The 431705-nt window shown below is 42.8% G+C and carries 331 protein-coding genes, 8 tRNA genes, 1 rRNA gene, 1 other RNA gene and 1 pseudogene (1 of these 342 running past the window's edge); 139 read left to right on the forward strand and 203 right to left on the reverse strand.

Going from position 1 to position 431705, the window contains the following annotated elements:
- Together ACHEVO_RS05060 and ACHEVO_RS05065 are read right to left on the reverse strand one after the other, a co-directional pair.
- Nucleotides 1-1738: the 5' portion of a BCCT family transporter gene (locus ACHEVO_RS05060; RefSeq protein WP_394124167.1), read on the reverse strand. It extends 308 nt beyond the left edge of the window; 1738 of the gene's 2046 nt are visible here — the first part of the coding sequence; it begins with the start codon at nt 1736-1738; its stop codon lies beyond the left edge, outside the window.
- 310 nt (nt 1739-2048) lie between these two features.
- Nucleotides 2049-2489: an HIT family protein gene (locus ACHEVO_RS05065; protein ID WP_394124168.1), complete on the reverse strand. Its 441-nt coding sequence runs from the start codon at nt 2487-2489 to the stop codon at nt 2049-2051.
- 225 nt (nt 2490-2714) lie between these two features.
- Between ACHEVO_RS05065 and ACHEVO_RS05070 the strand changes: the two genes are divergently transcribed.
- The 3 genes from ACHEVO_RS05070 (at nt 2715) to ACHEVO_RS05080 (ending at nt 7076) form a co-directional block, all read left to right on the forward strand.
- Nucleotides 2715-3470, forward strand: coding sequence for a hypothetical protein (locus ACHEVO_RS05070; protein WP_394124169.1), 756 nt, complete (start codon nt 2715-2717; stop codon nt 3468-3470).
- A 221-nt stretch (nt 3471-3691) separates the two neighbouring features.
- On the forward strand, nt 3692-5578 hold the full coding sequence (gene ilvD, locus ACHEVO_RS05075; RefSeq protein WP_394124170.1) for a dihydroxy-acid dehydratase: 1887 nt from the start codon (nt 3692-3694) through the stop codon (nt 5576-5578).
- A 250-nt stretch (nt 5579-5828) separates the two neighbouring features.
- On the forward strand, nt 5829-7076 hold the full coding sequence (locus tag ACHEVO_RS05080) for a cation:proton antiporter (protein ID WP_394124171.1): 1248 nt from the start codon (nt 5829-5831) through the stop codon (nt 7074-7076).
- A 55-nt stretch (nt 7077-7131) separates the two neighbouring features.
- Here ACHEVO_RS05080 and ACHEVO_RS05085 read toward each other — a convergent pair whose 3' ends face one another.
- From ACHEVO_RS05085 to ACHEVO_RS05100, 4 genes are all read right to left on the reverse strand, one after another.
- On the reverse strand, nt 7132-8556 hold the full coding sequence (locus ACHEVO_RS05085; RefSeq protein ID WP_394124172.1) for a serine hydrolase domain-containing protein: 1425 nt from the start codon (nt 8554-8556) through the stop codon (nt 7132-7134).
- A gap of 211 nt (nt 8557-8767) precedes the next feature.
- Nucleotides 8768-9340: a serine/threonine protein phosphatase gene (locus tag ACHEVO_RS05090; protein ID WP_394124173.1), complete on the reverse strand. Its 573-nt coding sequence runs from the start codon at nt 9338-9340 to the stop codon at nt 8768-8770.
- A 58-nt stretch (nt 9341-9398) separates the two neighbouring features.
- Nucleotides 9399-10313 (reverse strand): MaoC family dehydratase, encoded by a 915-nt coding sequence (locus ACHEVO_RS05095; protein ID WP_394124174.1) that lies wholly within the window; start codon nt 10311-10313, stop codon nt 9399-9401.
- A gap of 324 nt (nt 10314-10637) precedes the next feature.
- On the reverse strand, nt 10638-12038 hold the full coding sequence (locus ACHEVO_RS05100) for a 3-oxoacyl-ACP reductase (protein WP_394124175.1): 1401 nt from the start codon (nt 12036-12038) through the stop codon (nt 10638-10640).
- Between the two features lie 549 nt (nt 12039-12587).
- Between ACHEVO_RS05100 and ACHEVO_RS05105 the strand changes: the two genes are divergently transcribed.
- Complete coding sequence (locus tag ACHEVO_RS05105) at nt 12588-14102, forward strand: acetyl-CoA C-acetyltransferase (protein WP_394124176.1); 1515 nt, start codon at nt 12588-12590, stop codon at nt 14100-14102.
- 186 nt (nt 14103-14288) lie between these two features.
- Nucleotides 14289-15368: a polyphosphate kinase 2 gene (gene ppk2 / locus ACHEVO_RS05110; protein WP_394124177.1), complete on the forward strand. Its 1080-nt coding sequence runs from the start codon at nt 14289-14291 to the stop codon at nt 15366-15368.
- A gap of 165 nt (nt 15369-15533) precedes the next feature.
- On the opposite strand, the gene ACHEVO_RS05115 is transcribed toward ppk2, so the two are convergent.
- From ACHEVO_RS05115 to rsmG, 10 genes are all read right to left on the reverse strand, one after another.
- Nucleotides 15534-15881 carry a PilZ domain-containing protein gene (locus ACHEVO_RS05115; RefSeq protein ID WP_101205408.1) on the reverse strand — a complete coding sequence of 116 codons (348 nt, stop codon included), beginning with the start codon at nt 15879-15881 and terminating at the stop codon, nt 15534-15536.
- Between the two features lie 111 nt (nt 15882-15992).
- Nucleotides 15993-17123, reverse strand: a complete 1131-nt coding sequence (locus ACHEVO_RS05120) for a DNA polymerase III subunit delta' (protein ID WP_394124178.1) — start codon at nt 17121-17123, stop codon at nt 15993-15995.
- Between the two features lie 104 nt (nt 17124-17227).
- Nucleotides 17228-18040: a 3-deoxy-manno-octulosonate cytidylyltransferase gene (kdsB, locus tag ACHEVO_RS05125; RefSeq protein ID WP_394124179.1), complete on the reverse strand. Its 813-nt coding sequence runs from the start codon at nt 18038-18040 to the stop codon at nt 17228-17230.
- A 49-nt stretch (nt 18041-18089) separates the two neighbouring features.
- Nucleotides 18090-19220: a tetraacyldisaccharide 4'-kinase gene (gene lpxK, locus ACHEVO_RS05130; RefSeq protein WP_394124180.1), complete on the reverse strand. Its 1131-nt coding sequence runs from the start codon at nt 19218-19220 to the stop codon at nt 18090-18092.
- 66 nt (nt 19221-19286) lie between these two features.
- Nucleotides 19287-21074: a lipid A export permease/ATP-binding protein MsbA gene (gene msbA, locus ACHEVO_RS05135; protein WP_394124181.1), complete on the reverse strand. Its 1788-nt coding sequence runs from the start codon at nt 21072-21074 to the stop codon at nt 19287-19289.
- Between the two features lie 75 nt (nt 21075-21149).
- Nucleotides 21150-21581: an ExbD/TolR family protein gene (locus ACHEVO_RS05140; protein ID WP_057759437.1), complete on the reverse strand. Its 432-nt coding sequence runs from the start codon at nt 21579-21581 to the stop codon at nt 21150-21152.
- 65 nt (nt 21582-21646) lie between these two features.
- Nucleotides 21647-22372 carry a MotA/TolQ/ExbB proton channel family protein gene (locus ACHEVO_RS05145; protein WP_296207854.1) on the reverse strand — a complete coding sequence of 242 codons (726 nt, stop codon included), beginning with the start codon at nt 22370-22372 and terminating at the stop codon, nt 21647-21649.
- A gap of 86 nt (nt 22373-22458) precedes the next feature.
- Entirely contained in the window at nt 22459-23646 is a 1188-nt protein-coding gene (locus tag ACHEVO_RS05150; RefSeq protein WP_394124182.1) for a ParB/RepB/Spo0J family partition protein, read from the reverse strand.
- A gap of 158 nt (nt 23647-23804) precedes the next feature.
- A complete protein-coding gene (locus tag ACHEVO_RS05155) occupies nt 23805-24584 on the reverse strand; it encodes a ParA family protein (RefSeq protein WP_394124183.1) in 780 nt (259 codons plus the stop codon).
- 238 nt (nt 24585-24822) lie between these two features.
- The gene (gene rsmG / locus ACHEVO_RS05160; protein ID WP_394124184.1) at nt 24823-25539 is read right to left on the reverse strand and encodes a 16S rRNA (guanine(527)-N(7))-methyltransferase RsmG; all 717 of its coding nucleotides are present in this window, start codon (nt 25537-25539) and stop codon (nt 24823-24825) included.
- A gap of 357 nt (nt 25540-25896) precedes the next feature.
- Between rsmG and ACHEVO_RS05165 the strand changes: the two genes are divergently transcribed.
- From ACHEVO_RS05165 to ACHEVO_RS05175, 3 genes are all read left to right on the forward strand, one after another.
- Nucleotides 25897-28737: an AAA family ATPase gene (locus tag ACHEVO_RS05165; RefSeq protein ID WP_394124185.1), complete on the forward strand. Its 2841-nt coding sequence runs from the start codon at nt 25897-25899 to the stop codon at nt 28735-28737.
- 227 nt (nt 28738-28964) lie between these two features.
- Nucleotides 28965-30107: a helix-turn-helix transcriptional regulator gene (locus tag ACHEVO_RS05170; protein WP_394124186.1), complete on the forward strand. Its 1143-nt coding sequence runs from the start codon at nt 28965-28967 to the stop codon at nt 30105-30107.
- Nucleotides 30108-30204: 97 nt separating this feature from the next.
- Entirely contained in the window at nt 30205-30852 is a 648-nt protein-coding gene (locus ACHEVO_RS05175) for a TerD family protein (RefSeq protein WP_394124187.1), read from the forward strand.
- Nucleotides 30853-30979: 127 nt separating this feature from the next.
- On the opposite strand, the gene ACHEVO_RS05180 is transcribed toward ACHEVO_RS05175, so the two are convergent.
- Nucleotides 30980-31963 carry an ion transporter gene (locus ACHEVO_RS05180; RefSeq protein WP_057759421.1) on the reverse strand — a complete coding sequence of 328 codons (984 nt, stop codon included), beginning with the start codon at nt 31961-31963 and terminating at the stop codon, nt 30980-30982.
- Nucleotides 31964-32677: 714 nt separating this feature from the next.
- On the opposite strand from ACHEVO_RS05180, the gene ACHEVO_RS05185 reads away from it, so the two are divergent.
- Complete coding sequence (locus ACHEVO_RS05185) at nt 32678-33304, forward strand: OmpW/AlkL family protein (RefSeq protein ID WP_379544075.1); 627 nt, start codon at nt 32678-32680, stop codon at nt 33302-33304.
- A 155-nt stretch (nt 33305-33459) separates the two neighbouring features.
- Here ACHEVO_RS05185 and ACHEVO_RS05190 read toward each other — a convergent pair whose 3' ends face one another.
- On the reverse strand, nt 33460-35181 hold the full coding sequence (locus tag ACHEVO_RS05190) for a 2-oxo acid dehydrogenase subunit E2 (RefSeq protein WP_394124188.1): 1722 nt from the start codon (nt 35179-35181) through the stop codon (nt 33460-33462).
- A 28-nt stretch (nt 35182-35209) separates the two neighbouring features.
- Nucleotides 35210-38020: a pyruvate dehydrogenase (acetyl-transferring), homodimeric type gene (gene aceE, locus ACHEVO_RS05195; protein ID WP_191115074.1), complete on the reverse strand. Its 2811-nt coding sequence runs from the start codon at nt 38018-38020 to the stop codon at nt 35210-35212.
- Between the two features lie 609 nt (nt 38021-38629).
- On the opposite strand from aceE, the gene ACHEVO_RS05200 reads away from it, so the two are divergent.
- The 5 genes from ACHEVO_RS05200 (at nt 38630) to ACHEVO_RS05220 (ending at nt 49834) form a co-directional block, all read left to right on the forward strand.
- Entirely contained in the window at nt 38630-40543 is a 1914-nt protein-coding gene (locus tag ACHEVO_RS05200) for a hypothetical protein (RefSeq protein WP_394124189.1), read from the forward strand.
- Nucleotides 40544-40784: 241 nt separating this feature from the next.
- Nucleotides 40785-41249: a hypothetical protein gene (locus ACHEVO_RS05205; RefSeq protein WP_296207876.1), complete on the forward strand. Its 465-nt coding sequence runs from the start codon at nt 40785-40787 to the stop codon at nt 41247-41249.
- 77 nt (nt 41250-41326) lie between these two features.
- Nucleotides 41327-43435 (forward strand): beta strand repeat-containing protein, encoded by a 2109-nt coding sequence (locus tag ACHEVO_RS05210; protein WP_394124190.1) that lies wholly within the window; start codon nt 41327-41329, stop codon nt 43433-43435.
- 139 nt (nt 43436-43574) lie between these two features.
- Nucleotides 43575-48902 carry an SdrD B-like domain-containing protein gene (locus ACHEVO_RS05215; protein ID WP_394124191.1) on the forward strand — a complete coding sequence of 1776 codons (5328 nt, stop codon included), beginning with the start codon at nt 43575-43577 and terminating at the stop codon, nt 48900-48902.
- A gap of 155 nt (nt 48903-49057) precedes the next feature.
- Nucleotides 49058-49834: a hypothetical protein gene (locus tag ACHEVO_RS05220; protein WP_394124192.1), complete on the forward strand. Its 777-nt coding sequence runs from the start codon at nt 49058-49060 to the stop codon at nt 49832-49834.
- Nucleotides 49835-49950: 116 nt separating this feature from the next.
- Here the strand turns inward: ACHEVO_RS05220 and ACHEVO_RS05225 are convergent, their stop codons facing one another.
- The 4 genes from ACHEVO_RS05225 to glpK form a co-directional block, all read right to left on the reverse strand.
- Complete coding sequence (locus ACHEVO_RS05225; protein ID WP_101205430.1) at nt 49951-50643, reverse strand: TetR/AcrR family transcriptional regulator; 693 nt, start codon at nt 50641-50643, stop codon at nt 49951-49953.
- Between the two features lie 237 nt (nt 50644-50880).
- Entirely contained in the window at nt 50881-51903 is a 1023-nt protein-coding gene (locus tag ACHEVO_RS05230) for an endonuclease/exonuclease/phosphatase family protein (protein ID WP_394124193.1), read from the reverse strand.
- Between the two features lie 266 nt (nt 51904-52169).
- Nucleotides 52170-52682 (reverse strand): hypothetical protein, encoded by a 513-nt coding sequence (locus tag ACHEVO_RS05235; protein ID WP_057759401.1) that lies wholly within the window; start codon nt 52680-52682, stop codon nt 52170-52172.
- Between the two features lie 247 nt (nt 52683-52929).
- Complete coding sequence (gene glpK / locus ACHEVO_RS05240; protein WP_394124194.1) at nt 52930-54540, reverse strand: glycerol kinase GlpK; 1611 nt, start codon at nt 54538-54540, stop codon at nt 52930-52932.
- Nucleotides 54541-55083: 543 nt separating this feature from the next.
- Between glpK and ACHEVO_RS05245 the strand changes: the two genes are divergently transcribed.
- The 5 genes from ACHEVO_RS05245 (at nt 55084) to ACHEVO_RS05265 (ending at nt 61445) form a co-directional block, all read left to right on the forward strand.
- Nucleotides 55084-56742 carry a TolC family protein gene (locus ACHEVO_RS05245; protein ID WP_394124195.1) on the forward strand — a complete coding sequence of 553 codons (1659 nt, stop codon included), beginning with the start codon at nt 55084-55086 and terminating at the stop codon, nt 56740-56742.
- Between the two features lie 102 nt (nt 56743-56844).
- Nucleotides 56845-57711, forward strand: coding sequence for a YihY/virulence factor BrkB family protein (locus ACHEVO_RS05250; RefSeq protein ID WP_394124196.1), 867 nt, complete (start codon nt 56845-56847; stop codon nt 57709-57711).
- 48 nt (nt 57712-57759) lie between these two features.
- On the forward strand, nt 57760-58959 hold the full coding sequence (locus ACHEVO_RS05255) for an HlyD family secretion protein (protein ID WP_394124197.1): 1200 nt from the start codon (nt 57760-57762) through the stop codon (nt 58957-58959).
- 3 nt (nt 58960-58962) lie between these two features.
- Nucleotides 58963-60273, forward strand: coding sequence for an ABC transporter permease (locus tag ACHEVO_RS05260; RefSeq protein ID WP_394124198.1), 1311 nt, complete (start codon nt 58963-58965; stop codon nt 60271-60273).
- Complete coding sequence (locus tag ACHEVO_RS05265) at nt 60273-61445, forward strand: ABC transporter permease (RefSeq protein ID WP_394124199.1); 1173 nt, start codon at nt 60273-60275, stop codon at nt 61443-61445. The genes ACHEVO_RS05260 and ACHEVO_RS05265 overlap by 1 nt, the downstream gene beginning before the upstream one ends.
- Nucleotides 61446-61554: 109 nt before the next feature.
- Here the strand turns inward: ACHEVO_RS05265 and sthA are convergent, their stop codons facing one another.
- From sthA to ppsR, 3 genes are all read right to left on the reverse strand, one after another.
- Nucleotides 61555-63204, reverse strand: a complete 1650-nt coding sequence (gene sthA, locus ACHEVO_RS05270) for a Si-specific NAD(P)(+) transhydrogenase (protein WP_057759390.1) — start codon at nt 63202-63204, stop codon at nt 61555-61557.
- A gap of 100 nt (nt 63205-63304) precedes the next feature.
- Entirely contained in the window at nt 63305-63706 is a 402-nt protein-coding gene (locus ACHEVO_RS05275; RefSeq protein ID WP_101205439.1) for a DUF4377 domain-containing protein, read from the reverse strand.
- 129 nt (nt 63707-63835) lie between these two features.
- Complete coding sequence (gene ppsR / locus ACHEVO_RS05280) at nt 63836-64732, reverse strand: posphoenolpyruvate synthetase regulatory kinase/phosphorylase PpsR (RefSeq protein ID WP_101205440.1); 897 nt, start codon at nt 64730-64732, stop codon at nt 63836-63838.
- Between the two features lie 692 nt (nt 64733-65424).
- Here ppsR and ppsA point away from each other — a divergent pair.
- From ppsA to ACHEVO_RS05320, 8 genes are all read left to right on the forward strand, one after another.
- Nucleotides 65425-67809 (forward strand): phosphoenolpyruvate synthase, encoded by a 2385-nt coding sequence (gene ppsA, locus ACHEVO_RS05285; protein ID WP_102091300.1) that lies wholly within the window; start codon nt 65425-65427, stop codon nt 67807-67809.
- Between the two features lie 126 nt (nt 67810-67935).
- Nucleotides 67936-68904 (forward strand): RDD family protein, encoded by a 969-nt coding sequence (locus tag ACHEVO_RS05290; RefSeq protein WP_394124200.1) that lies wholly within the window; start codon nt 67936-67938, stop codon nt 68902-68904.
- A 291-nt stretch (nt 68905-69195) separates the two neighbouring features.
- The gene (gene rpsF / locus ACHEVO_RS05295) at nt 69196-69600 is read left to right on the forward strand and encodes a 30S ribosomal protein S6 (RefSeq protein WP_101205443.1); all 405 of its coding nucleotides are present in this window, start codon (nt 69196-69198) and stop codon (nt 69598-69600) included.
- 16 nt (nt 69601-69616) lie between these two features.
- On the forward strand, nt 69617-69847 hold the full coding sequence (gene rpsR / locus ACHEVO_RS05300; RefSeq protein WP_010198808.1) for a 30S ribosomal protein S18: 231 nt from the start codon (nt 69617-69619) through the stop codon (nt 69845-69847).
- Nucleotides 69848-69867: 20 nt separating this feature from the next.
- Nucleotides 69868-70374: a 50S ribosomal protein L9 gene (gene rplI, locus ACHEVO_RS05305; RefSeq protein ID WP_057759378.1), complete on the forward strand. Its 507-nt coding sequence runs from the start codon at nt 69868-69870 to the stop codon at nt 70372-70374.
- Nucleotides 70375-70728: 354 nt separating this feature from the next.
- Nucleotides 70729-70968 carry a hypothetical protein gene (locus ACHEVO_RS05310; protein ID WP_394124201.1) on the forward strand — a complete coding sequence of 80 codons (240 nt, stop codon included), beginning with the start codon at nt 70729-70731 and terminating at the stop codon, nt 70966-70968.
- Between the two features lie 468 nt (nt 70969-71436).
- A complete protein-coding gene (locus ACHEVO_RS05315; protein ID WP_394124202.1) occupies nt 71437-72795 on the forward strand; it encodes a GntP family permease in 1359 nt (452 codons plus the stop codon).
- A 112-nt stretch (nt 72796-72907) separates the two neighbouring features.
- Nucleotides 72908-74044, forward strand: coding sequence for a glycerate kinase (locus ACHEVO_RS05320; protein WP_394124203.1), 1137 nt, complete (start codon nt 72908-72910; stop codon nt 74042-74044).
- Nucleotides 74045-74155: 111 nt separating this feature from the next.
- Here the strand turns inward: ACHEVO_RS05320 and ACHEVO_RS05325 are convergent, their stop codons facing one another.
- Nucleotides 74156-75025 (reverse strand): LysR family transcriptional regulator, encoded by an 870-nt coding sequence (locus ACHEVO_RS05325; protein WP_394124204.1) that lies wholly within the window; start codon nt 75023-75025, stop codon nt 74156-74158.
- A 107-nt stretch (nt 75026-75132) separates the two neighbouring features.
- Between ACHEVO_RS05325 and ACHEVO_RS05330 the strand changes: the two genes are divergently transcribed.
- Together ACHEVO_RS05330 and ACHEVO_RS05335 are read left to right on the forward strand one after the other, a co-directional pair.
- Nucleotides 75133-75633: a lactoylglutathione lyase family protein gene (locus ACHEVO_RS05330; RefSeq protein ID WP_394124205.1), complete on the forward strand. Its 501-nt coding sequence runs from the start codon at nt 75133-75135 to the stop codon at nt 75631-75633.
- 231 nt (nt 75634-75864) lie between these two features.
- Entirely contained in the window at nt 75865-76677 is an 813-nt protein-coding gene (locus ACHEVO_RS05335; protein ID WP_394124206.1) for an enoyl-CoA hydratase, read from the forward strand.
- A 190-nt stretch (nt 76678-76867) separates the two neighbouring features.
- On the opposite strand, the gene ACHEVO_RS05340 is transcribed toward ACHEVO_RS05335, so the two are convergent.
- The 3 genes from ACHEVO_RS05340 to ACHEVO_RS05350 all read right to left on the reverse strand — a co-directional run bounded on the left by ACHEVO_RS05340 (nt 76868) and on the right by ACHEVO_RS05350 (nt 81149).
- Complete coding sequence (locus tag ACHEVO_RS05340) at nt 76868-77206, reverse strand: RidA family protein (protein WP_055124581.1); 339 nt, start codon at nt 77204-77206, stop codon at nt 76868-76870.
- Between the two features lie 163 nt (nt 77207-77369).
- Nucleotides 77370-78617 carry an NAD(P)/FAD-dependent oxidoreductase gene (locus ACHEVO_RS05345; protein WP_394124207.1) on the reverse strand — a complete coding sequence of 416 codons (1248 nt, stop codon included), beginning with the start codon at nt 78615-78617 and terminating at the stop codon, nt 77370-77372.
- Nucleotides 78618-78959: 342 nt separating this feature from the next.
- The gene (locus ACHEVO_RS05350) at nt 78960-81149 is read right to left on the reverse strand and encodes an ATP-dependent helicase (protein ID WP_394124208.1); all 2190 of its coding nucleotides are present in this window, start codon (nt 81147-81149) and stop codon (nt 78960-78962) included.
- Between the two features lie 396 nt (nt 81150-81545).
- On the opposite strand from ACHEVO_RS05350, the gene ychF reads away from it, so the two are divergent.
- From ychF to ACHEVO_RS05370, 4 genes are all read left to right on the forward strand, one after another.
- Nucleotides 81546-82637 carry a redox-regulated ATPase YchF gene (gene ychF / locus ACHEVO_RS05355; protein WP_201547425.1) on the forward strand — a complete coding sequence of 364 codons (1092 nt, stop codon included), beginning with the start codon at nt 81546-81548 and terminating at the stop codon, nt 82635-82637.
- A gap of 179 nt (nt 82638-82816) precedes the next feature.
- On the forward strand, nt 82817-83374 hold the full coding sequence (locus ACHEVO_RS05360) for a hypothetical protein (protein ID WP_394124209.1): 558 nt from the start codon (nt 82817-82819) through the stop codon (nt 83372-83374).
- A 271-nt stretch (nt 83375-83645) separates the two neighbouring features.
- Nucleotides 83646-85061, forward strand: coding sequence for a deoxyguanosinetriphosphate triphosphohydrolase (locus tag ACHEVO_RS05365; protein WP_394124210.1), 1416 nt, complete (start codon nt 83646-83648; stop codon nt 85059-85061).
- A gap of 104 nt (nt 85062-85165) precedes the next feature.
- Complete coding sequence (locus tag ACHEVO_RS05370; protein ID WP_057759356.1) at nt 85166-85846, forward strand: TetR family transcriptional regulator; 681 nt, start codon at nt 85166-85168, stop codon at nt 85844-85846.
- Nucleotides 85847-85867: 21 nt separating this feature from the next.
- On the opposite strand, the gene gspK is transcribed toward ACHEVO_RS05370, so the two are convergent.
- The 8 genes from gspK to tsaA all read right to left on the reverse strand — a co-directional run bounded on the left by gspK (nt 85868) and on the right by tsaA (nt 93941).
- The gene (gspK, locus tag ACHEVO_RS05375; protein WP_394124211.1) at nt 85868-86935 is read right to left on the reverse strand and encodes a type II secretion system minor pseudopilin GspK; all 1068 of its coding nucleotides are present in this window, start codon (nt 86933-86935) and stop codon (nt 85868-85870) included.
- Between the two features lie 48 nt (nt 86936-86983).
- Nucleotides 86984-87835, reverse strand: coding sequence for a type II secretion system minor pseudopilin GspJ (gspJ, locus tag ACHEVO_RS05380; protein ID WP_394124212.1), 852 nt, complete (start codon nt 87833-87835; stop codon nt 86984-86986).
- On the reverse strand, nt 87832-88317 hold the full coding sequence (gene gspI, locus ACHEVO_RS05385) for a type II secretion system minor pseudopilin GspI (RefSeq protein ID WP_394124213.1): 486 nt from the start codon (nt 88315-88317) through the stop codon (nt 87832-87834). The genes gspJ and gspI overlap by 4 nt, the downstream gene beginning before the upstream one ends.
- Before the next feature lie 23 nt (nt 88318-88340).
- Nucleotides 88341-88970, reverse strand: coding sequence for a prepilin-type N-terminal cleavage/methylation domain-containing protein (locus ACHEVO_RS05390; protein ID WP_449301495.1), 630 nt, complete (start codon nt 88968-88970; stop codon nt 88341-88343).
- A gap of 406 nt (nt 88971-89376) precedes the next feature.
- Nucleotides 89377-90060 (reverse strand): TetR/AcrR family transcriptional regulator, encoded by a 684-nt coding sequence (locus ACHEVO_RS05395; protein ID WP_057759351.1) that lies wholly within the window; start codon nt 90058-90060, stop codon nt 89377-89379.
- A 233-nt stretch (nt 90061-90293) separates the two neighbouring features.
- On the reverse strand, nt 90294-91082 hold the full coding sequence (locus ACHEVO_RS05400) for a TatD family hydrolase (RefSeq protein WP_394124214.1): 789 nt from the start codon (nt 91080-91082) through the stop codon (nt 90294-90296).
- A 158-nt stretch (nt 91083-91240) separates the two neighbouring features.
- Complete coding sequence (locus ACHEVO_RS05405; RefSeq protein WP_394124215.1) at nt 91241-93028, reverse strand: GspE/PulE family protein; 1788 nt, start codon at nt 93026-93028, stop codon at nt 91241-91243.
- 58 nt (nt 93029-93086) lie between these two features.
- On the reverse strand, nt 93087-93941 hold the full coding sequence (gene tsaA, locus ACHEVO_RS05410; protein WP_394124216.1) for a tRNA (N6-threonylcarbamoyladenosine(37)-N6)-methyltransferase TrmO: 855 nt from the start codon (nt 93939-93941) through the stop codon (nt 93087-93089).
- Nucleotides 93942-94367: 426 nt separating this feature from the next.
- Between tsaA and ACHEVO_RS05415 the strand changes: the two genes are divergently transcribed.
- Both ACHEVO_RS05415 and ACHEVO_RS05420 read left to right on the forward strand, forming a co-directional pair.
- A complete protein-coding gene (locus tag ACHEVO_RS05415) occupies nt 94368-95141 on the forward strand; it encodes a ferredoxin--NADP reductase (RefSeq protein WP_101205461.1) in 774 nt (257 codons plus the stop codon).
- A 152-nt stretch (nt 95142-95293) separates the two neighbouring features.
- Nucleotides 95294-95380, forward strand: a tRNA-Leu gene (locus ACHEVO_RS05420).
- A gap of 83 nt (nt 95381-95463) precedes the next feature.
- On the opposite strand, the gene ACHEVO_RS05425 is transcribed toward ACHEVO_RS05420, so the two are convergent.
- Nucleotides 95464-95709, reverse strand: coding sequence for a hypothetical protein (locus ACHEVO_RS05425; protein WP_201572470.1), 246 nt, complete (start codon nt 95707-95709; stop codon nt 95464-95466).
- A 506-nt stretch (nt 95710-96215) separates the two neighbouring features.
- On the opposite strand from ACHEVO_RS05425, the gene dinB reads away from it, so the two are divergent.
- The 7 genes from dinB (at nt 96216) to infA (ending at nt 104749) form a co-directional block, all read left to right on the forward strand.
- Complete coding sequence (gene dinB / locus ACHEVO_RS05430) at nt 96216-97301, forward strand: DNA polymerase IV (RefSeq protein ID WP_394124217.1); 1086 nt, start codon at nt 96216-96218, stop codon at nt 97299-97301.
- A 171-nt stretch (nt 97302-97472) separates the two neighbouring features.
- Entirely contained in the window at nt 97473-98675 is a 1203-nt protein-coding gene (gene queA, locus ACHEVO_RS05435; RefSeq protein WP_394124218.1) for a tRNA preQ1(34) S-adenosylmethionine ribosyltransferase-isomerase QueA, read from the forward strand.
- Nucleotides 98676-98785: 110 nt separating this feature from the next.
- Nucleotides 98786-100549: a FimV/HubP-related protein gene (locus ACHEVO_RS05440; protein ID WP_394124219.1), complete on the forward strand. Its 1764-nt coding sequence runs from the start codon at nt 98786-98788 to the stop codon at nt 100547-100549.
- Between the two features lie 51 nt (nt 100550-100600).
- Nucleotides 100601-102265 carry a FimV/HubP family polar landmark protein gene (locus ACHEVO_RS05445; RefSeq protein WP_394124220.1) on the forward strand — a complete coding sequence of 555 codons (1665 nt, stop codon included), beginning with the start codon at nt 100601-100603 and terminating at the stop codon, nt 102263-102265.
- A gap of 163 nt (nt 102266-102428) precedes the next feature.
- Entirely contained in the window at nt 102429-103529 is a 1101-nt protein-coding gene (locus tag ACHEVO_RS05450) for an asparaginase (RefSeq protein WP_296207939.1), read from the forward strand.
- 43 nt (nt 103530-103572) lie between these two features.
- Nucleotides 103573-104406 carry a tRNA pseudouridine(38-40) synthase TruA gene (truA, locus tag ACHEVO_RS05455; RefSeq protein ID WP_394124221.1) on the forward strand — a complete coding sequence of 278 codons (834 nt, stop codon included), beginning with the start codon at nt 103573-103575 and terminating at the stop codon, nt 104404-104406.
- A gap of 121 nt (nt 104407-104527) precedes the next feature.
- On the forward strand, nt 104528-104749 hold the full coding sequence (gene infA / locus ACHEVO_RS05460; protein WP_021814850.1) for a translation initiation factor IF-1: 222 nt from the start codon (nt 104528-104530) through the stop codon (nt 104747-104749).
- A gap of 260 nt (nt 104750-105009) precedes the next feature.
- On the opposite strand, the gene ACHEVO_RS05465 is transcribed toward infA, so the two are convergent.
- From ACHEVO_RS05465 to leuC, 5 genes are all read right to left on the reverse strand, one after another.
- Nucleotides 105010-106131 (reverse strand): L,D-transpeptidase family protein, encoded by a 1122-nt coding sequence (locus ACHEVO_RS05465; protein ID WP_394124222.1) that lies wholly within the window; start codon nt 106129-106131, stop codon nt 105010-105012.
- A gap of 362 nt (nt 106132-106493) precedes the next feature.
- A complete protein-coding gene (gene leuB, locus ACHEVO_RS05470; protein ID WP_394124223.1) occupies nt 106494-107597 on the reverse strand; it encodes a 3-isopropylmalate dehydrogenase in 1104 nt (367 codons plus the stop codon).
- A 63-nt stretch (nt 107598-107660) separates the two neighbouring features.
- Nucleotides 107661-108380 carry a hypothetical protein gene (locus tag ACHEVO_RS05475; protein ID WP_394124224.1) on the reverse strand — a complete coding sequence of 240 codons (720 nt, stop codon included), beginning with the start codon at nt 108378-108380 and terminating at the stop codon, nt 107661-107663.
- Between the two features lie 137 nt (nt 108381-108517).
- Nucleotides 108518-109168, reverse strand: a complete 651-nt coding sequence (leuD, locus tag ACHEVO_RS05480) for a 3-isopropylmalate dehydratase small subunit (RefSeq protein ID WP_394124225.1) — start codon at nt 109166-109168, stop codon at nt 108518-108520.
- Between the two features lie 141 nt (nt 109169-109309).
- Nucleotides 109310-110728 (reverse strand): 3-isopropylmalate dehydratase large subunit, encoded by a 1419-nt coding sequence (gene leuC / locus ACHEVO_RS05485; RefSeq protein WP_394124226.1) that lies wholly within the window; start codon nt 110726-110728, stop codon nt 109310-109312.
- Nucleotides 110729-111102: 374 nt separating this feature from the next.
- On the opposite strand from leuC, the gene ACHEVO_RS05490 reads away from it, so the two are divergent.
- Together ACHEVO_RS05490 and putP are read left to right on the forward strand one after the other, a co-directional pair.
- Nucleotides 111103-111975, forward strand: a complete 873-nt coding sequence (locus tag ACHEVO_RS05490) for a LysR family transcriptional regulator (protein WP_057759318.1) — start codon at nt 111103-111105, stop codon at nt 111973-111975.
- 458 nt (nt 111976-112433) lie between these two features.
- Complete coding sequence (putP, locus tag ACHEVO_RS05495) at nt 112434-113933, forward strand: sodium/proline symporter PutP (protein ID WP_298807952.1); 1500 nt, start codon at nt 112434-112436, stop codon at nt 113931-113933.
- 578 nt (nt 113934-114511) lie between these two features.
- Here putP and ACHEVO_RS05500 read toward each other — a convergent pair.
- The 3 genes from ACHEVO_RS05500 to ACHEVO_RS05510 all read right to left on the reverse strand — a co-directional run bounded on the left by ACHEVO_RS05500 (nt 114512) and on the right by ACHEVO_RS05510 (nt 118022).
- A complete protein-coding gene (locus ACHEVO_RS05500) occupies nt 114512-115936 on the reverse strand; it encodes an outer membrane protein transport protein (protein ID WP_394124227.1) in 1425 nt (474 codons plus the stop codon).
- Nucleotides 115937-116312: 376 nt separating this feature from the next.
- Nucleotides 116313-117542: an OmpP1/FadL family transporter gene (locus ACHEVO_RS05505; RefSeq protein ID WP_296207946.1), complete on the reverse strand. Its 1230-nt coding sequence runs from the start codon at nt 117540-117542 to the stop codon at nt 116313-116315.
- A gap of 222 nt (nt 117543-117764) precedes the next feature.
- A complete protein-coding gene (locus ACHEVO_RS05510) occupies nt 117765-118022 on the reverse strand; it encodes a SlyX family protein (protein ID WP_394124228.1) in 258 nt (85 codons plus the stop codon).
- A 240-nt stretch (nt 118023-118262) separates the two neighbouring features.
- Between ACHEVO_RS05510 and ACHEVO_RS05515 the strand changes: the two genes are divergently transcribed.
- From ACHEVO_RS05515 to ACHEVO_RS05540, 6 genes are all read left to right on the forward strand, one after another.
- Nucleotides 118263-120206 (forward strand): ATP-binding cassette domain-containing protein, encoded by a 1944-nt coding sequence (locus ACHEVO_RS05515; protein ID WP_394124229.1) that lies wholly within the window; start codon nt 118263-118265, stop codon nt 120204-120206.
- A 521-nt stretch (nt 120207-120727) separates the two neighbouring features.
- A complete protein-coding gene (gene petA, locus ACHEVO_RS05520; RefSeq protein WP_057759305.1) occupies nt 120728-121312 on the forward strand; it encodes a ubiquinol-cytochrome c reductase iron-sulfur subunit in 585 nt (194 codons plus the stop codon).
- Between the two features lie 22 nt (nt 121313-121334).
- The gene (locus tag ACHEVO_RS05525) at nt 121335-122540 is read left to right on the forward strand and encodes a cytochrome b (RefSeq protein WP_178379291.1); all 1206 of its coding nucleotides are present in this window, start codon (nt 121335-121337) and stop codon (nt 122538-122540) included.
- A complete protein-coding gene (locus ACHEVO_RS05530) occupies nt 122540-123256 on the forward strand; it encodes a cytochrome c1 (RefSeq protein WP_298807958.1) in 717 nt (238 codons plus the stop codon). The genes ACHEVO_RS05525 and ACHEVO_RS05530 overlap by 1 nt, the downstream gene beginning before the upstream one ends.
- Before the next feature lie 195 nt (nt 123257-123451).
- The gene (locus ACHEVO_RS05535; RefSeq protein ID WP_394124230.1) at nt 123452-124066 is read left to right on the forward strand and encodes a glutathione S-transferase N-terminal domain-containing protein; all 615 of its coding nucleotides are present in this window, start codon (nt 123452-123454) and stop codon (nt 124064-124066) included.
- Between the two features lie 132 nt (nt 124067-124198).
- Nucleotides 124199-124636, forward strand: a complete 438-nt coding sequence (locus ACHEVO_RS05540) for a ClpXP protease specificity-enhancing factor (RefSeq protein ID WP_102078541.1) — start codon at nt 124199-124201, stop codon at nt 124634-124636.
- A gap of 149 nt (nt 124637-124785) precedes the next feature.
- Here ACHEVO_RS05540 and dcd read toward each other — a convergent pair whose 3' ends face one another.
- From dcd to ACHEVO_RS05580, 8 genes are all read right to left on the reverse strand, one after another.
- Nucleotides 124786-125361: a dCTP deaminase gene (gene dcd / locus ACHEVO_RS05545; protein WP_058024138.1), complete on the reverse strand. Its 576-nt coding sequence runs from the start codon at nt 125359-125361 to the stop codon at nt 124786-124788.
- Between the two features lie 154 nt (nt 125362-125515).
- Nucleotides 125516-126676 carry a DUF2804 domain-containing protein gene (locus ACHEVO_RS05550; protein WP_394124231.1) on the reverse strand — a complete coding sequence of 387 codons (1161 nt, stop codon included), beginning with the start codon at nt 126674-126676 and terminating at the stop codon, nt 125516-125518.
- A gap of 12 nt (nt 126677-126688) precedes the next feature.
- A complete protein-coding gene (locus tag ACHEVO_RS05555) occupies nt 126689-127126 on the reverse strand; it encodes a hypothetical protein (RefSeq protein WP_394124232.1) in 438 nt (145 codons plus the stop codon).
- A 64-nt stretch (nt 127127-127190) separates the two neighbouring features.
- On the reverse strand, nt 127191-128414 hold the full coding sequence (gene apbC / locus ACHEVO_RS05560; protein WP_394124233.1) for an iron-sulfur cluster carrier protein ApbC: 1224 nt from the start codon (nt 128412-128414) through the stop codon (nt 127191-127193).
- Nucleotides 128415-128610: 196 nt separating this feature from the next.
- The gene (locus ACHEVO_RS05565; protein ID WP_296207954.1) at nt 128611-129411 is read right to left on the reverse strand and encodes a 3-hydroxybutyrate dehydrogenase; all 801 of its coding nucleotides are present in this window, start codon (nt 129409-129411) and stop codon (nt 128611-128613) included.
- A gap of 141 nt (nt 129412-129552) precedes the next feature.
- Complete coding sequence (locus ACHEVO_RS05570; RefSeq protein WP_165597057.1) at nt 129553-130182, reverse strand: 3-oxoacid CoA-transferase subunit B; 630 nt, start codon at nt 130180-130182, stop codon at nt 129553-129555.
- Between the two features lie 142 nt (nt 130183-130324).
- Nucleotides 130325-131038: a CoA transferase subunit A gene (locus ACHEVO_RS05575; RefSeq protein WP_057759287.1), complete on the reverse strand. Its 714-nt coding sequence runs from the start codon at nt 131036-131038 to the stop codon at nt 130325-130327.
- A 267-nt stretch (nt 131039-131305) separates the two neighbouring features.
- The gene (locus tag ACHEVO_RS05580) at nt 131306-132646 is read right to left on the reverse strand and encodes a short-chain fatty acid transporter (RefSeq protein WP_394124234.1); all 1341 of its coding nucleotides are present in this window, start codon (nt 132644-132646) and stop codon (nt 131306-131308) included.
- A 409-nt stretch (nt 132647-133055) separates the two neighbouring features.
- Between ACHEVO_RS05580 and ACHEVO_RS05585 the strand changes: the two genes are divergently transcribed.
- Together ACHEVO_RS05585 and metG are read left to right on the forward strand one after the other, a co-directional pair.
- Nucleotides 133056-134471 carry a GntP family permease gene (locus ACHEVO_RS05585; RefSeq protein ID WP_394124235.1) on the forward strand — a complete coding sequence of 472 codons (1416 nt, stop codon included), beginning with the start codon at nt 133056-133058 and terminating at the stop codon, nt 134469-134471.
- 360 nt (nt 134472-134831) lie between these two features.
- The gene (metG, locus tag ACHEVO_RS05590; RefSeq protein WP_394124236.1) at nt 134832-136925 is read left to right on the forward strand and encodes a methionine--tRNA ligase; all 2094 of its coding nucleotides are present in this window, start codon (nt 134832-134834) and stop codon (nt 136923-136925) included.
- Nucleotides 136926-137020: 95 nt separating this feature from the next.
- On the opposite strand, the gene ACHEVO_RS05595 is transcribed toward metG, so the two are convergent.
- Nucleotides 137021-137422 (reverse strand): hypothetical protein, encoded by a 402-nt coding sequence (locus tag ACHEVO_RS05595; protein ID WP_394124237.1) that lies wholly within the window; start codon nt 137420-137422, stop codon nt 137021-137023.
- Between the two features lie 604 nt (nt 137423-138026).
- Between ACHEVO_RS05595 and ACHEVO_RS05600 the strand changes: the two genes are divergently transcribed.
- The 10 genes from ACHEVO_RS05600 to ACHEVO_RS05645 all read left to right on the forward strand — a co-directional run bounded on the left by ACHEVO_RS05600 (nt 138027) and on the right by ACHEVO_RS05645 (nt 149227).
- Nucleotides 138027-139076, forward strand: a complete 1050-nt coding sequence (locus ACHEVO_RS05600) for an ABC transporter substrate-binding protein (RefSeq protein ID WP_238053165.1) — start codon at nt 138027-138029, stop codon at nt 139074-139076.
- Between the two features lie 77 nt (nt 139077-139153).
- Nucleotides 139154-140194 carry an ABC transporter substrate-binding protein gene (locus ACHEVO_RS05605; protein WP_394124238.1) on the forward strand — a complete coding sequence of 347 codons (1041 nt, stop codon included), beginning with the start codon at nt 139154-139156 and terminating at the stop codon, nt 140192-140194.
- 441 nt (nt 140195-140635) lie between these two features.
- Entirely contained in the window at nt 140636-141535 is a 900-nt protein-coding gene (locus ACHEVO_RS05610) for an ABC transporter permease (RefSeq protein WP_394124239.1), read from the forward strand.
- A 64-nt stretch (nt 141536-141599) separates the two neighbouring features.
- Nucleotides 141600-142394 carry an ABC transporter ATP-binding protein gene (locus ACHEVO_RS05615; RefSeq protein WP_057759272.1) on the forward strand — a complete coding sequence of 265 codons (795 nt, stop codon included), beginning with the start codon at nt 141600-141602 and terminating at the stop codon, nt 142392-142394.
- A gap of 215 nt (nt 142395-142609) precedes the next feature.
- Complete coding sequence (locus ACHEVO_RS05620; RefSeq protein ID WP_394124240.1) at nt 142610-144931, forward strand: FdhF/YdeP family oxidoreductase; 2322 nt, start codon at nt 142610-142612, stop codon at nt 144929-144931.
- A gap of 148 nt (nt 144932-145079) precedes the next feature.
- Nucleotides 145080-146108 carry a formate dehydrogenase accessory sulfurtransferase FdhD gene (gene fdhD / locus ACHEVO_RS05625; protein WP_394124241.1) on the forward strand — a complete coding sequence of 343 codons (1029 nt, stop codon included), beginning with the start codon at nt 145080-145082 and terminating at the stop codon, nt 146106-146108.
- A gap of 784 nt (nt 146109-146892) precedes the next feature.
- The gene (locus ACHEVO_RS05630) at nt 146893-148542 is read left to right on the forward strand and encodes a sodium:solute symporter family protein (RefSeq protein ID WP_224737969.1); all 1650 of its coding nucleotides are present in this window, start codon (nt 146893-146895) and stop codon (nt 148540-148542) included.
- 84 nt (nt 148543-148626) lie between these two features.
- Complete coding sequence (locus tag ACHEVO_RS05635) at nt 148627-148761, forward strand: putative transporter small subunit (RefSeq protein ID WP_211181310.1); 135 nt, start codon at nt 148627-148629, stop codon at nt 148759-148761.
- A 181-nt stretch (nt 148762-148942) separates the two neighbouring features.
- Nucleotides 148943-149016 (forward strand) — tRNA-Cys (locus ACHEVO_RS05640).
- A 124-nt stretch (nt 149017-149140) separates the two neighbouring features.
- Nucleotides 149141-149227, forward strand: a tRNA-Leu gene (locus ACHEVO_RS05645).
- A 277-nt stretch (nt 149228-149504) separates the two neighbouring features.
- On the opposite strand, the gene ACHEVO_RS05650 is transcribed toward ACHEVO_RS05645, so the two are convergent.
- Complete coding sequence (locus ACHEVO_RS05650) at nt 149505-149687, reverse strand: AlpA family phage regulatory protein (protein ID WP_394124242.1); 183 nt, start codon at nt 149685-149687, stop codon at nt 149505-149507.
- A 782-nt stretch (nt 149688-150469) separates the two neighbouring features.
- On the opposite strand from ACHEVO_RS05650, the gene ACHEVO_RS05655 reads away from it, so the two are divergent.
- From ACHEVO_RS05655 to ACHEVO_RS05670, 4 genes are read left to right on the forward strand one after another with little or no spacing between them, the layout of a single operon-like run.
- Nucleotides 150470-151000: a spore coat protein U domain-containing protein gene (locus tag ACHEVO_RS05655; protein ID WP_394124243.1), complete on the forward strand. Its 531-nt coding sequence runs from the start codon at nt 150470-150472 to the stop codon at nt 150998-151000.
- A 32-nt stretch (nt 151001-151032) separates the two neighbouring features.
- Entirely contained in the window at nt 151033-151767 is a 735-nt protein-coding gene (locus tag ACHEVO_RS05660; protein ID WP_394124244.1) for a fimbrial biogenesis chaperone, read from the forward strand.
- The gene (locus ACHEVO_RS05665) at nt 151718-154162 is read left to right on the forward strand and encodes a fimbria/pilus outer membrane usher protein (protein WP_394124245.1); all 2445 of its coding nucleotides are present in this window, start codon (nt 151718-151720) and stop codon (nt 154160-154162) included. The genes ACHEVO_RS05660 and ACHEVO_RS05665 overlap by 50 nt, the downstream gene beginning before the upstream one ends.
- Nucleotides 154159-155157 (forward strand): Csu type fimbrial protein, encoded by a 999-nt coding sequence (locus ACHEVO_RS05670; RefSeq protein WP_394124246.1) that lies wholly within the window; start codon nt 154159-154161, stop codon nt 155155-155157. Before ACHEVO_RS05665 ends, ACHEVO_RS05670 begins: the two co-directional genes overlap by 4 nt.
- 439 nt (nt 155158-155596) lie before the next feature.
- Here ACHEVO_RS05670 and ACHEVO_RS05675 read toward each other — a convergent pair whose 3' ends face one another.
- The 3 genes from ACHEVO_RS05675 to ACHEVO_RS05685 all read right to left on the reverse strand — a co-directional run bounded on the left by ACHEVO_RS05675 (nt 155597) and on the right by ACHEVO_RS05685 (nt 158630).
- Nucleotides 155597-157225, reverse strand: a complete 1629-nt coding sequence (locus ACHEVO_RS05675) for a long-chain-fatty-acid--CoA ligase (RefSeq protein WP_394124247.1) — start codon at nt 157223-157225, stop codon at nt 155597-155599.
- Between the two features lie 289 nt (nt 157226-157514).
- Nucleotides 157515-157873: a transfer-messenger RNA gene (ssrA, locus tag ACHEVO_RS05680) on the reverse strand.
- An 85-nt stretch (nt 157874-157958) separates the two neighbouring features.
- Entirely contained in the window at nt 157959-158630 is a 672-nt protein-coding gene (locus ACHEVO_RS05685; protein WP_394124248.1) for an alpha/beta hydrolase, read from the reverse strand.
- 430 nt (nt 158631-159060) lie between these two features.
- Here ACHEVO_RS05685 and ACHEVO_RS05690 point away from each other — a divergent pair, with 430 nt between their 5' ends.
- From ACHEVO_RS05690 to ACHEVO_RS05705, 4 genes are all read left to right on the forward strand, one after another.
- Nucleotides 159061-160431: a glycerophosphodiester phosphodiesterase family protein gene (locus tag ACHEVO_RS05690; RefSeq protein WP_394124249.1), complete on the forward strand. Its 1371-nt coding sequence runs from the start codon at nt 159061-159063 to the stop codon at nt 160429-160431.
- A 232-nt stretch (nt 160432-160663) separates the two neighbouring features.
- Nucleotides 160664-161443: a response regulator gene (locus ACHEVO_RS05695; RefSeq protein ID WP_394124250.1), complete on the forward strand. Its 780-nt coding sequence runs from the start codon at nt 160664-160666 to the stop codon at nt 161441-161443.
- Nucleotides 161444-161459: 16 nt separating this feature from the next.
- Nucleotides 161460-163265, forward strand: coding sequence for a two-component system sensor histidine kinase CreC (creC, locus tag ACHEVO_RS05700; protein WP_394124251.1), 1806 nt, complete (start codon nt 161460-161462; stop codon nt 163263-163265).
- Between the two features lie 235 nt (nt 163266-163500).
- Entirely contained in the window at nt 163501-163701 is a 201-nt protein-coding gene (locus tag ACHEVO_RS05705) for a hypothetical protein (RefSeq protein WP_394124252.1), read from the forward strand.
- Nucleotides 163702-163835: 134 nt separating this feature from the next.
- Here ACHEVO_RS05705 and aroC read toward each other — a convergent pair whose 3' ends face one another.
- Both aroC and prmB read right to left on the reverse strand, forming a co-directional pair.
- Nucleotides 163836-164939, reverse strand: coding sequence for a chorismate synthase (gene aroC / locus ACHEVO_RS05710; RefSeq protein ID WP_394124253.1), 1104 nt, complete (start codon nt 164937-164939; stop codon nt 163836-163838).
- Nucleotides 164940-165083: 144 nt separating this feature from the next.
- Nucleotides 165084-166256, reverse strand: coding sequence for a 50S ribosomal protein L3 N(5)-glutamine methyltransferase (gene prmB / locus ACHEVO_RS05715; protein WP_191114956.1), 1173 nt, complete (start codon nt 166254-166256; stop codon nt 165084-165086).
- Between the two features lie 340 nt (nt 166257-166596).
- Here prmB and ACHEVO_RS05720 point away from each other — a divergent pair, with 340 nt between their 5' ends.
- Entirely contained in the window at nt 166597-168000 is a 1404-nt protein-coding gene (locus ACHEVO_RS05720; protein WP_394124254.1) for a L,D-transpeptidase family protein, read from the forward strand.
- A 154-nt stretch (nt 168001-168154) separates the two neighbouring features.
- Here ACHEVO_RS05720 and ACHEVO_RS05725 read toward each other — a convergent pair whose 3' ends face one another.
- Complete coding sequence (locus ACHEVO_RS05725) at nt 168155-168367, reverse strand: hypothetical protein (RefSeq protein WP_298808025.1); 213 nt, start codon at nt 168365-168367, stop codon at nt 168155-168157.
- Nucleotides 168368-168643: 276 nt separating this feature from the next.
- Here ACHEVO_RS05725 and ACHEVO_RS05730 point away from each other — a divergent pair, with 276 nt between their 5' ends.
- From ACHEVO_RS05730 to ACHEVO_RS05740, 3 genes are all read left to right on the forward strand, one after another.
- Nucleotides 168644-170386, forward strand: a complete 1743-nt coding sequence (locus ACHEVO_RS05730) for a TIGR00341 family protein (protein WP_394124255.1) — start codon at nt 168644-168646, stop codon at nt 170384-170386.
- A gap of 154 nt (nt 170387-170540) precedes the next feature.
- A complete protein-coding gene (alaS, locus tag ACHEVO_RS05735) occupies nt 170541-173213 on the forward strand; it encodes an alanine--tRNA ligase (protein WP_394124256.1) in 2673 nt (890 codons plus the stop codon).
- Nucleotides 173214-173570: 357 nt separating this feature from the next.
- Nucleotides 173571-174857: an aspartate kinase gene (locus ACHEVO_RS05740; protein ID WP_057759246.1), complete on the forward strand. Its 1287-nt coding sequence runs from the start codon at nt 173571-173573 to the stop codon at nt 174855-174857.
- A 280-nt stretch (nt 174858-175137) separates the two neighbouring features.
- Here ACHEVO_RS05740 and ACHEVO_RS05745 read toward each other — a convergent pair whose 3' ends face one another.
- A complete protein-coding gene (locus ACHEVO_RS05745) occupies nt 175138-175266 on the reverse strand; it encodes a hypothetical protein (RefSeq protein WP_394124257.1) in 129 nt (42 codons plus the stop codon).
- A gap of 14 nt (nt 175267-175280) precedes the next feature.
- Between ACHEVO_RS05745 and csrA the strand changes: the two are divergent.
- Nucleotides 175281-175448 (forward strand): annotated as a pseudogene (gene csrA, locus ACHEVO_RS05750) (carbon storage regulator CsrA); the annotation flags it as partial.
- 179 nt (nt 175449-175627) lie between these two features.
- Nucleotides 175628-176002: a HopJ type III effector protein gene (locus ACHEVO_RS05755; RefSeq protein ID WP_057759243.1), complete on the forward strand. Its 375-nt coding sequence runs from the start codon at nt 175628-175630 to the stop codon at nt 176000-176002.
- 125 nt (nt 176003-176127) lie between these two features.
- Here the strand turns inward: ACHEVO_RS05755 and ACHEVO_RS05760 are convergent, their stop codons facing one another.
- Both ACHEVO_RS05760 and ACHEVO_RS05765 read right to left on the reverse strand, forming a co-directional pair.
- Nucleotides 176128-176439, reverse strand: coding sequence for a YeaC family protein (locus ACHEVO_RS05760; RefSeq protein WP_102094259.1), 312 nt, complete (start codon nt 176437-176439; stop codon nt 176128-176130).
- Nucleotides 176440-176494: 55 nt separating this feature from the next.
- Complete coding sequence (locus ACHEVO_RS05765) at nt 176495-177499, reverse strand: NAD(+) kinase (protein WP_179798759.1); 1005 nt, start codon at nt 177497-177499, stop codon at nt 176495-176497.
- Nucleotides 177500-177818: 319 nt separating this feature from the next.
- Here ACHEVO_RS05765 and ACHEVO_RS05770 point away from each other — a divergent pair, with 319 nt between their 5' ends.
- Entirely contained in the window at nt 177819-178541 is a 723-nt protein-coding gene (locus tag ACHEVO_RS05770) for a Bax inhibitor-1/YccA family protein (protein WP_057759239.1), read from the forward strand.
- A gap of 117 nt (nt 178542-178658) precedes the next feature.
- Here the strand turns inward: ACHEVO_RS05770 and ACHEVO_RS05775 are convergent, their stop codons facing one another.
- Nucleotides 178659-181472: a heavy metal translocating P-type ATPase gene (locus ACHEVO_RS05775; protein ID WP_394124258.1), complete on the reverse strand. Its 2814-nt coding sequence runs from the start codon at nt 181470-181472 to the stop codon at nt 178659-178661.
- Between the two features lie 437 nt (nt 181473-181909).
- Between ACHEVO_RS05775 and mrcB the strand changes: the two genes are divergently transcribed.
- The 6 genes from mrcB to purH all read left to right on the forward strand — a co-directional run bounded on the left by mrcB (nt 181910) and on the right by purH (nt 190073).
- Nucleotides 181910-184414, forward strand: coding sequence for a penicillin-binding protein 1B (gene mrcB / locus ACHEVO_RS05780; protein ID WP_394124259.1), 2505 nt, complete (start codon nt 181910-181912; stop codon nt 184412-184414).
- Nucleotides 184415-184494: 80 nt separating this feature from the next.
- Nucleotides 184495-185307 carry a tetratricopeptide repeat protein gene (locus ACHEVO_RS05785; protein ID WP_394124260.1) on the forward strand — a complete coding sequence of 271 codons (813 nt, stop codon included), beginning with the start codon at nt 184495-184497 and terminating at the stop codon, nt 185305-185307.
- Nucleotides 185308-185440: 133 nt separating this feature from the next.
- Nucleotides 185441-186367: a 50S ribosomal protein L11 methyltransferase gene (gene prmA / locus ACHEVO_RS05790; RefSeq protein WP_341608918.1), complete on the forward strand. Its 927-nt coding sequence runs from the start codon at nt 185441-185443 to the stop codon at nt 186365-186367.
- 172 nt (nt 186368-186539) lie between these two features.
- Nucleotides 186540-187802 (forward strand): DUF3426 domain-containing protein, encoded by a 1263-nt coding sequence (locus ACHEVO_RS05795; RefSeq protein WP_394124261.1) that lies wholly within the window; start codon nt 186540-186542, stop codon nt 187800-187802.
- Between the two features lie 178 nt (nt 187803-187980).
- Nucleotides 187981-188343: a DNA-binding transcriptional regulator Fis gene (gene fis / locus ACHEVO_RS05800; RefSeq protein ID WP_394124262.1), complete on the forward strand. Its 363-nt coding sequence runs from the start codon at nt 187981-187983 to the stop codon at nt 188341-188343.
- Between the two features lie 149 nt (nt 188344-188492).
- Entirely contained in the window at nt 188493-190073 is a 1581-nt protein-coding gene (gene purH, locus ACHEVO_RS05805; RefSeq protein ID WP_102090397.1) for a bifunctional phosphoribosylaminoimidazolecarboxamide formyltransferase/IMP cyclohydrolase, read from the forward strand.
- Nucleotides 190074-190254: 181 nt separating this feature from the next.
- On the opposite strand, the gene ACHEVO_RS05810 is transcribed toward purH, so the two are convergent.
- Together ACHEVO_RS05810 and ACHEVO_RS05815 are read right to left on the reverse strand one after the other, a co-directional pair.
- Nucleotides 190255-192129 (reverse strand): SurA N-terminal domain-containing protein, encoded by a 1875-nt coding sequence (locus ACHEVO_RS05810; protein WP_394124263.1) that lies wholly within the window; start codon nt 192127-192129, stop codon nt 190255-190257.
- A gap of 351 nt (nt 192130-192480) precedes the next feature.
- Nucleotides 192481-192753: an HU family DNA-binding protein gene (locus ACHEVO_RS05815; RefSeq protein WP_045445077.1), complete on the reverse strand. Its 273-nt coding sequence runs from the start codon at nt 192751-192753 to the stop codon at nt 192481-192483.
- A 524-nt stretch (nt 192754-193277) separates the two neighbouring features.
- Between ACHEVO_RS05815 and ACHEVO_RS05820 the strand changes: the two genes are divergently transcribed.
- From ACHEVO_RS05820 to fdx, 8 genes are all read left to right on the forward strand, one after another.
- Nucleotides 193278-193922 carry a hypothetical protein gene (locus ACHEVO_RS05820; protein ID WP_114700834.1) on the forward strand — a complete coding sequence of 215 codons (645 nt, stop codon included), beginning with the start codon at nt 193278-193280 and terminating at the stop codon, nt 193920-193922.
- A 395-nt stretch (nt 193923-194317) separates the two neighbouring features.
- Nucleotides 194318-194827, forward strand: coding sequence for an Rrf2 family transcriptional regulator (locus ACHEVO_RS05825; protein ID WP_057759222.1), 510 nt, complete (start codon nt 194318-194320; stop codon nt 194825-194827).
- Nucleotides 194824-196050, forward strand: a complete 1227-nt coding sequence (locus tag ACHEVO_RS05830) for an IscS subfamily cysteine desulfurase (RefSeq protein WP_394124264.1) — start codon at nt 194824-194826, stop codon at nt 196048-196050. The genes ACHEVO_RS05825 and ACHEVO_RS05830 overlap by 4 nt, the downstream gene beginning before the upstream one ends.
- 154 nt (nt 196051-196204) lie before the next feature.
- The gene (gene iscU, locus ACHEVO_RS05835) at nt 196205-196615 is read left to right on the forward strand and encodes a Fe-S cluster assembly scaffold IscU (protein WP_057759218.1); all 411 of its coding nucleotides are present in this window, start codon (nt 196205-196207) and stop codon (nt 196613-196615) included.
- 227 nt (nt 196616-196842) lie between these two features.
- Nucleotides 196843-197163, forward strand: a complete 321-nt coding sequence (gene iscA / locus ACHEVO_RS05840; protein ID WP_021814983.1) for an iron-sulfur cluster assembly protein IscA — start codon at nt 196843-196845, stop codon at nt 197161-197163.
- A 191-nt stretch (nt 197164-197354) separates the two neighbouring features.
- Nucleotides 197355-197936, forward strand: coding sequence for a Fe-S protein assembly co-chaperone HscB (gene hscB, locus ACHEVO_RS05845; RefSeq protein ID WP_341608913.1), 582 nt, complete (start codon nt 197355-197357; stop codon nt 197934-197936).
- A gap of 211 nt (nt 197937-198147) precedes the next feature.
- Nucleotides 198148-200028, forward strand: coding sequence for a Fe-S protein assembly chaperone HscA (gene hscA / locus ACHEVO_RS05850; RefSeq protein WP_394124265.1), 1881 nt, complete (start codon nt 198148-198150; stop codon nt 200026-200028).
- An 86-nt stretch (nt 200029-200114) separates the two neighbouring features.
- A complete protein-coding gene (gene fdx / locus ACHEVO_RS05855; protein ID WP_394124266.1) occupies nt 200115-200453 on the forward strand; it encodes an ISC system 2Fe-2S type ferredoxin in 339 nt (112 codons plus the stop codon).
- 97 nt (nt 200454-200550) lie between these two features.
- Here fdx and ACHEVO_RS05860 read toward each other — a convergent pair whose 3' ends face one another.
- The 5 genes from ACHEVO_RS05860 to ACHEVO_RS05880 form a co-directional block, all read right to left on the reverse strand.
- Nucleotides 200551-201972, reverse strand: coding sequence for an adenylate/guanylate cyclase domain-containing protein (locus ACHEVO_RS05860; RefSeq protein ID WP_394124267.1), 1422 nt, complete (start codon nt 201970-201972; stop codon nt 200551-200553).
- Between the two features lie 310 nt (nt 201973-202282).
- The gene (locus ACHEVO_RS05865) at nt 202283-202714 is read right to left on the reverse strand and encodes an HIT domain-containing protein (RefSeq protein ID WP_057759208.1); all 432 of its coding nucleotides are present in this window, start codon (nt 202712-202714) and stop codon (nt 202283-202285) included.
- Nucleotides 202715-202864: 150 nt separating this feature from the next.
- A complete protein-coding gene (gene mfd, locus ACHEVO_RS05870) occupies nt 202865-206575 on the reverse strand; it encodes a transcription-repair coupling factor (RefSeq protein WP_394124268.1) in 3711 nt (1236 codons plus the stop codon).
- Nucleotides 206576-206792: 217 nt separating this feature from the next.
- Nucleotides 206793-207329, reverse strand: coding sequence for a ribonuclease E activity regulator RraA (gene rraA / locus ACHEVO_RS05875; protein WP_394124269.1), 537 nt, complete (start codon nt 207327-207329; stop codon nt 206793-206795).
- A 190-nt stretch (nt 207330-207519) separates the two neighbouring features.
- The gene (locus ACHEVO_RS05880) at nt 207520-208221 is read right to left on the reverse strand and encodes an NAD-dependent epimerase/dehydratase family protein (protein WP_296208019.1); all 702 of its coding nucleotides are present in this window, start codon (nt 208219-208221) and stop codon (nt 207520-207522) included.
- A 464-nt stretch (nt 208222-208685) separates the two neighbouring features.
- Between ACHEVO_RS05880 and rpsT the strand changes: the two genes are divergently transcribed.
- Nucleotides 208686-208952 (forward strand): 30S ribosomal protein S20, encoded by a 267-nt coding sequence (rpsT, locus tag ACHEVO_RS05885; protein WP_010200097.1) that lies wholly within the window; start codon nt 208686-208688, stop codon nt 208950-208952.
- A 161-nt stretch (nt 208953-209113) separates the two neighbouring features.
- Here the strand turns inward: rpsT and ACHEVO_RS13420 are convergent, their stop codons facing one another.
- The 19 genes from ACHEVO_RS13420 to ACHEVO_RS05985 all read right to left on the reverse strand — a co-directional run bounded on the left by ACHEVO_RS13420 (nt 209114) and on the right by ACHEVO_RS05985 (nt 231957).
- Nucleotides 209114-209950, reverse strand: coding sequence for a histidine phosphatase family protein (locus tag ACHEVO_RS13420; RefSeq protein ID WP_296207559.1), 837 nt, complete (start codon nt 209948-209950; stop codon nt 209114-209116).
- A gap of 158 nt (nt 209951-210108) precedes the next feature.
- Nucleotides 210109-210921: a metallophosphoesterase gene (locus tag ACHEVO_RS05900; RefSeq protein ID WP_394124270.1), complete on the reverse strand. Its 813-nt coding sequence runs from the start codon at nt 210919-210921 to the stop codon at nt 210109-210111.
- 210 nt (nt 210922-211131) lie between these two features.
- Nucleotides 211132-211830, reverse strand: coding sequence for an orotidine-5'-phosphate decarboxylase (pyrF, locus tag ACHEVO_RS05905; protein ID WP_394124271.1), 699 nt, complete (start codon nt 211828-211830; stop codon nt 211132-211134).
- A 104-nt stretch (nt 211831-211934) separates the two neighbouring features.
- Nucleotides 211935-212342 carry a lipopolysaccharide assembly protein LapA domain-containing protein gene (locus ACHEVO_RS05910; RefSeq protein WP_394124272.1) on the reverse strand — a complete coding sequence of 136 codons (408 nt, stop codon included), beginning with the start codon at nt 212340-212342 and terminating at the stop codon, nt 211935-211937.
- Nucleotides 212343-212404: 62 nt separating this feature from the next.
- Nucleotides 212405-212710, reverse strand: coding sequence for an integration host factor subunit beta (locus ACHEVO_RS05915; RefSeq protein WP_057759195.1), 306 nt, complete (start codon nt 212708-212710; stop codon nt 212405-212407).
- A 324-nt stretch (nt 212711-213034) separates the two neighbouring features.
- On the reverse strand, nt 213035-214723 hold the full coding sequence (gene rpsA, locus ACHEVO_RS05920) for a 30S ribosomal protein S1 (protein ID WP_057759193.1): 1689 nt from the start codon (nt 214721-214723) through the stop codon (nt 213035-213037).
- Between the two features lie 307 nt (nt 214724-215030).
- Entirely contained in the window at nt 215031-215798 is a 768-nt protein-coding gene (gene cmk, locus ACHEVO_RS05925) for a (d)CMP kinase (RefSeq protein ID WP_394124273.1), read from the reverse strand.
- Between the two features lie 189 nt (nt 215799-215987).
- Complete coding sequence (gene tadA / locus ACHEVO_RS05930; protein ID WP_394124274.1) at nt 215988-216512, reverse strand: tRNA adenosine(34) deaminase TadA; 525 nt, start codon at nt 216510-216512, stop codon at nt 215988-215990.
- Between the two features lie 27 nt (nt 216513-216539).
- Nucleotides 216540-217277 (reverse strand): uracil-DNA glycosylase, encoded by a 738-nt coding sequence (locus tag ACHEVO_RS05935; protein WP_201605546.1) that lies wholly within the window; start codon nt 217275-217277, stop codon nt 216540-216542.
- Nucleotides 217278-217456: 179 nt separating this feature from the next.
- Entirely contained in the window at nt 217457-219997 is a 2541-nt protein-coding gene (locus ACHEVO_RS05940; protein WP_394124275.1) for an AAA family ATPase, read from the reverse strand.
- A 637-nt stretch (nt 219998-220634) separates the two neighbouring features.
- Entirely contained in the window at nt 220635-221042 is a 408-nt protein-coding gene (locus ACHEVO_RS05945) for an ATP-dependent Clp protease adaptor ClpS (protein WP_057759185.1), read from the reverse strand.
- Between the two features lie 151 nt (nt 221043-221193).
- Nucleotides 221194-222060: a hypothetical protein gene (locus ACHEVO_RS05950; RefSeq protein ID WP_394124276.1), complete on the reverse strand. Its 867-nt coding sequence runs from the start codon at nt 222058-222060 to the stop codon at nt 221194-221196.
- Nucleotides 222061-222163: 103 nt separating this feature from the next.
- Complete coding sequence (gene argC, locus ACHEVO_RS05955; RefSeq protein ID WP_394124277.1) at nt 222164-223231, reverse strand: N-acetyl-gamma-glutamyl-phosphate reductase; 1068 nt, start codon at nt 223229-223231, stop codon at nt 222164-222166.
- A gap of 136 nt (nt 223232-223367) precedes the next feature.
- Nucleotides 223368-224504, reverse strand: coding sequence for a uroporphyrinogen decarboxylase (gene hemE, locus ACHEVO_RS05960; RefSeq protein WP_102091948.1), 1137 nt, complete (start codon nt 224502-224504; stop codon nt 223368-223370).
- A gap of 92 nt (nt 224505-224596) precedes the next feature.
- On the reverse strand, nt 224597-225769 hold the full coding sequence (gene proB, locus ACHEVO_RS05965; protein ID WP_057759177.1) for a glutamate 5-kinase: 1173 nt from the start codon (nt 225767-225769) through the stop codon (nt 224597-224599).
- Between the two features lie 78 nt (nt 225770-225847).
- Nucleotides 225848-227053, reverse strand: coding sequence for an Obg family GTPase CgtA (gene cgtA / locus ACHEVO_RS05970; RefSeq protein ID WP_057759175.1), 1206 nt, complete (start codon nt 227051-227053; stop codon nt 225848-225850).
- A gap of 290 nt (nt 227054-227343) precedes the next feature.
- Nucleotides 227344-228786, reverse strand: coding sequence for a glyceraldehyde-3-phosphate dehydrogenase (locus tag ACHEVO_RS05975; RefSeq protein WP_394124278.1), 1443 nt, complete (start codon nt 228784-228786; stop codon nt 227344-227346).
- 352 nt (nt 228787-229138) lie between these two features.
- Nucleotides 229139-230371 (reverse strand): lipocalin family protein, encoded by a 1233-nt coding sequence (locus tag ACHEVO_RS05980; RefSeq protein WP_394124279.1) that lies wholly within the window; start codon nt 230369-230371, stop codon nt 229139-229141.
- Between the two features lie 449 nt (nt 230372-230820).
- Nucleotides 230821-231957 (reverse strand): NUDIX domain-containing protein, encoded by a 1137-nt coding sequence (locus ACHEVO_RS05985; RefSeq protein ID WP_394124280.1) that lies wholly within the window; start codon nt 231955-231957, stop codon nt 230821-230823.
- A 299-nt stretch (nt 231958-232256) separates the two neighbouring features.
- On the opposite strand from ACHEVO_RS05985, the gene hemP reads away from it, so the two are divergent.
- Nucleotides 232257-232415: a hemin uptake protein HemP gene (gene hemP, locus ACHEVO_RS05990; RefSeq protein ID WP_227672156.1), complete on the forward strand. Its 159-nt coding sequence runs from the start codon at nt 232257-232259 to the stop codon at nt 232413-232415.
- A 323-nt stretch (nt 232416-232738) separates the two neighbouring features.
- Here the strand turns inward: hemP and ACHEVO_RS05995 are convergent, their stop codons facing one another.
- A complete protein-coding gene (locus ACHEVO_RS05995; protein ID WP_394124281.1) occupies nt 232739-237733 on the reverse strand; it encodes a translocation/assembly module TamB domain-containing protein in 4995 nt (1664 codons plus the stop codon).
- Between the two features lie 119 nt (nt 237734-237852).
- A complete protein-coding gene (locus tag ACHEVO_RS06000; RefSeq protein WP_394124282.1) occupies nt 237853-241383 on the reverse strand; it encodes an autotransporter assembly complex protein TamA in 3531 nt (1176 codons plus the stop codon).
- A 483-nt stretch (nt 241384-241866) separates the two neighbouring features.
- Here ACHEVO_RS06000 and ACHEVO_RS06005 point away from each other — a divergent pair, with 483 nt between their 5' ends.
- The 7 genes from ACHEVO_RS06005 (at nt 241867) to ACHEVO_RS06035 (ending at nt 251385) form a co-directional block, all read left to right on the forward strand.
- Complete coding sequence (locus tag ACHEVO_RS06005) at nt 241867-243198, forward strand: MFS transporter (RefSeq protein WP_394124283.1); 1332 nt, start codon at nt 241867-241869, stop codon at nt 243196-243198.
- A 247-nt stretch (nt 243199-243445) separates the two neighbouring features.
- Complete coding sequence (coq7, locus tag ACHEVO_RS06010; protein WP_201571247.1) at nt 243446-244084, forward strand: 2-polyprenyl-3-methyl-6-methoxy-1,4-benzoquinone monooxygenase; 639 nt, start codon at nt 243446-243448, stop codon at nt 244082-244084.
- 223 nt (nt 244085-244307) lie between these two features.
- Nucleotides 244308-245432: a tetratricopeptide repeat protein gene (locus tag ACHEVO_RS06015; RefSeq protein WP_394124284.1), complete on the forward strand. Its 1125-nt coding sequence runs from the start codon at nt 244308-244310 to the stop codon at nt 245430-245432.
- A gap of 338 nt (nt 245433-245770) precedes the next feature.
- A complete protein-coding gene (locus ACHEVO_RS06020; RefSeq protein WP_394124285.1) occupies nt 245771-248209 on the forward strand; it encodes an esterase/lipase family protein in 2439 nt (812 codons plus the stop codon).
- 451 nt (nt 248210-248660) lie between these two features.
- On the forward strand, nt 248661-250157 hold the full coding sequence (locus ACHEVO_RS06025; protein ID WP_394124286.1) for a cytochrome ubiquinol oxidase subunit I: 1497 nt from the start codon (nt 248661-248663) through the stop codon (nt 250155-250157).
- Nucleotides 250157-251173, forward strand: coding sequence for a cytochrome d ubiquinol oxidase subunit II (cydB, locus tag ACHEVO_RS06030; RefSeq protein WP_114700807.1), 1017 nt, complete (start codon nt 250157-250159; stop codon nt 251171-251173). The genes ACHEVO_RS06025 and cydB overlap by 1 nt, the downstream gene beginning before the upstream one ends.
- A gap of 95 nt (nt 251174-251268) precedes the next feature.
- Nucleotides 251269-251385 carry a DUF2474 domain-containing protein gene (locus tag ACHEVO_RS06035; protein ID WP_101206161.1) on the forward strand — a complete coding sequence of 39 codons (117 nt, stop codon included), beginning with the start codon at nt 251269-251271 and terminating at the stop codon, nt 251383-251385.
- A gap of 182 nt (nt 251386-251567) precedes the next feature.
- Here the strand turns inward: ACHEVO_RS06035 and murU are convergent, their stop codons facing one another.
- Together murU and ACHEVO_RS06045 are read right to left on the reverse strand one after the other, a co-directional pair.
- Entirely contained in the window at nt 251568-252305 is a 738-nt protein-coding gene (murU, locus tag ACHEVO_RS06040) for an N-acetylmuramate alpha-1-phosphate uridylyltransferase MurU (protein WP_394124287.1), read from the reverse strand.
- A 46-nt stretch (nt 252306-252351) separates the two neighbouring features.
- Nucleotides 252352-253455 (reverse strand): aminoglycoside phosphotransferase family protein, encoded by a 1104-nt coding sequence (locus tag ACHEVO_RS06045; protein WP_394124288.1) that lies wholly within the window; start codon nt 253453-253455, stop codon nt 252352-252354.
- 381 nt (nt 253456-253836) lie between these two features.
- Between ACHEVO_RS06045 and ACHEVO_RS06050 the strand changes: the two genes are divergently transcribed.
- Nucleotides 253837-256935, forward strand: coding sequence for an LPS-assembly protein LptD (locus ACHEVO_RS06050; RefSeq protein ID WP_394124289.1), 3099 nt, complete (start codon nt 253837-253839; stop codon nt 256933-256935).
- 156 nt (nt 256936-257091) lie between these two features.
- On the forward strand, nt 257092-258483 hold the full coding sequence (locus ACHEVO_RS06055; RefSeq protein WP_394124290.1) for a peptidylprolyl isomerase: 1392 nt from the start codon (nt 257092-257094) through the stop codon (nt 258481-258483).
- A 478-nt stretch (nt 258484-258961) separates the two neighbouring features.
- On the opposite strand, the gene ACHEVO_RS06060 is transcribed toward ACHEVO_RS06055, so the two are convergent.
- A complete protein-coding gene (locus ACHEVO_RS06060; RefSeq protein WP_394124291.1) occupies nt 258962-260092 on the reverse strand; it encodes an endonuclease/exonuclease/phosphatase family protein in 1131 nt (376 codons plus the stop codon).
- A 412-nt stretch (nt 260093-260504) separates the two neighbouring features.
- On the opposite strand from ACHEVO_RS06060, the gene asd reads away from it, so the two are divergent.
- Nucleotides 260505-261638: an aspartate-semialdehyde dehydrogenase gene (asd, locus tag ACHEVO_RS06065; protein WP_394124292.1), complete on the forward strand. Its 1134-nt coding sequence runs from the start codon at nt 260505-260507 to the stop codon at nt 261636-261638.
- Nucleotides 261639-261702: 64 nt separating this feature from the next.
- On the opposite strand, the gene ACHEVO_RS06070 is transcribed toward asd, so the two are convergent.
- Nucleotides 261703-262353, reverse strand: coding sequence for an SOUL family heme-binding protein (locus tag ACHEVO_RS06070; protein ID WP_394124293.1), 651 nt, complete (start codon nt 262351-262353; stop codon nt 261703-261705).
- Between the two features lie 361 nt (nt 262354-262714).
- Here ACHEVO_RS06070 and tgt point away from each other — a divergent pair, with 361 nt between their 5' ends.
- Nucleotides 262715-263866, forward strand: coding sequence for a tRNA guanosine(34) transglycosylase Tgt (tgt, locus tag ACHEVO_RS06075; protein ID WP_296207508.1), 1152 nt, complete (start codon nt 262715-262717; stop codon nt 263864-263866).
- A gap of 143 nt (nt 263867-264009) precedes the next feature.
- On the opposite strand, the gene ACHEVO_RS06080 is transcribed toward tgt, so the two are convergent.
- From ACHEVO_RS06080 to rimO, 12 genes are all read right to left on the reverse strand, one after another.
- The gene (locus tag ACHEVO_RS06080; protein ID WP_191114912.1) at nt 264010-265362 is read right to left on the reverse strand and encodes a sodium-dependent transporter; all 1353 of its coding nucleotides are present in this window, start codon (nt 265360-265362) and stop codon (nt 264010-264012) included.
- A 302-nt stretch (nt 265363-265664) separates the two neighbouring features.
- A complete protein-coding gene (lpxA, locus tag ACHEVO_RS06085; protein ID WP_057759135.1) occupies nt 265665-266444 on the reverse strand; it encodes an acyl-ACP--UDP-N-acetylglucosamine O-acyltransferase in 780 nt (259 codons plus the stop codon).
- A gap of 175 nt (nt 266445-266619) precedes the next feature.
- Nucleotides 266620-267156 (reverse strand): 3-hydroxyacyl-ACP dehydratase FabZ, encoded by a 537-nt coding sequence (gene fabZ / locus ACHEVO_RS06090; protein ID WP_057759133.1) that lies wholly within the window; start codon nt 267154-267156, stop codon nt 266620-266622.
- A gap of 52 nt (nt 267157-267208) precedes the next feature.
- Nucleotides 267209-268225 (reverse strand): UDP-3-O-(3-hydroxymyristoyl)glucosamine N-acyltransferase, encoded by a 1017-nt coding sequence (gene lpxD / locus ACHEVO_RS06095; RefSeq protein WP_394124294.1) that lies wholly within the window; start codon nt 268223-268225, stop codon nt 267209-267211.
- A gap of 146 nt (nt 268226-268371) precedes the next feature.
- Nucleotides 268372-270771 (reverse strand): outer membrane protein assembly factor BamA, encoded by a 2400-nt coding sequence (bamA, locus tag ACHEVO_RS06100; protein WP_394124295.1) that lies wholly within the window; start codon nt 270769-270771, stop codon nt 268372-268374.
- A 262-nt stretch (nt 270772-271033) separates the two neighbouring features.
- On the reverse strand, nt 271034-272410 hold the full coding sequence (rseP, locus tag ACHEVO_RS06105; RefSeq protein WP_394124296.1) for an RIP metalloprotease RseP: 1377 nt from the start codon (nt 272408-272410) through the stop codon (nt 271034-271036).
- 96 nt (nt 272411-272506) lie between these two features.
- On the reverse strand, nt 272507-273715 hold the full coding sequence (gene ispC / locus ACHEVO_RS06110) for a 1-deoxy-D-xylulose-5-phosphate reductoisomerase (RefSeq protein ID WP_394124297.1): 1209 nt from the start codon (nt 273713-273715) through the stop codon (nt 272507-272509).
- Nucleotides 273716-273894: 179 nt separating this feature from the next.
- Entirely contained in the window at nt 273895-274704 is an 810-nt protein-coding gene (locus ACHEVO_RS06115; RefSeq protein ID WP_296207499.1) for a phosphatidate cytidylyltransferase, read from the reverse strand.
- A 189-nt stretch (nt 274705-274893) separates the two neighbouring features.
- Nucleotides 274894-275652 carry a polyprenyl diphosphate synthase gene (uppS, locus tag ACHEVO_RS06120; RefSeq protein ID WP_394124298.1) on the reverse strand — a complete coding sequence of 253 codons (759 nt, stop codon included), beginning with the start codon at nt 275650-275652 and terminating at the stop codon, nt 274894-274896.
- Between the two features lie 383 nt (nt 275653-276035).
- Nucleotides 276036-276590, reverse strand: a complete 555-nt coding sequence (gene frr / locus ACHEVO_RS06125) for a ribosome recycling factor (RefSeq protein ID WP_057759123.1) — start codon at nt 276588-276590, stop codon at nt 276036-276038.
- Between the two features lie 112 nt (nt 276591-276702).
- Nucleotides 276703-277428 (reverse strand): UMP kinase, encoded by a 726-nt coding sequence (gene pyrH, locus ACHEVO_RS06130; RefSeq protein ID WP_057759121.1) that lies wholly within the window; start codon nt 277426-277428, stop codon nt 276703-276705.
- A gap of 172 nt (nt 277429-277600) precedes the next feature.
- Entirely contained in the window at nt 277601-279187 is a 1587-nt protein-coding gene (rimO, locus tag ACHEVO_RS06135; RefSeq protein WP_394124299.1) for a 30S ribosomal protein S12 methylthiotransferase RimO, read from the reverse strand.
- A 135-nt stretch (nt 279188-279322) separates the two neighbouring features.
- Between rimO and ACHEVO_RS06140 the strand changes: the two genes are divergently transcribed.
- From ACHEVO_RS06140 to ACHEVO_RS06150, 3 genes are all read left to right on the forward strand, one after another.
- Nucleotides 279323-280687, forward strand: a complete 1365-nt coding sequence (locus ACHEVO_RS06140) for a two-component system sensor histidine kinase NtrB (protein WP_394124300.1) — start codon at nt 279323-279325, stop codon at nt 280685-280687.
- A gap of 98 nt (nt 280688-280785) precedes the next feature.
- A complete protein-coding gene (locus ACHEVO_RS06145; protein ID WP_394124301.1) occupies nt 280786-282561 on the forward strand; it encodes a sigma 54-interacting transcriptional regulator in 1776 nt (591 codons plus the stop codon).
- Nucleotides 282562-282779: 218 nt separating this feature from the next.
- Nucleotides 282780-282864: transfer RNA gene (locus ACHEVO_RS06150), tRNA-Leu, on the forward strand.
- A 215-nt stretch (nt 282865-283079) separates the two neighbouring features.
- On the opposite strand, the gene ACHEVO_RS06155 is transcribed toward ACHEVO_RS06150, so the two are convergent.
- The 3 genes from ACHEVO_RS06155 to ACHEVO_RS06165 all read right to left on the reverse strand — a co-directional run bounded on the left by ACHEVO_RS06155 (nt 283080) and on the right by ACHEVO_RS06165 (nt 285302).
- Nucleotides 283080-283478, reverse strand: coding sequence for a ribbon-helix-helix domain-containing protein (locus ACHEVO_RS06155; RefSeq protein WP_394124302.1), 399 nt, complete (start codon nt 283476-283478; stop codon nt 283080-283082).
- 55 nt (nt 283479-283533) lie between these two features.
- Nucleotides 283534-284094 carry a DJ-1/PfpI family protein gene (locus ACHEVO_RS06160; RefSeq protein ID WP_394124394.1) on the reverse strand — a complete coding sequence of 187 codons (561 nt, stop codon included), beginning with the start codon at nt 284092-284094 and terminating at the stop codon, nt 283534-283536.
- Nucleotides 284095-284261: 167 nt separating this feature from the next.
- A complete protein-coding gene (locus tag ACHEVO_RS06165) occupies nt 284262-285302 on the reverse strand; it encodes a serine/threonine protein kinase (protein ID WP_394124303.1) in 1041 nt (346 codons plus the stop codon).
- A gap of 177 nt (nt 285303-285479) precedes the next feature.
- On the opposite strand from ACHEVO_RS06165, the gene ACHEVO_RS06170 reads away from it, so the two are divergent.
- Entirely contained in the window at nt 285480-286451 is a 972-nt protein-coding gene (locus ACHEVO_RS06170; protein WP_394124304.1) for an ATP-binding protein, read from the forward strand.
- 40 nt (nt 286452-286491) lie between these two features.
- On the opposite strand, the gene ACHEVO_RS06175 is transcribed toward ACHEVO_RS06170, so the two are convergent.
- From ACHEVO_RS06175 to ACHEVO_RS06205, 7 genes are all read right to left on the reverse strand, one after another.
- Nucleotides 286492-287640 carry a ribonuclease Z gene (locus tag ACHEVO_RS06175; RefSeq protein ID WP_394124305.1) on the reverse strand — a complete coding sequence of 383 codons (1149 nt, stop codon included), beginning with the start codon at nt 287638-287640 and terminating at the stop codon, nt 286492-286494.
- Nucleotides 287641-287743: 103 nt separating this feature from the next.
- Complete coding sequence (locus ACHEVO_RS06180; protein ID WP_102092000.1) at nt 287744-288055, reverse strand: hypothetical protein; 312 nt, start codon at nt 288053-288055, stop codon at nt 287744-287746.
- 94 nt (nt 288056-288149) lie between these two features.
- The gene (locus ACHEVO_RS06185) at nt 288150-288818 is read right to left on the reverse strand and encodes a glutathione S-transferase (RefSeq protein WP_394124306.1); all 669 of its coding nucleotides are present in this window, start codon (nt 288816-288818) and stop codon (nt 288150-288152) included.
- A gap of 217 nt (nt 288819-289035) precedes the next feature.
- On the reverse strand, nt 289036-290133 hold the full coding sequence (rarD, locus tag ACHEVO_RS06190; protein ID WP_290178358.1) for an EamA family transporter RarD: 1098 nt from the start codon (nt 290131-290133) through the stop codon (nt 289036-289038).
- Between the two features lie 213 nt (nt 290134-290346).
- On the reverse strand, nt 290347-291417 hold the full coding sequence (rarD, locus tag ACHEVO_RS06195) for an EamA family transporter RarD (RefSeq protein ID WP_394124307.1): 1071 nt from the start codon (nt 291415-291417) through the stop codon (nt 290347-290349).
- A gap of 176 nt (nt 291418-291593) precedes the next feature.
- Nucleotides 291594-294386 carry a DNA gyrase subunit A gene (gene gyrA / locus ACHEVO_RS06200; RefSeq protein ID WP_394124308.1) on the reverse strand — a complete coding sequence of 931 codons (2793 nt, stop codon included), beginning with the start codon at nt 294384-294386 and terminating at the stop codon, nt 291594-291596.
- Nucleotides 294387-294690: 304 nt separating this feature from the next.
- On the reverse strand, nt 294691-294870 hold the full coding sequence (locus ACHEVO_RS06205) for a hypothetical protein (protein WP_394124309.1): 180 nt from the start codon (nt 294868-294870) through the stop codon (nt 294691-294693).
- Between the two features lie 470 nt (nt 294871-295340).
- On the opposite strand from ACHEVO_RS06205, the gene ACHEVO_RS06210 reads away from it, so the two are divergent.
- Both ACHEVO_RS06210 and ACHEVO_RS06215 read left to right on the forward strand, forming a co-directional pair.
- On the forward strand, nt 295341-295622 hold the full coding sequence (locus ACHEVO_RS06210; protein WP_101206189.1) for a hypothetical protein: 282 nt from the start codon (nt 295341-295343) through the stop codon (nt 295620-295622).
- A gap of 159 nt (nt 295623-295781) precedes the next feature.
- Complete coding sequence (locus ACHEVO_RS06215) at nt 295782-296645, forward strand: methyltransferase domain-containing protein (protein ID WP_394124310.1); 864 nt, start codon at nt 295782-295784, stop codon at nt 296643-296645.
- A 34-nt stretch (nt 296646-296679) separates the two neighbouring features.
- Here ACHEVO_RS06215 and ACHEVO_RS06220 read toward each other — a convergent pair whose 3' ends face one another.
- From ACHEVO_RS06220 to ACHEVO_RS06250, 7 genes are all read right to left on the reverse strand, one after another.
- A complete protein-coding gene (locus ACHEVO_RS06220) occupies nt 296680-298005 on the reverse strand; it encodes an ABC transporter ATP-binding protein (RefSeq protein WP_394124311.1) in 1326 nt (441 codons plus the stop codon).
- Between the two features lie 124 nt (nt 298006-298129).
- Complete coding sequence (locus ACHEVO_RS06225; RefSeq protein WP_298808163.1) at nt 298130-299806, reverse strand: ABC transporter permease; 1677 nt, start codon at nt 299804-299806, stop codon at nt 298130-298132.
- A gap of 198 nt (nt 299807-300004) precedes the next feature.
- Nucleotides 300005-301129, reverse strand: coding sequence for an extracellular solute-binding protein (locus ACHEVO_RS06230; protein ID WP_298808164.1), 1125 nt, complete (start codon nt 301127-301129; stop codon nt 300005-300007).
- A gap of 263 nt (nt 301130-301392) precedes the next feature.
- On the reverse strand, nt 301393-302115 hold the full coding sequence (locus ACHEVO_RS06235) for a 16S rRNA (uracil(1498)-N(3))-methyltransferase (protein ID WP_394124312.1): 723 nt from the start codon (nt 302113-302115) through the stop codon (nt 301393-301395).
- Nucleotides 302112-303659: a 3-deoxy-D-manno-octulosonic acid transferase gene (locus ACHEVO_RS06240; RefSeq protein ID WP_394124313.1), complete on the reverse strand. Its 1548-nt coding sequence runs from the start codon at nt 303657-303659 to the stop codon at nt 302112-302114. The genes ACHEVO_RS06235 and ACHEVO_RS06240 overlap by 4 nt, the downstream gene beginning before the upstream one ends.
- 132 nt (nt 303660-303791) lie before the next feature.
- A complete protein-coding gene (locus ACHEVO_RS06245) occupies nt 303792-305291 on the reverse strand; it encodes a tetratricopeptide repeat protein (protein WP_394124314.1) in 1500 nt (499 codons plus the stop codon).
- Nucleotides 305292-305410: 119 nt separating this feature from the next.
- Entirely contained in the window at nt 305411-307048 is a 1638-nt protein-coding gene (locus tag ACHEVO_RS06250) for a cardiolipin synthase (RefSeq protein ID WP_394124315.1), read from the reverse strand.
- 283 nt (nt 307049-307331) lie between these two features.
- On the opposite strand from ACHEVO_RS06250, the gene ACHEVO_RS06255 reads away from it, so the two are divergent.
- Together ACHEVO_RS06255 and ACHEVO_RS06260 are read left to right on the forward strand one after the other, a co-directional pair.
- Nucleotides 307332-307407 (forward strand) — tRNA-Val (locus ACHEVO_RS06255).
- 37 nt (nt 307408-307444) lie between these two features.
- Nucleotides 307445-307521 (forward strand) — tRNA-Asp (locus ACHEVO_RS06260).
- A 157-nt stretch (nt 307522-307678) separates the two neighbouring features.
- Here ACHEVO_RS06260 and modB read toward each other — a convergent pair.
- The 12 genes from modB to surE form a co-directional block, all read right to left on the reverse strand.
- Nucleotides 307679-308380 (reverse strand): molybdate ABC transporter permease subunit, encoded by a 702-nt coding sequence (gene modB / locus ACHEVO_RS06265; RefSeq protein ID WP_201555886.1) that lies wholly within the window; start codon nt 308378-308380, stop codon nt 307679-307681.
- Between the two features lie 46 nt (nt 308381-308426).
- Complete coding sequence (gene modA, locus ACHEVO_RS06270) at nt 308427-309299, reverse strand: molybdate ABC transporter substrate-binding protein (protein ID WP_394124316.1); 873 nt, start codon at nt 309297-309299, stop codon at nt 308427-308429.
- Nucleotides 309292-309783, reverse strand: coding sequence for a molybdenum cofactor biosynthesis protein MoaE (locus tag ACHEVO_RS06275; RefSeq protein WP_394124317.1), 492 nt, complete (start codon nt 309781-309783; stop codon nt 309292-309294). Before ACHEVO_RS06275 ends, modA begins: the two co-directional genes overlap by 8 nt.
- 77 nt (nt 309784-309860) lie before the next feature.
- Complete coding sequence (locus tag ACHEVO_RS06280) at nt 309861-310142, reverse strand: MoaD/ThiS family protein (RefSeq protein WP_057759069.1); 282 nt, start codon at nt 310140-310142, stop codon at nt 309861-309863.
- Between the two features lie 97 nt (nt 310143-310239).
- Nucleotides 310240-310746, reverse strand: coding sequence for a cyclic pyranopterin monophosphate synthase MoaC (gene moaC / locus ACHEVO_RS06285; protein WP_165596862.1), 507 nt, complete (start codon nt 310744-310746; stop codon nt 310240-310242).
- Between the two features lie 30 nt (nt 310747-310776).
- On the reverse strand, nt 310777-311490 hold the full coding sequence (gene mobA, locus ACHEVO_RS06290) for a molybdenum cofactor guanylyltransferase (RefSeq protein WP_394124318.1): 714 nt from the start codon (nt 311488-311490) through the stop codon (nt 310777-310779).
- A gap of 56 nt (nt 311491-311546) precedes the next feature.
- Nucleotides 311547-312077, reverse strand: coding sequence for a molybdenum cofactor biosynthesis protein B (moaB, locus tag ACHEVO_RS06295; protein WP_102078147.1), 531 nt, complete (start codon nt 312075-312077; stop codon nt 311547-311549).
- Nucleotides 312078-312206: 129 nt separating this feature from the next.
- Nucleotides 312207-313319: a GTP 3',8-cyclase MoaA gene (gene moaA, locus ACHEVO_RS06300; protein ID WP_394124319.1), complete on the reverse strand. Its 1113-nt coding sequence runs from the start codon at nt 313317-313319 to the stop codon at nt 312207-312209.
- A gap of 122 nt (nt 313320-313441) precedes the next feature.
- Nucleotides 313442-314737, reverse strand: a complete 1296-nt coding sequence (locus ACHEVO_RS06305) for a molybdopterin molybdotransferase MoeA (protein ID WP_394124320.1) — start codon at nt 314735-314737, stop codon at nt 313442-313444.
- 421 nt (nt 314738-315158) lie between these two features.
- Nucleotides 315159-316457 carry a lytic murein transglycosylase gene (locus tag ACHEVO_RS06310; protein WP_394124321.1) on the reverse strand — a complete coding sequence of 433 codons (1299 nt, stop codon included), beginning with the start codon at nt 316455-316457 and terminating at the stop codon, nt 315159-315161.
- Between the two features lie 69 nt (nt 316458-316526).
- Nucleotides 316527-317315 (reverse strand): LysM peptidoglycan-binding domain-containing M23 family metallopeptidase, encoded by a 789-nt coding sequence (locus ACHEVO_RS06315; RefSeq protein WP_201567098.1) that lies wholly within the window; start codon nt 317313-317315, stop codon nt 316527-316529.
- A 135-nt stretch (nt 317316-317450) separates the two neighbouring features.
- A complete protein-coding gene (gene surE / locus ACHEVO_RS06320) occupies nt 317451-318269 on the reverse strand; it encodes a 5'/3'-nucleotidase SurE (protein ID WP_394124322.1) in 819 nt (272 codons plus the stop codon).
- A 540-nt stretch (nt 318270-318809) separates the two neighbouring features.
- On the opposite strand from surE, the gene ACHEVO_RS06325 reads away from it, so the two are divergent.
- A complete protein-coding gene (locus tag ACHEVO_RS06325) occupies nt 318810-319244 on the forward strand; it encodes an MCR_0457 family protein (protein WP_057759051.1) in 435 nt (144 codons plus the stop codon).
- Between the two features lie 503 nt (nt 319245-319747).
- Nucleotides 319748-320914: a D-alanyl-D-alanine carboxypeptidase family protein gene (locus ACHEVO_RS06330; protein ID WP_394124323.1), complete on the forward strand. Its 1167-nt coding sequence runs from the start codon at nt 319748-319750 to the stop codon at nt 320912-320914.
- 187 nt (nt 320915-321101) lie between these two features.
- Here the strand turns inward: ACHEVO_RS06330 and ACHEVO_RS06335 are convergent, their stop codons facing one another.
- The 13 genes from ACHEVO_RS06335 to ACHEVO_RS06395 form a co-directional block, all read right to left on the reverse strand.
- The gene (locus tag ACHEVO_RS06335) at nt 321102-323066 is read right to left on the reverse strand and encodes a sensor histidine kinase (protein WP_394124324.1); all 1965 of its coding nucleotides are present in this window, start codon (nt 323064-323066) and stop codon (nt 321102-321104) included.
- 206 nt (nt 323067-323272) lie between these two features.
- Nucleotides 323273-324694: a ribosome biogenesis GTPase Der gene (gene der / locus ACHEVO_RS06340; protein ID WP_057759046.1), complete on the reverse strand. Its 1422-nt coding sequence runs from the start codon at nt 324692-324694 to the stop codon at nt 323273-323275.
- A gap of 399 nt (nt 324695-325093) precedes the next feature.
- Nucleotides 325094-326302 (reverse strand): outer membrane protein assembly factor BamB, encoded by a 1209-nt coding sequence (gene bamB, locus ACHEVO_RS06345; protein ID WP_394124325.1) that lies wholly within the window; start codon nt 326300-326302, stop codon nt 325094-325096.
- A gap of 146 nt (nt 326303-326448) precedes the next feature.
- A complete protein-coding gene (locus tag ACHEVO_RS06350) occupies nt 326449-327243 on the reverse strand; it encodes a YfgM family protein (RefSeq protein WP_394124326.1) in 795 nt (264 codons plus the stop codon).
- Between the two features lie 70 nt (nt 327244-327313).
- The gene (hisS, locus tag ACHEVO_RS06355) at nt 327314-328603 is read right to left on the reverse strand and encodes a histidine--tRNA ligase (RefSeq protein ID WP_394124327.1); all 1290 of its coding nucleotides are present in this window, start codon (nt 328601-328603) and stop codon (nt 327314-327316) included.
- 123 nt (nt 328604-328726) lie between these two features.
- The gene (ispG, locus tag ACHEVO_RS06360) at nt 328727-329842 is read right to left on the reverse strand and encodes a flavodoxin-dependent (E)-4-hydroxy-3-methylbut-2-enyl-diphosphate synthase (RefSeq protein ID WP_394124328.1); all 1116 of its coding nucleotides are present in this window, start codon (nt 329840-329842) and stop codon (nt 328727-328729) included.
- Nucleotides 329843-329979: 137 nt separating this feature from the next.
- Nucleotides 329980-330792, reverse strand: a complete 813-nt coding sequence (locus ACHEVO_RS06365) for a helix-turn-helix domain-containing protein (protein ID WP_394124395.1) — start codon at nt 330790-330792, stop codon at nt 329980-329982.
- On the reverse strand, nt 330789-331724 hold the full coding sequence (gene pilW / locus ACHEVO_RS06370; protein WP_296207441.1) for a type IV pilus biogenesis/stability protein PilW: 936 nt from the start codon (nt 331722-331724) through the stop codon (nt 330789-330791). The genes ACHEVO_RS06365 and pilW overlap by 4 nt, the downstream gene beginning before the upstream one ends.
- 210 nt (nt 331725-331934) lie before the next feature.
- Nucleotides 331935-333164 carry a 23S rRNA (adenine(2503)-C(2))-methyltransferase RlmN gene (gene rlmN, locus ACHEVO_RS06375; protein ID WP_057759033.1) on the reverse strand — a complete coding sequence of 410 codons (1230 nt, stop codon included), beginning with the start codon at nt 333162-333164 and terminating at the stop codon, nt 331935-331937.
- A gap of 513 nt (nt 333165-333677) precedes the next feature.
- On the reverse strand, nt 333678-334109 hold the full coding sequence (ndk, locus tag ACHEVO_RS06380; protein WP_057759031.1) for a nucleoside-diphosphate kinase: 432 nt from the start codon (nt 334107-334109) through the stop codon (nt 333678-333680).
- A gap of 421 nt (nt 334110-334530) precedes the next feature.
- The gene (locus ACHEVO_RS06385; protein ID WP_394124329.1) at nt 334531-334947 is read right to left on the reverse strand and encodes a lysozyme inhibitor LprI family protein; all 417 of its coding nucleotides are present in this window, start codon (nt 334945-334947) and stop codon (nt 334531-334533) included.
- A 258-nt stretch (nt 334948-335205) separates the two neighbouring features.
- Nucleotides 335206-336495 carry an adenylosuccinate synthase gene (locus tag ACHEVO_RS06390; RefSeq protein WP_057759029.1) on the reverse strand — a complete coding sequence of 430 codons (1290 nt, stop codon included), beginning with the start codon at nt 336493-336495 and terminating at the stop codon, nt 335206-335208.
- 194 nt (nt 336496-336689) lie between these two features.
- Entirely contained in the window at nt 336690-337988 is a 1299-nt protein-coding gene (locus ACHEVO_RS06395; RefSeq protein WP_394124330.1) for an ATP phosphoribosyltransferase regulatory subunit, read from the reverse strand.
- Nucleotides 337989-338476: 488 nt separating this feature from the next.
- On the opposite strand from ACHEVO_RS06395, the gene ACHEVO_RS06400 reads away from it, so the two are divergent.
- Together ACHEVO_RS06400 and corA are read left to right on the forward strand one after the other, a co-directional pair.
- Entirely contained in the window at nt 338477-338866 is a 390-nt protein-coding gene (locus tag ACHEVO_RS06400) for a DUF2237 family protein (protein ID WP_057759025.1), read from the forward strand.
- Nucleotides 338867-339011: 145 nt separating this feature from the next.
- On the forward strand, nt 339012-340166 hold the full coding sequence (gene corA / locus ACHEVO_RS06405; protein WP_371546973.1) for a magnesium/cobalt transporter CorA: 1155 nt from the start codon (nt 339012-339014) through the stop codon (nt 340164-340166).
- Nucleotides 340167-340246: 80 nt separating this feature from the next.
- Here corA and ACHEVO_RS06410 read toward each other — a convergent pair whose 3' ends face one another.
- The 13 genes from ACHEVO_RS06410 to ACHEVO_RS06470 form a co-directional block, all read right to left on the reverse strand.
- A complete protein-coding gene (locus ACHEVO_RS06410) occupies nt 340247-340765 on the reverse strand; it encodes a phosphate-starvation-inducible protein PsiE (RefSeq protein ID WP_114700746.1) in 519 nt (172 codons plus the stop codon).
- A gap of 99 nt (nt 340766-340864) precedes the next feature.
- Complete coding sequence (folD, locus tag ACHEVO_RS06415; RefSeq protein ID WP_394124331.1) at nt 340865-341743, reverse strand: bifunctional methylenetetrahydrofolate dehydrogenase/methenyltetrahydrofolate cyclohydrolase FolD; 879 nt, start codon at nt 341741-341743, stop codon at nt 340865-340867.
- A gap of 278 nt (nt 341744-342021) precedes the next feature.
- A complete protein-coding gene (locus ACHEVO_RS06420; protein ID WP_394124332.1) occupies nt 342022-343221 on the reverse strand; it encodes a DegT/DnrJ/EryC1/StrS family aminotransferase in 1200 nt (399 codons plus the stop codon).
- A 145-nt stretch (nt 343222-343366) separates the two neighbouring features.
- Nucleotides 343367-343978 carry a sugar transferase gene (locus tag ACHEVO_RS06425; protein WP_394124333.1) on the reverse strand — a complete coding sequence of 204 codons (612 nt, stop codon included), beginning with the start codon at nt 343976-343978 and terminating at the stop codon, nt 343367-343369.
- A complete protein-coding gene (locus ACHEVO_RS06430) occupies nt 343979-345109 on the reverse strand; it encodes a glycosyltransferase family 4 protein (protein WP_394124334.1) in 1131 nt (376 codons plus the stop codon).
- A gap of 11 nt (nt 345110-345120) precedes the next feature.
- Complete coding sequence (locus tag ACHEVO_RS06435; protein ID WP_394124335.1) at nt 345121-346215, reverse strand: hypothetical protein; 1095 nt, start codon at nt 346213-346215, stop codon at nt 345121-345123.
- Entirely contained in the window at nt 346205-347281 is a 1077-nt protein-coding gene (locus ACHEVO_RS06440) for a glycosyltransferase (protein ID WP_379543923.1), read from the reverse strand. Before ACHEVO_RS06440 ends, ACHEVO_RS06435 begins: the two co-directional genes overlap by 11 nt.
- A gap of 73 nt (nt 347282-347354) precedes the next feature.
- Nucleotides 347355-348428, reverse strand: coding sequence for a glycosyltransferase family 4 protein (locus ACHEVO_RS06445; protein WP_379543922.1), 1074 nt, complete (start codon nt 348426-348428; stop codon nt 347355-347357).
- A 202-nt stretch (nt 348429-348630) separates the two neighbouring features.
- Nucleotides 348631-349710 carry a glycosyltransferase family 4 protein gene (locus ACHEVO_RS06450; RefSeq protein WP_394124336.1) on the reverse strand — a complete coding sequence of 360 codons (1080 nt, stop codon included), beginning with the start codon at nt 349708-349710 and terminating at the stop codon, nt 348631-348633.
- 113 nt (nt 349711-349823) lie between these two features.
- Nucleotides 349824-351638, reverse strand: coding sequence for an ABC transporter ATP-binding protein (locus ACHEVO_RS06455; protein WP_394124337.1), 1815 nt, complete (start codon nt 351636-351638; stop codon nt 349824-349826).
- Nucleotides 351639-351684: 46 nt separating this feature from the next.
- Nucleotides 351685-353694 (reverse strand): polysaccharide biosynthesis protein, encoded by a 2010-nt coding sequence (locus tag ACHEVO_RS06460; protein WP_394124338.1) that lies wholly within the window; start codon nt 353692-353694, stop codon nt 351685-351687.
- Nucleotides 353695-353752: 58 nt separating this feature from the next.
- The gene (locus ACHEVO_RS06465) at nt 353753-356014 is read right to left on the reverse strand and encodes a polysaccharide biosynthesis tyrosine autokinase (RefSeq protein WP_394124339.1); all 2262 of its coding nucleotides are present in this window, start codon (nt 356012-356014) and stop codon (nt 353753-353755) included.
- 187 nt (nt 356015-356201) lie between these two features.
- A complete protein-coding gene (locus ACHEVO_RS06470) occupies nt 356202-357248 on the reverse strand; it encodes a polysaccharide biosynthesis/export family protein (RefSeq protein ID WP_394124340.1) in 1047 nt (348 codons plus the stop codon).
- A 637-nt stretch (nt 357249-357885) separates the two neighbouring features.
- Here ACHEVO_RS06470 and rluB point away from each other — a divergent pair.
- Nucleotides 357886-358812 (forward strand): 23S rRNA pseudouridine(2605) synthase RluB, encoded by a 927-nt coding sequence (gene rluB / locus ACHEVO_RS06475; RefSeq protein ID WP_101206234.1) that lies wholly within the window; start codon nt 357886-357888, stop codon nt 358810-358812.
- 155 nt (nt 358813-358967) lie between these two features.
- On the opposite strand, the gene ACHEVO_RS06480 is transcribed toward rluB, so the two are convergent.
- The 3 genes from ACHEVO_RS06480 to ACHEVO_RS06490 all read right to left on the reverse strand — a co-directional run bounded on the left by ACHEVO_RS06480 (nt 358968) and on the right by ACHEVO_RS06490 (nt 361169).
- Nucleotides 358968-359519 carry a hypothetical protein gene (locus ACHEVO_RS06480; RefSeq protein WP_394124341.1) on the reverse strand — a complete coding sequence of 184 codons (552 nt, stop codon included), beginning with the start codon at nt 359517-359519 and terminating at the stop codon, nt 358968-358970.
- A gap of 40 nt (nt 359520-359559) precedes the next feature.
- A complete protein-coding gene (locus ACHEVO_RS06485) occupies nt 359560-360246 on the reverse strand; it encodes a hypothetical protein (RefSeq protein WP_394124342.1) in 687 nt (228 codons plus the stop codon).
- Nucleotides 360247-360419: 173 nt separating this feature from the next.
- On the reverse strand, nt 360420-361169 hold the full coding sequence (locus ACHEVO_RS06490; RefSeq protein ID WP_394124343.1) for a hypothetical protein: 750 nt from the start codon (nt 361167-361169) through the stop codon (nt 360420-360422).
- 145 nt (nt 361170-361314) lie between these two features.
- Here ACHEVO_RS06490 and ACHEVO_RS06495 point away from each other — a divergent pair, with 145 nt between their 5' ends.
- Entirely contained in the window at nt 361315-361917 is a 603-nt protein-coding gene (locus tag ACHEVO_RS06495; RefSeq protein ID WP_101206238.1) for a LysE/ArgO family amino acid transporter, read from the forward strand.
- Nucleotides 361918-362065: 148 nt separating this feature from the next.
- On the opposite strand, the gene ACHEVO_RS06500 is transcribed toward ACHEVO_RS06495, so the two are convergent.
- The 3 genes from ACHEVO_RS06500 to ACHEVO_RS06510 form a co-directional block, all read right to left on the reverse strand.
- A complete protein-coding gene (locus tag ACHEVO_RS06500; protein ID WP_082624565.1) occupies nt 362066-362707 on the reverse strand; it encodes a MarC family protein in 642 nt (213 codons plus the stop codon).
- Between the two features lie 339 nt (nt 362708-363046).
- Nucleotides 363047-363907, reverse strand: coding sequence for a carboxylating nicotinate-nucleotide diphosphorylase (nadC, locus tag ACHEVO_RS06505; RefSeq protein WP_394124344.1), 861 nt, complete (start codon nt 363905-363907; stop codon nt 363047-363049).
- Between the two features lie 160 nt (nt 363908-364067).
- The gene (locus tag ACHEVO_RS06510; RefSeq protein WP_394124345.1) at nt 364068-365099 is read right to left on the reverse strand and encodes an NUDIX hydrolase; all 1032 of its coding nucleotides are present in this window, start codon (nt 365097-365099) and stop codon (nt 364068-364070) included.
- A 360-nt stretch (nt 365100-365459) separates the two neighbouring features.
- Here ACHEVO_RS06510 and nadA point away from each other — a divergent pair, with 360 nt between their 5' ends.
- The 3 genes from nadA to ACHEVO_RS06525 all read left to right on the forward strand — a co-directional run bounded on the left by nadA (nt 365460) and on the right by ACHEVO_RS06525 (nt 369594).
- Complete coding sequence (gene nadA, locus ACHEVO_RS06515) at nt 365460-366599, forward strand: quinolinate synthase NadA (protein WP_394124346.1); 1140 nt, start codon at nt 365460-365462, stop codon at nt 366597-366599.
- Nucleotides 366600-366668: 69 nt separating this feature from the next.
- Nucleotides 366669-368579, forward strand: a complete 1911-nt coding sequence (nadB, locus tag ACHEVO_RS06520) for an L-aspartate oxidase (RefSeq protein WP_394124347.1) — start codon at nt 366669-366671, stop codon at nt 368577-368579.
- Nucleotides 368580-368700: 121 nt separating this feature from the next.
- Nucleotides 368701-369594: a phosphatidate cytidylyltransferase gene (locus ACHEVO_RS06525; RefSeq protein ID WP_394124348.1), complete on the forward strand. Its 894-nt coding sequence runs from the start codon at nt 368701-368703 to the stop codon at nt 369592-369594.
- A 26-nt stretch (nt 369595-369620) separates the two neighbouring features.
- On the opposite strand, the gene ACHEVO_RS06530 is transcribed toward ACHEVO_RS06525, so the two are convergent.
- The 3 genes from ACHEVO_RS06530 to ACHEVO_RS06540 are packed head-to-tail and all read right to left on the reverse strand — an operon-like array spanning nt 369621 to nt 374347.
- Nucleotides 369621-370448 carry an SDR family NAD(P)-dependent oxidoreductase gene (locus ACHEVO_RS06530; protein WP_296207399.1) on the reverse strand — a complete coding sequence of 276 codons (828 nt, stop codon included), beginning with the start codon at nt 370446-370448 and terminating at the stop codon, nt 369621-369623.
- Complete coding sequence (locus ACHEVO_RS06535) at nt 370445-371635, reverse strand: patatin-like phospholipase family protein (protein ID WP_394124349.1); 1191 nt, start codon at nt 371633-371635, stop codon at nt 370445-370447. The genes ACHEVO_RS06530 and ACHEVO_RS06535 overlap by 4 nt, the downstream gene beginning before the upstream one ends.
- 3 nt (nt 371636-371638) lie before the next feature.
- Nucleotides 371639-374347: an alpha/beta fold hydrolase gene (locus tag ACHEVO_RS06540; RefSeq protein WP_394124350.1), complete on the reverse strand. Its 2709-nt coding sequence runs from the start codon at nt 374345-374347 to the stop codon at nt 371639-371641.
- 265 nt (nt 374348-374612) lie between these two features.
- On the opposite strand from ACHEVO_RS06540, the gene ACHEVO_RS06545 reads away from it, so the two are divergent.
- On the forward strand, nt 374613-375524 hold the full coding sequence (locus ACHEVO_RS06545; RefSeq protein WP_394124351.1) for a lysine exporter LysO family protein: 912 nt from the start codon (nt 374613-374615) through the stop codon (nt 375522-375524).
- Between the two features lies 1 nt (nt 375525).
- On the opposite strand, the gene ACHEVO_RS06550 is transcribed toward ACHEVO_RS06545, so the two are convergent.
- From ACHEVO_RS06550 to ACHEVO_RS06560, 3 genes are all read right to left on the reverse strand, one after another.
- Complete coding sequence (locus ACHEVO_RS06550; RefSeq protein WP_394124352.1) at nt 375526-376758, reverse strand: PIN domain-containing protein; 1233 nt, start codon at nt 376756-376758, stop codon at nt 375526-375528.
- Between the two features lie 37 nt (nt 376759-376795).
- Nucleotides 376796-378079 (reverse strand): FAD-dependent monooxygenase, encoded by a 1284-nt coding sequence (locus ACHEVO_RS06555; protein ID WP_394124353.1) that lies wholly within the window; start codon nt 378077-378079, stop codon nt 376796-376798.
- A 166-nt stretch (nt 378080-378245) separates the two neighbouring features.
- Nucleotides 378246-379574 carry a UbiH/UbiF/VisC/COQ6 family ubiquinone biosynthesis hydroxylase gene (locus tag ACHEVO_RS06560; protein ID WP_394124354.1) on the reverse strand — a complete coding sequence of 443 codons (1329 nt, stop codon included), beginning with the start codon at nt 379572-379574 and terminating at the stop codon, nt 378246-378248.
- Between the two features lie 616 nt (nt 379575-380190).
- Here ACHEVO_RS06560 and ACHEVO_RS06565 point away from each other — a divergent pair.
- The gene (locus ACHEVO_RS06565; protein ID WP_179798643.1) at nt 380191-381294 is read left to right on the forward strand and encodes a PhoH family protein; all 1104 of its coding nucleotides are present in this window, start codon (nt 380191-380193) and stop codon (nt 381292-381294) included.
- A gap of 317 nt (nt 381295-381611) precedes the next feature.
- Nucleotides 381612-382211 carry an rRNA maturation RNase YbeY gene (gene ybeY / locus ACHEVO_RS06570; RefSeq protein ID WP_394124355.1) on the forward strand — a complete coding sequence of 200 codons (600 nt, stop codon included), beginning with the start codon at nt 381612-381614 and terminating at the stop codon, nt 382209-382211.
- 49 nt (nt 382212-382260) lie between these two features.
- On the opposite strand, the gene ACHEVO_RS06575 is transcribed toward ybeY, so the two are convergent.
- Both ACHEVO_RS06575 and ACHEVO_RS06580 read right to left on the reverse strand, forming a co-directional pair.
- Complete coding sequence (locus ACHEVO_RS06575) at nt 382261-383136, reverse strand: mechanosensitive ion channel family protein (RefSeq protein ID WP_101206253.1); 876 nt, start codon at nt 383134-383136, stop codon at nt 382261-382263.
- Nucleotides 383137-383327: 191 nt separating this feature from the next.
- On the reverse strand, nt 383328-384215 hold the full coding sequence (locus ACHEVO_RS06580; protein ID WP_201567158.1) for a TonB family protein: 888 nt from the start codon (nt 384213-384215) through the stop codon (nt 383328-383330).
- A 581-nt stretch (nt 384216-384796) separates the two neighbouring features.
- Here ACHEVO_RS06580 and ACHEVO_RS06585 point away from each other — a divergent pair.
- Entirely contained in the window at nt 384797-385576 is a 780-nt protein-coding gene (locus tag ACHEVO_RS06585; RefSeq protein WP_296207383.1) for a hypothetical protein, read from the forward strand.
- 108 nt (nt 385577-385684) lie between these two features.
- Here the strand turns inward: ACHEVO_RS06585 and ACHEVO_RS06590 are convergent, their stop codons facing one another.
- The 14 genes from ACHEVO_RS06590 to ndhC form a co-directional block, all read right to left on the reverse strand.
- Nucleotides 385685-386512: a ferredoxin--NADP reductase gene (locus ACHEVO_RS06590; protein ID WP_394124356.1), complete on the reverse strand. Its 828-nt coding sequence runs from the start codon at nt 386510-386512 to the stop codon at nt 385685-385687.
- A gap of 194 nt (nt 386513-386706) precedes the next feature.
- Nucleotides 386707-388185, reverse strand: a complete 1479-nt coding sequence (locus tag ACHEVO_RS06595) for an NADH-quinone oxidoreductase subunit N (RefSeq protein ID WP_394124357.1) — start codon at nt 388183-388185, stop codon at nt 386707-386709.
- A gap of 3 nt (nt 388186-388188) precedes the next feature.
- The gene (gene nuoM, locus ACHEVO_RS06600; protein WP_394124358.1) at nt 388189-389814 is read right to left on the reverse strand and encodes an NADH-quinone oxidoreductase subunit M; all 1626 of its coding nucleotides are present in this window, start codon (nt 389812-389814) and stop codon (nt 388189-388191) included.
- A 2-nt stretch (nt 389815-389816) separates the two neighbouring features.
- A complete protein-coding gene (gene nuoL / locus ACHEVO_RS06605; protein WP_394124359.1) occupies nt 389817-391691 on the reverse strand; it encodes an NADH-quinone oxidoreductase subunit L in 1875 nt (624 codons plus the stop codon).
- 4 nt (nt 391692-391695) lie between these two features.
- Complete coding sequence (nuoK, locus tag ACHEVO_RS06610; protein ID WP_025653102.1) at nt 391696-392004, reverse strand: NADH-quinone oxidoreductase subunit NuoK; 309 nt, start codon at nt 392002-392004, stop codon at nt 391696-391698.
- Between the two features lie 98 nt (nt 392005-392102).
- Nucleotides 392103-392846, reverse strand: coding sequence for an NADH-quinone oxidoreductase subunit J (gene nuoJ / locus ACHEVO_RS06615; protein WP_394124360.1), 744 nt, complete (start codon nt 392844-392846; stop codon nt 392103-392105).
- Nucleotides 392843-393391: an NADH-quinone oxidoreductase subunit NuoI gene (nuoI, locus tag ACHEVO_RS06620; protein WP_010198902.1), complete on the reverse strand. Its 549-nt coding sequence runs from the start codon at nt 393389-393391 to the stop codon at nt 392843-392845. The genes nuoJ and nuoI overlap by 4 nt, the downstream gene beginning before the upstream one ends.
- A 55-nt stretch (nt 393392-393446) precedes the next feature.
- Entirely contained in the window at nt 393447-394439 is a 993-nt protein-coding gene (gene nuoH / locus ACHEVO_RS06625; RefSeq protein ID WP_394124396.1) for an NADH-quinone oxidoreductase subunit NuoH, read from the reverse strand.
- Nucleotides 394440-394491: 52 nt separating this feature from the next.
- Entirely contained in the window at nt 394492-397560 is a 3069-nt protein-coding gene (nuoG, locus tag ACHEVO_RS06630) for an NADH-quinone oxidoreductase subunit NuoG (protein WP_394124361.1), read from the reverse strand.
- Nucleotides 397561-397570: 10 nt separating this feature from the next.
- Nucleotides 397571-398995 carry an NADH-quinone oxidoreductase subunit NuoF gene (nuoF, locus tag ACHEVO_RS06635; RefSeq protein ID WP_394124362.1) on the reverse strand — a complete coding sequence of 475 codons (1425 nt, stop codon included), beginning with the start codon at nt 398993-398995 and terminating at the stop codon, nt 397571-397573.
- Nucleotides 398992-399501: an NADH-quinone oxidoreductase subunit NuoE gene (nuoE, locus tag ACHEVO_RS06640; RefSeq protein WP_057758927.1), complete on the reverse strand. Its 510-nt coding sequence runs from the start codon at nt 399499-399501 to the stop codon at nt 398992-398994. The genes nuoF and nuoE overlap by 4 nt, the downstream gene beginning before the upstream one ends.
- A gap of 168 nt (nt 399502-399669) precedes the next feature.
- Nucleotides 399670-401445 (reverse strand): NADH-quinone oxidoreductase subunit C/D, encoded by a 1776-nt coding sequence (gene nuoC, locus ACHEVO_RS06645; RefSeq protein ID WP_057758925.1) that lies wholly within the window; start codon nt 401443-401445, stop codon nt 399670-399672.
- A gap of 152 nt (nt 401446-401597) precedes the next feature.
- Nucleotides 401598-402266 carry a NuoB/complex I 20 kDa subunit family protein gene (locus ACHEVO_RS06650; protein WP_101206265.1) on the reverse strand — a complete coding sequence of 223 codons (669 nt, stop codon included), beginning with the start codon at nt 402264-402266 and terminating at the stop codon, nt 401598-401600.
- A 174-nt stretch (nt 402267-402440) separates the two neighbouring features.
- The gene (gene ndhC / locus ACHEVO_RS06655) at nt 402441-403064 is read right to left on the reverse strand and encodes an NADH-quinone oxidoreductase subunit A (RefSeq protein WP_102091044.1); all 624 of its coding nucleotides are present in this window, start codon (nt 403062-403064) and stop codon (nt 402441-402443) included.
- An 808-nt stretch (nt 403065-403872) separates the two neighbouring features.
- Between ndhC and ACHEVO_RS06660 the strand changes: the two genes are divergently transcribed.
- The 5 genes from ACHEVO_RS06660 to argB all read left to right on the forward strand — a co-directional run bounded on the left by ACHEVO_RS06660 (nt 403873) and on the right by argB (nt 411015).
- On the forward strand, nt 403873-405906 hold the full coding sequence (locus ACHEVO_RS06660; RefSeq protein ID WP_114700718.1) for a UvrD-helicase domain-containing protein: 2034 nt from the start codon (nt 403873-403875) through the stop codon (nt 405904-405906).
- Nucleotides 405907-406062: 156 nt separating this feature from the next.
- On the forward strand, nt 406063-407466 hold the full coding sequence (mgtE, locus tag ACHEVO_RS06665) for a magnesium transporter (RefSeq protein WP_394124363.1): 1404 nt from the start codon (nt 406063-406065) through the stop codon (nt 407464-407466).
- Nucleotides 407467-407620: 154 nt separating this feature from the next.
- Complete coding sequence (gene dut, locus ACHEVO_RS06670) at nt 407621-408085, forward strand: dUTP diphosphatase (RefSeq protein WP_394124364.1); 465 nt, start codon at nt 407621-407623, stop codon at nt 408083-408085.
- A gap of 138 nt (nt 408086-408223) precedes the next feature.
- A complete protein-coding gene (locus tag ACHEVO_RS06675) occupies nt 408224-410026 on the forward strand; it encodes a phosphomannomutase (protein ID WP_394124365.1) in 1803 nt (600 codons plus the stop codon).
- Between the two features lie 77 nt (nt 410027-410103).
- Nucleotides 410104-411015, forward strand: coding sequence for an acetylglutamate kinase (gene argB / locus ACHEVO_RS06680; protein ID WP_057758912.1), 912 nt, complete (start codon nt 410104-410106; stop codon nt 411013-411015).
- Between the two features lie 127 nt (nt 411016-411142).
- Here the strand turns inward: argB and ACHEVO_RS06685 are convergent, their stop codons facing one another.
- The gene (locus ACHEVO_RS06685; RefSeq protein WP_394124366.1) at nt 411143-411514 is read right to left on the reverse strand and encodes a Spx/MgsR family RNA polymerase-binding regulatory protein; all 372 of its coding nucleotides are present in this window, start codon (nt 411512-411514) and stop codon (nt 411143-411145) included.
- A gap of 226 nt (nt 411515-411740) precedes the next feature.
- On the opposite strand from ACHEVO_RS06685, the gene leuS reads away from it, so the two are divergent.
- The 7 genes from leuS to ACHEVO_RS06720 all read left to right on the forward strand — a co-directional run bounded on the left by leuS (nt 411741) and on the right by ACHEVO_RS06720 (nt 420823).
- Complete coding sequence (leuS, locus tag ACHEVO_RS06690; RefSeq protein WP_394124367.1) at nt 411741-414428, forward strand: leucine--tRNA ligase; 2688 nt, start codon at nt 411741-411743, stop codon at nt 414426-414428.
- A gap of 66 nt (nt 414429-414494) precedes the next feature.
- Nucleotides 414495-415211, forward strand: a complete 717-nt coding sequence (locus ACHEVO_RS06695) for an LPS-assembly lipoprotein LptE (RefSeq protein ID WP_394124368.1) — start codon at nt 414495-414497, stop codon at nt 415209-415211.
- 159 nt (nt 415212-415370) lie between these two features.
- Nucleotides 415371-416471, forward strand: a complete 1101-nt coding sequence (gene holA / locus ACHEVO_RS06700; protein ID WP_394124369.1) for a DNA polymerase III subunit delta — start codon at nt 415371-415373, stop codon at nt 416469-416471.
- 302 nt (nt 416472-416773) lie between these two features.
- Nucleotides 416774-418099: an efflux RND transporter periplasmic adaptor subunit gene (locus ACHEVO_RS06705; RefSeq protein WP_394124370.1), complete on the forward strand. Its 1326-nt coding sequence runs from the start codon at nt 416774-416776 to the stop codon at nt 418097-418099.
- 269 nt (nt 418100-418368) lie between these two features.
- The gene (locus ACHEVO_RS06710; RefSeq protein ID WP_198327634.1) at nt 418369-420318 is read left to right on the forward strand and encodes a MacB family efflux pump subunit; all 1950 of its coding nucleotides are present in this window, start codon (nt 418369-418371) and stop codon (nt 420316-420318) included.
- A gap of 194 nt (nt 420319-420512) precedes the next feature.
- A tRNA-Lys gene (locus tag ACHEVO_RS06715) sits at nt 420513-420588 on the forward strand.
- A gap of 159 nt (nt 420589-420747) precedes the next feature.
- A tRNA-Lys gene (locus tag ACHEVO_RS06720) sits at nt 420748-420823 on the forward strand.
- Between the two features lie 102 nt (nt 420824-420925).
- On the opposite strand, the gene ACHEVO_RS06725 is transcribed toward ACHEVO_RS06720, so the two are convergent.
- Nucleotides 420926-421714, reverse strand: coding sequence for an MBL fold metallo-hydrolase (locus ACHEVO_RS06725; protein WP_394124371.1), 789 nt, complete (start codon nt 421712-421714; stop codon nt 420926-420928).
- A gap of 315 nt (nt 421715-422029) precedes the next feature.
- Nucleotides 422030-424117, reverse strand: coding sequence for a catalase (locus ACHEVO_RS06730; protein WP_379543887.1), 2088 nt, complete (start codon nt 424115-424117; stop codon nt 422030-422032).
- A gap of 558 nt (nt 424118-424675) precedes the next feature.
- On the opposite strand from ACHEVO_RS06730, the gene ACHEVO_RS06735 reads away from it, so the two are divergent.
- On the forward strand, nt 424676-425467 hold the full coding sequence (locus ACHEVO_RS06735; protein WP_394124372.1) for a dienelactone hydrolase family protein: 792 nt from the start codon (nt 424676-424678) through the stop codon (nt 425465-425467).
- A gap of 115 nt (nt 425468-425582) precedes the next feature.
- On the opposite strand, the gene ACHEVO_RS06740 is transcribed toward ACHEVO_RS06735, so the two are convergent.
- The 6 genes from ACHEVO_RS06740 to ACHEVO_RS06765 form a co-directional block, all read right to left on the reverse strand.
- Nucleotides 425583-426257 carry a DUF938 domain-containing protein gene (locus ACHEVO_RS06740; protein ID WP_394124373.1) on the reverse strand — a complete coding sequence of 225 codons (675 nt, stop codon included), beginning with the start codon at nt 426255-426257 and terminating at the stop codon, nt 425583-425585.
- A 96-nt stretch (nt 426258-426353) separates the two neighbouring features.
- Nucleotides 426354-426818, reverse strand: coding sequence for a flavodoxin family protein (locus ACHEVO_RS06745; protein ID WP_394124374.1), 465 nt, complete (start codon nt 426816-426818; stop codon nt 426354-426356).
- 1 nt (nt 426819) lies between these two features.
- Entirely contained in the window at nt 426820-427233 is a 414-nt protein-coding gene (locus ACHEVO_RS06750) for an OsmC family protein (RefSeq protein WP_197175080.1), read from the reverse strand.
- Between the two features lie 63 nt (nt 427234-427296).
- Nucleotides 427297-428418 carry a DUF3800 domain-containing protein gene (locus ACHEVO_RS06755; protein ID WP_394124375.1) on the reverse strand — a complete coding sequence of 374 codons (1122 nt, stop codon included), beginning with the start codon at nt 428416-428418 and terminating at the stop codon, nt 427297-427299.
- Between the two features lie 274 nt (nt 428419-428692).
- Nucleotides 428693-428806 (reverse strand): 5S ribosomal RNA (gene rrf / locus ACHEVO_RS06760).
- Between the two features lie 82 nt (nt 428807-428888).
- On the reverse strand, nt 428889-429344 hold the full coding sequence (locus ACHEVO_RS06765) for an SRPBCC family protein (protein WP_394124376.1): 456 nt from the start codon (nt 429342-429344) through the stop codon (nt 428889-428891).
- 465 nt (nt 429345-429809) lie between these two features.
- Between ACHEVO_RS06765 and ACHEVO_RS06770 the strand changes: the two genes are divergently transcribed.
- The gene (locus ACHEVO_RS06770) at nt 429810-430835 is read left to right on the forward strand and encodes a purine-nucleoside phosphorylase (RefSeq protein ID WP_394124377.1); all 1026 of its coding nucleotides are present in this window, start codon (nt 429810-429812) and stop codon (nt 430833-430835) included.
- The last annotated feature ends 870 nt before the right edge of the window (nt 430836-431705 follow it).

The raw sequence follows: 431705 nt of genomic DNA on the forward strand, positions 1-431705 counted from the left end.
GCTGTAGCTCTAATACGGCTCGGTTATTAACCGCGTCATAGTTGACCTCAGTCGTCCAACCAGTTTCTGCAAATTTAGACGACACCTCCATCATCGAAGGCATAACCACTTCTTTGATATAACTTAAGACCTTTTCACGCGTTGGCTTATCGGTCATATAATCAATACGCTCGCGCCATGCAGACGGTTTGAGTAAATGCGGCGGTAGTCTGTTGTCATTACCAAGGCTCTGATTACGATGTCCTTCGATACGCAGCGCACGCCACATACCAAACATTGAAATAAGAATAATAATCGCAAATGGTAATGCACTAACGATAGCCGCTGTTTGTAGGGCTTCTAAACCACCTGCAAGTAGCAATACTGCTGCGACAGCACCTTCAGTCACTACCCAAAAGCTACGCTGCCACCATGGTGTATCACTGCGACCACCTGCCGCTAGCGAGTCGATTACCAATGAGCCAGAATCCGATGACGTCACAAAAAAGGTAATAATCAATAAAATGGTCAACGACGACACAAATTCAGTAAACGGTAGATTCTCTAACAGTTTAAACAAAGCAATCGCTTGGTTGTTTTGTACTTCACTGATTAACGAGGTATAACCATCGACCATGATCATGTGTAGTGCGGTATCGCCAAACACCGAAAACCAAAAGAATGTAAAGAAGGTCGGTACCAACATCACACCCAACACGAACTCACGAATAGTACGACCACGGCTAATCTTGGCGATAAACAGACCTACAAAAGGTGCCCATGCGATTGTCCATGCAAAAATAAACAAGGTCCAGCTACCGATCCAATTGCTATTTTCGTATGCCTGCAAGCTAAAGGTGCGTTCAACGATATTACCCAAATAGCTACCCGTATTTTCCATAAAGGCATTCAAGATAAAAATGGTCGGACCGACAACAAATACGAACAGCATCAACGCAGTTGCTAATAGCATATTTAAAATAGATAAGCGTTTTACACCCTTATCCATCCCTGCTAATACCGATACCAATGCTGCGGCGGTCACCAAGGCAATGGCAATCACCTGTACGGTCGTATTCATTGGAATGATATCTGGCAATAGATAATTGAGTCCCGCATTAATTTGCGACACCGACAAGCCAAGACTGGTCGCAATACCGAACATCGTACCCAATATCGCAAACACATCAACCGTATGACCGATAGGGCCATGAATCCTGTCACCAATAATCGGATACAGCGTCGAGCGTATTGATAGTGGTAGACCATGACGAAACGCAAAATAAGCTAGTGATAAACCAACGACACCATAAATTGCCCAAATATGAAAACCCCAGTGAAAATACGCTATTTGCATCGCCTCTTTTGCCGCGGCGATAGTCTGCGGATCCGACATTGGCGGACTAGAAAAGTGCATCACTGGTTCCGCTACCCCATAAAACAGTAACGCAATCCCGTAACCGGCCGAAAACAGCATGGCAAACCATTCAAGGAATCCGTACTCCGCCTCAGCATGATCAGGGCCTAGCTTGATACTGCCATAAGACGAAAACGCCAGTACAATAATGAACATCAAAAACAGTGCCACTGCCAGCATATAAAACCAGCCGAATGTCTCAGTCGTAAAACTAAGCACATCACTAAACAGAGCACCCGCTGCTTCAGGATTAATAGCCGTACCAATGACCAATAGCAGCATAATAATTGCTGCAGGTACAAAGACTGGTAATAAAATAGTCGAACGAGGTAATTTACTCATGAAAGATAATATCCTCAAAAGTTGACGATGCCTTTTTATGAAAATTTTTAATTAAGGCAAAGATTAGAAAATGTGTGTGAATGGTCATAATAATTATCACACTCTTTTCCAAAACCCTAGACAAGCGTTCAACTCGTAACATGACTTTAACGAATGTTACATGACTATTACCAAGAAAATAAAAAAGGCAGCTTGCTAGCTGCCTTTTGATTGTATATGTATTTTTTTAGTGATTTATAACCTATAAATGCTCGCTAATTCGTAAATACCAATATTTTTTGTACCTAAACAGAAGCAATCTGTTTCCTAACTAGGCATCAATCACTGCCGCCAGTTTCTGTGCAATATCTGACAAATCATTGTTATCGGCTTGGGTCACTGCATGACGACCCAATTCATGGATACTTGATGGAATGAGATGTACATGATAATGAAAGACCGTTTGACCTGCTTGTGAGCCATTCAACTGCATTTGGATAACGCCTTCACGCTCAAACACTTGACGCTGGGCTTGCATAACCTTTTTAGACGTCATTAATACCGCAGCAGCATACTCTGGCTCAAGATCGGCCAAATCAACAGCTTTTTGCTTCGGTATCACCAATACGTGGCCTTCTGCTTGCGGCATGATATCCATAAAGGCGAGCGTTTTATCATCTTCATATACTTTGTGATACGGAATATCACCATCTAACATTTTGGCAAAGATATTATTGTCGTCGTAAGTAGTCTGTTGATTCAATTCAGTCATTATTTCTTCCTTTAAGAGTTTTATTATTAGTTGATTAATAGCTATCCAAAATAGATAAAAGCATCTGTCATATAGTGGACGAAATATAACTTTAGTACAAGTCAGTATGACAATCGAATTTGAAAAATATCAAGCCATATTCCAACCATGCTAGCTCACTAATTTATTGGCAGGCCATACCCTTAAAATGTTATATTAACTCTCTATTTTAATAACGCTATGTTTATGGATTTGCCTACTTTGCCAACTCAAACAGATATGGATAACACTGCTGCAACCCTTGATAGTAAGGAAGAACACTCTGATATTGAGAGTGAAAGTGGTACTCAAACCATTGATCCGAACGCTATCATATTAGCAGAAGCATTGACTGATAAAGCCATCAGCTGGCAGATACACAATTGTAAAATTATAAAGAAGATTGTCACGCAAGATTTGCCACTGCCTTTTTTGTATCACTATGACAGTTTAGATGATGCGATCAAACAAACGCACTCGCTCACTCCTGAGTTACTGCTTCAATTCAATACACCCATGTCGGCTCATCAAGCTGCCAAATTAATTGGCATTGACGAGGAGCTGCTGACCAGTCCTTGGCATGTAAAAATTATCGGCTCGTTGGTAGTCTTTAGTGAGGCATTGCAGTTGGCTGTACGGCTACACTGGACCAATACGGGTAAAGAGACGCAGCAGGTATATACTAAGAATGCTGCCGACGCTATTATTGCCGCTTTTAAAGACTGGCAGTTTTTTGGTCGTGTAGACGTCCTTTATAAAAATAATAAGCAGACATTAGTTAGTATTGACGAGCAAAACCCTAATACGCAAGCACTACCTGCCGAATCATTGCTGACGATTGAAGCTAGTAGCGATTATCAACAGCTACTGGCTACTCATGCGCTTGCAGCCATTGTGAAATTAGAAGCAGACAAAGCTGATCTTCCTTGGTTTGACAAAGCCATATTAGAACGTATTGAATAGCTATTTTGAATAACTGTTTTTTTTGCTCATCGCTTGTGATTATTAATTCGTTATTATTAATTCACTGTTATTAGCATATTGTTTTTAGTTATTCATATCTAATGGTATGGTAACGAATTAGTATTATTCACTAGTACTCACTCTCTATAAAAAGCACACTATCCCTATTAAAACTGAGGGTGCACATTTTAACAACCCCGCCTATTTGTAAGGAATATCACATGGATTATCGCTCAAAAACCTCTACCGGCGGTCGTAATATGGCAGGCGCGCGCGCATTATGGCGTGCAACCGGCATGACTGACGGCGACTTTGGCAAGCCAATCATTGCGATTGCTAACTCTTTTACCCAGTTTGTACCCGGCCATGTGCATCTAAAAGACCTTGGACAACTGGTCGCCCGTGAGATTGAGCAAGCAGGCGGCGTTGCAAAAGAGTTCAATACCATTGCGGTCGATGATGGTATTGCGATGGGCCATAGCGGTATGTTGTACTCGCTACCAAGCCGCGATTTGATCGCTGATTCTGTCGAATATATGGTCAATGCCCACTGTGCAGATGCGCTAGTTTGTATTTCTAACTGTGACAAAATCACTCCGGGTATGTTGATGGCCGCCATGCGCCTTAACATTCCAGTGGTATTTATCTCAGGTGGTCCAATGGAAGCGGGCAAAATCTTAGCCAGTACTGTTGGTAAGAGCCACAATACCGATAATAGTGACAGCAGTGCTGTTCGCAAACTTGACCTTGTCGATGCGATGATGGACGCTGCTGATGATAGCATCAGTGATGAAGACGTCGCTGCTATTGAAGCCTCAGCCTGCCCTACTTGTGGCTCATGCTCTGGTATGTTTACCGCCAACTCGATGAACTGCTTGACCGAAGCTTTAGGCCTAGCACTACCAGGTAATGGCTCACTGCTAGCTACTCATTCATTACGCCGCGAGCTATTCTTAGAAGCGGGTCGTACCATCGTGTCGCTTGCTAAACGTCGTTATGAGCAAGATGATGACTCTGTACTACCACGCTCTATCGCTACCAAAGCCGCTTTTGAAAATGCCATGAGCTTAGATATCGCTATGGGCGGCTCAACCAATACCATCTTGCATCTACTTGCTGCGGCTAATGAAGCAGAAATCGACTTTAAGATGGCTGATATTGACCGTTTGAGTCGCGGTGTGCCTTGTCTGGCAAAAGTAGCCCCTGCCTCACAGAAATACCATATGGAAGACGTGCATCGTGCTGGCGGTGTCTTTGCATTACTTGCTGAGCTTGATCGCGCCGAGTTACTAAAAACTGATGTACCAACTATCCATAGCGCAACGATGAAAGAAGCGATTGATAAGTGGGATATCATGAACCCTGACAATCATGAAGCTCGCGCACGCTTCCTTGCAGCACCTGGTGGCGTACGTACCACAGAAGCATTCTCACAATCAAAAGAGTGGTCAAACCTCGATGTCAACCGTGAGTCAGGCTGTATCCGTAGTACCAAACACGCCTACTCTACAGATGGCGGCTTAGCCGTACTATATGGCAATATCGCTGAGCGCGGCTGTGTGGTCAAAACCGCAGGCGTCGACGAAAGCATCTTGACCTTTACTGGTCGAGCGCGACTATTTGAATCACAAGATGATGCGGTTGCTGCGGTATTGGCTGATCAAATCGTTGCAGGCGATGTGGTCATCATTCGCTACGAAGGCCCTAAAGGCGGCCCTGGTATGCAAGAGATGCTTTATCCAACGACTTATCTGAAGTCAAAAGGATTGGGTAAAGAATGTGCCCTACTGACAGATGGTCGTTTCTCTGGTGGTACATCAGGCCTATCAATTGGTCATGCTAGCCCAGAAGCTGCTGAAGGTGGGGCGATTGGTTTGGTCGAAGAAGGCGATAGCATTCATATCGATATCCCAAATCGTACCATCAACATGCAAGTGAGCGATGCAGACTTAGCCGTTCGCCGAGAAGCTATGGAAGCGCGTGGTCGTGATGCATGGAAACCTGTCACCCGTGACCGTCATGTCTCGCCAGCATTACGTGCTTATGCGGCTATGACCACCAGTGCTGATACTGGTGCCGTACGTGACGTGAGTCAAGTCGAACGCTAGTCTATAAGCTATCAACGCTCCAAATATACTAATGAAAATATATTAAGCCTGCGCAATGCAGGCTTTTTTTTCACCAAAAAACAACGTAGCTGTCGTTTTGATAACTATTTTTTGCGGTAATTATTTTATTTTGACGTCATGATAAAGAGTATCAATGACTGACTATCAACTATTGCTGTGAATTGTCATCAATAACTAAAATCACCCTCTTAAAATCGATCCTTAAAACATAACGACGTGCGTAAATTTTATGATTGAAAAATATAACCTATTCTTATTAATCTGCGGGATTGCCTTTTTACTCGGGGCCTTGTTTCCTGTTATTTTTAAGCGCACCTCTATCTCATTACCGATGCTCCAAGTCAGCTTCGGTCTGATGATGGGCTACTGGTGGACGTCTTTATCCTTTTTAGACCCACTTGATAACGGTTTACTCATCGAGAAGCTGACTGAGATTGTTGTATTGGTCTCATTGGTTGGTGCTGGTATTAAAATCGATACGGAGCTGTCTTGGCGATTGTGGCGACCAACAGTAAGACTGCTACTCATTACCATGCCTATTGGTATTTTTGCGATGGCAGTCTTGGGGTATTACGCGTTTGGTTTGAGCCTTGGTGCAGCTATTTTATTAGGTGCAGTGTTAGCGCCTACTGATCCAGTGTTAGCTTCGAGCATTCAGGTAGGACCTCCCAATACAGGAAGAGAAGACACACCTCGCTTTACCTTAACGTCAGAGGCCGGGTTGAACGATGGTCTGGCTTTTCCGTTTGTGTACCTAGCGATTAAGATCGCAGAAGCATTCAGTGAAGGCACAGCCTTTACTTACGAGATGCTATGGTCGTGGTTTACTCATGATGTTTTGTGGAAGATTGGCGCAGGTATAGTGGTAGGTGTATTGGTTGGTAAATTATTGGCCAAAGTCGTGTTTTCTAAACATACTCGCGAGACTACCATCTCGCAAGGCTATGTGGTTATTGCTTTGACACTACTAGCCTATGGACTTGCAGAGTATGTACACAGTTACGGCTTTATCGCTGTATTCGTGGCTGCATTTGCGTTTCGTCGTTCGGAGTGTGAGCATACCTATCATCAAAAACTGCATGATTTCGCTGAGCAATCAGAAGGCTTATTGATGTCATTAGTGCTGGTTATCTTCGGCATGTTCCTCGGTCAAGGGTTGCAAGCAGGTGTCGAGCTGACATGGCGCGTCTATATCGTCAGCTTTACCTTCCTACTACTTATACGGCCGATTGGTGGGTTTATTGCTTTATCAGGATTAAATCTGCCTCATACCGAGAAATACGCAATATCGGCTTTGGGTATTCGCGGTATCGGTACCCTATATTATCTGTCCTATGCGCTTAATCAAGGATTCTTCGCGGATGAGGATGCGCTCAAATTGTGGATTGTCTGTTCGATAGTCATTTTGACTTCTATCTTTATCCATGGTCTCAGCGCATCAAGATTGCTCAAAATGACACCAAACAAGCAGCATTAACATTAATGCTGCTTATATTTGAGACAGAATCAATTCGCGATTGAAGTTGGCATTATTAAAGTATCTCTTCTACCCAGCTCAAGACGGCTTCTGTCAGCGCAAACTGACGAACGTCATTGAGCATGGTGGTATCAAAACTATGAATAAAAGCAAATGACAATTGGCGTTCAGGGTCACACCAAGCAACCGAGCCGTTATATCCCATATGCCCAAATCCTGATAAATCAGAACTCATTCTCTTATCCGTATCATCGTTGTTAGCATACAAGCTAAATAATCTATGGTAACCCAATCGCCATTTCATAGCTGCTGGCATAACCGCATCTAAACCCTCAACCTGCGGAGTAGATAACTGCTCAAAAGTAGCACTATCAATCAGCGTCTTTCCTTGCCATAGACCGCCATTAGCGAGCATTGCATAAATCGTTGCCAGTGCTTTGGCGGAAGCGACACCATTTGCCGCTGGAATGACCGCCTGTAATGTTTGGCGGTCATGATAATCAAGCGCGTGCTTGCCAGCAGGTATCAGCGCCGCCTTATAGTTTTTTAGATTAAGCTGACTGGTATTGAAATATAAGCTATTGATACGCGCAGTATTTAAGGTAGGTTGTACGCTATCATTGTCAGAGCTAGCTAGCTTTTCATCAAGGCTATTTTGCGTCTCAGCTGCACGCTTATCATTTATCATTTTCTGCTGCCAGCAGTGATAACTAGGTAAGCTTGCATAAGTACGTAAAGTCTCTTGAGAGTCTACTTTTAAGGTTGGTTTTTGACGTCTCGATTTTAATTGAGCACTCGTATCCTCTGTTTCTTCAAAATCTTTGGCCAATTTTGCCACCTGATCTACTTTACTATCTGGCACACCAAAATAGCAGCTATCGGCAATACCCAGAGGATCCGTTAGATACTGGCGCAGTGCTTCGGCTAGCGACAAATGAGTAACCGCCTCTACTACGCCGCCCAATACCCAGCCATAGATCAATGCACTATAAGCGCTGTCATACTTAGTAGCATTTTCGGGAGAGGTAATGGGCATCACTGCAATATGGCGCAGCATCGTATCCCAATCAAGTACCGTCTCGCTATCGACATCAATACTTTGAATCGAAAACAAATCGGCCTGATGTGACATGACTTGTCGTAACGTCATTTGGTCTTTACCGTTTGCAGCAAACTCTGGCCAGTAATGAGCAATAGGTTTGTCATATTCAAGCAGTTGCTGCGAAACCAGCACATGAACCAATGTTGCCAATACTCCTTTACCAGTAGAAAAATTAATGGCCAACGTATCAGGCTGCCACGGCATATCAGGACGCGCCATACCTGTACTGACTTGCGCGATACAATGACCTGCCTGATACACGGCCACAGCCCCGCCAGCAGGTACATCATCAAGCTGTAAATCTGTCAATAATTGCTGTAATTTTTTTTGAAATTCAGCATTTATAGATGTATTAGAATTTTCTGTATTATGATCCATTATTATTACCTTGCTCCAGTGATATGAATTATTCTGTTTTTAAGATGATAGGAATACGTAAGCTATATAAAATATTTGAACCAGTATAAATGAATTGTGAGCCAATAAAAAAGGCCACCCATTGGTCGCCTTTTTTATTATTTATTTTGATGTTATTTTTAGAGTTTACTCACGTCTAAGACAGCATTGAAATGCAGTGCTGTAAATTTAGTTAACGCGGTACTAGCAAACGATTATGAACTTCTTGTTCAAGCTTGGTCAAACCATGACTGCGACCACGTTCCATCGCTGTATCCATCTTACGTCCACGCAACCATCCTGCCCGCAGCGCTATTGCAGCTCCCACTCTATTACCTGACCCACAGTGCATAGCGACTTTTTTGCCATGGTGCTGGCGTAATACATTATCAAACGCCAATATCTTAAGCTGCTTTAGCTCTTTAGCACCGCTGATAGGCAGCTGTTCGTAGTGCATACCTGCTTGCTCAACTGCTGATGCCTCATCAAAGCTTAACTCGTCATCAGGCTGCAAGTTGATGACCAGCTCGACGCCCGCTTTCGCTAAAGCCGCAACTTTTTCGTCATCTAATGCACCGCACACGATAGTGTTTGCATCTGGACGAAAATAAGGCTTAAAGATATCGGCCAAATCAACGCCATTATCGGCACTAATATGAATGTTAGCGCCGCTATCGTTAGCAGCAACCGTATTAGTCGCTATCGAGCTATCTGTTTGATCTACGTCTATCGCGTTTTCTTCTGAAGGCATGTTTTGTGAAGTCATAATAATAAATATGTACGTTAAATATGGCTGTTAAAATAGAAGCTTTATGATGTTTATATTACTTGCTGTCGCTCTTTAAGGTCACAACACCCGCCAAATGCGGTTTATTGTTTTTAGAGCTATACAGTCCAAACTCACAAGTATCATCTACGTTTGTAAGTTGGGCTACTGGCTCAGCAATCAGCTCTACTTCAGCTGGCAAAAAGATAGGCAGCTTAAATGAGACGTCAATCGTGTAAGCATCAGGCAGGTCACCCATCAGAGCAAGGCATTTAGCCTTTGACCACATACCGTGTGCAATCGCTTTAGGGAAACCAAACGCACGTGCTGATAGTGGATGCAAATGAATCAAGTTAAAATCGCCTGAGACAAAAGCATAACGACGACCGATATCTTCTGGCACTTCAAAAATGCTATGAACACCTGCTTCGTTTACTTCAGGCTTGACCATTACCGGACGCGGCGCGCTCTTTTTATCTTTACTACTAGGTTTTTTGCTACGTGATAAATAAGTCGATGTACCTTCCCAGATGACTTCATCTTCTGACTTTACAATAGTCACAAAGTCAAACTGCTGACCTTGAGCATGATCGCGTAGGTTATCAAAAGTAACCGACATTGCTACCGTTTCACGCTCTCCAATCGGACGATACTGAGTGACGCTATTATCAACGTGAACAAGACCTAACATGGCAAATGGGAATGGCTCTTTGACCATCATGTTCATCTGCAGCGTCTGCGACAATACCGAGAAATAGGTCGCTGGCACTTTACCATCATCAGCAAAACCGCAAATTTTGCGATAGTCATCTAGGTTTTCTTGATCGATATGCAAGTCATCTACATAGTAAGTAGATTGTGGCAACTGGTCTCTACTGACCTTGCCGCCATTACCGATAGGCAATAAGCTTTTGACAATATTGGCGTAAGTGGTGTGCGCTTTTGGCAACGCATCATAATGTTTGTCTGACATAAGTACATCCTAAGTGTGGCTTGAACAAGTTCTTTAACGTATATAAAGACAATCTGCAGTCATTGACTAAAGCCTACTATTAAATCATCTAATAAGCATTAAATTTAATCAACCTCATGAGTATCTTTAATAGCAAAAAATAGTTTGGCTATTGGTTCTTGTGTTTTTATCATAAAAAAGCCACCCTTGGGCAGCTTTATTACACTTTATCAGAGATTATTTCGTAAGCATATGTGATACAAACGAGAAATAATAGCTCATATGATACAACTACTTTCTCTACCTGCACCTTATTTCTCACATATACTTATCAATTAATCAACGTTATGCACCAAGTAAGCTTTGACCACAGACGCGAACCGTGTTGCCATTTAGACCGCCAGACGCAGGTGATGCAAGCCATGCGATAGTCTCAGCCACATCTACTGGCAAGCCGCCTTGGCTCATTGAGTTCATGCGGCGACCAGCTTCACGAATAGCAAATGGAATGGCTTCTGTCATTTGGGTTTCGATGAAACCAGGAGCGACTGCATTGATCGTCATGCCTTTAGCATTATCTTCTAATTGCTTGGCAGTTGCGTTAACCAAACCAATTACCCCAGCTTTAGAAGTGGCATAGTTGGTCTGACCCATGTTGCCAGCGATACCTGAAATTGATGACACACATACGATACGTGCGTTTTCTTTTAGTACATCGTTATCTAACAAGTAGCGATTCAATCTAGCGATACTGCCTAAGTTGATATCAATGACCATGTTCCATTTTTTCTCATCCATCTTAGCCAACGTCTTATCGCGAGTCACGCCAGCATTATGGATGATTGAATCTAGACCACCACGTTTTTGGGCAGCGTCAGCGATTTCTGCACCAGCGTCTTCACTAGTGATATCTACTGTCAAAGCAGAGCCACTGATTTCGCTAGCAACTTTTTGTAGGTCAGCTTGCTGCTGCGGTACATCTAGACAGATAACATGCGCCCCTTCACGAGCCAAGACGCGAGCGATAGCTTCGCCAATACCGCGACTGGCGCCAGTCACTAGCATAGTTTTACCGCCCAAAGGCTGGTTCCAGTCAACATCGACTGAGCTGCCTTTACTGACACGTACTACTTGTCCTGATACATAAGCTGAACGAGCTGAGGTAAAAAAGCGTAAGGTCGAATCTAGGTTTTGCTCTGCGCCTTCTTCAACATAAATCAGCTGCGCTGTGATACCGCGCTTAAACTCTTTACCCACTGACTTCACAAAACCTTCAAGCGAGCGTTGAGCCATTGCTGTTTCAATATCCGTGATGTTCTCTGGCGTACGACCCACCACAACCACACGGCCTGATTTTTCTACGCGGCGTGCAACTGTATGGAAAAACTCATAAAGCTCTTTTAGCTGTTCAGCATTGCTGATATTACTGGCATCAAAAAGCAGTACTTTGAATTGATCATCGCCGCCCGTGTTGGCTTTTGCCTCTACGCCTGCATCAGCAAGTGCGTCTTTGATATCATCACTGCTGTTTACATATACTTCGGCATGGACGTCTGACAGGATACGGGCAACAGACTCACTGACGCTCTTGTCATCACCAGTAGCACGGCCAACCAATACACTACCACGCACCAAACGCTCACCGCTTTCGAAACGATCAAGTGTCGTTGGCATCGGCAAACCTAAATTTTTTGCTACTTTTTTGCCAATAGAAGATTGAACAAAATCACCGTAACGGTCTGACATAATATAATCCTTATAATTAATGATTCGTAGAATAATAAAAAATGCAATGAATCTATTATATAGAGACATTGACATCGTAATTATTTAAATTTAGTAAATCGCCTCAAAACTAGCCTAACTATACACTTCCCTTATAAACAAGTCCAAAAACAGATAATGTCTACAACAATCTGTAAACAAGTCAGTATACAAGCCAGTCGTTTTTAGCAGCGTTAAGCGCCACTATAACATGTTAAAATCTGACCTATAGGTTATGGCATACTTAATTATTGATAACAATATATTATCAAACGTACTGTTATGCAATGCTAATATTTCTTACTAGTCAGTCTATTAGAGCGATGCGTCATGATCATGAATCTACTACCTACCTCATACAAGCGTCACATAGTTTGCTAAAGAGATACATTAAGTGAATAAAAAACGCCTTATGATAAACAGCTGTATCGCGTAATAAATGATAATATTTGCTTGTATAAAATAACTTAACTATTTTTTATTATTACCTATCACTTTTTACTTCTACCCATACTTTTTAAGGATAATATTATGAGTAATAAAAACAATCATCCAGATAGCCCTGTTGTTGAAAGTACAGTTGTTAAAGCAACGGATACAAAATCAGATACAGCAAAAAAAGAAACCGCTGCAAAAAACACCACGACTAAAGACACTAGCGCTAAAGAAACTGCTAGCAAAAAAGCGGTCGATAAAAAAGTAGAAACCGCTGCTGCCAAAAAACCTGCTCCAGCTAAAAAAGCCAGCGCAACCAAACCAGCTTCAAACCTAAACCGTGTTGCGATCTTAGGTGGTAACCGTATTCCATTCGCGCGCTCAAATGGATCATACGCTGACGTTAGCAACACAGATATGCTAACAGCTGCATTGGACGGTTTGGTTGAGCGTTATAACCTGCAAGGCGAAACCGTAGGTGAAGTGGTATCTGGCGCGGTCATGAAACTTAGCCGTGATATCAACCTTACTCGTGAAGCCACATTGAATACCGCGCTAAACCCACATACGCCGACTTATGATATCTCACAAGCTTGCGGTACTGGCTTACAAGCGACCTTTGCTTCTGCTAACAAGATTGCACTTGGTCTGATCGATTCGGCAATCACTGGCGGTGTAGATACTACTTCTGACGCTCCTATTGCTGTCGGCGATGGCTTGCGTAAAGTACTGATCAAACTTGGTGCGGCAAAAGACAACAAGCAACGTCTAAAAGCACTAATGGGTCTCAATCCAAAAGACTTAATCGATTCACCGCAAAATGGTGAGCCGCGCACTGGTCTATCAATGGGCGATCATCAAGCGATTACCACGCTTGAGTGGAATATCAGCCGTGAAGCGCAGGATGAGCTTGCATTTAACAGCCATCAAAACCTAGCACGCGCTTATGACGAAGGTTTCTTTGACGACTTAATCACGCCATACAAAGGCCTGACTCGTGATAACAACTTGCGTCCAGATACTACATTAGAAAAATTGGGTAAATTAAAGCCAGTATTTGGTAGAAAAAATGCTAACCCAACGATGACGGCTGCCAACTCTACGCCGCTTACTGATGGTGCTTCTTGTGTACTACTAGGTACTGATGAGTGGGCAAAAGAGCACGGGCTAAAACCACTTGCTTATATCGTTCATCAAGAAACCGCAGCGGTAGACTTCATCGGTAAATCTGGCACGACAGAAGGCTTACTAATGGCACCAGCTTATGCGGTACCACGTATGCTTGAACGCGCTGGTCTGACTCTACAAGACTTTGACTTTTATGAGATTCATGAAGCCTTCGCTTCACAAGTACTATCAACCTTAGCTGCTTGGGAAGATGAGAAATTCTGTGAAGAGCGCTTAGGCTTAGATGCCCCGCTAGGTTCTATCGATCGTAGCAAATTAAACGTAAACGGTTCATCACTAGCGGCAGGTCATCCATTTGCAGCCACTGGTGGTCGTATTCTAGCCACTGCTGCTAAATTATTGGATCAAAAAGGTTCAGGCCGTGCACTTATCTCTATCTGCGCAGCAGGTGGCCAAGGCGTAACTTGTATCCTAGAAAAATAAGCTTGGTTACTTTTAAGTGGAAAAGATACGCTGACTTATTATTTTAATCAGTACATATCTATCAATAAAAAAATGCCCTTTAATTTATTTAAAGGGCATTTTTTATTGTCTGTACTTTGCTATGATAGAAACGACCTAGATAGTAGCCTCTTAAAAAAGCCGATACGCAAAACAAAGGTAATATTTATGGGTAAGACAAAAATTTTATTAAGAAAAATGAGGCAAGTCATTTTTGGCTCTGAAAAACTGGTGATGACAGAGCCGCTTGCAACCGCTGATTTTCAATCTCTAACGTCTGAGGAAGATTTAGATCGGTACCATCAGGAACAAGCCATTCTTACTGAACGCATCGAAAAAGACATTCTTGATGATGATTTACGTCGAAAAATGCACCAAGACTTAATCGATACATATGATGAAGAACTAGAAAATGAAATAGATGACTATGCACGTGACTTTCGTTTTAACGGACGTGAGATGAGCGAGCAAGAAAAACTGGATCGACGCACCTACTTTCAAGAGTTGGTACGACTACAGCGAGAACTGATAAAATTACAAGATTGGGTCGTTGATCGCGGTGAACGTATCGTCGTTATTTTTGAAGGGCGGGATTCTGCTGGTAAAGGTGGTGCCATTAAACGCATTACCCAACGATTGAACCCACGCGTTTGCAGGGTAGCTGCCCTGCCGGCTCCCACTGAGCGCGAGCAAACGCAGTGGTACTTCCAACGTTACGTGGCCCACTTGCCTGCAGCAGGCGAAATCGTATTGTTTGACCGTAGTTGGTACAACCGCGGAGGCGTTGAGCGTGTCATGGGGTTTTGTACTGACGCGCAATATGAAGAATTTTTTCAATCAGTACCAGAGTTTGAGCGTATGCTCGTACGCTCAGGCATTCGCTTAGTAAAATACTGGTTTTCTATCACTGATGATGAGCAACATGCACGATTTATGAGCCGAATATATGATCCGCTTAAGCAGTGGAAACTCTCACCAATGGACCTACAGTCGCGCCGACGCTGGGAAGATTACACCAAAGCAAAAGAAACCATGTTTGAGCGTACTCATATTCCTGAAGCACCCTGGTGGGTTGTCGAAGGCAATAATAAAAAACGTGCTAGACTGAACTGTATTGCCCATTTGCTCGACCAAATCCCTTACAAAGAAGTGCCTCGTGACGAAATTGAGTTACCCAATCGCAAACGCGATGATGAGTACTACCGCGAACCTATTCCCGATGATATGTATGTACCGCCTCGTTATTAAGCAACTAGCACCTACTACTATAAAAATTAAAGAAAATTGATCTAAAAAAGCAGCCTTACTAAATAATAAGGCTGCTTTTTTTATATTAATAAGTTAAAAACCACAGCCAAACTTATTAAAGATACAAGTACGATTTCTAGATATTACCTAGTTATTACCTAGATACTACATAGTATAAGTCGATTGCAAACTATCGATTTTTCCCGCTAGTAGGCGCTCAACCTCATTCTTAATTCTTTGGCCAGAGACATCACTACCAATTTGCACAGCAAACCCTGCAGGTCGACTGCCTTGACTCTTAGAGTTAATCCAAACAACCTTACCATTCATTGGTAGGCGTTCACTAGAGTTGGGTAGCGTAATGGCAATAAACACTTCATCACCCAGTTGCTGAGGTTTGTCAGACGGTACAAACAAAGCGCCATTACTGACAAATGACAAATAGCTGGCATATAACATTTCGATACTTTCATAATGACAGGTTAAAATCCCGCCACGTCCTGGCATTGCCATAGTCAGCTTCCTTCATCAACTGGGTTTAGTATGTTTATATAAATGGTCGATAGTATATAGTTAAGAACAATTGCAAATTTTCGAACACAAATTAAGCGTTAAAACATGGCTCTATAAGCTTGCTAACTCTTGCATTAGCTTATCATAGGCAAATTTTTCTTGCACATTTTGTTGCAGTGCGATTTTGGTCTGCTGCACGCTGTTGGCAAATGCCTCTAACCCGCTATCAGTAGGCTGATAAGTCGCCAATATCGTTGATAGATTGACATCCTTTTGTAGTTCACTCAGCCCCAAACAGACACGGCGTATATCAAGGAACATCAGCTCAGACAGCTGTATAAACTCTTTAATATTAAGCTGACCTTGCCAATAATCACTTGCCGCCACACCACTACGTTTACCACTACGTAATGCCTGCCACGTGGTCAGCCATAGGCTGCGCTTGCTATACCATGGTGCTTGTGCCAAAGCTATAGCAGCTAAAGGCGCACCATTGGCCAGTTGTATCAACTGCTCAATCGCAGCGCTACCGACGGCTTCGCGGTTAATCGTGTGACCTAATGCATGCGTCACGTAATCGACAGCAACAGTCGGCTCAATTGTCTGTAGTGCTAACTGTTGAACACGACTCTTAATCGTTGGCAATAGCTGAGCAGGCGTATCACTAATCAAAAACAGATGCACCTGCGCTTGCGGTTCTTCCAATGTTTTAAGCAGCGCATTGGCAGCGGCCACCGTCATTTTTTCAGCGTGATCTAATACACAGATGCGCATCCCTTGCCCGCCTTGATAAATAAAAGGCTGCAAAGCACGAATATCATCTACTTTGATCTTAAGTGCGCTGTTGCTAGTAGCTTTAGCGCCTTTTTTATCTTTTGTGCTACTTGATTTTTCTTGAAGCGCATCGCTCTCGGCACTGATCAGCATACTAACGAGTGGTAATACTTGTAGGCTCGGATGAGTTCCCGACTTGAGCCATTGACAGCTCTCACACACTTCACAAGCACCTAGTGGGTGTGCGCCACGCTCACGGCATAATAGCCAAGCGACCAATCGCCATACAAAGGCGCGTTTGCCCATACCTTGCATACCAGCAGCGAGCAATGCATGCGGCAAAGACTGCTGCTTAAGTACGCGCTTGGTCAACTGTAACCACAGTACTTTTTGCCATGGCAATAGTGGCGCAAAATATATACGGTCTGTGTTATCTAATGCGTCCATATTTCCTGTCAAATTATTCATGGTTATGGCTCTATCACATTGATTAGGTATTTCAGGTATAGCCACGACAACGATACTTTAGCGTTGTAGAAAACTTAGAATCGCACGCAACTTTGCTCAGACTATTACTTATGAGAGTTATGAAAGTTATCTAAGCTCATCGCATTTAGACGGTCTAAATCTTCTTGTGTGTCGACGCCAGCTGGTAGCTGACAGGCAGCTTCTGCGATAGCGATATGCTGACCATTTTCTAAAACACGTAACTGCTCTAAGCTTTCAAGTATCTCAAGTGGCGTTTGTGGCCAGTTTACGAACTGCTGTAATAAACTGACACGATAAGCGTATAAACCCAAATGGCGATAGGCGTTCTTTGGTGGTTGCGTCTGATTATTATCAGCTAATACGACGTCACGGTCACAAGGAATCGGTGCGCGGCTGAAATAGAGCGCACGCTGTAAGTTATTAGCAGATTGGCTGACTACTTTTACTACCGATGGTTTTTGGAACGTATCATAGTCATTAATAGGCTCACAAAGTGTGGCCATCACGCTATCCTCATCCGCTACCAAAAGCGCCTGTACTTGCTCCAAAAGCAATGGCGGTACAAGGGGCTCATCGCCTTGCATATTTACCACAATATCGTGGTCAGCCCAACCTTTGATAGCTGCTACCTCTGCCAAGCGATCCGTACCCGAAGCATGCTCACTACTGGTCATAACAACATCAAATCCTGCATCGATACAAACTTTTGCAATTTGCTCATCATCAGTCGCTATACACATGTCATCAGCAAAACTTGCTGTCTGCGCTTTTTCTGCCACCCAAAGTATCATCGGTTTACCATGAATACTTAGCAATGGCTTACCAGGTAGTCTCGTACTTTTAAAACGTGCAGGAATCACGATATGGGTTTTGGCAGGTGTGGTGGCGAACGACATGGCGTATTCCTATAAAAGTGGTACGGAGATTTAAAATATTGGCTGATGTTTATAATGAGGCTGACGTATTTATATCATGATCGATGCGAACCCCTAGCGCCTTTAGCTGCGCATCTAGATTATGATAACTATTCTCTGATAATACAGCCGTCACTGGTAATACCCATAGTCTACTAACAAGTTCTACATACTTGTCACTGAGTGCTTGTGTCGCTGTATAGTCTGCCAATAATGCGCTGATTTTTACCGCATCTTTACTGGTTACGATGATAGGATAATCACCATATCGTAAAAGCTCAGCCAAACTAAAATCATAATGGTCAGGGTAAGGATGCCCTATGACCTCAAAGCCAATAGATTCTAAGGTATCAAAAAACCGCTGCGGATAGCCGATACCACTAACAGCATGAACTCGGCTGTTAGTGGTAGGCTGCACACTATTAAGTTGAGCTGTACTCGATGTAGGATTCCATAAATGTTGCAACTCACTAGCTTGCAAATGCATGGTCAAACGATCAGTAGACTGTATCTTATTACCACTTCTAGAAGTCTGAGTTAAATCTGTACTTGGCTTTTCATGATATATAACATTTGCACCCTCTAATCGTGACATAGGCTCACGCAAAAAACCTGTTGGTAATAGCTGCTTATTACCAAACCCACGGGCGGCATCTACCACAATCCATTCGATATCGCGCTGTAGTGCATAGTGCTGCAAACCATCATCTGCAATAATCAATTGCAAATTAGGCTCTGCCTTTAATAGAGTGGCAATCGCTTGTTGGCGATTGGGGCAGACTGCCATAGCAGCGCCTGTCATATGAGCAATCAAGCACGGCTCATCCCCGACTATATGAGGTAAGCTGGTAGCACTAACCAATGCTGGCATTTGACTCGTATCACCGCCATACCCGCGACTGATTACTCCTACTTTTATGCCTTTTTTTTGTAAGTAGTTGACCAGAGCAATAATCAGCGGCGTCTTACCACTACCGCCCACACTGATATTACCAATGACCATCACGGGAATAGGTGCTCGATAGCTTGATAACAGGCCAGCCTTATAAGCTTGACGGCGCAGCAAAGTGATTAAACCGTATAACCAACTGATAGGCAGCAACAACCACAACCAAACAGCTTGACGTTGCCATGCGCGGGTGACTGTCGTCTCAATACTCATTAATCAATATCGCTTATCTTATTGGTTCATGGCTGCGTGAAAATTGGCTGACAGTTTCTAAACTGACTACTCAAAATCTCGAGCATACATTTGCGCATAGTGGCCTTGCAGTTGCATTAGCTCATTATGCGTTCCTAACTCAACAATCTGGCCGCCATCCATCACAGCAATACGATCCGCTGATTCAATAGTCGTCAATCGATGGGCAATGACTAACGTAGTGCGGTCTTTCATCACATTATCGAGCGCTTGCTGGATATAATATTCAGACTCATTATCAAGCGCGCTAGTGGCTTCATCTAAAATTAGAATCGGTGCATCCTTTAATAGCGCACGAGCAATAGACAATCGCTGACGCTGACCACCAGATAGTTGCAACCCTTCGGCACCAATTTCACTTTGATAAGCGTTTGGCATTTTCATAATAAAGTCATGAGCGAAGGCATCTTTTGCTGCTCGTTCAACCTCAGCTTGAGTCTTGTCAGCTAGGCTGCCGTAAGCAATATTATTAAATACAGTGGTGTTAAACAATACTACCTGCTGGTTCACCATTGCAATCTGGGCACGCAAACTCTCTAACTTAATGTCTTCAATAGGCATACCGTCTAATGTGATTTGCCCTGAGGAAGTCTCTAGAGTTCGTGTTAATAAATTAACCAATGAGGACTTGCCCGCACCACTTCGCCCTACTAGTGCAACTGTCTCACCTGCTTTAATATTCAAGGTAAAGTCACGTAGAGCCACTGTCGAATCTGGATAAACCAAGCTGATATTGTCTAACGACATTTGCCCTGATAGCGCTTTACTGATTGTGCCTGTGTCTTCTTCTTCTGGCTCATCAAGTAGTGCAAAAATCGACTCACCAGCAGCCAGACCTTTTTGCAGCTTCTGATTAATATCAGTCAGCGAACGCACTGGCTTACTCAATAAACCTGCGGCTGCAATATAAGAGATGAACTCACCTGCTGAGATATCATCTATTACTGCAGGTCGCAACGCAAGCCAGACGACAACGGCCATCGCAACCGCCATCAACAGCTGTACGGCTGGCGTATTAATACTATTGGTAACAACCACCTTCATACCTTGGCGTAGGTTTTTCTTCGATGTTTTGTCAAAACGTGCTGACTCGTATGATTGACCACCGTAGTTTTTGACCACTTGATAGCCGCCGATGACTTCATTAGTAATGTGACTGACATTACCCATCGTCTCTTGGATACCTTTTGAAAGCTTAAGATAGCGCTTTGATGCAATGCGCACTAGCCATAGTATTGGTGGCAATACCACAAATAAAATAAGCGTTAGACGCCAATTGCTATAGAACAAAAAACCTATCAATGCGACAACGGTCAAACCATCACGCAGCAAAGTCTTCATTGAGTCTGTACTGGCGGCCGTGACCTGCTCAACATCGAATATCAATTTCGATGAAATCGTACCGGCTGGATTGGCCAAATAAAACGAGCTAGGTAAGCGTAGTAATTTATTAAAAACTTCTACACGTAGCTCATAGACTAAGTTGCGTGAGACCAATGCAGAGTAATAGTTACCCAAAAAACTACCAACCCCGCGCACAAAGAATAGCAATATAATCAATAGCGGAAATAAGGTTTGTTTGCTTCGGTCATTCTGATTGATAGCATCAGTAATATATTGCAGAAGCTTGGCAGTCCAAATCTCTGTCCCTGCATTAATCGCAAAACCTAAAGCTGTCAATAGCAATGCCCACCAGTAAGGCTTTAAATACCTTAATAAGCGTAATAATGTCTTACTCTTAGGCGTAACGGGCGATACTGCCGATGCATTTTTAGCAGAAGATTTTTTAGAGTCAGGTAAATAAGCTTGGCTCATAAAAGCCTCAATTTGGGTATCATGGTATGAATGGGCTGTGTGTCACACAGTTTTATGATGATAAGACTATATCTGTTATTGCGGCAGCGTTTGGCCAAGTGGTACCACTGTACTGATATTTAAATTCAAAAACCCGAGCTTTCCAGCGATATCCATCACTCGTACCACAGACTGATGAGTCGCATTGGCATCCGCTGCAATAACAAATAGCATATCGCGATTGCTGCCCGCCTCTTGCTGCAACATACTGGTCAGTTCAGCCTCATTGCTACTAGCAAGTGTAATGCCGTTGACCAAATAGCTACCATCTTCTTGCACAGCTACTTCGATACTATTGTTTTGTTCTGTCAGTGCAACACCTTCGGCTTCCGGAAGGATAATATTTAAACGACTAAAGTGATTGAATGAGGTAGCAAGCAATAAAAATACAATCAAAAATAGTAAACAATCAATCATCGGTGTTAGATTAATTTCAAGCGGTTCAACCGTTGGTTTTCTAAAACGCATATCAATCTCTTTAATTCAGCTACCATGTATAGGCTTAAGACTTCTATTCTTCAAAACCGCATTGACTACACTGCCGCTATGCTAGTCTTATCCGAATCCAACCCACCGAATGAACGTTCTTGCACAATGCTATCATCTATTGACTTATGGCTAGAAGATGTAGATGGCTGCGTACTAGCAAGTAAGTGATAATCATACAGCTCTTGAATCATAAGCCCTGCTTGAGTCTCAAACTGAGCGTTAATATCAATGATACGGCGCTGAAAATAACGATAAGCAACCAACGCAGGGATAGCAACGATCATACCAGCAGCGGTAGTGATTAGTGCCTGTGATACACCAGCAGCTAGCATCGTCGGATCTTGCATGGCACCATCGGTAATCGCCAAGAACGACGAGATGATCCCTAGTACCGTACCTAACAGGCCAAGCAACGGCGCTATCGCACCGATAGTTCCTAACATATTGATGTTTTTTTCTAACTGATGAACTTGGACGCTAGCACGATTTTGCATGTGCATCGTCATCGACTCTAGCCCGTACTGACGATATAGCAAACCCGTTGCCAAAATATCACCAAGTGCCGTCTTCTCTTTTACATTCATCAACTGTGTGCGACCAATATCGCCATTTTCACGTAAACGAGTTATTAGCTGTTCGCGTAACCTGCTAGGAGCGACTTTGTTAAACTGTAGCGTATGGCTACGTTCAATAATGATGACTAATGCCAATATAGAACAGACCACGATAGGTGTCATTAGCCAGCCACCTGCTTTTACCAATTCCCACATACTCACTCTCTTCCATATTTTCACAAAAATAATTATTACAGAAGCGACTTAGCAATTGGATAGATACGGCTAACTCGCAAACGTTATTAAGCTTGAGCTTCTATATGTTTAATCAACGCAGCTAATTGATCTTGATTGTGGAAAAATATCTCAACACTACCTTGACCATCTTTTTTATGCTTTAGTTTGACTTCAGCACCAAGCATGTCTGTCAATCTTTGGGTCAAACGCTCTACATCACGAGATTGTGCTTGTTCAGCACGGTTGATCTTGGGCGCTGGCTGCAAAATCGATTTGACCAATTTTTCAGCCTCTCGCACGGTCATACCGCCATCAATAATTTTCTGCGCGATGATAGGTTGTTGTTCAGAGGACAATGCTAAAAGCGTACGAGCATGACCCATATCTAGCGCACTATTGGCCAAATGGTCTTTTACTGTATCATGCAGCTGATTCAAGCGGAGTAGATTCGATACTGTCGTACGCGCCTTGCCGACGACTTCAGCGATCATGGCATGACTCATACCAAACTCCGTATGAAATCGCTGCAAAGCCGCTGCCTGCTCAATCACTGACAAGTCTTCGCGCTGGATGTTTTCAATCAATGCTAGGGCAATCGCCAACTCGTCAGATAAAGCACGCTCAATCGCAGGGATAACCGCTTTTCCTGCCATTTTTGCTGCACGCCAGCGGCGTTCACCAGCGATAATTTCGTGAGTGACAAATGCTTCGCTCTTATCTTCATTTGCCAATAGCGGGCGGATAACGATAGGCTGCATCACGCCATGCTGTTCGATAGAAGATGCCAATTCTGCAAGTGCTGTCTCACTCATATCACGACGAGGCTGATACTTACCTGCTTGCAAACGTGTGACATCGATCTGGACAAGGCTAATCTGGTCTTCGGTTGTGCTCGTATCTGCACTATTGCCACGCGATTTGTTGAGCGACGTCTTGCTAGTAGTGCGAGATGAACGTGGCGCGCGAGTACTATTTTCACTAGCAGCATCGTTATCAGTAGTCTTCGCAGATGATTTTTCACTGGCTTTTGTCGGAGTGATATCAGGCGCTATATCTGTGGATACAGTATCTACAGGCGCATTAGTATCTGCAGGCACATTAGTATCTGCAGGCACATTAATATCTGGCGCAGCATTTTCACGCGCCACCATGTCGTCTTGCAAGGCAGAGGCGGTAATTTGCTTTTCTTTTTTGATTGACCCTAATAAGGCATCTAAGCCCCGATTAGCAGCCAACCCTCTTTTCTTCGCCATGATTACCTATCCTCTAACGCTAAAATAAAAGCCAATTGATTACTGATGCGGCTTACTAAATACAATGTTAAGTGCTCTATGCTTATGCTATTCATTTACTGTCTTGATCATTGACACTTTTTATCTAAAAATCCTTTGTAAGAGACTTTAGATAAAAACTAGCTGCTTTGCTTCATCACTTCAGCGGCCAGCTTTTGATACGCGCGTGCGCCTTTTGACCATCTCTCATACGCAATAACGGGTAAGCCGTGCGCAGGAGCTTCTGCTAAGCGAATATTCCTTGGAATATGGGTCTTGTACATGATATCGCCAAAATGCGCTTCTAGCTCAGTAGAGACATCACGGGCAAGCGTGTTACGCGCATCAAATAGCGTTCTGACCACACCGCGAATATATAGCTTAGGGTTCAATTCTGTAAGACGTTCAATCGTTTGTGATAAGTCTGCCAACCCTTCTAGTGCATAATACTCACACTGCATAGGAATAATCACACTATCTGTAGCCACCAACACATTAATCGTCAGTAGATTCAAACTAGGCGCACAATCGATAATCACATAATCGTATGGTTGTTTTTGTGTGGATACCTGATCGTTAACCAATTCGGCCATCGCAGTTTTAAACAGCTCATGACTGTCCGTCTTACTCATTAGCGTAATGTCCATGCCAGCCAAATCGCGATTGGCACCGATGACATCGAACCCTGCAGGACTAGTAACAATCGCTTCAGACAATGCAACACCATCTAGCAAAACGTCCGCTATGGTAAGATCTAACTCGTTTTTGTCGACGCCTGTACCACTGGTCGCATTACCTTGTGGGTCTAAGTCAATCAGCAGTACATGCTTGCGTTTAGCAGCCAAGCTGGCGGTCAAATTTACTGCCGTTGTGGTTTTACCCACACCGCCTTTTTGATTCGCAATTGCTATGATTTCCATACACTCACTCAATTTTATTAGGGTCTATTACTTTTGACTCGGTTGGTACGATTATTTTTATTCAATCTTGTACAGCGACACTCACTCAGTATTTAGAAGTCAGCCATTCATGGTCTAAAATACTCAGTTTGCGGTCGAGCATTTTAAATGCTTTTAAATACTATGTCATTTAGATACAGACGTAAACTGTGTTTCACAAAAAACAGTGCCTGTTTCATGACTGCGAAGTGTTTATGCCTTAGCTATCTTTGGCAGACATTTCAATTAAATGACGACTGTCGTGCAAACGTGGCACTGTCAGTTTAATAGTTTTGATATGCCAATCATTATCTAGTGCTTGTAGCTCTTCCTCACTCGGCACTTTGCCCTTCATAGCACATAAGAAGCCACCATCTGCTAATCTTGGCTGCGCTACTTCTACAAAATCTATCAAACTGGCAAACGCTCGTGATGTCACCACCGCATAGCTTGCTTCATGCGCTTCAATACGCGATGCAATCGGCTGCATATTACTCAAACCAAGCTCGCTACTGATTTGCTTAATAAAGCGAATTTTCTTCTGATTGCTATCAAGCGCAGTACACTGGCGCTCAGGCTGACAAATGGCAATAATCACTGCTGGCAACCCTGCTCCCGTGCCGATATCTAGCAACGATCCGGCGGGTAAATGCGTTATAATAGACAAACAATCTATCACATGCTTGATCAGCGCTTCTTCTGGATCAGTGATCGCGGTCAGATTATACGCTTTATTCCATAATAAAAGCTGGTCTAAGTACAATAATAAAGTGCGCTGCTGCGTTTCACTTAACGGCAGACCCAGCTCATTTATCGCTTGCGCCAAGATATTAGTCAGCTTTGGCAATTGTGAACCAAGCTTTACGAAACCAGTCGGATCAATATTGATATTACCCGCACTAGCAGACGATGAAGAGTTTTTAGCGGAAGCTGACATACAACGAGTTATCCAGTTTTGACTTGTGAACCGTTTATTTTATCATGCAGTCTGCCCATTGAATAGTTGCAGATTGCGCCAATGTGGGACATCTTATACTATCTACGCTTATCATGAGGCGTTATTCTGCTTTGATTGCCTCCAATTCGTTGATTAATTCATTCGTTTTTTACCAGTTTTACTCAGGCATTTGTCTAAATATGATACAAAACTGCGCTTAATGACTTCGCTAATAGGTGACTATATCTTGTAAGATGTCATGATTGACTATAAAAAACTCAGAATACGCCTGAACAGATAAAACCAATCACTTCTCATATTCCTTTAATACTTTTTAAGATGATTTTTCAAACGCCTATGACAGAACAACCCTACACCCCTATATCGCCAGTATCAAAAGACGCTAACAATATAGTAGTACCTACTACCAATACAAAAAATACTAAGCAAAAAGCACCTGATACCCCAAACCCTATCTTCACAGAAGTTCAGCAAAATTGTCGCATTTCCGCTGAGCAATTAAAACGCTATAGCGACCCTGATGAATTGCCTACAGACACTCGCACTGCGCCTGACTTAGATGTTGGCTTCGGTCAACAACGCGCGCTTAAAGCATTACATACAGCGCTGGATATTAAAGCCAGTGGTTATCATGTGTTTGCCGCTGGTGAAAACGGTTTGGGCAAACGTACTGTCATTAGTCGTCTGTTAACGCGTATTGCCGCCGACGCACCGACGCCAGATGATTGGGTATACGTGCATAATTTTACCGATCCACGCACCCCATTGGCGCTGCGTCTACCAGCTGGTCAAGCCTCGCTATTACAACAGCAAGTTAATAACTTATGGCAGCAAGCAAAAAAGCGTTTAAGCCAACGCTTTCGTAGCGATCAATACCAAAGCAAAATCGAAGCCATCAAAAATAGTACTCATCAAAAAGAAAGTCATGCCTATGACGCGCTTAATGCTGAAGGCAAACAATATGACCTAGCATTGACGTTTCGCTCGTTCGATAATAAAGCCGTATTTGTTCATCCTAGTCAACTGCCTACAGAAAGTAATAGCGATGATAACAAACAGGTAGAAACACCTAGCAATCATAAAAATGCAGAAAAGCTCGATGATAGCGAAAAAGTTAACACTTTGAGCGATGAAGATAATGGGTATAAGGAAAACCAAGATTCTACATATGGCAATAATGAGTATGAAGCTGAGCTGAATAACTTTGTACAAAAGAACCATATGCAAAAGCGCCTGAGTCAACTGACCATCGCTTTAGAGCAGCTAGAAGACGAAGCCAACGATGAGATTGAGGCGTTACATCGTAGTATTGCCCAACGTGCTCTACAGTCATTATTTACCCCTATCTATGAGCAGTTTGCAACTCATTCACTTGTCGTGGCATATCTCAAAGCTGTATTCGATGATATGGTCACTCACGTAGAGCGTATCGTCAATGGCGATGATGAAGAGTTTGTGACGGCAGTATTGGCTACGACGCCCAGTCGTTATGCGGTCAATGTTATTGTCAGTCACACACCTGACAGTGGCGCGCCCGTAGTCTTTGAGGATTTGCCAACCCATCTCAATTTATTGGGGCATGTCGAGCAAATCACCCAATTAGGCACAGTAACCACTGACGTGAGTATGATTCGTGCAGGTGCTCTACATCGCGCTAATGGCGGCTATTTACTATTAGAAGCCAGCCACGTCCTTGAGCATCCTTATGCGTGGCAAGGCTTAAAGCGTGCATTACAATCACGAAAAATCAAACTATCAAGTCTAGAGCAAATGCTGACGCTAACCGGTAGCTTATCTCTTTCACCAGCGCCTATTGATTTAGATATCAAGGTTATCTTGTTAGGTGAAGCAGATTTATATTACGAGCTACTAGAGCTTGAGCCTGAATTTGATGCGGTATTCAAAGTCCGCGCTGACTTTCATGACGATGTGCCTCGTACCATTGAGCATGAATTGGCACTGGTCGCAAAAATGGCCGATATCATCGACCATGCCGACCTTTATCCGTTTGATAGCAGTGCACAGGCCACACTACTTGAGCATTTAAGCCTGCAAGCTGAAGAACAAGATCGCTTAAGCCTACACAGTGACTTGTTGATTAAACTCTTGCATGAATCAAACCGTCACGCTCGCTTAAACAATGAGACTATGGTGACGGCAGATCACGTCACTCAAGCAATCGATGACATGGATGAGCGTTCAGGATATTTGCGCGATCTGTACTGGGATGAGCTGAAAAACGGCCAGCAGTTGATCCAAACGCAAGGCGATGCTATCGGACAAGTTAATGCATTGACCGTGGTCAGTTATGCTGATAGTGAGTTTGGCATGCCAGCACGGCTTACTGCGGTCATTCAGCCCAATATTGGCACAGGTGAAATTCTTGATATTGAGCGTGATGTAGACTTGGGCGGTAGTTTACACGCCAAGGGCATGCTGATTATGACCAGCTATTTGCGCGCGCTATTTAGTCAACATCATGCGCTGAATTTTAGTGCCTCACTGGCATTCGAGCAGAGCTACGCGCAAATCGATGGTGATAGTGCCACTGTGAGCGAAGGCTGTGCATTGCTATCCGCGTTAGCAAACGTCCCCATCAATCAGTCTCTCGCAATTACTGGATCTATGAACCAGTTAGGCGAAGTACAGGCAGTTGGTGGCATCAATGCCAAAATCGCAGGTTTCTTCGACGCCTGCCGCGAGCAAGAGCTAACAGGCGATCAAGGCGTCGTCATTCCGATGGCTAATGTCAAACAACTGATGCTACGTGACGACATTATCGATGCGGTAAATAGAGGCAAATTTCATATCTATGGCGTCTATACTCTAAGTGAGGCCCTGACGTTGATGACTGGTTTGCCCATCGACACCATGAATAAAAAAGGCCGTTATCGTAAAGATACTTTATTTGGCAAAGTATTAAGTCGTCTGATGCTATGGGATGAAAATCAAGAAAGCACTGATGACATCGATGATGAAAAGTCAAAAAAGAAAGCGAAGAAAAAGCGTAAAGAAAAACGTCAAAAGAAAGAAGGTAAGAGAATAAAAGAAAAGCGAAAAGGTGAGAGAAGTGATAAGAAAAGTAGCGAGGAAAGTAACAAGCAAAGCGATGCTGAGCCTATTGATGACACCCTAAGCGATAGCGAGACAACAGCTATCGATGAGGATGGCAATTAAAATGTAAACGGTACTACCGATACGCACGCACATTGCTGTTCGACTAGATTCATTGTTATGTCTATGGCTAGATCGAGCAGCAACCATCGAATAGCAACTATTAAATAAACATACGCATGCATGAACGTCGCTAGACGCTACGCTGCTTTTCTGCGATGATTAACGGTTCCTAATCGAGCAATATCGTGCCAGAAACCGACTTGTAACTTCATAAAGGGTATCTCTTAATGACTGTACATCCTACTGATACTGATAACATCCAAGCTCAGTCTAATCCTAGTGAGCAGGCAGGTGCGCTTGCCGCTGTAGACACTGGTACCTCAAAAGAGGCCAATGCCGCCAATATTAGTGACAATCGACATGGTGCGGCAACGACTGCTCGGCAATGGCAGGTACTATCACAGCTGCAGCGCAATCGCTGGGTAGGCACCACGCATATTTATGAGCAGCTGATGATGGCAGGCTTCGATATCAGCCTACGTACTGTCCAACGCGATTTGAACGCCCTTGCCAAACGCTTCCCTATCGAAAAAAACAATGCCAATCCACAAGGATGGCGCTGGAAAGAAGACGCCCCATTACAAAGCTTGCCGCATATGAACTTATCACAAGCGGTTGCTTTTAATATGGTCGAGGCCAATCTGACCCAGTTACTGCCACCTGTTATTTTAGATGAATTATTTCCTTGGTTTGACTTAGCACGGCGACAGCTTAAAAATAGCAAAGTGACCCACTCTTGGATAGACAGAGTGCGTATCGAGCCTGCCACTCAGCCGCTTATTGCACCAGATATAGATTTGGACAGTAAAGACAATATTTACCATGCTCTATTTTATCAGCTGCAAATTCATGCTTGTTATACTCGTAGCAACAAATTACAAGCCAGCGAATATATCCTAAATCCAATCGCAATTATCCAGCGCGGTGTGATTATCTATCTACTGGCAACTCGTACTGACGATCCAGAAGCCACCATTCGCACCTTTGCATTACATCGTTTTGATAGTGTTGAGATTCTCGAAACCGCTGCAAAAACGCCAGAGAACTTTCAACTCGATACGTATTTGGATGAAGGCAGCATGGGCTTTAGTCACCCACTGTTTGGCGAATTGGACGAGCGTGGCAAGAATACCGCTGTTGAGCTTAGATTCACTAGGCAAGCTGGTAAGAGTCTGACCGAAAGTAAGCTTAATGATAATCAAACCGTGACGCTAAATGAGGATAACACCCTTACTATAAAAGCTACTGTTAACTTGACCTCACAGCTGGTCTGGTGGCTACGCGGATTTGGTAGTGGGTTATTAGATGCTAAGCCTGAACTACTTTATCAAGCAGTATTAGATAAACCTACGACAGCAATCAATGAATGACATCACTGGTATTAAACTTGCTTAAATCACCACTACTCAAGTAAGCAGTCAATAAATCTAGATAACTGTTAAAAACTAAGAATAAAAAAGGAAAGTTATGTCGACCACTGCCCCATCCCCACTGTTGTCAGATAGTTTACGAGGACTTGGACTAGACGCAGGGACTTTGTTCTTTGCGCTCAATTATGAATTTACCAAAATTGAGCCAAAAGGCATGTTTAAGCGCTTCAAAAAAAATCAAAGCGCGATGGATATTGATTTGGCTTGTGTGTTATATGATGATAATTGCGTCATCAGTGACATCGTTTGGTTTAAACAATTACGAGATAAAGCTGAGTCGGTCAAGCATCAAGGAGACAGCTTAAATGGTAAGGATCGCGGCGAGCAAGCCATGTATCTGGCCCCGCTTGATCAAGAGCAAATCAGATTGGAACTCGAAAAAATTCCCGCTCATATCACTCATATTGGTTTAATTGCCAACTCATACCATGGTCATTCGTTTTCTAGGGTGAAAAAAGGCGAAATTCATCTTAGCGATGATGAAGGAAACCGTTGTTTTGAGGTAAACCTTAAGCAGCTTCCACGCGTCTGCACCACGTTATGGGTAGCCCATTTGCGCCGATCTGTTGATGACTGGCATTTAACATTGCAAAACTTACCACTCACTGCAGAAGATCTAGCAGATGCAGCACAAGAAGTAGCTCATGAGTTAGCACGTGCACTGCCTATCCCTCAGGGAATATAAGAGCAACTAGTAATCGCATATAAAAGAGGTCTTGTGCTATGTAAACACAAGACCTCTTTTTATGGTCAAAATATTAACTACGATTAGCTACTAAAAACCTATCTCTCATAAATCACTTCACACTTGCCTATAAAACTTCACCGCAATGCGGACAGAAGTTCTTTTGACGTGTCTCAACTTCTTTCTCACGCCGTTCAAGTTCTTGCTCTCTAAGTACCTGTAAAACGATATTTTGTGCCTGTTCTTTATCTAAACCCAGCTCTCGACGAATTTTATCAATCATCATTTGATTCTGTACCAGATCAAAGTCACTATCAATGAGCTGCTCACGAAAATGCTGTTCAAGCTCTTCACGGCGCTGAGCCAATTCATTCGCTAGTCCTGTCGCTAGAATACCAGCTGGCAGTGCGGCGAGACCCACACCCAATATCGTAATGACCGCACCCAATATTTTGCCCGCATTAGTAATTGGCGTGACATCTCCGTAGCCTACTGTTGTCAGTGTCACCACAGCCCACCACATTGCTTTAGGTATGGACTCAAACTCATCTGGCTGTGCGTGATTCTCTACCAGATAAATACCGCTAGAGGCGGTCACAATCATAATAATGAGAATAAAGATAACAGCCTGAAATGAGCCTCGCTCCTTGCTAATCACAACTAGCAAGATACGCATTGAGGCAAAATAACGCGTCAATTTTAGGATTCGAAACAAACGTAAAATACGCAAGAAACGCAAATCAATATTGACAAAGAAATTCAAAAAGGCGGGCACGATGGCTACTAAGTCAATCAATGCGGATGGGCTTCTAAGCCAATCCCATCGCTGTTTCCACGTTGTGTTATCAGGCTTTGCTTCAGCCACACTCCACAGACGCAATAAGTATTCAATGGAAAAGACAACGATAGAGAAGTTTTCGAATAAGGTGAAGTAATCTTGATAAGGGTAATACCACTGATCGACAGACTCCGCTATCACAGCCGCTACGTTAGTCATAATCAAAAATATAAGAAAATAATCGACGTAACGGCTAAATAACGTGTCATGTTCTTCATTTTGTAAAATATCATAAACAAAATGACGCAAGCGCCGTATAGATTGGAATAACATGCCAGCCCTATGCGGTGAAATACCGATTTAATATTAGTAGAATAAAACAACGGTCAAACAATAAAAACCAAACTTTCATCACAGCACATAGGAGATATTTGCAGCAATCATCCGTGACTTTTATCAGAAACGCTTCATTTCAGTACTGACCTGTCCATTATCAGCCATGACTATCGGCTATACAAAATGCAGATAATAAATATAGACCGATACCAGCAGTATAAACACAATTAGTAGGATAGAGAATCTTAAGAACTGTTCGTCAGCACGAAGCTGCTGGCTAATATCTTGCGCAGGTATCAAAAACAAGTGACATTCAGGACAACAAGAGTCTACCTGATTCAGTATTTTCATCGTACGCGCATTCGTACAGCGTAGAGGGGAGTTACTGCAATAGCCAAGCATAATATATTGCACCTCTTGTTGAATCATAAATAAGAGATACCGACTTACGTCAATGACACTTACTTAAAAAGCAGCTTTTGTTGTGTTTAATTATAGACTGTAGACAATTGAATTACACGTAAATGTAATTTATTGCAGAAACATTGCTACTTTATGCTCAAAACCTTACCAATAATAATGATTTTCGTATTATAATAGAGATTAAATGTTACAGATTAAACTTTAATCATGACATTATGTATCAGTAGCTAATGCCATCCCTCATTAGAAAACTGCTGATAATTTTTTATTACGTTAAGGAATGAAATGATGAAACTACAATCCCTAGTTTTAGCAACTGCTGCTGCACTTACAATGACAACTGCTTTTGCAGTCCCTGCTGGTACTTGGTCTGTTGCTGCTGGCGCACATTATGTTGACCCTAAAAGCGACAACGGTACTCTAGATAACGGTTTATCTGTTGATGTTGATGGCGATGTACGTCCAACTATCAGTGGTGAGTATTTCATCGCTAACAACGTTGGTGTTGAACTGCTAGCTGCTATTCCATTCCATCATGACATCACTCTAAAAACTGGTGATACTACTATTGATGCAGAAACTCAGCACCTACCACCTACTCTATCTGTACAGTATCACTTCGATGGCTATGATCTGCCTATGAACGTGAAGCCTTTTGTTGGTGTTGGTGTAAACTACACAACTTTCTTCAAAGAAAGAATCTACCTTGGTAACGGTAATGATTTAGAGCTTGATGATAGCGTTGGTGTAGCTGGCCATGTTGGTCTTGATATTCCTTTTGCTCCTACCGAAGCTTTCCGTATTGATGCCCGTTATATGGACATCAAAACAGATGCAAGCCTAAACGGTACTGATATCGGTGAAGTTGATATCAGTCCTTGGGTATATGGCGTAGCATTCGTTAAACAGTTCTAATTTAGTAAAGATATCGTGTGTAATAAGAGCCAGCTTGATAGCTGGCTTTTTTGTGCCTACTAGTTACGATTATATTAGTGTTGACCCTAGCTACCAGATAACAGCACACAAAAAAAGACTACCCGTGGGCAGTCTTTTTTAATTGCTAGCTAGCTTTAGATCAAGATACGACGTGGATCTGCCAATAGCGTTGCGATATAACGAGTGAATACAGCAGCGTCTGCGCCATTGATCACACGGTGGTCATAAGACAAAGACAGTGGGAGCATCAAACGTGGCTCAAAGTTTTGCTTTTTGGCATCCCAACGTGGCTGCATACTTGCCTCAGACACACCTAAAATACCAACTTGTGGCCAATTAACTAGTGGCGTAAATGCTGTACCGCCCAAGTTACCTTGGCTCGATATGGTAAAGCTTGCCCCTTGCAAATCTTTGGTACTGAGCTTCTTATCACGAGCTTTTACAGCAAGCTCGCCAATCTCAATCGCAATTTGCTTCAAACCTTTATCTTGTACGTTTTTGATAACAGGTACGATAAGACCATCATCTGTTGCCACAGCAATACCCATATTGACACTTTTACGCAATATAACCTGAGTATTTTCATCGCTCAAATGACTGTTGAATCGTGGATGCTGGGTCAACGCGTAAGCAGTTGCTTTAACCACAAAGGCCAAGATAGTAAAGCCAATACCTTCAGCTTTCATGCCACCTTTTAGCTCACCGCGTAGTTTTTCGGTCTCAGTGATATCAGACAGATCGAACTGCGTTACTTGCGGTAGCAAAGTATTGTAGTTGAGCTGTGGTATCGAGACTTTCTGCAAGCGGCTGAGGTCTTGTGTTTCCGTCTCACCCCAGATCTCAGCGTTACTCATATCAGGTAGTTTCGGTAGACCTGAGCTAACAGGATTACTGCTTACAGGTGCCGCTTTCTGCTTGGTTAGACTGTTTTTAACATGTGCAAACAAGTCTTCTTTTAGAATGCGATCGTTTAGAGCTGAACCATTCACTTGTGTGATATCAACACCCAACTGACGCGCTAGTTTACGGACGGCAGGACCTGCATACACATCAACCAATTTTTCATTGACCTGTGCTTCAGTTAACTTACCCTCTATTTTGCTAGCAGCTGTATCAGTATTGGTCGGTTTGGCAGCTTGTTTTGGCTCACCAGTAGTTTTAGCAGCTGGCTTATCTTCTGTTTTGGCTGGTGCTGATTCTTGTGTCTTAGGCGCTTCAGATTTACTATCACTAGCATCATCTGTACTACTTTCCATGATGACGATAAAGTCCTGACCATTAGCAACCATATCACCTGCTTCGACCAAGATTTTCTCAATCTTACCGGCAACTGGAGCTGGTACTTCAACAGAGGCTTTGTCAGATTCAATCAATAAAATTGACTGATCCGCAGTCACTGTATCGCCCACACTGACCATAATTTCAGAAACTTGCGCTTCATCAACACCTAAGTCAGGTAATGCATGAGTAGTTGCTTTACCAGCATTAGCGGCTGGCTTGGCAGCAGACTCTGATTGCTTTGATTCAGTTGCAGCAGGCTCAGGTTTTGATTCTGGTTTAACATCGTCTGTGCTGTTTGCTTCTTGCTCTTCAGCAGCAGCATTGTCATCGTTGCTTTCTGCGCTATCCTCTGCGCTTTCAAGCTCAATTAGCACCATACCTTCGCTAACTTGATCACCAATAGCAACGCTAATCTTAGTCACTTTACCAGCAGCAGAGCTTGGTACTTCAACCGATGCTTTGTCAGATTCTAATAATACGATGTTGTCGTCTTTTGCAATAACATCACCAACTTCTACCATAATCTCGCTGACTTCGGCGCTATCCACACCTAAATCGGGGGCTTTAATGTCCATGATTTATTTCCTCGTCTTATGGTTATTATTATTTGACATCTTTATCATCAAGTACATTTGCATCTGCTTGATCTTCAGCACGACCTTCATTACTGATTTCATCATCGTCTTCAGCGATAAACTCAGGTACAGGATTTGGATTTACGTTACCTGGCGCTGGTGCATCTGGAGACTGATCATAGTAAGACTGCTGTTGCCATGCAGGTGGATGATCCACATCGATACCTAAGCTTGAAATCGCGTCTTTAACCAAACGCATCTCAACTTCGCCTTCATCGGCTAGGCGTTTAAGCGTTGCCACAACGATATGCGCCGCATCAACGTTAAAGAAACTGCGTAGGTTTTCGCGTGTATCAGAACGGCCATAACCATCGGTACCCAGAGTCGTGTAAGGACGGTTGTCTGGTAACCAAGCACGAATCTGCTCTGAGTAGTTACGCATATAATCTGTCGCTGCAACCACGATACCTTCGTGCGGTGCTAACTGCTCAGTAACCCAAGGCACTTTCTCTTCGTCCATTGGATGTAGACGGTTGTAGTCATCACAAACCATACCATCACGAGTCAACTCATTAAAGCTGGTTACGCTCCAAACGTTAGACGTAATATTGAACTCGTCTTTTAGTATCTGTGATGCCTTCTGTACTTCGCGCAAGATAACACCAGAGCCTAATAACTGTACTTGTGTTGAACCATTGTCTTCAAGCAAGTACATACCACGTTTGATACCTTCTTCGGCACCTTCTGGCATAGCAGGTTGCTCGTAGTTTTCGTTCATCAACGTCAAGTAATAATAGACACGCTCGCCTTCACCATACATACGGCGTAGACCGTCATGCATGACCACAGCTAGCTCATAACCGAAGCAAGGATCATAGCTGACGCAGTTTGGCACGACATTGAACAGAATCTGTGAATGACCATCTTGATGCTGCAAGCCTTCACCATTAAGCGTTGTACGACCAGCAGTTGCGCCTAACAAGAAGCCTTGTGCTTGACAATCACCTGCTGCCCAAGCCAAATCACCCACACGTTGGAAACCAAACATTGAGTAATAGATATACATCGGAATCATCGGTAGCGCGTTCACAGAATAACTGGTTGCCAATGCAATCCAAGTACTCATTGCGCCTGCTTCGTTGATACCTTCTTCTAACATGTGACCATCGATAGCTTCTTTATAGCCCATCAACGCTTCACTGTCTTCTGGCGTATATTTTTGGCCAACAGCCGAGTAGATACCTAACTGACGGAACATACCTTCTAGACCGAAAGTACGCGCTTCGTCAGGTACGATTGGTACGACACGATCTTGAATGTCTTTGTTTTTGAGCATTGCAGATAGCAATCGCACAAATACCATCGTCGTCGATTGCTCTTTACCATTGCTACCTTTTAATACCCGATCGAACATTGATAGTTCAGGGATATTTAGTGGAATATGACCACTACGGCGGTTTGGTAGATGACCACCTAACGACTCACGACGACCTTTTAGATACTTCATCTCTGCCGAACCTTCTTCAGGGCGGTAGAATGGTAGAGTCTCTAACTGCTCATCAGTAAATGGCAAATCAAAACGATCACGGAAATACATCAACGCTTCTTGATCAAGCTTTTTCACCTGATGCGATTTGTTGACTGCTTGCGTTTGGGCAGACAAGCCATAACCTTTAACGGTCTTAACCAAAATAACTGTCGGCTGGCCTTTGGTTTTCATAGCTTCGCTAAAGGCAGCATAAACTTTAACTGGATCATGGCCACCACGGTTCAGACGCGAGATTTCTTCGTCAGTCAACGCATCTGCCATCTCTTCTAGCTCTGGATATTTACCAAAGAACTCTTTGCGAGTAAATTCAGGCGTACGAGCTTCATATAGCTGATACTCACCATCCACCACTTCTTCCATACGTTGTTTAAGGACACCCGTATGATCTTTACCAAGTAATGAATCCCAGTTGCCACCCCAAATAACTTTGATAACTCGCCAGCCTGCGCCGCGGAATACTGACTCTAGCTCTTGAATGATTTTACCGTTACCACGGACTGGACCATCAAGACGCTGCAAGTTACAGTTAACTACCCATATTAGATTGTCCAACTTCTCACGACCTGCCAGAGAAATAGCACCTAAGCTTTCTGGCTCATCCGTTTCACCATCACCCAAGAATGTCCAAATCTTACGACCTTCTTTTTCTAGCAATCCACGGTTTTCCATATAGCGATGTACATGGGCGTGATAGATAGACATGATTGGGCCAAGTCCCATCGATACCGTTGGGAACTGCCAGTAATCAGGCATTAGATATGGATGCGGATAGCTTGATAGACCTTTGCCGCCTACTTCACGACGGAAATTATCGAGCTGATCTTCGGTCAAACGACCTTCTAAATAAGAGCGTGCATAGATACCTGGTGCTGAGTGACCTTGATAATAGATCATGTCACCACCGAAGTGATCGCTAGCGGCGCGGAAGAAATGGTTAAAACCCGTTTCATAAAGCGTTGCACTAGAGGCGAATGTCGCTAAGTGACCACCCAAATCATCGTCATTTTTATTGGCACGCATAACCATAGCAAGTGCGTTGTAGCGAATTAACGCACGTATCTTACGCTCCATGCCTAGATCGCCTGGGTACATTGGCTCATCTTCAACAGCGATACTATTGACGTACGCAGTGTCTAGTCTGTTGAACGGCAACCCTTCTTGAACTGCCATATTGTATAAGGCTTTTAGGAGGAACTGAGCACGGTCCTTGTCTGCGTGTTTAACCACAGACTCAAAGGCTGCCAGCCATTCCTGAGTTTCGGTGCTATCAGCATCCTTATAATAATTCATTCTTGTTAATCCTTTTATATCAGTCATACCTACCTAATGGCAGGGCTTCATTGAAAAATGCATGATGAGAGATTGGTTTACTTATGACATCCTTGCTACGTCCAAGCATTCCATTGTTTTGTGCGATGATATACAGCTTGATTATAAAAATAGTATTACTCATATCGACAAATGCATCAAATCAACACACCTGCCAGATCGTCATAATGCTACGACTATTCTATTCAAACGTTAATTACTATGACATTCCATTATAGGCGTTTACGCGCTGGTTGTTTATGGCTGTAGAGAAATGAAGAAATCGCAAGTATTTTTTAAATAAATAATGATTAGTTGTTAGGTAAATATTATTTATTAATAGCTCTGCGGAATATGATTGATTGACTATACAACATACGGTAACTGGTCATGACAAAAACGCCATTCATCTATTTAATATGATTTTTACAAAAATATTACTTAAAATACAAAATATGTATAACACATTTTTTTTTGGTAAATAAACGTTTACATTAGGCTTTAATATATAGGAATATTGAGATGCAAAAGGTAGAACGACTTTTGAATTCAACGAAAAAGCATTTATTCAATAAATATATATGTCAGATAATGACATTGCTTGCTGCTATTCCTATGTTTTTTATTAGTAATGTAGCTTTTGCTGAAGCTGATCCCGTATGTCCAAGTGGACATGCTATGTATTATTTAGGTTCTAAGAGTACTACAACAGCACCTAAGGCTACTTTGAGTTGGTCAGCAGCAGGCAACTCTAGTACCACTTATAGCTTTGACAGTGGTCTTAAACTTGTCTTATCTTTTTCCGATATTAACTTTGTTAGGACTGGCTATCCAGAAGTTAGCAGTTTTACTGGTGTTACTACCAATGCTCTTAACATGCGTCATAGCAGCGAAAAAATCGATGTGAATCACAGGTTGACGGCCACTATTAATAAACCCGTTACAAAATACGGTTTTGTCGTTCAAGACTTGGATGCGAATGCTGCTGGAAGATACACTGAGTCGGTATCAATTGTTACTACAGGTGGTTCTTTTAGCAATTTTGCTAATAACTTTACCGTATCTAATTCAAATAAAACGATTACTGCAAACCAGTGGACCAATTGTAGTCCCACTCTTCCCTGTAATTTTAATATTGAATGGGAGGCCCAAGCAGCAAATACACCGTTTATTACGACTCATGGTAATAATTATGCTAGTGCCTCTACAACTACATCAACAGGTGATCATGTAGTAGGTTATTCAGACTTCTATTTCTGTCTGGCACCGCCTAAGCTCATCGTAAAAAAAGCGTTGAGTAGTACACGTGTCAACACTAACGACCAATTTGAAATAGCAGTTAGTGGTGGATCATTAGCTGCTAATAGCTTTACTACTACTGGTACAGGCTCGACCATCACTAACGGAACCAGTACAACGCTTACATTAGCAGATAGCACAAGTTATACCATTACTGAGCGTGTGATGAATGGTACTACACTAGGTGACATAGCCAACTATAGTGCGACTTATATTTGTAGTAATGCTACGACAGGTAGTACTACAGTCATGCCTACCTCAGCAATGAGCTATAATGCTTCAGCCAAGACTCGTTCATTTACGCTTAGTAATGCCACCTATGGCGATGATATTACGTGTACTATTACTAATACTGCAAACTATGTGTTCTCAGGCACCGTATTTAACGATAACGGTAACGTTGTAAGCCCAAATAAAGACGATGTATCAGATAAATACCTAAATAATAGCCTCTATTTCAATGGCAAATACGATTCAACAACTGAATCTGGTATTCCCTTTACTACGGGTCATACCATTACTCTAAACAAATGTACAGGTGATAGTGGTACGTTCTCACCTCAGACGGTAAACATTGGTAATAATGGAACCTATAGTTTTAGCTTGACGGCAGCACAAGTAGGTAGTTATACAAGGCTTTGCGTTACTCAAAATGAGCCTAGCAACTATACATATTCTGTAGATACTACAAGCAATGTCCTACAAATAGACATTACTAACAGTAAATATAACTACCCTAGCAATGATTTCGGTGATGTTGTTCCAGAAAATACTGCCTTGGTATTAATCAAAAGTCAGTATGTCCATGACTGTAGCCTAAATAACCTTGCCACCATTGGTGTTAATTATGACGGTAGTGCTAGTAGTGCGTATAGTACAAAACCAATATCTAACATTATCCCTGGACAATGTATCGCTTATAGAATTGAAGCTATAAATCGCGGTAATGTTTCCTTAGCAGATATTGTTATTAAGGATACGCTACAGAGTAAAAATGACTCTAATAATTCATCGATTACCTCTACTTTAGCAAATCCAACACCTATTGGTGAAAATAGTGGTACTCCATCATTTGCAACAAATTCGGTATCTATTGGCAACAACGGTACAGTTACTACCAATACTTTTTCTTTAGGTACTACCACCACTACTCGTCGTCAGGCCATTCGTTTTAATACTAAATATGGTACTACCATTAGTAACTAAACACCTGTTTATTAAACTTTTACTCAAGCCCTGTCTAGCCAGATAGGGCTTTTACCGTTTGTATACTCCAAAATGCCAGTTGTCATTTTTGTGATGATTAATTGTATTAATTACGTGAAAATAGAAGAAAGGGAGATAGATACCTTTTAAAACGACGAATGATATTAGATTACTAGCTCCTCCATCATGATATACGACGTTCGCTTTTTACTGATAGTCATGTTCTAAGAAAGGATTTTATATGAAACGTTTTAACCTCTTACATAATGTCATGCTAGCAACTTTTGCCTCTGCTTGTTTGCTAGGTACTGCTCATGCTGACGACGCTCTAAAAATGGAACTGACTGCTAATCAGGTCATTAAGAATGCGGACGGCAAAACAGTATATTCACCAGTACGTACAGCACCAGCTGGTACTGTCATTCAATACAAAGCAACTTATACCAATACCATCAATAAAGACATTAATGATCTGATGGTGACACTGCCTATCCCTGCAAACATGACTTTTACTGGTGAGGCAAATCCTGCAAGCGCACAAGCCAGTACTGATGGCAAGAACTATGCTGATATGCCGCTAATGCGCAAGGTCGATGGCAAAATGGTTAAAGTGCCGTATTCTGAATACCGTACCTTACGCTGGAATATCAAGTTGTTACCAGCTAAGAAATCAGCTGCTGTGGCTTTAAACACTACTGTTAACTAATTAACAGAAGGTTAAACCTTTATTTTTCACCCTTCCATTATTAATTCGGCCTTTTACTATCCATTTTGGAGTACTACATGAAATCAAATACTTTTAACTATAGCTTGCTTGCTGTCGGTATTGCCGCAGTAATGGGTATCTCTGGTGGTGCTAATGCAGCTACTCCTAATACTACTGGTGGTGTTAGTGCAGGTGCTGCTGCTATCAATAACGTTGCAACCGCAAACTACAGTGTTGCTGGTATCGCTCAGCCAAACGTGTCGTCAAACATCGTAACTGTCAACGTTAGCGAAACGGCCAACTTTTCACTCACGTCGACTATTGATGATGGCAGCATTGGTGACGATATTGCTATCAATCAGACTGCTACGCCAGGTGGTACGACTACCTTTACTCATAACTTAACCAACACGGGTAACGTTACTGATACTTATACCATTAATACCACAGGTAATGACTCAGCACTAGTAACGGCTACTCCAGACTATGCGTTAGGTACTGCGCCTGTTACGTTTACTATTGTACAAGCAGATGGTACTCCTTTGACTTCTGCTCAAGTAACCGCTTTAAATGGTCAAGCACAGACAGGTACAGTAGCCAATGGTGGTACTATTAAACTACAGCCAGGCACTAGAGCTAATCTAAGCTACGAAGCAGCTACGCCAGACACTCGTAACGGTAATGACAAAGGCGTTGGTACGTTAACAGCAACCAGTACTTTCTTTACTGCTAATCTTCCAGCAAATGCGACGTTGGTGAACGAAAACCAAACTATCGTGAGATTGCCTACCTTTAAAATTGCAAAAACAGCGACCAGTACTGTCGACTTGACAGTGGCTAATCCGCAGATCAACTATACTATCGTAGTCACTAACGTGGATACTGAGTATAGTACTGCTGCGACTGATATTGTCATCAGGGATGTCCTTCCTGCAGGTTTGAGTTTGCCTAATGGCACAGCCTCAGACGTGACCGTAACTGGTGCTGGCACTGCTACGATTTCTACTGTTGGTACTCGACAAGCTATTAATGTTGCCGTAGCAAACTTAGCCGTTGGCGCAAGTCGCACAATTACTTTCACAGTTAATGTCGATAAAACTCAGTATACAGCTGCTAATAGTTCAGCAACGAACAACGTGGAAGTCTACGATAAGTTCATCGGTGCGGTTAGTCCGTTAATTGCTGCTCCTGTACTTGGTACTGACTATAATATTTTGGATAGTACAAATAACAATATAGATGTGACTAGAGTTCCTGCTGCTGCAGATCAAGCTAACGGCGCTGGTATAGATACTGCTGGTGTTACTAACTTCACCAGACGAGCGGTTGTAGTGAGCAATCCAACGACTAGAGAGATTGCCCCTGCCTCAGGTACTGCTAATCAAGCTATTCACTCAACTCTTATTACCAACAGCGGTCAAGATGCTGAAGGTACCAATGCTAACCCATTGACCTTTACTATTGCTGATGGTGGCAACAATGCGGCTGTCAGACCTGTTACTGGTCCTGTTAGTGTTACTTATACGCCGCCTGGTGGTGGAGCTCCGGTTACTATAACACTGCAACCTACCGTTGCTGGTGGTAATACGTACACTCTTAATAGCTCTACACTACCAACCGCTCAATTTCCAAATGGTATTGCACCTGGTGGTACATTAGCGATCAACTATAATGTGTCTTCAGGCAATGTAACTACTCCTACAACTGTTGCTGACGCTGCTGCTGTCGGTAGCACTGAAACGACTATCGTAACTCTGACCCCAGCTGGCACTAATCCACCTGCTGTGACTTCAGTGACTGATACGACTAATGTTAGAGGCTTAAGTTTAGTGAAGGCTCAATCATTAGATGCGACTTGTTCAGGTACGGTTGCTTCAAGTACCTTTGTTCAAACTGCTATTGATGCAACCCCTGATCAATGTGTTATCTATCGTATTCAGGCGACTAACACTTCTTCAGCAGCATTAGGTTTTAATCTTACTGGTGTAACGATTTCGGATTTGTTGTCTAACTTTTCAGCTGGTGCGGATTTAGTAGCTAATTCACCTGCTACTTCTGCTACTACGTCATCTACTGCAGGCACAGCTAGTACTACCAGTACTGCGGTTCTTGGTACTAACTATACATTAGTTCCTGGCGGCGTTGGCACCTTGACCTTTAAGATCAAAATTAAAAATGCTCGTTAATTTATATTTAATATTACAAAGTCTATAAGCTTCACAAGACGCTTATAGACTAACTATCCAGCTTGACCTAATTGATTTTGGTTAGCCAAGCTGGAGCGTTACTACCCTACCCCTTTATATTTTATTGGATAAGCGACATATGACTAAATCTTTAATGACACTGTCTAATCGTGCTACGTTGCATACAGCGAAGATCTCTGCGCTGTCATTTGCAATGTTGCTTATGCAATCAAATACCGCATCTGCTGCAACTGATTCATTGGTACAGCTGATCAATAACACTGCTCAAGCCAGCTACAACGTTGACAGTGAGACCAGCACGACTATCAGTACTGACTCAAACCAAGTACAAGTAAAAGCCTCAAATTTACCTGAATATGGTATCAGTTTGACTCAGCATGCTTTACGTACAGTCATGCCTAATACACAGGTAAGTTGGGTCAACGTACTGAGTAACGCCAGCTATAGTGATCAGACTGTTGAATTGACACTTGCTATATCGCCAACTGTCTCTAATTTAAAAGTCTATCAAGATCTTAATAATAACGGAGAAGTCGATTCAGAAGATCGACAAATCATGCTCGTTAACCTGAGCGCTCAGATCAAACTTGGTCAGAGTGAGAGTATTCAGCTTATCGTACAGGCTCTATCAGATGCCGACGGTGAAGATGGCGATACCGCTGATGTGAAGATTGGCGCTATCATATTAGAAGACCCATCAATAGCAGCTGTTGAAGCAATTGACAGACTGGTTATTGTTGAACCTAAAATCAACTTTACTACCCCTCAATTTGACGGTACTAAAACCACCTCGCAAATCGGGGACAACGTTTATATTGATGCCAGTTACGCGCAGTGTAACGTGCAATCTGATAAACCTGATCAAGTATGGATTACTGTTAAGTCGCCAATGACTGGTGATACCTACTCTCTTAAAGGAATTGAAACTGGTAATAATACAGGCAAATATCACTTATCTGTACCAACACAGAATAATGCCAATGCTATTGACGATAAACTGATTCAGACATTGGTCGACGATACGTTGACTGCTGAGTTAACAGCTTGTATTGCTCCTTCTGTTGGCACAGGTGCTGATCAGCTACCAAATGATAGCGATTTTACTGTACGTATCGATGATCTGAGCTCTCAAGTAAACATCATCGATAATAATGCAAGCCTAGTCGTCACTAAAGAAAGCGATGTCAAAACTGCAGAGCTTGGTGATTATGTCAGCTATACCATCGATATTACCAATAACGGCAAATCGACTGCTTACGATGTACAACTAAAAGACGCTTTACCACGTGGTTTTGACTACGTTGAGAACAGTGTACGTGTTAGTCCAACGACTAATCTTGATATCAATCAAGCACAGACTACCGAGTTTAAAGCTGATGGTAAATATCAGGTATTGAACTTAGGAAACATGGCAGTTGGCGAAAGTAAAAAAATTACTTATCGTGTGCTCATAGGTGCGTCATCACTAGGCGGCGATGGTATCAACCGCGCCACCGCAGCTGCTAGAAATGACCAAGGTCAAAGCGTAGGCTCAAGAGAAGCTCAGTGGAAAATTGATGTAGAACGCGGAGTGATGAATACCGACGGTATTATCGTCGGCAAGGTCTATCACGATATCAACCGCGACGGTATTCAGCAAAAAGAAGACGGCGAACTTGGTGTCGCTGGTGTACGTATCTATATGGAGAACGGCAACTTCATCGTGACTGATCCTGAAGGTAAATATAACTTCTATGGTATCAGTGCCAAAACACACGTACTAAAGGTCGATCGTACTACTATCCCTAGAGAGACTGAACTGGTTACCCAAAGCAATCGTAATGCTGGTGATGCCGGTAGTCGTTTTGTTGATTTGAAGTACGGCGAATTACATCGTGCGGATTTTGCAATCGTTGCTGGCATGGCAGATAGCACTGAACGCTTAAACGCTGAGCTAATTGCTCGTAGCAAATTAGTAGAAGCTAAAAATGACACGTTAGAGCAAGCGGTAAAAACCGAGCTGACTTTAGATCCTGATTATGATACCGATACTACTGACAATGTAGATGCTAGTGGTTGTAACATCAATGGTGACTTAGACCTTGGTAATAACTGTGATTCGGCTATCGTTAATGACATGGCCAATCCAGTAGATAGCCGTGTTGATATGACAGTGACCACTGTTGCTCCGCCAGTAGAAAAAGAGCTCGAAGAATACTTAAAAGAAGTGGCGAGTAACGATGTTGCCTTCATTAACCTAAACGAAGGTCAGCAGCTTAGCACTTATAAACAAATGGTACAGGTTCAGGCACCGCTTGGGTCTGTGTTCACACTATATGCCAACGGCAAAGCTGTATCAGAACAAAAAATAGGTAAAACTGCTGAGCAAGAAAAACAGAATGTAACGGCTTTCGATTACTATGCTGTTGATTTACAGCGCGGCAAGAACACATTACGCGGTGTTGCGACTGATATAAATGGTCAGATCATCTCTGAGCAGACGATTAAGGTATTAACTCCTGATAGCCTACAAGCTATCGACTACCGTACCCAAGCACAATTAGTTCCAGCTGACGGTATTAGTGAATACCAAGTCGTCATCAGCCTAAAAGATCGCGATAATCGTCCTTATATTGGTACTACTTCTCTTACGCTTGATACTAATATCGGTCGTATCAATTTGGAAGACAGCAGCAAAGATCAAGCTGGCACCCAAGTGACTGTATCAGGTGGTGAGCTACTCATACCAGTCATCGCGTCAAGCGTACCAGGTAAGGGCGAGCTAGTAATTGACACTGGTAGCAGCAAACAAATCATTCCGTTACAGTTTACTGCTCAACTACGTCCACTACTCGCTGTTGGTATTGTAGAAGGTGCTATTTCACTAAAAGACTTTGATGGTAGCAGCATTACCGATGCTCAAGGTGCGTTTGAGCAAGAGCTAAATGACTTTGCTGGTAATGATGATTACACAGCTTCTGGTCGTGCCGCAATGTTCCTAAAAGGAAAAGTGCGCGGTGACTACCTGCTAACGCTTGCTTATGATAGTGATAAAAAAGGCGAGCGTTTGTTCCGTGATATCGAGCCGGGCGAATACTATCCTGTCTATGGCGACTCATCAGCTAAAGGCTTTGATGCTCAGTCTACTAGCAAGCTTTACGTGCGCCTTGATAAAGGTCGTTCGTTCGCTATGTATGGTGATTTGAAAACTCAGATTGATGATGACGAAGGTATCAAGCTTGGTCAATACAACCGTACATTAACTGGTCTAAAAGCTCAATTTGAAGATAGCAATACTCGTGTTACTGCCTTTTTAGCAGAAACCAGTACTAGCCAACGTGTAAATGAGACTCGCGGTTTAGGCATTTCAGGCCCATATCCATTGGCTGAGAACTTCGATGCGGTATTAGAAAACTCTGAAACAGTTGAAGTTATTACTCGTGATGCCAACAACCCTGGGCTTATTATCAATCGTGAGACGCTTACTCGCTTTGCTGATTATGAGATTGACCCTATCAGCCGCAGCTTATTCTTGACGGCACCGATTGCTAGTCAGGATATCGAAGGCAATCCTATCTATATCCGTGTCACTGTCGAAGTTGATGAAGGTGGTGAGGATTACTTCGTTGGTGGTATTGCCGCGAAACAGCAACTAACGGATAAAGTCGCCATCGGTGGTAGCTATGTGAATAGCGATGACCCATTGAATAAAGAAGAGTTAGCTAGTGTTAATAGTGTTGTTAAATTCAATGATAAGCTAAAGCTGGTCGCTGAATATGCGATGAACAAAGCTGAGAACCCAAATTTTCAGTCAAGCAATCAAATCAACACGACAGAATTGACTGATAGTGACGTTGAAGGTAACGCATTACGTATTGAGCTTGATTTTGATAATAAGAAAAATACGCGAGCTAAAGCTTATTATAATGATGCTGATGAAGGTTTTGTCACTGGTGCATCACCGCTTACCGCTGGACGTACTGAATCTGGTGTAGAGGTTACTCATACTCTAAATGATAAGAAAACTGCTCTTAAGTTAGAAGGTATACGCACAGAAGAGCATACTACTGACGCTAGCCGCGAAGGCGTGCAGGCAAGCGTTGAGCATCGTTTAAGCGAAAACATCGTTGGTGAAATTGGGGTTCGTTATTACAAACAAGACGCGACTGCTGCCTCACGTAATACTCAAGCCGCGACAGACGTTGTAGATATTACAGACGACACTTTGTTTAATGATGACATTATCAATCAGTCAGCGTTGAGCAGCGTTAGTAACGCTGAAGAAGATATTGAAGGTACGACTGTTCGTGCTCGTGTTACCTCTCGTCTACCTAAGTTGAATAACAGCTTGGTATTTGCAGAGTATGAGCAAGATATCGAAAACAGCTCACGTAATGCAACTTCTATCGGTGGTGAGACACCACTCGGAAATCTAGGTCGACTATACGCACGTCATGATTTGATTAATAGCCTATCTGGTACTTATGGTCTTGATGATACAGATGAGCGTCAACGTACCACTGTTGGTTTTGATGCCACTTACATGAAAGATGGTAAGGTTTATAGCGAATACCGCATGCGTGACGCCATCAGTGCACGTGAGGCAGAAGCAGCTATTGGTCTAAAAAACAAGTGGTATGTTCAAGAAGGTTTAACCTTAAACACTTTATTTGAGCGTGTTGAATCTCTGGAAGGTGAAGAAAGTAACACTGCAACAGCGGCAGGTATCGGTGTTGAATATCTTGCCAAAGAGAATTATAAGGCATCGGGACGTTTTGAAAAACGTTGGGGCGAAACAAGTGATACGCTACTTGGTAGTGCTGGTATCGCCTATCGCTATACTGATGAGGTTACCTTCTTAGCCAAAGACATCTATTCACGCACTGACTATAGTGATGGTGATCGCACTATCAATCGTTTTCAGCTAGGTGCTGCATATCGTGACTACGATAGCAATCAGTTAGATATGCTTGCAAAATTCGAATATCGTTTGGATGATAACAATACTGGCGATGACGCTTATCAAAAAGACACCATGATTTGGTCATGGAATGGTAATTACCATCCTACGCGTCCTTTAACGTTGTCTGGACGTTATGCTGGTAAGTATACAGAATATGAAGCAGATAGCTTAACCAACGATAACACGGCTCACGCTGTTTATGGCCGCGGTCTTTATGACATCAGTGAGCGCTGGGATATTGGTTTACAAGCAGGGACTTATTGGAATGATCAAGCAAATGACTTAACTTATATGCTTGGTGCAGAAGTGGGTTATAGCCCAATGACCAACCTTTGGTTATCACTTGGTTATAACTTCATGGGCTTTGAAGATGAAGATATTGCTTATGACGACAGTACTCAGCAAGGTGCTTACTTTAGATTGCGCTTTAAGTTCGATGAAGACTTATTTAAACGTGAAGACCCACGTAAGAACCAACGTCTGAGCAGCAATTCTGCATTTTAATTGTTTTATACTAATGATACTGTCGTAAGTACAACCTTATGACAGTATCATGATTGTCTTATGACAAATTATTTTGTCATTCAATAAACAATTAGGTCAGCCCTAGTAATGGTAAATAATACCAACGTTTATTACCTTAACATAAGGTTTACACCATGTTTGATTCAGCCATCAAAGCAGCACCTTTCAAGCGCTCAGTATACGTTACACTATCAGCTTTATTCTCGTTAACCTTTATGCAGCCAGCTTTAGCTAAGAGTGAGACTATCCAAGTGGCTAACTCAACTAGCATGGCTAAATACTGCCGTGATGATAGGCAGAGCCAAGCACACTCTTATAGATATCAAAGCGAACAGCAGCGCCTATTAAATTGTATGGTCACGCAATTGAAACCTTATCAACAAAAAGACAAGACAGCCGCTCAACAGTATTTCGCATATAAAGCGCAAGCTTGGTTGAACTATGCTATTCATCAAGACAGTATGAATAGCCGCTCATCTGCGGGTCAAGTTGCGTTAAAAATGGCAAAGCCTATATTGCAAGCGCTAGATAATGACACGGTACAGGACTTGGGCTTGCATCAAGATATTCCGTCTACCTCTGCTCTAATGCGTCCTGACCTATGGGCAACTTTAAGCGCGCTTAAAGACGGTGATGGCATAGCGTCAGCACCACGTGAGATGGCTTTTAGTGAAGTGGCTTTAATTTGGGCAGCAACCAATCAATGTGCGCGAGGCTGGCGCGAATCTGGTATGCATTTTCGCATGGCTGATCGCTGGCTTGAACAAGCTCGCGAAGCTTACGTCAATGCCAATAACTCACAGACCAATGTAGCGCTAGAGAAGTCAATAGTCAGTTATCATAAGCAGTACTCGCCTTTAGACGCGAGCGATGATACTTGCCGTGGACAAGATTTGACATCTAACCGTTAGAATAGTCGCTGTTTTATTAAAAATATTAACCTCTATTACTTCCAATCTTATACTAAAAATTAGACGCGAAAAAGCCGACATATTTGTCGGCTTTTTTATGTTTAAAGTGAGCTAAATTAGCGGTTTTTACGGGGTAACTTTTCTGGTAGGTAACAACGTAAATAAGCAATAAATGCTGTATTTGCTTCTTGGATATACTCTTCAGTAATACTCTGATGACGGCGATAAGACAACGTAAAGATAGCATTTACGATGCTATAAGCAATCAACAAGGTATCTTGGATATCATGGAAGTTTGGCATCTCATAACGCTCTGACAAACGCTTATAGACCAGATCAACGATTTGATGATCCATGTCTTCACCAAAGCTGTCACCTTCGAAATCAGGTGTATTGGTGTCATAGATAAGCTTGGCTTTTGTCTCATCGTTATGGAATATCGTAATACAATGATCGATAAGCGCCGTTAAATACCCTTGCCATCTGTCATAGTTGCCAATATCGACCGTCTCTACCATCTCTAATATTTCAATCGCATTCAAAAAACGTAATGCTAAAAATATTGCTTCAATATTGGGGAAAAAATGGTAAGCAGACGCTCTTGGTATGCCCGCTTCTTCACATACAGCCGCTAACGTAATATCGTTAATAGCATGTGTTTCGCTCAATTTTTTGGCACCAGCCAATAGTTTTTGACGACGTGCACGGCCTTGTTGGCTAGTAAACTTAAACTTATTAGGTACAAGCTTTTTTGCCAATTCCGAATCTACCAACACATCTTCAATCTTTTCGTCTTTATTATCACTCATTGTGAATCTCTTAATGTTGCGCCCTATTTTATAAATATAATCTGCATTGAATAGTATTTATCCTCAAATAAAGGATGGTTGACTGTTGGCTAAAATATAAAGCCTATATGGTCACTACTCTATTCAATGCAGAGGCATCATAAACGCTTGTACATTATCAAGCAAGGGACATGAATAGGTTAAAAAACAATACTACGATCAGCAATTTAATAGAGCTAACCGTCTAATTTTATAAAGTTAATCATTGAGTTTTATTTTCGCCCTTATAATACCATGATCAGTGACTCTATCGGCATAGTCCCACTTTAAATGATCATTAAAATAATCGACCCGTTCGACATAACCGAGCGAAAATTTACTATCAGGCAAAAACTCTTCTGAGACAAATAACTGGTCGATAACTTCTGGCATGCCTTGATATATATGGGTATAGGCAACATCCTTCATCCAGCCATATCGTGCTTGAATACGAGCAGCATCAAAAAGCGCAACATCACGCATACTTTTATCGTAATTAACTTCCCCAGTTTCTGTCATCAACTGAGTAGTCACGCTACCTGTGACATCATTCATATCGCCCAATAGAATCAATGGCTCACGGGTATGTTGCAACCGCTCTATAATAGACATACGGATAGAGGCCGCTTCTGCCGCGCGCATACATAAACTACGAAGCTTGGCGCGAACTCGAATATTTGGATCGTCCATGTCTTCTAATAGGTCACCATTTTCGTCACGTAAGAAAAAAGCACGTTTGCTTTTTAGATGCGCTGTAATAATAGTAATGGGCTGTCCGTATGCGTCAACACGTAATACTAATGGAGGACGGTTGAAGCGTTGATAAGGACCGATATCAGGTACATCAATAATGGCTTTTGGTGCTATATTTTCTAGCAAACTGGTTTCTAACTGCTCAAATCGGCTGATAATACCGACAGCAGGTGTATTCTGTGCACCCATGCCTTTGGTATATATACTCGAGCTATCGTTACTGGCAAGTGGAATGACCGCATGCTCGGGCTTGAAACCTAGTGAAACAGCCAACTCTTCTAATGCATCACTATCCCAAACCTCTTGTACTGCGATAATGTCAGCATGCGCTTTAGCCAATAAATCTGTAAGACCTCGCAGCTTATGTTCGTAAGCTTTATCATTATAAGCTGGCGCATTTTCATAATAAGTCCGATTAGGGTTCGCAAAGTTCAGCAGGTTTGCCGTTGCGATATAAAACTGTTTATGACCTTCAGTGTTATTACTCATATATTCCCCATCGCTCTCATTATTATAGTACATAATATTCACGTATGTGTATACGCTGCAAATTTTATGCCTAAAAAAACTCCCAAAGTTAAACTTTGGAAGTTTTAAAATAGCATAAATGTTGATAAGTAGATTTACTAATAGAACTGGACATACAATTAATCTATTTCAGGCAATGGTATAGCAATCCCTGATACTAGCTAATTACTAAATGCATTGGCTGCCAAGATGTTTGCCTAATCGTTCTATTAGTTATTTAGCCTCTCTTATGATACGCGATTCCATGCATCACGTGATGCTTGACGCGCTTCATTCCATTCCATACGAGACTCGCCTTTTACTTCGTGCCATGAACGCTCTAAATCTGCTTCATGATCTTCAAAACGAGCATCTACTGGATAACGAGCACGATTCGCATAACCGACTGCATATGCTGGATGTAAGTCACGGTCGAAATCGTATTCTTCTCTATGGTAGTCAGCATTTGCATACTCTGCACGCCAGTACGCTTCTTCGTGAGTTGGATCAATGGCTTCAGCTGCTGCATGACCTGCGCCGCCACCAACGATAGCACCAATAGCACCACCAATTAGTGTACCCAATGGACCTGCCATCGTACCGATAGCTGCACCTGCTGCTGCACCGCCTACACCGCCGATACCTGTACCTACTGGATGCGAGCCTGGCTCACCGGTAATGATGTCTGCGTTTAAATCTTCTTTTGTCTCTTTTGACATATGTTTTACTTCACTGCGATCGATAGCATCATGGTTACTCATAGTATTGTCCTTAAATTATTTATTATTTATTGAATTATTTATTTGCTAATTATTAGCGGTCCTACTAAATCCAATTGAAGTATAGAAATTTATAGGTAAGGACAGATAGGCCGATTTTGTAAACTGTGTCCGTATTGCGATTATCTTGCGTTACAGCCTGTATCTTTATCACATTTGTGTACGGCAGCCTCATACTTTGAGTAAGTATAAATGTACTATTACAATAAATTTACTAAGTAAATCAATCTTATAACGGCATTAGAGACCTTTTGATAGCTTGTTGCCATTTAGCAAGATGTCGCTCACGAGTATCAGCCGACATACTTGGTTCAAACACGCGATCTACCTGCCATGAAGCTTTCATGGTCGATTCATCATATAGCCCAGTTTTCAGACCTGCGAGTAGTGCCGCGCCCTTTGCCGTAATCTCTGTATCTCTAGGACGTAATACCGGAACACCCAACAAATCTGCTTGGAACTGCATGAGTAAGTCATTATTTGCAGCGCCGCCATCTACTCTGAGCTCAGTCAAAGGATGAGGGCTGTCCTTTTGCATAGCGATAAGTACATCATAGGTTTGATAAGCAACGGCCTCCAATGCAGCGCGGGCAATATGTGCCTTAGTAGTGCCGCGGCTCATACCAGTGATGCTAGCGCTAATATCTGAACGCCAGTAAGGCGCGCCCAATCCAGTAAAAGCAGGTAATAGAACGACATCTTCGCTACTGTCTACTTGACGGGCTAAGTCTTCGATATCACTACTCTGCTGAATCATGCCCAAATTATCACGCAGCCATTGAACGATAGCCCCTGCCATAAAGACACTGCCCTCTAAGGCATAAGTGACTTCCTTTTTGGGTGGCTGTAGCATGCGTTTGCCTGACTGTACGATTTGGTCAAATGATAAATTATCTGGACGAATTGGTGACGTTTTACGTTGCCATGCAATGGTGGTTAGCAGCTTATGCTCACTCAATTTTGGCTGTTGGCCAATATTCATTAGCATAAAGCAGCCTGTGCCATAAGTGTTTTTGGCCATGCCTGCATCAAGGCAACCTTGCCCAAAGAGCGCTGCTTGCTGATCACCCAATACTGCTTGAATAGGTATTTGCTTTGCAAACAGGCCTTTTTTAGTTTTGCCAAAATCACCGTCGGACGATAGTACTTTAGGCAATATATTCATAGGTATAGCAAATCGGTCACAAAGTGTCTCTGACCATGCCAGCTTATGGATATCGAATAACAATGTACGAGAAGCATTGGTCACATCAATGACATGCTCCCCGCCTGTGAGCTTATAAATCAGCCAACTATCAATCGTGCCAACCGCTATCTCACCTCTGCTGGCTTGTAGACTCAGCTTCGGGTTGTTTTCGAGTAACCAAGCAATCTTACTGGCACTAAAATACGGATCTAAACGCAGGCCTGTAATACGCTGAGCTTCATGTGCCATGTTGACGCTATCAACGCCCTGATGCACAGGGTCATTCATACTATTGCTAGCGCTTTCAGCAGCGAGTGTCTTACAGTAATTTGCGGTACGCCTGTCTTGCCAAATGATGGCGGGAGCCAGTGGCTTACCAGTTTGTTTATCCCATATCACAATCGACTCACGCTGATTGGTAATTGCAATACTGGTAACGTCAGTGGCAAGCAGCCCTGCCCGATTAATAACATCATGTGCACAGCTAATCTGAGTTTGCCAGATCTGCTGTGCATCTTGTTCAACGAATCCAGCTCTTGGTGTTTGCAGCGTCGTTGGCTGTTGTACCATTTTGATAGGACGCGCATGATCATCGTACAATATCGCGCGACTTGACGTGGTCCCTTGATCCAACGCTAAAATATACCCTGCCATGACACACCCTCTACTAATATTATTTATTCTATTTGATAGCCATTTAGTGACTATTCATTGACTGCTACTTATTAATTGCTACTGATTGACTGATGCTTATTGAGCATTTTTTATTTTGTTAATTACGGTCTAAATGCTTTCATAGTAAGATTAAAAACAAAATATATCTAAAAATAAATCGCGTGAATTGAAAACGTCTTATTGGCTATGTTGTTACTTATAAACAGATATTTAAAAATTAAATCCAACCTCTATCATACCGCTACTGGCTGCACAATAGAAAACGGCAAAATACTGAGCATTGACCCGTCACCATTGTGGCTCTACAGTGTACCTCTTATGACGAATGACCGCTTGTTAGCGCTTTTAATATAGACGTATTTTTATATTAGAATATGAATGATTTATTTAAGCATCATTTTTTCGCTAGCTGGCAAATAGTCTATAATAGTTCAGCAACTTTATATCCTGAGCAATGAAACCTATCGGTGCTGTTCCTTATTTTATAATACCTTACATTCTAATTAATGGCTTATGTGACTTATGAAATTCATTTTATCAGCGCTACCGACTGCTATGATGACAGTTGCAGTCATGAGCGTGCCTGTCATGACTTACGCGAGCACTGACACTGACAGTATAGAAGTGTCAGATGATGTTACACCAGTGGCTGTGACACAAATCATAGATGTTGATAGTCTGACTGATAATAATAAACCAACTGTAGCACCTTTTCATACAGTACCAAACCCTCAACACGCTGAGTCGCAAGCACTGTCTACGCTTGTTGACCCTATTACACATAAAGCAGTCGATAACAGCTACGCCCTAGACGTCTCAAGCTTTTTGAGCTTAGAGCAAGCGCAGAAGCTGCTGGTACAAGTATCACCTAAAATCGCTGCCAATCAAGCAGCGATTGCCGCTAGCGAATACCAAACTGACGCGCTTAGAACCATCGACAATCCGCTCGTATTTGCTCGAGTATCCGCCAGTGCCTATCACTTAGACGAGGATGTAGATTTATCTTCTCTCAGAAGTGGTATCGTTAACGAAGTAAACAATGGCTTAGATAACATAGTCCCTCCTACAGCAGACTTACCAGACTTTGGTGAGCTGGTCGGTGAGCGTATTCCCGACTCTTACAATCTCAAGCGCTCAGGCTCTACGTCGGGCGCAGGTCTTGGTGTCGTTTGGCCTATTTATACTGCTGGGCGTACAGACGCATTGACTGGCGCCTCGGATGCACGTACACAAGAAGCGATGGCTGATAGCGTACTGGATAAAAATGAGCTCTATAATACGTTAATTGAGCGTTATTTTAAGGCACAGTTAGCGATTATCGCCGCTTACTTACGAGAAGACGCTTACGATACATTGCAGCAAACCGACCATATGGCCGAGCGTCTGTTTGAAGAAGGTTTTATCTCACGTGTCGATAGACTAGAAGCACAGTCTGCGCTTGCGGATGCCAAGAGTGAATCCGTCAATGCCAATAACGACGCGCGCCTAGCCATGATTGCGCTACAGCGTCTACTACGTACCGACTACCGTATTAAACCAACCACGCCTTTGTTTGTCTCTAGTCGCCCTCTACCAGATGTGAGCTACTTTCAGGACTTGGCACTAAATAACCATCCCGGACTGCAAAAAGTTGCAGCCAAGCGGGCACAGGCTCAGCAATTGCATGCGCTATCAGATACGGGCTACAAGCCTACGGTATTGCTATACGGTTATGGTCAGGTAGAGAAAGATCCAAGCTGGGTCGCTGGTATATCTGCCAGTTGGAAACTATGGGGCGGACTCGATAAAGCCGCATCATTAGCATCCAGTAGTGCCAAAATACGTCAGGCCGACCTCTCTGAGATTGAAGTCAGTGACAATTTATTGCTACTGGTAGAAAAAAACTGGCACGATGTCAATAATGCTCAATCACGCTATCAGGCATTGCAAAGTAATGTTGATTTGGCAGCAGAAGTATTACGACTACGACGCTTAGGATTACAAGAAGGTGTAAATACTACCGTTGACGTGGTGCAGGCACAGACGCAATCGCTTAAAGCACGTACCGAGCAAGCACAGGCTGCTAATGACTATGTACAGTCACTGGCTGCCCTTATGCAAAGCTGTGGTACGCCACTTGCTTTTAATGCTTATCTCAATGCCGCTGATATTCAATTGCCTACTTTATATACTGAGCAATGATGTGATATGAGAAACCATAAGTCGTGCTGATAAATGCTTTGTATTACCATGAAGCCGACATCGAAAATACTATTACCAACCCTATTACGAACAGCTGCTTTTATGAAAAAATTGACCTCTAAATCGTTAAAAAACTGGCTACAGACGTTACTAGAAACATGGCGTATTGCCAATAACTCTAATGTTTGGGCGCATTGCGCAAGTGTAGGTTTCTTTGGATTCTTATCAATTTTTCCAGTGATGGCTGTGTTTGTCCTACTTTATGGTCTTGCGTTTTCTCCTGTCGAGATGCAAGAGCAAATCTCGCTTTTGAGTCAGTTTATACCTGATACAGTATATGAGGTGCTCAACTCTCGTCTGAGCGAGTTGGTTTCTACAACTACGTCTGCCCTGACTTTCAGCCTGCTTATCTCGTCCTTGCTCGCACTTTATGCTGGCTCTAAAGGTATCAAATCTTTAATTATTCTTATTAACCTTGCGTTCCATATTACTCAAGAGCGCAGTTTTGTACAAAGCACGATTCGCGCAGTTGGTTTGACCTTTGCAGCAGTAGTCGTATTGATTATCGCGGTCTCCTCTATCGCGATTATTCCTTTGGGGGCGGCCTACTTTCCTTTCCCTCAGATAGCTAAAACAATTACGCTTTGGAGCAGGTGGCCAATATTGACAGGTATCATATTCTTAAGCTTTTTGGGCCTTTATCGTCTAGCCCCAAATCGTGATGCCGTCGCCCTCAAGAAATTAATGCCGGGCGCTGCGCTGGCAACGGTTTTATGGATTATATTGTCCATCTTGTTTTCAATTTATGTGCAAAATTTTAATAACTATAGTGCTGAGTTTGGCGCGCTTTCAGCTGCTGTAGTCATTATGCTGTGGCTATATTATTCAGCATTTATCGTCGCTCTTGGTGCTATTTTTAATTCTGAAACTATAGACAACGCCAAGCCTTATGCGTTTCGAGTGTACTAGTAATAAACCCTTTATTTTCAACTTTGTTGCTTTAGGAATCTCATTGTCATGACAGAATTACCACGCGAATCAGACGACTCAAATAAATCAGCTGAAGCAACCGAGTCAGTGACCTCTCAAGATACACAAAATTCAGTCGATCCTGTAGAAGACGTGTCTGATATTGAACCAGAGCAACCGGCACCTGCTTATAATCGTAGCGCCTCTAAAACTGACAAATCGGCGCGTATAAAAAAAGCCTTACTTGCCCTATTCATACTAATTGTCCTTAGTACGATTGCGTACGGCTTATACAAAAGTAATGCGCATAGCGAGCCAGAAGTTATTACGCTGCAAGGGCAAATGCAGATGCAGCAAACGTCGATCGCTGCAAAAGTGCCAGGGCGTATTGCCCAAATTATGGTAACAGAGGGTGATACGGTAACGGCAGGTCAGCAATTAGTTGAAATGGATTCGCCTGAGATTAATGCCAAGATTAATCAAGCACGTGCTGGTAAGCAAATCGCGCAAAGCCAATTAGATAAAGCAGAAAATGGTGCGCGCCCGCAAGAAATCGCCCAAGCAAAAGCCGCTTGGCAAGCCAATAAAGCCGCGTCTGACTTGGCAGAAAACACCTATCAGCGTGTCAATCGCCTTTACGAAGAAGGACTGATGGCGCGACAAAAGCGTGATGAAGCATATGCGCAATATCTTGCTACTCAGGACCAAACCGAAGCAGCCCGCTTACAGTATGATTTGGCACTAGAAGGCGCACGTACTGAAGATAAGTCAGCGGCCACTGCACAAGTCGCACAGGTCGATGCAAAACTCGATGAAGCGCTAGTAGCAAAAGAGGAAGCGAACCTAAGAAGTCCTATCGCTGGTATCGTCGATAATGTCATCGTGAGTGCTGGAGAAGTTATCGGTCAAGGGGTTCCACTCCTGACGTTGGTGGATACCAATGACCAATGGGTAGTACTTAACGTCACTGAGTCTTATTTAAATCAATTCGCTATTGGTCAGACATTTACCGGTACTATCCCAGCACTGTCATCAGTGGATAAGCCTTATACAAAACAGTTTACCGTCTATGCGACATCGACCCTATCAGACTTTGCTACTTGGCGTCCGACCAATAATGATGATGGTTTTGATGTGCGTACTTTTGAGGTAAAGGCACGACCCTCTAAGCCCGATGCCCGTATCCGCTCAGGTATGAGTGTGGTCGTACGTATCAATCCTACTCCTGTCAATCAGAATCAAGAGTAAGCCATGCACTTGACTAAGTTAAGTGAGGCTTTTTTACGCAGTGCAGCCTACGAGCGCCGTTTTTTGGCAAAAAATCACTGGGACTTTAGCATGGTGGTATGGATACCACTGGCAACGGTGCTGCTAATATGGTGGATATTTTCACAGACTCAAATTACCGATTTGCCTATCGGAGTCATCGATCAAGACAATAGCGCTGTTGCCAATACTGCCGTCCGTTACCTAGAGGCCAGTCCTACTTTGACAGTCAGACAGCTGTATTACTCCCAAGCGGATGCAGAGGCTGCCATTTTACAGCGTGATATTTACGCTGTTGTCATTATTCCAGAAGACTTTTCTCGTAATATCTTATCGAGCCAGCCTGCTCCGTTGACTCTGCAAGTTAATGCACAGTACGGTACGCACTCTGGTATTATTCAGGCAGGTGTCCAAGCGGTCGCTAGTACATTATCCGCAGGCGTAGAGATCAAACGATTGGTCAAACAAGGCGTAGCGCCATCACAAGCGACGACGGCTTATGCGCCTATCAGTGTGCAGCGTATTAGCTTATTCAATGCTGCGACCAATTATCAGCAGTTTTTGGCATCGACTGTCATACCTGCCTTATTACATATATTGGCGATGGTCATTGGTGCAACCACGATTGGCCGCGAGTTACGCGATAAGAATATCGGGCGCTGGTACCGTTTTATTGATACAGGCAAACCTAGTCTAACCTTATCCAGAGCCTCAAAAACGACATCTTCGCTATCAACCAAACAAAATAGCAGCAATAACAAAACATCATCGTCAAGCGCAAAAGTGCCTAACTCGGTCAGCCTATCAGTTTTGGTATTTGGTCTATTGGGTAAGTACTTTTGGCCAATACTGGCATATAGCTTGTGGTCAGCGTTGATATTGTGGCTGGCAACGTCCAATCAGAATATCAACATTACGTCTCTTATGGCAGTCTATGCTGGGTTTCTGTGCCTAATGGTATTGTCGTTTTGGCTGGGTGCTATTTTTACTTTGAATTCTTTTTCATTACGTATGGGTCTATCGACTACTGGATTTATTTCAGCGCCTTCTTATGCCTTTGCTGGTGTTACTTTTCCTTATATTTCGATTAGTGATAGCGCGCAATATTGGTCAAATGCACTGCCATTAACGCATTATCTAAAGCTCCATATTGCACAGTTACAAATGCAAGCACCGATCGCCATATCGCTACCTATCGTCTATGGCCTCATGCTTGCAGCCATAATAGCGCTAATACTTGCAGCACTATTAACCAAACGCGCATTGGCGCATCCTGAACGTTGGGGAGCACGCTAATGTCTGCACAATCAAATAATATACACTCAAAAGCTAATTTAACCGACACTCCGGCATCACAAAGTTTTTGGACCAGCTTTATCCAAACTTTTAAAGACGTCTTTGGCGACAAAGGCGTACTTTTGATGTTAATTATCGCCCCTATTATCTATGGGTTTTTTTATCCTTGGCCTTACTCATCTGAAGTAGTCAATCATGTGCCAGTAGGTATCATTGATCATGACAATAGCAACTTATCGCGTACTCTCGTTCGCTATGCGAGTGCTAGCCCATATCTAGACACTGAACGATTTATCAATGAGCAGGCTGCCAAAGAAGCCATATGGTCAGATCAAATTGCAGGCTATATGGTGATTCCAGCTGGTCTCGAAGAACAAGTTCAGTCCGGAGAGCAAGCGCACGTCAGCGTACTAGGTAATGGCGGTTATTTTATTTTAAATAAAAACGTCCAACTGGGTTTCTCTCAAGCGGTAGGTACGGTATCGGCTGGTATTAAGGTAAAAAAAAGCATTGCGAAAGGCGCTTATGCATCTACCGCAGCACAGAATACTCAAGCTGTACCGCTGCGGATTATGCCACTGTATAACCAAACCGAGGGCTATGGTGCTTATGTTGTACCAGCTGTCTCTGTTATTATCTTACAGCAGACACTTTTAATGGCGACAGCAATGCTGATTGGCACATGGTATGAGCAGCGCCGTCACAGTACGAGTGTACGTGGCTGGCTAGGACGTATTGGAGCGCTAAGCTCACTTAGCTTTATCGTTGGCTGCTTTTACTATGGGTGGGCGTTTGAGCTACATCATTATCCACGCGGACAAAATATGCTTGGTACGCTGCTATTTTTGGCACTATTTTGTCCGACAGTCGCAACGCTCGGCTGCGTGCTCGGATTATGGTTCCGGCAGCGTGAGCGCAGTATGCAGATCTTAATTTTTATCTCCTTACCGATATTCTTCTTAAGCGGCTACCCTTGGCCAGCAGACCAATTGCCTCAAGTATTACAAGTAATACGTTGGCTGGTACCGACTACGCCTGCAATCAATACCTCTGTGCAGCTTAACCAAATGGGTGCCAGTATCTCTCAAGTCGCTGTAGGATTTTATGCGTTGGCTGGCTTATGGTTGCTCTATTTTGTTTTATTGCTATTTTTACGCAAGCGTATTCCCTAGCGAAAAGCCTACTCATAAACCTTCAAATTAATTAAACCTATGAGCATAAAAAAGCGCCTGCTAATAATAGTAGGCGCTTTTTTATTTATACGATATAAATAGCGGTGGTTTAAAACACTCTGTTCAAACCATTCAATGCCGCCACACGATACGCTTCTGCCATCGTTGGATAGTTGAAAGTCGTATTTACAAAGTATTCAAGCGTGTTGTTGCTCTTACACTTCATCACTGCTTGACCGATATGGATAATTTCTGAAGCGTGGTTACCGTAGCAATGGATACCTAGAATTTCTAACGTATCACGATGGAACAATATCTTTAATACGCCTGAACGTTCACCAATGATTTGGGCACGTGCCAAATGCTTAAAGAACGCCTGACCCACTTCATACGGAACTTTTTCATCCGTTAGCTCTTGCTCTGTCTTACCGATACAAGATATCTCAGGAATCGTATAGATACCCGTCGGTACACTAGATACTGGCTCAGCATCACTATCACCAACCATAAAGGCAGCGGCACAGCGACCTTGGTCATAGGCAGCAGAAGCTAATGATGGCCAACCAATTACGTCGCCCGCCGCATAGATATTGTCGACGTCCGTACAGTAAGTGTCATCTACTTTTAGCTGACCACGGCCGTTTGCTTTTAGCCCAATGGCTTCTAAATTCAAGCCTTCGGTGTTACCTGAGCGACCATTTGACCAAAGAATGGCATCAGATTTGATGCGCTTGCCACTCTTTAAGTGTAACACCACATAATCATCATGAGTCTCAAGATGATCAATCTCTTCATTACTACGGATAAGCACACCGAACTGTCTAAAGTCATGCGCGATGGCATCACTGATTTCGCTGTCTAAGTAGTTGAGCAACTGATCTTGGTTATTGATTAGATCAACTTTGTAGCCAAGACCAGTAAAGATAGACGCATACTCACAACCAATCACCCCTGCACCGTAAATGATGATTTTTTTGACCACATAATCCATTTGCAAGATTTTGTCAGAGTCAAAAACGCGTGGATGGTTAAAGTCTAAAATCTCAGGACGGTAAGGACGACTACCGACAGTAATGATGGCTTTATTGAAAGTGATGGTTTCGTAAACATTTTCATCGACTTCAATACGTAGTGTGTGAGCGTCAATGAAACTTGCCCAACCTTGAATGACTTCGATACGGTTGCGCTCATAAAAACGTGTGTGGGTACTGACTTGACGACGGATAACTTGACGCGCCTTAGCCAGTACTTCATTTAGCGGTACTTGCTTATATTCCATCGCCTTGGTAAACATTGGATCGCGGCGGAAATTAATCAAGTTAAATACAGATTGGCGCAGTGCTTTACTTGGAATTGTACCGACGTGAGTAGAGTTACCGCCTACTTGATCACGTGGATCGACAACGACCACTCTTTTACCAGACTTGGTCAGCTTCATAGCAGCGGCTTCACCGGCAGGGCCCGCCCCTAAAACAACGGCATCATACTCATACTCATGATCGTCACTTTTTAGACGACGAGAGTCTTTGGTAAAGCCAGATTTAATATCGATTCGTGTGTCATCGAGCGGATTCACTAGGTCTGGATGATGCATGACATCATCGGTCACTTGCTCGTGGGTCTGCTCTATTTTTTCTTTTTTGTTCTTACCTTCGGTATGTTCAGGGCTTGGCACGTGTCCGCTAGATTTATTTGATACTTCGGTATGAATATCTTTACCAGTATCGTTGGTCTCGTCGCTTGCACTTTTACTTACCATGATGTCCTCTTTATATTTATTTATCGAGTAAATGTTTGAGATATAAATGAATCAATATGTAGCTGAGTTAGTATCATGTAGATAAATGAATACCGCCCTACTAAGGCATGCCCACCATACGTTGTGACAATATGTTTTGCAATGTCCAATGACCAGTGGCGCTCTGTTGCCCTTCATCAATCTGCGGGCGGGCGCTAATAATGTACTCTGTACCAAGGGTTGGTTTGAAGTCATCGATCCAGTCGTAAGGAATCTGAAACACGCTACCGTCTTTAGATTTAGCAAGCAGGCACTGCATTGGCAATTCTGAAGCACAAGCTACACGGTTTGGCATGACGGTCAGTGTTTGCGCCTCTCCCAATACGATACTTGGAATATAGCGCGGCTCAGGTACTGGATCCTTTGCAAATGGTGATGTTTGACAAGCACTCAATAAAGTCGCTGCACTGATTAAACCTGCCAGCAACAACGATGGCTTTATAGATTGATAGGCTGAAATCATAGTATTCTCTATATGATAATTATCTAGGATGAAATGATGTATGTTTATTAGTGTTTTTTGCGCTTTTATTAAAGCTGCCTGAGCACTTATTAATACCGATTGAACAGATACTGTTTAAGCTGATATTCATTATCCAATACGGCGTTTGAGACCTGTCATCTGCAAAATACGTGTGGCAATTTCTTCAACAGACATCTCTGATACATCTAAGCTTGGGATACCGTGCGTGATATAAATACCCTGAATCGCGCGCTGCTCTTGCTGGCATTGCTGATAGCTAGAATAACGGCTGCCTGCACGGCGCTCTTGACGGATTTTTACTAAGCGATCGGTATCAATGAGCAAACCAAATAATTTGTCTTTGTGCTCACGTAATGCTTTCGGCAACTGATTGTCGTACAAATCATCTTCAGTCAAAGGATAGTTAGCCGCTCGAATACCGAATTGTAATGCTAAGTATAAAGAAGTCGGCGTCTTACCAGAGCGCGACACACCCACCAAAATAATATCGGCTGCATTATAGTGACGAGTACGCGCGCCATCATCATTGTCTAAGGCAAAATGCACTGCATCGATACGCTCTTTATAAGTTTCAGAATCGACATCATCATGTGCATGCCCTGAATGACCATCTGGCTCCACACCAGTCTCCTCTGCAACACGGCCAATCAGCCCTTCATACATATCCAAGTTACAGCTATGTGCTGAGTTAATTTTTTCACGAATCTCAGGATTGACGATCGTATCGAAAACCAATGGCAACGACCCATCGCGCTGATACGCCATATTGATTTGTTCAACCGCATCTTCCGCACGCTCTAAGCTATCGACGTATGGCAATACTCTTGTTTCAAAAGGAACCGAGGCAAACTGACTCAAAATAGCGCGTCCAAGTGTCTCAGCCGTAATCGCTGTGCCATCTGAGATAAAAAATGCCGTTCTAATGGCTTGTGAGCTGTCCAAGTTTAGCGCGTGGCGATTTTGGATAGTGGACTTAACTTGTTCAGATGGATTGCTTGAGTACATATCGTTGACACCTCGGTTGAAAACTCAATAGTGACCTTCATTTAGTTTTTGGTATAGCTCTGAGTAATAATTCAGACTTAGCAAACGTTTAGCAGTTATTGACTATTAATAGCGTGAATTTTACTCGGCTTCTTATAGCTGCCTTTATAACTCGTATAACTAAGTTTTATAACTGCCTTCTTAAAACGAACCTTTTTCAGCACCTATACCGCACATTTAGTATGCAATGCGCATCAACTATCTATGCGCTACATTATACGCATATTAGCCTCTTAATAGAAATCAATGTTACAGGCGTACACTTAGCACCAACATTGTTTTTAATCTTGTTGGCATAGCTAATCCGCCTCTCATTAAGGCATTTTTTTATGCTTCTTCTATTATGCTTTGTTTATACAGATACATAAGATTGAGACATAAATTGTAGAAATACTCTAAATGCCACCTATTTAAACATGCCTACTTTATGCAGTAATTGGCTTTTATAAGCGTATAACATCGTCACTAATAATGATATTTTTCATCCGAGTAAATACGAAACCCGGTAGGACTGGCCCTAATTTATGTAGCAAACCCCACAATTTGTATATTTTTAACAAGTTTTTTGGTGAAAACCCTCGAAATTGTCCTAATATGGCGGTATAATTCACCGTTATAATCTTTACTAAATAACCTTATTTTCTGGAGTTATCATGGCAGCGCAATCTACAGCACTTGTAATCAATCTTGATCAGCTAGGAAAAGACGACATCGAAATGGTTGGTGGTAAGAACGCTTCGCTTGGCGAAATGATCAGCCATCTTTCTGATTTAGGCGTTAGTGTTCCAGGCGGCTTTGCCACCACTTCAAATGCATTCAACCGCTTTTTGACTGAAACCGGCTTGCTTGACAAAATCAACAGCGAGCTAAAGACACTAGACGTAAATGATGTTAATAAGCTTGCGGCTACTGGTAAAAAGATTCGTACTTGGATTATTGAACAAGAACTGCCAAAAGATCTTGAGCAAGAAGTACGTCAATCATTTGAAACCATGAGCGGTGGCGAAGACATCGCTGTTGCTGTACGTTCTTCTGCCACTGCTGAAGATTTACCAGATGCGTCATTTGCCGGTCAACAAGAAACCTTTTTGAACATTCGCGGTATTGATAACGTCCTAATTGCTATTAAAGAAGTATTTGCCTCTCTATATAACGACCGTGCAATCTCTTACCGTGTACATAAAGGTTTTGAGCACGAAGGTGTTGCACTATCTGCTGCCGTACAGCGTATGGTACGTTCAGAGACTGGTGCTGCTGGTGTTATGTTCACGCTAGATACTGAAAGTGGCTTTGATCAAGTAGTATTCATCACGTCAAGCTATGGCCTAGGTGAAATGGTTGTACAGGGTGCAGTTAACCCAGATGAGTTCTACATCTCTAAGAAATTGCTAGCCAACGGTAAGCCATCAGTTATCCGCCGCAACCTAGGTAGCAAGCATAAGAAAATGGTTTATGGTGATGAAGGCAGCACGGCTAAATCAGTTAAAACCGTTGATGTTGAAAAACAAGATCGCATGCAGTTCTCTTTATCTACTGAAGAGCTAACCTCACTTGCCAAGCAAGCGGTAACGATCGAACAGCATTATGGCCAAGCGATGGATATCGAGTGGGCAAAAGATGGCGATACTAACGAAATCTTTATCGTTCAAGCACGTCCTGAGACTGTTAAGAGCCGTCAAGACAGCAACGTAATGGAACGTTATGTCATCGACACGACTGGCGCAAAAGTATTGTGTGAAGGTCGTTCAATCGGTCAACGTATCGGTTCAGGTAAAGTGCGTATCGTTAGCAACCTAAACGAGATGGACAAAGTAGAAGAAGGCGACGTACTCGTATCAGACATGACTGATCCGGATTGGGAACCAGTTATGAAGCGCGCTTCTGCTATCATCACCAACCGTGGTGGTCGTACCTGTCACGCTGCTATTATCGCGCGTGAGCTAGGTGTGCCAGCTATCGTTGGTTGTGGTAACGCAACTGAGCTATTGGTTGATGGTCAAGACGTAACTGCTTCTTGTGCTGAAGGCGACACTGGTTTCATCTACGAAAGCCAGATTGATTTTGAAGTACAGACTAACTCTGTTGAATCTATGCCAGAGCTAGCATTTAAAGTGATGATGAACGTTGGTAACCCAGATCGCGCATTCTCATTCACCCAAATGCCAAACGAAGGTATCGGTCTTGCACGTCTAGAGTTCATCATCAACCGTATGATTGGTGTGCATCCAAAAGCACTACTAAACATGAACAGCTTGCCACGTGAAATTGCACAAGCGATCCAAGAGCGTATCGCTGGCTATGCGTCACCTGTTGACTTTTATGTTGATAAATTGGTCGAAGGTATCTCAACGCTAGCTGTTGCCTTTATGGATCAGCCCGTTATCGTTCGTATGTCAGATTTCAAATCAAACGAATACGCTAACCTGCTTGGTGGTAAGTTATACGAGCCATCAGAAGAGAACCCAATGCTTGGTTTCCGCGGTGCTAGCCGTTATGTGTCTGATAACTTCCGTGACTGTTTTGAGCTTGAGTGTAAAGCACTAAAACGTGTACGTGATGACATGGGCTTGACCAACGTTGAGATCATGATTCCATTCGTACGTACTGTCGGCGAAGCCAAAGAAGTCATCGAGTTACTTGAGAAAAACGGTCTAAAACGTGGCGAAAATGGTCTACGCGTCATCATGATGTGTGAGCTACCAACCAACGCCCTATTGGCAGAAGAGTTCCTAGAGCATTTTGATGGTTTCTCAATCGGTTCTAACGATTTGACTCAGCTAACACTTGGTCTTGACCGTGACTCAGGTATCGTCTCGCATCTATTTGATGAGCGTGATCCTGCTGTTAAGAAACTATTATCTATGGCTATCGAAGCTTGCCGCAAGCAAAATAAATATGTCGGCATCTGTGGTCAAGGTCCATCAGACCATCCAGATCTAGCATTCTGGCTAATGGAGCAAGGTATCAGCTCAGTGTCATTGAACCCTGACTCAGTACTAGATACTTGGTTCTTCTTAGCTGGTGAAGAAGCGAAGTAAACCGCTACGTTTAGTCACAGCGGTCATTCACACAGTCATTAAAGATACCACTATTAGGGTCTATTTGATTTTTTCAAATAGACCCTAATATAATGTCCTAAGACATGACTAACTATGCAGGCAATTATGCAGATTTTCCTTGCTCGAAATAACGTACAAGCTGGCCCATATCAGTTGGAGCAGCTGAATATCATGCTGGCATCTGGTGAAGTATTGCTTGATGATTTGATGTGGCATGAAGGCTTAGCTCAGTGGCAGCGCGTAGGTGATGTTACCAATAACCAAACGGTTTATCGCCCGACCGGTGCTAACACGCCTGAAGTAAACGACTCTATCATCAATAACGTGACTGTCTTCCCTGAAGATACCAATAAAGCGAAAGATGATAAGTCAGTATCGTTAGACAGACTATATGGCAAGCCTGAACGTCCTAAAAACGTGAAAGCCGACATGACGACCAATCGTCATCAAACGCCGCACAACAATGTCTCATTAAACAAGTCTACTCTCAAAAAGGCTGTTGCAGACAATGATAAAGTCGTCGGCAACGTGGTACTTGCCCCAATTATGTCACGCGTATTGGCGACTGCATTGAATGGCCTACTTTATATATTGGCCATACTGCCGTTAGTAATGGCATTGACTCAGATGGATGTGGACTATACCAAGTTCCAAAACATTCAAGATATGGATGCCGCTTATCAATACTCAATGACGCTGATGGAAAGTCTTCCTAGTAGCACATTGATGATGTCACAAGTGATGGTCTTCGGTCTATTTGCCTTACAATTGGTATTTATTACCATGCGCGGTCAATCGCTAGGCAAGCTGATCACTGGTATTCGTGTTGTGGATCAAACCACGCATCGCCTACCTTCGTTTATTAAGCTTATCGGTACACGTACCTTACTGTTATTTATTATCTATAACTTACTGTTTTCGTTCACCAGTTTTTTAGGCTTTGTGATTATTGCTATTCACTATTACATGGCATCGAAAAGCCCTGAAAATATTGGTTGGCATGACAAACTTGCCAAAACCTTAGTGGTCAAAGCAGACAGTAGCCAATTGGCAAAGAAGTCAAAATCTGAATAACAGTATTTTGATTTGGCTATTGGTTTTATAGCTCGTTATACTTAAAAAAGCTGCGTACTATCGCGGCTTTTTTATTTAGCAAAGCTTATTTAGCCTCTTTTTATATTTTATTGGCAGTAGCTTGGTGATTAACCTTTGTGTTAGTTGCCGAGTACTGTTATAATACGGCGCTTTATAAACTAAGCTTATTCTTGATTGTTTTTTATAAAATATGACTAGAATTGGGCTTACCTTATAAATCTCCTTGCTATTAACATAGGGTTAATAGCTACTAATCCGTAAGGAGTCATAATGCGACATTACGAACTGGTGTTACTTGTACACCCAGACCAAAGCGACCAAGTGGTCGGCATGGTTGAGCGCTACATCAAGTTAGTTCAAGACAACAACGGTGTTATCCATCGTCTAGAAGATTGGGGCCGTCGTCAACTGGCTTATCCAATCAACAAGATTCACAAAGCTCATTACGTTCTTTTCAACATTGAAACTGACGGTGAAACTTTAGCTGAACTTGAAGAATTATTCCGTTATAACGACGCGATCATTCGTAGTCTAGTTATGCGCCGTGACGAAGCTGTCACTGAAGAGTCGCAGTTAGCCAAGAATGCCGATGAAAAACGCGCACGCAAAGCAACTACTCGTCGTCCAGACAATCGTGAAAACGATAATGACGACAACGACAACAGTGAAGACTAATTAAAGGAGAATACTCATGGCACGTTTCTATCGCCGTCGCAAATTCTGCCGTTTCACTGCTGAAGGCATTACTCACATCGACTATAAAGATGTTGAATTGCTAAAACAGTACATTAGTGATAATGGTAAAATCGTACCAAGCCGTATTACTGGTACATCTACTAAATATCAGCGTCAATTAGCGACTGCTATCAAGCAAGCTCGTTACTTATCGCTACTTCCATACACTGATAACCATCAAGGTTAACCGCTAACTAGGAATGACTCATGCAAATTATTTTGTTACAGCGTATCGTCAACCTTGGTAAACTCGGTGAAACTGTCGATGTAAAACCAGGTTACGGACGTAACTTTCTTATCCCTCAGGGCAAAGCACTACCTGCTACTAAAGCTAACATCGAAAAGTTCGAAGCACGTCGTGCTGAACTTGAAGCTGAAGAAGCAAAAGAGATCGCTGTTGCTCAAGAGCGTGCTGATGCATTGACTGACGTTAATGTTATCATGCGTGCTAAATCAGGTGACGAAGGCAAGCTATTCGGCTCTATCGGTACTCGCGATATCGCTGAAGCATTGACTAACTCAGGTCTAGAAGTAGACCGTGCTGAAATCAAGCTACCTGAAGGCACTCTACGTCAAGTTGGCGAATACAATGTTGATATTCAGCTACACCATGACGTTACTGCTAGCATCTTAGTTACTATTCTTTCTGAAGATGGTAACAACGAAGATTCAGCTGACGAAGAAGCTGCTGAAGAAGACTATTCTGAAGAGTAATCTTCTATGTAGTTAGACTCAGTCTGCAAAAAGCCAGCAACTTAGGTTGCTGGCTTTTTTACGTGCGTCATTTTTGACATTAGAGTCTATGTATTTAGACCATTTATATCGCTAACTTACTTTCCTTTATCTTGATAAATTAGGATTTTGTATATTCCTAAACAGCTTAGGATTCTCAAAAAATCTATTGCTATGATAGCGGAGTTATCTATGCAATATTGTAGTAACTAAATGCAACAACTACCTTAAAAACGCTATACCAAACAACAAGATACTGCCTATATAATCATCTTTATTACTATTAGCAGAATTGATAATCTACTGCTATTTAATGTACTAATAGGGCGCAAGAACATGAAAGAAAATAATAATATCCATACTAATGACAAGCTTATCTGTACTCAAGGTAATGCATACTACTCCGAAGGTGAGGTGTATACAGTTGGCAGAATAGTCAATGACAAATACTTTCAGCTGCTGACCAGTGGCAATGATGATCATTGGTATGCCACGTTGGATGATCAGGGCATTTACGTTAGCTTTGATACTGTAACTGCTACCAATAATAAAGCTTTTTTTGATAAGATTGCCTAACTGTAAATACCAGCACTTCTTAGAATGCTTATCTTAAGAATGATTATTACTCAGGTAGGTAAATATTGTTTAGACAAAAACTGGTCATTATAAGTGGCCAGTTTTTTTGGTTTGAAGTATTAGCAATTGCTAGTTATACAAGTATTTCCACACACGTCTTCGACGTTTTCTTACTAACTTCTCTCAGTTCAAAATTAAGTATCTCTCGGTTTTTTGTCAATAGCGCCAACTATTTAACGAATCTATTTCCTAGCGGCGTCTATTTGCTATAAAATATGCCCCTTTAAAATTTCGTATCGTTAGTGATGCAGATAGTTGGTTCGATATCGTTTAAATGTAGACATGGTAAAAGCCTGTGACAGTACTACACAGAGTAGACTTAGCAAGCTATATACCGTGTTTAATCTCGATATAATTGACTATATTGCATTGGTAATCAATTAAGATATAAACCATATTGAGACAGTGATGATTGTATTTTGGCTTGTGCTGACCATTCTTTTTATTATTTTCGCTACCGCAAAATTAAAGTGGCATCCCTTTTTAGTGTTGATTTTATCCGCTTTTTTGGTCGCGCTATTTTATCAAGTACCACTTAATACGGTCGCCAAAACGATTTCTGATGGTTTCGGTGGTATCTTAGGCTATATCGGTCTTGTGATTGTATTTGGTACGATTATTGGCTTAATCCTTGAAAAAACGGGTGCTGCTATCGTAATGGCAGAGTCCGTCATCAAAGTATTGGGGCCACGCTTCCCGACGTTGACCATGTCTATCGTCGGTGCGGTCGTTTCGATACCTGTATTTTGTGACTCAGGCTATATTATCTTGAACTCTCTAAAAGAGTCTTTAGCTGAGCGCTTACATGTATCAAGTGTCGCGATGAGCATTGCCTTGGCCACTGGTCTATACGCTACCCACACCTTTGTCCCGCCTACGCCAGGCCCAATCGCAGCGGCAGGTAACTTAGGTCTAGAGTCAAACTTAGGTTTGGTCATTATGGTCGGTGTGGTCGTGACAGCCGTTGCGGTACTGGCTGGTTGGTGGTGGTCTAATCGTTTCCTTAACGCTACGCCTGACAATATCAATGCGGCAGACGCTCCTACAGCCGCAATGCCTGAAGGAATGAAGACTCGTGATGATTACAGTCACTTGCCTTCAGCAACAATGGCGTTTTTACCAATCATCGTTCCTATCATATTAATCTGCCTGTCTTCGGTTGCTAATTTCCCAAGCGCACCATTTGGCAGTAGCATGGTAGCGGAGATTTTGATATTCATTGGTAACCCATTGACTGCGTTACTTATAGGTTTGTTCTTATCGTTCTTCTTGATTAAATCAAGCCAAAAAACGCAAGAAATCAGCGGCAGTATCTCGCAAGGTTTGGTAGTAGCAGCCCCTATTCTATTGATCACTGGAGCTGGTGGCGCGTTTGGTGCCATGCTAAAAGTGACGCCAATTGGTGACTACCTAGGTTCAACGCTATCTGCTTTGGGTTTAGGTATCTTCATGCCATTTATCGTCTCTGCAGCGCTAAAAACAGCACAAGGCTCAACCACAGTCGCATTGGTTACTACTTCTGCTATGGTTGCCCCACTATTGAGCCAGATTGGCCTAGACAGCGAGCTTGGACGCGTGTTCTGCGTGATGGCAATCGGTGCCGGTGCCATGACCATCTCACATGCCAATGACAGTTTCTTTTGGATTGTTAGCCAGTTTAGTCGCATGAGCGTCGCACAAGCGTACAAGGCTCATTCAATGGCCACTGGTATTCAAGGTGTGACTAGCATCGTATTTATCTGGTTGTTGACCCTAGTGTTTATCTAGTTCATAAAATTGGGTATTTCTACATACGTTTATTTGATGATTGCTAAGTAAACGTTTTAAAACATGACACTATCGCAATGATCGTGTCATTAAGATATTCAAAGAGAGCCGTATGAAAATTTTGATCGCCCCTGACTCGTTTAAAGAAAGTTTAGAAGCACTGGACGTGTGCCATGCCATTCAGTCTGGCTTTAGTCAAGTGTTTCCAGATGCTGACTACAAGCTGTTGCCAATGGCCGATGGCGGTGAAGGCACCTCAGCGGTATTGTCTTATGTATTGGGCGGGCGCTGGAAAGAAGTCAGAGTACATGACCCATTGATGAGACCGATTACCGCAAAGTATCTGTTATTGCCTGACGCGACCGCTGTTATCGAAGTGGCTCAAGCGTGCGGATTGCATCTACTGACAGCTGATGAGCGTAATCCTGTTATTGCGAGCAGTTATGGTGTTGGGGAGCTGATCGAAGATGCGTTAGAAGAAGGTGCTAAGCGTATCGTCATTGGTCTAGGTGGTAGCGCAACCAATGATGCAGGACTTGGTATGCTAATGGCGTTAGGCATAACATTTCATGACATCAATGATAGCCTACTCACTCATGGTGGTGGCGCACTTGCTAGCTTACATAAGCTCGATAATACTAGCCTTCATACAAAGATATCAGACACGGTATTTGAGGTTGCTTGTGATGTAACCAATCCATTATGCGGTCTGTTGGGTGCAAGCGCAGTGTTTGGCCCACAAAAAGGCGCTTGTCCAGAACAAGTCAATACCTTGGACAAGGCACTCAGTCACTTTGCGACCATATGTGGACAGCATGGCTATGAAGACTGTCAATACGTTGAAGGCGCTGGCGCTGCGGGCGGTCTTGGTTATGCGATGATGACTTTCTTTCAAGCTCAGCTAAAATCAGGCTTTGATACGGTTGCCGAAGTGGCTCACCTGTCACAGCATATCGCAGAGACTGATCTTGTCATCACTGGTGAAGGTAAGCTTGATGCGCAAACGGCCATGGGTAAAGTGGCAGGCGGTATCAGCCAAATCGCTAACGCCAGCCGTACACCTGTTATCGCTATCTGCGGCAGCGTCGATGGGCTAAAACCTGCTCAGACCAGCCAGTTCGATGTGGTCATGCCGAGTATCCAAAAAGTAGACACGATTGATAACGTATTAGGCTCTGCTTATAACAATATTGAGACTACTGCTGCTAATATCGCTGCAAGTATCAAACTTGGTCAGACTTTAAAATAGACGCAATCTTTTATAGTCGCAATCTATCAATGAACATCTTTTGTTAAACGCACAGCTATTGAACTTTCGATTAACCCTTCGTTAGCTGTGCATTTATCATTCTTAACATGTCTATAGCCATTCTTTTACTTCATCAATGACCGTATGCATTCTATTAGAAAGTGCCTGCTGTCGTCTGACTGCCAGATATAGCGTCTCACTAACGGCAACTGGTAAATGATGACTGTTAATCAGCTCAGGCTTTGGATAGGCAGCCACGGCATGTGCTGGCAAAACAGTAAAGCCTATTCCTCTGCTGACGGGCTCTAAAATTAACCCTATCTGATTCGAAAAGCCTTTTTTCTCAAAATCATTGATATGCTGAAATTGCTCATAATTGGCAGTCAGTAGCATGCCTGCATGATGAGCGCCATCTGGATGATCGATAAATCCGAGCTCAATAAGCTGCTCCCAGCTAGGCGCTACTGTAGCCGCAGGGGTTACTAGTATCAATGCTTCTTGCGCCATAGGTTTGCAACTAACCGTTTCATCGTCTGAGATATTTGTCATAAAGCCAATATCAATTTCGTGATTTGCCAGCGCCCGCTCAATATCAGAATTTGGAGCAAAACGGTAATCAATCACTAGTTTTGGATACTGCTGCTGTAATGTCAAAAGCTGCGGATATAGCTTAAGTCCCACACTACCCGGTGACATCAAACGCACCAATCCTTCATAAGGTGGATCTTCACCGATGCGCTGTTCTAAATTTGATAATCGCTGCAATATCTCGCCTGCTTCTTTATAAAGGTGCTCACCTGCATTGGTCAATGAGAACTGCTTTCCTTGACGAATCAACAAGTCCGTATCTAGTTGCTCCTCTAACTTACTTATGTGTTGGCTCACACCGGACTGCGTCATATATAGACGTTCAGCCGTACGGGTAAAGTGCCCAACTTCAGCAAGCGTACAGAAAGTTCGTAGCCATATGATATTTATCATTACTTTTCATACTTATTTATATAATATTTGATAATTTTACATAATGACAGTGCGTTTGTATACTGGCCTCACGTTAAACAAGAGTACAGCAAACAGGAGCACAAGCTATGAACAACGTTTATCCAAGAAGCTTTTCGCACATCGGTCTGTCAGTCCCTGACTTAGATGCCGCCGTAAAATTTTATACCGAAGTGATGGGTTGGTACACCATCATGGAACCAACTGAGATTGTCGAAGATGACAGCCCGATTGGTGAGATGTGTACTGAAGTATTTGGTTCTGGTTGGGGCAGTTTCCGTATCGCTCACCTATCTACTGGCGACCGTATCGGTGTTGAGATTTTTGAATTCAAAAATCAAGAAAACCCTGAAAACAATTTTGAATACTGGAAGACAGGTATCTTTCACTTCTGCGTTCAAGATCCAAATGTTGAAGATTTGGCTGAGCGTATGGTTGCCGCAGGTGGTAAAAAGCGTATGGAAAAACCACGCTACTACTACCCTGGCGAAAAACCTTACCGCATGATTTATATGGAAGACCCATTCGGTAACATCGTCGAGATATACAGCCACAGTTACGAGCTTATCTATAGCGAAGGTGCATACTAAGTTCAGTATAAATACAGCTTAGTATAAATTTAAGTTAGTATAAATTTAGCTTATATCTGACTGAAAAACCAATAGCGTACTCATCATCTAAGTGCGCTATTTTGTTATGAGCTTTCTATGTGCTCCATCTATTGTATAGAATATGAGTCATGCTACTATTTAAATCGCTTTATATAGCTTTATAAATAATAATATTTTCCAAACCAAGCAACCCATTATCAAGGATGATAAATGACACAGTCTGACATTACTCTAGACCTAGATGACCTTCTGGTTATTAGAGAAGACAATAAAGAAAGTGGCGTAGTCACGCTCACCTTAAACCAACCCAAACAATTCAATGCCCTGTCCGTTGAAGTGCTGTCTGCCATGCAAACAGAGCTAGACAGTATCGCTCAAGACGATACGATCAGAGTCGTGGTTATTCAAGCGACAGGCAAGGCATTCTGTGCTGGTCATAATCTAAAGCAAATGCGCACGCATACAGATGCAGCATTTCACCGTGCCCTATTTCAGCAATGCAGCCAAATGATGCTTACCATCAACCGTGTGCCGCAAGTCGTTATCGCAAAAGTACAAGGCATTGCTACCGCTGCAGGATGTCAGCTAATCGCAGCTTGTGACTTAGCCGTTGCCGCTGATAATGCAAAATTTGCCACCTCTGGGATAAACGTTGGACTTTTCTGTTCCACGCCTGCCGTTGCTGTCAGCCGTAATCTACCTCGTAAGCAAGCGTTTGAAATGCTAATCACAGGTGAATTTATCGACGCGCATACTGCCTTGCAATATGGATTGATCAATCGAGTTGCGCCAGCAGAGCAACTCGATCAAACACTACAGTCACTGATAACGGCGATTACTACCAAGTCTCCAGTAGCAGTAAGAACTGGCAAAGATATGTTTTATAAACAACTGGGTATGAACATCGAAGATGCATATGATTATGCCAGTGAAGTAATGACGGGCAATATGATGGCAGACGATGTGGGTGAAGGTATTGATGCGTTTATTGAGAAGCGCCAAGCGGTATGGAAAGGGTGTTAGTACCTATGACAATAATCACTGTATTTTTTAGATGACGTCATACAGCGCAGGCTTTATCTAGAAAGCTAGCACGCCCTTTTTCAATAATTAAATTTGCTTATTGCCAAGCATAAAAAAGGCCACGATATCGCTATCATGGCCTTTTTTATTTCTATTTGATACAGGTACTACAGATGCTGCGAGCCGTTTATTACTCAGCAGCGATGGCGATCATCTCAACCAATAGCTCAGGACGTGCTAAAGCTGACTCACCACAAGCGCGAGCTGGTGGCTGAATACCTTCAAACCACTGGTCATAAACTTCATTCATGGCAGCAAAGTCAGCCATGTCTTTGATCCAAACTGTTACTGATAGTAGCTTTGATTTGTCACTGCCTACCTCTTCTAGCAACGTTTGGATTTTTTCTAGACAAGTCAATGTTTGCGCTTTGATATCGTCTTCTGCATTACCTACCTGACCACACAAATAGATAGTTTGGTTATGGATTACGGTTTTGCTCATACGTTGATTGCTGTGTAGCTTCTTAATCATGTCTATACCTTTCATTTATTAATTTAAGTCTGTGCTAACTATAGTCAATCCACTATAAAAGCGTTACAGCGTTAACCTCGCTTGAAGTATGACATATACATCTGCACTCGGTTGCCTTGTACCGCTCTTAAACTGGACCAACTATATATCAGATACGCGCTTAGTTAGAAAAACGCTGGGCACTAAATGGTGCAAGATTGACCAATGTAGGCTTATCGTGGATCATCTCTTCAACCAGACGCCCTGTCATTGGCCCTAAGGTAAAGCCTTGATGGCTGTGACCAAATGCGAACCATAGTTTGTCATGCTTGTCTGCAGGACCGATTACTGGCTTCATATCAGGCATACAAGGACGAGAGCCTGCCCATGCTTCACTCTCAACTGCATCTTCTAATGGCAAGATTTTTTTAGCAAGCTTCAATACGGTTTTTAACTGACCAAAGTTCTTTGGCGCATTCATCGTGGTCATCTCAGCACCAGTGGTGATACGGATACCCTGCTGCATTGGCCCCATTACAAAGCCTTTGTCCATATCAAACATACTGTGATTGATGGTGTTCTTCTCTGTCACTTTGAAATGCTGATGATAGCCGCGCATTGGGAACAATGGCAGATTATAACCAAGTGGTCTGATCAAGTCGTTCGACCATGGACCCGCTGCAATGACCAACTTGTCACTATAATAAGTGTCATTATCAGTGATGATTTTCCAGCCTTCGCCATCTTTTACGATTTCTTTTACATCGCTCTCTTTGATCGTACCCTGCATATCTTGGAAGTTTTTTGCATAAGCTTTCACGAGCGAGCTTGGGTTCGATACTTGCCAAGAGTTTTTCCAATGAATTGCGCCAACAAAACCTTCAAAATTGGCACTAGGCTCCATGGCTTTTAGTTCTGCAACGTTCAACACATTATGCTCAACGCCTTGGTTGCGAGCATCAATGGCTGCTGCTTGCGCTTCTTTAAACGTCTCTTCTGAGCGATGCAATTGCAACCAACCATCACGAGTAATGAGCTCGTCAGCACCAGAAGCGCTAATCATGGCTTGGTGCTCACTGGTACAATGCTCAATCAGCGTCTGCCACTCTGATTCAATCTTTTTGACGGATGCTGGTGTAGAGTATTTCCAGTACTGAAGCAGGGCTTGGTGATAACGCAGAATTGCCGGGATACGGTAACGAATGTCAGTCCCTTGGTTTGGCAACACTCTGATCATTTCTGTCAGCTGACGAGGAAAAGGATGTGTATGAATGGCTTCGCGCTGAATCAATCCTGCATTGCCGTATGAGGTCTCTGACCCTGGCAATTTTTTGTCTAACAATAATACATTTGAGTTATTTTTTTGTAGATGCCACGCGATTGACGTGCCAACCATACCTGCACCGATAACGATAACTTCGTAGCGCATAACCTATCCTTTTCTTAGGGTGTTAATACAGAGTATCAAATATAAGGGTCTAACAGAATTAGGTGGTAATAGTAACGCATTAGGATAAATTTGAAACCCTTATCTGAGAAATATTTTCGCGTCACATACTTTTGGTTATGGAGTTTTTAAGAAGGTATTTTTGATAGGAATAATACTGGCTTTGAGCAATAATCTAGCAACAATTTTATTGAGAATTGCGGCAAATTATCTAATGTTTTAGTTATAAAACGCTCAAGTATTCGACAGCTCACTTATAGATATTACTGCATAGCCTTATTAGCTTATGTTTAATTGATTGGATAATCAACTAAACATAGCGTATTACCACCAAATGGGATCATCGTCTTCTATTATGGTTCGCCTTGTCGTTTCAACCGTTACCTCATCCGCAGATAGCTCAGCGATAAACCGTGAGGGTTTGTCAAAATATCCAGAATAACTAGAAAAGTAATTTGGCGCGGTCAGATATAACTGCGTTTTGGCACGACTACAGGCAACATAAAACAGCTTACGCTCTTCTTCTAATGCTTCAAAGTCATCTAAAGAACGATGATGCGGCGTGATGCCATCTACCAATGAGTTAACAAACACTACTGGCCACTCAAGCCCTTTAGCGCTATGAATGGTCGAGATAGTGACTTTGTCATTGCTACTGTCTTGTCCATTATCCGAATTGCCCATTACAGCCACCGAATCATTAGGTGGGTCTAAAGCGAGATTTTCTAAAAAGCTATCAAGGCTTGTGTGCTCTGTCGCTAAGTTCTTCAATACCCGGAAGTCTTCGGTACGCTCACGCCAATTTTCTTCAATCAGCTTTAAGACTGGAATATAAAACTCAAAAATATGCTCAATAGCTGTCTCGACCGACTCAGCTTGCTGTGCCTTGGTAAGCGCATGATATAGAGGTTCTAGCTGATCGCTCTTTTTTGCAAAGGGCGCGGCCAGTAAGGATTCAAATGCATTATTGTCAGCAGTAATGGCTTGGGTTAAGCGCGTCGCCGTCACTGCACCCACCCCTTTAAACAAAGTTAAAATACGATGCCAAGCAATCGTGTCATTTGGGTTATAGAGTATTTTGACAAAGGCCAACACATCTTTGATATGACGTCTTTCAATGAACTTGATACCACCCACAACGATAAAGGGAATGTTGCGCGCCATAAATTCTAGCTGTACGTAATTGGACTGAAATGACGTACGGCATAAGACAGCAAAGTCGTTGTAGTCATACTCTGGCTTTAGCGCGACAATTTTATCAGTGATATAGCCCGCCTCTTTTGGCTCATCACTGAGTCGTCGAAATACTGGCTTGTGTCCTTCTATCGGCGCATCAGAATACAGCTGCTTTTGATAACCTAGCGTGATTTGCGCGGACAACGCATTGATATAGTTTAAGACGGACGGCGAGCTGCGATAATTTTGCTCAAGCTTAATAAGTTTGGCTTGAGGATAGGTCTCACCGAACAGCAAAATGTTTTCATAATTGGCACCGCGAAACGCGTAAATACTTTGATTGTCATCACCGACTACCATCAGCGATACCGACTCAGGCTCACATATTAAGTCAATTAGCTGCTTTTGCGGAATATTGGTGTCTTGGTATTCATCAACCATAATGTAACGATATTGGCTTTGCAGTAGCTGTCGAAAGGTGTCATTGGTTTTTAAGTGGCGTACCACCTGACTGATAATATCGTCAAAATCATATAAGTGATTGGCGCGCTTATACTCATGAAAATCGACTGCCAGCTGCTCGATGATAGGAATATGCACGGCAATATCGGGGTAGTTATTTTCGATTAAGTCGCGAATATGTATACGTCTGTTTCTAGACGTCGAGATGATATTTTGCAGCGTTTTTTTGCGTGGAAAGGCTTGGCTTTTGGTTTGTGTGGGATACTTTTTTTCTTTATGCACCAAGTCGATAGCGTCCTCACTATCGCCCGTATCCAAAATCGTAAATCGCGGATTGATACCGAGCAGCCCTGAATATTGACGTAGCAACATATTACAAAACGAGTGAAAAGTACCACTAGTGATATCGTTGAGCCGCTTATCAGTTGGCAGTTTATCCTTGGCCAAATCCTCATCAGATAAACTATTAGTCAATAAAGTCTTTGCACGATTCTTGATTTCATTGGCGGCTTTACGCGTAAAAGTCAGTAGCAAGATGCTTTTGGGCGTGACCCCGTTCTCTAACAAATAACTGGTCCGGTACGTGAGCGTTTTGGTCTTACCAGAGCCTGCACCTGCAATGACCAACACTTTGCCTTCGATAGTTGTGGCTGCTAATAACTGGTCAGGATTTAACTCACGGGCATAGTCTATTTTTAATCCTAATTCATTATTCAACCTTTCTTCTAACAGCTCAATATTTGCATCGTCATTAGCATCGATTAAATTTGCCTCTAGCTTTTTAATCGCCTTTTCCAGACGTGCCAGCTTGGGCTTAATCTCAAGGAAGTTCTGCGGGTATTTATAGTGGCGTGTGTCAAAAATCGAGGTTGTCATTGTCTAAAATTGCCTTACATTTTATTTTGGCGATATTATCAGCTTATATCTGACTGTTTATAGCTTTAGAATAAGTATTATTTGCTAAACCTAGCAGAATATATGTGAACTTTAAGCCCTTATTCATACGTGACAGTTTACCATATTAAAAAATAGGGTTTATCAGCCCACATAAGCTATGCGTCACTCTTATTGATTCGCCTTATTCATTTTTAAGCTCCTAATATGACCTGCTTTTATCATAAAGCTGCTTATCATTATCAGGTAAAAACCTGAGCATATACCGTAACAACCTCACCCCTATTCAGGTAAATTTGCTACAATGTGCCCAATTTTGATTTATCATTTAACCAAACTTTATACCAACTGATTTTATTAATACATTGAGAGAATGTTATGGGTTTTAATTGCGGCATCGTCGGCCTACCAAACGTGGGTAAATCCACCTTGTTTAATGCGTTGACCAAAGCGGGTATCGCCGCTGAAAACTTTCCATTTTGTACCAAAGATCCCAACACGGGTATCGTGCCAGTACCAGATCCACGCCTAAAGCAACTGGCTGATATCGTCAATCCTGAACGCGTATTACCAACGACGATGGAGTTTGTCGATATCGCAGGTTTGGTGGCAGGCGCATCGAAAGGCGAAGGTATGGGTAACCAGTTCCTAGCCAACATCCGTGAGACCGATGCAATTGCTCATGTGGTACGCTGTTTTGATGATGACAACGTCGTACACGTTGATGGCCGTGTTAGCCCGATTGATGATATCGAAACCATCAACACTGAACTGGCACTTGCAGATTTAGAAGCTGTTGAGCGCGCAATCCACAACCAAACCAAAAAGGCTAAAGGTGGTGATAAGGACGCGCAAGCATTGCTTGATGTGTTCAAAAAAGTTGAACCATTATTAGCAGAAGGTAAAGCGGCTCGTGCAGCTAACCTAGATGCTGATGAGAAAAAACTGATCAGAAGTTATGGTTTAATTACGCTAAAGCCAACCATGTATATCGCTAACGTTTCTGAAGATGGTTTTGAAAATAACCCATACCTTGACGCTGTTCGTGACTATGCCACTGGTGAAGACTCTATCGTTATCGCGCTATGTAACCAGATCGAATCTGAAATTGCGCAGCTCGATGAAGACGACAAAAAAGACTTCCTAGCTGAGATGGATATGGAAGAAGCCGGCCTTGATCAAGTAATCCGCGGTGGTTATGACTTGCTTGATATGCAGACTTACTTTACCGCTGGTGTAAAAGAAGTACGTGCTTGGACTGTCGCTATTGGTGCGACAGCACCGCAAGCAGCTGGCGTGATTCATACTGATTTTGAGCGTGGTTTTATTCGTGCTGAGGTCATCGCGTATGATGACTTTATCGAATACAACGGTGAAAAAGGCGCTGCTGCTGCTGGTAAATCGCGTTTAGAAGGTAAAACTTACATCGTGCAGGATGGCGACGTAATGCACTTTAGATTTAACGTATAACTTTAAATAGTACAGCTTATTTAAAGTTAACTAGCCGATGTTGGATATTCTCCATCATCGGCTTTATTTTGTCATCATATTGTTATATTATAACATATCTTTATTTTGCTTATTTGAGGACTTATACCGTGGTTAATTACTTTTCTAGACTTGCAGGTATTACTATATTAGGAAGTGTAATGGCAGGCTCTTTACTGGGCTGTCAGCCAAACAACGATACCGATGTAGCGGTATCTGAAGAAGCACCAGTAGATAATCACGCCGATCATGAACAAGGTCATGAAATGCATGACAATAAAGAGCATGAAGATCACGGTCACGAAGAACATAGCGATATGGAACACGATCATGAAGGGCCTAATCATGAAGGACACGATCATGAGAGTCATAGCCACGAAGAACATGCGCACGCAGGTCACGATCATGCAGCTCATGCCAGCAACAGCACTCCTTTCTCTTGTGAGCCTACTGCTACTATCGGCGTTTCTTATCATAGCGACAGTACACCACAGACAGCGCATTTGCTCATCGATGGTATCGAATACGATTTAACAGCTACTGCTAATAGTGAAACTGAGGCTGATAAGGGAATCTATACCAGCGATATCGGATTAGACAATACCCACGGCATCATATGGCAAGTAAATGGAGACAAGGCGACATTGCTTAATAAGACACTGGACAGCGATGTAGCTATCGACAAGGAAGACGTACTTTTTAACTGTCAAAAGTCTTAATATAGTCGTTTCAATATAATTTGAATACAAGCAAGGCGAGTCAAAGCACCAATAGTAGGCTAAGCAAAACTGGCACCGTATCCAATTTATAGGGCATTGACTCTAGTCAAAGAAGTCTAAAACGGGTACAAGGTAGCCGATGGCAGATTATACAAATAGTACCTCTAAGGAAGGTAACACCGTAGCCATTTAGTAGTTCTCTGACTATCTAGCTGTACCAAGGGCGCTATTTTGCTATGCTAGAGGCTCCCTTGGCTACGGATGTTTCAATATGCTAAATAAACCAACCTCCTTGTCGTCCCCTACCACACAATGGTCACATCTCCTCAACTCACAGCGTCTTGGTGCTGCCAAAAAATTTAACGCTAATACCAGTACTCGTTCTCAGTTTCACAAAGACTATGACAGACTGGTATTTTCTCACTCTTTTCGCCAGTTAAATCAAAAAACCCAAGTCCATCCATTGACCAATCAGCTCGGTATTCATACGCGCCTGACTCACTCGCTAGAAGTGTCTTCTATTGGTCGCTCTTTGGGAATGATGGCTGCCGAAAAAATCCATGATGCATTAGGTAGCGGCCTACCAGCAGGAGTTTCACCAGCAGACGTCGGCGTGATCGTACAAGCAGCTTGTCTCGCTCATGACATTGGCAATCCGCCTTTTGGCCACGCTGGAGAGTATGCGATTCGTGATTGGTTTAGACAACCTGAACCGCAAGCGATTTTGCAAAATTTAAGCAGCAACGAGCGATTAGACTTACTGGCATACGAGGGTAATGCTCAAGGGTTTCGCCTATTGGCACGTAATGAACATCACCCTGATAAGGGCGGTATGCGGCTCACCTGTTCCACGCTAGGCGCGTTTATGAAATATCCATGGTTGGCGACTCACAGCAATGATGTCAATGACAATCATTATAACGTGCAGAAATTTGGCTGCTTTTATAGCGAGGCTTCTCAGTTAGAAGAGTTAGCGGCATGTTTGCACTTACCGCGCTCGGAGCAACACGATGGCTTTGCGCGCCATCCATTGGCTTATTTATTGGAAGCGGCAGATGATATCTGTTATGCGCTAATCGATTTAGAAGATGGCATCAATCTGAATATGCTAACCTATAGCGAAGTCGCCACGATATTTTATGAGCTGATTGGTGAACGTCCGAGTAGCGTAAACTTGCCAGCGCATATGTCTGTCAGGCAAAGTCTCGCGTCTCTACGGGCACGAGCCATGATGCGTTTGGTCAATACCGTCACCGATGCCTTTGTAGCCAACAGTGATGCATTGCTAGCTGGTACATTACAAGGCAGCCTGTTTGCCCATTGCGATACCAGCGTACAGAATGGTATCAATCAAGCTAAGCAACTGGCACGCGAAAAAATATTCAATCATCCGAGCAAGGTAAGAATGGAGCTAATGGCCAATCAATGCTTGCATAGCCTATTGAATGCCTTTATGCCGCTCGCTTGGACTGGCTCTCAATCTGCTACTACGCAGCCGCCGATGTCTTTTGAGCAGCAACGTCTGTTAAGATTACTACAGCCCCATCTTGACGAACATCGCCGCATCTTGTCTGACGATATCTATCATAATGTCTTAAATATTTTGGATTTTATTACAGGTATGAATGATCATGAAGCTTATCGACTGGCGCAAGAATTGCAGGGTCATTGGGGCACAGTGGTTTAAAAGACCAGTACAGATTTAGTAAATTAACACGAATGGCGTATTTCAGTCGTATTTATGCGTTGAAATGAGTATGATAAACACCTACCGGACAATTTTGAAATATTATGAGCAGTCGCGAACAAAAAAAACTTCAAACTCGGCACGCCTTTTTTAATGCTGTGCTCGATTTATGTATGACAGGGCAATCTTTTAGCTCTATCAGTCTCAGACAAGTAACACGCGAGGTTGGCGTTGTGCCGACGGCGTTTTATCGCCATTTTGATGATATGGAGTCACTCGGGCGCGCTTTGGTCATTGAGGAATTGGGCGGTACGTTGGCCACGTTAAGTGATAGCCTGCAGATTGGCCGCAAACGTAGCTTCGATCGTCAAATCGCAAAAAGTATTCAGCTATTCTTGTACATGGTCAGCGATCAGCCTTATTACTGGCAGTTCTTGGTCAGTGAGCGTTATGGTGGGTCAGAAGCAGTACGAAAAGCCATTAATGAGTTGATTAAGATACATGCTCAAGGTTTGGCCGACGACTTAGCGTTGCAGCCAGCGTTTACCCATATCAATGCTTATGACCGTCGCCTATTGGCTGAGGCTGGCGTAAATATGTTCTTCTCTTGGATTATTGATTGGCTAGAGCTGACCTACACGGAAGATCATGATGATGAAATTGATCTAAACGAAATCGAAGAAAACAAACAGCTGATGCTGCATAACTGTACTCGTCAAGCACAGATGCTTTTTTACGGGGCATATAATTGGAAGTCTAGCGAAGAAACACGCCTCAAAGACTAAATACGATCTTAATACCATCTGCTAAAAGCTCGGACGAAATGCCCATAGTCGCTGTGCCACTACTTTGACTTCCTTGGGCATTTTACCGTTTACCTCACTACTGGTACTCGCCTGATTATTACTAGCAGCCTCACTACTATTCACTGCTTGATTATTATCAACGACAGTTTTACTAATCAAAACAGTAGCAAAACGCTCTCTAGCTTGACCGACAGTTGCATTATCAGTCGCTGTGATAAGCGCCATGAATGCTTGGCTATCAACGGCGAGCATGGGTGTCAAGGCTTTTCGTTGCTCATCATTCACACTGCCAAATATCGGTAATTGCCATACTGCATCAATAGACGTCAGCGCCTGCTGTGCGCGCATATCTACCAGAGCCTGCATCTGTTGGCTGTTAGCACCATCAACTAGTGCGGCTAACAATACGGGATTGGCAGTATTGATATTAATAGGCACATAATAAGGCACTGCAGTAAGATAAGGCCGTAATACTGATAATGTCTCAGCGCTCACCCCTGTCACTTCTAGTAGCTGATCGATACTGACAAAAGGCTGATTTGGCAGAGCATCTGTTGCTACAGCGTTTGACTGCTGCGCATATACCGTATTTTCATCACCGCCATCTTGATATACCTCGCCGTCTGCATCTTGCCAATCAAGTATAGTAATAGCGATATCAGGCTCTAGATTTAGTTGCGTGAGTAGTCGTTGGAATACTGCTAAAGCAGTGGTATTGGCCGACCCATCTTGATACAAGTTGTTAATGTTAAAACGACCAGACTCATCGCGTAGCTCGATGCTGACACTATGATTAGCCAATGTATAAGGTGGTATAGGCTGCGCCCAGATATCTTGCGCACTATCCGTATCATTGAGGTTGCTATCAGCGCGAATCATCGTCACTGCCAACTGTTGACCTGCATCGATATCTTGCAGCAACTGATTTTGATCGAATAACAGCCCACTACGCCTAATTGCAATTTTTTGGCTAGCAAGCATCGATCCTGCAACCACAGTAATACTTACTACCAGTAATAAGATAGTCAGCAGTGCAACACCGCGTTGAGAGTTCGCAGTCATCGACATACATAGCCTTTGTTATTGAGCAATTGATGCATTTTAACTACTACCTTCTCAATTATTCGTTCCCGCACTGCTATTATTGTCACTATCATCATTACCGCTGTTGTCATTATTGGCATTGGCATTATCATTGCTACCACCATCTGTATCATTGGCTGTGCTTTGACTATTGCTATACGATATCGGTTGCGGAGCAAGTGCCCATTGCCAAGTGATTGGCATGTCTTGGTATGTAAAGCTAACCGCGACTCCTTTCGGCAATAAAACAGCTGTGGGCTTAGGACTCCCTGTATTCGCTGATTGTCTCACCGCTGTATTTATACTACCGCCACTGTTAGCGTCATCGCTCGGAAACTTGGTACTTAGCTCTGGTAGATAAGCTTGCCAGCTTCCTGCTGTGACACCTTCGAGCAATACGCTGTCCAAGCTGACGCTGTCACGCCCGCCTTCCATACTGGTATACTGGCGACGTATTAAACGCTCATCCGCAAAAATATATTCGATACGTTGGAGGCTATTGCTACTCTGATATCGTGGATCAGGATCGGCAAAGCGTACAAAGCTGACATGCTCGCCATCTAAGCTCATAAAGGGCTCAGGCGCTATTTTGTTTATTTGCTCGCTTGATTGAGTATTATTACCTGAACTAGTACTGTTGCTTGTATTATTGTTCGCTGCACTGACACTTTGGGTAGCCGCTTGATAAGGGATGATTTGACCCATGTCTTGCTGTAACTGTAAATAAGCGTACTGCAAGACAGCCAGATTGTCAGCATGGAATTGTGCGCGCTCGCGAGCACGGTTGACCCCATCAAACACTTGCCAGCCTGCAACGGCTAACATCGCAAATATTGCCATGGCAACCATTAGCTCAAGCAGTGTAAAACCACGCTGATGCCTCACAGACTGCCTCCGGCCTGCTCGCTATTACCTGCTATGCTTAGACCACTCAAATCCAAACTGCCTGTATCTTGCTCAGCATTACTTAGCATCACAGTGATATCAGTGACCGATGTGCGAGTCTGTCCATCTATAATAGGCGAAACTGCAATATTTACTTCTTTTAGGGCAGGTGTGATAGCGTCACCGACTGTCATTACTATTTGCCAATCACGCCCTTGTGCATTAACGGTTTGGGTACGGTTGGCTGTCAGCCACGTCTCTTGAATACGTAAATCAGCGGCGGCATTTTGAGCGACGAAGTGAGCAAGCGTACGAGTACGCAATATATCAACTGAGCTCAGATATGCACTACTGGCACGGCTCGCCGCGACTGCTACCACTGCCAAAATAGCCAGAGCAACCATCACTTCGATAAGGGTAAAGCCGCTCTCGCGCCCAGACTTGAGTGATATAAATTTTGATGACACAGGCTGATTTGTCATAGAAGGTTTATATAATTTAGTCACTATATTCTCTGTCCGATTCGCATGCTACCATCTGGCATTATCGTAATCACCTCGCCCACTAAACGCGAATCATGAAGCACTTCAATGGTGACGGGCGCTGCTTGTCCTGTACCAAACCACAATACCTGCGGTACGTTTTGATCGCTAAACCAAGGCTGTAACGTTTGGGTTCGTCCCGTATTCTGTAAACCGCTAGAATCCAAACTTTGAACTCTCATACTTACGCCAGTAGGCAGTTCAGGCAAGCTAACACCTGACTCAACCTCCCAACTTGGCATTGGTTTTTGCTCATCATTAGAGCCTGATAAACCAGCTACCTCTGCCGACAGCTCCATAGCATTTTTATGCTGACTGTCGATGCTATCTGACGTCATCTCCGTTGTCTGGTACGCGGCATATGGATTTGATAGAGTAACGATGACTGGCTCTACTTGACCTTGCTTATCTGCCTGCATACGCAAACCCATCGGCTGCATACGTTCAGCCGATAATAGTCGAACGTAGCTCAAAGAATCAGTCAGATGCTCATAAAAAGCGCGGTTTTTTCGGGATTCACTGCTACCGACAGACAAACTCATTATGCCAGCAAATATAGATAAGATAACCACTACCACCACGATTTCTACCAATGTAAAACCAGTCTGTGTCCGACTGTTTATTGGTGAGACTGATGTTAAGTGATAGGTATTAGTTGATATAGAGACGCAGCGGCGACAATGGCCTGTAGGGCTTATATCTAAGCAATTTGACTGAGACGTTTGACTAATTAGAGTAAAAGAGCAAATAGTCGCTGAACTGGACTGAGTCTTGACAGTGACCGGCATATTGCACCTATAAGCCCAAATTTAATTGTCGCAGAATGAGAAAGGGGGGTTGAAGAATATTAGAAGATATATAAATTCATAATACAAATCGTGCTGCAATAGTAAGCATTACAACACGATTTATTAAAGTTAAGAAAGGTTCACAACCTCAAAATTACTTGCTACTTTATTAATAGTTACTTTACTAAGAGCTACTTTATCAATAACTACTTTAGTAGTTGGTATTGCGGTGCTCTTCTGATTCAGTATCGATTTGCTCTACTAGCTCTTGCATATCCTCATCCATGACCTCTTCATCATCAGCAGGATAATGGCTTGGCAACTCTAGCACTTGCTGAACAAAGGCATAACGTAGCGTATCACGACGACCTAAGTAGCGTTGGTAAAAGCTTGAATTTAAGAGCCCTGCACCGCCCTGGCCAATTGCCCAAATAGACGACAGATAATCACGAGTACTCAAATTACTGTGCTCATCTTTTAGGTATGCGCTAATAATATCAATCAAACGCTTCATGCGCTGGCGACGGATATCATATAACTCACCAAACAAACGATTGAGACCAGTTACTGATGCTGCCAGACGCTCTTCGATTTGGTTCAAAAGCATGGCTTTTTGCGGATTGAATAACTGCTGAAAAATCATACGGGCAACACCTGCCGACGGGCAGTCATCAATACGGTTAATCTCAAACAATTGCTCTTCGTAACGAATAATAATACGCAGATAAAGCTCATCTTTACTGGAGAAATGCTTGTACAGGGTGCCTTTAGCCAAATCGAGCTGATCTGCCAAACTGTCTAAAGTGATATCACCATCGCCTGACTCAAGTAGCAATTGTTCTGCCATCGCTAAGATGTTCTCTTCTCGTGCCTTGAACTGGTGCTGACGACTCATAATCTCTCCTAAAACATGACAAGATTAAGCATATGACCATCAATTATGTGCGTACATTTGGCAATGAACGTATAAAACTATACAAGAACTGCTGAAACACCATAAGAGGGATATGCTTATATTTACAAATAGTCATTGATAATCATATAGTTACATTTAGTAATTCAAATACTAAAGGGGATTAAACTATAAGACTATCACATAAATGACTGACTGGTCATAGCATAACCATTTTAGCGATACTGTGCCAGTAAATTTTCAAAGTTTTTTGCGGTTAATGCTCCAACCTCGTTACTATCACAACCATACATATCTGCGATAAAGCTCGCGACGTAGGGTACGTAGGCAGGCTCATTGGGACGACCACGCTTAGGTACAGGCGCCAAATATGGACTGTCAGTCTCAATCAAGATCCTGTCTCTAGGCATGTGCCTTGCAGCATCTTGGATATTTTGGGCACTTTTAAAACTGACAATGCCTGAGAAGGAGATATAAAACCCTAAATCTAAAGCACGTTTCGCAGTCTCCCAATCTTCAGTGAAGCAATGGATAATACCATGCTCAGCACCTTCACTTTTTAAGATATCGATCGTATCTTCTTTTGCATCACGCATATGGATGACAAGCGGTTTTTTTAGTTGCTGACTGGCATGGATATGACGTGCAAGACTGGCTTGCTGCTCTTTTTTATTTTCTGTAGACCAGTAGTAATCTAGCCCTGTCTCGCCTATTGCCCATACATGGTCTTTATCAGCAGTCTCTATTAGACGCTCAACCGTCGCTGATTTCAGTACTTCGATATCTTCACAGGGATGAATCCCTACACTCATCCCTAGATTTAGTGTCTCGTCACCGTAGGTGCTCACAATATTGGCAATCTCATCATATTCTATAAAATCACACATGATTGCCATCGCACGGGTAACATTAGCAGTTTTCATGGCGTCAATTGCGCCAGATAATTTACCATCGTATTTCGTCAAATCTAAACGGTTAAGGTGACAATGAGTATCTGTAAACATAAATAATCTCGTTGTTGAAGCTTTCTCAATTAAAAGTCTGGGAATTAAAAATTTAAATCTTATTTGCATTGATTGCTGTGAAGGAAGCTGTTTTCAAGTGGCATCGTATTTCCTATTTTTAAAAACCTATTCACTAATGCACGTCCTAATACATGAGACTAATTAAGAGGCACGACTCGCATCACCTCTTCTATGGTTGTCACGCCTTCACTAATACGTTTTGCCCCTGATAAACGTAACGGCTGTAGACCTTCACGATAGGCTTGTTGTTTGAGCACATCTAAGTTTGTATCGGCTGCGACCAGTTTTTTTAATTCGTTAGATAACGGCATAATCTCGTATAGGCCGACTCGTCCCTGATAACCAGTGTGTCGACAATGCTCGCAGCCTTGAGCCATATAAATTTGTGCTGGGGCAGGCGCACGCCAAGGCTGTACCAACTCCTGCCATTGAATAGCAATCTCACTGTCTGGCACAACGTCTACCGCTTTTTTGCAATGCGGGCATAGCGTACGTAACAAGCGCTGTGCCATTACGCCTAAGATAGTCGCTGATGTCAAAAATGGCTGAATCCCCAAATCATGCAAGCGAGTGATTGAACTTGGCGCATCGTTAGTATGTAATGTCGAGAGCACCAAATGCCCTGTTAATGAGGCTTGTACTGCCATATTGGCTGTTTCAGCATCACGAATCTCCCCTACCATAATGATGTCAGGATCTTGACGCATCAAGGAGCGAATGCCGTCAGCAAAGTTTAAATCGACACCTGGATTCACTTGCATTTGGTTAAATGCAGGTTCAATCATTTCAATAGGATCTTCAATGGTACAGACATTGACTTGTTCAGTCGCTAACTGCTTGAGAGTACTATACAAGGTCGTGGTCTTACCCGAACCTGTAGGCCCAGTGACCAAAATAATCCCGTTTGGATGAGCCGTCAACTCATGCCATGTTTCAAGCTGCTTGCCGGATAGACCAAGCTGAGCGAAGGAACGCACCAGTACTTCAGGATCGAATACCCGCATGACCAACTTTTCACCAAAAGCGGTTGGCATAGTCGATAAACGAAGCTCTGTCTCTAGTCCCTTCGGCGTTCGCGTCTTTAAACGACCATCTTGCGGCTTACGCTTTTCTGCCACGTTTAGTCGCCCTAGAATTTTAATACGTGCGGTCACCGCGACGATGATTGCCAATGGCATCTCATACACCGTATGGAGTACACCATCGATACGGAAGCGCACTTTACCTGTCTCACGACGTGGCTCTAAATGGATATCACTGGCTCGTTGCTCAAAGGCATATTGCAACAGCCAATCAACGACTCTGACAATATGCTGGTCATTGGCATCAGGATTAGTATTGTCACCCAATTGCAATAATGCTTCGACATTGGTCACATCGGCAGCTGCACGCTTATGGACACTATTTGCGCCTGCAATCGCTTGGGTGACTTGATAGAACTCCTGCCGGTAGCGTTTAATCTGCTCAGGATTGATATAGACCGTACGATAGCTTTTTGATTTGATCAATTTTTCAATACTTGAGTGCCAATCCGTATAAAAAGGCTGATCCGTTCCAATAATCACTTCGTCTACAGCGACCTCAATCGGTAAAATATGCTGTGAACGTGCATATTCAAATGACATCAATTGTGTGACTGCAGGGACATCAACTTTTAGAGGGTCAATACGAACGAGAGTCATATCTGCTTTAGCCGCCAACCATTGGTTAAGCCAAGCCAAAGTTAATTTATTTTCAGCGCTATTGTCCGTTGCATGGCCATTAGGCAAGCCAAATTCACTAATCGTTAGTAGAGGATGCTGCGCTTTGTCGCGACGGCTAGTAATGACTAGGTTATAGCCGCGTTGGTCAATCACTTTATCTGCCAATAGCTCATCTAGACACCAACGCAAATCAATCACTATCGAGTACTGTTGAGCAGACATATCTTTCTTCTTCTATTATTTTAAAATGTGTTGTCAAAAACGCTATCATGCAAGCCAACTACACAGTAACCACAGCGATTATCTGTAGCTGTCCTGATTCTATCAACTGAAAACTCACGTCAACCGATTTATAGCGCATAACAAATGTCGTAGCGATCTCTGTCCGTCGATAAGCTGGACGCGGGTCTTGGGCAATTAGCTCTTCAATAATACTCATATCTGAGGCTACTAATTGATTTTGTATACGATGAATCGTAGACGCAACTGTCGTACTATTCGATCCATTGTTTGCGTCTTTGATACTTGTATCATTGTTAGCATTACTAGGCTCGCCTGCGCTTACTAGCATCATAAACTGTTCGTTAGCGGCATCGGTCACGGTTACGTTTAATAATTCTGGAGCAGTTGGTGCAAATCCACTCTCTGTCTGAATCAGTGCATCGCTATAGGCCACATATGGCTTTATATCGATGATTGGCGTGCCGTCTATCATATCAGCACCTTTGATAATCAATAATACACGGCCTTGAACTATTTTGACTTGTTCGAGCTTGACGACAGATAGGCCTAACCCCGAAGGACGATACATGCTTCGACTGGCAAATACCCCTATTTTTTGATTACCGCCCAATCTCGGTGGTCGTACTTGAGCGCGAAAGTCACTACTGGTTTTATTATTGTTTTTATATCGATAATTATGATGAAACTGCCAACTCACCCATATATGGCTAAACTTATCCAAACCATCAAATGCAGCTGGCGTATCATATGGCGCTAACATCTCAATGACACTAGTCAGGGCTACTAGGTTTGGCTGGCGCGGCGCACCGAATTTTTGTGAAATCGGCGCACGGTGATAGCCAATGACAGGAGCTTGATGGTAGTTATCTAACAGGGGATTCTCATCAAGCATATACCAACTCCAGTAATACAAAACTGTCTTGATAAAGCAGTTTTGCCAAATGATACAAAATTACTCACTAACGATATTCCATTTTATCATGCTAGACAAACACTGCTAGACGGATTTTTATTTTAAAGTTTGGTATTATGAGCAAGAAATTTGATGAGAGTCATTTACATTTGGGCGATATGACCGGTAATGCTGTCATCGTTGACGCAAATTTACTATGTCTAATGACGTAATAGCTGGCTATATATAAGCTGATAAACCAACTCTATTACGCTTACTCATCATTTACTCGTTCATAAAAATAGCAGTTTCGACAACGATTAAAAGACTGATACGTTTTTATAATGTTCAATTTAACATTGAAAATTCTGATTTAATACTTATTCAAACTCAACACACAAATAACAACTTATTAACGAGGACTTTATGTCAAAACTTCGCACCGAAACGGTCACAGAGGTTCATCACTGGAATGATTCTCTATTTAGTATCAAAACCACTCGTGACGATGGCTTGCGCTTTCGTAATGGCGAATTTGCGATGATTGGACTTGTTGTTGATGGCAAGCCACTACTACGCGCTTATTCAATTGCCAGCCCTAACTATGAAGATCATTTAGAATTCTTCTCTATCAAAGTTCAAGATGGTCCATTAACCTCGCGCTTGCAACACATTAAAGTAGGCGACGAGCTGTTAGTCAGTAAAAAGCCAACAGGCACACTAGTATTGGACGATCTGCTACCAGGTAAGAACCTCTACATGCTCTCTACAGGTACTGGCCTTGCTCCTTTCTTGTCACTAGCACGTGATCCTGAAGTGTATGAGCGTTTTGACAAAATCATCTTAGTACATGGCGTACGTCATGTTCATGATTTGGCTTATCGTGAAATGTTTGAAAATGAGCTGCCTAATGATGAAATCTTTGGTGAATGGTATCGCGAAAAATTCATCTATTATCCAACTGTTACGCGTGAAGAGTTTAGAAACCAAGGACGTGTCACTGATTTGATGAAATCAGGCAAGTTGTTCGAAGATATTGGTTTACCGCCAATGAATAAAGACGACGACCGTGTCATGCTTTGTGGCAGCATGCCGTTTAATGCTGAGGTTTCTGCTATTTTAGATGACTTCGGCCTGACTGTTTCACCACGTATGGGTGTGCAGGCAGATTACGCAGTTGAGCGTGCCTTTGTCGGTTAGAATGATGCTATTTAGCATTAGTAGAATAAATGAAAATTTGTATAAAATAATACTTGACGCATGTAAATAGGCTGCTATAATACGCAGCCTATACAGTCAACACTGTAGCCCAATTCGGTAATATTTAGTCAATAACTATTATCACCTAACATGCCAGTGTGATGGAATTGGTAGACATGACGGATTCAAAATCCGTTGCCTTTAAAAGCGTGTCGGTTCGAGTCCGACCACTGGTACCATTATTTAGTACAAACTAGCCTCCTTTATCGGAGGTTTTTTTGTGCTTATTATTTATATTTTTTTTAATAAATTCCTAGCTCGTTTATATCGATACTTCAAATGGCATGACAGCGCTTATCTTAATTGGTACTGCATAACTCCATGGCATGCCAGCACTACAATAAAAATATCCATCATTAAATGACACAATATAGGCTGTAAAATCATTACCACACTGATCCATCATCGCTTGCTCATCGCTTTCATCACACACTGCGCACCATATTTTTTTATCACCCCGCGCTAGCATTGCTCGTGTCAAATCACTCCCTTTTAATTCATGACTCATCATCAGCTCCTTAATTATCTTGAACTTTCTCATTACTATTTTTTTAGAAAGTTAATTTACCAGTACTCAATTTATAAGTTTGGTATGAGCTATAAACAATGTCTTATCAGGTAAATACAATTCCTATAAAAGACCATTTATTACTTTCATAACTATTGATTATCGTGGTTAATATATTGTAAAACGATAGCATTAGAACTGTAACATATAACTATAATATTCATGATGGAAGGCGATAATATTCAGACAGGCGGTATAGAAAATCTGAAAAACTTAAGGTATACACCATACTGAACATCTCTTAGTAAACATATGTTAACTATATTAAATTTGCTAGTGTTTTAACGCCATATATCTCTGACTATTAACCTTACACTATATTTAATTATTGATATATAAATTATTCACATATTGCCATATTTTTATGGTTCTATATTCGAAAAAAACCTTTACCGTTTAATAATCGATACTGAAATAAAAGTATTGAGTGATGTAAAATATTAATAATGAAAACTCCTACAGCATTCAATCCACGTAAAATCATTCATATAGATATGGATGCATTTTATGCCAGTGTAGAACAACGTGACTTCCCAGAATTACGGGGCAAACCACTAGTGGTTGGTGGAGATCCAAATGGTCGCGGTGTTGTAGCAGCAGCTAGCTATGAGGTACGTCAGTTTGGAGTGCGCTCAGCCATGTCTTGTTATGAGGCTCGCAAACGTTGTCCAGAAGTCATATTTGTCAGACCACGTTTTGAAGTATATCGAGCTGTGAGCAGCGATATTCGAAATATCATGTACAGCTTAACGTCTCATGTTGAGCCATTATCACTAGATGAAGCTTATCTCGATGTCACTGGTCTTACTGTACATAAAGGCTCAGCGACATTGATGGCCAACTGGTTAAGAGCACAAATATTACAACATACAGAATTGACCGCTTCTGCTGGCGTGTCCTTCAACAAGATGTTGGCCAAGATTGCCTCTGACATCAACAAGCCTAACGGCACCGCTATTATCACACCAGAAGACGCTGATGCTTTTATCAGTACACTGCCTATTGAACGATTTCATGGGATAGGTAAAGCAACGGCAAGACGATTACATGCGATGGGCGTGACTAACGGTGCTGATCTACGCCGTATGTCAGCCGAAGTATTGATTAATGAGTTTGGTAAGCGAGGGCAGTTTTATCACGATATCGCTCATGGTCGGGATGAACGCGCTGTCAAATCTGAGCGCCTGCATAAGTCTGTTGGTTCGGAGACTACTTTTAGAGAAAACCTAAACGATGACACGGCGTTACGTGTACAAATCTATGAACAAAATGCGGATGCCTTCGCGCAACTGCACAAAAAAAATCTCATCGCTCATACTATAACACTCAAGGTGAAGTATGCCGACTTTACTCAGATTACCCGTACGCACACGCTAACCACCGCTTTTAGTAGTGCTGAATCTGCTCATTACTGGTTAGACAAGTTATTTTTAGATATTCCGCGCCAGCTTCCTATTCGATTAGTCGGGGTCACTTTTTCGTCATTGACACCTGCAGCCCAACTATTGCTTCAATTAAATTTATTTGAGTAAAATAAGCAAAGACTAACGTAATAAACCTTAGGACAGTTAAAAGTTTATCGCTTAGGCTATTTAAGTGATTCAGATATGTTTTGTGCACGGTGACTACTTAGTAAAGCAACCTTTTATAGCAGTATTTCTGCTACAATTATGCCAAAATTTCTATCCATTTAAAGACTGATTATGACCAACTCTCACACTGCATCTTCCGATTCTAATGCCCCGCTTGATACCGATAACAATAGTGACGTCTTAGATTATCTAAGCGTGGAAGATTACGACTATGACCTACCAGATCGTTTGATTGCGCGATATCCATTGGCACAGCGTTCTGCTTCAAAACTTTTGTACTTACCTGCTCACACTGACACGAATGCTACGCCTGTAAAGGACTGTTTGTTTTCTGAGTTGCCTGAATTGTTAGACGCTGGAGACCTAATTGTATTTAATGATACAAAGGTGATGAAGGCACGCCTATTCGGTCAAAAAGACACTGGCGGTAAACTCGAGGTCTTGATTGAGCGATTGGTTACTGTCTCAGACTTAGATATAGCAACACTGCATTTAGAAGATTTAAATAATGAGTCAGTCAACCAAGAACATATTGCCCTTTGCCATGTAAAAGCCAGCAAAGCACTGAAACTGGGACAACGCTTTCAACTGGCTGATAATCATATGAGTGGCGCGATGATTGGTCGTCAGGACAACTTATTTATTTTAGCCTTTGATGCGCCAATTTTGCCTGATTTAGAAATTTATGGTGAGCTACCTATCCCGCCTTACTTTGAACGTCATGCTGATGACACCGATAATACTCGTTATCAAACTGTGTTTCATGATCCTGCTAAGCTTGCAAGTGTCGCTGCACCGACAGCAAGTTTGCATTTTGATGAATTGGTGCTCAATAAGTTGGCAGAAAAAGGCATCAATACTGCTTTTGTGACATTGCATGTTGGCGCTGGTACTTTTGCGCCAGTTAAAACAGACAACCTACTCAATCATACTATGCACAGTGAGTATGCACATCTGCCACAAGCAACTGCTGAGCTGATTAATCAAACGCATGCAAATGGTAATAAGGTTATCGCGATTGGTACCACGGTGACTCGCGTCCTTGAAACGGCGTATCAAAAAACGGCTATTAATGGACAAGTACTCTCTAGCTGGTCAGGGGACACAGACATCTTTATTTATCCAGGATTTAAATTCGGTGTCATTGATCGACTGTTAACAAACTTTCATTTACCCAAATCGACATTGCTAATGTTGGTATCAGCTTTTTCTGGCAAAGCATCGATTGAACATGCCTATCAACATGCTATTGAAAAAGAATATCGATTCTTTAGCTATGGCGATGCGATGTTACTTGACAAGAAAATAAGCTGAACATTAAATAAACATTTATGCATTGGACGCAACAGTTGTGAAATAAACTGGTAAACTAAACCGTACTTTGTTATAACAGCAAAGATAACTTATTTTGTAAAGGACTGCTCATGTCTTGTCATTTATCTCGTCGCTTGACTCCTGTACATCGCGCGGTATCGATGGCATTACTTTATTCTGTAGGTTTGGCGGCTATTATTCCAAGCGCGCAAGCGGCAACTATCGGTAAGACAGTGGTTAGCTCAGCTCAGCATGAACCTTTGAACGCAAGTATCGTGGTCACCGACATACGAGCGGCTGACTTTTCAGCGAGCTTGGCCAATCCAGTTATCTATCAACAGATGGGCTTGACGCCGACTGATTCAATGCAGGTGCGTTTTCAAGCAACTTCAGCGACCAGTGGTCAGGTATTAATCAGCACATCGCAGCCTGTGTCCAAGCCTTTTGCTGATTTGGTCTTATCGATCAATGATAATGGGCAGCAAAATGTCGTACCAAAAACATTATTAATGCCGTTAAGCGATAGTCTACCGATTAATAAGACTCCAGAAAACATTGTCAAAGGTACAAAAAAACCTAATTTACCTAGTGTTTCTGCAAGCACAGTCAAACCGTTAACCGTAAGAAAAGGTGCGCCGCCGCCACTAATATCAGTATCTAACACTGCTGAAAACCAACCAGCTCTAGCAAACATAGCAGCAGTTGATTCTTCTATTTCCAGATCAGTATCTAACATACAAGCCCCGACAGTGACAGCTACTTCGCAGACTAGCAATCTTACTTACGCACCTAGTCGGCTTGATAATGGGCGTTTAAATAGTGATTCTGATATAAAAAATACTATCAGTAATGCAAAGAATACTGATAACGGCCTTAGTTCATCAAACCGTTTAGATAGCAGTGCTTTGAGTGCGAATAACAGCACTGAACCTACGAAAGCTATTGACAACGATAGCGATAAGGCAAGTATAAAAAGCACTCCAATATTAGATAAAGTATTAATTGATAAACCACTTGACACTCTAAATATTCAAGTCATACGGCAGATACAGCCGAGTCGTAAGAAAACAGATGCTGATACATCACCCGTACCTACTCCAACTACTAGCATCATAGCAAGCAATACTGAGAACAATGATACTAGCGTCATTGCAGCTTCTATTGACAATACAACTTCGAAAACTCCTAATAGCGCTATTAATAATACCTCTTCAAATGACATAGCAATAGATAGTTCGACAGTTAATCAATACCAAGTACAACGTAACGATAGTCTATGGATCATTGCCCAACAGATAGCGCAAGAAAATAACCTAGATACTTCAACTGTGATGAAGCAAATTCAAACACAAAACCCTGATGCCTTTATCAATAGAGATGCGGACCAATTAAAAGCAGATGCTAAGCTCAGTCTACCCAGTTACGATGTCATACCGTCACAGAAAAATCTAGAAGCGGCCATCGATGCACAAAGACAATATATTCGTAGAGCAAATACGGCTGCAATGCAAAAAACAGCTCAAAAATCTATTAAGAAACCATCCAAAAGCACTCAAACAGTCAAGGCCAAACGTCCTAAGAAAGTAGTGATTACTAAAACGCAAATATTACCAAAAGCGCAGTTTTCTGTGCTTGCGCCCGGGCGAGACGGTAATGCAGATGGAACTCAAACGAAATCAGCTTCAAATACTGGGAGTGGTTTGAGCACCGATATACTGGCAACTCTGAAAGCCACAAGGCAGAAAACTGCAGCACAAGCTCAGCGTTTATCAAGTACTAGTAACGCTCTTAATAGTTATACTAAAAAGCTTCAACTACAGAATCAAAAACTGGCTGAGCTACAAGCTCGTCTTAAAAAATTACGTAATCAATAATTGTCTGGTTGATCAACACAATAGATTGTGATCACAGGCGTAGGAGTAACTATGGACAATATGCTATATATCATCGCTGGATTGGTACTTATTTTATTAGTAGCTGGTTTTTTATTACGCAAAAATAAAGCTCAAAAATCGTCAGCACAATTGCCTACAAATTCAGAAAGAAACACAATTACCCCAACGTCAAAAGTAGATTATGGTGCTCCTACCCAAAATATTGCAATTGATGAGAATAAATTCGATCACGTTACCATTGCTCAGCGTTTTGTGGATCAGCAACGTTATGATAAAGCAATTGAAACTCTCAAACGCGGTTTAAGTGACAAACCTAATGATGGAGCACTTTCTCTTAAGTTACTAAGCATATACGCTACGATAGATCAGCCAAAAGACTTTAATAATGTTTATGAGTCTATAAAAACTCATAATGATAGTAAGACTATCGCTCAAGCAGACGAGATAAGAAATTTATCTTTCGATGAATTAGAACCTGCCGCTGTGCAAACGCTAGCAACAGATAATGCTAACAATGATTTTGGTGGTATCGACTTCGATTTGCCTATTAGTCAAACTGATAACATCGATGCATCAAGCCATCAGTCAATTGAAGAAGAAGAAGAAAATAATGATATTGCAATAAGTGAGCCTATCGACAGCTTAGAAGTGTCAGACGAAGTTAACAATATTAGTCCTACTACCGAAACTTCGAATGATAGCTTTGATCTGACGCTCAGCGATTTAGAGAATGATTTCGATGCGCCTAATACGACAAATGAAACGCCTGTCATACCATTGGACAACGTAAATGACAACGTTTTAGAGACTTCTGCTAACGATAATATTAGTAATAATGAAGATGATGAACTCAGTGACTTTGAGTTTGACTTTGATTCATTTGATGATACTTCGAATGAATCAACTATAGACACTAATCTCTCACATAATGACAATGAGAAAGCAGTACTAGAAGAAGATGATTTTATCTTAGACTTCGACGATCTATCAGCCGATGTAGATGAAGATATAGCCGTAACTAGTGACGAGGATTCTAATACAGAAGAACACTCTATCGATACTATTCAAAACAGTGAAGATGACTTTGCTTTATCTCTAGATAACCTAGATACATTGGATAATATAGATACTACCTTAAGTGATGAACTACCTACTACTGAAACAAATAGTGATGATATCGATAACTTCATTTTTGAGGATATTGACTTTGAAGACAATGCCTCCGAAAACACTACTCTTAAAGAAAATAGCTTTGCAGATATTAACCTTGAGGAACCATTACTCAATGATGATATCGAGGTTAATGATGTTGAAGAATCGAATGTCGCACCTACTGCATCATTGAGGTTTGATGACAATACGCTGATGGACGATGATTTTAATATTGACGATGCTGATTCTCTATTTGACGCTCCATCGGCCACTACCCCAGTCTCTACAGCTGCGCCAGTTAAGAGTGACACTTCTATCACGCCTCAAGAGGCTGAGTCAGCAGAAGATTTTTCTTCACGTTTCGCAGCAGATTTTGATTTCGTAAAATCATTAGACAGTAATCAAGTGACGTTAGACTTAGCAGATCAATATTTACAGCTGGGTGAATATGACAGTGCAAAGCGTCTACTCAATGAGGTGATAGCTCAAGGTAATAGTGAACAGAAACAGCAAGCACAGTTACTACTTGAACGTACTGCGTAGTTAACAGTCTAGTCTCTCATCAGCAAGTACTTCCTAATCACGGGATGCTTGCTGATTTTTTTTGCATTTAACTCTAATACTATCTATTATTGAACCCTTTAGCCATCGTTGCTCAATTCTCCAGCACCTCTTTTCTTCCATACTTGTTTACTGTGTTGATACTATGCCATCTTCTGTTATGCTCAAAAATCTATCCGATCCTATTCAACTGATTTATGCTGGTGGTACCTTCGGTAGCTACGGCAGACCTTTAGCGCCATTATCAGCAGAAGTGTTTTTGCCTACTCTACAAAAACTTTTATCTGCACAAGATAGTACGAATAATTTACCAACAATCTCATGGTTAGAAAACACCCTGATCAAAGACAGCAGCCAACTTACTCCTAGCGACTTTACCCATTTCTATCAACTACTACTAAATGCTTATGCCAAAGGTGATAGACGGTTTGTGCTCATTACTGGCACGGATACGTTGAGTTACTTAGGCGCATTTTTAGCAGAAGCGTTTGCAGGTAGTGATATTTGTATTGTTCTGACCGCAAGTATGCGCCCATTATTAGACAGTGAAATATTGCACTCCTATAACATCGATGAACATAGCGATGCTTGGGGCAATCTCAACGACTCATTAAAACTAGCCACTGCTGGTGAATCAGGCGTGAAAATTAGTTTTGGCGGCGAATCATGGCCTGCTCAAACGGTACAAAAAATTCACAGCCATGATCTGATGGCATTTACTGGTCATTCCCGCGCCGCTTATCCAGCCAATAGCTATATAAAAAATCTACCTGACACGCGTAGGCAACATTGGCTTGATGATCAACAAGACTTGCTATCCAGTATTAAAACACGCGCTGAAAATGCGAGTGTTCATGCGCTATATTGCCTACCTAACGATGTTTCGATGATAAACAACCAGCTACAAGCTTTATTGTCGCAGCCACCATGTGGCATTATTCTATTGGGATTTGGCGCCGGTAACATCCCTTACTCAGCTGCACTAGCAGAGACACTGACCCTTGCTCATGAACGTGGACATATGGTGATATCAGCCAGTCAATGTCCGTTTGGCGGTGTCAGCGATAGCTATGCAGCAGGTAGTTGGCAGTACGAGCATCATGTTATTGCTGGTGGGCGTTTGACCATACCTGCTATTTATGCCCGATTACTATGGTTGCTACTTCGCTATGATAGTCCTGCAAGACGTAGACAGCGTTGGTTGAATAATGTCAATCAAACTGGCACTAGCATCAAGAAGCGCTAAGCGACTTTTAATTAATTCCCATTTTATAAGTTTAGAAACCCTAATGTCTGAGACTGAAATTATTGAAACTGAACCAACCTACACTTTAGCGATTGCCATTGAGTTCTTAGGAACTCATTATCATGGCTGGCAACGACAACGAGAGGTTTTGGGTGTACAAGAAGCCTTAGAGACAGCTATCGGCAAAGTGGCTAACGAGCCTGTAGAAGTCATCGCAGCTGGGCGTACTGACGCTAGTGTACATGCGAGCAATATGATTGCCCATTTTACAACTCATGCGTATCGCCCTACTCATAACTGGTTGCGCGGTGTAAACAGCCTACTCCCTGATGATATTGCTCTACGCTGGATACAACCCATGCCAGCTGACTTTCATGCGCGCTTTGGCGCCATTGCTCGTCGCTATCGTTATATTACGCTCAACCAAGCGCAGCGCCCTGCCATACTAAATCATCAAGTGACTCATATCTATGAACCGCTTGATTTAGAAGCCATGCAGCAAGCAGCAGCTGATATTGTCGGTACACATGATTTTAGCAGTTACCGTGCTGCTGCCTGTCAATCCAATCAACCGGTGCGTACGATTAGCCATGCAAACCTCTTTGCTCATGGTCAATTTATCGTTTTTGATATACAAGCAGATGGATTTTTACATCATATGGTTCGCAATTTGATGGGTACATTGTATGCCATTGGTAGACATGAGCTAGAGCCAGCCGATTTTTTGAAGATTTTGCAGAAAAAAGATCGAACGATTGCACCACCTACTGCTTCAGGTGATGGACTATATTTTATCAATGCCTATTATCCTGAGCGTTTTCAAAGCTTATTGCCAGATGCACCGCTAACGCCTGTCTGGTTAAATTTGCCTGATTAAATCAATATCATTTGGCATACATATCACTTACATGCTGTCAAGTCAAAAGCAGGTTCGTATTGCTTTAATCCGCTAACTTACGTATAATATGGGCTTATTTTTTAATTGATTGATACAAATTATGGCAAAAGACGATATTATTGAATTTGAAGGCGAAGTCATTGATACCCTTCCTAATACTTTGTTCAAAGTTCGTTTAGAAAACGGGCACGAAATCATTGCGCATATCTCTGGTAAGATGCGTAAGCATTATATTCGTATCTTGACGGGTGATAAGGTTAAAGTTGAAATGACGCCTTATGACCTATCTAAAGGCCGTATCACCTACCGTGGTAAAAACTAAATACTGACTGACCAATAGGGTTATGAAAGTATTAGCATTGGTAAGATACAGCCAATAGCCGAATAGCTACGTTATCGCTGATAGCTGATATGACGCTTGGGTAGTGAAACTGATAATAATAATGAAAATGCTAATCTGCTCATTATTGCCTATCAATATTTTAGTTATTTAGTATTGACTGTTTCTGCTTACCACAAAAAATACCGCTAGATTTTAGCGGTATTTTTTTGTCCGTTTTTTATGACTTAGTACTATCTTATTTAACTAAATTCGACAGTTGCGCCGTTTTTTATTACTCCGAGCAAACTAAGCGCATCCCAGTTGGTCAAACGCACACAGCCTGCTGATGCCTGACGACTGATACGCGCAGGATCGGGTGACCCATGAATGCCATAAGTTGGTTTACTAAGTCCAATCCATACCGAACCAACTGGATTGTTAGGACCTGGTGGAATGATAGACTTGCTACCGTCATTGGCCGTGTAAGTATAGTTGGGCTCGTGCACCTTTACCTTGACAGTATGCGTACCTGTTGGTGATGGTGTTGCGGTACTGCCCACTGTCGTCGGATAGCTAGCAATCAAATTGTTGTTCTCATCATATGCGTAGAGTGTTTCAGTGGCTTTATCAGCGACAACGCGATGCACAGGCTTGGTATTAGGATTACCAGGGTTATATACCGTGATAATTTCACCAGCAGTAAAACTGGCATCAGGATTAAGCGATTTTAAATACTTCTCACTGATATGAAACTTCTCTGCCAACGCCTCAGTAAGACTTTCGTAGTACATCCCCTCAAGCTTAGATTTGGCAACAGAATCAGCAGGTATGGTTGTGGTTTTGACATTCACATCTGCTTCAGTGAGCTGATAACTAACTAGCACTGGTTGAGTTGTGAGCTTCTCATTTTTGGTCAGCGCTTGCCACGTCTCAGCATTTAGCGTGTCGGTTATATCTAAACCATTTGCTTTTTGAAATGCTTGCATGGCCTTGCGAGTATTTTTGCCCCAGTACCCATCAACAGGCCCTACTCCGTTGTGATGCCAGTTTAATAGAGCCTGCAGCTTTGTTCCTATATTACGATCGATCTCTGCATCTGCCGTCCAAGTGACACTATTTACTTTCTTTGCATTGTCAGATAGGTTCTCAGTTGTGTATTTAATAGTAGGCAGTAGCTTATTCAATGAAGTCGCGGCTTTACTATCTCCTGTTAACTTTTGACTTACGCCATTAGTCACCGGACTGACTTCTGCCGGAGACTTGACGCTATTACTTACGCTCACACTGTTCGTTGGTTCTGCTGCAATACTTTGCCCCATGAATAGTAAGCTAGAGAGACTAACCACTGTTAATGCTTTACTGATTCTTGTTAGTTGATACATGTAACACTCCTCATTTAAAAAATTTTATTTTTGTTTTAAGTTTGCAAATACTACAGTTTTTTGGATTTTTAGAACTTACCTTTGGCATCTAGATTTTGGATATTTTACTTTTGCTAACAGCGAAATATTTTAGCTCCTTTATAAGCTACTAATATTGTCATATTACCTTGTGAGCATATAACAGCTTTGTGTTAAAAGGAGCTTCGTTGTACAGCGTCTCTGTTAATAAGGTGCTTGTAGATAAGCTTTGCTAACAGATAAACAATAAAAACCCATAAGCCACTTGATAGCTTATGGGTATATAACACGCAAAATAAGACTGTGGAATGCTATATAGGAATAGCCTTTAAGCGCAAGTTAGTTTAAATCAGTTTGGCCAAGACCGCTTGACCCATTTCTTTACAGCCTACCTGCTTAAGTCCAGCTTCACTGCTATCTAAAATATCAAGCGTACGTAAACCATCATCAAGCACATCACTGACTGCCTGCTCAATTGCTTGTGCCGCTTCTTCTTGCTTGAAGGTATAACGCAGCATCATAGCAACAGATAAGATAGTCGCTAATGGATTGGCTTTATCTTGTCCTGCGATATCAGGTGCTGAACCATGACACGGCTCATACATGCCCTTACCTGACTCATCTAAGCTCGCTGATGGCAACATCCCGATTGATCCTGTTAACATCGCAGCTTCATCAGATAGGATATCGCCAAACATGTTTCCCGTCACCATGACATCGAACTGCTTAGGATCTTTAATCAACTGCATGCAAGCATTGTCAGCATACATATGTGATAGCGCCACATCGCTATAGTCAGCTTGCTGCATCTCGATCATCGTCTGTTTCCACAGCTCGGTGACTTCTAACACATTAGCTTTATCAACTGAACATACCTTAGCTGCTGTGCCTGCTGCTTGCGCACGCGTTTTTGCCAATTCAAAGGCAACTTTACCAATGCGCTGAATCTCACTTGTGCTATACACCATCGTGTTATAGCCCTGCTGCTCACCGTTTTCTAATGTGCGGATACCACGAGGCTCACCAAAATAGATACCGCCTGTTAGCTCACGAACGATCAATAGATCTAAACCTGAGATAATTTCAGGTTTGATACTTGAGGCATTAGCCAACTGTGGATAGAGCTTGGCTACGCGTAGGTTGGCAAATAAACCAAGCTCACCACGGATTTTCAATAGACCACGTTCAGGGCGTTTACTACGCTCGATTGCATCCCATTTAGGACCACCAACTGCACCTAGCAATACGGCATCTGCGGCGCGAGCACGAGCCAATGTCTCATCTGGCAAAGGCTCACCAGTTGCATCAATAGCTATACCGCCAATCAATCCAGACTCAAGCGTTAAATCAAGTGAAAACTTATCATTGACAGCTTTGAGGACGTCAATGGCTTGGGTCATAATTTCAGGGCCAATACCATCACCCGCTAATGTTAAAATCGTTGCCATACTGATCCTTTTGGAAATATTTTTATTGGTTGATTATATTTTCGAGCTTTTTATACTCATATTTTATACTGCCATTTTTTTGACTTTAGGTGCTGATGTCACTGCTTTGGCCATACCCGTCTCTACAAACTCGCCTTGATGCTCAGCGTCTAGTTGCTTACAGAATCGGCGCTGTACTTGAGTACCTTGCGATAGCTCAATACATAAAGGCTCAGGTGATGCTGTGTCCAATAGACTGCCTGATTTTTCGCTGCTCTTCTTTTGATAAGCACGTAACTGATAGGTACCTGCTTCAGTGAAATCATGAATCATCGCAAAACGCTCAACATAGCCCATGTTATTCTCTGGATAAAAATTCACATGTACCTCGTGTTTGGCAGGCATGACCCGTGCATAATAGTTGGTCAATCCTGGCATACTCGAAGGTGCTAACGGCACAACTTTTATGGCATTTTTATTGACGAGTGGTGTCATATCCATATTCATCGATGTTTTTGCCATACCTTCTTGACGTGGTAAGGCTGTCATAATCTGAGGATTGATTGGCTCGTGACTGTTGGGCGCAATAATGAGCGTTTTATCTATCTGCACAATTTCGCAATGATATGTACCCACACATGCAATATTTACTTCACCAACGATAGGTTTGATTTTACCCACCCATGCTTCAGCACTCTCTGCCTCATTTATTTTTTGATAGCCCGTCAATAGCTGACAGCCTGACAATAATAAGCTTGCAGCAACAATTGTACTTGTCCATAGAGCATAACGTTTTGTATTCATAATGGCGGCTACTATTCAAGAGAGATAATAAAATGTAGTGAAAAACTATCCTTCATTTTAGACAGTTCACCGCCATAACTCAACGCTGCGTTGCGACTACTCGCAGTTTTATGAGCAGTAGATTATAGAATAACCCTCTACGCTCTTACGTCGTTAAATATCCACGGTGTTTTTTGCATCATTTGTTGTTCATAATCTTTGATAGCATCACTTTGTTGCAAGGTTAGACCAATATCATCCAGTCCGTTTAACAAGCAATGTTTACGAAAGGCATCTACTTCAAAAGCATACTCTTCACCAGTTGGTGTAATAACGACTTGACGCTCAAGATCAGCGGTCAATTCATAGCCTTCGTTATCAAAAGTCGCCTTCATTAACGTATCGACAATCGATTCATCCAATACAACCGGCAACATGCCATTTTTGAAACAGTTATTGTAGAAAATATCTGCAAAGCTAGGCGCAATTACCGTACGGAAACCATACTCTGATAACGCCCAAGGTGCATGCTCACGACTAGAGCCACAACCAAAGTTTCTACGTGCTAGCAAGATAGTAGCACCTTGATAACGTGGTTTATTCAATACAAAGTCTGGATTGATGACTCGTGTACTGTTGTCTTGACCAGGATAGCCTTCGTCAAGATAGCGCCAATCGTCAAATAGATTCACGCCAAAACCTGTACGTTTAATAGACTTTAAAAACTGTTTTGCGATAATTTGGTCAGTATCGACATTTGCGCGATCTAACGGGCAAACGATACCTGTTTGGGTGTTATAAGCTTGCATAAAATTTCCTATCAATTATATTTTTGCTGGCTGATGATCTTGATAAGCGTATTAAACAGTAAATAATTTTTACCATCTTTGACACCATGCCCATATATTTATCGTTCATACAAGCATGATGTCAGTTACTTATTATCAGTCTTAAAACGTACGAACATCCACAAAATGACCTGCCAACGCGGCGGCAGCTGCCATTGCTGGGCTTACCAAATGCGTACGACCACCATTACCCTGACGACCTTCAAAATTACGATTAGACGTTGAGGCACAGTGCTCTTGCGGCTCAAGTTTGTCTGCATTCATTGCCAGACACATTGAGCAGCCCGGCTCACGCCATTCAAAACCAGCTTCAGTAAATAATGTATCCAAGCCTTCAGCCTCTGCTTGCAACTTCACCTGTCCAGAACCTGCAACAACGATTGCTTCTTTTACATTATCAGCAACTTTACGACCTTTGATTACCGCTGCCGCATCACGTAAATCTTCGATTCGTGAATTGGTACATGAACCGATAAATATACGGTCAAGTTGAATATCCGTAATTTTCTGACCAGCTTCTAGCCCCATATAAGTATAAGCGCGTAACCAGCCTTCTTCTTGAGCGTCATCAATGGCTTGATCTGGTGTCGGTACAGATTGCGTGATATCTACCACCATCTCAGGCGATGTACCCCAAGATACTTGCGGTGCGATCTGACTACCGTCGATTTCCACTACAGTATCAAATACCGCGTCATCGTCTGAATATAGTGTACGCCAGTAGGCTTCCGCTTGTTCCCATTGTGCTTCGCTTGGCGCATATGGACGACCTTTAACATAGTCAATCGTCGTGTCATCTACCGCAACCATACCGACACGCGCGCCTGCTTCGATCGCCATGTTACAGACGGTCATACGACCTTCCATACTCATGTCTTCGAACACTTGACCTGCAAATTCAATCGCGTGTCCTGTTCCACCTGCTGTGCCGATCTTTGCAATAATAGCTAACACCACATCTTTTGAAGTAACGCCAGTGCCAAGTTGACCAGTGACGCGGATTTGCATATTTTTTGATTTCTTTTGAATCAAACACTGCGTTGCCAGTACATGCTCAACTTCAGAAGTTCCAATACCATGAGCCAAACAACCAAGTGCTCCGTGGGTCGCTGTATGCGAGTCGCCACAAACAACCGTCATACCTGGCAAGACCAAACCTTGCTCTGGACCGACCACGTGCAAAATTCCTTGACGCGCATCATTGATAGTAAATTCAGCAATATCAAACTTGGTGCAATTATCGTCCAACGTGACAACCTGCAAACGTGATACCTTGTCTTTAATACCAGGTACCCCTTCTAGGCGCTCTTTAGTGACGGTTGGCACATTGTGATCTGGACTAGCAATGTTAGCCGATAGACGCCATGGCGCTCTATTTGCCAATTCCAACCCTTCAAATGCTTGTGGACTCGTCACTTCGTGCAACAGGTGGCGGTCGATATAAATCAGGCTCGAACCATCGTCGCGCTTAGTGACTTCGTGAGCGTTCCAAAGTTTGTCATATAACGTTTGACCAACCATATTGCTATCCTTTATAGGTTATTAATTACTTAATTTTTACTTACTTGAACATTGCCAAGCTAAGATTCTATGTAAATGCTATGTCTATCCATAGTGTTTAATAATTACTGTCGTATCTAAAATTTAAATATTATTTCTTCATGAGACTCTAAATATGACTAAAATTAACGCTTAAAATACGTTTTAAATGGCAAATAGCCAATTTTTTAGAATAAATATGTCACAATATGCCTCGATGTCTTGTGATTATAGCAGGCAAATCCTATAATAATAATTGATGATTTTTAACCAGACGCAAACTTTTATTTCTAATACGTTGTGATTGGGTCAGCCAACTTTTATTTATAGCTCATAAAGTAGCTAAGGACATTCGTTTGAACACCACAAACTTGACGACATTCGTTACCGTTATGCACACTGGCAGTATCTCAGGCGCCGCAGAAAAGCTGTTTATCACGCAGCCTGCTGTCAGTAAACGTATCAAAAACTTAGAAGACGAGTTTAACATTACCTTGTTTGATACGGTAGGACGCGGAATTGTACCTACTCAAGCGGCTAGTGAAATGCTACCTCATGCCAAGCGTTGGCTAGAAGACTATGAAAATTTTAAAATCAACTTACAGCATTCTCAGCATATCGTCTCTGGCAAGTTAGTCATTGGTACTAGCCATCATATTGGCCTACATCATTTAGCACCTGTCCTGAAACACTTCATTCAAGCTTATCCAGCTGTTCAGTTAGAAGTACACTTCGTAGATTCTGAAAAAGCACACAAAGCAGTACTAGATGGTGATTTGTCTTTAGCCTTTGTTACGCTTCCACCTGTCTATGACAAGCGGCTAACCTATCATACGCTATGGTCAGACCCTCTTTACTTTATGACTGGTACGCTATCAGCGTTGGCAACCAAATCAAATGTCACTTTAGAGCAGCTGGCCCGATACCCTGCTATTCTACCGTCTGCCAATACCTTTACTAGTCAGATTACTTTGGCCGAATTTGCCAAGCACAACTTAAAGCCTTATGCCACGATGAGCACCAACCCGCTTGAGTCTATTCGTATGCTAGTGTCTGTCGGTCTTGGCTGGTCAGTACTGCCTCAAACGATGGTCAGCCAAGATTTGGAACGTATTGATATGGCAGACAATATTGAGCTGCAGCGTTATCTAGGTGTGGTCATTAATCCAAAGCTTACACAGTCTAGCAGTGTCACCGCGCTCTTAGATTTACTGGCTCCTATTGAATAAGACTCGCTAACTATAACAATATATAAATTCTACCTATTCGCATTTGAATCTATCATGCGTTATAATACGCTTAACGTTGTTTGTATAACAAAAATTTACCACAAGGACACTGATAGTCATATATTGAATACTTCTAGTAAGATATGATGGTTAACAGTAGGTTTAATGGTTTTGATTGATTGTGTAGGTTGCTAATACTCATATATAAATAGCAGATGCGAGCAATAACAATAGATAAGTGGAATGCGAAATTCCCATTGTTCTCTATCTCTATATGAGTGCTAGCCATAGAACGACATCAATCATATATAACTACAGAAGATACTGAAAAAAGCCATTATGTCTCAATTAATGGCTTTTTTTGTCTTTAAATATTGTTTTGGACATCGCCTTGTAGGACAGAACTTTTATAGTTAAAAAATAATTACAGCCAATTATGTTGGTTAAGGACAATTTATATGAACGGAGTTTCTAGTGGCGTGCTGATATCACTCGGCGCCTATTTCTTAGTGATGATTGGGATTGGCGTTTACGCTTATTTTAAGCAAGCCAATGATACTGAAGGCTATATGTTAGGGGGTCGTAACTTAGGCCCAGCAGTAACCGCACTTTCTGCAGGTGCGTCAGATATGTCAGGTTGGTTACTACTTGGCTTACCTGGTTATATGTTTGCCGATGGTGTGGTTAGTATTTGGATCGCGCTTGGTTTGACATTAGGTGCATTACTAAACTATCTCATCGTAGCACCTCGCCTTCGTGTTTATACCGAAGTGGCTGACAACGCTATCACCCTACCTGATTATTTCGCCAACCGCTTTGAAGACAAGTCGCACATGCTACGCGTCATCTCAGCAGTGGTCATCATTCTATTCTTTACCGTCTATACCGCTGCAAGTCTTGTAGGTGGTGGTAAACTCTTCGAAAGCTCACTTAACCTATCGTATAGTACTGGCCTATGGGTTACTGCTGGTGTGGTTGTGGCTTATACGTTATTCGGTGGTTTCTTAGCGGTATCTATGACCGATTTCGTACAGGGCGTCATCATGCTGTTTGCCATGGTAATCGTACCTGTCGTTGCCTTTACTGATCTTGGTGGTATTTCAGCCACTACAGAAGCGGTTAGAAATATCGACCCTACCCTTTTAGACGTTACTAGCGGTATGAGTGTCATCGGTATTATTTCGTTAATGGCATGGGGCTTAGGTTACTTTGGCCAACCGCATATTATTGTACGTTTTATGGCGATTCGTTCAGTGAGAGATGTACCGACTGCACGTAATATCGGTATGAGCTGGATGGTTGTGAGTCTTATTGGTTCACTGATGACTGGTTTTGCTGGTCGTGCTTATGTACAAAAAACTGCTATGACGTTGGATGACCCTGAGACTATCTTCTTAGTATTTACTCAGTTCTTGTTCCATCCATTGGTTTCAGGTTTCCTATTAGCAGCTATTTTAGCGGCAATTATGAGTACTATCTCATCGCAGCTATTGGTTGTGTCAAGCTCTCTAACCAAAGATGTATACAAACTATTCTTTGATAAAGACGCACCAGAAGCTCGTCAGGTATTGGTTGGTCGTGTTTCTGTCGTAGTGGTTGCGCTAGTATCTATCATGCTTGCTTCTAATCCAGACAGCTCAGTATTGAACCTAGTTTCTAACGCATGGGCAGGATTTGGTGCTGCGTTTGGTCCATTGGTTATTTTCAGTCTGACATGGCGTGGTATGAACCGTAATGGTGCTGTTGCTGGTATGGTCGTTGGTGCGTTGACTGTTATCCTATGGATTTATGGTCCTTTCCAAGTAGATGGTATGGCACTAAATAGCTGGTTATACGCTATCGTTCCAGGCTTTATCTTAAGTACTATCGCTATCTTCGCCGTTAGTATCATGACTGGTGGTCCAAGACCTTCAGTTTCTGCTAAGTACAAAGAGATGGAGCTAAACTTAAACAAATAAGTTTAAGTAAAATCTTAAGATTATTGTTATAAAAAAACCTCGTCACTATTGGCGAGGTTTTTTTATGAGTAACGACTTAGTATATTTAACCCACTACAGTAACAGAACAAGAAAAATTATGACCAATGAGACAGTTGTACGGACAAAGATAGTAGCATCTGATAGCTCTGTGATGGATATACTACGCTAGATTATCCTAGCCTATTTGGCAGTCCAACTGCTACTCACTTTTGCGAAGTAAGCCTTTATCAACAATTCTTCTTTTCTTAATATCACATTTGATTACCTATTTAGATCTTTTCCTTGTGTACCTCAAGTATGCTACGTTATTAAAAGCTCATTCGGTAAGGTACGAGTGCGTATAGGTTCTTAAATGCAAGGGTATTTGCTGTATATGGACACTAAGCTAAACTAGGCAAATAAAATGTAGCCCTGCTATATGAATTAGTACTATAAAGATTATCTTTGCTGTTGTACCTATATTTGAGCACTAACAATCAAATACTTAATAGAAAACCCATAAAAAAAGCGACCTATTGTAGGCCGCTTTTTTATTGTTTAGCAGTTATATAGAAAGATTATTTCCCTTGATAAGAAAGCTTCACACCAGCGATATAACCATCATTGTCTTCAAAATCGGCGACGATTTTGCCTGTTGGTAATTGACCTTGGGCATCACCGAACCACAGGTATTTACCACCTACAGATACTGCCCAGTTTTCCGTGACGTTATATTTGGCACCAAGACCAACACTATAGTAGCCTTCGACCGGGCCTAACGAAGTTACAGGGTTACCAGCACCACTATCCCAACCAACGGTACCACTTACTGCCAATGCTGGCGCTAAACGTTTCGCTAAGCCTAGTTCTACTTGCCACTGGTCATCTTTATATTCTACCAAGTTCAGTCCATCAGGGCCATAACTGATTTTACTAGTGTCGTTATAAAGTGGTGGTGTAATAACAAAATCACTCCATGGTACCCAGCGTACTTTTGCTGTTGCTAGTGTCGTAGGATTAATACCTGTTTGGAAATCAAAGTTGACTGATTTAGGAGTAGTAATTTCGTATTTGCTGTTTCTATTTGCTGCAGCAACCGCTTGTTCTGGAGTAGCTCCTGCTGCTGTAGCTCTAATAGCTACTAACGGATATGACTCAGATATTTGTATATCATGATCGATTTCAGAACGGTAAGTTAAAGCAGCTTTTAATGCAATTTCCGGCTTACTATAAGCAATACCTGCTATATAACCATAGTCCATATCAGGATTACTGTTTGAAGTGTAACCGCTAGCAGGACCATAAGCTAAACCGCGTAATTTGGTTTCAGACTGAGTACGCTGTGCAACTGGACCACCATAAATTTGGAAGTTTTTGTTGGCACCAAACTTCATACCCAAAATCCCTGTGAGGCTTTGGCTACGAACTTCTACATTAGTATTTTCGCCCGCGGTACTTGCTTCAGCTTGTGCTACCGCTACTGCTCCACGCAATCCATCTAACTGAGCCTGCTGTGCTGGAGTTAAAACACCCGCTGTTTCTCCTGCAGCCAGAGCACCAATTCCAGCCTGTGCCGCTGCAAGACTTGGCGCTGCGCCATTAGTAATAGAAGCAATAGAAGCGTCGACATCTCCTTGTGAGACGAAGTTACTTTGAGTATATTCAGCAGCTGCACCGAAAGGCTCATCATATAAGATACCAACACTAAAGGTATCGTTAATGTCTGCTTTTACGCCATAGCGGAAGAAATCGTAAGACTCAGCAATATCACCTGTCTTATCACCACGTACATAATCATTTTGAGAAGGGTTATTGTTAGCACTATCATAACCACTTACATCAGCATCAATATAAGTATAGACGGCTTCTGCATAGGTACCATCTTGAAAGAAAGCAGTGACATCTTGGCCTGAACGATCAAGACCAGCAGCATTAGTCATGCTAGCGACAGAGAGAGTAGCGATTGCTACTGCAAGGGTTTTCAAGTGAAAGGTAGTGCGCATTGTGTATCTCCAACGGTCCTTGTTGTATTACTACTTTGATAATCAATATATAGCATTGCTGCGCTTAACATTGAGAGTGTCAAAGTCGTGTCCTAAGTTGAATACTAATGCCTTTTTGACACTAAAACAACAATTAAAGTGCTTTATTTCTCGATTATGACTGAACAGTACAAATAAGATATAAATTAAACAATGTCGTTTACTTCTACTTTTAAATGTGAATTTTCTAAAAAAGTATTTGTTCACAGGAGAGTTTTTCCTCAGAATAAAACGGGTTCACTATGACTATAATACTGCCCACAAAAAAAGCGACCCTCAAAGGATCGCTTTTTTATCAATAACGTTTAAAATATTTGCTATATAACTAAGCTATGAATTACTGAGCTTGGTAAGAAACTTTTACACCAAGTACAAAACCGTCATTACTCTCAAAATCACTAACGATCGCTTTAGTCGGTATCTGGCCTTCAGCATCGCCAAGCCATAAGTATTTACCACCCGCTGATACTGCCCAGTTTTCAGTAACGTTATATTTGGCACCTAATCCTGCACTATAATAACCTTCAGTAGGTCCAAGTGAAGTAACAGGGTTGCCAGCACCGCTATCCCAACCAACAGTTCCACTTACTGCTAGTGCTGGTGCTAGGCGTTTAGCAAGACCTAATTCTACTTGCCACTGGTCATCATCATAGCTGACTAATGCTAAACCGTCATCATCTCCTGTCGATAGTTTACTAACGTCATTATATAGCGACGGTACGATCGCGAAATCACTCCATGGTACCCAACGCACTTTTGCAGTTACTAATGTCGTTGGATTAATACCTGTTTGGAAATCAAAGTTGATAGACTCAGGAGTTGTAATCTCGATACTACTACTTCTATTTGATGAAAGACCTAATGCTGATACAACAGGAGCTGGTATCAAGCCACTATCAACGAAAGGATAACTCTCAGATGAATTAGCACTGTGCTCAATTTCTGAACGGTATGTTAATGCCGCTTTTAATGCAATTTCAGGCTTACTATAAGCCACACCAGCCAACCAGCCATAATCTTGGTCAGCACTAATGTGCGTAGTATAGCCATTGGCAGCACTATAAGCTGTACCACGTAGCTTTACATCAGCTTGAACACGCTGAGCAACTGGACCACCATATACTTGGAAGTTTTTATTCTCACCAAGTTTTGCTCCCAATATACCTGTGATGCTTTCAGTGCGTACTTCTACATTAGTGCCTTCGCCATTTCTAGGTGAAGCAGGATTTTGATCTACAAAGTTACTTTCACCAACATAATCAGCGGCAGCACCGAAAGGCTCATCATATAAGATACCAACACTATAAGTTTCATTGATATCTGCTTTTACACCGTAACGGAAAAAATCATAAGATTCTGCGATGTCATCGATTTTATTGCCTGAGGTATCTTTACCAGTAACATCAGCATCGATATAAGTGTAGACAGCTTCTGCATAAGTGCCGTCTTGTAGGAATGCGGTGATATCTTGGCCTGAGCGATCAAGGCCAGCAGCACTAGCGACGCTAGCAACAGAAAGAGTAGCAACAGCTACTGCAAGAGTTTTTAAATGAAAGGTGTGGCGCATTTTATATCTCCAAACATCCGCATTGTTTTACTGTTTTACCAAGTATTAATTAATAGGTAATCAGCATCCGAGGTGGAAGATAGTAAAGACTTTTTAACACTAAAACAACTACAAAAACACATTATTTCTATGTTATGACCACATAGTCATCAGACAGTATCTATATATAAAAATACGTATATATTTTCCGCTATTAGATGCTTTCTTTCCAAATTCTACTTATTAATAATGTGGCGGTCTGTCTGCCATTACATCGAATGGTGCAATACCACTTTCTGTATCTTGACCTTCAATCTGTTTATAGATTAGCTGTAGTTGACGTTGCAGCGTATGAATATCTCTATCTTGTCGCGTAATAACGTCATCCAGTCGTTCGACAGTTACTTCAAGATGCGCGAGGCTCATTTGCAAATCGACTACTTGGGTTTGCAAATCATTTTGAATATCAGAAGTATCATCTGTAATTTTAGGTTGGTTCATATTTTTCTCTAAATTATAGTAAGTATTAAAGTGAAAGGATGGATCACTAAGGAGTTTGAAGAGTGCCGTAGATTAGCGATAAATCTACGAACATAGTCATGGAATAGGAGCAGTTAGTAAAAGCAATAAATAGTACTGATAAAACTATTTACTCGCACTACAGTGACGCGGTGGCATGTTATACTGCAGGCAATTTTGCAACAACCCCTACCTCACTATTATATAAGCTTAAGATACTCTATGGCACTGATTCATTTAAAAGACATTCACTTAGCCTTTGGCGTCGCGCCTGTTCTTGATGGTATTGATTTTTCTATCAATACAGGCGAGCGTGTGTGCTTGATTGGCCGCAACGGCGAAGGTAAATCCACTTTGTTTAAACTGATCAATGGCTCATTGCAGCCTGACAGTGGCGAAATTATTACCAACAGTAGCATGCGTGTAGCGATGCTAGAGCAAGACGTTCCCGAGACCAGTGGTCGCATATTAGACATCGTTATGGGCGGTAGTCGTCGTACGGCTGATTTGCTCATTAACTATAATAAGCAAGTCGATATGTGCGCGAATGGTGATATGGATGCCTGTGAGCATATGGCGACCCTACAGCATGATATCGATGCGGTACATGGTTGGGACTTAGAACGCGATGCCATGCGTCTAATTACGACCATGGGCCTTAATCCAGAAGACGACTTATCATCTCTATCTGGTGGTCGTAAGCGCCGCGTGTTACTTGCTCGTGCGCTAGTTACCAAGCCTGATGTACTACTACTAGATGAGCCAACCAACCATTTAGATGTTGAAAGTATCGAATGGTTAGAGCGCTTTTTGCTTGATTGGCAAGGCCTGACGTTGTTGTTCGTGACTCATGATAGAGCATTCGTAAATAAGCTATCGACTCGCATTATTGAGCTTGATCGTGGCCAATTGACCAGCTATGACGTAACACAAGGTGAAGGTGGTTACGCACGCTATCAAGAGCTAAAAGAGCTACAGTTGCAGGCTGAAGAAAAAAACAATGCCAACTTTGATAAAAAACTGGCACAAGAAGAAGTTTGGATTCGCCAAGGTATCAAAGCACGTCGCACCCGTAATGAGGGCCGTGTCCGTGAACTAAAAGCCTTACGTGAAGAGCGTAGCGATCGCCGTGAGCAAGTGGGCAATGTAAATATCACAATGGGTCAAGGCGAGAAGAGCGGTAAGCTTGTCTGTAAAGTTAAAAACTTACATCTTGAATATGACGGCAACGTACTAGTAGATGATTTTACGACCACTATTATGCGTGGCGATAAAATCGGTATTGTCGGCCCTAACGGTGCCGGCAAGACTACGCTTATTAAAGCCCTACTCGATATGTCTGATGCCGAAGTTACCAAGTCTGGTAGCGTCGAATTAGGTACTAACCTGAAAATCGCATTCTTCGATCAGCTGCGTGATCAGTTAGATCTTGAAGCAAGCGTTGCACAAAACGTTTCGGAAGGTTCTGACTTTGTCGAAGTTGGTGGCCGTAAGACGCACATCATGAGCTACTTGCAAGATTTCTTATTTGCACCAGAACGCGCACGTACACCTGTCAAAGCCTTGTCTGGTGGTGAGCGTAATCGAGTACTACTGGCCAAGCAGTTATTGAAACCTGCCAATATTTTGGTACTCGATGAGCCGACCAACGATTTGGATATGGCAACACTTGAGCTATTAGAAGAGTCAGTCGCCAGCTTTGGTGGTACGATTTTGCTGATCAGTCATGATCGTTCATTCATGGATAACGTCGTTACCTCTACGTGGGTGTTTGGCGAAGATGAAGATGGTAAAGGAGTGGTCAGTGAGTATGTAGGTGGTTATCAAGAGTACCTCGTACAAAAAAACCGTGAAGAAGCATCCCGTGCTGCCAAAGCACCTGCCAACAATGCAGCAAGCAATAAAGCGACAAACAAGTCTGGCACAGCAGCGAAACCAAATAAGGCAGCCAAAAAGCTAAATTATAATGATCAACGCGAACTGGATAATTTGCCAAAAGAAATCGCTGCACTCGAAGCCGAACAAGCTCAGTTGCAAGAAAAGCTGGCCGATGGCTCTTGGTTCAATACTGACTTTGATGCGGCGACAGCTGCTAGTGAGCGTCTCTTAACCATCGAAGATGAGGTGATGCACAAGCTTGAACGCTGGAGTGAGCTAGAAGGCTAGTATTAGCAATTTTCTAGCTGAGTTTATTGAGATATCGCATATGTATTTTGCATTGCGTATTTCGATAAATAAGTTCCTGATAATTTGACAAAACATTATTAATCATTATGAAGACATCACCACTTTATTATATAGAGTGGTGATATTTGTTTTACAGCAACTTACAAAGTAGTTAGATGGTGAAAGTTAGTGAACATTACCTTAATTTCAAGTATCATTCGCTATTGCTGAAAATCCTTATTATTTATAAGGTCATCACATCATAATCCTTGTTAAAGCAAAGTTAGCGTTAAACGTTGATAATCCAACTGTTTTGGTTTGATTGTCATATTCAACCTTCTAATATGTCCTATTGAGGTTGCTTTATTTTTAACGCAATAATTTATTTTATCACCGAAATAGCTTAGAATAGCAACAATTAGCAAAATTAGGCACAGCTAAAGTGGCTTGATATTGTATATTTTCTAAGCCACAAACCCAGTGTGGGATAATCCCATTTCATTCACCTGGAGGAAGTATTAATGAGCCAAGCCGAAGGCGTTAATGTACAACGCCGTAGAGTTCTTATTGCCTCAACTGCCGCGATTGGTGCAGCTGGGGTAGCTGCCGTGGCGACACCTTTTGTCCGTTCTTGGTACCCAAGCGCTAAAGCTGAGGCTGCAGGGGCTGCAGTGACCCAAGATATTGGTTCTATCGAAGATGGACAAATGATCGTCGTCAAATACCGTGGTAAACCTATTTATGTGGTTAAGCGCACCGAAGACATGGTTGCAGGACTAGAGTCAGTCAAACCTCTATTATCTGATCCTGAGTCTGATGCGTCTCTACAACCTGAATATTGCAAAAATCCTACTCGCTCTTTAGATCCAACCGTATTGGTTGTCGAAGGCGTTTGCACACATTTGGGCTGTGCACCAAACTACCGTCCTGATGTGGGCGCGGTGGATTTAGGTGGTAATGATTGGTACGGCGGATTTTTCTGTCCGTGTCACGGGTCAAAATATGACTTAGCAGGTCGCGTATATAGCGGCGTCCCTGCACCACTTAATTTACCCGTTCCAGAATATGGTATGGATGGTACCATCTTGACGGTTGGGGAGGCTTAATATGAGTATGGGTAAAAAGTTAATGCATTGGGTGGACGCGCGTTTTCCAGCGACCGAAACCTATGAATACCATATGTCAAAGTACTACGCACCAAAGAACTTTAACTTTTGGTACTTCTTTGGCGTGTTATCAATGATTGTACTGGTCAACCAATTGGTGACTGGTATATGGCTTACGATGATGTACAACCCAAGTGCCGAAGGGGCATTTGCGTCTGTTGAATACATTATGCGTGACGTAAAAGGTGGTTGGCTCATTCGCTATATGCACTCAACTGGCGCATCTGCGTTTTTCGTCGTTGTATACCTGCATATGTTTAGAGCCTTGCTATACGGTTCATACCAAAAACCTCGTGAGCTTATCTGGCTCATTGGTATGGGTATCTACCTAGCACTTATGGCAGAAGGTTTCTTCGGTTACCTACTACCTTGGGGCAACATGTCATTCTGGGGTGCACAGGTTATCTTGAACTTACCTGCAGCGCTACCTGTTATTGGTGATGGCCTTGCTGAATGGGTACGTGGTGACTATATCATCTCTGGTATTACCCTAAACCGTTTCTTTGCTCTACACGTTGTTGCTATTCCATTAGTACTCGTGGGCCTAGTATTTATGCATATTGTGGCGTTGCACCATGTGGGTTCGAACAACCCTGATGGCATCGACATCAAAAAGCTAAAAGATAAAAATGGTGTACCATTAGACGGTATCGAATTCCATCCGTACTACACTGTACATGACATGGTTGGTATCGTAGTATTCTTTATCTGTTTCTTTGCAGTGGTATTCTTCTTCCCAGAAGGCGGCGGTTTCTTCCTTGAGCCACCAAACTTTGAGACAGCGAACTCACTAAAAACACCAGCGCATATTGCACCAGTATGGTACTACACGCCTTTCTACGCTATCTTGCGTGCTGTTCCTGATAAGCTTGGTGGTGTTATCGCAATGGGTGCTGCAATTGCTGTATTGTTCTTGATTCCATGGCTTGATAGATCGCCTGTACGCTCTATGCGTTATAAAGGTATCTTGTCTAAAATCGCGCTTACTGTATTTGCTATTAGCTTTGTTGTATTGGGCTACTTGGGTGCGACGCCTGCTACCCCAACTGCAACTATCATGGCTCGTGTATTCACGATTCTATATTTCTTGTTCTTCTTACTGATGCCGTTCTACACTGCCATCGAGAAGTGTAAACAGCCACCAGAACGCGTTACCGGAGGTCACTAATGAGCACGCTAATTAAATCCCTAGCTGGTCTAGGCTTAGGCGCGGCATTGACGTTGACTGCTGGTACGGCAATGGCGGCTGGTGGTCACGGATGTGGCACATTTACTAACGCTGAAGGTGTTGAAGAGCATTTGGCTTGTAGTACTGCTCCTATTGATTTTACCAATAAGGGCTCGCTACAAAACGGTGCAAAAATCTTTATGAACTACTGCGCTGGGTGTCACTCAGCTAAGTATGTTCGTCACTCACGCATTGCCAAAGATTTAGAGATACCGCCTGAGTTGGTTGAAAAGTATCTGATGGTTACCACCGATCAAATCGGTGACCACATTACTGCTGAGATCGATCCTGAGATTCAAGCGTCTTGGTTTGGCGCAGCGCCGCCTGATCTATCACTTGAGACACGTCTACGTGGCGATGATTGGGTATATACTTACCTACTATCGTTCTATGAAGATCCAAGCCGTCCTTGGGGTGCAAACAACTTAGTACTGGCCAATGCAGCGATGCCTCACGTATTGCATAATATGCAAGAAGAGTTGAGCCAAGAAGAGTTTGAATCTGAGGTTGGTGACTTGGTTAACTTTATGGCGTGGATGGGCGAACCTGCTCGTCATGACCGTCAAGTAATTGGTTTCTTTGTAATTCTATTCTTATTAGTACTGCTCATCCCAGTTTACTTATTGAATAAAGAATTCTGGAAAGATGTTAAATAAGTCATAGTCAGCAGACAGTTCTGAGAAATAAAAAAGGCACTACTTCGGTAGTGCTTTTTTGTGCCTTGATATAGAGAATAAATACTAGATATGCCGGAAAATAAGTCGCTCAGCGCTAATGTTTACGTACACTACCTTGATAAACGTTGCGAGTTTGTTTACGATGACAACCTTCACTATTAACATTAGGCTTTCATGATTGATGCGAATGACATTCCAAGTAGTCAGCTAATTTTGTATGCTGATGACGGCTACGACAGTCATGTGGTACGCCTATTACTTGAAGAAAAAAAGCTCGCTTACTATTTGTCTCGCTTACATTCTGAGCGCCCTGAAGATTTGACTGAGCTAAACCCCTATCATACCTTGCCTGTATTACAGCAGCGTGAGATTGCGCTTTATGAGATTAACGTCATTTTTGAGTATCTTGAAGAGCGCTATCATACAAATAAACTGCTCCCTGAGACACCGCAAGAGCGTGCACAATTTCGCCAATTGGCTTGGCGCATTCAGCGTGATTGGTTAGTACTTGGCAAGCGTCTGCTGACGCATCCAGATAGCTTTAATAAAGCACAGGCTGCCGTTGCCAAAAAACAGCTTAGTGATTCGTTGATTACTCTGTCACCGCTGTTCGCTCATAAGCCTTATTTTATGGCTGATGAGTTTGGCTGGTGTGACGTGTTATTAGCACCACTATTATGGCGATTAGACGAGATGGGTATTGAGCTGCCACGTGCCATTAGCCGTCCATTGTTTGAATACCAAACAAGAGTGTTTGAGCGCAGTAGCTTCCAAAAAAGCGTGTGTTGATTAGACAAGTATCAAAAGCTGTCCTAAAATAAAGTATAAATAAGATAAACGTTAATTAGCATTTGTCATTTGATAAATTGCTGAACGAGATATTTTTCATTATTAAAAATTATTAGTATAGGAAATCATTAGATGAGCGAAACCACCTCTATTACACCTACCCGCCCTTATATGGTACGCGCACTATATCAATGGATAGAAGACAACGCTCTGACACCATATTTGATGGTCGATGCCACTGCTGACAATGTGCAAATACCAACCGAGCATGTGCAAGACGGTCGCATTGTATTAAATATCGCTAGCCGTGCTACTGGTAACATGAGCATGGAAAATGACTATATTCATTTTAGTGCGCGCTTTGGCGGCGTCTCACAAGAGATTTGGGTGCCACTTACTGCGGTGATGGGGATTTATGCTAAAGAGAATTCGCAAGGGATGTTCTTTGATCCAAAAGAATATGATAACTATCAGCCAGAAGACGATTCAGCACCAATGTCTAACAACAGTCCTGCCAAAGCACCTAAACCAAAGCGCGATAATAAAGCGGGTTTAAAGGTCTTAAAGTAGAAAGTCTTGAAATAAATAGAACCTTAGACCAGTTTTATTTAACACAATAAAAAAGCTAGCCATATTTAATATGACTAGCTTTTTTATTAACTATTTAAAGGCTTATTAACTTTCTATAACTGATAAGCTTTTAAACGGACGCTTACTGACTAGGTTCTTGGCAGTGTCACGCCACGTTGACCTTGGTATTTGCCACCGCGATCTTTATAACTGGTCTCGCAGACATCATCAGCATCGCTTTGGAAGAACAGCATTTGCGCAACGCCTTCGCCAGCATAGATACGGGCTGGCAGATTGGTGGTATTACTAAATTCTAAAGTGACGTGCCCTTCCCACTCTGGCTCAAGCGGCGTTACGTTGACGATAATACCACAGCGCGCGTAAGTCGACTTACCTAGGCAAATAGTCAATACATCACGCGGAATACGGAAATACTCCATAGTACGAGCTAAAGCAAACGAATTAGGTGGAATAATGCACTCATCACCAACAATATCGATAAAGCTTTTATCATCGAAGTTTTTAGGATCAACGACCACTGAATGTACGTTGGTAAAAACTTTAAATTCAGGAGCACAGCGCACATCATAACCGTAGCTTGAGGTGCCGTAGCTAACCAAACGCTCGCCTGCATCATTAAAGCGTACTTGACCTGGCTCGTATGGCTCAATCATGCCGTGCTCTTCGGCCATTTTACGAATCCAGCGGTCAGACTTGATAGACATTGTTGTTCCTTAGCAAATATTTAATAGCGGTTATGATAACAGTATTTTGATAGCGACGATTATACGGAATTGATAACTGAATTTATAGAGGAGCGGCTACTTAAAACTGAATACAGCCAATAATCTCATTTACCCCCATGTTATATCTCAGAAGCTACCATTTAGCAAAATGATCTTCTGCGAGCCCCATGACATTATCAAGCCTAATAACTTCATCTCTTATTCGAATTTCACCACTATAAAAACCTATCCATTGCTCAAAGATACTGGCTATCACACCAAAATTATCAGTCTTTTTATAGACGGTAATCGGTGTGAAGCTCAAATCAATATCGACATTGCTCCACCCTAGATTTTGATGATAAATACGCCACGGCTTTGTGGCGCTAGCGTCAGTTTCTATACCTTCTATACTTGGCTTAAGACTGTCTGGCTGACTTGATCGAATATTTGAACCCTCACGAGCAAACATAACGGGTGGTAAATAGAATATCTGCCCATCAAGCCAGCAAGCATTTTCACTGGCTCCTGTCTCATTGACACCCATAGACAGATTGAGCAAAAAGCGACGGCCATCTGACAAATAGCTAGTGATACAGCTCCAAAACCAATTGGTCTCATGACGCATATAGCCGAGCGTCCAATCTAGATTGGCAATAGTGGCATCGGTGAAAGTTATTTTTTGAGGTTGAGCGTCAGGAGCATCAGTATGAAACTTTGACTTGGTTTTAATAAGTAAATGCCCAGATAGTGCGGTCAACGGCTCTTTTTGCGTAAACGTCCAGCCACGCCTACCAGTCGGCGTACATATGGCTAACGGTTGTGCGCTTCGTGCTAACGCTGCCGTGATTGCAACATACTGACTGTCGAGCGCAATAGTCATCTGAGCAGGACTAAAATCCAAGGTGACGCTGAGCTTTGTATGTGTAAATGCCATCTGCCCTTGATAACCATCACCATCTAAGTGCGTATGATGCGTCAAAGGCTGTAGCGCCTCACAGACTTCCAGCTGCTGAGTATCCTCATTATAAATGTAAACGAAAGCAATAGTCGCAAGCTTAATCGTTGCGAGCGCGAGGCACACTCGATAAGGGGGCTGGAGTATCTGAATGAAGCAGAACTGGTTGGCTTTTAGTTCTTTACGCCAATTAGGTAAGGACTTTTGCGAAATAAGATGACTGTAATAATCCAGATAATTGATGCTTTTGACTTGGGAGAAAACACCAAAAACAGGCTGACCATTTTGGATAAGATATTCGAGATTTGCCAGTTTTAATTTGGCGGCAGTATACGGTTTGTCGTGGCTTTTATTCATGATATCGGCATCCTAGCCAAATTTTTCTAAAGGTACTATCTGTCCTTGATAGCTCACGGTGCTATGTAAAATTCTTCTTTTTGCCTGTACAGAACCCACAAAAAACGCTTCAGTTATCACCTTAACTTCAATATTGGTTAATCCATCTGCTAGTGTTTCTGTAACATTGATTGATGCAAGCGCACTCATCCATAAAAAGTGTCTTGGAAACTTTTTTAACAGCTCAGCGAGAGCCTTTGCGAATTTGTTAAAATCGGCAATTACCATTCGGCGATTGCTAAAGTCAGCATTAATCTGATAGCGTTTGCTACTGCCATCTTTATAGTAGCAAACGGCAATCAACTGATTGTTTGAGAGTTCAATGATGTATATCGGTGGGCGAAATAATCGTAAGACTCTATACTGCTTGGGAGTATTGTCTAAATGGCTTTGATAAATAGATAAGTTCAAGATATCCTCTTTTTAGACAATACATTCACTTTAAAAGTCGCCAGCTTAGGCTACTTCTCCATCATCAAAAAATCCGCTTATCATCGACAGGCTTTGCAAATTTATTGATATTGGTTTCGATGTTTTTGGCAATATCTAGGTAATATTGTGCAAACTCATCATCAGCCAATACGCTTGGCTCACCTTTATCCACTTGTGCACGAATGCCACTGGCAAGCGGTAGCTGACCCAATAGCGGTACCTGATACTGCTCAGCGATAAACTCACCGCCACCCGTACCAAAGATCGCTTCAGTGTGGTTACAGTTGCTACAAGTGTGTAGCGCCATATTTTCAACCACACCAAGCACAGGAATGTTGGTTTTATTGAACATCTCAACGCCTTTTTGCGCATCGAGCAAGGCAACATGCTGCGGTGTCGTGACAATGACAGCACCCGTGACTGGAATACGCTGCGCCAATGTCAGCTGTATATCACCCGTACCTGGTGGCATATCAATCACTAGATAGTCTAGCTGCGGCCAGTTGGTTTGATTATATAGCTGCATCAATGCACCCGTGGCTTTTGGTCCACGCCATGCAACCGGGGTATTATCTCCATCAAGCAAACTACCGATAGAGAGCATTGCCATACCATGCGCATCAACTGGCACGAACTGCTCGTTTTCTAGTTGCGGCTTCACATCAGCAACGCCCAACATCGTTGGCATACTAGGACCATAGATATCTGCATCCAGTACACCAACACGATTGCCAAGCTTCTGTAGTGCTAGTGCGATATTGACCGTGGTGGTTGATTTGCCAACACCGCCCTTACCTGATGCCACGACAATAATATGACGGATACGAGGATGCGCTGCCAACGATGCTTGGGTAGGTGCCGCTTTTGTAATCGGTGGCTCAGCGTTAGTGTTACTAGCATTGTTATCAGCGCCAGATGAAGACTGAGATTCCATCGCATTGGTTGTCTTTGGCATCTGCTTTGGTAAGCTCGAGCCTGAACCTTTTTCTGGCGCAGGCAGACGCACATTCATATGAATCGTGGTAATACCATGCAGATGTAGCAACTGTCCAAGCTCCTGCTGGATAACTTCAGGATTGCTATCTTTTGGCAAACGTAGGTCTAAGGTAAGTGCTTCGCCATCACGCTCAAGCCCTGTGACCATCGTGGCAATACTGACAGCACCTATTTCATATCCAAGTAGGACTTTGTCGACGGCACTATCACGCTCTGCCTGCTGCTGAGGCGTTTCGGTTTTTGTGGTTTTTTTCTTCATAAAGTTAAACATAGCTACTATTATGGCCTATACAAGTGGGTAGATCTGGCAAATTGCTCAAGCCGTCTCATTGCATACCTCGCAACCGATAGCGTTAATAAGTACATTTGCCAAACCTTCTATCGTGACAGTGTAGCTGAATTGGACTCATAAAAAAACCACAACGCCAGTAGGTCTGACGTTGTGGTATATGCAAATTGTATATATATTAATTCATAAACCAACCATGACTGGCCACGATAGATTGTCCAGTGAATACATTGGTTGGGAAGGCCGCTAAAAATAGCGCCAATTGGGCAATATCTTCTACTGTCGTAAATTCTTTATCTACGGTATTGACCAACATGATATCGTTAATAACCGACTCTTCACTGATGCCTTTTTCAGCTGCTTGCTCTGGGATTTGTTTTTCTACCAATGGCGTTTTGACAAACCCTGGACAAATCACATGCGAGCGTACCTTATGCGCTGCACCTTCTTTGGCCAACACACGGCACAGCCCTAGTAGTCCGTGCTTCGCGGTTACATAAGGGGCTTTATATAATGATGCCTCATGCGAGTGCGCAGAGCCCATATAAATAACTGTGCCGCCCTTATCACCTTTATACATGTGCTTAATCGCTGCTTTCGTGGTCAAAAAAGCGCCATCTAAGTGGATATTAAGCATTTTCTTCCAATCGCTAAACGCCATTTTATCAATAGGGTCGATGATCTGAATACCAGCATTAGAAACCAAAATATCAATACTACCAAAAGTATCAACTAGCTGTTGTACACCATCGTTTACTGCATCTTCTGAGGTAACATCCATGGCAATTGCTATAGCACGTCCACCAGCAGCTTCAATAGCATCAACGGTTTTTTGTGCCGCTTCGAGATTGATATCAGCAATACCAACCGCTGCGCCTGCTTTTGCATAAGTTTCAGCGATGTCACGTCCGATACCACTTGCAGAGCCAGTGACTAATGCTACTTTGCCTGTCAAATCTTGTTCTAATTGGGTCGCCATACATATTCCTTATCATGGTCTAAAATATTATTAGTTTTTATAAAATTGAACTGAACAAATACGCCACTATAATCATAGTGGCGTATTTATTTGCGGGATAAAACATATTAATCTTACGACAGTCACTTTACTGTACAGAGTTTACTGAATAATACTTACTGGCGTTTTTTCTTGTAGTTCGTCAAAGCTCACACCATCTGCTAACTCAACCAGCTTTAGGCCATTATCAGTAACGTCTAATACAGCAAGCTCGGTGATGATACGATCAACCACGCCTTTTCCTGTCAATGGTAGCTCGCAATTGGCTAGAATTTTTGGTTCACCATGTTTATTGACCTGCTCCATCAATACAATCACACGCTGCACACCTGCGACCAAATCCATCGCCCCGCCCATGCCTTTAACCATCTTCTTGGGAATCATCCAGTTGGCAAGGTCGCCTTTTTCTGAGACTTCCATTGCACCCAATATTGCCAAGTTGACATGACCGCCACGAATCATTGAAAAAGACTCTGAGCTACTAAAATAGCTAGCACCAGCTTCTGCGGTTACTGTTTGCTTGCCCGCATTAATCAAGTCCGCATCTACGTTTTCTGCTGTAGGGAACTCACCAATACCTAGCAAGCCATTCTCTGATTGTAGCCATACGTCCACGCCTTCAGGAATGTAGTTGGCGACCAACGTTGGTAGACCGATGCCTAGGTTCACATAGTAGCCATCTTGTAGCTCTTTTGCAGCGCGTTGCGCCATTTGCTCTCTTGTCCATGCCATGCTGATTTCCTTATTTTTTTACGATATTCTATTTTTATTCATTTAGACAGCCAGTTATTTAATCAATTGGCTGTCTAAACTATTATCCATCTAAAATTAACTGTTGATTTCACGTATGATTAAGCTCCGACCACGTTTTTATTTACGCGCCTTCTACAGCTTTAGTCGTGGTTTTTTCGATACGTTTTTCAGGGCTAGCATTCAATACAATACGTTGAACAAAAATACCCGGTAGATGCACTTCATCTGGATCAAACGTACCTGTTTCGACGATTTCTTCGACTTCAACGATCGTGATTTTACCGGCCATCGCGCAGTCTGGGTTAAAGTTACGAGCGGTTTTGTTAAATATTAGGTTGCCCGCTTTGTCAGCTTTTTGCGCTTTAATTAGAGCGACATCAGCGCGTAAGGAATGCTCTAGCACATAAGTACGACCATCAAAGTCACGAGTCTCTTTGCCTTCAGCGACCAGAGTACCTACACCTGTTGCGGTATAAAACGCAGGGATACCTGCACCACCTGAACGCAATTTTTCAGCCAAGGTTCCTTGTGGCGTCAACTCAACTTCTAACTCGCCTGCCAAATACTGGCGCTCAAACTCTTTGTTCTCGCCCACATAAGATGAAATCATTTTTTTGATTTGGCGCGTCTGTAGCAATAGCCCTAGACCGAAGTCATCGACACCAGCGTTATTACTGATACAAGTAAGCTCTTTAACTTTGCTATCACGCAGCGCTTCGATTAATGCTTCTGGAATACCGCATAGACCGAATCCACCAATCGCGAGCGTTTGCCCGTCACTGACGACGCCTTTTAGCGCTTCTTCGGCACTGTTATATACTTTTGACTGACTCATGCTTGTCTCCTATGACTGTTATTTATATTTTTAATCCGTGCATATATTAGGACATGCCCTAATGCTGAATTAAGTGTCTCAATTATCCGTTTGATTGTTGCTTTTAATAAAACCTAACAGTGAAAATTCATCATGCTTATTTTTCTTTTGAGCGTTATAACGCCATATAGTCAATTCAATTTAAAAATAGTACAAGGCAACCGAGTGTAGATGTATATCTAATACTTCAAGCGAGGTTAACGCAGTAATACTTTTATAGTGAAATGACTATACCAATAGCCAAAACACGCTCATGATAATAGCACCCGATACTGCCAGTACGATCAGGCAATATCCCATAATGGCTCGCGCATCCAAACCTGCGATACCCAGTAATGGCAAGGCCCAAAACGGTTGAATCATGTTGGTCCACGCATCACCCCATGCAATCGCCATCGCAGTAATGGCTGGACTAACACCTAGCTCAATACCAGCAGGAATCATAACAGGGCCTTGTACCGCAAACTGTCCACCGCCCGATGGTACAAAGACGTTGACCAAGCCAGCACTTAAAAATGCAAAAATCGGAAAGCTGTCTGCAGAAGCTGAATTGACAAAAAACTCGGTCACTTGCGTACTGATAGAGATACCATCCGCATTGGCACCGGTCATGATGCCCATGATGCCACCGTAGAACGGGAACAATAGCACAATACCCGTGATGCCACCTATCCCTGAGTGTACAGCACGATAATAACGCTCTAGCGTGCCATGCGATAGCAAACCTATGAACAAGAATAGCCCAATGACAATGTTTAGCCCTAGGTTAAAACCGTTACTACCAAACTCGCTGATATAGTACATCAGTGCTAAGGCCAATAAGATGACAGCGATAATACGGCTATCATCTAGCTTTTGTGCAGGCGTGTCTCTTTGGGGCGCGACGTAGATCTCTTCTTTGATCAGCTTAGGATCAATAACCGTAGGGTTTTTAGGATGCATAAAGCGATTGACGAGTGGCAAAATAACGATAAGCAAACCTACTAGCAGCATGTTGTAGCCTGCAAATACCGTCTGCGATAAAGGTACTGCTTCGGTCATGGTATTGCCTGACAGCGTCAGTAGCGTATCACCGCCCGAGCTAAGTGTCAGCGGTATCGAACCTGAAAAGCCACCATGCCAAATTACAAAGCCTGAATAGGCGGCAGCGACCAATAGCGGATAGTCGACGTTAGCCACTTTTCTGGCCAGTGCCTTTGCAAAGATTGCCCCGATGATTAAACCAAAACCCCAGTTTATCCATGAACCAACCAGTCCAACTAAGGTTGATACGATAATGGCGGTCGTAGGAGAGTGGACTCTACTAGCGAGATTGTCCAATAAACGCTGAATGAATGGTGCGCTAGCAAAGGCATAACCGGTTACTAGGACCAACGCCATTTGCATGGCAAAGCTATGCAGTGACCACAGTCCATTGCCCCAGTGCCCTGCCATAGCAATCATGTCCTGGCCAGTAGTAGCCAGTCCTACAGCAAACGCGATAAGGGTTAAAACGATCGAAAATACGAATGGGGATGGTAGATAGCGATTGACTAACTGCACACTCATATTAGTGATGGCACTAAACATATTCACATTCCTTGTAAATTTGATGTTCGGTTTTGAGAGTTGTTATTAGCGCTTTGTTAAACGCTTATCAGAGTTGAGTGCGGTTACTGCCACTACATCTGATAAAGGGCAAGCATTATATTTTACATTGGCGTTCATAACAATACATTCTATCTCGCTATATCATGCGTGAAACACTTGTGCTAACTTAACATATTATTTTCGTAGCGACTAGAAAATAACCATCAGCGCATGTGAGTCAACGCTGTGCAGGAGTTAAATTGTCGAGATATTAATGCTTAGCAGTCTATAAGTCTAGATTTATGTTTGATAAAACAGACCGAATAGGCTTATTTTGATTAATTTTATTGACCTATATCGACAAGCACGGCATACTCGCTGCCTTATTTTTTTGCCAAGGAGGGCCGTCATGTTTAGTACACTTGCTATTGTCATTACCCTATTATTACTCATGTTCTTTGCTTATCGCGGTTATTCTGTGTTGATCCTAGCACCGATTATGGCGACATTAGCAGTCTTACTGTCAGGTGACTTCTTAAGCACCATTCCCGCTTATACCGATGTCTTTATGGGCGCGTTGAGTGGATTCTTACTCAAATTCTTCCCGATATTCTTGCTAGGCGCACTATTTGGACGCCTAATGGCAGACTCTGGCGCAGCAACTGCCATTGCCAATACGGTCGTCGAAAAGCTCGGTGCTAGCAAAGCTATCCTTGCGGTAATTTTGGTCTGTGCTATTTTGACCTATGGCGGCGTATCGTTGTTCGTTGTGGCTTTTGCTATCTATCCAATCGCCAAAGACTTGTTTAGAGCGGCAGATATCCCAAAACGTTTGATTCCAGCAGCGATTGCTTTAGGGTCATTTACATTTACGATGACTGCACTGCCAGGCACGCCAGCCATTCAGAATGCTATTCCAATTCCTTACTACAACACCAACGTATTTGCCGCACCTATTTTGGGTATCATCGGTGGTACGATCATGTTTGTTTGTGGTTGGATGTGGCTCCAGTCACGCGCCAGAAAAGCCAATGCAGCGGGCGAAGGTTATGGTCAGCATGACGAAGAAGATGTAGGCGGTGTTGGCGCAACGGCAAAAGAAGCTGAGGTATTAAACACTCACCATACTTCTTTTACCATTGCGATGATTCCACTTGTATTGGTCATTGGCTTGAACGCTCTATTGACCTATGTGGTATTCCCATCGATAGATTTCAGCAGTCTACAAACTCAATTTCCAGACTTAAATATCGCAGGCTCACTTGGGTTATGGTCAATTATTATCTCGTTGGTCGTGGCTTGTGTGGTATTAATTTTGCTGCGTATCGGACATTGGAATAACCTACAAAAAACCATTAACCGTGGTACTTATGATTCTATGTTGCCGATTTTTAATACCGCATCAGAAGTGGGTTACGGTGCAGTTATCGCCTCACTAGCAGGCTTCCTGATCATTCGTGATAGCATCCTGAACTTAAACCCTGACAACCCTCTGATCTCAGAAGCGGTCGCTATGACTACGCTTGCTGGTATCACAGGTTCATCGTCTGGCGGTTTGAGTATTGCGCTGTCGACATTGGGTGAAGACTATCTCAGAATGGCAGTCAATGCCGGTATCGATCCTGAGCTAATGCACCGCGTAGCCGTCATGGCGGCAGGTGGACTTGATACGCTTCCGCACAGTGGCGCTGTCATCACCTTGCTAGCGATTTGTGGTCTGACCCATAAGCAGTCTTATTTAAACTTGGCGATGGTTACGATGGTCATTCCATTGGTCGCTGTGGTCGCTGTGATTATCTTAGGTACGATGTTTGGTTCATTCTAAGCTAGCTTAGTCGCTTAGCCATTTATTATGACTCACTACTGGTATCTAAGCGAATAATAGATAAATTACAAACCCACTCGGCATACTGCTTGGTGGGTTTTTTCATGGTTGATTGATAACCATTCTATAATGACCAAATTCAATGCAAGGCTATTGTTTGTGGTTGATAAATGCCTGCCAAATGAGAAGTAATTACCAAGGAATATCACAAATTTATTTGATTTACGGTATCATAGGCACACTTTTTGAATTTTTATTATTTTTAGAAGTTTTTAGCATTAACGATGTCGCATCGATGAGCGATGAACCGCTTGGGATGTTCGATAACTAACCCGTTTATATAAAAATATAGGTGATTTTGTGCGTGAGATTCTAGTAACCAGTGCGCTGCCCTACGCCAATGGCTATATCCATTTGGGGCATCTTGTAGAATATATTCAGACTGACATTTGGGTACGTGCGATGAAAGCGCAAGGCCATCAGGTCACCTATGTCTGCGCGGATGATGCACACGGTACGGCAATCATGCTCAAAGCAGAAGCCAATGGCGTAACACCAGAAGAGCAAATTGCCTCAGTTAAAGCTTCACATGAAGCGGATTTTTCAAAGTTCCTTATCAACTTTGATAACTACCACAGCACTCATTCAGAAGAAAACAAACAGTTCTCTGAGCTGATTTATCGTCGTCTCAATGATGCTGGGCATATCAGCACAAAGGATGTCGAGCAGCTGTTTGATCCTGAAAAGCAATTATTTCTAGCGGATCGCTTTGTCAAAGGTACTTGTCCAGAGTGTGATTCACCAGACCAGTACGGCGATAACTGTGAAGTATGTGGCACCACTTACGATGCAACGGATCTAAAAGACCCGCACTCAACATTGTCTGATGCAACGCCTGTACTCAAAACCTCTAAGCATTATTTCTTTGATTTGCCAGAGTTTGAGCAGTTCTTACAGGACTGGACGCGCAGTGACAACCGTTTGCAAACGTCAGTGGCTAATAAATTGCAAGAATGGTTTGAGGCAGGACTTGCCAGCTGGGATATCTCACGCGATGCGCCCTACTTCGGCTTCCAAATTCCAGACACCCCAAGCGATGAGCCAGACAAATACTTTTATGTGTGGCTAGATGCGCCAGTTGGCTACATGGCGAGCTTTAAAAACCTATGTGATAAGCGTGCAGGCACAGACCAAGCACTTGATTTTGACCGTTATTGGGCACAAGAAAACGAGCATAAAACCGAGGTTTATCACTTCATCGGTAAAGACATTGTTTACTTCCATGCCTTGTTTTGGCCAGCTATGCTAGCTGGTAGCGAATACCGTACACCGACTGGTGTTTTTGCCCATGGCTTCTTGATGGTCAATGGCGAAAAAATGAGTAAGTCACGCGGTACTTTTATCAAGGCCGAGACGTATGCTGAGCACTTACATCCTGAATACCTGCGTTATTATTTCGCCAGTAAACTGTCTGACAAAGTTGAAGACATCAACTTAGATTTAGAAGACTTTATGCAAAAGGTCAACTCTGACTTGGTTGGTAAAGTCGTCAATATTGCCAGTCGTAGTGCAGGATTCTTGGTTAAGAAATACGACGGCATGCTTTCAGAAGTTTGCGTCGAGTCAGAGCTGTTAGAAGACATCACCAAAACGGGCGATGAGATTGCTGCTGCTTATGAGAATCGTGAATTCTCGCGTGCTATGCGTTTAATCATGCAATGTGCGGACAAAGCCAACGAATATATCGATGCCAAAAAACCATGGTCACTCGCGAAGTTGGAGGGTACTGAGCAAGAAGTTCAAGACGTCTGCTCGGTAGCTATTAATATTTTCCGTCAATTGATGGTTTATCTTGCGCCAGTACTACCTGAACTGACTAATAATGCCAAAGAGTTTTTGAACCTTGATGATCTCAGTTTTGCCAGTCGTAATGAGTGGTTACTAGGTCATAAAATCAATAAGTTCAAACCACTCATGCAACGTATCGAAGAAAAAGATATTGAAGCAATGGTAGAAGATTCTAAAGCATCATTAACTCAGGCAGACGCGCCTGCCGCGACTGAAAGTAGCAAGCCTGCCGCAAACGAAAAAGCACCTGTAACAAATTCAGATGCCGAGCAGACTGACTACATTGGTATCGAAGACTTTGCCAAAGTTGAGATGAAAGTCGCACACGTTTTAGAGTGTAATCATGTCGAAGGTGCTGATAAACTACTACAGTTCACGCTAGATGTTGGCGAAGACAAACCACGCAACGTGTTTAGCGGTATTCGTAAGTTCTATGAGCCTGAGCAATTGATTAATAAGAAAGTCATTTGCGTGACCAACCTTGCTCCGCGTAAGATGAAATTTGGCATATCAGAAGGCATGGTATTGTCAACTGGCGAGCCAAAGACCGGCTTAACTGTCGTTACCTTGCCAGATGCTTGTGTTGTTGGTGATGTATTGGCTTAGCTGTTATTTTTAGGATTAAAAATAAAAAAAGATGCCCTAAGTGGCATCTTTTTTTATGACTGATTTAGCAGATGACTAAAAATCAAGCCTTATATTTATCTGCTCAAAATATCGATAATCTGCAACGTGTCATTAATCACCGTCACAATGTTATTTTCTGGCGTACGAATACGAACGTAACGGTCATCATAACGGTCTAAAACGACAGAGCGGTCATAATCCCTTCTATCAATCTTACCGACTACTCTATAACCGTATCTATCAAGATCACGCTTAAATGAGGCATTCGGGCTAGCATTGCGATAAGCGTTGATACTTGGGTGGGCGTTGCCATTATGCTTATAGTTTTTACTGACATGGGCAGAGTTACTTTTGCTATTACCATGTCCATTACCGTGCCCGTTTCCATGACCATCTTTTGCCATAGCAGGCAATCCAATCAAAGAAGTAGCAGTGATACCAGCGATGGTTAATAATTTAAGGTTAGCAGTGTTCATAATATTATCCTTAAAATGGTCATTCGAAAAAGTTAGATAAATAATAGCGTCTATTTCATATCCACTATGTCAGCACAATGTCACCAAAATGACTGGATTATCCTTAGACCTATCGTGTTTCTCGTATGAAAATTAGCTTACGTTAATTATGAAGTGAGTACGTAATAGATGCGTTGCTAGGATGTAAGCCTTTTGCATATGGTTTGAGCAAACAAAAGTACCCTAGTGGCATCCTTTATATTTAGATCTACATAAGAGCTTCAATGCACCACGCGTCTTGATAAGATAAAAAGAAGTGATGATTTTTTTATTATCCATCACCATGACCGCTACACATTAATTTCTTATTGCGATAACTTACATTACTGTCATAATATGAACATAATAATCGATGGAACGATTACTTTATTTAATTGTTAGCCTGCTATTTCAGCATCAACATAGCATTGACTTGGCTAATCTGCATTCTTCAATATCATGGTAAAAAACCAAAGCACACCAAACAGATGAGCAAAATCACTACTATATAAGTTAGTAGGCTCAGTCAGTCTGGCCGTATCTACTTGGTTTTTGCGATTGATATAACCTATGAGTTAACCTAATAATGACTATCGCTTCTACTCTACGCTTAAGCCTATATGGCGTTGCTCTTAGTGCCATTAGCACATTTGGACTAATCGGCTGCTCAAACTCCTCTACCGAGACCGCAGCGACTGCTGAAAATAGCACGGCTACAGACAAACCTGCCAAATCTATTGCCATTACTCAAATTGTTGAGCATCCATCATTAGATGATATGCGTCGCGGTATTATTGATGAGTTGGCTGATAACGGCTATGTCGAAGGTCAAAACCTAACTGTTAACTTTCAAAGTGCGCAAGGTAACACAGCGACTGCAGGACAGATTGCCAAGCAATTTGCAGGAGACAATCCTGATGCGATCGTAGCAATCTCAACGCCTTCTGCGCAGTCAGTGGTAGCCGCGACCACCACTATCCCTATTATCTACACCGCTGTATCAGATCCATTGGGTGCCAAGCTCATTACGGCAGATGGCAAGCCTTTTCAAAGCAACTTGACTGGACTATCAAGCCAATTACCACTAGAGCCGCAGTTGGATTTGTTGCAGCAGATAAAACCTGACTTAAAGACCATCGGTTATGTCTATAGCCCAGGTGAAGCAAACTCAGTGTCATTGCGTGAGAACCTAAAACAAGCGCTGCCAGCACGAGGTCTGTCACTATTAGACATTCCTGCCAATCGTCCAACAGATATCGGTATGGCGACGCGCAGCTTGCAAGGACGTGCAGATATTATTTATACCTCATTTGACAACAATGTTGCGTCTGCCTTTGAGGCCATGACCCAAGCAGCAAATGAGCTAAAGTTACCAATTATCGCGTCTGATGAATTCAGTGTAAAACGCGGCGCGACTGCTGCGCTTGGTGTTAATGACTATGACTTTGGTCGTACTACTGGCAAGATGGTATATCGCGTATTAAATGGCGAAGCGGTCAACACCATCAAACCTGAAGTCATGAATGATCTGACCCTATATGTCAGTCCTAAGCACGCCAAAACACAGGGTGTCAGCTTGCCAGCAGAGTTACTAAAAAACGCCATCAATGTTGATATTGATGCTGAAACCAAATAAAAAGTAGTAAGCTATCTATTAGCTTGTCAATTATTTATATAGTGTACGGACACACTATTATTTTAGGAGTAAGACCCATGTTGTCTCAAAATCGTTTTGGTCGTTTTAATTTCGGTAAGGCTTTATTATTAGGCGGTGTATGTACTGCTATCTTGACTGGTTGTAACCAATCAGCACAAGATGATAGCTCCACGGATGCTGCCGCTAATGGTGATACAGCGACGGCTATGAAGACCGTTGCTATTACTGCTATCGTCGAACATCCAGCGCTTGATGATGTACGTAAAGGTGTCATCGACGAGCTAAACGAAGCAGGCTTCAAGGACGGTGAAAACCTAACCGTTAACTTCCAAAGCGCACAAGGAAACACTGCTACTGCTGGTCAGATTGCTAAGCAATTTGTCGCTGATGCGCCAGATGTTATCGTCGCTATCGCAACACCGTCTGCACAGTCTGTTGCCGCTTCTACTAGCAGCATTCCATTGGTATTCTCAGCAGTTACTGACCCAGTAGCAGCAAAACTGGTACCTAAGCTAGATGGTTCTGGCACCAACGTTACAGGCGCATCAGATGCCCTACCGTATGAGCCACAGATTGATTTGATGCGTCAAATCATTCCATCATTAAAGAACGTCGGTTATGTCTATAGCCCAGGTGAAGTCAACTCAACGATTATCTTAAAAAATCTGAAAGAGAAACTAACGCCACTCGGTATCAATGTATTAGAAGCGCCTGCACAGCGTAGTAATGACATTGCGATGGCAGCGCGTAGTCTCGAAGGTAAGGTCGATATGATCTACACTTCAACTGACAACAACGTGGTATCAGCGTACGAATCACTTTATCAAATCGCCAAACAAAGTAAGATTCCTTTAATTGCCTCAGACACTAGCTCAGTTGAGCGCGGTGCTGTTGCTGCTCTAGGCGTGAACTACTATGAGCTTGGCCGTGAAACTGGTAAAATTGTTGTACGTATATTAAACGGTGAAAAAGCAGGTGCTATTCCTGTTTACACTCCACAAGCGCTTGATCTATACGTCAGTCCAAAACACGCTAAAGAAGAAGGCATCACGTTGCCACAAGCGGTTATCGATAAAGCTAAAGAAGTGGTAGAATAACGCACCTTTGTATTTGGCTCAAAATAGCAGGTATAAATAAGATAGCGACACTACTTAATACTGTGTTGTATACCTTAAATATACGGCTAATGATTAAATAAGAAACCCAGCTATGAGTCATTAGGCTGGGCTTCTTGTCTAAACAGAGTCTTTTTTGCAAGCGTGTTTAATAGTGCTGTATTTGTCTGAAAATTTATCTGATACTTGTTAAGTAGAGGATAGGTCTATTGATTGCATTGCAGTGCCTTGAACCATCGCTTCAAACCAAGGTAGCTTATGATCGTTGTTAATCGTGATATGTTTTGGTTTACCCTAACCGCAGATTGCTTAATCTGTTAAATTCACCGCTTAGCTGTTTAGCAGGTAGATGATTTTGGCAATTGCCATTTACTTATCTTGGTACCATACGCTAGACACTTGGTTATGACTTACTGATCTCTTATGTCTTTAATTGCTTTTTTTGGTGCGCTTGAAAGTGGTCTGATTTATGGCCTAGTAGCACTCGGTGTGCTTATCTCATTTCGTACGCTCGACTTCCCTGATTTGACCGCTGACGGTAGTTTTCCGTTAGGTGGCGCAGTCGCTGGTATTTCTATCATCGTTGGTATCAACCCATGGTTGGCCTGTGCTTTTGGGATGTTAGCAGGTTCAGTCGCTGGTATCGTCACTGCATGGCTACATGTCAAACTTGGCATCTTGCAACTGCTTGCCAGTATCTTGGTCATGGTTGCCTTATATTCTGTCAACCTACGTATCATGGGCGCGCCAAACCTACCCCTGCTTGGTGAAACCACAGTGTTTAGCACTTTGGTGACCGATGGTAATGGTTATTGGATGCGCTGCCTGATTATTGGTGTCGTTGTCGCAGCTGCCATGTTATTTTTGAACTGGTTCTATAGCACTGAGACAGGTCTGTCGATGCGCGCTACTGGCTCAAACCTAAGAATGGCACAGGCGCAAGGTATCAATACCTCGTGGATGACTATCATCGGTATGGCGATTTCTAACGGTTTGATTGCCTTAGCAGGTGCGCTGTTTGTCCAGACTCAGGGTGGCGCAGATATCTCCATTGGTATCGGTACGATTGTTATCGGTCTAGCAGCGGTCATCATCGGTGAGACGATCATTCCTGCCAAGCGTATTTGGCTGATCACCTTTGCCGTTGTTGTCGGCGCGGTATTGTACAAACTGTTTATTCAGGTCGCACTATCAAGCGATACGCTACGTAGTATCGGCTTTGGTCCACAGGATTTGAACTTGATTACCGCATTGCTCGTGGTATTAGCCTTGGTATTGCCAAAAGCGAAAACCAAGTTTTTATCACGCAAAGTTCGCGCCTAATGACAGTCAAAGCAGGTATTTTTAACACTTGCGACGCTTGAAGAGACAATAAGGAATAACGATTATGATGCAAGCCACCGATTTACGGTTGACCTTTAACCCAGGCACGCCTATCGAAAACCCTGCCCTACGCGGTATCAGCTTAAACATTGCTGACGGTGAATTTGTCACTGTCATCGGTACCAATGGCGCAGGTAAATCTACTTTTTTGAACGCGGTAAGCGGTACGACACGCGTCGATAGTGGCTCAATCTTGCTAAATGGCATTGATGTGACCAAAAAGTCTGCTCATCAACGCGCGCATTGGGTTGCTCGTGTCTTTCAGGATCCGATGGCGGGAACTTGTGAAGCGCTCACGATTGAAGAAAATATGGCTTTGGCCTACAAACGCGGCGGTAATCGCGGTCTGAAATTTGCACTGAATCAAAACAACCGCGATTTGTTCCGAGAAAAACTATCCGTTTTAAAGTTAGGTCTAGAAAATCGTCTAACCGATCGTATGGGTCTACTCTCTGGTGGTCAACGTCAGGCAGTAAGTCTTCTAATGGCATCATTGCAGCCTTCTAAGATTTTGCTACTTGATGAGCATACTGCAGCTCTTGATCCAAAGACTGCGGCTTTTGTCTTAGAATTGACTGATAAGATTGTCACGGATAATAAACTGACCACGATGATGGTTACCCACTCTATGCAACAAGCATTGGCACATGGCACACGCACCGTTATGCTGCATCAGGGTCAAGTCGTGTTGGATGTGGCTGGTGACATTCGCAAAGGCATGACCGTACATGATCTACTCGATATGTTTGAGCAGACACGTGGTGAAAAAGTTGAAGACGATAGCCTGATTTTAAGCTAAGTTTTTGAGCTAATACTGTCCATGACTTACGACTTATAAATTTGTACCTGTCGGATATAACCATTTCCGATAACTTCTAAGACCTTCAAGAGAATTGATTTTTCTTGGAGGTTTTTTGTTATCTATAGTTAATGATCATATGAACTTCTCACTGACCATTATATAGTTGTTGTCTATCAAAGCTTCGCTGTTGTCATCTATCTATGAGGTCTGTCATGCGCAAAATTCCTATTTATTCCCACCCTGCTGCTGGTTGGCCTGCGCTGATCTCCTCTACCCAAAAGCTAATGGACTATAAGACATTTTTGCGTGGCGGTATAAGTGTATTTAAAAGCAACCAGCCCCAAGGTGGATTTGACTGCCCAGGCTGTGCTTGGCCCGACCATAAGTCACACAAAGCTATCGATGTTTGTGAGAACGGCATTAAAGTCATTGCCAGTGAGACCATGACCCACAAAGCAGATGCTGAGTTTTTTGCAAGGCATACCGTCACTGAGCTACAGAGCTGGAATGGTTACGAGCTGGAGCATAGTGGTCGTTTATCAGAGCCGATGTATTACGACGCGTCGCAAGATCGCTATGTTCCTATCCCTTGGGAAGCTGCTTACAGCATAATCGCTGAACAGTTAGGACAGCTAGATTCACCTGATGAGGCATTATTTTATACATCAGGCCGTGTGACTAATGAGCCTGCCTTCTTATTTCAGTTATTCGTACGCTGCTTTGGTACCAATAATTTGCCTGATTGCTCAAACATGTGTCACGAGCCAACCTCAGTAATGCTAAGCAGACAGCTAGGTATTGGTAAAGCGACTGTGATGCTAGAAGATTTTGAGCAGGCTAAGCTGATATTAATGTTTGGGCAAAACCCAGCGACTAACCATCCACGTATGCTAGAGATGCTCGCCCATGCGCATGAGCAAGGCTGTCGAATCATCTCAATTAACCCGATGCGTGAGCAAGGCCTGAGTAAATTTAGGAATCCGCAAAAACCAACACACATGGCAGCTGGTCAAAGTGCTGACATGGTCGATGATGTTATTCAAATTCAAATCGGCGGTGATGCAGCGCTATTGACGGGCATTGCCAAGTGGTTAATTGAAAACGATAAAATCAATCATGATTTTATTACCACTCATACTTCAGGCTTTGAACCTCTCAAACAGTGGCTAACAGAGCAATCATGGTCAGACATCACACTTGGTTGCGGTATTTCTCAGACAGATATTATCAATCTCGCTGAACTCGTGGCCGATAGTCCAGCAACGATTTGTACTTGGGGCATGGGTATTACTCAGCATGTGCAAGGTGATGACAATGTCGCGATGATTACCAATTTGCTCCTGTTGATGGGCATGATTGGTATCGATGGCGCCGGTGCATCTCCAGTACGTGGACACTCCAACGTACAGGGTGATCGTACCATGGGTATCCATGAGCGTCCTAGCAAAAGCTTACTAGACAGTTTAGAGCGTGTGTTTGAGCACCCTATGCCGCAAGAGCATGGCTACGATGTCGTTACAGGTGCCAAGGCTCTTATCGCAGGTAAATTGAAAGTCTTTATGGGCATGGGTGGTAACTACGCAGTGGCCGCCCCTGATACCAGCGCTATTGAGCAAGCCTTAACCACTACTCAGCTTAATATATTTGTCGGTACTAAGCTCAATGAGACCATGCTATACCCCGGTGCAAACAATTTGATTCTACCTTGCTTAGGCCGTACCGAACGTATTGTCACAACAAAAGGTGAGCAGTTTGCCACTATCGAAGACTCTATGTGTCAGATCGTACCAACTCAAGGTAAGCTCAAACCTGTTAGTGATACTCTAAAATCTGAAGCGCAAATCGTAGCGGATATTGCGACCCATGTACTCGGCGCCGACACGTCTATTCCTTGGCTTGCGATGAGTGAAGATTTCGATATTATTCGGGACTATATCGCTCAAGCGATTAATGGATTTGAAGAATTTAATCAGCGTATTCGCACCTCTGAGCGTGGCTTTCATTTGTATCATGCGGCGCGTCATCGTGTATGGAATACCGAGAGCGGCAAAGCTCAGTTTGAAGTACCACAATATCCGATTACTTTTGTCGCTGCACAAATGGCAGCCGCAAACGATATCGACGATGTTGAAAATACAGCGCAAAAGATTTGGCAATTGACCAGTGTCCGCAGCCATGACCAATTTAACACTATGATTTTTGGGTTTAAAGACCGCTATCGTCAAACGGATCGTCGTGACGTGCTGTTCATGCATCCCGATGAAATAAGTCGTTTAGGTTGGCAAAAAGGTGACCGTGTTATGGTCACTCGCCAGCGTGCCAAAGACAGCCTAGAGCAACCACGCGTATTAGGCCCATTGGTATTGAGCGAGATGGATATTGCCTCTAACGCTGTTGCTGCTTATTACCCTGAGTGCAATGACCTCTTTGATTTGGAGACACATGCGCCAGATTCTCATATCCCAGCGTACAAATCGACGACCGTCGTGTTAGAGCGCGTAGAGGCAAATACATCGATAGCTACGCCTGCGTAAATCATACTGCGGAGAGCTAATGAGAATGACATTTTCATTGGCTCTCGCTTCAAATGACCATAAGCACGCTCATAATTTTAGGCCATGATAAACCGTGATAACCATTGAAAATAATGCTGAGCGAAGTGATGCTTTTATTGACCCTACTATGATAGATAATTCAACTAGCACTAAGATAGTTACATCTGAGCTTTCTAACGATGAGAGGTTGTCAGAGACACCACTCGCTCGTGGTCATTTTGCACAAAAGCATCATTACCCGTCAGTTAGTAGTGATTTTAATCATGACTCTCACCTTCAAATCGAGTCGCAGACCATTAGCTTAGCAGTAGAAGCTGCAGTCTCTATCATTATTAATGGGATTCATTATGCTGTACTGATGGCCAGTCCTCATCAGCTAGAGTATTTAGCGGTTGGGTTCTTATTTAGCGAAGGATTAATTCAATACAGTCACGAGTTACTCGACTGGGAAGTGACTCACCTTGCAGATATTGCTAGCTACCAGAAGTTTACTCAAGATTCGAATGATGAAAGCCTTGACTCAGTATCAATTGAGCAAAGCTTAGAACAATTTCAAGATTACGATATCTATGTCGTGGAGTTGGTATTGAGCCAGCGCTGCCATCAACGTATCCAAGCACAAAAACGTCAGCTTGCAGGGCGTACAGGCTGCGGTATGTGCGGTATTACTGGACTAACACAAGCTTTGCCTGATTTAAGCGCTTACTCACCAGACCATTTACACCACGAACATAACCGACAAAAAGGTATAAATGACATTCAAACGAGCGCACCGAGTCTTGACTCCCTATTGGCACTGCGTCAACAAGTGGATGCCGCGCAGCATACACATCAGCTGACAGGTGCGGTACACGCCGCAGCGACGATCTACAATCAGCAGCTATACTTATTTGAGGATGTAGGCCGCCACAATGCACTCGATAAACTTATCGGTTGGCAATTACGCCAAAAAACAGACGTTAGCTGTGTGCTTATGACTTCGCGTCTCTCTATTGAACTGGTTCAAAAATCTATTCGAAGTCAAATTCCTTGGCTAGTTGGCATGTCAGCACCTACCAGTACAGCTGTACGCGTGGCTGAGCGTTATGGCCTTGGATTGGCTGGATTTTTACGTGATAACCGAGTCACTTACTATACCAAACAAGATAATATATAAAAATTCACTTCTACTTGCTCATTAAGACTAACCATCTATCGCTCATTATCTATTTCTTTTTAATGAAAACTTCAAGTACTTACGCATAGTTATAATTTAGCTCATAGCGATATATCACTCGATACCGCTCATAATAAAACCTTATCTTTCAATATTTCATTGAACATCTTATTAAATCTCTTTAAATAAATGCTTATATGTCATATTAGATCATTGTCTGGTAAATATCGGATAATGTTTGAGGTTAGTGACGTAATAGGTTACTCTTACCGCGCAAATATGTTACAGGTACTTAACAAATATGTAGTTTTATTTATTAATGCTGCTTAGTAACACATCAATCGCAATAGATAGGTAGAGACTTCCTACCTATTGCTTATTACAGCTGATAAGGCTGTCTAAATCGAGTTCGGGTCATGCAATTATGGCTTAGTGCTTATTCGTAATTCCGCTATAGACACTCATCATATGAGCTCTCTTTAGCATGTAGTTACCTTTGTGTATACCTATTAATAGCGTAATGGTTTACCCATTAATTGACGCCTATTGAGAGTAGTCCCTGTCTTTTTGATTTGACACTATTTGTCTCATTAAGATTTGGGCATGACACTTAGCATTTGCTTACCACTACAGTTGGTATTTTCGCTACTTATATTAGCCACATACGTTCGGTATGAGGGCTGTGTAGGCTGTGCTGTATTCCTAATGGTTTGGTATCTTTCATTTTTACTGAACTTTATTCATCAACTAACAATTGCGAGGTCTGAGTTTGAAAACTGAGTCATTGTTCCAATTTTCATCGTTAACGATTATTTTATTATTATTAGCATTTTATGGCGGCACCTATTTACTGTCTTTATTAATTAAAAAAGATAAAGAGACAACTTCTGGGTTTATGGTCGCAGGTCATGGTGTTGGCTTCGGTATGGGTGCAGCCAGCATGACCGCCACTTGGATTTGGGCCGCCTCATTTTACGCTGCGGCCACCTCTGGCTATAAATACGGTGTATCAGGGCCGATACATTATGGCTTTTGGGGTGCATTGATGATTTTATTTATCTACCCTTTCGGTATGCGCTTTCGTGAATTGGCACCAGACGGTCATACGCTAGGTGAACTGATTCATGCCCGCCACGGTTCATCAAGCCAATTAATCTTAGCCATATCCAATATTATGGGCAGTTTAATTAGCTTGATGGTCAACTTTACCGCTGCTGGAGCATTGGTGTCGGTTCTATCGCCGCTATCGTTCCAAACAGGGGTAATGATCGCAGGTATTGGTGTACTGAGTTATACATTGACATCAGGATTTAGAGCATCCGTCTTTACCGATTTTGCCCAGTTGGTCGCTCTAATGGCCATTGGTATTGTCATTATTCCCGCCGTGTTATTTGCCATGGGTGGCCCTGAGGTCATGGTTAGCGGACTGTCAAACCTGACATTAGAGCAGCAGAACTTCTTCTCCTCTGAGGCATTCTTTCAACAAGGTGCGCCCTACTTCGTCGCTGTATTAGCATATGCTATCGGTAATCAAACCATCACTCAGCGATTATTTGCGATTGATAAGACCAAGATTAAAGCGACGTTTATCACTGCTACAGTCGGCTATGCTGGTATCGTTATTGGTCTTGGGATGATTGGACTAATGGCGGTAACGATTGGCGTCGAGCCACTCGATGGCAATATGAATAACCTCATTCCTCAAATGGTCAGTACTTATCTACATCCTGTCTTTATCGCCTTATTCTTTATTTTAGTGATTGGGTCGTTGTCCTCGACCGCTGACTCAGATTTATCAGCGCTATCAACTATTATGATGGCAGATGTCTACGGTAAAAACATCGCCAAAAAAGGCCATGTTAAACCTAAAACGATGATGCTAATTGGTCGAGGCACGATGATTGTTGCGACAGCAGCTGGACTAATTTTTGCAAGCTTTAAGCTCGATATTCTCGTCATGCTAGTATTTGTTGGTGCCTTATGGGGCGCTATCGTCTTCCCTGTAATTGCCAGTGTGTTTTGGAATCGCGTCACCAATACTGCCTTTACCTCAGCAGTTATCGTCGGACTACTCTTATTTTGCGTTGCCCGTTTCGAATTACTCCCAATCACTGGTGTCACTGCCCTATTCTTTGAAATACTGGCCAGTGTCGGTGCAGCAGTCGTTATTGGTCTAATGGTCTTTGGGTTCTTAGGTCGTAAGATTGGCATGGTCGCCGCAGCTATCACGCTTGTGCTGATGCTTATCTTCGCTACTGGCTTCTTACGTCAATATATGGTCCTGCTAGCCTCTCTAACGGCTTACGGCGCTAGTACCGTTGTCTGTGTGATTATCAGCTTGATGGGAGACGAACACTTCGACTTCGACTTAATTAAGCAGCGCGTGGGCAATTACGACAAAAAATCGGAAATCCCATCGTCACTTAAATCTTAAACCCAAGTCGCTTTATCCGAGTAGTGATTAGTAAGCAGTATTTGGCTAATCGCTACTTATTTAGTAATACTATAAGGAGATATCATGGACAACGTTTTTATCTACGGCTTATATATCTTAATTTGGCCTGCCATTACTCTTGGCGTACTCGTGTTAATTTGCACGGCCACTTATCGCGATGTGAAAAGTGCTAAACGTGACAATAGAGATATTGTTTAGCGTATTATATTTTAAATTATCATCATTAAACACTGGGTTACTGATGGCTTGGAAAAGCCTATTAATAGCATAAATGTCCTGAAATTGGGGCTAAATATAGACAAGATAGTAAATAAGCTGTTTTTAACGAAAAAAGGACTTGTAATTTACTATATTTTTGCTAATATAGGCGACCTTGATTGGCTGGATGGCAGAGTGGTCATGCAGCGGACTGCAACTCCGTTAACGCCGGTTCGATTCCGACTCCAGCCTCCAATTATTTATTAACTTTACGTTAATTTTGGCTTGCATTATTATCACAACCGATTATAATAGCGACCACTTATCTAGTAACTAGATGGTCTATCAGCTAGTTTACATTTTAGATAAAAAAAGTTTTGCCCGGGTGGTGAAATTGGTAGACACAAGGGATTTAAAATCCCTCGCTAGCAATAGCGTGCCGGTTCAAGTCCGGCTCCGGGTACCATTACATAGTCCTATACTATCTTATAGAACAGCTAAAGCCCCTGATATCAGGGGCTTTGTTGTATCTGAAATATAGATAAATAAGAGTGACTAGTTTAGACTCAAAATATAGAATTAAGCTTTCTTTAGCTAGCTAATACGAATAGTATTATCCACATTTACCAAATATCATAATACGATTAGTTAAATTCAGCCTATATTATATATAGAATAATTAAACCTTATAAAAAAGATAGCCGTATTACTTAAAAGTAATACGGCTATCTTTTTTGCTCAGCCTACCTTATCTCAATCTCAATATTAAACTTATCTTCTAATTCACTCCACACTACCCTGACCTTCGTAAACTGTACTTTCTTGGGGAACACTGGCTCGCTACGATCTGAATTTCCATTAATTATTTTATAAATTGCACAGCGACTAAGAGGAGTATGACAGCTAATCCCCTTAATATTTAACATCTACAAAATATGATTGATATACAGACCGACAGAATGTGTTCTATTGGCTCAAGTTTTTTATAATTATCTATTTTGTAAGTTAATAAAGTTTTCCGTCCTCTACAGTTACTACATCCTATGTTCTTATCGCTCCCCATACACTCCAACTATTGGCCCTAGTAGCAGTTATAAAAAGTGCTAAATAAATAGTTATTTTTCTAGGTCAGCTATATACCTTAACTGCTTTGATAAAACATTGTTATCTTTTCCTGAAGATTTGTTCTAAACCAATCGCACTATGCATTGTGTAAAACTCTTTATTGACTGCTATTAATATTTATCGTTTTCAACTGTTAAGAATATCTAGCCAACTAGCACTCATTTAGGTACAACTAAAATCTATATGCAGGTACTAGGATATAATATAGAAATTTTGTTTGTAATTATTATAATTCTAAAGGATGAGTTTAGATAAAATTAAGTAACGTCAGTATGAAGGTGAAATTAATTGTATATTGGTAAAATCTGATAAATCATAATGTTAATCAAACATTTAACGTGCATTATTATGACAACTGTATTACAATGCAATTACAAAAAATGACAGGCGGTATATATTTAGAGATAAAAGGTTTATATTTCTATTGGCTATTGTTGAGTAAGTTCCTATAAAAACCTAACTTTAGTAAATTATGAAGATCTATAATTCTCAATACTTTATGAAATATAAGCTATATATCTATTTGGTATTACCCCTAACTTATCGAAATACTAAAAGCGCTTATATTTTCTGGAGAATTACCATGACATTTAACAAACAACTACTTACCGCTGCGTTTCTCACTGTTGGTGGCTTCGCAGCTATCTCTAGTGCAAATGCTGCTGATACAGGCTCTTTTAATGTACAAATGACAGTTCAAAAAAGCTGCATCGTAGAAGCAGGCGACGACATTGCCCTAACCGCTAAGACTGATACGACTGCCCCAATTGGAAGCAGTACTTTCAATGTAGCCTGTTCTCTAGATACCCCATACAGTGTTTCAATGTCACCAACAACTGGCTCTACTAATGCAGGGGAAAGTAAGGGCACCTTAAAATCATCTACTCCTGATACTAATTCAGCTACATTAGATTATCAGCTGGCTACCGATGCAACTGGTGATACCATTTGGTTGGCTGGAACTGCAAATAACGAAACAACAGGTGGTACAGGTACAGGTACAACGACAGCTAAAAACAAAGCCTTTACAGTATATGCAAAAGTGACAGGCGACACTAACCTCGTTCTACCGGACGTTTATAGTGACACTGTTAATATCTCTGTAAACTACTAATCGCAATGTTAAGTCTCTGGTTACGCCATGTCGTGAGACCTGTGCTTATTTCAGCGTTGCTTCTGTCATCTGGTTTGACAAAAGCAAGCGGCTTACAGGTCTCTCCCATCTCGTTAAGTCTACAAGCTCGCGAGACTGCCAGTGGTCTGACCCTTAGTAATTCTGGTAACAATATAGTACATGCGCAAGTGCGGGTGTATCAGTGGTCACAGAATGAGAAGGGTGAGCAGCTCACCCCCTCGCGAGGACTATTGGCCAGTCCACCTATGATTGAGCTAAAACCGGGTGAAAAACAACTCATTCGAGTCATTCGTGCGAAGGCACCACCGCAAGGCACGAGCGCAGTAGAGGACGCTTACCGTATTTCGGTCGATGAAATACCTATTAAGCCTGCAAACCAAACGACAGGTTTGCAATTTGCGCTCAGCTACTCTCTACCCGTCTTTGTCCAGCCAGTTGGGATGACTAAGACTCGTCCTCAGTTGCAGTGGAGTACACATCTGCAACCAGATGGTAAAGAAATAACACTCCGCGTCAGCAACAGTGGCAATGGTCATGCCCAACTGGCTAGGCTGAGCTTTGTAGATACAGCTGGTAATAGTACGGTGATGAATTCAGGGCTGCTAGGGTATGTCTTACCCGGTGCAACTATGAACTGGACACTGAAAATACCGCCCTCTGCCCTGGCCGCAGGCGGTAAATTCAAGGTTATGATGAATGGCACTCAGACGACACCAAACGTCACGATGGACACATCCATTCGCTAAAGCAGTTTTTCTACAGTGCGTGGCAGTATCAGCCAGTCACGCCGTAGACCTAAATGATGTTGCTATAGGCATTGACGAAAACAAACTTACCCAGCTCAACTTAGACAGCTACAACTCTGGCGACGATGAGTTTGGGTTAGATCTATATCTAGACGTTACTCTAAATGGTGCTAATGCAGGCTTAACTCATTTCTATTATCGTGATGATCAACTCTGGGCTAGTAAGACCATTCTACAACAGCTTGGCTTTATAGTACCTGCCGATACGACTGACGCCATACTCCTAAATAGCTTACTTGATCTCAATATTGATTATGATGCTCGGCAGCAATCCTTGCGACTTATCGCGCCTCTAAGTATGCTCAATTTAGACACCACTGTCCGTAACACGCGTACCAACAAGCGCCCTCAGCCCACATCATCTTCTGGCATGTTGCTAAACTATAATGTTTACGGCACCCAAACTCAAAATAGCGCGAGAAATTTAAGCGTTTATACTGAACTGCGCGCGTTTAACACGCTTGGTGTACTCAGCTCTACTGCTTTGACTAACGCGAATAGTTATACTGATAGCAATGACTGGGATAGTCGTAGCGTACGTCTGGATACTAGCTGGAGTCAGTCATTTCCAGATAAGCTAATGACGGTTCGTGCAGGCGATATTCTCACGGGTGCGTTGTCATGGACACGACCTACGCGCTTGGGTGGTCTACAAATTGGTACCAATTTCTCCCTTCAACCCTATAGATCAACCACACCATTGCCTTCATTTTTTGGCACAGCCACCCTACCTTCAGCGGTAGAGCTTTATGTCAATGGTCTCAAACAATACAGTGGTGATGTACCCGCTGGACCATTCGAGCTTAATACAGCGCCAAGCTTTAGTGGGGCAGGCACCGCCCAGCTGGTGGTGACCGACGTGTTAGGGCAAAGCACGACGCTTAATTTCTCTTTATATGATGCGCATCGGTTACTACAGCCCGGCCTGTCTGACTGGTCCATAGAGCTTGGCGCAGTGCGAGAAAACTATGGCATTCATTCTTTTGATTATGCTAGCAATATTGCTGCTAGTGGAACGTGGCGTTATGGCATGAATGACCGCTTTACCGCAGAAGCTCATGCTGAAGTCACCAATGGCCTGAGTAATGCGGGTGTTGGTGGCACGTGGCTGCTTGGTAGATCAGGCGGTATATTATTCGCCTCATTAGCGGGCAGCAAGAGCCAAGGTCAAGATGGCATACAATACAGTACAAACTACTCATGGAGTAACAGTCGCTTGAATATTGGTATCAATGCCATGGGTACTATTGACGATTACCGCGATGTAGGCACACAATACGGCTCTGCCCCTGCTCGTCGAAGTGAGCAAGTCTCAACTGGTTATAGTACAAAGTCTTTAGGCCGTTTTGGTGTGAGTTATAATCAGGTAGCGCAGGCTGAGCATGAGACCACACAATTTGCTAGCGCCTACTGGTCTAAATCCTTTGGTCGCAGATTAAGCTTAAGCGCCAACTACAATTATGACATTAATGATTCTGCTAATAACAGCGCCTCTCTTAGCGCATCCTTATCACTGGATCGCAATATTTCGCTGAGCAACAGTGTACAGCACACCGATAATAGCACCGTTTTCTCATCTGATGTTTCGCGACCTGCTTCGAATGCAGGTGGTATTGGGTGGCGGGCGCAAGCACGTCATAGCCTAGAAGGTAATATGGATAGAGAGGATGACACTAGCGGTCTTGCCGAGCTGAATTACCTTGGACGCTACGGTCAAGCACGAGCGGGTATCAGTAGCAACAATGGTGACTACGCAAGCTATGCAAGTGCTACAGGCGCCGTAGTTGCGATGGGCGGTGGCTTGTTTGCTGCTCGACAGATAAACAATGGCTTTGCCGTAGTTTCTACAAATGGTATCGCCGATATACCTGTCTCTTTACAGAACAGTCCCATCGGCACGACCAATAGTAAAGGTCTATTATTGGTAACACCATTGAATGCCTATCAAGAAAATAAGATTGGCATTGACCCTATGCAACTGCCAGCAGACCTGCGTATTGACAAAATAGACATAAATGCCACACCGACCGAGCTTGCTGGTATTCTTGTCGGTTTTGATATCACGCCAGTACGTTCGGCGTCAGTTATCCTAACAGATAGTAATGAACAACCGCTCCCGCTTGGCAGTCAAGTACGTCAGCTTAGCAACAAGGAAGTGCCATCGACCATCATTGGCTTTGATGGTGAGGTATATCTCGACACGCTTGATAAACGCAATGTGCTTGAGGTAACTACCCCCTCGGGTGATGTTTGCACGGTTAGCTTTGATTATTCCAAGCAGGGTGATGAGATTCCACTCATTGGCCCCCTCATTTGTCAAAAGGTACAACCATGATGAAATTACTTCAATGGCGTTACGGTTTGTTATTGCTGCCAGTTGCGCTGTGGCTCCCATCAAATGCGCAAGCACTTACTTGCCAAGTAGACAGCTTTGTCTCACCCAATCTTGGTACGATTACTCTTGGCAATGCCAACAATGCAAGCGTCGAGCAAACACTGACTTACAGTTGCACTAATACGTCTGATGTCACCCAGTGGGCATCCGTCTGTATTGGTGTTGATGGTGGTACTAATAATACTTCCCAAATCAGTCCACGTCATATGACTGGGCGTGATGGTTCAAATTTAAATTTTGACATGACACTTAATGATATGAGTAATGCTACTTGGGGCAATCGCATCGTGGGTGGTACGGAGTTTATTGATTTCTTCAGCGTAGCGCCAGGTACTACTACACCAACCATTAAAACAACCGTTGTTGGAGTATCTCTGCTATATAACAATAATGCTGCCAAAGCAGATGACTACACTGCCGCTTTTACGGGTAGTAATGCAGCATTGACATACGTAACCGTTGATTCTAGTAGTGACACAAGCCGATGCTTATCAGAAACTGAAGGAACCAGTCCCTTCTCATTTACTGTTGAAGCCAATGTTGTTAATGAGTGTAAAATCACTACCCCTCCCGCCAATGTCAACTTGGGAAATGTCCCAGCAAACAAGCTTAATATCGAGGGTAGTAGTAGTATCGGTGTGACCTGTACAAATGCTGCTCCCTATACAATCGGCTTGACTCTTTTCAACGCTGCCGGAAATAATGATGGGAGGAGCTTCATGAGTGGCACAGGTAACAATCCCGACCAAGTACCCTATCAACTGCAGCGGGATAGTGAAAGTGGACGCATACCTTGGGGCGATGGAAAAGGAAATTGGGCAGTAGATGTTGGTACTGGCGAAGTTAAAACAAAAAATATATACGTTATTGTGCCTAGCGCCGACTTCACCCCAGATAGCTACTCTGATACGGTAACGGTTCATGTAAACTATTAATATTTGTGTTTTCAATGTTTAGCAGTCAATTAGATTAGCTGTTCTATAGTATGCTGCATGGGTAATTTTTTGAGGCATACTTCAAGCGAAGAATAAAGGCAACCTAGTTACACTTGTGAAGCAATTAAATCCTGACAAAAAAACAAACTGCCTTACTTTGTACAGTCAAAACTGTTAGATAACTTCAGTCTATACAAGCAGCTATCTGACTGTCGATCCATTATTCAATCCTGCTAATTTTTTATATCACTCTTATTTTTGTCATTCATATCTACTTAAAGTAACATTACATAATATTATGCTACTTTGTAAAAAAGCACAGCCCTAATATTAGAGGCTGTGCAAAATTTAAGACCATATGCTAACTTTAAGAAATTTATCTAACTTATATACCAAGCTCTTCAAATGGCATTATCAATTTATGCTCTTAACAGCCAAATCAGCTATCCAATAATACGTTGCCATAATCATCACGCAGGTCTTTTTTGACCATTTTCCCAGCGCCATTCAGCACAATATTATCTACAAATATGACTTTATCAGGCACTTGCCAGCTGGCGATTTTACCTTCGTAAAAGCTCAGTACTTGCGACTCATCGATTTCTGAATCTGGCTCCTTCACCACAATCAGTACTGGACGTTCGCTCCACTTTTTATGCTTTGCAGCAATAGCGGCCGCCATTCTTATCTGCGGATGGGCGACTGCGATGTTTTCTAGCTCTACTGACGATATCCATTCTCCACCAGATTTAATCAAATCTTTTGAGCGATCCCGAATATTCATATAGCCATCGGCATCAATGGTTGCAATATCGCCTGTGTCGAACCAACCATCTTCAGTTATCGCATCAGGATTTTCTGTGTAATAATCGTTGATGATCCAATGCCCTTTAATCTGTAAACGACCTTGAGACATACCATCTTCTTCGACTCGCTGTAGCGGCTCGTCAGTATCTATGAGACGTAGCTGAACGCCGTAAGGTGGACGACCTTGAGAGTTACGCAACTCATTAATCTCATCTTTACTCAGCGATTTATGCTTGGCTTTTATTTGATTCATCGTTCCAAGTGGGCTGGTTTCTGTCATGCCCCAGCCATGTACTGCATCACAATTAAAATCTTCTCTAAACGTTTTGATGACCGATGGTGGGCATGCTGCTCCTCCGACAATGGTACGCGTCATGCTATCAAGCTTACTACCTCTGACTTTGGCAGCGGTCAATAGACTTTGCCAAATCGTTGGAACCCCTAGAGCAACTGTGACATGACAATCATCAATGAGAGATACTAGGCTGTCACCATCAAGATTTGGACCAGGAAGTATGAGAGAGCAACCAGTCAAGGCAGCCGCGTAAGGTGTGCCCCACGCATTGACATGGAACATCGGCACCACGGGTAACAAAACATCTTGTGCAGAGAGCGCAGAGACATCAGGCATGCATAACGCCATCGCATGTAGCACAGAAGAGCGATGCGTATATAAAATTCCTTTAGGGTTACCAGTAGTTCCTGATGTGTAGCACAAAGAGCTGGCTGTTGCTTCATCGAATTGAGGCCAGTCAAAGTCAGTCGAGTTTTCTGCTAATAGCTCATCAAAGAACAGTACATTAGGCAGTTTTTCGACAATACTATCATCTCGATCACCGAGACAAATGAAGTGTTCAACACCTTTGATATGCTCTTTGATTGCCATAATTAGCGGTAGGAAAGTAGTATCAAAAAACAGTACTCGATCGTCAGCGTCATTGATAATGTAGCTAAGCTGCTCGGGGAACAAACGTGGATTGATAGTATGGCAAACCATGCCACTACCTGAAATCGCATACCAAGCTTCTAAATGACGACGATTATTCCAAGCCAAAGTTGCTATACGTTCTGATGATTTAAGTCCCAGTGCAGCCAACGCATTGGCCAATCGTTTTGAGTTATCTGAGACATTACGCCAATTGGTATGCGTCATCTGTCCGTCGACTTCTTTGGACAAAACCGCCGTATCACCATGATAACGGGCAGCGTGTTCGATTAGACCACTGATCAGCAATGGCTGATACATCATTTTTCCTAACATAATACATTCCCTGTAGTTATTTGAAAGTCCGCTTATTCTTGCTACTGCATCGCCTGATGCGAAGAATAGGCTTCAACTAAGAATAATCAGAATTATTCTTTAAGACAAGCTAATATTATGTCCTCCATAGACAACAAAAAATTGTGATTCAATTCTAAAGACTTGATGATTACTCCATGTAAATAGTTTTTATTTTCTCATCAAAAGTTCATTAGCATTATTTTTTTAATTAACCATAAAATTTAGACAAAAAAAATCCGACCACCTAAGTGATCGGATTTTTAATGTTTGGTGGAGATGGCGGGAGTTGAACCCGCGTCCGCCAGCATTACGCTCATGAATCTACATGTTTAGTTTCTGTCTTTAGTTTTAATCCGCACCGATCCGACAGTCAGGATGGATTGGACGATTCTCTACTTTTGAACCCAAGCAATTGAGACAATCACTTGTGGCGAGCCTACATGCGGACGCTTCAACTTAATTAACCAACTGTAGGTGATCAGCAACTAAGTAAGCAGGGTTTAAGCTGCTAGAGCGTAAGTTTCGTCGTTTGCGACTATAACAATATATGTTTGATTAACGAGAGGACATACACTCTCGACATGCATCATTGAGTTTCATCACCAGCGTCGAAGCCAGAACATCCCCAATAAGACTGGCTATTATATAGGAGATATCGGTTAGGTTTCAACCTAGAAGTAGCCTGCATTACATTACGTTACAGCTTAATAGGTTAGGCTAAGACAGTGTTTAACCATTTGCCGATATTTTGAATCTGCGGCATACAGACTTGATGTGCCATCGGATACGTATTGTAAGACACATTGTAATCCTTTGCTGTCAATAACTGCTGTGCTTGCTCACCTAGGATGACAGGTACGACTGGATCATGAGAACCATGTTCAATCAAAATCGGCATATCTTTATTGGCAGCACTATACTCAATATTGTCATTGGTTGCTAAGTAGGTAGAGAGCGTCATCAAGCCAGCCAAACGTTCTGGATAGCCAAGTGCCACATGATATGCAACTGCACCGCCCTGCGAAAACCCTGCGATGACGATATGCTCTGGTAACACGCCGCGCTCTATCTCACGACTGATCAAATCTTGTATTTGCTGAGCAGACTCTTCAATCTGAGCCACATCTACTTTACGCTCCAGACTCATCTCTATGATGTCGTACCATGCTGGCATCACCATGCCGCCATTTACCGTGACTGGGCGTTTAGGCGCATGTGGGAAGATAAAACGTACTGCCATATCATCAGCCAAGCCAAGCTGCGGTACCACTGGCTCAAAATCATGACCGCTAGCACCTAAGCCATGCAGCCAAATCACTGCGCGATCTATCTTTTTTTGAGAGGGATTGTGCTCAACGACGACTGCATCTAAATAGTTACTCATAATTATCCTTAATAATGTAGTGAGATATGCCTTAAGCATTTCTATATTTTTTGCCAAAATAATGTGTGTGTCATTATATGGTCAATATCATCTGTTAGTTTGAGAGTATGGTCAATAGTGAGGTACCAAACGGACAATAGCGAAAATGTGAACAGTATAAGAAGACACGTATGATTTTACGACCGATAAGCTCAAATACTGTCAGCTGTCTATTCTTTAGTACATGTGCCTACAATTGTATCCGCATTAATGCTAAGTTCTTACAAGACTAAGTTCTTACAAGACTAAGCTCTTACCAAACTAAGTTCTTACAAGAATGCACGACCCTTAGCTTCTTTTGGCAAGTAGCAACCAATAGTCAAACGTTAATTTTTCAATTCCTATCAATCTGACCGATAGGATTTTTTATAATTTTGCAGGAACATTTTACATGACAATTTCTAATAAATCAGCGCTTGAGCTGAGTAAGCAGACGCCGGCTAAGGTTAATAAGATTAATCTCGCCTTACCTTTAACGCTGATCAGCTCATTATTGATAGTAGGCTGCACTACCGATAGCCGCTCAATGCTCACATCAAAATCTCCTTCATCGACAGCGCAACCGCAATCACAGCCACAATCGTCCTCACCTGTCGCATATACCTATGGAGTGCGTCCGTTTTACCTGATAAATGATATGGACGAGGGACCATTAAAAGAAGAGCTACAGGCTTGCAAAGGGCAATTGCCAAGTAAGACAGACTTCTCTATTGCGCATCGAGGTGCGCCATTACAGCTGCCTGAACATACTTATGATAGCTACGTGGCGTCAGCACAAATGGGTGCTGGCATCTTGGAATGTGATGTCGCTTTTACCAATGACGGTGAGCTTGTCTGTCGTCATGCCCAAAATGATTTGCACACCACTACTAATATTCTAACCACGCCGCTCGCCAAGCAATGCACTGTACCGCCCACCTTAGATGCTAAAGGCAAACTTACCAATGCTGATAGTATCGAATGCCGCACCTCAGATATCAGTGCCGCTCAGTTTAAAACCTTGACGGGTAAGATGGATGCTGCCAATAAAAAAGCAACCAGCCTTAGTGAATATATGAATGCGACTGCACCTTGGCGAACGGACTTATACTCGCAAAATGGCAAAGTGTTAACCTTAAAAGAGCATATCGCATTGGCTCGTAAGCTAGGTATGAAGCACACGCCTGAGTTAAAAGCGCCTGCAGTGACCATGCCGTTTAACGACTATCGTTTGGACGATTATCGCCAACAGCTGATAGATACTTATAAGGCAGCGGACGTGCCTGCACGCGATGTATTTGCCCAGTCATTCAATATAGAAGATCTGGATTACTGGATCAAAAACGAGCCAGCTTATGGGGCTAATGCCGTCTATCTAATCGATGACAGTAATGAGACCGCTAAGGATAAAACATTTAATAAAGATGACGCAACCACATGGAAGCACTCATTGGCTGATATCAAAGCACGTGGCATCAACACCATTGCACCAGCACTTTGGTTGTTAGTCACTACTGATGGTAAGGGAAATATGCAACCATCAGAATACGCAAAACAAGCCAAGGCCAATGGTCTAAAAATCATTACCTGGTCGATAGAGCGTTCAGGGCCATTAGCAGATGGTGGCGATTGGTACTATAGCGGTCTTGGCGATGCTATCAACAATGATGGTGATATGATGAATTATATTGATGTACTAGCGCAAGACGTCGGTGTCCAAGGCATTTTTTCAGATTGGCCCGCTACAGTGAGCTACTATGCCAACTGCAAAGGTCTTAAGTAGGTTTTCGCTTAGTCTATTAATAGACAGTCATGCTTAATCTTCGTTACCAAGGCCAGCTTATTTATTGAGTTGGCCTTTTTGTTAAATGCATTAAAATAATTACATCGTACACTATCTACTGAGCACCCTACTTTTCCATTAACTTTTCACACCATTTAACTCGTGGCAGCGAAAGCAGTCTGCTGTTTTGTGCTACGATAATTTACTAAGCTTATAAGACGATGTAGAGACTATGACCCATATTTTACTGGTAGAAGATGATCCTGCGATCGCGATGTCACTCAAGGTCATCTGCAAGCGCGAAGGTTGGCAGATAACTTGGTTGGATAATGCCAGTAGTGTGTTACCCATGCTGCATAGTCATGAAGCACAAGATCTATCGGCGATCATTATGGATGTCGGCCTGCCAGACGGTGACGGCTTGAGTCTATGTCAGCAAATACGTCATACGCCTGATATCGACGCCTTAAAAGATTTGCCTATCGTGTTTTTGACCGCGCGTAGCGATGAGGTCGATCGTATTTTAGGATTGGAGATGGGCGGTGATGATTATTGTGCAAAACCCTTTAGTCCACGTGAATTGGTCGCTCGTTTAAAAGCCATTTGGCGACGTGAACAGCTGATTCAGCAATCAAGCTCTCATACCATAGACTCAGATAACAGTACTGATAATACTTCCTCAAATAATCTATCAGGACAAGCACTAACGTTTGAAAATCAATCTGGCGTTTGGCATTATCAACCGCTCAACTATTCATTAACGTGGCAAGAGCAAAAGCTTGAGCTTAGTAATACAGAACGCAAAATTTTGCTAACTTTATTGCAAGCACCGCAGCAAGTTTTTAGCCGTGAGCAATTGCTTAGCGCAGTAAGCGACTATCCTGATCACCGCTTGGCGCGAACTATAGACAGCCATATCAAATCAATTCGTAAACAGCTCGCTATGGTAGATGCTAATGTCGATGTCATCCATACACATCGTGGACTGGGTTATGCACTATGTCCCGCTTAACAGTGGCTGCTAGTTTATGAATAATAAAACCAATCCTACTGAAAATGATATTCATAACGACCAAAGCAATTGGTATGCCAAATTGCACCCCATTGGTACTGCTCAGCAAGCTCCTAAACGCAAACGACTGCTCAATTTAAGTATATTTTTTAGGATTTGGCTAGCCGTTGCGTTAGTGCTCGTCATATGCGGCGTGGTCGTGTTTACTCAATTGTTTGGCTACGTCAAGCCAACCGCGCAGCAAGTCATCGAAGACACGCTCCTAGACACTAGCAAACTGTTAGCAGCCAGTCTACAGGTGCCATTATCTACAGGACAGTTATATGATGAGGAATATCAAGCACAACTTGATGCTGCATTTGTCGGCATGCCAGCAATGGATGAAACGCTCAGTCCTGTCGATCAAACCAAAAGCTACAGTAGCTTTCGCGTGTATGTGACAGACAGTAGCGGCATAGTCATTTACGACTCCCTGCCCAAACCTGATAATAATGAAGGGCAAAACTATGGACGCTGGAATGATGTCTACCTCACTCTAAAGGGACAATACGGCGCAAGAAGCACGCTGCGAGATTATCAGCGGCGCGATGGTTCGGTCATGTATGTGGCTCAGCCCATCAAAAATTCGTCTGGAGATATCATCGGTGTGGTCAGTGTCGGTAAGCCTGTCGCTAGCGTATTGCCTTATTTAGATGACACGCGTAACCGCATGCTTATCACCGCACTACTTATTAGCATCGCCGCCCTTATACTGGCAGGTCTAGTAGCATGGTGGCTTAAGCAAAGTATTACCTTAGTGACTCAATATACCAGTGCATTGGCAGAAGACACCAAAAAGCCCTATTTTTATTTGGGTCATGAATTAAATAGCCTGACAGATACCATCGAGACTATGAAGCATCGACTCGAAAACCGTGCTTATGTGACTGATTATGTCCATACTTTGACCCATGAGCTAAAAAGCCCTTTGACTGCCATACGTGCCAGTAGCGAGCTGTTAGAGGACGATGGATTAGATAGCAATAAACTGGATAATGAAGATCGTCAGATGCTCATTGAGACGGTTGGTGAGCAAAGCATAAAAATGCAACAGCTTATCGACCGACTTCTGTTGCTTGCTAAAGTAGAACAGCCTACCTTTAAGCTTAACCGACAATTGACTCCCCTATTACCGTTATTGCAAAGCCTGATTAAAGATAATACAGCCAAGCAGCAACAGCAGAATCTATACCCTATTGATATATATATTGATAATAAGAATGTGACCAACATTGCAAACTTGCCAGCAGAAATACTGGCATCGACCAGTGTGTATGCTGACCAGTTTTGGTTAATACAGGTACTACAAAATGTGCTTGATAATGCGATACATTTTGCAAATCGTACCGTTGAGATTTCATTGCATAGCACTGCTCGAACCGTCACTATCGATATATTCAATGATGGTAAGCTGCTACCCGAATATGCTGTCGCAAAAGCATTTGAGCGTTACTTTAGCTTGTCTCATCAAAGCCAACCATCATCTCAAACAACGAATCAAGCAACGGAACAAACCACAAATCGTATAGATAGTAATGACCTATATACAGAGTCGGCAGATCCGACGACTGAGCCGAGGCAGACTGACCATAATACTAATACACTTAAAAAAGGCACAGGCCTTGGACTCACCTTAGTAAAGCAAGTGATTGAACATCATGGTGGTCAGGTAGCCCTCAATAATGTCCATGCTAATGATAATAAAATGGGCGCTGATAAAACTGATACTGGTAAAAACCAGCGTTCTGGTGTGATGGTTAGTATTACCCTACCTTTAGCTTGAGAATAATAACTTATAGTCGATTCAATTTAAGAGTAGTACAAGGCAACCGAGTGCAGATGTATATGTGATACTTCAAGCGAGGTTAACGCTGTAATACTTTTATAGTGGAATGACTATATAATAGTTCATCAACTTTCCATCATGACTACACAGGATTTCTACTTCATTGTTTTACGATAGCACTAGAGTCTATTGAATCGTCAAATTCGTAAAGTAAATTAGGAGTAAAAAATCTATGTCACATCAATTAACGGATAACCCTATTATCAAGAGCCTAATCGGCTTTAGCCGTCATCACTGTACACAGGCATTATCAAACCAAGGCGTCGATAGTATTGAGTTTGGTCATTGGCTAGCGATTCCTAGTCAGCGATTGTTACTGGTCTTTCGACATCAGCAGTGCGTGGCTATCGATGAGTATCAACTGGCAGCCTGATATCTTGCTCGCTCAACACATTAATTGTATTTAGGTAACACCTATATTTTATTTAGACATAAAAAAGCCCTTTATCATTTCTAGTAACAAATCACTGGAAACAACAAAGGGCTGATTACTCTAAGGCAAAAATACTAAGTAATCGATTGTACTGGCGGCTTCACATCCGCGTTTTGACCGCGATGACGCAGATAGTGATCGAGCACTACAATCGCTAGCATCGCTTCGGCAATGGGCGTAGCACGCACACCAACGCAAGGATCATGACGACCTTTGGTGAGCATATCGACCGCTTCACCTTGAGTGTTGATGCTCTTGCCAGCAGTAGTAATACTAGACGTTGGTTTTAAAGCAATACTCACACGGATATCTTGACCTGATGAGATACCGCCCAAGACACCGCCAGCATGATTGGCTGCAAACCCATCTGGCGTCAGCTCATCACGAGCGCTATGTCCGAATTGACCTGCCACCGCCATCCCATCGCCAATCTCGACGCCTTTGACCGCATTGATACTCATCATCGCATGGGCGATATCTGCATCTAAACGATCAAATACTGGCTCGCCTAAGCCTACTGGTACACCGCTCGCAATGATATCAAGGCGCGCACCACAGCTAGTGCCTTCACGGCGCAAATTATCAATCAAGGTTTCAAAACGGCCAATCGCTTCTTTGTCTGCACAAAAGAACGGATTGCTATTTACAAACTCCCAGTCAATTTGGCTTGGGTCTAAGACATTACTATGCTCATTGCCAATCTGAGTCACGTGACCACGGATTTGTACGCCCAGACGTTCTTGCAAGTATTTCTTGGCGATAGCACCAGCTGCTACACGCATAGCCGTCTCACGCGCTGACGAACGACCGCCACCACGATAGTCACGGAAGCCATATTTCATACTATAAGTATAGTCAGCGTGTCCAGGACGGAAGGTATCTTTGATATCGCTATAGTCTTTAGATTTTTGATTGGTATTACGAATCAATAAACCGATAGACGTACCTGTGGTTTTGCCTTCAAATACGCCAGAGATAATCTCAACTTCATCAGACTCACGGCGCTGGGTTGAATACTTAGACGTACCTGGTTTGCGACGATCCAAATCTACTTGTAGGTCGTCTGCAGATAATGTTAAACCTGGTGGTACGCCATCAACGATGGCCATAAGACCTGCGCCATGTGACTCACCGCAAGTGGTGACCGTAAAAACCTGCCCAATACTATTGCCTGCCATAACTGTCCTTAAACAAGTAAACGCTACTGATGACTATTTGACCAATCACTCATGGTTATTGCTTATATTGCTTGTCATGAGTGATTGTATTGTTGCTTATAGTTTCGGCTCATGAAGCCGACGTCCATTCAAGCTAATATTTATCTATTTAAGACTATCTAATAGCTGAACATAAGAGGCAAACAATTGACGGTTTGAGACTAGCTCATCATAGGTAATCGCAAAGACACCATGACCGCCATGTGCAAACTTCAACCAATCAAACTGGATTTCAGGATAGGCTTGTTTTAGCGCCCACTCGCTGTCACCTACTTCACAGATCAGCAACCCATCTGGGCTAAGGTAATCTGGCGCTTCAAATAAGATACGATGTACCAAATCTAAGCCATCTTGACCCGCTGCTAGCGCATGCTCAGGCTCATATAAGAACTCAGGCGGCAAATCTGCCATGATAGCAGCGTCTACGTATGGCGGATTGGTGACGATAAGCTCATACTGGTTCTCAGCAGGTATCTTGGCAAACAAATCAGACTCAATTACGTTCACTTGATGACCAAGGTCATGATGATCGACGTTGACCATTGCCACTTCTAATGCGCCTTTATCAATATCAACAGCATCGACCAACGCATCAACGAAACGAGTAGCAAGCGCGATTGCGATACAGCCAGAGCCAGTACACAAGTCCAAGATACGCTCAGGCTGTGACAATTGCTTTACATCCAAGCCATGATCATAAAATACCGCTGACTTTTCGTTCGGACTGACACCCAGTGGTTTGGCCAATTCAGTAACTTCAAAGTACGGATGGAACTGCTGACGAATCAACTCTGCAATCGGTGAACGAGGGATAAGAACCCGCTCATCGACATAAAAAGGCAAGTCGCAGAAGTACGATAAGTTAATCAAATAACTGAGTGGTTTACGCTCAGCGATACGCTCTTCTAATAGTCCTAGTACCAACTGTTTTTCAGACGTGGTCAGACGACAGTCTAAAATCTGCTCATTGGCAGACCAATCGAGAGACAAAGAGTGCAAGACAATGGCTGACGCTTCTGCAAACTCATCGGTCGTGCCTTGTGCAACAACGACGTCATAGTTACGCAGCTGCGTGACTGAAAAACGAATAAAGTCGCGAATACTGACAAGCTGCTCACGTGCTTCGTTTAGCTCTGCATGTAAGTTAGCAAATTCATCGTGCTCACCAAGAAGTCCAGTCTCTAAATCATACTCCATCTCACCGTCTAAGCCCTCAGACTCATCATTGAAGTATTGGTTTTGAAACTCTTCTGCACTCATTGTTTGGTCTTCTGACATATCGCACCTTGTGGATTAACTGCTAGCGGGTTAAATTGCTTTTTGCTAAAAATCGTTATATTAAATAAAATTCAGTCATACATTATAGACGTAAACCTCTGGTAGCGCCAATAACTGTCATTTTTACTTGCACAAAAAATAGTGCGAATAATGAACAGTTTGCGTAAGAATCGAGCACGACGCCATACACACCTTGGTTAAATTATTACCCAACTGTAGCGAATACGTCAGCAGTTGACGTTTGGCAAGTCTTAAATGCAAAAAGATGTGTCAAAAGTTTGCGATGCAATCAAATTATGCGCATAATAGCCGCATTAGTAGCAACCACAAGTGACTCAATATGATGAAAATAAAGCCAATTATTACTGCCATATCTATCGCAGCTGTAAGTGCTAGTATAGCCGCAATTGCTGCACCTGCCGATAGTACTCGCACATTGCCAGTACGCACGGCTGACGCTATGCCAGGTCTTGCAAAAAAGGTTAGCCTGAATGTGCAAGAGAACCGTAGTCGCTCAGATGGCGCTGCTACTGTACAGTTAAATACAGAGAAAGCGAAACCAGTCGACAGCATGAACCAGCTTATCAATAATAAGCAAGAAGCCAATCAAAACGCGCCAGCCCCAGCTGCTGACAATATGAGCGCAGCAGAACTGACGCGCAAAGATGAGCAAGCTGACCGCAATGATGACATTAGTGAAGGTCAAGCCGTTGCAGCGCCTAGCGACCTATCATCTATCGACTCGTCTGACCCACTCGCTTTTGAGTTACCAGAGAGTGAGAAGCGTCAAGACTTTAGCGATGATCCAACCATCAAAAACATCGAAGACAAAGACGGTAAGAAGCATACAACGCTGAACTTGTCGAACTATGCTAAGCAAGTGAATGGTGCTGTCTGGTCACCTAATATGAAAGTCAACTCAGCGATGACGATCAAAATGCAGGCATTGCTTGATTGGAACCATGCTTCTCCTGGTCCTATCGATGGCGGTTGGGGTATGAACAGCAAAAAAGCCCTTGTTAACTTCCAAACGATGAAAGGCTTGCCAGCGACTGGTAAAATGGATCAAAAAACTTGGGATGCCTTGGTTAAAAACATCCCTGCGAACAAACCTGTCCTTGTTACTTATACGTTGACCGCAGACGATATCAATACCAATTTTGCGACTACCCCTTCTGGTTCAGAAGCGAAGTCAAAAATGAAAGGTCTTTATTATCAAGATATTAAAGAGATGCTAGGTGAACGTTTCCATATGGATGTACGTTACTTAGATAAACTTAACAAGAATAAAAAGTACGCTGTTGGCGAGACTATCACAGTACTAAATACTCGTGACAAGCTGAACCAACGTATCAATCGCGTGGTTGCCAACAAAGCCGACAAAACATTATATGCCTATAATGGTGACAAATTGGTTGCTACTTATCCGACGACCGTTGGTAGTGATGCTACACCGTCTCCAAAAGGCACGTTCAAAATTATCAATAAAGTGAAAATGCCTTGGTATAAATCAACCGTCGGTGAAGGCGCTCAAAAGAAAGTTCATATGATAGCACCAGGACCAAACAACCCAGTCGGTGTCGTTTGGATGGGATTATCTAAGCCTTCTTACGGTTTACATGGCTCACCAGTACCTGAAGGTATCAGTCGTCAAGGCTCAGCAGGTTGTGTTCGTTTAACCAACTGGGATGTGTTAGAAGTTTATGCCAACATCGAAAATGGCGCGGTTGTCGAACTTCAATAAATAGAACTGTATTAAAGCTAGCTTCGCTGCTAGTTATCAAGTATTTTTAATGATGACAAAAAAGACCTCAATATTGAGGTCTTTTTTGTTTGCTGATGGGCGGTTCCACTTCACATCGATAACACTGCTTGTCTTTATGTCTTACTGTTCGCCTTTATGTCTTATAGCCTTCCTCATTCCCAGTAATACTGCCAATTTTTTTGGTAAAGAATAATCCTGCAGGTATCGAAGCCAAAACACCCAATCCCACTGCTATTTGAATATGAAATATCTCATCAAACCCTGAAATGAGAGCACCAATCATAAAAAGTCCGATAGTCACGGTAGCTGTCATTGAGTAAATGACAGAAAATAAAGGCCAGTTCATAAGTTATTCCTTATCTTTATTGTGGATATAATACATTTAACCTTAATTCCACAAAAAAAGTAAGTATTTACCGTGAACCCTTGTAGCATCTATATTGAATGACTTTAGAATAAAAACCATGCTATTATTAAGGTTTTAGACTTAATCATAAGAAACATCAGTTCCTACTCCCATCTTCTCTCAACTCTTTTTTATAATTTTCAAGAATCTCCTATATCTTTATCTATTTATCATTACAATAATGACTTTCTTTATCTACTAAGAATGCTATCTGCTATGTCCTCATCTGAAAAAAACACTGCGCCTAACTCAGTGGATCAAAACGATTCATCAGCCACTACTGACGCTTCTCACAATCAAGACGCGACAATTGACCCAGTAGTTGATAATGCCGCTGTAGACAATGATGAAAGCGAAGACAATCCACACAAGCAATCGACTGATACAGATGGCGAAACAGACGCCGAAGTAGACACTGAATGTGCGCAGCCACCTGACGCCGAAATAACGATGGAAACCATCAGTGACGATGTGGTCGTAGCAACATTGGAATCGACAGAACCTGAGTCACAGTCAAATACTGAAGCATCAGAGATTGCAGAATCAGAAACTATAGAAGCTAAAGAAAAGTCCGATTTCTTCCAGTCAGATACGGCAGAAACAACAGAAAAAAATGCTCAAGATGATGAAGTAATGGTAGAAGCAGAAGACAACTCTGCCTATGACCCTGATGGTGACACAAACATCGCAGCACAGTCATCAGATAACAAAACAACCAATCAACAAAAGACAAAAAATGCATCTAGTCGCAATGACGACCATCAAAATAATGACTCAGAAGATAAAAGCCAAAATAAAGACACCGATGTAGAAGATAGCGACGCTCAAGAGTCTCAAGATGAAAGTGACGAAGATGAGGTTCAAGAGGAAAAAGAAGCCAAACTTGAGTCTTATAAGCAGTTTGTCGCCGAGCAATTCAGCAATCAAAAGGTAGATTACCCAGAAGTACGGGTTAGGATTGAGGCGAACGCGCTGCCTAGCAAGATGTACTTCATCATGAACATTTTGTCTGCCATCATTGCCAGTTATGGCCTAGTGACCAATTCAGCAGCCGTGGTCATCGGAGCGATGCTGGTTGCGATGATGCTAGGCCCTATCACGGGTATAGCGCTAGCGATTATCGATCACCGTATGCCCTTACTGCGTAAGTCGCTTTTTACCGTCATTATCGGTGTCTCGCTGGTGGTATTGGTCGGCTTTATCGTTGGTTGGCTACATAAAGACCAACCGCTAACCGCAGAAATCCTATCTCGCACCCAGCCTACTTCCATGGATTTGATGATTGCCTTAGCAGGTGGCACGGCTGGTGCGTATGCGATGGTATCTCCGCATCTCTCGGTTGCTGTTGTTGGCGTTGCAGTTGCCACAGCCTTAGTACCACCACTGGCTGCTAGCGGTATCTTACTCGCTAATGGCGAGATGCAACTTGGTCTTGGTGCGCTATTATTGGCAGCGACCAACATTCTTGCTATCCAGTTTACCAATGCGCTTGTCTTATGGGTCTTAGGCTTCCGTCGTTTGGTCGATGATGATTATAAATCCAATACCTATCTGACTTTTTTGCAGCGTAACGCGGTGACTTTATTACTACTTGGTGGCCTAGGTGCCTACTTGACTATCAATCTACAGACCAATGCCAAGCAGCAAGTATTTGAGAGTAGTGTCAAAGAAGCCATCAACAACTATTTTATCGATCAAGGCAATGTATTAACCAATACGCAGTTTGATACTTCAGAAGAAAACCAAGTGGTGCGAGCAATCGTGCGTGGAGAGACTTTACCGAGCTCATATGACGTACGCCAGATTGAGACACTCATCACTAATGATATGGCAGAGAATTTCCCAGAGTACTTGCCAATCAAGCTTCAACTACGTTATTTGCCTGTACAGGTAATCGAGTCTAATCCAACCACACAAGACAAATTAGATGAAACGGATGCGGCAATTTTGACTAATTAGTCTGCATACTCTACAAATTAGGCGATGACTAGCATACGTATAATAACCTAGTAGTTATAACTCTTGTACCAAGAGCTTGGGCGTTTGTGCTAAAATCGCTTGCAAAATTATTTTATGTCATTTACTCAATTCTATCCGTCAGTAAGGAGCCGCTGTGAGCCAGCCATTTCGCTCAGCCGATATTCGCCAAGCCTTTATCGATTTTTTCATAAGCAAGCAGCACACCCAAGTTTCATCGTCTAGCTTGATTCCACACAATGATCCGACATTGCTATTTACCAATGCCGGTATGAATCAGTTTAAAGAAACCTTTTTGGGTATGGAACCACGTGACTATACACGTGCAGTAACCTCTCAAAAGTGTGTACGTGCTGGCGGCAAACATAATGATTTGGATAATGTCGGCTATACCGCACGTCACCATACTTTCTTTGAGATGCTTGGCAACTTCTCATTTGGTGATTATTTCAAGCAAGCAGGCATCGAGTATATCTGGGAGTTTTTGACCTCAGATAAATGGTTAGCGATTGATAAAAATCGTCTTTATGTCACTATCTATGAGACTGACGACGAAGCCTTTGAGATTTGGAATAAAAACATCGGCATTCCAAGTGAGCGCATCATTCGTATTGGTGATAACAAAGGTGCTCCTTACGCTTCTGATAACTTTTGGACAATGGGTGACACGGGTCCTTGTGGCCCTTGTACCGAAGTCTTTTATGACCATGGCGCCGACATCGAAGGCGGCTTGCCAGGTACGCCAGAAGAAGACGGCGATCGCTATATTGAGATTTGGAACTGTGTATTCATGCAGTTCAATCGTCAAAAAGACGGCACGCTGTTACCACTGCCAGCACCTAGCGTCGATACAGGCATGGGGCTTGAGCGTATTAGTGCCATTATGCAAGGCGTCCATGGCAACTACGAGATCGATTTGTTTGTCCATTTGATGGACGCGGCGGCTGAAATCCTAGAAATCAATAATGAGCAACAATCATCACTTAAAGTCATCGCCGACCATATTCGTGCCGTGGCGTTTTTGATTGCTGATGGTGTCACGCCAAGTAATGAAGGTCGCGGCTATGTATTGCGCCGTGTCATTCGTCGCGCGGTACGTCATGGCAACAAGCTTGGCGCTGATAGTGAGTTTTTCTATAAAATGGTAGCACCACTTGTCGCTGAAATGGGCAGTGCTTATCCTGAGCTACAAGACAAGCAGAGCGTCATCGAAAACGCCATTCAAAAAGAAGAAGCACAGTTTGCTAAAACACTGGCTCAAGGCTTGCGTTTACTTGCCAGCGAACTTGAAGGCTTACAAGATGGCGATACGCTATCTGGTGAAGCGGCATTTAAGCTCTATGATACCTATGGTTTCCCACTTGACTTGACCGCCGATATCACTCGTGAGCGCGGTATTGCTATTGATGAAGCAGAATTTGATGAGCATATGCAGGCACAACGTGAGCGTGCGCGTGATGCTGGCAAGTTTGATGTCGATTACAGCAGTGTCATCCAAGTAGAAACGCCAACGACATTTATTGGCTATGAGCAGCTTGAAGAAGACGGCGTGACTATTGATGCACTTTATCAAGACGGCAACCCAGCAGACAGCTTAACAGAAGGCATGGAAGGCGTTGTGGTATTGGATCGCACCCCATTTTATGCTGAAGGTGGTGGTCAAGTTGGTGAGCTTGGTGAAATTCGTACAGCATCTGGCGTCTTTGAAGTACAAGATACCAAAAAATCTGGTCAGGCGATTATCCATTATGGTGTCGTAACCATGGGCGATATCAGTACTAAGCAAACCGCTGAAGCGCAAGTACTGTCTAGCATTCGTGCAGCCAGTGCCAAAAACCATTCGGCCACTCACCTATTGCATGCAGCGCTAAGAGAAGTGCTAGGCGATGCGGTCACGCAAAAAGGCTCACTAGTCTCAAGCGAAGTACTACGTTTTGACTTTGCTTATGATAAGCCTGTTAGCGCCGCTGAAATCATGCGTGTCGAACGTCTCGTTAATGAGCAAATTCAAGCCAACACCCCTGCCCGTATCGAGCACATGTCGATTGACGAAGCGATGAACCAAGGCGCTATGGCACTGTTTGGCGAAAAGTACGGTAGTGACGTTCGAGTCCTAACCATGGGTACAGACCGTATCGTTGATGGTCAGCGCAAGCCTTTCTCTATCGAGCTATGCGGTGGCTTGCACGTACAGCGTACGGGCGATATTGGTGTGCTAAAAATCACCAGTGAGTCTGGTATTGCTGCTGGTATCCGCCGAGTTGAAGCTGTCACTGGCATGAACGCGGTCAAAAATATTCAGCAAAGCGAGCAACAACTGAGCGAATTGGCAAGTCAGCTGAAAGTAAAACGTCCTGAAGTGGCGCAGCGTGTTCGTACTATGGCTGATAAGCAACGTGACCTAGAAAAACAACTAGAGCGTTTGCAACAAAAAATAGCCAGCGCTCAAGCAGCCAATTTGCTTGATGATGTACAAACGATCGCAGGTACGCCAGTTCTTATCAGTACATTAAGCGGTATCGATGGTAAATCTATCCGTACACTGATGGACGATATCAAATCAAAACTGCCTGATAGCGTGATTGTATTGATTGGTGATAAAGATGACCAATTAGCACTCGCAGCGAGCGTCGCAAAATCTGTTACTGCCAAAGTGAAGGCTGGTGATATTATTCGTCATTTGGCAGGTGAGCTTGGTGGTAAAGGTGGCGGTAAGCCTGACTACGCTCAAGGCGGTGCACCGAAGTCTGGCAACAGTACAGCGGTTATCAGCGCTCTACCTGCTTGGATTGAAACCCAGCTTAGCTAAGCTAGTGAATGTTAAACTCGCGAATATATTGGCATAGCGTCTCACAATGTACCTTATATTTACTGTATAGCTTTACTCTACTACGCATAGAATACATGATTGGTTATAACTACTATAACCAATCGCCATATATCTAAGCGCTCCTGAGGCTTAAAGTTATGCGGTAGATATGGTATAAAGGTCAACGTTTGGGCATATTGTTCATTCCATAAGGTTGATAGATACCATTAGAAGAACGAAACACCTAAAGGCATAACTCTTATCATCTGGCTTTATCTATACAAGCATTGACGAGCATCACATTGACTCTCCTCAATGACAATAAAAAGTCATTATTGAATAAATAGGTAGATTTTTATGGCGTTAATAGTACAGAAATACGGCGGCACCTCGATGGGCAGTATCGACCGCATCAAAAACGTCGCCAAACGAGTCAAACGCTGGCATGACAATGGTCATCAAGTGGTCGTCGTGGTCTCAGCCATGAGCGGCGAAACCAACCGTTTGATTGATCTAGCTCGCCAAATTAGCACGCAGCCTGATCCTCGCGAATACGATCAAATGGTCTCAACAGGTGAGCAGGTTTCTATCTCACTACTTGCCATGGCCATTAAAGAGCTTGGTATTGGTGCCCGTTCAATGACTGGTCGCCAAGTCGCGATTAAGACCGACAACGCACATAACAAAGCCCGTATCGAAAGCATCGATGACAAAAACATACGCGAGCAATTAGATGCTGGCAATATCGTTATTGTGGCAGGTTTCCAAGGTATCGATGAAGAAGGCAACGCGACCACATTAGGGCGCGGCGGTTCTGATACCACAGGTGTGGCGATTGCTGCGGCCTTAGGCGCTGATGAGTGTCAAATTTATACCGATGTTGATGGTGTCTATACCACTGACCCTCGTGTGACCTCAAAAGCCAAAAAGCTTGAAAAAATTACGTTTGAAGAAATGCTTGAAATGGCAAGTCTTGGCTCCAAGATTCTACAAATTCGCTCAGTAGAATTCGCTGGTAAATATGGCGTGCCGCTACGTGTACTCTCTAGCTTTGATGAAAACACAGACGGTAGCTTTGACCAAGAATTTCAAGACAACGTGGGTACCCTAATTACGATAGACGAAGGAGACAATATGGAACAGGCAATCATCTCAGGTATCGCGTTCAACAGAGACGAAGCAAAAATCTTAGTACGCGGCGTGCCTGACCATCCTGGTATCGCCTCTGCTATCTTAAGCCCAATTGGTCGTGCCAATATCGAAATCGATATGATTGTACAAAATCTTTCGGATAACGGTACTACTGACTTTACTTTCACGGTTAACCGCACTGATTTAGATAAGACGCTAAAAGTGCTTAACGAAGAAGTGAAAGATGAAATTGGCGCCAAAGAAATATTAGGCAACAGTGAAGTTGTTAAAGTGTCATTGGTTGGTGTTGGCATGCGTTCACACGCAGGTGTCGCTAGCCTTATGTTCCAAACACTGGCTGAAAACAACATCAACATCCAAATGATTTCAACCAGCGAAATCAAAGTGTCGGTTCTGATTCAAGATCAACACTTAGAAAAAGCCGTTAAATCATTGCACACGGCATTTGGCCTAGATCGTGAAGACGGTGAAAGTAAAATCGCTGGGCTATAAGACATAAAAACTGTTAAAATATAGCATTAGCATTGATGGTTATCTATTAACCGCTATTAATGACTTTATATAGTATGTAGATAAACAGCATTTAAATTAATAGCGTTTGAATCAATAGTATCTAAATAAAAACAGTACTTAAATAAAATAGGATCTTTTTAGGTCCTATTTTTATTTTTTAGCATAGTTGAAATGAGCATTTACCTAATAGTTTTGTGAAAAACCGTGACAGTATCTGTTATGCCGCCTATAATGGGGCTTTCATTTGGGCTAAATGAATCTACCTATCATTACCGCTATTGGCACGATATCTGGCATCGTGATAATGGTTATATTGCATGTTTGGTGCTGCGGTGATGTTCTGCAATTGAGAAGTAATCTGATGAGTAATAATTTGTTGATGCGACATAAGGAGTGTGACGCATGTTAATTTTGACACGCCGCGTGGGCGAAACGCTAATGATTGGCGACGAAGTAAGTGTGACGGTTCTAGGCGTCAAAGGCAATCAAGTACGTATCGGTGTAAACGCACCTAAAGATATTGCAGTACACCGCGAAGAGATTTATCAACGTATTCAGCATGAGCGTTCTGTACAGTCGCAAATGCAGCATCTTGAGCAAGGCAACTTTTCGCCTTCGTTTGATGACGAAGACTATTTTAATCGCTAAGCTAGCTAAATTATAATGCTGAACGCTCAACGGCTACTATCATCATTGAGCACACATAAATATTATATTGTTTTTTTAATCTGCTCTGAGGTCATTTATTTATGAGTATCCGCCAATCAGATGTATCGGCATTACTTAATGGTTTGAATAAAAAAGCCATTGGATTCAATGATGTCATCAGCTTTATCGATGATTTTTATCGCTATGCACCTGCCCCTTTCGTAAATGGAATGGTACATAATGCAGCCGGTGAGAACGAAGGTAGCGCAAAGATCTTTGGTTTTGCTAAGCACCATGGTCTGAACCAATTGGACACGCTTAAACTATTTGGCGAGCATTATGCCAAGGTTCAAGCAACGCCTAACGGTACCGATCATGCCAATATCCGTAATTTTTTACATTGGGGCTGGCAAGGATTTTTGATGCAAAAGAACCCGCTAACGGTTCGTCCTAGTGTCGATACGACTGCTATTTAATCGTCTATGATGATTAAGCTATTTCTGATAATTTAATTATTGATAAAGTAAAAAAAGCCACGCTATATAGCGTGGTTTTTTATGATAATTGTTTTTATCACAACTATTACAACTTATTTATAAATCTATTTATCACGAAACTTAACAGGCTGTACCGCACCTTTAGGATTCGGCATATTAGGGTAGTGATGCTCGTGCTCGACATCACATTCAGCGCCAACGACAGTACCATCGTCTTTTACGGGTTTATGAATATAACCTGTACGCTCAGCTGGCGGCAGATGCTCATGTTCCCATACCATCACAGCTTGCATACAAGTCTCACGCTGCTCAGCGGTAATCTTACGACCGTCAGGCCATTTACCTAGCTCAATCGCCATACGAAATTTATCAACCACTTCGGGCGTTAGACTTGCTAGTATTGTTTGTTTATCCATCTTGCCTACTCTCCACTACCATTTTTTGCATCATATTTTGGTCTAATAGATACGCTTATTCATCGTCTATAATATCATCATCGACATCAAGACTGAATTCTTCGGCATGTACGTTCCAGTGCAGCTTTGTACGGCAGGCCTCATAAAAGTCAAACCCAGGTGGGTGCAACAAAGTAAGCTTATCAGGATGCTTACGAATATGGAGACGTTGCTCTTGCTCAAGTGGCACGCTTGGCTTACCGTCCGCACTCACCATCGGCTGAGTACGATTGTCTTCGTGGATACGAATACAGACCTCACTATTACCACTGACCACAATCGGTCTGCTAGATAATGTATGGGGATGCATCGGCACCAGACAAATAGCGTCCATACTCGGATGAATAATTGGACCGCCACCTGATAAGGCGTAAGCGGTAGAGCCAGTCGGTGTTGCTGCTATCAAGCCATCACTATGCTGTCTATAAACGTCATGTCCATCAATTTTCATCTGAAAATCAATCATATGTACGGATTTACCAGCGTGCAGTACGATGTCGTTCAGCGCCATATCTTCATGGATGATTTTGCGCCCTTCTCGTATCTCCATCGTCAATAAGAACCGATGGTCCAGTTGATAGTCTCCCATCAATACTTGACGTAACTTAAAGGCAGCTTCATCAGGTTTTACATCTGCTAAAAATCCTAAACGGCCACGGTTTACCCCTAATACAGGTACACGGTAGCGTGCTAGCGCCTCAGCGGCATGTAATATCGAACCATCACCGCCAACCACAATAACCAAGTCACAAATCTCACCAATCAAACCGCGTTTGACGATTTTGACTCTTTCTATGTCTGTGAGGTCAAGCGTTGGCAAATTGGCCGTTTGTACGTCCATTATTAACGTCAAATTCATATCATTGACGGTTTGGGCAATCTGTACCAAGCTTTGAGTGACACTACGTTTACCAGCACGGCCCATTAGACCAATACGCCTAAAGGCGGGGTTTTTAATAGCGTGGAATAGCTCTGATTCATGTAAGTGTGGCAATCTTGCTGACTGCGCTGAGTTTTCCATAAAACGACTCGGTATAACGGTGAAGTACAAGGTAATGATAGCGATAAATGCGCGCTTAGACTAGCATGTTTATGAATTATCGTTGTTAACTGTCGTAACTGACCCCATATAAAAGCTATCGAATGTTTTACTTAGTTAGATCTTTCTGCTCAGTTTTTCAATTAGCTTATTGAGCGATACAGTAGCCCGATGCGCTAGCCAATGAGCAGCCTGAGGTTGCACCGCAGCAGTTGTCACGCAAACACAGTTGACAATAATGCCGGTTTTGCTAAAGTAACTAACATCACTATTTTTATATTTTATTATTAAGGACTTATGTATGGCCAATCCTATTGTCAGTCGCGCAGAACTTGCGATCGGCGGTAATCCAATGACGGTCAAGGGCGTAATCCAAAAGACCAGCTTGTTACTTGGTTTATCAGCCATTACTGGTGTGGGCTTTTTCTTTTATGCGCTTATGGCAGGTTTATCGCAAGGTTTTATTACGATGGCAGCCTTTGGTAGCATGATTGCTGCGTTTGTTCTGGCTCTTTTTATTACCTTCAAGCCGCAAAAAGCCAAGACTTTGGCTGTGCCTTACGCCTTGCTAGAAGGTATCTTTTTGGGCGGTATCTCATTATTTTTCATGAGAATGTATCCAACAGTACCAGTCACTGCAATGTGTGCAACTTTCGTCACCGCTGCAGTTATGCTGGGTCTATATCGTTCAGGTCTAGTTAAGGTTACTGAAAAGTTCCGTTCTATCGTGACCTCAGCGGTTATTGCCATTATGCTTGTCTATGTAGCACAGTGGGTACTTTCTTTAGCGTTTGGTTCATCACTACCGTTCCTATTTGAAGGTGGCGCTATCGCTATTGGCTTTAGCTTATTTGTCATCGTTATTGCTTCTTTTACCTTGCTATTAGATTTCGATAATATTGATCGCGGTGTTGCGATGGGTGTTTCTGAAGATTACGAGTGGTTGTTCAGTATTGGTATTCTTGCGACCCTAGTCTGGATGTATATCGAATTTATGCGTCTATTAAGCTATCTACAAGACTAATTTTAAGAGCGACCTAACAGTATCTCTGTATAGAAAAAACCGCCTTTCATTTATGGAAGGCGGTTTTTTTATAAGTAAACTTTACAGACCTATTTATATTAAATACTTTTAAAGAGACTAAGCACGTTTTAAGCGCAATGCATTTAATACGACAAATAGCGAACTGAGCGACATACCAATCGCAGCGAGCCATGGTGGCACATAGCCTAAAGCCGCTGGTATCAGGACGATACTGTTGTAAGCGAGCGCCCAGCGGAAGTTTTGCTTGATAATACGTTCCGTCTTATCAGAGATACGTTTAGCCGCAGTGATAGCTTCGATTTGTCCGTTTAAAATAATACTATCACTGGATACTTGTGCTAAGTCTGCCGCACCTGCAATTGAGGTCGAGACATCTGCCGCTGCTAACACTGGTGCATCGTTGATACCATCACCCACCATCAGTACCACGGCACCGTTGGATTGTAGTTGCTGGATATGATTGACCTTATCAGTTGGTGATAGTCCATTATATGCTGCTTGCATTCCCAAGTTCTCAGCCATCACTAGCGCTTGCGGGCTTGGGTCACCTGTCAACATAACAGACTCGATACCTAGTGCTTTAAGCGTATCGAGCATCGACTGCGTACTATCACGTACCTTGTCATTGAAATAAAAGCATGCTAGCGCCTGCCATTTTTTGCTATCAGTATTTTGATAAGACAATACCACTGCTGAGCTGGCTCGCTGAGCTACCAGATTAATGGTTAAATCATCGTTTGCATCTATATCATTGTCGCTATTATCTGTTCTGTCTAACGCAAAGTCTTTATGACCGATTCGATATATAGTGCTATCAATCATCGCTTCCACCCCGCCTGCTGGATAATGCTGTACGGCTTGCGTCGATGGCAGGTGTAACTGATAGGCTGCCGTCAGTAACGCGTGGGCAATTGGATGACGACTCCCTACTTCTAGTGCAGCTGCAATGGCCAACAGCGTATCTTTTTGCGCTGTTAATGATAAATCGTCAATTTCGGTCTGGCTTTTTGGTGTGATTAACTCAATATTTAATAAATTTGGCTTACCATAAGTCAGCGTGCCTGTCTTATCAAAAGCGACATGCGTGATTTCAGCTAGCGTTTGTAATGTATGTCCACGCGTCGTCAAAAAACCATAGCTTGCTAAACGATTGGTTGAGACGGTCAAGGCAATCGGCGTCGCCAACGATAGTGCACAAGGACAGGTAGCCACTAAGACTGCCACGGTTGCCCAAATAGCTCGGCCTGGATCAACAATATACCAGCCGACAAATACCAAGACTGACAGCACCAAAATGCGCGCCACAAACCAACGTGCTAGCTTATCTGCTTGCTGCGCCAATTTTGGTTTTTCGCTCATGGCACGATTCATCAATCGATCAATTAAGCCTATCTGGCTGTCTTTTGGCAATGCTGTGACGAGCATTTCGAACGGCTGGCTATCGTTTTGTGCACCGCCAACAATATAATCACCTTGGGATTTGATAATTAAATCACCTTCGCCCGTCAGTAGACTTTGTGACACCGTTGCAGTAGAACTTAGCAAGATGCCGTCACTAATAATCTCAGAGCCCGCTTCAACCAAAATGATGTCACCCACTTGTAAACTATGAGCGGTGACCATTTGCTTTAACTCTATATCGTCTTCTGCTTGTGATAGCGCATTCTGTTGGTTGCGTGACTGCTGCCATTCTTGAGCGATACATGATGTGAGCTGATAAACATTGGCGTCCATACGCTGCATAAAATCAGGCGTCGGCTCTACTGTAGCCGACTCACCTTTAGTAGTTTCATTTTCAGTAAGCTCACTTTTAATAAGCTCATCTTGTTGAGACGTATTTTCTTTCAGCAGTTGTAAAATATGCTCGGCAGCTGATTTGTCTTCAGCGACTTTTTGTACCAATACCGGCTCAACCACGACCAAATCATTAGCCATAGTCGCGGCTTTTAGACGTGCGTTGTGCTCGATATAACGCCCTGCTAACAAAAAGAAGATAAACATGCTGACCGAGTCATAATACGTCTCCCCTTGCCCAGTGATGGTAGCGTAGAGACTAGCAAAGAAAGTGATAATCAACGCAAGACTGACGGGCACATCCATATTGACTTGGCGGGCACGAATTGCTGACCATGCGGAGGTAAAGAAAGGAATGCCAGCATAGAAAAATACAGGCGTACTCACAAACAAAGATACCCAACGCAAAAAGTCACGTTGGAATATCAACATGTCGCTATACTCGCCAAAATACAGCGCAACGGCATACATCATCGCTTGCATAGAACCTAGTGCAGCGATGCCGAGACGCAATAGCATTTGATTATTATGACGTGCCAGCATGGCTTCATGAGTATCTTGCCGATAAGGCTTGGCTTCATAGCCGATTTCATTGATGACCGCTAAAATGCGACTGATGGGTAATTTGTTCTCATCCCAAATGACCCGCATACGTTGGTTGGTCAAATTTACCTGACACTTACCAATACCCTCTAGCTCATCGAGACGCGACTCAATCAGCCAAGTACAGGCAGCACACCGTAAGTTATTAACAGACAGCTCTGCTACTGACATGCCATCTTGCGCGTAAACGAACTGTGATTTTATCTCGTCATGATCGTAGACCTCGAGACGCGTCAGCTGAGTTGGCAAACTTGCCGTACGGTTAATCTCTGAACGGTCAAGATAATACTGCTCAAGACCAGCCTCTACAATGCTTTGGGCAGCTAACTGACAGCCCATACAACACATCTCTCGTGACTGACCTAATATCTCAGCATAAAAGGGTGGCTGAGGTACGGGATCACCACAGTGAAAACAGTGGTCAGCCAGCGGGAGCACTAAGCCTTCGATGATAGAAGTGTCTTCATAAGAATGATTGGTAGCAGATGATACTGATGATGGGATACTAGACATAGTCGCGCTTACTTCCTTTGACAGGCTTGCTCAAAATGCATTCATTTAAAGCAAACTTGCTCGTATTGACTGTACTGTACGTCATGCAATAGAGCCGTTTTTAATCACATAAATATCACTACCATTAGTAGCATAGTATTCATAACAAACGGCTAATAGCAAACAATTAGCAACAGCGAATTCATACAAAATACATCATGAGGGCAATCGTAAATTGTTATCTTATATGGCGTTTATCTACCAGATTGAAAGTGACTGACGCTTTATTACAAGTATCGGTATTTTAATAGGGATTATACTATAAGCTATCGCTATGAGCAGTACCATCGCTCATGGCCTACGACCAATAAATGCCTGCGTTGACGATGATAGATTGAAAAATTTGTCAATTTGCGTCATTATGAGGCAGTTTTTTATCCAAAAATGGTGCGACATCCGTGCAAAAACCTAATTACAAGTTACCAAATACCAAGTTATCAGCGTCATCTAAGTCTGCTATGCACACGCTACCCTCGCAGCAGCGCGGCTTGGTCTTTAGTAGTCTGCTATTAATTATCATCATCGCAGGCATGGTGCTGTTGGCGCTGTATTTGATCAAACTTGATCGCACCATTACTCATAAGTTTGAGGGCAAGCGCTGGGACATTCCAGCCAAAGTGTATTCTCAGCCGCTTGAGCTGTATCAAGGCGCCAATGTCGATAGAGATACGATGAAGACATGGCTAGAGTTGCTTAACTATCAAAGCAACAAAGCTTATGATCGCACGGGTACCTATCATCGGACAGGCAATACTTACTTTATTCACACGCGCGGCTTTACGTATAGCGCCAATGATAAAGATGCCGAGCAAGTCATCAAAATGACGATTTCTGGCAATAAAGTAGAATCTATCCAGAGTACTCTGCCTGCCAAAAGCGGCATCATTCGTCTAGAACCTGTCAATATCGGTGGTATCTATCCAGACAGTAATGAAGATCGGATGGTTGTGTCTTTGGACGAAGTGCCTCAGCCGTTGATTGATGCCCTTATCGCTACCGAAGATCGCGCGTTTTATGAGCATAAAGGGGTATCGGTACGTGGTATCGCCCGTGCCGTAATTAACAACTTTACTGGTGGTGCCAGACAAGGTGGCTCGACCATCACCCAGCAGCTGATCAAAAACTTTTATCTCAACTCAGATCGCACTATCAAACGTAAAGCCAATGAAGCATTGATGGCCGTGCTACTTGAGCTGCATTACAGCAAAGATGAGATTTTACAGACCTATTTGAATGAGATTTATCTGGGTCAAAATGGCAATCGCTCGATCAATGGTTTTGGTTTGGCATCACAGTTTTATTTTGACAAACCTCTTAATGAGCTGCGCTTAGATCAGCAAGCGATGCTGGTTGGTATGGCAAAAGGTCCAAGTATCTATAATCCACGTCGCAATCCAAATGACTCAAAAGCACGCCGTGATGTGGTACTTAACAATATGCTGACAATGGGCACACTGAGCCAAGAAGACTACGATAAAGCCTTAGAGCAACCGCTTGGTATCGTGGATAAACCTGCTGAAGGCAAAAGCCAGTTCCCTGACTTCTTAGATATTGTTAAACGTGAGCTAAATACCGTTTATTATTCTGATGACCTCAAGAACGAAGGTCTGATTATTATCAGTACTCTAGACCCTATCGCTCAATTGGCCGCAGACAAAGCCGTTGATAGAAAACTTGGTGAGCTGCGCCGTAACAGTAGCAAAACTAAGGATTTACAAGGGGCGTTGGTGAGTGCCAACCCTGAGACTGGCGAGCTAGTATCTGTAGTAGGTAGTGGTAGTGAATTTACAGGGTTTAACCGCGCGGTAGATGCCAAACGCCAAGTCGGCTCGTTACTGAAGCCTATCATTTATATGACTGCGCTTGAGAGCGGTCGTTACAACTTGGCCAGTTCAGTAGATGACTCCCCTATTACGGTCAATCTAAACGACGGTACTGACTGGAACCCTAAAAACTACGACAACCGTGATCATGGCTATGTACCATTTACCACGGCACTATCTCAATCATATAACCAAGCGGCAGTACGCTTAGGTATGGAGTTCGGCGTTAATACCTTTGCTAAGCAATTACAGCGCATGGGTATCAAAGAAAAAATTCCACCTTACCCATCAGCATTACTAGGCTCAGTTAATTTGAGTCCGATGGACATGCTTGGCATTTATCAAGTCTTTGCCACTGGTGGTTTCCGCACGCCTATTCATAGTATCCGTACGGTCATTGATGATCGCGGCCGTATTTTACAGCGTACTGGGCTTAACACTCAGCGTAGCATTCCACCTGAAACCAATTTTTTGACCAACTATGCATTACAGCAAGTCGTCTCAAATGGTACGGCTAGACGTGCGCAATCACTCGGCAGCAATTTAAACCTAGCAGGAAAAACGGGTACGACAAACGACTACCGCGATGCTTGGTTTGCAGGCTATAGTGGCAACTATGTAAGTGTCGTTTGGGTTGGCCGTGATGATAATAAACCGATTGGTTTAAGTGGTGGTACTGGCGCCTTGCCAGTTTGGGTAGATTATATGAAACGCCTAAAACTGACTCCAGTTGCCCTACCAGAGCCAGAAGGTATCGAGTGGTTATGGTTAGAGAACAACTCAGGCAAACTGTCTAATGAACGCTGTGCCAATGCTCGCTACTTACCAGTAATGTCAGCTCATCTACCAGAAGAAGCCAGCAGTTGTGCGCTAAGCCTGTACCAGCAAGATCGCGCTCGTGAACAGACACAGTTTCAGAACCAGCAAGGTGGTATCAATCAACAACGTCGCCGCGAAGGTTTAGAGATTCCAAATGGCGAAGCTGTTGAATCTGAGGGTGCAGAAGGTAGCAGCGAGCAAAGTGAAGGTGATGAAGACCGTGCTGATACTTGGTATGACCGCGCTGTTGAATGGTTCTAGCTGTTGAATGGCTCTAGCTGTTAAATAACTCTAATAGTGTTTTTGATATTTAGCTTTTAATATTTAAAAAAGGTTTTAACATGATGGTGTCATCTTTACGGACAACTACTTCAGTAAAACAAACCATAGTGCTATGGCGCAATAAAATCACGTCAAACAATACATTACTTGCAGGCAGCGCGATCGTTGGCATGCTAAGCCTAAGTGCTTGTCAAACAGCACCTAGCACGTCGACTACAGTGCAAACAACGCCTGTTCAAACATTACCAATGTCACAACCGACTGTGCCATCAACAACAACTGCTCAAGCGCCTATCACTGAAGCAAATGATCAAAGCAACTATCCAACCGAGCCTTACGATGCAGTTGACCAGCCTGAAACGCCAAATCCATTAACACAAGAGACACCTATATTTACGCCTCCTGCACCAGAAATAATGCAGCCTGACCCTGTTATCATTGCGCCTTCTCGTAACGACTATATAATCTCTGAGCCATCGGTACCGTCGCATAATGAGTTACTTGAACATGCTCGAAGAAACTCGCAGCAACGTACACAACAATCTGCCAGCAATAATAGTAATCTGCCTGCGTTTCGCAATTTGATGCAAGTAGGTATCAGTCAGTTGAAAGCGGGCAATCTAACCAATGCCGAGAGCAGCTTTACCCGTGCGCAGCGTCTAGCACCCAAATCATCGGCGGTATATTTTTATTTGGCACAAGTAGCATTAAAAAAGAACCAACCTCGTAAGGCAGAAGCGATGGCACGTCGTGGTCTTAGCGTCTCTCAAGATAGCAATCGTAGACGAGCACTATGGCAAGTTATATTGCAATCAGGACAAGCTCAAGGTAACTCACGCGTGGTCAATGAAGCAAAACAAGCACTACGCTAATAGCTGATATCTGCACATTTCAGATTCATTAGTTAAAACATCTATATACAGCATGCATTTCATTGTATGTAGATTCATCTAGGGCATTCCCTAACACCTACATTTATTTTTATTTCCGCTTAAGGTTATCTTTATGGCATGGCAACAACTGCATTTACAATGTGAAAAATCAAACGTCGACTTGGCTGAAGCGCTTTTATTAGAGGCAGGTGCATTATCAATCGCTTTAGACGATGCTGGCGATCAACCTTTGTTTGAGCCACTTCCAGGTGAATCACCGCTGTGGGATGAGGTGATACTAACAGGATTGTTTGATGCGACTACTGATGCTGGTAGTCGTCAAGCGGTTGAGCAATTAAGTCATGAAATTGCTGCACAAGTACAGGCTACTCGTATTTGGCTAACGGCTGTTGATGATAAGGATTGGGAGCGCGAGTGGATGAGCAACTATCACCCTATCGAATGCGCTAATGACTTATGGATTGTGCCTGACTGGCTAACGCCGCCTAACCCTAAAGCCACCAATATCATTATGGATCCAGGCTTAGCATTTGGTACTGGCTATCATGCTACGACTCGCCTGTGCCTAGACTGGCTAACAGAGCAAGACCTAACAGACAAAGTGGTTATCGATTATGGTTGTGGTTCAGGCATTCTAGGGATTGCTGCTTTGCTATTGGGTGCACGTCAGGTATATGCAGTCGATATTGACCCGCAGGCAGTACTTGCTACCAATCAGAATGCGGTACGCAACAATGTAGGCGATCGTTTGCAGGCATTTTTGCCAGAAGAATTTACAGAGTATTGCGCGCAACATGACATTTTGCCTGTAGAAGTGATTGTTGCCAATATTTTAGCGAAGCCGCTTGTTGGTTTAGCACCTTACTTTGCGACACTGATTGCGCCAAAGGGCCGTATTGTATTAGCAGGTTTGATTGAGTCACAAACCGAGCAAGTCACTGAAGCTTATCAGCCATATTTTGCACTGGATCCTAAGCATGCTTTTACTGCGCAAGAAGACCAACATTGGCAGCGTTTATCAGGTACATTTACCAGCTAGCAACATTTAATTACATCTGTTACGATAGAGGGCAGTCAAATGTTATGTGTTTGACGCCACTCTGTCTTTGCCCATAATTCATCGAAATTGAAAAAGTACAATGCGTATTGTGGGCAGCTATTGGTGAGTGGCTAAGCGGTATTGATAACCATACTTTTTTGGATTCGCCTCTATGACCACACCAATAAAAACACAATGCCCCCATTGCCAAGCTTGCTATAGCGTTAAACAAACTCAATTAAATCAAGTCAATGCTACCATCAGCTGTGATCGTTGCCAGCAAATTTTTTTGGTCAATAAGCATCTTGTGGTAAATTCTGAGGTTATTCAAAAACCAACACCACAAAAAAATATTCCTGCTCAACAAAAAGCTCAAAATCAACCAATATCAAACGAGCAAAAAACGTCTACTAATAGTAATCAGCATAAACCTCAAAATGTGCCAAATCGCCCTACATCTTCAATCAGTAAGAAAAAATCATCTGATACTTTGATTCATGACGACTTAATCTATGATGATATGGATATAGACGATCCAGAAGAGAACGTTCAAGAGTATGACTCATTAGATAGCATGGATGCATGGTTAACCCAAGCCAGTAATACCAGTCCTAGCGTATCAACCACAGAAAAACCAAACGCGACTCCTTCTGAAGAAACTATCAAAAGCCCTAATCCATCAATAAAGAAACCATCTACTAGTACAATATCAGCATCCTCATCAACACAGGACATGCTCAGCTCGGCAGCGGCCAATGATATTCATGCCAATGTTGAGAGTACTGATAACAATTCATGGCTGCAAAAACTATTAGAAGAACAAAATCAACCCGAAGAAACACCACCAGATGATACAGACTTATCACAGCTTCTGTCTGATATGGGAGTACCCGTCAAAGATGAAGACCCTGTTGCCGACGATCGTTTAAGAAAAACTCAGCTACCGTTTGCACCAACCCAAACGACACGTTCAATTGCATCACTATTATGGATATTAGGTTGTTTGGTCTTAGCACTGCTACTCGCAGCACAGTATGTTATTTTTAACTTAGAAAATTTAGTCAAAAACCCAGCATATGCTCAGCGTCTCCAATCGATCTGCTCTGTCGCTGCCTGCAGCTTGCCCAGTGCAGACTTATCAGCGCTTACCATCAGCAATACCTTTCATAGAAGCAGTCAGATTAAAACTGCTGGTACATTTAGCGATATAGGCGCTACTCTGAGTAACGGAAGCCTGCAATCACAACTATACCCCAATGTTAAAATAAGCGTTTACGGTAAAGATGAGATTATTGGAGAGTTTATTGCAGATCCAAACGATTATTTACTAGGAAAGCAAAGTCAGTTAGCTGCCAATACAGATAGACAGCTATTATTCACTATCCCTGTGGCTAATGCGCAAATTCGTGACATTACTATGACCGCTCTTTATTAAATTAAGTTGTCATATATAAATAAGCGTGATTAGAAAATACACCGTCAATTCATTTTCAATTAAACCGTGATAGCCAAGATAACAATGAATCTATCAGCGCTAGGCGATATTAATTTGATATACTATGGTTCTGACCCCTTACAATCAGAATTCTTCTTCATCTCAAGGATATTATTTTATGGCACCTCATGCACAGCATAATGCCAATCATTTTGCTAAAAGCTCTGAGCACCCTGCCGACTATAATAAAGACGAATACCAACCACCTACGCACGGCTTTGATTTTGCTAGTCAAAACTATACAAATAGTGCGCAGCAACCTCTACGGGTTCATGTAGAGCGTGTGGTACGTCAGTACTTTGCGATGTTAGGAGATGAGATGCCCACTGATTTATATGAGCTAATTTTAAAGCAAGTCGAAGAGCCTCTCTTATCTGTCGTCCTAGAAAAAACAAGAGGCAACCAAACCAAATGTGCTCAGATATTAGGCCTAAATCGAGGCACCTTGCGCAAAAAAATGAAAACCTATGATTTAATGTAGCATTGTTATATGAGCTTACCCATCATCATTGACTATCATTATGTATGGCAATTAAATGTTTCTCGCTTTATCTATCATGATACGGCATACCGTTGTCATCATCACCTTGCCAGACGTTTACGTCAGGCTTTTTTTATGGAAAATTTCTTATGAGTACAACCCCACTTGCCCTACTATCGGTCTCCGATAAATCTAATATCGTCGAGTTTGCTCAAGGCCTTCTCAAAGCAGGTTTTGGTTTGTTATCTACTGGCGGTACTTATCGTCTGCTCACAGAAAACAATGTCGACGTGACTGAAGTATCAGATTACACAGGCTTTCCTGAAATGATGGATGGTCGTGTCAAAACGCTGCATCCTAAGATTCATGGTGGCATCCTAGGACGCCGCGGTACAGATGATGCAGTAATGAGTGATCATGCGATCGAACGTATCGACTTGGTCGTCGTGAACTTATATCCGTTTGCTGAAACTATCGCACGTGCTGACGTGACTATGAACGACGCTATCGAAAACATCGATATTGGCGGCCCTACCATGGTGCGTTCAGCAGCGAAAAACCACGCTCATGTAGGTATCGTAACTGATCCAGCGGATTATGACCGTGTACTTAACGCCTTAGACGGTGGTACCAAACTGACAACTGCTTTACGTTATGACTTAGCAGTAAAGGCGTTTGAGCATACGGCACAGTACGACGGTATGATTGCAAACTTCTTAGGTAGCCGTGTCAACGAAACTCAAGAACCAGAAAACTTCCCACGTACATTCAATGTCCAGCTTGAAAAAGCACAAGACCTACGCTACGGTGAAAACCCGCATCAAAACGCGGCTTTCTATACTGAAAACCAGCCTTTGAAAAGCAAACAAGCCTCAATCGCAACGGCTAAGCAGTTACAAGGCAAAGCGCTATCTTATAATAATATCGCTGATACCGATGCTGCGCTTGAGTGCGTTAAAGCTTTCAGCGCGCCTGCCTGCGTTATCGTTAAGCATGCCAACCCTTGCGGTGTCGCAGTTGATAATGACCAAGTAGCGGCTTACCGCACTGCTTTTAGCACTGATCCTGAATCGTCTTTTGGCGGTATCATCGCATTCAACCGTCCGTTAACGCTTGCTGCGGCAAAAGCCATTATCGACAATCAGTTCGTAGAAGTAATCATTGCACCTAGTATCGAAGACGGTGTACTTGAAGCGACAGCTACTAAGAAAAACGTACGCGTATTGGTATGCGGCGAGCTACCGGCACCAGATCAGCGCGATATCCAACTTGACTATAAGCGTGTCAACGGTGGCCTACTGGTACAAGAGCAAGACCTTGGTTTAATCACTGCTAACGACCTAAAAATCGTCACTGATGTACAACCAACTGAAGCACAAGTGGCAGATCTACTGTTCAGCTGGAACGTGGCAAAATACGTCAAATCTAATGCTATTGTCTACGCGAAAGGCCAACGTACTATTGGTGTTGGCGCAGGCCAAATGAGCCGCGTTAACTCAGCACGTATTGCTGCTATCAAAGCAGAGCATGCTGGACTAGCAACTGAAGGTGCTGTTATGGCATCAGATGCGTTCTTCCCTTTCCGTGATGGCATCGACAATGCTGCTGAAGTAGGTATCTCTGCTATCATTCAGCCGGGTGGCTCTATGCGTGATGACGAGACCATTGCTGCTGCTAATGAGCACGGTATCGCGATGGTATTTACTGGCATGCGCCATTTCCGTCATTAAACAATCACCTATTAATTTAAGACTGGGATTAGTCGCAGCAATTGTATTTATTACTGCGACTAATTTTCAGCTTCTATAGTATTTGTGATAATTATCGTTAAAGCATCACCCAAAAAAAAGCCACTGTATCAATTGATACGGTGGCTTTTTCAATAACTAAGAATAATAAACTAGCAAATACTTAGCGTCCTTGTGCGTTTGCCATATTGCTTTCATTAATCTCAACCGTATACACCATACGTAGATAGTCTAAATAGTCTTGCAACTGGTCTTGGCCTAAATTGTCACGGATAATACTGGCTGTTTGCGCTCTTTGCATATCAGACAGTGGTGACTGCTGCTCAGTTTTAATACGGTCTCCAACCAGTAGCGTTGCACCCATCTCAGTCTCACTAGCAATCGCGACGACGCCATTATCAGCGGCTTGCTGGCTAAAGGCCAATCCACGCTCTTTGTCCGTTAGCTGCGTCGTTTGACGGTTAATCTCACCCAGTGCTTGGAAGCTTACCGACTGCTTACTGATATCAGCCGGCGTCTTGATACCAGCAGCCAATGCTTTAGCGTCTTTTAAAGCTAATGCTGTCGCTTTCTGTTGACGGAGTATTTGAGTGATTCTTGGAGTTGCATTTGCTAGAGCAAGCGTCTTAGTAGGACGATAATTGCTTGGCTGTAACCATACAGTACCGTTGCCAACTTCTACGCCTGCCGTTACCGCTTGATCTTGAATGGTAAACTCATCAAAGGCCTGTTTAACCACTGCTGGTTGCGGCAATGCAGACTTATTGTTTACTTTACGATAATCTTTGATACGCTTTAGGCTGACGTTTTCTTGCTGTGCAATATCTTCGATACTGAAACCGTCTGCTGCCAAATCATTGATTGATGTCACTTTATCAGCATAGATTTCCTGACGTTTATACTCTTTTGCTTTCGCAGTCAGCTCATCACGCATACTGTCTAGGCTTGGAATCTTTTTGCCATTGTCTTCAGTGACCGTAAATATCTGATAACCAAAGCTAGTCTTGATAAGCGCAGTCACATCACCAACGCTCAACCCTTCTAGTGCCTCTTGCACAGTATCTGCATCACTGCCAAACACTGATGGATTGAAACGTCCGATATCACCACCTGTTTCACCTGATGGATCGTCTGACTCTGCTTTAGCAAGCGCAGCAAAAGCTTCACCTTTATTCAGACGGGCTTTGACTTTGTCGGCTCTTGTCTTAGCATCTTTACCAGTAAACAGAATCTGACTGACTTTACGCTCATCAGTAGCCGAAATGCTCTGCTTATATGCTTCATACTGCTGCTGCAACTCTTCTGCGGTTACCTCATCAACCTTGATAGTTTGCGGGCTAAGCTGGATATACGCCAAGTCAACCATCGCTGCACTTTTCAATGTATCTTTGTTGGCATCATAGTAGGACTGAATGTCTGCTTTGCTAAGCTTAACTTTATCAGCATAATCTTGCCAATTAAAGCGATGTACCCAAACGTTGCGCGACTCAAGTTGCAAATCAATCAATTGACTGACTGCTTGCATAGGGTAGACGGCCGTCCCAACGATACTGGCGTTTAATTGATCCAAGCTTAACTGATTGCGAAATTCTGCAAATAGCTGGTTTTTAGTCATGCCGCGCTGACGCAAGAAGTTTGAGAACTGATCGTTTGAAAAGTTACCCTCTGCATCTTGGAATATTTCTTCTTGACGCAGCAGACGATTGATCGTGTCGTCAGACACTGTCATACCAAGCTTACCTGCTTGCTGCTCTAACAACGTACGGTCGATTAGACCTTTTAATACTTGCTCATGAAGCACATCTTCATTTAACAAGCTGGCATCTTCGACTTGCTCTAGCACTTCAGAACGACGGCTATTGACAGCAGTTTGATACTCGGACAGTCCTACGCTTGCCTCACCTACCTGCGCAATCTGGTTGGGATCGACGTTGCCGCCAAAATAGCTTTCGACACCCAAGAGAGCGAGCGGCGATAGGCATAAAATCAATAAAATGCGACCTGGCCAGCTTTTTAAGAAATCGCGCAATTTATCCATAGTTATCTCTGCTTTATTAACCTATATTAATGAAAAACCATTGTAATACTGTTAGGAGCTGTTAAGTGCAACCTGCCAACATCAGTACTATTTAAGCTAGCAATGGTAAGAGTAAGAGCGTATGCATTTTATAGTAAAAAACAAAATTTACTAAAGAAATCTGACTTAAATGACACACCTATCGCGCGCCCTATGATACGTGATTTTTCATGCAGACTCAAAATATTCACGACGCATGATACAAACTATAGCGATAAAAAAAGCACCTAAATATTAGGTGCTCTCTTCGATGGATAGCTCATTACTTCAGCTATAGACCATCGACTATCATTTTATGCTTAAAAAATCGGCTTAGTTCAAGCGCTCTTTTAAGTTTTTACCAGCTTTAAAGCTTGGTACTTTGCTTGCTGGAATGCTTAGCTCTTCGCCAGTCTTAGGGTTGCGACCAGTGCGTGCTTTGCGATCTTTTACACTGAAAGTACCAAAGCCAACTAATGAGATGCTATCGCCAGCTTCTAGCGCTTCGCCAACACTTTCCATAACAGCGTTTAGTGCATCACCAGCTTGGGTTTTATTTAGACCACTTTTGTCTGCGATGCTATCAATTAATTCTGACTTATTCATAAAATTTCCTTCAAGTTTAAGGGGGTAATAAATGCTCACGCCAAGTATTGTAACGCTCTCATGGTGCTTACGCAATAAAAACTACCTAACTGGCGCATTAACAGGTTCTTCTTTGTTATCGTCTTTATATCAAGGCAGCATAAGGAGCGCAAGCGATTTTACATATTTTTGTGCTCTACACTACGTATTTGACACCTAATGTTACGCAAAGCGTTAGGAATTTATATATAAGTGGCTCTGCATAACTGAGACGATTGGCTTTCCTATTTTCTACGCTTTGACAGATTTGTCAATTGCCGTCTGTGCATTGCTATGCATTAAGTTTGTATATTGCTGGTCATAAATAAGAGTGTCTTTATTGACTGCTAAATTGTAATGTAATAGTTTAGCCACTACAGAAACTAGCGTTACTTTTTATTATAAAGACGTTACTATAAGCAAAATATCACTGCAAGCCTTGGGCAAATACAGACTTCTGTTTGCTCAATATCTAAAACTTGCTAAATAAAAAACGGATTACTTACATGAAGCGTTCTACGTTGTCTCACTCTTTTCTTAATATCATTTTAGTATTTATCGAGTCGGCGCTGACATTATTGTTACGTTTGGATCCTGAATTGCGTAAGGCCGCTTATCCGCTTGCCAAGCAAGGCACCGTAGTAGCACTTCGCTTGTACTTACCGCATGTAGAAGTATTTGCCACCTTTAGTACCAAAGGCGTGTTACTAGATGCTCAGCTGCCGATTGGTCGTAGTGAGCCTGACGTGGTTATCAATGCTTATAGCATTCAAGTTATCAACGCCATCACCACTCATGATAGCGAAACCACCGAAAAGCTACAGATGCGCGGTGAGTCGATTCAAGTACAACTGGTCAAACAGTTTATTATGCAACTTGGGCTTGGCAGCTTGATTCAAGGTCTGATCAAAAAGATAAAGGGTGGCAAGACTAAAACCAAACCTACCGAAGCTGATTTGGAAGAAAAAAAGAACAACTACAAACTGCGTATTAAAGAACAGCAAACACAGATTAATACCTTGACCATTAAAAATCGTGAACTTGAAACAACCGTAAGAGAGCTTCAGAGCAAGCAAAAAACGTTGATGATTGTCACTGTTGTCGCCCTCGTCATTATGATCGGTTCAGTCATCGCACTATTGATGAATTAGTTTTAGTTCGCTGAATTACCTATAAATAAGCGTTCAATGTCTTCTATAGATATTGAACGCTTATTTTTTACTTCGTTAAATATATCTGTAGCAGACAAATTAAGCTACTTATATCTCACTCATATATCCCTTCTAAACATCATTGTTTTTATCAATTACAGCAATAAGCTTGATTAACCATTGAACCACACTTTAATCTTGACTAAATTACTCGGGATTAAGTATAATTACCTTAATCGTTGCACACATCGGGTTAATCATCTGTTGTTCAATAACGATAAGACAAAACTTAGCTGACGTATTATTGGTTGCTCTTTTTATCTTATGAGTGCTGATTCGAACCTTTGGCTAAGATCGTTGTTAAACATAAATGACATCAAGTTTGGAGATAACACATGCGTTTGACTACTCGGGGCAGATACGCTGTTACCGCATTATTAGATTTGGCATTACAGACTAGCCAACAAGACAGTGCTGTATCATTATCCGATATCGCCAAACGGCAATCGATTTCAATCTCGTATCTTGAACAGTTATTTTCTAAACTCCGCAAACGCGGTCTTGTCACGAGTATTCGCGGTGCTGCAGGTGGTTATCACCTAGCTAAGCCATTGAATGAGATAGATGTGATGAGTATCATATCTGCGGTTGATGAGTCAGTAAACGCGATGCAGTGTGAAGGACGCGGTGACTGTCAAGGTGGTACAATGTGCCTAACTCACGATCTGTGGTGTGCACTGTCGAATCATATCGAACAGTACTTGAAAAATATAACATTAGCGCAATTATTAGATATGGAAAACGTGCAGTCAGTCTCAGAGCGTCAGCACACCTCTACAAAAGATATTTCCATAAAAGACATTAATACTATTACTCTATCGAACAGCGAGGCAAACCCAGCATGAGCCAACATAACAACCTTATATACTTAGATTATGCCGCCACTACTCCAGTTGCTAAATCAGTAGCTGCTAAAATGAGCGAGTATTTGACTGTAGATGGTGTCTTTGGTAACCCAGCTTCACGCTCACATGGTTACGGTTGGCAAGCGGAAGAAGCAGTAGAAACTGCTCGCGGTCAAGTTGCTGAAGTTATCAACGCTGATCCACGCGAAATCGTCTTTACTTCTGGTGCAACTGAGTCTGATAACTTAGCCATTAAAGGTGCAGCACATTTTTATCAGTCTCGTGGCAAACATATCATTACCAGTAAAATTGAGCACAAAGCTGTATTAGATACCTGCCGCGAGCTTGAGCAAGAAGGTTTTGAGATTACGTATCTTGAGCCACAGCCAAGCACAGGTCTTATCTTGCCAGAGCAAGTAAAAGAAGCACTACGTGATGATACGATTTTAGTATCACTTATGATGGTAAACAATGAGCTTGGTACTATTACTGATGTTGCAGCGATTGGTGAAATCACTCGCGAAGCTAGTGTGGTTTTCCATGTTGATGGCGCACAGTCTGTTGGTAAAGTAAAAATCAATCTTGAAGAAATGAAAATTGATTTGATGAGCTTCTCAGGTCATAAAGCATACGGCCCTAAAGGTATCGGCGCATTGTTTGTTCGTCGTAAGCCACGTATTCGCTTGAAAGCTGAGCAACATGGCGGTGGTCATGAGCGCGGTATGCGTTCAGGTACTCTACCAACGCATCAGATCGTTGGTCTAGGCGCAGCATTTGCTTTAGCTAATGAAAGCTATGAAGCTGACCATGCACATGCAGCCAAATTACGTCAAAAACTTTGGGATGGTCTACAAGACATCGAAGAGATTTACTTAAACGGTGACCTTGAGAATAGCGTACCAAACATTGTAAACATTAGCTTTAACTTCGTTGAAGGCGAGTCGTTGATGATGTCACTTAAAGACTTAGCTGTATCATCAGGTTCAGCCTGTACGTCAGCAACGCTTGAGCCATCATATGTACTACGTGCAATCGGTCGCCCAGATGAATTGGCACATAGCTCAATCCGTTTCAGCTTCGGCCGTTATACTACTGATGAAGACATCGATACTGTTATCAAACAGATGCATGAAGCCGTTGATAAACTACGTGCTCTATCACCACTTTGGGATATGTACCAAGAAGGTGTTGATTTAAACTCAGTCGAGTGGGCTGAGCATTAATTTCTAATATAGCTTTTTAGTATAGCTAGCAATATATATTTATTAAACAATTGATCAGACAATTAAATTAAGCGTTTGACCCCAATTATCGATGAGTAGTTAGACACTTAAAGTTGATAAACGACTACTCATCATCTAACTAGGAGAAAACCCCATGGCCTATAGTGACCAAGTTATTGATCATTACGAAAACCCACGCAACGTTGGTAATCTTGATAAAAATGCCAAGAACGTTGGTACCGGTATGGTCGGTGCCCCAGCATGTGGCGATGTAATGCGTCTACAAATCCAAGTCGACGATAATGGTATTATCGAAGATGCGCGCTTCAAGACTTATGGCTGCGGTTCAGCGATTGCTTCAAGCTCACTTGTTACTGAGTGGCTAAAAGGCAAAAGCTTGGATCAAGCTGGCGAGATCAAAAACAACGATATCGCTCAAGAGCTAGCATTACCACCAGTAAAAGTGCATTGCTCTGTACTTGCAGAAGACGCTATTAAAGCCGCTATTAGCGACTATAAAGGTAAGCATGGCGTAGCCGCTCCAGCAGAAGAAGCTGCGATCTAAGCTAGGCTAAACCTGCTAGCGTATGCGCTACGTTGTACTAGCAACGCTAAAGTAGCAATGTGTAATCGCTACTGACGCTAAAGAGGTGACAATGACACTTATGTAATTGTCACCTTTTGTTTTCTAATAGTTGTAAGCCTATAATTTTGGCAATCTTGTAATTCTGGTTGTCAGTTTATCTAGATTTTTTTATTGATATTTATGATTAATAGTCAATGGGAGTTGGCATGATTGAAATGACAGAACGCGCCGCTCAGCATGTTCGAGACTTTTTGGACAATCGCGGCAAAGGCGAAGGCATTCGAGTTGGTATCCGTACGGCGGGTTGCTCGGGCTTGGCTTACGTTTTAGAGTTTGTAGATACCCCTGATGAAAACGACACGCGCTATGAAAGTCGCGGCGTTAGCATTTTCATTGATCCTAAAAGCCTCGTATATTTAGACGGCTTGTTGATGGATTACGAAAAAGAAGGTTTAAACGAAGGCTTTAAATTCACTAACCCTAACCAAAAAGGTGAATGTGGTTGCGGTGAGTCGTTTACAGTTTAATTGTGCAATGGCTTAATTGTTCAATAGTTGGAAACTGATAGATTTATGCTTCAACAAACTTGCATAGAAATAGTGCAGTATCTCTGCTATCGCTATGAAAAATGGCTAATATAGTTAGGTAGCCAAGCGATTGAGATATTCTTAGCTAGGTTATGACTTCAAAAATAAATAAAAAAGCAAGGCATCAGATTATGACAGATATTACTTCAGAACCACAGTTTGATAACTTCTTTGCCCTATTTGAGCAGCCTGTACAATTTGAAATCAACCAAAGCAATCTAGAGCAACGTTTGCGCTTGCTGCAGAAACGCTTTCATCCTGATAATGTTGCCAAAAATCAGACCGATATGGTTCAAGCACAGTTGCAGTCTGAAAAAGCGTCGGCTTTAATCAATCAAGCGTATCAGACTCTAAGCGCTCCTGATAGTCGTGCTGGTTATTTACTAGACATGGCGGATCAAGCACAAAACATAGAGCATTCAATCGCAGATTTAGACTTTTTGGAAGATGCGATGCAGATGCGTATGGATCTAGATGATGCTATCGAAGACAAAGATCTTGCAGCCTTGCAGCAATTACATCCTCAAATTACAGAGCGTCTAGCAAATCAATCTGAACGCTTCAATAATGCTTATCAAAATCAAGATTGGCAAACAGCGATTGATGCGACACAGAAACTGAAATTTTTAGTTAAGCTAAATGCTGATGTGACGACGGGGCTTGATGATGTCGCAAATTCATCGCATTCAGATGACGATGACTTATACGTCTAAACATCTGTGGTTATGGCTCTCACTAACAAGCTAAATTCTATATATTTGGTTAAAATAGTGACCGTGATACCGTATAATCTTTGAATCTAAGCCCATTAAACTGTCAGAATCTATCTTCTTTATGGAATGAGATTACCGACGTTAAGCTCTCGTACTACATATGCTATATTTGCTCCATTTCACTTATTCATTTTATCTCTGAGTTATCCTTATGTCTTTAATGCAAATTGCTGAACCCAATCAAAGCGCTCAACCTCACCAACATAAATTTGGCTTGGGCATCGACCTCGGTACTACACGCTCGTTGGTTGCTGTGGTGCGTTCAGGTAAGGCACAAGTCTTAGAGGCAGGTTCAGCGACAGATACATTATTACCGTCTGTTGTCTATTATCCAGCTACTGGTACGCCATTGGTTGGCTATGACGCTCTAGCGCATTTAGCGGATGATCCAAAAAATACGATCGTCTCGGCTAAGCGTTTTATGGGTCGTAGTCAAGCTGATATCAAATTCTCTCATCCTTATGAGCTGTCTGGTAATAAAGATGATATGCCCGCCTTTGTAACGGCTCAAGGTGAGGTTTCTCCTGTTGCAGTATCGGCGCGTATACTAGCCGCTCTTGAGCAACGTGCAGCAAGCGCTTTACCTGCAGATAGTATTGAAGGTGCCGTGATTACGGTACCCGCTTATTTTGATGAAGCACAGCGCCAAGCAACCAAAGACGCCGCTCAAGCAGCGGGTATCAACGTACTGCGCTTACTCAATGAACCAACGGCGGCAGCGGTCGCTTATGGCCTGGACCAATCCTCAGAAGACAGTAAGAAAGAAAGCTATTACTTAATCTATGATTTGGGTGGTGGTACTTTTGACGTCTCTATCTTAAAACTTACCGACGGTGTCTTTGAAGTATTGGCAACTGGTGGTAATAGCGCATTGGGCGGCGATGATATTGATCGTCTTATTACCAATTGGATTATTAAACAATTAAATATCGACCCAAAAGACGTAAGCCTGCACGACAAATCAATACTAGCTCAACAAGCCAAAGCTTATAAGCAAGCATTGACTGATGCTGAGCAAGTAGATATCAGTGTTATTGTCAATGGTCAGTCTTATCAAGGTGTATTAAGCCGTACAGATGTGCTAACTATCGTAGAGCCTGTCAGTCGCCGTACGCTAAGCGTGTGTGAACAAGTCCTACGCGATGCCAAGCTGTCTACTGCAGATCTAGACGAAGTTATCTTAGTGGGCGGCTCGACTCGTATGCCTGCAGTACAGCAAGTTGTGACTGAGTTTTTTGCTAAGCAGCCACTTTGCCGTCTGAATCCAGATGAGGTGGTTGCTTTAGGTGCTGCTCAGACTGCCCACCAATTGGTTAACGGGGATAGTGATAATAATTTATTATTATTGGATGTGACGCCATTATCATTAGGTCTTGAGACCATGGGCGGTTTGGTTGAAGTACTCATCCCACGCAACACGCCTATCCCTGTGAAGAAACGTCAGGTGTTTACCACTTATCAAGATGTTCAAACAGGCATGGTGATTCATGTGGTGCAAGGTGAGCGTGAAACGGTAGAAAACTGTCGTTCACTTGGACGTTTTGAGCTGTATGGTATCCCGCCAATGAAAGCTGGGTTTGCTCGTATCGAAGTCACCTTTAGTATTGATGCTAATGGTCAGCTTACTGTCAGTGCACAGGAAACTACGACCAAAACAGAAAGCAAAATCGAGATTGTACCTTCTTATGGTCTATCAGATGAACAAAAAGAACAGTTGCTGATTGCAGGGTTTAAACACGCAGAAGAAGACAAAAACGCGCGGTCTTTAATTGAGACCAAAGTGGAAGCGGAACGTGAAGTACTTGCCCTAGAGTCGGCACTTAACGAATTTGCGGCGTTGCTTTCTACTGAAGAACAACAGTCACTAGCAGAGCATATACAAGCGCTACGTAACTCTCTTAGCACTGATGACTTAGCGCTTATTGAAACGCAACAAGCACAGCTCAAGCCACATAGTGATGCCTTTGCTGCACGTATTATGAATCAAAGCGTCAAGACCAGTATGGCAGGTACTAGTGCCAAAGACTGGTAATAAATACATCGACATATATAGCTTAGCTAACACATTAAGCTAATTTCTAATATTTTTTAAATTGATTAGCATCGGACAGATAATTTATGCCAAAAGTTACCGTACTACCCCACCACGAAATTTGCCCTGAAGGCGCAGAAGTTGAGCTACAAGCTGGTGACAACTTATGCAAAGCACTATTAGAAAAAGGCATTAAAATCGAGCATGCTTGTGAGATGTCAAAAGCTTGTACCACATGCCATGTTGTAGTACGTAAGGGTTTCAACAGTTTAGATGAGATGGATGATATCGAGGCGGATCTACTTGATCGTGCTTGGGGACTAGAGCCTGATTCACGTCTGTCTTGTCAGGTCATGCTTGATGATGAGGATTTGACCATCGAAGTTCCTAAATATACCCTCAACCATGCTAAAGAAAATCATTAAACACTGATGATACTTTCTAGTTAAGATTAAAAAAGGCCAGCTATCACATAGCTGGCCTTTTTCTATATATAATTTTAAGACGATAGACTTAAAACACTTACTTGCGATTGGCATCCTCACGCTTACTTTCTGCTGCTATGCTCTTTACTACTTTTTCCTCCTCTTGCTCGATGCGTTCCAGCGCAAAATTTAAACGAGCTCTAATATCTTGATAATCATTGTCTTTCATATCTTTGAAATTTAAATGCAAATTGAAACCGGGCAATGTGTGGTCGACCCATTTAGACAAATGACCTGTACTGGCACTAGGGTCAAGTACTTGCCATGCATCGACCTTTTCATCAATACCCTTCAAACAAAATGCGGCAACGTGCTCGCATTCATAGTTATGGCATATATAATCGTAAGTGCTTTCACTGACCAGTATCTGATCTTTGCCCGCACAGGACTCAAGCCTAGAGGCTAGGTTGGCTTCTTTGCCAATGATGGTATAGCTTAGTCGACTATTACTACCAAAATTACCAACGTGACAGTAGCCAGTGGTAATACCAACACGTATATATAAGCCTTCAAACCCCATTAACCGCCATTTTTGGCGCAAAGTACGCATTTCGCGGCGCATATCAATTGCCATCGCCACACAATCTAGTGCATCTTGACGCGAGCCACGGCTATTCGGTTCACCAAAGAAACATACCATGCCATCACCAATAAACTTATCAAGCACTGCACCATGTTTATCAGCGATCGACGTCATGCAATGCATATAAGTATTGAGGATATCTGCCAAATTATCAGAGCTTAGACTATCAGACAGCTCGGTAAAGCCGACAATATCTGAAAACATGATAGTTATTTTTGCGCGTTTATTAGAAACCCTAACAGGGCTATCCGATTTGACAATAGGCTCCCAAATTTGTGGTGGCACAAAACGGGTAAGCTTATTGATCACTGATACCATTGTGTTCAGGCGTCCACTGGCCTGATGAGCACGTGCTTTAAAAGTAATATGTTGCTGATAGATACGCCTGAACTGGTACAAAATAACGCCTAAGCTTGCCACCATTACTATCAATGGTAATAGACCTTCATCAAAGTCCATACTATTCGCATTTAAGACTGTGCTAACGTAGAAAAACACAATGATAGTCACGACAGATACAGATAACAGTCTGAGGTGATTCTCAGGTCGGCTAAGAATGATACGTACACCAATCAAAGCAGCCAAACTGATTGATATGACCGTACAGCATTGTAGTGAGCCGATGACAACCGATAATAGAATAATAACGATATTAGACGTCCAAAAGCTAGTCTGACGTCGGTAGTTGTATATCAGGATCATGAGGCTTGGCAATGTGATAATAACCAATAATGCCATTGAGATAGAGCGGAAGTCGTAGTATATAGCACGCAATACAACCGTCAGTATTAACACGAATACTTCTGGATAGTCAAAATGACAGGTCCCAGTGTCCTTTAACGGCGTCATTGGTTTGAATGTCTCTGAGAAGGTCATATGAGATTCACTTAAATAAGGTGAGCTATCTGAGAGACAAAGGCATACTACACTAACATATGTACATTATTTGCCCTTATGACGATTTATCATAAGATATATCTAATAATATATTATACTTTCGAAATAAGTTTAAACAAGGTTACTGATGACTACAAGGCGACCTTTTATCTAGTTTATTCCCTCCTTTACACTTTTATTCAAATTTAAATAAAAAGAGAGACCAGATACATTTAAGTATTTGGCCTCCCTTTTTGCATATAGAATTTAGGTTCAAGCTATTCTTATTAAATGCAGGATAGAATGATAATTACATTTGCCAGTCAAACGGCATTTGGTGATGACCACGTAATGCCATCATTAATGTTTGCTGCATTTGCGCCAATACTTCTTTAGTATATGGCACCGCTGGCACACCCCATACTGGGTTTGGCCATTGCATATCATTCTGATAACGGACAATATGATGGAAATGAAGCTGTGGCACTTGATTACCAAGAGCGGCTACATTCATTTTATCAGCTTGAAAGGTTTTGGCTAACTGGCTCGACAACCAGCTCGACTCTCGTAAAAACTGTGTTTGATCTGCCTCAGACAGCTCATATAACTCTTTGATACCTGAGACACGCGGCACTAATATCAGCCAAGGAAATTGGCAGTCATTGATTAAACGACAAGTGGATAATGGAAAATCCCCCACTAAAAAACTATCAGCAGCAAGTTTATGATGAAGTTGGAACATAATGACGGTTCTCTTGTTATTTAATGCAAATAAAATATAGAAGGTTAAAAAGTTAGTTTGGCTATTTTATCAGTTATCGGGTTGATAAAATAGCACCATAATTTATTGGCTTAGATTAACTACCTAGCCTGCTTGACAACCAACTATGTACTAAGCAGGCTCTGTCACCATATGCTCGCTAAAATAGCGCAGCAGCTCTTGTATGACCGTCACACGCTGTTGCGGTTTGGCTAACTTATCGCTATTTTGGTAACGGATACCAGATGCGCCATTCATACGATAATGCTGACCATTTGATTGGATCAATTTAATAATCGCTAACGCATCAACTGGAGTGTCTGGCGCAAATTCCAGTGTCATACTACTACTGTTGGCATCGATTTTGTTGATCTTCAGTGGCTCTGCTTGTAAACGTAACCCATGAATGGCGAATAGCTGCTTGGTTTGATCTGGAAGTGCCCCGAAACGGTCAATCATTTCCGTACGAATATCCGTCAATGCCTCTTTATCATCGGTATTGCTAATACGCTTGTAGAACAATAAGCGCTGATGCACGTCATGTAGATACTCCTCTGGAATGAGAGCAGAGCTGTGTAGATTGATTTCACTGGTCAACGACAACGGTGTATTTAAATCAGGTTCCTTGCCAGCTTTGATGGCTTTAGTCGCACGCTCAAGCATATCCATGTATAAGCTAAAGCCAATCGCCTGCATATTACCACTTTGCTGCTTACCTAATATCTCCCCTGCACCGCGAATCTCTAAATCCTCACTTGCCAGCATAAAGCCTGCACCTAAAGTATTGGCACGCTCAATCGCATGCAAACGGCGCTTGGCATCACCTTTGAGGCCTTTAAGGGAAGGCACTAATAAGTAGCAATACGCTTGGTGGTGACTGCGTCCTACTCGGCCTCTCAGCTGATGCAATTGCGCAAGACCAAACTTATCTGCACGCTCAATGATGATCGTATTGGCATTGGGCACATCAATGCCCGTTTCGATAATGGTAGAACAAACCAACACATTGAATTTTTTATGATAAAACTGCTGCATGATCTGCTCAAGTTGGCACTCTTGCATTTGCCCATGAGCTACTCCTACTCGTGCTTCTGGCACTAGGTCACGAATGGTCTCTGCCATACGCTCAATACTGGCAACATCATTATGTAGAAGATAGACCTGCCCACCACGCAGAAGCTCACGCAATATGGCTTCTTTCATCAAGGCTTCTGTCTTTTGCATCACAAAAGTTTTGATGGCAAGTCGTCGTGCAGGTGGCGTGGCGATAATCGACATATCACGCATACCTGAGAGCGCCATATTTAGCGTTCTAGGGATCGGAGTCGCCGTCATAGACATACTATCGACATCTGTCTGAATAGCCTTGATACGCTCTTTATGACGTACTCCAAAGCGATGCTCTTCATCCACAATCATCAGTCCAAGGTTGGCAAACTTCACATCTGGTTGTAGCAGTTTATGGGTACCAATGACGATGTCCACTTTACCAGCAGCCAAATCAGCCAACACCATTTCTTGATGTTTTTTGCCGCCAAAGCGCGATAAGCTCTCGATACGAACTGGCCAATCGGCAAAACGATCGCGGAAATTGTCTTCATGCTGACCGGCAAGCAATGTGGTAGGCACCAGTACGGCAACCTGATAGCCAGCACTAACGGCAATAAAGGCGGCTCGCATCGCGACTTCTGTTTTACCAAAACCAACGTCGCCACAAATAAGACGATCCATCGGCTGGTTTTGTCTCATGTCTTCCATAACCGCACGAATGGCATTTGCTTGGTCAGCGGTTTCTTCAAAGGCAAATTGACTGGCAAATAATTCATACTGTGATGGGTCTATCTTAAAATGAATACCTACTTTGGCCTCACGTCTTGCCTGCATATTGAGCAATTCAGCAGCGACGTCATGAATTTGCTCTAATGCTTTTTGCTTGGCTCGGTCCCATTTACCACTACCAATCTTATGTAGCGGTGCTAAGGCAGGATCGCCGCCACTATAGCGACTAATCATTTGCAGATTGGCCACTGGCACATAGATACTAGCGTCATCAGAATATTTTAAATGGATAAATTCTTGCTCACCATCGCCCACATCTAAGGTAATCAAGCCATTATAACGACCGATACCATGCTCAATATGCACTACTGGACTGCCATCTGTTATCTCAGTGACGCTTTTAACCAAGAACTCTTCTGACACACCGCTTTGGCGACGACGGCGCGTCTGTAAGACTTGACGACCAAACAGCTGTGTCTCGCTAATCAACACCAAGCGTTCAGGCACATAGACACCGCGCTCAATTGGCGCTACGGTCAGACCGACATGCGGTAGATGACTGTTATTAATAGCGCTGGTTTTATCTGCGGCTAAAAAGGCTTCAAAGCTATCGTACGCCTTGATATCAATCTTGCCCTTAAACAGTTCAATGAGAATCTCGCGACGGCCTGCGGTTTCTGCAACGATTAGTACGGGTGTTGAAGTCTTTGATTGCGTATCCAAGAAGTCGAGCAATTCAGATAATGGTTCAGACTTTTGATGATTGACTGCTAACTGTGGCGGTTCTTGAGCACTTAATGTCACCAGTCCTTGTTGTTTAGTGACACTCGATGGCAATGGTATTTGTGAGGCATCTATACTTTCTGACACTGCCACATCATTCATCGTAGCCAGTTCATCACGAGCACTTAATATTACTCTTGGATACTGATTTAGCTGTTCGTTAAGCGCGTTAGATAGTAGATACAGCATTGTTGGCTCTACGATAGGCTTATCAATATCATGTCGACGTTCTTCGTAGCGGCGCTGGATTTGTGACCAGTAATCAGCTTGTTTTTCATTGATTAACTCATCGGTGATAAACAACGCATCGCTTGGTAAATAGGAAAATAAACTACTCTCCACCTCCCAGTCTTTCAAGTCAAAAAATAGCGGCTGATAATACTCTAATCCGCTACTAGCAATCCCTGCCATTACGTCTTTATGCAGCTCAGACTTTCGGCTACTGGTATTGGGGAACATCGCGGCAAAGTTTGTGCGGAACGTCTCACGCCCTTCATCGAGCGGAAACTCTTTTGCAGGCAAGATTTGAAATTGGTCGATAGGTTTAGAGATATCTGGCATTTTATGCAGTAGTGACAATGACTCCTTCGCCATACTGGTATCGTTGCCCGTTAACATCGCCTTCAAATCATCGGCAGTCAATGTACGCTGCGTTTGAGGATGAAAAAAGCGAATCGTTTCGATTTCATCATCGAACAAGTCTAAACGTAGCGGAAAAGGTTGACCCATGGCAAAAATATCAATAATACTGCCACGTACTGCAAACTCACCTGGTTCAAAGACATTTTCAACAGCGCGGTAACCAGCCTTTGCCAGTAGCCCGCGTTGGGTATTAATATCAAATCGATCACCGACACTCAAATCAAAGTGCTGACCAATTAACCAACTTGGCGGTGCGACGCGATGCATGAGGGCTTGTATCGAAATAAGCAGCACACCTGTTTTTGGCATATCCGTCAACAGATTGATGCGTTCGCTGACGATGTCTTGATGCGGAGATAGCTCATCATAGGTTAGCGTTTCCCAGTCCGGGAATACGTAAGCATCGACTCCGCAAAATGCCAGCTCAGTCTCTATTTGATTGAGTTGGTTTTGGTCACGTGCCACCACAACTTTTAGGCGCTCGGCAACATTCCACATAGGCGTTTGAACCAAGCTTGCCAGCCACAAACTGCTAACCGCACCATGGACAGGCGCTAGCCAACGCCGCTCGGCATTTTGGATAGGAAACAACTGCTGGTTAATAGGGTCAAACGCGTCAGTCAGAGCAGTAATAGGCATAAAGAGTAGAATCAAAGTTAAGGAGTCAGAAAGCTATTATACGAATATTTGAGCAATTACCAAAACTTATGCCGTAACGGTTTGTCACTTAAGAGTTTACTCATTAATGCTTTAGGGTTAACAACGATTATTGCGCTTTAACTGTCATTACACAATAAAAAACCCCAACTTATCAGCTGAGGTTTTCGTTTTTGCTAATCAAGCCAAGCCTAAAACCTCAGCTGATAAGTGGTTTATCACTAGCGATGATACCATTGTTATCAGCATAAACGAACATACCTGAATTCAACATCAAATTACCGAAGCTGATTTCGATATCCGTTTGACCTTCATCACGGCGGGTTGATTTACGCGGGATACAACCAAGCGCCATCACACCAAGATCCATCTCTGCCATGTCATCAACATCGCGGACACAGCCATATACAATTACCCCAGCCCAGCCATTATCGATAGCTGATTGTGCAATCATATCGCCTAGTAGTGCACAGCGCATAGAGCCGCCGCCGTCAACGACCAATACTTTGCCATTACCTTCTTTGTCTTTGCCACCGCTATTCAATAGTGACTTAACGCGGCTATTGTCTTCAAAGCACTTAACCGTCACGATTTCACCGCAGAATTTGTCTTTCGCACCAAACTGACGGAATGACTTGCCTTCGATATTTGGTAAGCATACTTGCGACTCAGGATTGGCATCCAATAGATCACAAGTGACAAAATTACCTCTATCCATTTGTATCGATTCTGACATTGCTCCTGCTCCTTGTTTTTAGTGATTCAACTGACTGGTATTCAAATACTTATTGATACTTTGATAATAGTTATTGTATTTTTTACTCTTGTATTCTCGTTTTAATGCAATCTTGTCCCAATGCAATTAACAATCGATATCTGTAGATTTCCAGTTGTGAGACTGAGTCTGTCACTAGAAAAAATGTACTTTATTTTTTGACACGAGTCATCGCTAGCATCTGCTTATTTTCGATAATATCGATATGCTTGATTTGAGGTTCAGTACGATATTTACTACGATGATAGATATCATGAGCACTCATGGCCATGGCACTAGCAACGCGTTTAGCAGAGATAGGATGTAACGATAGTGACTCTGACACGAGCGGCGAAATGAGTTTAAAGGCTTTTTGACCAAGGCTCTCAAGCGGACGACCTTTATGCTTACCAAGCAATAATGACGGGCGGAAGACGACCAATTGGCCAAAATCTAATGCCATAACAGCCTGCTCTGTCTCAGCCTTGACTCGATTGTATAAAAAACGACTGTCAATATCCGCATTCATTGAGGAGAGTAAAAAGAAATTCTCTACCCTTTTGTCACGACATAACTTGGCAAAATTTACGTTATAGTCTCGATCTACCTTGCGAAAAGCCTCATCACTACCAGCCTGCTTTTTTGTCGTACCCAAACAACTAAAAGCATCCGTAGTTCGATCGGCACCAACACTTGCAAACACTTCAGAGAGATTATCAAAATCATTGATTTGATAAAAACGCATGCTGGCATTAATGTAGCGTGGCGGACGACGAGCAATCACAATCAATGTGTCATAAAGCTCACTTAGTTGCTTTACCAAATGCTGCCCTACTAACCCCGTTGCGCCAATCACAATTGCTTTTCGCTGCATATCCTATCCACTTATATAACATTTGATGAACTATATTGATGAGAAAATACCTATATCAAGGCCTATCGTTAGAATATCATACCTAAATTCCTCAATAACTGACGCTATTATATAGGATATATTGTAAGAGATTTTATCAACCCTCTACGTCTATCAGCGCTTACTACTGATTTAGTTACTAGAATGACCCAAATTCGATGATATTACGTAACTTCTTTGAGCATTAATCATCAAATATATTGTCCTTAGTTCAATAATTTGCTAAGATAATCGGCTTTACACGTCAACGCTGTTTAATTATTCCAAACAGCTCTGACGCTTACGATGATCTATTCATATTAGATGCTTTAATATTAGACATCGACATCATATTTGACGAGACGGCTGCTCGTCACCGATGATTGTTAAACCCATTATTGCAATCAACATTCATATTTTTATCTATCTTTATCAAGGAGATACGCGTGGCTAATACTGCACAAGCTCGTAAACGCGCCCGTCAAAACACCAAACGTCGTCAGAACTCTGCGTCACAACGCTCTATGGTTCGTACTTACTTAAAACGTGTTGATGCGGCTATCGCAGCTAAAGATTATGACGCGGCTACCGAAGCTTACAAAAAAGCGGTACCAGTTCTTGATCGTATGGCTGACAAAGGTATTATTCATAAGAATAAAGCTGCTCGTCGTAAGAGCCGCCTAAACAAAACAATCAAAGGCCTACAAGCTTAAGATTTGTATTGATTAGACCGCATTTCGCTTTTATAGCGTAATGACTAAAACCTTGTCACTGGTTCTAATACCGTGGCAAGGTTTTTTTATGCCTATTCAAAACGTATTCAATGAACAGCTTCCCTATCAACTCATTTCAATTTGCGATTAAGAACAAAACATTAATTCCACTGCACTTCTGGCGGCAATAGCAACTTGCTAGGATGGTAACCAGCTGCACGATAACCGTCTAACAATGAACTAATCGGCCGAGTATATACCTGACCTCGCCAAATAAAATGCGCACTCGCTTGATCAAATGGCTTATCATCAAACCATAAAAATACGCCTTCCATCATTTTCGGCCAATCATTCCAATCAATCTCTATCACATCGAACATAACTGCTAAGAACGCAGATAGCAATGTATCATGACTCACAGCAAGCATCAGATGACCATGTTGCGGCTGATTCTGGTAAAAAAGCGACAGGATATCCAAACCCCCTTGATAGGTGTTTTTAGTCCCTTCGAGATTGCCTTGCAAAAAACGATTAATAAAGTTCAGCACACCAATTTCTTTGAACACAGGATTGGCTATTTCAGGCTCAGTGACAAGACTGCCAGGCTCAACTAACAATGATTGATGCGTAATGTCACGCCGTAGTCCTGCCCCCTCTTGCATCAGCTGCGCGGTATCGATACAACGCCCAATGGGGCTGGAGATACTATCGACGTCGAGCGAATATGGTAGATGACCTGATAACCAACGACCCCAAGACTTTGCCAGTATACGGCCTTTAGGAGTCAACGGTAACTGATAGCTGGCAAAACCATTACCATCAGAGCGCTCGCGTAAAGAGTGCCTGGTAAATAGTATCAGTCGCTTATTTTCAGGCAATAGACTGACGGAGGAAATCATACTATCTGGTAGGTGCGAAGGTGCAGGCGCGCTTGGGGTGTGACTCGCAAGCTTGTCAGCAGATATTTTGGACAGGGTGTTGTTCAGATATTTACTCATGACAGCAAGCCTAGCAGATTTCTTATCAGGAATGAACCACAGACAAATCTAGTTGCAATATATCTTATAAATACTCTGCACTCTTTAAAAAAAACGCTTTATTCAAAAGAGTCTATGTCTAGAATAAATGAAGATTTACAAGATATTTACACACGGTCCTAGCCAATATCAATAACTTTGTCCCATGCAAACTCTAATGCCGTACTACTAACTTCATTTGGATAGGCTCGTGGATTGACGATCACTCGCGTATTACCAATTCTATAATCAAATGCTTCATGAGTATGTCCGTGTACCCATAGCATCGGTGCCCAGTCTTCGTGCATCCATCCTGACAAGTCACTAACGAAAGCCGCATTACTCGGTAGATTGGCATATTTTTCAGACACCGATAATGCACTGACGCTATGATGACTCATGACTACTGTTTTTTTACCTAGTTCATGAGATTTGATCAATGCTTGCTGTAGCCACTGACGATGCTTGGCATGAATCTGCATAGATATTTCAGGCGAAAACAGTTCGTTGCCTGCATAGATTTGCTTGTAGTCACGCATAAAATGCCTAGCAGCAGCCATGGTGTCTTCATTAGCATGATACTGATAGTCGGTCCAAAGCGTACAACCTAAAAGGCGTATATCACCGATATCGATATGCTGGCATTGTAATACGCGAACTCCTTTTTTAGACGCAGTATCATAGTTATCCCAAGTTGCCAGTTTATGGTCAAAGCTCAACACATCTTCATCAAAGTATTCATGATTACCAGCGATAGTAATCAGGGGAACTTCTAAGCGTGCTGCTTGCTCTTGCAACCACGGCATACCTTTGTCGCTATTAGCAGTATCCCCTGCTACTAATACTAAATCTGCATCAGTTTTAGGAATATGTCCAACGGGGTGCGATTGACGTGCATAACTATCAATATGTAAGTCACTCAATATCTGTAATTTCATATTATCCAACATCATTTAGTGGCGTTATTATTAAAAATCTAATTAGCGATAAACGCTCATAGCAGTACTACTGATATTTAGCTAAATGAGCGTTTTTCATATAGTTATTATATTTTAGAAAGGTTGTAAGAATAAATTTAAGTAGTGTAGCAGCTTTTCCTCGACCATCAAAAAGTAAAAAGACAGCCATTTAGGCTGTCTCTTTTTCTCAACATCTATTCAAACTTAAATACTTTGAAGTATTGTCTGCAGTTTAGCAGCAGGGTCTGAAGCTTGCGTGATCGAACGGCCAATGACTAAATAATCAGAGCCATCTATTAGCGCCTGACTTGGTGTACAGATACGTTTTTGATCATCTGCATTGTCTTCAGCTAAGCGAATACCAGGCGTTACCAGTTTGAAGTCTTGACCACATAATTCTTTAAGTGCCTTTGCTTCTTGAGCCGAACAAACTACCCCATCAAGACCAGCTTGCTTGGTCAATTGTGCTAGTCGGCTCACTTGGGTATCTAAGCTATCAGTGATGCCTGTTTGCATCAACGCTTCACTATCCATAGAGGTTAATACAGTGACTGCGATAAGTAAGGTATCAAGATCTCTATCTAGCAAACGCTGTTTTGCCAACGACATGGCTTCTAGACCTGCGCTAGCATGGACATTCACCATCCAGACACCAAGTTCAGCGGCAGCCAATACTGCTTGAGCAGTAGTATTAGGAATGTCATGGAATTTTAAGTCTAAGAACACTTCAAAATCACGTTGATGCAATGCCTTGATGATATCAGGACCACAACGGGTAAACAGCTCTTTACCGACTTTCAATCGACATTGAGACGGATCTAACTGGTCAGCTAACGCTAGAGACGCCTCTACCGTCATATTGTCTAGAGCGACGACAACTGGAGAGTTAATTACATTATTCATGGTTTTACCATATATTTTGAAGTTATCAAAGTATTGTATTTGAGGTCAGTACTGCGATTTTTGAACTATTAACTAGGAGAGCACCTAAAAGATTACTTACTGACTTAATCTCGTCTACGCTTAGACAGAGTAGAGCCTTCAGTTAGGCTAGTTGCGTCAGTATTCTGTACATTGGTAGCAGAAGCACCATAAACAGCTTCATCTACTGTTGGCGCGGTTGCTTGACGATCGATAATTGTATTGGCTTGAGTCAATTGCTCTTGTAGGTTTGCATTTGCTTTTTGCAGGCGTGAGATTTCCCACTTATTCTGTAGCACACGAAAGATAAGCAATGCTAGTAAAATACCAATAACAATACCCAGCATCAAACACAAAATAAGTAGCAACCCTAGGTTCATCGTAGGTGCTTGCGAAAACAGTAGGTTGACTCCGACCTCAGTATTATTTGCCAATACCAAACCAAGTGAATAGGCAAAGCTCAAGAATAGCAATACAAATAGTAAAAAGCGCATGAGACAGTTACCTCAGTTTGGAATGATAAATTTTGACGGTTAGATAGCCAGTGCTGGTTTAATTAACCGTTTGCTACCGTATCGTTTACTGCTTCGCGTAAGGCCTTGCCTGGCTTAAAATGTGGAATCGCTTTAGCCGGTACAGGTACGCTTTCACCTGTCTTAGGATTGCGTCCCATACGGGCACGGCGATGATGTAGACAAAAACTACCGAATCCGCGAACTTCGACTCGGCCATCATTGGCTAAAGTATGGGTCATCAAGTTTAAGATTTCACGCACTGCGTCATCAACCACGGTATCTGCCATGTTGTCACAGTTTGCACTCAAATTACTAATAAATTCGGATTTGTTAATCGCTTGCTGCATTATTACGCTTGCCTTGTTGATTGATGGATAAGCTGATGATAAGTCAACGCTCTATAGTACGTAAATGCGTTTGTATAATTAAACTATATATACTGAATCTTTGAAAACTAACATTCAGAATCATATTATGACCATAAAAAGCTTATAACTATCATCTCGTTACTCAATGGTGCAAATGATAGCGGATATTAGCGTAAATGGGAATAAGAGTTTGCCCATTTGGCTAAAAACCTCTATTACTAACTGTGTTAATAAAATCTAATCATAAAAAAAAGCGACCGAAGTCGCTTTTTTTATATTACTTTTATATCAATAGTTTGCAGCTTACTGCATTTGCTCTTTGATCAAATCACCAATAGTTTTTGGCTGTGCATCAGAACCTGGAGCAGCAGTAGTGTTGGTGCTACCAAGATCTTTAATCGCTTGACGCTCTTCAGCTTCGTCTTTCGCTTTGATAGACAAGTTGATGTTGCGTGTTTTACGATCAACACTGATGATTTTAGCTTCAACGTCATCACCAACAGTCAGATGCTTAGTTGCATCTTCAACGCGGTCACGTTGGATTTCAGAAGCACGTAGATAAGCTTCAACTTCGTCAGCAAGTTCGATAGTAGCGCCTTTGGCATCTACTTCTTTTACTTTACCATTAACGATAGCACCACGGTCATTGTTGACTAGGTATTCGTTGAATGGATCAGAGCTTAACTGCTTCACGCCTAGGCTGATACGGTTAGCTTCTGCATCTACAGACAATACCATTGCTTCAACGGTGTCGCCTTTATTGTAGTTACGGATAGCATCTTCGCCAGTTTCGTTCCAAGAGATATCAGATAGATGAACAAGACCATCAATACCACCGTCTAGACCGATAAAGATACCGAAGTCAGTGATTGATTTGATAGTACCAGTGATTTTATCACCGCGCTCATGTTTCTTATCAAACTCATCCCATGGGTTAGCTAGAGTTTGTTTGATACCTAGGCTGATACGACGACGTTCTTCATCGATATCAAGAATCATTACTTCAACTTCATCGCCCACTTGAACAACTTTAGATGGGTGGATGTTTTTGTTGGTATGATCCATTTCTGATACGTGTACTAGACCTTCGATACCTTCAGAAATCTCAGCGAAACAACCATAGTCAGTCAAGTTGGTTACGCGAGCTTTTACAACACTACCTACTGGGTAAGTGCCGCCAACGTTATCCCAAGGATCAGTACCAAGTTGTTTTAGACCTAGGCTAACGCGGTTGCGTTCACGGTCAAACTTCAATACTTTAACTTTTAGGTCTTGGCCAACTTCAACAACTTCAGATGGATGCTTGATACGGCGCCATGCCATGTCAGTGATGTGCAATAGACCATCGATACCACCTAGATCAACGAACGCGCCGTAATCAGTAAGGTTCTTAACGATACCTTCGATCTCGATGCCTTCTTCAAGCTTGTTCAATAGCTCTTCGCGCTCAGCTGAGTTTTCAGCTTCCATAACTGCACGACGGCTAACAACAACGTTGTTGCGCTTCTGGTCAAGTTTGATGACTTTGAATTCTAGCTCTTTGCCTTCAAGATGCGTTGTATCACGGATAGGACGTACATCTACCAATGAACCTGGTAAGAACGCGCGTACTGAACCGATATCTACAGTGAAACCGCCTTTAACTTTGCTTGAGATAATACCTTTAACGATTTCATCGTTATCAGCGATTTTTTCAAGGAAGTTCCAAGTTTCAACACGTTTAGCTTTCTCACGTGACAGCAAGGTTTGACCCATGCCGTTATCAACCGCTTCAACTACGACATCAACGCTATCGCCAACTTCAACTTCAAGTTCGCCTTCTTCGCTTAAAAACTCTTCACGAGCGACGATACCTTCAGATTTAAGACCAGTATCTACTGTGATCCAATCACTATCGATGGCCACAACAGCACCTGTAATAACCGAGCCACGCTCGATATCTAGGCCCTGCTCTTCAATGCTCGCTTCAAATAGTTCAGCAAATGATTCCATTATGTCTACCTTTGTATAGCCGTATCCTGTCCAGCACAGTACGGATCAAATTTATGATTGTATAGAACGAAATACTGGTTTTATATCCCATGCAATCATATAAAAAAACGTTTGTTGATAGCGAGCTCATCGTAATTAAAACTGACTAACAACAACTGTCTTATATCGACTGCAATATCTTAAATAAACTAGGTTTTTCTTACTGCTTCAATAAAATTTAACTTAACCGTATTATTTTATACTAAAACAATGATTAATAGGAAACTTTTTGGTACTTAATATGTTGTTTTTACTAGCTATTAAATAACTAACTGTTGAAAAACACACCTTTATCTTGGCAATGCTTTTTGACCTGCTCATATACTGCATCGGCATTCAGTGCTGAACTATCAAGTAATAGGGCATCTGCCGCAGGCTTTGATGGCGCTGTACTGCGATTTTCATCACGGTCATCACGCTCTTTTATCGTCGCTAAAATCGCTTCAAAATCTGCTGTTTGACCAGCGTTCAACAACTGAGTCACACGGCGCTCTGCACGTGCTTCAGCACTGGCGGTCAAAAACACCTTAACATCAGCATCTGGGAAAACAACCGTACCCATATCGCGGCCATCAGCTACTAAACCAGAACGAGTGGCCATATCTTGTTGTAACTTAAGCAATGCTTGGCGAACCTGTGGAAAGACAGCTATCTGTGATGCATAGCCTCCGACCGTTTCATTGCGTACTTGCTCACCTACTGCTTGTCCATTAACAATGATATCTACACGTCCTGAGTCATTGTTTGGTACAAACGCTATCTCTAAGCTTTCAGTCAATGCCAGTACAGCATCTTCGTCAATTGATTGGCTAGCATCTGCGCTAATCAAACCCGCTTCAAAGGCTTTTAGTCCGACAATTCTATAAAGCGCACCAGAGTCTAACAACTGATAACCCAGTACTTGTGCCAGACGCCATGTAACAGTGCCTTTACCAGCGCCACTAGGACCATCGATACAAATAACAGGATAGCGCACTGATGAGATGTGGCTATTCTCTGTATTGAGTAAAACATTATCAGGTGTAGAACTAGTCATAATACTTACTCAATAATATGCGTTACTTATATCGCTTATCGTATGTCATTAATAAAACAATATTTATTCGTATGTTAAGTCTTTGATAGCCCATTGAAATGCGTGCTATCAAATAGGGCAATATTATAGCAAAAAATCATCGTGACCACTAGCACCAAGACTGATATCTTGTTTATTAGTATTTCTAGTTTACATAGTGGCTTTATTCTTTTTTGCCGCTTGCCTACGCTCACGAAAAAATGTCTTGAGTATTTGACTGCTATGCTCGCTGCATAACCCGCTATAGGCTTGAATACTATGGTTGTAAAAAGGTTGTAATGATAAGTCCATTTGACTACCAACCATCCCAGCACGCGGTTCACTCGCTGCGTACACCAGCTTGTTTACACGCGCATGGATTAATGCGCCGATACACATCGTACAGGGCTCTAGAGTGACATATAAAGTAGTCTGTAGCGGCAGGCGATAGTTTTCTAAACGTGTACAAGCGTCTCTCAATGCAACTATCTCTGCATGAGCAGTAGCATCATGGCTAATAATAGGTTGATTAAACCCTTTACCTATAATCTGCTGATCATGTACCAATACCGCACCTACCGGTACCTCTCCTCGCTCAGCACCTTGCTTAGCAAGCTGAATTGCTTGTTGCATCCATTTAATATCTTCAGCTAACCAAAAGGTGCTAGCCTGAATATTTAAAGGTTGATACGGCATTAAGCTTATATTCTGTATATTTTGCATTTATTGTGGTAATTGCCAGTCAATTGGAGTTTGGCCATACTGCACCAAGTAGTCATTTGTTTTAGAAAAAGGTTTAGTGCCAAAGAAGCCGCCACGGTTTGCCGCGAGTGGTGATGGATGTACCGCTGTCAAAATTAAATGCTTATCGGTATCGATATACTTACCTTTCTTCTGGGCTTTACTACCCCACAAAATAAATACGGTATGCTTTGTCTGTTCATTGACGGCATCGATGACGGCATCAGTAAACTGCTCCCAGCCTTTATTTTGATGACTATTTGGCTCGCCTTCTCGGACAGTTAGTGAGCTATTAAGCAGTAGAACGCCTTGCTGTGCCCAGTATGTCAAATCGCCATGCGCTGAAGGCCGAATGCCAATGTCATCTGCCATTTCTTTAAGTAAATTATTTAATGATGGTGGCTTAGGAATGGCTTTAGGAACAGAAAATGATAACCCCATAGCCTGACCTGGACGATGGTAAGGATCTTGGCCCAAGATTACCACTTTGACTTGCGATAACGGCGTAAGGTTCAGCGCATTGAACATCAATGGTGCAGGCGGATAGATACTATCATCCGACTGATAGGCCTCTTTTAAAAAAGCGCGTAGATTGTCCATATTCTCAGACGTTAATTCATCTGCTAATGCTGTTTTCCAGTCTTCTGGTAAACGGACATTGTCTAAAATCGCTTGTTTTTGTTCTGGAGTCTTGGTTGTCGGTTCATCAAAAAGTTCCATAGTGTGTCCTTTTTATACTTATTATCTTGTTATAAGTTCCATAGCTTTGTTAAAGCCAGCTTAATGTAAATAATCATACTAACAAAAAATGGTGTACGCTTTGTTAATAAATTATAGCAATAAAAAAACGGCTACCGCTGTAATACGGTAGCCGTTTTTGTCATATTAGCACCAGTAACTTAGCTAGCTAGAGACTCAGAATCAGGATGCGGTTCATGAGTTTCAACAACTGTTAGAATAATACGACTATCAGCTGAGCCTTTGTCTGATACCTTATCAAGCTTCATCGTATCACTCTCTTGGGAATCATCGACTTTAGGCTCTAAAGTCAGATGTACGACACCGCCATTGACCAAATCACCAAACAAAATCATACTTGCCAATGGTTTTTTGATTTCATCCTGAATCAGACGTTGCATCGGACGTGCACCCATTAGACGGTCATAGCCTTTATCTGCTAGGTAATCACGTACATCATCATCAATCTCTAATGTCACTTGTTTATCATCAAGCTGTACTTGCAATTCAACTAAGAACTTATCGACAACTGATACGACAACTGATGTATCTAGAGGGTTGAACTGAATAATGGCGTCTAAGCGATTACGGAACTCTGGCGTAAAGACACGTTTCAGCGACTCTGTATTATCACGGCTATGGTCTTGTTGAGTAAAGCCCATTGACGAGCGACTGATACTATCAGCACCAACGTTCGTTGTCATAATAACGATGACCTGTTTAAAGATTGCTACACGACCGTTGTTATCGGTCAATGTACCATGGTCCATTACTTGTAGTAACAGGTTGAATACATCCGGATGCGCCTTTTCAATCTCATCAAGCAACAACACACAATGTGGATGCTGATTGATTTTTTCGGTGAGTAAGCCGCCTTGATCATAGCCAACATAACCTGGAGGCGCACCAATCAAGCGTGATGCCGTGTGCGCTTCCATATACTCTGACATATCAAAGCGTACCAATTCTACACCTAACAGGTTCGCTAACTGACGCGATACTTCTGTTTTACCCACACCAGTCGGACCTGCAAACATAAATGAACCGATTGGCTTATCAGGTGCTTTTAATCCTGCACGTGATAACTTAATAGCATCAGCCAATGTGGCAATTGCCTCATCTTGACCAAATACCAAGTGCTTCAGATCTCGATCTAAATGCTCAAGGATACTCTTATCATCACTCGATACAGATTTGGGTGGAATACGGGCCAATTTAGCAATAATAGCTTCAATATCAGCCACATCGATTTTCATCGGTGGCTTTTGACCTTTTGATAACTTCACACCATCTGCTGATTTAGCACTATCGCTCGCTTTCGCAGTCGCTGCTTCATCCTGCATTTCATTATCTGTATCACCCTCGATACCTTCAATATCAGCATTAATCTGCGCATCAAAATCTTGCTCTAAATCAGCAATGAAACTTTCTTCCGCTTCGATATCATCGACATCAGGCACCACGCCTAAGCGCTTGTACGCACCTGCTTCATCAATCACGTCAATGGCTTTATCAGGTAAAAAACGCTCATGAATATGCTTGGCTGATAACTGTACCGCTGTGACCAACGCTTCATCCGTATACTCAACATTATGGAATTCTTCATAACGAGGTTTTAGGCCACGCAGGATATCGATGGTGTCATCCACACTAGGTTCTTTAACATCGATTTTTTGGAAACGACGCGACAATGCATGGTCTTTTTCAAATACTTGGCGATACTCAGTAAAGGTTGTTGAACCGATACAACGTAGCTCGCCGTTGGCAAGTGCAGGCTTAATCAAATTAGACACATCCATATTGCTGCTCATAGATGAACCAGCACCAATAATCATATGAATTTCATCAATAAAGAGAATAGCATTTGGTTTTTTCTTTAACGCATCAAGCAATGACTTCATGCGTTTTTCAAAGTCACCGCGATACTTAGTTCCCGCAATCAATGAACCGATATCAAGGCTATAAATCACGCAACCATTAAGTGGCTTTGGTGCTTTATCGTTAATGATTAACCATGCCAAACCTTCAGCAATAGAGGTTTTACCTACGCCAGGCTCACCTACTAGCAATGGGTTATTTTTACGACGACGGCATAGTACTTGGGCAGCACGTTCAATTTCAGAGGCACGACCAATCAAAGGATCTGTTTTACCTTCGGCAGCTCGCTGGTTTAGATTGGTCGCAAATTCAACCAGTGGATCTTTACTGGTCTTTTCAGAGGCACTACGGCGTTCAGTGCCTGCAGAACCGCGTGATTCAGAAGGCTCTTCTTTATCTTGACCATGTGATAAATACTGAGTTAGCTCAAGGCGACTGATACCTTGTTTTTTAAGCAGGTAGACAGCATAGGTATCATGTTCTGAAAACATAGAGACCAAAATATCAGAGCCTTCTACCAAACGACCACCACCGATCGACTGCACGTGAAAAATAGCACGTTGCAAGATACGATCAAAGCTTTGAGTCGGCTGCGGTGACTGTTCTGTATCAGCATCGATAGTTGGCGTGTGTTTATTAATATAAACCTCAAGCTCGGTACGCAACGCCGAGACATTAGCATTACAAGCAGTCAACGTATTGGCAGCATGAGTGTTTTCTAATAAGGCCAAAAGCAAGTGTTCAACAGTGAGATACTCATGCGATTTTTGGCGCGCAAGCGTCATTGCTAAACGTAGAGAAACTTCAAGATGACGACTTAACATAACAACTTCCTACGGTTATATCTATCTTTATAATTGATAGTTTTATGAATGAGTTAGTAAGTAAATCAGGGCGGTAGATGAATTGTTCAAGGGCTATATTCGTATTATTAGAAGTCATGAATAAATGAGGTGAGCGGTAGACTATTTACTAAATACTATAATCTCGCTATCAGCCAACAGTAATCATAACTATCAATGGCCGCTTTTCTTTATATCAACACGATACTTCAACGGAGTCAATCTATTAACACAGACTAAAATGTATCAAAGCGTGCTACAAGCTAGTAGCGACAACCTTGATAACGAATATTAAATGTTTAAAAACTGATTAGATAGAAAGAGAGATTGATGTTTTAGAAGCTAGTAATGACGTGGTTTTAGCAAGTTCAACGGAGATACTTAGTCTAAGACTATTGAATAGGATTCTCTAATAGATAGGGTTATTTGCTATAGAAATCAAGGCCCTATGGATAATAAATCTATTTTAAAATATTCTACTTGTATATAAGAGGAGTGACTGAAAAGTCAAAAAAGCTCACTATAAAGGTGAGCTTTGATATGAATTACTGGGAAATAAAGAACAGTAGGTAAAACTTTAATAGAGCCATATATTAGTACAAGAAACTAATAAATTGCTCTACTCGCCTTGATGCGGTTCGATTTGAGTTAATAACGGATAACCTTCACGATGTGCCAGACTATTTACTTTTTTAGCCTTGGTCTCGGCGATATCTTTGGGATAAATGCCAGCAATACCTTTGCTGCTATTATGAATAGTCAGCATAATCTCGACCGCAGAATCCATACTATGACGAAATTCTGACTGCAATATGTATACAACAAACTCCATCGGCGTGTAGTTGTCATTGTACATAACGACCGCATACATAGGCGGTTTGGCTACTTCAGGCTCTGCGACCAATACATCTGCTTGCGGTGACGTTTCACCATCGGTATCACCGTCTTGTGCACGATGAGCAGGCATATTGGGAAAGTGCCAATCAGCAACCGTTGGCGTGGCTTGTGATATCATTTTTTTCATCATAATCAAAATATAATTATAAGGTAAGTTTAAGATAGAGAATGTTAAGGCAGGCGATAAGACATGGTATAAAGCAGAACCACTAATTAGGGCTATTGTGCTTTGATTTCAACCACAGCATCGTCACTGAGTGTTTCAATAAGACATGAGGAAATTAAGGTACGATAGGACTTTCATCAACTTCTGGTAAATCTAAGAGCGATGGTAGCATGTTATCTACACTATCACCGAGCTTCCAGTCATACAACTGCTCTACTTTTTGACCACCAGCTTGCAAAGTCAGTTTGGCTTGCAATGGTCTAAAGCCTGATGGCATTACAAAGCGACCACGTATCCGAACGATACCTTCGATCATATGATATGCAGGGTCAAGTGGTACTTCTACAAGATCATCATTGTTAAGTAACGTCAATACAGGCCTTAAGCGTTTGGCTTGACCATCGCTACTGAGCATCCCAATATCAAAACCATACTCAAAAGCATTTTCAGGTAGTGGCGAAATTTTGGCACCTAATACCTGTAAAGGCATCCCACCTTTCTTACGGATAACATCTGAATACAGCTCATTGAGCTGTGATACTTGCTTATTTTCTACTGTTAATTCTTGCTGGCTCTCACGCAGTTCTTTTAAATTAGCCAAACTGATGGCCAGTTCTTGTTTGGCAGTTGCCGCTTGGTTAGTAGCTATCTTATTGCTAAGGCGCAAATCTTCTAGTGCTTGTGTCGCTTCAGTGCTATCGATGATTGCTTGCTTGGCTTCTGTTTCCATCGAATGAAGGCCACGTTGGTAGCCAAGCTTATGACCAAATATTAGCCCAACCACCGCTGTCACTAATACGGCTACAACGAACAGTGCCAATACCAATGTAGAAGCGCCGCGTTGTGAGCTAGCAATACCACTTATCGGGACATTATTATTTCTAAAGGAATGCTGTTTGCGCTCCAAGCTAGGTATAACTGAGTCTTTGCACGATAGACGTGCTGGCTGTGAGCAAAAGCGTAGTACGAGCTGAACACGCATTTAGACAGTATCTCTTAAGGGTAAGGGCAAGTCATTATAGCCGAATTTATAATCAATACCTAGCACCGCAAATGTGAATGATTGGAATATGAAGTCGTTGATATTAAGGAACAATCGGTGCAAAGTTCAGTCCCATTGACTCATCAAAACTGAACATCACATTCATGTTTTGTACAGCCTGCCCAGCAGCACCTTTGACTAAGTTATCTTGAACGACGATAACCGTTAGCTCAGCGCGCTCATTGTCCTGATGTACCGCAATGCGTAGACGGTTACTAGCGCGAACACTGCGCGTATCGGGATAAAGCCCCTTCGGCATGACATCAACAAACAACTCTGACGCATAGCTATTGTCAAATGCTTGCTGCCAATCGATAGCAGCACCTGCGTCAGTCAGCTCCATATGAATAGAGCTTAGCATGCCACGAATCATCGGTACTAAATGCGGCAAAAAGCGAATACGGTGCGCGAACTGACTGTCTAATAACTGTGCAACACCCTGCTCAATCTCTGGTAAATGACGATGGCCTTCGACGCTATAAGCCTTAAAGCTATCTGTTGTCTCAGCATAATTGAGTGCAAGTGATGCTTGACGACCTGCACCAGACACACCAGATTTTGCATCAATTACAATACGAGACTCAATCAAACGCTCTGCTTGCTTATTCTGAGCTTCGATAATTGGTTTTAGACCCAAAATCGCAGTCGTTGGATAACAGCCTGGGTTGCCTACTAGTAACGCATTCGCAAGCTTGTCGCGATTGATTTCTGGTAGACCGTAGACTGCTGTTTTCAACAGTTCAGGACAAGCATGTGACTGTTTGTACCAGTGCTCAAAGTCAGTCAGTGACTGCAAACGAAAATCAGCAGCCAAATCGATGACCTTAACCCCAGCTTGTGTAAGCGCTTCAGCTTGCTTCATTGCAACACCATGCGGCGTCGCAAAAAATACAACATCACATTTTTGCAATGCAGCAAGCGTATTATTACCCAAGTCGCTAAAAACGATGTCAGACACACCGCGTAAGCTTGGGAAGATTTCATCAGCACGAGTGCCAGCTTCGCTACGAGAAGTTAATAAATCAATAGAAACCTCAGGATGAGCAGATAATAAGCGAATGAGCTCAATACCCGTATAGCCTGTACCACCGACGATCGCTGCTGAAATCATAAAACACCCTTTTCTTGGTAAATACTAAATATGCACTGATAGATTCTATATTTGCTTATAACTCATTCAGTTCCATAAATTATACAGTTCCACAAATGCGAACAAATACAGAATCACTCTCTAAATATTCTGACTCTTAAATTTTATAGTCGTGTACTGCATCCACAAACACTTTGGCATTGTCAGGATTGACCCATTGGGTGATACCATGACCTAAGTTTGCTATGTAACCAGTCTTTTCACCGTCGGCGTAAGCACGGTCAAGCATGGCATTCACTTCAGAACGGATAGTGGCAGGCGAGCCGTATAACGTCGCTGGATCTAAGTTACCTTGGATAGCTTTGCTGCTTTGCAGTTTTTTATGCTTTTTGGTCAACTGACGCTGACTCTCAGTCAATACTTGACGCGCACGATCAATCGGCATCGTCCAGTCTAGACCTAGCACATCTGCTTCGCTGTCAGCCTGAATATCAAGCCATAACCCACCACCTTTAGTGAATAGCACTACAGGTACTTGTGGATGACGTTCCTTTAGTTCGGCGACAATACGTTTATTATAAATGTGTGAAAATTCGATAAATTGACGATGGCCTAACGCCCCGCCCCAACTATCGAATATCTGTACAATTTGAGCGCCAGCAACGATTTGGGCATCTAAATAGTCAATAACTGACGTCGCCAGCTTGTCTAATAATTGATGTAAAAAATCAGGGTTACTATATAAGAAGCCTTTGGTATAACGATAATCCTTCGAGCTACCGCCTTCTATCATATAAGTAGCCAACGTCCACGGACTACCAGAAAAACCAAATAGTGGAACTTGACCATTCAATGCTTTACGAATGCTGGTTACGGCACGCATGACATAGTCTAGAGAGTCGTTTGGCTCAAGCACTGGCAATCTATCAAGATCAGCCTGCTCACGAATAGGATGTTTGAACTTAGGGCCTTCACCTGTTTCGAAATACAAGCCCAATCCCATCGCATCAGGGATAGTTAGAATATCACTAAATAAAATAGCGGCATCTAAGTCATAACGACGCAATGGCTGCAGAGTCACTTCAGTAGCGCGGGCTGTATCTTTGCACAGACTCATAAAGTCACCCGCTTCAGCACGAGTGGCCTTATACTCTGGTAAATAACGACCAGCTTGGCGCATCATCCATACCGGTGTGGTATCAATGGGCTCAAAACGTAATGCACGTAGCAATCTATCATTTTTTAAAGGTGCAAACTGTTGTTGAACCGAGTTACTACCGTCTGAAGCACTCATGTACAAATCTCCAAAACAGCACAATATCCATATTTATCAATGGATATTGTGCTGGATAAAATAGGTTGAATAAAAAAGGTTATATGAAAGCGCTATACAGTTAATGCAAGATTGTCGCGGTGTACCATGACGACACGTTCTTCGCTACTGCCAAAGATCTTATCGAACTGTTCGGTACGCTCACGAGCGACGCGGCGCGCATCATTCGATGAAAAGTTTACCTGCCCAACGGCTATGCGTTCGCCAGTATCTTGATGAATGATTTCTACCACATCACCTTCATCAAACCCGCCCTGCACTTCTACAACACCCACTGGCAATAGACTTCTATTATGCTCAGTCAATGCTCTTGCAGCACCTGCATCGACGACCAAGCTACCTGACATACGCAGATGCGCAGCTAGCCATTGTTTACGCGCGATGATTTTATCTTCGTCATTAGTCGTCAACAATGTACCTACGGCTTCACCTGATACCACACGGGTAATAACGTCATCGATAGCACCGCTGACAATAACAGTAGGACAGCCACCCATTGCCGCAAGGCGTCCAGCACGGATTTTGGTTAACATACCACCGCGTCCAAGCTTACCGCCATCTCCTGCAATATCAAATAAATAATCCGCCATTGCACGTTCTTGGCGAATCATCTTGGCATCAGGATTATCACGTGGGTTATCAGTAAAGACGCCTTCTTGATCGGTTAAGATAATGTACAAATCCGCATTAACCATCGCGGCTGCCATCGCACCCAAGGTATCGTTATCGCCAAATTTAATCTCATCAATCGTGATGGTATCGTTTTCGTTGATAACAGGTAGTACGCGCCATTCTAATAACTGGGTCAACGCCCCAGTCGTATTAAGGTAACGGCTACGATTAGACAAGTCATCATGAGTTAGCAGTAGCTGCGAGCTTTGAATACCATGCTGAATCAAAGCTGACCACCATGTTTCAATCAACCCCATTTGACCAATAGAAGCACAGGCTTGTAATGCTGCTAGTTTCTTGGGACGTTCCTCAAGGTTCATACGTACCACACCTTCAGCAACGGCACCTGATGATACTAGCAGTACCTCAACGCCTTTTTTGTGTAGCTTAGCAATCTGCTTTGCCCACTCATATATGGCAGTACGATCCAGCCCTCGACCGTTATTGGTTAATAGTGATGAACCAATTTTGACAATAACGCGCTGAATATCAAAGTTGCGAGTTTGCTTAACAAATCTTGCTTCTTCCATCGTGTTTGCTATGTCATCTGCCATATAAACTCCTTTTTTTCATATCAATTGATTGTAGGGATTAAATTCACAATTCAAGTATAACTGCTCAAGCATACTAGCTTAAGGAACGTACATTACCTCAACGCCATCGTCATCATCGTCGTCAAAATCAGACGCATCCAAGCCTTCACGTGCTGCTTTACGAGCCGCACGATATGCTTCACGCTGTGCTTCAGTGTTAAGACGTACTTCAGCTTCTAAACGCTCAAAACGCTCTTTTTGTGCTTCAGCGAAGATAGGATCTTCTATTTCACGCTCACGCTCAAGTTCAATGTCATTCATTAGATGATATTTGACCGCATCAACGCCTTCACCAGTTAGCGTTGCCGTACGGAAGACCATACCAGTCCAACCAAGCTCTGCGACGATATGAGTACAAAGCGCGTTCAAATCTTCATCATTAACCTGATCGATTTTGTTTAATACCAAAATCTGCGGTAAGTTGGCTAATTCAGGAGAAAAACGCTCAAGCTCGTTCAAGATAACGCGAGCATTCTCAACTGGGTCGCTGCCATCAACAGGCTTGACATCAACTAAGTGTAGCAAACGACGGGTACGCGCAACATGCTTTAAGAAGCGAATACCAAGTCCTGCGCCTTCTGATGCACCTTCAATAAGACCAGGAATATCGGCCATCACAAATGAGCGATGGCGACCAATATCGACCACACCCAAGTTTGGTACTAGGGTGGTAAACGGATAATCAGCTACTTTTGGTCTAGCAGCAGAAACTTGACGGATAAAGGTCGATTTACCAGCATTCGGCAAACCAATCAAACCAACATCAGCCACTACCTTTAGCTCAAACTTAAGAACTTTTAGCTCACCTTCAAAACCTGACGTCGCTTTACGCGGTGCTTGGTTGGTTGAGCTTTTAAAATGGGTATTACCTAGACCACCGTCGCCACCTTTGGCAATCAGTAGTGTCTGGCCAATCTCAATCAAATCGCCCAATACTTCGTCTGTCTCGGTATCAACTACCGTGGTACCAACTGGTACTGGCAAATAAAGATCATCAGACCCTTTACCTGAACAGTTTCTACTATGGCCGTTCTCAGCACGCATGGCGTCATGACGACGCGTATAACGATAGTCAACTAGGGTGTTGGTGTTATCTTCTGCAATGACATATACATCTCCGCCCTTGCCGCCATCACCACCATCAGGTCCACCACGTGGGACATACTTCTCTCGGCGAAAACTGGCGATTCCGTTACCACCGTCACCTGCTTTTACCGTTACGACGGCTTCATCAATAAATCGCATCTTACGTTCCTTAATTCACAATCCAGTCTATAAACTGGTTACAACCAACGGTTGTATTTTGGGGTTTTGCTATGTTGTTGCGTCAAAATGAATACTGTATAAAGTCTACTTTTACTTAGTGCCCATTATGACAATAACACCCGATAATCAATCGGACTATCGGGTGTTTAAGTATGACAGTTAAAGTCCTACCAAGCTATTTAAAGTAGCAACTGCTATAGCGCCATTCTTATGACACGATAGCGCTACTATACTTGGTATGACGTTATTGCTCTACTGTATTTAGTAATCTATGTTGGAATCTGAGCGTATCTGATTCCGGCCATTTGCGTCGCCAAACGCAATACCTGAGTACTATAACCTACTTCGTTGTCATACCAAACATATACGATAGCTTGGTTGTCAGTCAAAATAGTGGCTTGAGCATCGATAATACCAACATGAGTCGTACCAACGAAATCCGTTGATACCGCTTCTGTAGAATCCGTATAAGCAATCTGCGACTGCCAAGTGCTGCTATTGGCCATTTTACGCAAGAACTCATTCAACGCATCAGCGCTTGCTGGTGCAGTTTTTAGATTCACGTTCAAGATTGCTAAGCTAACGTTTGGTGTTGGTACACGAATAGCGTTACCCGTTAGCTTACCGTTTAGTTCTGGCAATGCTTTACCAACAGCTTTTGCAGCACCAGTACTGGTGATAACCATGTTCATCACAGCACTACGACCACGGCGGTCTGCTTTATGATAGTTATCAACCAAGTTCTGATCATTAGTAAATGAGTGAATAGTCTCTACATGACCATTTACAATACCGTACTCATCATTCAATACATTCAGCGTTGGTGTAATCGCATTGGTCGTACAGCTAGCAGCACTAACGATCGTATCATCACCAACAGTGTCATTGTTCACACCATAAACGACGTTTTTGATATCGCCGCCAGCAGGTGCGGTTAGTAGCACTTTTTTCACGCCAGTAGACTGTAAGTGCTTACCAAGGCCTGCTTCGTCTTTCCAGATACCTGTGTTATCGATAACAAGAGCATTGTCAATACCATAAGCAGTATAGTCGATTTCGCTTGGGTCTTTGGCATAGATAACTTGTACGAAACGGCCGTTAACGATCATGCCGTTATTATCATCATCAATGCTGATGCCGCCTAAGAATCTACCATGGATTGAATCACGCTCAAGCAATGAGATACGCTTAGCCAAGTCACCAGCAGCGGCTGGACGTACAACGATCGCTTTTAGTTGTAGACCTTTCGCGCTTGACGCTTGTGACAATAGCAGACGAGTCAAGATACGACCGATACGGCCAAAACCATACAGTACAACATCCGTCGCGCCATTTATAGCACCAGCATTGTTGATAGACTGTAGAGCGGTCTGTAAGTCAGTATCATTAGCAATCAATTGACCAACATCGATACGAGTGGCTTGGATATCAGTGTTTTCTGAGATAACTTTTACCATCGCTAGAGTATCAGCGATATCGATAGCTTGGGCACCATGGTCGCGTAGTGCTACTTTTTGATGCAAAGCGAGTATTTGACCAACTGAGGTAGAGTCTAGCGTTTCGCCAAACAAAGTCACTTGTACGTCTTGCTTGTTATAGAGCTTGTTTAGTAGCCCCATAAGCTCAATCGCTTGTTGCTCTTGATTGTTATAGTTGTTCAAGTGGTCTTGATGTAATTGGCGTAAGGTATCAGCGTTGCTCACGAGAAACATCCTTATGGTCAGTAATGTATGATCAATAAAATATGAAGAAGTGTAAAATAGATAGGTCGTGTATGCTCTAAATGGCGACTCTAATATGATAATCAACCACTATCAATATGGGTTATTGACGCTAGAGTATTTGAATCGCCTAGATTTTAGCCTAAAACGCCTCATTTTGCCAGTAGTAACCGATTAGCTAGCGTGCATAATAGGTTTCATTCTCGTATATAGCTCTTATGTATAGTTCTCATATACAGCTAGTAATAAAAGTAAAGGCAGCTTTATATGCTGCCTTATCGAGACGTAATGAAATAATAATCGCTATATGGTTTAATTAAAGCAGTAATTTCAGTTACATCTATTATGGCGCTAGATTCACCGTTTGGTTGCTCTGCGACGTCAATGTAAACTCTTTTAAGTCATAACCTTGCTGCTGAGCAATTTGACGATATTTAGTATACGTTTCCTGACTGATATTTGGCGAGCGTGCTAGTAGCCATAAGTATTTTTTATCAGGCGTTCCTACTAGCGCAGTTTTATACTCTGCATCACGTGCCAGCACCCAATAATCAGCACGGCCGACTGGAATCCAACGAATCCACTTCGGTAAGAACGTCACTTTTAGTTTGCTGCCGCTTTCATCGACTGGCTTAGCCAAACCTTCTGCGACAATACCTGAACCGTCCTCGCTCACACATTTGTTAGTAACCGTGATTCCTGAGCCGTCATCTTTTTGAGCATAATTGGCGGTCACATCACCAGCACACTTGCGCTGAAAATACATCGGCAAACGGCCAATTTCATACCAAGTACCTGCATAGGTATTTAGATCTACGCTATCTACAGTAGTTGGCGTGCTTGCAGATTTATGAATAATATCACTCGGCTTAACCGTTAGCACATCAGTCGTGGTCTTCTCACTCATCGCATCATCAGACATGCCATTAGTTGCTACGTTGTTAGGTGACGTGTTTACTGGCGGCGTGGCCGCATAAGCTGAGAACGCTGCTAACGGTATAATAATCGCTAAGGCAATGCCTGTATGTTTGATTAGTCCATTCATAAATATGCGCTCCGGTATTTCTTTGTAAGATGAATTGTTTGTTGATGCATCACTCATTTGCTCAGCGTCGATGGCGTGTTCAGAACTACTGTTTAGATTATCTATTTGATCCTCTAACAGTCCTGACATTAATGGCTCATCTTCATTTAGCTTTTGTGGCTGCTTATTTTGCGCTGACTTGTAGCCAGATGATTTGTAGCCGCTAGCCACGTCATGATTGTCCTCATTACTATTTTTTAGATCTTTGCTTATTTCATTGTTACTCATAGCTGACTCTTTTGCCCTAAGGCTATTGTCGGCGCTTTTGTATCCAAAATAGCTGTCTTGCGAAGACGTGTCTTTTGCCAGATGGTGCGAATATTCGCCATTCGAGCTGTCGTGATTATAGCTAGCATCGTTACTAGCTTGGTTTGTCTGTTGCGTATCATCGCCATATTCATTGTCATTGAGCGATTGCTTAGGCTGCTGAATTTGAGAACCAGCTGCCTGTGAATCAGTCCATGCTGACTCAGGTAACTTATTGGTTTTCATAGGAGTACCATTCTTAAATAGTGATTGTTAAAAACGCTTTATGTACGGCATCTATTTGGTCTCGTTTTCTAAAAGCCATTTGCTTTGGTATAAATTATTTGTGCAAAACTTGACTCTACAAAAGCTTTTTTATTATTGTATTTTGAGCATTACTTTTGGTTAGTCACTTGTCTATAGAAATAAGATCAACGTATCGTAGATATGCAATATATATTAAGGACAACTGGACTATTAAAACAGTAGTGCAATGTAGGAAAACGCAACGGTTTGTAAGTAACTATGGGGTTTGAGTGTTGTTTGAACACATCATAACCACACAGTTACTTACTGGATAACTAAGTTAAAAATCAGTTATTTGAACTTACTAAGCTTAATACGCATTTCTAATACGGGTCACATTCAGACAAATGGAATTATAGCTTGTAGATAGCTTTCTTGAGTCATGCGGATTATATAAACTGACGAATACCTGCCACACTGATACCGCCATACTGCAATGCTTGATTGAGCATAGCAGGCTCTAGACCACCTAACCCAATAACAGGCATATCAGCTAACTCTGCCAACGCTGACCATGCTTCCCAGCCAAGCGGTACGTCATTAGGATGCGTTTGGGTAGCGAGTACAGGCGATACGAAAGTACCAATCACTGGTGGTAGCCCCTGTTGTATCCTCATGTTGGCAAGTTGATTGGCTGCCGTTATGCTCGCGATGTTATGACAGCTGACGATGAGCGGATGGTCTTTAGATAACGACTGTGTAAGAGCTGTAGGATTGCCTACCCCATCGAAACACTGCATCAGTGTCGAGTGTGTCAGATGCTCGGCAACTATTCGCTGGCCCATTTCTGTCTCATTAGCGGTTAGTGAGCCTTGCCCATTTAAAGGCTGCTCATTATCATTAGGTAAAATAGCTAAAATATCTGGACGTGCCGTTATCAATTGCTCAGCAAGATGCTTAGAATTTACATCCTTTAAGCGGATATATACCCATGACTCTGATGCTAGCTTTTCTTGATGATACTGTAGCCATGCCGCTGCTGCATCAGTGTTTGTGCCGAAATGTGCTAGAGGATAAGTAATCGCTATCTTCGATGGGAGCTTCAACCATTCAAGGATTGTCTTATTAGCAGCGGGCAAATGATACTCTCCTGTCAAAAGCTTTGATTTGCTTACCCAAGTCAGTGCCTGCCCTTCTAAACCCTGCTCACGGTGTTTATGCTGCTCGTACTGCTCGGCTGTCAGCTCAATCTTATAAACCTGTAAGCTGACCTGCTTATCGCCATAATCATGATGCAAACGCCCAAGCTTAACGACAGTATTATTATCAAGCAGAATACCCGTCTCTTCCGCCACTTCTCTTATCAACGCCTGCGCTACTGACTCATTCGCTTCTATCTTTCCACCGACGAACTCGTAACGATTTCCTTGATGTTGAGTAGCATCTCGAAACCCAAGCAAATACTGATCTTTATAATGAATGACAGCCACTGCAACATTTACGATGCTAGGTTTTTTAGTTTTCGTATTACTATTTGTTTTACTGTCCGGCTTCGTCTCTGATTGTTGATTTGACCCGTTCGACATACTTATATCCTTTATTTCGGTATTTACTTTGATTATTTCTGATAATTTAATAGTTTTTATAGGCTAGATGATTTATTTGGATTTACCACTTAACTCATTAATTTATTTAGATAAAATACTTAATCGAAATAGTTTATAACAGTAAACTTAGATAAGTTTACATAATAACTGCATTTTATTTTATCAATTGCCTTGCAAATTTATAAAATCTAAATGATAATTATTATCGTTAAAAACAATTACGCTATGGTTAGCCAATTTTTTAAGCCACTTCTTCTCAAAAGGAATTTACTATGAGCATGGTCATCTCTCGTTATTTAAACTGTCGTGAAAACCGTCTGCCTACTTTGCAATCACAACATCTATTTGCACTGACTAAAGAGGTACGTATCGAGCATGAAGGCGAAGAGTATCGACTACGCCTAACTCGCAACAATCGCTTGATTTTAACCAAGTAACGTCTACTTCAGTGACACCTTGTTCAATACTTCTATAAAAAAACGCCTCATAATGAAGGCGTTTTTTTATAGGTTATACAACTTAAAAATAATTTCAAAAGCTCTCTCAGCTGACATCAACTAGAAAGCAGTTGTCTTACTAGGGCGTGTCCTCATTTTAAAAATGGTGATAAAAATGAGATAAATCGCAGTCAAACAAGGAAAATAGCGCAGATAATATCAAGATATTAGTCAGCTATTTGACGCCATTTGGCAAGATTTAGCCATTTTTAACCCATTTAGATAACTATCGATTGAATTGAGGACATGCCCTAATAAACAATTTAGAACTGCCAACTATAGACCACATCCACTGCATTTTCAGCTGCTGAGCTTGCTTCCACATAGATACGGCGTGTCAATTGATAACGAACAGAAAGACTGTTTTGGGCGTTGAAAACACCCACACCATAGCGAATGTATAAATCAGGGGTCACATAACCTGTGACGTTGACATTGGTGTCCTCGCTACTACCTGAGGCATCGACTGTCAGACTCTGCAAGCCAAATGCTTGTCCGATTTGATTGGTCAGGCTACGAGTGCCACTCAGACCAAAGCTCAGTCCAGCAGCGGCCAAATTATTGGTCACTTGCGATTTAAACCCTTGCTCACTAATTTGTGTCGCGCTCTTATTATCGATGCGACCCGTTACCAACGCGTTCATGGCTTGTTGTTGGGTCAGTCCTGCATTGTTAAAGACGATAATATTGGGGCTTTCAGTCGTTCCTTTGACACGCAGACCGACTGTTTTGCCGTTAATCGTTTTGGCCGCTTCAATACTCAGACTCGGCTTCATCACATCACCATTAAAACGAACTTGACCATAATTCAGCTCTAGGCTTTGTCCAAAGGCATTGATGTTGGTACGGCGTGAGACCTGTACAACACCTCTGGCACGCATGATACCTGTGCCATTCTGAGTAACATTAATCGCCCCTGCCAATGGAATGACGGCGCCAAAACCACGGAAGTTGATATCATCGCCCAAATCAACACCGATATCAGCATTGATTGACCAAGGTTTTGAGATAGCCAGTACTTCATCGATATTACCAATCAAACGACGATCTAGTACTACTGCATCCTCAGTCTGAGTGATGATATCTTCGCTAGCTTCAGGAGGACGAATGGTCGCAGACGGCACACTGATCGCTCCTTTTATATCAACATAACGGTCACCTGGGCGCACGATAATATCGATATCAGGATCAATCTCAGCAACCAGTAATGGAGGCTGAGTAATGACTAGGCCTTCACCGACGATACTCAACTTGGCCTGCAGTTTTTGCTGCCAGTTGACTGTCCCTGATAGTTCGCCTTCACCTGTACCACTATTGAATGTGCCATCAATGGTCGCTTGTGTACCGCGGATTTTGGCTGCCGCATTTACTTTGGACAAATTCACTGGCAAATCAAGCATGGCTATACGGCCGTCAGAGAGTTTTACGTCGCCATAGAACTGCGGTTTGGTTAAGGTACCGCCTAGGCCACCCGCCATTGTGACGTTACCTCTTAGGACGCGCATACCAGGGAAGAAAGGCTTAAATATCGCAAGATCAAGCTCGTTCAGTACCAATGCACCAGAGATTGGTTTAGGGTCTTTATAAGGATCGACGATCACTTCAGCATAGCCACGCGCACCGCGTCCAGTATTGATATCGGTACGCAGTTTGATACCCTCAGGCACAGACAAAGCAATGAGAGAGACACGCTTGTATGGCAAGGTCATTGATGTGCTCTCGCCATCTTGAACAAGGCCTATCTTGCCATTGTCTGAGTATAGCGTGGTATTAATGGTTGGCGGACGACCACGTTGCCATCCGACGATTGCTTTACCATTAATCTTACCATTCCAGTCAATATCTTCTGGCAAGAACACTGAGAATAACGACGTATCTAAATTCTGCAACGCTACATTGACCTCACCTTGGTCTGGCGATGCCACTAGTTTTTCTCGTAGACAGAGCTTGCCGGTTTGATCCGTGGCCTGCCAGCAGTGAGCGGCAAGCTGTACTTTTAGATCACGGTTTTCACCACCTTGATTGTAAGGTAAATTCACAATCAGCTGTGCAGGTTGCAACTGATTCAAAGTCGCATATTTAGATTTAATGCGGCCTTTTCCAATGACACCTGACCAACTTAGCCTATCTCGATCAAAACCACCTTTTAGCCTAGCGCCGACATCGAGTTGCTTATTGGCTACATTTAGATCGACCACATGAGATTTTTCGGTACCATTAAAAGACGCTTTAACACTATCGAAACTTTGACCAGCAGCATCTAGGCCTTCAGCCGTCACGATTAACTGGCTTGGGCTATTGGCTAAGTTGACGAGCTTGCCGCGTACACGGCCTTGACGCAATATAAAGCCAGGTAGCGCGAGTCGCTCACCGACCAAGTCAATATAAATAGTAGGCAGTGCTTGACCAGCTGGTTGAGACAACGTGGCACCGCCAGTGACTTTACCAGCCAGTTGACTAGACAGCTGATCTAGACTGGTGATATTAATTTTGGTTTGTAGCTGCTTGGCATTGCCGTTAGCCGTAACGTAATTGTCACCCCAACGCAGCACCAGATTATTAGCGTTTAAGCTATCAATCAAAGCATTTACTTGCTTGTATTGCGCTTGGGCATCTTGGGTCTGAAGCTGTTTGAAGTAACTCGCTAAATCTTTAGGCAAACGCATCTTTGCTGATAGGCTGCCTTTGGCACTCAGTTGCTGCCCTTTTAGCATGCCATTCAGATTGACTTGTTTAATATTGACGATCTGCTGCGTGTCACTCCAGCGGCCATCTGTATCAATCGTACCAGTAATAAGGCTTGGGGTATCTTTTAGAAAATAGCCAATGTTAAAGCGATCCATCACTGCGTTGATATCCCATGCAACGCCTTGACGCACATCAACGGTACCGCTGGCATCAATACTACCTGCCGCACCCACATGACGGAAACGGTTGATACGGATCAACTGACTGTCACCACTGGCTTCTATATTCAGCTTACCTGCTGGCAATTGCTCGGCATCTAATATGCCGTTGAAATTTACGGCAAAGCGCTGCAATGTGCCTGCGGTGTTTTTGCTGTTTTTTGGCGCATTTTGCCATTCGCCACTAGTTTTTAGGTCGCCTGTAATTATCGCTGGATTATTGGGTAAAAAATAACCCAAGTTGAACTGGTCAAAACGACCATCTATATTCCAGCCAATATTTTTACGTAAGTCGATGACCCCTTTCGCATCAACTGCGCCCGCTTCACCCTTATAGTTCAGCTTACGAATACTAATCAGCTTTGGCGTACCCGCAGCATCGATAGACAGACGACCTTGCGGTACATCTGCTGTATCAATCCGACCATCAAAACGCGCATCAAAGACTGACAGCTCACCACCTACGATATCGACACTGGCATCACCAGCACCAGTAATACCGATAGCACGATCTGCTTGCGATGCATCGAGCTGCGCTTGCATATCAGTGTTGTTTAAAGTAATCACGTGACGTTGACCGCTGACACCATTTTTGGTGATGTTTAGCAATCGACCACGCGCACTTATACTACCTGTTAGGCGCTCAAGCGGTAAATCGCTACGATATTTCTTAGGGAGTAAACCTTTGGTACTAGCGTCAATCTGCCATGTCAGTGGACGCTGTTTGCTCGCTAACTGAATCTGTCCTGTACCGGATAAACCTCCTACGATGCCGTTATAATTAAGATGATTGATATCTATGATATCACCAACCTTACGTATACGTAGATCGTAGTTGCCCTTGGGTGCAGCATTTAGCTCATTGATAACGGCATTGGCATCGACTGATAAGGTCGAACCACGAACGATGACGTCTGCCTGCCCACTAGGACTGTCGATATTGCCAATATTGGGTACGTCACGGCGGGTTAAGTTTTTCCAGTTAGCATCAATATACCAAGGCGCGACTTGCTTAGATTTAGCAGAGGTTTTACCACGGACCATATTGGCATTGATATGCTCACCATCGCGCTGACGCAAATCTGCATCGATCTGCGTATTACCAGTGGCATTCTGCTGCTGATAACGCAGTGACAGCCTACCGTTAAGGGTTTGCGGCGCATAAGCTTTAAAGTCAGTATACTCAGCCGGAATAGCTTGGCGAATATTAAAATTACTACCCGTCGCACGCACTGTGGCCTCAAAGCTGTCTTTCCAATCTAAGATACCTTGTAATGCCAAACGTCCCGCTGGCACGTCAGCATCTAGGCGATCTATACGTAGCTGACTATTGGCAATAACGGCGCGGCCTTGATAATGACCTGATGGAATGTCTTTGGCTGTCAATTCAGTATTGATACGCAATCGTATCTCAGAGATGACACCAGAAGCTGTGGCTGTACCGCTTTGTAGGCGAATGTTTTGACTGTCAGCGTAAGGGATAAGAATATCATCCCACTGTAGTTTTGCATCGAACGGCGCACCCGCATCTAGCCCCTGCACTACAAAGTCACCTTTCACATCGCTATCGTTATAACGACTGCGTACTTTACCGACAGTACGTTTGAGCGATCCCGTTGCAGATATGTTTAACGGGTCGATATAGGCTTTTTCAAGGGCACTGACTTCCGCAATCGCACTCAAATCTAGTGGATAGTCGCCCTGTAGGTCGATCTCTCCTTGTAAGGCACTGACTTTCACAATATCAGCGTACTGCAAGTCACCACGGCCAACAGTCACCGTACTACCTACCCACGTCAGGTCACGCGCCGTAATGTCTTGAATAACGATAGGATCTTTGGTTACTTGCTTATAAGTGATTTTCTTAATTTTTGCTTGGTCAAAACGCAAATTCACTGGCAATTTTAAAGTTTTATAATCAAACGGTTCACCAGTAGGCGGTTTTTTATTGATGATCTCTATGGTCTGGATGTCTGCATCACTTAAATGCACTTCTTTTGCAAATACTGCACGCCAACCTATTTTGACGTAGGCCTTATCTACTAATATCTCAAGATCTTCAGTCGCTTCAATATCGATATCGGTGACCCAAATACCATCGCGCAAGTTACCGCGTCCGTATTTGAAATCAATACCTGTTTCAACACTGATTTTTTCTAATATAAACTTCGTACCAGCGTCCGTCCCTGCCGCATAAAAGAATATGGCAAACATGATGGCTAGTACGATAAGCACCAATACCAGCAGTTTAAGCAGAAATGACAACGGATACCAACGCCTAACGGCACGGGCATCACGCTGTGCTGGATCTTCATCTGGAGCATTATTAGGCGGGGTATTTTCTGTCAGCATGACACTCAACTACGTTAAAAAATGAAGACCAGCAATCGGTACGATAAGTGATAATTAGAACATTTGGAACTACTAAACATTTGGAACTACTAAACATTTGGAACTACTGCATTAAGCGATTATAACGGTGACCCAATAAAGAAGTGCAGTCGTACTGGAATACTTTCTTCGGTCACACCAGCAGCCACATCGACACGTACCATTCCTACAGGCGATGCCCAGCGAATACCGACGCCGACGCCGACTTTTGTCTCAGTGTCAAAATCTTTGTCATAGGCATTACCGACATCTGTGAAGAATGCGCCACGGAAACCTGGTTTAAATTCATAGTTATACTCAGCACTACCGACCGCTAGCACCTGCCCGCCCGTCAGATAGCCTTTGTCTAATGGTGACAAGCTCTCATAGTCATAACCACGAATACTCTGATCGCCACCTGCAAAGAAACGCAACTTATAAGGCACATCGTAAAAATCATCTGCCCAGATATAACCTGCATTGGCACTACCTAATACTTGATGCTTTTTGTCTTCGCCAAAGCTATAGATACCACTAACGCCTGCGCGAATAATCGCCATATCGGTATCACTGAATGCGCTGTCAGTGCCAGCCTCGATTGAGTAGTACTGGCGCATGCCTTGCGTTGGATTGGTAGCATTGTCAGTATCTGTTTTATTCACACCATAGCCAAACAATAGCGCGCGCTGTTTCGGACTTGAAGAGGTAAAGCGGATAGGCAGATCATCTAGTGCTGCTCCATCAACCCCCGTCTCAAGCTCATCCAAGCGGTAACGCACAGAGTAGCTACGATTCCAGCCGGTGTCACTACGGATATTACGTGCCAAAGCCGCTTTTAGCGTTGTTGTCGACAGATCGAAGTTGCCTTCGCCTTGGTCAATCACTTCCTCTTCATAAGTAAGACGCCCATCTAACTTATCATTGAGCGGATGATTCCATGGTCGACTGGCATACACAGCCACGTTTTTGCTGATTCTCGATACTTCTGTTTCTGCACCTGCTTGGTAGCCTTGGCGATTGAGCAAGTTATAGTCTATCTTTGCGGTGGCGCGAACGCCTGTGTCTGTTCCATAACCCAGACCGACTTGGGCATCACGTGGTTTATCCGCGTATACAAACACATATAAAGGTACTTTTTTGCTTTCTGCAACGTCTTGCGGCGTTTTACGTCCTGCTAGCGTTGGCGGTACAAAGTTCTCGTCAGCGATCAGACTCTTTTCGTCAGGGAATATCTTTTGTGCGACATTACTAATTGAGTCACTGATTTTGCCCAATAGATTGTCAGCTTCCTGATCTTTTTCATCAAGCACGCGATCATTCGGCAAGCGGCTTAGTCGTTCTGCTTTTTGTCTGATGGCTTGCAGCTTATCAAGGGTGGCTTCATCAGCCTCAAAATCAATAGCAGCGATATCCGCTTCATTGACCGTCTCGCCACTATTAGCACTCAGAGCATTATCGCTCTCTGCACCTATGTCGCTATTATCATTGACCGTATCTTCTTTGCTAGCAGTCACATTTAAGGCAGCTGCCCCATCATTGCTACTCAGACCTGCGACGCCATCATTGTCTACATTGTTAATATCGTCATCTAATGTGTCGTTACCCTCGGTAGCAGCATTGTCAAACGCTAAGGTACCAGCTTCACTACTATCAGTTGGTGGTAGTATCGACTCGACGTTGACCGTATTAAAGTAACGAGTTGCCGATAGGTCATTACTGAACTTAGTAACTGCTGGACGATAAAACGGCTCACCCGGCGTAAAGCCATAGAGCTGTTGTAATAATGAAAGCTCTACTGGTAGCTTGTCAGGATCTTGGGTCAGCGTATTGGTTTCTTTGTCGTAAGTAAAAAACACCACATCGTCAAACTCGTAACGATCACCCGTGTTGTAAACCAACGAGACATCTGCTTTATTGTCCGGCAAGATGATATCAACAGATTTGTTCAGCCAGTACTGGTCGAAATAGCCATAGGTATTGCTCAAGGACTCTAAAGCCGCTTTACTGCTCTTATAGACACGGTGATTAAAAATATCACCTTCTTGCGGCGGCAAGTCTGCCTCAAGCGATGCAAACTCTTCCTGCTCACTGCCCTCACCGCGAATCTCAATAATACGGCTGTCTACCAGTACCGGCTCGCCTAGCTCTTCAATCACAACATTAACTGTGTCACGGTCAGGTTGGGTCAAACGCATCTCAACCTCATAGTAACCAACGGCTTTAGCAGCATTCTGTGCTGTTTCGCGCAAACGTGGCAATGCCGCAGTAAAGTCAATAACCGACTGAACGGAAGTATCATCCAGTGCTGCTTTGATGTTTTTCATTGGCTGAATGTCATTATCAGCCTCAAACAGTTGAGCCTTACCATTAGGGGAGTCTTCAGCAGATACTTGCTCTAGATAAATAGCGGTTTCTACATTTGGCAAAGCCACTACGCCACCGTCGTTAAAAAAGCGATTGTACAGACGCGTCACGATATTGCCTCTATTGCGCGCGCGTGGCCGTGGTCTATTGGCTTGTTCGATACTTTGGTCGACGGCCTGAGTATCATTCTGATAATCTGGTAGATAGTCATTCGGATTGATAATATCTGTCGTCGTACCTTCTACATTGGCAGGCACATTCGTGCCAGCTATCACCTCATCACTACTATCATCAGTCGTCAGGCCATTTTCATTCTTAACAATAGCTTCATTACTAACGGCATCTTCATTGCTAACAGCGCCACTTACCTCAATCGGACGTGACATCCCTTCAGCTGTGCTCGCCTGTTCTTGCGTTGTTTCATTTCTACCCAACGTATCAAGGTTGTTGGGTGCTGGCAAGTTTGTCGCATCTAGCTCTACATCGAGACCAATTGGTGATGTTGTGTCATCTAACGTAGCGATTGGCGCATCAAAGTCACTGTCATTATTGCTAATATTGATACTATCAATATCTTGAGCATTCTGCGCATCCATTGCCGCTAGCTCACGATCGATCTGCTCAGGTGTCATCATTTGATAACCCTGCTGCTGAATCTCGGTTGCTTGTTGCAACAGGTCATCATTAGAAGCGATTGATTGAGCGTTATTTGGATTATATGAAGTACTCGGACTATCAGTGAAAGTTTCTAGATTTTGAGCGTTTTTGTTTTGAGAAGTTGCGTTTTTAGATCCTGACTTTGTCGAGTTAGGTTTTTTAATTCCTAGGCTTTGTTCGCTATAGTCGTCCAATACTGACTGATCAATGATGCCTTGTTCCACTGCTTTTTTTAGACGTAGCGCATCTAGAGCCATATCTAGCTGAGTATCGTCATCGAACAATGTAGCTGATTGCTTGATAGATGCTTGCTCATTCGCACTTTGACTATTGTTAGTCTGGTTACTAAGCGTTTGATTGCTATCAGTTTGCTCAGCAGCAGATGAGTTGGTGATAGCGGTATTGTTTACATTATTAATGGTATCTGCCATTGCCGCAGGTGCTATACCGAACAAACTGGTCGCAAGCGCAGTGCACAATGCCGAGCGTCTGAAATTTTTACGCGGCGCTGCTGGATATGTACTTGGATTATTATTATCGTTTTGGATTATGGCTGTGTCACGCTGCATCATTAGACCCTTGCATGCTCGAGTTGAAGGCTGCTTTATCATCTTTACGTCCTATCAGCTCACGCGGCACAATCTTATCAACGATAACGATCGTCAAGTCTGACCGGTGAATAAACTTATAGCAGTTATCTGGAATTAATGGTTTACTACTTTAATTTTATGACTGGTTATCTATAGTGTCGGCTTTAGCACTGTATATCTATCGCCTTATAGGTCTACTAGCTTAGAGAAGGCTACTAGCTTATAGATAGCACTAATGGGTAGTAGCCTTTGTTTTCACTACTATTTATACCCTAAAACGCAATCACATAAAATTTATAAATCATAACTTAGTTAAATATCGAATCATAGCATTGACTGCATGTATTTTCACCGAAGCCTTGCTATTATACGGCTTAATATTGATAAAACCTATGCTATATCTTGATATAGTTTTTAATAAAATTTACGATTATTATCATAAAAAAATTGTCGTTCAGCGCCGCTATTTTCTCTATCAGTCGCGATTTATCTGTAGGAATGTCCATGTCCAACCAGTTTCAGTTATTCAAGCGTCGTCGTTTTAGCGCTATGTTTTTCACCCAGTTTTTGGGCGCATTCAATGACAATATTTTTAAGCAGGCGCTCATACTAGTGCTCACTTATACTGCCGCCAGTAAATTGGGCGTAGAGGTCAGTATCCTTAATAACTTGGCCGCCATGTTATTCATCCTGCCCTACTTTTTGTTTTCTGCTTTGGCAGGACAGATTGCTGATAAGTATGAAAAATCAAAGCTCACGCAGTTTATCAAACTACTCGAGCTGGTCATTATGGCGGTTGCCGCGGTGGGCTTTGTCTTTGAATGGTATGCACTGCTATTTGTCGCGTTGTTTTTGATGGGTACACATTCGACTTTCTTTGGACCGATTAAATACGCTTATCTGCCACAAGCGATGAAAGAAGATGAGTTGGTCGGCGCTAACGGCCTTTTTCAGATGGGTACTTCGCTGGCTATTTTGGTCGGGATGATTGTCGCTGGTATTTTGACTCAGCTATCACAATCCCTGTATTGGATTAGTGCCACGGTGTTGGTTGTCGCTGTTTTGGGATATTTAGCCGCACGCTATATCCCTACTATGCCAGCGATGCAGCCTGACCTGAAGATTAACTGGAATATTATTACGACCAGCTTGGCCACTGTCCGTTACTTATACTCTTTGCCTTTTTTGTTCTTTATCATTCTTGGTAACAGCTGGTTTTGGTTTTATGGGGCGACGTTTTTGACCCAAGTGCCAGAGTTCAGCAAGGTGATTTTGCTTGGTGATGAGTCAGTCGTTATTTTCTTACTCACATTGTTTTCTGTTGGTGTGTCAATCGGTTCAGTACTGTGCAAAACATTGACCAAAAACAAAGTCAGCTTGCGTCTATTGCCCTTTGGTATTGCTGGATTAAGTATCTTTGCTATTGATTTGTATTTTTCACTTTCAGGTTTAGATATAAATGTGAATAATGACACATTACTTGGCATCGGTGATTTGTTTAATATAAGTGGTAGCTGGCGGGTATTCGCGGATTTATTCTTATTAGGATTCAGTGGTGGTTTGTATATCGTACCGCTATATGCTTCTATGCAAGCCTACGCACCTAAGAGTCATCGAGCACGTATTGTTGGCGCGAATAACATCTTTAATGCGATATTTATGGTCACATCAGCGATTTTTGCGATTGTTATCTTAAACGTTTTAGGGTTTACGCTACCACAGCTATTCTTGGTAACAGGGCTGTTGAATATTGTGTTTGGCGCATTTTTATACATCAAACTCAATAAACATATTAAGCGTGCCGTTATCCAAACCAACGATGGTATAGCACCGTAAATATGGTTAGCGCCTTAAATAAGTTTGGCTCCATAGATACAGTCTAATGTTGCGCTGATGGTTTCGTAGTTATGATAGCTATAGTAGTTTGCCCACTATCTATAGATTATTTATGGGCTATCTAGACAGTAATATTCGAGCCGATAATTTGGATTGTTTGTTATAGTAATACGCATCATGCCGTTGCGTTTAAACGGTAATACATTTTATTGACAGTTTTTAACACCATCAGGAGTGAGTTATGACCCTGCGTCCTTTATCTAAAATTGACCAGTTGTTACTTGGGGTCGATAAGGCATTACGAGCTGTCGTGCCACATTCCAATCCAAGCACGCGTCCGTTGCCCGTCAGTAGCGATGAGATTCCTGAGCTGACCATCACAGAGGCACGGCACGTTTCAGGTCTTATGCGTATCAATCATACAGGTGAAGTATGTGCGCAGGGTCTATACCATGGCCAAGCGTTTGCCGCAAAAGATAGTGGTGTCAAACAAGCCATGCAACAATCGGCCGAAGAAGAAGTCGATCATTTGGTCTGGTGCGAGACTCGTCTAAGCGAACTTGGTAGCCATGCCAGCGTATTTACACCGCTTTGGTACGGTATGTCTTTTGGACTCGGTGCAGTCGCAGGCGCGATCTCAAACGAGTTTAGTCTAGGGTTTGTAGCGGAGACAGAAGCGCAGGTCAGCGAGCATCTACAGGATCATATCAAGCAGTTACCTGAACATGATCAGCGCTCAAAAGAGATACTGGCACAAATGGATAAAGAGGAGCTGCATCATCGTGAGCTAGCACTTGCAAGTGGCGGCGCTGCTTTATCTCCTCCAGTACGTCGAACCATGCGATGGATGGCAAATCGTATGAAAGATACCGCTTATCACTTATAGCTTATGGTTACAGGTACTGTTGTCGATTTTCTTACGAATCAATAGCTGCACAGATTTACGTAGGTTTGCTTAATTCTAGCGATTAACAATCCTACCACAGATAGTGTAAAGCTTAATTTGCTACGGTATTAAAAATTTGTACGATTTTGCAGCAATACGCTATTTATATTACCGTCCAATCAATGAATAACAACCAAATAAATTAAACAAGGTAACGATTTCTATGAAAGCGATTCTCTCTAGTAGCCACTCTATTAAGTCACCGAAGTTTGCAACGTTGACCGTTATGGCTGCAACCTGTGCCATGCTGTTATCTGCACCCGTGAATGCAGCAGAAACTGATGCCACTGCAACAGCTGTACCTAGTGCGATGGACTCAAGCAAACGTGTGATTCGTCTTGCTCGTCCTAATGCAGCCATTAGTCCTGCTCAAGCCAATGCCGCTCAAACAAGCTTGCCAGCAACACCTGCGAGCAACAGCCAGCCGACTAATGCGCAAACAACTAACATGCAACTAAGCGGCACTCTGCAAAACAATGCATCTGTTAGCACTGCTCCACCTCAAACACCGCAAATGATGTCGCCTGCTGCTGCACCTGTCATGAACGGCACTACTCGTGTCTATGAGCCTGGTCCAATGACAGCTACCGGTATCGACTTGCGTAGCGGACAACTTCCGAATATTCCTACACCGCAAGTACAGCTCTCAGATATGAGCTTTGTCAAAACTGTACTAATTCCACAACAAAAAGGGCTAGGTACTGATAAGCTTGATGTCAGCTTACTAGATGACTTCATCGCTGATGTATCCCCTAACGCGCGCCACTATCCACCAAACTTCCCTAACCGCACACAGCGTCATTACACTCGTGAAAAAATCAAAGTATTAGCGGATTGGATCGAACCGTATGCCAAGTCGCCAAATGCTTCTTATGATGTGTTGCTTCGTGCCGCTAAGCTAAACGGCATGGGTCGTAACCTAGACTTAGGTTCAGACTACACGGTACGTGGTGGTCAATATGTCGATCGCGCTATCAAGCTGCAACCTGATAGTGGTGAGGCTAACTTCCTATACGGCATGATGCTATCAGAAGGTGGCGGCTTCAAAGAAGGTCAAAAGTATCTAGACCGCGCTGTCGCTTTAGGGTACACCGAAGCAGAACAAAGCTTGGCACAGTCAGATCTACTTAGTGACCGTCGTTCTAATGCATTAGAACGCCTACGTCGCCTTGAAGGGCAATACCCTAACAACACTGTCATTCCTCAACAAATCAAACTCGTTGAAGAAGGCAAATTCTATATTTGGGATATCCCTGCGCCTGATATTAGCGTAAAACCAGGTGCTTAGAAATTATGTACTTGTTGAGATTAGTTATTGAGGGTTTAATTCAAAAGATATTTGTTTAATAAGACCCTCAATAGATAAACACTCTAATAAATAATTTAAGCTTCAAATACCAAGCGCTTTTGTTTTATATCTATAAGACAAAAGCGTTTTTTTTCGACTAGTAGAAACCCATTCGTTTTAAAACATGTTTTTGCAGAACTGCAAATGAATAGTCTAACGTCAAAAGTTGCGCTACACTCGTTATCAATTGCTACTTTCATTATTGATACTCTCATAACCACCGTTTATTGGACTGACTTATGACTTTCGCTGGCTTTAGCAAACAGACAGTAATGCATATGAATAAAAAAAACCTGCCCATTACTTCATTTGTGCTTTTGGCGGCAGCAGTATTGCTACCAGCTTGTAGTACAGTGACGGTAGATAAACAAGCCTCGGCCAAGACCATCTCAGCGCAGCGTGGCAATATCGTCACTGACAACGCGCTAAGCAGCGACACAGCATCTGCTTTGTTATCAGCAGGACTGAATGAGCAAGCCTGTATGCAGCAATTTGACTTATGCTTGACTCAGCTCTCTGATAGTATGCTTAACAGGCACTATCGGCCTGCCTTAGCTATTTTTGCAGAACTGCACTATGCAAAAGCGCGTCAACTATCTGATTCAAAAAACTGTCGTAATGCGCTTGCACGCCCGCCACTTGATCCGTATTACGCCAATGCGCCTTTAAGTGATGATGACGCCAAAACGCAGCAAAAAGAAACCGACCTGTGTTTAACCGACTATCAAGCAAGGTTGTTTGATGCCGTCAAATACAGCTACACCTATCTATTTTATGACAGTTTGACCCATGACTTTGAAGGTGCAGAGCAAAATAGCAATAGCCATCGTGCGCAAAACCGTATTCCAAATGACAATGACATCCAAACCCAAGACATTTATAACGCTGCCAGTAACGACGTTATCACTCAAATCTATCAGTCGACTGAAAATGCCAATAAATTGATGGGTGATACAACAGTAGAGTATTTGCCAATAACCTCTACCCAACGTGATAACACGGATGAAGCAGCAATTGCCAATCGGCCACCGCTAAAGGGCAAAGCAACAGACCAAGTCAAAGTCATGAAAGTTACCGTAGATGACTACAATCTTGATATTTATTTGCCAAACGAAAACAACTATCTGCAAAATGCTCATAAACAAACTTCCGCTTTGGCAGATTTATCATCCACTTATGAGCTGCGACTATCTGGTCTCAATTCTGTGAGCAAACGCCCTGGTTTGGGCATCAGTTTGGTGGCGTCATTGGATGATCGCTATACCACCACAATCCGTCAATTGCTAGTCGCCTCCTTATCTGGTCGACTGACAAATGAAGATACAAACACGGACGACAGTGAGCCAAGCTCACGTATTTATCCGACTGGACATCTGCTATTGACTGGTCTGATTAAGCCAGACGGCGATAGTGTATTAGACGCGCTGAGCAGTCGTAAGCTTGATATTCATTTATATAACCCGTACCAAACCGAATCCGTTAATATTCTCAATGATGACTACCCACTGGCAGCCAACTTTTCGGCGGGATATGGCTTATGGCTATCAGAGAACCAGTTAGATGGTGTGGGTTATTTAAACTTGATTACCCGCCAACCAGATGCTCAGCTGCCTAAACTATTCATGCTTGAGCCTTATGATCCTGATAAACGTGTGTTGATTATGTTGCACGGGCTAGCCTCTAGTCCGGCCACATGGGTAAATCTGACCAACGATATTCTTAATGATGACAAGCTGCGTGACAATTACCAAGTTTGGCAAATATTCTATCCAACCAATCTGCCTATTTTAGAAAATCGTTATCAGATTCAGCAGTTAATCAACAGCACCTTCCAGCAGACTGATCCCAATGGACAAAATCGTGCCAGTCAAAACAGTGTGATTATCAGTCATAGCATGGGGGCCATTATTGCTCGTATGATGCTATCTGATGAAAATTTAGTCGATGATTTAGATAAGCTCAATGACAAAGATATCCTCTCTAGTAATGAGAAACAGCAAATCCGTAACGCGCTCAAGACTTCTTTTGGCGAAGATGAATTAAAGGAACGATTTGAGCTACAGGCATTGCCACAAGTAGACACCGCTGTTTTTCTATCTGCACCTTTCCGTGGTACCGATTATGCAGATCGATGGTTCACCCGTGCGCTACGCCGCATCGTTTACTTACCCGTAGGTCTGGTCAAGACATTCACAGATAACTTAGCGACCATTGCCACTCAAGGCGATTTGGCGCAAAACCCACTGGGCGCATTATATTTGCAGAACGGTGCCAGCCAGTTAAGTGACAAGTCTTCTTTTATAGAGTTAACCAAAGACATCACTATGAATGAGCGTATCACTTACCATTCAATCATTGCCAATAACGATGCCGATATCACTAAAGGACTGGCACAAACACAACCAAACGGTGCCAAGATTGATTTGTCTCAAGCGGTAGAAGACAATGCTGGAAATGAAATGGCGAGCGTTGATGTCAGCGACAATACTGAGACCTCACAGCTACCACCCGAGCCGCTTGTTGCCGCTGTGACAGTCAATAATGATATCAGTCAAGCACTGACCGAGCGTTTGTCAGATGGTATCGTTCCTTATAACAGTGCCCATCTCGATGGTGCCGCGTCTGAGACAATTATCAATGGCGGTCATAGTATTCAGACCAATCCGCAGACCATTTTGACGTTGCGAAGAATTTTGCACAAGCAGCTACAAGAATGATGTAGATTTTTGTTATTTCACGAGGTTTTTGATGTGCAAATCGTAACCTTTAAATATTAGTTATAGGTTTCAAATAAGCAGTATGTTCACGCATACTGCTTTGTTTTTAATAATATTAATTTTATTTTTCAATGTTTGAATTATGTTATTTTGATGACTCTGAGGTCTGCAACAGACAGACTGGGTTGCTTGCGTGTATATCTAGGTGAGCGCATAATATATCTATAGCACATGACAGTAATATGTAAATTTATAAGGACATAAATTATTCAATTCAGCTAAACAGTGAGTCGCAAACTTAGCCACAATTTATGTCTAATGGAGCTAAGTCCACGTCACTGAGCTATTGCCCGTAATGCTTGCCACTTTGATCGATGGATAGTTACGGACAGTTACTTGAGCGTTGTATGGAAGTCAGCGCTATTCAGCTAACAGATGAGAGTAACCGTTTATGTTCGCTACATTTATGATTGACCAGCTCGATGCGCTGCTGCTTGCGCGTATCCAATTCGCTTTTGTTATCTCGTTTCATATCGTCTTTCCTGCCTTTTCTATCGGTCTTGCCAGCTGGCTTGCGGTGCTTGAATTCCGCTGGTTAAGAACTGGTGAACCTATCTATGCTGAAGTGTACAAGCATTGGGTCAAAATATTTGCTGTCGTCTTTGGTTTAGGCGTGGTATCGGGCGTGGTGATGTCTTACCAGTTTGGTACTAACTGGGCAGTGTTCTCTGATAAAGCTGGTAACGTTTTAGGCCCATTACTTGCCTATGAGGTACTGACAGCGTTCTTCTTAGAAGCGTCTTTCTTAGGTATTATGCTATTTGGGTGGGGCCGCGTGAGCAAACGCATGCATTTTGCCTCAACCGCCATTGTTGCTATCGGCACCTTGATTTCAGGTTTTTGGATATTGGCCGCCAACAGCTTTATGCAGACCCCTCAAGGTTTTATGATGGGTGCAGATGGCCTGCTCTATCCTACCAACTGGCTTGAAATTATCTTTAACCCCTCATTCCCTTACCGTTATGCTCACATGATGACTGCAGCATTTCTGACCACTGCCTTTGTCATTGGTGGTATCGGTGCATATTATATTCAATCTAAAAAGCACGTCGAGCACCGCGCGCATGGTCGTGTAATGCTAGGTATGGCGATGATTATGGCCATCTTTGTTGCGCCTGCTCAGGTATTGATTGGTGATGAGCATGGTCTAAATACCCTTGAGCATCAACCTGCTAAAGTGGCTGCGATGGAAGGACTCTGGGAGGATGAACGCGGTGCCGCACTACGCTTATTCGCGATTCCTGACCAAGAAAATCAGACCAATAAGTACGAAGTAAAAATTCCTTATGTGACTGGTTTAATCTTGACCCACTCATTAGATGGTGAAGTTAAAGGGCTAAAAAACTGGGCACCTGAAGATCAACCACCCGTCATTATCGTATTTTGGGCGTTTCGTATCATGGTTGGTATTGGCATGCTTATGGTGCTAGTCGGCCTATTCAGTCTATACAAATACTTCAAAAAACAGCAGTTCAATACTGATAGTGTATGGTTCCACCGTGCTTGGATGATGATGACTCCGCTTGGTTTTATCGCCTTATTATCAGGTTGGTTCGTAACCGAGACAGGACGTCAGCCTTGGACAGTTTATGGGGTCATTCGTACTGCTGAAAGTATGTCTCCTCTTGCAGCACAGCAAGTAGCCACTACGTTGATTGGCTTTATTGTACTGTACATATTTGTCTTTGGTGCAGGCAGTTTTTATATCTTACGCTTGATTGCTCAAGGGCCGAAACCTTATACAGATCCTGCAGAAGATAACTTCTACGAGCACTCAGTGACCGAGAGTCAAGGCCGCGCATTAAGTGGTGATAGTAATCCTGCCAAAGGTACTGAAGAAGGCTTAGATGAGCCTGCAAACGATGTCGATGATGGAGGATTACGCTAATGTTTAACTTCGGTGATGTATTAGATTTACCTCTCATTTGGGGCGGTTTGATTGCTTTATCTGTCTTTGTCTATGTACTGCTTGATGGCTTTGATTTGGGCTGCGGTATCTTGTTCCCATTTGCAGGATCAGATAAAAACCGTAGCCGCATGATGAATTCTATCGCCCCATTTTGGGACGGTAATGAGACGTGGCTAGTGCTAGGCGGTGGTGGCTTATTCGCAGCATTCCCTGTTGCTTATGGCATCATTATGACAGGTCTATATTTGCCAGTAACTGCCATGTTGTTCGGTCTTATCATGCGCGGTGTGGCATTTGAGTTTCGCTTTAAATCCTCTTCACGTAGGCATGTATGGGATACCTTTTTCTTTGTCGGCTCAGTCGTTGCCACTTTCTCTCAAGGCATAATGCTTGGGGCGTTAGTGCAAGGGTTAGAAGCCAGCAACCGTCTATATACTGGTGGCCCATTTGATTGGCTTACACCCTTCTCAATTGTGTGCGGATTTGCCATGATTATCGGCTATGCCTTACTTGGCTCGACATGGCTCATTATAAAAACAGAACATACGTTGCAAGTGTGGGCGCGCCAAGTTTCTAAATGGATGCTTACTGCATTACTAGTGGCGATGGTTGTGGTCACAGCGTTTATGTACTTCTCAGACATCGATGCGTTAGAGGGATGGTTTAGTTTCCCAGATTTATTATACCTCGCTCCTATGCCTATCATTGTCATGCTTTTATTCTTTATCATGCGTAAAGACTTAAAAACAGAGCGTGAGTATCGTCCATTTTTACTAACGGTTGCCTTATTTTTAATGGGTTACATAGGGGTTTGTTTCGCCCTATTCCCTTATATCGTACCGTATCAAATGACGATTTATGAAGCTGCTGCTGCAGATACTTCGTTATCATTCATGCTGATTGGCGCCTGTATTATGTTACCGATCATCTTGAGCTATACAGCATTTGCTTACTATACCTTCAAAGGTAAATCTGATCACAATCCGATGTACTAGTCGCTAATCGCGGCGGGCAATGGATCAGCTAAAAAGGATGGCTATTATTGTTTATAGATGGTAGCCACACTTCATACGCTAATCAGGAGATCTCTATGAAAAAGTTCAGTAAAAAACAATCGCAATGGGCATGGTTTGTGGGTCTATATTTAGCAGGATTTTTAGTGGTGTTTACCATTGCTCAGCTAATCAAGTTGGCGATGGGTGTTTAGCATAACTGCCTAATCATACGATTGAGTGCCAGTTAGTTAGCTAATGAATAGCTTGCTAGATGCCAAATTTGCATTTTTGCCTTACCAATATACCTTTTAGACATGTCGTAAAAAATATTTCTATATGCATAAAAAAAGCAGCGTTGAATAATCAACGCTGCTTTTTATTTATCTTAAATTTATCAGTTTGGTTTACCTTCATGCTCGATATCATGCTGTTCGATAAACTCATTGACCTGTGTTAAACGCTCAGGCGTGCCCACGTCTATCCAATTATCTGTCGTCACTTCAGCGGTAATCTGAAACTTTATCATTGCTTGCTTTAGTAATGGTGCTAATGCAGCAGGCTGTCCTGATACCAGCCCCTCTACCAATTTTGGTGACATTACGCTAATACCCGCAAAGGTATACTTATCTGCATCTCCCACCGGCTGTTCACTAGCAAGGCCGTTATTAATAGCGAAATCACCACCATTATTGTGCTCTGGATTATCAATCAATAATAAATGCGCGCGCTGATCCGCTCCCAATATATAGTCTGTTAATTGAGAAAAATCATAGGTAGTCCATACATCAGAATTGACCAGAATAAACGGCTCATCCTTTAGTTTACCTGATTGTAATGCCTGGAAAATGCCGCCTGCGGTCTCGAGTGGTTCATCGTCTTCTACTGACCAATGCAACTTTACGCCATACTGTGAACCATCGCCTAAGGTGTCCATTAGCTTATCTGCCAACCATGATGCATTGATCGTGATATCAGTAATTCCTGCTGCTTGTAGTGCTTTAATATGCCATACAATAAGTGGTTGACCTGCGACCTCAACCAAAGGCTTAGGTGTCTCAAGCGTTAATGGACGTAGGCGTGTGCCCTTGCCCGCTGCCAAAATCATGGCTTGTGTAATCGTAGAGGTAGACATCTGCGCTCCTATCTTTATTATTTAAATTAATTTAGCTGAGCTTCATCTACGCTGAAGCAAACTTTTCTTTATAAGCAGGTAGCACTGCCTCTTGTAGCCATTGGTTAAACGGTGTAATTGATTGCTTTAGTTCATCATCGCCATATTCGGAAAGCCAGTTTAATTCAATAATCAAATCGCGCATGACTTTAGGAATATCTGCCAAATAGCGGTCTTTGCCATCGCGTTCAGACAAACGAATAAAAATCCCTAATACTTTTAGATGACGTTGTACGCCTATGACATTCACATCGTTTTCAAACTGCACTGCGCTATCAGCAGTGGTTAGTGATTTTTGATTTTGTAGCTGCCAAAAGTCATTAATCCATGCAGATATTTGGCTCTCTGGCCATTCAACATAAGCATCGCGGACTAACGACACTAAATCATAAGCATACGAACCAATGACGGCATCTTGAAAATCAATCACGCCCAGCTTTGATTTATCTGCTTGATCTTGCATGAGGTTGCGGCTGTGATAATCACGATGGACAACCACTTGTGGCTGTCGCAAAATCTCATTCATTAGTGCTGTTTTTAGGTTTCCCCAAACCTGCTCATCTAGCGCGACACCAATATAAGGCATAAACCATTCGCTAAATAAATCCATCTCACGGTCTAATAGTGATATATCATAATCTGGCAGCTGGTGTTGTGACTTCGCCGTTTCTACTGGTACCGTTTGTAGCGCGACTAATGTCTGCATTGCTAGCTGATAGTAGTCATTGATTTGGTCTGCGGTGGCATCGACAAGTAAATGGGCAAATTCTAATGTGCCAAAATCTTGTAATACCAAGAATCCTTTTTCTACATTTTGTGCAGTCAAAGTCGGCACGTTGACAGCAGGTGCCATCAGTTTCGCAACATTGATAAACTGCAGCATCGCATCTTGCTCGTCAGCGGAGTCCATGACGATATAATGCTTATTGGCGCTATTGTCTGTCTCTGATAGTTCGATACGATGATATCGGCGGGCACTAGCGTCACCAGGTAAGCTGTCTAGACTAAAGGTTTGATCTAAAAATACTTGCTGTAACCATTGTTCTAATTGCTGTTGACGGTTGTTGTTTTCATCGATCATATCAGTCTCTAAAGTCGTTTTGTCAGTCATATTGGGCATCGCTGGTTAAATATAAGTCATAAATAATTAAAGTAGTGATAAGTCGGACAAATACTTGCTAAAATAGCGATATGTGTCGGTGCTATATAAGCTGCCACAGACGTATTGCTATATCATTCAATACTTGATGTCAGATAGAATCGCTATCGCTACTTAAAAATCAGCATGGCTATATTATAAATTTTGGTAAATAGTGTAGCTGATTTGGTTTTTTTTGACTATGATTAGTCGTCATTATATGTAAAACATCCAAATTTTTGAGAATACATTAGTCATATTTTAGTCGCTCGTTCACTGCTTTGTGTCGTTCGGTGATACCGCTACTAAACTCAGTCATGCAATCCAATAAGCTCTGCAATCATAGGTGTGCCCTTGTTATATTCTCCGCTTTACCAAAGCATCCGCTTGATCTTATTTGGTGCCTTAGGTTTATCTAGCCTAACTGTCAGTGCTGCCATTGGTGATGCCAATACGCAAAAAACTGAACCTCTCACTACGGATAGTACAGGCAGCTATGCGTCTAATAGTGTGGCGACTGACGCCAATAGTATTAGTCGTACTCAAAGCAATGATGGCTATCAAGAAGCAAATATTCTAAATGATAGCTATCCAGACGATGCTAATTCTGCTAATACGAATGACGCTACTTTATCGAATGATACTGCGTTAGATAGCAGATTCTCTGAAAACAATAACCTAAATATCACAGAGATTAATGAAGCTGCTGACTCTGAAGCTTTTAGCAATGAAGTTTCTAATACTGCTAATCTAAATACAGAAACTAGCAACCAACCAAGCAGTAATACACCAGATAGCAGTGCCTTTGTCCCTAAAGCGATAACAACGAATAATGGTAAGCTAGACCTTAATGACGAGAGTATTCAAGCCAGCCTAATGCGCTTAGCAGAGTTTTATGAGCTAACGCCAGATACCGATGCTTCAGCATTAAACAATGAGGCTATTAGCACTGAAGCGAACAATGCTCATAATAATGCGATGCCTGCTGCACAGACGATTCCAAAGGTCGGTAGAGACTTACGTCTGTTGCCAAATGCCGTGGACAGTGCCCAGCGCTGTGAAGGTCAATGGGTATATCCGCAGAGTAACCCCAATTATCAACGCGCTGTAAACGAAGCTGGTACGGCAAACGGACAACCAGCACCAAATGTGGCTAGCGTTCCGAATAATCAAGCCCCTTTGTTTACCGAGTCAGATTACGGTTATTACAATAACGTGAATTACGCTGAGCTATCAGGCAATGTAAAAATTGACCAAGGCACTCAGCATATCGAAGCAGAAAAAGTCATGATTGACTTGAGCAATGGCGTTGCGGCGGCGCAAGGCAAAGTCATGTTTACAGATAATGCGACTGGACAGCATACACGCAACGTCTCTACAAACAATGCCACTACAAAAAATGTCTCTACAAATAATGGCCAAGCCAGCTTTAATGATAGAGCGGCACAAGGTGGTCTAATTGGCGTTGCAAACAGCTTAAATTACAATACTGAGACTGGTCAATCAACGGCCAATGATGTGGCATTTGCTAGTGTTGGTCTACAAGCGCACGGCTATGCCAAACGCTTAAACAAACCGAATGAGAGTGAATACGAGCTGGATCAGGTTATGTTTAGTACCTGTCCACCTACCAACCGCAAATGGCAATTTGAAGCCAAAAGTATCGACCTAAATACCGATACAGGGCGCGGCGAAGCGTATAACACTACTTTCCGTGTGGCTGATATACCCGTATTTTATCTCCCCTACTTTAACTTCCCGATAGACAGTCGCCGTAGTAGTGGGTTTTTATTGCCAAGTGCTAGCGTCAGTAGTGAAAGCGGCCTTGAAGTTGATATTCCTTATTATTTCAACTTGGCACCTAACTATGATGCCACTCTTAACACGCATATTTATACTGATCGTAACCCCATGCTATCAGGTGAGTTCCGTTATCTGACTGAAAATTATGGGGAAGGTATTTTAAACGGTTCATACTTACCAAACGACAAAGAGTATGACGACGAAGATCGTACCAGCTTGTTTTATGACCACACTTGGTCGTCGAAAAGCATTCCACGATTAAGCGCTGATGCCGAATACAACTATGTGTCGGATGCCGATTACCTTAATGATTTTGATACCTTGGGCTTGTCGGACAGCACCATAAACTTGCCACGTCGTGCCCGCGTCAATTACTACAATGATTATGTCGATGGTGAACTAAAGGTCGAAACCTTCCAGACTCTAGATGCATTCACTGATAGTGGTGAAGCGTTAGAGGACAAAGACAAGCCGTACTCACGCTTGCCACAGCTCAAATTAAATTATCGCCTGCCTTGGGCCGAGCGCTTCGATATCACTGGTATTCATGATTCTGCATACTTCAAAAAATCCATTGATGATGGTTCTGAAAACGAAAAAAGTGGCGCACGTATTTATAATAAACTAAGCGCCGCCTACCCGATGGAAACCTCTTGGGGTTATATCAAACCTAAGCTTAGCTTGCAGCATCTATATACGTCATATGATGAAGATAGCTTAGAAGATAATCAGCTTAGTGAAGAAGATGGCAGTCAATCGGTGTTTGTTCCGCAAGCCAGTATCGATGCAGGTCTACACTTCTATCAAGCGGGCTCACCATTTGGTGCGTTTGACGATACGATGGGCGGCTATCGTTTACTTAGCCCGCGCGTAAAATATACGTATTCACCATATAAGAACCAAAACGACATTCCTAACTTTAATACGCGTATTGCCTCTATTAACTATGAGCAGCTGTTTTCAGACAGTTGGTTCTTAGGTCATGATCGTTTGCAGGATTTGCACTCTATTACGCCTGGCGTCAATTATCGTTACATCGACGCAACGGGTGTGACACGTTTTGATGGTAGCATTGCAGAACAGTTCTATCTAGATGATGGGCGTGTAACACTTGATGACGATCAGCCAGTATTTACCTCGTCTTCTTCAGGTATGGTATGGGATACCAGCACTCAGCCTTATAATAATTTTTGGGTTGATGTTAGCGGTGCCTTAACCAGTAACTATGATTTGAACTACATTACGACTGAACTGCGCTATCAGCCGTCAGACAATAGCTTATTTAACGTGGGCTATGTTAAGCGTCAACGTGATGACAATACCGATCAGTTGCCATTATCTGCATTTACCGCTTCCGCTGTTTTCCCTATCAATAACAGCTGGCGTATATTGGCTCAGGGTCAGTACGATTATAATCGTAACAAGATGCTTGATTCACTCATTGGCGTTGATTACGAAGATTGCTGTTTCGGCTTTGCTGTTTATGGTCGCCGCTATTACAATGACCTAAACGTAAAAGACGAGCCAACACAAGCTATTATGGCAGAAGTTAGATTAAATGGTCTTGGCAGCGGTAGTAGCCGCTTGACACGATTGCTTGCTGATAAGATTTTGGGCTTTGAACCTGTACAGACGGCATGGAAAGACTAACCAGTTTTTTGCTAGATTAGAGTTATTTACGTAAATATTTATAAGACACTATTTGAACCCCTATTATGGGAAACGCTGTCGAATATTTTATTATTAAGGGTATCGGATAGAGTTGACCAACTACCATCCGATGCAATGACATTGATGAGGAGCATCATGAGATTTTTTTCTTTACGTCAGACTAGCAGAGCAGTATTGCTATCTATGGCAGGCCTTACGCTTACGTTAAGTGCCAACGCTGCTACTGTCAAACCTGCAGCAGCTCAAGCTTCTACTTCTGCTACGCAAAGCTCAGTCAATCGCTTGACACCAGCCAACAGCACAGACGGTATTATTGCCCTAGTCAATGAAAATGCTATCTTAAAAAGCGAATTGGTTGATGCTATCGAGCAAACTCAAGCACGTGCAAAAGCTGCTGGAGAGCCTATCGCAAACTCAGCACAACTACAGTCTGAAGTGCTAAACGCGCTTATTTTGCGTGAACTACAACTGTCTATGGTCAAACGCGCGGGACTGTCTGCCGATGAAGCAGAAATCAATCAACGTCTTGGTCAAATTGCTCAAGCTGAAGGCCTTAATAGCATCTCAGCATTGCAGCAACGTCTAGATGCGGCACAACCTGGTAGTTATGCCAATCTACGCGCCAAACTGATCGAAGAAGCTTCTATCCAAGCGCTACAGCAGCGTCAAATTACTCGACGAGTACGTATTAGCGAGCAAGATATTGATGCATTTTTAGCCTCACCTGAAGCCAAACGTCTGAACCAAAGCGAATATCAAACCATTCACGTACGTGTGCCTTATATAGATGACTATAGTCGCCTATCGGCCGCTCAACGCGAAGAAGCATTAAAAGTTGCGCAAGCATTACGTACGCGTTTGCTCGAGCCAAACGTCAACGTCGCTGAAGCTGTTGCTGCTAGCCAAGGAAGCTATCCGATTCCATTGCAAGGTGGGGATATGGGCTTTCATAAGGCCGCCTCTTTACCGACAGAGCTGTCCAGCAAAATTACCAAGCTAGACGTTGGTACTGTAAGCGAGCCATTATTGACTCCTGAAGGTATTGACATCATTAAGCTTGCTGATAAAAAAGCCAGCAATACGATGCTGATACCACAGTGGCATACTCGCCATATCCTCGTTAAAGTCGATGACCTACAGACTGACGCGCTTGCTGAACAAAAAATCAATGATCTATACGAGCAACTTCGTGGCGGCGCTGACTTTGCTAGTTTAGCTTCAACGTATTCAGACGATCCAGGTTCTGCGGGACGTGGCGGCGACCTTGACTGGGTTAGCGAAGAAGATATGGTTGGTCCATTTGAAGCCACAATGAAAAATACGGCTGTTGGCGACTACTCTGCACCATTTAAGACGCAATTTGGTTGGCATATCCTAAAAGTCGACGGTAAGCGCGATCAAGATATTAGCGAGCAATATCGTCGTAATATGGCACGTCAAGCATTGTATCAACGCCTAGCACCACAAGCTCAAGAAGACTGGTTACAAGAACTACGTGCTGGCGCTTATATTCAGATACTTGGCTGATATGTTGCAATAAGCTAATAGTATTAAGTTAGCGAAAGTACTGAATCGATTTAAATAAAGAAGGGTATATGCAATGGCATATACCCTTCTTTATCTTGCGCAGTTAGATATTTGACTGGAAGCTTGATGAGAAAATCCCAAAGTTAAGTAGTTTAAATCTTGATAAACCAAAATCTATACACAAAGAAAAACCCCGAACCTAGGGCGATTGGTTCAGGGTTTCAATACTTCGTGTTATTGTTATTATCTCTCTTCCGTGCTGACTCATCCTAAGTCATTTAACAGTATTATATAAGACAGCGGGCTGACCTGTGCTTTTATTGGTACTGTCTCAACACTACATCCATGCGTATCCTTGTGTTGATGGATGTATTATAGGCCAATGGACTTGGTGCCGATAGAAGCTAAAGACTCTATTTTGCGTAAGCATATGCTTACATCACTTTTATGCATTACCGTTAATAAACGGCCTCTTTTATCAACCAAAACTGCGCTGTTCTTGTCTGTGCTCTTCTGATACTTTTTCGCCTTCTTTCTTGCCTTCTTCGATTTTGTTGTCAGTTTCTTGGATATCTTCTGCTTGTGCAGTAGGCGCATTGCCTTCTTGCTTGCTTGCCTCTTCTGGCTCATATTGCAAGGTAGTCATTACAGGAAAGTGATCAGATCCTACGGATGGCATACGCTGAATATCAACCACTGTAAAACAGGCACTATGAAAGATATGGTCTAGAGCCCAACGCAGAAATGGGTATTTAACATGGAAGGTATTAATGAAATGTCGACCAATACGAGGATCTAACAGGCCAGAGATACGTTGGAAACGACGAGTGGTTTTTGACCATGCGACATCATTGAGATCACCTGCCAGTATCGCCGTTTGGTCGTTTTCTTTTATGTGTTTACCTACCATGAGCAGCTCAGCATCACGCGTGGTGGATTTATCAGCTTCAGTTGGGCTAGGCGGCATGGGATGCAAGCAATATAACCAAATGACGCGGCCTCCTTGCAAACGCAATTGAGTATGAATAGACGGTATATCATCAATCATCAAGTACTTAACTTCAGGATCAATCAGCTCAAGCTTAGAATACAAGTGCATGCCATATAGATTATCTAGTGGCACTTTCACGGTATAGGGATAGTCAGACTCGACTTGCTGTAAGGCTTGCTCCCATTTCTTGTCACTCTCTAATGTAATTAAGATATCCGGCTGCTTTTGCTTAACCAAATCGACCAGCTTTTGCGTTTCGTCATTGGGCGTCAATACGTTTGATACCATGATTTTTATTTGATGCGCTTGTCCTTCTGGCTTATCTTTTGCCTTTTGAACTTCTTTTTTCCACAGCTTAGTATATGGCAGTACCATTCTTAGCTGAAATGCTAACGTACCACTCAGCACAACAAACAATATCCACTGCCCTAATTCCCACTCTGAGAAAAACACTATCATGCCGACCCAAGCGATAATACCAAGCACCATTATTTGGATGCGTGGAAACTCAACACCGCGCACCCACCAGTTATCTAGTGGCAACCAGCCCCAGATTGTGACAAAGGCGATGAATCCTGCTAGACCTTGTAAGGCGTAATATAATAGTGAGAGATCCATAAGTAGGTACTAACCGTTGGTTAAAGTGTCGATAGAGCCGATGATGTATATTGGTTAAGCTTTAATTTATCTAACGTCAAATAACTAACGTCGAGTAATTGTGTTTGAGACTTACTTTAGCATTTCAGAAGATTCTCGCCTACTGGTGAGTCTCAATTATGCGACAACTATCATAAAACGTTACAATATTGGCTCATTCAATATAATGAGTGCTTTATTAACATCCTATTTTTAAGGTCGTCAGATAGCCAAGTACCTCTTCAATAGTAATAACTTAAAGTTATAGTCGACATAGTTAATAGTGTATGGAAAACGACCAAATAATAGCCAAAACGCCTTGCTTTTTCGCGCCATTCACGGCATTGTTATCGGTTGACGATGCAACAAATAATTGTAAATAGGATTGAACTTCATGAGTGATTTAACAGTAGGTTTGGTAGGCTGGCGCGGTATGGTAGGGTCAGTATTGATACAACGTATGCAGGAAGAAAATGACTTTAACGGGATCAAACCCGTGTTTTTTTCTACCAGTAATGCTGGTGGTGATGCACCAAAATTCGATGGTATTGAAACCGGCCAACTAAAAGACGCTCATGATATTGAAGCACTTGCTGCTTGTGATGTCGTTATTACTTGCCAAGGTGGTGACTATACGTCAAAAGTCCATCAACCATTGCGTGATAGTGGTTGGAACGGCTATTGGGTTGATGCGGCAAGTACGCTGCGAATGAAAGATGACAGCATCATCATTCTTGATCCAGTCAACCGTAATGTTATTGATAGTGCCCTAGCCAATGGCAAAAAAGACTTTATCGGTGGTAACTGTACCGTATCGTTGATGTTGATGGCTATCGGTGAGCTGTTTAATAAAGGTTGGGTCGAATGGGTCAGCGCGATGACATATCAAGCTGCTAGTGGCTCTGGCGCAAACAACATGCGTGAGCTCATCAATGGCATGGGTGTGTTACGTGATGCCGTCCAAGACGAATTGGCTGACCCTGCTAGTGCTATTCTTGAGATTGATAAAAAAATCGCTCAGACTCAGCGCTCAGCAGACTTCCCTACACAATACTTCGGTGTGCCACTGGCAGGTAGCTTGATTCCTTATATCGATGCTCAGCTAGAAAACAAACAGTCGAAAGAGGAATGGAAAGGCGGCGTCGAGACCAATAAGATCTTGGGTAATGATGATACCAGTATGATTCCTATCGATGGGATGTGTGTACGCGTCGGCGCTATGCGTTGTCATGCGCAAGGCCTAACAATCAAGCTGAAAAAAGACATTCCGCTAGAAGAGATTGAAGCTGCACTCAGAAACAGTGGCAACGAGTGGTTGGACTTGGTCGAAGATGATAAAGAAGCTACCATGAATCGCCTAACTCCAGTGGCAGTGACTGGCACCTTAACTGTTGCGCTAGGTCGCTTGCGTAAGTTGAATATGGGCCCTGAGTATCTAGGCGCATTTACCGTTGGTGATCAATTGTTATGGGGCGCAGCAGAACCATTACGTCGTATGCTTAATATCATCCGTGAGCAAAACGTCTAACTCAGATACCTTAAATGAAGCACAAAAAAGACAGCGATTGCTGTCTTTTTTTATGGATCGATTACTAGTTAGATTGATACGCAATCATCACCTCATTACGACGTAAAAATGGTAGCGTCCAAGGCGGGTTATAACGTGCCAATTCAGGCTCGCCTGTAGGCGTCAAATTCTGGTCTTGCATCCATGTTTGCAGCGCTTCGGTTTTTTCCGCTACTTTATCTTCTCCTGCGAGCCAAGAGAACTTAATCACACCGTACGTCTGTGCAGGCACCTCGATAATCTCAACGTTTGGATTATTTGGTTTAGGCAACGTTTGCATCGTATATTTACTAGGCATCGTAAATTGTACGCGCCACTTACCATCGTCTTGTTGCATACTGACTGGTGCTGTCATGGCAATTTTTTGTGACTCATTATCACTTTCTTTGTTATTAGCTTGCATCGTGACAGGTGCCGTCATACTAATTTTACTACTGTCTCCACTTGGTGCTGTGTTATTACCAAAAATATAGTCCGCTAAAACCTTAAATCCTTCACGACTTGCTGAGTCTTGGTCACCACTCACCCACGTTTGCGCCACTAGCTGCTCATCGTAGCGACGCAACTCAAAGTCATCTACTTGGGTCAATACTGTGTATTTCGGCTCTTCGGTTGCCATAGCTCCTCCTGATATCAATAATGAACCACTCAATAATAAGTAAGCTGTCTTTTTCATATTATGTCTCCAGCATCTAAAAGCATGATGTGGCAATGATTATTACCTCACCTGTATAACTTCTACTGTATCAATAGACCTCTAGCACTGTCTGTGTCTTTTGGCGTGCTATCTGTATTTTTTAGTTATGGTAAAGCGGTATTGACCAAAGTGTATATTGAGCGTATATCGATGACACCTAATAACTATAGCTAGAGAACGCTAAAAAGAGTACAAGGCCGCCAACTGAAAACTGTACAAGTAGTACATTTAGGGAGAGTAACGCCGCAGCAGTTCAGTGATTCTCTGACTATATGTCCAAAAAAACCGCTAACAATGCTATAATTAGCGCCATTTTCATAGCTTAAATAGCGGTTATCATATGCAATTTGTCTTACATAAAACGGCCAGCGGTGCAACGCGTGCACGCCGTGGTACGGTTCATCTCAATCATGGCGACGTGCAAACGCCCGCCTTTATGCCAGTTGGTACTTATGGTACGGTCAAAGGCATGCTGCCACGTGATATCGAAGCCATCGGTGCTGATATTATTCTAGGTAATACCTTCCATTTATGGTTACGTCCAGGTACCGAAGTCATTGATAAATTTGGTGGCCTGCATAAGTTCATGCATTGGGACAAGCCGATCTTGACCGATTCGGGCGGTTTCCAAGTATTTAGCCTTGGCGCAATGCGTAAAATCACCGAAGAAGGCGTCAATTTTAAATCTCCTATCGATGGCGCAAAGGTATTTCTCTCACCAGAAAAATCTATGCAGATTCAGTATAGTTTGAACTCAGACATCGTCATGCAGTTCGATGAGTGTACGCCTTATCCAGCCACTCATGATGAAGCGAAAAAGTCGTTAGAGCTATCATTACGTTGGGGACAACGCTGTATCGATGAGCACAACAGACTGGGCAGTACCAACGCATTATTCGGTATTGTACAAGGCAGTATGTATCCTGATTTGCGTCAGCAGTCACTTGAAGGCCTGTTAGAGATTGGCTTCGATGGTTATGCTATTGGTGGTCTTTCAGTTGGCGAACCTAAAGAAGAGATGATAGATGTCCTAGATTACCTGCCTGATGATATGCCAGCAGATAAGCCGCGTTATCTTATGGGCGTTGGTAAGCCTGAGGATTTAGTTGAAGGTGTACGCCGCGGCGTAGATATGTTCGACTGTGTGATGCCAACGCGTAACGCGCGTAATGGCCATTACTTTGTGACGGGCGATGCAGACAATGCTGGTGTGGTACGTATCCGTAATAGCCAATATCGCAACGATGAAGGCCCATTAGATCCTGAGTGCGACTGCTATACTTGCCAAAACTTTAGCCGTGCTTATCTGTACCATCTTAATAAGTGCAAAGAGATGCTAGGTGCTCAGTTAGCCACTATTCATAATTTACGCTATTACCAACGTTTGATGCAGGGTGTTAGAGATGCTATCGAGCAAGATAAATTTGATGAGTTTGTCGGTGAGTTTTATGCCAAACGCGGTCAAACGGTTCCTGAGTTAAACTTGCGTTAATCCTGTTTAACATTTACGACCGTATAACGGACATCTGTTGAAATAAAAAAGGGCTTAAGAATAATCTTAAGCCCTTTTTACTGTGCTACTTTTATCACTCAATGGTCACCACTTAATGATTCGAATAGTATCCATTTTGACTACTATCCCATCAATGACGTCACAAATACTACAATAACAGCGATTGGCGCGATGAATTTTGCAACGATTTGCCACAGCTGCCATGTACCATTAGATAAACCAAGCTCTTGCTGAATGTTACGTTGATCCATTTTCCAACCAACAAATACAATTGCAGCCAGACCTGTTAGAGGCAATAGGAACTTACTAGTAAGTTTATCTAATGCATCAAAGATACCGTTACCCATAATAGTGAAGTCAGACCATAGGTTGAACGATAGCAATGCTGCAATACCTAGCAACCAGATTACTGTACTTGCCACGATAGTCGATACAGTACGACTCATCGACGTACGCTCTTCTAACAACTCAACGGTTGGCTCAAGTAACGAGATAGATGAAGTAATAGCGGCAAAGGTAATAAGCAAGAAGAACAATGCACCAATGATAGTACCCGCACCCATGCTACCGAAAGCAATTGGCAAGCTTACAAAGATAAGACCAGGACCTGATGCAGGATCTAGACCATTGCTAAAGATGATTGGGAAGATGGCAAGACCAGCAGCCAACGCAATAACCGTATCCAAAATAACAACGGTACGTGCTGTTTTTAGCAAGTTTACTTCACGGCCCAAGTAAGAGCCATAAGCGACCATGATACCCATACCAATTGATAGGGTGAAGAATGCATGGCCTAATGCTGCAAGCATAACATCAGCCGTTAGTTTGCTAAGATCTGGCGTAAATAGGTAAGCAACTGCTTCACCGAATCCACCGTTCATTACGTTGTAACCAACGATAACGAACAGAATCACACCCAATAATGGCATTAAAATCTTAGCTGTTTTTTCGATACCACTTGTCACACCAATACCAACGATGACAGCGGTTAAAATCATAAATACCGTATGCCAGATCGTCAATGTACCAGCTGATGCAAGCATAGCATCAAAGGTTGCAGCAACAGAATCACTGTCTTGACCAGCAAAGCTACCTGTTGCAACTTTAGTGATATAGTTAAGCGCCCAACCACCGATCACACTATAGAACGATAGAATTAAGAAGCCACCCAAAACACCAGTAGCACCAATAATACCCCAACTACGTGACTTACCTTCATTCGCTGCTACGTCTGAAAAAGTATTGACTGGGTTTTTTTGACCACGTCGACCAATTAACCATTCAGCAACTAATATCGGAAAACCGACCAGCGCGATACAGAACAAATAAGCAATAACGAAAGCTGAACCACCGCTTTCGCCAACCATGTATGGAAATTTCCATATGTTTCCTAAACCAACTGCTGAGCCTACTGCTGCCAATACAAAGCCAAAGCTTGAGCTCCATTGGGCATGTTCTTGTTTATTGATAGCCATTTTTTCCGTCCTCGTGCTTCAATTAACGTTACTGATAATCTTCCTTGATCAACATAAATAGTCAGCCTTACCGTTAGACTATTTAGTAAACGCTTCGATGTGAAACGCCCAGCAACATTAAGAAAGAATTGATTACAATATCGTAAACGCTCAGTTTCTGCTAAGCGACCAAAAAAGTCAAGTGCTCATAAATATAAAAAGCCATAACAAATAGTTATGGCTTTCATCTAATTCGCCTTCATTCCATAAGAATTTAGCTGATTAAAAGTATCAAACTCATCATTAATCGAGTTATGCTTTCTTTAGCGCACAACACCGCGGCTGCTATTTTGTAAGGAATCAATAAGTAGCTGAATTTTTGGCTCTTTAGCCAATAGCTCACTATGTAGGACTTCCAACGCTTGTGCAGTAGTCAAACCTGATCTGAAAATCGTACGATACGCTTGACGTAATACATTGATGGTTTCTTTTGACCAACCTTTACGACGCATACCCTCAATATTGAGTCCATGAGCCTTTGCTGGATTGCCAGATACCATTGTAAATGCAGCCACATCTTTTAGAATGAGGCTTGCTCCGCCAATCAAGCTATAGTCATCTACTGTACAAAACTGATGAATACCTGAGTTACCGCCAATGATGGTATGGTCGCCAATAGTCACATGCCCTGCTACACCAACATTGTTGGCCAGTACGTTATGATCGCCAATGACACAATCATGTGCGACATGGGTGTTTACCATCAGTAGATTATGACTGCCGATTTTAGTCAGCTCGCCGTCTTGAGCTGTACCACGGTGTAAGCTACAGGCTTCGCGAATCGTATTATGATCGCCGATTTCAAGCCAAGTGCGCTCACCTGCATATTTCAAATCTTGAGGATCTTCACCGATACTTGCAAACTGATAAAACTCATTGTGTTGGCCAATACGAGTCAGCTTAGTCACAACGACATGTCTATGCAAAACCGTATGCGCACCAATTGATACTTCATCACCAACGATACAATAGGGCCCGATGATAGCAGTCTCGTCAATCTGCGCGGACGGTGAGATGAGTGCTGTAGGATGAATCTGACTCATAAGATGGGCCCTTGTATCATTTGATGCGAGTAAATAATAAAAAAGTATCGCTATTTCAGTGTTACTAACGAAGCTAATACCAGTTGCGTTGTTGAGAGTTTATATATAACTGTTTATTGTAGCTATAGTGAGCGATTTCAACATCGCTCTTTGTGCAGTATGGCTTATTAAAAACTTAAGCACCCTTCGTGTTAGCAGGTTTTTGCTGCTCTTGGCGTGCAATCATAATTTGCGCACTAGCAGCCAATTCATCTTCGACATGGACAGTACAATCAAATTTATAGATACCATGTCTTTGCATCACGGTCTTTGCACGAATGATAAGCTGATCACCAGGAATCACACGACGTTTAAAACGGACCTTATCCACACCTGCAAACAGATAGAGGTAACCGTCTTCTGCCGTTAGCCCTGCACTAATAAAACCAAGCACTCCTGACACCTGCGCCATTGACTCCACCATCAATACACCTGGCATAATCGGCTCATCAGGAAAGTGACCGTTAAAAAACTCTTCATTAATAGTCACGTTCTTGATACCAGTAATACACTCGCCTGGCGTACAAGCTACAATACGATCTACCAGCATAAAAGGATAACGATGCGGTAAGTAATGCTTAATCGTATGATACGTCAATGGTAGCGTAAGACCTTGCTCAGCCAAGCTTTTAACGTCTTCATCAGTTGGGATATCTATATTGTTATTGCTCATAATGACGCTTCCTTGCTGTGTTTTGAATATCTATTATTTGTTTGTATTTGCATTAGTTATTGCCTAGCTGACGAAAACGTACAGCAGCACGTCGCCAATTAGCAGTTGGCATTGCAGCCGTACCAGATGAATATGAGCCAGCGGTTTTAATGGATTTGGTTACCATGGTCATACCAGACAGAACAACATCGTCTGTAATCTCGATATGCCCTGTGATACCGACAGCGCCGCCTATTATACAGCGCTTACCTATCGTAGTACTACCCGCAATACCGGTTTGAGCAGCAATAGCAGTGCCGTCACCAATACGGACGTTATGCGCAACTTGTACCAAGTTATCAATAATAACGTGATTGCCAATAACGGTATCATCGATAGCACCACGATCGATACACGTCTGGCTACCAACTCGCACATAATCACCAATAATGACACGGCCTAACTGGGCAATGCGCTCCCAACCTGTGTTACTAGGATCTTTAGTAGGCGCAAAACCGAACCCTTCAGATCCGATGCTTACTCCTGCATGCAATCTAACGTGATTGCCAATGACACACTCAGGCCCAACAACGACTTGCGACTTAATGACACAATCGGTACCGATACTAGTATTGGCCTCAACCACGACATGAGCATCGAGTGAGCTACGCGCCCCTATTTGTACATTGTCACCAATCACACAAAAAGGACCGATATTGACTTGCTCGCCAATAACAGCACTGTCTGCAATCACAGCACTAGGATGAATTCCGTTAGATAAAGAATGACGTGCAAAAAGCTGACTGGCACTGGCATAAGCCAGGTATGGATTTGAAACGACTAGCGCTATCGCTGAGGTAGGCACCTGGTCACGATATGCTTCCGTTACCAACACTGCCCCTGCGTCACTGCTCGCCAAGCTAGAAATATAGTGAGGATCTGCCAAAAAGCTTAACTGCTGCTGACTGGCTGTCGTCAAACTACCGACGCTACTGAATGGTTGACACAATTGCTCAGTATCAATCTCAGCCTTATTAATAATAGGCTGACGCTGCTCAATTCGAGTAATGAGTTGCTCAATCGTTATCATAATGACTATTAATAAAATATGTTTATAAATGAAACGGTCGCCAAAATAACAATGCGTTTTGACGACCTACTAAGCTCTAATGATATTTCCGTCTATTTGAGACAATCTTTGAAACTGCTCAGATAGATGAGAATGATGTCATTAATTTAGAATGTATTACCAATCTGGAACTGGACTTTTTCAGTCTCATCGCCTTCTTTGTCGCCAAATGGTACCGCGTAACTAAGTGAGATTGGACCAATTGGTGTATACCAAGTGATACCAGCACCTGCACTGTAGCGGAAGTCATTATCTTGAGTCAGTAATGGAACATCTGAATCATTAAAAGTGCGATCTTCTTTATCAGACGTGTCAAAGACCTGACCACCTTCAGCAAACAATACTGGGCGTACTTGATCTGCCCAATCACCTTTAAACGGCATTGGTAAAATTAGTTCAGCACCAAACGTTGCTAGCGCATTACCACCAACCTCTTCTGCAGTGAAGGTTTGGTTGTCTGGATCATTGACCGCATCAAGATAAACTTGTGATTTAGGTCCTAGAGTAGATGATTCATAACCACGTACTGAGCCATAACCACCAGCATAGAAGTTTTCATAGAACGGTAAATCATTACCATAACCAAGCTTAGTATAACCACGCGCGATCACATCTTTATAAATAGGGTAATATATATTGCCGCTATAAGTTAGCTTTTGGTAGTTGGCATCGCCAAGACCGATAGTTGCATCAATCGCATGGCTCATCCCTTTGGTAGGGAATACTGGACGATCTAGAGTACTGTAATCCCAACCGAGCAATAGATTGTAAGTCTGATAATCATTTTTGAAGGTGGCAACACCATCAGTATCGACTTCCGGCGTTTTCGTACCGCCTTCGTCTAGAATTTCCTGGACATTAGATATACCTAGGTAACGACCACCACGAACCTTTGTGTTGTCTACATTTAGACCCGCACTAAGACGTTTTGTTTCGTCAATAGGATAACTATAGTTCAGCGTCGCACCATATGAATCGGTCACATAGTTACTAACGTTGTCGTCGTCATATTTGGTTTTGCGATAATAACCGCTGATACCTTGAGAAACACCATTTTCTGTAAAGTACGGATCAGTATAACCTAGGCTATAAGAGTCACGTGTCTCTGAACGAGAAAGCGCAGCCTTGACACGGTTACCGGTACCCATAAAGTTGTTTTGAGTCAAATCCAACTGGAAAGTCACACCACCACTTTGTGAGTAACCAGCTGCAATCGTTGAGCTACCAGAAGGCTGCTCTTCAACCACATAGTTTACATCAACTTGGTCTGGCTGATTAGGTACGGGCTTAACGTCGACAGTGACATTTTTAAAGAAGCCAGTACGCATCAAACGCGTGCGTGACAGCTGAATTTTGTCATTAGAAGACAGCGTACCTTCCAACTGACGCATTTCACGACGTAATACTTCGTCTTGCGTTTTGATATTACCTGTAAAGTTTATACGGCGAACGTAGATAGGACGTGCAGGGTCGATATAGTAATCGACATCGACCATTTTCGTATCGTCATTGATACGTGGTACTGGTCTGATTTGTGCTAGATAATAGCCTTCATTACCATAACGTCTTTTAAGAGAAGCAGTGGTTTCGTCTAGTTTTGCTTGCGAGTATTTTTCATTAGATGCAAAGCTAACCAGCTCTTTTAGCTCACTATTCTCAAAGGTAGGTTTACCTAAAAAGTTCACTTCGCCAAACTGGAATTGCTCGCCTTCGCTTAGGCTAACTTCGATAAACACGCTACTCTTGTCTTCACTGATGTTTAGTACGGCATTATCAACTGAAAAACGCACATAACCATCGTTTTGATATAGCGCTTTTAAACTCTCTAGACTGGCAGCCAATTTTTCTTGAGCGTAACGATCAGACTTAGATAACAGACGCGTCCATGAAGATTCTTTTACCGCGAAAACGTCTTTAATCTCTTCATCACTAAAGTGTTTGTTACCAATAATATTGATATCGACAACTTTAGCAGGCTTGCCTTCTACAAAGCGCACGTCAAGTTTTACGCGGTTACCATCAAGAACCGTTTGATCTACTTCGATATTACTATTGTAATAACCTTGGCTAATGTATTGCTGTTGTAGCTCATTGGCCACACCTTGCAAAGTAGACTGCTTGAGCACGTCACCAGCAGAAAGACCAGCATTCTTCAATCCTTGCTCAAGCCCTTCTTTTGGAATGAGCTTGTTACCTTCAAAGGTTACTTCAGCGATCGTTGGACGCTCAATGACGTCAAACCTTAACTTGCCACCTTCGACACGGCTTTGAATATCAGCAAAGTTCTCAGTTGCATATAGCGCCTTAATACTGGCAGCTAAGCTACTATCATTCACCGTATCGCCTACCGTAACAGGTAAGACCGGATAGAGGCTATCAGGGGTTAGGCGTTGTAAGCCATTAAAACCGATGTCAGTTACTACAAATTCTGCAGCCTGTACTGGCATACTCATCATCGCTACAACTAACGGCAACCCAGCCGCGCTCATAATTAAAGGCGTACGCATAAACACTATCCGTCAATAAAAAAATTGCTTAAGTTAAGTTAAAAGGCACGTATTGTCTAACCCATTCACACAAGGTTATAAACCCATGCAAGGGTAACTCAGAACACTTTATATAAATTGCATCACAAAATAAACTAAAAATTACGATTAGTACAGAGGCTGCGACACAGAGTAGCATGCCTATCATAACAATAATCAGCCTATAATAGGCGTAAAACCATTAGTATATCGTGCTTTATCAGCCATATTACTCATCAGCTAATTAAAATAGCCGGTTGATGTCATTACCAATTGCTAACACCATGAAACCTGCCAGTAAGAGTAAACCGATATTTAGACCGACCATTTGTACACCTTCAGATAGGGGCTTACCGCGAATCAGCTCAATAAAGTGATAGACAATATGACCACCATCTAATACTGGAATCGGCAAAAGGTTTAAGACGGCAAGACTCAGGCTAATTAGCGCCGCTGTCGATAATACCATCTGCCAACTGATATCAAAGCTTTGTTTGGCGACTTTGGCAATGGTAATTGGCCCTGATAGATTGTCTAAACCAATCATACCTGACAGCATTTTTCCCATCGAGCTTACGGTCATTACCGCGAGCTGCTCAGTCTTTTCAAACGACTTAACTAACGACTCACTAGGACCGTAGACCACGGTAGTCTTGTAATCATCAGGAATAACAATCTCAGTCTGATCCACCATCGCACCAATCTGTCCGTAATCATTACCTAAGTTATCTTTTTTACCTTGGGGCATAATCTGCAACTGTACAGGCTTGTCATCACGCAACACCGTAAAGTCCAATAGCGTTTCAGGATTATCACGAATGATACGTGTGGCAGTAATCCAATCTTCGATCGCTGTATCATTAATAACAGTAATGCGGTCGCCAACCTTTAGACCTTGACGGCTAGCGGCACCATCGGGAGCCAAACCGCCTACAATCGGCGCAATCTGCGGCTGCCATGGCAACATACCAAAGCTGGTCAATGCGTCTTTGCCTTGAGCCTCACCTTGCATAAACTGTGTGACAGGGGCTTGATAGGTTTTAGTCGACTGATCGGTTTGGGCATCTGACTGCAAGGTAATGCTGACATTATCCGTCTCACCCATACGTCCTGCAAGGCGATAGTTAATACCTTCCCATGTCTGCACATCATGTCCATCAATCGCAACGATCTTATCGCCGACTGGCAGCTGTGCCATTGCAGCAGGCGTATCTGGTAGTACCTGTCCAATCTTAGTCGCCAACTGCTCGGATGGGGTCATAAATAGCACCCAAAATAGCGCGATAGCGATGACAAAATTCATGATAGGGCCAGCTGCAACGATAGCAATTTTCTTGAGCGGATGTTGCCGATTAAACGCAAGGTGCTGCTCATCTTTTGCGACATTACCTTCACGCTCATCTAGCATCTTTACATAGCCGCCGAGTGGCAATGCTGAGATACGATAGTCGATACCGCTCTTTTTGCTAGTCCAGCCAAAAACTTTAGGACCAAAACCGATAGAGTACGTTAGCACTTTGACACCGCAAAGCCGCGCCACAATATAATGTCCCCACTCGTGTAAGGCAATAAGCGGGCCCAAGACAAATATAGCGGCAAGAAGTGTTAGTAAAAACGTCATGATTTTTTCTCAGTATTGTCTCTCAGCATTTTTATCAACATCTTCGCTAATGTCGTTTAGCAATGTCATGTATCCGCTAAGAGACGCTTGCTACAATTATGTCAGCTTTGCTACCAACTTATCAGTCAGATGGCGTGCAATCTTATCGATTGCCAATATATCTTCTATGTCAGCAGTTTCGTCTAATGGGGGCAGCTGTATGTCATTTAAGGCTTGTTCGTTAATATCAGCAATATTCGTCAAACGTATTTTACCATCGAGGAACGCTGCTACTGCAATTTCGTTTGCCGCATTAAGCACAATCGTGGCTTGCGTTCCGGCTTGCATGGCTTGACGAGCCAAACGCAGGCAGGCAAATTTTTGCAAGTCAGGCTCAATAAATTCCAAACCACTAAGTGCAAATAAATCTAACGGCTGCGAGCCACTATCCATCCGATCAGGATAGCTCAGCGCGTGCGCAATGGGCGTTTTCATGTCTGGACTGCCCAGCTGTGCTAAAAAGCTGCCATCGCTATATTCTACCATTGAGTGAATGATACTTTGTGGATGAATGACCACATTTATCTTATCTTCAGGTAAATCAAATAAGTGACAGGCCTCTATCAGCTCAAGCCCCTTATTCATCATCGTGGCCGAATCTACAGATATCTTTTGACCCATTGACCAATTCGGGTGTTTGACCGCTTCTGCGACGCTTGCCTGCTGCATTTGCTCGAACGACTGCTGCAAAAATGGCCCACCAGAGGCTGTCAACCATAGTTTACGGACACCATGATTTGACTGATGGATTTGCGTATTGTCTTGCTGAATAGCGAGTGGCAAGCACTGAAAAATAGCATTGTGTTCAGAGTCCAGCGGCAGCAAAGTGGCTTTATGCGTCTTGACCGCATCAATCATGACCCTACCTGCCATAACTAAAGCTTCTTTGTTGGCCAATAAGATACGTTTGCCTGCACGTGCTGCTGCCAATGTAGACGGCAACCCTGCCGCCCCTACAATCGCCGCTACAACCGTATCAGTCTGTGAGTCAGTGGCAATATCTACCAATCCTGCCTCGCCCCCTACGACATCACTATCAATTCCCGCTGCTTTAAGCCTGTTAGCAAAATCATCTACGGCTGACGTCGGCACACTGACGCGTTTTGGCAAAAACTGCTGACAAAGCGCAAATAGCTTATCTAAACGATGATAGCCTGACAAAGCATAGACTTCATAAGTGTGCGGTTGCGCCGCTAATATTGCTAAGGTGCTATCGCCAATCGAGCCTGTCGCGCCTAGTACGGCGATGCGTTGCGTCATAACCATTAATGCCCATGATACTTAAAAGTAATAAAAATAGAATATCGTCTGTTAACTATAAAGCCACCGCTCTGATAACTTTGCTTGTCATACCAATGCATTGCTCGCTCTCGGCTGACTTATACCAATATTATGGTGAACTGACGACAGTACAGGTTTAAATAGAAAAGTGCTGCTATATAATCTTACACCACTATCAAGCCAAGCTGCTGTATCGCCCAAAAACCAAGGGCAAATATCGGTGTGGCAGACAACAGAGAATCGATACGATCAAGGATACCACCATGACCTGGCAAGATAGTGCCTGAATCTTTTACATCAGCACGGCGCTTGAGCATTGACTCAAACAAGTCTCCAAGTACAGAGGCAAGAATAGTGATGGCCGATAACGCTACAAATGCGATTAACGGTACACCGGTCAGCTGTAATTTAAAGACGCTGATAGCTATCACAACTAACAGCCCTGTGACGAGGCCACCAGCCAACCCTTCCATGCTCTTATTGGGCGAAACATTGGGTGCCATTTTTCGGCGACCAAGCTTGCGTCCAACGAAATATGCGCCACTATCTGCACACCATACTAATAAGAACACATACAGCAGCCACCATGCCGACAGTTGCCAGAGATAGAACATCGCCGTGATAGATGCCGTCAAAATAACCGCGCCCATCATTGCCAGCTGGTTGCCGTACCACCTCGTTTGTGTCGGGAAAACTCGAACCCAAGACAGCGCCATCAGCCATATTACTAACGAAGCCACCCACCAAAACAACCAAGTTACCTTGAACATCAGTGAGAGTATAGTAAGCGCTAAAATCAATAGAACGAATACCGCAGGCTGGCGCCACTTAGGCATCAATTTAGCCCACTCATGAGCGGCGATAATGACCCCAATGGCCAACAGTGGTGCAAATAAAATAGGCGTTTGGCTCGCAAACATTGCAATACCAACGATAATAACGAGAACAATTGCCGTCTTAATTCGTTGCCACATACTTATCGAGCCTTATAATAATGAAGAACAGATGGTCAAAAAATGCATTATAGCAGCTAACTAACGATGGCCTAGTGATAGCATTCAATACTAATTCAAGCCGTTTATCATTGCATAAACCAACCCTATTGACCAGTTATACAATACTAACTGAACTGAACCGACTAAACTTATCTATCAACTCATTGCTCAGTGACCTTGCTGCTCTACCACTACCTGCTCGCTGGTTTTGCCAAAACGGCGTTGGCGTTTAGCAAACTCTGCGATCATCAAAGCCAGCTCTTCTGCTGTAAAATTTGGCCATAATGTGGGAGTGAAAAACAGCTCAGCATAAGCAGATTGCCACAATAAGAAATTAGAAATACGATACTCGCCGCCCGTACGTACCAGCATATCTACTGCTGGGGTATCAGCTAATTGTACGTAGTTACCTAACAGCTTTTCATTTATATCTTCGGCTTTTAATTCACCAGTTTGCACTTGCTGAGCCAGCTGTTGTGCTGCATTTGCGATATCCCACTGTCCACCGTAGCTAATCGCAATCACTAGTGTCATCGCATCAAACTTCGCCGTTTTTTCTTCTGCGTCAGCCATTAGTGTTTGTAATGACTCACTAAGCTGACTACGGTCGCCGATGAAACGCAAGCGAATACGATACTCATTCATGCGCGGCATTTGCTCATGAATCGTCGATGTAAGTAGCTGCATCAACAATGCTACTTCACTAGGCGGTCTCTGCCAATTTTCGCTTGAAAACGCAAATACGGTCAGTACTTCAATGCCTGTATTGACACAATACTCAACGATAGGATCGAGCGCATCTTTGCCAGCCACATGTCCTTGACCGCGGCCCAAATCATTGGCCTTACCATAGCGATTGTTACCATCCATAATGATGGCGATATGACGAGGAAGAATAGCGGGCGCCAAAACGGCTGAAGTGGACATAGGCGAACTTGCTTATTGTTAAGGTAAAATAATAATAACGTGTGCAACGGTGATTAAAAAGCGCCATTTATATAATTCACTAACTTATCACAATTGCGTCGTTAGTTTTTAGTGTTCAGAATGCGATGGCTCCAGTTCAATCAACCACACCTTTAGCTTGCCTTAAATATGGCTAGTTGCTTCAGTTTAAAAGAGAAACAAGGCAACCGAGTGCAGATGTAACTGTGATACTTCAAGCGAGGTTAACGCTGTCACTCTTTTATAAAGGATTGACTATATCAGTCTACACAATAATAAACAGCCAATAGCTATAAAGTATTGGCTGCTCAATTACAGATAGTCTACCGAACTTATTCTTGTTATCAATACCAAATATATCAGTATTAAACTTCCATCAAATCGCTTTCTTTTTTACTCAAGCGAGCATCGATCGTTTCGATATATTTGTCAGTGATTTTTTGAATATCATCACTAGCGCGGCGCTCATCGTCTTCTGAGATTTCTTTTTCTTTTGCCAAGTCTTTGATATCGTTCATCATGTCACGGCGAATGTTACGGATAGACACTCGGCTGCTCTCAGCTTCACCACGTGCAAGTTTTTGCATATCGCGACGAGTATCTTCTGTCAATGCTGGCATTGGCACACGAATCACATCAGCAGACATTGGGTTTAGACCCAAATCTGCTTCACGAATGGCCTTATCTACTGCTTGTACCATCGTACGGTCAAATGGTTGAACCAGCAAGGTACGTGAGTCTTCAACGTTGACGCTTGCCACTTGGTTCAATGGTGTATCAGAACCGTAGTAGCTAACCATCACACCTGACAACATACCTGGATGCGCACGGCCAGTACGAACTTTACTGAAAGTGCTTTCAAGCGCTTCCAATGTTTTTTGCATGCGTGCTTCGCCGTCTTGCTTAATCTCTTTAATCATTGTGTATCCTTATTTATCGTTACCGACAAATTTTTTATTTGCTATTGGGATATTAATTATTTATTGCTAATCGTTAGCTATTTACTGACGTTAGTTGCCAGTATCGCATCAATTAATGAAAAACTCGTGTGCCTTCATTTTCACCCATGATGACATTCAATAATGCATTAGGCTTAGTCATATCAAACACTTGTAGCGGTACGTTATGCTCACGGCATAATGCGATAGCCGTTAAATCCATGACGCCTAGCTTTTGCTCTAGTACTTCATCAAAAGTCAGACCATCATATTTGACTGCATCGTCATGTAGACTTGGGTCTTTGTCATAAACGCCATCGACCTTAGTCGCTTTTAAAATTAAACCAGCTTCGATCTCAATACCGCGCAAACAAGCAGCGGTGTCAGTAGTAAAGAATGGGTTACCCGTACCTGCAACAAAGATACAAACTTCGCCGTTTTTGAGATAACGAATGGCATTACGACTGCTATAGCTTTCAGTGACTTCACCAATTGGCAATGCAGACATCAAGCGAGTTTTGATGTTGCGACGCTCAAGCGCATCACGCATTGCCAGTCCGTTCATAACGGTCGCTAGCATGCCCATCTGATCACCAGTAACACGGCCAACGAGACCTTCTTTTTGTAACTGCGCACCGCGATATAAGTTACCACCGCCGACTACGATACCCACTTGGACACCAAGTCCACGCAAGTGAGCGATAGACAAGCTCATTTTATCAAGCACTTCGGTATCAATACCCATGTCTTTACTACCAGCTAAGGCTTCACCGGAGAGTTTCAGCAAGATACGAGCGTAACGCGGGTTTTTGTCAGACATGAGGTCACCTTGTTATCATGAAATTATAAAGAAAATTATCGGTAAAATACAAATCGAGTTTGCCCACAACGCTACACTTACAGCTAAGCGTCTTAAAAAGGCTAAATTGCGCTAATTGTAGCAAAAACTGCCCGCCATTGGGCAATTTTCACTCGCATATCTTATTGGATATCTAGCCTTGATAACTGGCGAATAGATCGTATTCGCTAGCATCATCGATAGTCACTGTTAAGAACTGCCCTACTTTCACTTGAGCGTTGATGTCATCAACATAGACATGACCATCAATTTCAGGTGCATCAGCATAGCTACGGCAGATAGCAATATTTTCATCGCTATCAATTTCATCGACCAATACTGTTAAGGTCTTGCCGACTTTTTCTTGTAGCTTTTGCGCTGAAATATCTTGCTGTAGCGCCATTAAACGCTCATAGCGAGACTGCTTGACGTCTTCAGGGACATGGTCAGGCAAGTCGTTGGCAACTGCGCCTTCTACTTCTGAATAAGTGAATGCGCCCACGCGATCGAGGCGTGCTTCAACTAGCCAATCAAGCAAGCACTGAAAATCTTCTTCTGTCTCGCCAGGGAAGCCAACCACAAAGGTCGAACGAATCACGATATCAGGACAGATATCACGCCACGCTTTGATACGGGCCAAGGTGTTTTCGCTATGTGCAGGACGTTTCATCGCTTTTAGGATGCGATGGCTGGCATGCTGGAACGGAATGTCCAGATAAGGGAGCAGTTTCTTCTCACCCATCAACTCAACTACTTTGTCTACATGTGGATACGGATAGACATAATGCAGGCGTACCCAAATGCCCAAATCGTTCAATGCTTGGCATAAGTCATAAAACTTAGACTTGAGCGGCATGCCATTCCAAAAGCTGGTCTTGTACTTTAGGTCAAGACCATATGCCGAGGTATCTTGCGAGATGATAAGTAATTCTTTCACGCCAGCTTTTTTGAGTGCCAGTGCTTCGTTCATCACATTATCAATCGGGCGCGATACCAAATCACCGCGCAAGCTTGGGATAATGCAGAACGTACAACGGTGATTACAGCCTTCTGATATTTTTAGATAAGCATAATGGCTTGGGGTCAGTTTGATACCCGCTTCATTAATCAAATCTATTTTTGGATCATAGTTGGCGTCCTGACTGCGATTTGGCTTAGGCACATGCTGCGCCACTGCCGTAATCACTTCGTCATAGGCATGCGCGCCCGTCACTGCTAGTACAGCTGGGTGCATCTCACGGATTTTGTCCGCTTCTTTGCCCAAACAGCCAGTAACAATCACTTTACCATTTTTGCTAATGGCCTCGCCGATCGCATCGAGCGACTCTTGTACTGCTGATTCAATAAAGCCGCAAGTGTTTACCACGACCAAGTCGGCACCGTCATAATCACTGGCTACTTGATAGCCGTCACGGCTTAGCTCAGTGATAATACGCTCACTATCCACCAATGCTTTTGGACAACCTAGTGACACAAAACCAATCTTTGGCGCCGCACTAACTGGCATCGTAGCAGTCGCATTGGCCGTCGTTACATCGCTGCTTTGGGCTACACTACGGTTCTGGTTGTGGTTAGCTTTATGATGGTAAGGTTGTTTAGCATCTGTTTGACTGACATCTGCCTGACTCTGCGCTTGTACTATGGTAGGCGCGGCAGGATTGAAGATAGTGGCAGTGTCTTTTACGGCAGATAGAGGAGCTGTTGCTGTCGTATTCACTGACTCGGTAGAAGTTTTGGACATGGCTGACCTTGCTAGAGATAAATTGGCTGAGCGCATTGTACGTTTTTTTTGCAAAAATCACCAGTTTTGCCGCTCTATAGTCTTGATTTGTGGTTAAATATTATCTCAAGCATCTGACTTTTTTGGGCACTACCGATGAACGCTGATTTTATAACCGCCAAAACAACCCCTGACCTCGCATTTATATCTCAGCATTTATTCACCGCTATTTTATGGGTCAACGATGAGCTATCAATCACACGGTTAAATGCTCAAGCCGAGCAGCTACTCGCCATTAGTAGCGGCAGACTAATCAATCAATCAATCTTGACACTGCTCGCACCTGATGAGTTGAAGACTAAAGATACTGCATTTATCAATAATGATAGTAGTGAGACAAATGAAAATGAGCCTTCGAGCGAGCCAGCTTACTCTTTGACCGAGCGCTTTGTGCAAGCACAGAACTATCAGCAGCCTTTTATCGATCATGATCACATTATAAAAACACCGCTGAATGGTAATTTATCATTGTCAGTCGACTATAGCGTCACGCCGGTCATCTATGAACAGCAGCCTTATTTTATTATCGAGATGTGGGGCAAAGATCGGCAAAGTCGTATCTCTGAGGAGCAGCGCCAGCAACAGCAGTATACAGTTGCCCGTCATATGCTACGCTCAGTGGCACACGAAATAAAAAACCCTCTTGCTGGTATTCGCGGGGCAGCACAGCTACTGCAACGGCAGTTTATTAAATTCAGCGACGCATCTACTACTAGTACCTCTAGCGCTGATAATGCTTTGACAACTACCAACGCTGACACGCAGCATGATTTGCAAAAAATGAATCAAAAGCTGCGCAACTATACGGACATTATTATTTCAGAAACTGATCGATTGACCCATCTTATTGGGCAGCTTCTGGGTTCCAATCAACTGCCAAACTGGCAAACACTCAATATCCATGAGCCCCTAGAGCATGTTTTAACCTTAGTGACCAATCAGTATCCACAGGTAGTGTTACAGCGTGATTATGATTTATCATTGCCAGAGTTGTGCGCTGACAAAGATCAGCTGATTCAAGTGTTTTTAAACCTTATCAATAATGCTTGTGAGTCGATGACTGAGTTCGAACAAACGCTACAGCAGAATAAAATGTCAGAGTCTCAAGAATCCTCACAATCTGCCATACAAACTGAGGGCAATTCTGACTATCAACCGACATTACATATTCAAACGCGGGTTGCCTTTCAGCATACGATCGTCGGGCAGCAGCACAAGCAAGTGATGCAAATTACTATTACTGATAACGGATCAGGTATTGATCCAGCATTGATCGGTCAGATATTTTTCCCAATGGTCACTAGCCGTGCAGCCGGTACAGGTCTTGGATTATCCATCGTCCAAGATATTATCAGTCATCATCATGGTATGATTGATGTGAGCTCGACAAAAGAACAAGAAGACAAGCAAACCCGATTTACGCTATATCTACCATTTACTCAACCCATCACTGAGACATAAAACAAATTATGAATTTATGAATTAAAGGCTGCTAAGTTTCATAACGCCAACTCCCAATCCCCAACTTACCATCAATAATTGCTGATTAGGCCCAATACATGACTGAATATAGCGACGACCTCCAACCTAAAAGCGATGATCAATCACCACAATCACAAATAGTAACTGTGAATAATGCACCCAGCGACCACCCTGCAACATTGTGGTTAATCGATGACGATGCAGCCCTACGTATGGTGTTGGCAGACACGTTTGAAGATGCTGGATTGACCGTTATCAGTTTTACCCAAGCCCAAGCAGCATGGACTCGCCTTAATGATGTGTTAAAACAGCAAGAGTCAGCTGAGCAATTACCAGACGTCATACTGACCGATATTCGTATGCCAATGATGGATGGATTGTCTTTTAGCGACTGGGTCCATCAGCATTTTCCCAAAATGCCAATCGTAATTATGACGGCACACTCAGACCTGACCTCTGCTATCAATAGCTATCAGACAGGGGCTTTTGAATACTTGCCCAAGCCTTTTGACTTAGATGATGCAGTTGCAACGATTTATAAAGCCATCAATTATCAGCCTAATTTAGAAACAACGACTGTTTCCCTTTCAGATGAATCTAATATCAATATAACGTCTGATACTTCCACTGAAGACCGGATAAAACCTAAAGCAGCACCTGCTAGTAAGACAACCAAAGACAATAAGAACAAAGGTGCCGTCGAGGGCAAAGGTAACCCTAGCGGCATCATTGGACAGTCACCAGCCATGCAAACGGTGTTTCGTGCCATTGGCAGGCTGGCTCAATCCCCCATTTCCGTCTTAATCACTGGTGAGTCTGGAACAGGTAAAGAGTTGGTAGCCAGTGCATTGCACCAGCACTCTCCGCGTAAGCAGCAACCGTTTATTGCGCTTAATATGGCAGCCATACCGCATGACTTGATCGAGTCTGAGCTATTTGGTCACGAAAAAGGCGCGTTCACTGGTGCAACGACGATGCGTCAAGGCCGTTTTGAGCAGGCAGATGGCGGTACTCTATTTTTAGATGAAATCGGTGATATGCCTTTTAGCACTCAGACACGGCTGTTACGCGTACTGGCCAATGGTGAGTTTTATCGTGTTGGTGGTCAGCAGCCCATAAAGGTCGATGTACGTATCATCGCAGCCACCCACCAAAACTTAGAAGAGCTGGTAAAACAAAGCCGATTCCGCGAAGATTTGTTTTATCGCCTCAATGTCATTCGTTTACCCCTACCACCATTACGTACACGCCCTGAAGACATTCCTGCATTAGCCCTCTACTTTATGCAGTCTGCCGCAGAGCAAATGAATACCTCTCCAAAGCATCTACATCCTGCCGCATTGCAAATTATGCAGACGTTTGACTGGCGCGGTAATGTGCGTCAATTAGAAAACGTCTGCTTGTGGCTCACTGTGATGGCCACTGGTGATACGGTGATGGCGACAGACTTGCCACCAGAGCTACTTGAAAATATCTCACCTAATACGGTGCTTTATGAAGAGCATGGCTCATCAAAGGAAGACGCTCAAGAGAACTTGGTACAAAGTGGCGATGTATTAAATAGTAGTGTGTTAAACAGTCATCAAAATGAGCGAAGTAGCCAGATGCCTAAAAGCCAAAGTTGGCAGCAAGCACTGGCTGATTGGGCTGAGCAGTCGTTAAGCACGGGTGAAACTGATATTCTGCAAACAGCAACCCCTGAGTTTGAGCGCGTTTTATTAACAGCAGCACTCAATCATAGCGGCGGTAAAAAGATAGAGGCAGCGAGTTTACTTGGTTGGGGACGCAATACTCTGACACGCAAATTGCAGCAATTGGATATCTCTGCCCCGAGAGTACCAACTAAAGAGTAAATAAACGCATAAAACACGATAACAAATTATGATTAATATCAATTACTTAAAATTAATATCGAAAATAAATGATAAATAATTAAAAATAATTGCAAATAGGGGTTGCCAAACAATTAAAACTCTATATAATAGCCAACCACTGAGACGGACTACCGAATCAGTTAACTGTCTAGATAGCGTTTGAGTTTAATCGCTTTTGATGATAGAGTAACGGAAATGGGGCTGTGGCGGAATTGGTAGACGCACCAGATTTAGGTTCTGGCGCCGCAAGGTGTGAGAGTTCGAGTCTCTCCAGCCCCACCATTTTCGGATAGTACATCTTAGACCAAATATCAAAACCTGCTTTTTAGCAGGTTTTTTTGTGTTTGGAATTTGGTATTAAAACTATAAAATATCTTATTAAAAGTATTAATCTACTTTTAATAAGATATTTTAAGTCCTGTAGCACCTCATCCGTACTTTAATAACGCCTCTCTACCCGCTTTGCCAATATTTGCATGCACTTGCCATAGGCATACCTAATTAATAGAAAGGCTTCCCTCACTATCATTGAATAATGCACTACGTTGATTTTTACGGAGGGTTTCACGTTGAATAATATTTCTTGCATCGACTTTTTCTAAAGGTAATCTTGTTTCGCGAGAAAGATCGCCATCGGCTATTAAAGACAAATAACGAGAACAACAAACTCTTAAAAAAGAGGTGAAATTGCCAATATCATGATCAGCATCGAGAGATTCAAGGTATAGCTTAGTGATCAGTTGATTAACCGTCATTTGATCACGAAATGACAACTCTTCTAATATATCCCAAAAAAACACTTCTAAACGAATTGAGGTTACAACGCCCTGAATTCGAAGTGATTTGGTTTTAGAGCTCCACAAGCTGTCATCAGCACTAATAAAAAGTTGGCACATATATCCTCTCTCGATACTGGGGTCTATTGAACATTCAACAGACCCGAATTAATGCTTATAGCAAAGCAACAAACTGCTTTAGCATCGCTGGGTGAGCAGGCCATGCAGGTGCCGTTACCAGTTGGCCATCTGTAATAGCGCCATCCATAGGTAACTCGATATACTCAGCGCCAGCCATTTCTATTTCTGGCTGACACGCAGGATAAGCAGAGACCTTTTTACCCTTTAATACGCCAGCAGCCGTCAGCATTTGTGGCCCATGGCAAACCGATGCAATCGGTTTATCAGTATTTGCGAAATGCTGAATCATTGCAATGACCTTAGCATTTAAGCGCAAGTATTCTGGCGCACGTCCACCTGGCAAATACAAAGCATCGTAATCTTCTACATTGATATTTGCAAAAGACGCATTAAGGACAAAATTATGACCGCGTTTTTCGGTATAAGTTTGATCACCTTCGAAGTCGTGTATTGAGGTAGCAATGCTATCACCTGCCACTTTATCTGGGCAGACTGCATCAACCTCATGCCCCATCGCTAGAAGCGCTTGGAACGGAACCATGTTTTCATAGTCTTCAACAAAATCACCGGTAATGATAAGTACTTTAGCCATGATATTCTCACTGTATTGTAATAAAACACTGTAATGAAATACGGGAACCCAAATTAGTTTATAGCGACTGAACTTAAAATGAGCCTGAATATCCATTCAAACATAAAAAACAACGACTAGGTAATATGTGAATACTACAAACAATCACTTTTTAAAATAAAATAATAAATTCAGCTATTTTCTAATAACTTTAAATCTATCAATATCTTATCTATATCCCGATACCGTCTCTCTTCCCGCTTCGCCAATGCTTTATCGACAATACATTGATAATGACTATATTCTGCTGACAACGATGGTATGGGTTGTTGGCAATGCTGAATCGCCCACGCTTTCGATTTCTCACGGCTGTCAGCACTTACCTGAAACGGTCGCTTGCCTGTTAGTATCTCAACCATCATTACGCCAAACGCGTAGATATCACTTTGCACCGTTGCACCCTGACCTTGCCAGCGCTCAGGTGCAAGATACGCTGGTGTGCCAGCAGGATTTGGTTGGCTATTAGCCATCGTCATACGTTGTGATAAAGCAAAATCAGTGAGTAACAATCTAGGAGTCAGACTATTACTCATAGTATCTACTGGCCACTCATCATCAGAACCTTCAATCAAAATATTGCTAGGTTTAATATCATTATGTAGCCAGCCAGCCTGATGCAAATTGGCTATCAAGTGTGCAGACTTCATGATGAAATGATGCTTTTGTGATGCTATTAGTGACAGGTGTTTTGAAGCGGTCAGCTGACTCACCAAGCTACCATTAGGGTAATAAGGCATGACTACTATAACTAGTCGTTGCAACTGCGATAGTATCTGAACATCTACGCAATGTTGAGCCAATAGTGGCGGTGCGATAACGTTATCTTTGATTTTCGATGAAGCATTTACAGCAGCTAAAACCTCTGCTTCGTGAGTTAAATCGGAAGATATAGGATAAGCATCGGCATTCAACTGCCATTTAATCATCACGCTACCAAATTGTGGATGCTGGGCACGCGTTAGACCTTGGAAGTAAGTCTTGTCGATATGTTGCGTTTTGGCATCTTGCGTTTGTTCTGTGCTTTGCTGAGCAATACGTTGATGCACTATCTCACTAAAATGCTGTGCGACCAGTTCTTGGGTAATAATGGGCAATAGCTGCATCGCCTGCGCTTGCAAGGCTTGCGTAATAGACGGATTACTGGCACTATTTTCCATGGTATTGTTTCTCATAATATAGTGAGATTATTGCCTTCCCATTCGTATCATTTCCAAAGATAATAATAGCGCGAATAATGATTACAAGTACTACGCTTAGTATCCACTAAGATTGTAGGCACTGAAATTTCAGCAGCGTTAATTGTATTTTTGGGTATGGTATTAAAGACAACCTTAATTGCTAGAGCCACTATGTCACAACCAACTATCCCGACCATGCCATCTGAGCAACCTACTTATGCCCTACCCGCACCTTTGTTAGACTTACTCAGTCAGTACTTACAAGAGCGAGTCACACCAACTATTGAAATCGATCCAAGCCAGCTTGCTTATCGCTGGGTTGGTGGACGCACTGGTCATCTGCAACCTTTGTCGGTCAATTTGTTTTTGAGCTTAGATGACTTGCATGGTATCGATACGCAAAAATCGAAACTGGTACAAAACACCCGTCAGTTTATTAAAGGTTACCCTGCCAACCATGTATTGATGTCAGGCACACGCGGTGCCGGTAAGTCATCATTGATTCGCGCTTTGCTACAAGCCCATCATAGTGAAGGCTTGCGTATTATCGAGGTTGCGCGTGATGATCTGCAAGTATTGGATAAGATTCGTGCTGCTATTAATGCCCTACCAGCAGATTGTCATTGCCGCTATATCGTATACTGTGACGACCTCGCTTTTAATGGTCAAGACGAAAGCTATCGTGCGCTAAAGAGCGTGCTTGATGGATCGCTAGACTCTGAGCAAGACAAACTACTGGTCTACGCCACCAGTAATCGCCGTCGCTTACTACCACAGATGATGAAAGACAATGTCGATATCTATAATGGGCAGACGGATGAAGTAAATCCCTATGAAGCTATTGATGAGACCGTGTCATTATCAGATCGATTCGGTTTGTCCCTCACTTTCCATCCTATGGATCAGCAGACTTATCTGCATATCGTTCAGCATTATCTGAATTTAGAGCAGCAGAAAATCTCCGCTGATCTGGATAATGATGCTAAGGAAATTTTAGCAAGTCATTCTATGCCTGATAAGATTAGAAAGGATGCGCTACGTTGGGCCTCTGAACGTGGTGGTCGCTCAGGACGAGTTGCTTACCAGTTCAGTCGATACTGGAGCGGTATAACACAATTGGCTATCGAAGACAGTAAGCACTAGGTTATATTTAACGCTAAATCATATCTAAGCTTAGCCATGTCTAATCACTGCGTGCAGAGCCTATATACTGCACGCGACTCTCTTCTTGACTGCCCTTTTGACTGGCCTCTTGATTGCTTACCGACTCAATTGCACCATCAACCATATATTGGTCAAAATCTGCCGCCAGCCAGAGATTGCCTTTATAAATATTCTCAGCATCTAAACGAATATTTGCCATGTTTGGTGTCTTGCTATTAGGATTATCAAAACCCTGATAGCGAGCGCTAAAGTGCGTCAAAATTAGATTTTTGAGTCCAGCCGCTTGGGCAAATTCGCCGAGCAATTGGGCGCTACTATGCATCGGATCATAGTCTGGGTTTTTGGCTCGAATCTTAGTCAGTACCTCATGCGTATACGTCGCTTCATGCACCAATAAATCCGTATCTATAACGGCTTTGCGCAAACAGTTTGGCGTATCATTGTCTCCTGCCACCACCACTCGCGTCCGCTGTATCTCATCGTCGACATAGTCTACTGATTGCAATTGTCTACTATCCTCAGTCGTGACATCTTCGCCTTGCTGTAACTTGCCCCACAATGCACTGGCTGGAATACCATCTGCCACAAGCTTATCTGTATTAAGGATGCGGCGGCTAATAGTCTGAGTAATACCAAAGGCATGAGAAGCAACCCGATGTGATAGCCGCGTGATATCAATATCAAGCTGATGTTGGTCGCTTAAGCTAATACTGACCTTATTCATATCACCTTGCTCAGCTAACACCCCTTCAATCGCTATAAAATTGAGATCAAAGGGTAGATATAGCTCTGTAGTGGCAGTAATAGCTTCAAGCAAAGTAGCAATCGCTTTTGGGGCAATCAAAGTTAATGGTTCACGGCGTCCTGACATAGCAGCGCTAGCTAGCAACCCTGGTAGACCGTAGCAATGGTCACCATGCACATGAGTGATGCAAATAGCAGCCAATTGATGCAATGAGAGTTTGGTATGTAGCAACTGCTGCTGCGTGCCTTCACCGCAATCAATCAGCACCCATGGACGCGATTTCTTACTCTGATTATTCTGTTGACGACTTCCTTGCTGTACGCCAGAGCTATGCGGATTCAGACACTCTATTGCCAGTGCAGTCACATTACGCTGTTTGGTCGGTACACCTGCAGAGGTACCCAAAAAGGTTAGCTTTAGCATAATGATGCCTTTTATTTATCAGGAGTACTGGCTGAGAAGCACAAGTACGTCTCTTCATTCTAAAACGATAACAGAAATGAGATAAACGGAGAATTTGCCCTAGCTACGATAATTGGCATATCATGGTTTTTTGACCTTCAACCATTTGTCCACCATTGGCAGTGCACTCATTTACCATATTTGATTCGTAAGATTTCCAGCCACCATAAAAGCTTGCCGCACATAGAATTACCACTAGAATTTTCTGTGACCACGACTTGATAGAGACTTGCTGGCTATTAATCTGTTGGCTATTATTTTCTTGCATACTGGTATCTTGCTTATTAAGTGATGTTTGAGTTGCTGACTGATTGTCATCTTTGTCTAGGCTATCTTGTTTCAGATGGTCTTTATTCGAAGTATTTAGATCTGTCATAACATTATCCTAAAAAAGGCTTTGTTTATTCATAAACAAAGCCTTTGGTCTACATGGCTACTTAAGCGTTGAGAGAGGATTATACCAGTATCCTCTAAAAATTCAGACGACCGCCCTTTTTTTCTGCTCGCTTAAAGGCATCTCGCTCTTCGCAGCGTTTGAGCCAGTTCAAAAGATTGGTATATTTACTCTGATCTAGGCCTGCACCAGCATTGGCACCCAAGACCGCAAGATGCATTTGAATATCAGCAGCACTAAATTCGCTACCTGCAAACCAGTGATTTTCATGTAGATGACGCTCCATCATATCTAGCATCTTATCCAAACCACTACTGATCATGTTCTTTTCAATCTGACCTTGAATTTTTTTGCTAATAGGTTTGATTAACATTGGCGACTGAGACACTACTTTCGTGAATACCAAACGCATGACTAATAGTGGCATCAATGAAGCCTCTGCAAAGTGTAACCAAAACGTATAGGCTTCCCATGCTGCTTCGTTATTATCGTCAGGTTTGAACTGCTTTTCTTTATCATAGTGCTTAATCAAATATTCAATGATAAACCCTGACTCAATCAGCACACGATCGTCCACTTCTAATATTGGTGCATTACCAATCGGGTGCACTTGCTTGAGGCTATCAGGAGCACGGTATGCCTTGTTGCGCTCATAGCAAGTCAGTTTATAATCGGCGCCTAGCTCTTCTAACAGCCAGATAATACGAAACGAGCGCGAGTTTGCTAAATGATGAAGATGTAACATAAACCGTCCTAGTTATATATTGTAGTAAATCAGCCATAATACCTCAGATATAGCACCATACGTTTACTCAATCGCGGCACTACTGCTCTCGATAATAGCGTAATTTGTACTTCTTTAATACTGTGAGTTGGCAGACATGCTGGAAAACAATGCCTACCAAGTCAGTTCAGTTTAATTTTCATCTCAACCTACGCCTAAGACACTGTACTCTTTGACATCAATCTAAATGTAATGCTTCAATCTTACGCGTCATTTTATCTATCTTTTGCTGATATTTTTTGATCTGACGGAATCGATGCGCGATTAGCACGCCTTTGATACGGCGATTTTTCAGGCGACGACGTGGTGGAAAACTGCCCACTTGTGGCTCATTGTAGCCATGTAAGCGGTCTTCACGTTTACGCGCCATATAACCCAATGCGCTATCAGCAATCATAATCAGCAATGCGATAAAAATCATGCTGTACATCAGCATGGAACCACCATCATGTAAGTTACGATCTAAAATTGCGATTGAGAATATGAACAAGAATATTGGCTCAAGGTAGCACAAAGTCCCAAACAGTGAGACAGGCAACTTCTGACTCGCTACCATCGTCAATGACATTGCAGCGGTACTGATAATGCCTAATAATGGCAGCAAATACCAAAGCTTGTGGTTGGTTATTGCTACTTCAAAACCGCCATTCATATACAGTGCAACCAGTACCACTGGTAACAACAATACAAGGTCTGAAATCAGACCAGTAATAGGCGGCACTGCCAACTTGCGACGTAGTAGATAGTAAGGAGGATAACCCAAGCAAACAAACAAAGTCGCCCAAGAGATCGCACCATACTCAAAAATATCGTAAGCGATACCAAGACCTGCACATACGATAGCAGCCCACTGAAGTAAGCTCATGTCTTCGTTATAAAAGAACCTGCCGACAACAATCATAATCATCGGATATAGGAAATAACCCAACGTTACCTCAAGTCCCAAGCCATTGACTGGCGCCCACATAAATATCCAAATTTGCGCGCCCAAAATCGGTGTGGGTAATATAAATAAAAACCACTCTTTTGCGTTCTTTAGTGTTTTTAGATAATCAAAAATGTGCTGCCATTGCTTTAGTACGCTTACCAGCAGTACTAGACTAAAAAACATTGTCAGCACGCGCCACGAAGCGACTTGCGTACCTGATAATGGTTGCAGCAGTAGACCAAATAAGAACAGTAATGAGTATAAAAAATTTGCAGCGACAGCAGTGATTGTACCCTGCGAGGTTTGGTTAGTAGTCAGCATCACAACAGCCTTTAAAGATTGGGGCACATCCATGGCAATTTTTAAAAAAAACAAAAGCCTCAGACGAGAACGTCTGAGGCTTTTGCATATAAGGTCGTCGCGCAATCTAAGTTGAACGCTTTTGATGTGTTAGGCGTACATCATGGTCGGCATTATGTCAAAGTCAGAATGAATAAGCAATGCCACTGTTCATCTAGTGTCTAAACTTTTAAATTGAGTAAATTTAATGCAGGTAAGTGCTTATTTTGCATCAAGTTGTTCGATTTTTTGCTGTATCTTATCCATCTTCTTTTGGTAACGAAGAATCTTACGAAAACGATGGGCTTTTAGCACGCCATCGATACGCTGATTGATAAAATGACGACGTGGTGGAAAGCCGCCAATCTGAAGCTCTCTATAGCCATGCAAGCGGTCATTACGCTGACGAACGAGGTAACCTTTTATGCTATCGGCCATCATGACCAGTAGCGCAAGCGTAATCATGCCATACATAAAGAGCGAACCACCTTCTTCAAGGCTTTGACTCAGAATAGTAATAGACAACACAAATAACAGCATCGGCTCGATATAACTTAATGCCCCAAACAGTGATACTGGCAACTTGCTACTGGCAATCATCGTCAGCGACATCGCAAGCGCACTAAAAGCACCAAGCAGCGGCAATAGATACCAGAACTTCACATCTTGCGCCGCAACATCAAAACCACCCGTCATATATAGCACAATGAGCACAACTGGTGTCAACAGCGTCAAATCAAATAACAAACCCGTAATGGGTGGTACAGAAAGAGTGCGCCTTAGCAGGTAATATGGTGGATAACCCAAGCATACAAACAATGTCACCCAAGAGACTGAACCATACTGAACAATATCGTAGCCGATACCGAGTGCTGCAAATATCGCAGCAGCCCACTGCAAGATGCTCATATACTCATGATAAAAGAATCGACCAAGCACAATCATCACTAGCGGCAATAAGAAATAACCCAACGTGACATCGAGACCAAACCCATTGACCGGAGCCCACATAAACAACCAAATCTGTCCACCTAGGATTGGTGCTGGCAATATAAATATTAACCATTCCTTGACTGTCTTTAGCGTCTTTATATAATCAAAAACACGTTGCCACTGCTTAGTCAAACTGACCAATATCACCAAACTGAGCAACATCATGAGCACACGCCATGACGCTACTTGCGTCCCTGTTAAGGGCAACATAAACAGTCCAAACAAAAACATCATCGAGAATAAAAAGCTCGATGATACCGAAGCAACCGTTCCCTGAAAAGTTTGATTGGTCGTAAGCATAACAACAGCCTTAAAAAATAGAACCTTATTTACAGTATTGAAAAAATGAGAGTTAAAAAACAAAAGCCTCCGACGATAACGTCAGAGGCTTTTTTCTAGAAAAATGCTAAGAGACTAGACTCAAAAGCTAATTACCAAGACTATTACTCGTCATCGTCTTATGCATAGTTAGTCTATTATAGATTGTCACTTGGTTTATGATCGTTTGCAATATCAATCACATCATCGACGTCAGTAGTTGCAGTACTGTCAGTTGTCGCATCAATATCTATCTGCTCCTGACCTTCTACCTCAAACGTACCGTCTTCTCTCATGGCATCGATAAGCTCGTCATCGCTTTCTTCGTGCTCAACACGCGCCATAGCAACCAGTTTTTCATCTTTTGACAGACGAATCAATGTTACCCCTTGCGTATTACGACCAGAGCTAGCGACATGCTCAACTGGAGTACGAACCAACGTCCCTTTATCAGAGATTAAGATAATATCATCAGTAGAGTCAACCTTAGTCGCTCGTACTAGTGCGCCATTACGCTCACTGGTCTTAATAGCGATCACACCGCCACCGCCACGATTTTGTGTATTGAACTCATCGATAAAGGTACGTTTACCAAAGCCGTTTTCACAAGCAATCAGGATTTCACGTACATCATCTTCGATAACGACCAATGATTTGATAAATTCATCAGTAGCCAGACGCATACCGCGGACGCCTTTAGCCGTACGGCCCATCGCACGTGCATCATTCTCATCAAAACGAATGGCTTTACCACTTGAAGCGAACAACATCACTTCTTGGCTACCGTTAGTGATACGAGCGCTGACCAATTTGTCACCGTCTTCTAACCCAACCGCAATCAAACCGTTCGAGCGAATATTGGCAAACTGCTTCAGCTCTACCCGCTTCACTGTACCATTAGCAGTGGCAAAGAACACAAAAGGCGGCTCTGCTTGGTTGCTATCTTCTACCGAATCGTCATCATTGCTTACTTCCGATACCTCACTTACTACTGATGTATCTTCTACGATCTTTGGAATTGGTAGTATGGTCGTAACGGTTTCGTCGCTATTTAGGCCAATTAGATTGACCAATGGACGACCCCGAGCACCGCGACTGGCAATCGGCACTTCAAAACCACGTAGACTAAAGACACGTCCACTATCAGTGAAACACAGTACCGTAGAATGCGTTGATGTTACGACTAAATGATCGATTACATCGTCTTCTTTCATTGCCGTGGCAGACTTACCTTTACCGCCGCGCTTTTGTGCAACATAATCATCAATCGGCTGAGTTTTGGCGTAGCCAGTACGCGACACCGTCATGACAACCGTTTGCTCAGGGATAAGGTCTTCACGACTAAAGTCCATACGTGAATCGATGATATCGGTACGGCGCTCATCACCGAAATTATCACGAATCTCGATCATCTCATTAGAGATAATAGCCATCAGCTTATCAAAATCGCCAAGGATAGACTCTAAATGCGCGATTTCACGCAGTAAGTCTTGATATTCTTCGGTCAATTTATCTTGCTCAAGACCAGTCAAACGATGCAATTGCATATCTAAAATCGCATTGACCTGCTCAAGTGACAAGCGATAACGTTCTTCGCCTTCAATCAGACCAAACGGCGCTTTAGGATCTTCGCCATCGATAAACTCAGGACGTACTGATTGACTACCAGCAGCCGTGAGCATCGCAACGACGCTACCTGAACCCCATGTGTTATTTAATAGACTTTCACGAGCCAATCCACGGTTTGCAGAGGCTTTAATCGTCGCAATAATTTCGTCGATATTGGCTAGTGCGACCGTTAGACCTTCTAGCAAATGACCACGAACACGGGCTTTGTTCAATTCATAAATCGTACGGCGGGTCACCACTTCTTGACGATGACGAACAAACGCAGCGATAAGCTGACGCAAGGTCAGTAGTTTTGGCTGACCATTATCGAGTGCCACCATATTGATACTAAAGCTAGACTCTAGTGGCGTTTGTAGAAATAGGTTATTAACAATAACTTCAGCCGTCTCACCGCGACGCAAATCAATAGCGATACGCATACCGTCTTTATCAGACTCATCACGAATTTCGCTAATACCTTCGATTTTTTTATCACGAACCAATTCTGCGATACGCTCAATCAGTTTGGCTTTGTTAGCCTGATAAGGTACTTCGGTAAATACAATACGCTCACGATCACGGTTGACGCCAGCATTGCTCATTGGCTCGATATGATAACGACCACGAATATGCAAACGGCCTTTACCAGTACGATAAGCATCTAAAATGCCCGCGCGACCATAGATAATACCGCCCGTAGGAAAATCAGGACCTGAGATGTGCGACATCAGCTCTTCAGCTGAAACTTGTGGGTTTTCAGCATAGGCCAGACAAGCATTGATCACTTCAGTCAGATTATGCGGGGCCATATTGGTCGCCATACCAACGGCAATACCCGTCGCACCATTGACCAATAGGTTAGGAATACGCGCTGGCATCACACTTGGCATGCGCTCAGAGCCGTCGTAGTTGTCTTCCCAATCGACCGTATCCTTGTCCAAATCAGCGAGCATCTGGTGGGTCAGTTTGGTCATACGTACTTCGGTATAACGCATCGCTGCCGGAGGATCATCATCGATCGAGCCAAAGTTACCTTGACCATCAACCATTGGATAGCGCAAGCTGAAATCCTGCGCCATACGGACGATGGCATCATAGACGGCACTATCGCCATGTGGATGGTACTTACCGATAACATCACCGACCACACGTGCTGATTTTTTGTACGGTTTATTATAATCGTTTGATAGCACGTGCATGGCATACATCACGCGGCGGTGTACAGGTTTGAACCCATCACGCACATCAGGCAGCGCACGCGAGACGATCACGCTCATCGCATAATCCAAATACGACTGCTTTAGTTCATCTACGATGCCAATAGGACTGACCGATTCGCTCATATACACTCCTTCACTCACATTTTTTTCTAACGTTGACACATCGCTTATGGCACCCGTAGATCATATAAAAATACTGCCACATAAATGGGCAGTCATGACCAAAATAGAAACCATAAAAAAACACTGCTACACGTGCAAAACAATAGGAAAATAGTGATACGGTTTTTGTTAAAAACAATGTTTAGTAAAAGAAGCTATTTTAGCACAAATTTGCTGATTTAGGGGGTTCAGGCTACCATTAAAATCAAGCTAGGCGGTTCATTCACAGTGATATTTTGAATGACCAACACACGCTAAAATAATTCTAATGGCAGGTTTTTTTTGATTGGCTGATTTTGCCATTTTTACAGACGAACTTACCATCTGCTGAGCAATGAGACACCCCGCCCATTTTACCTGAACAAGGCGTATTTTGAGCTTGTGCTTGGCTCATAGATGTAAAGGCAAATACTAGAGCTAGTAGTACTGTGCTGATTGATTTCATTGTTTATTCTCCGTATCTGATGGATATTAAATAGAAAAATACTATACTTATTAGCTACAGTTCGACAAGATTTATTTTGACTAACTGAGTAGATACTTATATTTCTATCTACAATTCAACATGACATTTAATTTAACGCTAAAATCTTGAGCATAGGGCTCATACGTGGTTTGCATATAAGCTCTATTGACCAAACAACTAGGATGCTTAGAATATTTAGCCAATACAACAACACCTAAAACTGTCTCTGACGTGAACTGATTGTTTTTATGGTCATATTGTTTTCATAACCATAATGCTTTGTCATGAGCTAATAGCTTTCAAAGTCATATCACTCTCATGAGCACATTATGATTTAAACCACTTTGATGCAGCTATTTTTTGAGTGATACTGGACAAAAAAATTCTAACCGCTACACTACCTCATCTTTTATAGCACTTACATAACGACTTAACAGGCTCCTATTACTATGGATATCATTCTTGCAATTGTTTGGATTTTAGCAATGGTGCTATATAGCTTTTCGAGCGATTACGTTGCTAGCTTTCCTAACCATAACAATCGCGCTGTCCCTTATGTCCGTTGGGGAGCACTTTTAGTCGCTATGGCTTTATCAGCATACTTGTCAAAAGCCTACCAAGAAAACCTACAAGGCAATGGTATGTGGGTGTTTGTTATCGTTGTATTTGTCGTTATTGTATTAGCGAAGGTCGTTTTTAAATGGGTAATTAACAGACGTTTGAAACGCTAGTTAATACTAAATATTTTTTATAGTCAAAGAAATCTAAAACAGCTACAAGGCAGCCGACCGCAGATTGTACTTATAATACCTCTAGGGAGGGTAATACCGTAGCGGTTTAGTAGTTCGCTGACTATACTGTAAACCTCTTAATTATTGATCTAAATACCTATGACAATTAAACATCAAGATAGCCAGCCTGACTCAAACCTTTCTATACCAGCAGAAAACGATCGAGCAGATCGTAGTTTCGATGCCATTGCCGATCATTTCGAAAAGAAAGTGTATGGTGGTTTAAAAGGCGAGATTCGATTGGCTGTGCTACGCCGTGATATTTTTGAATATAGCGCACAGATGAGTGAGGCACTTGGGCGACCGCTACGTATCTTAGATGTGGGTGCAGGGCTTGCACAAATTGCGATAGAACTTGCTGCTCAAGGTCATAGCGTAGTCATCAATGATATATCAGCAAATATGCTTGAGAAAGCAAAAGCGAGCGCAGAACACATCGAGCAAGAACTAGACATCACGTGGTATGTTTGCCCTTATCAAGCGCTTGAAGAAAAACTGGCTCAGGCAGAGACAGCAAAATTTGATTTGATTATGTCGCATGCGCTACTTGAATGGTTGGCAGAACCAGCGGCGGTCATGAACTTTTTTGATAAGCACTTAATAGATGGTGGCGCACTATCTGTCTGCTTCTATAATCCAGCAAGTTTCGATTATCGCAATCTTATCATGGGGAATTTTAACTTACTCGATAGCTTACTTGATGGTAACGATTACAAAGCGGACAATAAAAAAAGCCTCACCCCCAACCATCCCGTTGCCAAAGAAGAAGTCGAGTCTTGGCTCAAAGTGCATGATTATCAGACGGTACGTAGCAGTGGTTTACGAGTGTTTCATGATTATGCACCGCTTAAACGTGGCGGTCATAACGATCCAGATGCAGTGATAAGAATGGAGTTACGCTACTCACAGTTAGAGCCGTACAAATGGCTTGGCCGTTATTTACATATTTTGGCTAAACGTTAAATTGAGACGACAGCTGAAGAATGAATAAAGACTACTAAACTTCTTCATCCATTCTCGATGATCTATCATACTCTGACCAAGTAGTGGCATTGATGTCTTTTTCATCGAAGACTACGACATGCTCTAGCAAAGGCAGAATGCCAATATGCGAGCCGATTGCATGATTATGATGACTCGCAACTAAGGATAAGACAGTCTGTCCGTCATCTAACTGCAGTCGGTACAAATAGTTGGCACCGCGAAACACACGTCCAATAACTAAAGCTGTCTGTGTACTGTCGTCATCATGAATAATATCATCAGGGCGCACGAGTACTTTGATTGGCGTACCATTTGGATAATCATATTCGCAGTACTGTGGTTGGCCAGATTCATCATAGACTTCCATGCGGCGATAGATATTACCTAGCGCCGTCTCAACATGGCCTTCTTTGATAATACCGTCTATCATGGCGCCTTCGCCTACGAATTCTGCAACAAAAGGACTGACAGGCTCATGATACAGCTCGCTTGGCCTTGCCCACTGTACCAATCGTCCTTTATCCATTACCCCTACTTTATCGGCTAGCGCAAATGCTTCATTTTGATCGTGAGTGACCAAAATCGCTGTAGTATTGGTACGTTTGAGAATATCACGGACATTCATTGCTAGTGATTCACGCAGCACCACATCTAGATTAGAGAACGGCTCGTCAAGTAATAGTAGTTTTGGTTTGGGTGCTAGCGCTCTTGCGAGAGCCACGCGTTGCTGTTGACCACCAGAAAGCTCATTAGGACGTTTGTCTGCATGTTCAGTCAATTCGACTAAGCTTAGCATCTCAGCCACACGGGCTTTTTTGTCAGCAGCTGACCATTTATTGAGACCAAAGGCGATGTTTTTTGCCACGCTTAAATGACCAAACAGAGCATAGTCTTGAAACACCATGCCCATGCCACGTTTGGCTGGCGCAACTGCAAATGATTGACGAGTTGTCTTCTCAGTTAGGCGCTGATTGTTCAAATAGATAGTGCCGCCGCGACTTTGCTCCAGTCCCGCGATTGCTCGTAGCGCTGTGGTCTTCCCGCAGCCACTATAACCCAAGAAGCAACCAATCTCTCCTTGTTCTAGCATCAATGATAGACCATTGACGACAATAGTATCGTCATAGCCTACGATGAGATTTTGCACACTAAAGTAAGGATCTGTCGCGATATGTTTCTCAGTATTTTGTTGTGAGGTACTGCTCTGCTCTACAGTTTTATTCGGCTGAACTGGATTAATTCTATTTTGTGACAGTGGTGATTTTGCTACAGGCATGTGGTTAGCCCGAGCCTTTTCTGACTTAGAATTTGTAGAGTCGTTCATTGAATCAGTGTACATAGACGGTACCAGTTCGCTATTAGTAAGTAAAACCATCGATAAAACAGAGCAAATTATAATATAGCTGACACTACGAGTGTGCTGTTAAACTTATACCAAATTATTGCTATTAACTTTGTTGCTATTAGCTGTGTTTATCGCTTTGACGCAGTAGTATCCAGACAGGAAGCAAGCCAACTAACACGATTAGCAAACTCGGCAATGCGGCTCGTCCCCACATACCTTCGCTCGTCATTTCAAATACTCGTACTGCAAGCGTATCCCAGCCTTGACGCCGTGTCATCAGCGTAATGGGCATCTCTTTCATCACTTCGACAAAGCCCATCAATAATGCAGTCAATACGCCAGGGCTAAGCACAGGTAGCATTACATGACGCCATCGCTGATAAGGACTGTCACTCAGTAATTTTGCAGCAGCTTCTTGATTGACTGTCAATCGCTGCAATTGTCTGTCAACTGGCTGAAAGCTCACCGTCATAAAACGTGTCGATAACGCCAGTAGCATAACAATGACACTGCCAGAAAGCACTTGCTGTGAGGTGATACCAAACGCAATCATTTGATTATCAAGCCACGCAATAGGTATAAATATCCCTACCGCCAATACAGTCCCCGGTACGACATAGCCTAAATTGGCTAAAGTGGTCATTAGCTTAGTCGATTTATCAGGATACTGCCGTTTGATCCACGCAATGATAATCGCCAAAAAAGCAATAAATAGCGTGGTCATACTAGCAATCATGAGGCTGTTGGTAACAAAATCAATGTAACGCGCATCAAAATCTTGGCGAAAATTCAGTGCTGTCCAATAGATAAGCTGCAAAAAAGGTATCAAGAAGGCGATTAAAAAGATGAGCGTACACAGCAGTGTCATGGCGAGTTTGGCAGGTTTGCTAGCGTCAAAGCGTTGGCTGCTACCTTGGGTAAGTGAGCTACCACGCTTAGCTTGCCAATACTGCTCAAACAATACCACGATAAAAATCACACCAATAAGCAAGGCTGCTAACTGAGCCGCTGTGGTCAAACTAAAAAAACCAAACCATGCTTTATAAATAGCGGTAGTAAAAGTATCGACATTAAATACAGATACTGCACCAAAATCTGCTAAGGTTTCCATACTGGCTAGTAATAAGCCGCCAATGATCCAAGGTAGTGCTTGCGGTAATGCCAACCGAAAGAACACACGGCTACGACTCAAACCTAGCATCTGCCCCGCTTCTATCGCTCGCCTGCCTTGTGACAAAAATGCCTGACGCGCGAGCAAATATACATAAGGGTAAAACGCTAGCGATAATACCAAGCCTGCGCCCCATACATTCCTTATCGACGGTATGGCAGTACTGATACCGGAATCCCGCAGAGCTGTCTGTAGCGGCCCACTAAAATCAACAATGCCAATAGTGACAAATGCCAATACATAAGCAGGGATGGCAAGTGGCAACATCAACGCCCACGAAAAGAAACGCTGACCCGGGAAACGATACATACTAGTGACCCAAGCTAGAGCAGTACCAATAGTGCCTGAAACAACTGTCACCATTAGCAATAAAATCGCCGTGTTTTTGAGCACTTGCGGCAGTACATAGTCTGCCATATGTGTCCAAATCTCTGCCACTGGCTGAGTCCACGACAGCAGCACGATTAAAATTGGTACTAGCATAAACAACGAAATCAGCCCTAAGACTGATTTCGAGATAATACGTTTACGAAGGGCGTGGTCTTGGCTGACAGTCTGCTTGTCATTAACACCGCCATTGACAGTATCGTTTTGACTAACAGACGCATCTGGCGTTGTGATCATATTATCATTACCGTGTCATACGTATAGAGACCTTATAAGCTTATACCAACCTCAAAATCGTCATTACTTGAATAACTCCTTTGTAATGACTAACCTTTGAACCTATTCTTTAAAAGCTGTTGTTTAAAAGCTATTGCTTAAGAACTATTGTCTCGAAGTTATGATTTTGCGATTGGTATCAGTATTACTGGCGATCCCTTATTTATAACCCGCTTTATCCATCATTTGGATAGCTTGAGTTTGTAGTTCACCGAATTTCTGTACATTGATATCGTCTTTTTTGAACTCGCCCCATGATCTGAGCATGTCTGACTCATCGATACCTACTTTTACTGGGAATTCTTTGTCAGAGCTGGCATAGAGACCTTGTGCCTCATCAGATGACAACCACTCTATCAGTTTAAGCGTGCCATCTGGATTGTCTGAACCTGCAACTACGCCAGCGCCTGAGATGTTTACGTGCGTACCAGTCGTATCTTGGTTTGCCCAAAATATCTTCACAGGGAAGTTTGGTTTTTCGTCCAATAGACGACCATAGTAGTAGCTATTGGCAATACCCACTTCACACTGACCAGCAGCGATAGCTTCTAGCATCGCAACGTCATCACTGAACACATCAGTCGCTAGGTTATCAACCCACCCTTTGATAACTGCTTCGGTTTTTTCTTCGCCCAAATGCTCCATCATGCTAGCAACAAGCGATTGGTTATAAACCTTTTTAGAGGTACGTAAGCATAGTTTGCCTTTCCATTTTGGATCGGCCAAATCTGCATAAGTAGACAACTGGTCGGCAGTGACTTTGCTTGGGTCATAAAAGATAGTACGTGCACGTAGTGACAGACCTGTCCACTGACCTTTTGGATCACGGTATTTTGCAGGGACGTTAGCTTCTAACACAGTAGATGATACTGGCTGCAATAGGCCTTGCTCTGCAGCTTGCCATAAGTTACCAGCATCAACGGTCAATAGCATATCAGCTGGAGTATTCTGACCTTCCGCTTGCAAACGCGCCATGAGTGGACCTGTTTTGTCCGTGACCAACTCAACTTTTACGCCTGTTTGCTCAGTATAGCGATCTAGCAATGGCTTAATCAGCTGCTCATTACGTGATGAGTAGATAGTAATCGTCTGACTATCAGCAGTCGTAGCTTCGTCAGTTGCTGCTTGCTGCTCAGCACCTGTTTCTGTTGACTCTACTTCTACGCTTTCTTCTGTGGTTGAAGAATTACTACAACCTGCTAGACCCAACATCATGCCAAATACGGCTGCAGGTAGGATAAGCTTCGTAGAGGTTAGATTAGCGCTGATAGCGTTCAATGACATGGTTTTCCCCATAGTAATGCTATAAAAAAGTAAGACGGATAGTGAGACAAAATAACAGTGATTATAACGCTGACTTGCTAAGCGCTAGCAGTAATCAGACCATAATATATCAAAGCAACATACTAATGGAAGTGAGATTAATTATCAATACATTTGTTTAACTGGCAAATATATCAGTGATGAGTCTTGAGCATTGATTTTTAAGAACTATTTTTCACCAGCTCTTTCAACAGTTTGGTCTAACGACGCGTTTTAGTGTCCATCTAAAGCAGCCATTGTCCCAAAATTGCATTGACCGCAGCTTCCGTTCGTAAGATACGAGAGCCTATATGTACAGGCGTGCAGCCTTGTGCTGACAGCAGCTCTACCTCATAGTCGATCCAGCCACCTTCAGCGCCTATGCAAACTATACCCGGTAGCTCTCGTGATGGTTGCTTTTGTAAAAACTCAGAAAAGGACTGCTGACTATAAGGATGCGCAACAATCGCTCGATTGCTCATTAAGCTTGCAAGTGTGTCTTCAACAAATGGCTTAAAACGTTTTTGTAACGTAATACTAGGAACAATCGTATCGATGCTTTGCTGTAGGCCTTCTAATACAAACTCGTCTATCCGCTCAAGCATGGGACTTTGCCAATAGCTTTTTTGGGTACGGTAGCTATTGATAAGAATGATATCGCGTACACCAAGCGCTGTCATATCCATGATTAAACGCCGTAGCACTTTAGGACGCGGTAACGCTAAAATAACAGTTAAGTCCAATTTGGCTGGCGGCGCAGTATTCAACTGGACGTTACCTAGCCGAATACTGTCAGCGGTAATATCTTCGATAACAGCAGTACCAAGATTGCCACCGATTTGGCCAATTTTAAGCGTATCACCGACTTTTGCGCCCAGCACTTTAGTCACATGGCTGACTTGAGACAAGGCATCGATTTTTGCTGTGTCTGATGAGAAGTTTTCAGCGGGCAATAATATACAGTTCATAAATTATCTTGGTTAGAAGACATCTCGATAGCGTCTTCAATCATAGTAAATTGGCGGGTCAATACCGCTTGCTGCTGTGTCGTCATTTGCTCGCCAGCTTGTCCTGCCTGCGCGGCCAATGGTAAATTACTTAGCCAAGTCTCTAGCTGCGTATAAATGCTCACAGCGTCTTCACGGTTATAAGCTGTTTTCTTACGAGAGGATTTTTTATTCGCCTTTAACTGGTCATCACTGGCCATCTGTGAATCTGCACCGTTTGATTCAACTGGGCAATAAAAATCATTACTTGGCTGATATAAAGCGCCTACTTCAGCCAATTTATCTATCACGCTTTGACAAGACTGAGTATAACGCCCCATCAGTACAGGCGTTGCCACACTTGCAGGCTCCACTGGATTATGCCCACCAATATCTACCAGTGAGCCGCCCACAAATGCTACATTTGCCAATGTATACCAAGTCATCATCTCACCCATGCTGTCTGCTAGATAGACTTGCGTATCTGCACTAATCATATCTCCATCACTGCGCCGAGCCATATTTAACCCAGTTTTTTGAATGAGTTCTGCTACTGCGTCAAAACGCTCAGGATGTCTAGGGACAATAACAAGCAACGTATCTGCTAATGTAGCTTGAGACAGTAGTTGCTGCTGCAATGACAACGCTGCTGCCTCTTCGCCATCGTGAGTACTTGCAGCGACCCACACAGGACGATCTGCTATACCAAACTCTGCTCGCAGATCAGCTTTCTTACTATGAATACTGTTATCTTCTACCGCTTTGTCATCAGTTGTGGACGCATTGATTACCCACTTTAATGAGCCTGCTACGCGAATTTGGGCGCTACTAGCCCCTAACTGCCTAAAGCGTTTAGCAGAGTCGCTGTCTTGCGCAATAATTAAGGAGAGGTTTTTCATCATACTGGCGCTGACTGCACCAATTTTTTGATAACTCTGAAAAGAAGAAGCAGATAGTCGACCATTGACTAGGATACTTGGAATACGGTGCTGAGATAATTTGGTCAAGATATTTGCCCATAGCTCTGTTTCTACAAACAATGCAGCGATAGGCTGTACATGCGTCAAGAAAGTCTCGATAACAGCAGGGCTGTCGACTGGCACATAGCTATGACTCATCTGACCCTGAGCTATCTGTTCTGCAAAACGACTGGCACCACGAGCAAAACCTGTCTGAGTCGTATTGGTCAACCATATCTGATAGCCATTAGCCAATAACATATTTAATAAAGGCGCAACCGTATTGGTCTCACCTAATGAGACTGCGTGGCACCAAATTACCCCTTTGTCGATATCAGCATTGACCACTGGACGCGGTGGATACTGCTTACCAAAACGCTGATCAATTTCCTGCTGATAGTTGTCGTTTTTATGAGATCGACGCCATACTTGCAGACGATATAGTGGCTTTAGCAGCCCAATAAGAGACTGATAATATAAAGGTGTCTCGTGTACCGCACGACTAGGCGATGATACAGGGTCAATTGGATTTGCAGAGTGGTCAGACGGGGTATTAGATGATGGCATGGAACAGCCCAGATTAGTTATGAATCAAACAATAAAAGGGTAAAGGTAAAGCGCGCCAATTCTACCTGAATTTAAGCTGTAACAATAAGCTTTTAAAAAGTTACTGAGTAAATAGTTATTAGATAATGATTGTTAGATAATGACTATTATCAATAAAGCGACTGCGATGATTGCACCAATTAACAGCTGATAACGCTTGGTGCTATGCTGCTCTTGCTTCTGTGTGGTCAGCAGCATTTGTGCTTGCTGCCATTGCTTGACCAGATTGGCCGCTTCTGCATGACCATTATCTGCCGCTTGCTCTAACCAGTATCTACCGCTATCTATATCTTGTGATACCCCTACTCCTTGGTAGTACATTTTACTGAGTAGACGCTGAGCACGGCTGTCATTTTTGCTAGCGGCTTGATTGACCCAATCTACGCCAGATTTTTTTTGGTTATCACTGCCTGCTGTCAAACCTTCACCTAACAGTTCATACATGGCCAAACGTAACATAGCAGCTGTATTATCATCTTCAGCAGCCGATTGCAGTATTAGAAGCGCTTTATTTTTTGCCGTGTTGTGATCATTTGAAAATATAACTTGGCGACGAGGCTTGTTCTGCTTGGCAATATGCTGCTCGAACTGATCCAGTACTTTACGTGCTTGCTGATACTGCATATCACCAGTTGGTTGTGGCACCGCTATCTCATCTAACTCTACGAGCAGTTGCGTAAACATCTCTGGCGTTGATGTGTTTTTTACAGATGACGTAGGCTTGGTTGTTGGCTTCGTTACTTTAGTCAGCTCAGGCTTTATTGGGCTCTCAGATTTAGGAGATACTACGCTTGTTTGCAACTCAGTTATAGTATCAGGCATAGCAGACTGAATTGCGCGACTCTCACTGTCAGTTACAACTGCATTAGCTTGATTATGCTCAGCTCCTATCGATACTTCCTCTGGCTTATTAAGAGAAACATTTAATTGGCTAGTACCAACATGCGTATTTAAATCGGTGCTCGGAGCGATGCTTTCAGTGACTTGATGAGTGGTTGCTTTATACGCTGTTAATTCGGACACTGAATGAACGTCTTTACTTAAAATAGTCGGCAGTCTAAGGCTAACCGCTTGATACAGCCCACTATCTACTTGCCCGCCTTGTACTGGGTCAAACTGCCGATCAATATGACCAAACAGACGCAGCCCTATTGGCTCTAGGGCAAAAAATAATTGCTCTTTAACCCCGCTATCATCATAACCAACAGCCATATGCTGATAGAAGTCATCTGTGACCAATGACAACTCAGGGTAACGTTTACGCAGCTCAAACTGACCATACCAATGTGGCTTGTTTTGCCACTGCTGCGCCAATACACGACCGGCATAAAACGCCAAAAACACCATGAAATTACGATAGCGCTCATCGATCAGCAGCGTCGCCTCTTCCCATATACTGCTCTTGATCATATCTCGGCGTACTTGAGACAATAGCGTATCGATACGCTGTAAACTCTCAAGCGACTCATCTAGCGTACAAGCGCGCAGCTCAGTTTCGTAGGCGATACCGCCTACAATAGGACGCCCAGCCAAGAAGTCTTGCCAGTAGCCTTCTGCAATATAGTCCAGTGGCGTTAAAGGTGATGCAGACATAGACGGACGTGACCTCTTTGCAGATAGATAAACCAAAAAAGTATAGGCTATAAAAGTGCTGCTATTACTAAGATAATAGAACAATACTAGTAGATTACCTTACCCTAAAAATCCGAGTGCTACAATAAAGGACTGAACAAGCGCACGACATTATCAAACAAGCGTTTTGATCCATGACGCTGTTGCCATTCATCACTATCCAAGATTCGGCAGTTTTCTAAATAGACTTCCTGACAGTCCGCTACTTGGGCGACCATTTCTGGCGTATAAATCGCTAAGCTGACTTCCATATTTAGATAAAAGCTGCGCATATCAATATTGACGGTGCCAAATAGACAGTAGTCATCATCGATAACCACTGTTTTTGCGTGTAGCAAACCACCTCTAAACAAGGCAATCGTTACCCCTGCATCCAATAACTCTTGATAATAAGCCTGAGAAGCATGTTGTACCAGAAACGAATCAACCTTTTCAGGAACAATAATCGTCACATCAACGCCGCGCTTAGCTGCTATCGTCAGCGCGCCCGATAGTGACTCATCAGGGACAAAATAAGGCGTGGTAATACGAATACGCTTATTGGCACGATGAATCACGGTAACTAACGTATTGTAAATCACATGAGCCGTTAGCTGCGGTGCTGAAGGTATTAGCTGCGCCAGAACTTTGTCCACGACAGGCATCTTTGGTACGACAATCGAAGTGGCGCCTATATCTGGCTGCTCATGATCATCAATCGTATCCGCCAATACCTTCACTCGGCTATTTAGGTCATTGATGGTCGGATGCATCACATATAACTTACGAGTATAGTTATTAACCCGTTGATGCAGTTCAGCAAGATTGTCATTACTTTCAGCACCGATGTCGGTAACAATCACCTTAGCCATCGCTGTATTAATACTAATCGAGTGCTGGCTAGTCGTTCGTAGCGCCACATCAATCCATTGACCAACGTTTTTATTTTGCTTAAAAAACCTTGGATCAACCAGGTTGAAGCTGCCGATATAGCCGATATGTTCATCGATAACCACCATTTTACGATGGTTGCGCAAATCAGAGCGTTTAAATAATGTCTTAAACAATCCTACTGGCAATGACTGATGGACATAAACCCCTGCTTTTTCTAATTTGCGGTGCACGCTACTATTAATAAAGCTAAAGCTGCCCACACTATCAGCCAATATATGACACTCTACGCCGCGCTGAGCCGCTACAGATAGCGCCTCTATGACTTTTAACACCTGTCCTTTTGGATAGACAATATAAAATTCCATAAGGACAATACGCTGGGCGGCATGAATATCTTCAATCAAACGCTGAAAAATCGAAGCAGGATCCGTCAATAACTGCATTTGGTGGTTGGGAAATACACCAAACCCCGTCCAGCGCGTTCCTATTTGGCTAACACCGCGGTAGTTAGCTGGTAATAAGTCTTGCCCTTTGTCAAAAATCAGATGCTCACGCCGTGCCATATCGTTCATCAAGATGCTGGCTTGGTCTACGCGTTCACGATAGCGCCGTCCAATCATCGGCTCACCGAGCAGGATGTAAGCCACAAAACCAAATACTGGCAACGTGTAAAGCACAGCCACCCAAGCGATAGACACGCCAATATTGCGCTGCACAGAAACCACTCGCAGCGTCATTACTATCATAAGTACAATATGCAGCACTAGACCTAGACCTGCTAGGTCTCCCCAGGTCCAGCTAGTAAAAGTATCTTTAATAGTAAAAGTGTTTATATTGGCCTCCATCAACCGTGTTCAACGAATAAAGCATCCATAGTATAGTAGCTTTTCACCTCTAAACAACAAATAATGATAATAAGTGTATTTTTAGAAATGCTATATAATACATGGCCTTAAGTGCTATTTCTGGTAGGTTACAAGCGCGATTTATAATTATTTTCTAAAAACATTAAAATAATATTTGACACCCAACAGTAAATCTATATAATACACACCCACAGCAACGGAGCTTAGTGACAAACTTAAGAGCTCAGTTGATGTTGAATAAATTGCCTAGCAATTGTTCGAAGGGTGATTAGCTCAGTTGGTAGAGCGTCTGCCTTACACGCAGAATGTCGGCGGTTCGAATCCGTCATCACCCACCACTTCTTAGCAAGTGGCTAAACAAGCTAAGAGACCTAAGCAGCGGTAGTTCAGTTGGTTAGAATACCGGCCTGTCACGCCGGGGGTCGCGGGTTCGAGTCCCGTCCGCTGCGCCATATTTAAAACGAATTTAAACCTTTGGGTTTAAGCAAGTTTCGCCTCAAGCATTAGATTGTTTGAGGTTTTTTTGTGTCTGTGTATTTTGCTTAGACATTGTTTATATAGCTACTGCGCCAGCTAACACGTCTTAACTCGCGTACAAATATTTCAGTGCTATGGGCGTTGACTTATTCGGCTCACGCTAGCGATTAACGCTACCATCACTACACCCATAATAATTAAAATACCAGACATCATATGCGCCGCCTCATAGTTGAGCGCTTCTACCTGCTCATATATAGCAATCGATACCACCTTAGTTTCGCCAGAGATGCTGCCGCCTATCATCAGTACCACACCAAACTCGCCAATGGTATGAGCAAAGCTTACCAAACTACCCAAAATAATACCCACCCGCGCTTGCGGTAAGGCTACTTTCATAAACCGTCGCATACGACTGGGTTCTAAGAGATGAGCGACTTCCGTGACACTTTGCGGAATACGCAAAAACTGTGCATAGACAGGCTGTATATAAAAAGGCAATGAGTAAATAATAGAACCAATGACCAGACCTTCAAAGGTAAAAATCAACGGGCTGATATTATGCTCGCTCAACCATTTACCGATACCCACACTAGGACTGAGCAGTAACAGTAGATAAAAACCTATCACGGTAGGTGGTAGCACCAGAGGCATCGCAATGATGCCCATGAGCAGTACCTTAAGACGTCCTATTACTTTTATACGGCTCGGCTTAGCCAACCAGTAAGCGATAGGCGTTGCAAATAGCAATAAGCATAAGGTAGTCACGCAAGCGAGCTTGATGCTCACCCAAAATGGACTGAGCATATCTGACATAAGAGACTGGTCGATCATATAATGTCACTGCTCGTTCTATGATGAGAAGGGTTAGTCTAACGTATTACTGAACGGTCAGATAGCCTGCTTGTAAGAAGTGCTGCTGCCCTGCTTTCGAGCGCAGGTAGTCGGTGAAGTCTGCTGCTTGGTCAGTGTTATTAACGACTATCCCATCTTGTAAGATAGCTGGATAAGACGCTGGCAATAAGGTAATAAACTGCTTAGGCTTGGCCTTAATCGCAACAAGCTGAGACTGTGCTACAAACCCATAGTCCACACTACCCGTATACGCATATTGAAATGCTTGACCGATATTCTCTGACTGTATTAAGCTTTTTTGAGCATTCAACTTATCATACATATTTTGTGATTGCAGATAGGCTTTTGCAGACGCACCATAAGGCGCAAGGTTAGGGTTAGCGATAGCTACCTTGCTGTCCTGAGTAAAGTCAGCGCTGGTAAACACATCACCTAGCGATGTTGGCGTAAAATCGTTTAAAGGTTTGCTGACACTATAGAGTGCTAATTGACCTCTGGTATACGTAAAAGGCTTGGTTAGCTTATTACCTTCGTTAATAACACTAGCTGAATTTTCATCAGCCAATTTAGCAGGAAAATCTTGATTGGCAGACAAGAATATATCATACGGTGCCCCTGCTTTGATTTGCGCATACAACTTACCAGAAGAGGCATAAGTAACTTCAATATCTGAGATACTTGAAACATTTTGGGCAGATGAGTTGTTATTAGCCTGATAGCTATCAATAATATGAGGTAGTACATCAGATAAGTTAGCAGCCGCAGCAATACGCAATGTGTGAGATTGCTCAGTGGTATCAGCAGCAAGCGTCGTATTGGCGTCTTTGTCTTGCGTACAAGCACTTAGTGACAATAGCAGACAAGCAGATACACAGACAGTAATTAATGACTTAACCATTATTGCTAAGCCATTTAGACGAGTCGTCTTCGTAGTATTCTTGCTTCCACACAGGAATATCCGCTTTGATGGTATCTAATATCCAGCGACAAGCATCAAATGCTGGATAACGGTGCGCTGACACTACCCCAACCCACACAGCCACATCGCCAATCTCTAACGCACCGATACGATGTATCGCAATAGCATGCGTAATTTCAAAACGCTTTTTGGCTTCTTCTACAATGGCGCGGCCTTGATTGATGGCCAAATCCTCATAACCATAATAGGTAAGGCTATCAACGCTTGTGGCATTATTATGGTTGCGCACTCGCCCTTCAAAGCAAACAAACGCGCCGCAGCTATCATTATCTAACGTACGTTTTAGTCTATCTTCATCTATAGCAATATCTAATAGCGCAAAACCATCACGCTCAGCGATAAGATAAGCCTCGTCAGCACTACGTTTGATGCTCATTGAATGATCGTGGACATTGTCGGTCATTTTTCTTCTCTATTTATTATTTTTTCTTTATAGCCACTGGATAGCCACTGACAAAATGGACACTAGTAAACGCTTATCTAACCACCAGCCACTGGCGTGATGAAAACCACGCTATCACCATCGTTTATCTGGTCAGTCCATTTAGCAAAGTAGTCATTTACTGCAACGCGTAGCTCCGACTGCGGACGGCTAAAACGATGCTTTTGACTAAGCTGTTCATATAGTTCAGTTAATGACGTATCCTGCTGTACGCTTACTGTCTCTTGCTGACAATTAGCCTCGTCAGCCAAACTGGCAAAATACATGACGTTAATATTCATCGTTGATTCGATATTAGTTGTCATATCGATAGCACTCATAAATCTCTCCATCTTATGCAAGCTTCCTTGCTTGGCATGTAGCATATCTTTATTAATTGATTAATTGATTGACGACGCACTCTGCAGTTTTGGCTCTTCAAGCATGACTGTAATCTGACTTGCCGCCTGTCTTTTTAACCAGATGAATATCATCTATAACGATGTCATGCGATAGTGCTTTAGTCATATCGTAGATAGTTAAGCAGGCAACGCTGACCGCTGTTAATGCTTCCATCTCAACCCCTGTCTTATGCGTGACCTTGACTACCGCACTGACCGTGAGGCTGCTAAGCGCGTCGTTATACTCAAAGCTTAAGCCTATCTTGTCTAGCGGTAATGGATGACAAAGCGGTATAAGATCATGAGTGCGTTTGGCCGCCATGATACCAGCGATATGAGCCGTTTGTGTGATGCTGCCTTTTTTGGTCATACCATCAGCCGCTTTAATCTGCGCATAAATCTCACTGGGAAAGCGTACTTGTCCAGTGGCATTGGCTTCTCGCGTCGTTGCTGTCTTGCCACTGACATCGACCATGGTAATATCACCATCACTATCTAAGTGAGATAAGGTAGATTGCTGATTTATCTGAACGCTGTCACTCATTTATATAACCTTTCTTATGTGATATTTTTATTATTTTGATAGAGCAGCACATGCCTGCTCGAAATCTTCAGGCGTATTAAAGTTGGTCAAATTTTGCCACTCTTTGCTAAATGGTACGGCTTGCACCAATGGCTGAATAAACTGCATCACTCTACGCTGACCGTTATCTATATAGGCCTTCAAATCAGGCTCAATACTTAGCTGATACAGGCCTAACAATGGATATAAGTGACTGTCATCTTTTAAGCAAATTACTTCTTTATCGGCAGCAAGGCTTATTTCACATTGTAATTTCTGCCACAAGTCAGTTACTGGTATTAAGCTATCGCAGCTAATAACCAGTAACCACGAAGCTTGTACGTTTTTTGATACGCCTGAATCATTCAAGCTGATCAAATCATTCAATGTTTGTAAGGCTGATTCGATAGCGACCAATGCGCCGCCAGTTTTGATCTGTTCATCATGCTTATTAGAGTCAACATCAGTACCATAATCAGCAATGTGAATAACAGGCGCATTAGGTTTTTCTGAATGGACATCTAAACCAGCTTGAAAGCCGCGACCATTATCTGCAATCAATATAGGAACCTGTAACTTGCTCGCATGACGAACATGATAGTCTAGCAGCTGCTCACCTGACGGTAGTGTTAGCATCGCCTTGGCCGTTCCCATACGTCTAGATGCGCCGCCTGCCAAGATAACCACACCTGCCAAACCATCCAGATTATTTGAGCAATTTGTCATTTACCATTACCTGTCAGGCTTGATTGTATAACACTCATAGCTCAATTATTTATAACTCAATCATGGCTAGGATTTTGTGCCAAAAAATGCGGCACGAAGTTACATGGACGAGTACGACTATCAAACTGATCTTTTAAAATATTTTCCCAACCCGTACGGCAAGCACCAGAAGAACCTGGTAGACAGAATATGCCCGTACCATTGGCCATGCCAGCAACTGCTCGCGATTGTACGGTAGACATACCGATTTCATCTTTTGAGATTAAACGGAACATTTCACCAAAACCATCGATTGATTTATCAAACAGTACACTCACAGCTTCTGGCATGCTATCTCTAATAAAGAACCCTGTGCCGCCAGTGGTAATAACCGCATGAACGTCTGGGCTAGCAATCCAGCCACTAATGACTGCGCGAATTTGGTAAATATCGTCGGTAATTAACTGACGATCTGCTAAATGATGCCCTGCTTCGGTCAAGCTATCTACTAAGTACTGCCCTGACGTATCTTCTGCCAGCGTACGGCTATCAGAAACGGTCAATACAGCAATATTAAGCGGTGTAAATTGTGCAGCAGGCTTACTCATAAATAATCCTTTATAGATGTCATTTTATAATTGTATTAAAAAGCAGTTGTATTAAAAAAATTTATGTAGAAAAACGATTGCACTGGAAGACAATCACTATCAGCGTCATGATTGCAGACTCAAAATTTTTTATCCGCCGATTATCGACAGATTGTGCATGATGCCACTGTTAGAGTCATGCAGATGATGATGCTCAGGCTTGATTGGCATAAAGCTATGTAAAGTGTTCACCAATCCTTGGATATCGTTTTGCTGTAAGTATGGACGGATGTCGTAGTTGCCTTGATCGAACAGACACAAATGCACCTTACCTTGGCTACTTACGCGCAAGCGGTTACAAGTATCACAGAAGTGCGCCGCATATGGGGCAATCATACCGATACGACCGACATACTCAGGGTGACTGTATTCTACTGCTGGACCATCGGCACTACCGCGCTCATGCGGCTGCCAACCATTTTCTAACAAGTAATCAGTGATAATATCAGACTGAGCATGCTGAGCAAAAAACAAATCGCTATTGTCACTGGTCTGCATAAATTCAATAAAGCGATAGGTCACTTGTCTGTCTTTGACATAGTCGATCGCCGTGATTAAGTTCTCAAAAGCAGTCTCCGCCATCAAGACACTATTTATTTTGAGTTTGATATCAGTCGTTTCTAACAATGTATCCATGTCAGCCAATATTTGTGGCAAGGTATCAAAGCCTGTCATTTTATGAAAAGTAGCAGCATCAAAACTGTCCATACTGATATTGAGCTGATCAAGTCCAGCAGTTTGCCAGTTGGCTATATGTTTACCCAATTTATAACCGTTACTGGTCATCGCGACCGTCTCGATACCGTCAGTTTGCTTAATCGTTTCGATGATTTCGTCAACATCACGACGAATAGAGGGCTCACCACCTGTAATTCTAACTTTTTTAGTACCTACCTGAGCAAAGCCTCGTACCAAAGTTGCAATTTCAGAGATACTTAGCTCATCATCAGGGCGCTTACCTTGATAGCCATTTGGCAGGCAATACTCACAGCGAAAGTTACAAAAGTCAGTAATAGATAGACGCAAGTAAGTCAGACGCCGTGCAAACCCATCGGTTAGCGGTTGGTGATAGTCACTCATTTGCTCAGTGGGCACGACCAAGGAAGGCTCTATGTAGCCATCAGATAATGCCGGTGCCAAGCTCGGTGAATACAGTTGCGGGCTGTCTATTCTTTGTTTGTCATCTATGTTGTCATCAATCATATATTACTGCCATCAGTACTGCTTACTATAAGCACTACTTTGTTATTCGTGTTTAGCATACCAGTGTAAGGTTACTCTCTAGCATTGTATGACCACCTTACAATAAATTGGCAAACGATGAATTAGCGATGTAGCCAAGGAAACGGCTGTACAACGACGTCATTACCAGCTGCTACGTTCCCACTGTCTTTGTCCAATACAATAAAGCAATTGGCACGGCTCAGCTGTTTGATTCTATGTGACTGCTGTCTTGAGAAACACTCAACTTGATAATTACCTGTCTCATCTTGTGACAGTATGCCACGCTGAAAGTCTTTGCGATCGGGAGATTTTCTAATATCACTAATGAGCTTGGCTTTGATAGTTAGCGGCATCGGCTGCTCTGATACGCCAGCACCTGACATTTGCCACAATGCAGGAATCACAAACTGTAGCGTACCCACGACCGTAGAGAGTGGATTGCCCGGTAGGCCAAAATACAATACTGGCTTATCGAGATTTTTATTTAACTCGCCAAATACAAAAGGCTTACCAGGCTTCATCGCTACTTTATAATGGTTAATCTGACCTAACGTTTCAATCACCGTGGTCAAAAAATCATAGTCACCAACTGAGACACCTGCAGTAGATATCAGTACATCACAGTCCTGCATGGCCTCATTGACTGCGATAGTTGTCTGCTCTAGGTTGTCAGGGATAATGCCATAATCACGAATAGTGATAGGCAAATCTGATAGTAGGCTTTTGAGCGTTGGGGTATTAGAATTATATATTTGGGCTAGACTTTGTAGCTCATTGCCAATAGCCACGAGCTCATCACCTGTTGCCAACACGCCTACGACAAGCGGTTGGAACACGTTCACTTGGCTAATACCAAGGTTGGCCAGTAAGCTAATATCTGCAGGATTTAGTCGTTTACCGATTTTTAAAACGGCTTCGCCAGACTCAATCTCTTCGCCTTGTGAGCGGATATTATCGTCAACTTTGGCGGTTTGCATGAGCGTAATGTTATAAGGTCGAGATTTATCAACGGTCGCTTTGATATCTGCAAAGTTTGTATTCTCTTGCATAATGACCGTATCACAGCAATCTGGCACGACTGCACCCGTAAAAATCCGCACTCCTTGCCCTGCTGCTGTCTTACCAGTATAAGCACTGCCAGCTTGCGACTCACCAACGATCTCGATAGTACTGTTTTCTGATAACTCACTACCTTTGGCAATCGCATAACCATCCATCGCAGACAGGTTTTGTCGCGGCACATCAAAAGGCGAAGCAATATCTTGAGCCAGTATATGGTTTAGGCTGCCTAGCAACTCTAGAGTGTTAACGGCTCTTTTTTGTAGCGGAAAATCAGTAATATGATAATTATCTATCCGTTGCTGTATCGCAGCTTGTAATTCTTCCATGGTAATCATAAGGTCACGCTCTTTCTGTCGTTCTAATTACTGTCGTTCTAATTATTCGTAATCGAAACTGTTATTAAAAATGGTCGTTAAAGACTGTTACTAAAAACTATGAGTAAAAGTCATCGTTAGAAAACACATTATCTAGAGTCTATCATTCAAAGTATCAACTTTCTTGTATTAACCTTGTCCTGATAAGTTTTGAATAAAGCCCGATTATACTGGTCTTAATATTTGATATTTATTGCATTGTCCGTGGTGTTAAAGATGTCAGCAAAATCAGACATAGATTGAGACAAAAAAAGCACCTTGGCAAGGTGCTTTTTGTAGAACAAAGTAAATTATCGTTTGATGACTAGTAGCTAATTAATAATGGCTAAGCACGATTAAAAAGAGCCACTTTTATACAGTGTATAAATACCCTCAGCCTACCTCACCATCCAGCCAATGAAGTCGCACTGTTTTGAGTAATAAATCCATCTGGCGTTTGACCATTATCTGCTTGCCAGCGCTGGAATGCCATACGAGTATTGGTACCCACGATACCATCAGCGCCTTTGGTATCGTAACCCATACTAGTCAAACGACGTTGTAAATTAGTCACTTGCGTAGTCGATAATGGACGCTCATAACGAGGCCAAGATTTTTGCAACCCGCTTTGTCCATTAATCGTTTTGCCTAGCAGGCTAACGCCCAATGCATAGCTTGATGAGTTGTTATAGACTTTAATCACATCAAAGTTTGGGCTTAGCAATAATACTGGACCGTCTTTACCAGCGGGTAACCATAGTTCCATCTGAGTATTGGCATCCAGGTAAACGTCCGCTATCGTATCGACGCCCATCGCAGCCCATCGAGCAGCAGGTTGTTTACTACCAACCACTGAGTAATCAAACGATGCTGGCACAGTTGCCTCATAAAATGGCGCTAAGCCACGAACCCAACCTGAATTGCTAAGATAGTTGGCCGTCGAGGCTAGTGCATCACCAGTCGCCCATGGATTGCGATGCCCATTGCCATCACCATCGACCCCTTGTTTAAGCCAAGTCTCAGGGATAAACTGGGTTTGTCCCATACCACCTGCCCAAGAACCGTCCAACTGTGACCATGATACATCACCGCGTTGTAACAAGGTCGCTAACGATAGCAACTGCGTTTCAGCGAATTCTTGACGACGACCATCATAGGCAAGGCTGGCAAGAGAACTTGGCAGATCGCTATTGCCCGTCACAGCGCCATACGATGACTCCATACCCCATATCGCAGCGATAATCTCTGCATTAACCCCATACTGAGACTCTAGCTGAGACAAATAAGCACGCTGCTCAGCAAATTTACGTTTACCTACACTGACGCGTCCACTTGATACCGCAGAATCTACGTATTCCCACGGCATCTTAGAAAACTCGGGCTGACCTGAATCTAATGAGATGACTTGCTGATTTAGGTAAGCAGAGTCAAGCAATCGACCAATAACTTGGGCATCATAGCCTGATGATATTGCACGCATAGAAAAGTCTGACTTCCAATCAGAAAAGCTACTATAGCTAGGCTTGGGCGCAGGCTGCGGTTTTACGACTGGCGCAGGTGTTGGTTTGACCTGAACGGTTTGGGTTTGAGTAATCTCAACGCCGCCTTGACGAACAGGCTTACTTTGCATTGCCTGCTGGCTTGTACACCCGACCATCACTAATGCTGGCACAAAGGTGAGGTATTGCTTTTTTAATCTCATAAAAAATCTCAAACATGAATAAATAAAATGGCTCACAATGGCCAAGCTATCCGTAGCTATTATTTAAGTCTAACGCCCAAGTACGCTACGTGGGTCAATAGGATTACCATTTAAGCGAACTTGAAACTCTAAGCCTACCTCATTGGTCTGACCACTGCTGCCCATACTAGCAATACGTTGGCCACGCTGTACTGTATCGCCCTCTTGCACCAACAACTGGCTATTGTGCGCGTAGGCTGTGATGTAGTTATCACTATGACGAATCATAATTAGATTGCCATACTCTGGCAGACCATTGCCTGAGTAAAGCACAGTTCCTGATTGGCTGGCAAGTACTGGATCACCAACCTTGCCCGCAAACCACATTCCCATATTGCCCGCGGCAGGGTCAATATTACGAGTTACTGGGTTGCGCGTAGGATAATCATAACCAGAGGTCGAGTTGGCAGTGGCTTCATAAGCTGGTGCTTGAGACTGGGTCACAGGTGGCGTATAAGTTGGCTGCGTTTGAACTGGGGCACTATAGCTATTGTTACTTGCAGTGGTTGCCGCATTGCCTTGCCATAGTTTGAGCCATTGGCCACTATAGATAGTATATTTACTATCTAGATTGTTCATCGCACCGATTTGACGATAGTTCAGACGATAACGCGCTGCAATCTGGCTGACCGTATCGCCGCGTTGTACACGGTGATAGTTAGGGACGCCTTGCGCGTTAGTAATAATCTTAGGACCTGCTTGGTTTGCTGACTGATAGGTAGGCTTCGTTGCACAGCCGACGACAGATAGAGTAGCGACTGCCATAGTACCAATCAACGCGGCTTTAACAAGGTGCGATCCAGCTATGATTTTTTTCATACAAGGTTCCTATTCTTTGTGTTGCTCATTCATTGTTTAATCATTCAAAAGCGCTCGATATCATACAAGAGTCTTTTGATATTCTCATAACACGTCAGTGTTTAATAAGCCGGTATGGATTATATCTTATAGAATTTATAGCGTGAGTGTTGATAATCTATCCAGCGCTGCCGTTGGCGTATGATGTAGGCGTACTGGTGATAAACTGACATACCCTGCCGCTACAGCTTGATAATCTGTCATCATATCCTGCTTTGCTTGTACCGCATCGATTGACGTTTCTAATGGTCGCTCATTTTTACCTTTTCGTAGAGACAACCAGTACGCATCTCGGCCGCGTGGATCTATCATATGGCGTACTGGCTGAGCAGCTTGCTTATGTCCTAACGAGGTTATTTTTCGACCCTTGATATCATCAGCATGCTGCACATCAGGAATATTAACGTTTAATACATGATAGGGCAAACTTTTGAGCATCTCTAAAATCGAAGTTTCAGTAAGCAGTTTGACGATTTCATGTGCGGCCACTTGATAATCAATGGCTGATTCTTGCCCGCCATTTTTGACACCCCCGCCTACCAAAGACGTTGCTATAGCAGGGATACCAGATAGTTGCGCAGTCAATGCAGCACCGAACGTACCAGAAAACATCACATCCTGTCCCAAGTTAGCCCCTGAGTTAATGCCTGTAATCACGCAGTCAAAGTCACTACCACGATATAACTCATGCAGTGCCAAATAAACACAGTCAGCTGGTGAGCCATTTACCGCTACAATTCCAAAAGGCAACTGATGCGTATGCAGTGGTCTTGAGACACTCAGCGCACTGGCATAGCCGCTTTGTTCATCGTTCGGGGCGACGACCACCACTTCACCAATAGTCGATAATGCCTGAGATAGTGCCAATAATCCTGGCGCATACACACCGTCATCATTACTAATTAAAAATCTCATTTCTACTCAGTATGTGGTTAATGTTTTATTAGCTGTCTTTCTACATCTCTACTTGATAATTCTACTATCGTGCCACGTCTGTTCAAGATAGCCATAAAAATACGATGCTCATATTTAAAATGAAAACATGATACTCTAATTCTCCAACGGCATGACGCCTCAGTCTAGAGAAAAAGAATCATTTTGTTAGCATGGGCGATTATAACTGAATAATATAAAGACACGAACCCTGTGTTTAGCAAAGTATCACTCTCATCTCATACTAATGATTATATGAGAAAAGTAGCGTGACAAATATTTGTATAGAACGGATGACAACCAGTAGATTAAGCATCGCGTTACAATACGCAACACCCCACAACAATACAAACCGATGTACTGATACTGAAGTAACGTCATTAGGGTATGCTACTGATATGTTGCTAAAAAATGGTTTTGGCTCACAAGATATCTACACATAAATCAATATTTTATGTGACTTTTGTTTTTTTACCGATTAACATATGACCATTAAATAAAGACGAGCGAGTGTAATACTGAATGAATAAACAATCGATATTATCTATAGCTTCTGTGATAGCAAATACTGCCTCAAAAGTTGGGATTGCAGGACTGATAACGTCTGTTGCTATGCTGTCTCAAGCTTCTAATGCTGCGAATAACTCTGGCACTACCATTCCGCTAGACATGTCTGGCATCAATATCACTAAGCACGAAATTGCGGTGATGCAGGTACTATCAGAGATATGCCCACCAATGCTAAATGGTAAGCAAAAACAGCGGTTCTATAAGTCGTACACTGTACAGCTGCATGAGCTAATGCCTTCTCTAGAAGATCCAAAAGCGGCTATTCAATACTTATCTACACAGCAAGACTATCGCCAGATATTACAAGGTATTCGTAGTTGGACGATGGGATTCTCAAAGCAAGAAAACAAAGCACTATGTGAAGATTTGGCAAACGCGGACTATTAGACAACTAGCTAGTTTGATTCAGCGACTAGCGTCTTCTGCTTAACTTGTTAATAACAATATTTGTATCAATGATAATAAAATAAAAGCTATGTACTCTTTATAACATCGGTTAAGCAAAATTTATCAACTGGTTGTCTAGGTATCTGTAGCTTCAAAGCTTGCTGTCACTTTACTTGTTATTCACAAGCAGTGCAGCAGGCTTTTTTGTGAGCGTTAAATTTTTATTACAGAGACTGGTCAGATGATAGTCAGAACAAATATATGATAGGTCTTCATTTTTCTTTTCAAACTTGCCTTATTTTTGCATTTATCGATTCCCCATCGGTAGTCATTTTGCTAAGATAAGGCGTTAATTTTATGTCTATTGTGTAGGCGTTACTATTTTCGTCGATACATTATTTTAAACACTGCATTTAAGACATGCTGCTTAAAATAATGTATGGAAATAGGTACAAAACATGAGCGATAAATACATTTGGTTCCATGATGCGGTGTAATGATATATGACAGTAAAGCGTGTAAAAAATCAGCTGGTACAGCTGGTAGTTGGTGTAAGTATCTCGATGAGTGCAGTAGTGGCAAACGCAGCCATTCAACCACCTGAAATGGACAATACTGCCTATGTGTTGATGGACTATAACACTGGCGAAATTTTGGCTCAAAAGAACGCTAATGAGGCACTGCCGCCAGCATCTCTGACTAAGATGATGACCAGTTATATCATTGAGCAACGCTTAGCATCAGGCGACCTGAAAGAAGATGAACAGGTATTGATGAGTCCAAATGCATGGTGCCGTGGTAGCAGCAGCCAATCTTGTATGTATGTGCCTGTGAACAAAACCGCCAGCGTCATCGATATGCTACGCGGTATTATCATTCAATCAGGTAATGATGCATCAAAAGCCATGGCTGAACATATTGCTGGTAGCGAAGCCTCGTTTGCAATATTGATGAACGAACAAGCACAAAAGATTGGCATGGAGAACTCTAACTTTGTCAATGCTACGGGTATGCCTGATGAAGGTCATTTAGCATCTGCTTTGGATTTGTCTAAACTTGCGCGCGCTATTATCAAAAACAGCGGCGATTACTATAGTATCTACGCAGAAAAAGAGTTTACTTATAACGGTATTACCCAAGGTAACCGTAATGCTCTGCTGATTACTGACCCAACTGTTGATGGCTTGAAAACTGGCCACACTGATGCGGCAGGCTACTGCTTGGTTGCATCAAGCAACCGTGAAGGCATGCGTCTAATTTCTGTCATTATGGGTACTAAGAGCCAACAGGCTCGCGCCGATCAGTCACGCGAACTACTTAACTGGGGTTTCGGGCACTTTACAACGGTGACCAAGGCGCCTGCTGGACAGTTCGTTAGTAAGCTTCCAGTATGGTTTGGAGAAGCTGACGAGGTAGAACTGGCAACTGGCGACAACTTGCAAATTCTAACCAGCAAAACCCAGAAAAACAAAATCACCACAGTGGTGGATATTCCTGAGAGCTTAGAAGCACCGATCAAAAAAGGTCAGGAAGTTGGTAAAATGATGGCTGTAATCGATGGTAAAGCGGTAGCCTCAGTTCCTATCATCGCAACTAATGATATCGAACAGTCAGGCTTTATGAGCCGTACGTGGGAACATATCGTACGCTGGGTAAAAAATCTTATCTAAGAGAAACCTTTAAAAAGCAATTCTAGCTAAAAACTGTTTAAAAAAAGACGCCTCAAAATGGGCGTCTTTTTTTTATACCTACTTTAGGTCTAAAGTGCTTTGATCCTGAAAAGTCGAAAATATGAGAAATGCTACCTAGTAAAATAAACCTAACTAGGAACATGGATTTAGTAAGACAGTACTACGTCTAAACCAACCATTGTTTTAATAGGTCGCTTAACGCTTTGTCCTTATAAGTAGCAATATGACAATAGTCAATGCCAGCTGCTTTTAAACCATACTCAAAACTGCCTACATAGCGCGCCCGATGCTGCGGATACCAATATACCAATAACGCACGATGCTCGCTCTTACTACCCTCATCGCTTTCATACTGACGGATACGTTTGGCTAGCATCGCAGCTTTTTCTGGGAAAACATCTTCACCAAACATCACCATGTCAATTTTCTGCTTACGCATCTCGTCTATGACAAGTTGGTTACCTTGGCGACAAATAATCGTAGCACCTAAGTATTCCAGTTCCTCTAACAAGGAGCCTGTCTCATGATAGTAATAATAAATAATCGTCAGACCAGACAGTAAGCGCTGCTGTTTTGATTGCTGTTGATTGGGCATCGCTATGGTCAGCGTAAACTGTGTACCTACACCAAGCACACTATCAACATCAATAGTAGCACCCATAAGCTGTGCCATTTGTCTAACGATAGGTAAGCCAACCCCTGAACCTTCATACTGGCGAGTTTGCGACGAATCTACCTGAAAGAATGAGTTAAATATATCGTCTAGGTGCTCATTATCGATACCAATACCCGTATCTTTCACGCTAATCTGCCAGCGATTACTCTTATTAAAATGTGTCAGTTGCGACGTAATCGTAATTTTTCCGACAGGCGTGAACTTCATCGCATTATTGAGTAGTATCGATAGTATCTGATGTATTTTTTCTGAGTCACCGTATAGGCTATAGTCTATATGATGAATATTACTAATCAGCTCCAACCCTTTTTGAGTAGCCGTATTTTCAAACTTAGCTAGCAGATCAGCGATTAGCTGTAATGGGTTAAACTCATTTTTATGAATTCTTATCTGGCCTTTTTGAATCTGGTTCAACTGTATAATATGATCTAACGACAATACCAATTTATCACTGCCGCTACTGATAATCTCTACCGCGTCTTTTTGCTCTCTGTTGAGCGCTTCATGATCCAATAGTTGTAACCCACCTACAATTGCATTCAATGACGTTTTTAACTCATGAGAAATCATGCTTTGAAAATTATGCAATTGCACATCAAGTGACACATCTTTATTTTGCAATTGTTGTTCAAAGGCCGCAAGGGTTTCATAACCTTGCCGTGCTTCTTGTAAACGATTGAATAACACAATTAATGCTTTTTTGATTTGGGTCAGTTCTTGAAAATTGAATTGCTGCGGGATGACTGGCAGTTGCTCTAGATTTGCGTTGTTCATGACAATGGCACAAACATCAGTTAACACTTCAATATCTTTAACTGGCCAATTAAGCTTTCTAAAAATATATAAGGCAAATATAACAATCATTATCACTGTTGTTAGCCATAACCACAGGATATTTTGGAACCAATGTAAACGTAGCACCTCTACGTCCATCGTAATATTAATATAACCAATCAATGTGCTATTTTCGGTAGCTGTATCAGTCGTCTCATCTGGCGCTGACGATTCGCTCATAATATTTGATAAAGCCAGTGCCAACTGCTGATTGGAATCAGACTTATTCGACGCGGCACTATTGGCATCAAGGTCTTTACTAATCACTGGATAGTTGAAACTGACCGTATGCGCAAATAAAGCATTTTTCCAATCATCAATCGACTGGTCTATATCTTCAATTGGCTCAGAAGTTGAATAGAAAACAATACTCTGAATCGTCGGCTCGTTTTCTAATAAGATATTGACTTGTTCAGCCACAACATCTGCGCCATCTGCAGTCGATGCGCTAGTCGTTAGTAGCGATGCCAATTGTTGAATATGCTGGTTTTTTTCTTGATAGTGATGCACTAAGCCATAAATAAAAGGCAATAAAAAACCTGCCAGCACTGCCAATACGACAGCTTGTATGACAGAACGCCAGATAAGTACGGGAATGGTTTGAGACGAACGGTTGTTCATATCACTCTACTGAGTCGCGTGCAGCTTTCATTTATAGTACAGGTATTTTAAAGATGTGATAAGTAAAACATTTGAGTATTTTTACAGCATTGAGATAGCTATTGATGAGCTCAAACTATAGCGTATTAATAGAAAAATGTCATCGCGCTATCGAACGCGATGACATTAATCATAAAGCTAAAGATATAAAGCCCAAAATACGAGGATTAACGAGGCTTTTTATCTTTGGTAGTAAATTTCTGTGATCTATTACGCTCACGCTGACGCAATTGCTGAGCTTTTGCCTTAGTCGGCGTATCGCTCTTATTAGCATATGGGTTGTCATTTTGCTTCAAGATAACGTTAAGCGGTGTGCCTTCTAGCTTAAATACTTGACGGAATTGATTCTCAAGATAACGCTGATAGCTCTTAGGAAGCGCACTGGTTTGGTTACCATGAATAACAATAACGGGTGGATTGTGGCCACCAATATGCGCATAACGTAACTTGATACGACGACCAGCAACGGTTGGTGGCGGATTGGCCGTTACCGCATCTTGTAAAATCTGAGTCAAACGGTTGGTCGATACTTCAAACATCGAAGATTTGTACGCGCGCAAGATAGACGGATATAAATTACCGACGCCTGTACCATGCAATGCTGAAATCAAATGTATTTTTACATAAGGAATAAAGCTAAAACGACGATCCATCTCAAGCTTGATATAGTCTCTTTGATCTTGTGTTAGACCATCCCATTTATTGATCGCAACGACTAACGCTCGTCCAGCGTCAAGCGCATAACCAATCATATGCAAATCTTGATCTACGATACCTTCGTGAGCATCGATGACAATCACGGTTACGTTGGAATCTTCAATCGCTTGCAAGGTCTTGATGACAGAGAATTTTTCTACTTTTTCATCGATTTTACCGCGGCGACGTACACCAGCAGTGTCGATCAAAACATAATCGCGACCTTCACGCTGATAAGGAATATAAATACTATCACGCGTTGTGCCTGGCATATCGAATACCACTACTCGGTCTTCGCCAAGCAGGCGGTTTACGAGCGTCGATTTACCCACGTTTGGACGACCAATAATGGCAAGCTTTAAGCCTCTTGGCTCTACTATGTTTTCTTGCTCAGGCATATCAGCCGTTAGCACTTCAAGCAAATTGCCTACACCGCGACCATGACTGGCTGCCATCGGATATGGCTCACCCAAGCCTAGTGCATAAAACTCGGCAGGCGCTGCATCATGTACGCCGTCGACTTTATTGGCAACAACATAGACCGGCTTGCCTAATGTATGCAAAAACTTACCAATTTCAGCATCAGCGCCAATCATACCGGCACGAGCGTCAACGACGAATACGATAATGTCTGCTTCATGGATTGCTGTATGCGACTGCTCAGACATATAGTCATCGATATTGCCGCTACCGTCGTCAGCTTCACCGATACCACCTGTATCTACAACGATAAAAGATTTGTCTTCATAAGTTGCATCACCGTACTGACGGTCACGAGTCAATCCTGAAAGGTCAGCGACCAATGCCTGCCGACTTTTTGTGAACTGATTAAATAAGGTGGATTTACCGACGTTTGGACGACCAATTAAGGCGACCACAGGCTTGATACTCATGGGTTACTCTCAGTGAAAGGCACAATGACGGGCAGTACAGTTATTCTTATAACCAGTGACATAACAATAGTAATAGTAATAGATATGCTGCAATTGACCGTTAATTAAAATGGATGATAGAACAATAGCAAAAATAATAGATGGCTATTTTACGATTAAAAATAGTATATAGGATGGCTTCATTATACATATTATACATAAATAAGTAATATATATGGATAGCACATCGGTCGCATAGAGTACGCGAAAGCCTGTGTTTAAACAAGCAATTTACACAAAGCACTAAACGCTGACTAAGCAGCGTTTGTGTTTCATAAATGACAATCAAGAATAGGCTTAAAAACTATAGTGACACATTACACTTCGTTAATTATCTATAAGCACCTATCTATATAGTTATTAGCGCACTAACTGCCAGATAGCAACTTGTCCTGACGTACTTTGAGTCATTAAACGGCTACCTTGAACTTGCAAGTTGGTCAACGCACCTTTTGTCTCTACACGACTAACGATGCTACCCGTAGCAGGATTAAACAAATGCACTACGCCATCGAAATCACCAATGGCAATATAATTGCCAATCATCACAGGATTGGTGAGATCACGATAAGCCAATTCATCACTTTCCCACAGGGTCTCGCCACTGTTGCGATCATAAGCAACTACTTTGCCATCTAGACTGGTAGCGATGACTTGCTGAGTATTTACCGCCAGTGATTTGAGACTCGCAATTTCATTGACGAACATTACCTGACGCGAGGCCAAATCAATACCTAATAGCTGACCACTATAGCTGATCGCAAACAACTGATTTTTATCTACGATAGGTTTGCCATCGACATCACTCATGCGCTCAACTTCACTACTACCAGCGCCTACGCCAACACGTCTTGACCATAGCGGAAGACCGTTATCGACAGTAATTGCGTGCAAACGACCATCAGCTGTCGCCAAAAGTGCCGTCTCATTGTCTAATAAAGTTGGCGCAGCGCTACCGCGAACGCTGATAGCAGGTACTTGAGTTGCGAACTGCCATACTGACTGTCCAGTTTGCAGCGACAGACCGTGTAAGAAACCATCATTTGCTGATAATACCACACGGTTATTGGTAATCAGTGCTGGTGTCAAAACCGAACCTGATAACTGCTGCTGCCAACGCTTTGCACCAGTCGTGCTATCGAACGCCATAACCTTGCCACCACGAGTACTAACGATAGCTGTCTGGCTCAATGCATCTACTGCAACACCGCCGGTGATTTGGTCATCAACATTGATTGACCATATGCGCTCGCCTGCACTATTGAACCCTGACAGTTCACCACCGCGTGATGCAGTAACGATTTGACCATTGGCATAGCCAACTTGCAAATCTAGCGGATCTTTTTTGCTGGCTTTTTTATTGCCAACATCGGTACTGAAAACAGGCTGTAGTACGCTAATCGGCTGAGCGATTTGTACCAATTTTACCGGATCATTAACGACCGGCTTAATACCGCGATTACATCCAATCACTGCCGTGCTCATTACTGCCAGTACGGCCACATGCATGACTGTCTTTTTGATAGTCTTGGTGTTTAACATTTTGCTAGAGCGAATAGATTGAGTCATTGTATGTTCTCACTACAGATAAATTATTATTAATTGGTAAATTGGCCAACGGCAAATTAGTAATCATTAGGTTATATTAAAAAAGAGCTTTGGCTGATTACCAACTCTCAATACTATACTACTGACTTAATATCTAGCCTACTGACTTACTGCCCTGCTTCGGCAGCGACTTCATTCGAGGTATCCATCACTAGCGATGGCTCAGGAGCAGATGGCTCTTGAATAAGACTGGTTTGCTCAGCAATCGGCTCAGCCGTGATACCTAAGCTTTCCATCTTTAATGCCAATACTGCACGCGTTTCTTGACGACTACGTAATAGCTCCCACGCATTGCTATAAGATTTAATCGCTGAATCTTTATTGTCTTGCGTTAAGTAAATATCCCCTAGTAGCTCCTGCTGACTTGCTTCAAACGAGCTTGGCATATCATTGTTTGCTTCTGAAAGTGCAGCATCTGTATCGCCTGCGGCCAACAGCGTTTTTGCATAGCGTAAACGAGTAATCGCTTCTAGACCAGCATCACCCAAATCAATGGCCAATGCTTTTTTGAATGTCTCAGTCGCTGCTGCAAAGTCATCATTGTCTACTTGTTGACGTGCTTTTATCATTAGCGCTTGCCATGCATAAACCGACTCACCGTGCGTGCTGACCAAGGTATCAATATCTTTGTCTAGCTGGCTACGACTTTGGGTAAGTGCTTCTTGAGCCTCTGCTTCTAAATCTGGGTTTTGCGAGGCCAGTTTGACCTCTTCGTTTAGCTGCTGAATATCAGCATATTGATCGGCGGCGACGGTATCTACTCGCGCATGATTGTTTTGCCAGTATGTCCAGCCAAAGTAGGCGGCCAATGCTAACAAAATCGCAGTGACGATATAACTACCATATTGCTTTAGCGCTTGCATGGAGTTATCTGCATTTGGCGAATTAGGTGTCAGAGCCATATATATTTACCTGATAAAATTTACATTAAATTGCTAGTGCCACAAACAAAGCTGATTAGTCAAAAATTGACTAGCGACGAGAAAAGTTGTCTTTATTTGATAGCCAATCTTGGGCGACCGTCTTTTGCTCACCTGTCTGCATGTCTTTAATACTAATCGTATTATCATCCAGCTCTTGCTGGGCGATGATGACTGTCAATGCCGCGCCTGACTTGTCTGCCTTCTTCATTTGCGCTTTTAGACTCGTGGCACTGGCCATCTTCACTCGTACATCTGGACGACTGTGACGTAAGTTCTGTGCATAGCTTATACCAGCACTATATACCTCAGGATGGGCCACAACGAATACATCACAAGCAGGTATATCAGCAATCGGTGCAACCGCTTCTATGAGTAGCAATAAACGCTCAAGCCCCATTGCAAAACCAACACCAGGCTCAGATTTGACTGGTTTACTACCATCTGTACCGATTGATTTTAATTGCCCTACTAGCCCGTCATAACGACCACCCGCACAAACGGTAGCTTGGCTTCCAAGCTTATCCGTTACCCACTCAAATACCGTTTTATTATAATAATCAAGGCCACGTACTAAGTGCGGATTGATTTCAAAATCGATATTAAGCGCAGTCAGATAGGCTTTGACCTGCTCAAAATGAGCCACACTCTCTTCACCCAAGAAGTCAGCAAGCTTTGGCGCATCTGCCAATACTGCTTGCGTGCTCGCCTCTTTACTATCCAAAATACGTAAAGGGTTAGTCGTTAGACGACGTTTGCTGTCTTCGTCTAGCTGGTCTTTTTTATCAGTCAAATAAGTAACCAGTGCTTCGCGATAAGCATAGCGCTCATCCAGCTCACCCAAACTGTTTAGTTGCAAACGCATCTCATTGTTGAGACCTAGCTCTTGCCACATCAGATGAGTCATCGCAATCAGCTCAGCATCAGCATCTGGTAATGCACTACCAAAACTCTCAACACCTAACTGATGAAACTGGCGATAGCGGCCTTTTTGCGGACGCTCGTAGCGGAACATCGGACCGATGTACCAAAGCTTGGGCGTATCACCACGTAGCAAGTTATGCTCGATGACTGCACGTACTGCTCCAGCTGTGCCTTCAGGACGTAACGCTAACGGCGTTGGCGGCTCAGATTTATCAGTAAAGCTGTACATTTCTTTTTCGACGATGTCCGTAGCGCCGCCAATAGCACGGGCAAATAGATCCGTTTGTTCAACGATAGGCAAGCGAATATGCTCGTAACCGTATCTACCAAGTACATCAGCCAATATCGCTTCTAAATGCAGCCACTTTGCTGATTGGTCAGGCAAAATATCATTAAAACCTTTGATAGCTTTGATCATGGTACGGTCGTATCCTTAAATGTTTAACAGGTATTCTATTATTGTTTTCTATATATTCAAATAAGCGCTATATCTGATTGATACTGTGACGGTATAGCCTAACGTATCAATCTACTCTATGGCTTATTTTACGCGAATGATTTCATTTTCACGTTTTTTTGCCAAATCTTCTGCATGGGCGCGAACCATACCTTCTATTTCATCAACCAGATTGCCTGTATCGATAAGGTGGCTTTTTTCACCCATACGATAGACCAGTGATCTAGGGGCAGCACCAACGATACCAATATCGGCCTCTTTTGCCTCTCCTGGACCGTTTACCTTGCAGCCGATCACAGATAGATTCATCGGTTCACGAATATCTTCTAGGCGCGACTCTAACGCTGTCATTACTTTAATCACGTCAAACTCTTGACGCGAGCAGCTTGGACAGGCGATAAAGTTTACACCGTTCGAGCGGATATTAAGCGATTTTAGAATATCAAAACCAATCTTAATCTCTTCTTCAGGCTCAGCGGCTAATGAGATACGAATAGTATCGCCAATACCGTCTAGCAATAATCCACCTAGCGCAATGGCAGATTTGACAGCGCCCGTACGGTAAACACCCGCTTCCGTCACGCCCAAATGTAATGGGTTATCAATTTGCGCTGATATTAAACGATAAGCATCCAATGTCAAAAATACGTTGCTGGCTTTGACAGATACTTTGTACTGGTCAAAGTTAAGACGCTCTAAAATATCGATATGGCGCATTGCCGATTCAAGCATTGCTTCGCCAGTTGGCTCAGTATACTTGCGCTGTATGTCTTTTTCTAAAGAGCCAGCGTTGACGCCAATACGAATAGGGATATTATGATATTTGGCGCAAGCGACCACTTCACGTACCTTAGTATCGCTACCAATGTTACCCGGATTGATACGTAAGCAGTCAGCGCCCGCTTCAGCAACGGCCAAAGCGATTTTATGATCAAAATGTACATCAGCGATCAAAGGCACGCTTACCAATTTGCGAATTTCACCAAAGGCTTTGACCGTATCCATTGTTGGCGTTGATACTCGCATCAAATCAGCACCTGCTTCGACACAACGCTCGATTTGAGCGACCGTCGCTGCTACATCACAGGTATCAGTGTTGGTCATGCTCTGTACGCTAATTGGTGCATCACCACCAACCGCGACATCACCGACATAGATTTTTTTGGTCAGACGACGATTAATAGGCGATGGCATTGACATACATAAATCCTTGAATCAAAAATAGAAAAGCCCTAGGCCTTTGTATATATAATATAAACCAGCTAAATCAGCATACACATATTCGCTTTATTCAAATACATGGATGCTTTATTCAAATTTGGCGCTTATGCAACTGACTATGGTGCCAATTCGAAAGTAGCTTGCTTATCTGTTGCATACGTATCTAACGCAACTGCTTGTTGATTGAGCATCAAGCTAACATTGTCGATATTATCAATTTGCACATTAAACGGTGGCATACCTGACAAGTCATAGTTACCTGCAGACTGAGAACCGTTTATTAAGCTGTTTCCAGAAGCATCCGTGATACTAACCACAGCGTCACTTGTTAATATGAGGTTTAGGGTAGCAGTCGTTGCAGCATCACCTAGATTCAATGCAGAGCCAGAAGCACCAACGCCACTCGCGTCACTATTGATGGCGGCACCTTGGGCTTGCTCTATCGCTGACATGTCCTCCACAGCTGATACAGGCTCTTGGGTATTTTCTTTGCTAGCGTTACTCACCATGCGGAATAGGAACACCGCCAAGATAATCAATCCGATAACACCTATGATCAATAGCGGGTTAAAGCGGATGCGGTTGTGAGTATCACGCTGCAAAGTCCCCATTGGGCGCAGTGGCGTATCGATGTTGCTAGCTGATTTAGCCTTTAGCTCATTAGGATAGGCGGCATCGAAGCTACTAGCGATTTTTGCTGAATCTAAGCCCAAATATTTGGCATAGTTAATCGCAAAACCACGAGCAAATGCAGCCTGTGGTAGCTCAGCAAAGTTTTCGCTTTCTAGCGCTTCTAGATGACGCTTTAGAATAAACAGCTCAGCAGCCGCTGCTTCTAAAGTTACTTGCTTGTTTTTACGGGCTTGCTGCAACACGGCACCAAATGATCCCTGAGCGTTAGATTGAGTGTTAGATGATGGGGTGATCATTTCCATGGTGCCTCTGGATTGTTAAGCCAAGTCTTAAGTTGTTTTGCTTCATCACTTAGCGGATAAGCGGATAAAAGCTGCTGTGCCAATTGCTGGCGCGTTGTTATATTATTTTGTGCTGCTGCAAGCTTGATACCTTGTAAAAGCAAGCGCGGGCTAATACCCTGCCCCTGCACCAATATCAGCGTCTCATCATATAGTCTCTGTGCCTGCGGTACACGCTGTTGGTTGAGCAATAAATCTACCAGTTCGATATGAGCAATAATACTATTACGATTGCCATCAAGTGCCCGTAAAAATGCTTTTGAAGCAGCACTATTATCACCTAACTGTAGATAAGTACGACCTAGGTTTTCTAGCGCGCCAATACGGCCTTCATAGCCTAGCGTCGCCCCTGCAATCTCAAACTGTTCTGCTGCTTCACGGTAGCGCTTTGTCTGTGACAGATACACGCCATAATTATTGTGTGCTTGTACAAAGTCTTTATCTAGCGCGATTGCTTTTTTGAAGTATTCATCAGCTTTGGCTAGATTGATACGGCTGCCTTCTTGCTGCAACAAAACGCCCATCATATCATAGGCTGGCGCATAACGGCTATCGGCAGCAAAGGCTTTTTCGAGCTGCTGCTGCGCGGTATCTAGCTCATTTTTTCGGATGTATTGCGCGGCAAGTGAGGTACGCACACGGGCGATTTCCTGCTGATCTAAATTTCGATCATTGCTAGCGCGCGTAGATGTTTGATAAGGAGAGTTACCTAGCAAATCATTAGTCGGGGTGGTCTGACAGCCACTTAATACAAGAACGCCAAACACTGCCGACAGGACTGCACGCTTTGGCAAAGCGGTTTGGGCAGCACTGATACTCGACTGCTTATAAAATTTAGAAAATGATTTTTGATATTTGAACTGACAAGAATTTTTAGAAGTCATCATAGCCGCCATCATAAAACTGGGATTCAATGCGTTCGATCTTCGAGGCCTCAGTTTAATAGATTTAACCCCTATAAGTACAATTTAGTTGTTATTAATTGCCACGTTCTGCAATCTTGACAGTCATTGCTACATTTTCTTACCATTGCGACAGACAAAAGACAGCTAAAACGCTATACCAGTCATATATAACGCTTATTCTCTCAAAGACTACTAAACACTTTCACGATCCTTGATACTCTGCTGCCACGCGGCTGAGCGTCTAGTACGATCGGCGACTTGTCCAACTAGCTGACCACAGGCGGCATCGATATCATCACCACGTGTTTGACGAATCGTACAAACAAAACCCGCTTCGCTCAATATATTACTAAACGCATGAATACGGTTGTTGCTTGATTTGTCATACGGTGCATGTGGAAACGGGTTAAACGGAATAAGGTTAATTTTACTTGGCAACCCTTCTAATAGCGCAACCAACTGATGAGCATGCTCATTGCTATCATTGACCCCATCAAGCATCACATATTCAATCGTAACGTGCTTCTTATGACGTGGATTGACATCATAGACATAGTTTTTTGCCGCTGCAATCAGCTCTTCTAACGGATATTTCTTGTTAATTGGCACCAGCTCATTACGCAGCTCATCATTTGGTGCATGCAGTGAAATAGCCAATGCCACATCAATGTCTTGCGCTAACTGATACATTTTCGGGACGACACCGGAAGTCGATAAAGTGACACGACGCTTTGATAATCCATAAGCATGATCGCTTAGCATCAACTCCATTGAACCTACGACAGGCTTGTAGTTCAATAGCGGCTCACCCATGCCCATCATCACCACGTTGGTGACATTATTTTCCCATAGGCTATGATCAACGTTTTCTAAGCTTTCATTTTCATCTGTCATATATGACGCATTAGCGACCCATAACTGACCGATAATTTCAGCCGCACTCAAGTCACGCTCAAACCCTTGCTTACCCGTACTACAGAAACTACAGTCTAGTGCACAGCCTACTTGAGAAGACACGCATAATGTCTTACGGCCATTTAACTTGCTATCATCTGCAGGGATAAGCACCGTCTCAACCAACGAGCCTCCGGTGACTTCAAATACCCACTTACGCGTACCATCGTCACTATATTGACGATGAATTACTTTAGGCGGTACCACACAAGCATTAAGTGATAACTTGTCTCGCAACGACTTACTCAAATTGGTCATTTGCTCAAAATCTGTCACGCCATGCTGATAAATCCATTTAATCACTTGAGTTGAGCGGAATGGTTTTTCGCCAATACTCTTGAAGTAATCAGCCAGTTGCGCTTGCGTCATACCCAATAGATTGGTTTTGGCATGTGCCTCATCTACTAGCTTAATGCTATCAGTAATCTTAGCAGGTACGTGCTGAGTAGGTGCTTGAACAGTTGACATAATAGGTAACCTTTTTGCAGAAGCTTAGATAAGCGGTGCAATTATTTATATGGGCTTTGCCATACATACGTGAGTGCATGAGCAATCCGCTATGAGCGCAGTTTTTCGAATTAATGAAAACATGCTGATAAGGGATTGATAACGCTAAGTAAAATCAATAATGAGGCAAGTTACTAAAAATTTCAATGAATAATATAATTATAGAACTCTAAAGCAGATACAATGCAGCCAACTGCATATTGTACAAGTAGTATATCTGATGAGGGTAACGCCCTAGCAGTTTAGTAATTCTTTGATTATAGGATTATTATAATAGCTAAAACGGCCTATACCCATAAGATATAAGCCGTCTCGCAAACCAATTATAAACAATCAATGTTGTAAATAATTCGTCTATGGTCAATCAAGTATAAAACTCATACAGGTAAGATCAGTTTAAATCGTAGCTGTCTTATTATAGCAGTTACCTCAAACAAATCGAATGCCGTAAAAGCTTATAGTTTATTTACTATATTAGCGTGTACGTGCACAAACTTCATCATCGCTGAAGAAGTAGCTGATTTCACGTGCTGCTGATTCAGCTGAATCTGAACCATGTACTGCGTTTTCGTCGATGCTGCTAGCGAAATCAGCACGGATAGTGCCTTCAGCAGCTTCTTTTGGGTTAGTTGCACCCATGATTTCACGATGCTGAGCGATAGCGTTTTCGCCTTCTAGTACTGATACCAATACTGGACCTGACATCATGAAAGATTTTAGGTCGTTGTAAAATGGACGCTCAGCGTGCTCAGCGTAGAAACCGCCTGCTTTTTCATCATCAAGTTGTAGCATTTTAGCTGCAACGATTTTTAGACCAGCTTGTTCAAAACGGCTGTAGATAGCGCCGATATGGTTGCCAGCAACTGCGTCAGGTTTGATGATAGATAAAGTACGTTCGTTAGCCATGAGAAGCTCCTAATAAATGATAAATTCAATAAAATATGAAAAATTAATGCGTTGTTTTAGCTTTAGCCACAATGTTGACTTGGACTGTTTCACACAACTCATGGTATATCAGTGTATAACCATAAGCGCCAACATCGGATTGCTGCCTATTATAATGATTAAGGCCATAAATGATAGGGTTAATTTATGACCATACCTTGCATAAAAGTAAATTTATAACAGTATCTTACTTACATCCAAGTTAAGTACTCATCAACAACAGATGCATGAGCTATCGACTTACTTACCTTATCGCTACTCATATTTATCACTTATAGCTACCAGACTGATTTTATAGAGTATTTATATCATTATTAATAATTAGAAACCCTCAACACACCTTGCTAAGAGTTTTGCTAATACATACTACCAATCAAAACATTTAATCATCTAAGCGACTGTCTCGACAACTACCTGCATTGCATTCACGCACACGTTCATTCAAAAAATTAACTCGATTAGCTGTCTTATTGGTGGCACATCTCATATTGACAAAGAAACCATCGCCATCGTTATAACTACATTGGTCGTTGCGCTCGCGCATCCACGCTAATTGTCCGCGTTTAAGCGTGGCTTTTTGCTGTTTGTTTAGGAGTTTACTCAATTTATTGTAAGAGTTGTTAAGCTCCTTATCTGCTTCCAAATATACTTTCGTGAGGCAATATAGCCCATCAAAGTCATTATTTGGTTTGTCACAGTTTTCTGCACCCCAAGCAAACATAGGCAACATGAAAGCTGCGGATGTAACTATTGCTATAGAGGTATTGCGAATCGTGGATTTAAGCGTATTTGTTGTCATAGCAAATTCCTTTTTGTATGTTGATAAAACTAAATCCTTCTATAATATCTTACACTTAATTAAGCCAAAATAATGTCAGTACATTCATTATTTATGATATTTTTAGATGACATTATAGCTAGTAGCCCTACTCTTACACTGTTGAAATTCAAGGTAATTAATCAATTTCTTGAAGTAGCACACACAAAAAACCCCAACGCTCAGCATTGGGGTTTTTTATTAATACTAAAAACTATTTAATCAAGTCTGTAGTAAAAACTAAGCGTCGTACGGATCGCGCAATACGATAGTCTCTTCGCGATCAGGACCAGTCGAGATAATATCAACTGGGCAACCAATCAGCGCTTCGATACGTTTGATGTATTTTTTAGCGTTTTCTGGAAGCTCATCATAGTTAGTGATACCAACGGTAGACTCGCTCCAGCCTTGCATTGTTTCATACTTAGGCGTAACTGACTCGTAGAATTCAGCATCATGCGCGCCTGCACACTCAGTCTCAGGTAGATTATAACCCACACCGATTAACAACTCTTCAAGACCATCTAATACGTCAAGCTTGGTCAAGCAGATGCCTGACATAGAGTTAAGTACTACTGCACGGCGTAATGCTTCAGCATCGAACCAACCACAGCGACGGGCACGACCAGTCGTCGCACCAAATTCATGACCGACTTTGGCTAAGTGAGCACCAACATCATCGAACAATTCAGTTGGGAACGGACCACTACCAACGCGCGTAGTGTAGGCTTTGGTAATACCAAGCACATAGTCTAAGTACAATGGACCGATACCTGTACCCGTTGATACACCGCCAGCGGTTACGCTTGAGCTGGTTACAAACGGATAAGTACCATGATCGATATCAAGTAGCGTACCTTGAGCACCTTCAAACATTAGGTTTTTGCCAGCTAGACGTAATTGATTTAGGTCTTCAGTTACATCAGTAACCATACCTTTAATCTCTTCTTTCCACTCTTTACAAAGCTTAAGCGTCTCATCAAAATCAATCGCTTCAACTTTATAATACTCAGTCAGTTGGAAGTTGTGATATTCGATTAGGTTACGTAGTTTTTCCTCTAGATCTTCACGGAACAAATCAGCAAGTTTAATCGCACGACGTGCTACTTTGTCTTCGTATGCAGGACCGATACCGCGACCTGTTGTACCGATTTTACCAGAGCCGCGCTTGGCTTCACGAGCTTGGTCAAGTGCCACGTGATAAGGCATGATAAGTGGGCAATTAGGAGAGATACGTAGACGCTCACGTACTGGTACGTTGTTGTCTTCTAGCTCTTTCATTTCCTTTAGTAGTGCATCAGGAGCTAACACTACGCCATTACCGATAAAGCAAGTGACGCCTTCACGCAAGATACCTGATGGAATCAAATGCAAGACAGTGGTTTTGCCATCGACAACCAACGTGTGACCAGCATTATGACCGCCTTGGAAGCGGGCTACTGCTGAGGCTTTTTCGGTAAGTAAATCAACGATTTTACCCTTACCTTCGTCGCCCCATTGGCTACCCAAAACTACAACATTCTTACCCATGATCAATCCTTACCTTTATGTATTGAGGTGTGTGCAATAAAAGCTGAAAATTAAAATGATTTTCTTAGCTATATCTTTTTGTCTCAGTGATTTATGAAATAGAAACACTGAGATATCTAACAAATAATTTTACGTTCTTGTAATCTGTACTGAATAATTTTGGCTACGTGCGCCATTCAATAGCCTACTAACAATTAAACAGTTTGTAGCTGCCATTGGCTGTCATCAGCCATGCTCAAACGATGCGTAACATCATCTGGACTGTCCTGTGCATCTAATGGCATAGTAACGCGATAGCCTTGCTGACGTAGACTCTCTACTTGTTGCAGTAGCGTCTGCATCTCATCTGTATTTGCATTGGTCAAAGCAGCAAAATCAACCAAGACAACGGTTGGCGCATCTAACTGTGTATGAGCCAGCAATCGGCTGACATCCATACTAAAGCCCGTGGCCGCACGTAACGCTTGCGTCTGGCTTTGCATACCATCAAAACGACCACCACGTACTAGTGGCTGCGTTTCGCTATTGATATAACCATTGAAGACGATACCAGTATGATAGTGATAACCTGATAGCTCAGTCACATCAATACTGACTGGGCACTGCCATTGGTCTTGTAGATAGTTTTTCAGACGCTGTAGCTCATCAATTGCCGTTGCGATTTGGCTGTCTTGTTGTGCGGCATCTGATAATTTGGCTAATAGGTTTGCAATATCATGACCAAAGCGTGCTAACACATAAAAATCATCACCCATTGGCAAAGCACGGCAAACACGCTTAAGCTCTGGTAGGTTTTTATTAGCATATAAGTACATCAATTGCTCAGTATCACTGTCTGACAATTCAGCCAATTCAGCCAAACGTTTGAATATCGCTACGTGACCCAAATCGATATGAAGCGCTGCACTCATATTGAGTTTATTTACCATCGTAAACAGCACGTCTATCAGCTCAATATCTGCTGCTAGTGACGCACAGCCAAATATCTCAGCACCCAACTGTAGCGGCGTACGTGAGCCAAACAGACCTGATGGCAAGGTATGAATCACATCACCAACATAGCAATAACGCGCAATACCCGTACCGCCATGATGCGCATCTATACGTAAAATCTGCGGGGTAATATCAGCGCGAACGCCCATTAGACGACCCGTCAACTGATCGATAATCTTAAAGGTTTGACGTTTCAGATCTTCTGACGCATCACTTAGCAAGGACTCAGTAAACTCGATCATCGGTGGACAAACCAGCTGATAACCATGAGTAATAAGCTGCTCGATTAACTGATGTCTAAGCACTTCTTGCTTATGCGCATCTTCAAACAGGACATCAACCACCCCATCAGGCAATAGCCAACTATTGGCCACATCACTGCCAAAGTTACTCAAATATGGCATGCGATTGGGTGCAGCACTGTTTTCGGCAGGCTGAGACACTGTTTCGTTGGTAGAGTTTGGCTGGGCAGGTTTTGCAGAATCAGAACTAACAGACACAATAAATCCTTGTTTGGCGTATCGCTTACCAAAAACGCGGTACTGATGCGGTACTTAAAGGGTGATTTGCCGAGTATTGACGCTGTGTGTTTTTATTTTTAACGCGCAACATCATTGACCCAATTATTTATAAACAAACCAGGTAACCGCAAAAGGGTGAATAATAAGTATAATTTAGAATGATAAGACGAGTATCTTTATGCGCTAAAAAATTGCGACAAATAATCAAGGCACTTTATGCTTTAGTTTAGCATAGCACTCAAGGTTCGCCTAGTGACAATTAGCCACAATCACTATCTAATTACAGTTCAATTGCCGCTTATTAGCTTAGCAGATATAACAGTCATCGTTGATGTATTTGGCTCAATATTGAGCGAATAGCCGAGAGGTTTCTTTTTTGTTAACCATAAGATAATGAGCGCGATTACGGCAGCGTCATCAACACAGACTCATGATACACTAACACATATTTTTATCTCGGAAGCCTTATGTCATCTGATTACCACCCAAACCCTGCCATCAACCAAACCAATGTCTTAGGCACCGCACTTGCCAGCTGTTGTTTCGATCCCATCACTGGCTATTATCGCAATGGTTTTTGCCATACTGGCAACCATGATGTTGGTCAACATACCGTCTGCGCCAAGATGACCAGCGAGTTTTTAAACTTCTCTGCCAGTCGCGGTAACGACCTGATTACCCCACTACCTGAATACAACTTTCCTGGTCTCAAACCTGGTGACTACTGGTGCATCTGCGCGCTACGTTGGGTTGAAGCATTGGACTTCGATATTGCACCGCAAATCAAGTTAGAAGCGTGTCACGAGAGTTTATTAGCATTGGTAGATATCGACACGCTAAAAAGCTATGCCCTATAGTTAGTATTGGCACACGACAAAATCGTAGCAGCGTTCACAGCATATTTGGATTATTGAAGTTTTTTATTATATGACAGGAAAGTATATGGAAAATGATAATAATCAATTTATTAAAAAAACGGCTCATATTGCGCCTGATTCCAATATGAATCATATTTACGCCAATATGAATGACAAGCATCTCTATTTGGACGATGATGATAGCTATATTTATGGTGATGTGGACGCCACTACTGAAGACACTATTGAGACCATGACGGTCTACGATCCTGACTCTGAACGCTATGAAGATATTGATTCATCAAGCGCAGGCGAAGTGGTCAATTGCTACGCTTATTCACGTAAAACAGGTGAGAATCTTAATAGAGTAGCGCTCAATGATGTGAGTCGTACGCTAGGTAATAACGGTCAATTTATTTGGCTTGGGCTATATGATCCAAGCTTAGAAACCATGGTCAAAGTAAAAGAAGCCTTTGACCTGCATGAGCTAGCGATTGAAGATGCTTTTGCTGATCATCAACGCGCCAAGGTCGAAAACTACGATAATGACATGGTCTTTGTGGTGCTACGTACGGCCAAACTAGAAGACAATGTCATTCGTTATGGTACTACTGCGATATTTATGGGTAAAAACTACCTCATCACGATTCGTAATGGCCCGTCAAACTCCTACGCGCCAGTACGTGAGCATTGCCATCGTCGCCCCGAAAAGTTACGTATGGGTCCTATATTTGTACTGCATGCTATCCTCGATTTTATCGTTGATAACTATATGCCGATTACCGATCGATTGGGCCGTTACTTGCGCGAGCAAGAACGCTATGTATTTACCTCTGAGTTTGATAAGGGCACGCTAAAAAACCTCTACGAGCTCAAATCGCAACTGGTACATATGCGTGCCATTATATTACCTGTGCAAGACATCTGTAGCTTTTTTATCAATCATAAAAAAAGTGAGATTGTCTCTGGATTTTCTCAAGCCGCTAAGCCGTATTTTCGCGATGTCAACGATCACCTCTTACACTCACTAGATGCTATTAATGGTCTTAATGAAATGCTAAGCGTGGTGATGAATACCTATATGGCGATGGTCAATATGGGTCAGAATGAAGTCGTGCGTAAGCTCGCTGCATGGGCAGGTATTCTGGCAGTGCCGACAGCCATCGCTGGTATCTATGGCATGAACTTTGACTTTATGCCTGAGCTGCATTGGAAATACTCTTACCTTGTTATTATGGCCATTATTATCGCCTTATGTAGCTATCTGTACTATAACTTCAAAAGATTGAAATGGTTGTAATACCAAATGCCATCCGTAAAAAAAGAGCAACCACTGGTCGCTCTTTTTTTATGTTGCTATCTTTTTGTATTGCTATCTAATTATTCACGGCGATGCTTGGTATGGCTATCGGGTGCTTGAGCATTATCAGGCAATAGCGCCTTAACTGTTAGGTTTGCATGCTGCTTATCGAGATTATCCTCTGGACGACCAAATGTTTTTGCTGTCCAAGTTAACACTACAATAGAGCCGCTCAATAGCATAATAGCCACAGAAATTGTCGCTAGCAGCCATAAATGGAAATAGTCTGAAACTGCCTGTACATCAACCACCAAATGTCGTGACAATGCTGTTATGGCAATGAATATCAAAAACTGTACTGGCAGACGATGGGTTTTAAAGTAGATACCTATCATAGCCAGTAGCTCAAGATAAATAAACAACATCAATATGTCTTTTAGATCCGCTGAGCCTTTTTGGATAATACCAATAAACTCTTTTCCAGCGGTCCAAACGACAACCACACTGATTAGAAATAAAATAACGTAATGACAGACATCGACAAACTCTCTACCAATACCTTGTAGTCGCTCATGAACACCTACGTTTTTTTTAGCCATGTTTAGGTCCTATCAACTGAAATGTGGTTGATTTAGCCTGAGTCTATGTTACCTCAGGCCCCTTATATATCGGCAATCAGTATTCGTATGACTATTTTTTTAGCCGTTATTCAAACCCGCTGATTTTTCAGCAGCATCGACCGTTTGGCGAATAAGCGTGTTGATAGTCATCGGTCCAACGCCGCCTGGTACTGGCGTATAAGCGCTGGCAATGTTTTCCATGCCTGTCATTTCGATATCACCAACACCGCCGTCATCTGTCGGATGGAAACCTGCGTCAATGACAACTGCCCCTGATTTGATCCACTCCGCTTTAATCAGCTCAGGTACGCCTACCGCACCAACCACGATATCTGCACGCTTAATATGCGCTGCCAAATCTTGAGTTCTTGAATGGCAGATCGTCACCGTACAGTTAGCATTCAATAGCATCATCGCCATTGGCTTACCTAAGATAGCACTGCGTCCCACGACCACTGCTTCTTTACCTGATAGCTCGATATTGTGATGCTCTAACAAATGCATAATGCCCTGCGGTGTGCATGAACCATAAGCTGACTGCTGCATCGCCATACGACCAAAACCAAGGCAAGTCACACCATCGACGTCTTTTGCTAAGTCAATCTGCTCAAAACAAGCACGCTCATCAATATGCTCAGGAACAGGATGCTGTAGCAAAATGCCGTGTACATCTGGATTGCTATTTAACTCATCTATTTTTGCCATGAGCTGCTCAGTGGTCGTGGCACTTGGCATCTCAACGCGTATAGAGTCCATGCCGACACGCTTACAGGCGTTGCCTTTCATACGAACATAAGTGGCAGAGGCTGGATCGTCACCAACCAATATCGTCGCTAAGCTTGGGGTGCGGCCAGTCTTTTCCTTAATCGTATCTACGCGCGTGCGCAGATCCTGTTCTATTTGTTTGGCAAGTGCTTTGCCGTCCAAAACGGTGGCGGATTCTTGGGCAGTAGACATAGTAACTCCAATAGAGGGTACGATATAAAAAAATAAAGACAGCGCGCGCAAATACTTTGCATGCCTGTCCTTTGCTTCGTCAATCTGTGACTAAGAGTAATATTGTACCTGTGTACGCTACAAAATCCTAGCGTAAGATAAAGCCTACACACTGATAATTTTTTATAATAAGTCAATTAAACAGTATTGCTTATATATAGGCAAATGTATCTTATGCTTTCAGTAAGAGTAGCGTCAACTTCAAAGTAAATTTCTAAAAATAATCATTCATTGCCATTTTATTCGACCATCGAATCAAACACGCTATCGATCGCTTGTATTGTCAGTTCAATTTCAGCCGCCGTAAGCGTAGGATGCACTAGAAACATCAGACTACTCTCACCTAGCTGCTTTGCCATTGGCAATCTAATCCTTGGACGTAACCCTGTACTATCAAAGGCCTTCTCCAAATAGACTTCTGACGCAGATCCAGAGAAGCAAGGCACACCTTGATGGTTAATTGCTTCAATAATGCGGTCACGTGTCCACCGATCAGGTAGATTATCTGACTGCACATAGACATATAATTTATAGTAAGCATGGTTAGTATTTGAGAACTGCGCTAAATGCTCTAGTCTCGGCACACAAAGGTAACCTTCGGATTCCCATTTGCTACAGGCCTCTAGTATGGCTTGCGCATTAGCAGTCCGTTTGGCTGTCCACTCATTCATTTTATTCAGTTGAATACGCCCTAAAACGCCTTGCATCTCAGTCATACGCCAATTGGTGCCAAAGCTTTCATGCAGCCAGTTGTAGCCAGGTGATTGCTCCGTTTCATAGACTGCAGCATAGCTCTTACCATGATCCTTATACGCCCACATTTTTCGCCATAGCAGTTCGCTATCAGTGGTGACCATACCGCCCTCACCTCCTGTGGTCATAATCTTATCTTGGCAAAAACTCCATGCCCCAACATGACCAATACTGCCCACGCTTCGCCCTTTATATCGTGCGCCATGAGCTTGCGCGCAATCTTCAATAACATATAAGTCATGCTCATTTGCCAGTGCCATAATGCTGTCCATATCGCATGGCCAGCCAGCCAGATGGACGCACACGATACCTTTGGTTTTATCACTCAATACAGCTGTGATGGTCTCAGCAGTGATATTGCCAGTTGCTTCATCGACATCTGCAAATATGGGCGTCGCACCTGCATTGACGATTGACGAGATACTAGCGATAAAGGTACGCGGTGTGACAATGACCTCATCACCTGCACCTATATCGAGTGCTTGTAATGCGACATCCAATGCCAAGGTGCCATTACCCAACGCTATTGCGTACTTACTACCTACCCAGTCAGCAAACTCTCGCTCAAACTGACGACATTCTTCGCCTGTCCAATAATTGACTTTGTTAGATAGTAGCACTCGACTGACAGCATCAGCCTCATGTTGCGTAAATTTTGGCCAAGGTGAAAAAGGGGTATTTAGCATATGTTCCTCTATGGTACTTATGTCTAATGTTGTGTCACGCTCTACGATAAACTGCTCACTATGTTATTAATCTTTTTATCTCTCACGACTTTTCTAATACTTAATGTCTTTTGATTAGCTGTATTGCTATCAGCAAAGAGTACTCTTAAAGCATTTCTTCATTAATACTATTGCCCATAAATTTACTCATAGTTGCTTCGCCCTCAGCACTGATACCGTCTTTAACAATGACTTTTTTCACTGTTTTAAATAAAATCTTGATATCCAACCACAGCGACTGATTGTCAACATACCATGTATCAAGTGCAAACCTCTCATCCCACCCAATAGCATTGCGACCATTAATTTGGGCATACCCTGTAATACCTGGGCGGACGTCGTGTCGGCGCGCTTGTTCATCATTATATAAGGGCAGATATTCCATCAATAATGGTCGCGGGCCCACTAAACTCATATCACCTTTTATGACATTCCAAAGCTCAGGCAACTCATCAAGGCTGGTATTACGCAGCGCTTTACCAAACGATGTCAATCGCGCGCCATCTTCTAAAGGATTGCCGTCTGCGCCTATATCATCCTTCATTGAGCGAAACTTTATCATCTCAAATGGCTTGCCATACAGACCTGGACGAATCTGACGAAATAGAACAGGCGCGCCAAGATTTTTACTCACCTTATATGCAGTTGCAGCATAGACAGGAGATAGTACTACTAACGCTGTCGTTGCACCTATAATGTCAAATAGTCGTTTTATCATTTATAAACCCAACATATTTATTAGTCGTTTATTGACTTTATCTGCATCAAATTTCTCTTGTGCTAGCTTGTAGCTTTCATCACCCATCTCTTTAATTTGTTCAGGATGTTCTATAAAGTAAATTATTTTCTCTGCCAAAGCTTTCGGATTCCATTTTTCTACTAAAAACCCATTTACTCCATCAATAACCGTCTCACGGCAACCAGGTACATCAGTAGTGATAATAGGTCTTCCAATTGCCATCGCTTCTTGAGTGCTGCGCGGCACACCTTCACGATAAGACGGCAGTACAAATACATGATGATTTGCAATCCAGTCTTTTACATTATCAACATGACCAGGATAGTTTACGATGCTCGATGCAATCAACTCATCTAACTCTGATTTCTGCAATGCACCCATATTAGAAGCATCTATCTCTCCTAAAATAGTGAAATATGCTTCAGGATATATTTTCTTTACTATTTTTATAGCCGAAATAAGATCATGGACACCTTTTTCTTTCAATAAGCGACCAATAAATAAAAATTTGATAGGTTCTTCGATATTTACTATGGACTGATATTTGTACTGGCTTAGATTTAAGCCGATACCACCTAGCACACTTACCTGTTTCACTTGTATTTTATACCGCCTCAATAAATCATTAGAATCATCAGTATTTAAAAATATAAGCCGATTTAACCGTGGCAAAGCAATTTTATACAATAAGACCTGAATACCTTTAATCACTTTTACCTTCTTGCTGAGGCCTTCAGGTTGATCTGTAAAACAATAACCCAATCCTTCGAGCATACCTACAACCTGTGGAACCTTTGCTATTTTTGCTGCTAACGTGCCAAAGATAACGGGTTTAGAAAAGTAAGAGAACACAACATCTGGCGCTATTTTCTTAATAACTTTGGACAGATGATAAGCTGCTGTGATATCCGCTAAAGGATTTAAACCCCCTCGATTTAAACTATAGGTTACAGGTATGGCACCCAACTTCTCTATTTTCTTTAGCTCATCTTGAGTATATTCAGAAGTAAACGCATAGACAGTATGCTGCTGTCTGACCAACTCCTGAATAAGGTCAGCGCGAAAGCCATAAAAACTATAAGCAATGGTGCCTAAAATAATTATTTTCATCCATTCACCACCTATACTCTATTTGAGGAGGACTTTCTAAAAGACGATCTTTTAAGCCTTAAGATATAAAAAAAACTGATATATATAGCCAAATAGTTGTATATCCTTAAACGTACTGCGGTGCCTAAATTATCGTTTCCGATCAGCCAAACACTGCCGTAGAATATGAAAAATATAATGAGAAAACGTACAAAGCTGTCTGCTAACTTAATGTTCTTTAATACATATATGAGCATGAAAAAGAAAGGAACGGTTTCGAGTACGAATAGTACAAGCGCTAGCGGGTTAGTAATGTACAAGCCCAGCATCTGACCCAAAAAGCTAATTATAAAATTAGGTATAAATAGTATAGGATTAGAGAAGCTGAGACCTAGAGTCGAGCCACCTTCCGACTCTTCAAATCCAGACCGATACTCAGTTAGCAAGTCCAAAACGCCTAAATAGTTTGCTGCAAACAGAAGTCCAAGATAGAGAAGACCTAAATAAAAAGCTCTACTTTTAGTAAATTTTATTTTTAAGAAAAGTAGACTAAGCAAGTAGGCATACCCTAAATAAGGTCTTATCTCTATTAAGAAAAATCCAATCACCACAGATAATAAAAAATAAAAGACAGTACCAAAGACACTATGACTACTTAAGAACCACTTTACTGTCAGGCATCCTAATAGAAAACTAAAGGCCATAAATATATCGCGAAATATATCTGTTGAAAAAAAGAATATCGTTGGATGAATCAAGCAAACTAAAAGAGCGTATAAATAGTATTTTTGATTTCTTTTGAACGTTATGCCTGAAAGTCTAACTACCATAATGGGAATAGCTATTAAACTTAGAAAAAATAAGAAATAAGTAGTCAAATCACGCGAATACAAGCCAAAATCGTTTAACCACCTTAGTAATACTGGCCAAATATTTACTGCGGTATCTGTAAAGCCTTCAGCATAAGAGTTATAGTAATTAGCATCGCTGCCACCGCCCAATTTTATTATTAAAATATCGTATTCCATCAGTACGAATGCAATTATTTTTGAGAAAAAGATAGCGGTAACTAATAAAAATATATTAGAGTTAGAAAATCTCTCGAATAATTGCTGATTATTTCTCATGGTATATTTCCACCCATTCATCGGAAATAATCTTTATATCAAATTTGTCTTTGGCATATTGTCGACCTAGAATATTCTTCTGTTCAATTAATAAATTAGCTTCGATGGCTTTTGCTAAAGCTTCAGGCTTCTGGATAGGTACGATACTTCCATAACCGTCTAATATCTCACGGGCGCCGCTAACATCAGTAGAAACGACGTTTGCTTGACAAGCTAAAGCTTCAATCAATACTGTCGGCAGCCCCTCATAATCAGATGATAAAACGAACGTATCACAAGCACTCATCAACGTTGATATATCACTCCTTCTACCTAACAGAATAACTTCTTTATCTAACTCTAACTCTATAATATGCCTTTCGATTTCTGACCTTAATTCACCATCACCTGCAATAATCAGTACAAAAGGAATAGAATTAGCGGTTTTTAAAAATCTTATAGACCTCAAGAGATTAAGGTAGTTCTTTGCTTTATTAAACCTACCAACTGCTAAGATTACCTTGCAGTTCTGATCTAGCCCGAGCTCATCCTTTATTGCGATTTTTGCCTGCGTACTATAACTAAAGTCATCAAAATTCACTCCGTTATATATAGCTTTCATTCCTTTTTTTGGTACTGCATATCTTGATTCAAAAGAGGCAACTGCCGTGTTGCTGACATTGGTGCTTACATCGGCCAAGCGGTTGGTCAGTCGATAAGCTAGCATACGTAGTGCACCGCCCTCATTGCTACTGTGGGCGGTGGATATCAATCTATTTATTGGAGTTACTATTTTGACTAAACGCGTCAAAATATTTGCATGGACCATATGCGAGTGCACAACGTCAGGCTGATAACTTTTAATTATTTTTGATAGCAAAATATATGCAGCAGGTAGAGAGATTATATTGGTCAAGCTAACTTTCATTAACTCAATACCTTCACATGTTGGTCTAGTAAGTACCTCACCTACAAAATACACAATTCTAACTTGATGCCCTTTTTGGACCATGGCATCCGCCAAGTCACAAACAACTCGTTCAGCGCCTCCTTGTCCTAAGCCTGTAATAACATATAGTATTTTCATTGTTATCCTATAGCTATAAAATTGTTATATGAGTAGGCATACATCCATTATTTTAATTCTATTTATTCTATAATTAGTCACTCTTTTCTAATAGCTCAATCCACTGCCCTATTATTTCTTTAGGTTGATATTTTTTAGATTTCTCTTTTCCTCGTAAGCCAATTATTTTTCGATCTTCTTTACTATTCATCAGTTCTATCAAGGCTGAAGCAAGCTCATCGATATTGTTTTTCGGTACTAAAATTGAACCTGTACCTTCTAATATTTCTGCAGGGCCTGTATCACAATCAAAGCTAACAATAGGTAGTCCAAAAGCTAACGCCTCAAGCAGCACCATTGGAAAACCTTCAAAACGAGAGCTTAAACAAAATATTTCTGCTTCTTTATAGTATTTACTTACATCCGAAGTCTCACCCACCAAGCTCACTTTTTCAGTTAACTCATTCTCTTCGATAAATTTTGTGAGTTTGTTTCTCTCTTTGCCCTCGCCAACTATGACTAGTTTCCAATCTGGCATAAAGTCACTTACCTTAACCCAAGCCTCAAGCAACATATCGAAACCTTTCACCTGAATCAACCTACCTACTGCCAATACGGTTCTTGTGTTTTCTCGCTTGATATAGTCTTGTGGTGGGAATGGACAAGCATTTTCTATTGCTAAGATTTGTGATTTATGATGCGTGCCGTCTAACCAATACCGCTTATCTCTTTCCGTTAAAGTCACTACTGAATCGCAATATCGTGCTGCTAGTTGACGAGCGACTCTTCTACTTCTAACTCCTAAATCGTGATTAAAATTCAAGTGCTCCCAACATATATGCTTGACCGGTAAGCCTATGGTGGCAGGTATAGTAAATTGAGAGCATAATGTCTCTACTACTATCAATGCATCAATCTCCTCTTCTTTTAGTAGCTTCCTTAATTTATAAATAGTATTAGGAATACGGAGCAACCTATGGTCTGAAAAACTCATTAGAGACACTAGTTTTATTTCTTTATTTATAGGAAAAAAAGGTTTATCTCCATAGGATATGCTGGCTAGTATTACTTCATACCCTACTTCAGATAAGCTATTCGCAAGCATACATCCTACTCGCTCAGTACCGCCCGAGCTATTGACACTACTAATTACTATTAGAACTTTCATGTCGCTCTCCTTATTATTTATTTCTAAAGGCTATAACATAAATGGATTTCATATAAGTAACTTTTATGAATATGCGCAAGCTAAATATTGATCATATCTCATGCTATTACTATTTATACTAAAACTATATTTGATAATTATTACCCGCCCAAAAAATACTAAATCTCTTATCTGGATTAATATAGTCATATAAAAAATAATCTTAGCTTTTTAAACCCTCTAACAAAAAAACCCACTGGCTTATTATTTCTTTAGGTTGATAGTTTTCAGACTTGCCCCTACTTTTTATGCCAATCATTTTTCGATCTTCTTTATTGTTCATTAGCTTTATCAATGCTGAAGCCAGTTGCTTAGTATTATTTTTTGGCACTAAGAGAGAACCCGTACCTTTTAATATTTCTGCAGGGCCTGTATCACAATCAAAGCTAACAACAGGTAGTCCAAAAGCCAGCGTCTCAAGTAATACCATTGGAAAACCTTCAAAACGAGAGCTCAAGCAAAATATTTCCGCTTGTTCATAATATCTACTTATATGAGAGGTATTACCTACTAGGCACACGCTTTCTGTCAATTTGGTCCTTTTAATAAATCCTGTTATTTTTTTTCTATATTCTCCCTCCCCAACTATGACTAGCTTCCAATCAGGCATAGAGCTATTTACCTGCACCCAAGCCTCAAGCAACATGTCAAAGCCTTTTATTTGAGTCAATCCACCAACTGCCAATACGATTTTTGTGTTTTCTTTTTTGATATATGTCTGCGGTGGAAATGGGCAAGGGTTAGGTATTGCTACTATTTGAGACCTATGATGTGTGCCATCTAACCAGTACTGCCTATCTCTTTCTGTCAAAGTCACTACTGCATCACAATATCGTGCGGCTAATTGACGAGCTAACCTTCTAACAGGTTTTCCTAAGTCATTTTTAAAATTAAAATGCTCCCAGCAAACATGATTGACATTCAAACCCACTAGCGCAGGTACTGTAAATATGCATGAAATACTATCAACCACAACGAGCGTATCGATTTTTTGCTTTTTTACAAATTGCCGTAATTTATAAATTGCTTGCAAAATTCTCTTTTTAAAAGACACACTCTTAGAGTATAAAAAGTGATTTTCTATATTATCATTTAGATTAAAAAAAGGATTGTCGCCTCCTACAAGGCTTAAAATTGAGATATTATAACTTCTTTCGGCAAACCCATTCGCAATTAAACTGGTTACTCTTTCAGTACCGCCAGCGTGATTAAGATTACCTATAAGAAAGCATATATTTTTCATATTTTATCTCTCGAATAAATCCATATACTCTATTGCGTTTATTGTTAAAACTTCATAATCGTTATTTACCATAGAAAATAGTGATTTATGAAAATAATTTTTTATTATTTCAACTATGAATACATAGCCATTTTTTCGAACGTTGGGTTGCTATTTATCAACTGTTGATAAGTGCCTTGTTCAATCACTTTACCTTTTTCCATAAAATAAATAATATCGCAATTTTTTACTGTTTTTAGACGATGGGCTATCATTACGATGGTCTTCTGCCCACTTAGCTCTTGAATAGCGTCCATTATGACTTTTTCAGTAATACCGTCTAAGGCACTTGTTGCTTCATCAAACACCAATACATCAGCTTGATTGTATAATGCTCTAGCTATGCCAATACGCTGTCGCTGTCCTCCAGATAGTTGTACGCCTCGTTCACCAACTTTAGTATTTAAACCTTCAGATAAACTGTCTACTAAGAACTCTAGATGGGCAAGCTTAATTGCCTGTTTTACTCTTACTAAATCAATATCTTTACGACATATGCCAAAAGCGACGTTTTCAGCGATACTACCTTCACTCAAAAATATACTCTGCGGTACGAAACCTATGTATTGCTGCCAAGCCTGTTTGTTTTTTTCATCGATAATTAAGTCATCAAGCATTAACTGTCCGGTATTTGGTGCAATAAGACCTAGTAATAGATCGATAGCTGTAGATTTACCAGACCCCGACTCACCGACAAAACCAACTGTAGAATTGATAGGTATATTTAGATTTATATTATCTAATGCTGGCATTACTTTATTAGGATAGGTAAAGCTAACCCTATTCAGTCGTATAGTCTTAATTTTTGCTAAATCAATTGTTTGACCGCTCGCAATATCTGAAGCAGCACCCTGCTCACTATCTACGGTCAACGATGCAAGCAAGTCTTCTTTTATAGAATCAAAAGCAGCCGTATTGCCTCTAATCGTAGCAACGCTATGGTATATTTGCTGCAAAGCAGGTAGTAACTTAAAACCAGCAAGAGCATAAACGGTCAATATAGGTAATACTTGGCTCAAATTCCCTTCGCGTGTTGTCAACAAAACTAAAACTAGCCCAATCATTGCACCAAAAGCTAACAACTCCATTAAATATCTAGGTGCTTGGCTTAATGCTGTATTTACTCCTTGAGCATGCGCAAATAACTTTCCACTTGTCTCAAACTGATGTACAAAATCATGTCTACGATTGTAGAGTAGTACATCTTTGATCCCCCCAAAGCCCTCATTCATTAAACGAAATCGATCAGTTGAGGTAGTAGAAACGTACTCTCCATACAAGGCGATACGCTTACGAATCATTCTGTATATAATTACGTAACCGCTAGCAAACAATACAACCCCTACGGTTGCTATCAATGGGTTATAAATAAAGATACTAACTGAGATAAATACTGCTAATACTAGACGAGCATTCATCTGTATAAATGGCAAAATAATAAAGTTTGTTACTCTTAATGCCTCAGTTGCAATTTGCTTAGTCAATTGAGCGCTGCTTCCACTAGCGTGGAACAACCAGTCTTTTTGCAAATAATAATGATACAAACGATCACTAATCTCTGTACCGACCGAATAAGCAAATAAAGACAAACGCCATGTCGTAATCATCGACAAAATAGACGCTAAACTAAGCATCAACAGTACAAATAGACCCGTTATAAACAAAAAATCTGTATGTGTACTCACACCGCTGGCTACATATATACGATTAAGAATTGCATTGGTTTCAAGCAGCTGCATATCAGCCACTAAGGCCATGAAAGGCCCTATAGAAGCAATTCCCAACAGCTCCATAAATGCCATGAACACCATCATGATCTGCAAAGACAAATAACGTCGTCGCTGGTCTACAGTTAACAGGGCAAACAATTCTTTGGCTAATCGCAGCATACTTTTAACCACTCTATTAGTTTACTTACTTCAATTTTTTATTCTATTAACTCACCACGTCCATCATTTCTATATCTATCTTTTCGACATCAGCTTCATCGCCTTCTCGGTAGCCTTCAACAAAGGTCCTAAACTGCGCTTTCAACCATTCAGTATCGTGCCGCTTTGATCTTTCAATAAACTCAAACAAGATAGCTTCGATATCTTCCAATGGAAAACTATGCTCCATTGCTTGCATAATGAGTGGATGAAACGTGGTCTCTATATTGTCGGCACCAATGATTAACTCTTCATAGAGTTTTTCACCTGGCCGCAATCCAGTAAACACAATTTCGATATCACCATTAGGATTGCTCGCATCTTTTAGCTCGCACCCTGTCAGATGAATCATACGTTTAGCGAGATCCACGATTTTGACGGGCTCTCCCATATCAAGTACAAATACTTCACCACCGAACGCCATAGCCCCTGCTTGGATAACCAAACTGGCTGCTTCCGGTATAGTCATAAAATAGCGCGTGATGTCTGGATGGGTGATGGTAATCGGACCACCCTGCTCAATTTGTTTGGTGAATAGTGGTACTACAGAGCCCGATGAACCCAAGACATTACCGAAACGCACCATACTAAAACACGTATGACTGTTGCTTTGGCTCAGTCCTTGGCAGACAAGCTCAGCCAAACGTTTAGAGGCTCCCATCACGTTGGTCGGTCGCACTGCTTTGTCAGTAGAGATCAATACAAACGTATCAACGTGAGCCTTTATCGCGGCACAAGCACAATGGTAGGTGCCTTTAGTATTGTTAATCGTGCCTTCAAATGGATTGGACTCGACAATCGGTACATGTTTGTATGCAGCAGCGTGATAAATCGTTTTTATATGGTATTTTTCGAATATATTGATTAATTTTTTTTCGTTACCCACGCTTCCAATGATGCTAATAATCTCAGTATCTTGATATTCAATACTACTAACGACATTACTAGCGACAAGGCTTCTAAGTTCCTGATCGATCGTGTACAAAGCATATTCAGACTGCTCGTATAACACCAAGCATGTAGGTTTATTTTTCATGATTTGTCTACACAGCTCACTCCCAATAGAACCCCCTGCCCCTGTTACGAGTACGTTTTTATCCGTAATGTTCTTTTGGAGGAGCTCAGCAACTGGTTCGACAGTCTCTCTTTCAAGCACATCTAGTATATCAACCGGACGTATATGGCTGACTGTTACGATCTCATCAGCAAGCTCTCGTAAGCTCGGTAAATCTTTTAATTTGACAGAAACGCCTGACAGGCTATCCATAATCTGTTTTTTACGACCACGGCTCATAGAAGGTATTGCCAAAATCACTTGCGCGACATTTAATTTTTCTATCAACCAAGGTAGCGCATGAGCGGCATATATTTTTTTACCATGTAGATAAGCCCCTATCAGCTGCGGATCATCATCGATATATGCCACTACATTGTATTTATGAGAATGTCTCAAGCTCTCTAATAGCTCTCTACCAGCCGATCCTGCGCCATAAATAATCACGTTATCGCAGCAACTATCTAGGCGATCTTGGTTGTCTGGTTTCTGTAGTCGATTCAGTAACCCGCGAATCATTAGCCGACTGTTCCACAACCAAATAAAGAATAAGAATAGAAATATAATTGGCGCTGAGCGCGGCATCATTGATACTGGATTTACATAAATGATGAACTGATAAACGATAATAAGTAATAAAAATAACTGTAGTACTCGACCCATCGCCGCATCGAAAAACCCTCTAGAGGCACCTCTATAAAAGCCAATCAGATATAAGCTGACGACAGGTATTAGTGCATAAAAAGCCAACACCATAAGGCCAATTTGATCATCGACATAACCCTGACGCAATGCCAATGCCGCTACCAAGCAAAGGACAGCAACTGAAAAATCGATGCCAAATAAGATAGAGCATTTAGCAAAGCGTGGTAAGGCTAATAAAAACAGCGTCATACGCTTCGACCATCGATGGAGGTCACTTGGCGTTTGATAAGCATTGTTAGACTCTGTTTTTATAAACATAAGATCCACCTACTTAAGTTATGACGCTCGTTTGCCATGGACAATGAACATTAGCTAACTACAAATTGTGTCCATAAGCATAATGGTAGTGATAGCTGTACCTGTTCAAAATACTTTGCTGTATGTCATTTAAGATGATGCCATCGACTTGTACGTTTGCTTTACTCATCTGTTTGATGGCATAGACCAACTGACCTTCTACTGAATGATCAAATTTGGTGACGATCAGTACTTTGTCTGCGTGTTGTGCCAATACCATGGCGTCTGATGCAGCCAATATAGGAGGTGCATCAATAACGATATAGTCATACTTCGTTTTGAGCGCTGCCATCAAATGATTGAACCTCTCTCCTATCAATAACGAAGTCGGGTTATGCGACGGTCGTCCCCGCGATATAAGGTCAATATGCTCCATACCAGTCGGCTGAATAAAGCTTTCAAGGTTTAATTTAGCCATGTCAATATCTAACCGAGGCTCATTATCTGATAGAGAGCTATCTTTATCTTGCAGTAAGTAATCTGTGAGACCACTGTCTGGATTCATACCAAACATTTTGTGCAGCTCTCCTAAACGCATATCTCCATCGATAATCAGCACTTTTTTGTCAAGCTGTGCAAATACCTCAGATAAATTAGCCGTAATAAAAGACTTACCGACACCTGGGCTTTCTCCAGTGATTAATATGGTCTGAGCAGACTTTTCATCTACTGTCTTCGCCGTCTTACCGAATAAAAGGTTTGTCCGTAAATTTTTGATTGCTTCATAACTCAAGCCATTGTGATCAACGTGAGCAAGCATCCGACCTATATTTTTTTTGTTCCTACCTAACTTAGATATCGAGGTCGAACGTGGAATCGTTGCAATAACAGGAATTCCCGTTTTAGACTCTAGATGTTCTGGGTCTTTTACGACATTTCTAATTAAGTTTCTGATTAGAACCAGCATTACCCCAAGTACAGTACCTACGAGTAGCGCCAGCAGCATAATTTGGAATTTGTTTGGTGCAATAGCATCGAAGGTACTGGTCGGTCTATCTAGAATACGGGCATAACCAACCTGACCAGCTCTAACGATTTTTAATTGTTCATAATTTTTGAGCAGTGTGAGGTAAATCTCTCTATTAATGGCTGTATCTTCTGATAGTTTTAAGAACTCTCGCTGGATTTCAGGCAGTCCTGCCACTGTGCTACCTATCGCTCCTATTCGACTGTTGAGGACTTTTAGTTGCTCATTGATCTGGATAACGAGCGGGTGCTCATTGGTATAGTAAGTCGTTAGATCTGCTCTCTTTAATTTGAGATCATTGAGCTGCTCATCGATTCGAGACTTTTCATTTAGTAACAGCTCAGCTTCTTTACCTACATCGATGGTGCCGTGCTTTTTACGAAATTCATTGAACTGAGCTTCAGAGGCGTCTAATTTCTCTTTTAATGCTGGAATCTGCGTTTCCATGAAAGCCAGTGTTTTGGTCGTTTCTTCTGTACCACGAGATTGGTTTTGATCGATATAAGACTGGACTATCTGATCAAGTGTGGTCGTGATTTGCTGTTGGTTTGTGCCTGTCATCGACAGCTGAATAATATTGGTTTTATCGCCTTTTTCTTCCACAGACAATGCGCTGTTAATCGCATCTGTCGTGGTCTTTAAGGTCTGCTTAGTGATGCCAATAGGATAACCATCTGTAGGTAGCTCAGTCACCGTAATATTAATCTCACCGTTTACCCCATTGAACTGATGCGGCTGCCCCAATTGTCCTTTGAAATCATCTAGTCCATTGCTCAAGACAAATCCTGTTTCAGACTGTGATAGCGTAAAAGATTGGTTTAAATACGCTTGTGACACGTCGAACTGATTGATTTGTACGATCCCGTTTTTGGTGCTCAAAGACACACCATCATTCGTGTTCAACTGGGTGTTAATACGGTCGTTTGTTATTTTATCGAGATAGCCAATATTAGGATCGGTCAGTTTGATGTCTAGATGTAGCATATCGACGACTGGCTCTAGTATCATCCGAGACCGTATGAGCTCGGCTTCTGCCTCAGCCTTGCTCACTTCTTCTCCGACCAACTCTGAGATATTTGCACCAAGCGCATCGACTCCTTGGGAGTTTTCTTCAATTTGAATCAGCGCATCAGACTTGAAGGTCGGATTAATATAGCGTGTATAGAAAAATCCTATTAAGAGTCCGACTGCTGCCATGAGCGCTATGACTTTCCAGCCACGCAACAAAACCAAAATCAGCGCCGTTAAGTCGATGTTGTCATTGTCGTTGTCACCCTTAGGTGTCGATAGGTTTTTTGAATCTATATTATTCATAACCATATACCCATTATTCAATGTTAATCGCTTAATAGCTTCAAGACCCTAACTGCCCTTTACTGCAGTTAGATTGCTCCCTGTCTCATCGCACCTTATAAAATCTATCACTCTACTTCCTATTCTTATCTCACTTAATTTCAGTATTAAAATTCAAAGCACATCCAGTATTTTCACTAGCCATCATTTATAACCCTGATATCACGTTGATGGCAGAGGTTGATGGTAGTATCGCGCTAATCACACGATTCCAGCGGGCCAAGCCTGTTGGATCCACATAAAGAATGTCATTGGCTTGCATGTCAAAGCGACTGGCTAGTGCCAAGCTTGTGATGCTCTGCATATCGACATAATAAATATTGGTGTACTGGTACTGAGGGTTGTCGCGCACGATATATACTTTGGCTGCATTAGCCGTATTAGAATTTAGCCCACTTGACTCGCCCAATACATGCGCCAAACTTAGCCCTTGTTCTGGAATCGCAACTGGCTCAATTTTGCCAAATTCACCCAATACGTAGACCTTATTGCGGCTTTGGCTATTGACGTGAATAGAGTCACCATCCCGCAGATAGATTTGATTGGCAGACAGCCCCATTCTTTGTAGTGACTGCACTCCTAAGCGATAGCTGTTGCCCTGACGGTTGAGCACAATATTGTTTGAATCGCCAGTCTCAGTAGTACCACCTGCCATAGAAATAGCGCCATATACCGACACTGGCACATCAGCAATAGCAAACTCGCCAGACTGCTTTACCGCCCCATCTACAAAAAACTTGCTACCACGGTAATTGATAATTTTGACTTGAGGATCTGAGTACCTGAGATAGCGTTGTAGTTTGCTTTGCAACGTAGCGGTGAACTGCGGCACGCTCAGCCCACTGGCTTGAACTCTGCCTATCAATGGAAACTGTATATACCCTTGTTGATCTACCGTTAAACTAGCAGTGGACGCATTAATATCTGGATAATTGGTAAGGATGATATTCAGCACATCCCCTTTCGCAATGCCGTAATTGACTCGTCCAGAGGTTTTGATTAAATGAGCGAGATCTTGAGTAACAGTAGGCGGCGCTATACGCGGTAAAGTTGCCAGACTTAAAGGCTGAATATGAAATTGAAGACCGTTTTCTGCGGTAAAGGTGCCAGATGCAGGAAGATTTCCTGACTGAAGTCCTGAGTTGATCGTACAGCCACTAAACAACCCCATCAGAAATAAGCAAAATATGCTCATTACCAAGAAGCGTTTGTGTACAAAAATGAAATATTTATTAACCATAACAGTTACTCATATTTATATTTGTGAATCAAACCAATAAACCTCACCACAATATTTATATTCGTAAAAAAGAATATATTTAATAAATATACACCTAAACTATATTCAGTGCAATACATATAATCTGTCGTAAAATAATTAAGTGACTATTTTGAAATTTCTCATCAAGCCCTTTATTTGCCGCTAATTGCGAAAATTGTTATTAACTTTTAGATTGTTGAGCGATAAAAAAACGCAAGTGAAAACAGCTTTGTAATCAATAAAGTTTTTATTTTTAATTTGAAAAAATTCAACTTAATGAAGGCTTGTTTCGATTGCATTTATGATTGGAAATAACTTTTTAGTGCCGAAATAGTGTAAGTGTTTGTATCCACGTATTCATTTATACCACCAGTCACTGAGAGTCTTCGAGTCTTCGAGTCTATATTTTGTATACGACTAATAAACTTTTATTGATTAGAACCATATTTGTTTATGCATTAATAACCAGTAAAGTATTGGTTTACGTGCTAAATTTGTTAAAATAGCGTAGAATAGTCAATCCAATTTTTTACATTGAGAAATGTAAACCCACCGACTCAAGGATATTATGATGAAAGATGAAAAATTACAGAAAGCACTCGCCCGTATGGGACTTGGTTCACGCCGTCAAATGGAAGAAGTCATCAAATCTGGCCGCGTAACGGTTAATAATGGTCCTGCGACCATCGGTGATCGCGTCTCGCAAGGTGATGAGATTCGCGTTGATGGCCGTCAAATAAAATACACTTCTGAAAATGAGAAGCGTCGCCGTGTTATCGCTTACTACAAGCCTGAAGGCGAAGTTTGCTCAGCTAAAGATCCAGAAGGCCGCCCAACTGTCTTTGAACGTTTGCCAAAGCTGACGCATGACCGCTGGGTAATGGTTGGACGCTTGGATATTAACTCAACTGGTCTATTGTTATTTACTAACGATGGTGAAATGGCGCATCGCTTGATGCATCCATCTGGTGAAGTCACTCGTGAGTATGCGGTACGTGTATTAGGTGAAGTAACGCCTGATATCGCCCGTGCATTGACCGCTGGCGTCATGCTAGAAGATGGCCTTGCCAAGTTTGAAGACATCAAAGAAGGCGGCGGCGAAGGCGTCAACAAGTGGTATCACGTTCAGTTAAAAGAAGGCCGTAACCGCGAAGTACGTCGTCTGTTTGAATCACAAGGTCTAAAAGTTAGTCGTCTACTACGTACACGCTATGGCACGATTGTTCTACCAAAAGAGCTACGTACTGGCCGTTTCTTAGAGCTTGATAAAAAAGAAATCAACACGTTGACGGATTTGGTCAGCTTGCGTCCACGTTATGGCACAGGTCTACATGGCGCAGCCAAAGAAAAACAAGAACGTATCAGAAACAAACCGCTTAAAGCGCGTCGCACTGACACCCGTAGCGATAACCGCAACAGCAGCGCAAAACCTAAAAGTAGTGCTAGCCCTGCCAGCCGCGGTACACGTAACACCCGTGATCGCAATGACAAGCGCTAGTTAAGTTGGTTTAACATTACCCTAAGTCTTAAACAGATTTGGGATAAACATAAAAAAGCGGTCAATGATGGATAGTCATTGATCGCTTTTTTTGTGTCTTTTTATAGGCGTCACAGTTTACAGAAGTCACAGTTGCTCAGTATAGATATAACGGCTCAGCTATCGTGACTATTAATATAGTGTTTCATAACTCGCAGCTCTTGTAGCTGCTCCTCGTCCATTTGTGCCAATAGTCTATCCAAACGCTGCTCAATATTATCTAAAACACTCTGCAGTAACTCACTAGCCTCTAACCTCTTTTCGTTATTCCCATTCTTGGCATTTATATTTGTTAACTGATAGTGAGTAGCTAGCATTTCGGGTAATCGTGTTTGCAACATTTTATTCAATACAAACTGTGCTTCTGTTATCGCTGGTGTCTTATGTTGAGCGTGTAGGGCTGCTTGATAAGCGTGATAGCTGCTTACTTTCTCATCGATACGTTTTAGCTGGCGTAGTTGCTGCTCTGACAAGTTTTTTAAGTGCTGTTTATTTAACGTTAACTGCTGCCAATTTAATGTGGCTAATGACAAGGGCGCATCGTAATCCTGATAAGTGAGTACGCCAGGTGAGATACCGACGGCTTTATGAAAAGCCTGCCAGCCTTTTCTACCTAGATAAAAGGTAGTGACGGTCGTTACAATACCGATGCCTATTAAGATACTCATATACGTTTGCTCTTTACCCTTTCACCATTCAACTTTGTGTTTATAGCTTAATGTCTTTAGCACTCACATTTTCACCAGTTGGGCTTTCAATCGCTTGGATATTTACATCACTGCTAGCATTATTATTGGCATTACTACTGGCATTGATATCGGGCTTTCGAAACTCTGTATTGCTAGCAGGGTTGTCAAAACGTTTTTGGAGATAGCGATTGGTTGCAAGTAGTTTTTGACCGTCTTGATGATATGATGCGTTGAGCAGGTCATCGAACTGTGTGTTAATTGTCTTAAGCACATCTAACAAGGCTTCTTTGCCCGTGACATTAGAATGCTTAATTTTGGTAGTATCAGCAAGCGCACTGTCTGCCACATCTAAATCATGCAAGCGGCGATAGTCAGCGACGGCTTGTGGCACATGCCTATCCATTAAGTTTTGAATCATAATATAAGTTTCGTTGACGGTATCTTTATCATCAATCTTGCCATCGTTATTGGTATCGCCATACATGACACGCAGCTTTTCACCCTTTGTATTAATTTGATCAAGAGCAGTTTTAACGTCGACGGGTAGACTTTTTTCAGGTATATAACCCAGTTGCGGCATCGCCTTATATTCGAGCATTTTGGGTGCTGTGACTTTTTTAATGCCACGATAACCTAGATATAACCCAGCCGCTGGCAACAGCCCATACAAAACAAACATTACGAACATCGCAGTCATTTGGGTCATTATATTGTCCTTATTACTTATCAGAATGTCGTGGCTGATTTCTTATAGTTAATATCATTAAACAAAAAAATAAGGCTCTATTAAAGCCCTATATTGTTATGCATTGGGTCGATTGTGTTTTTTGATAATACTTAACCTTTACAAGTGTTCAAAAAAACATCATCAAAGAACATTTAACTTTGCGTACGGCTCTTAACATAACGGTGTGTTGAGGCAAGGCGGTTCAAAACTGTCTGATGCAATTCATCCAATAGTTCGTCAAGCTCATAATCAATCTCTAAGAACAAATCTGTCAGCATATCACCGGCCGTCATCTTGCCCTGCACCATATTGTTTTTGGTGCGATGCGGACTAAAGCGTTGTAGCTGCTCATAATGATGTAATGCTTCAGGAATACTTTCAGACACTAATTTATCGATGACGAACTGACGCTCATTATGCTGCTGCTGTTGCTGTTCGTTCAGCTCACTACTCCATTCACGATAACGCTTTAGCTTACCGTTGATACGGTCTAGTATCGCAACGGCTTCAATAGGCATGGCATTTAGGGTGGCCTCATCAACCACATCAACAAGCTCAGTCATAATCGGACAACGTCCATGTTTGAGATACCACAAAGTATCTGGGTCAAAAGGCGGTCTATTAGTTGGGCGCATTTGAGCACGATTACTCAGATAGCGATCAGTCAAAGGCGTGGATGATTGGCTATCACTCACTTGTGCCAACGCATCACATATACGGTTTACACGTTCAGGCGGAGTTAGTGTAGAACGCTTATGTACTGCGTGATTGCTATCACTATTGGCAGCAGCATCCTGTTCATGATTGACGCTCATCTCCTGAGCATTCTTTGCTGCCAATGTCGGTAGGTCATCTTGAGCTTGCCCAAATGACTGTAGCATTCTTGTCAAACTGACTACCATGACTTGCTCTGCCCCTCGTCTATTACACTCACATTGTGCGCATATTGCATACATTCATTCAATAGCGTATCTTAGCAGGTTTTTGCTGGCCTGCCAGTAAGCAAAATGTCACCATTCCTACACGCCAACCGTTAAGCACCGTATTATGAATGCTCCCGATTATATTTCTGGTTTCCTACTTGGGTTATCTCTCATCATTGCTATTGGCTCCCAAAACGCCTTTGTACTCAAACAAGGTCTCAAACGCGAGCACATATTTTTTGTTTGTTTGTTTTGTGCGGTAAGCGATGCGTTTTTAATCTCAGCAGGTGTTGGGGGTTTTGGTGCAGTTACGGCTCGCTATCCTCACGTTATAGATATCGCAAAAATAGCAGGCGTTATATTTTTATTAGGTTACGGCTTACAGAGTTTGTATGCCAGCGTACGTGTGTCACATGCTTTGACTGTCGAAGGACAAGTCGTCACTAGCTTAAAAAAAGCCTTATTACTATGCTTTGGCTTTACTTGGCTAAACCCGCACGTCTATCTAGACACATTGGTACTCGTCGGCATGGTTTCTACGGGTGCAAGCAGTAAATTGACGTTTGCCGCAGGTGCAATTAGCGCTTCGTTCTTTTTCTTCTTTGCGCTTGGGTATGGTGCGCGATTACTCAGGCCTTTATTTGAGAAGCCTAAGGCATGGAACATACTGGATGCTTTGGTAGGGTTGCTAATGCTGTATCTGGCTTGGCATTTGTATCAAAGCTGATAGAAATATAACTGAGAAATGATAGATAAGCTGAGTGTTGAATAAACTGACTATTAAGTAAACGACGTGTTGGATAAACTAAATTACGTCGATATCCGCTAACCACTGTATAAATATATATGGTTAGCGATAATATTGTATTAATTATTTACATCAAGCTAGGAAAGAGCGTACGCAGTCCATTAACGATAATTTCGATAGAAACGGCTGCCAATAGCATACCCATAATTCGACTCATGATGTTCAAGCCAGTATCGCCTAGTAAGCGACTGATTCGACCTGCCGCCATCAATGCCAAATAGCAAAACAGACTGATAAATAAGCCAGCAATCAAAATGGCAGATACCTGCAAAATACCTGATACTTGTGAAGAGTAAATGATAACCGTGGAGATACCACCAGGCCCAATCATCATCGGAATCGCGAGGGGAACCACGGCAGCTGCCATCGAGACTGGTGCATCTTTTACATGATCAACATCGAAGTTCTCTTGATCAGGTTTAACAGGGTTACCCTCTCCATTCATCATATTTAGGGCAATTAAAAACACCAATATACCGCCTGCTAATTGGAACGAGCCGATAGAAATACCAAGGGTTTTTAGTAGCGTCTCACCTGCAATCGTGAAAAAGCTGATGGTGATAAAAATGGTCAAACAAGCAACGCGTGCGACCTTACGTCGATTGTTCATCGAATAGCCGCGAGTCAAATCTAAAAATAACGTCAATGCGCTGAATGGATTGATCAATACCATAAAGGCTAGGATTATCTTGATAATTTCAGTATTCACTGAGCGCTCGCTTGTCTATTGATACTGCTTGTGCAAAAAGATAAGGTCATCGTGCGAGTGCAACGATGACCCAATAGGCAACTAAAAATAGCATTGTAGCATAGGCAGATAAGCTAATAAAATCATTAACTTTGCGCCGTTACGCCTACATGTCACCTTAGTAAAGCTTCAGTGTAAAAACAAGCATTTAATAGGTTGTCAGTACAAGCTATTAGTAATTACCGATCTATTAACTCGGTGATAGCCCTTCTCATAAAATCAAGCGTATACAAAGCTATTAGCCTTTATTACGTCTGCACTTATGCACTTATGCACTTATGCACTTATGCACTTATGCACTTATGCACTAAAATCTAGCCCAATATCCAAGGCTGTCGTACTGTGCGTCAAATAACCCATCGCGATAAAATCAACCCCTGTACTTGCCACCGCTTGTACCGTTTCAGGCGTAATACCACCTGAGGCTTCAGTCTTTGCGCGACCCTGACACATAGTAACCGCTTGCGACAATGTTTCAGGCGACATGTTGTCTAATAGCACTAAACTCACACCTGCATCCAACGCTTGCTCTAATTGCTCTAGCGTATCGACTTCGACCTCAATAGGAATCAGATGCCCAGCAAATTTCTGTGCTTGCTGAATGGCTGTTTTGATGTCACCAGCAATGGCGATATGATTGTCTTTAATTAAAATCGCATCATCCAACCCTAAGCGATGATTGCGTCCGCCGCCGCAGCGTACGGCGTATTTTTGTACGATACGTAAGCCTGGAATGGTCTTACGCGTACAAGTAATTTGCGCAGGATATTGCGCCACACTATCGACAATTTGACGGGTCGCTGTCGCAATACCGCTGAGATGGGTCATAAAGTTTAGTGCCGTGCGTTCTGCTGTCAACAAGTGACGCGCGTTACCTTTTACGGTTGCTAACACTGCGCCAGCCTCTACTGTTTCTCCATCCTGTACTTGTGCAATAAACTCGATTTGTGCATCGACTAAGGCAAAAGACAAACGTGCCAAATCGATACCACATATTACGCCCGCTTGCCGCGCCTTGATCTGTAGCTGCGCTTGCATATCAGCTGGGATAGTAGCTTGTGAGGTTACATCACCACGCCTACCCAAATCTTCAGTTAGTGCATTCTCAACCAATGGTTTAAGCAATACGTCATCCAATGCTGGCTCTTGTTCAATTGTCATCTTTGACCCTTATCTAGGCATGATATTGATAGAAACTGCTCGTTATTTAAACTCAAAATGAGCATAAATATAACGTAAAGTTAGCGACCCTGCAAGGAAAGGTGACAAGTTTTTCGTTTTACAAACCGATTTAGAGATACAACGGAATGGCTTGAAATGACTATTTGCGCTTTGGAAGTTTACTGTCCATCAATAAACTCTGAAGCTCAATATCATGACGGAAGCGATATAGCTTGGCAGGACGACCGCGCTGAGCAGTGCTACTTTCTCCTGTCTCCATTACTAGGTTTTGCGAATCAAGCAAACGACGAAAGTTTTGCTTGTGCAAGCGCACTCCTGATAATGCCTCAACACTCTGCTGCAACTGCGATAAGGTGAAGACGTCTGGCATCAGACCAAAAATAAGCGGTCTATATTCAATCTTCGCACGCAGTCTTGAGATAGCAGTAGCAATCACGCGACGGTGATCGTAATACATGGGGACGCCTATGCGTTGTGACCAGTCCTCTGGCAAAGCAACAGCCTGATGGTTAGGCGGATAATTAGGGGCTTCGGGTATCAGACCTGCTTCATAAAGCATCTCATAGCGTAGTAATACATGCTCTGCAATCCATTCTCTACTTTCATTATCGTGTTCGTTGACTGATTGACTGTCAGTGAGTTTACCACTTGCCAAAAACGCTTCGTCCAGCCCCCAACATAAGCCAATGCGCTGACGCCTGCGCTGTTGGACAATCGAGTCGCTTGCAGTATTTGCCCATTCAAGTAGCGCAGGCACGATAAAGTCCATAATGATACTGGGCATACCGTCCAGATGATTTTCCCATGGGAAATAATCATACCAATCTCGCCAGAGTGCTTTGCTTTGGAGTGCCTGCGTTTGCGTCTCTTGCACCAAACCTAAATAACTCACATACACCAACGCATGACCGTCGATGTTACGTCTATTGGTATCGACAAAGGTATATAACTGCTCCAAATATCCAAGCGGTTGCTGCGTTTGCTCTTCTACCCACTGACGTACGCCCGCTTGCAACGAGCGATGTAGTGGCATAAGTGGCCCATTTGGCAACAGCTTGCCTTGGTCAACGGTTAGAACGCGCGCGATATGATCGGTGATAGCGACCAATACGGCGACCACTTCTGTCGTGCCGCTACCTTGCTGGTGCGCATGTGAATAAGACAACGTCATGGCTTTGGGAATTATCCTTTTTCTCTGAAATATGAAAGTCTATTGGGGTTAATAGCTATGGTATTGCTTAGTATAGCTCGAATCTAAAACTATCATAGTCTGTGGTTGTAAGTATGAAAAATCAATAACGATAAATAGTTATAAGATGCATGAATTAGCACTACTTTTAAGCTCAGTACGACTTAACTGCACATCACTTTTAGCACTCAAACCCAATCTTTTGACTTATTGAGTATAAAAAACCACTTGTAATTATGCTCAAAATGAGCATAATTAAGACAACTTATAAATTTGTTATGTCCAATTACCTATTTTTTAGCACATACATTTATCGTTATCGCACCAACAAAGGCTGCCATTATGAAAAAATATCCTTACGACGCACCTATCATGAGTACGGACAATCGCATCGCCACTCAGATGAACATTGAATACGCCAAGGCTAAAATGCCAGCAGACTTGCCTCGCGCTGAACGCATCGTAGTCGAAGAAAATATCAAGAAGCTACTGAAAGAGAACAATGCCGTACTGGTAGCACACTATTATGTCGACCCTTTTATCCAAGACTTGGCCTTAGCAACCGGTGGCTGCGTCGGTGACTCACTTGAAATGGCTCGGTTTGGACAAGCTCATAGCGCTCAGACTTTGGTCGTCGCTGGTGTGCGATTCATGGGTGAATCAGCAAAAATATTAAGCATGGAAAAGACCATCCTCATGCCAGATTTAGAAGCCGAATGTTCGCTTGATTTGGGCTGCCCTGCTGATGAGTTTTCAGCATTTTGTGATGCCCATCCTGAGCGTACTGTGGTCGTCTACGCCAATACCAGCGCTGCAGTAAAAGCGAGAGCTGATTGGGTGGTCACCTCATCTGTCGGTATCGACATCGTTCGTCACTTACATGCACAAGGTGAGCCGATTATTTGGGGCCCTGACCGTCATTTAGGCAAATACATCGCTCGTGAGACTGGTGCAGATATGCTGCTGTGGCAAGGGTCTTGCCTCGTGCATAACGAATTTAAAGCCACTGAACTAATGCAATTAAAAGCCGAACATCCAGAGGCCAAAGTCTTGGTACATCCTGAGTCACCTGATAGCGTGGTGGCACTCGCTGATGTGGTCGGCTCGACTAGTAAACTTTTGCAATCAACGTATGAGATGGATGCTGATACCTTTATCGTCGCTACTGATTTGGGCATATTGCACGAGATGCAAAAACGCTCACCAAACAAGCGATTCTTGGCCGCACCAACTGCTGGTGAGAGTGCAAGCTGTAAGAGCTGTGCGTTTTGTCCTTGGATGGCCATGAACGGTCTAAAAGGTATTGAGCAATGCTTAACCAATCAGAGCGGTGAAGTGCTAATGACACCTGAGCTGGCGACTGCAGCAAAAAAACCATTACAACGGATGCTTGATTTTGCTGAAGCACAAAAGCAACGTGTAGCCGCCAGTGGCGATATCGTAAACGACCGTGCGTTATTCGCTAACGTTGGGGCAGCCTAGCATGAGTCCGTCGCATTCAGTTGATTGTCCAACACCACTCGCTATGAAAATAACAGGAGCAGCAGTGATATGAGTAATATTATAAAAACTGATGTTCTTATTATTGGGGCTGGTCTGGCAGGCTTGAGCACCGCGCTATCTCTGCCAAAATCGCTGAATATTACTGTTTTAAGCAAAGCGGCACTTGAGGTTTGCTCAAGTCACTACGCTCAAGGTGGTATCGCAGCTAGCTTAGACAAAGCAGACTCTGTGACTGATCATGTCGCTGATACCTTAATTGCTGGTGCAGGATTGTGTGCGACGGACAATACTGCCCGTATCTTGGGTGCAGGACAGCAAGCGGTGCAGTGGCTATGCGAGCAAGGTGTGCCATTTACTCAATCTAATTTAACTAAAGAAAATGATAATGCACCTGATTTTGCAGTCTTAAAAACCAGTGACTTACACTTAACCAAAGAAGGCGGTCATGGCTGTAGACGTGTGGCTCATGCGGATGATGCAACGGGTCGACACGTGATGAATGCCTTAACCACCAAAGCACAGACTGCGGCTAATATCACTATCTTGCCTTATCATGAAGCATTAGAGCTACTGACTCCACCTATGATTAGCAGCTCTTCTTTTAGCATGAACGATAGCGAGATTAAACATTGCCGAGGGGCGTTGGTCTTTGATCATATCAACGAGCGTCAACTCACTATTTATAGTTTAGCTGTCGTACTGGCTAGTGGTGGCTTAGGTCAACTATTTAAGCGTGCCAGCGCGCCTAATGTCTGCGTCGGTGATGGCGTCATGATGGCATGGCAGGCAGGCTGCCGCTTGGCAAATTTGGAATTTGTGCAATTTCATCCGACGGGTCTAGCATTAGATGACAGCAGTTTTTTGATATCTGAAGCGTTACGCGGTGAAGGTGGACGACTCTATTGTCCACAGACTGGTACGCGCTTTATGTTAGACGTTGATGAGCGCGCTGAATTGGCGCCACGCGATATCGTCGCTCGGGCAATAGCTAATCAGATTAGTAGTAACGGACTTGGCTATGTGCACCTTGATGTCAGTCACTTGCCAGCTGCATTTATACAAGCGCATTTCCCGCAGATTTATCAGACGCTGCTAGCATTCGGCATCGATATGACCACAGACCCTATTCCGGTCGCTCCGACTGCCCACTATAGTTGTGGCGGCGTGGTGACTGATGCCAATGGATTGACCGATATTGCAGGGCTGTATGCAGCAGGCGAAGTTGCTTATACAGGGCTGCATGGAGCCAATCGTTTAGCAAGTAATTCATTGTTGGAGTGTGTGGTGGTTGGTCGTAACATCGCAGCCAACTTGCCTCGTTACTTAACGAAATTGGAAAACTTAAAGAACTTAGAAGCTTTAGAGAAAACCGCTGAAGCTTTAGAAAAAATGGCACAGCCACATACGACTGCCTATTATGAACTGCATCAGTTAGCTGCCGACATTTGGCAATATCCGACATTAGAAAACACGCAATTTGTCATCTTGCCCTCTTCCAAGCAGTCATCGTATCCAATTTATAAAGCTGATAAAGCATTTCATTCTGACGTAAATATTGCAGAGATAACTATAGCATTGAAAGCTCTTTTGACAACCAATATGGGCATTACACGTAGTGCCAAACAATTAGAGCAAGCATTGCGACAAATTGAGCAGTGGCAAGAGTCAAACGAATATAATAAAACCATGCTATCTGATATGAGCAGTAAAGCCCCTACTACTGACAGTGAGCTTGCCATTTTTCAATTGGCGAGGCAATTAGCGTTAGCAACGATGATTGTTCAATCGGCTTATCAGCGTTTTGAAAGTCGCGGTGGGCATTATCGTGAGGATTATCCTAACTTAGCTGAAACGCCTTTAACCAGTATCATTCTGCCATTAAGAAAAACTACGCTTCACTCTATTAATCACATTATAGAAGACGAGCGTTATCCGATACCTGTTACTGATCATATTTAAGCGTACGACAGATAATAACCAAACCCATTAAGGGTGATATCTAACACTATAGTTAAAGAAGCATTTAAGCTATCATTATGGATAGGCTTAATATATTACCTTTTCTTTGAGTGTCTACGGTATGGCATCTGATATTGTGTTTGTGATTGCCCTGATGATAATCGTCAGCTTGGCTTGGAGCGTGCTTGCCGTACCTCGTCTGCGAAAACGCTTGCCAAAAATCTACTTGATAGCCCGCTCGTGGTGGTTGATGCTCGCCGCGCTCTGCACTTGCTATGTGATTGCACAAATAACAAACGATACGCAAGGTTCTCATTCGCAAGTATATCCCTATCAATGGCTGCTCATTTTATTCTTTATATTAATTGGTCTACGCGGCAGCTACGAGATTAAACGCCTATGGTGTTTACACAGTAAAGCCGTACTCATTAATAAACTCCAAGCGCAAGGCTTACAGCCAAATACTTCCCTACTAGCGAAAACCTCTCTCAATCTGACTCAACACTATACGCGGCTCAATTCCTTAGATCTGCTACTGAGTGTTGCATTCATCTCACTCATCATTAGCCTTGTAGCCTTACAGCAATTGACCTGGCAACGCGAACAATATGGCGTTTTACTCTTCGTATTATTTGCCAGTCAGTTCAACGATATTGCCCAATATCTATGTGGAAGACTGCTTGGACGTAAGCTGTTTAAACGAGGTCTAGCGCCGACTATTAGCCCGAATAAAAGCATTGAAGGTGCTATCTTTGGCAGTTTAGTTGCGGCAATGTTGGCAGCAGTATTAGGTCTTTGGCTCACCCCTTTTGATTGGTGGATCTGTCTATTAGCTGCCTATGGCTTGGCTGTAAGCGGTATATTTGGAGACTTATTAGAATCAGCCTTTAAGCGCCAGCACGGGGTAAAAGACACTGGAACGATGCTCGCTGGTCATGGTGGGGTGTTAGATCGGATAGACAGTTTACTGATTGGAGTGCCAGCATTTACTCTACTCTACTGGTTATTTGGTTAAATACAATCAAAGCACAGATAGCAGAGTCATTTGGCTTTATCCAGTTTACTGCGCAATATCCAATTGAGCACAGGCTTAGGTAAATAATTTAAGGCACTCGTGATATAGCGCATTGAGCGTGGAAATATCGCTAGTTCTATATTATCGTCAATCGCTTGCATAATATGATCAACCGCTGCTTGCGTGCTCATGATAAATGGCTTATGGCTAGCATCGCCATCGTTTAAATCACGTAGTGCTTGAGTATTGATATAGCCTGAGGCAATACAGTTTACTTGGATGTTATAAGGTATAAGTGCTGCCCGATAAGCGCTAGCCGTAGCAATCATTGCACGCTTGCTTTTTGCATATAGACTGGCATAAGGATAATCTATCGTGCCTGCGATAGAGGCAATACAGATGAGGCTAGGTCTATCACCTTTAGTCATATCTAATGCCTGACATGACTGTTTTAACTGCTGCTTTAACTGACTGCTTGCCCATCTAAAAACTTGCTCAAACGCCTGTAAGTTAATCACTAGCATCTGGTCGCTATCTGCTTGATTTAAGTGATGGATACGCTCATTGGTGTAGCTACCCGCACTATAGATCAGCCTTTGAAATGGAATACCTGACAAATTGTCTAATAACGTTTGCGTTTGATTTGGGTCAGTTAAGTCGCATACATAAGTCACAATAGCAGGATGTAAGCTGTTGATATCGGCTATCTTTACTGCGCTACTTCCAACAACGCTTACTTGCCAGCCGAGCATCTGATGATGCAACGCCAAAGCTAAGCCAATGCCACTTGTACCACCAACGATAATGATATGCGGCGCATGGTTTTTAGTGATACCTTTTGCGAGGTTTTTCATAATTTATGCTGCTGTATATAGTCGACCGTACGCTGATAGCCATATTGCCATTGCGCCTGCATTTGCTGCACAAAACCGTCATAATCTCTGTGTATTAGCTCAACGGTCATTTGTTTTAGGTTAAAACGCTTTTGCACATTTTGCCCTCTCAGTTGCTGCTCGTTATCTGCAAATGGTAACCAATGTAGCTGACGGTTGTTGCTAGCCGCCGTATTAATGTGCGACGATACCTCCATCGGTTGATAACCGTGTACTGCTGCCAATCGCCTATTAGGATCAAAACCAAAAACACGCTGAATCGCGGGAGCAGCCAGCCATGGGTCATAACCTGCCTTAGTCTCTGCAAATACGCTGTTACCCAACTGACAGGCTAGCTCAATTGGTGTCAGATTAATCACACCTCCTAAACACCAGCCAAGCTCTGGGATATGTGTTGGCGGTAGATAGTACATGTCTGCCATAGAAGCGCGAATCACTGGGGCAAAATCCCATTGCGTTTGAACCTTTACAGAAGGGTGTATGCGTCCGTTTGCAAATGTGTGTGCAGGCGATGTCATTTGCCCGTCGGCCAGACCTGATGCAGAACGCTCAAAGCGCGGCGGCGCAAATAACAACTCTTGCAGTACAGGTTTTTTATTACATAAGCCATCAGTAGATGCTTGATACAATCGACTGGCAATGATGGCTATCTCTGGCGTTGCTTTATCAGCATTGCCACCATTATTATTACTAGCAGCGAACCGCGACAGCTCATCTAGCCAATACTGCTCGTTATCGATACGAAACATCGCTAACTGCTGTAGCTCATTTAACAGTCGCTCGTAGCTGTCTATTTGCTGCTGACGTTGTCCATTACCTCGCAACTTTGACAACCGCCAACGTTTGAGTGCATGGGTCATATAACGCAGCTTTAGACGTTTATTGGCTTCATCTGGCGCGACATGTCTGATGGCAGTGATAACACGATACAACTCACGGCTGCACATCAACGCTTGCAAATCTTTAGGGTCAGGCGCAAGTTGTACTAAGTAGGCAGACAAACTACCACCGCAAGTACCAACGATAATATCTGGCGTCAAATCATGCGCCGCTAGTGCTGCATAACTGCCCAAATAATAACCAAAACGTGAGCCTCCGCCTGAGAAAAGCTGAACACGCTCGTAAGGCTTAACACGCTCATTGTTCATCTGTTACTCATCATCAGCTGGTACAGTTTTAATCGCTAATGACACGGTAAATATCCCAAAGCGATCTATACGCATCGTGACTTTCTTAAAGCCTGCCCGCTCAACCAGTTGATCCATTTCTGCTTGCGAACGACAACGCATTACCCAACTACTGCCACGGTGATTGTTTAGTGTTTTACTGATAAATTCCTGTTCAGGGTGCCACGGTTGGTTGGTATAAATCAGATAACCGCCCGATTTTAAACTGTCATAAATACCTGCTAAAGCTGTCGCTGGTAGCGCATTATCAGAGAACAACTCAAACAACCCAGAAGCAATAGCAAGATCTGATTTTTTAGTATCGGTACTAGTATCATTCGTATGTGCATCGATATAACTGGCAGGATCAAAGGCATCCTTCTGACTGGTCACGACTCGACTGCTTATGGCCAAACGCTCCGCCTTTGCTTGCAATGCTTGGATATTATGCATCTCATAATCACGCAACTCAGCATGTAAATCTGCAAACTCTGTTAGTAGATCAAATGCATAAAAACCATGTCCACTAGCGATATCTAACAGTTTTGGTTGGTATGATTTATTACTACTTTGATTTTTATCTTCGAGATCTGCAAGTGCTAAGCGTGCCAACTCCAGTATGTGCTCACGGCGAATGCGAATACCTTGCCAGCCGATATTATTTAAATAAAACTTATCGACTGCCTGTCCAAACTTATTCTGACCGCTTGGCTGATTGCAATAGACATGATCCAGTGAATGACCTGAATCAAATCCATGTTCAAGTCCTGTAGCAATCGCATCGCTGACATGACCAAACTTCTGCATCGCAAAACGGGTAATTGCAAAGTTTGGATTGAATGGTTTAATCGCCAAACGATCCACTTTATCTTTACTAGCACTATTTAAGTGAGCCGTACTCAAATCAGGGGCTTGGACTGGTGTACTAAATACTTGCTCAGCAAACTCAATACAGTCCGCGAATACATCGGCTTTATTGGTCTCATGAAAGATTGCGTGATAGCTATCTGGATACAACTGCCAGCGTTTGATCGATGTGTTAATCGCTTCATAGAATTTCCGCTCAGCCTGTTTATCGACCACATAATCCTTGCCCGCACATAAGACAAACGTCGGTACGGTGATAGCGCCAGCATTATCGAGTAGACGCTGACCCGTTGCATGGGTATCAATGAGTAAATCAGTCGAGATACTGTTTGAGATTAAAGGATCAGCATTGTAGGCTTGCTGCGCGTCTTTATCATGAGTCAGTACTTGTGCTTTAACATAGCTGCTGACACGTGACATCAGACCTAGCGTACGTGCCACCTTTAGCGATGGTATGGCAAAGGGCAGATACAGACGAATACTCAAAGCAGGCGTGCCCAATATCATCCCGCGAATATTTGGCGCATAATCGTGTACCCATGCTGCTGCCAATACCGCGCCGATACTGCTAGCGACAATCAATGTATCTTCAATAGCAATGCCTGTTTGCCCAATCACCAGTTGTACAAAACCTTCTAAATCTCGCTCAAGCTCGGTAACGCTCTCAGCATGGTCTTTTATACCCCCTGAGCGCCCATTACCACGCGCATCCCAAGCAAACACTTGATAGCCAGCTGTTGCAAACTGCTGTCCTAGCTCTGCCAATCGTCCTGAATGCTCATGCCCTCGGTGCAATAAAATAACTTGGCGCAACGGTTGGTTAGCTTGCTTGATAGCTGATTTTTTCATGTCTTCTAAAGGCATCGTTAGCCAATAGCGATAATAAATAGCCGTGCCGTCGTAAGCGTTATAACAGCTCTCACCATTGATGATTTTAGATGCAGGCAAGTCAAAACCAACACTGGCCTGTTCTTCGAATTTTTGACTATCAACGGTTGTGGTTGGCATTTCTTTGAACTCCAATGGGCGAGCGTTATCAGTAGAAGTATTTGGCAAAACAACAGTAAGAGATAATGAGTTGTTTGTTGACTCACCCAGTACGGATCGCAGCTCAGGTGGGTTACGCCTCAAGTATAACTCTGTCATATAACGTAGTCGATTGAGACAAGTCTTTAATAACATCACCTCTGTTAATATAAATAATTGACCCATTCTGACAGGAAGCGAAGACGTCTGCGTTTTAATACCTACTGGCGCTTTGGCCCTAATACCCATAAAGGCACCAAGCACCCCTAATAAGAAGGCGCGATCGCTTTTGCCTAAAGGCCCTTGGTTAGCGCGAACACCTAACATTGCATTACTAGTAACGCCTAACAGCTCGGTGCCAATACTAAGCGCGATCAGAGCAATGATATGATGCTGAGAAGTTGATATATTCGTTGGCAAGTTGGCTATTAACGTTTGCTGTTCTTTATCATTGATATGAGGGGTCAGAATATGAGGGGTCAGGCTCGCTAATAGTGCCGTATCGGCAACCATATCACCTACCTCGTTTAACACGGCTCCTAGCCTTGAAGCCTGCCCATGCTCACGAGCCATCATGCCATCGATGGCATTGAGTGCCATACGTACAAACAACGATGAAGGTAATAAAAGCCATAGCCTCTGCTGTTCAGCCGCTGGTTTGGCAATGATATAGGCAGTACCGATACTTAATAAAACAGCGGATACTGTCACTTGATTAGCGGTAACATTTTGCTCAACCAACGCATTACTCATCGGGCGTAGTTGATTTTGAAACTGAGTTTTGAGCTGATATAGCGACATGAGTCTAGCCAAATATTTTCAGTACTTTACTGTAGCAACAAAAGTTTGTAAGGTAAAGAATTACAAAGCGCTCAAAAACGTTCAAACATTTTGAAAAAGATATTTATTAATATCATTATAAGCGTCCAATTTTTTCCATTTTAGTCCACAACGACCAATGATTTGCACTGAATCTCAGTGGCTCATATCAGTATTACTAACCTTATATGGTACAATCTTCAGCTTCTTAAAAACGCCTTATTAAAAATGCTGCGAGCCCGTCATCATGGAAAGCCTAGTCACCCTTGTTCTGGTATTAATGCCAATGTTTATTGGCTTTGCCATTCCGTCTAACCCTACCATGACAAAAGTGGCCGACAAAGGTCTATCATACTTGGTATTTATCATCCTAGCGTTGATTGGTATTGAGCTGTCTCAGGTAGAAGGTCTAGGTAATCAGCTGGGTGAAATTGCCTTATATGTCACCGTCCTATCAATATTAACAATTGGTACAGGATTGTTTGCGCTTATGGTGTTTGACCATCTGCGTCCGTGGCATGCCAAAAAACCAAGTGTAAAATCTAAAGAGCATCGGGTGAGCATTCGAGGTAGCTTGGCGCAAGTGGTTTGTGTGGTGATTGGGATGGTGATTGGCTATTTCTTGCCTGCTGATTATATGCCGCCTGAAAACTCTATGACCGTCATGCTGATGATTTTGATTTTACTGGTTGGTATAGGCTTAAAAGGCTCGGGCATCACCTTAAAAGAAGTATTGCTTAATAAACGCGGCGTAGAAATGAGTGTCATCTTTACGCTAGCGGTATTGGCGGGTGGGCTTATTTTCGCGCTACTATTTACGGATGTGTCATGGACGAAAGGCTTAGCATTATCGTCAGGGTTTGGTTGGTATTCGCTGTCAGCGATTGTCATGACCGATGCTTATGGCGCTGTCTGGGGCAGTGTCGCGTTATTCAACGACTTAGTACGTGAGTTCTTTGCGTTAATCTTTATTCCGGTATTTATGCGCAAATCCCCTTCCGCCGCGGTTGGGCTTGGCGGCGCGACCAGCTTAGACTTTACCTTGCCTATCATTCAGCAGTCAGGTGGTCTAAAAGTCGTGCCGTTAGCGATTAGCTTTGGCTTCCTAATTAACATTGTTTCGCCAGTATTGATGGTGTTTTTTTCGGCGCTTGGGTAGGCTATATTTTGTAGATCAGCTTATTCGTATTTGATATTACGATTATTTTATTACTAACCATCTGTTTAACTAGCTTATCAATGGTTTTAGGGTCTTCATTGCGTAAATGGCTTTTAAGATAGTTTGTTAAACTCGACTTTTTGGATGGTCGAGTACCTGCTGGTCTACTTTTTAGCTGTGCTATTGCACGTTGATATGTTGTAGCAGAGTCTTTGCTATTCTTATTATCATCTTGTGACACTTTACTCGAATTTCCTTTGATATTATCGAAAGGTGAGTAATAGATAGCTTTGTTATCCTGTTTTATTATTTCCTTCTTTTTGAGGTAATTTATAACTAAATCAATTTGATCTTGACTATTTGCTTGGCGATAACTTGCAAGTTTTTGCTTTATCACATTATTCAATCCATCAATTTCTTTTGCCTTACTTCGTAAAACTTGATCAGTGACTAAATCTAATATTCCTTGACTGTCTACTTTATAACTTAGTTTTTCTTCGTTTTGATCGTGCCTGATAAGACCTAATTTAATAAACTTATCAAAAACCTGTTCAAAAATATAGTCTTGCTCAGTACTATTAAATCTCTCTAGTGCTGTCACTGGAACGTACTTCTTTATCGAGTACAATAGGTTAGATTTATAGCTCGGTAAAAACACCTTACGATTGACAATGCTATCAAAAACCAAAACGTAACACTCATGTATAACCGATTTGGGAACGCTCTCTTCAAGGCTTTGCGCTAAAGATTTCTTATTGTCCATGGCAACGCTAGTAACGTCATCACACAAAACATTATGACTGTCTTCGATGACAAGTTGGCTTTTTTTTATATCTGATGCACTTTCTATGTTTGACTCGTAAGCCACAGTTAGCTGATTAGCACTTTCTAACCGCATGATACTCATACCATTATATGCACTATTGAGATGCTCAACCAAGATATCATAACCACTATCTCTTGCTAAAATACAAACATCAGCACTAGGATCAATTTCAGAGATTTTGCCAAGATAAAAAGACAAGTAAAAATCTAGCGCATTCTTCCCTGCATGTTGCATCTTAATAATGTGCACATTTTCATTATCAAACCTGAGCAAGTTTTCAACCAATTCAAGAGGTAAACTCTTCTGCTGATTGATACCCAAAAACAGCCATACATGGCATTCATCCACCTCTACATTATCGAAGCTTTTAGGCTGAATGTTTTCATAATCAATTAAAATATGCTTCATCAAAATATTCTTATCATTTAATAAAAGTTACGATTACTTATACCCCACTCGCCTGCTTAGCAAACAAACGCATCAATGGCTTGATTTTGCTGACTCGGTACATACCCTCATTACGTATCTGCTGCACAGGACGCATCTGGGCAAGCGACCCTGCAAATAACCAGTTAAGCGCAGAAAAGCTATGCATCATCAGGCTATTATGCGGACGGCGCGAACGCTCATAATGACGTAGCGTTTGATTGCTGCCCCACAGCGTGCCGCCACTACGGATAAAGTCATGCGTTAGCTGCTCACATAATACTGTCACATCCAGCATACCAAGGTTCAGTCCTTGACCTGCCAGCGGATGTACGCCATGAGCTGCATCGCCAATAAGTACCAAGTTATCAGCGACGTAGCTTTTCGCTTGCTGAGCCGCTAATGGAAAACTAGCGATAGACTCAATCTGATTAATCGCACCCAGCTCGTAATTGCTAGCAGCTGCTAACTTATCAGCAATAAATCGTTCTTCTTCCTCTATCAATGCCAATGCTTGATTGCGCGGCAATGTCCATACGATCGACTGCCAATGCTGCGGATTTGTCTTATCAACATCGGTTATATCAGCTAGCGGCAATAGTGCCAACGTACCTGTTGGTAGCATGGCTTGGCGTGCCGTTGCCTGATGCGGTCTCTCAGTCTGAATCGCACAGCAAATCGCGGTTTGATTATAATCAAGCATATCTACGCCAATCCCTGCTTGCTGACGGACAAATGAACCGCGCCCATCAGCACCAACTAATAGACGCGTATCAATCGCCTCGCCATTGTCTAGAGTTACACGGTAGCCTTGCTGCGCCCCTAGCCAATCCATATTGACAACTTTATGACCAGCGATAAGGGTCAGATAGTCGCTGACATCCTCTTCATGCAAGCGTTGCCATAGCGCATACTCGATAACAGCAGGCTCAACCATACTTCCTAATAACGTAGACTCATGATTTTTACTGCTATTATTCTCGGCGCCGCTGTCTTCACTTTCGCCAAATAATAACTCACCCATCCCATTTAGCTGCCATACCTGCATTTGCGAGTAATCTGCTTTGCGTTTAGAGGCGGCAATCTTTTGCCACGCGCCAATATCATTGAGCAGATTAATACTAGCCATACTGAGTGCATAGACACGTGCATCACGTTTGCTAAGCACATCTTGCCAAGCTGACTCATCACGTGCAGGACGGGCATCAATTAACGTCACAGGCATTTTTTCTTGTGCCAGCTTTAGAGCAAGCGTTGCCCCAACGATACCGCTACCGATAATCAGCGTATGGTTGTTTTTCATAAGGTGTCTCTCAATATTGCTCAATATTAGAATGCTTATTATCAATCTTAATTACAGTTAGTTGATTCAGTTCAAAAGAGAGACAAGGCAACCGAGTGCAGATGTATAGGCAATACTTCAAGCGAGGTTAACGCTGTTACTCTTTTAAACTGAATCAACTATAGCGCTATGATTTTAAACCCATCGCATAAGTGGCAACTAGTGGCTTGATATTCGGCAATTTATCAAAGGCCAACAACGCCATATTTCGCGCCAACTTAATCGCTGGGTTAGGATGGGTGAAGCCATGTACTACCGCATCACAAAAACGAATCACTCGCTTCTGGTCGGTTTGACGTGCTTTCTCATAACGCTTTAATAACTGTGCATCACCGATATCTGCGCCTTTGAGCACTTGTGTATTTAGCATTTGTGCCAGCACATGCGCATCTCGCATACAGAGATTAAAGCCTTGACCAGCGACAGGATGCAGAGTGTGAGCTGCATTGCCCATAATGACGCAGCGCCCTTCTACCTGCTTATCCGCTAGCACACGGGTCAATGGATAGGCGCCGCGGCGACCAGCAGCGGTAAACTTGCCAGCGCGTTGACCGAAAGCTTGTTGTAGGGTCTGCAAGAAATGGACGTCGTCTTCCAAATACCTGGTTTCTTCACCCGTTGGGCATACCCACACCACAGAGCGTCTGTAGCCTTGTTGATACTCATTATTGCCATCGCCTTCTGGATCAGTCAATGGGAGCACAGCAAGTGGGCCAGCTGGACTGAAACGCTCAATCGCTGCATGCTCGTGTGGCGTATCTGTTTCTACTACTCCGACGATGGCCGTTTGCTGATAGTCATACGTAGTTGTACCTATATCTAGCAATTGGCGTACTGTAGAGTCGCGTCCATCACAGGCAACTAATACGCTAGCTTGAAGCTGCTGCTCGTTTTCGGCTTCATCGTTGTAATTAAAGCTAAGTGTCACACTATCGGTCTGCTGCTGGACAGTTGTCACATTGGCATTATCTATCAAGGTAATTAACGGCTCTTGCTGTGCGGCTAATAAAAGCTTACGCCCCAGCCAAGCGTTTTCGATGACTTGCCCAAATGACTCGACCTTTTCCTCTGCTTTATTCAGCTGCGCGCGCCCAAAACTGCCTTGCTCACTAATCTGTACGGTGTCGATACGGCAGGCATGACTTTGTAACTCATCCCACAGTCCAATTTCTTGATAAATCTGTACCGTGCGCCGTGATAATGCCGTATTGCGACTGTCTAAATAATGGCTGCGAGTACTGTCATCCGTTGGACTGATGGTTGGATAGCTGTTTTTTTCTAATAAGGTGCTCGCAATACCGTGATGGGCCAATAGCAATGCAAAGGACAAACCAACATGACCACCACCTGCGATAAGCACTTGCTGGTCAGTTATCGCTTCTTTGTTTTTAGATATGCTGTCGAACTTTTTAGGTATGTTGTCAGAGTTGGATAAATGTGAATCAGTATCTTGCATTGTTATTTTCCTAGTATTATTTTTTGGACAAGCAATTTATTAATGATAGATAGCCGCTCGTCACTGACTTTATTTTATAATTTTTATCATGTCGCTGCTGTTATTAGATGGGTTGCAGCAACCTATGGTATCACCCATAGATTACCACAAATTGTCTATTCTGCCGTGGTCTTAACCGTAGACAAATCGTTTCTCCACTATCATCGTAAACGAGATTTATATTTATAAATCTCAAAAACCTTAATCTTATTAGAGCACTATCATACGATGGGTAGCGATGAATTATATAGAACTGATAGCAACATCGAATCAATCTATAGAAAATCGCTGTAGAGTTGCAATCAGCATACAAAAACAGCGTTATCTATCTGATGTATGGCTTGAAATTTAAAAATTCTCTACCATAATGAAGGCAAGACTTTCATTACTTTCATTACTTTCATTACTTTTATTTACTACCTTCCACAAAAACAACAATAATATCGCCGTCATTTTTATCATCTACAATCTTTGTATCACCTAAACACTGTAACACCACTAACTATTTTATCTCTGCAACCCGTCACGCAATTAAAACCAAATCATAGCGTCGGGTACACAATAAAAGGATAATCGCTTGACTGATTCCATGAGCCGCCGTATAAAGTTTGAATCATTGACCCCAGCACAGCTAAAAACCGTGCTTGGTGAATACAACAATCACATGAAATATATCCAAGAACGCCTCGATATTAAAATCATGCAGCGCCAAGGCGATTTTTGCCTGAGTGGTGATGTGACCAATGTCGAACGCGGTGAACGTATTATCTACAAAATGGTAGATGAAGCACAGAACACCAAAGACATCAGTGCAGAAGAGCTGCACCTTATCATCCAATCTAGCCTCTCTCGTGATGAAGACATCGAAGAAGACGAGCAAGACCATGATGATATGGAATATGATGAAGATTTGGATGAGGCTAGCGAGTTTACGCCCATCAGTTTACGTACACGTAAGGGTCGCATCGTTCCGCGTGGGGGCAACCAACAGCGCTATGTAAAAAACGTCCTGAGCTCTGACGTATCGTTTGGTATTGGGCCAGCTGGTACGGGTAAAACGTATCTAGCAGTGGCTTGTGCCGTCGATATGCTTGAGCGTAATGAGATTGAGCGTATTTTGCTAGTGCGTCCAGCGGTAGAAGCTGGCGAAAAGTTGGGCTTCTTGCCAGGTGATTTGACCCAAAAGATCGATCCATACTTACGCCCGCTATATGACGCACTCTATGAGATGATAGGCTTTGAGAAAGTCGGTAAAATGATTGAGCGTCAGATTATCGAAGTAGCACCGCTGGCCTATATGCGTGGTCGTACTTTGAATAACTCGTTTGTCATTCTAGATGAAGCGCAAAATACCACGCCTGAACAGATGAAAATGTTTTTGACGCGTCTAGGCTTTGGCTCACGTGCCGTCATCACTGGTGACATTACTCAGGTGGATTTGCCACGTGGTCATAAGTCAGGCTTGGCACAAGCAATGGATATTCTAAAAGATATCGAAGAGATTCATATCACAAAGTTTGATTCAAAAGACGTAGTACGCCATCAATTGGTACAGCAAATTGTTGAAGCCTATGACGTATTTGATGAAGAGCAAATGGCTTTAGAAGAAAAACGTAAGTTTGAACGTATTAAAGAACAAGAGCGTAGACAAGCCGTCGCTAATGCAGCAGCCAATCTGTAATAATCAAGCTAATCACTGAATTGCAATCATTTGCTATAAGCATTTATCTTGCATAAGAAAACCGGATTACTCAAAGTAGTCCGGTTTTTTCTTACCGGTAATTTATTGAATTTAGCTCTTTCGCTACTGGTAGCCTACCAGCAACTTAGCTATAGTAGCCTCTATATATTCTATACATAGGCCTCTATTCATTAGCCAAAAATTTAGCGATGAGTGACAATAATTAAGCTACTTTTATATTAAAAGAGCTGGCAAATAAATCACCTAGAAGATGCAGTGTTAGAAACATATTTATTTATAATAAAAAGGACAGCAACATGAGCCAACCTGACAATACTAATTTCGATGACAAGATCGCTAGCAACCATGCTAGCTTAGCAGCACTTGATATCAGTGCGACCGACAGTATTGATGATGAAATATTAGATACTTTTTATAATCGCGAGCATTTACTGTCAGTCATGATGGCGACTTTAGATTATATAGACGGTCGTATTAATAATGGTCTGACCCTACCCTATTTTGCAGATATCGATCCTGAGCTGTGGCAAGAAAAGTCTAAAACACTAGATATATATATCACTGATGACGTCGAAGGCCGTGCTTTAAATCTAGAAGCACGTGGTAAAGACTATGCGACCAATATTTTGTCTTATCCAAGCGAATTACCTGCAGCCGTCATTGAGCTGATGCCAACATTGCCTCTTGGAGAGCTGATTATCTGTCATGAAGTGATGGTACGTGAAGCGGCTGAACAGGACAAAACAGTGGCGCAGCACATTAGCCATTTGCTAGTGCATGGCGTGCTACACCTACTGGGTTTTGATCATGAGCTCGGACAAGCTGAACAAGATGAGATGGAGTACTTTGAAATTAATATTTTGGCAGGCCTAAACCTACCAAATCCTTATGTCTAAACTAGGACTGCTTTATTAAACAGTTTTCTAACTCTTAGACAGCTACTCATTAATCTTTAGTTAATGGTAGCTTTTGTGCTTGACCCATTTGGTTGATCATATGGTCTAAGCCTTTAACATGGACACTGCGCTGCGGGAATGGAATCTCGATTTTCTCATCATCTAGAGCTTGCTTGAATTGCTCTAGTAGCTCGCATTGCATCGACCACCAGTCGGCATTGGTTGTCCAAACGTTTAGGGTAAGATCTACTGAGTTATCGCCTAGATTGGTCACTCGCACGATAGGCTCAGGATCAGTGAAAGCCAATGGGTTGTTTCTTGCCAGACTTAACATCACGTCTTTAGCCGTTTTGATATCAGCATCGTAACCAATACCGACAGTGATATCGACGCGGCGATTGGGTAGCGCTGTATAATTGACCACAGGTGAAGTCGTTATATCGCTATTAGGAATGATGATATCGTGATTGTTAATGGTCGTCAGATGGGTATTAACCAAAGTGATCTCAGTCACCGTACCTGTGTAGCTACTAATCTGTACATAATCACCGCGCACAAACGGGCGAAATGTCACAATCATAATACCAGCGGCAAAATTTGATAGCTGGTCTTTTAGTGACAAACCAACGGCAACAGCGGCACCACCTAAAATCGCGACGACCGAAGTAGTCTGTACACCGACTTTGCTAAGTGCAGCTAAAATCACCACGACCAGTAGTACGCCATACAATAGACGACTTAAAAAACTAGCAACTGTCTCATCCAGATGGCTACGCGTCATCAGGCGATCGGAAAAAGCGACAGCCTTTTTGGCAAGCCAACGTCCAACGATAAATATAAGTATTGCCAAAGCGACTTTAATGACTAGCTCTAGGGCGTTGCTCGTTAAGGTAGCGACATCGACGGTAAAACCTAAAAATTCCATACTGACTCTTTATTTTATAGCTGGGTGTTATGAACTTGAGTATCTTTAATGATAAAAAATAGTGCGTTAAGCGTTATTCTTAACAGTTGTGTTTTTAGTGATATTCTTTCCAGCAACTTTATTTTCAGTAGCTTTAATTTCAGTAACTTTCTTCTTAGCACCTGTCTTCTTAGGGCATGAATACGTTAACCTTAATACGTTACTTCGACTGTATCACTATAGCGGTAAGTACGTATCAAGCGCAGCTCGACGATATCGCTCATGTCTTCGGTGAATTTACCAAAAGGTGCAGCTTGTCGTACCGACTGCTTGGCCGCTTCATCCAATATCGTAGAGTTTGAGCTTTCAAGCAAACGAATGGCTTTGATATTGCCGTCGTTACTGATGATAACCATAAGGCGTACTTCACCCGTAATACCTTGGGCACGCGCTTGTACAGGATAATGCAAGTTGCCCACTCGCTCGACATGCTCACGGAATGTATTGATATAGTCGGCTGCCGCACCCCGTGTGGTCGAGTTACTATCCATGGTCACGACTTTGGATTTGGTCGCGTAGACCTGCTGACGCTGAGATAGCTGAGCTTCTAAGGTTGCAATCTGCTTACGTAGCCGCTCTTCTTGCGCCATCGCATCATCTTGCGCTTGCTCGCTGTCATTATCCGACTCTACAGTAGCCTGACGCCAACTTAACGTCGTGCGTAGGTAGCTTTCTTGATAGCGCTGCTGACGTACTTTACGCTGTAAGTTAACGATGTCTTGAGTCTCACTCATTTGCTCAGCAGACATTGCACTTAGCTGATTGTTCTCTTGTCTTAGCTGCTCTTCTATTGTACCGCCGCCCTCTTGTGAAGCATTGGCAATAAAGTGCGCATCTTCATTGGGCTGCATGTTATCGGTCAGCGCCTTTGCTACATCTTGCATCATAGCAGCTGGGTCTTTTCCCATAGAGAAGCTAATCCCGAAAATAATCAGCACGTGAACAGCCACCGCAATAACAATAGCGACAGGCAAACTTATATCGCGCTTGGGCGCTTGCGCGGAAAAATGATAGCTCTGTGAGTCTTTTATATAGGCCACAATGAATCTCAGCTTGTGAGCAAATCAGTACAAAGCACTATTTAATAAGTGTTGTAACGATCGGCATGATTTATACTGGCGCTATCATAACATGACATAGAATTATGTCGCCAGTATAAGCACTGAGACGGCATTTTGACATCTGCCATACAGTATTGGTAACCTTATCCGCTGATTGAAAAACGCGCGCTTGAGAATATATAAGGCAGACGAAACACTGTCTATACCAAATGAATTGCTATAAAACGCATGTGTTCATTTTGAAGCCACTATATTTGTTATATACTGCTTTAGCACAATAGAATTAGTAGCACGATACTTTGCAACAACCAGAACTGTGCATCGTCTTGATTAGGCACGGCAGATGATCAAGCAGCACAATAAGTGCAGATTTACTGTGCACTAGTATCAGAGGTCAGTTTTTCGCTTTTGCTACCTATCAGTATAAAAATTACTAATAGTCGTAGATATTCAGAAATTATAGATAATTAGCATTCGTTTAAATTAACGATAACCTGCAAAGTTTGTTTAGCCATTTTTACGTCACCGATTGAATGACGCGCCCTATAAGGATAATAAGTTTGAGTGACTTTGATAACGTGAATAATTCAGACAATTTTGATGAGTTCTTCGAGAGTATTGGCTATCGTTTTGACGAGTCATTCGGCAGTGGTTGGGAGCGTATCGCCCAATCGGTTAAAGATATCTATAATAAGACGACGGACAAGTTCGAAGATGAGTTGTCATTGCCCGTGGCACAGACTTACGTCAATGATGCACTACAAACATTCGTCACCGACAATGTAAAAGCCATCTTAGAGCTACGCGTCGAGATGCATGATGATTGGTTTCGTTTGTACTGCACTGTCAATGCAGGCGGCATCTATGCCGAGGTAGCAAGTAACTTTAGCTTAGTTCACGTTCAGCTCGATCGCAATGTGCAGCGCTTTGTATTTGGTCAGCAAACTTATACCGATATATTAAATCTGCGCTGCGAATCTTTTATCAAACGCCAAGGTGTCAAACTTGCGATTTGGTTTTATCATAGCGTCCTCAAAAAAGACCCTTTAGGCTTTATTCTGTCATACGTCAATATTGCTCGCGCAAAAGACGAAGTGATTTATCTCGATATCCATCGTTGGTTAAAAAACAACAAAAAAATCATGAGTACTTTGCATAAGGTACAGATAAATTATGGCGAGCTAGAAGAAGAGCAAATGATTTTGAAGGCTCAAATCAACTATCGTGATTTGCTGGCGGCCAGTAGTAATGAAGATATCATCGGTGATGATGACGATCCTGAATTGATGCAAGGCCCTATCAACCCTGTAGATGATGCGACTGAGCCAAGCCAAGAATAGCTCGCTAATGTTTTATCCCATAAGACAATGGTTCATCCCATAAAAAAACGCTGCATCTTAGAGGTTATTGGCCTTATAGATGCAGCGTTTTTTTATTAAAGTCGATAACTACCAGTAGTTCTCTACGGCAATATTGCCCTCACCGCGGCGATTCATTACAAGTCCCAATGTCTTTAATGCCTCTTTGGTATCTTCTACCATATCTGGGTTGCCACATAGCATAACATGCGTAGTATCAATATCTAATGCGATACCCGCGCGCGCTTGCAACGTCCCCTCTAGCAGTAACTTCGGCAAACGCTCTGACAATGCACCTTCGACAGGCTCACGAGTGACGATTGGGATAAAGATAAGCTTTGCTGGATTATCAACCAGCTTGCCGAAGTCTTCCTGTAGGCTTTCGATTTTCTCAACGTAAGCAAGTTCTTCTATCGAACGGGCACTATAAGCCAATACAATGTGCTCGTAATCTTCCCATGTCTTTAAATCTTGTAGCATTGACAAAAACGGTGCTAAGCCAGTGCCTGTTGCTAGCAGCCATAAGTCTTTTGGCAATGGTTTTTGGTAACGTGCTAAAGTCAAAAAACCAAACGGCATGGTATTAAGCAGTAGTTCATCACCCACTTGTAAATGCTGCAATTGCGAGGTAAATGCACCGTCAGGAATTACGATAGAGAAGAATTCTATCACCTCATCAAAGGGCGAAGAGACAATTGAATACGCGCGAAAGACATCTTCATTCAATGCGGTATCAGAGACTTCATCACTTGCATCAGTCTGTTGATAATATTTTAATTGACTGGGATTGACGCCTAAACGTACAAACTGCCCCGCTGTAAACTTAAAACTATCGGGACGGCTGACGGTAAAGCTAAATAAATTTGGCGTCCATGTGGTTTTGCTGAGCACCGTTACTGTTTGAATATTATCACTCATAATTATTCGTCACTTATACTTTATTAAACTATATTTTTATAAGATACCTTTGATAGGTAAAAGAAGATAAATACCAAAAAGGTAAGCATAAAAAAAGATGCGCCAAGCTTATCATAAAGCTGGCGCATCTTGGTTTTTTAACCGTAACAACAGATAGATCGCAGCGACTTATCTGCCGTATTAACTCAGCGACACTACCAAATGCGAGCCAAACTTGCCCACTCAATCATACTATTTGGCAAGATACCAAAGAATAGAATAATCGCCGTCACAGCAATGACCATAATACCACCGGTACGAATACCCCACTGCCCAGACACGTCAAACTCGATGAACTGCTTAGGACGTTTGAACAGTGTGAGTAATACACGTAAGTAGTAGAATAGACCAATCGCACTACCCAAGATAATCATCGCAGCCAAGAACCAGTTGGTGCCTTGTACCGCAGCTAAGATAGCAAATAGCTTGGTGATAAAGCCTGCCGTCAACGGAATACCAGCCAATGACAACATCATGATTGTCATGACAGCGGTCAATACTGGACGACGCCAGAATAGCCCTTGATAATGAGTCAATTCATCCGCTTCGCCAGACAAACGATATGGACTCGACATCAATGTCACTACACCAAAGGCACCGATAGAGGTAAAGGCATAGACTGCCATATACATACTAGAGATACTATCAGCGGCTGAACCAATGCTAACAATCACGATCATCACGTAACCCATATGGGCAATAGATGAGTAACCGAGTAGACGCTTGAGGCTAGTTTGACGTACTGCCAACAAGTTACCTACCAAGATAGATAAAGTTGCCATGACCATTAATAGCATCTGCACTGATGGCAATGCCAGCAAAGCGGTATCGATTAAGAAACGTACGGCCAGTGCCATCATCGCCACTTTTGATACTGATGCTAAAAAGGTAGCGATAGGCGCTGGAGCACCTTCGTAAACATCTGGCGTCCACATATGGAAAGGAGCAGCCGAGAGTTTAAAGGCGATACCAAACATCATCATTGCCGCGCCTAATATCAGTAGTGGCGACTCAAAGATATTGCCTAGCACCATGCTGATTGGCTTAAATGCTAGTGAGCCTACTTCTGCATAGATAAAAGCCATACCCATCAGCAACGTCGCTGATGCAGTCGCCGACAATACCAAATACTTCAGTCCCGACTCAAGTGACTGGTTTCGCTTGTAAGTATAAGCAAGCAAACCATATAGTGGTACTGACAGCATCTCTAGGCTCATAAAGAATGACGCCATATGCTGCGCGCTTACCATGAGTAATGCACCAATGGTCGATAGCAGCATGAGCAAATACAGCTCTTCTTTATTGTCTTTTAGGTTAGCTAAATACGCATAAGACAGCGTACAGCAAGCCAAGGCACAGATAAAAATCACCACCATATTAAACTGAGCAAAGTTATCAATAACAAATAACTGCTCAGCGTTTGGTGCGATAGATCCGCTGTCAATCACACCGATCATTTGCCCGATAAGGGTAAATAGACCGATGTTTAAGCCTGCCACCGTAATCGTACCAGTGACCATGTGCGAGCGTTTAAAGGTAATCGCGATCATAACCGTCAGTACCGTAATCACTACGGCGATAATCGGCGCGTAAGGCAACAATCCTATCAAATCATTCATCGTAATATCATTCATGACTTAACGTGCCTCCATTACATCAAGTAGCTGCGACGCATCTACCTGTGTCACTTGACTGTATATATATGCGTTATTGATCCACTGCATAGCGTGACTTGAGGTATCAAGAAATGGCTGTGGGTAAAGTCCTAGCCATACCAAACCAGCGGCTAACATCAGTAGTAATGACAGCTCGCGCTTGCCCAAATCTTTTAGTTTACGTGTCGGTAAGCCATGTGACTTAGTCTCTCGCTCTGCCAATGCGGCGATATTGTTTTCACCAAATAGTGCGCGATGAATCAAAATCAACGAGTAAAGACCTGCTAATACCAAACTGAATGTTGCAAAAATAACGAATACTGGATACTGAGCAAATGAGCCAAATAAAATCATGAACTCGCCAATGAAGTTACCCGTACCAGGAATACCTAGCAGCGCAGCACAGAAGAACATCAATATCGGTGCGTAGTAGCGGAACTGTCCCCACATACCACCCATCAAAGTCAAATCGCGTGTATGCAGACGCTCATATAGCTGTCCTGCCATGATGAATAGTGCGGCTGAACTCAAGCCATGAGCAAGCATCTGAATCATCAGACCTTGTAAGCTGAGTAATGTACCAGCATAGATTGCCAGTACCACAAAACCCATGTGCGAGATACTGGTATACGCCAGCAAACGCTTCATGTCAGTCTGCATAAATGCAAGCCATGCACCGTAAAAGATACCAATTGTACCTAGGGTAATCGCTATCGGCGCAAACTCTTGTGACGCTGCTGGAAATAGCGGCAACACAAAACGAATCAAGCCATATGCAGCAGTCTTAATTAGTACACCTGCCAAATCCACTGAACCTGCCGTTGGTGCTTGCGCATGCGCATCTGGCAACCAACCGTGGAAAGGAATGATTGGCAACTTCACCGCAAAGCCAATGAAGAAGCACAGCATGATTGGATATTCCCAGCCGCCAAGTGACGTACCGAGCAAGTCATTATAGTTAAAGCTCACTACCCCCTTTTGGGCGTAGCTGATAATGACCAATACCAAAATACCGATGAGCATGATAAGCCCAGACGCTTGGGTATAGATAAAGAACTTGGTGGCCGCGTATTCTTTGGTTTTGCCAACCACATCATGACCCCAAATCGCGATCAAGAAATAGATAGGAACCAGCATCATCTCCCAAAAGAAGAAGAATAAGAACAAGTCAATCGCTAAGAAAACCCCGATAACGCCGCCCAAACTCCATAGCAAATTCAAATGGAAGAAACCAACGCGGCGCTGAATCTCATTCCACGAACAAGCAACGGCTGCTACACCAAGTAAGCCTGTTAGAGCTACCATCATCAGTGACAAACCATCTAGCGCTAAGTGAAAGCTAATACCAAAACTTGGTATCCACGGCACACTAAATTCTGCTACCCAAGGCACTGCAGCATCTGGTGCAATGACCTGCTGACTCATACCGCTAAAATCGCCCTGCTGCCAAAGTACCAATGACAAAGCAAAGGTCAACATCATACCGATCAAGGCAATCCAGCGCGGCAGACGTTTATTAAATCGCTCTACTACCCAGCATAGCAATCCTGCAATAAAAGGAATTGCAATTAATGCTGGTAGCATCCACGTTTGTTGTAACTCAATCATCTTTACACCACCGTCATCATTACCAGCACCAGCAATACAGCCATACCCAAGCCAAAGCTTATGGCATAACCTCGAAGAGACCCTGTTTGCGTCGCAGACAATACTTTATTACCTGCTGAGGCCAGCTTAGGTAACAGCAACCACGTTTTATCTATAGGGTCGGCTTTAAGTAAGCGGCCGATGAATAAAAAGGGTTTTACAAAAATTACATCATATAGCGCGTCGAAACCTAGGCCATGATAGCACCAATGATATAGCGCCCCACCAATACGTGAGCGCTTAAAGCTAGTGAGCAAACGACCTTTGTTGACGACATATAACAGTGCGGCCAATATCAAACCTGCTGCCATAGCACCCATCGCGATATATTCTGCAGTGTGCTTAGCATGTGCGTCACCTGCGACTTCTAATAGATGACCAACGCTCTCTGGCAACACACCGTCTAATGGCGGCGTAATCCAAGCACCAACGGCTGTAGATAACACTAGCAATACGGTCAAAGGTAACCAGTACGACACCCCTGATAGCTTATGGGCATGGGTTTTTTCTTCGCCAAAAAATATGATCCAAATCATACGGAACGTATAAATCGCGGTTAAGAATGCACCGAATACACCCATATAGAATAGTACTAAGTGACCTGTGGCATACGTCTCCCAAAGAATCGCTTCTTTAGAATAGAAACCAACGGTAACCCAAGGTATGGCAGCGAGTGCACCGCCACCGACGATATAGCACCAAAATACCAATGGGATCTTTTTGCGCAGACCGCCCATCTTAAAGATATCTTGCTCATGATGTACCGCAAGGATGACCGCCCCTGATGATAAGAACAGCAATGCTTTAAAGAAAGCATGGGTCATTAGATGGAAGATTGCGCCTTGCCATGCGCCCACGCCAAGTGCTAGGAACATATAGCCAATTTGACTCATGGTCGAATAAGCAAGAATACGTTTGATGTCTGTTTGCGCGAGTGCACAGAATCCAGCAACAACCAACGTCAATGCCCCTACGCCGCCAACCCAATACAATAAGATACCTGGGGTCAGCTCAAACAAAGGATGTAAACGAGCAATCAGATAAACCCCTGCCGTCACCATCGTTGCCGCGTGAATCAATGCCGATACTGGTGTCGGGCCTGCCATCGCATCAGCAAGCCATGTATGTAGTGGCAACTGCGCTGACTTACCCATCGCGCCGCCGACCAACATCATCGTGGTAAGCATCATCGTTGGGTTATTAACATCGAATGCTTCTGGCGCGCGCGTAATAATCTCTTGAATATTAAGCGTACCGAATTCGCGGAATAATAAAAACAAACCAAAGGCTAAGAACACATCACCGACACGCGTGACGGTAAAAGCTTTCATCGCAGCACGGCCGTTGGCTCTGTCATGGTAATAATAACCAATCAATAGGTACGAACAGATACCCACTCCTTCCCAACCGAGATATAGCAGAAATAAATCATCTGCGAGTACCAGTAACAACATACTGGCCACAAACAAGTTCATATAGCTAAAGAAACGAGCAAAGCCAGTGTCGCCTTTCATATACCAAGAGGCAAACAGATGAATCAAAAAGCCAATCCCAGTAATAACCCCTGTCATGGTCAATGCAAGACCATCAAAGCTCAAACCGAAATGTGGTGCAAAATCGCCAACTTGGAACCACGTCCATAGCGGAACCTCAATTACCGTTCCAGCTGGATTGGTGGTCAAAAAGGTATAGCTAACCACTAGCGTGCATAATGCTGAGAGCAGCATGCTACCCACGCCAACAATCGCTGCGACCGTCTCTGATAATTTGTCGCGCATAAAGGCTAAAATCAAAAAGCCAATGAGCGGGAATATAAAGGTTAATGGTAATAAACTCATGACATCATCCTTTCATCTCATTGGCGCTATCGACATCGAGATGCCCACGCTGATGATAAAAACGCAATAATATTGCCAGACCAATTGACGCTTCAGCCGCGGCCAAGGTCAAAATAAAGATAAACATAATCTGTCCGTCTGGATCGACCCAGCGACTACCTGCCACTACAAATGCCAATGCTGCCGCATTCATCATGATCTCAAGACTCATTAGCATAAATAAGAAGTTACGTCGTACCATAACGCCGCACAGACCGATAGCAAATAAAATGCCTGCCAAAATCAGTCCATGGCTCATGGGTATCATACCCAGTACATTTTGCGCCTCAGCAACTGGCTGTACTAAGCCTGCCACCTCGTGGGCAAACGGCACGTTTGACACATCTTGTGCCACGCTTGCTGCTAGTACCATTAGTCTGACTCCTTGCGCGTAACTTTGTTCGCACCTACTTGACTACCTGCTTTCATGCCTACCTTCATACCTACATAGTCATGCGGGTCAACATCTTTATATTCGTAAGGCTTAGCCATTTCTACGCCGTCATGCTGTGTAAGCGTACTATCATTGTCATATTGTTTGATACTGCCTACGCTTGGCTTGAAGTTTTGGCTATCATTACTGATGACCTCATCGTCGACTGTCTCTTTACCTAAATGATAAGCGGCGACCAAGGCTGCTAATAATAGCAATGCTGCTACTTCAACCAGCATAATGTATTTGGTAAATAACACCGTACCGACTGCTTTGGCAGAGATAGTCGTGCCACCCATCATGACAGCTTCATCGTGATTGAGACCAATCATCGCATAGAGCACAACGGCAATGATTATCGTCAATCCTGTCGGTATCGCCCAAGTGCCGGCATCAAGCCAACGCTCTTCGCGCTCGTCATTGCTCATGCCCAAATTAAGCATCATAATGACAAAGACAAATAGCACCATAATGGCACCTGCATAAACAACAATCTCTAGCGCACCCGCAAACGGCGCTCCTAATACAAAAAATATCCCAGCAATTGCCAGCAACGATACAATCATCGATAAGATAGCATGCACTGGATTGGCCTGAGTCACTACGCGCAGACTGGCAAATATTGCCACTGCCGCAAGTGAATAAAACCCAGCCAATTCAGGATGGTTTAAAATATTCATCATGGTAGCAAGCTCCTTAGATCAATCGGTGCAGACTCATTTTGTGCTGCGCCTTTTGGTTTATCTGCTACCGCCATACCTGTCACACGATAATAGTTATAATCAGGGTATTTACCTGGTCCTGAAATTAGCAAATGCTCTTTTTCGTAGACCAAATCTTGGCGCTTATATTCACCCAGTTCAAAATCTGGGGTCATTTGAATCGCTGTCGTTGGACAGGCTTCTTCACACAATCCACAAAAAATACAGCGTGAGAAATTGATACGGAAAAACTCTGGATACCAGCGTCCATCTTCACGCTCGGCTTTTTGTAATGAGATACACCCTACCGGACATGCCACCGCACACAAGTTACAAGCGACACAGCGCTCGTCTCCATCAGGATCACGCGTTAGGACAATACGTCCACGAAAACGCGGCGGTACAGGTACCGGCTCTTCAGGATAAAGGATGGTATCACGCGGTCTGAGCGCATGACTATTGACCATCCACATGCTGCGGACAATGGTAAATATACCAATGACGGTCTTTTTTATGGTAGTAAACATGGGATTATTATCCTTATCAGCTTTACCCTAGTTCATCAGTGATGGCTAGTAATGATTATAACGTTGGGGAAAAGATCAAAATGACCGCAGCAGTAATCAACAGATTGATCAAGGTTACGGGCAGACATACTTTCCAGCCAAAGTTCATCACCTGATCATAACGCGGACGCATGAGTGAGCCTCGAGCCAAAACAAACATGGTCATAAAGAACAGCGTTTTAATCATGAACCAAAAAGCTGGTGGAATAAATGGAATATCTAAATTGAACGGCGCAAGCCAACCGCCAAAGAACAAGCATGTCATCAAAGCAGAAATCAAGACAACGTTGACATACTCACCAATGAAGAACATACCAAACTTCATGCCAGAATATTCGACATGATAACCTTCAGCCAGTTCTTGCTCTGCTTCTGGTTGGTCAAATGGATGTCTATGCGTAACAGCAACACCAGCTACCACAAAGGTCAAGAATCCAAAAAACTGCGGAATGATATACCAGCCGTCTGCTTGTGCTTCGACAATAGCACGTAAGTTAAATGAGCCTGTCAGTGCGACCACACCCATCAAAGATAAGCCTAAAAACACTTCGTAACTGATGGTTTGTGCCGCTGAACGTAAGCCTCCCAATAACGAGAACTTGTTGGCCGAAGCCCAACCACCGAACATCACTGCATAGACAGCAATACCTGCCATAGCAAAGAAGAACAGAATACCGATATCCCAATCAACCACGCCAAGCGTTGGCGAGATAGGAATGATGGCAAATGAGGCCAATGCAGTAAACATCGCGACCGCAGGTGCCAACGTAAACATAAACTTATCGGTAAAGTTTGGTGTCCAATCTTCTTTAAAGAAGATTTTGAGCATATCGGCGACTAGTTGTAGTGAACCAAAAGGTCCAACACGGTTTGGACCATAACGATCTTGCCATAAGGCCAACATACGGCGCTCATAGATAATCATCATCGCGGCAACCAATACCACGACCAAAAAGATGATTAAAGATTGACCCACCAAAAACAGAATAGACCAGGTATCAAAACTCATGCTATTGGCCAAAAAGCTTGGCACATCAGGGATAATACGGGTAACTTGCATATTACACCTCCTGTGTGGTGGTCGGCGCTGCGTTTATTTGCGCTGTGTCATTATCATTAATCATGTCGTTAGCCATGCTACCCATCATCGTTACTGGTGCATCCACTTTACGTACCGATGCTGGCATCGATGGGTGAATGATACTCACCTGCCCGACTGGGTAACCGATACAACCTTCTGCTAAGTAACCGACAATCTGTACTGGCAAGGTGATTTGTTGCTTATCAATCTCAATCGCTAGGTAATCACCAGCAGTGATATTCCAGTCTTTGGCATCATCCATACCGATACGCCATGCAGCAACAGGTAGTTGCTCAGCGACGATTGGACTACGAGATGCCATCATTGAACTGGCGTATATATTATAGATAGGCACTAGCTTCGCTTGGCCGTGCTGCAAGTCAGTTGTATTCGAAGACATCGCTTCTGGCGCCACATATTGACGAGTAGCTAGGCGCTCTAGCTGATCGAACAAACGCACACCTGGATCACCATTTTTTAGATGACCACCGACTTTGTCTTGGTATTTATTCCATGCTTGCGGTGAGTTCCAACCTGCCGCATTGGCAAAAGGAATCATCGAGCTTGGCGTTTCTTTACCGCTATAACCTTCCATCGAGAAGGTTAAACCAGTGTCTAAATCTTTTGGCTGCATCGGCTCATGGACGGATATCGGGGCACGCATGGCGGTACGACCTGAATAGCGGCGCGGTTGACGCGCGATTTTCAGACCCGTCATTCGGTAAGCAGCATCAGGTGCAGCGCCTTTAATACCAGCAAGCTTAGGATGCGTGGCGATCAATGCATTGATGACATCATCTAGCTGCGTCCAATCGACATCACGACCTTCGATGCTGCTATGCACTGCATGTATCCAGCGCCAGCCTTCTTTAATACTGCTCATCGGATGGTAGTATTCGTTATCGTAAACTTGGAAGAAACGCTGCGCACGGCCTTCAGCTGATATCAATGTACCATCTGCTTCTGCAAAGCTTGCAGCTGGCAATACAATATCGACGTCTTTATGCCAATCAAGGAGCTGATGATCTAACGCAATGACCGTTTTATCAGTCAGTAGCTGCGTCAATTTATTGGCATCAATCGCATCTGTTAGCTGGTTTTCTGCAACCACAACCACATCGTAATCAGTCGCTAGCAGCTCTTCAACTGATTGACCGCCAAGCATACAAACGCCCATGCTATTAGCATCGGTAACCGTTAAGTAGATACCTGCTTGTGCCTGATACTTGTTATTTACTTCTTTTAACTCAAGGTTTCCAGCAGGCTCACGCTCAACATCATCTTGCGCTTCTGTATTTACACCCATTTCAGGTTTGTTTGGCTTGGCAGATAAATCTTGGTCTTCTTCAGGCTGGTCATTAGCTGCTTTTGCTTGCGCTGCCTGTACTTTGGCATTATGTGCCTCGACCTGCTGTTGCTCAGTCGCTTTAATTGCCGCGCGTTTTTGGGTCAATGCTTGGGTAATCTGTGCTGCTGCTTCTATCAATGCGGTAGAAGACAAGCTGCTACCCGAAACAACTAACGGCTTATCAGCTTGAATCAGGTCATAAGCAATTTGCTGCGCCAACGCTTGCATACCATCAGTTTCAGCACTTGCATCAGCTGCTTGTGGGTCTGTTATGTCTGCTAAATCATCAGCGAAGTTAGCAATTTCATCAGCGACTTTGAAGCCAAGTTTAGTGATATCTTCAGGGGTCGCCACTACGCTCACTTTACTGATATCTTCTAACTTAGTTTGCGTTACATCAATGACATAGACTGGGCTTAGCGCATCTTGAGCGATACGCTTAACTGGTTCAGCAAGCCAAGGTTGCGTTTGTAGCGCCGCCGCCATTTTCAAGCCTTCATTTTTTGCGGCTTGACGTACTGACAGCGCGACACGTGATGAAGTTTGCGTGATATCTTCACCTAATACGAGTACTGCATCATGCGTTTCGATATCGGTCATGCTAGGGTTATAAATGCCTTCCGTGCTGAGCACTTCGATACATTTATTAACCAGTGCTTGCTGCTGATGATTCAGACCTGTTGAAAAGTTATCAAAGCCGACCAGATTTTTTAGCGCAAAGTTGGTCTCTAGACTGGCACGTGGCGAGCCAATCCCGATGACTTTTTTATCTTTGATACGTTTGATGGTTTCATCAAGTGCGTAGTCAATATTGATTTTGACATGCTTGTCATTGATACGTTCAAGCGCTTGGGTTGGACGATCATCACGATTGACATAGCCATAACCAAAACGGCCACGGTCACATAAGAAATAGCGGTTTACTTCACCGTTATAGCGGTTTTCGATACGGCGCAATTCACCATAACGCTCACCTGGTGAGATATTACAACCAGCTGAGCAACCATGACAGATGCTTGGCGCATACTGCATGTCCCATTTACGGTTATAACGCTCAGAATGCGTTTTATCAGTAAACACACCGGTTGGGCAGACTTCCGTTAAGTTGCCTGAGAATTCACTTTCAAACTGACCATCTTTATCACGACCAAAATACACACGGTTGTTTGAGCCATAAACACCCAAATCTTCGCCGCCCGCGTAGTCTTTATAAAAACGTACGCAACGATAGCAAGCGATACAACGGTTCATCTCATGTGCGATGAATGGACCAAGCTCTTGGTTATGATGCGTGCGTTTGGTAAAGCGATAGCGACGACGGCTATGACCTGACATATAGGTCATGTCTTGCAAATGACAATGTCCACCCTCTTCACAAGTTGGACAGTCATGTGGATGGTTGGTCATGAGTAGCTCAACCATCGACTTGCGGAATGCTTTGGCTTCGTCGTCAGTGACCGAGATATACATGTCATCGCCAGGAGCGACCATACATGACATCACAAGGCGACCGCGACCTGCTTCCATATCTTCTTTATTTTGGAATTGTTTGACCGCGCACTGACGGCACGAGCCTACTGAGCCAAGGGCTGGATGATAACAAAAATACGGCACATCAATGCCGAGTGATAAGCAGGCTTGTAGCAAGTTATCTGCGCTATCTACTTCGACAGTGGTTCCATCAATATGTATGACTGCCATGCCGCTCTCCTTATTTCACTACTGGCTGTTGGTTGGCTGCAGCATCAATAACATCGACACCAACCGCCTGCGCGATTTTTTGATCAAACTCTGGACGGAAATATTTAATCGCACTCATTAGTGGTTCCATCGCACCTGGAGCATGCGCACAGAATGTTTTACCAATCCATAAGTCACGTGTCAGGCCTTCTAGTTTTTCGACATCGCCCACTTGCCCTTCACCATCATTGATGGCGGTAAGCAGTTTAACGCCCCATGGCAGACCATCACGGCATGGTGTACACCAACCACATGACTCGCGTTGAAAGAAAATCTCAAGGTTGCGCAGTAATGGCACCATGTCTTGTGATTCATCGACAACCATAATCAGACCAGTACCCATACGGCTACCAGCGTTTTGAATGGTGTCAAAATCTACTACCACATCTAAATGCTCTGCGGTTAAAAAGTCAGTCGATGCGCCGCCCGGTAACCATGCTTTGAGCGTTTTACCATCTTTCATACCACCCGCTAAATCTTCAATGATTTCGCGAGCTGTATAACCAAACGGTAATTCCCAAAGGCCTGAATCATTAACTAAACCTGAGCAGCCGAATAGTTTGGTGCCTGGCGTTTTACTTTTGCCTTTAATTTCAGATAACGACTGATACCATTCAACGCCATGATTCAAAATCGCTGGCATATTACACAGAGTTTCAACGTTATTGACAACGGTTGGACGACCCCATGCACCAGAGATTTGTGGAAACGGCGGCTTGGTACGTGGGTTAGCACGGCGGCCTTCTAGACAGTTAATCAACGCTGTTTCTTCACCGCAGATATAACGTCCAGCGCCCGTATGCACATGCAGATTAAAACTAAAATCTGAGCCTAAAATATTGTCGCCCATTAGATTGTTGGCCAAGCACTCTTCGATAGCAGCGACTAAACGCTCAGCGGCCAAGATATACTCACCACGGATAAAGATATAACCGTCAGTGGCGCCAATCGCATGAGCGGTAATTAGCATACCTTCGATAAGCTGAAACGGTAGACGCTCCATGAGCAAACGGTCTTTAAACGTGCCCGGCTCCATTTCATCAGCATTACAGATGAGATAACGCGGCAAACCATCCGGCGGCGACATAAATGACCATTTAAGACCAGCATTAAAACCTGCACCGCCGCGACCTCGAACATTGGCCGCTTTAATCATATTGCCAACGTCTTTAGGCGACTTAGATAACGCTTCTTTTAGACCCGTAAAGCCTTTTAGAGATTCATAAGTGGCTAAATCAAGCACCGCATCATGATGCGCCAAACGCCACGTCAAAGGCTTGGTTTCGCTAGTGGCTGTCGCTTTATCACCATAGATTGGAACACGCTGTGCATTTAGCTGGCTTGGCGCTTGGCCTTGACCGCGACGAGCAATTTGCTCTGAAATCGTTAAACTCATGCGTATAGCTCCAATAATTGCGCGACCTCAGATGGCTGGACAGGGCCGTAAGTGTCTTCATCAATCAGTACCGCTGGTCCCTTATCACAGTTGCCCAAGCAGCAAATTGGCAATAGGGTAAAACGTCCATCAGCAGTTGTCTGACCATACTCAATACCCAGCTGTGATCTGATCTCAGCTGACAGCGCTTCATAACCTGTCAAATAACAAGCCACAGAGTCACATATGAGAATCACATGGCGACCGACAGGCTGGCGATAAATACGGTTAAAGAAAGTCGCAACCCCGTCCATGTCTGACATCGGGATATCTAGGATATTGGCAATGGCATTTGCTTGCGCATCATCGACCCAGCCGTTGCGCTTTTGCACGATTTTTAGTGCATCTAGCGAGGCGGCACGCGCCTGTGGGTAATGGTGCATAAACTCATGAATGGCAGCGATTTCATCACTAGTGAGAATGCTTTCCACATCTACTTTTGGCATTTTGTCGGAAACAATTTTCATAATCTTCTGTTTTTCCTCACTCATCCTGCTCTATCACAAGCCAATATCAGTCTGATTAAAACTGTGGTTATATTGGCGAATGACAGCATTTTGGTGTGCCATCAGGCAATAATATATTGATGAACAAATACTTTTGCAGCAGCGGTTTTGACCTTAAAGATCAAGATCTTAACGATCACAATCCGCCATCACAATATCAATCGATGCTAGGTACATAATGGCATCAGAAACCAGCGAGCCATTGATGACCGATGGCATCTGCTGCAAATGCGCAAATGTCGGTGTACGGATACGGGTACGATAGCTCATCGTGGCCTTGTCTGAGGTGATGTAATAACTGTTCAGACCTTTAGTCGCCTCAACGATCGTCGTACATTCGCCCGCTGGCATCACAGGACCCCAAGATACTGAGATAAAGTGATTAATAAGCGTTTCGATATCATTCAATGTACGGTCTTTCGGCGGTGGTACGGCCAGTGGATGATCCGCTTTGTAAGGGCCTTGTGGCATATTGTCCATGCACTGGCGGATGATACGCAATGACTGACGCATCTCTTCGACTTTTACCATACAGCGGTCATAAGCATCACCGTTGTAACCGACTGGCACTTCAAAATCGTAATTCTCATAGCCCATGTATGGACGTGCTTTACGTAGGTCGAAATCAACGCCTGTCGCGCGCAGACCTGCACCAGTGACACCCCAAGCAAGTGCTTGCTTAGCATTGTACTGAGCAACCCCTTGGGTACGGCCTTTGAGTACGCTGTTTTGCAATGCCGCTTTGACATATTCGTCCAAGCGTTTTGGCATCCAATCTAAGAACTCACGAACCAAACGCTGCCAGCCACGTGGCAGATCAGCAGCAGTACCGCCGATACGGAACCAAGCAGGATGCATACGATAGCCAGTCACGGCTTCGATGACGTCATAGGCTTTTTGGCGATCGGTAAACATATAGAATACAGGGGTCATACCGCCCGCATCCTGAATAAACGTACCGACGAATAGCAAGTTATTGGTAATACGGAAGAACTCACTCATCATTACGCGGATAGTTTCAGCGCGCGGTGGAATGGTAATTCCAGCCAACTTTTCGACCGACATGATGTACGGCAGCTCATTCATTACACCGCCGAGATAATCAATACGGTCGGTATAAGGAATAAATGAGTGCCAAGTTTGACGCTCAGCCATCTTTTCTGCGCCGCGATGGTGATAGCCAATATCAGGAATACAATCGACGACTTCTTCACCATCTAGCTGTAATACCAAACGGAATGCACCGTGAGCAGAGGGATGGTTAGGACCGATGTTCAAGAACATAAAGTCTTCATCACGACCCGAACGCTTCATACCCCATTCTTCTGGGACAAAACGCAGATTCTCTTGCTCGTATTGCTGCTTAGCGGTGTTCAAGAAGTACGGGGTAAATTCAGTCGCCCGCGCATGGTACTCTTTACGCAGTGGATGACCTTCCCAGTATTTCGGTAATAAAATACGGGTTAAATGCGGATGACCTGTAAAGACAATACCAAACATGTCCCACACTTCACGCTCATACCAGTTGGCATTTGGCCAAATATTGGTGGCGCTCGGTACATTAACATCGTCTTCGCTCAACGCGACCTTGATACGTACATCACTATTACGCTCAAGCGACATCAAGTGATAAAACACCGTGAAGTCACTGTCAGGCAACCCTGCACGATGCTGGCGTAAACGCTCATCTATCGCTGATAAGTCAAATAGCATGACATACGGTTTAGGCAGTTTGCGCAAGAATAAGAGAATATCTAATAAATCAGCACGCGCCACCCAAACCGTTGGAATTTCATCCACAGTCTGCTGCACGACAAATTTACCAGCATACTTTTGCTCCAGCTCTGTGATGACTGCTGGGACGGGCTTGATCTTAGGATCTATGTTTTCGACTACCGTGACCATGAATGATGTATTCCTTCATTAATCATAACTGAACTATGTTAGTCATAACCGAACTATGTCAACCATAACTGAGCTATGTCAATCATAACCTAACTATGATAAGCGCATAAAATATTGAAACTGTTGCTATAAGTCTGAATGCTGTTTGAAACTTAAATACTATCTGGGCTGCGCAAGTTTTTAACAGCGATACGATCTGCCTGCTTGCGGTCACGCTCAGGCGTCATTTGCGGCTGATAGATACCCTGCTCATTGACATGGATACCCAGCGGACGACGCTCTTTAGTAATAGATTCTTGTAACAACATCAAACCCTGAATAAGCGCTTCTGGACGCGGCGGACAACCTGGCACATACACATCAACAGGGATAATCTTATCGACGCCTTGTACGACAGAATAAATATCATACATGCCGCCCGAGTTGGCACAGGCACCCATAGAGATAACCCATTTTGGCTCAAGCATTTGCTCATATAGGCGCTGGATGACAGGGGCCATTTTGACAAAACAAGTACCAGCGACGATCATGACATCTGCCTGACGAGGCGAGGCACGAATAACCTCTGCCCCAAAACGTGACAAATCATGAACGGCGGTTAAGGTAGTAGCGTATTCAACATAACAGCAAGAGGTACCAAAGTTAAATGGCCACAGTGAGTTCTTACGCCCCCAGTTTGCTGTTGAATGAACGAGGTCTTCGAGACGACCCATAAAGACGTTTTTATTCACTTCATCTTCGATAGGATCATTGACCGTTTGACTGGTCTGTGCAGGATAGGTATCTGCATCGGGGTTGGCTTTTGTTAATGTGTATTTCATAACATACAACCTTCATATTAGGCTTGGCGTGGCAATCATCTTGCTCGCGCTGTCGCCATAATTTTATTATTAATAAGTGGCTAATCATCAGCGATCATTAATACAAACAGAACTGACGCCTTCATGCTTTGCTGCTCGTTTTTGCAAACGCTATAAGCTGAGCATCAACTGCTATTAACGTTCAGTTTTGTCCTGCTGAGCAGACGTCGCAAAATCCACAGAAGTAACGTTACCCGTGGTATTAATATGATCGATGTTTTGTAGATGACGACGATTGGTCTCAATATTGTTTGAGACATTGATTTGACCGGATGACTGCGCGGGCACTTTACCTGTCGGATCGACCATTAGCTCATGAGCACCATCAAACTTGGTGATGTCTGCCAAATTAAAGCCTGCAGGCGCCGCATATAAGCGTGCTTTTTTGCGTAACTTATCAGCAGGTGCCCAGTTCATCGCACCCAAGCTCAGCTCATAAATCAAACCAATAATTAGAATAGTGATAAACGTGCCAGCGGCGGCAAAGCCAAGCCAACCAGCCTCCCGTACCGACACAGCATAAGCGTAGAGATATAGCGCCTCTAAATCAAAAATCACAAAGAAAATTGCGACCAAATAAAATTTGGCAGACAAACGAATACGGGCGTTGCCAGATCCGACAACACCCGCTTCAAATACTTCTTCCTTTTGTGAGCCTTGAGAGCGACCGCCAAGTAAGCGCGGTACGACCAGCATAAAGACAACTAGCCCAATGGCGGCTAAGATAAAAGCAATGGCTGACCAATTAAAAGCAGACATGATAATACGTGCTCCTCACCCAATCGAGTGTTAGACACAGCGCAAGCACTGACCCACTCAGGCCATGTTACGACAGGTATAACGCAGACGAAAACACAAAGTGACTTTATTTAAGTAACTGTCACTGTGTTTAAGTAACTGTCATTGAGTCACATGTTAGGTATTTTGCTAGTAACAACCAATTATCAAGCTTATTGACGACGATGTCAGACGTGACCAACTGTAGAGATTCCGGTATTCGCGCGGATAAAGACTGGTCGCCCAACGCATCTTCTAACAACGTAAGATCAACGTATTAAATCAATATCATATCTGACTGCTTACTTAATTGATTTAATAGCTCATTACACGTGGTCAACAATGACGTGACAACTGGCATAAATTATTTACGTACTATACGCATATCAGTGCCTAAAAGCTAGTTTTTAACTGTATTGAACGGTCACTTTCTGTGTAAAAAAAATGTGTTTTTTTTACTATGAATTATGATATAGACCTTACCTTATATTAACCCCAAATTCGTACTTTTGGCTACGAGCAAACACTGCCACGCTATTTGTCAAAAATCAAGTGTCCGAATACCCCACTTTCATCACCCAAGTCCTCCCCCAAAGTAGGCATTTTTGCTTTATAATGACCCACCAGATTTTTATGATATGCCATCATCAAACCTTAAATTCTATTATTCTTATAATAAAGATTATTAAAATATCGCGACGATACGAATGTTGATGATGCGCGCTGCGTTTATCTATCTTTGTCATATCAGCGCTACCCTCTTTTTTGCTTTTGTCTTACAGGTCACGTTATGAGTCAACTCAATCCCAAACAACAAGAAGCCATGCTCTACGTATCTGGTCCATTACTTGTACTTGCAGGTGCTGGCTCCGGCAAGACCTCTGTGATTACGCGTAAGATTGCTTACCTAATCCAAGAGTGTGACATGCCAGCTGAGCGCATCACCGCCGTGACCTTTACCAATAAAGCGGCACGTGAGATGAAAGCGCGAGTCAGCAAACTGCTACCAAGCGAAAAAATGCGCGGTCTAACGGTGTCGACTTTTCACCAATTTGGTCTACAGTTTTTGCGCTATGAGCTGATTCATACTCCGCTAAAAGGCAATTTTTCCATCATGGACAGCGACGACAGTAAGCGATTGCTGATGGAGCTGATGATGCGCGACAACTTAAGTGGCGCTGAAAGTCGCGAGTTGGTCGGTAAAGCCATCAAAATGATTTCTGATTGGAAAAATGACTTGGTCGAGCCTGATAAGGCGATGGAAACGCTAGACGATCCAGAAGACATGATTTTTGCCACGTTATATGCACTTTATGAGCGTAACTTGCGTGCTTATAATGCGGTCGATTTTGATGACTTGATTGTATTGCCAACCAAGATATTACGTGAGAACAGAGAGCTGCGTGACAAATGGCAAAACCGTATTCGTTATCTATTGGTCGATGAGTATCAGGATACCAATACCGCCCAGTATGAGATGATTAAATACTTGGTCGGGCCGCAAGGTCGCTTTACCGTGGTTGGTGATGATGACCAATCTATCTATGCGTGGCGCGGGGCAAAGCCCGAAAACATGGCACTGCTAAAAGAAGATTTTCCAAAACTAAAAATCGTTATGCTTGAGCAAAATTACCGCTCAACCACACGTATCTTGACCTCTGCCAACGCCGTCATTCTAAATAACGAGCATTTATTTGAGAAAAAACTGTGGTCAGATAAAGGTCAAGGCGAAAAAATCCGCATCATTAACTGCCGTAATGACGATGATGAATCCGAGCGCGTGGCCAAAGAAATCGTCACTCATAAGCTGCGCTTTGGCAATGAGTGGGAACAGTATGCCGTACTGTACCGCAGTAACTTTCAGGCACGTATGCTAGAGGCACAACTGCGCCAGTTGCAAGTACCTTATAAATTATCGGGCGGTCAGTCATTCTTTGCGCGTAGTGAAATCAAAGACATCATGGGCTATCTACGCCTGATTTTGAATCCTGAAGATGACAGCGCGTTTTTGCGTATTATCAATACACCTAAGCGCGGTATGGGACCAGCAACGCTAGAAAAACTTGGTTTGTTTGCGCAAGAGCACAGCATATCGCTATTGGCCTCTTGTACCCACGCTGGCCTGACTCATGTATTGCCGTCAAAGGCTTATGGTACGATAAAAGAGTTTGGTGAATTCATTGAACACTATACGCGTGAGCTGGATCAACACCCAGACCCTGTACCTATCGTACGCCAGATGATTGATGAGACTGGTTATATTGACTTTGTCCGTAGTGATGCTAAAACACCGCAACAAGAAAAAAACCGTATTGATAATATCGATATGCTCTACACCAGTATTCAGTCCTTGATTAATCGTGCTGAAGAAGACGAAGATCGGACGATTGATACCATCATTCGTAAGCTGGTTCTGCTTGATATGCTTGAGCAACAGCAAGAAGAAGAGAACACTAACAAAGTCAACTTGATGACCTTGCATGCGGCAAAGGGCTTGGAGTTTGATTTTGTTTACATCATGGGGCTTGAGGAAGAGATGCTGCCGCATCGCAACTCTATCATGAGTGAAACGGTCGAAGAAGAGCGCCGTCTGATGTACGTGGGCATTACCCGTGCGCGTCGTGAGCTGACATTGACGCTCGCGACCCAGCGCCGTGCTGGTGGTCAGATGCGCGTTACCTCAGAATCAAGATTTTTGGATGAGTTGCCTGAGGATCATATTGACTGGCCTGCCAAAGCGAAAAAGAAAAAAGCGACCAAAGACCCAGAAGCTGTTGCTGATGAATATTTGGCCAATATTCGAGCGTTACTGGGCAAGCGTTGATCTTAATTAAAACATTTAAGCATCTGAGTAATAAACACCTAAGTAAAACGCTTGCGAGAACACGCTTTAGACTGCGCAAAAGGCGATTGTTATAATCGTCATTGTTAATGTTCTTTATATACTGTAAAAAATTGACTGTAAAAACTTGGAACACTTATGCCTACCCCGACGCCCAATCAGGAACGAACCGCCATGCTGTCAGGAGATTATAACTCGGCTGAATATAGTGCCGAATATAAGCTTCTGTATCTGCAGGGTTTGGTTGCTGATAAAGCATACGAGGCCATTACAGAGTTTTTGGAAAAGCAGTCCGAATATGAGATTGCCAACCTACTAGAGTCCTTCCCAACTCAAAACCGTCTGTTGATTTGGGCGCAGGTGCCAGAGCATATCAAAGGTGAGGTACTTGCCGAACTAGATGTCGATACACGCCAGCCGTTGATGGAGAATATTTCTTCTCAAGAAATCTCCTTGTTTACCCAAGATCTTGATGCGCAAGATATTTCTGAGATTTTGGACACTGTCACTGAGAGCGTACGTACCTCAGTCATGGCAACGCTGGACGAAGAGACGCGGGTCCAAGTCAATAAGCTTGATACCTATGCTGACTGGGAAGTGGGTAGCTATATGGATCCAGATATTATTCAGATAAGGGATGATATCTATTTGGCAGATGTACAAGAGTGGCTGCGTGAAAACGATGACCTGCTCGATGACGAGAGCCAAGAGCTGTTAGTTGTCGATCAAAGCCAGCAATTGCTAGGGCTACTGAGTCTAGTAGATTTAATTAAGCATAAACAGAATACATTAGTCTCGGAGCTGATTGATACAGCCATTACAATTAATGATCGCTTGGATATCCAAGATGCTGCCGCGATTTTTCGTTCAGAAGACATCCGCTTTGCCCCCATAATCAATAGCCATGGTGAGCTAGTTGGTCAACTAAACGGTGAAGACATCATGGAGATTATCCAAGATGATGTCGACAGCACCATGAAAAACCTCGCTGGTGTTAGCCAAGATGAAGAGCTGTTTGCCCCTATCCTAACCAGTGCTAAAAGCCGTAGCGTTTGGCTAGGTATCAATTTATGTACCGCCCTTTTGGCCGCAGCAGTGATTGGACAATTTGAAGAAGTATTGGCACAAGTCGTGGCACTAGCGATATTGATGCCAGTGGTCGCTAGTATGGGCGGTATTGCTGGCTCGCAAACGCTGACGGTCGTTATTCGCGGTATGGCGATGGGACAAATCGGTGGTTCTAACCGTGTCTGGCTGTTGAATAAAGAGCTGTGGGTGGGTGCGATAAACGGTATCATCTGGGCGATAATTATGGCGTTTATTGCTCAGTTATGGTTTCATGATATTAAGATCAGTGCCGTCATCGGTTTTGCCATTGCAATCAACATGACTGCGGCTAATGTCTCGGGGATCAGCATACCGTTGATGCTAAAAAGAATGAATATCGACCCTGCTCTATCTGCTTCGGTTATCCTAACGACCGTCACGGATATCGTCGGCTTTATGTCCTTTTTAGGATTGGCCAGCGTGTTGATACTTTAGTTATTACTGAATTGCTGAGTAATCAATGACCCAATCAAAATATAGAGTTGTTATTTATATAAAAATGTCGAATAAGATTTGTTTAAAACCCTAGTTCAAAGCTCGAGTTTAAAATCATAATTTAAAAACCATCAAATCGTTAAGTGAGTGTGTTATGCAAGCTGTACAAGTTAAAGTGGTAAACCCTAAAATTACTGAAGACGAAGCATTTTCTCTACCAACTCGTGCCACCGATGGCAGTGCAGGTATTGATTTGCGTGCTTGCATCGATGAGCCATTAACGATTAAAGCAGGTGAAACCCATTTAATTGGCACAGGCCTTGCGGTTTATATTCAAGACCCTAACTATGCAGGTATGATTTTACCGCGTTCAGGTCTTGGCCATAAGCACGGTATTGTCTTGGGTAACTTGGTTGGGCTAATTGATGCCGACTATCAAGGCGAGCTGATGGTTAGTATTTGGAACCGCAGTAGCGAAGACTTTGTTCTTAATGTAGCTGAGCGTATGGCACAGTACATCGTGGTACCTGTTGCGCGTCCTGAGTTTGAAGTGGTTGCAGAATTCAGTGATGAAAGCGTACGCGGTGCGGGTGGATTTGGACATTCAGGTCGTCAGTAGTAGCTATTTTGTTGGTCAATTTTTCTGACAATTTTTTAGATAGCCTTTAAGGTTTTGCTTAAGCTATATCTAAAACCTTGCGCTATTCATTTTTTATTTATCATTGAACACCTATCACGGTTATAAGGAGAATAAGCAATGCCACCTTTTGCGGCGCAGCAATCCTTATTCCGTGCTTATGATATTCGTGGTGCCAACCAGTATTTTACTAGTAGTTTTATACAAGCGTTAGGCCATGCTTTTGCTACTCTCTATAATACGCAAGATAGCCAACCGACTCAAACTATCAATGCTAACGCCTCTGTTGAGACTCAGCAGAATGTTGTCGTTATTGGTTATGATATGCGTATTGGTAGTGAAGCCATTGCCCATATGCTTTCTACTGTACTAGCTCAGCAGGGTTTACGCGTAATCCAGTTAGGTCTGGTTACCACGCCGATGATGGCATTTTGGGCAATGCAGTATCAAGGTCATGGCATTGTCGTAACAGCGAGCCATTCTGCTAAAGACATACTAGGCATCAAATGGTTAGTAAATAACAAATCCCCTAGCAGCTCAGAGATACAGACGCTCTACCATCAGCTAACGACCAGTTATGATCGTCACTCTTATCCCGATAATCAAGCTAACAATCCTGTCTTGTTTTCAGAAAACATTGAAAGCATTGATGATAACCACGACTCAAAATTACCAAGCGAATTACTTGAACAACTACCTACTGATCAAGTAGCCAACGTCTATATCAATGCTATTGCACAGGTATTTGAACAATTATTTCAGCATAATCACTCGGCAACTAAAGCCAATCAGAAAAGCGCTTATAAACTTGATTTGATCTTGGTTATTGACTGTATGCACGGTGCAACTGGTAGCATTGCTCAACGCCTGTTTGAACGTTTTTGCCAGCATGTTATTTTTCTCAATTATAGACCTGATGGCAATTTCCCCCTTGGTAATCCAGACCCTACCGAACCAAATCGCTTAAACGAATTGCAACGAGCCGTTGTTTCGAATGCAGCAGATATAGGCTTGGCGTTTGATGGCGATGGCGATCGTTTGATGATCGTTGATAACAACGGCAAAATAGTTACGCCCGATCATTTGCTCTATCTATTGGCACGTATTGCTATTACTGAACATCCTAACTCTCTTAATGATTCTTTATTAGCATCTGAAGTTCTTTTCGACATTAAGTGCGCCCATCATTTACCAAGACTGTTATCTGAGCTTGGTACTACACCTGTGATTAGCAAGACTGGCAGCAGCTTTATGCGCCAGCAGGTACAGCATCCTGACAATCAGATTGTCTTTGCTGGTGAATTATCAGGGCATTTCATCTTTAATGACAGCCGCTTTATCTCTTATGATGATGCGATGTATGCCGCATTACGGTTGCTGCATTGGCTTGACCAAACTCATAATGATATTAATGATAAAAAGCCACTAGCAGATATCATCCAAAGCTTGCCCACTATAGTCAGTACTGCTGACCATTATTTGCCAATGCCGCAGACGACTACTACCGACTGCTCTCTCGTAGAGCAATTAACGAGATTTTGTCATTACTTGCAGCATCTGGTAGATATGTCTACTCATACTGATCCTTCATCTAGTCAGCAGCGAAAAAACTCTTGCCTGCCCGTCACAATATGCAAGTCGTCAGTGTGTACTTGCGCTACTGCGAAGGCGCAAATAGCATTAAAACAGACGCATGAATTATTACCTATGGGAACTAAACTGAGCTGTATCGATGGTGTGCGCTTGGATTCTGCGCATGGTTTTGGGGTACTGCGTCAATCAAATACTAGCAATAGCCTGACCGCGCGCTTTGCAGGTGACAGTGTAGATGACCTAAAAGATATTCAGGCGACATTTGCCGCTTTATGCCGACCATTTAACGCAGCGCTAGCAGAACAGATTCTTGCTATTCCTGCGGAGTAGCCTCATAAAACACATAACTGTCTCATTAGACATAGTAGAAAAACAACCAATTTAAAACCGGCCCTTAGGAGTTTGTAATGACGCTTAATTTAGATGATGCCAAAAACACCGCTGAAGTATTGACCACTGCTCTGCCCTATATCCAGCGTTTTGTTGATAAACTCATCGTCGTAAAATATGGCGGCAACGCCATGACCGATCCTGAGCTTGAGAGCTCATTTGCTCGCGATATCGTTTTGCTAAAAACCGTCGGTATGCATCCAGTAGTCGTACACGGTGGTGGCCCGCAAGTTGACAACCTGCTAAAAGAGCTCGGACGTCAATCAGACCGTATCGATGGCATGCGTGTCACTGACAAAAGCACCATGGATATCGTAGAGATGGTCTTGGGCGGTAGCGTCAACAAATCAATTGTTAGCCTGATTAATAAGCATGGCGGTCGCGCGATTGGTCTTACAGGTAAAGATGCCAACTTGATTCAAGCAAAAAAATTGATGATGGAAAAAATTGGCGCAGATGGTATCGCGGTACCAGTTGATTTAGGATTCGTCGGTGATGTGGTCAGCGTCAATAAAGACGTGATTAACATGTTGATTGCCTCAGATTTTATCCCTGTAATCGCGCCACTTGGCGTTGACGCTGAAGGCAACACCTATAATATCAATGCTGATCTCGTTGCAGGTAAAGTGGCGGAGTTTTTACAAGCAGAGAAACTGATGCTATTAACCAATATCAAAGGCGTATTGGGCCGTGATGGCGAAGTGGTAACTGGACTAACGCCAAAGAAAGTTGATAGCTTAATCGAAGATGGCACTATCTCAGGCGGTATGATTCCCAAAATCCAATGTGCGCTTGATGCGGTACGTAGCGGCGTCAAAAGCGCGGTAATCGTTGATGGCCGTGTCCCTCATGCGACCTTACTTGAGATTTTCACCAACGAAGGGGTTGGTACGCTCATTAGTCGTGAGATAGACTCCTCATTGAGCTAGAAAAATATAGCAATACTAAATGTAAAAAAGCTAAGTGTAGAAAAGCCCGAGTTAATATAAATGCTCGGGTTTTTTTGTGCATTTTTACCTTTAATAATGAGACTGGCTTAATTTTTATAGCTCAATTTTACGAAAAAACTTTATTAAACTCAGATTCATCGAAGCCGCATAGTAATACTGCTTGATCTTTATCTGCCAACTGACCTTCTACAATTGGGCGTTTAATCATACTGGTATTTTCCACGAGTAAATCTATCGCGGTGTCTACACTAGCATCAGCCGCTTGCTTTTGACTATCGTCTAGCTTGCGCCATGTTGTACCACGCTTATTCAGCACTTTGTCGATACCTAGCTCATTTACCCAGCGCTGTACTGTTTCTTTCTCAATACCTTGTTTTTTATAATCGTGAAAATCATAGCTGACATCTAAATCGTCTAGCTTAGTGAACGCTTTTTTCATCGTGCTACAAGATTTGATACCGTAAATGGTGATGGTCATGATAAATCCTCATAAATATTCATTAATTTGTCTATTATACCTAAGGCTGACTAGATATAGAGAATGCATTACTTTTAATCGTCAAACCTAGTAAGCAACTGCATCATATCGTCGCAATTTTCGCCAAATTACGCTATGCTATGGCATTGTCAAATTCCACCTATTTTGAACAGTATTAAACCAATCCGTATTAAATAAATCAGTATCAACCAATTTCGAGCCGACTATGAGCAACGCCGTGACAGCAGACCAAGCAGAAAACAACTATTATAACCCGCAAGCGATAGAAGCCGCGCAGCAGACCAAATGGGCAACTGACAAGCGCTTTGAAGTAAGCAATGAGCCAAGCGACAAGCCAAGTCGTTACATGCTGTCGATGTTCCCTTACCCAAGTGGCAAGCTGCATATGGGCCACGTCCGTAACTACACGATTTCTGACGTATTGAGCCGTTATTATCGCCTCAAAGGTTTTGAGGTCATGCAGCCAATGGGCTGGGATGGTTTTGGCCTGCCAGCAGAAAACGCAGCGATTGCTAACCAAACGCCACCCGCTGCATGGACATTTGCCAATATTGACAGCATGCGCGCGCAGCTTAAATTGCTGGGCCTGTCTATTGACTGGTCACGTGAGTTTGCCACTTGTAGCCCTGAGTATTATCAGTGGGAGCAGTGGTTATTCCTGCAATTGTACAAAAAAGGCTTGGTCTACAAAAAGCTATCGACGGTCAATTGGGATCCTGTTGATAACACTGTCTTAGCAAACGAACAAGTCATCGATGGCAAAGGCTGGCGTAGTGGTGCTGCGGTCGAAAAACGCGACATCCCAATGTACTACTTCAACATCACTGACTATGCTGATGAGCTATTGGATGATTTGGATCAGTTAGAAGGTCATTGGCCATCTGAAGTACTAACCATGCAGCGTAACTGGATTGGTCGTAGTGCTGGTATGGAAGTGCACTTCCCTTATGAGCTTGCTGGTGAAGAAAACACCTTAGATGTGTTCACCACTCGTCCTGATACGTTGATGGGTGTGACTTATGTCGCTGTTGCCGCAGAGCATCCACTTGCACAGTATGCCTCTGAGCAAGATGACGCAATCGCTCAATTCTGTGCCCTTTGCAAAAAAGGCTCAGTCGCTGAAGCGGATTTGGCCAAAGCTGAAAAAATCGGTATGGATACAGGCCTCACTGTGACGCATCCTCTAACTGGTGAAGAAGTCCCAGTGTGGGTTGCCAACTATGTGCTAATGAGCTACGGCTCAGGCGCAGTCATGGCGGTACCTGCTCATGATGAGCGTGATTATGAGTTTGCGGTTAAGTACAACCTACCAATCAAGCAAGTCATCAATACCCCTGATGGCTATTTTGATGAGCTAAAAGCAGATGCCAAAGCGAACGATAGTGAAGTGAATCTTGCTTATACTGAACGCAATACCTTGGTTAATTCAGGTGAGTTTGACGGTCTAGACTTTGAGCAAGCGTTTGAAGCAATGCTAGCCAAACTTGAGCCAAAAGAGCTGGCTAAGAAAAAAATTCAATACCGGCTACGTGATTGGGGTGTATCTCGCCAGCGCTATTGGGGCTGCCCTATCCCAATGATCAACTGTGAGCATTGTGGTACGGTGCCTGTTGAAGAGCAAGACCTGCCAGTTGTATTGCCAACCGACGTCGTACCTGATGGTCGTGGTAATCCACTCAAGAACATCCCAGAGTTTGTCAATACCACTTGTCCTAAATGTGGCAACCCTGCTGAGCGCGAAACCGATACCTTTGATACCTTTGTAGAATCTAGCTGGTACTATGCACGCTTTGCTAGCCCAAATGACGCGCAAAACATGGTCAACAAGTCTGCTGCCAATAAATGGTTGCCAGTCGATCAATACGTCGGCGGTGTCGAGCATGCGGTGATGCATCTATTGTATGCACGCTTCTTCCATAAGCTTATGCGTGACGAGAACTTAGTCACAGGTGATGAGCCATTTGCCAATCTAATGACGCAAGGCATGGTACTCGCTGGTACATTCTACCGCGTCAATGCGGATGGCAGTACGACTTACTATTTTGCAGAAGATATCGATATTGACTTCAACGAACGTGGTCAACCAATCAAAGCTATCTTGAAGTCAGATGGACAGCCAGTGACGATTGGTAAAATCGAAAAAATGTCAAAATCAAAGAACAATGGCGTAGACCCGCAGCTAACCATTGATAAATATGGTGCTGATACGGTTCGTCTATATACGCTATTTACTGCGCCTGCGGATCAAACGCTTGAATGGTCAGACGACGCGTTGAAAGGCCCTTATAACTTTGTGAAAAAAGTATGGCGTATTGCAACCGACCATATGCAAGCGCTAACGGCCGCCAATATCAGCATTGATACGCTGAACAGTGCTACCTTGAACACAGACGGTCTAAGCAAAGAAGCCAAAAATTTACGCCGTAAAACGCACGAAACAATTGCTAAGATTGACAGTGACTTGGGTGATCGTCTGGCATTGAACACGCCAGTATCAAGCCTTATGGAACTTGCTAATGAGCTGACTGGCTTTAACGCGAGTAATGAGCAAGAGCTGCACGTCAAACACGAAGCATTGACCAATCTGCTGATTATGCTGTCTGTATATGCGCCGCACGTCGGTGAGCATCTGCTTGAGCAGTTAGGTCTTGATACCTTAACCTTAGACTACCCAACCGTGGACGAAAGTGCGCTGGTACAGGACATGATCACGATGGTGGTACAGGTCAATGGTAAGATGCGTGGTAAGATGGATGTCGCACCGAACAGCAATCCTGAGCAGCTAAAAGAGCAAGCTCGCACTATGGAAAGTGTGGCAAAATTCATCACGGGCGAGATCAAAAAAGAAATCGTCGTTCCTAACAAACTGGTTAACATCGTGGTTGTAGGCTGAGATATCTTGAGCTAAGTATTTTAGGCTTAGTGCTCTAAGCCTTCTTATCATATGAGGATAGCGTTTATGTCATACAAGCATCGAGCTGAGCAGGCGCAACCAGAATCAAGCGCACACAGCCTAGCTAATAAAAAGTCCCATGGCCAAAAGTTCGGAGCAGTCTTACTTGCCACGCTGCCAATGTTTGCAGTGGTAGGTGCAGCGGCGGCTCTTAGCGGCTGTGGCTTCCAGCTACGTGGCTACGACTCAGCGATGCTGCTTGACGTCGAAAAAACAGCGGTCATTATCGAAGACAATCGCACCTCCTTCCCGCTGAAACTACCATTGACGCGTCGCCTAAAGACGTTAGGTGTCGATGTTATTAGTAATATGAGCTCAGAAGAAGTTGCCCGTAATAACCAACAAGCAGGGGCTGAGTCTATTGCCGCTATCGACATTCGTAATGTACGTTTTAAGCGTTACGAATTGGTTGGCGTATTAACAGAAATTCGCTTGGTACTATCAGCAGATGTCAGCTATCAAACGATGGAAAATGGTAAGCCTGTAACACTAAGCAACCCCATTCAGGTCGAGCGAAGCTATCAGTACAACGAAGCATCTGTTAGTACTGACGATCAGCAAGGCGATCAGACTCGTGATTGGCTCTATGATACTTTAGCTCGCCGTATCACTGACCAGTATGTTGCTATCTCGCTTCCTAAAGTCGCACCTGCTGCCAAGCAGTCTATACAGATGAATAAAGGTGTGACACCAACCGTTGTCGTCGTACCACAACCGGAATAGTTAGTCGTTCTGATTATCAAACGATACCATCCCTAGAAGTATGAGTAGCAAACTAAGCGAGTGTAAGTACTACCTTGAGTAGACTGGGCTAGCTTGATACTACTAATTATATTTTTGGAATTGGTATTACCTGCTCATCAACCTGTGTAACACCACGCTATGCAAGATACTTTCATAAAGGCCTACCCAAAACTACTGCAGCCTTCCGTTGCGGTAGCGGGCTTGTGGCTGGCGCACGGTGACGAGCCATTACTCAGTCAATGGTTGATAGATGCACTGCGTCCACACTGGCGCGCACAGAACTATGCAATCAAACGTATAGAGCTGATTTCTGTCAAGAGTTGGCAAGAAGTACTGTCAGAGCTTGGTAGTCAGTCTTTATTTGATGATGCCAGCGCCTTGATCGTGACAGGCAATCATAAACCTGATAAAGCAGTTATCGCTGAGTTGGAACGTTTTGCGGTCGAGGCACAAGCTGGCACACACGGTCATAGTGTGTTGTGGCTCACACCTAAGCAAGACAAACGCAGCCAGAGCAGTAAATGGTTTGCTCCTTTTGCGCAATATGGCAATGTCATTGATTGTAATTTATACAATGAGCAGCAGCGCCAACAGCTACTACAAATACAAGCTCAGAAGTTTGGCTTACGACTGTCTCAAGAGGCATGGCAGCTACTCATGTCACACACTGAGCATCATTTGCTAAGTGCTTATCAAACCCTATGGCGACTGTCCTATTTGTTTGCACCGCAGCTAGTTGCTAATAACAGTACTAGTGAAAATAGTGCTACTGACAACAGTACCGAACAATCTAATAGCTTTTCACAACCTGTGAATAATGTGGCATTGGATATTGCAGACCTACAAGCAGCGTTGGTCAGCGACGCACAGTTTAGTGTGTTTGATTTGTCTGATGCGATGCTTGCGGGCAATAGTACGCAGGTTGCCAAAATCATGTTTCAGCTAAAGTCGACCGATGAGCCCACTACTTTAGTGTTATGGGCTATTAGCAAAGACATGCGTCAAATCATTCAACTTATGGACGGTCAAGACCCTCAAGCATTAGGCATTTGGCGTAGTAAACAAGGTTTATACCAACAAGCCTGCCGTCGTCAGTCAAAACAACAAACGAGCGAATGGCCTGCCCTGCTTTACCGCTGTGACCAAGCTATCAAAGGTCTTATTCGTCAGCCAGCATGGGAATTATTATTGCAAGCGGCACTAGAGCTTGCAGGTAAGCGTTTATTCGCTATGCGCTAAGACTGATCCGCTTGTCACCACCTTTTATTACTTCTCTTATTAACAAGTTATCTATCTCTTCTCTTACTGACTTATACGTTTTTCTTACTGGTTTATACATTTAAACGCTATAAAGCCAGATACTACTACTCTATTTTGTTTTCCTATAATCTCCGTTTTATTGATTTTTAGTAAGCGTTTCTTTTCTGTACCTAACTCTGTTCTTGGCTACCTTAACCTTTCGTAAACTAATTTCCATTCCCTTTTGTAGGTGAAGTCTCTACTATATCTACACTTGATTTAATTGTGATTGGATTGTTGTCATGCGCAAAATAAGCAAAAAGTCTGCTATCAAATGGGGTGTTATCACCTTAATCATCGTAGCATTAGGGGCTTTGGCCTATACTTTTTTAAAACCAGAAGAAACCACACCTAACTACCTAACCGCAACCGTTGAAGTCGGTGATATTGAAAACAATGTCATGGCGTCTGGTAAAGTAAAAGCGTTAAATACCGTCGATGTAGGGGCACAGGTATCTGGTGAAGTAAAACGCCTGTACGTTGAAGTCGGTGACGAAGTCAAGCAAGGCGATTTGATTGCGCAGATTGATCAAGTGACTCAGAAGAACAGCCTGAGCAATGAACAAGCTAGTCTTGAACAAAGCGAAGCTGCGCTACAAAGTGCTCAAGCAGAATCGTTAAGCAAACAAGCCAGTCTAAAAAGTGCCTATGCCGATCTTGCCAGCCGTCAGTCTGAGCTGAAACAAGCACAGTCTGATTTTGCACGTTTGCAAGACTTAGTCGCTATCGATGCTATCTCTCAGCAAGAATATGATACGCAGGCGACCAGTGTCGAGACCGCAAAAGCAGCCGTTGCCAATGCACGTGCGGCTATCGATACAGCAAAAGCCGCGATTGCGACTACCGAAGCCAATATCAACAGTCAGCAAGCAGCATTGCGCAAATCACGAACCAACGTCAGTACTGCTGAAGAAGATTTGAGCTATACCACGATTCGCGCCCCGATATCAGGTACCGTCGTTTCCATTACGACTGAGCAAGGCACCACGGTTAACGCTAATCAAACGGCACCAACACTAGTGACGTTAGCAGACTTATCGACCGTACGTATCAATGCGCAAATCTCGGAAGCGGACGTCATTAACGTCAATGCTGGTATGCCTGCTTATTTCAACATCATCGGTAATCCAGATCAGCAGTATGATGCGACGTTGACTGCTATCGAGCCTGCCCCAGAGCAAATCAGTAGCACCAGCTCAACAGACGCTGCGATCTATTATGTCGGCTACGTAGAAGTACCAAACCCTGACCGCTTATTCCGCATTGATATGACAGCGCAGATTTATATTATTGTTAACGAAGCCAAAAACGCCTTATTAGTACCGTCAACAGTGATACAAGAAAAACGAGCTAAAGGTAAAGAAAAAGGCAAAGCAGCCACTGGCAAATTTGTACGTGTACTAAAAGAGGATGGAACCGTAGAAGAGCGTACCGTGAAAGTCGGTATCGATAACCGAGTAAATGCGCAAATCTTAAGCGGTTTGAAAGAAGGGGAAGAAGTAATCATCAGTGAAGAAAGCGGTAAGAAATCAGGTAGCGGCCGTATCCCTGGTGGACCTCGAATGTAACTTGCTCTTTGACTATGTTGAATAAAAAAGGGCTTGTTAAACATAGCAGCCCTTTCATAACAACACTATAACGCTTATTAGCCTTTATTAAAGACACTGCTATGACTATATCTCAATCTCCTAAACCGTCGACTGAAGATAGCTCTGAAAGTAGCACGGCTCAAAAGTTAGGGTCACACATTTCTGCTACCCCTTCAAACAACTCAGATAACTTAAATAATCCGGCAAAAACCAATACCGTTAATCACCCTGCACCAGGCAAGCCTATTATGGAGTTGTCTGGCATTATCAGAGAGTTCCCTGCTGGTGAGCAAACCATTCGTGTCTTGCATGACATCAATCTAACCATCAATCAAGGTGAGATGGTTGCTATCATTGGACAATCAGGCTCTGGTAAGTCCACCTTGATGAATATCTTAGGCTGTCTAGATCAAGCCACTGCTGGCGATTATAAGATTTATGGTCAATCTGCCCGTAAGCTTGATGCCGATCAATTGGCTGAGCTGCGCCGTGAGCATTTTGGTTTTATTTTTCAGCGCTATCATTTGCTTGGTGATATTAGTGCCAAAGACAACGTCGCCGTCCCTGCCGTGTATGCAGGCATGGATACCGAGGCACGCACCAATCGTGCTGAAAAGCTACTAACTGACCTCGGCCTTGGCAATAAGGTCAACAACCGTCCCAATCAGCTCTCAGGTGGACAGCAACAGCGCGTTTCTGTTGCTCGTGCACTGATGAATGGTGGTGACGTGATCTTGGCAGATGAGCCAACGGGTGCCCTAGATAGTAAATCTGGCGAAGACGTCATGGCGATTTTGCATGACCTCAGCGCACAAGGTCATACCATTATCATGGTCACTCATGATCCAAAGCTGGCGGCACAAGCGGAGCGTGTGATTGAGCTAAAAGACGGCTATGTCATCGCTGACTATCAAACTGAGCATTATAAGCACACCGACAAAAAACCAGAGTCTATCCTTGGCGAGCACCGTAAAAGTGCCTTTGGTAGCTTTATTGATCGACTGCTTGAAGCGTTTAAAATGTCTTTGCTTGCCATGCGTGCGCATAAGATGCGTACCCTACTGACTATGCTCGGCATTATCATCGGTATCGCTGCGGTTGTATCTATCGTAGGTCTTGGACAAGGCTCTCAGCAGCAAATCCTAGCCAATATCAGCTCGTTAGGTACTAATACCATTACCGTCAATGATGGCTACCCTAGAGGCGACCCTAGACGCCGCTATAACGATGACAATTTGACGCCAGAAGATGCAGAAGCGGTCGGCAATCAGCCCTATATTATCAGCGTTAGCCCTCAGGTAAATGCTAACTCTAGCGTGCGCTATCGTAGTATACAAGAGGACGCTACCGTCAACGGCGTTGGCGAAGACTATCTAACCGTCACTGGTGAGACATTGGCATTGGGCCAAGGGTTTGATGCAAAAAGCGTCACATTACGTAGTCAAGATATCATCATCGATGACAATGCTAAGCAGACCTTTTTCTCAGATATTGATAACCCTGTTGGCGAAGTGATATTGGTTGGTAGTGTGCCTGGACGCGTGATTGGCGTCCTCGAAGAGAGCGATGGTGGCTTTGGTCCCAGTGTGACGACGCCTACCATCTATATGCCTTATACAACGGTGATGTCGCGTGTCACGGGTAGTACCAATATCGACCGCTTTGTAGCGTTATTAGATGACAGTATCTCCTCTAGTGCCGCAGAGACTGCCATCTCTGACTTGATAGAGAGTCGCCATGGTAAAGATGACTTTGAGCTACGAAATTCAGACTCTATCCGTCAGACCATTGAGTCGACGACAGGCACGATGACTCTACTTATTTCATCAGTCGCGGTTATTTCATTGATCGTTGGCGGTATTGGGGTGATGAACATTATGCTAGTCTCTGTCACCGAACGTACCAACGAGATTGGCGTACGTATGGCAGTGGGCGCGCGTCAGAGCGATATCATGCAGCAGTTCCTCATTGAGGCCGTTCTGGTCTGTATCTTAGGGGGACTGATCGGTATTGGACTGGCCTTTGCTATTGGTGAGCTGATTAATAGTGTGGGCGGTGATAATTTCAAAGTTATCTATTCATCAACCTCTATTATTGCGGCTTTTGTTTGTTCGACGTTAATTGGCGTGGTATTTGGATTCTTGCCAGCGCGTAATGCTGCCAAACTAGATCCTGTTGAAGCACTTTCTCGAGACTAATAATCGATTATTGACTCACTTTAACCAAATCTAGAGCAGTCAATATCGATATAATGGCAAAAATTTAAAGAAACTAAAATAAATTGGCAATTTTATAAGAGAATTACACTTTTTTTATCATGTGGGGTTGTAATTGTCATAATAATATATATAATGTGCTCTCACGTTTAGGGATACAAACACTTTAAACGTTAGGGCTGTTAGCTCAGTTGGTAGAGCAGTTGACTTTTAATCAATTGGTCCCGCGTTCGAGTCGCGGACAGCCCACCATATTTAGTTTAATCTTTATTAATCGTTCTGCCCTATCCGGTAGTAGACTGATAAAGATAAGTTTAAAAGACATCATTAAGATGTTTAGTTTTAGAAAGTTCTTTAGTTAGAATTTTCTCTTGCAGAGTTAAAAAGCATCGCTTTTTTATATACTCTTCAGGGCTGTTAGCTCAGTTGGTAGAGCAGTTGACTTTTAATCAATTGGTCCCGCGTTCGAGTCGCGGACAGCCCACCATATTTAGAAAGCCCAGTTACTATCTTAGTAACTGGGCTTTTTTTCGTCTGGACTTTTTAAACGTTGTTTTTTAGCTATTAGTTTCTTAACTTTTATATACCTCTATTTATTATGCTTGCGTTTAAACAGTCGAAAGTTATCTCTCTTGCGCCATAGTAGTTTATGTCTGATCGTATCTTTGATGGTACGTGGATGCTTGGGCGCATGAGCGATAAACTCATCAAACTCTGCCTCACTCATCGCCAGCTCTCGACCATGTGCCATCATCACCATTGACGGTTGCAATGCTCTGATTTTTTTTAACGATTGGACATAAGCTTTAGGGTAATAGACAGGAAATGGCGCTACGAACTTGTGGCGCAACTTAATGATTAAATCAGCAGTGTATACTTCGCGGCTGGGCAGATGAAACAATGATAAATCACGATCCGTATGACCTGGCGTCTCTAATACTTGCCACTCATCGAACTTTGGCACAAGCTCACCATCTGTGACGGTGATATCCGGTTTCAGACTTGCCGAGTAATATAGGTTTTTAAGTGGGCGTCCTTGACGTCTGGCCACATAATATCCTAAATGTATATCTACGAAGTGCATCGTGTGCCCGCCAATACCGCTATACCACTGCTTTTTTTTATCAGCTGAGACAATCAGACAGCCAGTCTTTTCTCGAAACTTATTCGCACCGCCTGCATGATCAGGATGCATATGCGTGACCACTACTACTTTTAGATCGGTGACGGGTCGTTTTAACGTTGTCTTAATATAGTCAAGCACCATCGGTACATCAGCACGGCAGCAGCCATCTAACAGCATTATTTTATCTGGATATACTGCCAGATAGCTACTCTGGATATATCCTTCTAAACGTACAATTTCACATAGACTCATTGGTGTTCCCTACCTCATTCGTCATTATTATTGTAAGGCTTTTGTTCAGTTTTATAGCCAATCTTTAGTATAGCGCCCGCCACCACAAATAAAACGACTTTGAGTGAACGCTTGTGACTATATATAGAAGCGATGCAGCATACAGAGACAATGCGACTAACAATTAACTATGCACAACTTATTGTTAATAACAGCATGTATGGTTCTATCCATGATAATTCTCACCTTATTAATTAAAAGCAAAAACCCAGCGCTTAGGCTGGGTTTGAGAAAACACTTAATATTTGGATAATTTGTAAATTACCTACTTATCAACTATGCAAGGTCACGAACCTTTGGCTCACGTTCCCATAGACGAGACTTAGCATTACTAATAAAGGCATCTAACTCGGCTAATGGCGTCACGAATTCATCTTTTTCAACTGGCAGTTTACTTAGGATAAATTCATCAGTCGCACCGCAATAGGCGATGGCTTTGCAATGATTATACGCATCATTGAACCAATCTAACGCAGAGCTATCTTTTGCGAGCTTTTTAGCTTGGTCAGGCATGATGATACTAACGACGGCATCAAACATCACTGACGGACCACCAGCGAGGCGCTCATCAGCTTGTATACGTGTACCATCATCTAATACGACTTCTTTGTTAGGCGCTACGATTTTGACGCTAGCACCTTGCGCTTTGGCAGCATCTTCGAATTTTTTGACTTCACTGCTATTAGAACCTTCTGCGACTAAGATACCAATCATACGACCTTTCAAGCTATCAGGCGTTAGGCCAATAGTTTGTACCGCTTTAGAGGTTCCCAAGTCTTGGACAGGTGCTGCCGCATCCGCTGGCTCTGGTAGCTCCATACCCAGTGCAGTCGCTACGCGATTGGCCAAGTCTTCATCGATATGGATCAAATGGCTAAGCATACGCGTACGTACATGGGCTGTATCTACTTTACCTAGCTCAAATGCATAAGCGGTTGCGATATGTGCTTGTTCAGTTGCTGTCTGACTACGATAGAACATACGTGGCTGGCTATAATGATCTGCAAAGCTCTCGTCACGTACGCGACCTTTTACGCCATCATCTAGTTGCTCATGGAATGAGTTAAAGCCACGTTTAGCGCTTTCACGAGGACGAGTTGGATCTAGGCTTTGTGGCTCATAGAGTACACGCGTCTTAGGCACTTGCATCTGCATATGACCATCTTGCTGATTATTAGCAAACGGACATTTTGGTGCATTGATAGGAATCTGGGCAAAGTTTGGTGAGCCTAAACGTGATAGCTGGGTATCCAAGTAACTGAACAAACGACCTTGTAATAATGGGTCATTACTAAAATCAACACCCGGTGGCAAATGCGATGGGCAGAATGCTACCTGCTCAGTCTCTGCAAAGAAGTTATCTGGATAACGATTCAATACCATCTTACCCACGACTTTCACTGGCACCAATTCTTCTGGAATCAGCTTGGTTGCATCGAGATGGTCAAATGGGAATTCGTTGGCTTCTTCTTCAGTAAATAACTGTACCCCAAACTCCCACTCAGGATAGTCACCGTTGTTGATTGACTCAAATAAGTCACGACGATGATAGTCAGGATCAGCGCCTGAGATTTTCACTGCCTCATCCCATGTTGTTGACTGTACACCCAATACTGGCTTCCAATGGAAACGTACAAAGGTACTCTTACCGTCTTTATTGATTAATCGATAGCTATGAATACCGAAGCCTTCCATCATGCGTAGGCTACGTGGTAGACCGCGATCACTCATCAGCCAAATTAGGTTATGCATGGTTTCAGGACTTAATGAGACAAAATCCCAAAACGTATCATGAGCAGATGCCGCTTGCGGGAAACCACGATCTGGTTCTGGTTTTACCGCATGGATCAAATCTGGAAACTTCATCGCGTCTTGGATGAAGAAGATTGGCATGTTGTTACCAACGATATCCCAGTTACCTTCTTCTGTATACATTTTCACAGCAAAACCGCGTACATCACGTGGCGTATCTTTTGAGCCTTTGTTACCCGCTACCGTTGAGAAACGCGTAAACAATGGCGTTTGTTTACCTGTTTCGGTCAATACTTTGGCAGTCGTATATTCTTCTAGTGATTCTGTCAGCTCAAAATAACCGTGTGCGGCACTACCTCGAGCATGGACGATACGCTCAGGGATACGCTCATGGTCAAAATGATTAATTTTTTCACGTAATACAAAATCCTCTAATAGCGTTGGCCCACGTGAACCTGCTTTTAGAGAGTTTTGGTTATCAGCAATAGCCACACCTTGTTGCGTGGTTAATACTTTAGTGTCATCACCTGCACGCTGATGGGTTTCGCCACCATTGCCACGTTCCGTATTCATGTTTTTGGCGGGGTCCGTATGATCGATATTATTATTCATAAAAAGTCCTAGCTAATAGATTGAGAGTGCTCTTTTAAATCATTAAAAGAGTGCCTACACAGGTTTGATATCCTTTGAGATCGTGGTGACTTCATCTGTCATTTATTTGTCTGTGTTTCCAGCATTGCCGAGCGTTAAATTGATACCGCACTAAAATTCGTAAAGGAATAATAGGCTTAGGAGTTATACTACCCAAAAAATAAGTCAAATATAGTTGCGTATATAGTAAACCTTGTTGATATTTAGTTAACGTTTATAGACACTATAAAGAGACTACTTTAGATGGTCTAAAAGGCGCATAAACGTTAACAATAGAATCTTGTAATGTAGTTATTCTTTAAGGTATGCTTTTTATGAAGTACCAAAGACTATTGATAAATAAATTGGCAGGGTTTTAGCCTTATATTTATCTTCTTTATATCGTTGAATTCAAATGATTTCGTTACAAGAGAACCGAGCGCAAGCTATACCTTAGTATGGTTAGCGAGGATGATAATGTAGCGGATTTGTAGGGATTTGATGATGCGACTATTTTATATAACTATAAGGCTACCTACCATGTTACCAACTCTAAGCTCCCCGACTAAAAAACCTTATCACTCATTGCTAGTAGGCGCGTCAATGGGTCTAATGGCATTAACGTTCAGTCAAACGGCTGCTGCTATCACAACCAAAAACGTGACCTATACGGTCGATGATAAAGCATACGAAGGCTATTACGCCAAGGCAGATAAGCCAAATGCACCTTTTATCTTATTGATTCATGATTGGGATGGTCTAACTGACTATGAGCGCAAACGTGCTGACATGTTAGCGGCTGAAGGCTACAACGTATTGGCAGCCGATATGTTTGGACAAGGCATTCGCCCTACTTCTATCGAAGAAAACAAACGCCTAACTGGGGAACTATATGATGACCGTAATAAAATGCGCCGCATATTGGCAGGGGCATTAACGGCAGGACAACTACAAGGCAACGATGTGCGTAAAGGCACGACCATGGGATATTGTTTCGGCGGTACGGTCGCGTTAGAGCTAGCACGCTCAGGCTTTGAGCAAAAAGCCTTTGTACCCTTCCACGGTGCCTTCGATATTCCAACTGGTCAAAGCTATGACAAAACTATGGGAGAAATCCTAGTATTTCACGGCTCTGCTGACCAATCTGTCTCGCTAGAGAGCTTTGCGACTTTGGGCAAGACATTAGAAGCAGCCAAAGTCCCTCACGAAATGGTTACCTACAGCGGTGCGCCACATGCCTTCAGCGTGTTTGGCAGCGATAGATACGATGCCCGCGCTGATGAGCGCTCTTGGAAGCGTTACTTGGACTTTTTAGCAGAAGAATATAAATAACCTAGCAGCACAAGTTGAATAAGTAATAATATAAGCAAACCCAAACAAAAAGACACCTCAATTAAGATCTGATAACGATTCATTGAGGTGTCTTTTTTTATACAGTCTTAAGTATTTAATTCTTTCGAAATACCAATAGCTGATTATTAGCAGGCATTGCATAATTTTTAGAAAGTTGTAGATGATGAGCATTTGCTAAACTGACGATGTCTTCTTTATCTCGAATACCACTATCAGGATTACCTGCTCTCAACATCGCATCAAATCGCTGATTGCCCTCACTGGTATATTTGCCATGCTCATTAAAAGGGCCATATACAATCAGCTTACCGTCCACAGGTAGCGCATCACCAGCCAATGCAAATAACCGCTCAACCAAAGCCCAGCTAATAATATGCAAAGTATTGGCTGTAAATATCGCATCGTAAGGTTTGTCTACATGACTGCTATCTAAATGACTACTAACAGGTACAGAGTCTTGCGCCAAATCAAACGCTAATGGCAAATATAAATTAGGTGCAGGATACGCATTGTGCCAAGCGATTATATGGCGATGATTACTAATCACATCGCTAGTTTGCCATTTTAAATGTGATAAATGAGGCGCAAAGTAAACACTATGCTGACCTGTTCCAGAGCCAACTTCTAGCACATGACTAAAGCCTTGTAGCTCTGTTTGAAGTAACTCTAAAATAGGCTGCTTATTATTTTCACACGCTTGAGAAAACGGCAATGCAGAAATATCTACTTTATTATTTGGATTATCACTCTCCAGATTATCGTCATGCATTACTATCCTCCCAGACCTTTTTTTATGCTCTCAGTATTGATAGCAGTAGATGAATAAGCACTGTCTAATACTGCCTGACTACCAAACAACTGACTACTAGTAAATACCTGCCTCTACCCCAGCGGCAAGCGTCATAGCAAGCTCTTCTACTTGCTCAGCAAAGCTATCTTGCCAATCGCCTTGTAGTATCAGCGCTTCTTGAATCCATGACCAACGTAGCCCTGTCGTAATCGTTTTGAGTGCAAGCTTGGTACCTGTACCATCATGCCCTGCCCGTATATATACCGCAAATGGCATACCTTGCTTCTCTTCTAACACTGGATAGTAGCAACGATCAAAAAAGTCCTTGGTCAGCCCTGCCATATACGCCAGATTCTCAGTCGTACCTAGCAGTAGCGCATCAGCAGCCAACACATCTTCAGGCTGCGTGTCCTGCGGTGATTTCAAAATGACAGTGATATCTATATCAGGATGATTGGCACCGTCATAAGCTGCCTGCGCCAATTTCTGAGTATTGGGCGATGGTGCATGAGCGACGATGAGTAACGTCTTATTAGCCATGTTAGGCATCTGTACCATTGTTAAACACTAGGTTTTGAGTAATGGCAGGATCCAAGCTATTGCCTACTGGGCAGGTCAACGCAGTTTTATAAAATCGTTTTAAGGTACTCTCATCCAATGCCTTTGAGAAGTTGACTATAACGTGTATTTCACTCACACGCCTTGGTTTGGCAGCCATGACCTTGGTAACCTCTGCGGTCGTACCTGAGATATCGATATCCATCGCTTCGGCTTTGATACCAATAATCGTTAAGATACAACTGCCCAAACTGGTCGCTAGCAAATCAGTCGGTGAAAACGCTTCGCCCTTACCATGATTGTCTGTCGGCGCATCGGTAATGATTTGATTATTCGACTGTAGATGGATGGCTTGGGTGCGTAAATTGCCTTGGTAGGTTACTTTTGATGTAGTCATGGAGTTCTCTTTAATAGTTTTTACTGTTAAATTAGTAATAATTTAACTATGTTTAAACATTTTCTATGAATTATTTAAAAAGCATGTTGCGTCATAAATGAAACCCGTGATTCCATCTAAAAGATCTTCTTTATTTTCTGATCGACGCACTAGCTCTTGTAAAATCATGCCATTTCTTCGTGCTTCTAAACTCGACGGATCTACATGATCAAAATCTGGAAACACACTTCCGTAAGTTACAACATCTTCTATTAACTCTCGCCATTTAACTGCAAACTCATCAGTATTATCTGAATTACATGCATAGGAAAAAGCAGCTGCGACTGCATCCGCAAGTTGCACTCCTGCAAAATCTTTTGAATCAACTAAATTAATAGGCTCTGTTAAATTAAATGTGATAGGAAGTTCTTTATCACCAAAACTTGAGAACACTTTGTCAGTCCGCCCTATCATTGTGTTTAGCAATTCTTGGTCTGTTTCTAGAGGCTTAGATTTGTCGCAGTATGCTGTTAGCGTTTTATAGCTTTGCCCCCAATCAGATAATAATGTATATAGACTCGTATTTGTAAGGTCAAGACTCCATTTTCCTGATCCTTCTCCTATATATCCATTAAGCTCTTCGATTACAGCACTTTGATTATTTGCAGAAAAAGTAAGTATATATTCGAGAGTTTTCGAGGACTCATCAGCGAAACTTGTATGGAATAGTGCTTTTGAACTATCAAAATTACCAGTTCTCATCAGAGCTTCAAAAGCTTCAAATATTTCCTCTGCCTGAGCTCCACTCCTTAAGAAGTCTATATAGAGCATAGTACTTACAAACTTATGGAAATTAATACCATAGAATATAGAACTAATTCTTGCAAGAGACGGCTCGAAAATATATTCGAAGAACTTACCTGCTAAGGCATATTTTTTGTTAGAAACCGATACTTTCATTTTTCCATGTAATGAATTTAGTATTTCATCTAGTGCCCTACGCCCTTTAATTTTTTTAACTAATTTCCCACCTTTTATTTCACCATTTTGAATTTGATACTTTTTTATAATGTGTGCGACTAAAGCTTTTGCTTCCTCATCCTGAATGACAACAGCTGCATAACTAAATATTGGCTGTTTAGAATCTAGTAATCTATTGCCAGTAAAGCCTGATTCGTCAAAGTATACATTTGCATGTTCTTCCAAACCCACCTCCAAAATCATAACAGCTCATTATCCCAGATAATTGATACTATCCAATACCGATAATATATCAACACAAGCCTAAGAATACATTCCTATATTAGAAAAGATTTAACACCTAATAAATTACTGAGTTTTTATTCACTTAAATTCAAAAAATAAGAATACTGCTGACCAATCTCTAGGTCTCAACCCGAATCTCTGTTACTTATCTATAAACCACAGGCAAAAGGAAACCTCCTTTTACCTATGCAGAAGGAGGTTCTCTAGGAATAGAAAGTAACAATGACCTATTCTCACATGGGCGAACCACACTACCATTGGTGCTACGATGTTTCACTTTTGAGTTCGGAAAGAGATCAAGTGGGGTCATCGCGCTATTGTCGTCAGCAAAGGGAGTTAGATATGATTTTATAATTTGACTATAAACATTACTTTTAGGCTAAAACGACAACTAGAGCATACTACACAACTTATGGAACATTATTCCGTTCACAGTACTTCTTCAAATTATTCAACCGAACCTGCATTTCCCATCCAAAAATCAAGGCACTAATAGGACCAAATAGCTTATTAAATACTTTACCTTTTAATTCATAATTGTAAGTAAAGATAACCAAAGACTCTCCGATACCAGTGCTCTTTACATTCCAAGCACCGCTAAACTTTTCAAGTATTCTTGGACCTTTTATCATTTTTACTGCTGCCACATCTGGACTTTTGTAAGATATATACTTGGAAACCATAACCATACCCAGTTTATTTTTACAATATGATTCTTCGCCAATACCAGCATTCTGTGAATTGCCTAAAAGCCTAGCTTCATTCAAATAAGGGTCCCAGTCTAATCTTATGTAATAGTCTTGAGTAACTTCAAATACATAATTCTGACTTGAATTAATTTTAATAGAGCGTTTTATTGTTTTCATTTTTTTAGAAAATACCGTAGTAAGTAATCCCTCAATAAAACAAAGGGCTAAAATGTGTGGCAGAAAAAATGTCTATTTATCTAAATCACACTGAAATATATATCCGATAACCTAATAGCAGAATGAGTAAGCCCTAAAATAACGAAAAGTATAAATAGTATGAGTCGCTATTAAGTGCCACATAACAGTGAAGATCCAGTCCAATAGTCACTAGCAGAAATTTTTTATCGAAAAATATAACTGCACAGCGTAAATAATTAAATAAAATCAGTTAAAAAGAGAAACTCTGTTCCAACCAAAAGCTTTTGACCTACCCTCTACACTGGCCGAACGCTCCAGCCTATCTACAGATTATGCTATTCTATATTGGATATATATAAGCATTTATTTAGTTTTAGCAAATTTTTTAGTCATTGCTAATTAAATTATAAATCCAGACACAAATACTTTAAATAGGCGTTCCATATGTTTATAAAAAAACATTTTTTTCATTTATCTGTTTTTACCATGATATTCATGTTTTGCAGTAATGCACAAGCTAAAACTCATCAAGATAAAATCCAAGTAAAGGTATTTATCGCAGCGATGTTTGAAATTGGTGAAAATAGCGGAGATAAAGCAGGCGAATTTCAGCATTGGTATAATCAATACTTTACAGATAGTAAGCCTATAAAAGTAGAAGGTGCCCATAGCCCAGTTTATTGTAATTCAGAAGGTGTCTGTGGTTCGGTATTAGGGATGGGTAAAGTAGGGTCTTCAGCGTCCATGCAAGCAATCACACTTTCTCCCAAATTTGACTTTAGCAAAAGCTACTTCGTTCTAAGCGGTGTCGCGGGAACCCCACCGAGTAAAGGCACAATAGGTGATGTAAGCTGGGCGTCTTGGCTCGTAGATTACGATTTAGGTCACCGCTGGAAAGCCGAAGAAGGTGAAAAAGGCGCACCAACGTTTACACCACGCAAAGGCTATGAAGATATTCGCCGCTATCAACTTAACTCTGAACTGCTAAAATGGAATCTACATCTAAGCCAGTCAGTTGCTCTAAAAGATTCAAAAGAAGCCAGCGCCTATCGAATGAAATATCCTGATGCAGCAGCACGACGGAGCCCAGCTATCACCGTAGGCACTCATATGACAGGAGATACCTTCTTTCATGGTCCAGGATTGTCAAAACAAGCGCAATATATAGCTGAATTATATAATGCAGATGATTACATTATCACTGAAATGGAAGCTGCTGCAATAGCACAAGTACTTAACAGAACGGTAGGTATTGAACGCATAATGAGCTTACGTGGCGCAGTGAATTTTGACCAAGGTAATCCAAATGAGACCACGCTTCAACATCTAGATCCAGCGCCAGGAGAAACAGCTGGTGGCTTTGCAGAAACAGTAGAAAATATAGTACTAGTAGGATCAAAAACTGTCGATCACATCGTTGATAACTGGGATGTCTGGGAAAAAGGTGTGCCAGAATTCAAAGAAGAATAAAGAACTCCAAGATAAATTTTAAGTAGTACAACAAACAGTTAATAGTTAGCAGTCAGTAAGTAGCTTCTAGAATGGGTTTACGCTCATTCTGGGAACTGCTATGGCTAAAAGCTCTATTATCAATATAGCTCTTCCATTACAGCTACATTAGAAAATCATTAATTCCTCGATCCGCTTACGCTCATTAGATAGCATACGATTAAGTAAGCTATAGGATTCATCCTTGATAAAGATGACACTACCACTCAGCTAAATAATCAAGATACTGTATCACTCGTAGTAAAGGGTACTTCATGTCCCAATATCAATGCTTAATACCTCACGGCTCCCTCTTTTGATCATACTAAAAGGATGGAAGTGGATATTATGGTGTCGTGTATCGCTTATAAACTCTACTGGCTAGGTATAATCTAATACATTTGGTTAGATTTAACGGCATAGTCTTGCCTGATGATAGATATTTCTTTTGTCTTAGGGCACGGGTTTCGCTTTAAAATAGTACATACGCAATGAAAGCATCTGTGATTCTGTAAGTAGTAAGGTTCGCATATACGTTATGGTATTGGCAAAATAATTTTTAATGTTAGACAAAGAAAAGCCCTCTTCGCGTTAGCGAAGGGGGCTTTATTTAGAATAGAGAGCTGACGAAAGAGAAGAGCGCCGTAAAAATTGCATGCCAACTTTAGGCAGCGCAAGAGCAAATCTTTTTAATAGGATTTACTATGTAGATCACTAGGAATAAAGATAGACGCAAAGAAAAGCCCCCTCCGCGTTAGCGGAGGAGGCTTTATCTAGAATAGAGAGCTGACGATGACCTACTCTCACATGGGCGAACCACACTACCATTGGCGCTACGATGTTTCACTTCTG

Source organism: Psychrobacter nivimaris (assembly GCF_043419765.1).
Classification (GTDB): domain Bacteria; phylum Pseudomonadota; class Gammaproteobacteria; order Pseudomonadales; family Moraxellaceae; genus Psychrobacter.

Bases quoted from the DNA above. Each gene is read 5' to 3' on its own strand.
- ACHEVO_RS05065 (WP_394124168.1), bottom strand. From the start codon at position 2,489: ATGACTGAATTGAATCAACAGACTACTTACGACGACAATAATATCTTT.
- ACHEVO_RS05070 (WP_394124169.1), top strand. From the start codon at position 2,715: ATGGATTTGCCTACTTTGCCAACTCAAACAGATATGGATAACACTGCT.
- ilvD (WP_394124170.1), top strand. From the start codon at position 3,692: ATGGATTATCGCTCAAAAACCTCTACCGGCGGTCGTAATATGGCAGGC.
- ACHEVO_RS05080 (WP_394124171.1), top strand. From the start codon at position 5,829: ATGATTGAAAAATATAACCTATTCTTATTAATCTGCGGGATTGCCTTT.
- ACHEVO_RS05085 (WP_394124172.1), bottom strand. From the start codon at position 8,556: ATGGATCATAATACAGAAAATTCTAATACATCTATAAATGCTGAATTT.
- ACHEVO_RS05090 (WP_394124173.1), bottom strand. From the start codon at position 9,340: ATGACTTCACAAAACATGCCTTCAGAAGAAAACGCGATAGACGTAGAT.
- ACHEVO_RS05095 (WP_394124174.1), bottom strand. From the start codon at position 10,313: ATGTCAGACAAACATTATGATGCGTTGCCAAAAGCGCACACCACTTAC.
- ACHEVO_RS05100 (WP_394124175.1), bottom strand. From the start codon at position 12,038: ATGTCAGACCGTTACGGTGATTTTGTTCAATCTTCTATTGGCAAAAAA.
- ACHEVO_RS05105 (WP_394124176.1), top strand. From the start codon at position 12,588: ATGAGTAATAAAAACAATCATCCAGATAGCCCTGTTGTTGAAAGTACA.
- ppk2 (WP_394124177.1), top strand. From the start codon at position 14,289: ATGGGTAAGACAAAAATTTTATTAAGAAAAATGAGGCAAGTCATTTTT.
- ACHEVO_RS05115 (WP_101205408.1), bottom strand. From the start codon at position 15,881: ATGGCAATGCCAGGACGTGGCGGGATTTTAACCTGTCATTATGAAAGT.
- ACHEVO_RS05120 (WP_394124178.1), bottom strand. From the start codon at position 17,123: ATGAATAATTTGACAGGAAATATGGACGCATTAGATAACACAGACCGT.
- kdsB (WP_394124179.1), bottom strand. From the start codon at position 18,040: ATGTCGTTCGCCACCACACCTGCCAAAACCCATATCGTGATTCCTGCA.
- lpxK (WP_394124180.1), bottom strand. From the start codon at position 19,220: ATGAGTATTGAGACGACAGTCACCCGCGCATGGCAACGTCAAGCTGTT.
- msbA (WP_394124181.1), bottom strand. From the start codon at position 21,074: ATGAGCCAAGCTTATTTACCTGACTCTAAAAAATCTTCTGCTAAAAAT.
- ACHEVO_RS05140 (WP_057759437.1), bottom strand. From the start codon at position 21,581: ATGCGTTTTAGAAAACCAACGGTTGAACCGCTTGAAATTAATCTAACA.
- ACHEVO_RS05145 (WP_296207854.1), bottom strand. From the start codon at position 22,372: ATGTGGGAATTGGTAAAAGCAGGTGGCTGGCTAATGACACCTATCGTG.
- ACHEVO_RS05150 (WP_394124182.1), bottom strand. From the start codon at position 23,646: ATGGCGAAGAAAAGAGGGTTGGCTGCTAATCGGGGCTTAGATGCCTTA.
- ACHEVO_RS05155 (WP_394124183.1), bottom strand. From the start codon at position 24,584: ATGGAAATCATAGCAATTGCGAATCAAAAAGGCGGTGTGGGTAAAACC.
- rsmG (WP_394124184.1), bottom strand. From the start codon at position 25,539: ATGTCAGCTTCCGCTAAAAACTCTTCATCGTCTGCTAGTGCGGGTAAT.
- ACHEVO_RS05165 (WP_394124185.1), top strand. From the start codon at position 25,897: ATGACAGAACAACCCTACACCCCTATATCGCCAGTATCAAAAGACGCT.
- ACHEVO_RS05170 (WP_394124186.1), top strand. From the start codon at position 28,965: ATGACTGTACATCCTACTGATACTGATAACATCCAAGCTCAGTCTAAT.
- ACHEVO_RS05175 (WP_394124187.1), top strand. From the start codon at position 30,205: ATGTCGACCACTGCCCCATCCCCACTGTTGTCAGATAGTTTACGAGGA.
- ACHEVO_RS05180 (WP_057759421.1), bottom strand. From the start codon at position 31,963: ATGTTATTCCAATCTATACGGCGCTTGCGTCATTTTGTTTATGATATT.
- ACHEVO_RS05185 (WP_379544075.1), top strand. From the start codon at position 32,678: ATGAAACTACAATCCCTAGTTTTAGCAACTGCTGCTGCACTTACAATG.
- ACHEVO_RS05190 (WP_394124188.1), bottom strand. From the start codon at position 35,181: ATGGACATTAAAGCCCCCGATTTAGGTGTGGATAGCGCCGAAGTCAGC.
- aceE (WP_191115074.1), bottom strand. From the start codon at position 38,020: ATGAATTATTATAAGGATGCTGATAGCACCGAAACTCAGGAATGGCTG.
- ACHEVO_RS05200 (WP_394124189.1), top strand. From the start codon at position 38,630: ATGACATTGCTTGCTGCTATTCCTATGTTTTTTATTAGTAATGTAGCT.
- ACHEVO_RS05205 (WP_296207876.1), top strand. From the start codon at position 40,785: ATGAAACGTTTTAACCTCTTACATAATGTCATGCTAGCAACTTTTGCC.
- ACHEVO_RS05210 (WP_394124190.1), top strand. From the start codon at position 41,327: ATGAAATCAAATACTTTTAACTATAGCTTGCTTGCTGTCGGTATTGCC.
- ACHEVO_RS05215 (WP_394124191.1), top strand. From the start codon at position 43,575: ATGACTAAATCTTTAATGACACTGTCTAATCGTGCTACGTTGCATACA.
- ACHEVO_RS05220 (WP_394124192.1), top strand. From the start codon at position 49,058: ATGTTTGATTCAGCCATCAAAGCAGCACCTTTCAAGCGCTCAGTATAC.
- ACHEVO_RS05225 (WP_101205430.1), bottom strand. From the start codon at position 50,643: ATGAGTGATAATAAAGACGAAAAGATTGAAGATGTGTTGGTAGATTCG.
- ACHEVO_RS05230 (WP_394124193.1), bottom strand. From the start codon at position 51,903: ATGAGTAATAACACTGAAGGTCATAAACAGTTTTATATCGCAACGGCA.
- ACHEVO_RS05235 (WP_057759401.1), bottom strand. From the start codon at position 52,682: ATGAGTAACCATGATGCTATCGATCGCAGTGAAGTAAAACATATGTCA.
- glpK (WP_394124194.1), bottom strand. From the start codon at position 54,540: ATGGCAGGGTATATTTTAGCGTTGGATCAAGGGACCACGTCAAGTCGC.
- ACHEVO_RS05245 (WP_394124195.1), top strand. From the start codon at position 55,084: ATGAAATTCATTTTATCAGCGCTACCGACTGCTATGATGACAGTTGCA.
- ACHEVO_RS05250 (WP_394124196.1), top strand. From the start codon at position 56,845: ATGAAAAAATTGACCTCTAAATCGTTAAAAAACTGGCTACAGACGTTA.
- ACHEVO_RS05255 (WP_394124197.1), top strand. From the start codon at position 57,760: ATGACAGAATTACCACGCGAATCAGACGACTCAAATAAATCAGCTGAA.
- ACHEVO_RS05260 (WP_394124198.1), top strand. From the start codon at position 58,963: ATGCACTTGACTAAGTTAAGTGAGGCTTTTTTACGCAGTGCAGCCTAC.
- ACHEVO_RS05265 (WP_394124199.1), top strand. From the start codon at position 60,273: ATGTCTGCACAATCAAATAATATACACTCAAAAGCTAATTTAACCGAC.
- sthA (WP_057759390.1), bottom strand. From the start codon at position 63,204: ATGGTAAGTAAAAGTGCAAGCGACGAGACCAACGATACTGGTAAAGAT.
- ACHEVO_RS05275 (WP_101205439.1), bottom strand. From the start codon at position 63,706: ATGATTTCAGCCTATCAATCTATAAAGCCATCGTTGTTGCTGGCAGGT.
- ppsR (WP_101205440.1), bottom strand. From the start codon at position 64,732: ATGTACTCAAGCAATCCATCTGAACAAGTTAAGTCCACTATCCAAAAT.
- ppsA (WP_102091300.1), top strand. From the start codon at position 65,425: ATGGCAGCGCAATCTACAGCACTTGTAATCAATCTTGATCAGCTAGGA.
- ACHEVO_RS05290 (WP_394124200.1), top strand. From the start codon at position 67,936: ATGCAGATTTTCCTTGCTCGAAATAACGTACAAGCTGGCCCATATCAG.
- rpsF (WP_101205443.1), top strand. From the start codon at position 69,196: ATGCGACATTACGAACTGGTGTTACTTGTACACCCAGACCAAAGCGAC.
- rpsR (WP_010198808.1), top strand. From the start codon at position 69,617: ATGGCACGTTTCTATCGCCGTCGCAAATTCTGCCGTTTCACTGCTGAA.
- rplI (WP_057759378.1), top strand. From the start codon at position 69,868: ATGCAAATTATTTTGTTACAGCGTATCGTCAACCTTGGTAAACTCGGT.
- ACHEVO_RS05310 (WP_394124201.1), top strand. From the start codon at position 70,729: ATGAAAGAAAATAATAATATCCATACTAATGACAAGCTTATCTGTACT.
- ACHEVO_RS05315 (WP_394124202.1), top strand. From the start codon at position 71,437: ATGATTGTATTTTGGCTTGTGCTGACCATTCTTTTTATTATTTTCGCT.
- ACHEVO_RS05320 (WP_394124203.1), top strand. From the start codon at position 72,908: ATGAAAATTTTGATCGCCCCTGACTCGTTTAAAGAAAGTTTAGAAGCA.
- ACHEVO_RS05325 (WP_394124204.1), bottom strand. From the start codon at position 75,025: ATGATAAATATCATATGGCTACGAACTTTCTGTACGCTTGCTGAAGTT.
- ACHEVO_RS05330 (WP_394124205.1), top strand. From the start codon at position 75,133: ATGAACAACGTTTATCCAAGAAGCTTTTCGCACATCGGTCTGTCAGTC.
- ACHEVO_RS05335 (WP_394124206.1), top strand. From the start codon at position 75,865: ATGACACAGTCTGACATTACTCTAGACCTAGATGACCTTCTGGTTATT.
- ACHEVO_RS05345 (WP_394124207.1), bottom strand. From the start codon at position 78,617: ATGCGCTACGAAGTTATCGTTATCGGTGCAGGTATGGTTGGCACGTCA.
- ACHEVO_RS05350 (WP_394124208.1), bottom strand. From the start codon at position 81,149: ATGACAACCTCGATTTTTGACACACGCCACTATAAATACCCGCAGAAC.
- ychF (WP_201547425.1), top strand. From the start codon at position 81,546: ATGGGTTTTAATTGCGGCATCGTCGGCCTACCAAACGTGGGTAAATCC.
- ACHEVO_RS05360 (WP_394124209.1), top strand. From the start codon at position 82,817: ATGGCAGGCTCTTTACTGGGCTGTCAGCCAAACAACGATACCGATGTA.
- ACHEVO_RS05365 (WP_394124210.1), top strand. From the start codon at position 83,646: ATGCTAAATAAACCAACCTCCTTGTCGTCCCCTACCACACAATGGTCA.
- ACHEVO_RS05370 (WP_057759356.1), top strand. From the start codon at position 85,166: ATGAGCAGTCGCGAACAAAAAAAACTTCAAACTCGGCACGCCTTTTTT.
- gspK (WP_394124211.1), bottom strand. From the start codon at position 86,935: ATGTCGATGACTGCGAACTCTCAACGCGGTGTTGCACTGCTGACTATC.
- gspI (WP_394124213.1), bottom strand. From the start codon at position 88,317: ATGACAAATCAGCCTGTGTCATCAAAATTTATATCACTCAAGTCTGGG.
- ACHEVO_RS05395 (WP_057759351.1), bottom strand. From the start codon at position 90,060: ATGAGTCGTCAGCACCAGTTCAAGGCACGAGAAGAGAACATCTTAGCG.
- ACHEVO_RS05400 (WP_394124214.1), bottom strand. From the start codon at position 91,082: ATGTTTACAGATACTCATTGTCACCTTAACCGTTTAGATTTGACGAAA.
- ACHEVO_RS05405 (WP_394124215.1), bottom strand. From the start codon at position 93,028: ATGTCTGCTCAACAGTACTCGATAGTGATTGATTTGCGTTGGTGTCTA.
- tsaA (WP_394124216.1), bottom strand. From the start codon at position 93,941: ATGCTTGATGAGAATCCCCTGTTAGATAACTACCATCAAGCTCCTGTC.
- ACHEVO_RS05415 (WP_101205461.1), top strand. From the start codon at position 94,368: ATGTCAAAACTTCGCACCGAAACGGTCACAGAGGTTCATCACTGGAAT.
- ACHEVO_RS05425 (WP_201572470.1), bottom strand. From the start codon at position 95,709: ATGAGTCATGAATTAAAAGGGAGTGATTTGACACGAGCAATGCTAGCG.
- dinB (WP_394124217.1), top strand. From the start codon at position 96,216: ATGAAAACTCCTACAGCATTCAATCCACGTAAAATCATTCATATAGAT.
- queA (WP_394124218.1), top strand. From the start codon at position 97,473: ATGACCAACTCTCACACTGCATCTTCCGATTCTAATGCCCCGCTTGAT.
- ACHEVO_RS05440 (WP_394124219.1), top strand. From the start codon at position 98,786: ATGTCTTGTCATTTATCTCGTCGCTTGACTCCTGTACATCGCGCGGTA.
- ACHEVO_RS05445 (WP_394124220.1), top strand. From the start codon at position 100,601: ATGGACAATATGCTATATATCATCGCTGGATTGGTACTTATTTTATTA.
- ACHEVO_RS05450 (WP_296207939.1), top strand. From the start codon at position 102,429: ATGCCATCTTCTGTTATGCTCAAAAATCTATCCGATCCTATTCAACTG.
- truA (WP_394124221.1), top strand. From the start codon at position 103,573: ATGTCTGAGACTGAAATTATTGAAACTGAACCAACCTACACTTTAGCG.
- infA (WP_021814850.1), top strand. From the start codon at position 104,528: ATGGCAAAAGACGATATTATTGAATTTGAAGGCGAAGTCATTGATACC.
- ACHEVO_RS05465 (WP_394124222.1), bottom strand. From the start codon at position 106,131: ATGTATCAACTAACAAGAATCAGTAAAGCATTAACAGTGGTTAGTCTC.
- leuB (WP_394124223.1), bottom strand. From the start codon at position 107,597: ATGGCAACGATTTTAACATTAGCGGGTGATGGTATTGGCCCTGAAATT.
- ACHEVO_RS05475 (WP_394124224.1), bottom strand. From the start codon at position 108,380: ATGAATACAAAACGTTATGCTCTATGGACAAGTACAATTGTTGCTGCA.
- leuD (WP_394124225.1), bottom strand. From the start codon at position 109,168: ATGCAAGCTTATAACACCCAAACAGGTATCGTTTGCCCGTTAGATCGC.
- leuC (WP_394124226.1), bottom strand. From the start codon at position 110,728: ATGGTTGGTCAAACGTTATATGACAAACTTTGGAACGCTCACGAAGTC.
- putP (WP_298807952.1), top strand. From the start codon at position 112,434: ATGAACGGAGTTTCTAGTGGCGTGCTGATATCACTCGGCGCCTATTTC.
- ACHEVO_RS05500 (WP_394124227.1), bottom strand. From the start codon at position 115,936: ATGCGCACTACCTTTCACTTGAAAACCCTTGCAGTAGCAATCGCTACT.
- ACHEVO_RS05505 (WP_296207946.1), bottom strand. From the start codon at position 117,542: ATGCGCCACACCTTTCATTTAAAAACTCTTGCAGTAGCTGTTGCTACT.
- ACHEVO_RS05510 (WP_394124228.1), bottom strand. From the start codon at position 118,022: ATGAACCAACCTAAAATTACAGATGATACTTCTGATATTCAAAATGAT.
- ACHEVO_RS05515 (WP_394124229.1), top strand. From the start codon at position 118,263: ATGGCACTGATTCATTTAAAAGACATTCACTTAGCCTTTGGCGTCGCG.
- petA (WP_057759305.1), top strand. From the start codon at position 120,728: ATGAGCCAAGCCGAAGGCGTTAATGTACAACGCCGTAGAGTTCTTATT.
- ACHEVO_RS05525 (WP_178379291.1), top strand. From the start codon at position 121,335: ATGCATTGGGTGGACGCGCGTTTTCCAGCGACCGAAACCTATGAATAC.
- ACHEVO_RS05530 (WP_298807958.1), top strand. From the start codon at position 122,540: ATGAGCACGCTAATTAAATCCCTAGCTGGTCTAGGCTTAGGCGCGGCA.
- ACHEVO_RS05535 (WP_394124230.1), top strand. From the start codon at position 123,452: ATGATTGATGCGAATGACATTCCAAGTAGTCAGCTAATTTTGTATGCT.
- ACHEVO_RS05540 (WP_102078541.1), top strand. From the start codon at position 124,199: ATGAGCGAAACCACCTCTATTACACCTACCCGCCCTTATATGGTACGC.
- dcd (WP_058024138.1), bottom strand. From the start codon at position 125,361: ATGTCTATCAAGTCTGACCGCTGGATTCGTAAAATGGCCGAAGAGCAC.
- ACHEVO_RS05550 (WP_394124231.1), bottom strand. From the start codon at position 126,676: ATGAATAAAAGCCACGACAAACCGTATACTGCCGCCAAATTAAAACTG.
- apbC (WP_394124233.1), bottom strand. From the start codon at position 128,414: ATGTTTAACTTTATGAAGAAAAAAACCACAAAAACCGAAACGCCTCAG.
- ACHEVO_RS05565 (WP_296207954.1), bottom strand. From the start codon at position 129,411: ATGGCGACCCAATTAGAACAAGATTTGACAGGCAAAGTAGCATTAGTC.
- ACHEVO_RS05570 (WP_165597057.1), bottom strand. From the start codon at position 130,182: ATGGCATGGACAAGAGAGCAAATGGCGCAACGCGCTGCAAAAGAGCTA.
- ACHEVO_RS05575 (WP_057759287.1), bottom strand. From the start codon at position 131,038: ATGAGTCAGTCAAAAGTATATAACAGTGCCGAAGAAGCGCTAAAAGGC.
- ACHEVO_RS05580 (WP_394124234.1), bottom strand. From the start codon at position 132,646: ATGTTTAGTGCCATCACTAATATGAGTGTGCAGTTAGTCAATCGCTAT.
- ACHEVO_RS05585 (WP_394124235.1), top strand. From the start codon at position 133,056: ATGTTTAGTACACTTGCTATTGTCATTACCCTATTATTACTCATGTTC.
- ACHEVO_RS05595 (WP_394124237.1), bottom strand. From the start codon at position 137,422: ATGAACACTGCTAACCTTAAATTATTAACCATCGCTGGTATCACTGCT.
- ACHEVO_RS05600 (WP_238053165.1), top strand. From the start codon at position 138,027: ATGACTATCGCTTCTACTCTACGCTTAAGCCTATATGGCGTTGCTCTT.
- ACHEVO_RS05605 (WP_394124238.1), top strand. From the start codon at position 139,154: ATGTTGTCTCAAAATCGTTTTGGTCGTTTTAATTTCGGTAAGGCTTTA.
- ACHEVO_RS05610 (WP_394124239.1), top strand. From the start codon at position 140,636: ATGTCTTTAATTGCTTTTTTTGGTGCGCTTGAAAGTGGTCTGATTTAT.
- ACHEVO_RS05615 (WP_057759272.1), top strand. From the start codon at position 141,600: ATGATGCAAGCCACCGATTTACGGTTGACCTTTAACCCAGGCACGCCT.
- ACHEVO_RS05620 (WP_394124240.1), top strand. From the start codon at position 142,610: ATGCGCAAAATTCCTATTTATTCCCACCCTGCTGCTGGTTGGCCTGCG.
- fdhD (WP_394124241.1), top strand. From the start codon at position 145,080: ATGATAGATAATTCAACTAGCACTAAGATAGTTACATCTGAGCTTTCT.
- ACHEVO_RS05635 (WP_211181310.1), top strand. From the start codon at position 148,627: ATGGACAACGTTTTTATCTACGGCTTATATATCTTAATTTGGCCTGCC.
- ACHEVO_RS05650 (WP_394124242.1), bottom strand. From the start codon at position 149,687: ATGTTAAATATTAAGGGGATTAGCTGTCATACTCCTCTTAGTCGCTGT.
- ACHEVO_RS05655 (WP_394124243.1), top strand. From the start codon at position 150,470: ATGACATTTAACAAACAACTACTTACCGCTGCGTTTCTCACTGTTGGT.
- ACHEVO_RS05665 (WP_394124245.1), top strand. From the start codon at position 151,718: ATGGCACTCAGACGACACCAAACGTCACGATGGACACATCCATTCGCT.
- ACHEVO_RS05670 (WP_394124246.1), top strand. From the start codon at position 154,159: ATGATGAAATTACTTCAATGGCGTTACGGTTTGTTATTGCTGCCAGTT.
- ACHEVO_RS05675 (WP_394124247.1), bottom strand. From the start codon at position 157,225: ATGTTAGGAAAAATGATGTATCAGCCATTGCTGATCAGTGGTCTAATC.
- ACHEVO_RS05685 (WP_394124248.1), bottom strand. From the start codon at position 158,630: ATGAGTAACTATTTAGATGCAGTCGTCGTTGAGCACAATCCCTCTCAA.
- ACHEVO_RS05690 (WP_394124249.1), top strand. From the start codon at position 159,061: ATGACAATTTCTAATAAATCAGCGCTTGAGCTGAGTAAGCAGACGCCG.
- ACHEVO_RS05695 (WP_394124250.1), top strand. From the start codon at position 160,664: ATGACCCATATTTTACTGGTAGAAGATGATCCTGCGATCGCGATGTCA.
- creC (WP_394124251.1), top strand. From the start codon at position 161,460: ATGAATAATAAAACCAATCCTACTGAAAATGATATTCATAACGACCAA.
- ACHEVO_RS05705 (WP_394124252.1), top strand. From the start codon at position 163,501: ATGTCACATCAATTAACGGATAACCCTATTATCAAGAGCCTAATCGGC.
- aroC (WP_394124253.1), bottom strand. From the start codon at position 164,939: ATGGCAGGCAATAGTATTGGGCAGGTTTTTACGGTCACCACTTGCGGT.
- prmB (WP_191114956.1), bottom strand. From the start codon at position 166,256: ATGTCAGAAGACCAAACAATGAGTGCAGAAGAGTTTCAAAACCAATAC.
- ACHEVO_RS05720 (WP_394124254.1), top strand. From the start codon at position 166,597: ATGATGAAAATAAAGCCAATTATTACTGCCATATCTATCGCAGCTGTA.
- ACHEVO_RS05725 (WP_298808025.1), bottom strand. From the start codon at position 168,367: ATGAACTGGCCTTTATTTTCTGTCATTTACTCAATGACAGCTACCGTG.
- ACHEVO_RS05730 (WP_394124255.1), top strand. From the start codon at position 168,644: ATGTCCTCATCTGAAAAAAACACTGCGCCTAACTCAGTGGATCAAAAC.
- ACHEVO_RS05740 (WP_057759246.1), top strand. From the start codon at position 173,571: ATGGCGTTAATAGTACAGAAATACGGCGGCACCTCGATGGGCAGTATC.
- ACHEVO_RS05745 (WP_394124257.1), bottom strand. From the start codon at position 175,266: ATGTCGCATCAACAAATTATTACTCATCAGATTACTTCTCAATTGCAG.
- ACHEVO_RS05755 (WP_057759243.1), top strand. From the start codon at position 175,628: ATGAGTATCCGCCAATCAGATGTATCGGCATTACTTAATGGTTTGAAT.
- ACHEVO_RS05760 (WP_102094259.1), bottom strand. From the start codon at position 176,439: ATGGATAAACAAACAATACTAGCAAGTCTAACGCCCGAAGTGGTTGAT.
- ACHEVO_RS05765 (WP_179798759.1), bottom strand. From the start codon at position 177,499: ATGGAAAACTCAGCGCAGTCAGCAAGATTGCCACACTTACATGAATCA.
- ACHEVO_RS05770 (WP_057759239.1), top strand. From the start codon at position 177,819: ATGGCCAATCCTATTGTCAGTCGCGCAGAACTTGCGATCGGCGGTAAT.
- ACHEVO_RS05775 (WP_394124258.1), bottom strand. From the start codon at position 181,472: ATGTCTAGTATCCCATCATCAGTATCATCTGCTACCAATCATTCTTAT.
- ACHEVO_RS05785 (WP_394124260.1), top strand. From the start codon at position 184,495: ATGATGGTGTCATCTTTACGGACAACTACTTCAGTAAAACAAACCATA.
- prmA (WP_341608918.1), top strand. From the start codon at position 185,441: ATGGCATGGCAACAACTGCATTTACAATGTGAAAAATCAAACGTCGAC.
- ACHEVO_RS05795 (WP_394124261.1), top strand. From the start codon at position 186,540: ATGACCACACCAATAAAAACACAATGCCCCCATTGCCAAGCTTGCTAT.
- fis (WP_394124262.1), top strand. From the start codon at position 187,981: ATGGCACCTCATGCACAGCATAATGCCAATCATTTTGCTAAAAGCTCT.
- purH (WP_102090397.1), top strand. From the start codon at position 188,493: ATGAGTACAACCCCACTTGCCCTACTATCGGTCTCCGATAAATCTAAT.
- ACHEVO_RS05810 (WP_394124263.1), bottom strand. From the start codon at position 192,129: ATGGATAAATTGCGCGATTTCTTAAAAAGCTGGCCAGGTCGCATTTTA.
- ACHEVO_RS05815 (WP_045445077.1), bottom strand. From the start codon at position 192,753: ATGAATAAGTCAGAATTAATTGATAGCATCGCAGACAAAAGTGGTCTA.
- ACHEVO_RS05820 (WP_114700834.1), top strand. From the start codon at position 193,278: ATGAAGCGTTCTACGTTGTCTCACTCTTTTCTTAATATCATTTTAGTA.
- ACHEVO_RS05825 (WP_057759222.1), top strand. From the start codon at position 194,318: ATGCGTTTGACTACTCGGGGCAGATACGCTGTTACCGCATTATTAGAT.
- ACHEVO_RS05830 (WP_394124264.1), top strand. From the start codon at position 194,824: ATGAGCCAACATAACAACCTTATATACTTAGATTATGCCGCCACTACT.
- iscU (WP_057759218.1), top strand. From the start codon at position 196,205: ATGGCCTATAGTGACCAAGTTATTGATCATTACGAAAACCCACGCAAC.
- iscA (WP_021814983.1), top strand. From the start codon at position 196,843: ATGATTGAAATGACAGAACGCGCCGCTCAGCATGTTCGAGACTTTTTG.
- hscB (WP_341608913.1), top strand. From the start codon at position 197,355: ATGACAGATATTACTTCAGAACCACAGTTTGATAACTTCTTTGCCCTA.
- hscA (WP_394124265.1), top strand. From the start codon at position 198,148: ATGTCTTTAATGCAAATTGCTGAACCCAATCAAAGCGCTCAACCTCAC.
- fdx (WP_394124266.1), top strand. From the start codon at position 200,115: ATGCCAAAAGTTACCGTACTACCCCACCACGAAATTTGCCCTGAAGGC.
- ACHEVO_RS05860 (WP_394124267.1), bottom strand. From the start codon at position 201,972: ATGACCTTCTCAGAGACATTCAAACCAATGACGCCGTTAAAGGACACT.
- ACHEVO_RS05865 (WP_057759208.1), bottom strand. From the start codon at position 202,714: ATGTTCCAACTTCATCATAAACTTGCTGCTGATAGTTTTTTAGTGGGG.
- mfd (WP_394124268.1), bottom strand. From the start codon at position 206,575: ATGCCTATTACTGCTCTGACTGACGCGTTTGACCCTATTAACCAGCAG.
- rraA (WP_394124269.1), bottom strand. From the start codon at position 207,329: ATGTCAGAATCGATACAAATGGATAGAGGTAATTTTGTCACTTGTGAT.
- ACHEVO_RS05880 (WP_296208019.1), bottom strand. From the start codon at position 208,221: ATGCAGCGAAAAGCAATTGTGATTGGCGCAACGGGGTTAGTAGGGCAG.
- ACHEVO_RS13420 (WP_296207559.1), bottom strand. From the start codon at position 209,950: ATGAGTAAATATCTGAACAACACCCTGTCCAAAATATCTGCTGACAAG.
- ACHEVO_RS05900 (WP_394124270.1), bottom strand. From the start codon at position 210,921: ATGATGTTGGATAATATGAAATTACAGATATTGAGTGACTTACATATT.
- pyrF (WP_394124271.1), bottom strand. From the start codon at position 211,830: ATGAATAATGTAATTAACTCTCCAGTTGTCGTCGCTCTAGACAATATG.
- ACHEVO_RS05910 (WP_394124272.1), bottom strand. From the start codon at position 212,342: ATGCGCTTTTTACTATTTGTATTGCTATTCTTGAGCTTTGCCTATTCA.
- ACHEVO_RS05915 (WP_057759195.1), bottom strand. From the start codon at position 212,710: ATGCAGCAAGCGATTAACAAATCCGAATTTATTAGTAATTTGAGTGCA.
- rpsA (WP_057759193.1), bottom strand. From the start codon at position 214,723: ATGGAATCATTTGCTGAACTATTTGAAGCGAGCATTGAAGAGCAGGGC.
- cmk (WP_394124273.1), bottom strand. From the start codon at position 215,798: ATGACTAGTTCTACACCTGATAATGTTTTACTCAATACAGAGAATAGC.
- tadA (WP_394124274.1), bottom strand. From the start codon at position 216,512: ATGCCGTATCAACCTTTAAATATTCAGGCTAGCACCTTTTGGTTAGCT.
- ACHEVO_RS05935 (WP_201605546.1), bottom strand. From the start codon at position 217,277: ATGGAACTTTTTGATGAACCGACAACCAAGACTCCAGAACAAAAACAA.
- ACHEVO_RS05940 (WP_394124275.1), bottom strand. From the start codon at position 219,997: ATGTTAAGTCGTCATCTTGAAGTTTCTCTACGTTTAGCAATGACGCTT.
- ACHEVO_RS05945 (WP_057759185.1), bottom strand. From the start codon at position 221,042: ATGATGAAAAAAATGATATCACAAGCCACGCCAACGGTTGCTGATTGG.
- ACHEVO_RS05950 (WP_394124276.1), bottom strand. From the start codon at position 222,060: ATGCGTGTTCAGCTCGTACTACGCTTTTGCTCACAGCCAGCACGTCTA.
- argC (WP_394124277.1), bottom strand. From the start codon at position 223,231: ATGATTTCAGCAGCGATCGTCGGTGGTACAGGCTATACGGGTATTGAG.
- hemE (WP_102091948.1), bottom strand. From the start codon at position 224,504: ATGAGTGCTTCAGACGGTAGTAACTCGGTTCAACAACAGTTTGCACCT.
- proB (WP_057759177.1), bottom strand. From the start codon at position 225,769: ATGGCAGATGACATAGCAAACACGATGGAAGAAGCAAGATTTGTTAAG.
- cgtA (WP_057759175.1), bottom strand. From the start codon at position 227,053: ATGCGATTTATTGATGAAGCCGTCGTAACGGTAAAAGCAGGTGACGGT.
- ACHEVO_RS05975 (WP_394124278.1), bottom strand. From the start codon at position 228,786: ATGTTTCTCGTGAGCAACGCTGATACCTTACGCCAATTACATCAAGAC.
- ACHEVO_RS05980 (WP_394124279.1), bottom strand. From the start codon at position 230,371: ATGAAAACCAATAAGTTACCTGAGTCAGCATGGACTGATTCACAGGCA.
- ACHEVO_RS05985 (WP_394124280.1), bottom strand. From the start codon at position 231,957: ATGTCGAACGGGTCAAATCAACAATCAGAGACGAAGCCGGACAGTAAA.
- hemP (WP_227672156.1), top strand. From the start codon at position 232,257: ATGGTCATCTCTCGTTATTTAAACTGTCGTGAAAACCGTCTGCCTACT.
- ACHEVO_RS05995 (WP_394124281.1), bottom strand. From the start codon at position 237,733: ATGCTGACAGAAAATACCCCGCCTAATAATGCTCCAGATGAAGATCCA.
- ACHEVO_RS06000 (WP_394124282.1), bottom strand. From the start codon at position 241,383: ATGATAAAGCAGCCTTCAACTCGAGCATGCAAGGGTCTAATGATGCAG.
- ACHEVO_RS06005 (WP_394124283.1), top strand. From the start codon at position 241,867: ATGTCCAACCAGTTTCAGTTATTCAAGCGTCGTCGTTTTAGCGCTATG.
- ACHEVO_RS06015 (WP_394124284.1), top strand. From the start codon at position 244,308: ATGAAAGCGATTCTCTCTAGTAGCCACTCTATTAAGTCACCGAAGTTT.
- ACHEVO_RS06020 (WP_394124285.1), top strand. From the start codon at position 245,771: ATGAATAAAAAAAACCTGCCCATTACTTCATTTGTGCTTTTGGCGGCA.
- ACHEVO_RS06025 (WP_394124286.1), top strand. From the start codon at position 248,661: ATGTTCGCTACATTTATGATTGACCAGCTCGATGCGCTGCTGCTTGCG.
- cydB (WP_114700807.1), top strand. From the start codon at position 250,157: ATGTTTAACTTCGGTGATGTATTAGATTTACCTCTCATTTGGGGCGGT.
- ACHEVO_RS06035 (WP_101206161.1), top strand. From the start codon at position 251,269: ATGAAAAAGTTCAGTAAAAAACAATCGCAATGGGCATGGTTTGTGGGT.
- murU (WP_394124287.1), bottom strand. From the start codon at position 252,305: ATGTCTACCTCTACGATTACACAAGCCATGATTTTGGCAGCGGGCAAG.
- ACHEVO_RS06045 (WP_394124288.1), bottom strand. From the start codon at position 253,455: ATGACTGACAAAACGACTTTAGAGACTGATATGATCGATGAAAACAAC.
- ACHEVO_RS06055 (WP_394124290.1), top strand. From the start codon at position 257,092: ATGAGATTTTTTTCTTTACGTCAGACTAGCAGAGCAGTATTGCTATCT.
- ACHEVO_RS06060 (WP_394124291.1), bottom strand. From the start codon at position 260,092: ATGGATCTCTCACTATTATATTACGCCTTACAAGGTCTAGCAGGATTC.
- asd (WP_394124292.1), top strand. From the start codon at position 260,505: ATGAGTGATTTAACAGTAGGTTTGGTAGGCTGGCGCGGTATGGTAGGG.
- ACHEVO_RS06070 (WP_394124293.1), bottom strand. From the start codon at position 262,353: ATGAAAAAGACAGCTTACTTATTATTGAGTGGTTCATTATTGATATCA.
- tgt (WP_296207508.1), top strand. From the start codon at position 262,715: ATGCAATTTGTCTTACATAAAACGGCCAGCGGTGCAACGCGTGCACGC.
- ACHEVO_RS06080 (WP_191114912.1), bottom strand. From the start codon at position 265,362: ATGGCTATCAATAAACAAGAACATGCCCAATGGAGCTCAAGCTTTGGC.
- lpxA (WP_057759135.1), bottom strand. From the start codon at position 266,444: ATGAGTCAGATTCATCCTACAGCACTCATCTCACCGTCCGCGCAGATT.
- fabZ (WP_057759133.1), bottom strand. From the start codon at position 267,156: ATGAGCAATAACAATATAGATATCCCAACTGATGAAGACGTTAAAAGC.
- lpxD (WP_394124294.1), bottom strand. From the start codon at position 268,225: ATGATAACGATTGAGCAACTCATTACTCGAATTGAGCAGCGTCAGCCT.
- bamA (WP_394124295.1), bottom strand. From the start codon at position 270,771: ATGCGTACGCCTTTAATTATGAGCGCGGCTGGGTTGCCGTTAGTTGTA.
- rseP (WP_394124296.1), bottom strand. From the start codon at position 272,410: ATGACGTTTTTACTAACACTTCTTGCCGCTATATTTGTCTTGGGCCCG.
- ispC (WP_394124297.1), bottom strand. From the start codon at position 273,715: ATGGTTATGACGCAACGCATCGCCGTACTAGGCGCGACAGGCTCGATT.
- ACHEVO_RS06115 (WP_296207499.1), bottom strand. From the start codon at position 274,704: ATGTGGCAACGAATTAAGACGGCAATTGTTCTCGTTATTATCGTTGGT.
- uppS (WP_394124298.1), bottom strand. From the start codon at position 275,652: ATGTCCACTTCAGCCGTTTTGGCGCCCGCTATTCTTCCTCGTCATATC.
- frr (WP_057759123.1), bottom strand. From the start codon at position 276,590: ATGATTAAAGAGATTAAGCAAGACGGCGAAGCACGCATGCAAAAAACA.
- pyrH (WP_057759121.1), bottom strand. From the start codon at position 277,428: ATGTCTGACAAAAACCCGCGTTACGCTCGTATCTTGCTGAAACTCTCC.
- rimO (WP_394124299.1), bottom strand. From the start codon at position 279,187: ATGTCCAAAACTTCTACCGAGTCAGTGAATACGACAGCAACAGCTCCT.
- ACHEVO_RS06140 (WP_394124300.1), top strand. From the start codon at position 279,323: ATGAACGCTGATTTTATAACCGCCAAAACAACCCCTGACCTCGCATTT.
- ACHEVO_RS06145 (WP_394124301.1), top strand. From the start codon at position 280,786: ATGACTGAATATAGCGACGACCTCCAACCTAAAAGCGATGATCAATCA.
- ACHEVO_RS06155 (WP_394124302.1), bottom strand. From the start codon at position 283,478: ATGTGCCAACTTTTTATTAGTGCTGATGACAGCTTGTGGAGCTCTAAA.
- ACHEVO_RS06165 (WP_394124303.1), bottom strand. From the start codon at position 285,302: ATGAGAAACAATACCATGGAAAATAGTGCCAGTAATCCGTCTATTACG.
- ACHEVO_RS06170 (WP_394124304.1), top strand. From the start codon at position 285,480: ATGTCACAACCAACTATCCCGACCATGCCATCTGAGCAACCTACTTAT.
- ACHEVO_RS06175 (WP_394124305.1), bottom strand. From the start codon at position 287,640: ATGCTAAAGCTAACCTTTTTGGGTACCTCTGCAGGTGTACCGACCAAA.
- ACHEVO_RS06180 (WP_102092000.1), bottom strand. From the start codon at position 288,055: ATGACAGATCTAAATACTTCGAATAAAGACCATCTGAAACAAGATAGC.
- ACHEVO_RS06185 (WP_394124306.1), bottom strand. From the start codon at position 288,818: ATGTTACATCTTCATCATTTAGCAAACTCGCGCTCGTTTCGTATTATC.
- rarD (WP_394124307.1), bottom strand. From the start codon at position 291,417: ATGCTTACGACCAATCAAACTTTTCAGGGAACGGTTGCTTCGGTATCA.
- gyrA (WP_394124308.1), bottom strand. From the start codon at position 294,386: ATGAGCGAATCGGTCAGTCCTATTGGCATCGTAGATGAACTAAAGCAG.
- ACHEVO_RS06205 (WP_394124309.1), bottom strand. From the start codon at position 294,870: ATGAAATCAATCAGCACAGTACTACTAGCTCTAGTATTTGCCTTTACA.
- ACHEVO_RS06210 (WP_101206189.1), top strand. From the start codon at position 295,341: ATGGATATCATTCTTGCAATTGTTTGGATTTTAGCAATGGTGCTATAT.
- ACHEVO_RS06215 (WP_394124310.1), top strand. From the start codon at position 295,782: ATGACAATTAAACATCAAGATAGCCAGCCTGACTCAAACCTTTCTATA.
- ACHEVO_RS06220 (WP_394124311.1), bottom strand. From the start codon at position 298,005: ATGTACACTGATTCAATGAACGACTCTACAAATTCTAAGTCAGAAAAG.
- ACHEVO_RS06225 (WP_298808163.1), bottom strand. From the start codon at position 299,806: ATGATCACAACGCCAGATGCGTCTGTTAGTCAAAACGATACTGTCAAT.
- ACHEVO_RS06230 (WP_298808164.1), bottom strand. From the start codon at position 301,129: ATGTCATTGAACGCTATCAGCGCTAATCTAACCTCTACGAAGCTTATC.
- ACHEVO_RS06235 (WP_394124312.1), bottom strand. From the start codon at position 302,115: ATGAACTGTATATTATTGCCCGCTGAAAACTTCTCATCAGACACAGCA.
- ACHEVO_RS06240 (WP_394124313.1), bottom strand. From the start codon at position 303,659: ATGCCATCATCTAATACCCCGTCTGACCACTCTGCAAATCCAATTGAC.
- ACHEVO_RS06245 (WP_394124314.1), bottom strand. From the start codon at position 305,291: ATGTCTGCATCACCTTTAACGCCACTGGACTATATTGCAGAAGGCTAC.
- ACHEVO_RS06250 (WP_394124315.1), bottom strand. From the start codon at position 307,048: ATGGAGGCCAATATAAACACTTTTACTATTAAAGATACTTTTACTAGC.
- modB (WP_201555886.1), bottom strand. From the start codon at position 308,380: ATGATCGACCAGTCTCTTATGTCAGATATGCTCAGTCCATTTTGGGTG.
- modA (WP_394124316.1), bottom strand. From the start codon at position 309,299: ATGGTTAAGTCATTAATTACTGTCTGTGTATCTGCTTGTCTGCTATTG.
- ACHEVO_RS06275 (WP_394124317.1), bottom strand. From the start codon at position 309,783: ATGACCGACAATGTCCACGATCATTCAATGAGCATCAAACGTAGTGCT.
- ACHEVO_RS06280 (WP_057759069.1), bottom strand. From the start codon at position 310,142: ATGAGTGCTATCGATATGACAACTAATATCGAATCAACGATGAATATT.
- moaC (WP_165596862.1), bottom strand. From the start codon at position 310,746: ATGAGTGACAGCGTTCAGATAAATCAGCAATCTACCTTATCTCACTTA.
- mobA (WP_394124318.1), bottom strand. From the start codon at position 311,490: ATGACAAATTGCTCAAATAATCTGGATGGTTTGGCAGGTGTGGTTATC.
- moaB (WP_102078147.1), bottom strand. From the start codon at position 312,077: ATGAGTAAGCCTGCTGCACAATTTACACCGCTTAATATTGCTGTATTG.
- moaA (WP_394124319.1), bottom strand. From the start codon at position 313,319: ATGATTGATGACAACATAGATGACAAACAAAGAATAGACAGCCCGCAA.
- ACHEVO_RS06305 (WP_394124320.1), bottom strand. From the start codon at position 314,737: ATGATTACCATGGAAGAATTACAAGCTGCGATACAGCAACGGATAGAT.
- ACHEVO_RS06310 (WP_394124321.1), bottom strand. From the start codon at position 316,457: ATGAGATTAAAAAAGCAATACCTCACCTTTGTGCCAGCATTAGTGATG.
- ACHEVO_RS06315 (WP_201567098.1), bottom strand. From the start codon at position 317,315: ATGAAAAAAATCATAGCTGGATCGCACCTTGTTAAAGCCGCGTTGATT.
- surE (WP_394124322.1), bottom strand. From the start codon at position 318,269: ATGAGATTTTTAATTAGTAATGATGACGGTGTGTATGCGCCAGGATTA.
- ACHEVO_RS06325 (WP_057759051.1), top strand. From the start codon at position 318,810: ATGAATAAACAATCGATATTATCTATAGCTTCTGTGATAGCAAATACT.
- ACHEVO_RS06330 (WP_394124323.1), top strand. From the start codon at position 319,748: ATGACAGTAAAGCGTGTAAAAAATCAGCTGGTACAGCTGGTAGTTGGT.
- ACHEVO_RS06335 (WP_394124324.1), bottom strand. From the start codon at position 323,066: ATGAACAACCGTTCGTCTCAAACCATTCCCGTACTTATCTGGCGTTCT.
- der (WP_057759046.1), bottom strand. From the start codon at position 324,694: ATGAGTATCAAGCCTGTGGTCGCCTTAATTGGTCGTCCAAACGTCGGT.
- bamB (WP_394124325.1), bottom strand. From the start codon at position 326,302: ATGACTCAATCTATTCGCTCTAGCAAAATGTTAAACACCAAGACTATC.
- ACHEVO_RS06350 (WP_394124326.1), bottom strand. From the start codon at position 327,243: ATGGCTCTGACACCTAATTCGCCAAATGCAGATAACTCCATGCAAGCG.
- hisS (WP_394124327.1), bottom strand. From the start codon at position 328,603: ATGATCAAAGCTATCAAAGGTTTTAATGATATTTTGCCTGACCAATCA.
- ispG (WP_394124328.1), bottom strand. From the start codon at position 329,842: ATGTCAATGCCATCGCCTATTAATCGTCGTCTGACCAAAAAAATCTAT.
- ACHEVO_RS06365 (WP_394124395.1), bottom strand. From the start codon at position 330,792: ATGATCACCCCATCATCTAACACTCAATCTAACGCTCAGGGATCATTT.
- pilW (WP_296207441.1), bottom strand. From the start codon at position 331,724: ATGATGACTTCTAAAAATTCTTGTCAGTTCAAATATCAAAAATCATTT.
- rlmN (WP_057759033.1), bottom strand. From the start codon at position 333,164: ATGTCAACTGTTCAAGCACCTACTCAGCACGTACCTGCTAAGATTACT.
- ndk (WP_057759031.1), bottom strand. From the start codon at position 334,109: ATGGCTAACGAACGTACTTTATCTATCATCAAACCTGACGCAGTTGCT.
- ACHEVO_RS06385 (WP_394124329.1), bottom strand. From the start codon at position 334,947: ATGACAACAAATACGCTTAAATCCACGATTCGCAATACCTCTATAGCA.
- ACHEVO_RS06390 (WP_057759029.1), bottom strand. From the start codon at position 336,495: ATGGGTAAGAATGTTGTAGTTTTGGGTAGCCAATGGGGCGACGAAGGT.
- ACHEVO_RS06400 (WP_057759025.1), top strand. From the start codon at position 338,477: ATGTCATCTGATTACCACCCAAACCCTGCCATCAACCAAACCAATGTC.
- corA (WP_371546973.1), top strand. From the start codon at position 339,012: ATGAATCATATTTACGCCAATATGAATGACAAGCATCTCTATTTGGAC.
- ACHEVO_RS06410 (WP_114700746.1), bottom strand. From the start codon at position 340,765: ATGGCTAAAAAAAACGTAGGTGTTCATGAGCGACTACAAGGTATTGGT.
- folD (WP_394124331.1), bottom strand. From the start codon at position 341,743: ATGTCTACTGCCCAAGAATCCGCCACCGTTTTGGACGGCAAAGCACTT.
- ACHEVO_RS06420 (WP_394124332.1), bottom strand. From the start codon at position 343,221: ATGCTAAATACCCCTTTTTCACCTTGGCCAAAATTTACGCAACATGAG.
- ACHEVO_RS06425 (WP_394124333.1), bottom strand. From the start codon at position 343,978: ATGATAAAACGACTATTTGACATTATAGGTGCAACGACAGCGTTAGTA.
- ACHEVO_RS06430 (WP_394124334.1), bottom strand. From the start codon at position 345,109: ATGAAAATAATTATTTTAGGCACCATTGCTTATAGTTTTTATGGCTTT.
- ACHEVO_RS06435 (WP_394124335.1), bottom strand. From the start codon at position 346,215: ATGAGAAATAATCAGCAATTATTCGAGAGATTTTCTAACTCTAATATA.
- ACHEVO_RS06440 (WP_379543923.1), bottom strand. From the start codon at position 347,281: ATGAAAATACTATATGTTATTACAGGCTTAGGACAAGGAGGCGCTGAA.
- ACHEVO_RS06445 (WP_379543922.1), bottom strand. From the start codon at position 348,428: ATGAAAGTTCTAATAGTAATTAGTAGTGTCAATAGCTCGGGCGGTACT.
- ACHEVO_RS06450 (WP_394124336.1), bottom strand. From the start codon at position 349,710: ATGAAAAATATATGCTTTCTTATAGGTAATCTTAATCACGCTGGCGGT.
- ACHEVO_RS06455 (WP_394124337.1), bottom strand. From the start codon at position 351,638: ATGCTGCGATTAGCCAAAGAATTGTTTGCCCTGTTAACTGTAGACCAG.
- ACHEVO_RS06460 (WP_394124338.1), bottom strand. From the start codon at position 353,694: ATGTTTATAAAAACAGAGTCTAACAATGCTTATCAAACGCCAAGTGAC.
- ACHEVO_RS06465 (WP_394124339.1), bottom strand. From the start codon at position 356,014: ATGAATAATATAGATTCAAAAAACCTATCGACACCTAAGGGTGACAAC.
- ACHEVO_RS06470 (WP_394124340.1), bottom strand. From the start codon at position 357,248: ATGAGCATATTTTGCTTATTTCTGATGGGGTTGTTTAGTGGCTGTACG.
- rluB (WP_101206234.1), top strand. From the start codon at position 357,886: ATGAAAGATGAAAAATTACAGAAAGCACTCGCCCGTATGGGACTTGGT.
- ACHEVO_RS06480 (WP_394124341.1), bottom strand. From the start codon at position 359,519: ATGAGTATCTTAATAGGCATCGGTATTGTAACGACCGTCACTACCTTT.
- ACHEVO_RS06485 (WP_394124342.1), bottom strand. From the start codon at position 360,246: ATGACCCAAATGACTGCGATGTTCGTAATGTTTGTTTTGTATGGGCTG.
- ACHEVO_RS06490 (WP_394124343.1), bottom strand. From the start codon at position 361,169: ATGGTAGTCAGTTTGACAAGAATGCTACAGTCATTTGGGCAAGCTCAA.
- ACHEVO_RS06495 (WP_101206238.1), top strand. From the start codon at position 361,315: ATGAATGCTCCCGATTATATTTCTGGTTTCCTACTTGGGTTATCTCTC.
- nadC (WP_394124344.1), bottom strand. From the start codon at position 363,907: ATGACAATTGAACAAGAGCCAGCATTGGATGACGTATTGCTTAAACCA.
- ACHEVO_RS06510 (WP_394124345.1), bottom strand. From the start codon at position 365,099: ATGACGTTGTCTTATTCACATGCGCACCAGCAAGGTAGCGGCACGACA.
- nadA (WP_394124346.1), top strand. From the start codon at position 365,460: ATGAAAAAATATCCTTACGACGCACCTATCATGAGTACGGACAATCGC.
- nadB (WP_394124347.1), top strand. From the start codon at position 366,669: ATGAGTAATATTATAAAAACTGATGTTCTTATTATTGGGGCTGGTCTG.
- ACHEVO_RS06525 (WP_394124348.1), top strand. From the start codon at position 368,701: ATGGCATCTGATATTGTGTTTGTGATTGCCCTGATGATAATCGTCAGC.
- ACHEVO_RS06530 (WP_296207399.1), bottom strand. From the start codon at position 370,448: ATGAAAAACCTCGCAAAAGGTATCACTAAAAACCATGCGCCGCATATC.
- ACHEVO_RS06535 (WP_394124349.1), bottom strand. From the start codon at position 371,635: ATGAACAATGAGCGTGTTAAGCCTTACGAGCGTGTTCAGCTTTTCTCA.
- ACHEVO_RS06540 (WP_394124350.1), bottom strand. From the start codon at position 374,347: ATGTCGCTATATCAGCTCAAAACTCAGTTTCAAAATCAACTACGCCCG.
- ACHEVO_RS06545 (WP_394124351.1), top strand. From the start codon at position 374,613: ATGGAAAGCCTAGTCACCCTTGTTCTGGTATTAATGCCAATGTTTATT.
- ACHEVO_RS06550 (WP_394124352.1), bottom strand. From the start codon at position 376,758: ATGAAGCATATTTTAATTGATTATGAAAACATTCAGCCTAAAAGCTTC.
- ACHEVO_RS06555 (WP_394124353.1), bottom strand. From the start codon at position 378,079: ATGAAAAACAACCATACGCTGATTATCGGTAGCGGTATCGTTGGGGCA.
- ACHEVO_RS06560 (WP_394124354.1), bottom strand. From the start codon at position 379,574: ATGCAAGATACTGATTCACATTTATCCAACTCTGACAACATACCTAAA.
- ybeY (WP_394124355.1), top strand. From the start codon at position 381,612: ATGAGCCAACCTGACAATACTAATTTCGATGACAAGATCGCTAGCAAC.
- ACHEVO_RS06575 (WP_101206253.1), bottom strand. From the start codon at position 383,136: ATGGAATTTTTAGGTTTTACCGTCGATGTCGCTACCTTAACGAGCAAC.
- ACHEVO_RS06590 (WP_394124356.1), bottom strand. From the start codon at position 386,512: ATGAGTGATAATATTCAAACAGTAACGGTGCTCAGCAAAACCACATGG.
- ACHEVO_RS06595 (WP_394124357.1), bottom strand. From the start codon at position 388,185: ATGAATGATATTACGATGAATGATTTGATAGGATTGTTGCCTTACGCG.
- nuoM (WP_394124358.1), bottom strand. From the start codon at position 389,814: ATGATTGAGTTACAACAAACGTGGATGCTACCAGCATTAATTGCAATT.
- nuoL (WP_394124359.1), bottom strand. From the start codon at position 391,691: ATGAGTTTATTACCATTAACCTTTATATTCCCGCTCATTGGCTTTTTG.
- nuoJ (WP_394124360.1), bottom strand. From the start codon at position 392,846: ATGATGAATATTTTAAACCATCCTGAATTGGCTGGGTTTTATTCACTT.
- nuoI (WP_010198902.1), bottom strand. From the start codon at position 393,391: ATGTTTACTACCATAAAAAAGACCGTCATTGGTATATTTACCATTGTC.
- nuoH (WP_394124396.1), bottom strand. From the start codon at position 394,439: ATGAGTTTTGATACCTGGTCTATTCTGTTTTTGGTGGGTCAATCTTTA.
- nuoG (WP_394124361.1), bottom strand. From the start codon at position 397,560: ATGGCAGTCATACATATTGATGGAACCACTGTCGAAGTAGATAGCGCA.
- nuoF (WP_394124362.1), bottom strand. From the start codon at position 398,995: ATGAGTTTAACGATTTCAGAGCAAATTGCTCGTCGCGGTCAAGGCCAA.
- nuoE (WP_057758927.1), bottom strand. From the start codon at position 399,501: ATGAAAATTGTTTCCGACAAAATGCCAAAAGTAGATGTGGAAAGCATT.
- nuoC (WP_057758925.1), bottom strand. From the start codon at position 401,445: ATGGTCACGGTAGTCGAAAACATAGATCCTAAGATCAAGCCCGTCCCA.
- ACHEVO_RS06650 (WP_101206265.1), bottom strand. From the start codon at position 402,266: ATGAAATACACATTAACAAAAGCCAACCCCGATGCAGATACCTATCCT.
- ndhC (WP_102091044.1), bottom strand. From the start codon at position 403,064: ATGTCTGCTTTTAATTGGTCAGCCATTGCTTTTATCTTAGCCGCCATT.
- ACHEVO_RS06660 (WP_114700718.1), top strand. From the start codon at position 403,873: ATGAGTCAACTCAATCCCAAACAACAAGAAGCCATGCTCTACGTATCT.
- mgtE (WP_394124363.1), top strand. From the start codon at position 406,063: ATGCCTACCCCGACGCCCAATCAGGAACGAACCGCCATGCTGTCAGGA.
- dut (WP_394124364.1), top strand. From the start codon at position 407,621: ATGCAAGCTGTACAAGTTAAAGTGGTAAACCCTAAAATTACTGAAGAC.
- ACHEVO_RS06675 (WP_394124365.1), top strand. From the start codon at position 408,224: ATGCCACCTTTTGCGGCGCAGCAATCCTTATTCCGTGCTTATGATATT.
- argB (WP_057758912.1), top strand. From the start codon at position 410,104: ATGACGCTTAATTTAGATGATGCCAAAAACACCGCTGAAGTATTGACC.
- ACHEVO_RS06685 (WP_394124366.1), bottom strand. From the start codon at position 411,514: ATGACCATCACCATTTACGGTATCAAATCTTGTAGCACGATGAAAAAA.
- leuS (WP_394124367.1), top strand. From the start codon at position 411,741: ATGAGCAACGCCGTGACAGCAGACCAAGCAGAAAACAACTATTATAAC.
- ACHEVO_RS06695 (WP_394124368.1), top strand. From the start codon at position 414,495: ATGTCATACAAGCATCGAGCTGAGCAGGCGCAACCAGAATCAAGCGCA.
- holA (WP_394124369.1), top strand. From the start codon at position 415,371: ATGCAAGATACTTTCATAAAGGCCTACCCAAAACTACTGCAGCCTTCC.
- ACHEVO_RS06705 (WP_394124370.1), top strand. From the start codon at position 416,774: ATGCGCAAAATAAGCAAAAAGTCTGCTATCAAATGGGGTGTTATCACC.
- ACHEVO_RS06710 (WP_198327634.1), top strand. From the start codon at position 418,369: ATGGAGTTGTCTGGCATTATCAGAGAGTTCCCTGCTGGTGAGCAAACC.
- ACHEVO_RS06725 (WP_394124371.1), bottom strand. From the start codon at position 421,714: ATGAGTCTATGTGAAATTGTACGTTTAGAAGGATATATCCAGAGTAGC.
- ACHEVO_RS06730 (WP_379543887.1), bottom strand. From the start codon at position 424,117: ATGAATAATAATATCGATCATACGGACCCCGCCAAAAACATGAATACG.
- ACHEVO_RS06735 (WP_394124372.1), top strand. From the start codon at position 424,676: ATGTTACCAACTCTAAGCTCCCCGACTAAAAAACCTTATCACTCATTG.
- ACHEVO_RS06740 (WP_394124373.1), bottom strand. From the start codon at position 426,257: ATGCATGACGATAATCTGGAGAGTGATAATCCAAATAATAAAGTAGAT.
- ACHEVO_RS06745 (WP_394124374.1), bottom strand. From the start codon at position 426,818: ATGGCTAATAAGACGTTACTCATCGTCGCTCATGCACCATCGCCCAAT.
- ACHEVO_RS06750 (WP_197175080.1), bottom strand. From the start codon at position 427,233: ATGACTACATCAAAAGTAACCTACCAAGGCAATTTACGCACCCAAGCC.
- ACHEVO_RS06765 (WP_394124376.1), bottom strand. From the start codon at position 429,344: ATGAAAACAATAAAACGCTCTATTAAAATTAATTCAAGTCAGAATTAT.
- ACHEVO_RS06770 (WP_394124377.1), top strand. From the start codon at position 429,810: ATGTTTATAAAAAAACATTTTTTTCATTTATCTGTTTTTACCATGATA.